Source organism: Burkholderia sp. AU16482, assembly GCF_002223285.1.
GTDB lineage: Bacteria > Pseudomonadota > Gammaproteobacteria > Burkholderiales > Burkholderiaceae > Burkholderia > Burkholderia semiarida.
The window spans coordinates 228195-689567 of sequence record NZ_NKEY01000009.1 but is presented as its reverse complement, the minus strand read 5'-3'; the positions used below and the strand labels follow the sequence as shown (position 1 = coordinate 689567).

Here is a 461373-nt window from a genome sequence, read left to right as displayed (position 1 = left end):
GTAGATCGAATCGAGCCCGTCGCCCTTGCGGAACGCACGCTTCGCGGCCGCCTCGTCGAGCAGATGCGTGCCCTTCAGCAGCGGAAGGTATTGCGCCGGCGCGAGCCCGACGCGCGCCGACATGATCTTGACCGCATCGGCTTGCGTCTTCGGATCGTTGATGTACGCGACGCAGCGATACCAGACCTTGACCACCTTTGCCCAGTCGGCCCGGCGCGCGGCGAGGCTCGCCGGCGCGACGGTGATCGCATCGTAGATCAGCCCCGGCGCGTCCGCCGACGTGAAGATCGCCCGCGCGCCCGGCGCGCGCTTCAACGCCTCGCCGGCATTCGGTTGCCATGCGGCCACCGCCGCGATGTCGGCCGACGACCCGAGCACCTGCGGCAGCTCGTTGGTTTTCGCATTCACGAGCGTGACGTCGCTGTCCTTGAGCCCGTGCTTCTGCAGCGCGGTTTCGAGCAGAAGATGGTCGACCAGGCCGAGCTCGACGCCGATCTTCTTCCCCTTCAGCGCCTCGACGGTGCGCAGCGGCGGCTTCGCGACGATCATGTCGTTGCCGGCCGAATAGTCGGTCAGCAGGATCATCACGTTCTTCGCGCCGGACGCGCCCGTCACGAGCGCATCGCCGTTGGTCGCCGCGACCGCGTCCAGCTTGCCCGCGGAAAACGCGTCGAGCGACGCCGAATAATCGAACCATTCGAAATCGACGTCGACGCCGGCCTCCTTGAACCAGCCCTTGTCGAGCGCGACCTGGAACGCGACCCAGCCGGGCCAGTCGCTGTAGCCGATCTTCAGCGGTGCGGCAGCCTGTGCGGCGGGCGCCGCCCATAGCGCGGCAGCCGCGGCGGCGGCGCCCAGTGCGTGACGGATGAAACGGAAGGACGACAGGCGGCGGAACGCCGAGGCGGGACGGGTCATCGTTGTTCTCCAGGAGACCGGGATCGGGATCGTCGATACGGACCGTGCGCGAGCACACGTTCCGGCTGCGTGACCGGTTCCTGCGGATGTGCAACGAACGGGGCGGCCACGGAGAGGCGCGACGGCCGTTGCCATCGCCAATCTCCCGGGCTTTTGTCCCGCCGTGTAGCACGCGTGCACCCGCTCTTGCGATCGGATGAACCCGCGCCGGGCTGCTCTCGGACCAGACGTTCGATGAACCGGAACCCTAGCATCCCTAAGATGCGACGCCGCCGCACCTCTCGGCGTCATGCCGAGCGAGAAGCGTGCCAACGGCGCGGGGCAACGCGATTCAACGGCGGCGCATGGTGCGCTGAAGTTCGATGAAGCGGGCGGCGAACAGCGCGTGCAGTACGCGCCGGAGCAGGTCGAGCTTGTTCATGAAGGATCGGGGATGAGGTGGCGGTGCATGGATTCAGCAATGCCCATGCCATTGCGGATCGGCCGGTGTGCGAGCGCGCGACGCGCACTGCGCCGGTGCGCGGTTGCGTGTGCATGGTGCGCCGCGCGCCCGCCGCGAGGGCAAGCGAACGCGTCCGCCATTCGCATGCCGTGCGGCATCGCGCCGCCGGGCCGTGTCGTGCGGCGATCGGGCGACGGCTGGCACGCAACTCGCTTGTTCGATGCCCGAGAGGTGCGAAGCAATTTGCATCATCTTCAGGATCGCTAGGGTTCCGGTCGCGCGGCGTGCGCCGCGCGATGCCTGGTCCGAGAGCAATCCGGTCTTGCCTTCGCCTCGATACGAGGAAACGGCGAGGCTCCACGGAGGGATAAAAGCCCGGGAGGTCGCGATGTCGTTCGGTCGCCCTCTCACGCCTTTTGTCCAACCGACCCACGGAGCCGCCATGTCGCCGAGCCCCCAAGCCGTCCTCGCCCCACCGTCGCACGTCGCGTGGGAAACGCTGATTCCCGCCGGAACACACTGGTCCGGCATTCTGCGGCGCGGTCTCGCGCTGCGCATCGTCGATGTCGACGGCGGCGCGAACCTGTCCGCCGTCTTTCATCGTCAGGAAGATTTGCTCGAGCGCTACAACATGGCCGACACGCTGAAGGCGCAGCACACCGCGCATCTCACGCGCGGCCATGCGCTGTACACGGACATGGGGCGCGTGATCGCGTCGATCACCGCCGATACGCTCGGCTGGCACGATCCGCTCGGCGGCGTCGGCGATGCGCGGCTGTTCGCGCACAAGTACGGCACGTCGTCGTATCAGGCCAATCGCAACGCGATGATCCGCAACGGCCGCGACAGCCTCGTGCTCGAGCTCGCGAAATACGGGCTATCGGCACGCGACCTCGCCGCGAACGTCAACTTCTTCAGCAAGCTGAGCACGTACGACGACGGCGCGCTCGAATTCGTCGCCGGACATTCGCCGCCCGGCAGCGCGTTCGACCTGCGCTTCGAGATGAATACGCTCGCGGCGTTCTCGACCGCGCCGCATCCGCTCGACCCGCGTCCGGACTACGCGCCGAAAGCGGTGAAGCTGATCGCGTACCGCGCGTATCCGGCCGACGGCGCGGCGCCCGACGACGACCCGTGCCGGCGCGCGTGCGCGGAGAACACGCGCGGCTTCGCCAACACCGACCGTCTGTTCGCGTAAGGAGCGAGAGCATGCCGATCATCGAAAGCCGTCTCGACCCGCGCGACGCGATCCACGACATCACGCTGAACGCGGGCGACCCGTGGCTGCACGACCTGAAGTGCGGGCAGACCTTGCGCATTCTCGACCTGGAAGGCAACCAGGCCGTCGACACGCTGTTCTACCGCACCGACGCTCCCGAGGAACGCTACAGCGCGCAGGACACGATCCGCGCGCAGCGAAACCTGTACCTGAGCGCGGGCAGCGTGCTCGTGTCGAGCCATGGCAATCCGATGGCGACGATCGTCGCCGACACGTGCGGCCGTCACGACACGCTCGGCGGCGCATGCGCGGCCGAGAGCAACACGGTGCGCTATGCGCTCGACAAGCGCTACATGCACAACTGCCGCGACAGCTTCCTCAACGCGATCGCGCACTGCACGTGCGGCGCCGGGGCGCGGCTCACGAAGCGCGATCTCGTGGGCAACGTCAACTTCTTCATGAACGTGCCCGTCACGCCGCTCGGCGGGCTCACGTTCGAGGACGGCATCTCCGCGCCGGGCAAATACGTCGAGATGCGCGCGGAGATGGACGTCACGGTGCTGATCTCGAACTGCCCGCAACTGAACAATCCGTGCAACGGCTACAACCCGACGCCCGTGCGCCTCATCGTGTGGGAGGCGCAATGACCTGCCCCCACGCTCACTATTGTTCGCTGCCCCCCAAGGGGGCGGTTGCCTTCCTTGGGGCGGCCCGGCGGGAGGCAACATGAGATTCGCCAAAGTCCTCGTCGCGAATCGCGGCGAAATTGCCTGCCGCGTGATCCGCACGCTGAAGCGTCTCGGCGTCGCATCGGTCGCGATCTATTCGGATGCCGATCGCGACGCGCGCCACGTGGCGCTCGCCGACGAAGCCGTGCGGGTCGGGCCCGCGCCGGCGGCCGACAGCTATCTGAACGTCGCGGCCATCCTCGCCGCCGCGCGCGAGACCGGCGCGCAGGCCGTGCACCCCGGTTACGGCTTCCTGTCCGAGCACGCGGGCTTTGCCGACGCGTGCGAAGCGGCGGGCCTGCGCTTCATCGGGCCGCGCGGCGATCACATGCGCGCGTTCGGCCTCAAGCACACCGCGCGCGAACTCGCGGCCGCGCACGGCGTCGCGCTGCTGCCCGGCACCGGCCTGCTCGACGACGTCACGACGGCGCTCGCCGAAGCCGACGCGATCGGCTATCCGGTGATGCTCAAGAGCACCGCGGGCGGCGGCGGCATCGGCATGTCGCTGTGTCGCGATGCTGCGCAGCTCGGCGCGGCTTTCGAATCCGTCGTGCGGCTCGGCGCCGCGAATTTCGCACATGCGGGCGTCTATCTCGAGAAGTTCGTCGAACACGCGCGGCACATCGAAGTGCAGATCTTCGGCGACGGCCGCGGCGGCGCGATCGCGCTCGGCGAACGCGATTGCTCGGTGCAGCGCCGCAACCAGAAGGTGATCGAGGAAACGCCCGCGCCCGACCTGACCGACGCCGAGCGCGACGCGCTGCACGCGAGCGCGGTGCGGCTCGCGCGCGCGGTGGGCTACGCGTCGGCCGGCACGGTCGAATTCGTGTTCGACGCGTCCGCGCGGCGGTTCTATTTCCTCGAGGTGAACACGCGGCTGCAAGTCGAACATTGCGTGACCGAGGAAGTGACGGGCGTCGATCTCGTGGAATGGATGATCCTGCAGGCCGAAGGCGACCTGCCGCCGCTCGACACGCTTGCCGTCGCGCCGCGCGGCGCGAGCATCCAGGTGCGGCTCTATGCGGAGGATCCGAACAAGCAGTTCCAGCCGAGCGCCGGGCTGCTTACGCACGTGTCGTTTCCGGAGAACGTGCGGGTCGACGGCTGGATCGAGGCAGGCACGGAGATCAGCGCGCATTACGATCCGTTGCTCGCGAAGCTGATCGTGCGCGGCGACACGCGGCGCGATGCGCTGGCGGCGCTGCGTGCCGCACTCGACCGTACCGAGCTGTACGGGATCGAGACCAATCTCGACTACCTGCGCGCCGTCGTCGGCTCCGACACGTTCGCGCGCGGTGCGCCGACCACTGCCTTCCTGTCGCGCTTCGCGTTTGCGCCGCACACGATCGACGTGCTCGACGGCGGCGTGCAGACCACTGTGCAGCAGGCGCCCGGGCGGGTCGGCTACTGGAGCGTCGGCGTGCCGCCGTCGGGGCCGATGGACGATCGCGCGTTCGATCTCGCGAACGCGCTACTCGGCAACGCGCGCGACGCGGCCGGGCTGGAATTCACGATGGTCGGCGCGACGCTGCGCTTCAATACCGCGACGCTGTTCGTGCTCGGCGGTGCGCCGCTCGCGGCCACGCTCGACGGCGAAGCGGTGTCGTTCTGGCAGGTCGTGCGCGCACGGGCGGGTGCCGTGCTCAAGCTGGGCGGCGTGACGGGCGCGGGCGTGCGCGCGTGTCTCGCCGTCAAGGGTGGGCTGCAGGTACCCGACTATCTCGGCAGCAAGGCGACCTTCACGCTCGGCCAGTTCGGCGGCCATGCCGGCCGCGCGCTGCGCAAGGGCGACGTGCTGCATCTGCACGCGGACGCCGGGCGCGGCGACGCCGGCGCGACGCTGGCCGCGGCCGACGTTCCCGAGCTGACCCATGCATGGACGCTCGGCGTGCTCGACGGTCCGCATGGCGCGCCGGATTTCTTCACGCCGGACGACGTCGCGATGCTCTACGGCACGCAGTGGACCGTCCATTACAACTCCAGCCGCACCGGCGTGCGGCTGATCGGCCCGAAGCCGCAATGGGCGCGTGCGGACGGCGGCGAGGCGGGGCTGCATCCGTCGAACATCCACGACAACGCGTATGCGATCGGTGCCGTCGATTTCACCGGCGACATGCCGGTGATTCTCGGCCCGGACGGCCCGAGCCTCGGCGGCTTCGTGTGTCCGGTGACGGTCGTGCGCGACGAGCTGTGGAAGCTCGGGCAGTTGCGGCCGGGCGACACCGTGCGGTTCGTGCGCGCGGGCGTGTCGGCCGGGATATCGGCCGGGAAGCCGGCTGCCGCGATCGTGGATGCGACGCGTGACGTGGCAACGGCTGCATCCGGCGCATCCGACGATTGCGTGCTGCACCGCGACCCGTCCGCGGGCGGCGGCATCGGCGTCGTCTACCGGCGCTCGGGCGATCGCAACGTGCTCGTCGAATACGGGCCGCTCATGCTCGACCTGAACCTGCGCTTTCGCGTGCACGCGCTGATGGGCTGGCTCGACGCGCACCGGTTGCCCGGCATGCTCGACCTGACGCCGGGCATCCGCTCGCTGCAGGTGCAGTTCGACGCGCGGACGCTGCCGCTCGATGCGCTGCTCGCGCATCTGCAGGCGGCCGAGCGCGAGTTGGCCGACGTGGCCGACATGCGCGTGCCGAACCGCATCGTCCATCTGCCGCTTTCATGGGACGACCCGTCGACACGCGTCGCGATCGAACGCTACATGCAGTCGGTGCGGCCCGATGCGCCGTGGTGCCCGAGCAATATCGAGTTCATCCGGCGCATCAACGGCCTCGCGAGCATCGACGACGTGAAGCGCATCGTGTTCGACGCGCGCTATCTGGTGATGGGGCTCGGCGACGTCTACCTCGGTGCGCCCGTCGCGACGCCGATCGATCCGCGGCACCGGCTCGTGACGACGAAATACAACCCCGCGCGCACCTGGACGCCGGAGAACGCGGTCGGCATCGGCGGCGCGTATCTGTGCGTGTACGGGATGGAAGGGCCGGGCGGCTATCAGTTCGTCGGCCGCACCGTGCAGATGTGGAACCGCCACCGCACCACGCGGGAATTCGAAGCCGGCAAGCCGTGGCTGCTGCGCTTCTTCGACGAGATCCGCTTCTACGAAGTCAGCGAAACCGAGCTGAGTGCGCTGCGTGCGGATTTCATCGCGGGCCGCGCGACGCTGAAGATCGAGGAATCGGTGTTCGATCTGCGCGCCTACAACCGCTTCCTGAACGACGAGGCGGATTCGATCGCCGCGTTCAAGGCGACGCAGCAGGCCGCGTTCGACGCGGAGCGCGAGCGGTGGCGCGCGGCCGGCCATGCGGAATACGTCGGCGACGCGGAGCACGGCGACCCGCAAGCGGACCGGGTGGCGGCCGCGCTCGACGACACGCAGCGGGCGATCGCCGCGGACGTGTCGGGCAGCGTGTGGAAAGTGCTGGTGGAAGCCGGCGAGCGCGTGACCGAAGGGCAGGTCGTCGCGATCGTCGAGTCGATGAAGATGGAGGTGGCGGTGACGGCAACGGAAGACGGCACGATCGAAACGATCGATTGCGCGCCTGGCGCGGCGGTGGTGGCCGGCCAGCGGCTGATGGTGATGAAGGCGGGCGCCGCCGAGGAGGTCGCATGAGTACGACGGAACGCTCGATCCTGCCCGGGCTGCACTCGATTGCCGCGCTGCGCGCACGCTACGCGGCGGGCGGCCTGACGCCGCATGCGCTCGTCGACGCGATCGCCGCGCACTTCGACGCGGGCGACCCGCACCATGCGTGGATCCGGCCGCTGACGCGCGACGAGATGATGCCGTATGCCGACGCACTGGCCGGGCGCGACATCGCGTCGTTGCCGCTCTACGGCGTGCCGTTCGCGGTCAAGGACAACATCGACGTCGCCGGCATCCCGACGACGGCGGGCTGCCCCGCCTACGCATATACGCCCGAACGCAGCGCGCCCGTGGTCGAGCGGCTGATCGCGGCCGGCGCGATTCCCGTCGGCAAGACGAATCTCGACCAGTTCGCGACCGGGCTCTCGGGGCAGCGCTCGCCATACGGCGCGTGCCGCAATGCGCTCGACCCGCGCTACGCGTCGGGTGGCTCGAGTTCCGGCTCGGCCGTGGCCGTCGCGCTCGGCGTCGCGACGTTCTCGCTCGGCACCGACACGGCGGGCTCCGGGCGCGTACCCGCCGCATTTCATGGGCTCGTCGGGCTCAAGCCGACCCGGGGCGTGCTCAGCACGCTCGGCGTGGTGCCGGCCTGCCGGTCGCTCGATTGCGTGTCGGTGTTCGCCCGCTCGGCGGACGACGCGCGCACCGTGTTCGCCGCCGCGCATGGCGTGACGGAAGGCGATCCTTACGGGCGCGCCTGGCAGCCGCTGCTGGGCGCGGACGGCTTGCGCGCGCAGCCGGCGCGGCCGCTCGCGCAATTGCGTTTCGGTACGCCACGTGCCGATCAGCTCGAATTCTTCGGCGACGCATCGTATCGCGCGGCATGGGGTGCGGCGCTGGAACGGCTGCGCGCGACCGGCGCGCGGATCGTCGAGATCGACTTCGGCCCATTCCTGGCCGCCGCGCGGCTGCTGTACGAAGGCCCGTGGGTCGCCGAGCGGCTCGCCGCGATCGGCCCGTTCGCCGCGCGCGAGCCCGATGCGCTGCATCCGGTGATTCGCGAGATCCTCGGCGGCGCGTCGCGCTTCAGCGCCGCCGATGCGTTCGCCGCATTCGACCGGCTTGCGGCGCTGCGCGTCGATGCGGCCCGCGCGTGGGACGGCCTCGACGCGATCGTGATGCCGACCTCGGCGACGACCGCGACCGTCGATGCGCTCGAAGCCGATCCGATCGCGATCAATTCACGCTTTGGCTATTACACGAACTTCGTGAACCTGCTCGACCTGTCGGCGATCGCGGTGCCGGCAGGCACGTGCGCGACCGGGCCGCATGCGGGCTTGCCGTTCGGCATCACGTTCGTCGGTCGCGCGCACGACGATGCGCGGCTGCTCGATCTCGCGCAGGCATGGGGCGACGGCGTGGCGGCGGGCGGCGACGTACGGCCGCCTGCGGCCGCGATGCCGCCGGGCGTCGCATCGGCGGGTGTCGTGCGGGTGGCCGTCGTCGGCGCGCATCTGCGCGGCGAACCGTTGAATGGGCAGCTCACGCAGCGCGGCGCGCGCTTCGTCGCCGCGACCACGACCGCGCCGGCCTATCGTCTCTATGCGCTGTCCGCCGACGCAAGCGGCGGCGTCGCCAAACCGGGGCTCGTGCGCGTGCCGGACGGCGGCGCGCCGATCGCGGTCGAAATCTGGGAGATGCCGGTCGACGCGTACGGCAGCTTCGTCGCCGGTATTGCGGCGCCGCTCGGCATCGGCACGTTGACGCTCGCCGACGGTTCGCCCGTGCAGGGCTTCCTGTGCGAGAACGTGGCGCTCGACGAAGCGCAGGACATCACGCGGTTCGGCGGCTGGCGGGCGTACCGCGCGCAGGCCGCGAGCGACGCACGGCAATGACCGCACGGTCGCGCGATGCCGCGGCATTCGCGCGACCGGCACCCGAAACGATACGGAGATTCCGATGACAACGACCCGCAACACGACCGGCTGGCTCGCCGTGCGGCGCGAGCTGACGACGCGCGGCAAATGGACGCTCGGGCTGGCGTCCTTCCTGCTGCCGTTCGCCGTCTGGTGCCTGATCAGCTATGTCCCGTTCGTCTGGCATCCGCAAATGCGCATCACGAATCCGGGCAGCGTCGACTATTTCCAGGCCGGCATGCAGATCGATCGCGACGTGTTCGACGACGAGCTCGCGCATGCGCGTGCGGCGCACGCAGCCGTGCCCGAGGGTGAGCGCGCGAATCCGGTCTACCTGCCGGCGCCGCACCAGGTATTGCGCGCGTTCTACACGGCGTTCACGACACCGCCCGCGTCGCGCGACGGCGTGTGGCTGCACGAAAGCCTGTGGCACAGCATCCGCATCATCTTCTGGGGCTTCGTGATTTCGTCGGCGATCGGCGTGCCGCTCGGCATCGTCTGCGGCACCTTCAGTGCGCTCGCGCGGCTGCAGGAGCCGTTCCTGGAGTTCTTCCGCTATCTGCCGGCGCCCGCGTTCGGCGCGCTGATGGTCGCGATCCTGGGCATCTACGACGCGCCGAAGATCGCGATCATCGTGATCGGCACGCTGTTCCAGCAGGTGCTGATCGTCGCGAACACCACGCGCAAGCTCGAATACGGGCTGTTCGAGGCCGCGATGACGCTCGGCACGAAGAAACTGAAGCTGCTGACGCACGTCGTGATTCCGGGCGTGCTGCCCGACCTGTATCGCGATCAGCGGATCCTGCTCGGCTGGGCGTGGACTTACCTGATCGTCGCCGAGCTCGTCGGCACGAGTTCGGGCATCACGTGGTACATCAGCCAGCAGGCGCGCTACCAGCATTTCGACAACGTGTATGCGGCGATCCTGATGATCGGGATCATCGGCCTCGGCACCGATATCGTGCTCGCGCTGCTCGGCCGCCGGCTCTTTCCGTGGGACCGCACGCTGAAAGCGTGAGCGCCGCCCGCACGTATCCATCGACCGATTTCAGCAGAGGGCATCATGCAGAACCCGCAAGCCGTCCCCGATTACCTGATTCAATCCGACGCGGTGCGCGAGCGCTTCGCGCGACTGAAGGCCCGCGACGTGATACTCGACGTGCGGCACGTCGGCAAGCGTTTCACGACACCGCAGGGCGAGTGTGTCGCGCTCGACGACATCAGTTTCCGCACGCACCGGCGCGAGTTCGTGTGCGTGATCGGCCCGTCCGGCTGCGGCAAATCGACGTTGATCCGGATCCTCGCCGGGCTCGACGCGCAGACGAGCGGCGACGTGCTGCTGGACGGCAAACCGGTGGACGGGCCGGGCGCCGATCGCGGGATGGTGTTCCAGGGCTATACGCTGTTTCCGTGGCTCACGGTGAAGAAGAACGTGATGTTCGGCCTGCGAATGAACGGCAGCAGCAGCGGCGTGGCCGAGCGCGAGGCGCTGCAGTGGCTCGATCTCGTCGGGCTGACGCGTTTTGCGGACGTGTATCCGCATCAGTTGTCGGGCGGGATGAAGCAGCGCGTGGCGATTGCCCGTGCGCTCGCGAACCGTCCGCGCATCCTGCTGATGGACGAACCGTTCGGCGCGCTGGACGCCCAGACGCGGGCGAGGATGCAGACGCACCTACTCGACATCTGGCGCAACATCGACGTGACGATCCTGTTCATCACGCACGATCTCGACGAGGCGATCTTTCTGGCCGACCGGATCCTGGTGCTGAAGGCGAACCCCGGCGGCGTGCAGGAACTGATCGAGGTGCCGGTGCCGCGGCCGCGCGATTACTCGCAGGTCAATACGCCCGAGTTCATCGCGACGAAGGCGCGACTCGAAGCGCTGATTCATCCGAAGGAGGCCGCGACGGCCGAAGACGACGGCATCAAGCCGCACATGATCCGGATGACGGACGTGGCGGACAACGTCGAATAGCGTGGAGCCAGTTCATTCTGGAACGCCTGACGGTCTCGCCAAAATAATGTCGTCAATTTGCTTACACCCGAATTAATTTTGTCCGCTCTTCGTGGATCTCGACTTCCCACGGTAAGCTGATGAACTCCTGATCGATTCTTCGGCCTGCAGGACAATGCGATGAAGGTAACCATTGCGTACATCGAGGAACCGCCGTTCGGCTGGACCGAAGCGGACGGCACCGCCATGGGTGCCGATCTGGAGCTCGCGGCGACGATCCTGCGACAGATCGGCGTTACCCGGATCGAGTATTGCCCGACGACGTTCAGCGAATTGCTACCCGGCGTCGCATCGGGTCACTGGGACATGAACGTGCCGCTGTTCGTGACGCCGCAGCGCGCCGATACCGTCGCGTTCAGCGTGCCGGTGTGGGGCATCGAGGACGGCTTTCTGGTGCGTCCCGGCAACCCGAAAGCGCTCACGAGCTATGCGTCGATCGCCGAACGTCCCGATGCGCGCCTCGGCATCATTGCCGGACAGGTCCAGCAGGATTCCGCGATGGCGTCAGGCGTGAGTCGGCGGCAAATCGTCGTGTTCGAACAGCAAGCCGACGCGATCGCGGCCGTTCTCTCCGGCGTGATCGACGCCTATGCGAGCACGGCGCTGGGGAATCGAATCGTTGCGAGCCGGATAGGCAGCGCGATGATCGAGGCCGTCGCGCACGAGCCGGGCGTCAACGGCGCACGGCGAGCGCCTCCGCTCGGCGCGTTTTCCTTCAACCGGGAAAACCGGCGTCTTCTCGACACGTTTGATCGGCAACTTCGTGCCTATCTCGGCTCGCCGGACCATCGCGCCCGCATGGCGAGATTCGGGCTGACCGCGCGCGAGATCGATCCTGCCCTCGCGCAGACAGTGTAGCTGGCGCTCGCCGGCGGGCCGCCGCGCGCTCGCGAGCCGGCGCCGGAGCACTAGCGCGTGCCGACGCCCCCGTGCATGCCCGACAGTTCGACCAGAAAATCCAGGAACGCGCGGGTCTTGGCCGGCACGTGATGCCGGGACGGGTAGTACGCGTATAACGGATACCGCTCGTCCGCCCATTCGGGAAAGAGATTGATCAACCGGCCGTCGGCGATCAGCGGCTCGGCACCGAGCAGCAGCATCTGCGCGATGCCGGAACCGGCGACGCATGCGTTTAGCAGGGCGCCTGGATCGTTGACCGTGAGGCGCCCGCGGGTGTCGACCACGATGCGTTTGCGCTTGCGATGGAATTCCCACGCGAACGGCTTGCCTGTTTCCGGGTTCCGAAATTCGAGGCAGCGGTGGTTGCGGTTTTCAAGGTCCTCGGGTTTTTCCGGCCGCCCCCGGCGCGCGATGTACGAGGGCGCCGCGACCGTCACGACGCCGGTGTCGAGCAGCTTTCTCGCGATCAGGCTGGAGGCCCGCGGTTCGCCGAATCGGACGGCGAGGTCGAAGCCGTCCGTCACGAGGTCGCCCAGGCTGTCTCGCGCGATGAGCTCGATTTCGAGCTCGGGATGGGCGTCCATGAACGCATCGAGCCGTTGCCCGAGAATGGCGCGATAGACGACGGGATCCAGATTGATGCGGAGCTTGCCGCGCACCGCGGACGCGCCACCCGCGGCCGCCGCGGCGGCTTCCTCCAGCCCGGCGAGATGGGGCATGACCTGCTCGTAAAAGCGGCGGCCCTCTTCGGTCAGCGACACCGACCGCGTCGTGCGGTTGAACAGCCGGATATTCAATTTTCTTTCCAGCCGCGCAATCGCTCGACTGACGCCCGGCGGCGTCATGCCTATCACGTCGGCGGCAGCCGCGAACGTCCCGGCATCGACCACGGCGGCGAACACGCTGATGCCGCCGGACAGTTTCTCGCTACTGGATCTCATGGTTGCTCGAACGAATATGGTTGGCGGATCGCGAGCGACCCGCGGAAGGCCGGCACGCCCACGCCGCATGATGCCCATTGCCGGGCGTGCGCATCGATCATGCCGAATTGATGACGCGTTGTCACTAATATGATGCCATCCATGTCGTTTTGTTTCGGCCGGCGTTTGTCCACAATGCGACCCACGCATTCACACATGGAGAACGAGCAATGTATGCAATCACTGGAATCACCGGCAAGGTCGGCGGCGCGCTGGCCCGTGAGCTGCTGGTCTCGGGTCGGCCCGTGCGCGCGGTCGTGCGCGATGCGACGCGGGCCGCGGCGTGGGCGGCGCGCGGGTGCGAGATGGCGACCGCTTTCATGGAAGACGCTTCGTCGCTCGCCGCCGCGTTCGCCGGCGCGACGGGCGTTTTCATCCTGCTGCCGCCGGTGTTCGATCCGGCGCCCGGGTTTCCCGAAGCGCGGAAGGTGATCGAAGCCGTGTCCGCCGCGCTGCTGAAGGCGCGCCCCGAAAGGGTCGTGTGCCTGTCGACGATCGGCGCGCAGGCTGATGAGCCGAATCTGCTCACGCAACTCACGCTGATGGAGCAGACGCTGCGCGAGCTGCCGATGCCGGTGACGTTCCTGCGGCCCGGCTGGTTCATGGAGAACGCCGCGTGGGATGTCGCGTCCGCGCGCGACGATGGCGTCGTCGCCAGCTACCTGCAGCCGCTCGACAAGCCCGTGCCGATGGTCGCCACCGCGGACGTCGGCCGCGTGGCGGCGGAACTGCTCCAGCAGACGTGGCGCGGTGTGCGTGTCGTCGAGCTCGAAGGGCCGCGCCGGGTGAGCCCCGACGATCTCGCGCTGGCCTTCGCTCGCGTTCTGGGTCGGGACGTGCGCGCGGAGGCCGTCGACAGGCGAACGTGGGAAGCGCTGTTTCGCGCGCAGGGTATGAAGCACCCGCTCCCGCGCATGCGCATGCTGGACGGTTTCAACGAAGGCTGGATCGATTTCGAAAGTGATCCTGACGAAATCCTGCGTGGCCGCGTCGCGCTGGACACGGTGCTGGGCGAACTGGTGTCGCGTACGGTCTGACGCATCGGATGGCCGGCGAGACGGGCGGGGTTGCGGTTCGCCGAACGCCTCGGCCCGGACGCCACGTCGTCGCGATCATGTGCGACACGGGCGTGAAGTATCTGAAGTCGTTCGCGCAGACGGTCGGCCGACGGCCTTCTCTGGGGGCCGTAGCGGTCGATCGGTCGAACCTGATCAAGTCCTTGAAGATCAGGTATCCCCAGCGTTTTCCGCGCGCGTCACGTTGGCCATCGCCAGACTGGATTGCCCAGATGTTCGGCGAAGTAGTCGGACAATGCCGTCACCTTCGCGGGGCGCGCCCGTGCCGACGGCGTAACGAAATAAAGCCCACCCTTCGTCAGCGACCAGTCGGTGAGAATGGCTTCGAGACGGCCATCGGCCAGATAGTCGTAGGCGATGAACTCCGGCAGCTCGGCGATCGCGAGACCATCGAGCAGCGTTGGCAACAGCGCATCGGCGTTGGTGACGCGTAGCGGGCCCGTCGGCATGACCGACTCCTCGTCGCCCGCGTCGTTCGTGAAACGCCAGACGGCACTACGCGCACGATAGGCGTACGAGAGGCAGGGGCGATCCGCGAGTTCGCGCGGATGCGTGGGTTTTCCTTCGCGACGCAAATATTCCGGCGACGCCACCACGAATTGCGTGACTGCGCACAACCGCCGCGCGACCAGCGACGAATCCGGCAGCGCGGCGATACGCAGTGCGGCGTCGAATCCATCGGCGATCAGATCGACCGACGCATCCGATAAATGCAGGTCGATCGACACTTCCGGATACGCGCGAAAGAAGCCCGGCAGCAATGGCGCGACCCAGCGCAGCCCGAACGACATCGGCACGGTCAGGCGCACCAGCCCGCGGGGCTGCACCGACATCTCGCGCGCCGAGCTTTCCGCCTCCTCGGCCTGGCGATAGATCTCGCCGGCTTTCTCGCTGATCGTCCGGCCGAACTCGGTCAGCGAGAGCTGGCGCGACGTCCGATTGAACAACCGCGCGCCGAGCCGTTCCTCCAGGCGGGCCACGCCGCGCGAGACGGTGGCGACCGACACCCCGGTCGCGCGCGCCGCAGCCGCAAACGACCCGTGCTCGGCCACCTTCGCGAACATCGCGAGCCCTTCGAAGTCGGGTAGGTACGCCATTGCGCCTCATCCTTGCATTTATGCAACGTTTGATTGCGATCAATTCTATTTCGAAAAGATCAGGCCGTCGATATTCTCCTCACATCGCACTACGCGACACCTGACGCAAACACCACTGATCAACGAAAGGAGCAATACCATGGCACGCAAGCTCGACAACAAGATCGCACTCGTCACCGGCGCCACCAGCGGCATCGGCCTCGCCACCGCCCAGCGCTTCGCGGCTGACGGCGCGCACGTCTATCTCACGGGCCGCCGCCAGGCCGAGCTCGATGCCGCCGTGGAAGGGATTCGCGCAGCCGGCGGCCACGCGACCGGCGTGCGTTCCGATTCCACGAAACTCGGCGAACTCGACGCGCTGTATGCGCAAATCAAGGAAGAGCACGGGCGCCTGGACGTGTTGTTCGTGAACGCCGGCGGCGGTTCGATGCTGCCGCTCGGCAGCATCACCGAGGCGCATTACGACGAAACGTTCGATCGCAACGTAAAGGGCGTGCTGTTCACCGTGCAGAAGGCGCTGCCGCTGCTTGCCGAGGGTGCATCGGTGATTCTGACCGGCTCGACGGCGGGCAGCGCGGGTACCGCTGCGTTCAGCGTGTATTCGGCTTCGAAGGCGGCGGTGCGCGCGTTTGCGCGCAGCTGGATTCTCGACCTCAAGGAGCGCCGCATTCGTGTGAACACGATCAGCCCCGGCGCGACCCGCACGCCCGGCCTGCTTGATCTTGCCGGTGACGATGCGGCTCAGCGGCAGGGGTTGGCCGATTATCTGGCGGCCCAGATTCCGATGGGACGCCTCGGCGAGCCGGGCGAGATCGCGAGCGCGGCGCTGTTCCTCGCTTCAGACGATGCGAGCTTCGTGAACGGCATCGAATTGTTCGTCGATGGCGGGCAGCAACAGATCTGAGCGTGGCTGATCGACGCGACGTCGGGCAGGCGTTCGCGTCGCTTCGCCCGCCGACTGCCCGAAGCAACTCATCGACCATCCACCGCGCGTGCCGGAGCCGTTGCCGCGCCCAACTTCGCGCCACCGATTTTCGGCAACCACGCAAACGCGATCGTGACCAGCGTGACGCCGACGACGAGCATCGGCACCACCATCGGCCACGCGCCCGACTGATAGCGCGGATCGGTGAAAACCGCCGCCGTCTGTCCCACGCTGAAAGCGAAGAACATCATGATGAAGCCGGACCAGGATACCGCGCGGCCGGCAAGATGAGGCAGGCCGCTCACCGCCCCTGCCTGCCCGCATGGCTGATGGATCCCGTGGCCGAGACAATACACGCCGTGCCCGACGAGCAGCGGCCAGATGCTGCCGGGAAGCAGCACACACCCCAACGCCTGGATCACCGCGCCGGAAAGACTCAGCGTCGCGCCCTGGCGCACCGTTCGGAGCATGCTTTGACGTCGGAGCAACTGGCGGCAGCCGTAGGTGCTCAGGACATAGACGAGCGTCCCGCTCGCCGGTATCCAGCCGTATCGCTGGGGCGAGATGCCGAGATACCGGATGTAGACCGTCGGAGACAGCAGCAGAAAACAGAACATGCCGGTGTACGTCGACGCGGCCAGCAGCGTCCATACCCTGAACGGGGCATCGCTGAATATCTCGCGCACGTCCCCGGTCGAATTCCGGCGCGGCGCGATACTGGCGGCGCTCTCCTCGAAGCCGTACCAGCACATGACGAGCAAGCCGAACGCATACAGGCTCATCCCCGCGAGTACCCATCGCCAGCCGGCGTGCTGCGTGACATACGCACCGACAATCGGGGCAAGGAACGCCATCATCCCCATTCCCATGAAACCGCGCGCCATCACGTACGGGCCGTCGCCCGCCGAGTACCGGTCGCGTACCGCCGCACGGGCGCATACCAGGATCGCGGCCATCGCAAAGCCCTGCATCGCACGTGCGGCCACCAGCATCGGGGCGGTTGATGCGAGCGCCGCCGCCAGTGCGGTCAGCGCATAGAGCGCCAGGCCGGTCAGCAAGACGGGGCGGCGGCCGAACCGGTCGGAAAGACTGCCCATCGGCAATTGTCCGATACCGAATATCAACGCGAAAACCGTGAGGCTGACGCTGGCCGAGCCCAGCGTTGCAGCGATTTCCGGTAGCGCCGGCAGGTAACTGTCGGTCGCCACCGGCTGGGCCGCCAGCAGCAGCGGCAACATGAGCGCGAAGTTCAGGCGAGCGGGGCGCGTGGTGTCCGGCATGACGGTGTTCGGCAGGGTATCGGGTGAGCGGTGAAGGCAGCGGCAAGGCAAGGGCGCCCGGCGTGTGAGCACTGCGGCGGCAAGCTGAAAAAATGCGGGGTGGAAGCGGTGCCGAACACGCCGGCGCATCGATCGCCGGCTGGCCGCGCAATGATGCTGGCATGGGCTTGCGTGCGACGCGCAACCGATCGTATTCGGCAATTGCCGACCGGTTGCGCGTTCGCTCGCCGCAGGTCGTTCACCGGGGAGGCGCCGGGCCTGCCGTCTCGCGCCTGCCGAGGCTGTCGCGATCGATGCCGTCGCGCATCGGGATCGCCTGCATGCCGATCCCATTGCCGGTTCAGTCGAACGGCACGGCCAGCCGATCGATCACCGCGCTGGTCTCGGGGCGCACGCCGCGCCACCATGCGAACGCTTCGGCCGCCTGTTCGACCAGCATGCCGACGCCGTCCGCGATCCCGTGCACGCCGGCGTTTTTCGCGAGCCGGAGGAACGGCGTGAGACGCTTGCCATAGGCGAGTTCGTAGGCGGTTCCCTTCGGACTGAACACGCTCGGCGGGACAGGCGGCAGGTCGCCGGTCAGGCTGGCCGACGTCGCATTGACGACCAGGTCGAAACGTCCCATCCGCGCGAGGTCCGCGTAGCTGCCGGCAACCAGCGGGCCTCGCCCGGCGACCTGCGCGGCCAGTGCGCGCGCCTTGTCGACGTCGCGATTCGCGATCACGAGTTCCGCCGGGCCGGCTTCGAGGAACGGCAACAGCGCGCCGCGCGCCGCGCCGCCGGCACCGAGCACCAGCACGCGCTTGCCGGCCATCGGCAGATTGAGGTTCGCTTCGATATCGCGAACCAGCCCGATTCCGTCGAAGTTGTCCGCCAGGATGCGGCCGCCGTCGAACTTCAGCGCATTGGCCGCGCCCGCGAGCCGCGCACGCTCGCTGCGTTCGTCCGACATCGCGAACGCGTCGAGCTTGAACGGCGCGGTGACGTTGATACCTTTGCCGCCGCCCTCGAAAAACGCACGTACCGCGGCAGCAAAGGCGCCTGCCGGCTCGAGCGGGCCCTCGATCGCCGTATAGCGGAGGTCCTGCCGCGTCGCTTGCGCGAAGAGGCCGTGAATCAGCGGAGATTTCGTGTGTCCGATCGGATTGCCGATCACCGCGTATTGGTCGGTCATGATTGGCTCGCTTTCGAATAGAGGACGCCGTCGGCCTGCATCGCGTCGATTTCGGCCGCATCGAACCCGAGGGAACGCGCGACTTCCGCGTTGTGCTGCCCGAGATCGGGCGCGACGTCGCGAATCGTCGTATCGCAATCGGAGAACCGGAACGGCAAGTTGGGCAGGCGCAGCGTCCCGTAGCGTGGATGCTGTTGCTCGACGACCATGCCTCGGGCCTGGATCTGCGGATCGTTCAACACCTCGTCGATGCGCTGCACCTTCGCGCAGGGCACGTCGATGCCGTCCAGCAGGTCCAGTACCGACGCGACGGAACGCGCGGCCACCCACGGCTCGACCACCGACAGGATTTCCGCGCGGTGCGCGTTGCGCCCGGTGCTGTCGTGAAACCGCGTGTCGGCGCCGAAATCCGCGGGGCCGCCGTGCGCCGCGATCAACTCGGCGAAGCGCTTCCACGCATCATCCACCTGCGCGGCGATCACGAGATCGCCGTCCGCGGCGCGGAACACGCCGTAGAGTGTCGACGTCGGCATGTCGTGCCCGGTCTGCTCGGGCAGCACGCCTTTCAGCGTGTAGCACTGCACCGCATACTCGTGCATCGACACCAGCGTGTCGTACAGCGCCATGTCGACGTGTTGCCCGCGGCCGCTCTTCACGCGCCCCAGCAGCGCGGCGTTGATCGCCGCGACCGCATGAATGCCGGTGTACATGTCCCCGAGCGAAATGCGCAGCAGCGGCGGGCGCTCGCCCGGCGTGCCGACCATCTGCATGATCCCGCTCTTCGCTTCGGCGATCAGCCCGAAGCCCGCGCGATGCGCATCGGGGCCGGTGTGACCGTACGCCGAAATCGAGCAGTAGACGAGGCCCGGATTGCGCGCCGACAGTTCGGCATAGCCGAGCCCGAGCTTGTCCAGCGCACCCGGACGATAGTTCTCGATGAAGACGTCGGCGGAGTCGCACAGCCGCTGCATGAACGCCTTGCCGCGCGCGTCCTTCATGTTCACGCTCACGCCGCGCTTGCCCATGTTGAGCTGCAGGAAGTAGCCGCTTTGCTGGTCGTCGAGCACGGTTGCGTGCTGTCGCCCGGCGTCGCCGGTGCCGGGACGCTCGACCTTGATGACTTCGGCGCCGAGCGCCGCGAGACAGCGCCCGACATACGGGCCGGCGAGGAAATGGCTGTAGTCGACGACGCGAATGCCTTCGAGGGGACGGGCCTGCATCACGGTGCCTCCGGACGGCGCGGCACCATCAGACGATGTTCGCCGCGTTGAACGACCTGCCCGTCCTGATTGATCAGCTCCGACGGCAGCACGACGATGCCCCAGTCCGGGCGGCTCTTGCTGGCCCGCATCGAGCCGACGCGGAACGTCACGTGCAGCACGTCGCCGACCTTGATCGGCAGCAGGAAATCCCAGGTCCAGCCGAGCGACATGCCCGGCAGGAAGCGATAGTCGCTCTGCGTTTTCAGGCCGTCGGCGATGGATAGCCCGAACAGCCCGTGCGCGACGAGGCAGCCGAAATGGCTCGCGTTCGCGTATGCCTCGTCCACGTGAACGGGCGTATGGTCGCCGGTGAGGTCGGCATACGCGAGAATGCGCTCCTTGGTCACCCGGTAGGTCGGGCTCGTGCACGTGTCGCCCTCGCGCGCGTCGTCCCAGTATTTTTCGACGATCGTCATGGTCATGCCTCCGCGCGCGGGTTGATCGCCAGCGCCTGCGCGACGCAGCAAGCCGGCCGGGCCTGAATCAGCTCGACGGCGAGCCCGTCGGGCAGGCGAATCCAGTTGCGCCCCTGCGGCATCTCGGTCACGTCGAACCGCCGCGCCGCGGCCAGCGCGGCCTCCAGGTCCTCGCACATCACGCCGAGATGGGCGAGCCGGCCTTCCGGGCCGTCATGTTCCGGCGCGTGGATGAACTGCAGGCCGCCGAGCGTCCAGTACTGCCGCGGTGCGTCGAGCGTGCCGTCCACTTCGCGCAGCGTCATGCCGAGGACTTCCTCGAAGAAACGGATGTGCCAGCGGATGTCCTTCACCCAGATCGCAACGTGTTCGAGATAGGCTTTCGTGGCGCTCATGCGGCTGCCTCCTCGCGTTGGCGATCGGCCATCGCGCGCTCCAGCCCCTTGATGCAGGCGACGAGCGTGGCATTGACCGGGGTCGGCACGCCGTGGCGCTGCCCGGCGCGCACGACCGAACCGTTGATGAAATCGATCTCGGTGATCGAGCCTTTCTCCAGACTTTGCAGCATCGAGGTCTTGAAGGCTGCCGGCAGCCCCTCGGCGGCGAGCGTCCACGCTTGTTCGGGATCGGTCATCGACAGCCTGACGCCGGCTGCCTGCGCCGCCGCGATCGCCTCCGCCACGGCCGCGAGCGACGTCGCCTTGAGCAGCGGCTCGTCGTAAAGCTGCCCGTAGGTGAGGCCGGTGAGGCCGGTCAGCGCGCCGGTCGCGACATTCACCAGCAGCTTGTCCCACATCGTGCCGACGATGTTGTCGCTGATCGTCGTCGCGAGGCCGGCGGTATCGAACGCGGCGGCGATCGCCTGCACGCGCGGCGTGATGCGTCCGTCGAGTTCACCGATGTAGGTGTGCTTGCCGATCACGCCGGATTCGATATGGCCCGGCCCGCGCAGCACGCCGCCGACGTAGGTCTTGCCCGCGAGCACGCGTTCGCGGCCGACGGCGTCGCTCAGGATGTCCTCGTGCCCGAGGCCGTTCTGCAGCGACAGCACGACGGTATCGGGCCCCACCAGCGACTGCGCGCCGCGGATGGCGGCATCGGTGTGAAACGACTTGACCAGGACCACCACCAGGTCGGCCACACCGACTTCGGCGGCCTGCGTCGTCGCATGGACGCGTACCAGGCGCGTGCCGCGGGCGTCGTCGACCCGCAGGCCGTCGCGACGCATCGCGTCGACGTGCGCGGGCGAACGGTCGATCAACCAGGTCTCGTGACCGCCTTCGGTGAGGGTGGCGCCGATCGCACAGCCCAGCGCGCCAGCACCCAGAATCGCAATTTTCAATGGTGTCTCCTTGACGTATGGCCTCACGATAGGAGCCGCCGCTCATGTCGACAATGCAATGGATACAATAGCGTCATTGCGATGGACAATAATGCGACGATGCCCGCCGATCTGCCGGACCTGAAGCTGCTTCAGCTATTCGATCTCCTGTACGACGTGCGCAGCGTCACGCGCGTCGCCGAGCAGCTCGGCCAGAGCCAGCCGACCGTCAGCATCTGGCTCGGGCACCTGCGGGAACACCTGCACGATCCGCTCTTCATCCGCACGCCCGGCGGCATGGCGCCGACACCGCAAGCCGACGCGCTGATCGGGCCATGCCGGGAAATCCTCGAATCGCTGCGACGCTTCACGGCGTGGGAGATCGCATTCGATCCGGCGACCGCGCAGCGACGCTTTCGCATCTGCATGACCGACGCGAGCCACGTGACGCTGCTGCCGCGGCTGCTGGCCCATGTCCGCGCGCAGGCGCCCGGTGTCCGGCTGGAAGCCGCACGGATCGACGGCAATACGGAGCGGGCGCTCGAATCCGGCGAAGCCGATCTCGCGATCGGCTACGTGCCGTGGCTTGGCGGCGGTATTTACCAGCAGAAGCTGTATGACCAGGACTGGATTTGTCTGGTGAACCGGCATCACCCGCGGATTCGCGGCCGGCTTGGGGTAAAGCAATATCGTTCGGAGGGGCATGTCGCCATTACGGCGGGAACGGGGGCACAACTTCTCGAACAGGCGCTGCGGCAGGCGCGCATCGAGCGGGACGTGGTGCTGGAATTGCCGGGCTTTCTGGGGTTGGGGGCGATCGTGCAGACGACCGACCTGATCACGACGCTACCGCGTCATATCGGCGAGACGCTGGCACAGGCCAACGATCTGGCGGTTCATGCGTGCCCGATTCCCGTCGAAGGCTTCGCGGTACGGCAGCACTGGCACGCGCGCTATCACCACGAGGCCGGCAACCGGTGGCTGCGCGGCGTCGTGATTCGACTGTTCGGTGCTTCGCATTGATCCGCGGCTTCGGCGTCGCGAGGGAGGCCGGTCGTTCAGACCACCGGCAAATGAAAACGCCGTGGCGATCGTCGATGTCGCCGTGACGGCGCCTGCGGCGGCGCCGGGCTTTCCGGCGGCTATCGGCGCGGCCATCCGAGCGCCTGCGCCTGGTCGAGCGAGGATCGCACGACGAGGCGATGGAAAGGCGCGATGACGCCGAGATAAACCCGGCCCAACGGACGATTGTAGAAAACGAGGGTGGTGAGCGTCAGTCGCCGGGGCAGGCCATCGGATGCGGGCTGCACGAGCACCGACACACGGAAATCGAGATGCGCGTCGTCCTCGCCCAGAATGATTTCGTCGTCGTGTCGTTCGAACACGCGAAAAATGCTGATTCGGTCGCCGTTCGCGGCTTTCAAATCGGCCGTTCCTTTCAGGCCGAACGGCCACACGATCAGGTCCCGGATGCGTAGCAGCGGCGCGATCCACTTGGGTTGCCCGGTAAAGATGTGTCGGGCGAGAGACGCCGCGTCGTTGCAGGCGGTGGCCGGCAAGGCCACCGAAAATGCGTCGGCGAAATCCGCCGAGCCGTATGAGCGGCTCAGCCTCGAGCGCGCCGGGAGGCCGACCTGTTCGGTTTTCTTCGAATGCGTCTGCATGCCAGTTTCCCCACCGTTCACGTTGCCCGGTTACCGCTGCGCCATTCGAGCGAACGCAGTCGACAGCATTCGCGGTATCTCGGCAACGGGCGATGCCCCGTGATCGGCGGAAGTCACGGACGACTCGTCACGGGAACATCGGGCCGGATCACGCGTCGGCAGCGCCCCACCTTTGGCCGCTGACCTCCGCCAGCGCGTCGAATACGGCCGGCGAGCGCTCCAGGCGGGCGATCGTACGGGCACCTTCGAGCGCGGCGACCAGCGCGGCCGCGGCTGACGATGCGCGTGCGGAAGCGAAACCGCACCCGCGGAAATGCGCCGCAATGACCTCGGTCGAATCGGCAAACCCACGCGCGACCCGCTGGGTGAGTTCGGCGTCGAGCGCGGGCAGTTCGTTCGCCAGGTTTTGCATCAGGCACCCGTACTGGAAATCGGTGGCGACCATTTCGGCGGCAAATGTGCTGAGGATCCGGCGAACAAAATTCAGCGCATGACCGGTCGTCTCAGCCGAGATGTTCCGCAAGACGGCAATTCGATTCGTGACGTAATGATCGATGGCTTCCTCCGCGAGTTGCGCCTTGCCGCGTGGGAAGTGGAAGTAGAACGATCCTTTGGGGGCGCCGCTTTCTTCGAGGATCTGGGTCAGTCCGGTCGCGGTGTAGCCCTGGATGCGAAACAGCCGTTCCGCCGTGGCAATCGCGCGAGCGCGAGCGTCAGTCTTGCGTGTCATGCGGCAAACGTACCACGTTTCGCTTGACCGGGCTATGGCGATCGCCATACTATGGTGATCACCATATTCCGGAGCGCCACGATGCCCGTCGACAACAGCAAGCCATCGGCGCCGCGACGAGCCGTCCTCGCGATGGGCGCGGCCGGCCTGGTTGCCGCGTGGCTTCGGCCTGCCCGCGCAAACCCGACAGGAGAAAGCGATTTGGCCATGCCGACCTACGCCGCAGGAACGCTTCCCAACGGGGTGCGCTCGCGCATGATTCACGGGGTGAACGGCCTCGATGTCCATATTCTCGAAGCCGGTCATGAAAGCGCCGGCCGGCCGCTCGCGTTGCTTCTGCACGGTTTTCCGGATCTGGCCTACGGCTGGCGGCATCTGATGCCCATCCTGGCCGACGCGGGATACCACGTCGTCGCACCCGACCAGCGGGGGTATGGACGCACCACCGGCTGGGCGAACGACTATGACGCCCCGCTCGGGCCCTTCGGCCTCCTCAACATGGCGCGCGACGCCCTCGGACTGGTTTCGGCGTTGGGGTATCGGCATACGTCGATGCTGGCAGGACACGACCTCGGCTCGCCCGTGGCCGCGTATTGTGCGCTGGCGCGGCCTGACGTCTTTCCGTCGGTGGTGCTGATGAGCGCACCGTTCCCCGGCCCGCCCGCGCTTCCGTTCGACACCGCGCGAAACGCGACATCGTCGGCTCGCCCGAACAGTGAAAGCGGGAAGCTGGCTGCGGCGCTTGCCGCGCTCGATCCGCCGAGAGCGTATTACCAGCAATACCTGAGCACACGGAACGCCAACCGGGACATGTGGCATCCACCCCAAGGTTTGTCCGCGTTTCTTCGTGCATTTTTCCATGTGAAGAGCGCCGACTGGCCGGGGAACAAGCCGCATCCGCTCAAGGCGCTCACCGCCGCGGAGCTTGCGCAAATGCCCACGTATTACGTGATGGATCTCGGCAAGACGATGCCCGAAACCGTCGCGCCATTCCAGCCGTCCGCCGCGGAAGCCCTTGCCTGCAAGTGGCTGACCGACGCGGAACTGGGCGTGTACACGGCGGAGTACGGCCGCACCGGGTTTCAGGGTGCGCTTCAGGCTTATCGTGTGCTGTCGGATCCCGACCTGAACGCGGAGTTGCGCCTGTTTTCGGGCAGAACGATCGACGTTCCGTCGCTCTTCATTGGCGGCAAGCGCGATTGGGGCACCTATTCGGCGCCGGGCGCGCTCGATCTGATGCGAACGAAGGCGGCGACGAGCATGCGCGGCATCGAACTGATCGACGGCGCAGGTCACTGGATCCAGCAGGAGCAACCGGAGAAACTCGGCGAACGCCTGCTCGCGTTCGCGAAGGAGTGAAGCAGGCGGGCGGTGCTGGTTCAGGGCTGACGGCAGCCTCCGGCTGCCTTCGATTGGGGCGTCGCGCTCCGATGAGTCGAGCCGCATGCGCGCGACGATCGAAGCACGCTCTGGACCGAGAACGTTCCTCGTCCAATCTTATGGACTGCTTCGGATCTCGTCATGGCGACTCGGGGTCGGAGCGCTTCTCTTTCGACGCTGGCCCATGCGCGAGGCGACGTAGTGCATCTCCCGGTCTCGTCCTCCAAGCGACTATCCGGTACACAGTTACAAGATAACGATTGACGTGGCGGTTGCTGGCCGTTAGTGTATGCACCGAAGTCCAAGAAGTCCGATTGCTGTTCATCAATTGCTCGCTCCTCCCGGCGGTATTCGTTGTCCTCTCCCTCCTTGACGCTTCAAGCGCTCTTCAACAGAGCAAATTTTCGTATTTTTTTCTCAAGGAATCTTCATGGATACCGGTATCGTCAAGTGGTTCAACGACAGCAAAGGCTTTGGCTTCATTACTCCGGACAACGGCGGTGACGACCTGTTCGCGCACTTCTCCGAAATCCGCGCCGACGGCTTCAAGACGCTGGCTGAAAACCAAAAAGTGAGCTTCGAAACGAAGCAAGGCCCGAAGGGTCTGCAAGCGGCCAACATCAAGCCGCTGTAAAGTTTGAAGGGCCCGGCCTTCCGCGACGGACGCCGGGTCGCAGCGACATCCCCACGGAGCTTCGTCTCCTCAAGTTGGCGCGATTGCCTGCAACTGCATCGATTGGGTTAGCAGCTTGCCAAGCGCCACACGTCTCGTTGCACTTCATTCCCCTCCGGCCGCAACGCCTTATTTCCGCTTTCCGACTGCGTCAGATTCGGTCCGCAATGGCTTTGGAATCGGCGTACCCGTGTGCCGGTCGCACGGCCCGCACGCACTCGAACATCATTAAAATTAAAATGCACGACAAACGAATTCAACAATACAACGGCTATGCCGTCCAACCCTCGACGCATCGCTTGCCCGACGGGAGCTTTTCATCCAACCTGCTGCTCGAACGCGTCGACAGCATGCACGACGAAGGCCGCTACCAGTTCTATTCGCTCGATTACTTCGCGAGCGAGGCACAGGCGCTCGCGCATTCGGCACGCTGGGCACGCCACTGGGTCGATACGCGCGGCTAAGGGCAACGCCCGGCAGACGCGAGCGGCGGCGCGATCCGATTCGAGCAGCATCGCCTCGGCGCTATTGCCTCGCGGGCCGGTGTGGATGAACGCTCGCGGTGGGCGAGAACGGAAACGCACATCGGATCGAAATCGCGAGGTGCCGATGCAATACGGCGCCTTTCGCGATCGGCCGCAGCCGGATCAGATCCCGTGGACCGTTTCGGCGCCGAACCGGTCCACCACGAATTCAGTAAAGCTACGAAGCTTCGGTGATTGCTGCCTCTCTTGCAGATACAGCAGATTCATCGACCTTTCGGGGGCGGCGAAGTCCGGCATGATCTCGATGAGGCGCTTGTCGCGAATGTCCTCGCGTATCAACATGGAAGGAAGCATCGCGATACCCAGCCCTCTCAATGCCGCCCGGCGCAACGCTTCCGCATTGTCGATTTTCAGTCTGCTGTCCACGGCGACGCTCATCGGTCCATCCGGACCTTCCAGCATCCATTGAGTTTGTGCCGCGTGCCACGCCGATCGAGGCGGATACGCGTACGTCAGGCAGTGATGTTCGCCAAGCGCGTTCGGCGTGGTGGGCGCGCCATGTGCGTGAACGTAAGCGGGCGACGCGCACAGCACCAGCCGATAGGACGCCAACGGACGCGCCACGACATCGGGGTTGGCGATCGCGCCGATGCGAATGGCTGCCTCGAAACCTTCGTCGAACAGATCGGCGAGCGAGTCGGTGGCGACGATATCGAGCTTGATCTCCGGGTAGCGCTGGTAATAGTCCGCGAGCGCGGGAATCAGGCACTCGTTCGTAAACACGACGGGCGCGGTCACGCGCAAACGCCCGCGTGGCTGCTGGAGATGATCGAGCGCGAGCCGTTCCGTGTCGTCGACCAGACCGAGGATTTCGACGCATCGCTCGTAGTAAGCGTGGCCGAACGCGCTGACTTTCTGCTTGCGGGTCGTGCGGTGAACGAGGACCGCGCCGAGCCGGGTTTCCAAGGCCTGTAGGTAATTGCCGACCATGGTCGGCGACAGACCGGACGCTTGCGCGGCCGCTGTCAGGCTACCCGTTTCCACGATGCGGACGAATACGGTCATCGCCTTGAGGAGATCCATTGCGCAATGGTACTGGATTCTGTTTCAAGGTGATGCGCGTTTATCGGCCATCGCTTTGGAAATACATTGCGACATGCAAGCGAAAGGAGGGCAGAAATGCTGTACGAACTCACGACGTTGTCGTGTCCGCTGCTGGACCAGGATACGGTGTCCCACCGTGCGCATCGGTGGGTATCGAATGCCGACGCGCAAGGAAGACTGCTTGGCGCGTGGCGCACGGAAATTGGCGAGCTATCGCGGATCGTCGTGCTGCGCGGCTTCGGGACGAGGGATGAATTGCAGCATGAACGCGATCGGGCATTGCATGCCGAGCGACCTTTCGGGATTGAAAGCGCATCCGTTCGATTGGACATGGAAAGCTATGCGCTGTTTCCTTTTCTGCCCGACATCGAACCGGGCGCATTGGGCGGCTTCTACGAGATTCGCCGCTACTGGCTGAAAGCCGGCGGAATTGCGCCGACCCTTTCCGCGTGGGAACGTGCGGTGGGCCCGGCCAAAGCCTATACGTCGCATCTCGTTTGCAACATGTATGCGCTCGATGGGCCGCCGCGCATCACGCACATCTGGGGATTCCCGAGTCTGGAAGCACGCATGGCGTTGCGAAAGCAACACTATGCAGCGGGCCTGTGGCCGCCGGCAGGGGGGCCGGAGCAGATCGAAAGGGCGACGTCGACGATCGGCCTGCCGGAGGCGTGGTCGCCGTTGCGTTGAAGGCGCCGTGGGTGCCAGATGCGGTAAGCAATGCAAAGCGATATCCACGGAGACGGCATCGAGAAGCCATGTTGCGACGCGCCGGACGAAACGCCGCAACGGAAACCGCTTCAACTCGTCCTTTCACATCTCTTCCTTGATCACGCCCGTCATCGCGATGACGTTCATGCGTTGCGCTCGCAAACATGCGTTGCACCGCCCGCGCTGGATGTCGCGTGTTTTCAGTGCGCCAAATCGGTCATCGGCCCGTTCAACATTTACGCATCGAGAAATCGCTCGACCATGACCACGACCATGCGTCCGGCGAAATTTTCGGCGGGATGCCAGAATGTCGTCCTGGTCTATCATTCACGATTTGCCACGCGCGGTCGGTCACAGTGCGCGATCAGCGAGTACCTCGATATCAGGTCGCTGTTCAAGCCGTTGACCAAGAGTGGCGGCGAACCGCAACCGACAGTCGGCACACCATCACCGAAATGAGCGATTTGAAACACGCAGTCTCTCTCGAGACCCCGAATGGCCCCGATTCCTCCCGTCGCCGCTCGCTGATCGCCGCTTGCGGCGCACACGCCGTGCACGACGGGTTGACCGACGTCATTTACGTGCTGCTGCCGATCTGGCAGGCGCAGTTCGCGATCAATTACGCGCAGATCGGCTTGTTGCGCGGGCTCTATTCCGGCGTGATGGCGGGTTTTCAGTTGCTCGCCAGCCGGGCAGCGCGGCGCTGGGGCCGGGAGCGCTTGCTGGTGGCCGGGACGGCCCTCGCGGGCATGGCCTACCTGATCGCGGGGCAGGCCGGCGGGCTGACGGTACTATTGATCGCGCTGGTACTGGGCGGACTGGGCGCCAGCACGCAGCATCCGCTCGCATCGTCGATGGTCACCGATTCCTACGAGGCGGGCGGAGGCGTGAAGGAGGCGCTGGCTCAATACAACTTCTCCGGCGACATCGGCAAGACGCTGATACCCGGCCTGATCGGCCTGCTGTTGACGGTCGTGACGTGGCGAACCGGCGCCACGCTGATCGGCGTGCTGGGCGTGGTTTCAGCGGGCCTGCTGTGGTGGCTGATTCCGTCGAGCGACTCGTCGCGGGCGGCGCGCGACAAGACGCCGAAAACGCCCGCGGGCAGCGGTTCGGCCGGCGGCTTGCACGCGCTGCTCGCGACCGGCACCCTCGACAGCGCCGTGCGGATGGGCTTTCTGACGTTCCTGCCGTTCCTCCTCAAAAGCAAAGGGGCCGGCACTGCCGGTATCGGTCTCGCGCTGACGTTGCTGTTCGTGGGCGGCGCGTTCGGCAAGCTGTTCTGCGGCTATCTGGGCGCGCGCATCGGGATGATGAAGACGGTGTGGCTCACGGAGTCCGCCACGTCGCTGTTGATCGTGCTCGCCGTGTTCTCGCCGCTCTTCGCGATGATGGCGATGCTCCCGCTGCTTGGATTGGCGCTGAACGGAACATCGTCCGTGCTCTACGGTGTCGTGCCGGAGCTGGCCGGCGTCGGCAAGCGCGAGCAGGCGTTCGCGTTGTTCTATACGGGCACGATCGGCGGCGGCGCGCTGTCGCCGGTTCTGTTCGGCCGTCTGGGCGACGTCGCGGGCGTCCCGACCGCGCTGCTGGCGCTGGCCTCGGTCCTGCTGCTGACACTGCCGTTATCGTGGTACGTGCAGAAGGGCCTGGAAGCATAGCGCCTGTCCTAGCCGGCTGCGACCGACCTCGCGAACTCGATGAACTGCTCGACGCAGGTTGACGAAAACGGTTCGGACCACGTGACGACCAATTCGAGAACATGCGGCGTCGCCAGCGGCACGTAAGCGACACCCGAGCGTTGCAACGTCGACGTGAAGCTGGGCACGATGGCGACGCCGCGTTCCGCTGCCACCAGCGACACCAGCGTCGTGATCTGCGACGCGGTAGGCCCGATCCGCGGCGCAACGCCCTCGCGGGCGCACAGATCGTCGAGCGCCGCGTTCAGCGCGGAACCGTAGCCCGCGGGGAACGTGACGAAGTTCTCGTTGACGAGTTCACGGAACTCGATCGTCGCCTTGCCCGCGTATCGACTCTGGGCCGGAACCGCGGCGACGAGCGGCTCGATCGACACGACGAGGGACCCGATGCGCGCTTCCGACGTCTTTGCCGCGGCCCAACCGAATCCGACGTCCAGCGTGCCGGCGGCGATCTGCTGGCGTTGACTCGCGGTCGATACTTCCCGAAACGCCAACTCGACTTCCGGCATGCTGCGGCTCGCATGGCGGATGATGTCCGAAAACGCGTCGGACATCGGAATGGAGCTCGCATAGCCGATCACGACACGGCCGACCATGCCTTGCGCCATCTTGCGCGCCGTTGCCTCCGCCTCGTCGACGGCATGAATGACGCTCCTCGCGTGTTCGAGAAACAGCGCGCCTGCCGGCGTGAGCTGGACCGCGCGCGTCGATCGTTCGAACAGCCGGATACCGAGGTCGGTTTCCAGCGCGGCGATATGGCGCGTCAAAGGCGGCTGGGCAATACGCAAACGCAACGCCGCGCGTCCGAAGTGCAATTCGTCGGCGACGGTCACGAAATAGCGGAGGCGGCGTAGGTCGAGCATTTTTGTCGTTTCGGTATCAATGGCCACGAAAACAGTATTGGCGCGCGTGTCGCCCACTCGTCAGACTGTCACACAAACCAGACAGGGCGTCACCAGTGGGCAACAGAACCATTCGATCCGCATTTTTCCTGTGCGGGTTTGCGGCTTTTCTCAATCTTTATTCGACTCAGGGCATTCTGCACGAACTTGCCGCGGCATTTGACGTGAGCCCGGAACAAGCCGGCCAGGGCGTCAGCGCCACCACCTTGGCGGTCGCCATTATCGCTCCGTTCGTCGGCGCGCTGGCCGCCCGCTTCGATCGCCGAACGGTCATTTCGTGCGCCGCCGTCGCGTGTGCGCTTCCCGTTCTCTGGTCTGCGCACGCGGCGAGCTTTTCATCGTTCCTCGCCGCCCGCTTTGCCGCGGGCGTGCTGATGCCGTTCATCTTCGCGATCTCGATCGCGTGCATCGGCGAGGTCTTCAGCCACGACGCGGCGACGGAGGTCAGTGCGCTCTTCGTCGCCGGCACGACACTCGGCGGATTCGCCGGGCGTTTCGTGACGAATAGCCTGACGTCCGCGTTCGGCTGGCGCCACGCGCTCGACGTCATCGCGTTCCTGTGTCTGGCAACGGGCCTCGCGATCCATGCCTGCCTGCCGGCGGCCGGCGCCGCGCGTCCGGACGACGAAGGTGCGTCGGCATCTCGCTGGACGCTCTTGACGCGCGGCCCGCTGCTCGCGTCGTTCCTGGTCGGCGCATGCGTGCTTGCATCGCAGGTCGCGACGTTCACCTTCGTCGGACTGCGGCTGGCCCGTGCGCCATTTGGCTTCGATACGGTCGAGATCGGCGCGATCTATGCGGTATTTCTCGTCGCGGTCGTCGTCACGCCGCTCGCGGGCCGCGTCGCGGCGCAACGCGGCCCGCGCGATCTCGCCCTTGCGGCGACCGGGCTCGCGATCGTCGGTGCATTGCTGACGGTGTCGAGCAGCGTCATCGCGATCCTGATCGGGCTCGCGCTCAGTTCCACCGCGGTGTTCGTCGAGCAGGCGTCGGCCAACGCGTTCATCTCGCGGGTGGCGCGGGGTGCAAGATCGACGGCGATCGGCATTTACCTTTCCTTCTATTACTTCGGCGGGAGTCTCGGCTCGGTCCTGCCCGTTCCCGCGTGGAATCGCTGGGGCTGGGTGGGCTGCGTCGCATTCGTCGTCGGTGCACAGGCGCTCGCAGGCGCGCTCGTGTTTTTCTTCTGGCGCGGGATGCCTCCCGCCAGCGCAGGCAGACCGCGCTCACCCGAAGTGCGGCTGACCCGGTAGTTCGCTTCAAATCACATCTAGAACCGGAGAGAAAAGGATGGAAACGTTTCAATCGCAAGCGGGGTTGCTCGATATCGTCACGCCTGTGCTTAACGGGATGAAAGGCGGCGTCCTGAAGGAGGCGCTCGTTGCGGCCTTCTCGGCCGAGGAGGAGGCGCTTCGGGACATCGAAGGTGCATTCCGCCGGTTGACGGAGCGCGGCTATTCGGCGCCGGCTCTTCGCACCTTTTTCGCCAGCTGGTCGAAGACCAACAATTCCGCGGCGAGCGTCTCCGGCCTTGCAAACCGGATCACGCTGCTGGCGCGCTCCGACGCCGGTTCGGCGGCGTCGAACCAGCTTCATGACGTATGCGCGAGCCTGCAGCGCATCACCGACGAGGATCTCGGCGCGCTGGGCGGCGTGCTCCATGCCGATCTCTTCTATACGATGGCGACGGCTGCGTGCGGTGACGACACGTGGCTGCTGAAGTCCGCTTGCCTTCCGTCCGCGCAGGCATTCAAGGACTGGACGGATCGTCAGCGGCTGAAGGAACGGGATATCCTCCTCGGCCTGCTTACCACGCTGGTTCACGAGGTTTACACGCACGGTGAAGTCGAGTTCATCCACGATCTCTACAAATCCTGGTTCCACACGCACGTCGGCATTCCGGCCGATCGCGTGCGCCACATCGTCGCGTGGGTCACCGTGCATACCGGCGGGACCGAGAGCAATCACTTCGGGCACGCCGTACAGGCGGTCAACGCGTTCGCCGACGCAATGCAGGTAACGATCGACGCATCGGCCGCGACGACGCTGTTCCAGGACTACCTGCGTCGCAAGGCGACCGTCATGCGCGAGTGCGCGCAAGCGCTCGTCTGACGCAGTGCGGGGTCGGCCCAGGTGCCGACCTGCCGGATTCAGTTCGCACAACTGATTACCGAGGCGAAGCCCACGACCGGCTCGCCTTGCCGTGGCTCCATTTCATTGGTTTTCGCCTACGACGACATGAATACACGCGACATCCCGCAAATCGAGTTGCCGTTGTCGGACCGTGCGCGCAGCGTTACCGCACCGGGCACGTCGAGCATGCGCAGCAAAGCAAACGCATTGAAGGACCGTGGCGTCAAGGTCATCAATTTCGCTGCCGGAGAACTTTCTTTCGATGCATGCCCGCCCATGAAGGCGGGCGCGATCGATGCGGTGGAAAGCAGGCGCAATCGTTATACGCCGCCGATCGGATTGCCACAACTCCGAGAAAAGCTCGCGGAAAGCGTGAGCCGGCGATGCGGGGCGATGTTCACGGCAGACGAGATCGCCGTCACGGCGGGCGCGAAGCAGGCGCTCTTCAATGCGTCGATGGTCCTGCTGAACCCCGGTGACGAAGTGATCGTTCCGACTCCCTATTGGGAGACCTTTCCGACCCAGATCCGGCTCGCCGGTGCGACGGCCGTCTGCGTCGACACGCAGGCCGATCAGTACCGACTGACCTGGCGTTCGGTCGAGGGCGCGCTGACGGACAGAACCCGAATGATCGTGATCAACACGCCCAACAACCCGACGGGAACGGTCTATCAGCGCGAGCAGTTGCTTGGAATCGCAAAGCTCGCGTTCGACCGCCAAATCTGGGTGGTGTTCGACGAGTGCTATCGGCATCTCGTCAGGCATCCGCACGAGCATCACAACATCCTGTCGCTTTTCGAGCCGCTCAGGCGACAGACGGTCCTCGTCGACTCGTTTTCGAAAAGCCAGGCCGTGACTGGCTGGCGCGTCGGCTACGCGTGTGCGCCGGCGCACGTGATAGCCGCGATGCACAATCTGCAGGGGCATACGACGTCGAATCCCAGTAGCCTGTCGCAGTACGCGGCGCTGAGCACGATCACGTCCGGTTCCGACGCATTCATCGCGGAGATCAACCGGTTCCTCGAGCAGCAACTGACCACGGCACGCACGTTTCTGGACCGGATCGCGGGCGTCGCCTATGCCCCGCCGGAAGGCGCGTTCTACCTGTTCGTCGATGTCTCGGAAAAGTTGGGCCGCCATTACCGCGGGCAGCGGATCCGCGACGTCGACCATCTCGCCGAACTGCTATTGACGGAAGCGCACGTCGCTGTCGTTCCGGGCGCCGGCTGCGGCGATTCAAACTGCATCCGGATCTCCTATGCAATCGAACATGAAGAATTGATCGAGGGCCTGCTTCGCCTCGGCCGGTTCGTGGCGGAGATCGACGTCGATTGAACCCGACGGTTGGCGCCGCCACACGGCCCGATCGGCTTGTCGAGTAGCGCCGACATTGGGGGCGCCGATCGTGCAAGCCTCATCACGATCGACACATTCATCAATCGAGGAGGAAGACATGGAGCATTCGACGCACGCTTTCATCGATTACGTCAACGACGCACTGATCGACGTGGAGGACAGGCGGCTCGTCGACGCGCTGCTGACCGGCTTCGAAAATAATCGCGACAGGTTGCGCGAATACCGGAAGACCTATGAAGGCATCACGTCGGGAAAATGGACCACCGACTCGCTTTGTACCTTTTTTTGCGGATGGCGCAGCCCGGATGGCGCCGCCCATGCCGTATCGAGCATCATCGTGCGTCTCCTGCAGGAATCAGAGTCGCTCGATGGCGAACGGAACAAGGTGAAGATGCTGACAGCCGCGCGACACTGCGGCGAGATCATCGTCGAGGATATCGGCCTCGGCGAGCTGCACGGACATCCACACCATTCGAAGCTGTATCACCGGATGGCAACCGCCATCTGCGGTTCGGACAACTGGCGCCTGCAGGACCGGTTTCTCGATCCCGTCACGAAGGAATTCTCTGCATGGGTCGGACAGAAGCGCCCGCTCGCACCGGACCTGATCGAGGCCATCGAGATGATGGCGATGACCGAGCTGTTCAATACGGGCGAATACAACCTGATGACGCCGATGTGGAAGAAATGGATCCGCGAGTCCTTCTCGGTCACGGCGACCGAGGTCAACCGGATCGCATCGTTTCTGAGCGTGCATTGCGGAAGCGTCGAAGCGCGGCATTTCAGGCACGCGGCCGACGCGCTGACGCTTTATGCGGAAGCGTCGAACCAGGAGATCAACTATCGCCGTATCGGCATGCTGTCCGACGAGTACGTGATCCGGGCATGCGAGCACCTTGGAAAGATGGCATCGGTGCTCCGCGCGTAACGGGCCAGGGAAACGAGCCGGCGGGCCGCATCCCGGCGCGATAGGCGAGGCCGGAGCGGGAAGCCGCCAGTGCCTGCCGGCGAATGCATTCGCATCCTGCTTCGCCAGATGAATGAGTCCAACGCTCGCCGCGGCGAGCGACTGAATCGAGGTCAACAAACATGCGTATCGAATCGGATTCGATGGGTTCCATCCAGGTCCCGTCGGAAAAATACTGGGGTGCACAAACCGAGCGTTCCATCATGAATTTCCCGATCGGCCAATCCCGCTTCAAGTGGGGAAGATCGATCATCCATGCAATGGGCATCCTGAAGAAGGCCGCGGCGCTGGCGAATCTCAAGCTCGGCGAATTGCCGGAGGCGATCGCCATCCCGATCTCGGAGGCGGCGGACGAAGTGATCTCCGGGGCGCTCGACGATCATTTTCCGCTGGTGGTGTTTCAGACGGGCTCGGGCACGCAGTCGAACATGAATGTCAACGAGGTCATCTCCAATCGCGCAATCGAAATGAAGGGCGGGGTGCTCGGCAGCAAGACGCCGATTCATCCGAACGATCACGTCAATCGCGGCCAGTCGTCGAACGACACGTTTCCGACTGCGATGTATATCGCGGTCGTCACGGAACTGTTCGACACGTTGTTTCCGAGCGTGATGGCATTGCGCGATACGTTGCTGGAGAAATCCGAGCGGTATTTCGACGTCGTGAAGGTCGGGCGCACGCACTTGCAGGACGCGACGCCGATCACGTTCGGGCAGGAGATCGGCGGCTGGGTGAAGCAGATCGACTATTCGCTCGCGTCGATTCGGACCAACCTGACTGGGCTGTACGATCTCGCGATCGGCGGCACGGCCGTGGGCACGGGGCTGAACGCGCATCCGCTGTTTGGTGACACGTGCGCGGCCATCATCGGTGAACTCACGGGGCATCCGTTCCGGTCGTCGGCCAACAAGTTCTTTGCGTTGTCCGCGCACGACGCGCTCGTCAGCACGTCCGCGGCGATCCGAACGCTCGCGATGGCACTGCTGAAGATCGCCAACGATGTTCGCTGGCTGGCAAGCGGGCCGCGCTGCGGGATCGGCGAGATTCATATTCCCGAGAACGAGCCAGGCTCGTCGATCATGCCGGGGAAGGTCAATCCGACGCAATGCGAAGCGCTCACGATGGTTTGCACGCAGGTATTCGGCAACGATGCGACCGTCGCATTCGCCGGGAGCCAGGGAAATTTCCAGCTCAACGTGTACAAACCGGTGATGGTCCACAACGTGCTGGAGAGCATCACGCTGCTCGCCGACGCGTGTCGCGCGTTCAACGTGCATTGCGCGGTCGGCATCGAGCCCAATCTGCAGCAGATGGACGAGAACCTCGAAAAGAATCTGATGCTGGTCACCGCGCTCAATCGTCACATTGGCTACGACAACGCAGCGATCGTCGCGAAGACGGCTCACCGCGAAGGGAAATCGCTGAGGGAAGTCGCGAATGCGCTGGGATTCGTCGCACCGGAGGATTTCGACCGATACGTCGTGCCGCTCGACATGACGCGATCCTGAAAGGGTATCGACGAGGGGACCGATCGCTGTTTGCTCTATGTCGAGGCCGGTTCGGACGGGGGCATGATTCACGGCCGCACGAGCCGCGATGCCTCGGCATCGATGGAATCGTCGATCTGGTGCCGGGCACGCGATGAACGCCCACAATCGTTCTGGAGAGGGCCTGGCGCATGCGTCAGGCCATTTCTCCAGTTGAAGGCTTCAAATCAGGAGAGGGAGCTGTCGCCAGCGTCGGCTCCACGACGGCGCCGTGCTCAGCCGTCGAGCCAGCGTCGTCCTCAGCACCGCGTACCGCCGGCAACGCAACCCGCACATAAAGAAATGCGCGCCGTTCGCGATCGGGCAGCACTTGCGGCCCGTAGCTGATCCTTACCGCCCCGTCGTCGATCTCGCCGGCCTGCGCAAAGCGCCACGCACCGGGATCGCTGTCGAGCAGGAATTCGGCGCGCGCATACGCGTGCGGCTCGAACAACTCGGGAATCGTCACCGTTTTTCCGTCGAGCCTGTCGAGCAATGCTTCGACCACGTTGAAGCCGTAGCCGTCGCGCACGATGTCGCAGATGAAGCTGCCCGCGATGCGCGGATTCAGTTCGATCACGTGCGGCACGCCGTCGTGCACGATGCAGTCGAGATGCACGGGCCCCCACGTGAGCCCGGCGGCGGCGGTCGCGCGCGTGCCGACGTCGATCAGCGCGCGCAGCGTGTTGGCGTCGAGATCGAGTTCGGACGTATACCCGCGTTCGAGAAAACCCGCGCCATGCCGCTTGAGCTTGCGCAGTGCGCCGACGTAGCGGCCGTCGAAATACTCGACGCAGTATTCGCTGCCCTCCAGGAATTCCTCGATGACGATCCGCTCGGTCGCAAGCGATCGTGCATCGGCCTGCACGGCGGCGAGCGCATCGAGCTGCGCGCGCACGGCGGCGATGTCCTCGCAGCGGCGCACGCCGTCGCTCGCGGAGCCTTCCGACGGTTTGACGACGACCGGAAAGCGCAACGGGGCGGCGGCCGCCGCGAGCGCCGCCGGCGCGGCCAGCGTACCCGACACGAACTGCGCGGCCGGGATGCCGTGCGCGGCGAGCAACGCCTTCTGGTTCGACTTCGACACCGCGTGCGCGACGTGCCGCGCATCGGGGCCGGGCAGCCCGAGCGCATCGGCAACCCATGCGGCGGTGCGCGCATAGGTGTCGTGCGCGGTCGTCACGCGCAGCGTGTCGAGTTCGTCCGGAAAGCGTGCGCGCAGCCAACCGGCGAGCTGGTCGGCGTCGGGCGCGAGGTTGACCGTCTCGACGCCCGCGGGAAACACGCCGTCGAGACGATGGCCGGGCGCGGTGACGACGGTCACGGCCACCTGGCGCGCGAGGGCGGCGCGCACCAGCGCGACGCTGCTGCCGGTGGCGCGTGCGCCGATCACGATGAGTCGCTTCATGGTGAATCCTTGATCGAGGACGGGAGAGCTAGCGTGCGCGCCGGCGCAGGTGCTGCGCTTCGAGGCGGGGCAGCAGATGCTGAACGACGCGCGGCAACGTATAGATCGGCAACTGCGCGCACGCGAACACGAGCGCCATGGTCGGCGTGGCGGCCAGTCCGAGCGCGGCCCACATCAGCCCGACGTTGCGATTGGCGACGATCAATGCGACGTTCAGGCGCGTGCGGACATCGCCGGGCGTGAGCCCGTACGCGACGATCTGGAAACCGGCGTTGACGGCGAACGCGAGGGCGATCGCCGTCAATGCGCGGTGCGGCGCGTCGATGATCGACTGCTGCATGCCGGCCATCGTGCCGAGCGCGAAGATCAGCAGCGCGACGACGACGATCGCGTCGATCGGCGTCGCATGGCGCGCGAGTCGCGCGCCGGCAAAGCGCCGCACGAGCAGCGCGACGCCCTCGGCGCTGCCGATCAGTAGCGCGAGCCGCAGCGCGAGGCTCGACGGCGAGATCGACACCACGGCGTCGTGACTGAACCAGGCCGTCAGCAGCGGCGCGGTCAGCGGCACGAACACCATCGACGCGAGGGTCGCGACGAGCGCGACACTGGCGTCGAGCGACAGCATCCGCGCGATCGTCGACGTGCCGCTCGATGGCGGCGCGCAGTACGCGATCACCAGCGCGACGACCCAGTCGTACGGCAAACCCGCGAGCCGCGCGGCGACGCCGAGCGCGATCGGGCACGCGATCATCGTCAGCGCGGGCAGCAGTAGCGACACGGCGGGGCGCCGCGCGACCGCGCGCACGGCGCTCGGCTCGACGCGCAGCAGCGTGCCGAGCACGAACAGGAACACGGTAACGGGCATCAGCGGCCGCGCGAGCGCCGCGAGCGGCGGCACCAGCAGCCCGAGGCCGACGCCGCACGCGAGCACGGTCGGGCCGCGCCGCACCAGCGCGGCAATCAGTGCGCGCACGGACGAACCTCGGGCCGGCGGCGAACGGGAGTGAAGCCGAAGCGGGCAGCGAATGGCATGCGGATTCCTCGGAAGGGGCCAGCACGGAATACGCGCTAGGCTAATCCGGATGGTGGGCGAAGTAAAATGATATAAACTGAATCGGTAACAAGAGAAACTGATATGAACATCCCATTGCTCGAAACTTTCCGGGCCGTCGTGCAGGAAGGCAGCGCGTTGCGCGCGGCCGAACGGCTCGGCTGCACGCAGTCGAACGTCACGGCGCGGCTGCGTCAGCTCGAGGAATCGCTCGACGCACCGCTGTTCGACCGCCATGGCAAGCGGCTGGTGCTGAACGATGCCGGGCGCCGGCTGATGCCGTATTGCGACCGCATCCTGCGTCTCGTCGACGAAGCGACGCAGGTGGTGCGCGAAACGCCGGTTGCCCGTAGCTTCCGGCTCGGATCGATGGAAAGCACGGCCGCCACGCGGCTGCCTGCGCTGGCCGCCGCGCTGAAGGAGCGCGACCCGGCGCTCGGCCTCGCGGTGCAGATCGGCAGCGAGCCCGATCTGGCGGATGCGCTGCTGCGCGGCCGGATCGACGCGGCGCTCACCGCACGCGCGGTCGTGCGGCCCGGGCTGCGTTACGAGCCCGCGTTCGCGGAGGACATGGTGCTGGTGAGCGCCGCGACCGTCACGCGCCGGCAACTGCTGGCCGACAACGCGGTGCGCCTGCTCGCGTTTCACGACGGCTGCCCGTACCGCGCGGTCGCGGAGCACTGGCTGAAGGCGCGCGGCGTCGCGATCGAATCGGTGTCGTCGTTCGGCACGTTCGGCGCGATCCTCGGCTGCGTGGCGGCCGGGATGGGCGTCGCGATCCTGCCGAAGCGGATCACGACCGAGCACGTGGCGCGCAAGGAACTGCGCGCGCATGCATTCGACGATCTCGACAGCGTGACGACCTACCTCGTCACGCCCGACGAAACGCCCGCGCTGCCGGAACTCGACGCGTTGCGCGCGGTGCTCGGCCGGCAGGCCGGTGCGCTGCTCGCGCGCTGACACGGGCACGCCGCGACCCTAGACCGGCGCGACCGCGCCTTCGTCCGCGAAGAAATCGGCCTCGATTTCGCGAATCCGCCGGCAATCCTCGAGCAGCCGTTCGAAGGTCGGGCTATACAGGCCGACCGTGCCGAGCGCCGTTTGCAGGTCGGTGGTCACGCGCAGCGTGTCGCCGACCTTGATCCACTGCTTGAGCCCGACGAACGACGGCAGCGCCTGAATCGCCTGCCACGTGAAATCCTGCCGCAGCACGCCGTTGCGCGACGACAGCAGCAGCACGTGACCGCAGTACCCGCGAAAATCCGTCGGCGCGGCGACGTCGCCGAACAGCCGCTCCGGATGCAGCACTGCTTCGACGGTGGCCGATACGTGATTCTCGCCGCTGACCGCGCTCGTCAGCCGCGGATCGAGACTGCCGTGCAGCCGCGCGTTCAGCTCGACGATGGTCGGGCCGTCGGCCGTATCGAACAGCTCGAGGTGGGTCGGCCCGAAGCGCACGTCCAGCGCATCGAGCACGTCGGCCGCGTAGTCGAGCAGCGGTGCGTAGCGCGGGTCGGCATGGTTCAGCACCAGCATCTTGTCGAGCCGCGGCGCGTGCGTGCGGTCGCGATGCACTTCCCACAGGCTGACCACGCGATGGCGGCCTTCGAACGACACCGAATCGACGATGTATTCCTGCCCCTCGGAATAGCTTTGGATCACGATGTCGTCGTTCGGCTGGTTGTACAGCGAACGGGTGTTCAGCACGTCGCGCGCGGCGGCCTCGACCTGCTCGAGCGTTCGGCAGATCTTCACGCCGGCCACGCCCGCGCTGCGCGCCGGCTTCACGACGAGCGGCAGTGTGCGCTGCGCGCGCGCCCAATCGAGCGCTTCATCGACCGACGTGCTGTGGAAGTGCGCCGGCGCGCGCAGCCCGGCCTGGCGAATGCGTTCGTTCATCGCGAACTTGTCGCGTCGCGCGGCGGAGGTGGCGAGCGGGTTGCGATACGGCACGTCGAGCCGCTCGGCCAGCGTGTCGGCCAGCTCGAGCGCCGCGTCGAGGCCATGCAGCACCGCGCCGATCCGCAGGTCGCCCAGTTGCGCGAGCGTCGCGTCGATGTCGCCGCGATGCTGGACCTGCCGGATGTAGTCGGACGGCACGAACTGGTCGCGGTAGATGGCCGGCAGATCGGGGTCGCTGATCACGTGCGCGCAACGGATGCCGTATGCGCGAAACGCAGGGGCCAGGTAGGCGGCGGTCGACGCGCCGTCGACGATCAGGACGGTATCGATGAAGCGATGCTGCATGGATTCCTCTCGCTCGGATGGAAAATCGGTTGAAGGAGTGCGTGCGGCAAGGTGCTCAGGCCCGCGTGCCGGTATCGCGGGCGTCGCGAGGCCAGCGCACGGCCAGCACGACGCAGAGTGCGACGAGCACGGCCGCGACGGCGAACGCGCGCGCCGCGCCGGCCACGATCGCCGCGCCCTGGCCGGCGACCAGCGCGCCGAGCGCCGCGACGCCGATCGCGGCGCCGACCTGACGTGCGGTATTGAGGATCGCGGACGCGGTGGCCGAGCGGCCGGCCTCGACGCTGCCGAGCATCGTCGACGTCAGCGCGGGAATCGCGATGCCGCCGCCGATCGCCATCGCCGCGAGCCCCGGCGCCAGCAGCGCGTACGGCGTGTGCGCGGCGAGCGTCCGCCACAGCCACACGTAGCCGGCGAGCGACACGGCGAGGCCGACGATGACGGTCGCGCGGAATCCGTGGCGGACCGCGAGCCGCGCGCTCGCGATGTTGGCGAGCATGATGATCGTGAGCGGCGCGAGCGCGAGCCCCGATTCGGTTGCCGTGAAGCCGCGCGCGTTCTGGAAATAGAGGCTGAGCGAGAAGATCAGCCCGTAGAACGCCGCATTCGTGATCGCGCCGATCGCGAGCACGCCCGGCACGCGCGCGATCCGGAAGAACGCGAGTTGCAGCATCGGCGCGGCCACGCGCCGTTCGATCGCGATGAACGACGCGCCGAGCGCGACCGACGCGATCAGCGCGCCGGCCGCGTAAGGGTCGCCGATCCCGTGCGCCCCGGCCCGGATGATGCCGCCCGTCAGCAGCCCGAGCACGAGCACCGCGACGAGCTGGCCGACCGGATCGAACAGCCGCGTGCGCGCGGCGGCCGAATCCTGCACGTGGCGCAGCGTGAGCCACAGCCCGAACGCGCAGATCGGCAGGTTGATGAAGAAGATCGCGCGCCAGCCGAGCGAATCGATCAGCAGGCCGCCGAGCGTCGGCCCCGCCGCGCTGATCGCGCCGCCCGTCGCGCTCCACCACGCGACGGCCTTCACGCGTGCGGCGGCATCGTTGGCGCACGCATGCGTGATGAGCGCGAGCGACGTGGGCAGGATCATCGCGGCGCCGACGCCTTGCGCGACCCGCGCGACAACCAGTGCCGCCAGCGACGGCGCGAGCGCGCAGCCGAGCGATGCGAGCAGGAACAGCGCAAGGCCGTACGCGAACAGCCGGCGGCTGCCGAAGCGGTCGGCCAGCGTGCCCGACGTCAGCAGCAGCGCGGCGAACGACAGCGTGTAAGCATCGACGATCCACTGCAGCCCGTGGACGCTCGATCCGAACGCGTGGCCGAGGCTCGGAATCGCGACGTTGACGACGGTCACGTCGAGCTGGACGATCGCGAAGCCGAGGCTCGCGGCCGCGACGGTCGGGAAGATGGCGCGCAGCGACGTGCGCGGCGAACCGGTGGTGGCGGTGGCGGTCAGCGCGCGGTCGACGCGGTCGAGCGCCGGGGCACGGTCGCTCATCGCGGCTCCCGGTGCGTGCGGGACGTGTGGATGGTGCGGGACGGCAGGCGGTATCGATTCATCTGGCAGGTTTCCGTATGGCGCATCAAGGGAGCCGGCTGCCCGTCGGGCGCCAGCCGCGGCGTCGAATCCGACAGAAAACTAGCATCGACCCATTGGCGAATACAAATAATAAGCAACGATTTTTTAACAAGTATTCGTGTTAAGGGTCGGCACAAAACGCGGTGAACCGGTTCCGTCCGCATTGCTGAACTTATATCGATAATTTTTGTTTGCAATCGAATTAATATCATTTCGAAATGCAATGACGGTCTCCTAGTCTTGTCGAGCGCTTCGCCCCGAGGACGGCGGCGCGCGGCGGCGATGCCATGCCGCTCTTCGAACCAGATCTTTATACGAGAGACCTATGACCTATCTCGCAGATGCACGCATCGCCTTGACGGCAGCGGAATCCGCTCACATCCGCACGACGCTCGGCGCGCTGGATTACGACCCGGCCGGCGGCGCAGGCTATATCAGCGCAGTTCGCAAGCTGGCCTACAACGCGTTTCCCGACCGGATCGTCGACGCATTCGACCGGGCGAAGGCGCCGACGGCGGACGCGCACGGCTCGATCGAGATCGACAACCTGCCGATCGACGACGGCGTGACGGGCAGCCCGCGATTCGAGGAAACCGGCCGTTCGTTCAAGGCCGGCGTGCTCAGCGAGAACGTGCTGGTCGCGTTGAGCACGCTCGCCGGCGAGCCGTACTCGATCGCGCACGAAGGGCGCGAGCTGGTGAACAACCTGACGCCGCACAAGGCGACCGCGCGCGACTACACGGGCCTCGGCTCCGAGGTCGAGCTCGACTTCCATATCGAGAACGCCGCGCAGGCGCACATGCCGGAAGGCGACACGTCGCCGTTCGCGCTGCTGCTGCTGGGCGTGCGCAGCGAGGCCGGCGGCGGCCCGTACACGCGGCTCGCCGATGCGCGCCGCGCGCTGCAACTGCTGTCGCCGGACGATATCGCGCAACTCTACGACGAGCACTACATCATCCGCGTGCCGTACCGGTGGCGCGGCGCGACGCCCACGCCGCGCGACAACACCGACCTGAGCGCGGTGCTGTCGGGGCCGCTCGACGCGCCGCGCGTGACGGTCGCGTTCTATCCGGACATGGTGCTGGCCGTCAACCCGCGCGCGCAGGAAGCGCTGGCCAACCTGTATCGCGCGGTGCGCGAGGTGTCGTTCGGCGTGCAGGTGTCACCGGGCAAGCTGGTGCTGATCAACAACCATTTCACGCTGCATTCGCGCGACCGCTTCGATCCGCAGTACGACGAGAACGACCGCGCGTTCCGCTGGGTACAGCGCGTGTTCGTCGCGCGCAGCCTGTGGAATTTCCGTGCGTTCACGCCGCTGCAGGCACGCGTGTTCGACCCGAAGGCGGTGTATGCGGGCGAGTCGGCGCACGCGAGGCCTCCGTCGCCCGTCGTGCAACCGGTGCCGCGGCGTGCGGCCGCGGTCGAACTGGACGCAACGCCTGCGTGACCGAGCCGGCGGGGCAGCGACTGGCTTCGGACGTTGCCGGCCCGCTGCCCGCGCCTGCTTCGCGCATCCCCGAATAAAAACAGGATTCCACAAGACATGAGAAGAAACGCTTTTCCCGTCGCACGCATCGCACGCCTCGCCCGCGTGCTGGCCGCCGCGCTGATCGCCGCGAACGCCGTCGCGGTACACGCCGCGTCGTTCGACTTGAGTCCCGAGCAGCCGGCACGGCAGCGCGGCGCGGTGAATCCGGCGGTCGAGCAGGCGCTGCCGGCCGGCTTCCGGTTCGCCGAGGCGAACACGCTGACGATCGGCATCGCGCCGAACCTGCCGCCGCTCAGCACCTATGCGACCGACGCGCGCACGGTGGTCGGCTTCGATCCCGATCTCGCGCAACTGATCGCGGACAGCATCGGCCGCAAGCTGAAGATCGTGCCGCTCGCGTGGGCCGACTGGCCGCTCGCGCTGCAGTCCGGCAAGGTCGATGCGGTGATCTCGAACGTGACGGTGACCGAGCAGCGCAAGGAGAAGTTCGACTTCTCGACCTACCGGAAGGATCAGCTCGGCTTCTACGTGAAGACCGGCAGCAAGCTTGCCGCGATCCGCGAACCGAAGGATGTCGCGGGGCTGCGCGTCGTGACCGATTCGGGCACGAACCAGGAAAAGATCCTGCTCGAATGGAATCGGCAGAACGTCGCGCGCGGCCTCGCGCCGGTCGAGATCCAGTATTACGCGGATGCGGCCGAGCGCTGGGTCGCGCTGCAGTCGGGCCGGGTCGACACGATCTTCAGCGTGAACTCGATGCTCGCGTACCAGGCGTCGCTGCGCGGCGATGCAAAGCTGATCGGCACCGTGAGCGGCGGCTGGCCGCGCACCGCGGATATCGCGATCACGACCCGCAAGGGCAGCGGCCTCGCCGAGCCGCTGACGCTCGCGATCAATGCGCTGATCGCGAACGGCAGCTACCGGAAGGCGCTCGACCACTGGCGGCTGGATGCCGAGGCGATCGACCGGTCGCAGACCAATCCGCCGGGGCTGCCGCGCACCTGAGTACGGCACGCGGCGGGGCGCACGTGAGCGTCGTCGTAGCCGTCCTCCGCCCCGATTGCGTTGAAGTCGGTATTCACCGGCAACGTGAAACGGCCGTCGCGATCCGGCTACGGTGTGGCGCCGGGCTGTTTCGTGTCCGGCCCGCTGCCGGCGATCTCGATCGTCGTTTCCCAGCGGAAATAGCCCGATACGGCGCCGTCGCGATCGAGCACCGCGAAATCGGCCGTGCACGTGGTGGCGCCCGGGGCCAGCACCTCGCCGCGCCAGAAATGGTCCTTCATCGGCTGGCACGACGGATGCAGCAGGTCGTCGCCGTTCGGCACCGCCGTGGCGGCGTCGCGGATCTCCGCTTCGATCGGCGTGACGATGCCGGCGTCCTTCAGCGCGAACCGGACGAACAGCACGGTCACCTCCGCGCGCAGCGCCAGCGCGGTTTCGCGCAGATGAAGCCGGTCGCCCGGCGACAGGCCGGCAAAGAGCCGGTTGTCGTGGTGGCTGACCTGCCCGGCGTCGCCGGGGCTCAACACGTAGATGTGCCGGTCGTCGATCACGGTGGGCGCGTCGGCGTCCCGGCTCGCATCGGGATAGGCCGCCAGCAGCGTGACGGCGTCGACGATCGCGAGCGCATCGCAACGTACACCAGACATGAGCACGTCCTCCGCAACAAGGGGGCGGGACGGGCGGCCGTCGTGCGGTCGCCCGCGTGCCGCGATCAGTTATGGATCGAGATGAACGGATCCCACGAGAAGCAGCCCTGGCTCTGGCAATTGCGATCGATGATCTGGAACAGGAAATGGTAGGTCACGCGGCCGACCTTCAGGCATTCGGACGACCAGTAGTAGTTCGCGACCTTCTGGCACGTCGGCACTTCGGGCTTGCTGGTGTTCGGCACCGGAATCGACGCCTCCGCGACGCGCGGCGTCGGCGTCGAGATCAGGTCGTTGCCGACGTTGCCGATGAACTTGTAGAACACCACCTGGTTCTCGAAGCCCAGCGACAGGCTCGTTTCGCGCCAGCGGATCAGGTCGCCGACCTGCGCCTTCAGGTCGAGCTCGCCGCCCGCCTGGCCGGAGATGACGTTGTCCTGGTTGGTCACCATATAGACATAGTGCCAGTCGATCAGCGTTGGCGCCGCCGGATTCTTGCTGGGATTCGGATATTTTTTGAGAATGGTTTCGGTATCGAACGAAACGAGCACATCGGTAACGCGTGACATAGAAGCTCCCGTTTGAAGTAATGGGACTTATCGTTGCGCGAATTGCTTCGTGCGGCCACCATCGCCTTGTGCAGCAAGGCTTTTCACCGATATCGACACGTGCGGAAGCGACGGCGAATGCAGATTATCCCGTTTGATTGCTTGTGGAAGCTGTAAAAGTAAACAGGTCGATAAAATGATTTATCGGGTTAATTTTAAAATCGGAATCAATCGATTCGATGCGTGACACAAATATCGCGACATTGAATCTGTTAATTGATTGGCCGATGGTTGGCGGGGCCGGGAAGGGGGCTTACCGATACGTCCAGAGCCGGTGCAGCACGAACGTCGTCGGCGGGATCAGCAGCGCGATCGCGACGACGCTCGTCGCGCGCGACGCATCCAGCGCCTCGGCGGCGCGCGCGAGCAGCAGTGTTTCGACGAACCCGGCGAGCGTGACCGCGAGAAAGCGCGCGGCGTTGCGGGTGCGTACCGTCGACGAGAAGCTCCACAGCGTATTCGCCAGATACGAGAACACGGTGGCGCAGAGGAACGCGACCGCATTCGCGGTCACCGGCGTCGCATCGCGCAGCGCGAACAGCGCTGTCGCGACCAGCGTGTGAATCGCGGTCGAGCAGAGCCCGGACACGCCAAAGCGCACGAGCCGCGTGCGCTCGGCCTGGAGCAGGCCGATCATGGCGCCGGTGCGTTCAGCGCGCGCCGATGCGCGGCCGGGCCGGCTGCACGCGCCGGCGTGCGGGCTGACGGCGTGCATCGCGCGCGACCGGCAGTTCGATCACCTTGCCGTGCGCCTGGTAGCGGCGGCGGATCAGGTAGACGGGCCGTTGCTTCGATTCGTCGTAGATGCGCCCGACGTATTCGCCGACGACGCCGATCCCGATCAGCTCGATGCCGCCGATGAACAGCGTGACCGAGATCAGCGACGCGTAGCCGAGCACCGGATTGCCGAGCAGCAGCGTGCGCAGGATGATGAACGCGCCGTACACGAACGCGAGCGCCGCGATGCCGATGCCGATGTAGGTCCAGCTGCGCAGCGGCACGGTGCTGAAGCTGGTGATGCCTTCGAGCGCGAAATTCCACAGCTTCCAGCCGGAGAATTTCGAGTGCCCGGCGCTGCGCGGATCGCGCTGATATTCGACGATCACGGTCTTGTAGCCGACCCACGCGAACAGCCCTTTCATGAAGCGGTGCCGCTCGGGCAGGTTGCGCAGCGCGTTCACGACCTTGCGGTCCATCAGCCGGAAATCGCCGACGTTCTCCGGCAGCTTCACGTCCGACAGCAGGTTGTGCACGCGATAGTAGATCGCGGCGGCGGTGCGCTTCGCGAACGAATCGCACGCGCGGTTGCTGCGCTTGGCCGCGACGACCTCCGCGCCGTCGCGCCAGTGTTCGATCATCACCGGAATCAGGCTCGGTGGGTCCTGCAGGTCGGCGTCGAGCGGGATCACCGCATCGCCGGCCGCTTCGTCGAGGCCGGCCGTCAGCGCGGCCTCCTTGCCGAAGTTGCGGGTCAGATCGATCACGCGCACGCGCCGCTCGGCCGCGCCGATCCGGACCAGGCGTTCCAGCGTGTCGTCGCGGCTGCCGTCGTTCACGCAGACGATCTCGAAGCGGATCGCGTCGATCGCGCTCAGCAACGGAATCACGACGTCGAAGAAGCGCTCGACGGCTTCGCCTTCGTTGTAGAACGGCACGACCAGCGAGACGAGCGGCGTGTAGATGGATTCCCGCATGATGATTCCCCTTGTGATGTCGCTTTACCTGCCGGCGCCGAGCGACGGGCGGCCGGTGCGGCGCATGCCGTGCGCCGGGCGGTGGTGTGGCCGGAGCGGGTGGGTGAACCCGGTCTCGGTCGAGGTGTCGCGCGCGTCGGGCATCGACGGCACGTCGCGTCTTTCCCGGGCGATCCGGCTGACGAGCAGCGCGAGCGACGCGAGCGTCGCGAGCGGCATGAACTGGAACGACAGGTGCGGCACGATCGCGAGGCCCGCGAGCGGCATCGGCCACAGCAGCATCAGCCATTCGCGGTCGAAGCGCCGCCAGCCGCGCGTCGACGCATAGCGTGCGTACCACGCGATCACGATGCCGTACCACGTCAGGTCGTAGTCGTACAGATAGGGGCTGACGAGCAGGCATGCGCACGCGAGGGTCGCGGCGCGCAGGGCATACGAGCACGCGCCGCGCCACGCGTAGACGACGGCGACCGCGGCAACCGCCGCCGACAGCAGTTGAAGGCCGCGCGCGACGAGCGCGGGCCAGCCGGCCATCGTCGCGAGCGCGAATGCGGTCGGCATGCGAGCGAGCTTCGCGTGACCGGTGCCCACGATCGTGTAGACGTGGGCGATCAGGTGCGCGAACGCGATCCACGGGGCGACGCCGAACGCGAGCGTCGCGAGCAGGGCGCTGACGGCGATCGTCGCGGCCCATGCGGCCAGCGCGCGCCATTGGCCCGCGCACAGCAGCGCGAGCGGGAACAGCACCGCGAGCTGCGGCTTCATCGTCAGCAACCCGAAGCAGATCCCGGCGCAGACGGGGCGGCGTTTCAGCGCGAGCAGGCCGACGGCGGCAAGCGTCGCGGTGAAAAGGCTCGTCTGCCCGACGATCACCGTGAGGAACGCGCCGGGGAACGCGAGCGCGCACAGCCACGCGACGTCGCGCTGCACGGTCGCGCGCATCGCCGCGGCGAACAGCGCGATGCCGATGCCGAGCCACAGCACGAGCGCCAGCGTGTACGGCAGCCAGCCGAGCGGCGCCACGAGCAGCAGCATCGTCGGCGGATAGAGCCACGGCAGCGTGCCGTCCGCGAGCGTCATCGTCGGGACCGCGAGCTTCTGGACCGCGAACAGCGCCGAGTAATGCCACGCGTCGGCGCCGTGCCCGTGCGCGGCGAGCCATGCGGCGCTCCACACCGGCGAGAAATCCTGCGACAGCGGCTCCAGCGCGCCGCCGTGCGACAGGTGCACGCGGATCAGGTAAATGGCGATGAACAGCAGCTCCGTCAGCAGCACGGCGGCCGCATAGAGACGCACGCGATCGCGATTGAGCCAGTGCGGATGGCGGCGCGGGCCGGCGATCGGGAGTTCCGGGTGCAGATCGGCATTCGGGTGCGCGTGACGGGCGAACGACGGCGTCTTCATCGTGCGCTCCGCGACGCGAGCGCCGTGCGGCGCACGACGACGAACAGCACCGCGAGCAGCACGACCGGCCCGATCTGCGGCAGCTTCATCAGCCGGTTCAGCATTTCGAAGATCGGCAGCAGCCACGCGAGCACGAGAATGCCCTGGTCGCCGGGCAGCCAGCCTTCGTCGAGGCCGTGCGCGATCAGGCAGAAGAGCGCGATGCCGAGCCACGTCAGCTCGTAGTTCCACAGGTACGGCGTCGTCAGCAGCGTGGCGACGGCCAGCACCGCGCCGCGCAACCGCATGTCGCGCGTGCGGCGCCATACGTTGACAGCCGCGGCGAGCGCGACGAACGCGACCGCCGCCTGGGCGGCCAGCGCGGCCGCCACCGGCGCGCCCGCGAGCCGCAGCGCGGCGAACGGCGTCGGCGACGCGAGCCAGTACGACGCGAGCATGAAATGCTGCGCGCGTACCGTCGCCATCGCATGACTCAGCCCGTGCAGCGCGGCGGGGCCGGCCAGCGCGACGCCGGCCGCCGCGAACAGCGTCGCGCTGAGCGCCGCCGCCGCGAAGGTGCGCCACGCACGCGTCGCGATCAGCACGAACGGGAACACGACGGCGAGTTGCGGCTTGATCGCGAGCAGCCCGATCAGCACGCCGGCCAGGACCGGCCGCCTGCCGAGCAGATGCAGCGCGAGCGCGGCGAGGCCGGCGGTCAGGATGCTGTTCTGGCCGAACAGCGCGGACATGCACACCGCCGAATACGCGACGACGACGAGCGCCGCGGCGCGCGGCACGGGAAGATGCGCGCGCAGCCCCGACAAGCGCGAGACGGCGAACGCGTAGCATAAAAGACTGCCCGCGAAAAAGAGGAAGTAAGCGGGCAGGAAAGGCACGAGGGCAACCGGCGCGATGAACAGCAGCATCGTCGGCGGATAGAGCCAGGGAAGCGGCCGGTTTTGCAGATACGCACCGAAGTGCGCGAACTCGGCCTGCAGGAATGACGACGTGTCGTAGGCCGCCGCGGCATGGCCTTGCAACACGAGATGCGATGCGGTCCAGAAGACCGAGAAGTCGGTGCCGGGTCGGGCGGTGGCGTTCGATGTGAAGCCGTCGGTCACGACACCCCAGACGATCAGGAGCGCGACGAAGAGCATCAGCATGATGCAGCTGTACGGAATGATCCGGTCGGCCGTCAGCCATTGAGCACAGCGTATTGCGCGATCGCGCGTTTCACGATTGGCTGTGTACATGATGCCCCGTCTGTGGTTTGGCCGCGTGGTTTGTCGCAGCCGTTCGATGTTGTCGTGCCTGCGGATCGAATCGCGCTGAATTGGCGTTGTCCGGTGAATTCATTGTTGAAGAAAAAATCGCGTGATGCAAACCGCGCACGGCCGGCCGACATTGAATGTGTTCAGCGATTCGGGTGAAAACCGCCGTTTCTGGTATGAGAAAACGCCGCCGCCGGCATTCGTGTTTCTGGCCTGAAACATTCCGCGATTTTTAGCGGCCGGGCATGCCGCGGAACCCGCGACGCCTGGGCGCGCCGCCGCGTCCGGGAAAATCCCGAGAAAATTTTTTTGGACCTTTGTGCAGCGCGATGACGGGGTTTCATGCCGGCTACATGCGCCGGCGCCGCATATATCAAAGTTGAAACATTTCGGCGGCCGGGCGGTTGGCGGGAGGCCGGGTCGATCGCCGAAACCCTTGGTGCGCCTCGATTTCGCCCGGGATGGTCCGCTCTTTGCGTAAGCGTTGGCACGGCAGTCGACGATGTGACGACCGGGCGGTTCGGGCAACAGGCAGCGGAACCGGCTCGCGAATCACCTGCGGAAAAAGTCGGGCCGGAGCGCGTCGGGGTACACGCAGCTCCCGTTCGATCCACCGCGGCAACCGTCGTCGAACGACCCGAGAGACCCGGTCGCTTCAGGGCAATAAGAAATCGGCATGGCAGTACATGGGGAATAAAAATGAAAGACCACAGCACATCGCGGATCGCAAGCCGCGTTAAAGACACATTGCGGCTTTGCCGGGAATTCATCTCCCGTTCAACCGGATTCCATGCGTCGGACGGCCGTCGTGCCGTTCAGTTCGATCGACCTGCCCGGTTCATCCGGCCGGTCGCACCGTACGCGCGTCTCTCATGCTCCGTCTCGCCGATACCCGTTCGCACGGACCGCGGTGGTCCGCCCCGTTTCCGCGACTGATCGTCGGCTTCCGATTTCCAGAGTAGTGCCGGTGGTGCCCACCCCCGACGTCATGACCGACGAAGGGTATTTCATAGCAGTCCGAAAGGAGAACGCTCATGTCAAGAATCATCGAAAAGATCGCGTGGTTCGTCCAGGATCAGGACGGTGTGACGGCCATTGAATACGGCCTGATCGCCGCGCTGATCGCGATCGGCATCGTCGCCGCGCTGGCGACGGTCGGTACGGATCTGAAGACCGTGTTCAGCACGATCGCCGCGGATCTGGACTCGGCGGTAGCAGGCATCTGATGGACGGTACGACGAACGGTTCGCCCGAATCGTCTGGATCGTTCGTCGGCGCCACACGGCATCAACGACATTCCTCGACGTATCGATGCACGGTCGTCCGACCAGCCGGTGCGCGAGGGTTTTGAAAGTCACCACGCAAGGAGAACATCATGTCCAAGTTCATTCAACAAGCCGGCCGTTTCATTCGCGACGAAGACGGCGTGACCGCCATCGAATACGGCCTGATCGCCGCACTGATCGCAGTCGGCATCATCCTCGCGCTGTCGACCATCGGGAAGGATCTGAAGACCGTGTTCAGCACGATCGCGGCCGACCTCGATTCGGCGGTTGCAGGCATCTGATGGAGCGTGCCGTGGACGGCTCGGCTGGTGCAGCGTTCGAGCCGTCCCCGGCGATTCCGTCAACCGGACACCGGAGACCATCATGAAAGCCATCGTGCGTGTCGCCCGTCGCTGGATCGCCGACGAACGAGGTGTGACGTCGATCGAGTATGCGTTGCTCGCGTCGATGTTCGCCATCGCGGTACTGGGCAGCGTCGTCACGCTGAAGGGTTCGCTCGGCGATGCGTACGAGATGATCGCCGCGGCCGTGAGCACCGCCGTGACCACCGCGCTGGCGATGGCTTCCTGATCCACCGATTCGACCCGCGAGGTTCGCCATGTTTCCCGTTGCGCCGCCTTATCCGGTTCCGTTGTGCGTCACGCTGCTCGCGATCGCCGCGGCCAGCACCGACATCGCGACCCGTCGCATTCCGAACCGTCTCGTGCTGCTCGGCCTGGCCGGCGCGCTGGTTGCGCAGTGCCTGTTGCACGGCGTGCCCGCGGGCGTGCTCGGTTGGCTCGCCGGCGCCGCGACCGGCTTCGGCCTGCTGCTGCCGTTCTACCTGCTGCGCGGCATGGCGGCGGGCGACGTGAAGCTGATGCTGGCGATCGGCGCATGGGTCGGCGCGGAAATGACGTTTTACATCGTGCTGGCCACGTTCCTGGCCGGCGGGATCGGCGCCGTCGCCTACGCGCTGCTGCGCGGGCGGATGCGCCGGATGTGGGCGAACGTGCGCACGCTGATCGTGCGGCGCTCGCAAGCGGCGCGCGCCGAGGCCGCCGACGGCCCGGTCGAGATCGCGTCGGTCGGCACGCTGCCGTATGGCGTCGCGATCGCGGCCGGCACGCTGGGCATGCTGTTCGCGTCGTGCGCATAGCGCGGCGGATCCGAAACGAGGACGCAACGATCATGAACACGAACCACACCGAACCGAGACGCGACGCGCAGGTGGCACGCCTGCCCGATCCGCTGCCGTCGCGGGAGGTCCACACGAAGCTGGGCGCGCAATTGCCGCCGGCGCCGCGCTCGCTCGCGGAAACCGGGTTGAGCATGGCGTTCGTCGCCGGCCTCGTGCTGAAGTCGACGCTGGTGCTCGGCCGCCCGTCGTACGGCGACCTGGTCGAGCGGCACTGCCTGCCGCTCGCGGTGCTCGACGACGTCTTTGCATTCCTGGTGCGCGAGCATCTCGTCGAGCTGACCCATCGCGGCGCGACCGATCTCGACGTGACGTTCCGCCTGACCGATGCGGGCCGCGTGCTCGCGCTCGAGGAGCGGGAACGCAGCGGCTACAGCGGTCCCGCGCCGGTCACGCTCGACGCGTATCTCGCGAGCGTGGCCGCGCATTCGGTGCGCAAACTGCACATCGGCCAGAGCGACGTGTGGGCCGCGTTCGAGGGCGTCGTGATCGACACGGCGGTGCTCGATGCGGCGGCCGCCGCGCTGAATGCGGGCCGGCCGCTGCTGATCTACGGCCCGGCCGGCAGCGGCAAGACCTTTCTCGCCGAGCGGCTCGGCTCGCTGATGCACGGCCGCGTGCCGGTGCCGCACGCGATCTGCGCGGCGGGCGAAGTGATCCAGGTCTACGACCCGCTCGTGCACGTCGATGCGCAAGCCGCGTGCGGCGGCCAGTCGGTCGATCGGCGCTGGCGTCTGTGCCGGCGGCCGGTCGTGATGTCGGGCGGCGAGCTGACGCTCGACGAACTCGACCTGCGTCGCGACGAAGCGGCCGGCTTCTACCAGGCGCCGCCGCACATGAAGGCGAACATGGGCATGTACGTCGTCGACGATCTCGGCCGCCAGCGCGTCGAGCCGCGCGACCTGCTCAACCGCTGGCTGCGTCCGCTCGATCGCGGCGTCGATTTCATGACGCTCGAATCCGGCAACCGCTTCGTGATGCCGTTCGACGTATGGCCGGTGTTCTCGAGCAACCTCGCGCCGGAGCAGTTCTGCGACGACGCGTTCATGCGCCGCCTGGGCTCGAAGCTGCACGTTGGCGCGATGTCGATCGACGACTACCGCGCGGTATACGACGCGGCCTGCGCGACGCTCGGGCTCGTCTCGGCGAGCGATGCGTTCGATTTCCTGCTGCATCGGCTGCATCTGCCGACCGGCAAGGCGTTTCTCGCGTGCTTTCCGGCGGACCTGCTGCGCCTCGTGGCCGCCGGCGCGCGTTACCGCGGCGATCCGCCCGAGGTGACGCACGACGCGCTGTACGACGCGTGGGCGAGTTATTTCGGCGCGGCGCCCGAACGGGACGGCGGCCATCCGCCGCCCATCGAGCGCGGAGGCCGTACGTTCGTTACCGGTTGAGCGGTTTCTTTCACGATTCGTCGAGGAGCATTGCCATGAAAAACAGTCGAGCGGTCATGATGCTGGTCGTCGCGATGATCGCGGGTCTTGCCGCGGTCGTATTCGCCTCCCACTGGCTGATGCAGACATCCACGAGCTCGGTCACGTCCGTCGCGGTGGCCACCACCGACCTCAACCTGGGCGAGCCGCTCGGGCCGAACCAGATCCACATGGTGAGCTGGCCGTCGGGCAGCGTGCCCACCGGCGCGTTCACCGATACGAAGGCGCTCGAAGGGCGCGTCGTACGCACCAGCCTTGCGCGCGGCGAGCCGGTGATCGAGTCGAAGCTCGCGCCGGTCGGCACGAAGGGCGGGCTGTCCGCGGTGATCGCCGACGGCAGCCGCGCGATCACGGTGCGCGTGAACGACGTGGTCGGCGTCGCGGGTTTCGCGCTGCCCGGCAACTACGTCGACGTGATCGTCAACACGCAGGAACAGCAAGGCAAGACCGACGGGCAGAGCATCTCGAAGATCGTGCTCGAGCACATCCTCGTGCTCGCCGTCGCGCAGCAGGTCAGCCGCGACGACACGGCGCCGAAGGTGGTCAACGCGGTGACGCTGGAAGTCACGCCCGACCAGGCCGAACGGCTCGACCTCGCACGCAGCGTCGGCACGCTGTCGCTGGTGCTGCGCAACCAGGTCGACCAGAAGACGCTGGCCACCGGCGGCGCGACGAAGATGACGCTGCTCGGCAAGGCGCCCGCACCGGAAGCGCCGCCGGCGCCCGTCCATGCGCGGCCGGTGCGCGTGCACGTCGCGTCGCATGCGGCACCGGAAGTCCGGCGCGACTGCGTCGGTGTGCTGTCGGGCGTGAAGGGTAGCGTCGAATGTTTCTGAAGCAGATCGAACCAGCCAGATAAACAAACCGGCCGCCGGCAACGCGCGACGGCCTTGGAAGTCGATAACCGGCACGGCGCCGGTCTCTCGGGGGATCAGACGAAATGAAGATCAAACCGCAACGCACAGGTACCGGCCCACTGCGCACACGCGTCGCACGGGGCACGATGATGGCCGCGATCCTCTGTTCGGGATGGCTGACCGTATATGGCGCACTCGCCCAGGAAGGCATCGAATCGGCGGTGCTGACCAAGGGCGGCGCCAGCGCGCCGGCCGCGGTCGGCAAGGGGCCGATGCAGATGACGATCAGCATGTCGCCGGCGCCGGCCGCCGCGCCCGCCGCATCGGCGGGGCCGCTGCGCGGGCCGAACTGCGTCGGCGCCGTGCGCGAATCGACCAGCGTCGCGGTGCCGCTCGGCAAGTCGCTGCTGGTGCCGATGCCGGAGCCGGTCCGCAACCGGACGATCGGCAATCCGGCCGTCGCGCAGGCGACGATGGTGTCGCCGCAGACGCTGTACATCCTCGGGCTCGCGGTCGGCACGACCAACATGATCGTGCAGGGCAGGAGCGGTGCGTGCCGCGTGATCGACGTCGCGGTCGGCGCGGACGCAGGCGGCCTGCAGGCGTCGCTGCTGCAACTGATGCCGAACGAGCGCGACATTCACGTGTCGACGGCGGCCGGCACGATCGTGCTCGCCGGCACCGTGTCGAGCTCGCAGGCCGCGCAGCAGGCGGTGCAGATCGCCCACGCATACGGCGACAGCGCGGGCGATGCAGCGGGCGGCGGCAAGCAGGGCGGCGGCGTGCTCAACATGCTGAACGTCACGTCGCCGCAGCAGGTGATGCTCGAGGTGAAGGTGGCCGAGGTGTCGAAGACGCTGATCAATCAGATGGGCAGCGCGTTCAACATCCAGGGCGGGTTCGGTTCGTGGAGCGGCGCGCTGGTCAGCAACCTGCTCGCCGGTGTCGCGAGCGGCGCCATCTTCAACAAGGCGAACAACAAGCCGTTCAGCATCGCGGCCGACGCGCAGAACACCGACAACCTCGTCAAGATCCTCGCGGAGCCGAACCTCGTGACGATCAGCGGCCAGGAAGCGACGTTCCTCGCGGGCGGCAAGATCTTCATCCCGATCCCGCAGAGCAGCGGCAACGGCACGTCGTCGATCACGCTGCAGGAAGAGGAATTCGGCGTCGCGCTGAAGTTCACGCCGACGGTGCTGGCCAACGGCCGGATCAGCCTGAAGGTCGCGCCGGAAGTGTCGGAGCTGTCGCAGACGGGCGTCACGCTGAGCGCGACCAACATCGGCGGCACGTCGATCCTGCCGCTGATCACGACGCGGCGCGCATCGACGACGGTGCAGATGAGCGACGGCGAATCGTTCGCGATCGGCGGGCTGATCAAGGACAACGCGACTGGCGCGCTGAAGGCGATCCCCGGCGTCGGCGAAGTGCCGGTGCTCGGCGCGCTGTTTCGCAGCACGTCGTTCCAGCAGGACCGCACCGAGCTGATCTTCCTGATCACGCCGCACCTGGTGAAGCCGCTGCAGACCGCCGACGTCGCGCTGCCGACCGACAGCTTCTCGAAGCCGAACGAAATCGACGTGTATGCGACCGGCAACATGGAAGGCCGCCGCGGCGTGCGCAAGGCAGGCGCCCAGCCGATGCAGCCCGCGAACGATGCCGCCGCCGCGCCGCAGACACCGGCCCAGGGGCCCGCACCCGCTCCGGCGCCGAAATCGGAAGCCCCGGTCGCGCCGGCCGCGCTGCCCGCGCCGCGCGCGCCGCAAGCCGCCGTGCAGCCGCCGGCGCCGGCCGAGCCGCCGAAAGCGGCGCCGGTCGCGGCCGCCGCGCCGCAGCCCGATGCGGCCACCGCGGCGCGTGTCGCGCGCATCGAAGCCGCCGCCGCGCGCCTCGCGGCAGCCGGCCCCGATACGCCAGCCCAGCCGGCGGGGCGCGCGAAGCACCGGATCGCCGCGGCGCCCAACGCGCAGATTGCGCGCGCCGGCGCGGAACCGCAGTCCACCGATCGTTGAAGCCATCCAAGGGGAAGCTCATGAAATCCGCCTACCTCGTATTCGTGCGCCGCGCGGCGCTCGCCGTCCCGCTCGCGTTCGCGCTTGCCGGCTGCATGTCGTCGACGCCGGTGTGGGACAGCCGCTTCGGCGACTCCGTCCGCACCGTGATGCACGCCCAGATCATCGATCCGCATGCCGGCGAACATCCTTCGTCGGCATCGGGAGTCGACGGCAACGCCGCCGCGGCCGCGCTCGACAACTACGACAAGTCGTTCAAGCAGGCCGTGCCGCCCGCCAACGCATTCGTGATCGGCATCGGCAAGGCCACGCAGTAACGACACCACGCTCAGGGAGAACGCCATGAACCGCGCAGCCCGCTATCCGAAACTCACGCGTCGCAGCCCGCATCGCCAGCGCGGTGCCGTCGCGATCATCGTCGGCCTTTCGCTGGCGGTGATGATCGGGTTCGTCGGGCTCGCGCTGGATCTCGGCAAGCTGTACGTCACGCGCAGCGAACTGCAGAACAGCGCCGATGCCTGCGCGCTGTCGGCTGCGCGCGACCTGACCTCGGCGATCAGCCTGTCGGTGGCCGAAGCCGACGGCATCGCCGCCGGCCATCTGAATTTCGTGTTTTTCCAGAAGAAGTCGGTGCAGATGTCGACGAACGCGAACGTCACGTTCAGCGATTCGCTGACCAACCCGTTCCTGACCAAGAACGCGGTCACGAACCCGGCGAGCATCAAGTACGTGCAGTGCACCGCGACGCTGAGCAACATCGCGCACTGGTTCATCGAGGTGCTGAACGTGCTGCCGGGCACGAAGCTCGCGAATGCGGCGGAAGTGTCGGCGAGCGCGATCGCGACCGTCGGCGGCGGGCAGACGACCTGCGCGATTCCGGTGTTCGTGTGCCGCGGCCCGTCCGACCCGGCCTACAAGGTCGGCGACTGGATTTCGTCGCCGTCGGGGTCGTCGTCGACGTACGGGCCCGGCAACTTCGGCTGGGCGGCGCTCGACGGCTCGGCGAACGAGACGACGCTCGCGAGCGAACTGTCGGGCAATACCTGCAACATCACAAGCCCGCCCGATCTGGCCACCACGGGCATGAAGGCGGCGTCGCAGCGTGCATGGAATACGCGCTTCGGCATCTACACGAACGGCGCGAACGGCTCGAGCGGCCAGCCCGACTTCACCGGCTACGCGTATGTCGGCCCGAATTACGGGCCGCCGGGAACGCCGGGCATCAAGGGTGATGCATACACGCAGTTCGTGGCCGACCGCGCGAGCTTCAAGCCTTACCAGGGCGACGGCGCGCCACCGTCGGGCAGCGGCATCGCCACCAACGGCACGGCGGCGGCGAGCAACTACGCGACCTACGGCAGCGACCGCCGCCTCGCGCTCGCGCCGGAAGGCGACTGTTCGGCGCTGAAGGGCACCAGCGGCAAGGTGCACGTCACGCAATGGGATTGCGTGTTGATGCTCGATCCGCTCCCGTTCAGCGCCGGCAGCGGCGCCGTCGTCGCGCACCTCGAATACCTCGGCTCGTCGGTGTCGGGCAACAACCCGTGCGCGACGCACGGCTTGCCCGGTAGCGGCAGTGCATCGGGCACGCAGGTGCCGATGCTCGTTCAATAGCGGAGAGACGATCATGAAGAAGCCACCGATTCGTCGTTCGCGCACCCGCGGCGTCGTCGCCGTCGAGTTCGCGCTCGTGCTGATGCCGATGATCATGCTCGCGACGGGCGTGGCCGAATTCGGCCGCGCGATCTACCAGTACGAGACGCTGACCAAGGCCACGCGCGATGCGGCACGCTACCTGTCGGTCTGGCTGCCGACCGACAGCGCGTATCCGGTGTCGCAGGCGCAGTGCCTCGTCGTCTACGGCAGCACGACGTGCGGCACGTCGGGCACCGAGCTCGTGCCCGGGCTCACGACGTCGATGGTCACGATCTGCGACGCACAGCGCACGACCGGCTGCAGCGATGCGTCGGACCCGTCGCAGTTCGCGAACCTGCCGACCTACGATTCGAACAACAACGCGCCGAGCGGCACGGCCACGGGCGCGATCAACGTCGTCGAAGTGAAGATCTCGGGCTACCGGTACCAGCCGATCCCTGCGTTCCCCGGGCTGCCGTCGATCACCTTCGGCAACATCGTCACCGTGATGAGGCAGGTGTCATGAATGCGCGCCATTTCCCGCTGTCACGCCGGCGCACGCAGCGCGGCGTCGCGATCGTCGAATTCGCGCTGATCGCGTCGGTGCTGATCATGCTGCTGATCGGCATCTTCGAGTTCGGCCGCGTGCTGTTCTACTGGAATACCGCGAGCGAGGCCGTGCGCCTCGGCGCGCGCACCGCGGTGGTGTGCGACGTGAACGCCGCGGGCGTCGTGAAGCGCGTGCGATCGCTGCTGCCGCTGCTGTCGAACGCGAACGTGTCGGTGAACTACACGCCGTCGAGTTGCGACATCAACACGTGCTCGTTCGTGACGGTGAGCGTCACGAACGTCACCGTCAAGACCATGATCCCGTTCATGAACGTCACGGTGAAAATGCCGCCGTTCACGACGACGCTGCCGCGCGAAAGCCTGAATTCCGCGACGGGCGGCTCCGCCTGCAACTAATCGAAAAGACGAGGCACACGACATGATCAACATCCTCGTAGCTTCCGACGATACCGCGCGGCTTTCGCAGATCGCGCGTCTCGTGGCCGACTGCGGACGCTATCGCACGACGCGCGCCACCGGCCGCCCGTCGCAGATCGAACATCGCACCGACGGGCTCGACGCGTTCGACATCCTGCTGATCGACGGCACGTCGCTCGAGCCGTCCGAGCTGTCGGCGATCGAGCGCATCTGCCGCGCGCATGCGGGCCTGACCTGCATCCTCGTGACGGCCGACGCATCGCCGCACGTGCTGCTCGATGCGATGCGGGCGGGCGCGCGCGACGTGCTGCAGTGGCCGCTCGATCCGCAGGCGCTCGGCAACGCACTCGGCCGGGCGGCCGCGCAAAGCACGCCGCGCGATACCGACGACACGCGCATCGTGTCGTTCATGTCGTGCAAGGGCGGGGCCGGCACGAGCTTCGCGGCCGGCAACGTCGCGTTCGAGATCGCCGAGGGCTTCAAGCGCCGCGTGCTGCTGATCGACCTGAACCAGCAGTTCGCCGACGCGGCGTTCCTCGTCAGCGACGAAGCCCCGCCGTCGACGCTGCCGCAGCTGTGCGCGCAGATCGAGCGGCTCGACAGCGCGTTTCTCGACGCGAGCGTCGCGCACGTGACGGACAACTTCCACGTGCTCGCGGGCGCGGGCGACCCGGTCAAGGCTGCCGAGATGCGCGAGGACGCGCTCGAATGGATACTCGGCGTCGCCGCGCCGCGCTACGACTTCGTGATCTTCGACGTCGGCGTCGCCATCAACCCGCTGTCGATGGTCGCGCTCGATCGCAGCGACCAGATCCAGATCGTGCTGCAGCCCGCGATGCCGCACGTGCGCGCCGGCCGCCGGCTGCTGGAGATTCTCGTGTCGCTCGGCTACTCGACCGACCAGATGCGGCTGATCGTGAACCGCACGACGCGAGCGAGCGAGCGCACCCGCACCGCGCTCGAGGAAGTGCTCGGCCTGCACGCGGCCTGCACGATTCCCGACGACGCCGACACCGTGCTCGAAGCGATCAACCAGGGCCATCCGGTGTCGCGGCTCGCGCGCGGCTCGGCGGTCGCGCGTGCGTTGCAGGGCTGCGCGAAGCAACTCGTCGACGGCGGAGTGCGCGCGGGACGCGGCGCGACGCACAGCGAACCGTTGATGTCCCGGCTGTTCGGTCGCAAGGCCACGCCGAAGCTCAAGTCGATGTAATTCTTTCGGGGAACCATCATGTCATTGCGCGAACAGATGTCGTTGCACCGGGCCCAGCCGCTGGCGGCGGGCAGCGAGCCGGCCGGCCCGGCGCATTCGTCGGTGCGCGACGCATACCAGAAGCTGCGCCGCGAAATTCACCTGGCCGTGCTCGAGCGCGTGGAGCTCGAGCGCCTGTCGCGGCTGCATCAGGATCAGGTCCGCATGGAGATCGGCTCGCTGATCGCGCGCATCCTCGACGAGGAGCGGATGCCGGCGAACGACATCGAGCGGCGCCAGCTCGCGATCGACGTGTACGACGAGATGTTCGGCTTCGGCCCGCTCGAGGCGCTGCTGCGCGACCCCGGCATCTCCGACATCCTCGTGAACACCTATCGGCAGGTCTACGTCGAGCGCTGCGGGCAGCTCGAACTGACCGACGTGACGTTCTACGACGACGCGCACCTGATGAAGGTGATCGAGAAGATCGTGTCGCGCGTGGGGCGCCGCATCGACGAATCGAGCCCGATGGTCGATGCGCGGCTGCCGGACGGCTCGCGCGTGAACGCGATCATCCCGCCGTCCGCGATCGACGGGCCGCTGATGTCGATCCGGCGTTTCGCGGTCAACCCGTTGAAGATGGACGACCTGGTGCGCTTCCACAGCCTGACGCCGCCGATGGCCGAGCTGCTCGACGCGCTGTCGCGCGCGAAGGTGAACGTGCTGGTGTCGGGCGGCACGGGCAGCGGCAAGACGACGCTGCTCAACATCCTGTCCGGCTTCATTCCGCGCAACGAGCGGATCGTGACGATCGAGGACGCGGCCGAGCTGCAACTGCAGCAGCCGCACGTGCTGCGGCTCGAAACGCGTCCGCCGAACATCGAGGGCAAGGGCGAGATCACGCAGCGCACGCTGGTGCGCAACGCGCTGCGGATGCGCCCGGACCGGATCATCCTCGGCGAAGTGCGCGGCGCCGAAGCGCTCGACATGCTCAACGCGATGAACACGGGCCACGAAGGCTCGCTCGCGACGATCCACGCGAACACGCCGCGCGACGCGCTGACGCGGCTCGAGAACATGGTCAGCGTGTCGGGCCTGACGCTGCCGCCGAAGACGATGCGTCAGCAGATCGCGTCGGCGATCTCGGTGGTCGTGCAGGCGGCGCGGCTGACCGACGGCAAGCGCAAGATCGTCAGCATCCAGGAGCTGACCGGGATGGAAGGCGACATCATCAACATGCAGGAGATCTTCACGTTCAAGCGCACGGGCGTGGACCGCGACGGCTCGGTGCGCGGCCACTTCTGCGCGACCGGCGTGCGGCCGAAGTTCGTCGAGCGACTGCAGGCGTTCGGCATCAACCTGCCGGATTCGCTGTACGACCCGTCCGTGCGTTACGAAACGGACTGACGACAGGCGCCGTGTGCTGCCGGGGAGGCCTCATGAATGCGATCTTTTACGGTTTTGTGATTCTTACCTTCGTCGCGGTCGTGCTGTCGATCGAAGGCATCTATCAATGGTGGAACGCGCGGCACGGCACCGCCGCGCGCCGGATCGAATCGCGCATTCGCGCGATGTCGGCCGGCGGCAACGTCCAGCAGGAGCGGCTGTCGATCCTGAAGAAGCGGATGCTCGACGAGTCGAAATCGTTCGACCGGCTGCTGCTGCGCATGCCGCGCGTGCACGCGCTCGATCTCGTGATCCAGCAGTCGGGCCTCGACTGGACGCTGCCGAAGCTGATCACGCTCAGCGCGACGTTCGCGGCGTTCGCGTGGTTCGCGGCGAGTTTCGCGCGCTTGCCGCAACTGGCCGCGGTGCCGATCGCGCTCGTCGCCGGCTGGATGCCGATGGCGTACGTGCTGCGCTGCCGCGCGCGACGGATGCGCAAGCTCGAGCGGCAGTTGCCGGACATCTGTGACATGATCGCGCGCGCGCTGCGCTCCGGTCATTCGTTCACGAGCACGCTCGGGATGGTCGGCGACGAGTTTTCCGAGCCGATGGGCGGCGAGTTCCGCGTCACGTTCGACGAGGTCAACTACGGCGTGTCGCTGCACGACGCGCTGATGAACCTCGCGACGCGCGTGCCGGTGCAGGACCTGCGCTACTTCGTGATCGCGGTGCTGATCCAGCGCGAGACGGGCGGCAACCTGGCCGAGCTGCTCGACAGCATCGCCGGGCTGATCCGCGAGCGCTTCAAGCTGTTCGACAAGGTGCGCGTGCTGTCGGCGGAAGGGCGGCTGTCGGCGTGGATTCTCGGGCTCTTGCCGTTCGGCACCGCGGCGGTGATGGCGCTGCTGAACCGCGAATTCCTGTCCGTGCTCTGGGAGGATCCCGCGGGCATCCGGATGGTCGGCACGATGCTGGTGTCGATGCTGTTCGGCCTGTTCTGGATCCGCCGAATCGTGCGCATTCGCGTCTGACGCGCGCCGAATAACGAACCGTTGCGAGGTTGTCATGCAAAACCTGAGCGTGGTCCAGGCCGTGATGCTGGGCGGCTTGTTCATCTTCGTGGCCGGCGGCGTGCTCGTCGCGATGCTGCTGTTCGCGCCGCGCAGCATCCAGCGCCGGATCGAGCAGGCCGGCGGAGCCGGGGCGGGCGCCGTCGCCGGCCCGGGCGACGGCGACGACATGGCGTCGCGCTGGGTCGCGAAGCTGGTCGAGCTGTCCACCCCGATCTCGAAGCTGTCGGTGCCGAAGGAAGGCTGGGAGAGTTCGCCGCTGCGCATCCGGCTGATGAATGCCGGCTGGCGCAACCAGAGCGCGGCCGCATTGTATTTCACCGCGAAGACGGTGCTCGCGCTCGGCCTGCCGTGCGCGGCGCTGCTGGCGCTGATCACGACGTCGCTCGGCGACGAGCGCGCGCTGCTGTCGCTGATCCTCGTCGCGCTCGCCGGCATCGGCTACTACATCCCGAACGTCGTGCTGTCGCAGCGGGTCAAGGTGCGCCAGCAGAAGATCTTCGAGGATTTCCCGGACGCGCTCGACCTGCTGACGGTGTGCGTCGAAGCGGGGCTCGGGCTCGACGCGGCGCTGATGAAGGTGAGCGAGGAACTGCGGTTTCGCAGCGAGGTGGTCGCGAGCGAACTCGATCTGCTGCTGCTCGAGATGCGCTCCGGCTTCACGAAGGAAACGGCGCTGCGCAATCTCGCGCTGCGCACCGGCGTGGAGGACATCGAATCGTTCTGCGCGATGCTGATCCAGGCCGACCGGTTCGGCACGAGCATCAGCGAATCGCTGCGCGTGCTGTCGGACATGCTCCGCACGCGGCGCCGGATGCGCGCGGAGGAACGCGCGGCGAAGATCGCGCTGAAGCTGCTGTTCCCGCTGATCTTCTGCATTTTCCCCGCGCTGATGGTGGTGCTGCTCGGCCCGGCGATGATTCACGTGTATCGCGTGCTGCTGCCCACGTTCGTCGGCATCGCGCAATGAGCGATGCACGGATGCGGCTGCGTTCGCATCGATACAGGCTACGTGTGCCGGCCTCCGGTCCAATCGGCGGCCGGCACCGCGACAGGCTTCATGGAGGCTCCCTCCCCAGGCGGCGCCGCGAGACAGATCGACCATAGCGGCGACAATGCATCCTGGACCCATGGTCGATCACGGAACAAGCCGTAGTCCACCGCCTTCACGGCTGCCCCCTACTGCTAACCGTTTGACACGGCGTGCGCCGGATCGGGGCGGCCGGCGCGCGGTGCGTCACTGAAAATGATGCACGTAGCGCAGTACCATCCGCGTCCCCTGGGGCCGGTTGCGCGCATACGTCTCGAAGTACGCGTTGAACAGCAGGTGATCGTGCGGCGAGAAGCTGACCATCGCCCCCGGCCCGATCGCGAATACCGCTTCCCGCGTGCCCGGCACCTCGTGCCCGTTGGCCTTCATGTCGGTGGTCTGGCGCAACCAGTAGCCGTTGAGGCCCAGCCGCAGGCCGGGCCGCACTTCGTACTCGGTCGCGAAGTTCACGTGGATCGCCTGGCCGGCCTGCGTCGACGTCACGTCGGGCCCGAGTGCCGTGGCCGGCCGATGGTTGGTCGCGTTCCACAGATAGTGCAGCCGCCACGATACGGTCCATTTCGGCGTGAGCCACAGCGTCGCCGCCCAGTACGGATCGAACGACCAGAAATGGCTGCCCGGATTGATCGCGCGCGACGGATCGTACGCGCCGGTCGGCACGATGAACTGGAATTCGACGCGCTGCGCGAAGCGCGGGCCCTGCGCGCCCATCACCGGGTCGAACTGGACGAACGGGCCGATCAGCAGATCGCCGAAGCCGGCGCGCGCATTCAGCGCGACGTTGCCGATGCCGTCGTCGGTCCGCGCGGACGCGATCCACGGCAGGATCACGTCGAGGCCCGGATGCATGCCGGCGAACGTCAGCGGCGACTGATAGACGAGCTGGCTCAAGCCCGCGAACAGGTCGATGTCCTGCTTCGGCAACCCGACCTTGTTGCCCGCATTGTCGTTGACGCGGCCGGCCGTGTAGTACTGCAGGTATTGCGTGCCGTACCAGCCGGCGCCGGCCGGCGGCATGCCGTCGAGGAAACTCGTCATGCCGAGGTTGACGGCCGGCAGGTCGGCCGCAAGGGCCGGCGCGTGGCCGGCGAGACCGACGAGCGCGAAGCCCGCGGCGACGAGCAGGCGAGAGCCGAATTTCATGTTCACCACCTCCTGGATATTATTTGTATGTACTAATCAAAACGCGCGCGAAAGATCGGGGTGATCGGCGATCGCGCGATACTGGCCGGCATGGAACACGAGCGGCGCCTTGCCGAACGCGTCGAATTGCTCGATCTCGCCGATGAAGAGCAAATGATCGCCGCCTTCGTAGTGGCCGACGTTGCGGCACACGAAGCGCGCGCTCGCGCCGTCGAGGCAGGGCACGCCGCCGCTTTCCGACTCCGCGTGCGGCACGCCGTCGAACTTGTCGGCGCTGGGCGTCGCGAAGCGGCGCGACAGGTCGATCTGGTCGTGCGCGAGGATGTTGATCGCGAAATGGGTCGCCGCGACGAAATCCGGGCGGCTCGGCGCGACCTTGCGCAGGCTCCACAGCACGAGCGGCGGATCGAGCGACAGCGACGAGAACGAATTCGCGGTGAGCCCCACCTTGCGCCCGTCGGCCGCGCACGTGGTGATCACGGTGACGCCGGTCGGGAACTGTCCGAACGCGGCGCGCAACTGCATCGGGTCGAGGGCCGGACGGTCGGTAACGGTCGTTTCCATGACGGTTACTCCGCTCGCACGCTGTGTTGCCGGATCAGCGCCGCGCACGCCGACGGCTCGAACCACCACGGCGAGAACCGGCGCGGATCGTCGAAGCCGTCGACGATCACCTTGGCAAGCGACGGCGACTGGCCGGCCGCGCCGAGCAGTTCGAGGATGTGCGGCGGCGGCGGGGTGAGCAGCGAGTTGGTCCAGCGCACGACATGCTGCGCATAGGCCCAGTAGCTTTCGAACGTCTGCTGCATCCAGTCTTCGCCGAACGGCGCGGCATCGCGCGCGACGATCGCCGCGAAATACGCGTTCGCGCATTTCGCGGCGTTGTTCGAGCCCTGGCCGGTGATCGGATCGTTGACCACCACCGCGTCGGCCATCCCGAACACGGTGCGGCCCGACGGCAGCCGGAAGAACGGCATGCGTACCGTCGGCGCGAAGCGCCCGGCCAGCGTGCCGTTCGGATCGGTAAGCTCGACGTCGCGGCAGCGCTCGAATTCCCACGGTACGTACTGCTGCAGGAACGACAGGCTCCGGTCCAGATGCTGCTCGGGCGTCTTCACGTCGGCCCAGCAGTCGAGCGGGCCGCCCGGGATGCCTTCGAACACCATGATTTCGCACGGGCCGGTGGTGGTCAGCGCGGGAAACACGAAGTACTCGCCGATGCCCGGCAGCAGGTTGAAGCGCACGCGCGAATACGGCTCGCTCGGCGTCATCCCTTTCACGTAGGTGAGCGCCAGCGCGCGCTGGGGGCGGTCGAACGGGCTGCGCGCATCGTCGCGGCCGAGCAGGTTGACGATGTCGCCCTTGCCCGCCGCGAGCAGCACGAGGTCGTGGCTGCGCGCGAGTTCCTCGAGTTCGGGCACGCCGATGTCGCCGATCCGCACGTCCGCGCCGCGGCGGCGGACGCCGTCGAGCCAGTCGGCCATCTTCACGCGCTGGTCGACCGACTGCGCGTAGCGGGTCAGCCGCGACGACCAGTCGATCACCTTGCGGCCGTTGCCGTCCGGGTGCGGCACCGCGATGCCGATGCCTTCGACGGACGGGCACGCTTCCTCCCACGTATTCAGGCCGAGATCGCGCTCGATCTGCAGCGACGTGTGGAACATGCACTGGCTCGACATGACCTTGCCCGAGCGGATCTGCTCCGCGTCGCGGTTGGTCGCGAGCGTGACGTGGTAACCCTGGTCGAGCAGGGCGAAGGCAAGTTGCAGGCCGGACTGGCCGGCGCCGACGATAGCGATGCGTCTCATGGGAGTGTCCTTGGTTGGCCGTGTGGCGGCCGGAATGATTGCGTGAAGGGGCGGCGCGAAGCGGTCATTCCGCGAGCCGCGGAATCGCCGGTACCGCCTGTTCGGGGCCCATCGCGGCATAGCCGCCGTCCACCGCGTAGTCGGCGCCCGTCACGAAGCTCGCGGCGTCGCTGCACAGGAACGTGACGACCTGCGCGACTTCCGACGGATCGCCGACGCGGCCGAGCAGGTGGAACGGCGCGGCGACGCGATCGGTCTTCGCGCGGTCGCCGTGCGTCAGCTCGTCCATCACGCGCGACCAGGTCCAGCCCGGCGACACCGAGTTGACGCGAATGCGATCGGGCGCGAGATCCATCGCCATGCTGCGCGTGAGCTGTCGGATCGCGGCCTTGGAGGTCGGATACAGCCAGCGGCCGGTCTGCGCGCACTGCGCGGAGATCGAGCTGAAGTTGACGATCGCGCCGCCGCCGCGCCGGGCCATGTGCGGATGCACGGCCTTCGCGAGCATCGCCGCCGACACGACGTTGACGTCCATCGCCGCGAGCCAGTCGTTGCGGGTCGCGTGGATGCCGTTGTCGACGTAGCTGCACGCGAGGTTGACGAGCACGTCGATCGCGCCGAACCGTTCGACGATCGTCGCGATCGCGCGCTCGATCGCGCGGTCGTCGGTGATGTCGAGCGCGAGGAACAGCGCCCGTTCGCCGAGCGATGCGGCAACGCGTGCGCCGTTGTCCGCATCGAGATCGAGGATCGCGACGCTCGCACCGGCGCGGCTCAGGTCCTGCGCGACCGCGGCGCCGATCAGCGTGGCGCCGCCGGTGACGAGCGCGACTTTGCCAGCAAGGGCATTCATGGGGTGTCTCCGGGAATCGTGGGGTGAGGGTGGGGCTGCGTCAGCGCGCCTCCGTCGACGGCGCGCTGTCGTGCCAGCGGCGCATCAGGCCGTTCGACGGCACGGTTTCGTCGAGCAGCTTGCGGGCCGTGTCGACGCCCGCGACCGGCAGGCCGGACGGGTCGAGCAGGCCGATCTGCACGAGCACGCTCGCCTGATCCCAGTAGATGTGCTCGTGATAGAGCTTGTCGCCGCGAAACTTGACGATCGCGACGAGCGGAATCTCGACGCGCTTGCCGGTCGGCGCGACGCCCGGCAGCATCCAGTCGATCTCGGTGGTGTGCGTGAAGCGGAACAGCAGCTCGTCGACGATCTGGCTCGCGCCGATCGTGCGCGAGATCGGCGTGATCGTCGTGTCGGGCGGGTTCGCATGCACGAAGTGATGCGTGTAGAAGCGCTTGAGCTCGTCGTGGCCGACGCCGCCCGTCAGCGTCGGAATATGGTTGACGTACGGCTGGGCGACCATCGTGGCCATCGTCGCGTCGACGTTGCGCGTGTCGAACTCGTGCTTCAGGTGCGTTTCCCACAGCGCGGACAGGTCGTAGTGCGGGCCGAGCGCGGCGCGGAACGCGGCGATCGCGCGCTGGTGAGCCATGACCGCGGCGGCCTTGTCGAAATGATCGCCGCCGGCGCGGGCGAACGCGTGATCGACGCCGGGGTAGACGTACACTTCGACGCCGTCGCGGTCCGACAGCGCATCCGCGATGCGCTGCTGCGCGTCGGGCGGGCAGAAGCGGTCCTGCGCGGCGATCTGCAGCACGAGCCGCCCGCGCAGGTGCGCCGCTTCGTCCAGCGCATGCTCGATGCCCACGCCGTAGTAACTGACCGCCGCGGCCACGCCCGGCAGCCGGCACGCGGCGAGATAGGCGAGCTTGCCGCCGAGGCAGTAGCCGAGCACGCCGGCCTCGCCCGTGCATTCCGGCCGCTGGCGGAGCGTGTCCAGCGCGGCGCCGATGTCGTCCACGCCCTTGTTTTCGTCGAATTCGCGATAAAGGGCCATCGCGCGCTCGAAATCGGCCGCCGCGTAACCGAGCTCGATCCCCGGCGACTGGCGCCAGAACAGGTCCGGCACGAGCACGGTATAGCCTTCCTCGGCGTAGTAGTCGGCCACGTCGCGCATCGTCGCGTTCGCGCCGAAAATTTCGTGACAGAGCACGATGCCCGGCCCGGTTCCGCCGGCCGGCGTGCTCAGGTACGCGCGGAACGCGCCGCCGCCCGGCGATGGAACCTCGATGTGACGTCCGTTCATGTGTCCCTCCATGCTGTGGGTTTCGGTGATGGGCCCAGTATTGGCGGACGAAATGCGCGCTTCTATCCGCTTTCTTCGGCCGTTATCCGCGAATTCCGGAAACCTGCGACAGCGGCCGCGGCGGGCCGGCGGGCCTCGGCGGACCGCGGGTATGTGCGGATGCGGACAGCCCGCACAGTTTTCTACGATGCGCGAACGGTCCGCTTCTTGCGTGGCTTGGGCTGAACTTGCGTGTTTCGCGGGACGGACTGTCCGGATACTGCGAGCGCTGTCCGGATCGTGCGACGGATTCCCCGAGATCGGGAATGCGTGCACGGCGCGAGTGCGATCGAGCACGACGGGAGAACTTCGATGGCGCAATTTTCCGAAACCGGCTGGCTGGCCGACGCCGCCTGTTTCAATCACGACACGCTGCTGCTGGAGTCGAACGACGTCGACGAGGTGCGCGCGCGCGTCGCCGACGTGTTCAAGCCGCACCGGCTCACGCCGACCGGCGAATCGCGCGCGCTGCACAGCTGCATGCATCATGCGCGCTGGGGCAACCTGTCGTTGAACCTGCTCGATTACGGCGGCGGCGTCAGCATCGAGCCGGGGCCGCTCGAACATTTCTTCCTGCTGCAGATTCCGCTGCGCGGCCACGCCGAGATCGAATGCGGCGCGACGCGCTTCGTGTCGTCGCCGGGCACCGCGTCGCTGCTTTCTCCGACGCTGCCGCTGAAGATGCGCTGGGGCGATGCGTGCCCGCAGGTCATCCTGCGCATCGAGCGCGAAGTGATGGAGCGCCACGCGCAGCGGCATTTCGGCGACGACCGGCGCGCGAGCGTCGAATTCGAACCGGAATTCGATCTGGCGTCGCCGCAGGGTACCTGTCTCGCGCAATTGCTGCCGGTGCTCGCCGGCGCGATCGCGACGGACGCGCATCCGCTGCGTCATCCGCTCGCGTTCGAGCAGCTCGAATCGACGCTGCTCAACCTGCTGCTGCACGGCCACCCGAACAGCGCGCGCAACGGCACGCGACACGTGCCGACGGCGCTTGCGCCGTTCTACGTGCGGCGCGTGGAAGAATACATTCGCGCGCATCTCGACGAGCCGCTGACGATCGAACGGCTCGCCGAACTCGCGGGCGTCAGCCCGAGCACGCTGTTCGCCGGCTTTCGCCATCGCCACGGGATCACGCCGATGGGCTTCGTGCGACAGTTGCGGCTGCAACATGTGCGCGAGGAACTGCTGGCCGGCGACACGTCGGGGCTCGCGTCGGTCACCGACGTCGCGCTGAAATGGGGCTTCGCGCACCTCGGGCGGTTCGCGATCGAGTACAAGCGGGCGTTCGGCGAATCGCCGTCGGCGACGCTCAGGATGCGGCGCGGGCGGAGTTGAACGCAACGGCGGGAACGATGCCCCGCCGCCGCGCGGGTCGGTGCGGCCGATGGTCCGGAGGCGCGTGCCGTGCCGCCTAGGTCACCGTTCCTTTCTTCAGTTCGTCGATGCACGGGATGCCCGCGCGCCGTTTCGGCCGCAGGAATTTCGGCACCGTGCTCGCCTGGCCGACGCCTGCGTGGCTTTGATCGATCCTCGGCTTCGACGCGACCGGCTTGGCCTTGCGCGGCATCCGGCAGCCGCCGGCCGGCAGGTCGCCGTATGGGTCCTCGTCGACGGCGGCCGCAGGGGCCGCCGGCATCGCGGGGGTGGCCGATGCGACCCGCATCGGCGCGAACGGTAACGCATGCAGCCGCTCGCCCGTCAGCACGAACGCACCGTTGGCCACCGCCGGCGCGATCGGCGGCACGCCGGCGTCGCTCAACCCGGTCGGCCGAGCGTCCGACGGCACGAAGAAGACATCGACCGGCGGCGCTTCCTGCATGCGCACAGGCGGATAGTCGGCGAAACCGGCGTTGCGGACGGCGCCATGGTCGACGTCGATCGCAAAGCCCGGCTTCGTCGTGGAGAGGCCGAACAGCGCGCCGCCCTGAATCTGCGCTTGCGCGCCGGTCGGGTTGACGATGCGGCCCGCATACACGCCGGCCGTCACGCGATGCACGCGCGGCTGCTGCGCTTCGATCGACACGTCCGTGACGTATGCGACGACCGAACCGGCCGTTTCGTGCATCGCGACGCCCCACGCGTGCCCGGCCGGCAGCGTGCGCGTGCCGTAGCCGGACTTGTCGACGGCCAGCGCGAGCGCCTGGCGATGGGGCGCGTGCTCGGGGCCGGCCAGCCGCGCCATCCGGTAGGCGACCGGGTCCTGCCGCGCCGCGTGCGCGAGTTCGTCGACCAGCGTTTCCATCACGAACGCCGTATGCGTATGGCCGCCCGAACGCCATGATTGGACCGGCACGTCGGCGTCGGTCTGATGGACCGATACCTGCATCGGGAAGCCGTACGGGTTGTTCGCGACGCCTTCGGTCAGGCCGGGATCGGTGCCATGCTCGAGCATCGTCGTGCGCTCGAGCGGCGAGCCCTTCAGCACCGACTGGCCGACGACGACGTGCTGCCAGTCGCGCACGGCGCCGCTGCCGTCCACGCCGATGTCGACGCGATGCAGCACCATCGGGCGGTAGTAGCCGCCGCGCAAATCGTCCTCGCGCGTCCAGATCGTCTTGACCGGGCCGAGATGGCCGGCCGCGAGATACGCGGCGGACACGCGGGCGGCTTCGACCACGTAGTCCGACGTGGGGGTCGAGCGCCGGCCGTAGTCGCCGCCCGACGTCATCGTGAAGATCTGGACTTTCTCCGGCGCGACGCCGAGCGCTTTCGCGACCGCGGCGCGATCGGCCGTTTGCAGCGACGAGCCGCCCCAGATCTTGATCCCGCACGCGCAGTTCGCCGGCCCGACGTCGACCGTGCAGCTGAGCGGCTCCATCGCCGCGTGGGCGAGATACGGAAATTCGTAATCCTTCACGATTCGCGTGGCCGCCGGCGGCGCGCCGCCGGCGTCGGCCGTGCGCACCAGGGTTCCCGGCGTGCCGGCGAGCTGTTTGTACGCCTGCATCTGTTCGGCGGACGTGACGGTCGAGCCGGCGTCCTTCCACGTGATCTTCAGCGCATCGCGGCCGAGCTTGGCTGGCCAGTAGCCGTTCGCGATGACGGCCACGCCGGTGCCGCCGCGATCGGTCGGGATCTCGACGACCTCGACCACGCCCTTGACGGCTCGGGCCGCCGCCGCGTCGTAGCTCGCGACCTGCCCGCCGAAGCGCGGCGGGCGCGCGACCAGGGCCACCTTCATGTCCGGCAGGCGCCAGTCCATCCCGTACTTGAGCGTGCCGTCGAGCATCGGGCGTGCGTCGATGCGCGGTGTCGGCTTGCCGATGAGGCGGAACTGGTCCGGCGACTTCAACGGCACCCGCCGCGGTACCGGCATCGCCATCGCGGCGGGCGCGAGCTCGCCATAGGTCGCGCGGTAGCTGCCGGACGTGACGACGCCATTCGCGGTCCGGCACGTGGCCGGATCGACGTTCCAGCGTTGCGCGGCTGCGGCGACGAGCATCGCGCGGGCGGATGCGCCGAGTTCGCGATATTGCGTGAACGAGTGATTGACCGACGTCGAGCCGGCCGTCATCTGGATGCCCGTTACAGGGTCCTTGTACGGCTCGCCAGCGGGCGCGAGCACGGTGCGCACGTTGCGCCAGTCGACATCGAGTTCGTCGGCCAGCGCCATCGGCAGCGCGGTGCTGACGCCCTGGCCGGACTCGGTGCGGTTGACGGCAACGGTCACGGTGTTTTCCGGCGCGATGATCAGGAATGCTTGAGGTGGTGAAAACTGCGGGGCTTTGCCCGCTTCGGCCGTGGCCCGGGTCGGCGCGATGCCCAGCGCCAGGCAGCCGCTTGCCGCCATCGTGAGCTTCAGGAAGCCGCGCCGGCCGAGTTTCGGAGAACCTGTTCCGGCGGCCGGCGAAGCGTCGGAGTGGGGGGTGTCGGTGCTCGCCGGGCGCCCGGCAGTGCGAGTACGCATGGTCAATGTCTCCCGGCAGGCTCAGGCAAGCGCGCCGGCCGCATCGTGAATCGCGGCGCGGATGCGCTGGTAGGTCGCGCAACGGCACAGGTTGCCGGCCATCGCGCGGTCGATGTCGGCATCGGTCGGCGCCTTGTTGCTCCGCAGCAGGCCGGCCGCACTCATCATCTGGCCGCTCTGGCAGTAGCCGCATTGCGCGACGTCGTGCCGGATCCACGCGTCGAGGACCGCCTTGCCGACCGCATCGTCGGCGAGATGTTCGGATGTCGTGATGCGCGCGCTGCCCACCGCCGACAGCGCCAGCGTGCAGCTTCGAGCGGGGCGGCCGTCGACGTGAACGGTGCAGGCGCCGCAGTCGCCGGTGCCGCATCCGAACTTGGTGCCGGTCAGCCCGAGATTGTCGCGCAGCACCCAGAGCACCGGTGTCGACGGATCGGCATCGATCTCGGCCGGCCGGTCGTTGATGTTCAACGTCACCATCGTGAAGTTCTCCCTTGGACACCTCGTTATCGTTCGAGAAACCAAACCGCTGCGCGGCGGATGTGAATTCATTAAAGCAGATTGGCGAATAAATCAGCGTCCCTGAAACTGGTTTTTTCCTTTCTTAATAATTTCCCTGCTTCGGTTAAAGCGTGAAATTAACATCCATCATACGAATCGACGAATATTCGAGAAAGATTGTTGAGTTTTGACAAAAATATGTTTATCGCGTGGAAAACGTTTGCGGGTCGTGTCTATATTTGTCTCGAGATCACACCGGGAGGCTTATGGACCGAATATTGGGCGCCAGAAAACCTGTACGCGAATCATTCGCAATAGGGTTGATTCGGCGTCCGGTTATTCAGTGTTCGTTTACGACGACAGAAGGGGTTGATGGAAATGGAGCACAGCGCGTTCGTCGTTTGATCTGTACAGGTACAGATGCCATGCGTGCGGATTCACGAGTCAGCGTGTGCTTTACCTCCGTGAAGCAGGAGTCTCCAATAACTGAAAAAATTACCGGGCAGGGGTCAAAAGTAAAAGATGCCGATTAAATAATACTGGTTGATTAATTCCTGATTGTTTTTAATTCGGCCATCCGCATCGGACTGATGGCGGGGCGGCGTTTTTCCAAAAAACATCGAATGGCGTATTCCGGTATTTGCCTCCGGCATTTCGAATGCGTGGACGGAATACCCGCTGTCGTCGATTCTCTTATGGGAAGGTGTGATTATGCGTATGCGCATGGGATCGAACAAAAAGCGCGCGGAAGCACGTCCGAAACTCCTCGTTCCGACCGGCGTGCTGGTCGCGCTGGTCGGCGCCGGGATCGTCCCCGTCGACGCGCTGGCGGCCTGCACCGGAACCACGACCGTCAGTTGCAGCGGAGCCAGCACGTCCTATTCGAACGGCGCGAACAATCTCAACCTGACCGTCGAGCCCGGCGCGACCGTCTCCGTGGTGCCGTTGATCGGCGGCACCGCGCTGTCGCTGACGGGCAGCGGCGTCACGCTGACCAACAACGGCAGAATCGACCCCGCATTGTCCGGCTTGAGCCTCGTGTCGAACGGCACGGTGGTCGGCAATATCGCGTCGGCGAGCACGGTCAACGTCACGAACGCCAGCTCGGGCGTGATGATGGGCTCGACGAGCTCGCTGCTCAATGGCCCGGCGTTGACGGTGTACAACGGCATCGGCGGTACGACGAACATCACGAATGCCGGCACGATCGGCACGACCGGCCTGCTGGGCTTCAGCGCGGGGCCCACCGCGCAGGTCGTCACCACGTCGGGCGGAGCGCAGGCCAACTTCACCAACGCGAGCGGCGGCACGATCAACGGTTCGGTGGTGCTCGCGCCCAGCGGGACGCCGGGCGCCGGCAACACGTTCACCAACGCCGGCACCGTGACGGGCAACGTGTCGCTCGGCGCGTCCGCCGGCACGTCGAACACGTTCAATGCGCTGACCGGATCGTCGGTCGGGCTGGGCGTCGATGCCGGGCTGGGCGGCAACAATACGCTGAACCTGCAACTGAACACCGCGACCGGGAGCCCCGCGAGCGGCGCCATCGCGGTCGATACGTACGGCAATTTCACGCATCTCGCGGTTCAGGGCGGCACGTGGAACATCACCGGCGCGTCGAGTGCGGCCGACGCGTCGCTGGCCGGCGGCACCGCGATCATCAACAACAGCGCGGGGCTGGGCGTGGGGACGATCGTCGCCGGCGGCGGCACGCTGGAGGCCGGCGCGGCCGGCCTCAACCTCCTCAACGACGTGACGCTCGGCGCGGGCTTGACGGTGGACGGCGCGACCGGGCTCGCGCTGTCGGGTACGATCGCCGGCGGCGGCGCGCTGAACGCGAGCGGCACCGGCACGCTCGCGCTGAACGGCGCCAATTCGTTCACGGGAGGAACGAATCTGACGGGCGGCGGCGGGCTCGTCGTCGGCACCGGCACGGCGCTCGGCACGGGCGCGCTGAACGTGAGCGGCGCGGGCGGCACGCTCGGCACCAGCGTCGGCGGCACGTTGCTCGGCAATGCGGTGAATATCGATACCGGCGTGACCCTGGGCCTGACCGGTTCGGCCAGCCTCGGCCTCGGCGGCACGATCGCCGGCAACGGCAGTCTCGCGCAAAGCGGCACGGGGACGACGACGCTGCTCGGCGTGAACACGTTTTCGGGCGGCACGGCGCTGAGCGGTGGCGGACTGATCGCCGGCAATGGCGCGGCGCTCGGCAGCGGCGCGCTTCATGTGACGGGGGCGGGCGGCGCGCTGGCGACGAATGTCGGCGGCACGCTGCTCGGCAATGCAGTCAATCTCGATGCAGGCGCCACGCTCGGCCTGAACGGCGCGGCCGATCTGAGCCTGGGCGGTGCGATCGGCGGGAACGGCGGCCTCGCGCAAAGCGGCACGGGCGTGACGACGCTGCTCGGCGTGAACACGTTTACGGGCGGCACGGCGCTGAGCGGCGGCGGGTTGATCGCTGGCAATGGCGCGGCGCTCGGCACGGGGGCATTGAACGTGTCCGGCGCGGGCGGCACGCTCGCGACGAGCGTCGGCGGCACGCTGCTCGGCAATGCAGTCAACCTCGGCGCGGGCGCGACGCTCGGCCTGAACGGCGCAGCCGATCTGAGCCTGGGCGGCGCGATCGGCGGGAACGGCAGCCTGGCGCAAACCGGCGCCGGTACCACGACGCTGCTCGGCGCGAACACGTTTTCCGGCGGCACAGCGCTGAGCGGCGGCGGATTGATCGCCGGCAACGGCGCGGCATTGGGCACGGGCGCACTGAACGTGGTCGGCACGGGCGGCACGCTCGCGACGAACGTCGGCGGCACCGTGCTGGGCAATGCAGTCAACCTCGGCGCGGGCGCGACGCTCGGCCTGAACGGCGCAGCCGATCTCGGCCTGAGCGGCGCGATCTCGGGCGCGGGTGGCCTGGCGCTCGGCGGTACCGGCGCGACGACGCTGTCCGGCGCGAACACGTTCACGGGCGGCGCGAGCCTGACGGGCGGCGGCAGCCTGATCGTCGACGGCGGCACGGCGCTCGGCGTAGGCGGCGCGTTGAACGTGAGCGGCCTCGGCGGTTCGCTGAGCGCGGATCTGGCGGCCGGCGCGGCGCTTGCGAACGGCATCAACCTGAACGGCGCATCGTTGACGCTGAACGGTGCGAACGACCTCGGCCTGAGCGGCGCGATCGGCGGCACCGGCGGCCTCGTGCTGAGCGGCACGGGCACGACGACGCTGTCGGGCGCGAACACCTTCGGCGGCGGCACGACCCTGAGCGCCGGCACGCTGCTCGCCGGCAGCAATACGGCGCTGGGCGCCGGCGCGCTGAACGTCACGGGCACGGGCGGCGCGTTGGGCGCGAGCGTGAGCGGCACCACATTGGGCAACGCGGTCAACCTCGGCACGGGCGCGACGCTCGCGTTGACCGGCGCGAACGATCTCGGCCTGAGCGGCACGATCGCCGGTAACGGCGGTCTCGCACACATCGGCTCGGGCATCACGACGCTGCTCGGCGCGAACACGTTCACGGGCGGCACGACGCTGAGCGGCGGCGGCATCCTTGCCGGCAACGGCAGCGCACTCGGCACGGGCGCGCTGAACGTGACGGGCGCGGGCGGCTCGCTCGGTACGACCGTCGGCGGCACGGTGCTCGGCAACGCGATCCAGCTCGGCGCGGGTGCGGCGCTGACGGTTGGCGGTGCGAACGATCTCGGGCTGAGCGGGATCATTTCCGGTACCGGCGGCCTGTCCGTGAACGGCCCGGGCACGACGACGCTCACCGCGGCCGAGACGTTCACTGGCGGCACCACGATCGGCGGCGGCACGCTGGCGATCGGCGCGGGCGGCAGTCTCGCCGCGTCGAGCCCCGTGAACCTGACGGGCGCGAGCGCGCAGTTCAGCATCGCCGGCGCGACCACGCCGCAGTCGATCGGCACGCTGTCGGGCGTCGCGGGTTCGGCGATCGATCTCGGCGCGAACAACCTGACGCTGGCCGGCAGCGGCAGCGGCGTCTTCGCCGGCAACATCGGCGGGGCGGGCGGGCTGACGCTTTCCGGCACCGGCTCGCAGGCGCTCACCGGCAACAACACGTATGCGGGCGGCACGGCGCTGACGGGCGGCAGCCTGCTCGTCGGCAGCGGCGCGGCGCTCGGCCTCGGCGCACTCGACGTCGACGGTTCGGCTTCGCTCGGCGCGAGCGTGCCGGGCGTGACGATCGGCAACGCGATCAATCTCGGTACCGGCGTCACACTGGGGCTGAACGGTGCGAACGATCTCGGCCTGAGCGGCACGATCGCCGGCAACGGCAGCCTTGCGCAAACCGGCTCCGGCACGACGACGCTCGGCGGCACGAACACGTACACGGGCGGCACGACGTTGAGCGCCGGCGGGCTGATCGCCGGCAACGGCAGCGCGCTCGGCACCGGTGCGCTGAACGTGAGCGGCGCGGGCGGGACGCTCGCGACGAACGTCGCCGGCACCGTGCTGGGCAATGCGGTGAACCTCGGCGCTGGCGCGGCGCTGGGGCTGAACGGCGCGGCCGACCTGAGCCTCGGCGGCGTGCTGTCGGGCGCCGGCAGTCTTGCGCAAACCGGCACCGGCACGACGACGCTGCTTGGTGCGAACACCTTCACGGGCGGCACGACCCTGAGCGGCGGCGGGCTCATCGCGGGCAACGGCAGCGCACTCGGCACCGGCGCGCTGAACGTGACGGGCGCGGGCGGCACGCTCGGCACGAGCGCGGGCGGCACCGTGCTCGGCAATGCGGTGAATCTGGGCGCGGGCGCGACGCTGACGGTTGGCGGTGCGAACAATCTGGGCCTCGGCGGCGCGATCTCGGGCGGCGGCAATCTGTCGGTGAACGGCCCGTCGATCACGACGCTGACCGGCGCCGGCACGTACACCGGCAACACGACGATCGGCAACGGCAGCACGCTGGCGGTCGGTGCGGGCGGCAGCCTGTCGGGCGCCAGCCTGTTCGATCTGGCCGGCGCGGGGGCGACGCTCGACCTGAGCGCGGCCACGTCGCCGCAGACGACGGGCGGGCTGGTCGGCACGGCCGGCGCGGCGGTGAATCTCGGCGGCAATACGCTGACGCTCGGCGGCGCCGGTAACGGCACGTTCGGCGGCACGATCGGCGGTGCGGGCGGGCTGACGCTGTCCGGCACCGGCACGGAGACGCTGACCGGCGCGAACACTTACACGGGCGGCACGACGATCAACGGCGGCACGCTGGCGATCGGCGCGGGCGGCAGCCTCGCGGCGGGCGGCGCAGTGAATCTGGGCGGAGCCGGTGCAACGTTCGACCTGAGCGGTGCAGCGCTGCCGCAGACGATCGGCGCGCTGTCGGGCGTGGCCGGTTCGACGGTGAATCTCGGCGGCAACGGCCTGACGCTCGGCGGCGCCGGCAGCGGCACGTTCGGCGGCACGCTCGCGGGCGCGGGCGGCAGCCTGACGCTGGCGGGCACGGGCACCGAAACGCTGACCGGGGCCAACACGTATACGGGCGGCACGAACCTGACCGGCGGCGGCACGCTGGTCGCCGGCAGCGGAGCGGCGCTCGGTACCGGCGCGTTGAACGTCGCCGGCGCGGGCGGCACGCTGGCCGCGAGCGTTGCCGGCATGACGCTGAACAACGCAGTGACTCTCGGCATGGGCTCGGCGCTGACGCTCGGCGGCACGAACGATCTGGGCCTCGGCGGCATCATCGCAGGCGGCGGCAGCCTCGCGCAAACCGGCAGCGGAACGACCGCGCTCACCGGCGCGAACACCTACACGGGCGGCACGACGCTGAGCGCCGGCGGCCTGTCGGTCGGCGACAACCTGGCGCTCGGCACGGGCGCACTCAGCGTCACCGGCAGCGGCGGCACACTCAACGCGAGCACGGCGAACCTGCTGCTGGCGAACGCCGTCGATCTGGGCGCCGGCTCTGCGCTGAATCTCGGCGGCGCGTTCGACTTCGGCTTGAGCGGCATGATTTCCGGCGCAGGCGGCGTGGTGCAGTCCGGCTCGGGCACGACCACGCTCGGCGGCGCGAACACCTATGGCGGCGGGACGACGTTGAGCAGCGGCGGGCTGAGCGTCGGCAGCAATACGGCGCTCGGTTCCGGCGCATTGAACGTGACCGGCAACGGCACGCTGAACGCGAGCGTGAGCGGCACGACGCTCGGCAACGCGGTCACGCTCGGCGCGGGCGCGACGCTCGGGCTGAACGGCGCGAACGATCTCGGGCTGAGCGGCACGATTTCCGGCAGCGGCGGCCTCGCGCAGACCGGCGCGGGCACCACGACGCTCACCGGCACGAACACCTATGACGGCGGCACCACGTTGAGCGGCGGCGGGCTCATCGCCGGCAACGGCAGCGCGCTCGGCACGGGGGCGCTGAACGTCACCGGCGCGGGCGGCTCGCTCGGCACGAACACGGCAGGCACGACGCTCGGCAATGCGGTGAATCTCGGCGCGGGATCGACGCTGACCGTTGGCGGTGCGAACGATCTCGGGCTGGGCGGCGGGATCTCGGGCAGCGGCGGCCTGTCGGTCAGCGGCCCGTCGACGACCACGCTCACGGGCGTGAACACCTATACCGGCAACACGACGATCGGCGGCGGCAGCACGCTGGCGGTCGGTGCGGGCGGCAGCCTGTCGTCGGGCAGCGCGCTCGATCTCGCCGGCACGGGCGCGACGCTCGACATCAGCGCGGCGACCACGCCGCAAACGAGCGGCATGCTGTCCGGCGTAACGGGCACGAACGTGAACCTCGGCGGCAACACGCTGACGCTGGCCGGCACCGGCAACGGCACCTATGCGGGCACGATCGGCGGCACCGGCGGGCTGACGATGTCGGGCGCCGGCACCGAAACGCTGACCGGCACCAACACGTACACCGGCGCGACGACGATCAACAGCGGCACGCTGGCGATCGGCGCGGGCGGCAGCCTGTCGGCGAGCAGCCCGGTGAACCTGGCCGGTGCGGGTGCGACCTTCGACGTCAGCGGTGCGACCACGCCGCAGACGACGGGCACGCTGTCGGGCGTGGCGGGTTCGACCGTGAACCTCGGCGGCAACAACCTGACGCTCGGCGGCACGGGCAACGGCACGTACGGCGGCACGATCGCCGGCGCGGGCGGCAGCCTCACGCTGTCGGGCAGCGGCACCGAAACGCTGACCGGCAACAACACGTACACGGGCGGCACGAACCTGACCGGCGGCGGCACGCTGATCGCGGGCGGCGGTTCGGCGCTCGGAACGGGCGCGCTGAACACGAGCGGCGCGGGCGGCACGCTCGGCACGAGCGTCGCAGGCACGACGCTGACCAATGCGATCAATCTCGGTTCGGGCTCGACGCTGACGGTCGGCGGGGCGAACAACCTCGGGCTCGGCGGTGCGATCGGCGGCAGCGGCAATCTCGCCGTGACTGGTCCGTCGACGACGACGCTCACCGGCGCCGGCACGTACACCGGCAACACGACGATCGGCGGCGGCAGCACGCTCGCGGTCGGCGCGGGCGGCAACCTGTCGTCGGGCAGCGCGATCGATCTCGCCGGCGCGGGCTCGACGCTGGACGTGAGCGCGGCCACGTCGCCGCAGACGACCGGTACGCTGTCCGGCGCAGCGGGTTCGGCGGTGAATCTCGGCGGCAATACGCTGACGCTCGGCGGTTCGGGCAACGGTACGTTCGGCGGAACGGTCGGCGGCACGGGCGGGTTGACGCTGTCGGGCACGGGCACCGAAACGCTGACCGGCAACAACACGTACACGGGCGCGACGACGATCAACAGCGGCACGCTCGCGATCGGCGCGGGCGGCAGCCTGTCGGGCAGCAGCCCGGTGAACCTGGCCGGTGCGGGCGCGACGTTCGACGTGAGCGGCGCGACCATGCCGCAGACGACGGGCTCGCTGTCGGGCGTGGCCGGCTCGACGGTGAACCTCGGCGGCAACAACCTGACGCTCGGCGGCACGGGCAACGGCACGTACGGCGGCACGATCGCTGGCGCGGGCGGCAGCCTCACGCTGTCGGGCAGCGGCACCGAAACGCTGACCGGCAACAACACGTACACGGGCGGCACGACTCTCGCCGGCGGCGGCACGCTGATCGCGGGCAGCGGTTCCGCGCTCGGCACGGGGGCGCTCAACACGAGCGGCGCAGGCGGTACGCTGGCCGCGAGCACGCCCGGGACGACGCTTGCCAACGCGGTGAATCTCGGCAGCGGCTCGACGCTGACGGTCGGCGGCGCGAACGATCTCGGCCTCGGCGGCGCGATCGGCGGCAGCGGCAACCTCGCGGTGAATGGTCCGTCGACGACAACGCTGTCGGGCGCGAACACCTACACCGGCAGCACGACGATCGGCGGCGGCAGCACACTCGCGGTCGGCGCGGGCGGCAGCCTGTCGGCTGGCAGTGCGATCGACCTCGCCGGCACCGGCGCCACGCTCGACCTGAGCGCCGCCACTTCGGCGCAGACGACCGGCGCGTTGTCGGGCGGCACGGGCACGAACGTCAACCTGGGCGGTAACACGCTGACGCTCGGCGGCGCAGGCAGCGGCACCTATGCGGGCGTGATCGGCGGCACGGGCGGGCTGACGTTGTCGGGCACCGGCACCGAAACGCTGACCGGCACCAACACGTACACCGGCGCGACGACGATCAACAGCGGCACGCTCGCGATCGGCGGCAACGGCAGCCTGTCGTCGAGCAGCCCGGTCAGCCTGACGACGGCCGGCGCGACGCTCGACCTGAGCGGCGCCGCGTCGCCGCAATCGACGGGCGCGATCTCGGGCGTGGCGGGTTCGACCGTGAACCTGGGCAACAACAACCTGACGCTCGGCGGGTCGGCCAGCGGCACGTACGCGGGCAACATCGCCGGCACGGGCGGCGTGACGATGTCGGGCACCGGCACGGAGACGTTGACGGGCAGCAATACGTACACGGGCGCCACCACGATCAACAGCGGCACGCTGGCGATCGGCGCGGGCGGCAGCCTGTCGGGAACGACACCCGTGAGCCTGACGGGTGCGGGCGCAACCTTCGACCTGAGCGGCGCGACGACGCCGCAGACGACGGGCACGCTGTCGGGCGTAGCCGGCTCGACGGTGAATCTCGGCGGCAACAGCCTGACGCTCGGCGGCACGGGCAGCGGCACGTATGACGGCACGATCGCCGGTGCAGGCGGCAGCCTGACGCTGGCCGGCACGGGCACCGAAACGTTGAATGGCGCCAACACGTACACGGGCGGCACGAGCCTGACCGGTGGCGGCACGTTGATCGTGGGCAACGGCTCGGCGCTCGGCACGGGTACGCTGAACACGAGCGGCGCGGGCGGCACGCTCGGCACCAGCGTGGCCGGCACGACGCTGACCAACGCGGTGAACCTTGGCGCGGGGTCGACGCTGACTATTGGCGGTGCGAACGACCTGAGCCTGGGCGGCGCGATTTCCGGCAGCGGCAACCTCGCGGTGAATGGTCCGTCGACGACGACGCTTACCGGCGCCAACGCGTACACCGGCAACACGACGATCGGCAACGGCAGCACGCTGGCGGTCGGCGCGGGCGGCAGCCTGTCGGGCGGCAGCGCGGTCGATCTGGCCGGTGCGGGCGCGACGCTCGATCTGAGCGCGGCCACGACGCCGCAGGCGACGGGTGCGTTGTCGGGCGTGTCGGGTTCGACCGTGAACCTCGGCGGCAATGCGCTGACGCTCGGCGGTTCCGGCAGCGGCACGTACGGCGGCACGATCGCGGGCGCGGGCAGCCTCACGCTGGCGGGCACGGGCACCGAAACGCTGACCGGCACGAACACGTACACGGGCGGCACGAGTCTGACGGGCGGCGGCACGCTGCTGGCCGGCAACGGCTCGGCGCTCGGCACCGGTGCGGTGACGACGAGTGGCGCGGGCGGCTCGCTGGGCACGAGCGTGGCCGGCACGACGCTGACCAACGCGATCGATCTCGGCGCGGGTTCGACGCTGACGGTCGGCGGTGCGAACAATCTGGGCCTTGGCGGCGCGATCTCGGGCAGCGGCAATCTCGCGGTGAACGGCCCGTCGACGACGACGCTCACCGGCGCCGGCACGTACACCGGCAACACGACGATCGGCAACGGCAGCACGCTGGCCGTCGGCGCGGGCGGCAGCCTGTCGGCGGGCAGCGCGCTCGATCTCGCGGGCACGGGGGCCACGCTGGACCTGAGTGCCGCGACGACGCCGCAGACGACGGGTGCGCTGTCGGGTGTGTCGGGTTCGACCGTGAATCTGGGCAGCAACACGCTGACGCTGGCCGGTTCCGGTAACGGCACGTATGGCGGCACCGTGGCCGGCACGGGCGGTTTGACGCTGTCGGGCAGCGGCACGCAAACGCTGACGGGCACCAACACGTACACCGGGGCGACGACAATCAACAGCGGCACGCTCGCGATCGGCGCGGGCGGCAGTCTGTCCGGCAGCAGCCCGCTGACGCTGACCGGTGCGGGCGCAACGTTCGACGTCAGCGGTGCGACCACGCCGCAAACGACGACCGCGCTGTCGGGCGTCGCGGGTTCGACCGTGAACCTCGGCGGCAACAACCTGACGCTCGGCGGGGCGGGCAGCGGCACGTACGGCGGCACGATCGCCGGCGCGGGCGGCAGCCTCACGTTGTCGGGTACGGGCAGCGAAACGCTCACGGGCGCCAACACCTACACGGGCGGCACGAACCTGACGGGTGGCGGCACGCTGATCGCGGGCAGCAACACGGCGCTCGGCACGGGCGCGCTGAACACCGGCGGCGCGGGCGGCACGCTGGCCGCCGGCACGCCGGGCACGACGCTGACCAATGCGGTGAACCTCGGGACGGGGTCGACGCTGACGGTGGGCGGCACCCATAGCCTCGGCCTGAGCGGCCCGATCTCCGGCAGCGGCACGCTCGCGCTCGGCGGCCCCGCGACGACGACGCTTTCCGGCGCCAACACCTACACCGGCGGCACCAGCGTCACGGGCGGCGGCACGCTGGTGGCCGGAACGTCGACCGCACTCGGCAGCGGCACGCTGACTGTGGGCGGCAACGGCGGCACGCTCGGGACCAGCGTGCCCGGCACGACGCTCGCCAATGCCGTGAATCTCGGCACGGGTTCGACGCTGACGGTGGGCGGCGCGAACAACCTCGGCCTGAGCGGGCCGATTTCGGGCGGCGGCAACCTGGCGGTGAGCGGCCCGTCGACGACGACCCTCAGCGGCGCGAACGCGTACACGGGCGGCACGACGATCGGCAACGGCAGCACGCTCGCGGTCGGCGGCAGCGGCAGCCTGTCGGCCGGCAGCGCGCTGACGCTGGCCGGCAACGGCGCGACGCTCGACGTCGGCGCGGCCACGACGCCGCAGACGACGAGCGCGCTGTCGGGCGCGGCAGGTTCGACCGTGAATCTCGGTGGCAATACGCTGACCGTGGCGGGTCCGACGGGTGGCACCTTCGGCGGCACGATCGCGGGCACCGGCGGCTTCGCGGTGCAGGGCGGCGGCACGCAGACGCTGACCGGCGCGAACACGTACACCGGCGGCACGACGATCGGCAGCGGCAGCGCGCTCGCGCTCGCCGGCGCAGGCAGTCTCGCGCCGACGAGCCCGGTGATTCTCGCGGGCAGCGGTGCGACGCTGAACCTGGCGGCTGCGGCCGCGCCGCAGGCGATCGGCACGTTGTCGGGTACGACCGGCTCGAACGTGAATCTCGGCAGCACACCGCTGACGGTCAACACCGCCGGCACCAGCACGTTCGCCGGCACGCTGTCGGGTACCGGCCCGCTGACGCTGGCCGGCACGGGCGCGCAGGTGCTGAGCGGCACGAACACGCTGTCGGGGCCGACCGCCGTGACGGGCGGCACGCTCGCCGTCACCGGTTCGCTGGCCAACTCGCCGGTGACGGTCGGTAACGGCGCGACCGTCACCGGGACGGGCACGATCGGCGGCCTGGTCGTATCGGGCGGCGGCACCGCATCGGTCCTCCAGCTCGGGCAGCCGCTGAAGGTCGCGGGGAACGCGACCTTCCAGCCCGGCTCGACGCTGCAGGTCGGCGCCACGCCGCAACAGAGCGGCGGCCTCGACGTGACCGGCTCCGCCACGCTCAACGGTGGGTCGGTACAGGTCGTCGCGGCAACCGGGCAATACCAGCCGGGCAAGCTCTACACCATCGTGAATGCCGGCGCGGGCGTGCAAGGGCAGTTCAGCGCGGTGAACTCGACGTATGCGTTCCTCACGCCGACGCTCACGTACAACCCGGCGCAAGTGTTGATGTCGCTGGCGCCGAACGGCACGCCGTTCTCGTCGGTCGCGACGACGCCCGACGGGCAAGCGGTGGCGGGCGCGGTCGGCACGCTCGGCGCCGGCAACCCGCTGTTCGATACGGTGCTGACGTCGGATGCGCCGACCGCGAACCGCGCGTTCACGCAACTGGCCGGCGATCTGTATCCGAGTACGCGAAGCGTGCTGCTGTCGGATAGCCGCTACGTGCGCGACGCGGTGCTCGATCGTGCACGGCTCGGTTCGCAGCCGGGCGGGGCGCTCTGCGGATGCGAGGCGCCGGTGTCGGCGGACGATCACGCGGCGGCGCTCGACCGGCGCATGGCCGCGGAGAACGGCTGCACGCCGGCCAAGTCGTACAAGCCCGCGGTGTGGGGCCGACTGTACGGCTCGCATAGCCGGTTCGACGGCGACGGCGTCGCTTCGATCGATCGCAACCTGTACGGCTTCATCGTCGGTACGGATGCGGAAGTCAGCAGCCACTGGCGCGTCGGTATCGCGGGCGGCGCGTCGCGCAGCCAGCTCAATACCGACCAGAACGAGTCGGCGAAGGTCAACGGCGGGACGATCGCGCTGTACGCCAGCGGCCGATACGACGCGTGGAACGTGCGCGGCGGCGTGTCGCAGTCGTGGTACCGCGTGCATAGCGCGCGCAATCCGTCGTTCGGCAGCTTCGCCGATCACGATACCGCGAGCTACGACGCGAGCGCGACGCAGGTGTTCACCGAGATCGGCTACTCGACGGCGATTCGCAACGTCGCGCTCGAACCGTTCGTCGGGCTCGCGTATGCGAGCCTGCACACCGGCGGCTTCAAGGAGAACGGCGGCGCGGCGGCGCTGCAGGGCGATTCCGACACGACGGGCCTCGGCTTCTCGACGCTCGGCGTGCGGGCGTCGACGGACGTCGCGGTCACAACGAAGGGCAAGATCACGACCTTCGGCACGATTGGCTGGCGGCATGCGTTCGGCAACACGCAGCCGGGTTCGACGCTGTCGTTCGCGAGCGGCGGCGCACCGTTCAGCGTGGTCGGCGTGCCGATCGCGCGCGATGCGGCCGTGCTCGAGGTCGGTGTCGATGCGGCCGTGACGAAGAACCTGTCGATCGGCCTGTCGTATAGCGGCCAGCTCGGCGGCAACATCAGCGATCACGCGCTGTACGGCAATCTGCTGTGGAAGTTCTAAAGGGAGGGCGGCGGCCGCTTGCGATGAAGTTGTCGTGAGCGGCCGATCGTTTGTCGATGGTTCGATGATGGTGGGTTTTCAGATTCGCATTACAGAAGTTTCGTGATGCGAATCACTTTTCAAGAAGTACGTCACGTGGTGTCTGGTATCCCGTTGTATCAGCCTGTTTTAACTTGTTTCAACGCCTTGCCGTATCGGGCAATCCGCGAACGATTCGCGCCGCCTTCGGGCGACGGGGTCCATGCGTCATCGCTCGAGCTGTTCCGCGGTTTTCCAACCGAAATGAGGTTATTCATGAAAACGAAAACGAATGTGAAACTGACAGGCATCGCCTTGTCGGTCGCGGCTTTGTTCAGCCTGGCCGCCACGGCGTCTCAGGCGGGGGTGCTGGCTTCTCCGCTGGGAAGTGTCAGCAAATCCGACGGCCTCATCGTCGGAGGCGGATTGCCCGCGCCCGGGGAACTCGTCGGTACCGTGACGGGATGGGGGAACGGAGTGGTGACGGTCGGCAACCCGAATGCAGGCGGTATCTCGATCGGGCTGGCGGGGACCGGGACGGGAAGCGCGACCATCGATATCGGTAGCGGATTGCTCGAGCCGGTCGCCGGGGTGGCCGGTACGGTGACGGGGCCGTTGGGCGGTGTCGGTAATCCGACCGGTGGGCTTGGTGGTGTGGTTGGCACGGTAACCGGCGCACTGGGCGGCATCGGTGGCGGCGGGACCGGTGGTCTCGGCGGCATTGTCGGCACGGTGGGCAACGCGGCAAGCGGCGCAGTCGGTACGGTGACGGGCGCCTTGGGCGGCGTTGGCAATCCGACTGGCGGGCTTGGTGGCGTAGTTGGTACGGTAACCGGTGCGCTCGGTGGTCTTGGCGGAAGTGGCGGTGCGACGGGTGGGCTTGGCGGTCTCGTCGGGACCGTGGCGAACACGGCAACAGGTGCAGTCGGAACGCTGACTGGCGCACTGGGTGGTATCGGTGGTGGCGGGACCGGCGGTCTCGGCGGCATTGTCGGGACGGTGGGCAACGCGGCAAGCGGCGCAGTCGGTACGGTGACGGGCGCCTTGGGCGGCGTTGGCAATCCGACTGGCGGGCTTGGTGGCGTCGTTGGTACGGTAACCGGCGCACTGGGTGGCATCGGTGGCGGCGGGACCGGCGGTCTCGGCGGCATTGTCGGGACGGTGGGCAACGCGGCAAGCGGCGCAATCGGTACGGTGACGGGCGCCTTGGGTGGTGTCGGTAATCCGACCGGTGGGCTTGGTGGTGTAGTTGGCACGGTAACCGGCGCACTGGGCGGCGTCGGTGGTGGCAACCCGACGGGTGGTCTTGGCGGCGTCGTCGGAACGGTAGCGAACACGGCAACAGGCGCAGTCGGAACGCTGACTGGCGCACTGGGTGGTGTCGGTGGCGGCGGGGCCGGCGGTCTCGGCGGCGTTGTCGGGACGGTGGGCAATGCGGCAAGCGGCGCAGTGGGTACGGTGACGGGCGCCTTGGGTGGTGTCGGTAATCCGACCGGTGGGCTTGGTGGCGTCGTTGGTACGGTAACCGGCGCACTGGGTGGCATCGGTGGTGGCAACCCGACGGGTGGTCTTGGCGGCGTCGTCGGAACGGTAGCGAACACGGCAACAGGCGCAGTCGGAACGCTGACTGGCGCACTGGGTGGTGTCGGTGGCGGCGGGACCGGCGGTTTCGGCGGCATTGTCGGCACGGTGGGCAACGCGGCAAGCGGCGCAATCGGTACGGTGACGGGCGCCTTGGGCGGCGTTGGCAATCCGACGGGCGGGCTTGGCGGCGTCATCGGAACGGTAGCGAACACGGCAACAGGTGCAGTCGGAACGCTGACTGGCGCGCTGGGTGGTGTCGGCGGTGGCGGGGCCAGCGGTCTCGGCGGCGTTGTCGGAACGGTGGGCAATGCGGCAAGCGGCGCAGTCGGTACGGTGACGGGCGCCTTGGGTGGTGTTGGCAATCCGACCGGTGGTCTCGGTGGCGTTGTTGGCACGGTAGCGAACACGGCAACGGGTGCAGTCGGAACGCTGACTGGTGCCCTGGGCCGTGCCGGCGGCGCGACCGGTGGCCTCGGTGGTGTCGGCGGCGTCGTTGGCACGGTCGGCAACACGGCAACCGGCGCAGTGGGAACGTTGGCTGGCGCAGTGGGCGGTGCCGGCGGCGCGACCAGCGGTCTCGGCAGCATCGTGGGCACGGTCGCCAATGCCGGCACTGGCGTCGTCAACGCCGTCACCGGTGTCGCAGGCAACGGCGGCGCGCTGATCACGCCGATCACGAGCATTGTCGGCAATCTCGGCGGCTCGCTGCCGATCGGCGCAGCCACCGGTGCAATCGGCGCAACGTCCGGCGCGATAACCGGCATCGCCGGCAGCGGCACGGCGGCCATCACACCGATCGCCTCGACCGTCACGTCGCTGATCGGATCCGCCACCGGCGGCGCCGGCAACGTCGTCGGCTCGGGAACCGGCGTCCTCTCCGGCGCAACCGGTGCGACGGGATCGCTCGCGACGGTCACCACCGGCCTGGCAGGCTCGCTCGCGCACACCGTGACCGGCACCGCCGGCGCGGTCGCCGGAACGCTTCCGGCACTCAGTGTCGCGCTCAACGGCGGCACGGCAGCCGGTGCGGTCGGCGGGGTGACGAACGCCGCCGGGGCGCTCATCTCCGGCGGTGCGACGATCGCCAACGCGGCGGTGCAATCGGTCGGTTCGGCCGTCGGTTCGGTGGCCGGCATCGTTCCCGCGCTGGCGGTTTCGCTGAACGGCAATTCCGCGCAAGGGGGTGGTAGCGCGTCGGGCGGTCTGCTGGCGCCCGTGACGTCGCTCGTCAGTTCGCTCACCGTCCCGGTGATCAAGAAGTAGTCGACGTCGATACCGCGGCCGCCGCATGCTCGGGCGGCCGCGAATCTTCACGCGTCACGCGCGTCGCCCACGACCCCGGCGGAACGACGAATCGTCTCGAATCGCGCGGCGTCGTTTCGGTGACGCGTCCTTTTGTGTTTCGGGGAACTGCGGCTTCGGATGCGGCCATCCCGCACTTCCCGATCTCTTCCCGTCCGCATCGGATTGCCGCGCGTCGAAGGTCGCGATGTGCCGCTTTCCGCCGTCGTCGTCGAATGAGAGAACGGAACCCGCGCGACCGACGCCACGTCGTTCATTCCCGACGCATACGCCGCACGCCGCATGCACAAGCGCGTGCGTATCGAACCGTCAGTCCGGCGCCGTCCCGGTCGATTCGCGCACGACGAGCTCGGGCGCGCCGATCGTATGCACGGCCACGGCCGGCTCGATCCCGTCGATCATGTCGAGCGTCAGCGCGATCGCCCGCGCGGCGATCTGCGCGGTCGGGAACCGCACCGTGGTCAGCGCGGGACGGAACTGGTGGGCGAGCTGGATATCGGTCATGCCGACGACCGACAGATCGGCCGGCACGCGCAGGCCGAGATCGGCGGCGGCCTGCATCGCGCCGATCGCCATCAGGTCGTTGGTCGCGAACAGCGCGGTGAGGCCAGGCTGCTCCCGCAGCAACGCGGCGGCCGCTTCGTAGCCGCCTTCGATCGAGTCGTGCGCCGATACGGTCGTCAGCGCATTCGCGGGGTGGCCGCGTGCCGCGAGTTCGTCGGCGAAACCGCGCAGCCGCACCGACTGCGGACCGCCCGACCCCTTGCCGACGAGCGCGCCGAACGCCCGATGTCGCAGCCCGGACAGATGCGCGGCCGCCAGCGCGCCCGCCGCCGCGAAATCGACGGTCACGCACGGCAGCGTACGCGACGCATGCACGTGTTCCCACATGCACAGCACGATCGATGCGCCGTGACGCGCGATGTCGGCGAGTTCGGCTTCGGCAAGATCGGTGTTCATCACGATCGCACCGGCCGCGAGCGTCCCCGCGATCCGCTCGAGGTAGTTGCGGGTGATCGCCGGATCGTCGTCGGTATTGGACACGAGCAGGTAATGGCCGCGCTTGCGCGCCTCGCGCTCGGCTGCCAGCACGAATTCCGGATAGAACGGATTCGTGATGTTCGACAGCATCAGCGCGAGCGTCGACGTGCGGCCCTCGGCGAGCGCGCGCGCGGTCAGGTTCGGCCGGTAGCCGAGTTCGCGGATCGCCGCCATCACGCGTTCGACGGTCGCCGGCTTCACCTTCTGCGGATTGCGCAGCACGTTCGAGACGGTCGCCGCCGTGACGTTCGCGCGCTGCGCGACTTGCGCGAGCGTCACCATACGCGGCCTCCGATCGGCCGGCTGGCGTGATGCAGCGGAAGTGAAGCGGGAGAGTGTCTGCTCATATTCTGGGAGTGCGTCCCACAAGTTGCACGGGGGCAGCCGATACGCTAATTTCTCGATACATCAGAGGAAGGAGACGACATGGTACGGCGAAGCGGGCGAATCGCGCCATCAAAATTTAAGCGTTTAAATTTTCCGATCCGATGCGTGTGATGGACGACAGGAGAGCGCGATGACCGCCATTTCAATGAAGGACGTCTCGAAGCGCTACGGCGACCATGCGCCGGTGCTGCGCGACGTGAACCTCGAGATCGCGTCGCACGAATTCTGCGTGTTTCTCGGTCCGTCGGGCTGCGGAAAATCCACGCTGTTGCGGATGATCGCCGGGCTCGAGGACGTGACCGAGGGCGAGCTGCGGATCGGCGGCGCACGGATGAACGACACACCGCCCGCGGCGCGCGGCGTCGCGATGGTGTTCCAGAGCTATGCGCTGTTTCCGCACATGACCGTGTTCGACAACATCGGTTTCGGGTTGCGGATCGCCGGCACGCCGAAGGACGAGATCCGCCGCCGCGTGACCGAGGCCGCGCGTGTGCTGCAGCTCGAAGCGCTGCTCGATCGCAAGCCGAAGGCGTTGTCCGGCGGGCAGCGGCAGCGCGTCGCGATCGGCCGTGCGATCGTGCGCGAACCGCGCGTGTTTCTGTTCGACGAGCCGCTGTCGAATCTCGACGCGACGCTGCGCGGCCAGACGCGGGTCGAAATCGCGCGGCTGCACGCGCGCTTCACGCAATCGAGTTCGGTCTACGTCACGCACGACCAGATCGAGGCGATGACGCTGGCCGACCGGATCGTGCTGCTGCATGCGGGCGACGACGTCGCGCGCTTCGGCAGCATCGCGCAGGCCGGTGCGCCGCTCGAGCTGTATCACCGGCCGGCCAACCGCTTCGTCGCGGGCTTCATCGGCTCGCCGCGGATGAACTTCCTGCCGGCAGTCGTCGACGCGGGCGAGGTGCACGGCTGCCGGCTGACGCTGGAAGGCACCGGCGAAACGCTGACGCTGCGCGATCGCGCGTTGCCGCGCCACGTCGGCCGCGGTGCGCGCGTGACGCTCGGGATTCGTCCCGAGCACCTGATGCTCGCCGGGTCCGGCGATGCCGGCTTGCCGTCGATCGTGCGCGACATCGCGCTCGTCGAGCAGCTCGGCGAAGCCGCATACGTGCATCTCGACCAGCCCGACGGTGTGCCGCTACTCGCTAAATTGCCGGGGCAGGCCGCGTTGCGGCGCGGCGAACGGCATGCGTTTCTCGTGCCGCCGTCGAGTTGCCATCTGTTCGACGAAGCCGGCATCGCGTTGCCGGCCCTTCACGCCGAAGCGGCGTTCGCGTAGCGGCGCCATGCCGACCGGCCGCGTGCGACGCGGCATTCAACACACCAATATCAGGAGACAACGATGAGATTTCGTGCGAGCCGACTGCTGCTTGCCCTGACGACTGCCGCGGCGTGCGCCGCGGGCGCGGCCGACGCGGGCACGTTGAAAGTGAACGTCGCCGCGCGCGGCAACCAGCGCGCGACGTGGCAGGCCGCGTTCGACCAGTTCCACAAGGCGAATCCGGATATCGACCTGAAGGTCAGCTACGTCGGCGAGGAGGCGTACAAGGTCCAGATGTCCGGCTGGCTCGCGACCGATCCGCCGGACGTGCTGAGCTGGAACAACGGCGAGCGGCTCGCGTATTTCGCAAAGCGTGGGCTGATCGAGGATCTGAGCGCGGACTGGCGGAAGAACGGCTGGAACGACACGTATGCGTCCGTCAAGCAGTCGTCGACCTACGGCGGCAAGCTCTACAGTTTGCCGCTCGGCTATGACGCGTACGGGCTGTTCTATCGCAAGGACCTGTTCGAGAAGGCCGGCATTCACGGCGAGCCGGCCGACTGGCCGCAGTTTCTCGACGCGTGCCGCAAGCTGAAGGCGGCCGGCATCGCGCCGATCGCGGTGGCCGCGCGCGATGCATGGACGCTCGCCGCGTGGTTCGACTACCTCGACCTGCGGATCAACGGCTATGCGTTCCACCAGAAGCTGATGGCCGGCGACGTCGCCTATACCGATCCGCGCGTGCGGGCCGTGTACGCAGCATGGAAGAAGCTGATCGACGACAAGTATTTCATCGACAACGCATTGTCCTACGACGTCGATTCGCTGAGCCCGTTGATCGTCAACGGTCAGGCCGCGATGACGCTGATGGGCACCTGGTATTCGGCAGGACTGCTGAGCGCGACGCGCAACCCGATCAGCTTCTTCCGCTTTCCGGTGATCGACGCGTCGGTGCCGCTTGCCGAGGACGGCCCGGTCAACGTGCTGATCGTGCCGGCGAAAGCGCACAACAAGGCCGATGCGCGACGCTTCCTCGCGTTCATGGGGCAGCCGGCGGTCAGCGGCGAGTTCGCGAAGGGGATGGGGCAACTGCCGTCGAACAACAAGGCGCCGGAGCCGCAGGACCCGATCTCGAAGATCGGATTCCATACGCTCGCGACGACGCCGGGCGGCATCGCGCAGTTCTACGATCGCGACATGACGAAGGAAATGGCGGACGAGGGGATGAAGGCGATGCAGCAGTTCCTGTCCGATCCGACGCAGCTCGATGCGATCCTGCAGCGCCTCGAGCAGACCCGCAAGCGCATCTACCGGAAGTAATGCGCCGCGCGGCCGGGCCGGCGAGGATGTCGGCCCGGTGCTGCGTCGTCACCGTCACGTTCGTTTCATCGAAGGTCATCTCATGTCAACCAGCCTGTCCGAAAGCGCCGCGCGCCGCGATGCCGGCCCACGGCGGCCTGCGCGCGCGTCGCTCGCGCGGCGGCGCAATCGCGCGGCCCTGTGGTTCGTGCTGCCGGGTTTCGCGCTCTTCACCGTGTTCGTGCTGTACCCGATCGTCAGCAGCATCTGGCTGAGCTTCCATCAGTGGGACGGGATGACGCCGATGACGTTCGCCGGGCTCGACAACTATCGCGAGCTGCTGCAGTCCGATACGTTCACCGTCGCGCTGAAGAACAACGTGTTGTGGCTCGCGCTGTTCCTCGCCGCGCCGCCGCTGGGCCTCGCGCTCGCGCTGTACCTGAACCAGAACGTGTTCGGCATCCGGCTCGTGAAGTCGCTGTTCTTCGCGCCGTTCGTGCTGCCGGGCGTCGTCGTCGGCCTCGTGTTCTCGTGGTTCTACGACCCGACGTTCGGGCTGCTGAAGCTGATCGTCGGGCACGGGATTCCGGTGCTCGGCGATCCGCGCTATGCGACCTACGGTGTGATCGTCGCCGCGCTGTGGCCGCAGATCCCGTTCTGCATGATCCTGTACCTGACCGGGCTCACCGGCATCAACGGCGAGATCGTCGAAGCGGCGCGGATGGAAGGCGCGCGCGGCTTCACGCTGCTGTGGCACGTGATCCTGCCGCAACTGCGGCCCGCGACGTTCATGGCGGTCGTGCTGACCGTGATCGGCGCGCTGCGCAGCTTCGACCTGATCTCGGTGATGACGGGCGGCGGCCCGTTCGACAGCTCGACCGTGCTCGCGTACTTCATGGTCGACCAGGCGATCAAGTACTACCGCGAAGGCTATTCGGCCGCGATCGCCGTCGTGCTGTTCGCGATCATGCTCGTCTATATCGTGTGGCAGCTGCGCAAGCTGGTGCGCGTCGAATCGTAAGGATCGCAAATGTATCCGATGCCCGTGTCCCGCTGGGGACGTCCCGCCCGCCTGCTGTACCGGCTGTCGCTGCCGTGTGCGCTCGCGCTGTGGCTCGTGCCGCTGCTCGCGGTGCTCGTCACGTCGATCCGCTCGACCGACGAGATCATGGCAGGTCATTACTGGAGCTGGCCGAAGCAGTTCGCGCTCGTCGACAACTACGGCGCCGCGCTCACGCAGACGCCGATGCTCCACTACTTCGCGAACAGCCTCCTGATCACGGTGCCGTCGGTCGCCGCGTCGATCCTGCTCGCGTCGCTCGCCGGGCACGCGCTCGCGAACTACCGGTTCCGCGGCAATCTCGTGCTGCTTGGGCTGTTCGTCGCCGGCAACTTCGTGCCGATCCAGATCCTGATGATCCCGGTGCGGCAGATCATGCTCGCCGTCGGCCTGTACAACACCGTATGGGCGCTCGTGCTGTTCCACACCGCGTTCCAGACCGGCTTCTGCACGCTGTTCCTGCGCAACTTCATCCGCGAGCTGCCGTTCGAGCTGATCGAGGCCGCGCGCGTCGAGGGCGCGTCCGAGTGGGCGATCTACTGGCGCGTCGTGCTGCCGCTCGTGCGGCCCGCGCTCGCGGCGCTCGCGATCCTCGTGTTCACGTTCGTGTGGAACGACTACTTCTGGGCACTGTGCCTCACGCAAGGCGACGACGCGGCGCCGATCACCGTCGGCGTCGCCGCGCTCAAAGGGCAGTGGACGACCGCCTGGAACATCGTGTCGGCAGGCTCCGTGCTCGCCGCGCTACCGTCGGTGCTGATGTTCTTCGCGATGCAGAAGCACTTCGTCGCAGGGCTCACGTTCGGCGCGACCAAGGGCTGACCCGTCCATCCTCTTTCTCCAAGGAATCCACGATGCACCTCGGCGTTTGCTACTACCCCGAACACTGGCCGCGCGAACAATGGGATCGCGATGCGCGGCGCATGGCCGAACTGGGCCTGACGCGCGTGCGGATCGCCGAATTCGCGTGGAGCCGGATGGAGCCGGAGCCCGGCCGCTACGACTGGGCATGGCTCGACGACGCGATCGACACGCTCGCACGCCAGCAGTTGAAGATCGTACTCGGCACGCCGACCGCCGCGCCGCCGAAGTGGCTCGTCGATCGTCATCCGGAGATTCTGCCGGTGGGTGTCGATGGCGCGGTGTGGCAGTTCGGCTCGCGTCGCCATTACGACATCGCGAGCCCCGTGTATCGCGAGCACTGCGTGCGCATTGCCGACGCGATGGCGCGGCGCTACGGCGTGCATCCGGCGGTGATCGCGTGGCAGACCGACAACGAACTCGGCTGTCACAACACGTTGCCGAGCTATACACAGGCGGCACTCCAGGGTTTCCGCACGTGGCTCGCCACGCGTTATGGCGATATCGACGCGCTGAACCGCGCGTGGGGCAACGTGTTCTGGAGCATGGAATATCGCGGCTTCGACGAGATCGAACTGCCGCGTCATACGCCGACCGACGCGAATCCCGCCCACCTGCTCGACTTCCGGCGCTATCAGTCCGACGAGGTCGCGCGGTTTCATGCCGCGCAGGTCGACGCGATCCGTCCGCATGCGCCGGGTCGCGACGTGCTGCATAACTTCATGGGTTTTTTCGCCGAGTTCGATCATTACGCGTTCGCACGCGGTGGCCTCGACGTCGCCGCGTGGGACAGCTATCCGGTGCCGCGCACCGAAGTGCTGCCGCTCGATGAAGCGGACAAGCAACGCTGGGCCCGCACCGGGCATCCGGACGTATCGGCGTTCTCGCACGACCTGTATCGCGGGGTCGGCAACGGCCGGATGTGGGTGATGGAGCAGCAGGCAGGGCCCGTCAACTGGGGGCCTTACAACCCGGTGCCGCACGCGGGCGCGGTGCGGCTGTGGACGTGGGAAGCGTTTGCGCACCGCGCGGAGCTCGTGTCGTATTTCCGGTGGCGGCAGTATCCGCATGCGCAGGAGCAACTGCATTCGGGACTCAACGCGCCGGACGACCGGCTGTCGCCGGGCGGTCACGAAGTGGCGCGCGTCGCACGCGAGATCGCCGCGCTGGATCCCGCGCTCGTCGCCGGCGAGCGTGACACGGCCCGCGTCGCGCTGCTGTTCGACTACGAGGCCGACTGGATGATCCGGATCCAGCCGCACGGCGCCGATTTCGACTATCAACAGCACGTGTTCGACTGGTATCGCGCGCTGCGCGAGCTGGGCCTCGACGTCGATATCGTCGCGGCTGGCGCCGACGTGTCGCGTTATGCGTTCGTCGTCGCGCCGACGCTGCCGGTCGTCACGGATCGCATCGTCGAGCAGGCCGCGAGCGGACACGCCCACTGGCTGTTCGGGCCGCGCACGGGTTCGCGCACCGCGGAATTCGCGATCGCGCCGGGTCTCGCACCCGGCAAGCTGCGCAACGTGCTACCGGTTCGGATTGGCCAGGTCGAGTCGCTGCGGCCGTCGCTCGCGCCGCGTGTGTCGTTCGACGGCGTCGATGGTCATGCGCTGAAATGGCGCGATCACGTCGATATGGACGCGGCGCCGGGCGTCGACGTACTGGCCGCATGCGACGACGGTGTGCCGGCGCTCGTGCGGCGCGCTCACGTGACGATGGCGACTGCCTGTTTCGATCGGACGCTGTTGCGCGCGATCGTTGCCCGCTGCGCACGCGATGCGGGGTTGCAAGCGTACGCGCTGCCGGACGGTGTGCGGTTGCGTCGACGCGGGCGCGTCACGTTCGCGTTCAACTACGGTGACACGCCATGCATGCTGCCCGCGCCGGGCGGTGCGCGCTTCGTGCTCGGCAGCCGCGACCTCGGCGCGGTCGACGTGGCCGCCTGGGTCGAGCCGGACTGACGCGATGCAGTCGTTGCGGTCGCCGCGGTTGCATTTCGCGCGCCTTGCGGGAATCGCGTACTTCGTGCCGCTTTCCGCGGCGGCGCTGATGCTCGGCGTCGCGATGTCGTTCACCGCGCCGTACCTGTCGCTGTTCGGCGTCGAGGCGGCGGGGATGTCGCCGTTTCTGGCCGGCGTCTTCCTGACGATGATCGCGGCGAGCGGCGTCGTCGCGAGCACGTGGGCCGGACGCTGGTCCGACCGTCGCGACCGGCACCGGCCGCTGCTCGTGGTGTCGCTCGCGGCTGCCGCGCTCGGCTTTGCGCTGCTGTGCGTGCTGCGCGCGCATGGGCCGGTGATCGCCGCCGGCACGATCCTGCTCGGCGCGGGCGCCGTGTCGCTGTCGCAGATCTTCTCGTTCGCACGCGCGGTGCTGCCCGTCGCCGACGATGCACAGCGCGAGCTTGCATCGGCCGCGCTGCGCACGATGCTGTCGATCGCGTGGGTGTTCGGTCCCGCGCTCGGTGCGCTGATGCTCGCGCAGACGGGTTTTACCGGACTCTTTCTTGCGGCTTCCGCGGGCTTCGTCGCATGCGCGGCGATCGTCGCACGGATTCCGGAGCCGGCGCGGCGGCCCGCGGCCGTGCACGTGCGGGCAATGGATCGCGCCGGGCCACCGCGTGACGATGCGCGTGCGGCGATGGCCGTCGCGCCGCGCGCCAGCGTGCTGCGCACCCTCGTCGCGCTCACGCTGATCGGGCTCGCGGCGAACGCGACGATGATCGTGCTGCCGCTCTATATCGTGCGCGCGCTCGGCGGCACGCCGGCGAACGTGTCGGCCGCGCTCGGGCTGGCCGCGCTGCTCGAGATTCCGATGATGCTGTGGCTCGGCATGCGCTCGACGCGCCTCGACAAGGCGCGCTGGCTGACCGCGTGCGCGCTCGTGCATGCCGCATATTTCATCGGGCTCGCGGCGGTGACGCGCGCGAACCTGATCCTGCCGCTGCAACTGCTGAGCGCATGCGTGGTCGCGATCACGTCGTGTCTCGGGATGACGCGCGTGTGCGACCTGATGCCCACGCGCCCCGGCACCGCGACCGCGATGTTCTTCAGCACGGCGCGGGTCGGCTCGATCGCATCGGGGGTGCTGTCGGGCGCGTGCGTCGATCTGTTTGGCTATCGCGCGACGTTCGCCGGATGCTGCGGGCTCGCGCTCGTGGCGTGCGCGCTGCTCGCCGTGGATGCGTACGGCGAGCGGGGCGGCGCCGACGGTGAGAGCGGTACGGGCAGTGCGCGCCGCGGCTTCGATTCACCGCACTGACGCGGCATGCGCCGGTGCGGTGAAGCAGCGATGCCGTGACGCGTCAGCGCTGCCGGAATGCGTCGAGCGACGGCAGTGCGTGACCGTGGAAATCGAACAGCGTGTTGTTGTCCCATTGGTCGCCCGCACCGAGCTTCCAGCCGACACCCGGCGTCGGAATCCATTCCGGCTCCCACCAGAATACGCCCTTACCGCGATTGCCCGGCACGCCCTTCACGATATCGACGACCGCCGCGAGGAATTGCGCCTGGCCGGCCGGCGACGGCGGGAAGGTCGTCGACCCGGTGTTCGTCATCGCATTCGGCTCCGAATCGCCGTCGCTCGTGGTCCACGGATAGGCGGTCTCCACGACGATCAGTTCCTTGTCGTAACGCACCGCGAGATCGTTCGCGTTGTTGCGCAGATCGTCGAGCGCGCCTTGCCATTGCGGGTAGTACGACAGGCCGATCACGTCGAACGCGACGCCGCGCTGCGTCGCGCTGTCGAACCACCAGCGGCTCTTGCCGTTGTCGCCGCCGCTGTCGATGTGCAGCATCACCTTGATGCGGGGATCGACGGCCTTCACCGCGTCGTGGCCGGTTTTCAGCAACTGCGCGAGGTTGTCCCACTGGTCGTAGCGGCCGAGCGGCCACAGCATGCCGCCCGTGATCTCGTTGCCGATCTGCACCCACTCCGGGCGCACGCCGGCGCGTTGCAGCCGGCGCAGCACGTCGGTCGTGTACGCCGAGAGCAGCGCGCAGGTTTCGGTCAGGCTCTTGCCGGCCCATGCATGCGGCGGATACTGCTTGCCGGGGTCGGCCCACCAGTCGCTGTAGTGGAAGTCGATCAGGATGCGCATGCCGAGCGCGGCTGCGCGCTGCGCGAGCGCAACGGCGTGCGCGGCATTGTTGTAGCCCGCTGCAGCGCTCTGGTTCGCGGGGAAGAAATCCGGATTGCCGGGATCGTTCCAGACCTTGATCCGGATCGAGTCGACGCCGTGCGCGCGGAGAATCTTCAGGCAGTCGCGCGGCGCGCCGCCGCGGTCGAAGAAGGCCGCGCCATGCGCTTCGAGTTCCGGCAACGTCGAGATGTCGGCCCCCATCGCGAATGGGCTCGCCGCCGCACGGCGCGGGGCGGGTTGTGCGAAGGCGGGCAGCGGGCCAGCCAGGTCGAGGCACGCAAGCGCCGCGCTCGACATGCTCCAGCGCAGCATCGATCGTCTGTTCATCGTCATCCTCCGTGTGATGGACCCCGCCGGACGCGGGGTCGGCTTCTGGGTGTTTAAGCGCTTAAATTTTGACCCGCGATACGAGGTCGAATGGAGCGTAGCGCACCTGTCGCCGCCGATGCAAAGAACGCACGCGTTGCCTACTATCTGGCGCGCGCCGTCGCGCACCGCGCCTCATCGCACCGCGGCCCGACGCATGGAACGCTTGGCGCGGACGCGGCCGTCGGCGTGCATCCGGCACCGCACCGCGGTCAGCGTGGTCACCGCGATCAGCGAGCGCGTGGCATGCGCGCCGCGCTACGACCGGTCGCGATTCCGGGCGCGCGTCGCGCCCGTGATGACCGCGATGCCGAACAGGATGACGGCCACGATCTCGATGACGTACTGCGCGACATGCAGCGTCATCAAACCCCAGGCGACGCCGCCGATGAAAATGATCCATCCCACCAGATAGATAAGCAGGGTCATCGCTTTTCTCCTTGCAGTGTTGGCCCATGGCGCCGGTTACCGGTCATGCAAGATTTACCGGGCGCACACGGCGGGCGCGATGAAGGGCGCGAGCCGGGAGAGCCGGAGCATATTGCGCGCCTGCCCGCGCGGTGCCCGGACGGCATGCCCGATGCCCGCGGCGCGCCGAGCATTTCATTCGGTTACCGCATCATGCGCATGCAGCCCGAGCCGCGCCATCAGCCGCCCGGCATCGAACGGCGCCTGCGTTTTCGTGTCGTTGTCGAAATAACAGTACACGTCGCGCGTCTGCGCACGCGGCGGTTGCAGCGCCGGTGCGGCGAGGCGCGCATCGTCGGGCTGCGTGCCCCGGCTCCACGCTTCGATTCTGCGCGCCCATCGTTCGAGCGCCGAATCGGCGTATTCGCCCGAATACTTCGTTTCGGTGCCGTGCAGCCGGATGTAGACGAACCGCGCGCTCAGATCCTCGAACTGCGGCCACGCCTCGGTCGAATCCGACACGACGAGCGCGACCTTGTGGCGACGCAGCAGCTTCACGAATGCCGGGTCCACGAAGCTGTCGTGGCGGACTTCCACCGCATGACGCAACGGCCGCTTGCGGTCGATCCGCAAATACGGCTCGCGCACCCGCCCGTCGTGCCGGCCGGCGAGTGCGAGCGCGGCCTCCGTGTCGGGCGGCAGCAGGCTCAGGAAGCGCTCCATGTGCGCCGGGTCGAACCGCAGCGACGGCGGGAACTGCCACAGCAGCGGCCCGAGTTTCTCCTTCAGCGCGAACAAGCCCTGAGCGAAAAAATTCGCGCACGCGATCGTGGCCGTTTCGTCGCGAAAGCGGAGCATGTGCGTCAGATAGCGCGATCCTTTCACGCTGAAAACGAATCCGGGCGGCGTATCGGCATACCAGCGCCGCCAACTGTCGGGCGCTTGCAGGCTGTAGTGCGTGCCGTTGATCTCGATCGTCTGCATCCGGCCCGACGCGTACCGCAGCTCGGCCGCCTGCTTCAGGTCGTCCGGATAGAACGTGCCCCGCCAGCCTGCGTAGCGCCAGCCCGAAATGCCGATGTGAATTTTGCCGGATGTGCGTGTCACGTCGATGCCCGGCTGCGCCGGGGTGCCTGATGCGATCGCGGCGATGCGCAAGATGCGTGCCGCGGCGCGCATCTTCCGCGCGACGGGCATGGGTTGTTCCGCCGGCGGCCGGTGCGGCGGGCCACCTGCGTGAACCGGCGACCGCGATGACGCCGCCGCCCGCATGATCGACAATGCGCCACTTTGAACCTGCGGGCAGTGCCGACCGGATTATTTTTTAAAGACCGCGTCACGTTCGGCCGGTATGATCGCTGCGCTCGCGAACGACGCAATCGGCCCGTGCTTGCCGGGCCACGCGGCAGCGTCATCGCGAGCACGACAATCACGACATCATCGGGCGGCCCTCCGGCGACATACGGTCCGCCGATCCGGCAGAACGGGCCAACCCAGCACGACGGAGTATCGACACGATGTGGACGGAGACAGGAGCGCGGCGGCGCGCGCGGGCGATCGCGGCCGGCGGGGCATTGTGCGTGGCCGCCGCGGGCGGCGCGCACGCGCAGGCATCGGCGCCGGGCGCGGCGGCCGTGCTGCCGGCCATCGACGTGCGAGGGCCGACGGACGCTTCGTCCGTCGGGCTCGTCGGGCGGCGCACCGCCACCGGCACGAAGACCGACACGCCGATCGACGAGATTCCGCAAACGATCAACCTCGTGACCGCGCAACAGATCGACATGACCGGCGCGGCCGACCTGAACCAGGCGTTGCGCTACGTGTCGGGTTTCGCGACGTTCGGCGCCGACAGCCGCACCGACTGGTATGCGGCATTGCGCGGCTTCACGCCGACGCTGTACGTCGACGGGCTGCCGGCGCCGGACACGGCCGTGATCGCGAACTGGCGGGTCGATCCGTACACGATCGATTCGATCGCGGTGCTGCGCGGGCCGACGTCGGTGCTGTACGGCGCGGGCGAGCCGGGCGCGATCGTCGACGCGCACACGAAGCTGGCCAACGGCGAGCGCGTGCGCGAAGCCGGCGTGCAGATCGGCAACGATGCGCGCAAGCAGGCCATGCTCGACGTCGGCGACAGGCTCGACCCGGACGGCAAGTATGCGTACCGGTTCGTCGGCGTCGCGCGCGACGGCAATGCGGTGACCGGCCCGAACGGCGACCGGCGCGTCGCGCTCGCGCCGTCGTTCCGGTGGCGGCCGAACGCCGACACGTCGCTGACGTTCTCCGCGACGTTCCTGCAGGATAGCGGCGACATCTCGTCGAACTTCCTGCCCGCGTCGGGCACGGTGCTGCCGAACCCGAACGGCCGCCTGTCGCAGGACCTCTACATGGGCGACCCGTCGTTCAACGACTATCGCAAGAAGCAATGGTCGCTCGGCTACGCGCTGGAACACCGCGTGAACGCGATCTGGACGCTGCATCAGGACGTGCGCTGGTCGCATCTGTCGCTCGACGACGCGACGGTGTTCGGCAACGGCCTCGCGCCGCGCAGCACGACGAACATGATGCGTTTCGCGGGGCTGTTCCAGCTCAACTACAGCCGGCTCGACGTCGACAATCACGCGCAGGCGCGCTTCGGCACGGGGCCGCTCGAACACACGCTGCTGTTCGGCGTGCAATTCGACCGGCAGACGACGACCAACAGCGTATGGCTCGCGCTCGCCCCGTCGCTCGACCTGTATCACCCCGTCTATCGGCCCGTGACGGCCGCGATCTTCGCCGGGCCGACGTCGCTCGGCCACGTCGATCAGTACACGGCGATGAACTCGGTTGGCGTGTACGCGCAGGACCAGATCCGCTGGCGGCGCTGGACGCTGACGCTCGGCGGCCGCGAGGATTTCGTGAATGCGCGCTTCGACGACCGCACCGCCGGCACGCATGCCCAGCAGGACGTCAGCGCGTTTTCCGGGCGCGTCGGGCTCACCTATCGCGGCGACGCCGGGTTGTCGCCGTACGTCAGCTATTCGACGTCGTTCGATCCGGTCATCGGCGTGCGGATGTTCGGCGGCGGCCTGCCGAAGCCGACGCGCGGCGCGCAGACCGAGGCCGGGCTGCGCTGGGAGCCGTCCGGCTGGAACCTGATGCTGAATGCGGCCGTGTATCAGATCGACCAGACCAACGTCGTGACGCCGACGCCGGCGACTCTCGACCCGACCGCCACGACGTCGGTGCAGACCGGCAAGGTGCGCTCGCGCGGCATCGAGCTGAGCGCGGTCGGCAAGGTGACGCGCGAGCTGTCGATCGTCGCGTCGTATGCGTATCAGGACGTCAAGAACGTGCAGGCGAACGACGCGTCGCTGAACCACTGGCCGGTGTCCGTGCCGCTGCCGCGGCAGATGGCGTCGATGTGGGCCGACTGGACCTGGCGCACGGGCGCGCTGGCGGGCCTCGGCGTCGGCGGCGGCGTGCGCTACCAGAGCGCGTCGGCCGGCGCACCCGACAATTCGCTGACGGTGCCGAGCGCGACGCTTTACGACCTCGCGATCCATTACGACCTGCCGCGCTGGCGTTTCGCGGTGAACGTCGCGAACCTGTTCGACCGGCGCTACGTGAGCGGCTGTCAGTCGTATGCCGTATGCGTGTTCGGCAACGAGCGGACCGTGCTGGCCAGCGCGAAATACAACTGGTAGGCGTGAGCGTGCCGCATCGGGCCTACGCGCGGCGTTGCGGCTGCCGGGTAGCGGCGCGCGCGCCCGTATCGCGCTGGCGCCGCCATTCCGTTGGCGTGATGCCGAACCGTTCGCGGAACGCGGTCGCGAAATTGGCCGGCGTGGAAAAGCCGATTTCCTTCGCGATGCTGGCGATGCTGAGCGTGGTCGAATCCAGCAGATCCTGCGCGATGCGCAGCCGTTCGTAGCGCAGATATTCGAACACCGTCTGGCCGAGATTGTCGCGAAACGCGCGCGACAGGCGCTTCTCGTGCGTGCCGACCGCGCGCGCCAGTTCCTCCACCGTCGGCGGATCGTTCAGCCGGCGCGACAGGTGGCGAATGGCCGCGCGCACGATGATGTCGTCGTCCTTGCCGCCGGCGAACGGGTTTTCCGCCGGTTCCGGGTCGGCCGGCCGTTCGCGTCGCGTCCGCGAGAGCTGCACGCGAATCCGCGCGATCACCTCCGCTGGCTCGAACGGCTTCACCACGTAGTCGACGCCACCGATCTCGAGCCCCTCGAGCCGCTCGTGCAATGCGCCGGCCACGGTCAGGAAGATGACGGGGATCGCGCACGTCAGCGGATCGGCGGCCAGCAGGCGGCACGCGGTGAAGCCGTCCATGCGCGGCATGCGCACGTCCATCAGGATCAGGTCGGGCCTCAGCGCCTGCGCGCGCTGGCACGCCTGCGCGCCATCGAATGCGATGCTGATTCGGCATCCCGTGCTGCGCAGGATGTCGGTCAGCAACCGGAGCTGGTCGGGTTGATCGTCGACGATCAGGATATGCGCGTCGCTCAATGCGGAGATCGATGAAGGCATCGTGCACCTGTGGTGAAAAGGCGGTTGGCTGCGTTTCCGCGGGTGGCCTGCCCGGTGCGGAGGAAACGTCGGAGCCCGCTCTGTGGCGATGCATCCGTCGCATCGCACGCTCGCATCGATTCCGGCACGGGCGGACCCGCGCGGCACGCAACCGTTCGACGTATCGCGCGGCGTTCGTCGTCTGGATCGCCGAGCCGGTCGGGACGCGAGGGATTGCCGTGCTCGCGTCGAGAATGGCCGCGGCTGCCGGAATCGGTGCGAGCGGAATTGTAGGAGCATATTTCGAATCCGGCCAGCCATGGCGGCGCCATTCTCGCAATTCCTCCTTTTCGATTATCGAAAATGGCGGTTTTCGACAGGAAACATGAAGCGTCGATGCGCGTCGCGCCTCGTGGTTTACGCGTATTTTTCGTCGCGAATGCGCAGCTGCGGCCGGCTTGTCGATTGTCTATTTCAGAAAAAACATCATTTGAATCCGCTTGGGCAAAGTATTTATCCGCTCGATAAAAGATCTGGATTAATTGCATCGTCGCGAAATCGTTTGCGGAATGAGCGTATTTAGTCTAACTCATTGAATATTTTGAATTTTACAATCTATAAAGAATGCCGCCTTTAATAATTCAGGCACGTGTCTCATAATTCGTCCGAACTTTGAATGACGGGTGGAGCAGGGCAGCGCAAGCGGTGACGGACGTTGCCCGACCCGGGGGGCTGCGCATCGATTGATGACGGTCCAGGCAAGTGCTCGCCGCACGGCAATGAAACTCCGGTTTCCGGAGATGAAATAAAAGAAGCGGGGTAGGTCGCGGTCGGCGCGGCAAAAAAATCGGAGATGTCACGACGGCGGATTGAATCTCGGGATTCAGTCGGGGAAAAAGCTCGTCCACAAGAATCAATATGTATTCCTGATGAAGTTGTCGAATTAACGGAACGGAGCATCGATCCGGCGTCATGCCCGGGGCCCTCGAACGCCCCGCCGAAACGGGTGCTCGATACGCGTCGTGTCGACATGGCCAGCCCGGCGGCGGAATCCGTTTCAGAACCGAAGTCGCAATCGAAGTCGAAGCTGTCAATAAAAGTAAGTAGTCCGTATTCAAACCAGACGCTACACAACGGAGCAGAAGACCATGAAGAGGAAGCAGATTTCGGCGCTCGCCGCCGCGATGTTCACCGGCGCGGGTGTGCTGATTGCCGGCGCCGCCCACGCGGACAATTTCGTCGACCGCGGCAACCCGGACAACGCGCTGAACGGCCAGTGCATCGACGGCACCAACCCGCTGTGCGTGGCGACGAAGAACGGCAGCTACGTGGCCGTCAGCACCACCAACGTGACGCAAGGCACCAACGCGAAGGCCGGCGCCAGCGGCATCGCGATCGGCGACCAGTCGAACGCGGGCAGCAAGGGCAGCAGCGGCAGCGGCGGCGCGATCGCGATCGGGGTCGGCTCGCAGGCGCTGGCGAACTCGGCCACCGCGATCGGCACGGTGGCGGTGGCACAAGGCAATACGTCGCTGGCGGTCGGCCGCCAGTCGGCGGCGGTCGGCGATTTCTCGATGGCGCTCGGCAACGTCGCCGATGCGCACGGCACGAGCTCGATCGCGCTCGGTCACTCGGCGCTCGCGAGCGGCGACCGCTCGGTCGCGATCGGCGGTGCGAATCCGACGTCGAGCGACGGCGTATCGGCCGGCGCATCGTACGACGCGGCCACGCAGACGCGCGCCGGCGGCACGCAGTCGGTGGCGATCGGCGCCGGCGCGCAGACGAACGACAACAACCAGGTGGCGATCGGCTCGGGCAGCATCGGCGCGAACAACGGCGGCACGCCGGTGTTCGGCGGCACGGCCGCGCCGGTCGGCGGCGCGGTCTCGTTCGGCGCGCTCGGCAGCGAACGCCAGCTCAAGAACGTCGCGGCGGGCGCGGCCGATACCGACGCCGTCAACGTCCAGCAACTGAAGAACGTGAACAGTACGCTGAGCACGGGCATCGGCAACGTCGACGCACGCGTGACGTCGGTCGGCAATGCGCTGTCGACCACGATCTCCAACGTCGACCAGCGCGTGACCAGCGTCGGCAACAGCTTGAGCACGAGCATCGTCACGGCGACGCAGAACGTCGTCAAATACACCGACGACTCGCATGCGGCGATCGCGCTCGACGGCGCCACCGGCACGACGATCGGCGGCGTGGCTGCCGGCGTCGCCGATACCGATGCGGTCAACGTCGGGCAGTTGAAGGGCGGCATCGAGCCGCTGCAGACGTCTCTTTCGACCGCGACGTCGAACATCACGAACCTGCAGAACAGCGTGACCGGCATCAACGGATCGCTGAGCACGGCGGCCTCGAACATCGCCGGCCTGCAGGCGGCCGATACTCGCAACGTGAAGTACGACGGCGCGAGCGGCTTCGACTCAGTGACGTTCGCCGGCCGCGACGGCACCACGCTGCGCAACGTCGCGGACGGCAAGGACGCGCACGATGCGGTGAACGTCGGCCAGTTGAACGGCGGCCTCGCGTCGCTGAGCACGAGCGTGACGAACAACCTGAGCACGACGCTCGGCAACCTGAGCACGTCGATCGCGAGCCAGATCGGCAACGCGACGAAGAACGCGGTGCAGTACGACGACGATGCGCACGGCGGCGTCACGCTCGGCGGCACGGGTGCAACGGCGCCGGTCGGCCTGCACAACGTGGCGGACGGCGTGGCCGCGAACGATGCGGTGAACGTGGGCCAGCTCGGCAAGGCGACCGACGCACTGAACCAGTCGATCACGGCGGTCGGCAACCAGGTGACGACGAATACCGGCAACATCGCGGCGCTCCAGCAGGACGCGCTGCAGTGGAACCCGGCGCTCGGCGCGTACGATGCGAGCCACGGCGGCCACGGCCCGCAACTGATCAGCAACGTCGCGGCCGGCAAGAGCGGCACCGATGCCGTCAACGTCGATCAGTTGACCGCGGCGATTCACGACGGGACGAGCCAGCTCGACGCGCTGGCGGTGAAGTACGACGATGCGAGCAAGCAGCAGGTGTCGCTCGGCGCGGGCAACGGCGGCAGCCCGGTGCGCGTGACCAACGTCGCACAAGGCAACGTGGCGGCCGGCAGCACCGATGCGGTGAACGGCGCGCAACTGCGTCGCACGACCGACGGCGTGGCGGCCGCGCTCGGCGGCGGCGCGACGGCGAACGCGGACGGCTCGATCGGCGCACCGGACTACAGGATCGGCGGCAACGCGTTCAACAACGTCGGCGACGCGCTGACGAACCTCGACGGCCGTGTCGGCAGCAACACGACGACGCTCGCGAATCACGAAACGCGCCTCGGCAATGCCGAAACGAACATCGCGGGCAACACGGCCGCGATCGCCGGGCTGCAACAGGATGCACTGCAATTCGACCCGACGCTCGGCGCGTTCAACGCCGCGCGCGGCGGTGCGCCGACGAAGCTGACGAACGTGGCCGACGGCAACCTCGCAGCAGGCAGCACGGACGCGGTCAACGGCGGCCAGTTGTCGGGCGTGAAGACCGCGCTCGAACAGCAGATCACGAACGTGTCGAACCAGACTGGCGAAGCGGTGAAGAACGTCGTCAAGTACGACGTCGACCCGAGCGGCAACCGGCTGAATTCGGTGTCGCTCGTCGGCGGCGACACCACGTCGGCGGTCGTGCTGAAGAACGTCGCGGCAGGCACGAGCGATACCGACGCGGTGAACGTGAAGCAGTTGAAGGACGTGCAGTCGAACCTGAACCAGCTCGGCGCGCTCGCGGTGCAGTACGACGACAGCTCGAAGAGCACGATCACGCTCGGCGGCGCGGGCGGCACGCGCATCACGAACGTGCAGGCCGGGACGCTCGGCGCGACCAGCACCGACGCGGTGAACGGCTCGCAGCTCTACGCGACCAACCAGCAGGTGGCGAAGAACACCACCGACATCTCGAACCTGCAAGGAAGCGTGACCAACATCGCGAACGGCAAGGCCGGCCTCGTGCAGCAGCAGGATCCGAACGGCGCGATCACGGTCGGCAAGGACGCGGGCGGCACGAGCGTGAACTTCTCGGGCACGGCGGGCGACCGCGTGCTGACCGGTGTCGCGGCGGGCGTGAACGACAACGACGCGGTCAACGTAGGCCAGTTCAACAACGCGCTGAAGAACGTGGCGGCCAACGACCGAATCCGCGCGGTCGCGACCGATGCGAATACCACGTGGATCGCACGTGCCGACGCGGGCGCGATCGGCTCGACGGCGACGGCAACCGGCAAGAACGCGGTGGCGGTCGGCCAGGGTTCGGTCGCCGATCGCGACAACTCGTTCTCGGTCGGCGCGAAGGGCAGCGAGCGCCAGATCACGAACGTCGCGGCCGGCACGGCGCCGACCGATGCGGTGAACGTGCAGCAACTGAACGACAATCTCGCGACGGCGTCGACGCAGGCGAAGGGGTATACCGACCAGCGCATCGGGCAGGTGTACAACGCGTTCAACGACCTGAAGAAGGACATGTACGGCGGCGTCGCATCGGCGATGGCGGTGGCCGGCTTGCCGCAGCCGACCGGCGCGGGGCGCTCGATGGTGTCGGCGGCGACGTCGAACTATCACGGCCAGCAGGGCTTCGCGGCCGGCTACTCGTACGTGACGGAGAGCAACCGCTGGGTCGTCAAGGCATCGGTGACGGGCAACACGCGGTCGGACTTCGGCGCGGTGGTCGGCGCGGGTTATCAGTTCTGATGCAGCTTGCATCGCGTTGAGCGATGCGCGGTGCCGGGCAACGCATGCGACGCCCGGCATCCGCTGTCGATCCGCGGCCCGGGATTCGTTCGCGAATCCCGGGCCGTCGTCGTTCGTCGTCGCCGGCCGATCGCGCATTTCGCACCGACGATGCCGTCGCGAATGCGAGCAGCGCCTTCCGCCGTGCTCGTCGCCATCCCGTAACGCCCGGCCCCGCAAGGGTTTGCACGCGCCCGCGGCGGAACGTCCAATGCGAGTTGTGGAATGCGAGCTTGCGCTCGTATTCTGAAGTCCTCGGGCGGCACGGCATGGGGCCTGCGCCCATCATCGCATCGGAGCACGCGACAATGACCGACACCACACAGACGATGAAGCTCAACCACCTGAGCTTTCCCTCCGCCGACACGCTGGCGACGGCCCGATTCTTCGAGCGATACCTCGGCTTCACGATCGCGGGAAGCTGGGACAAATCCTGGATCCTCAAGCGCCCGGGCTTCGACGTCGTGATCGATCACGTCGGCGACGGCGTGCCCGCGTGGCCGACCAATTTCCACGTCGGCTTCGAGCTGCCGAGCCTCGATGCCGTGCAAGCGCTGTTCGCGCGCTTCAAGGAAGAGGGCGTCGCGATGGAGACCGACGTCTTCAACAACGGGCGCGGCTCGCGCTTTTTTTGCCGCGCGCCGGGCGGCGTGATGTTCGAACTGAACACGCGCGCGGATGCGGCGCCGGAATATCAGGGCACCTTCGACGACTGACGCGACGCGGTTGCGGCCGCGCATGGGCGTGACCACGGGCAGAAGGTGAAGCCGCGCGGTATGCCCGATGCGCGACGGCCGCCACGCGGCCGTCGTCGCTCGTCGCGACGTGTCGCGCCGTCAGCGCGGCTGAAAGCGGATCCATGGCGTCGAGTTGTTGGTCGGATAGACCACCCACCAGTGCGCGTACACGTCGACCCGCAGCTCGTTGGCCAGCGCCTGCGCGAAACCGAAGCGGCCTGCCATCCCCGCGAAGCAGGTGACGAGCTTGATCGGCCTGCCCGACGCCGCGGGAAAGTTCGTATCGGCCGCGCCGTAGCCCTGCGCGCGCAGGAACCGCGCCAGCGTGGACGCGGAGATCGGCCGGTTGATCTGCACGCCGTTGTTGCCCGTCCACTCGACCATCGCGCTGCGCGAGATGCCATGCGTCGCCACGACGTCGACGTCGAGGTTGCCGATCCGGGTGAGATTCTGCGCGAACTGCTGTCGCTGCAGATCGGTGGTGAACGCATCCCACCTGCGTTTCACGCTGGTCGTGACCGGATCGTTCGGCATCAGGATCCGCACCTTCCCCACCAGGCCGCTCTGGCCGGGCTCGCTCGGCAGGCCGGGCGTGTTCGGCGGCGGATAGTTCGGGATTTCGCCGGCGTTCTCCAGCGGCGTCGGGTTGACGCCGAGCGATTCCTTGCCGGTGAAGAACGTGAGGTGCGCGCCCGCCGCCATCAGCCCGGCGCCGCCGCCCGCCACCGCGCCGATCGCGATGTTCAGCGCGGTCGCGCGGCTGAAGAACGGCTGCCCGGTCATGCCTGCCGTCACGCCGGCCCCGGCCGCCCCGCCGGCCACGCCGCCCGCGATGCCGGAGACGAGCGACACCGACAGCGTGGTGGCCACCTTGCCCGCGCTCAAGCCGAGCGCCGCGCGCGCGGTCAGGGCGCCGGCGCCGCCGCCGGCCAGCGCACCGGCCGCGCCCGCCGCCGCGCCGGCCAGCGCGTCGATGCCGAACTGCTTCCAGCTGATCTGGTCGCCGGTGGCCATGCTCATGAGGTCGCCGGCCATCGACCCGACCGCGCCGGCCACCACGCCCACCAGGATCGCCGCGCCGATGCCGGTGCCGAGCAGCACCACGCCGGCCACGCCCACCACCAGCGTGACCAGCGCGCCGACGATGATGCCCCACACGTTCATGCCGCTCGGATCGGTGAAGACGAGCGGGTTGTTGCCGACATAGACGTACGGCGACGGCGTTTCCAGCATCGGATCGACGCTGAGATAACGGCCGTATCCGGGGTGGTAGAAGCGCGCGTTGCAGTCGTAGAAACCGGAATCCGCGTCGTAGTTGTGGCCGGTAAACAGCCGCGGCCACGCAAGCGGCGCGGCCACGAGCACGGTGGGCTGGCCGTATACGTCGTACTGCCACGCGCCGACGGTCTCGCCGCTCGCGTCGAGCAGCACGCGCACGCTGCCGAGATGGTCGAGCAGCCCGAAGTAGAAGCGCCCGTCGTGCCACGCCACCTGGACGTCGAGCGCCGCGATGAAGCGGGTCGGCTCGCTCGCGCCGTTTGCCGTATCGATCACGACTTCGCCGTCGGGCATCGACATCTGGAAGCGCTGCGTGGTCGCGCCGCCGCTCGTGCGGGTCAGCGCCGCGCGATTGCCGTCCGCGTCGCGCAGGATCGACAGCGACACGCCCGGATTGGCGTAGCTGACGGGGCGCCCGGTGCCGGCGTCATAGCCGATCTGCCAGCGCGCCGCACCGGCGCCGTCGCTCGCGCCGACGATCCCGCCCGCATGGTCGTACGCGAACGTGGTGGTGTCTTGCGCGGCCGTGTAGCCGGTCAGTCGGTTGGTGCCGGCCGCATACGTGTAGCCGGCCGAATCGGCGCCGCGCGTGTGCCGCTCGAAGTTGCCGTTCAGGTCGATGTCCCAGCGTTGCGCGTCTGCGCCGGCGCCGAACGCGGTCAACTGGCCGAGCGAATCCATGGTGGTGCAGGCCGGCCCGAGCGACCCGCCGGGTACGTCCGCCGTGACGGTCTGACTCGCGACTTCGCCATTGTAGTAGCCGCCGCCCTGACAGGCGCCGGTGTCGTAGCCGAGCGTTTCCCTGAGCACCGCCCCCGCATCGCTGAGGGTGGGCCAGCCGGGCGGCGTGTACGCGAAGCGCCGGGACAACATCGCCGAACCGTTGCCGTCGGGCAGCAGCCGGGTGAGCGCCGGCTTGCCGTTCGGCTCGTACTCGTGCGCGATCAGCACGGTCGTCGTGCCGCCGGTGTCGGCCGCGACCTCGAGCACGCGGCCGAGCGCATCGTAACGGCGCAGGCTGACGAGCCCCGTGGCCGAATCCGTGCTCGACAGCAGGTTGCCGCCGGCCGACCACGTATTCGCGATGACGCAGTCGCCCGCGGGCATCCCGGCGAATTGCCGGCGCCGCGCGAGCACGCGCCCGGCCCGGTCGTACGCGACCGTCTCGGTCAAGGCGGCCAGCCCGGCGTTGCCCTGGTTGACTTCGACCTTCCAGAGCCGGCCGACGAGATGGTCGTCCTGCGTCGCATCCGAGCCGTCGCCGTCGTAGTGGCGGCGCACGCTCCAGGTGGGCGGCGACGGCGGCCAGTCGGGGTCGTCGGCATGCTGCTGAAGCTGCGTGCGATCCCACGCGACGGCGAAGGTGCCTTCCTCGATCACGCGGCTCAGCGTGTCGTATTTGCGATAGGCGACGTAGCCGCCGTTCAACGCATTGCCGTCGGCGAGGAAGCGCATCAGCCCGGCGCTGCTGTAGACGATCTGCGTGGTGCCGCTGTCGGGGTCGGTCGAGCTGAGCCGATGCCCGGCGAAGTCGTATTCGGCGGTGCTGCTGCCGGCCGGCACGGTTTTCGTGCCGGCGCCGCCCGCCGCGTACGACGCGGGCGGCACCGACGCGACGGTGCGGCCCTGCGCGTCGTGGATCTGGCTCATGCGCCAGTCGAGGCTGTCGTCGGTGGCCGAGTTCTGCACCACGCGGCCGATCAGGTGCTCGGCCGTGTCCGACCAGGTTTGCGTGAGCGCGCCGTTGGGATCGACGTCCACCGTCAGGTGGTATTCGCCGAGCGGCAACGGGTACGCGAAGCGCCCCGCATCGGTATTGACGCCATAGCCGCGCGTCGCGTAATGGGTGTTGCCGGGCCGGATCGCATAGTCGTAGCCGGGCTGGCCGAACGCCACCGGCCGGCCGAGCGGCGCGTTTTCGTACGCGGTGCGCGAGAACGGATAGCCGCCGGCATCGGGGTGCCAGGCGGCCAGCGCGCCCTCGAGCGGCGCGCCTTCCCAGAGGCTGCCGCCGGCGCCGCCGTTGGTCACCAGGCCGTCCTGGTAGACGAACAGCGCCTGGGCGCCGGACACCGTGACGCGGCTCGTGAGCGCCTGGATCGCGCTGTTGCCGCGCTCGTCGTACACGCCGGTGTCGAGCACGGCGCTATCGGCCGATTCGAGCTTGAGCGTCTGCAGGCTGCGCGCGAGGCCGTCCCGGTACTCGACGCTCAGGGCGACGTCCTCGGCCACGGCCAGCGCCGAGAAACTGCCGGGCGCCGTCATGCCGAGCTGCAGGCCGAACGGGGCGGCGACCGCGGCGTTCGCATATTCGAACACCTTGCGCCCGTCGGCGAAGAACAGCACGCGGCCCGTCACGGCCACCAGCAGCCATTCCCGTGCGGCCGGCGCGCCGCTGTCGGATTGCAGCAGCACCGCGTTCGCGCCGTCGAGCCGCCACAGACGCCAGCCCTGCGCCTGGCTGAAGCCGACGAACCACGTGCCGGTGCCGAGCACCGCGTCGCCGAGCGTGGCGCGATCGACCAGCACGCGCGCGGCGATGCTCGTCGCCGCGAAGCCGGTGCGTTCGAGCCGCGCGCCGAGCGGCCCGCCGGCCTCGCCGTGATAGCTGAGCAGGCCGCCGCCCGCGGTCCAGTCGGCCGCATTGCCCGACGCGGCCGTGTAGAACGCCAGCGCGCCGTTGCAGAAGCCGTCGTACACGCCGGTCCCCTGGCCGGTGACGTTGATCGCCGCGTTCGGCGTGGCGTGCGGAAACGGGGCGGCCGGGCCGATCGTCGTGTCCTGCGCGGCGAACCAGGTCATGCTGATCAGGCTCGGGTTGTCCCAGGGGCCGACCGTCACGGAAGGCTCGGCGAACGGGTTGTAAAGCGTGCGCGAGCGCACGCCGTTCGGCGCGGTGGTGCCGAGCGTGCGCAGCCGTGCGCCGTCGTAGGTGATCGACTGGAACTGGCAGTCGAGCGGCGTGAAGAACACGTCGTCGAGCCGCAGCCACGCCGCGCCGCCCGCCGGCAGTTCCGCCTGAATGCCGAGCGTGACGGCGGCGTTCGCGCCGAGGCCCAGCGACGACGGATCGACGGTCCATTGCTGCGGTTGCCACTGGCCGGCGGTGGGCGCGAGGCGCCGGCTCACCTGCGCGCCGCCCGGCGCGGTGAGCGTCAGCGTCACGGCGAAGTCGCGCGCGGTCGCGCCGGGCGGGCTCTTGAACCAGAGGCCGAACAACTGCCGCGCGCGGCCGTCGGTCAACGTCACGGCGCGGGTGAGCGTCGCCGACGCGGTGATCTGCAGGCACGCGGTGCCGCTGGCCGCGTCGTCGCGATAGACGGCCGCGCCGGCCGGCAGGCTCCAGGTCGGCCGCTGGTAGTCCTCGAAACTGTCGTACGCATTACCGCTGGCCGAATTGACGAAGCCCGCGATCCGAAAACGCCCCGCGTCGTCGAACAGCGAAGCCATCGGCCGGCCGGTGACGTCGTGCGACAGCAGCACGTTGCCTTCGCCGTCGCGGGTGTCGATACGCTCTTCCAGCAGCCAGCCCGCGCCGGGCTGACCGCCGTTCCACGCGGCGAACGGCGGCGCATCCGCGTCGACCGCGACCCAGCTGTCGGCTTCCGCCAGATAGGTGGTGCCGTCGTCGCGGGCCCAACTGCGGAAGGTCTGCGCCTTCGCGGCCTGCAACAGCCAGCCGCCGTCCGCCTGCACCCGCGTCGACGCACTGGCCACCGGCGCGAGAATGTGCGCGCTCCACATCGCCGGGTAGACCTCGAAACCGAACAGCGACGTGCGCTGCGTGACGTTGAGCTCGCCCCGGCTGTCGTAGTAGGCGGTCTGCACCGTGGCCGGATAGCCCGAGGCCGCGTTGTACGCATAGGTCATGGTGCGCTCGACGCCCTGCAGGCTCTCGATCGACGTCGCGATCTGCGGCACGGCGTCGTAGAGATTGCGCAGCGCGGTGCCGTTCGCGTCGCTCGCGACCTGGTCGGTGTAGGTCCAGTCGCTGGTGGTGGACGACAGCAGCGTGCCGTCGCGGTCGTACACCGAGGTCGACAACAGCAGGCCGGCGGCGAGCGAATACGCGTCGTCGACGGGCGCGGCCGTACCGCATGCGCCGGCGCGGACGCGGCAATCGTCCGGCAACTGCAGCGTGCGCGCGGGCAGGCCGTTGTAGAAATGGCTCGTGGTCCAGCCGTAGCGCTGCGCCTGCGGCGTCTCGCACGCCTGGTATTCGGACACCGTCGAGAATTGCACGATGCTGCCCGACGGATCGGTGTTGGCCGACACGTCCGCGTACGCATAGCAGCGCAGCATCGTGTCGTAGCCGCTGTCCATCGCCAGCGCGGTCACGACGAAGGCCGCGAGCGGCGCATGCAGCGAGTGATTCGCATAGCGGTGCAGCGTGACGTGGGTCGATGCGTCGATCTCGTTGCCCGACGGGAAGGTCACGAAGCCCGACGGAATCGCCGGCAGCTTGCCCGAGATGGCCGTCTCGTACTGCAGCGTGCTGTTGAGCAGGCGGAACATCTGCTGCCCGGGGAACCGCTCGACCACCGGCTCGCCCTGCGCGTCCCGCAGCAGCCCGCCGTTGCTGAAGAAGCGCACCTGCGTGTCGAGCGGCGCGCCGTCGGCGTCGAGCGTCATGAACGCGAGGAAATCCGGCGCCTGGTTGATGACGGTCGTGCTGTCGAAGCGATCGACGGTGATTTCGCCCAGCCGGAATCCGGCGATCGGGTTCCACGCGGGCCAGACCGAACGGCCGTAGAGGTCGCGGTTCTGCGACAGGAATTCGCCGGCCAGCGTCGGGAAGCCCTGCGTCTGGCGATCCGCGGGCGCCGGATCCTCGTCCTGCAGCAGCTGGGTGACCCAGGGCGTGTCGGCATCGGGATCGAAACTGTCGAGCGCGGAGTAGAGCGCCGACGTCGTGTTCTCCGTCTTCAGCACGCCGAGCGGGTCCCACGCGTACCAGTAGAACTGGCGGTTCGCGTCGCTGCCGGGCGGGTACTGGATGCCCGCGAAGTGGTAGGACCAGCTCACGCCGTCGAACACCAGCACGTTCGGGCCCGAGCCGATCAGACTGTTGCCGGTGATCACGGGGCCGAGCGTCTGCATGAACGCGGGCGACAGGTTCGTGAAGCCCGGGCCGTCGAATACGTCGGGCAGCGGGCGCAACGCGAGGTTGCCGTAGTCGTCGTCCCACGCGGGCACCGCCAGGCGGTAGTCGAAGGCTTTCACCACGCCGCCCGACGACGCATAGCGGTCGATCCACGCGGCTGCCGCGAAGCCCTGGCCCATCGACAGCTGGAAATACGACGTGGCGCCGACGGCCGGAATCGTGATCGCGTCGGTGTCCAGCGTGCTGCCGAGCCGCCACGCGAGCGTCGCCGCATCGCGGACCATCAGGCTGAACCGGCCGCGTGCCGTGTCCGCGTCATAGCAGAACACCAGATAGTGATTCGTGGCCGCCGCCACGTACGATTGCGTATTGATGCTGCCGGACGGGCAGCACGTGCCGCTCGCGAGCGCGGGGGCGACGTCCCAGCCGCGCGTCTGCCAGTTCAGCGCGTAGCGGTCGACGCGGCGATCGTCGTTGTCGATCACGACGAAGAAGTCGGCGCCGTTGGCGATTCGCAACTGGCTGCTGGCGTAGCGGTACGGCGTGGGCGCGCCGGGCTCGCCCGCGAAACGCCAGTCCGCGTTCGCGACCGGCCGGCGCGACGCGAGATAGAGCGTCGATTGCGTGTCGTCGAGGCTCGCCAGCACGAGCACGAAGCTGTCGGCGCTGGTCGTGGCCACCGTCCGGTCGAGATCGAGCGCGCCGTCGAAGCGCTGCCAGTCCGTCCAGGCCGGAATCCAGCGGCCCAGCCACGTGTAGACGTTCACCAGCAGCGCGTTCTCGCTGGCCTCGTACCACGCGACGACCACGTAGTCGGCGCCGTACCAGATGCGCGGCGCGCCCGGCCGGCTCGCGCCGAACGGATTGTCGACGGTGAGGTTGCGCGAGCCCGGATCGACGTTCTCGTCCGCGCCCACGTCGATCTCGGCGTACGTGTAGCGCAGCACGCCGCCGGTGGGCAGCGTCATCGACGTCATCGCGCCCGGGTTCGGCGCGCCGCCGGCATCGAAGTTGTAGTCGAACGCGATGCCGGGGCGGGCCGCGCCGCCGCTGAACGTGTCCGTCACGCTCTTCAGATAGCGTTTGTAGCAGGCGCCGGTGGCGAGCGGATTGGCGGCGTCGCGCGGCGCGAGAAGGGTCAGGTCGTACCAGTCGAAATCGAGGCGCGTCTGCTGCGCGCCCGAGCCGTCGATCACGTCGACGTGGTCGAGATAGCGCGTCTCGTAACGGTCCTGCCACGCGTTCGGCTTGTCGCCCGGCACCTGGGTCGGGTCGCCGTGCGCGGCCAGGTATTCCTTCGGCGCGTCGAGCGAGCGGGTGTCGTAGGTCATCGGCTGCCACGCGAACCGGCACGACCAGCCGAGATCGTTTTCCATGCTCGCGATCTGGCATTCGCGCGTGTAGGTCAACGTGCCGTCGCCGACCGCCTGCTCGATCGTGCTGTACGAAAATTCGATCCAGTGCCCGAGCGTGTTGCGCAACTGCGCGAGATTCCACGCCACCGCATAGCGCTGCTGGTTTTCCGCGCGGCGGCTCGGGCCGACCCAGTTGCCCCAGCGGATGCCCCACTGGATCAGGTTGCGCGCGGCGGCGGCCGCATCCGAGCCGCCGTAGGTGGCGACCGTGCCGTCCGGGCGGACGACTTCCCAACTGTCCCAGGCCGGGTAGTGCGTGATCTGCCAGAACTGGTAGGGCGCCGTTTCATAGGACTGGCCGTCGGTGGTCACGGCGATCGTGCCGTCCGCTTGCCGGCGCAGCAGATGCGAGCGGCGCAGCGGCGCATCGTCGAGGCGCCACTCGCCGGGGCGGCCGGTGGGCGACACACGCGCGTCGCCCGACGGGCGCCAGCCGTATCGCTCCAGCGCGGACGCGAGTGCCGCCGGCACGCGATCGCTCGCGAACGGCGCCGCGCTCGCGGCGTCGTCGAACGCGTCGGCGGCCAGCGTGCCGCGGCCCCACGCTGTCGGGATCGGCACGAGCTGCATCGCCTGGCCCTGGCTCATCAGGTAGTACTGCACGTCGAGCGGGCTGCCCGTGCCCTGCGTTTCCGCGACGATGCGCTCGAGCGGCATGCTCCAGCCCACGCCGAGCGCGCCGCTCGGGTTCGTGAGGTTCCATTGCGAGACCTGGTCGGCGACGTTGCTCTGGTACAGCAGGGTCAGGTCGAACGCCAGCCCGCCACGCGCCGGCAGCGTCAGCAGCTTGAGCGGGAAGGCGAGATTGCCGCGGAACAGGTTCACGGCGGAACCGAAGCTGCCGGCGTCGAACTGGAGCACGCCCAGGGCGGGAATGTCGGCCTGCTGGCTGGCGGTGGTGGACATGGCGACTCCTCGAGAAAATGGTCCCCGGCCCGAACGCCGGGCGGAGGACCACGAAAGGCACGACCGCAAACCAGGCAATGGAAAAGACGCCGCCGCCCATCGCGGCGACGCGGCGGCGAACGCCGCTTATTGCGCCCAGGCAATCACCGACGCGATCAGCGAGCAACTGCTCGGATTGAGCTCGTTGCTGCTGTTGTCGATCAACTGGAGCGAGCCCGTGATGGTCACCGTCGGCGAATTGTTCTGCGTCTGCACCTGCACGCTCGCGCCTACCGTGCGCAGGTGGTGGTCGGTGTTGCCGAACGAGACCGAGTAGCTGGCCACCGACGCGCCGGCCGCAATCACGTTGGTCGGGAAACTGTAGGTGGCCTGGGCCGTGATGACGCCCGAATCGGACGGCTTGGCGTCGCTCAGGGGAATCGAGATGTTCTGCACGTAGACGGACGGCATGAAAGACTCCTGTCGATCGGTAAGGTGGGGAAGACACGCTGCGCGCCGGATGACGCGCACGGGCCGTGCGACTGCCGATTGCCAACTGCCGCGGCGCGGCGGCCCGTCCCGCGCGCGGAACGCGGTTCAGGGCAGGGTGACGCCGTGAGAATCGTTCTCGCCGGTCACGCCCGACTGCGATTCGCTGTTGCGGGTCCAGAAGATGTACAGGTACTTGCGCTCGCCCGGGGCCGGATCGCCCCATTGGTTGCTGGCCGTGAATACGCGCTGGCCGTTCTGGTAGGCCGCCGCCACCTGGCTCGTGACATCGATGGTCGAGTTGTAGACCCCGTAACCGGCATTTTCGATCGTCGTGGTACTCATTTTTATTCCTTCATCAATATATGAAATATCGAAGCGACAGATTTAAGAAAATCCCGAATTGATAATGCATCGCCGGTGAAATTCGGGATCCACCGGATTTTTAAAATGGATATTCCGCGAACATGCCGTCTCGCATTGAAACCCGACGCATGCGCGATGCGATTCGGGTGGGCGACGCGCGTCACGGCACCGCCCCCGGTTCTATCGGAAAACCGGCGGCAGGCCTGCGGGGTCGGATGGCTGAATGGCGGGAATCAACCGTCAGGCGGCGGTTTGGTGGTAGCGGACATGGATGTGGCCCCCGGTCGGATCAAGCCTGTTTTACTTCTCGGTCTTGCATTTCGCCGACGCGTATTGCTGCGCGCCGCTGCAAATGCAACTCTCAGTCCTGTTTTTCGTCGTGCGTTTTTTCGTATTGCATCGATTGCAATGGCAGTAAATACCACGCGATTCGGCATGTCAAGGATGCGTTTATGAAAAGCGTTTGTAATCGGCGGTAATTGAATATGCCCGTTTTTTCGGTGGCTCGGCGGGCGTGGTGGGCGCGCCGTCGCCGGTCGCGCATTCTCCAACGATGCCGATGTGAAGCGGGTGCCCGAAGGGCGACGCGGGGGCTGATTCGTGCCGGTGAACGCCGGCGCCTCAATCGAGCGGCGGCACCGCGCCATCCTGCAAGGTCTTGATGAGCCGCGCACGCCGCTTTTCCAGATCGGCGATCTGACGGTCGATCGCTTCGAGGCGTTCGCGCTGAACCTCGGAGATCTGATCGCACGAACGCGCGCCCTCGATCAGCAGCATGCAGTCCGGAAAGCCGCGAATGTCGTCGAGGGTGAAACCGGTCGCGATCATGCGCTGGATCTGTCTGACCTGCGTCACCGCGTTGTCGGGGAACATGCGGTAGCCGTTGGCCGCGCGCACCGACGCGAGCAGGCCGTGCTCGTCGTAGTGCCGGATCGAGCGCACGCTCGCGCCGGTGAGCTGCGCGAGTTTGCCGATGGTCAGCAGCGGCTGCGGAGGCGGGTTTTTCATGCGGGGCAGGTTAGCACGATTCGCTTGACTCTCACATCAGTGTGAGGGTTGAGACTGTGCGTCCGTTCATGCCTGGAGGAAAAATCGTGACTACCCGAGTGCTGATCCGCTGGCTGCTGGCCGTGGTCTGGTGGGCGACGCCGTTCGCGTTGGCGTACGACGCGGCGGCCGCGCCGCTCAGCTATACCGTGACGTCGACGGACGGCGTGAAGCTGGCCGTCCAGGAAAGCGGCGACCCCGACGGCGTGCCGGTCATCCTGATTCACGGCCTGCTCGGCAGCCGCCTGAACTGGGACGCGCAGGTCGCGAGCCCCGAGCTGCGCGGATTCCGGATCATCACGTACGATCTGCGCGGCCACGGGCTGTCGGACAAGCCGTCCGGCGCGCGGCCGTATCGCGACGGAACCCGCTGGGGCGACGATCTCGCCGCGGTGATCGACGGCGCGCATGCGCGCAAGCCCGTCGTGGTCGGCTGGTCGCTCGGCGGCGTGGTGATCTCGAACTACCTCGCCAGATACGGCGACGGCGCGATCGCGGGGGCCGTGTACGTCGACGGCGTGGTCGAGCTCGCGCCGGGCCAGATCGTCGATCACCCGGACGTGTACCGCGACATGAATGCGCCGGACCTGAAAACGCATCTCGACGGCGAGCGCACGTTCGTCGGTCTGTGCTTCAACCGTCGGCCGGATGCCGCCACGTTCGAGCGGCTGCTCGCCAATGCCGCGATGGCGTCGTGGGACATGCAAAAGGCCATCCCGACGATGTCGGTATTCGCCGCGGCGGGGCTCGGCCACGCGCGCGTGCCGCTGCTCTTCATCTACGGCGGGCGCGATGCACTGGTCGATACGCCCACGACGCTGGCTCGCGCGGCCGAGCTGAATCCGCGCATCGCCAGCAAGGTGTATGCGGAGTCGGGGCACGCGCCGTTCATCGAGGAAGCCGAGCGGTTCAATCGCGATCTGGCCGCGTTCGTGCGGTCGGTGTCCGCGCGATGAAGTCGTGTGCGGTGCGGGCCGGCGATGTCAGTCCGGCGTGGCCGCCGTGTCGCCGGCCGCGCGATCGTGAAAGCGCTGGAACGCATCGAGCAGCCGCGCGCGCAGCGCGGCCAGCGACGGATCGCGCCGATCGCGCGGCCGCGCGATGTCGACGTGGAGTTCGTCGTCGACGCGGTCCGGGTTCGGCGCGAGCATCAGCACGCGATCGCCGAGATACAGCGCCTCGTCGAGATCGTGCGTGACGACGGTCGCGGCCATCCGGCGCCGCTGGACGACATCGAGTAGCAGCGTCTGCAGGCGCATCCGCGTGATCGCGTCGACCGCGCTGAACGGCTCGTCGAGCAGCAGCAGGTCCGGCTCGCCGAACAGCCCGCGCGCGATCACGGCGCGCTGCGCCATTCCGCCCGACAACGTGGCCGGCAGTTGCCGCGCGACGCCGGCCAGACCGACTTCGTCGAGCAAGCGCGCGACGCTCGGGTCGCGTCCGCCCCGCGCACCGGCCGCGAAGCCGACGTTGTCGGCGATCGACAGCCACGGCAGCAGCCGCGGCTCCTGAAAGATCACGCCGACGCGCGCGGACGGCCGGGCGAGCGCGCTGCCGTCGAGCGTCACGCTGCCGCGGAAGTTCGCGTCGAGGCCGGCGACGATCCGCAGCAGCGTGCTCTTGCCGCAACCGCTCGGGCCGACCACGCAGACGATCTCGCGTGGCGCGACCTGCAACGCGATGTCGGCGAGGACCGTGCGATCGCCATACAGCTTGCGGGCGATCCGCCGGTCGAGCAGCGGTGCGGCGAGGCCGGCCGCCGGGCGGCCGGAAGGAGATAGCACGGCCCGCGCAACTTTATGACGCACGCCGATTAATTTATCGGTTTATATCGCTTGGGATTGCCGGGCCTGGAGAACAGAATTTCCGGTGCCGGCAAGCGACGCATGCGACGACGGCCGGAACGCATTCGTTCGACGGCCCGGGCCGCGATGCCCCTGTCGCGGCGGCCGGCATCCTGCAAACTTCGCCGCTCATTCGCCGGCCATCCGGCGACACACTAAGGAATCCGATGAGTTCGATCGACCTGAGCCCCGTTACGCCGGTTTCTTCCCCCATCCGCTCGGCCAGCGACGTCGCGCGCCTGATCAACACGGTCGACAGTTCGGTCAGCCATGCACGGATGATCGTGCTGCTGGCGCTCGGCGGCGTGTTTCTCGACGCGTACGACCTGACGACGCTGTCCTACGGCATCGACGACGTGACGCGCGAATTCGGGCTGACGCCCGCGCTGACCGGGCTCGTCGGGTCGGCGATCATGATCGGCACGATCTTCGGCAGCCTGATCGGCGGCTGGCTGACCGACCGGATCGGCCGCTACCAGGTGTTCATGGCCGACATGCTGTTCTTCGTGGTCGCGGCGATCGCGGCCGGGCTCGCGCCGAACGTCTGGGTGCTGATCGCCGCCCGCTTCGTGATGGGGCTCGGCGTCGGCATCGACCTGCCGGTCGCGATGGCGTTTCTCGCGGAATTCTCGAAGTTCAACGGCCGCGGCAACAAGGCGTCGCGGCTCGCCGCGTGGTGCCCGATGTGGTACGTCGCGTCGTCGGTGTGCTTCCTGCTGATCTTCGGCCTGTACTTCCTGCTGCCGGCCGAGCATGCGGGATGGCTGTGGCGCGCGTCGCTGATCTTCGGTGCGGTGCCGGCGCTCGTCATCATCCTGTTCCGCAACCGCTTCATGAACGAATCCCCGCTGTGGGCCGCGAATCAGGGCGATCTGGCCAACGCCGCGCGCATCCTGCGCCAGTCGTACGGCATTCACGCGCACGAAGCGCAGGACGTGCGACGCGAGCCGAGCCCGCCGCCGGTGCGGATTCGCGTGCTGTTCCGGCGCCCGTATCTCGGGCGCACGATCGTCGCCAGCGTGATGAACCTGTGCATCCCGTTCGAATACACGGCGATCGCGTTCTTCCTGCCGTCGATCCTGTCGCAATTTCTCGGCGCGGGCGTGTTTGAGACGATCGCGGCATCGCTCGCATTGAACGTGCTGTTCGCGTTCACCGGCGGCTTGCTCGGCATGCGTCTCGCATATCGGTATGCGTCGCGTCATGTCGCGATCGCGGGGTTCGCGCTGCAAACGGTCGCGCTCGTCGCGCTTGCGCTCGCAGGCCATCCGCACGGGGCGATCGCGGTCGGTGTCGTGTTGCTGATGCTCGGTACGTGGTTGTTCGCCGAAGGCTTCGGCCCCGGCGCGCAGATGATGATCTATCCGACGCTGTCGTATCCGGCCGCGATCCGCGGCACCGGTGTCGGCTTCGGGCGGTCGCTGTGCGGCATCGGCCAGGCGCTCGCGCTGTTCGTGCTGCCGATCCTGCAAGCCCGCCTCGGCACCGACATGTTCTGGGTCGTCGCGATCAGCGCGGTCACGCCGATCGTGTTCCTGCTGATCGTGAGGTATGAACCGACGGCGCACGACGTCGACGACGAAAGCGCGGCGTAAGCGCTGAGGGGGCGCTCGCCGTTGCCCCGGAAAATACGCACGGCTTCGTCGGACTGCACGAAGCCGTTTGTGCTGAAGCTGAAGCCGGTCGCCGCGCGAATGCGGACAGCCCGGCTTCGACGTTGTTGGACGTGCAGTTAAGCGCTGACCGCTTCGCGCTCGGCCGCGCGCTTGACCTGTTCGATATCGCGAAACTGGGCGGCCGGATGCTCGTCAGGCAACCGCGCCGAACCGCCGAACAATTTTTCGCGCAGCGTGCCCGGCGCATACGCGGTCGGATACACGCCGCGGCGCTGCAACTCCGGCACGAGATAGCGCACGACGTCCTCGAAGGTTTCATGCGCGACCGCATACGCGAGATTGAAGCCGTCCACGTCGGTCGCGGCCACCCATTCCTGCAGGATGTCCGCGACGGTCGCCGCCGACCCGACGAACACCGGGCCCATCCCGCCGATGCCGCCCCAGGCCGCCAGCGCCTCGATCGTCCACGCGGTGTCGCCGCCCGACAGGTGCTCGACCGCCGACACGATCGCGTTCGTGTCGACGCGCCGGACGGGATCGGTCGGCGCGTACTGGCCAAAGTCGATGCCGGTCCAGCCGGACATGAACACCAGCGAGCCGTCGTACGACACATAGCGGCGATACTCGTCGAACTTGGCCTGCGCCTTCTCGTCGGTCTCGTCGACGATCACCGTCACGAGGTTGTAGATCAGCACCTTCGCCGGGTCGCGCCCGGCGGCCGCGGCCTGCGCGCGCACGTCGGCCACGTAGCGCGCGAGCTGGTCGCGGGTCGGCGCGGCGACGAACACGCATTCGGCGTGCCGCGCGGCGAACGCCTTGCCGGGGCCCGACGCGCCGGCCTGGAACAGCACCGGCGTGCGCTGCGGCGACGGCTCGCACAGGTGATAGCCGGGCACGTCGAAGAAGCGGCCCTTGTGGCCGATCTCGTGCACCTTCTCCGGATGCGTGAACACGCGGCCGTCGCGGTCGCGCACCACCGCGCCGTCTTCCCAACTGCCTTCGAACAGCTTGTACAGCACCTCGACGTACTCGGCCGCGACCGCATAGCGGTCGTCGTGCGTGCGCAGCCCGTGATCGCCGACGTTCTTCGCGCCGCTCTCCAGATACGACGTGACGATGTTCCACGCGAGCCGGCCCTTCGTGTGATGGTCCGCGGTCGACAGCCGGCGCGCGAACGTGTACGGGTGCTCGAACGTCGTCGACGCGGTGATGCCGATGCCGAGATGCTCGGTCGCCATCGCGATCGGCGCGGCCAGTTGCAGCGGATCGTTGACCGGGATCTGCGCGGCCTGGTGCAGCGCGTGATAGTTGCTGCCCTTGTACACGTCGTAGTAGCCGATCACGTCCGCGATGAAGATCGCATCGAAGATCCCGTGTTCGAGCACGCGCGCAAGGTCGGTCCAGTAGTCGAGATCCTTGTACTGCCACGAGCGGTCGCGCGGATGCGCCCACAGGCCGGGCGACTGGTGACCGACGCAGTTCATCTCGAACGCGTTGAAGCGGATGGTCTTGCTCATCGCGCGGCTCCGGTTTCCGCACCGGCGCCCGCGCCGTTACCCACGCGCCACACGAACGGCGGCGTGCGGCCGTTGATGATCCAGTCGCCGACGATGCGCGCCTTGTACACGAGCGGATTGTGCGACGACACCGTGCGTGCGTTGCGCCAGTGGCGATCGAGCGCGGTCGTGCTGCGGGTCGCGGATGCGCCGAGCGCGTCGAACAGGCGCGTCGCCGCGCGCAGCACGAGTTCGGACACGACGAGCTGGCTCTGCGCGGATTCGATTTCGGCCGCGACGTTCGCGGCCTGCTCGGCCGCTTCGTCGCCGCCGAAGCGCGCTTCATAGGCTTGCTGAAGCGGCTGCGCGGCGCGCAGCGCGAGCGCGTCGGCCGCATACGCCCATGATGCGATCTCGCCGATTACCTGCTGCAACTGCGCATCGTCGCCGGCACGCTGCGCATTGCCGTGGCTGTACACGCGCGTGCGGTTGCGCACGAGCTCGCCCGCATCGCGCACGATCGCGTGGCCGATCCCGGCCAGCGTCGCGACGTGGAACAACTGGTAGAACGCGGTCTGGTACTTGAAGCGGCGCGCGAAATCGATCACGTTGTCCGCATCGACCGCCGCATTCTCGAAACGCGTCGTGCCGCTGCCGGTGGTGGTCTGACCGAAGCCGTCCCAGTCGTCGTCGCGGATCACGCCGGGCTGCGCGGTCGCGACGGCGACGATCACGTCGCTGCCGTCGTGCGCGCGCTGCGCGAACACGTCGATCCAGTCGGCGAACAGGCTGCCGGTGCTGTAGAACTTCCGGCCGTTCAGCACGAGCCGGCCGTTCTGCTCCGACACCTTCGTGACGGTCTGGCCGAGCGGCACGTCGCCGGCTTCCGACCACGCATTGCCGACGAGCTGGCCGCTCGCGAAGCGGTCGAACCAGGTCGTGCGCCGCGGCCCGGCCGGCGCATTGAGCCAGTCCTCGACGAACGCGAAGTGCCCGCGCAATGCCTGCGGCAAATTGGAATCGGCGGCGGCGAGCTCGGTCAGCAGCCGGAACAACTGCGGCAGCGATGCGCCGGCGCCGCCGGCGCTCACAGGCAAACGTATCGCGCCGAAGCCGGCCGATTTGAGCCAGCCGATCGCCTCGTGCGGCAATTCGCGGCGGCGATCGCGCTCGGCGGTGCCGGCGGCAATGCGCTCGAAGATCGGCCGGAACCGGCTCGCGAGTGCATCGTAATCGGTACCGGTGGAAAGGTCGGGAACTGCGTGCGATGAAGTCATGCGGATTTCCTCGAAGAGCGTGGCCGTTTGCGCCGGGAGCCCAGTATAGGAAGCGCGACGCGGGCGTTCCAATAACGGATTCTCGGATCGTTATCGTCGCTGCGTATTACCGTCGCCGCGCGGCGCGTATCGGCGTTCCTGCATCGATTGCGACGTCAAAACGCGCAATCGCCTTCGCCATTCGCGCATCGTTTGTTATCCAAAGGAATATCGTTTCGAGAATCGCTCGGTTTTCCCGCCCGCGCGGCGCTGCTAGATTGAATGCTTTGACCATTCGACAGGAGAGCCCGATGTCAGACACGAGCGCGACGATTCAGGAACGGCCGGCCGATGCACGAGCGCAGGCGGCCCGTGTGATCGCCGACGACGCGGAGGCGATCGAGGTCGCGCAGGCGCTGGCGCAACGCCTGGCGCAAGGGGCCGCCGAACGCGACCGCGAACGCCGCCTGCCGCGCGAGGAAATCGAATGGTTCTCGCAGTCGGGGCTGTGGGCGATCACGGTGCCGAAGGCATACGGCGGCGCGGGCGTATCGCATGTGACGCTCACCGAGGTGATCAAGATCGTCGCCGCGGCGGATGCGTCGCTCGGGCAGCTTCCGCAGAATCACTTCGGGCTCGTCGACGTGATCGCGCTCGTCGGCACCGACGCGCAGAAGCGTCATTTCTTCGCCGAAGTGCTGAGCGGCAAGCGGTTCGGCAACGGCTTCTCGGAGAAGGGCACGAAGCACGTGCTCGACCTGAAGACGCGCGTGCGCCGCGACGGCGACGACTATGTCGTCGACGGCACCAAGTTCTACTCGACCGGGGCGCTGTTCGCGCACTACGTGCCGGTGCTCGGGCTCGACGACGCGCGGCAGGCATGGCTTGCGTACGTGCCGCAGCCGACGCCCGGGTTGACCGTGATCGACGACTGGTCGGGATTCGGGCAACGCACGACCGCGAGCGGCACGGTCGTGCTCGACGCGGTGCGCGTGCCGGCGTCGCACGTGCTGCCCGCGCAGCGCGTGTCGGACGTGCCGACGCTCAACGGCCCGCTGTCGCAGATCATCCAGGCGGCGATCGACGCGGGTATCGCGAAGGCGGCCATCGACGATACGCTCGCGTTCGTGCGGACCCGCGCGCGGCCGTGGGTCGACAGCGGCGTCGAGCGGGCCGCGGACGACCCGCTGACGATTCGCGAAATCGGCCGGCTGCACATCCAGCGGCATGCGGCCGACGCGTTGCTCGAACGCGCGGCGCGCACGCTCGACGAGATCACGGCAAAGGGCGACGTGACCGAGGACGACGTCGCGCGGGCGTCGGTGGCGGTGGGCGAAGCGAAGGTGCTGACGACCGAGGTCGCGCTGCTCGCGGGCGAGAAGCTGTTCGAGCTGGCCGGCACGCAATCGACGCTCGCCGAGCACAACCTCGACCGCCATTGGCGCAACGCGCGCACGCACACGCTGCACGATCCGGTGCGCTGGAAATATCACCTCGTCGGCAACTACTATCTGAACGGCGCGCGCCCGGCGCGCCATGCGTGGAATTGACACGCGGGCGGCAAGCGGCTCGTCCGGCCGCCGCGTATCGCGCTAGCGGTCGGACGCCAGCAGCGCGCGGGTCAACCCCCGCGCGATGCCGTCGAGCGTGAAGCCCAGTGCGCCGATCACGACGATCACCGCCGTCAGTTCAGAATACGCGAGCCGGTCGCGCGTATCGAGGATCAGGTAGCCGAGGCCCGCGTTGACGCCGAGCATTTCGGCCGGCACGAGCACGATCCACAGGATGCCGATCGCGAGCCGGATGCCGTTGAGCAGCGGCCCCGCGATGGCGGGCAGCACGATGTGCACCAGCAGCTCGCGGCGGGTGGCCGCGAGGCTTGCGCCGAGCTGCAGCCAGCGCCGGTCGATCTGCGCGACGCCGGCCGCCGTGCTCATCAGCACCGGCCACAACGCGGCGAACCCGAGCAGGAAGTAGATCGCGCGATCGCCGATGCCGAACGACATGACCGCGAGCGGCATCCACGACAGCGGCGACACCATGCGCAGAAACTGGAACGTCGGCGACAGCATCCGCTCGACCCATCGCACGCGGCCGAGCAACAGCCCGAGCGGGACGCCGGCCAGCAGCGCCGCGCCGAGCCCGACGCCGATGCGTCGGAGGCTGACGAGCGCGTGTTCGACGAGATGATCGTCCGCGCACAGCGACCGCAGGCTGGCGAGCGCGCTGTCCGGCGCGAACTGCCGGCCGAGCGAGCCGGGCTCGGTCAACGCGTGGATCGCGGCCCACCAGACGACGATCGTCGCCACGAGCCCGGCCACGCCGAGCCATCGCGCGGCCGCGCGTGCCGGGTAGCGGGAGCCGCCGGCCCGGCGCGTGTCGGGTGCGGACGAGCGGCGGGAGGCGAGCGCATCAGACAACGATGATCTCCTCGCGCTGGAACGCGCCCGACTGACCGAACGCGGTCAGCCCGCCGACCGCGTCGATGCTCTTGCGCACGAACCGGTCGTCGACGAGATCCCGGGCCGCGAACGCCGGGTCCAGCGACGCGAGGAAGGCGCCGTCGCCGTCGACCACCGTGCGCTTCAGCCGCTGAACCAGCGCCTCGGTATAGCTCGGGAACGGATACGGCTGGAAGTCGATCCGCTTTGCGTGCCAGTCGGCATGGCGGATCGCGCCGCTCGCGCGATACGTGTCGGCCAGCGACGCCGACGGCACGAGCACGCGGTCGAGCGACGCGAGCGTATGCGGCGAATAGCGGTGCGTGCCGTCCTTCGACAGCAACTGCGCGGTTTCCTGCGGATGCGCGCGCGCCCACAGCTGCGCCTTCACGATCGCGTTGACGACCTTTTGCGACCACGCGGGGCGCTGCGTCAGATCGTGCTCATGCATGAACACGACGCAGCATGCATGGTTCTTCCAGACATCGCCGGTAAAGCGCAGGATCTTGCCGATCTTCATCAGTTCCGCGGTCGCGTTGAACGGCTCCGCGACGATATACCCGGCGATCTGGCGCGCGGCGAGCGCGGGCAGCATGTCCGACGGCGCCATCACGACGAGGTTGACCTCGTTCGCCGCGGGCGTGCCGCGCCGCTTGAGCACGGGCACGAGCCCTTGCTGACGCAGCAGGTCCTGCAGCACGACGTTGTGAATCGAGTACCAGAACGGAATCGCGACGGTCTTGCCGCCGAGATCGCGCAGCGAATCGATGTCGGGCGCGACCGTGATCCCGGAGCCGTTCACGTGGTTCCAGGCGACCACCTTCGCCGGTGCGCGGCTGCCGTAGCGTGCCCAAAGCGTCATCGGCGACAGCAGGTGCACGACGTTGACCTGGCCCGACAGGAATGCCTCGACGAGCTGCGCCCAACTGCGCAGCAGCTTCGGTTGCTCGACGGTCAGGCCTTCGGACGCGAAATAGCCGTTGTTGTGGGCCACCAGCAACGGGGCCGCGTCGGTGATCGGCAGATAGCCGATCCGGACCGGCGCATCCGGTTCGGCCGCGGCGTGCGCGTTCGCCATCGAAAGCAACGGAGCGGCGCCCGTCGCGGTGAACAGGGCCGCGAGCTTCAGCCATTCGCGGCGCGACATCGGAATCTGGCACATGGATAGGCGGGTCAGGTCAGTCAGTTCAGGGAATGAAGTTCGGACGCGTGCGGGCGCTTCATGCCGGCCTGCAACGCCTTCAGGATGTCGATGCGCATCGTGCCGAGTTCGCTGACGAACGCGTCGCGCGGATGCGGGAAATCGACCCGCCACGCGTCGATGAAGCGCCCTTGCGTGCCGAGCAGCACGATGCGATCGGCCACGAGCAGCGCTTCGTCGATGTCGTGGGTCACGAGCACGGTCGCGCAGCGTGTCGTCGACACGATGTTCACCAGCAACTGCTGCATCGCGGCGCGCGTGACTTCGTCGAGCGCCGAGAACGGCTCGTCGAGCAGCAGCGCGTGCGGCTGACGCGCGAGTGCACGCGCCAGCGCCGCGCGCTGCGCCATCCCGCCCGAGAGCTGGGCCGGGCGCAGCGACGCGGCGGCTTCGAGCCCGACCGCGCGCAGCGCCGCGCGGACGCGCTCGCGTTGCTGATCGCGCGTGAGCCGAGCCTGATGCGCGAAGGCGAGGCCGAACGCGACGTTCTTTTCGGTCGACAGCCACGGCAGCAGGCACGGGTCCTGAAACGCGATCGCGATCCGCGGGTGCGGGCCCCGCAGCGTCGTGCCGTCGAGCGACACGGTGCCGGATTGCGGTTGCTCCAGCCCGGCCAGTGCGCGTAGCAGGCTCGACTTGCCGGTCCCGCTCGGGCCGATCAGCGCGACGATTTCACCGCGATCGACCGACAGCGACACATCGGCAAGCACGGGAGTGCGCCGTTCGCCGTCGTAGCCGAGCGTCAGATGGCGCGCGTCCAGCAGCGGCGGCGTCATGCGGCGATGCTCCGCGTCTGCGCGGCGAGTTGCGCCTTCAGTTGCACGACGCTCGGCGTGACGATCGGAACGAACGCCGCTTCGCGCCAGCGTCGCTCGAAGCCGAGCCCCGCGTCGCGCAGGTAGCCGCGGCCGCCGCTCGCCTCGAGTTCGAGGTTCACGGCCGTGGCCACGTGCGTCGCGAGCGCGATGCGCAGCTCGAACAGGCGGTTCGGGTGCAGGCGCAGGCTGCCGTCGGCGATGCCGGACGACAGTTGCGCGCATGCGGCGGCCAGTCCGGCCGCGCAGGATTCGACTTCGGGGCCGAGAATGCCGCGCGTCGTCTCGGCCGCGCGTCGCGCTTCGGCCAGCGCGCGCCGCGCGAGCCCGATCGACAGCCCGCACTGCAAGCCGAGGAAGGCCGGTCGCACCGCCGGCAGGAACGTTTGCGCATCCGGATGGATCAGCCACGCGGTGTCGCTCGGCACGTCGTCGAGATGCAGCGCGGCGGTGTTGCTGCCGCGCAGCGCGATCAGGTCGAGATCCGTGCTGCGTGTCAGGCCGGGCGCGTCATCGGGAATCGCGACGATCGCGGACGGCCTGCCATCGCCGAACGCAACCGCGGCCGCCACGACGAACCGTTCCGTGCGCAGGTTCGTCACCCACGCCATCCTGCCCGTCAGCCGCAAGTCGTCGGCGCTTTCCGCGTGCGGCGTCGCGTCGATCTGAAGCGACTCGATGCCGGACAGATACTTCATCGCGTTCGACAGGCCGCTCGCGCCCGCGCAACGGCCGTCGAGCAGCGCCGGCAGCCAGCGCTCGCGCAGCGCGGCGTTCGGGCTTTGCAGCAGGTATTCGATGAAGCTGCGCTGGCCCCACAGCACGAAGGCCGCGGTGAGCGAATGTTCGGCCACCGCCGCGATGCCCGCGATGGCGTCCGTGGTCGTCCCGCCCGCGCCGCCGAGGCTCGCCGGCACGCCGGTCCGGAACAGGCCGGCCGCCGCGAGACGCGGCACGACGTCCGCTTTCAGCGCGGCGCTCGTGTCGAGCTGCGTGGCGTTCGCGTCGAGCCAGTCGGCGAGCGACGCGTCGAGTGCGGGCGCCGTCAGGCGGCCTGTGTCCGGGGTTCCCATCGGTATGCGGCCAGTTCGGGGTTGAGTTCGTTGCGCGCCAGGTTGTTCGCGAAGTTGCACAGCGTCGCGAGGCTCACGCCCAGCACCACTTCGAGCGCGTTCGCTTCGGTGAAGCCGGCGGCCAGGAATGCGTCGAGCGCGTCGTCGGTCACGCCGCCGCGCGTCGCGATCACGGCGCGCGTGAAGGCCGCGACCGCGTCGAGCCGCGGATCGGCGACCGGCTCGCCGTCGCGCAGTGCGTCGACGTCGGCGCGATCGACATGGGCTTTCTTCAGCGCGGCGGCGGTGTGTCCGGCCACGCAGAACGCACAGCCGTGGACGGCGGCCGCGGTGATCTGCACGGCTTCGCGCTCGGCGAACGTGAGGCCCGCGCGGCTGTTGATCTCCGCGACGGTCAGATAGGTTTCGAGCGCGACCGGCGCATTCGCGAGCGAGCGCACGAGGTTCGGCAGGAAACCGTTCGCGCGCTGCGATTTTTCCAGGAAAGGCTGGCTGGGTGCGGGCGCGGTTTCGACGGTAGGCAAGGGCAGGCGGCTCACAGGATTCTCCGGAGGGGCAGTGAGAGCATTGTCGAGGCGGCACCCCCGCCGGACAATGCGCGAACATCCGCGATTCCTGTGCGTTCGTCCCGCGTCGTGCGTTTCGACGGCGCGCCGGCCCGTCGGCTAGTGCAGGCGCGCCGCCGATTGCGACGCGTCGTCACGCCCGCGCCGCCACGCGCCGGGCTGCATGCCCATCGTGCGCTTGAACGCATGCGCAAAGGCCGACTCCGACTGATAGCCGACGAGTTCGCCCGCACGCGAAATCGGCAGGCCCTGTTCCAGCAGGTCCGCCGCGAGCCGCATCCGCACCAGCGTGACGAACTGCATCGGCGGATGGCCGGACGCTTCGCTGAAGTGCTTGCAGAACGCGGTGCGGGACATGTTCGCGAACGCGGCCATCGAGTCGGTGGTCCACGCGTCGGCGGGTGCGTCGATGATCGCGGCGACGAGCGTGCCGAAGCCGGTCCGCTGCATCAGCGACGCGAGCCCGCTGGCCACGGTATCGTGCCCGGCGGCGTCCCGTACCGCGTAGAACAGCAGCAGTTCGACCAGCTTGTCGATCAGCGGGGACGGCGCGTCGACGCCGTGACGGCCTTCGGCGCGAATCAGCTCGAACAGCCCGCGGATGCCGCGATAGGCGTCGTCGCCGCGCCGCACGATCAGGTACTCGGGGAAGAGCGACACGATCGCGCGCGACACGGTGGAGTGGAATTCGATGAAACCGCAGGCAAGGCCGACGCTGCCGTCGACCGACGCGTCGAGCGGTTGCATCGACCCGCGTCGCTTGAGCGGGTGGCTGCCCGCGACCGCGCAGGCCTGCGGGTTGACCGGGCTCGGCGACAGCCCGTGCGGCACGTCGCGCAACAGAAAGACGGCTTCACCGGCGGCAACCGGAATGCTGTCCCGCCCGTCGGCGAAGTGAAGCCATGCCGATCCATGCAGGAGGATGTGGAAGCTCGCCTTCGCACGGCCGGCGGTGGACGCCTGCCAGTCGCCGCAATACTGGCCGACGTGGAAAAGCTGGCTTTTCGGCTCCAGGCTGGACAGCAGCCAATGGACGACCTTGTCTGTTTGCGCGGACATTCCGATGCTGGAGGATGGGTGACGCGCCCATGCTACGGGCTGCGCCGCGCCGCTCAAACCAACGAATCGTAGAAAGCATTTTCCTGCCGTCGCAATGTCACGCGAGGCGGCGCGGCATCGCGATCGGCCGGAATTCGCACGGCGTTACCCGGGCGCCGGCGATGCAGCCCACCCGCTATGCATGCACCCCCACCCGATACCGCGTGGTCTGTCGATACACGTCGCCCGGATGAACGATCACGTCGTCGCGCAGCCCGTCCATGTTGACCTGATTCGGGAACCCGCCCGCCTCGACGCACAGCGCCGCGTGCCGCACGCACGGCGTGCCGCCGCTCACGCGCAGGCCGTCGAGATAATTGCCCGTATAGAGCTGCAGGCCGCGCTGATCGGTCGATACGGTCAGCTCGCGGCCGCTTTCCGGATCGTAGATTCGCGCGACGGGCCGGACTTCGCGCGCGCCGTTGCCGACGACGTAGCAGTGATCGAAGCCGCGCGCCCGCGCCAGTTGCGCATGCGGCCAGTCGAGGCGCGCGCCGAGCGGCGCGCTTTGCCGGAAATCGAACGCCGTGCCCGTCACGTCGGCCGTGCCGGTCGGGATCAGCGCGTCGTCCACTTCGAGGAATGCGTCGGCGTCAATGTGCAGCAGATGGCCGCGCACGTCGCTGCCCGCGCGCCCGTTCAGGTTGAAGTAGCTGTGATTCGTCAGGTTCAGCGGCGTCGGCGCGTCGGTCCACCCCGTGTAGTCGATCGTCAGCGTGCCGTCGTCGTCGAGCGTGTAGCGCACCTGCACGCTGACGTTGCCGGGGAAGCCCGCGTCGCCTTCCGGCGAATCGAGCCGCAGCGTGAGCCCGCCGCCATCGTCGAGCACGTCCCACCGCGCGCGATGAAAGCCGTTCGCGCCGCCGTGCAGCAGGTTGCCGTTCTCGTTGCGGTCGAGCAGGTAGTCGACGCCGTCGAGCGTGAAGCGCGCGCCGGCGATCCGGTTCGCCCAGCGGCCGACCGTCGCGCCGAGATAGGCGCCGGATGCGAGGTATTCGGCCGGCGTGTCGTGCGCGAGCACGATATCGGCCAAGCGCCCCGTGCGGTCGGGCGCGAGCCACGACACGACGGTCGCGCCGAGGTCGCTGACGACGACGCGCATTCCGTGCGCATTGCGCAGCGTATAGCGCCGCACGGGCTCGCCGTCGGGCAACGTGCCCCACGGCTCGGCGTGCACGCGTGCGACGCCGGGCGTCAGGTATGAGGAATCGGTATCGATATGCATGAGTGGAGGTCGGGTGGGCGGCGGGCGTCAGTTCGTGGCGGCCGCGCGTTCCTGATATTCGCGCGGCGTGCAGCCGAGTTCGCGCCGGAACACCGCGTACATGTATTGCAGCGACGTGAAACCGCAACGGATCGCGACTTCGGCGCTCGACGCCTGCCGGCCGGCAAGCAGCGCCTGCGCGGCTTCGAGCTTGTGGCGCAGGATCTCCTGGTGCACGGTGCGCTGCAGTTCGCGCCGGAAGTGCTCCTCGAGCAGCGAGCGCGACACGCCGACATAGTCGGCGACCTGTTCGGTCTTGATCCCCTGGCACGCGTACTGGCGGATGAAATGCCGCGCGCGCATCACGTGCGGGCTCGCCAGCGGCTGGTGGCGCGTCGATTCGAGCACGTTGATGCCGACCGGCGGCACGAGAATGCGCTGCCCGGGAAAGCGTGCGCCGCGCAGCATCCGGTGCAGCAGATGCGCGGCGGTGCGGCCCATTTCCTCGGTGCCCTGGATGACCGACGACAGCGGAATGCGCGTCAGCGTGCGCGTGAGCGGATCGTTGTCGATGCCGATGATCGCGACCTGTTCCGGCACCGCGATGCCGGCGATCAGGCAGGCCTGCAACAGATGCCGCGCGCGTGCATCGGTCACCGCGATCACGCCGACGGGCTTCGGCAGCGCATGCAGCCAGCCGATCAGTTGCTCGATCGCGTGATTCCAGCCCGACGCGCTCGTCGACAGCCCGCGATAGATCGGCGCGTCGAGCCCGTCCGCGCGCGCGAGCCGGTCGAACGCGAGCTCGCGCTGCTGCGCCCAGCGGTTCTCCTGCGCGACCGGCAGGCTGTACATCGCGAAGTGCGCGAGCCCCGCGCCGATCAGGTGCGTATACGCGAGCGACACGAGCTTCGCGTTGTCCGTCGCAATATATGGGACATCGTCCGGGTATTGCGCCGGGTCCTCGTACGACGAGCCGATCGCGACGATCGGCAGCGGCGAGCCGGCGAGCGCGTCGGCGACGGCCGGATCGTCGAAGTCGGCGATGATGCCGTCGCCGTCGAAACGCTCGATGCCGGTGAGCCGGCAGCGGAAATCGTCTTCGAGGAACAGGTCCCACACGACGCGCGTCGTGTGCAGGTACTGGCCGATGCCGCTGATGATCTCGCGGTCGTAGACCTTGTTCGCGTTGAACAGCAGCGCGATGCGGTGCGGTGTCTGGGCGGAAGGGGCGCGTGTCATCTGGGTGTCGGGGCGCGCCTTGCGGGCGCGGTGCCATTGTCTCCGGGGCGCGCCCGGGACGGCGGCGCGCGGGTTGGTGTACGGCGATTGTAGGACGGAACGCGCGCCGCACGCAGCGGCTGGCAAGAAACATCAAGCGTGCTGCGCAATTTCGCAATTGCCGGGCGGCAGGCGCGGGGGCACGATCCAGCCAACCGAATTCGGCCGCGTGCGTCGTCGCGATGCACGTTGCGCCGCAACAAGAACCTGCACGGAGACGCCATGTCGTATTTCGAACACATTCCCGCGATTCGCTACGAAGGCCCGCGGTCGGACAACCCGCTCGCCTATCACCACTACGACCCCGAGCGGCGCGTGCTGGGCAAGACGCTCGCCGAGCATCTGCGGATCGCGGTGTGCTACTGGCACACGTTCGTGTGGCCGGGCCACGACATCTTCGGGCAGGCCGCGTTCCAGCGGCCGTGGCAGCAGCCGGGCGACGCGCTCGAGCGCGCGCGGCAGAAGGCCGATGCGGCGTTCGAGTTCTTCACGAAGCTCGGCACGCCGTTCTATACGTTCCACGACACCGACGTCGCGCCGGAAGGCGACAGCCTGCGCGAATACGCGGCCAATTTCGCGCGCATGGTCGACTATCTCGGCGAGCGCCAACAGGCGAGCGGCGTGCGGCTGCTGTGGGGCACCGCGAACCTGTTCTCGCACCCGCGCTTCGCGGCCGGCGCCGCGACGAACCCGAACCCCGACGTGTTCGCGTGGGCCGCGACCCAGGTGTGCCATGCGCTCGACGCGACCCACCGGCTCGGCGGCGAAAACTACGTGCTGTGGGGCGGCCGCGAAGGCTACGAAACGCTGCTCAATACCGACCTGAAGCGCGAACGCGAGCAGTTCGCGCGCTTTTTGTCGATGGTCGTCGAGCACAAGCACCGGATCGGCTTCAAGGGCGCGCTGCTGATCGAGCCGAAGCCGCAGGAGCCGACCAAGCACCAGTACGACTACGACGTCGCCACCGTGCACGGCTTCCTCGTGCAGTACGGATTGCAGAACGAGATCCGCGTGAACATCGAGGCGAATCACGCGACGCTCGCGGGCCATTCGTTCCATCACGAGATCGCGAACGCATTCGCGCTCGGCGTGTTCGGCAGCGTCGACGCGAACCGCGGCGATCCGCAGAACGGCTGGGACACCGACCAGTTCCCGAACAGCGTCGAGGAACTGACGCTCGCGTTCTACGAGATCCTGCGCCACGGCGGCTTCACGACCGGCGGGATGAACTTCGACTCGAAGGTGCGGCGCCAGAGCATCGACCCGGAAGACCTGTTCTACGGTCACGTCGGCGCGATCGACGTGCTCGCGCTCGCGCTCGAACGCGCGGCGGTGCTGGTCGAGAACGACCGGCTCGACGCGCTGCGCCGGCAGCGCTACGCGCAGTGGGACGACGCGTTCGGCCGCAAGATCCTGTCGGGCGGCTATACGCTGGAGTCGCTCGCGGCCGACGCGCTCGCGCGCGGCGTCGACCCGCGGCACGTGAGCGGCGCGCAGGAGCGGCTCGAGAACATCGTGAACCAGGCGATCTACGGGCTGCGCTGACGCCATGTACATCGGACTCGATCTCGGCACGTCCGGCGTGAAGGCGGTGCTGCTCGACCGCGACGGCGCGGTGCGCGCGAGCGCGAACCGCCCGCTGACGGTGAGCCGGCCGCAGCCGCGCTGGTCCGAACAGGCGCCGCGCGACTGGTGGGACGCCGCATGCGGCGCGCTCGCCGCGCTCGTGGCGGATGCACGCGCGGCCGGCATCGACCCGCGCGACATCCACGCACTCGGGTTGACCGGGCAGATGCACGGCGCGACGCTGCTGGATGCGCATGGCGACGTGCTGCGCCCCGCGATCTTGTGGAACGACGGCCGGGCGGACGCCGAGTGCGAGGAGCTCGAACGGCTCGCGCCCGCGCTGCGCACGGTGGCCGGCAACGTCGCGATGCCGGGCTTCACGGCGCCCAAGCTGCTGTGGGTGCGTCGGCACGAACCCGACGTGTTCGCGCGCATCGCGTACGTGCTGCTGCCGAAGGATTATCTGCGCTACCGGCTGACCGGCGCGTTCGCGACCGATCCGTCGGATGCCGCGGGCACGTTGTGGCTCGACGTCGCGAAGCGCGACTACGACGATACGCTGCTCGCCGCGTGCGGGCTGTCGCGCACGCAGATGCCGGCCGTGTTCGAGGGCAACGCGGTGACCGGCACGCTGCTGCCGGCCGTCGCGCGCGCGCTCGGATTGCGCGAGATTCCGGTGGTGGCCGGCGGCGGCGACAACGCGGCCGGCGCGGTGGGCGTCGGGATCGTGCGGCCCGGCGACGCGCTGCTGTCGCTCGGCACGTCGGGCGTGTATTTCGCGGTGTCGGACGGGTTCCGCGCGAATCCCGAATCGGCGGTGCACAGCTTCTGTCATGCGCTGCCCGATACGTGGCACCTGATGTCCGTGATGCTGAACGCGGCCGGCTGCATCGACTTCACCGCGCAACTGGCCGGTTACGACGGCGTCGCGGCGCTGCTCGACGATGCGCAGACGAACGCACGCGAGAGCCGCCCGTGGTTCCTGCCGTACCTGAGCGGCGAGCGCACGCCGCACAACGACGTGAACGCGAAGGGCGTGTTCTACGGGCTCACGCCCGACACGCGGCGCGCGGATCTCGCGAACGCGACGCTCGAAGGCGTGGGCTTCGCGCTGCTCGACGGCATCGACGCGCTGCATGCGGCCGGGCTCGCGCCCGACAGCATAACGGTGATCGGCGGCGGCTCGCGCAGCGCGTACTGGACGCAGATGCTTGCCGACCTGAGCGGCCGTGCGCTGACGCTGCGCGCGGGCGGCGAGATCGGGCCGGCGCTGGGCGCCGCGCGCCTCGCCCGTCTCGCGCTCGAACCGGATGCGGCGCTTGCCGACGTGTGCCCGCAGCCGAGCGTCGTCGCGGTGCGCGAGCCCGATGCCGGGCGGCACGCGTGGTATCGCGACGTGCGGCGGCCGACGTTTCGCGCGCTGTACCGTGCGCTCGAACCGGTATTCGCGACGGGCGCCTGACCGGCGGTGCGCCGGCGCGGACCCGCGCGCGGCAGTGACTCGATGCGGGCGGTGCAATCCGGCGGCCGCCCGCGGTTCGTGAGGTGGTTCCATAACAAGGAGTGGAGACATGAAATCCGTGACGCGTCGTACCGTACTGAATTCCCTTGCCGGCGCCGCCGCGCTGGCGGTGTTCGCGTTGGGCACGCCGCTCGCGCACGCGAGCAAGGACAAGCCCGAGATCGGCTTCTGCATCGACGACTTGCGCGTCGAGCGCTGGTCGCGCGACCGCGACTATTTCGTTGCAGCCGCAACCAAGCTCGGCGCGAAGGTGTCGGTGCAGTCGGCCGATGCGAGCGAGGCGCGGCAGATTTCCCAGATCGAGAACCTGATCTCGCGCGGCGTCGACGTGATCGTGATCGTGCCGTTCAACTCGAAGACGCTCGGCAACGTCGTCGCCGAAGCGCGCAAGGCCGGCATCAAGGTCGTGTCGTACGACCGCCTGATTCTCGACGCGGACGTCGACGCGTATATCTCGTTCGACAACGAGAAGGTCGGCGAGCTGCAGGCGCAGGGCGTGTTCGACGCGAAGCCGAAGGGCAACTACTTCCTGCTGGGCGGCGCGCCGACCGACAACAACGCGAAGATGCTGCGCGAAGGGCAACTGAAGGTGCTGAAGCCGGCGATCGACCGCGGCGACATCAAGGTCGTCGGTCAGCAGTGGGTGCCCGAGTGGAGCGCGTCGACCGCGCTGCGGATCGTCGAGGACGCGCTGACCGCGAACAACAACAAGATCGACGCGATCGTCGCGTCGAACGACGGCACGGCCGGCGGCGCGATCCAGGCGCTCGCCGCGCAGCATCTGGCCGGCAAGGTGCCGGTGTCCGGGCAGGATGCGGACCTGGCCGCGGTCAAGCGCGTGATCGCCGGCACGCAGACGATGACCGTCTACAAGCCGCTGAAGCTGATCGCGAGCGAAGCCGCGAAGCTTGCCGTCGATCTCGCGAAGGGGACGAAGCCCGCGTTCAACGCGCAATACGACAACGGGAAGAAGAAGGTCGATACGGTGCTGCTGCAGCCGACGCTGTTGACCAAGCGCAACGTCGACGTCGTCGTGAAGGACGGCTTCTATACCCAGGCCCAGCTGGCGAGCCAGTAAGCGGGCGACGGACGCGACGCGCGGCCGCCGCGACGGCGGCCGCGTTTACTGCGAGGCAATGAACGAATGACGGAACCCTTGCTGACGATGCGCGGCATCGTCAAGGCCTTCGACGGCGTGAAGGCGCTCGACGGCATCGACCTGAGCGTGCGCCCCGGCGAATGCGTCGGGCTGTGCGGCGAGAACGGCGCCGGCAAGTCGACGCTGATGAAGGTGCTGTCGGGCGTGTACCCGCACGGCACGTGGGACGGCGAGATCCGCTGGGAAGGCGCGCCGCTCGTCGCGTCCGGCGTGCGCGATACCGAGCGCGCGGGCATCGTGATCATCCACCAGGAGCTGATGCTCGTGCCCGAGCTGTCGGTCGCCGAGAACATCTTCCTCGGCAACGAGATCACGCTGCCGGGCGGGCGCATGCATTACGCGGAAATGGTGCGACGCTCTGAAGCGCTGCTGCGCGAGCTGCGGATCGACGCGATCAACGTCGCGCAGCCGGTGATGAACTACGGCGGCGGCCACCAGCAACTGATCGAAATCGCGAAGGCGCTGAACAAGCGCGCGAAGCTGCTGATCCTCGACGAGCCGTCGTCGTCGCTGAGCGCGTCGGAAACGCGCATCCTGCTCGACATCGTGCGGGACCTGAAGCGGCGCGGCGTCGCGTGCGTCTACATCTCGCACAAGCTCGACGAGATCGACGCGGTGTGCGACACCGTGACCGTGATCCGCGACGGCCGCCACGTCGCGACCGAACCGATGGCCGCGCTGACCACCGACCGGATCATCGCGATGATGGTCGGCCGCGAGATCCGCGACCTGTATCCGCGCGAGCCGCACGAGATCGGCGACGTCGTGCTCGACGTGCATCACGTCACCTGCCACGACGTGACGAATCCGCGCCGCAAGCGTGTCGACGACGTGTCGTTCAGCGTGCGGCGCGGCGAGATACTCGGCGTTGCCGGGCTGGTCGGCGCGGGCCGCACCGAGCTGATGCAGGCGATTTTCGGTGCGTATCCGGGCGACTGCACGGCGAGCGTGCGGATGAACGGCCGGCCGCTCGCGATCCGCTCGCCGGCCGATGCGATCCGTGCGGGTATCGCGATGGTGCCGGAGGACCGCAAGCGCCACGGGATCGTGCCGCAGCTCGGCGTCGGCCACAACATCACGCTGGCGGTGCTGCGCCGGTTCGCCGCGCGCGGCCGGATCGACGCGGCCGCCGAACTCGACGCGATCCGCACCGAGATGCAGCGGCTGTCGGTGCGTGCCGCGCATCCGTTCCTGCCGATCGCGAGCCTGTCCGGCGGCAATCAGCAGAAGGCGGTCCTGGCCAGGATGCTGCTGGCCGACCCGCAGGTATTGATTCTCGACGAGCCGACCCGCGGCGTCGACGTCGGCGCGAAGGCGGAGATCTACCGGCTGATCTTCGCGCTCGCGAAGCGCGGCGTCGCGCTGATCGTCGTGTCGTCGGAGCTGCCGGAAGTGCTCGGGCTCGCCGATCGCGTGCTCGTGATCGGCGAGGGCGAGCTGCGCGGCGACTTCGTCAACGACGGCCTCACGCAGGAACAGATTCTCGGCGCCGCGCTGACGCCCGCGCGGCGTCCGGCCGAACCCATTGCAGCGAGCACGACATGAACACCGAACTTTCGTCTTCCCGGCCCGTGTCGCCGGACACCGATACGCGCGTCGCGCGCGGCCATCCGCTGCGACGCATCTTCGTGCGCTACAAAATCCTTGCGCTGCTGTTCGCGGTGGCCGCGATCTGGGCGTTCTTCTCGGTGCTGACGGACGGTGCGTTCGTCACGCCGCGCAACCTGTCGAACCTGCTGCGGCAGATGTCGATCACCGGCATGCTCGCCTGCGGGATGGTGTTCGTCATCATCGCCGGCGAGATCGACCTGTCGGTCGGCTCGCTGCTCGGGCTGCTCGGCGGCGTCGCCGCGATCCTCGACGTCAACCGCCACTGGCCGGTGGCGGCGACGGTCCCGGCCGTGCTCGCGCTCGGCGTGCTGATCGGGCTCTTCAACGGCTGGTGGTCGACCTATCGGCGCGTGCCGTCGTTCATCGTCGGGCTCGGCGGGATGCTCGCGTTCCGCGGCATCCTGCTCGGCGTCACGGGCGGCTCGACGATCGCGCCGGTGTCGGACGGCTTCGTGTTCATCGGGCAGGGCTATCTGCCGCGCGTGGCGGGGGACGGCCTCGCGGTCCTGCTGTTCGCGCTCGCGGCGCTGCTGGTGGTGCGGCAGCGCGGCACGCGGCATCGCTACCGGCTCGCGGTCGCGCCGCTGTGGCAGGACGTCGCGAAGATCGTCGGCGCCGGCGCCGTGCTGTTCGCCTTCGTCGCGACGCTCGACCGCTACGGCGGCATTCCGGTGCCGGTGCTGCTGCTGCTCGCGTTGCTCGGCGTGTTCTCGTGGATCGCGACGCAGACGGTATTCGGCCGGCGCATCTATGCGGTGGGCTCGAACCTGGAGGCCACGCGGCTGTCGGGCGTGGACACCGATCGCGTGAAACTCGCGATCTTCGCGCTGATGGGGCTGATGTGCGCGTTTGCCGGCCTCGTGAACACGGCGCGGCTCGCGGCCGGGTCGCCGTCCGCCGGCACGATGGGCGAGCTCGACGCGATCGCCGCGTGCTTCATCGGCGGCACGTCGATGCGCGGCGGATCGGGCACGGTGTACGGCGCGCTGATCGGTGCACTCGTGATGGCGAGCCTCGACAACGGGATGTCGATGCTCGACGTCGACGCGTACTGGCAGATGATCGTCAAGGGCGCGGTGCTGGTGCTGGCGGTGTGGATCGACGTGGTGTCGCGGTCGAGCCGGCGGTGACGGGCCGGCCGGTCGCGTGCCGGAAAAGGGGAGGACCATGGAACGAAACACGATGCGCGTGCCGGGTGTTTCCGTGCGGCCGGCCGGGCCGTTCGCGATGCGCATCGCCGACCAGTGCGGCCGTTCCCCGCCCGACGCGGCCGACTTCGCGCCGACCGACATCATTCGGCTGGCGCGCATCGTCGAGCGGATCAAGCGGGACGGCGCGTAGAAGCGCGCGGCCGTATCCGCGGGTGCGCGCCGACGGCCGCGCGTGACGTCGATGGTGCGGCCGTTCGGCAGCACGATCGACGCGTTTCTCTCTCCCTGGCGGCTCGGTCCCACCGCGAACAACCGGATCGGGCGCTCCTCGTTCGAGGCCGATCCGGCGGCTCGCCCCGTACGATGCATGGCGGCCGTGGCGGCTTCACGTCGCATGCAATACGCTATGCTGTCGTCCTCGACCGCCAGCCTGATCCGATGAAGCGTCCGTCGTTTTCCACCCAACTCGTCATGCTCTGGGCACTCGTCGCGGCGCTGTGCGCGACGCTGGTCGCGGTCGTCTGGGTCACGGCGAGCTCCGCCGAGAGTCAGCAGGTGGCCGGCGCGAAGGCCGCCGGCGCGTCGGCGTGCGAAGCGGTCGCGTCGCGTTACGGCGCTTCCGCGTCGGCGGGCGCCGAGCCTGCCCCCGAACTGATGCACGCGATCCTCGACATCGTGCTCTCGCGTGCCGCGGACATGGAGGGCGGGTTCTGGATGCCCGGCGCCGCGCCTGCCGCGAGCGGCTTTCTCGCGTATTCGTTTCCCACTTATCAGGGCAGCGGCGTCAAACGCGACGTTCCGGAAGCGGAAACGCCGCTGATCCTCCGCACGCTGCGAGCCGCGGCCGCGACGCATGCCGCGACCGCGAACGTCGTCGAAGGCGCGCAGGACGCCGTGATCGCGGCGGCGTGTCCGGTGCGCGGTGGATCGGGGCTGTACGTGTGGATGCTGACACGCGCGCGCCCGCCGCTGGGCCGGCACGGGGAATTGCTGGCAACGGGGCTCGCCGCCGTGCTCGCGGTGATTCTCGCGATCGCGGCGGCGCTGGCCGTGGCGCTGCGCCGATGGAAGCGCAATCTCGCACGGATCGAGAGCGGGCTGGGGCCCGACGGTCGCGAGCATCACCTGCCGTACGTCGGCGAACCCGATCTCGACCGCGTCATCGATGCGTTCAACGAGCGGGCGCGGCGCGCCGACCTGCTGCAACAGCAGGCCGCCGAGCTCCGCACGCGCCTCGCGCAGGCCGAACGCTTCGGGATGCTGGGCAAACTGGCCGCGCAGGTCGCGCACGAGATTCGCAATCCGATGGGTGCGATGCGGCTGAAGGCGGAAAACGCGCTGGCCGGCGACAGCCGGCGGCAGCAGGATGCGCTGCGCGTGATCCTCGCGCAGATCGAGCGCATCGATGCGCAGTTGTCGAGCCTGCTCGCGCTGACGCAGCCGGTGCGTCCGCATGCGACGCGTGTCGACGTCGACGCGTGGCTCGCGCAGGTCGTCGACGCGCACCGCGAGCTGGCGCAGCGGCAGGCGATCGACTTGACGCTGTCGCTCGCGGGGCAGGGCGAACGGCTCGCGTGGCCGTCGGATTTTCCCGCCTTCGATCCCGACCAGATGCGGCGCGCGCTCGACAATCTGCTGCTCAACGCGCTGCACCACGCGGGCGCGGGCGGCGCGGTCACGCTCGCGGCCGAACGATATCCGTTCGCCGGGCGCGACTGGTTGCGCATCACCGTGTCGGACAGCGGCCCCGGCGTGCCGGCCGCGCAGCGCGAGCGGATTTTCGAGCCGTTCGTGACCGGGCGCGCGGACGGAACGGGCCTCGGTCTCGCCGTCGTCCGCGAAGTGGCGGCGGCGCACGGCGGGCAGGCGCGGCTCGACGAGGGCGCCGCATTCGTGATTGAAATTCCATGGCAAACATCCTCATAGTCGACGACGACGCGGCATTTCGCGACGGCCTCGCCGAAACGCTGGCCGATCTCGGCCATCGGGCCGTCGAGGCCGCATCCGGCCGGGCCGCGCTGAGCGCGCTGCGCGACGGCGGCAACATCGAATGCGTCTTTCTGGATTTCCGCCTGCCGGACCTGGACGGGCTGGCCGTGCTGGCGCAATTGCGCGACGATCCCGCCCTGGCCGCGATGCCGGTCGTCATGCTGACGGCCCACGCGACCAGCGACAACACGATCGAAGCGATGCGGCTCGGCGCATTCGATCATCTGACGAAGCCGATCGGGCGCCGGGACATCGCGCAACTGCTCGAACGCATCGTGTCGGCGAATCAGCCGCCCGCGCTCGCGCCGGTGGAAGGCGGTTTCGCGGGCGAACCTTCGGCGGACCGGCCGCGACTGCTCGGCGTGAGCGCCGCGATGCGCGACGTGCAAAAGCAGGTCGGCCGGGCCGCGATGAGCGACGCGACCGTGCTCGTGACCGGCGAGACGGGTACGGGCAAGGAAGTGGCGGCCCGCGTACTGCATGCCGCATCGGCACGGCACGCGGGGCCGTTCGTCGCCGTCAACTGCGCGGCCATCCCGGCCGACCTGCTCGAAAGCGAGTTGTTCGGGCATCGTCGCGGCGCGTTCACGGGCGCGCATGCCGATCGCGCGGGGCGCCTCGTCGAGGCCGACGGCGGGACGCTCTTTCTCGACGAGATCGGCGACATGCCCGCCGCGATGCAGGCCAAGCTGCTGCGCGCGCTGCAGGAGCGCCAGGTGACGCCGCTCGGCGCGGATCGAGCGACGGCGATCGACATTCGCGTCGTGGCCGCGACGCACCGCGACCTCGCCGCGGCCGTCGCGAACGGTACGTTCCGCGAAGATCTCTTCTATCGGCTGAACGTCATTCCGCTGCACCTGCCGCCGCTCGCCGATCGCGTGGCCGACATTCTTCCGCTCGCCGCGCATTTCCTGGGTAGCGCGGCTGGCATGCGGCCGTTGCACCTGACGAACGACGCGCAACGGGCGTTGCTCGATCACCGCTGGCCGGGCAATGTCCGCGAACTGCGCAACGTGATGGAGCGCGCGGCCGCGCTCGCTCCCGGGCCGGCCGTCAGTGCGGCCGATCTCGGCCTGCCCGCCGTGCCCGCGCGCCAGCCGGGCGCCGATGCGGTGCCGGCGCACCTGCTCGACATGCCGTTGCCCGATGCGCTGGCGACGGTCGAGCGCGCGGCGATCCTGCGTGCGCTCGAGCGCGCGAACGGCAATCGCGCGGAAGCCGCGAGGCAGCTCGGGATCGGCCGCCAGTCGCTCTATGCGCGCATGGCGAATCTCGGGATCGAGCGCGACGACTAGGGCGTGTTCACGCTAATAACGGGCTTGCGAACGTGCCTTTCCGCCCGTCCCCCAAGGGGACTTCCTTTGGGCGCGTGCAAGGAGTAAGGAGCGCCGTTTGGCCGTGCCAAACAAGCGACGCACGACGCCGCAATGTGGGCGGAAAGGCACGTTCCCCTGTCTGAAAAATGCATTCGTGGGGCTGGCCCCCAGAAGGGCCGATCGCTGCGTCATGCTCCTCGCGAATACGTCGAGTATTCGCTTCGTCGCAATCCTCGCGCTCGGCCCTTCTGGGGGCCAGCGCAAGCCCGTTATTAGCGTGAAAACGCCCTAGGCGTCGAGTCGCGCGGTTTCCACTGTCGGAATGGCCGACAGCCGGTGAAGCCACGTGTCGGAAAACCCGACACGTTGGGCGTACGTCGGCGCTCGGCGCACGGCCGCGCGGTGCGTCGCGGGTTGGCACGGGTATTGCGGATATCGATGCATCGCAACCCGTCGCCGGAACCCGTCATGAAGCCGTACCCGCCTGTCGTTCGATCGCGGCCGCGAGGCCGCGCCGCCGTTCGCCGTTCGTCTCGCATGCTCTGCGCCGCCGCGTTCGTTGCCGTCGCAACGGTCAGCGTGGCGCAGGTGCCGCCGGCACCGCGCGCGCAAGACCCGGCCGGCGCCATGCCGCCTCCGCCTCCGTCCGGGCCGCGTGCGCTTTTGCCCGTCGGGCCCGGCAACGACACCGGATCGGATGCGCTGGTTTCCGGCACGCTGTCGCGCCTGACGATCAATCCGGAAGGGACCGTCGACGGCTTCGTGCTGACCGACGGCACGCTCGTCCGTCTGCCGCCGCATCTCGGTTCGCAACTGGCTGCGCTCGTGCGGTCGGGCGAGCGTGTCACGGTGGCCGGCGAACGGCGCTTCGACGATGAAATCCATGCACGCGTCGTCCGCAACGACGGCACCGGCGCGTCGCTGTCCGATCAGCCGCCCGCGCCCGTCGCGCCCGTGCCTGCCATGCTGCGCGGCGTCAACCTCGCGCGCCTGAGCGTGTCCGGCGTCGTGCGCCGCGTGACGCACGCGCCGCGCGGCGAGCCGGACGGCGTGATGCTCGACGGCGGCGCGATCGTCAAGCTGACCGTGCCGGCCGCCCGGCAATTCGGCGCGCTGCTTGCGCCCGGGGAGCGCGTGGCCGCGATCGGCTACGGCACGCGCAACGCATACGGCGAAGCGCTGCAGGCCACGGCGTTCGGCGCGCCGGGCCATGTCGTGAATCTCTATGACGATGTCGCGCGCTGAAACGCGCGGCGCCGTTCCGCAATCCATCGAAAGGAGTCCTGTCATGCACTGGATCGATCCCGCCTGCCTCCCCGAAACGCGCGGCCGCGTCACGCAGTTCCTGCTCGATCCGCACGGAGAAATCGACGGCCTGATCCTGAACGGCGACCTGCAGGTTCACGTGCCGCCGCATCTGGGCCGCGAACTGGTGCGCCATGTCGCGGTCGGCGACCGCATCCGCGTGCGGGGCGTCAAACCGCGTCGCGCGGCGATGATCGCGGCCGTGCAACTGACCGGGCGTGGCGGCGTCGACATCGTCGACGCCGGGCCCGAGCACGCTGTCCCGAAGCCGCCGCGACCGGCTCGACGGCCGATGGAATTCAGTGGAGAAGTCGCGTTCGGGCTGTACGGCCCGAAAGGCGAGTTGAACGGCGCGTTGCTGACGAGCGGCGTCGCGTTGCGTCTGCCGCCGCATGCGGCGGCAGCATTGCACGACTACCTGCAGGCCGGCATCCATGTGCAGGCGTGGGGGCACGGCGTCGTCACGCCGCACGGCGCGACGCTCGACGTGAGCGACATTGCCGAGCTCGTCGATGCGGATGTCGCATGACCGTGCGGCGACCGTGAGACCGGCACGCGCGCTCGAAGCGCTCAATTTCTTCCTGGCCGACGTGCAGGCCGGCATCGGTCCGTTCATCGGCGTCATCCTGCTGTCGCGCGGCTGGGGCGCCGATGCGATCGGCACGGTCATGACGCTGGCCGGGCTCGCCGCGATGGCCGCGACACCGTTGGCCGGCGCGCTCGTCGATGCGGTGCGCGCGAAGCGGGCGCTGATCGTCGTGGCGACCGCGGTGACGGCGCTTGCGTCGCTGGCGCTGATGTTCGTGCGCGGCTATCCGGCGGTGGCGGTGTCGCAGATCCTGGCGGCGGTCGGCGGCGCGGTGCTCGCGCCCGCGGTCGCGGGCGTGACGCTCGGCATCGTGCGTCGGCAGGGTTTCGACCGGCAGTTCGGGCGCAACCAGATGGCGAACCATGCCGGCAACGTCGCCGGCGCGGCGCTCGCGGGGTGGCTCGGCTGGCATGTCGGATTCGACGCGGTGTTCGCGCTCGTCGCCGTGTTCACGGTCCTTGCGGTTGGGAGCACGTTGGCGATTCCCGGGCACGCAATCGATCATGCTTGCGCACGTGGTCTCGAGCCTGATGGCCGCGCGCCGGGAACGGATGCTGCGCATCCGCATGCGTTGGACGCGGCGTCGACGTCGCGCGTCGGCGGCCTGCGCACGCTCGCCGAAAACCGGCCGCTGGTACTGCTCGGCGCGTCGCTCGCGCTGTTTCATCTCGGCAACGCCGCGATGCTGCCGCTCTACGGGATGGGCGTCGTCGTCACGCATCGCAGCAACGCGAGCGCGTTCACCGCGCAGACCATCGTCATCGCGCAGTGCGTGATGATCGCGGCGGCCTGGCTCGCGCCCCGGCTGATTCGCGCGCACGGCTACTGGCGCGTGCTGCTGTTCTCGTACCTCGTGCTGCCGGTGCGCGGGGCGGTCGCCGCGGCGTGGATGAGCGAAGCGGGTGTATGGCCGGTGCAGATGCTCGACGGCATCGGCGCCGGCCTGCAAAGCGTGGTCGTGCCCGCGCTCGTCGTTCGCCTGCTGCATGGCTCCGGCCGCGTGAACGCCGGGCAGGGCGCCGTCGCGACCGCGCAGGGGATCGGCGCGGCGCTCAGCCCCGTGCTCGGCGGCGTGCTCGCGCAGCACTTCGGCTATCCGGTCGCGTTCGTCGTACTGGGCGCCGTGTCGACGGGCTCGCTCGCGCTGTGGCTCGGTCATGCGCGATCGCTGAGCGGCGCGTGCGGCAAGCCCGCCGATCTATCGGCGACATCATCGTGAAAGCGATTTCGATTTCCATGCCTGTGTCGACTTGCCCATGAATCCTGTTTCGCTTGCCTGGCTGATTTCCGCGCTCGCCACCGCGGGCGTCATCACGCGTCCGTTCGGTTGGCCCGAGGCCACGTGGGCCGTGAGCGGCGCGCTGCTGCTGGTCGCGTTGAACCTGTTGCCCGTCGCGCAGGCGCTGGACGCCGTCGCGAAAGGGGGCGACGTCTACCTGTTCCTGACGGGCATGATGCTGTTGTCCGAGGCGGCCCGCCGCGAGGGGCTGTTCGACTGGGTCGCGACGCGCGTCGTCAATCTCGCGCAGGGCTCGCCGCGGCGATTGTTCGCGCTGATCTACGGGGTCGGTGTCGTCACCACGGTGTTCCTGTCGAACGATGCGACCGCCGTCGTGCTGACGCCCGCGGTTCTTGCCGCCGCGCGCCGCGCGAAAGCCGACCCGATGCCGCTGCTGTACAGCTGCGCGCTCGTCGCCAATGCCGCGAGTTTCGTTTTGCCGATTTCGAATCCGGCGAACCTGGTGCTGTACGGCGCGCACATGCCGGCGCTCGGCGTATGGCTCGCGCATTTCGCGGCGCCGTCCGTCGCGTCGATCGCCGGTACGTTCGTGATGCTGAGGATCGTGCAGCGACGGGCGCTTGCCGGCCGCTGCGAATCCGGGCTGCCGGTGCAGCCGCTGACGGGCGGCGGGCGCATCGCGCTCGCGGGCATCGCGGCAACGGCCGTCGCGCTGATGGCGGTGTCGGTCCTCGATCGCCCGCTCGGGTTGCCGACCGCGCTGGCGGGTGTCGTCACGGTCGCATGCGTGGTGATGCGGGATCGCGCGGCGTGCGTGCCGATCGTTCGCGCGATTTCATGGAGCGTGCTGCCGCTCGTCGCGGGGTTGTTCGTCGTCGTCGAGACGCTCGACCGGACCGGCGCGGTGCGCGTACTGGCGGGGCTGCTGCACGCGTTGATGCAAAGCGGAGAGCACATTGCCGCCGCCGCGGCCGGCGTCGCGGTCGCGCTCGTGTCGAACGGGGTCAACAACCTGCCTGCCGGGCTGATCGCGAGCTCGACGATCCAGGCTGCGCACAGCCCGCAAACGGTGATCGATGCGATTCTGATCGGCGTGGATCTCGGCCCGAACCTGTCGATCACCGGATCGCTCGCGACGATCCTGTGGCTGGCGGCGATCCGGCGCGAAGGGTTGCAGGTCGGTTTCCGCGCATTTCTCGCGATCGGCGCGTGCGTGATGCCGCCTGCGTTGCTGCTCGCGCTGGGCGCGCGATTCGTGGTCGGCGGCTGACGCGCGATGCGCGTCGCGTCAGCCGTCCTGGTCGTGCTAGAACGAGTAGGCGAGCGACGCGAACAGGCTGCGCGGCGCGCCCGGCGTGACCCACAGGCTGTTGTACGAGCTGACGTACGTGGTGCGATTGAACAGGTTGTTCAGCACGACCGACGCACGCAGGTGCTTGTTGACCTGAAGATAGCCGTTGAGCTGCACGGTCGCGTAGGCCGGCAGTTCGAAGCCGTCCTGCGTGTTGGCCGTGTTGCCGGCCCGGCGCCCGACGTAGATCACGCCGGCGCCGGCGCCGGCCTTGTCCGCGAACGGCAGGGTCGTCTCGTACATCAGCAGTGCGCTGCCGCTCAGCCGCGGTACGTCGACGAGGCGCGAACCGGGCGCGAGCACGGTGTCGCGCGTGACCTCCGCATCGACGTACGCGAGATTGGCGATGCCGCGCAAGCCGTGTCCGAGGTCGCCGCTCCATTCGAATTCGATGCCGCGGCTGCGCACTTCGCCGGCCGCGCGCGAGAAGCCGGCATTCGCCGGATCGGCGGTGAGCACGTTGCGCTTGGTCACGTAGAACGCCGAGACGGTCGTGAGCGAGCGCGCGCCGGCCCATTTCGCGCCGGCTTCGTAGCCGTGGCCCTTTTCGGGATCGAACGCGTTGCCGCCGACGTCGGCGCCGTTGTTCGGCCGGAACGAATACGCGGTGTTCGCATACAGCGACAACGCGGGGCTCATTTCATACACGACGCCGAGACGCGGGCTCACCGCGGTCTGCAACTGGCTCGTCGTCACGCCCTTCAGGCGGTTGTCGATCGACTGGTGGAAGCGATCCCAGCGCAGCCCGGCCAGGATTTTCCAGTGCGGCCCGAACGCGAGCGTGTCCTGCGCGTAGACGCCTTGACCGTCGTCGCGTTCGAGCAGGTTGGTCGCGGTGCGCGGCGTCGGCGCGGGCTGGCCGTAGACCGGATCGAAGATGTCGATCGCATACGGCGCCGCGGCGCTCGGCGTGGAGCGCGTGACGAACTGATCGTAGTTGAAGCGGTACGCATCGACGCCCATCACGAGCGTATGGCCGATGCCGCCCGTGCGGAACGCGCCGGTCGTCTCGAGGCGGCCTTGCAGGTCGTTCGAATGAAACGCGACTTGCCGGTAGCGGCGCCACAGCGTGCGGCCGTCCGGCTGCAATGCGAACGCTTCGGACGAGCGTCCCGACAGGTCGGTGTTGCGTTGCGCGACGCCCGCGTTGATCGACCAGCCTGAATCGATGCGATGCTCGAGCGTGAACTGGTGGCCCGTGTTGCGCACGTCATAGTCGCCGTCGCGCGGCTCGCCGAGAAAACGCGACGCGGGGATCACGCCGAGCTGCCCGTTGACCGCCAGCACGCCGCGATCGAGCGGCGCGCGCTGACGCGCACTCTCGAATTCGTAGTGCAGTGTTGTGTCCGCGCCGATGTCCCAGGTGAACGACGGCGAGAACAGGTAGCGTTTGCTTGACACCGTGTCGCGAAAGCTGCCGTTGTTCTCGTTCATCGCGACGAAGCGGTACGCCAGCGATTTCGTGACGGGGCCGGTCGAATCGAGCGTCTGGCGCAATGCGCCGTAGCTGCCGGCCGACACGCCGATGGTGTTCGCGCGGGTGAACTGCGGCTGCTTCGTCGTATAGCTGATGATCCCGCCCGGATCGCCGCGGCCATACAGTGCGGACGCCGGCCCCTTGAGCACTTCCATGCGCTCGAGGTTCACGGTGTCGCGCGGCACGCTCATGCCGCGATTCCACGAAAAGCCGTTGACCAGGTAGTCGGTGCCGGACGTGTTGCCGTCGCCGGCGAAGCCGCGCACCGCGTAGTTGTCCCACAGGCCGCCGAAGTTGTTCTGGCGCGAGACGCCCGCGACCCAGTCGTAAAGATCGTCGCCGCGCGTCGCGGCCACGGTCTGGATCAGCTTCGTATCGACGCTGCTGACCGCGAACGGAATCTCCATCACGTCCGCCTCGCTGCGCGTCGCGCTCGTCGATTCGCGCGTGCGGAACGGCGCCGTCGCGCGTTGCGCGGACACCTCGATGGTCGGCAGCGCCGTTTCCTGCGCGTCGGCGGCGCCCATGCCGGCCGTGCCGACGACGATGGCCATCGGTGCGGCCGCCCAGTTCCTCCTGCTCATACTCCTCCCTTTTGATGTGCTTCGCGTTCGGGCACGGCGGGCGGCCTTGCGCCGACATCTGTGTTCCAAACAGTACATTCGCGCGGCAATTTAATGCAAATGAGAGGCATTTGCAATCGTAATTTTGAGATTGAGTGCGGGAAGCAAAACGGCGCGCCCGACGGATGCGATCGATCTGATGTGTCGATTTCGTTAAATTCCGAATTGTGGGAAATATGTCGTTGGTTGATGGAGGCTGAACAGTTCGCCTGTCTTGTTACTTGCAGAATTGAACGGTGAGATTACGGGTAAACGCGGGCCTCGATGGAGTGCGAAATTGAAACTGGATGGTTTGACAAATCCCGTAATTCGGGATTACAGTAAAAACACTTCAGCCAAACCCGTCGAGCAGCCGCATGAACATTCCAGCGTTGAACAGCGATATCGAAGCAACAAGCGGGGCGAGCGTCGTGCTCACCACGGCGCGTGATGCCGGCGTCGACGTCTGTTTCGCCAATCCCGGCACGACCGAGATGCCGTTCGTCGGTGCGCTCGACACCGTGGCGGGCATGCGCTCGATCCTCGGGCTGTTCGAGGGCGTGTGCACCGGCGCCGCGGACGGCTATGGCCGCATGGCCGGCAAGCCCGCGATGACGCTGCTGCACCTCGGGCCCGGCCACGCCAACGGCATTGCCAACCTGCACAATGCGCGCCGCGCCCGCACGCCGATCCTGAACATCGTCGGCGATCACACGCGCGAGCATCTGAAGTACGACGCGCCGCTGACGTCCGACATCGAATCGCTCGCCCGTCCGGTGTCCGTGTGGTATCGCAGCGTGGCGCGCGACGCGGACCTCGCGACGGATACGGCCGACGCGATTTCGGCCGCGATGGGCGCGCGGCGCGGCGTCGCGACGCTCGTGCTGCCCGTCGATCTCCAGTCGGCCAAGGTGCGCGGTGCTGCGTGGCCCGCCGTCGTGCGCCCGGCCGCGGTGTCGTTCGATGCCGCTCGCGTCGAACAGGTTGCCGATCTGCTGCTCGGCGGCCATCGCGCCGTCCTGCTGATGGGCGCCCGCGCGCTGTCGGCGCGCGGCCAGCGTGCGGCGGCGCGCATCGCGGCGGCAACCGGTGCGACCTGCTTCAGCGAGACGTTTCCCGCGCGGGCGGAGCGCGGCGGCGGCCTGCCGGACATCGACCGCCTGCCGTATTTCCCCGAGCCGGCGCTCGCGGCGCTGGCCGGCCGGCGCGTGGTGCTGGCCGGCGCGCTCGCGCCCGTCACTTACTTCGGCTACGAAGGCATTCCGGGCGAACTCGCGCGGCCGGAGGACATCGTGACGCTGGCGGCGCCGGGCGACGCGGCGGACGACGCGCTGGAGGCGCTGGCCGATCGCATCGGTGCGGCGGCAACGAATGACGATGGCGTGCGCGTCGAGCGCTGGCGCGTGGAGGACGGGCCGCTCACACCGCAGGCCGTCGGCCGCGTGCTCGCGAATGCACTGCCCGACGATGCGATCGTGTCGATCGAGGGCGGCACGTGCGGCTACCCGTTCGTGACCGCGTCGGCACGCGCGCGCCGCCACACCATTCTCACGAACACGGGCGGCGCGATCGGCCAGGGGCTGCCGGTGGCGCTCGGCGCCGCCGTCGCGTGCCCGGCGCGCCGCGTGTTCGCGCTGCAGTCCGACGGCAGTGCGCAGTACACGATCCAGTCGCTGTGGACGATGGCGCGCGAGCGTTTGCCGATCGTGATGCTGATCGCATCGAACCGGCGCTACGGCATCCTGCAGACCGAGCTCGCGCGCAGCGGCCTGCCGGCCGACACGCCGCACGCCAGCCGCCTGACGCTGCTGGACGATCCGCCGATCGACTGGCTCGCGCTGTCGCGCGGCTATGGCGTGCCGGCCCAACGCGTGAGCGACACGCATGCGCTGGTGCAGGCGCTCGACGGCGCGCTCGCGCGCACCGACGGGCCGACGCTCGTCGAAATGCGGTTGTCCTGATCGCGTCACGCGCTCGTTTCCTCAATCCCGACTCTCACCTTTCATCGACATGGATCTGCAACTGCACGGAAAAGCCGCGTTCATCACCGGCGGCAGCATGGGCATCGGCAAGGCCGTCGCGCTCGAACTGGCGCGCGAAGGCGTCAACGTCGCGATCGCCGCGCGACGCATCGAACACCTCGAAGTCGCGGCCGCCGAGATTCGCGCGGCGCTCGCGCCGCTGGGCAGCGCGGCCGGCGCCATCGTGCCCGTCACGGTGGACACGACCGACATGGCGTCGGTCGAAGCGGCGATGGCAGCGAGCGTCGAGCGCTTCGGCCGGCTCGACATCCTGCTGAACGGCGCGGCGCACCCGGGCGGGCTCGTGCGGGCGGAGCTGGAGCATGCCGATCCGCAAGGGTTGCTGCAGGACATCGATATCAAGGTGGTCGGCTACCTGCGTTGCGCGAAGGCGGCCGCGCCGTACATGCGGCGCAACGGCTTCGGCCGGATCGTCAATATCGGCGGCCTGACCGGCCGCGGCAGCAAGCAACTGTCGGGCATGCGCAACGTGGCGATCGTCCACCTGACCAAGACGCTGTCCGACCAGCTCGGCCCGTTCGGCATCACGGTCAACACGATTCACCCGGGCGTCGTCGAAACGCCGCACATCCACGAGCTCTACGAGACGGAGGCGCGCAAGCAGGGGCTCACGGCCGCGGAGGTCGAGGCCAACTACGTGAAGGTCACGCCGATCCGCCGCGTGCTGCAGCCGGAAGAAATGGGGTGGATCGTCGCGTTTCTCGCGTCGCCGAAGTCCGGCTCGATCACCGGCGAATCGATCGGCTGCGACGGCGGGCTCACGCGCGGCATTTTTCTCTGACACGAGGAGCATTTCATGACCGCAACCGTACTGGTCGCCACCGCGGGGCAAGGCATCCTGCGCTCGAACGACGACGGCAAGACCTGGCATCGCCTCGGGCTCGCCGAACCGATCGAGTTCGACGGCATCGTGCGCTCGCTCGCGGTGGATCCCGCGACGCCGTCGCGCGTCTATGCCGGCGCCGATTCGGGGCTGTGCATCAGCGAGGATGGCGGCGCGCACTGGTTTCGGCCGGACAACCTGCTGAACGGGCAGACGGTCTGGTCCATCGCGATCGATCCGGCGAACCCGGCGGTGCTCTATGCCGGCACCGGCGCGCCGTCGCGTGCCGCGCTTTACAAGTCGAGCGACGCGGGCTTGACCTGGGCGAGAACGGCCCCCGAGCTGCCGGAGTTCTGCTCGGGCGTCAACCGTCCGCGGCTGCTGACGATCTGCGTGGATTCGGACGACAGCAGCAACGTCTGGTACGGCGTGGAGGAGGGCGGCGCGTGGCGCAGCCGGGATGCCGGTGCGAGCTGGGCGCGCGTGGACGGCCCCGGCAGCGCGATCCGCAACAGCGACATTCACGCGATCGCCGTGCTGCCCGCCGCGCAAGACCGGCCGAAGACCACGGTGCTGCTGACGGTCAACGCCGTGTACGTGAGCGAGGACGACGGCCGGACCTGGGACGGCAAGCTGTCGCGCGACCGCTTCGACGGGCTGTACTACACGCGCACCGTCGTACAACTGCCGGAGCCGGAAGGCGACCTGCTGATGGCGATCGGCGACGGCACGCCGGGCACCCGCAGCCGAATCTACCGCTCGGCCGATCGCGGCCACGCGTGGCGCGAGATGGACCTGCACACGCCGCCGAACTCCACGTTCTGGGCGTTCGGCGTGCATGCGGCCCGGCCGGCGCTCGTCTATGCGGGCACCAAGTATGGGCACCTGTTCCGTTCGAGCGACGGCGGCCGGAACTGGATCAAGGAATGGCGCGATTTCAGCGAGATCACGGCGGTGGCGTGGACGCCGTTCGAGGCGCCGCTGGCCGCCCACGCGCAGTCGACCCACTGAGCGGAGCGAACGATGACACCGTCCGATATCCGGCAACACGCCGAGCGCGCGAACGCGAGCGGCCTGCCGCTGCCGACGCCGCGCGTGCAGCGCACGCACCTGTCGCTGTTCGTGCGCGACCCCGTCCGTTCGAGCACGTGGTACGCCGAGGTGCTCGGCATGACGGAAACCGCGCGCGGCGAGCAGTGGGTGTTCATGTCGTTCGGCCAGAAGCACCACGACATCGCGCTGATTCGCGCGGCGTCCGATGCGGAGCTCGGCACGATCGGCCTGCAGCACTACGGCCTCGAGATCGCCGGCGGGCTGACCGAATTGCGTCGCCTGTACGGGATGCTGCTTCGCCGCGGCGTGCCGATCGTCAAGATCACCGATCACAAGGTCGGGATCGGCGTGTATTTCACGGACCCCGACGGCAACCGGCTCGAATTCTTCTGCGAGACCGTCACGGACGACGAAGAGGGCAAGCGCGTGCTGCATCGATACAACGCGCCGAGCGATCCGTTCCAGCTCGAACCGTTGTTCGACTGAAGCGCCGCGTCTCAATCCGCATCATCGACGTTTTATAAAGGAATACTGATGAGCAAGACCGCCAATTTCGAAGGCTTTCATATCCGCAAGTGGTACACGCAGATCGAGGATTCGCTCGCGAACGAAACCGGCCAGCTCGCGGATGGCGAGCCGCTGCGCAAGATCGTGATCGCCGCGGCCGTTCACAACCCGTACGCGGGACGATTCAGCGAAAACCTCGACGATCTCGTGCGCCCGTCGCCCGCGCTCGGCAAGGAATTCGCGCGACGCATCGAATCGCTCGCCGCCGGCCGCGCGATCGAGAGCTACGGCAAGGCCTGCCTGGTCGGCTCGGCCGGCGAATACGAACACGGCAACGCGTTCCTCACGTCGATCTTCGCCGAGCCGATCCGGGCGGCGCTGGGCGGCGGGAAAGCGTGGGTGCCGTCGAGCGGCAAGCGCGGCCCGATCAATACGGTGATCGACGTGCCGCTCGCGCACAAGGATGCGCTCTACGTGCGCTCGCACTACGACACGGTGACGTGCCTGTTTCCCGATGCGCCCAACGACGACGAAGTGCTGGTGATCTTCGCGTTCGCGACGCGCGGCCGGCTGCATGCGCGGCTCGGCGGCCTGAAGGCGAGCGAGATCGTCGGTCGCGACGGTCTGGTCTGATCGCGCATGCCGGCCGGGGAGCACATGATGAACGCGGCATCCGCCAGGGATGGATGGATCGACAACGATGGATTGCGGCTGCACTACGTGAGCTGGGGGCGTGACGATGCGCCGGCCGTGGTGATGCTGCACGGCTTGCGCAGTTACGCGCATACCTGGGCGAGCGTCGCCGATGCGCTGGTCGACCGCTACCGGGTCGTCGCGCTCGATCAGCGCGGGCGCGGGCTGAGCGACTGGGATCCTCGGCGGGACTACTACGCGGCGGCCTACGTGCGCGATCTCGACGCGCTGGTGCGGGCGCTCGACCTGCGACGGTTCGTGCTGGCCGGGCACTCGATGGGCGGGGCCAACGCGTTCGTCTACGCGGCGGCACGACCGGAGCGGCTCGCCGGTCTCGTGATCGAGGACATGGGCCCCGGTGCGTCGGCCGGATCGCCGGGTTCCGAGCGCATCAAGCGCGAGCTGCGGGACACGCCGGACGCGTTCGCGTCGTGGGACGACGCGCGCGCGTTCTGGCGACGCCAGCGGCCGAACGTCGCGGAATCCGCGCTCGACTCGCGCCTCGCACACTCGCTGAAGGCGGACGCGCGCGGCCGGATCGTATGGCGGCACGACGCGCAAGGGATCGCGGCGGCCCGGCTGGCCGCGACACCGGCGCAACTCGTCCATCTTTGGCCGCTGATCCTCAATCTGCACGTGCCCACGTTGTTGTTGCGCGGCGGAGACTCGGATTTCCTGTCCGCGGACGTGGCGGCCGAAATGGCGGCCGCCAATGCGGAGATCGAACGGATCGACATACCCGGCGCGACGCATTACGTGCACGACGATCGGCCCGATGCATTCAATCACGCGCTGCGCACCTGGCTCGATCGTCTCGACGACGCCGCATGGCGCGCGGGAGGCGCCGGCGAATGAAAGCGAACAACCGGAACCGGACCAAGGTCGCCATCGTCGGCGCGGGGCCGAATGGTGCGGCCATGGCCAACCTGCTCGGCCTGTATGGCGTCGATACGATCATCGTCGAACGCGAGGCGCGGATCGTCGAGTTCCCGCGTGCGGTCGGCATCGACGACGAGGCGCTGCGGCTGTTTCAGACGGCCGGTCTGGCCGACGAGCTGAGCCGCGACATCATCCAGAACGTGCCGCTGCGCATGTTCAAGGCGAACGGCGAATGTTTCGCCGACATCCGTCCGTCGATACGCGAGTTCGGCTGGTGGCGACGCAACATCTTCATGCAGCACCTGGCCGAGCGTACGCTGCGCGACGCGCTGGCGCGCTATCCGCACGTGTCCCTGCGCACGGGCGAAGAGGTGGTCGGCCTGGAGCAGGACGACGAAGGCGTGACGCTTCAGGTGCGTGCCGCCGACGGGCGGCAATACGAACTCGATGCCGACTACGTGGTGGCGGCCGACGGCGGACGCAGCCCCGTGCGCGAGATGCTCGGCATCAGGCTGGCCGGTACGACGCATCCGATCAAATGGGTCGTGGTCGACGTGAAGAACGCGCAGCTCGACCAGCCGTGTACCGCGCTGAACTGCGACCCGCGACGCCCGAACGTCTGCATCTATCTGCCGTTCAACTACCGACGCTGGGAATTTCTCGTGTTTCCGCACGAGGACGAAGCGGCGATCGCGCAACCGGAGTCGATCCGCGCGCTGATCGAACCGTACGTCGACGACGTCGATCGCATCGAGATCGTGCGTGCGCGCACCTACACGCATCACTCTCGCGTGGCCGAACGTTTCGTCGCCGGACGCGTGGCGCTCATCGGCGACGCCGCCCACCTGAGCCCGCCGTGGATCGGCCAGGGGCTGAACGCGGGGCTGCGCGACGTGGGCAATCTCGCATGGAAGCTCGCGGGGGTCGTGAACGGCACGTTGCACCGGAGCGTGATCTCGACGTACGAATCGGAGCGCCGCGATCACGCGAAGGCGATGATCGATCTCGCGGACACCTTCGGCGCGATGCTGATGCCGACCAGCCGTCTGGTCGCGTTCCTGCGCGACCGGTTCCTCGGGCTCGCGCGCCATGCGCCCGGCCTGAAGGATTACGTGCTGCAGATGCGCTTCAAGCCGATGCCGAGCTATACGCACGGGATCGTGGTCACCGGCGCGTCGGGCGCCGTCGGGCGCATGATCGTCCAGCCCGACGTCGAAACGGCCGACGGCGCCCGTCGCAAGCTCGACGACGTGCTCGGCCCGTGGTTTTCGGTCATCGGCTGGCGATGCGACCCACAGGCGTGCCTGAGCGACGACGATCGCGCGTTCTGGGCCGCGCTGGGCGCGAAATTCGTGCAGATCGTCCGTTCGCGCAGCGGAACGTGCCGCGAGCAGCGCATCGCGAGCGCGCACGGCAGCGAGTGCGTCGAGGACGTCGACAACGCGATGGCCGAATGGTTCGACAGGCACGCGGGGCCGCTCGTCGTCGTCCGTCCGGACCGCTATGTGGCGGCGCAGACGGACGCGGCCGGCATGGCGGGCGTGACCGCGGCATTCCACGCGTTTGCGGCGCGACAACGGGAGAGCGCGCATGTTTGTTGAGCAACGCACGTACACGCTGGTGCCGGGCGGCGTCGCCGAGTATCTGCGGCTGTACGCGGAATGCGGTCGCGCACCGCAGGAGCACGCGCTCGGCACGATGGTCGGGTGTTTCGCGACGGAGATCGGACCGCTGAACCAGCTCGTCTATCTGTGGGCGTTCGATTCGCTGGACGATCGTGCCCGGCGTCGTGCGGTGCTGATGGCCGATCCCGAATTCAGGACGTTTCGCGGCAAGGTCCGGCATCTGCTCGTCCGGCAGGAAAACCAGATCCTCCGACAGGAAATCGGCGGCCTGCTGCGCGCACCGCCATCGGCCGCGTGATGCGATCGTCGCGTTGCCCGGCCCATCGTGCAGTTTCTACCGAGGTATCCGTCTTGATTCCGTTTACGCCCTTGACCTCCCACATAGCACCCGATGTGCGGCGCGATTACGCGTCGCTCCATCTGTATATCGACGGCCGGTTCTTTCAGGCCGACGGCCGGCGCACGCAGCCCGTTCTCGATCCGGGCACCGGCGACGTGCTCGGCGACCTGCCGCATGCGACGCCGGCCGATATCGACGCCGCGGTGCGCGCCGCGCATCGCGCGTTCGCGACGTGGCGCCGCGAGTCGCCGCTCGCGCGCTCGGACATCCTGCGCCGCGCGGCTGCGCTGGTGCGCGAGCGCGCCGACGCGATCGGACGTCACATCACGATGGACCAGGGCAAGCCGCTTCGCGAGGCGATCGCCGAGGTCGTGTCGTCCGCCGAGCAGCTCGAATGGCACGCGGAGGAAGGACGTCGCACGTACGGCCGCGTCGTGCCGTCGCGCTCCCCGGACGTCGCCCAGACGGTGCTGCGCGAACCGATCGGCGTGTGCGCGGCGTTCTCGCCGTGGAATTTCCCGTTCAGCCAGGCGATGCGCAAGATCGCGGCGGCGCTTGCGTCCGGGTGCACGCTGGTGCTGAAAGGGCCGGAGGAATCGCCGAGCGCGATCGTCGCGCTCGCGCGCATCTTCCACGACGCCGGATTACCCGCGGGCTGCCTGAACATCGTCTGGGGCGTGCCGGCCGACGTGTCCAGGCAACTGATCGAGTCGCCGCTCGTGCGCAAGATCTCGTTCACGGGTTCGGTGCCGGTCGGCAAGCAACTGGCGGCGCTTGCCGCGTCGCACATGAAACGCATGACCATGGAACTAGGCGGCCATGCGCCGGTGCTGGTCTGTGCGGACGCCGACGTCGAACGCGCGGCGACGATGCTGGCCGCATACAAGTTTCGCAACGCCGGGCAGGTCTGCGTATCGCCGACGCGTTTTTTCGTGCAGCGCCCGGTGTTCGACCGGTTCGTCGCCGCATATCTCGAGGCGGTCGGCAAGATCCGCGTCGGCTACGGGCTGGAAGAGGCGACCACGATGGGGCCGCTTGCGCATGCGCGACGCGTAGCCGAGATCGACGCGTTCGTCGCCGACGCGAAGGCAAAAGGGGCGGAGATTGCCGCAGGCGGGGCGCGCCTGCCGACGGCGGGGCCGGGGCACTATTTCGCACCGACGGTCGTGCTGGGGCCGGCGCGTGATACGCGGCTGATGAACGAAGAGCCGTTCGGGCCGATCGTCGGGATCGTGCCGTTCGACGCGCTCGACGATGCGCTCGACGAAGCCAACCGCTTGCCGTTCGGCCTCGCGTCGTACGCGTTCACGACGTCGGCGCGCCATGCGCACCGGATCGGCCGTGCGCTCGAAGCCGGCATGGTCAACATCAATCACTTCGGCATGGGGCCGGCGGAGATCCCGTTCGGCGGCGTGAAGGACAGCGGCTTCGGCAGCGAGGGCGGAACGGAGACGTTCGACGGCTACCTGGTCACCAAGTTCATCACGCAGATGAACTGACCGCGCACGTGGGCGTTTCGGATGCGGCATCGTTCGCGATGCGATGCCGCGCGAATGCTCAGGTGGCGTCGCCGATCCGTGCGGTGGCGTCGATCAGGAGCTTGCCGAGTACGTGTTCGTCGAACAGCGCGAAGTGTTCGGCGCGAAAGATCAGCGACAGGCTGCTGTTGACGTCGCCGCTGCTGGCCGTGCGAATCGGTGCGGCGATGCCGACGAACCCGGCGTCGAGCTCGCCGCGCGAGATCCAGTATCCGGCCTCGACGATCTGCTGGCAGGCGCGCCAGAACTGCGTCCAGTCGGCGGCGAACTCGCCCAGCTCGGCGTTGTGCCGTTCGTGCAGGCGCTTCAGCCGCGCGCGCGACATCGCGGCGACGATCACCTTCGACGACGCGCCCTGGAACAACGGCATGATGCGGCCGCGGCCGAAGCCCAACTGCAGATTCTCGGCGCCGGTCTCGTGCATCACGTTGATGATCTGCTCGTCGAACAGCGTCGAGACGAGCGCATCGCCGCCGGTGACCTGAACCAGTTTCTGGATGACGGGTTTCGCGGCGGTGAGCGTCGGGTCCGACTGCCGCATGTTGTAGTCGAGATGGATGATGCGCGGGCCCAGCGTATAGCGGCCGTTGGTGCCGACGAGCAGGCCGACGGACGCCAGTTCCTTCACGTAGCGATAGCACGTGGTGCGCGAAAAGCCCATGTGTTCGGCGATTTCCTCGGCGGTCATCGACGTCGCGGACGAAGAGAAGACGTCGAGGATGGACAGCATTTTGGTGAGGCTCGACATGACGTGATCCGGGATTCAGACGGCTTGCGGCAATGGAACGGGAAGGACGCACGCGCTGCGGGCTGCCGGGGTGCGGCACGGCATGCGCCGCCGCGGGCGACAGGCCGTAGTCTAACTTATGTCGTGCGGGCGGCGACCGGGACCACGGCGGCGAATGGGCGCGGTGCGGGCCGGCCGCGTCGGGGAGGATCGTTTCACCTTGAATGATATGGATTCCTATTTTAATGGAAGAAATCGCACCCGGTCGAGGTTGCCGCCGAGCCGGTCGGATCGCGCGCGCATCGGCCGGGAAGTTTCGATGAGGAGAAGACGATGAAAGGGTGGTTTCGGATGATGGCTTTATGCGGCTGCGGAACCGTCGCACCGACGTTCGCGCAATCGAGCGTGACGCTCTACGGTTCGCTGGACACGGGCGTGACCTATACGAGCGACGTGGCGTCCGCCCCGCATGGCGGGCGTCAGGTCGCGTTGCAGGCCGGCGTGTCGCGCAACGACGTGTGGGGCCTGACGGGCAGGGAGGATCTCGGCGGTGCCGGCTACGCGGTGTTTCGGCTCGAAAGCCAGTTCCAGACGTCAGACGGCGCGCTGACCGTGCCGGGCTCCGCGTTCAGTTCGCAAGCGTACGTCGGGCTCGGTGGCGACTGGGGGACCGTGACGCTCGGGCGGCAGTTCGATTTCGTCGGCGATCTCCTGCCGGCGTTCGCGATCGGTGCGAACACGCCGGCCGGCCTGCTCGCGTGGGGCTTGCCGGCGAACGCATCGGCGGGCGGCGCGCTCGACAACCGTGTATGGGGCGTCCAGGTGAACAACGCGGTGAAGTACGTGAGCCCGTCATTCGGCGGATTGTCGTTCGGCGGCATGTGGGGGTTCGGCAACGTGCCCGGGACGGTCGCGCGCGGCAGCGTGCAAAGCGCGATGCTGTCCTACGCACAGGGCGCGTTCAGTGCCGCCCTCGCTTATTTCGGCCAGCACGACGTGACCGCCGGCGGCAATCTGCGCAATTTCTCGGTCGGGGCCGGCTACAACGTCGGTCCGCTCCGCGTCTTCGGCATGGTGTCGGACGTGCGGATCAGTGCCGCCGCGCCGCTGCGGGCCACCACTTGCGACGCCGGGCTGACCTATGCCGTCACGCCGTCGTTGCAACTGGGCGGCGGGTTCCAGTACCAGCAGCGCGGCGGCGACGTCGGCTCGGCCAATCAGGTCACGTTGAGCGCCGACTATTCGCTGTCGAAACGTACGGGCCTGTACGCGGTATTCGCACGCGGGCACGACGGTGCTTACGGCGCCCAGGTCGAAGCGGCGCTTGGCGGGCCGGCGTCCGGTGCGGCGCAGACGGCGGTTCGGCTCGGCGTGCGGCATCAGTTCTGACGGTTCGGGAAAGCACGGGCTGCCGCGCACGCTGCGAGCCCGTGTGGTCCGCCGGGTTCAGAAGCGATGCATCATCCCGACGCGCAACGCCAGCTGATTGCGGCCCGACGACTGCCCGGCCGTGCCGAGCACGTGTGCGTAGTCGAAGTCGGTGCCGGTATTGCCGGTTGCATGCTGATACGCGCCCTGAATGTACGTCGAGGTCCGCTTGCTGAGATCGTAGTCGAGCATCATCGATAGCTGGTGCCAGCTCGGCGACGCATCGCCCGCCGCCGTCGCGACATGTGCATGCGTGTAGGTATAGGCCGCGCCGAGCCAGACGTCCGGCCGGAAGAAATACTGGCCGTTGACCTCGAAGTTGTCGAATTTCCACGCGTGCTGCGAGCCTGCCGCCGGCTGGTTCGCGAAGTAGAGATTCAATTCCGGGTTGGTCACGTCGACATGCGAATACGCGGCGGACAGCGTCAGCTTGTCGCTGAACTTGTACGATGCGCCGGCATCGATGTTCTGCTGCGAGCGGCCGCTGAAAACCGTATCGTCGCTCGACAACGCGCCGCCCGCGGTTGCGCCGCCATTGTCGGCCTTCAGGTACGCGACGGCAGCGGAAAATGCGCCCGCCTGGTACTGCACGGCGGCGCTGTACACGCGGTTCCGCGCGAAGCCGCCCGCCTGATTCGCGAGCCCGTACAGCACTTCGCCCTTGAAGCCGCCGTACATCGGCGACACGTACTTGATGCTGTTCTGGATGCGGTAGTCCCAGTCGGCGTTGTCGTTGTCGTACGGATGCGCGCCGAAGTCGCCGAGCCAGTTTCCGGTGGCCGTGAAAGGGCTCCATATGTCGAGCGTGGGATCGTACTGGCGGCCGAACGTCAGCGTGCCGAACCGATCGGAATCGAGCCCGACGTAGGCCTGCCTGCCGAACATCCGCGACGTGACCCCGAGCGCACCGGTGCTCGCGTTGAAACCGTTCTCGAGCTGGAACAGCGCTCTCAGCCCGCCGCCGAGGTTCTCGGTCCCTTTCAGGCCCCAGTTGCTGCCGACGGTATCGCCGCTGACCATCTGGTAAGCGTGGCTGCCGCCCGCGTTGCTCGTGAAATTGACGCCCTCGTCGATCAGGCCGTACAGCGTCACCGTGCCTTGCGCATGGGCCGTCAGGCCGAAACCCATGGCGCTCGCGGCCGATACGGCCGCCATTATCTTTTTCATCGTCGATCTCCAGGTGTGGGCGGCCCACGCGGCGCGGTTTCCGACGGCGTGCGACGGCGCCGGACGCGTGCGGCGGGTCCGCTTGTCGTTAGTAAAACGAAATATTTATGGTGAAGAAGATCGGCCCGCCGCGATCGGGCGGACCGGATGCGGAAGCTCACCGGGCGCGAGGTTTCCGCGTGGCGGCGTTACAGCATTCGCCGCAGCACGTCGTTTTCCGGGTTGCGGTCGAAGAATCGGTGCTTCAGCGCGCCGAGCACATGCAGCACGACGAGCGCGAGCAGCGTGTAGGCGAGCGTCCTGTGCAACCACTGAAACGCCTCGAACCAGTGGTCGTTCTTCGGCAGCAGCTCGGGTACGCGGAAAAAGAAGAACGGCACGCCGTCGCTCTGCGTAAACGTGCTCGACATCGAATAACCCATCAGCGGCACGACGATCGCCAGCGCATACAGCAGGTAGTGGCCGATCTTCGCGAGCTTGCGGTCGAGCGTCGGCAGGGTCGAAGGCAGCGGCGGCAACGGCTTCATCGAACGGATTGCCAGTTGCGTGACGACCACCAGCAGCGTGAGCACGCCGAATTCCTTGTGCGTCGGGTAGTACCAGTCGAACTTGGCCGGCAGGTTGTCGTCGAGCCGGACCATCGTCCAGCCGGTCCAGAGCTGCGCGCCGATCAGGATCGCCCTGACCCAGTGCAGCAGTCGAAGCGCGAGCGGGTATTTCTCCACCGTGAATGCAACGGCCCGGTTTTCCATTTGACTTGTCTTCCTTTAAAACGAAACGGGAACAGGCGGGATGCCGATCGTCGACTTCGGCGCCCCGCGGCGATCGTCGTCGAACCGAAGCCGGACGGCGACGCGCACGAACCTTCGACGAAAAGCCCGTGCGCCGGGCCGGTTCGCGCTCAGGCGATCGCCAGCGAATCCGCGCAGCATTCCTGCAGCGCTTCGCGCAGCGTCACCGCGATGAAGTCGGCTTCGTCCTGCCGCAGCGTCAGCGGCGGCGACATCACGACCTTGTTCGCGATCGCGCGGACCAGGACGCCGCGCCGGCGCGCGGCATCTGCCACGCGGGCGGCGAACCCCTTGCCCGGATCGAGCGGCGTGCGGCTGGCCTTGTCGGTCACCAGGTCGAGCGCCAGCATCAGCCCCTTGCCGCGGACGTCGCCGACGGTCTCGAAGTCTGCCTTCAGCGGCAGCAATTGCTCGAGCAGGCGCTGGCCGACCCGCGCCGCATTGCCCGGCAGATCCTCGGCCTCGACGATGTCGAGCACCGCGAGCGACGCGGCGCAGGCGAGCGGATGGCCGCTGTACGTATAGCCGTGCATGACCACGTGCGAGAAGCCCGCCCCATGTTCGATCGCGTCGGCGATCCGCCCGTTGTACAGCGTCGCGCCGAGCGGCACGTAGCCGGCGGAAATGCCCTTGGCGACGCACAGGATGTCGGCGGCGACGCCCCAGCCGCGGCTGCAGAGCAGGCTGCCGGTGCGGCCGAAGCCGGTGACCACCTCGTCCGCGATCAGCAGGATGCCGTTGCGGTCGCATACGGCGCGCACGCGAGCCCAGTAATCGGCCGGCGGGACGATCAGGCCGCCGGCGCCCTGCACGGGTTCGGCGACGAACGCGGCAATGGTCTGCGGGCCGTGGAACGCGATCGTTTCCTCGATCTGCCGGATGCAGTGCTCGACGAGCTGTTGCGGATCGTCGCAATTCCACGGATTGCGATAGAGCCACGGCGTGTCGAGCAGCACGCAGCCGGGCAGCAGCGGGCCGTGATTGTAATGGTAGACGCCGTTGCCGCCAATCGACGTGCCGCCCATGTGCACGCCGTGATAGCCGTTGCGCAGCGACAGGAATTTCGTGCGCGACGGCTCGCCCGCGGCGACCCAGTACTGGCGCGCCATCTTGAGCGCGGTCTCGATCGCGTCGGACCCGCCGCTGCCGAACATGACCCGCTGCATGTCCTCCTGCGCGAACATCGCGCACAGGCGGTCGGCCAGATCGTAGACGCGCGGATGGGCGACGCCGTCGAAGGTCTGGTAGTACGACAGTTCGTCCATCTGCCGGGCGATCGCGCTTTTCACTTCCGGCCGGTTATGCCCGACGTTGACGTTCCACAGGCCGCCCACGCCGTCGAGCATGCGGTGGCCCTCGACGTCGTACACGTAGTTGCCGTCGCCGCGCGCGATGATCACGGTGGGAGTCGTATGCCCGGCGGCCGCCGAGCTCATCGGGTGCCAGAATCGTTTTTGACGCTTTTGATAGTCCATGGTGTCTCTCGTCTCTCTTGCGAAGTGCTTGAACAGGGTTGTGGCGCGGTGCGCGCCGTCGGGTCACAGGGCTGCGGTGACGATCTTTTCCTCGAGGTACGCATCGAGCGCGGCCTTCGACAGGTCGCGCCCGATCCCGCTTTGCTTGGTGCCGCCCCACGGCAGGCGTGCGTCGATCGGGCTCCACGCGTTGATCGCGACCGCGCCGACGTCGAGCCGTTCGGCGACGCGGTGCGCGGTGCCGACGTCCTGCGTCCACACCGAGGCGGACAGACCGAACGGCGTGTCGTTGGCGATGCGAACGGCGTCGTCCTCGGTGTCGAACGGCATGACCATGCCGACCGGGCCGAATACCTCGTCGCGGGCGATCCGCATGCCCGGATGGACGCCGCCCAGAATCGTCGGGCGCATGAAGCACCCGCGCGGCGGCACCTGTTCGTCGCCGGCGAGCATCACCGCCCCTTCGGCGAGCGCGCCGTCGACGAGCGCTCGCACGCGTGCGAGGTGCCGCGGGTTGATGAGCGCGCCCATCTGCACGCCGGGCTCCGATGGCGGACCGACGCGCATCGCCCGGGCCGCGTCGGCAAGCCGTTCTTCGAGCGCCTGGGCGATCGAGCGGTGCGCGAGCACGCGCGAGCCGGCCGCGCACGTCTGCCCCTGGTTCGCGAACATGCCGGCCATCAGCGACGGAATCGCACGGTCGAGATCGGTGTCCGCGAAGACGATCTGCGCGGCCTTGCCGCCGAGTTCCAGCGTGACGCGCTTGAAGGTCCTTGCTGCCACGCCCGCGATCGCGCGGCCGACTTCGGTGCTGCCGGTGAAACTGATCTTGCTCACGAGCGGGTGCGCGACCAGCGCGGCGCCGACTTCCGCGCCCACGCCGTGGACGATGTTGACGACCCCGGCGGGAAGGCCGGCTTCGCAGACGAGTTCGCCGAGCCGGGCGACGGCCAGCGGCGTGTCCTCCGACGGCTTGACGACCACCGGGCAGCCGGCCGCCAGCGCCGGCGCGAGCTTCCACACGGCGATCATCAACGGCGCGTTCCACGGGATGATCAGACCGGCGACGCCCACCGGCGCACGCCGCGTGTAGCTGAGCGTCGGGCGGCCCATGAAGCCGTCGGTCGGAATCGTGCGGCCCTCGAGCTTGTCGGCCCAGCCGGCGAAGTAGCGCAGCGTGTCGATGCACATCGGGAGGTCCATCATGCGCATCTCGGCAAGCGGACGTCCCTGTTCGACGGCCAGCAATTCCGTCAGCGCATCGGCGTCGCGCTCGACCAGGTCCGCCAGCCGAAGCAGCCAGCGGGCGCGGGCCGCGCCGCCCGCGCGCGCCCAGGCGTCGTCTTGCAGCGCCGCGTGCGCGGCGCGCACCGCGCGATCGACGTCCTCGGCGGTCGATGCGGGCACGGCGGCCACGTAGTCGCCGGTCGCCGGCGCCAGTTTGTCGAAGGTGCGGCCGGCCGCTGCGTCGCAATGCCTGCCGTCGATCAGATTCTGAATTTTCATCATGGTGTCCGTGTTTCCAGGGGCGAATCGTCGGGCGGAACGGGGCGGCGGCGGGGGCGGCCGCCGCCGTGCTGCTTCGACGTCGCCTTTACTGTATGTCGATGGAATCGCGCGCCTTGTCCGCTATCGGCAACCGTTGCGGCGCGATCGGGATAGGGAATACCCGTGCCGGCGCGACACGTCGCATGGCGCGTGGGCGGCGGGAAAGCGTCGGGGCGGCGACGGGACGGCGGTGCGGCACCGTCCGGGCGGCGGTTATTGGACGGCGCGTCCGAGTGCGCGGTACAGGTCGGGGTCGCTGCGTTTCAACCGCAGCGCGGCGCGGATGCCGAGCGCGCCGACGGCGGCGAGGAAATACGGAAACATCGCGACGAAGGTCGAATCCGATCCGCTCAGCACCGACAGGTTGCGCACGACCAGCACGAGGCAGGCGCCGAGCGCGATCACGCTGACGAGCGGCGCGATCAGGCGGTGCACGAGGCTGGCGTCCCGATGGTCGCGCGCGAAGAACGCGATCACCGAGGCCGCCACCAGGATCTGCACCGCGATGATGCCGATCGTGGCCAGCGCGCTCATCCACGAGAACACGACCGCGAACGGGTCGAGGCGAAAGGCCGCCGATCCGGCGATGGCCGCGAGCGCGATCAGCGTCTGCACCTTGCCGGCGACGTCCGGGCAACGATGCACGGGGCACGTATGGCCGAGCTTGCGCCACAGCACGCGTTCGCGGCCCATCGCGTAGAAATAGCGCGTGATCGTGTTGTGGAACGACAGGATGGCCGCGAACAGGCTCGTGACGAGCAGGACGTTCATCGCGTCCGTCGCGATGCCGCCGAGCAGTCGACCGCTGACGGCGAACCAGAGGTTGGCCGGATCGCGTGCGGCCTGCGCGGCGATCGCGCGCTCGCCCCAGGCCTCGACGATCGCCCACGACGACAGCGCGTAGAACGCCATGATGAGGATCACGGCCACGTACGTGGCGCGCGGAATCGTGCGCTTCGGGTCGCGCGCCTCCTCGGAGAAGATCGCCGTGGCCTCGAAGCCCATGTACGAGCCGAGCACGAACACGAGCGCGGTGCCGAGCCCGGGCGCGAACACCATTGCCGGGCTGAACGGTTTCGCGCTGAAGCCGCCGGCGCTCGCGCCGTGCGCGATGATCGCGAGATCGAGCAGCATCACGATCGCGATCTCGCCGATCATCAGCATGCCGAGCAGCCGGCCGCTGAACTCGATGCGTCGCGCACCGCAGAAGTGCACGGCGACGACGCATGCGAGCGCGAATGCCCACCACGGCACGTCGACGCCGTAGTGCCGCTGGATGCTGTCGTTCAGGAAGAAGCCGAACATGCAGTAGATCGCGATCTGCACGGCGTTGTACGCGACGATCGCGACGAACGCGCCGCCCACGCCGGCGGGGCGCCCGAGCCCGTTCGCGATGTAGGCATAGAATGCGCCCGCGTTGGAGATGTGCCGGCTCATCGCCGCATAGCCGATGCTGAAGATCAGGTACATGACGCCCGCCAGCACGAAGACGCCGGGCACGCCGGGGCCGTTGCCGAGCGAGAACGCCGCGGGCGTCGCGCCGACCATCGCGGTGAGCGGCGCGGCCGCGGCGACGACGAAGAAAACGATGTGTGAAAGTCCGACGGCGTTCTTGCCGAGCCCCGCTTCGGACCGGGGTGACGATTCGTTCATGAGTAGTCCCGCTGGCCGGATCGTCCGTCAGGAATCGACACCGGCATGCCTGATCGATATCCCCGTGCCGCGCGCCGATGCTGACGAGCCGGCAATCGCTGCCGACGTTCATCGACGACACGGGTATGCGCTTGGACGGCCGCTCCATGCGGTGCAGCGGGCATGCGAGCGGAGCCGACGACAAAATTTACGGTGCCGAAAACACGGGCGTTGTCCGTTATCGGCAATCCGCATGCACCACGCGGCAGGGGATTACCCGGATGAGGCGGCGCGTGCGGTGCGCTCAGCTCAGCCGCGGCGTGTGCGACGGCAACTCGTGGAAATGCTGGTGGTAATACGCGGAGAAACGCCCGAAATGGCAAAAGCCGAATTGCGCTGCCGCGTCGCCGATCCGCATCGTCTCGGGCGTCGTCATCAGGAAGCGCCGCACCGCGTTCAGCCGGATCGAGCGGAGGTAGGCGGTCGGCGTGGTGCCGACCACGTTCTGGAAGCTGTATTGCAGCGTGCGGCGGCTGATTCGGAGGTGGTGACAGAGATCGATGACCGTCGGCACGTCGTCGCACTCCAGCGCGATTTCCTGGCTGCGGCGAACGATGTAGCTTTGCGTCGACGCCGACGGCAGCGCACCGGCATCCGGGTCGTCGGGCTGCACGAGGTCGAGCAGGATGCCGACCACACTGTGCGCGAGCACGCGTTCGTCGAACGCATCGCGCGCGGTGAGCGAGTCGCCGTCGAGCGCTTGGCGCAGCACGCGCTCGAGGCCGTCCAGCGCATTGCCGTAGCGTGCGGGCGAGATCGGCAGCACCGGCTGCTTCAGGATGCGGGCGGGCAGGTTCGCGAGTTCGTCCAGTTCGCGATCGGCGGTGAGCGTGCGGTCGATCGTGAAGGCGAGCACCTCGGTGTCGCACGGCAGGTGGGCGACGAATTCCTCGCCGCCGCGCAAGGTCAGCAGGCTCGGTCGCTCGACGGTGCGACCCTGGACCACGGGCGCGACCGCGCTGGCGATCGGCAGCGCGAAGCAGAGCCGGCCGCGCGGCGCGAGGCCGTGCTGCATCACGCGCTGGTTGATGCGTTCGCGAAAGACGTGGAAACGCTGGCCGGCGACCTGACGCAGCGTGGTCGTGGCGGTGCCCGGACTGATCTGGTCGTAGTGCTGCGACCAGTTCACGATCGCCTGGGAATGGAGGAACACATCGGAGAAGCACAGTGTTTCAGCGTGCAGGTTCATGGCGTGGCTAACGCATTCCGTCTGAAATTCGATGCCGGCCGAAGCCGGCCCATGTTGCCCGGGCGCGGGCAGCGCGCTCGCGCCATGCGCGCGGGTCGACTGGACTCGCCCGGATGGACGGCTTCCGAAGGCGCCGTGCCACGCGGCTAGTCCCGCCGACGATCATATCCAGAAAAAAACACCGGGTGACGCGATCGAAACCCGATCGGCGCTCGCTTGAAGGATGTTTTTGCAAATCTCATTATAGGGGATTGAATTTATCTTTATGGTGGGGTTTACATAGGGTGCGACGTGAGACCTTGCAGTAAGGGCAAAGCAGCGATTGGATGAGCATTGACCCGGTGCTTTCTTAAAAATCTGACGAATGTGGGTTGGAGGCATGACACGGTTAGCGTCCGAGGCGTTTTCTCGTGTTAACTACCAATGAATCCCGAATTGTGAGATTCGTATAATTCCCTCGCGACGCTTCGCGCAGCCTCTGTGCGCGCAACGCGTGGCGGCGCCACCGACGGCGGCCGCGAGCAACCCACGCGACGGCCGACGCATGTCCACATACCGGGAGCGGTCCATGTCCGAGTCACCCCCTGCCGTCTTGTATCGCCGGATCGCGCTGCGCGTGATTCCGTTTCTGTTCCTCTGCTACGTCGTCAACTTCGTCGATCGCGTCAACATCGGGTTCGCCAAGCTGCAGTTCCTGCAGGACCTCGGCTTGAGCGAAGCCGTATTCGGCTCCGCGACGGCGATCTTCTTCATCAGTTACGCCGCGTTCGAGGTGCCGAGCAATCTGGTGCTCGCGCGCATCGGCGCGAGCCGCACGCTCATGCGAATCATGGTGCTGTGGGGGCTTTGCACGGTGGCGCAGATGTTCGTGACCGGCAGCGTGTCGCTGTACGTGGTGCGCTTTCTGCTCGGCGCCGCCGAGGCCGGCTTCTTTCCGGGCCTGATCCTGTACCTGTCGTACTGGTTTCCGGATACGGTGCGCGCCCGTGTCAACAGCGTGCTGCTGCTCGCGGTGCCGGTCGCCGGCATGATCGGCGGGCCGCTGTCCGGCTGGATCATGGCGCACATGCAGGACGCGATGGGCATGCGCGGATGGCAGTGGCTGTTTCTGATCGAGGGATTGCCGGCCATCGCGCTCGGGCTGGTTGCGCTGCTGATGCTGAGCGACCGGCCGGAACAGGCGGCATGGCTGTCGCCTGCGGATCGGCGGGCGCTGTTGCGCGATCTCGACGCGGATCGGGCCGCGGCAGTGGTCGGCCATGATGGGGCCCGCGTGCTCGACATCGTTCGCAACGGTCGCGTGCTCGGGCTTGCCGCGATCTATTTCTGCGTCTACGTCGGGATGGGGACGGTGACGTTCTGGTCGCCCACGGTGCTGAAGGCGGCCGGGGTGTCGAGCGTCTCCGGAATCGGTTGGTTGTCCGGACTGATTTCCGTATTCACGATGATCGGCAACGTGGCGATCGCATGGAGTTCCGACCGATACGGCGAGCGCCGATGGCATACGGTGGCCTGCATGCTCGTCACCGCGTGCGGTTTGCTGCTTCTGCGCTTCTCGGTCGGCCACGTCTGGATCACCGTGACCTTGCTTGCGATCGCGCAGTTGTGCGCATTCACCGTGCCGATCGTTTTCTGGACGATTCCGGCGGCCCAACTGACCGGCCGCGCGGCGGCGGCGGGCATCGCGGTGATCAGCATGCTCGGTTCGCTCGGCGGCGCGTTCAGTTCGTGGCTGGTCGGTGCCCTGTTCGTGCGTACCGGCGCGCCGTATGCCGGGTTCGGCGTGGTCGCGGGGCTGCTGGTGGTCGGCTCGGTGCTGGTGACGAGCCTAGTGCCGCGCACGCTGCCGCCGCGCCGCACGGCGAGCGATCGGGCAGCGTTGCAGGGCGTTGAATAGCGCGTTGCCGGCGCCCGTGCGCCGGTCAATCCGGCTCCGAATCCGGCTCGGCTTTCAGCCCGCCCTCGATCCACCGCGCTTCGGACGCGCGAAGATGCGCGCGAATGGCCGTCTGGGCCGCGATCGGATCGCCGGCCTGCAGCGCGAGCAGCACGTCCTCGTGCTCGCGCACGGCGGCGGTCCACGTCTGCGGATTTTCCGCGTGGCCGCGCATGGCGGCCGCGATCGGGTCGTGGCGGCTGTCGAACAGCTCGCCGACGAAGCGCGTGAGCACCGAATTGCCGGCGGCTTCCGCGATCAGCATGTGGAATTGCCGGTCGGCCTCGACGGGCGATTTGCCGGCCTCCGCGAGCCGCTTCATGCGCTGAACCGTGCGGCGCAGGCGTTCGAGCATCGCGGCCGTCATCCGTGCGGCGGCCAGCGCTGCCACGCTGCCTTCGACGGCCGCGCGGGCCTGCATCAATTCCGACGGACTGTCGCCGAGCGTGGCCATCGGGCCGACGGCGTCGGCCGCCGTGTCGCGGACATAGACGCCGGAGCCCATCCGGATTTCGATCTGGCCGCCGATTTCCAGCGCGATCAGCGCCTCGCGAAGCGACGGACGCGATACGCCGAGCGTCAGCGCCAACTCGCGCTCCGGCGGCAGCCGCTCGCCGATCGCGAATTCGCCCTGGCGAATCAACGCGACGATCTGGGCCGCGACCGATTGGTAAAGCCGCTTGGGTTCTGTCGATTTCATCCGATCGATTGAGGTCAATGCGCTCTCGGCACAAGCGCGTGTCGCGGAGTCTATCACGCCTGCCTCATTGCCCCATGCAGCGGCTCATTCAGCCGGGTGTCCGGGTTTTTACCATTGGTAAGATCAGATTGAAATAGATAAATTGGCTTGACCAAAACGGGTTCGATTGCTGTAATTCATCCAAATTGGACTGACCAGGCGAAGCCGAGGTCGATCCGCCTCAAGGAGACGCAATGGCAATGCCTCGCAATCTGCCCGGTCAGGCCGCACAGGACGAAGCGGACCGGGAGATCCTGCGCCTGGAAGGGATTCGCAAGCGCTTCCCGGGCGTCGTCGCGCTCGACGGCATTCGCCTCGATCTGCGCCGCGGCGAGGTGCATGCGGTGTGCGGCGAAAACGGCGCGGGCAAATCCACGCTGATGAAGATCATCAGCGGCCAGTACCTGCCTGACGAGGGCGTCGTTTACTATCGCGGCGCGCCGGTGCGGTTTCGTTCGGCCTCCGAAGCGCAGGCGGCCGGCATCGCGATCATTCACCAGGAGCTCAATCTCGTCCCGCACCTGAGCGTCGCGGAGAACCTGTTCCTCGCACGCGAGCCGCGGCGCGGGCCGTTCGTCGACACGAAACGCATGAATGCGGATGCGGCGCGCTGCATCGCGCGAATCGGCCTGAACGTCGCGCCGACCACGAAGGTCGGCGTGCTGTCCATCGCGCAGCAGCAGATGGTCGAGATCGCGAAGGCGTTGTCGCTCGATGCGCGCGTGCTGATCATGGACGAACCCACGTCGTCGTTGACGGAAGCGGAAACGGTGCAGCTCTTTCGCATCATCGAGGAACTGCGCGCCGACGGCGTGGCGATTCTGTATATCTCGCACCGGCTCGACGAAATGGCGCAGATCGTCGATCGTGTGACCGTGCTGCGTGATGGACGCCACATCTCGACGGACGATTTCGCCGACGTGAGCATCGACGACATCGTCGCGCGCATGGTCGGACGCACGCTCGACGACGCGTATCCGTCGCGGCAGTCGGCGCCGACGGACGACGTGCTGCTCGACGTGCGCGACCTGCGCCGCGACGGCGTGTTCGGACCGGTGTCGTTCGCGCTGCGCCGCGGCGAGATCCTGGGTTTCGCGGGATTGATGGGGGCCGGACGCACCGAGATCGCCCGCGCGATCTTCGGCGCGGATCGCCCGGACGGCGGCACGATCGCGCTGCACGGCCGGCCCGTGACGATCCGCTCGCCGCGCGAGGCGATCCGGCACGGCATCGCGTATCTGTCGGAGGACCGCAAGAAGGAGGGGCTCGCGCTGCCGATGCCCGTCGCGGCCAACCTCACGCTCGCGAACGTGCGCGGCATCGCGTCACGCTTCGGATTCCTGCGCTTCGACGACGAGCTCGACGTGGCGCGCCGCTACGTGCAGGACCTCGCGATTCGCACGCCGTCCGTGCATCAGCGTGTGCGCAACCTGTCCGGCGGCAACCAGCAGAAGGTCGTCATCGGCAAATGGCTGTACCGCGGCTCGAAGATTCTGTTCTTCGACGAGCCGACGCGCGGCATCGACGTCGGTGCGAAATTCGCGATCTACGGGCTGATGGACCGGCTCGCCGCCGATGGCGTCGGCGTCGTGCTGATCAGCTCGGAATTGCCCGAACTGCTCGGCATGACCGACCGGATCGCCGTCTTTCACGAAGGTCGAATGACCGCATTGCTCGACACGAAACACACCAGTCAGGAGGAGATCATGCACTACGCGTCGGGGCGTTCCCATGCTTGAAATGACATCCGATCGAAGCCAGGCCGACGAGCGGGCGGCGCGACAGCGGCGGCGCGACCTGATCCAGAAGTTCGCGGCGCTCGGCAGCCTCGTCGTGCTCGTGTTCGCGTTCTCGATATCGAGCGCGGCGTTCTTCTCGGTCGACAACCTGATGACCGTCGGCCTGCAGGTCACGTCCATCGCCTATCTGGGCGTGGCCGCCACCTGCGTGATCATCACGGGCGGCATCGACCTGTCGGTCGGCTCGGTGCTCGCGCTGGCCGGCGTGTGCGCGGCGCTGCTCGTCAAGGCCGGCGTGCCGGTGCCTGCCGCGATGGCGGCCGGCATCCTGGTCGGTGCGCTATGCGGGCTCGTCAACGGCATCTGCGTGACGCGCATGGGCCTGCCGCCGTTCATCGCGACGCTCGGCATGATGCTCGTCGCGCGCGGCATCGCGCTCCAGATCACGGGCGCGAGGCCCGTCTCGGATCTCGGCGACGCGTTCGGCGCGCTCGGCAACGGCGCGCTGCTGCGGATCTCGCGCATCGGCGCGGACGGCTTCCCCGACACGACGTTTCCCGGCATCCCGTATCCGGTCGTGATCATGGTCGTGCTGTTCGTCGTGGTGTCCGTGCTGCTGTCGAGAACGTCGCTCGGCCGTCATATCTACGCGGTCGGATCGAACGCGGAAGCCGCGCGGCTGTCGGGCGTGAACGTGCAGGGCGTGAAGCTGTTCACCTACGTGCTGTCCGGCGCGCTCGCGGGCGTGACCGGCTGCGTGCTGATGTCGCGGCTCGTCACCGGGCAGCCGAACGAGGGCGTGATGTACGAACTCGACGCCATCGCCAGCTCGGTCATCGGCGGCACGTCGCTGATGGGTGGCGTCGGCACGATTTCCGGCACGGCGATCGGCGCGTTCGTGATCGGCGTGCTGCGCAACGGCCTGAACATGAACGGCGTGTCGAGCTTCATCCAGCAGATCATCATCGGCGTCGTGATCCTGGGCACGGTGTGGATCGACCAGTTGCGCAATCGCCGGCCCTGACCGGCGGCAAGCAGTCCCTACCAACGAGAAGCGGAGCGAGACATGAACAAATCCATCCTGCTGGCGGCATCGGCGTGCGTGTTCGCGGCGGCGTGCAACAGCGGCGCGTATGCGGCGGGCGGCGAGATCGCCGTGATCGTCAAGACGGTCAATTCGAACTACTGGCAGAACGTGCAGAAAGGCGCGAAGGCGGCGCTCGACGGCGCCAAGGGCTACACGATGACGTTCCAGGGGCCGGCGGCCGAGTCCGACATCAGCGGGCAGGTCAACATGGTCGACAACGCGGTCACGCGTCATGTGGCGGGCATCGTGCTCGCGCCGTCCGATCCCGATGCGCTCGTGCCCGCGATCAAGAAGGCGTGGGAAGCGCACATTCCCGTCGTGCTGATCGACTCGGCCATCTCGGATGCCGGCAAGCCGTACTACCAGGCGTTCCTGTCGACCGACAACGAGAAGGCCGGCGCGTTGTGCGCGAAGGCGCTAATCGATCGCGTCGGGCAGTCCGGCAAGATCGCGATCATGTCGTACGTGCCGGGCGCGGGGTCCGAGGTCAGCCGCGTCGGCGGGTTCCGCAAGTACATCGAGAGCCATTCGAAGCTGCAGATCGTCGGCCCGTACTACTCGCAATCGCAAATGGCGACCGCGCTGAACCAGACGACCGACGTGCTGTCGGCGAACCCCGACCTGAAGGGCATCTTCGGCGCGAACGAGCCGACCGCGGTCGGCATGGGCCGCGCGCTGAAGCAGTCGGGCAAGGCGGGCAAGGTCGTGGCGATCGGCTTCGACGGCAACGAGGATCTGCAGGGCTTCGTGCGCGACGGCACCGTGCAGGCGATCGCCGTGCAGGGTTCGTGGCAGATGGGGAACCAGGGCGTGCGCACGGCGCTCGACGTGATCGAGCGCAAGCCCGCGCCGAAGCTGATCGATACCGGCGTCGTGATGGTCGACAAGCAGAACCTCGATTCGCAGGCGGCGAAGAATGTCCTGTACTGATCGCCCGTGCCGCTTTTCCGCATCGAGTCGTCACGCATGAACGCGAACGATACGCGCACCTTGCCGCGCAGCGGGCTGACGGTGTCCGCGCTCGGTCTCGGCTGCTCGCAGCTCGGCGGCCTGTATCGGCCGATGTCGGCGGCCGACGCGGCCGCGCTCGTCGACGCCGCGTGGGCGGCCGGCCTGCGCTATTTCGACACCGCGCCGTATTACGGCTACACGCTGTCCGAGCGGCGCGTGGGCGCGGGGCTCGCCCCGCGCGAGCGCGGCGCCTTCACGCTCAGCACGAAGGTCGGGCGGCTGATGCGCGCCGACCCGAGCGTGCGGCCGGGCGACGACGGCTGGGCCGAGCCGCTGCCGTTCCGGCCCGTCTACGACTACAGCTACGACGGCATCCTGCGCTCGTACGAGGACAGCCGGCAACGGCTCGGGCTCGCGCGGATCGACATGCTGTACGTGCACGACATCGGTGCGATGACGCATGGCGATCGTCATGCGCACTACTGGGAACAGCTGACCCGCGGCGGCGGGTTTCGCGCGCTGGAGGCACTGCGCTCGGGCGGCGAGATCGGCGCGTTCGGTCTTGGCGTGAACGAGTGGGAAGTCGCGGCCGACGCGCTGAACGAAGCGGCGCTCGACGCCGTGCTGCTGGCCGGCCGCTACACGCTGCTCGAACAGACGGCGCTCGAACCGCTGCTCGACGCGTGCGCCCGTGACGGGACGGCGATCGTGATCGGCGGCGTGTTCAATTCCGGCGTGCTCGTCGGCAACGGCAAGTTCAACTATGCGGACGCGAGCGCCGACGTGATCGACAAGGCGACGCGCCTGGGCGCGCTGTGCAGGCGCTTCGACGTGCCGCTTCCCGCCGCCGCCTTGCAGTTTCCGTTCGGCCATCCGGCCGTCGTGTCGTGCGTGATCGGCGCGCGCAGCGTGGCCCAGTTGAAGCAGAACATCGAATGGCTCGAGCGCCCCGCGCCGGCCGAACTGTGGGCTGCGTTGCGCGACGAAGGCTTGATCGACGCGCGCGCGCCGCTTCCGGGATCCCACGCATGACCATGCGCATCGACGCCCATCAGCACTACTGGCGAATCGGCGCGCGGGCCGGCTGCTGGCCGCCGGCCGAGCTCGACGCGATTCACCGGGATTTCGGCCCCGCCGATCTGGCGCCGCTGCTCGACGCCGCGCGTATCGACACCACCGTGCTCGTGCAATCGCTGCCGAGCGAAGCCGACACGCGCTTTCTGCTCGATCTCGCGGCCGACACCCCGACGGTCGGCGCCGTGGTCGGCTGGGTCGACCTGAAGGCCGACGACGCAGCGGCGCGGATCGCGGCATTTGCGGCCGCGCCGAAGGCGCGCGGCTTGCGCCCGATGCTGCAGGATCTGCCCGACGACGCATGGATCGACGATCCGCGGCTGGATCGCGCGGTCGCCGCGATGCTCGAGCACGCGCTGCGTTTCGATGCGCTGGTGATGCCGCGCCATCTCGATGCGCTGCACGCGTTCGCGCGACGCCATCCCGATCTGCCGATCGTGATCGATCACGGTGCGAAGCCGTTCATCGAGCGCGGCGAATTGCAGCCGTGGCTGTCGGCGATGCGCCGGCTCGCGAGCCTGCCGAATCTTCATTGCAAGCTGTCCGGCCTCTGGACGGAGGCCGGGCCGTCCGCCGGCCCGGAGCTGGTGCGGGCGCGCACGCGGCCGTATGTCCACGCACTGGCCGACCTGTTCGGGCCGACGCGCCTGATGTGGGGCAGCGACTGGCCGGTGCTGCGGCTGGCGTCGGCGTGCGGCGGCTACGGCGACTGGCTGGCCGCGTGCGAGGACGATTGCGCGCGGTGGCTCGGCGCCGCGGCGCTGGACGGCGTCTTCGGCGGCAATGCATGCCGCTTCTACCGGATCGACACCGCACGCCACGACGAATGAACCCGAACGAAAGGAACCCGACATGCTCAGCGTGATTTGCGAATCCCCCGGCGTGCTGCGCGTGCAGCAGCGCGAACTGCCCGTGCGCGGCAGCGGCGAAGTGATGTTGCGCGTGCAACGGGTCGGCATCTGCGGCACCGACCTGCACATCTTCACCGGCAACCAGCCTTACCTCGAATATCCGCGCGTGATGGGTCACGAGCTTTCCGCAGTCGTCGTCGAGGCGGAACCGGCGTCGGGGCTCGGCGCCGGCGACGCGGTGTACGTGATGCCGTATCTGTCGTGCGGACACTGCATCGCATGCCGTCACGGCAACACGAACTGCTGCGTGAACATCAAGGTGCTCGGCGTGCATCGCGACGGTGCGCTGGCCGAATACCTGAGCGTACCCGCGCAGTTCGTGCACAAGGCCGACGGCATTTCGCTCGATCAGGCGGCGATGCTGGAATTCCTCGCGATCGGCGCGCATGCGGTGCGCCGCGCGGACGTTCGCGCCGGGCAGCGGGCGCTGGTCGTCGGCGCCGGGCCGATCGGCATGGCCGCGATGATCTTCGCGAAACTGCGCGGCGCCGACGTCACGTGCCTCGACACGCGGGCGGATCGACTGGCGTTCTGCCGGCAGCATCTGGCCGTCGACGCGACGGTGGAGGTGGGCGCGGACGATACGGCGCGTCTCGCGGAATTGACGAACGGCGAGTATTTCGAGGCGGTGTTCGACGCGACGGGCAACCTCGATGCGATGAATCGCGGCTTCGAGTTCGTCGCGCACGGCGGCAAATACACGTTGATCTCGATCGTGCGCGGGCACGTCGCGTTTTCGGATCCCGAATTCCACAAGCGGGAGACCACGCTGCTCGCGAGCCGCAATGCGACGGCCGAGGATTTCGCGACGGTGCTCGACGCGATGCGTGCCGGGCGCATTCCCGACCGCGCGCTGAACACGCACCGGATGCGGCTCGAGGACGTGCCGGACGCGCTTCCGCGGCTGCTGGAAGCGGGGCAGACCGTCGTGAAGGCGCTCGTCGAATGCTGAGCGATCGAATCCGGCACGCGGAGCGCACGCGATGACGCCGCCGATCCTGCAGTTCGGCACGAGCCGCTTCCTGCTGGCGCACGTCGACCTGTTCGTCTCCCAGGCGCTGGACGACGGCAACGCGATGGGCGGCATCGGCATCGTGCAGACGACCGGCAATCCGGCCAGCCGCGCGAGAATCGACGCGCTGCGCGCCACCGGTCGCTATCCGGTGCGGATTCGCGGGCGCGAGCACGGCGGTGTCGTCGACGAAATCGTCGAGTGCCACGCCGTGCATCGCGCGTGGGATGCCGAGCGCGACTGGGCGGAAATACGCGGCGCAGCGATCGAGACGGTGCGCGTGATCGTGTCGAATACCGGCGACGCAGGCTATCGCGCCGATCCGCGCGACGCCGCGGACCTGCTGGCCCGGCCGGAGCACGCGCCGCGCGGTTTTCCGGCGAAGCTGCTGGCGCTGCTGCATGCGCGCTGGCAGGCGCGGCCCGATGACGGCGTCTCCATCCTGCCGTGCGAACTCGTGACGAACAACGGCGACACGCTGCGCGACATCGTGCTGGGCCTCGCACGCGCGTGGCGGCTGCCCGACGCGTTCGCCGACTATCTGTGCAACCGCTGCGTGTGGGTCAACTCGCTCGTCGACCGCATCGTGTCCGAGCCGCTTCATCCGGTCGGCGCGGTCGCGGAGCCGTACGCGCTATGGGCGATCGAACGGCGTGCCGGCATGGCGCTGCCGTGCCGGCACGCGCAGATCGTCGTCACCGACGATTTGCGCAGCCACGAGCGCCTGAAGCTGTTCTTCCTCAATCTCGGGCACAGCTGGCTCGCGCAGCAGTGGCTCGAGGCGGGGCGCGACGCGTCGGAGACGGTACTGGACGCGATGAACGACGCGCGGCTACGCGACGGTCTCGAGGCCGTGTGGCGCGATGAAGTCGCACCGGTATTCGTGGCGCTGGGCTTGCGCGAAACGGCCGAACGCTACGTCGACAGCGTGCGCGAGCGTTTTCTCAATCCGTTTCTCGCGCATCGCATCGCCGATATCGCCGTCAATCATCGCGAGAAGGTGGCGCGGCGGATCGAGCCGTTGCTCGCGCTCGTGGATTCGCTGGCGCTGTCGGCCGAACAACCGCGCTTGCGGCAACTCGTCGCCCGCCATGAACCGGCGGCCGGCGCTCCGGCGGCCAGCATCGCAACGACAGGGAGAGATGCATCGTGAAGCCACCGGCAATCGTGATCCTTCACGGCGACGACAACGTCGCCGTCGCACTCGACGCGCTGGCGCCGGACGTGCCGATCGACGTGCGCGGCGCACCGCTGCGGCTGGCGGACGCGGTGCCGGCCGGCCACAAGGTCGCCACCGCGCCGATCGCGCGCGGCGACGCGATCGTCAAATGCGGGCAGCCGATCGGCGTCGCGCTGCGCGACATCGCCGCCGGCGAGCATGTGCACGTGCACAACGTCGGGATGCCCGAGCGGCATGCGCACGATGACGGGCCCGCCGGCGACGCGCACGACGTTCCCGCGGATCGCCGCGACACCTTCGACGGATTCGTGCGGCCCGACGGCAGCGTGGGTACCCGCAACTACGTCGGCGTGATCGCGAGCGTCAACTGTTCGGCGAGCGTCTGTCATGCGATCGCCGATGCATACCGGCACGGCGCGCTCGATGCATTCGGCCATGTCGACGGCGTCGTCGCGATCACCCATCAGAGCGGCTGCGGCATGTCGGCGACCGGGGACGGCATCGAGCTGCTGCGGCGCACGCTCGTCGGCTACGCGCGCAACCCGAATTTCGCCGGCGTGCTGCTCGTCGGCCTCGGCTGCGAGGTCAACCAGGTCGGGGCGCTCGCGCAACGGCTCGACGCGGCGGCGCCCGGCACGGTGCGCACGCTGGTGATCCAGGACGAGGGCGGCGTGCGCGACACCGTCGCTCGCGGCGTGTCGATCGTGCGGGAGTTGGTGGAGGCGGCCGACGGCGCGCGGCGCAGCACCGTGCCGGCATCGCGGCTGACCGTCGGCCTGCAATGCGGCGGCTCCGACGGTTACTCGGGCATCACCGCGAATCCGGCGCTCGGCGCGGCCGTCGACCTGCTGGTTCGCAACGGCGGCACCGCGATTCTGTCGGAGACGCCCGAGATCTACGGCGCCGAGCATTTGCTGATCGCGCGGGCGGCGTCGCGCGACGTGGCCGAGCGTCTGCTCGGCAGGTTGCAATGGTGGGAGCGCTACGTCGCCGACAACGGCGGCGAAATGAACAACAACCCGTCGCCCGGCAATCTCGCCGGCGGCATCACGACGATTCTCGAGAAGTCGCTCGGCGCGGTGTCGAAGGGCGGCCGCTCGCCGCTTCGCGCCGTCTACGATTATGCGGAGCCGGTGCGGCAAGCGGGGCTCGTGTTCATGGATACGCCCGGTTACGACCCGGTGTCGGCCACCGGGCAGATCGCCGGCGGCGCGAATCTCGTGTGCTTCACGACGGGCCGCGGTTCGGTGTTCGGCTCGAAGCCGGTGCCGACGATCAAGATCGCGACGACGAGCGGCCTGTTCGAGCGAATGCAATCGGACATGGATTTCGACAGCGGCGGGATCGTCGCCGGTTCGCTCACGGTCGACGAAGCGGGCGCGCGGCTGTTCCGGCTGATGCTCGACGTCGCGTCCGGACGACGATCGCGCAGCGAGGACAACGGCATCGGCGAACGCGAGTTCGTGCCGTGGCTGCGCGGCGCGGTCATGTGACGCAACGTGCGACGGTGCGCCCTCGCACGGCGAAGGAGAAGTCGCGATGGAAACCAGCATGAGCGAGCCGACGATCGGCGAAACCGGTCACGACGGCTCACTGTCCGAACTCGAGAAGGGGTTGCTGGGCGAGGCGCTGCGGTTGCTCGCCGAGACGCGCGCGCGTGCGCTGGAACTGTGTGCCGAGGTCAGCCGGCGGCAGGGCGGCGCCGCGCCGGACGTCCACGATTTCAACCTGCCGACGATCATCGAGCTGCAACGGCGGTTCGCTACACGACCTCGCCCGGACGGCGCGGGCATGGCAGCCTCCGGTCGGTTCGCGTAGCGCAAGCCGAAGCCGCCCGTGGGCGGCGCCGTTGCAGGATCGATCTTCCGTGCCGGTCAGGCGGCCGACAGCGTGATCGACACGCCCGCCGCGGTGTAGACCGGCGTGGCCTTGAACCCGTCGACCGTCACCGTCGCGAACTTCGCGGCGGCCGCCGCGCCGTCGATCAGCGCGATGGTGTCGCCCGCCTTCGGCGTGTAGCCGTTCACGAATTTCACATGCAGCGTGCCGCCCGCGATGGTGAGCGGGCCGCCCACGCGCAGACGTCCGCCGCCGTGGCCGTCGATGTCGAGTTCGAGCGTCGTGTTGTCGAGCTGCGTGTAGCGGGTGGCGATCGTCACCGGCGCGGCGGCCGCGATCCGCACGCTGCCGCCCGGGCCGACGTACACGTCGCCCTTGCCGAAAGCCGTCGCCGACGCGGCCGCCAGCGTGCCGCCGCTTACCTGCGTGCCGCCCGTGTAGCCGTTGTTGCCCGCCAGCGTCAGCGTGCCGCTGCCCTGCAGCGTCAGCTTGCCGGCGCCTGAAACGTCGTTGCGCCATACGTCGGCGGCATTGAGCCCGCCCTGCGACGCATCCATCGATACGATCACGTTGCCGTTGAACGCGCCGTAACCGTCGGCGGCCGCGAACAGGTTCAGGCGGCCCCAGCCTTCCGCGTCGTCCATCACCGGATAGCCGGACGGCAGCTCGGTGGTCTTCAGCACGACGCGCCGCTGGTCGGGGCTCAGGTACGGGAAGCGCGTCTGCAGCAGGATCTCCGCGCCCTTCGGCACGACCGGCGGCGCGTTCGTCGATTCGATCGCACCGAAGCCGAACGTCATGCGGCGCAGGAACGCGGTTTTGTTCGCCGCGTAGTCGGCGAAGCGGTCGGTGGCCGTCGTGCCCGAACGCGCGAATGCGGAGAACGTCGCGGCGCTCGTTCCCGTCAGTTGTTGCAGCGTCTGATGGGCTTGCGTGTAGGCAGCCTGCGCGTCGCCGGCGTACGCGGTCAGGTTCGCCGCGCTGACGGCCAGCGCGAGCATGCGCCCGCCGATCACGTCGAGCGGCGAATGCATGCCGGCGAGGATCCGGTTCTCGCCGAGCTCGAGGCCGCGGCTGATCATCTCCTGGAAGCGTTCCGGCACGAGCCACGCCATCGTCGTCGCATCGCGCATCGCTTCGGCCGTGTGGCCGCTGATGAAGCCGCCGTCGGTCGCGGGCGTCGCGCTTTCGGCCGGCACGAGCGTCGGCGCGACGACCACGCTCGTGCTCCAGCGGTACGGGCGCGCGTATTTGAAGAAGCGCTTCGACGGTTCGGTCGACGCGTTGTTGCCCATTTCGTTGAGCAGGTCGACGACCTTCCCGAAGCTGGCGTTGCCGCTGCTGCTGCCGACGCCGACGTTGTTGCCGGCGTCGTTGTACAGCACGGTCGTCGCATCGGCGGGCACGGTGGTGATGCTGGTCGTCTGCTGGGCGGCGGTGCGCCACGCGGCGGTGAGCGGGCCCATGCCGTCGGTCACGCTGTATCCCTTGCCGCGCCGGTCGTCGTAGTACGCGGCGTCGGCCTGTTGCGGCGTACGGGCGGTCGTCGCGTTGATCACGTACTGCACGTTGGCCGACAGCACCGCGTCGTTCAGGATCGTGCCGCACGGCACGCCGCTGTTCGGCAGCCCGGAGCAGGGCGATGGCGAGATGGCGGGGAACGCGCCGTTCGCCGGCGCGCTCACGCCCGCGTCGACCAGCATCGTCGCCGGTTGCCAGAGATCGAGGAAGCGGCTCAGCACGCGCACCGCGGCGTTGGTCGACAGCGTCGCATAGCGCGCGTCGCCGCGCTGGTTGGTCGCGACGTTGTCGACGAAAGCCGGCGCGCTCGGGATCGGCGCGCTGTCGACGAAGCCGGGGTCGGCGGGCGGCGCCGGAACGGCCGCGGCGATCGTGCCGGTCGACGCGACGTCGTCGCCGCCGCAGGCAGCCAGTACGATCGCACTCGACAATGCGGCGACGTGCAGCGGGAAACGGCTTCGTGACGCAAACATGCAAGACTCCATCCTGATGGTAAAGATGGAGGATTGTGGTGAGCGATCGTTACGCGGTCGTTACGGAATTGTTTCGCGTCGTACGCAGCGGGCGAAAATTCCCACTATTTGGTTAATTTCCGGTGCTGAACATGACGGACGCCGGAATCCACGCGTCGTCCGTCACCGATACGGGGCGGCGGGCGCGGGCCTACGCGCTCGCCGTGCGCGTCTCCAGCCGGAACAGCGAGACGGCCTCGGCAAGCCGCAGCCCCTGTTCCTCGAGCGACTTCGACGCGGCGGCCGCCTGCTCGACGAGCGCCGCATTCTGCTGCGTGACCTCGTCCATTTGCGTAATGGCCAGATTGACCTGCTCGATGCCGCGGCTCTGCTCGCTCGACGCCGCGGCGATCTCGCCCATGATGTCGGTCACGCGCGAGATCGCGTGCGTGACCTGGCTCATCGTCTCGCCCGCGTTGTTCGCGATCTGCGAGCCGTCCTGGATTTTCCGGACCGATTGCGAGATCAGTTCGCGAATTTCCTTCGCGGCGCTCGACGAACGCTGCGCAAGACTTCTGACTTCGCTGGCCACCACCGCGAAGCCGCGGCCCTGTTCGCCGGCGCGCGCGGCCTCCACGGCCGCGTTGAGCGCGAGAATGTTGGTCTGGAACGCGATCCCTTCGATGATCCCGGTGATCTCGGCGATCTTGGCGGAACTCGCGCTGATGTCCGTCATCGTGTCGACCATCAGGCCGACGGCCGAGCTGCCGCGCTGCGCGACCTCCGATGCGTTGTCGGCCAGGCCGCTCGCCTGCTGCGCGTTGTCGGCGTTCAGGCGCACGGTGGACGTCAGTTGCTCCATGCTCGACGCGGTTTCCTGCAGCGACGCGGCCTGCTGTTCCGTGCGGGACGAAAGGTCCTGGTTGCCGGACGCGATTTCGCCTGCCCCCGTCGCGACGTTGCCCGAGGCGGTACGGACTTCCGAGATCAGCCGGATCAGGTTCGCCTGCATGTCGCGCATGGAGGCCAGCACGCTGCCGGCCGGCGCGGCGCCGGTCGCGGATTCGGCGCCGAGATCGCCGGCGGCGATATGGCGGGCGATATCGCTGAGCGCGGCAGGCTCCGTGCCCAGCGCGCGCAGCAGGCCGCGGGTGATGAAGAGGCCCGAGATCGCGGCCGCGGCCGCGGCGGCGATGCAGATCGCGATCAGCATCAGTCGTCGCGACGTATAGCGGTCATCCGATTCCCTCACCCGTTGGGCGGCCATCGTGCGCGAGAACGTCGCATACGCGTCGGTGGCCGCGACGAGCCGGGCCAGCAGCGGTCGGCACTGTTCGTTGATCATCGTGATCGCCTGATCGCGCCGGTTGTTCGCCGCCGCTTCGACGATGGCGCGCGCGACGGGGCCGTACTGCGCCTCGACCGCCCCGATTTGCCGAACCAGTTCGCGGGCCTTGTCGGTCGCGCCGCTGCCGACGCGGACCGCATTCGTCAATTCACCCAGCAGCGCGCCGACTTCGCGGTCGGCCTGCAGTGCGGCTTCCTTCTCGATGTCCGCATCGCGTGGCCCGGACGCCAGGACCTGGTTGCGGGCGGCGATCGCGCGCCGGTCGACCGCGGCGAGAACCTTGTCCGCCAGGGTCGCGCGGGCGTTGATGCCGTTGACATAGTCGTCGAATGCCGCGTTCGCGTTGCCGAGCGACACGATGCCGACGAGCGAGACGAGCACGACCGTGCACGTAAGAAGTCCGAAAGCCATGATCAGCTTCATGCGAACCGTTAATCGTCGATCATTCATAGGAAGAATCCATGGGTGTTATTAAATAGATTTCCTGATTATCGGAACCCTGGATGAACAGTTTAGGAACGCTGCGCGCGGCAATCGTTTGCGAGTGACCCGTCGTCAAAAAAATTTCAGACGGCGCCCGGCGTGCGTCACGCCGAGCGGGTGAACGGCTCCGGTTCCGCACGACACACGCGGTTTCTGCCTTCGCGCTTCGCGCGATAGAGCGCCATGTCCGCCTGATGCGACAGCGCGTGCACGGTGGTAGGGCGTGCGCGATGGCCGGTCGCGCAGCCGATGCTGACGGTGAAGGGCGGCACGGTTTTGGTGAACCTGTCGAGCGCGTTGCCTTCGACTTCGCGGCGAATCGCCTCCGCGACCTGCGCCGCGCCGGTTTCGTCCGTATCGGGCAATACCGCGACGAATTCCTCGCCGCCGTACCGCGCGGCGAGGTCGCCGCGCCGCCGCGTATGCGCGCGGATGCATTCGGCGAGAAAGCGCAGCGCGGTGTCGCCCACCGCGTGGCCGTGCCGGTCGTTGTACTGCTTGAAGTGATCGGCGTCGATGAACAGAATCGACAGGCTGCCGTCGCCGCCCCGTTGCAGCCGCTCCCATTCGTCGGCCAGCGCGGTATCGAGCGCGCGGCGATTGTGCAGGCCCGTCAGCGGATCGGTCCGAGTGAGCTCGGTCAGCAGCGTCTGCTTGCGCAGGTTGTCGCGCAACGCGAACGCCAGCAGCCAGACCACGGCGCAGAACAGCGTGCTGATCACGATGGCCGACACGCCGACCGTCCACGACAGACGACGGATGCCGGCCAGCACGTCGTGTTCGGCCGGCGCGACGACCGCGATCAGCGGCGTGCCCGGTATCCGCTGGTACGTATACAAGCGCACGACGCCGTCGATGCTCGAACGGGCGGGATAGAAGCCCGATTCGCTGTTCACCATCCGCTTGAACGATTTCGAGCGACGCAGGAGGTTCATCTGGCTGTCGTTCAATGACGGGTTTCTCGCGAGGATCGTGCCGTCCGCGCGCACGATCGCGCTGACCCCGTTCGGGCCGACGTCGAGGCGGGACAGGAGCTGCTCGAAGTAAGCGAGATCGATGGCGACGACCACGATCCCGTCGAACGCATGATCCGGCCGCTCGATGCGCCGCGACAGCGCGATCGACTCCTTGCCGCCGCGCGAGCGCGCCCGATAAGGCTGGGACACGTAGAGCCCGACGTTGTCCGCGTCGCGATGAACCTTGAAGTAGTCGCGATCGCTGAAGTCCCAGCGATGGGTCGTGCCGCAGCATCCATCGATCAACTGGCCGCGCCGGTCGGTCACGCCCATGCCGGTGAGGTACTGGGCCGCGGTGCGCTCGAACAGCAGATCGTGCCGCAACCCGGTGTCCATGCGCTGTACGGCCTGCTTGCCCAGGTCGGCAGCCAGCGCGACCAGCGCGTTGTTCGACGTTTCGACCGTCCGCGCGATCTGGCTCGCGAGCACGGCCGCGACGTTGCGCGACGTCTCGTGCGCATGCTCGATGACTTCGATTCGCGCGGCCCACAGCGTCGCCGCGCTGATCCCGAGCGCCGCGAGCGACATCAGCGTGCCCAACGCGCCGACGACGAGCGGGTGGCGTCCGGCCCAGTCGGCGATTTTCTCGATCGAAGTGAAGGCGGGCATGCTCGCGCTCATAGGGGAAGCCGGCTGCCGGGGCGTCGGCTCGGGTCAAATCCGGGTTAACGGCATGGTTAACCGAAAATCGAGGCCGGCGGGCGGCCCCGTCGGCGCGCGCGATCCGCCCACTGCGACGCAAACGTGTGCGACCGAAGCGGCTGGCCGCGTCGCACGCATCGTATCGGCTGCCGGCCGCGAACTTGTCCTTATGGGCGGCCTCCGCGCCGGCCATTCGGCACGACTCAATTTCCTGCCGTCGGTGCCGTTAAATGAATAAGGGTCGGCTCGTTCATCGATCCAGTTCAATCACGCGGTAACGGAGACCGAAGTCATCATGCTGTCATCTATTCGCGCACGGATACTGGCGACGTGTGTCGCCATCGTCGTGACGGCGCTGGCCGTAACGGGAGGACTCGTTTATTACGTCGTCAAGACCCACAACGACGAGGCCATCGACCAGAATCACAAGTCCATCCTGGCCGGCCACGCGCTGGCGATCGACGAGTGGGTGGCGAGCCGGTCGCGCGAAACCCAGGCGCTCGCGGATACGATCGCGATCGGCGAAGGCGACCCGGTGCCGGCGTTGAAGCTGCTCGGCAAGTCGGGCGGCTTCGAGGTGCTGACGCTCGGCCTGCCCGACAAGACGGCATTCTCGAACGTGCCGCTCGCGCCCGGCTACGACCCGACCGCGCGGCCCTGGTACAAGCAGGCCGTCGGCGCGGGCCATCTGGTCGTGACGGCGCTCTACCGCGATGCGACGAGTGGCAAGCCGGCCGTCGCGTTCGCGGTGCCGGTGGTGCGCGACGGCGTGGTGAAGGGCGTGCTGGCAGCCAGCCTGTTCATGGAGAACGTGAGCTCGATCGTGACCTCCGTTCACCCGACGCCGGCGAGCTTCGCATTTCTGGTGGACAAGGGCGCTCGCGTGATCGCGTCGGCCAAGACCGACCTGATCATGAAGCCGGCCACCGGTCTGTCGCCGGAACTCGATGCCGATCGCCTCGGCGCGCTGCAGACGGCGTCCGCGCCCGTCGCGGTCGACATCGACGGCGCCGCCAAGCTGATGCGTGCCCGGCCGATCGCCGGCACCGACTGGTCGCTGGTGCTCGCGCTCGACAAGGGCGACGTGACGGCCGGCATGCGCGCGGTCGCGACGACCACGCTGCTGGCGATCGTGATCGTCGCCGTCATCGCGGCCGCGCTCGTCGGCGCGATGACGAACGCGGCCTTCAAGCGCATCCTGATGGTGCGCGACGCGCTCACGGACGTATCGAGCGGCAGCGGCGACCTGACGAAACGGCTGCCGGCCGACGGTGCGGACGAAGCCGCGCAGATCGCGCACGCGTTCAACGCGTTCGCCGAGAAGATCAGTGCGATCCTGCTGCAGATCCGTGCGTTCAGCGCGTCAGTCAACCTCGCGAGCGCCGAGATCGCCCAGGGCAACCAGGATCTGTCGGCCCGCACCGAACACGCGGCGTCGAGCCTGCAGGAAACGGCCGCCGCGCTCGAGGAGATCGCCGGCACGGCCCGCAACTCGGCCGATGCGGCGAGCCAGGTGAACCGTCTGGCGGAATCGGCGTCGGATGTCGCGCTGCGGGGCGGCACGGTCGTGCGCGAAGTCGTCTCGACGATGAACGACATCACGCAGGCGTCGGCAGAGATCGCCAACATCGTCGGCGTGATCGACGGCATCGCGTTCCAGACCAACATCCTCGCGTTGAACGCCGCCGTCGAGGCGGCGCGCGCGAACGAGCACGGCCGCGGCTTCGCGGTCGTCGCCGGGGAAGTGCGTGCGCTCGCGCAGCGCAGCGCGCAGGCCGCGCGGGAAATCAAGCAGCTGATCCACTCGTCGGTCGAGAAGATCGAAGGCGGCTCCGGGCTCGTCCAGACAGCCGGTGCGACGATGGACGAAATCGTCGACGGCGTGCGCAACATCACGAGCGTGATCGCCGAGATCAGCGTCGCCGCGAAGGAGCAGAGCACGGGGCTCGAGCAGGTGAATCAGGCGGTGTCGCAGCTCGACGACACGACGCAGCAGAACGCGGCGCTCGTCGAGCAATCGGCGGCCGCGGCGACGTCGCTGCGCGAGCAGGCGGCCCGGCTCGCGCAGACGGTCGGCGAGTTCAAGCTGGCGGAGCGGCCAGTGGCGGCTTGACGGTCAGCGTGACGGGGGTGGCGAGCACCGGCTTCACGGGCCGCGCCGCCGGAGCACGGCGACGCCGTCCGCCCCGAGTACACCGAGGCCGGCGTCGACCACGGACGTGTGCAACGCCATCCCATCGTGTCGGCGGGGCTATTCGCCCGCACCGGCAGCGAGCCACACGACCTGATCGCTCCAGGGCTGGTCGCGCGTAAAGCGGAACAGTGTGTCCTTGAGCAGGCGGATCCACGCATCGACCAGTCGTGACGGACGATTTTCGCGCAACGTGCTGATCGACACGGTCGAGCGAATCGCCGGCCGCTCGATCGCGATCGCCTTCAATTCGCCCCTCGCCAGTTCTTCCCGGATCGCGACGTAGGTGAGCAGCGAATAGCCGACGCCCGCGCGGACGAGCTGCTTGGTCAGCGCGACGCTGTCGATCTCGAATTCGACGCGCAGCCGGACGCCGTGCTGAACGGCGGCCTGCCACCGCCGCTGGCCGAACCACGCCGGCCGCTCTTGCGCCTGCCTGCCAACAGCTGCGACGCGCATTGCCATGTGTTCGGGCCGTTCGACCGTTACCCGTTGCCTGACGATCGCAGCTTCGATCCGTCCGCCGCGCCGGAAACGGCGTTGCGGCGCCTGCACGAGCGCCTCGGCTTCTCGCGCGCCGTGATCGTGCAGAGCCAGGGACATGGGTTCGATCACCGCGCGATGCTTGATGCGTTGCGCAATGGAGCCGGGCGTTACAAGGGCGTCGCGCTCGTTCGGCCGGGCGACCCGGACGCGCTTCTTGCGGAGTACGACGCGAACGGGGTGTGCGGCGCACGGTTCAACTTCCTCGCGCATCTCGGCGGCCGTCCGGACCTGGACGCGGTCAGGACGGTCGCCGCCCGCATCCGGCCGCTCGGCTGGCATATGGCGATTCACGTGTCCGGGCAGGACATCGCCGAATTTTCCCCGTTCATCCGTTCGCTCGACATGCCGGTGGTCATCGACCACATGGCGCGGGTCGATATCGACGAAGGAGCGGACAGCCCGTCGGTGCGTGCCCTGTGTGCGTTGCTCGATACCGGAAACGTGTGGGTCAAGCTGTCGGGCGCGGACCGGATGTCCAAAACCGGTGCGCCGTTCGAGGACACGTTGCCCGTCGCGCGCCGCTTCGCCGAGCACGCGCCCGAACGCGTGCTATGGGGCAGCGACTGGCCGCATGTGAACCTGGGCCATCCGATGCCGGACGACGGCGACCTCGTCGACCTGATCGAGCGGATCGTGCCGGACGAGACGCGCCGCATCCGGATGCTGGTCGACAATCCCGCCCATTTCTTCGGATTCAGGTGAACCCATGGCATCGACGCTCTCCATTGCGCACGAGCAGCCGGATGTGACGAACGACGCCGCACTCCAGCGCGCATTGCGCAAGAACCTCGTTCGCCTCGTCCCGCTGCTGGCAATCGGCTACTTCTTCAATTACATCGACCGGACCAACATCGGCTTCGCGGCGCTGACGATGAACAGCGATCTCGGTCTGACCGGCAGCCAGTTCGGCATGGCGGCCGGGCTGTTCTTCATCGGGTACTGCGTGCTCGAGGTGCCGAGCAATCTCGCGCTCTACCGGTTCGGCGCGCGGCGCTGGCTGGCCCGGATCATGATCGGCTGGGGGCTGCTGTCCGCCGCGTGCGCGGTCATCCAGGGGCCGACCAGCTTCTACGTGCTGCGTGTACTGACCGGGGCGGCCGAAGCGGGCTTCTTTCCCGGCGTGCTGTTCTACCTGTCGTGCTGGTTTCCGAAGGCATGGCGCGTACGGGTGCTCGCGTGGTTTCTGGTGGCGATCCCGCTGTCGTCGGTCGTGGGCGGCGTGCTGGCGGCGTTCATCATGCAACTGGACGGAACCGGCGGCCTCAAGGGCTGGCAATGGCTGTTCATCGTCGAAGGGTTGCCTGCGTGCGTGCTCGGCCTGGTGACCCTGCGGCTCTTGCGTGATCGGCCCGAGCAGGCGGAATGGCTGACGCAAGAGGAATCCGCGGCGCTGTCGGACGTGCTTGCCCGCGAATCGGCCGAGTTGCCGCAACGGAACTTCGGCGCGGTGCTTCGCGAGGTGCGGGTGTGGATCATGGTCGGCATTCTCTTCTGCTACTGGATCGGCATCAACGGCATCGCGATCTGGCTGCCGCTGATGCTGAAGGGGCACGGGCTTTCGACGTTCGCGGTCGGGCTGCTGTCGGGTGGTGTGCCGTACCTCGTCGCGGCGGTCGTCATGATCGCGTGGGCGCGGCTGATGGAGCGCCGAGGGCGGCACCTGCTGCATCTCGCGCTGGCGTGCGTCGTCTCCGCAGCGGGCCTGATGTTCGCCGTCGCGTTTTCGTCGCTGCTACCCGCGCTCGTCGGCATGGTGTTCGCGGTGATCGGGCTGAGCGCGGCCCGACCGGCGTTCTACAGCCTGCCGTCACGATATCTGACTGCGTCGGAGCAGGCGAACGGCACGTGACGCGCGTTCTATCGCACATGACATTGCGCGACTGCTTCAAGGGCGGATCATTGACCGCGATATCGTCACCGCGAGCAGCGCGCCGCTCGCGTGGCCTGTCTCGACGCCTCACGCAGCAAGCAGCCCGCGCGCGGCCAGATTCGCATACAGCGCGCGCACGCCGAAGGTCCACGGCGCGATCTCCGTGCAAAGCCGCACGGTGTTGACGAGCGCGCCGAGCGCGGGCGTCGAGATCGTCACGCGGTCGCCGAGGTGATGCGTGAATCCGCCGCCGGGCGCGTCGCGATCCTGGATCGGCGAGAACATCGTGCCGAGGAACAGCATGAAGCCGTCCGGATACTGGTGATGCGCGCCGCAGGTCTGCGCGACGAGGTCGGCCGGGTCGCGGCTGATCTCGCGCATGTGGCTGATGCCGTCGAGCACGAAGCCGTCGTCCGCGCCTTCGACGCGCAGCGACACGCTGCATTCCCGCACGCCATCGAGCGTGAAGCCATCGTCGAACAGCCGCACGAACGGGCCGATCGCGCATGAACCGTTGTTGTCCTTGCATTTGCCGAGCAGCAGCGCCGAGCGGCCTTCGATGTCGCGCAGGTTCACGTCGTTGCCGAGCGTCGCGCCCACCGGCCTGCCGTCGCTGGCCACGGCCAGCACGATCTCCGGTTCCGGGTTGTTCCACACCGACACGGGCAGCAGCCCGACGTCCGCGCCGAAGCCCACCGCGGACATCGGCTGCGCCTTGGAGAACACCTCGGCGTCCGGGCCGATACCGACTTCCATGTATTGCGACCACGCGCCGCGGCGCTCGAGTTCCGCCTTCAGGCGCATCGCCGCTTCCGAGCCGGGTACGATCTTCGACAGATCGGTGCCGATGGTCGACGCGATGGTGTCGCGTACCTCCCGCGCCTTGGCCGGATCGCCGCCGGCCTGTTCCTCGATCACGCGCTCGATCAGGCTGACGGCAAAGGTGACGCCGCACGCCTTGACGGCCTGCACGTCGCACGGCGCGAGCAGGTGCGTGGCGCCCGGCGTGCCGTCCAGCGCCGCCTGCAGCAGCGGCTCGACGCGGCCGAGCGATTCGCCGGGGGCGGTGCGCGCGACGGCAACGGCATCGGCGCGATCGAACAGGTCGGCGGTGGTCGGCGCGGTGCGCGTGATGTCGAACACTTCGCCGCCGCGTACGGCGACGACGCTCGGGCCCGCGTGGGCGCCGTCATCCCGCCAGACGCGGCCGATCAGCAGCGCGTGGGCGAGGTCGTGCGGCAGGCAATCGGAAACGGAAGGAGTACGCATGATCAGCTCGGCAAGATTGGGGGGCGGTGGGTCAGTGCGAATGGCGCGGGTTGCCGCGCTGCTCGATCACCTTCAGGTACAGCGTGGCCGGTTCAAGGCAGCCGCCGGTGGACAACTGGCCGACGAACCGGCGATAGAGTTCCTGCCACGGCGTTTGCGCCTGCGGCACGGTGAAGCTTGCAGTTTCGCGGCGGCGCGCGAGTTCGTCCTCGTCGACGAGCACGTCGACGCTGCGGCGATTCAGGTCCACGCGAATACGGTCGTTCGTGCGCAGCAGCGCGAGGCCGCCGCCCACCGCGGCTTCCGGCGACATGTTCAGGACCGACGGGCTGGCCGACGTGCCGCTCTGGCGCCCGTCGCCCATGCACGGCAGCGACGTCACGCCGCGCTTCACCAGCTCGGCGGGCGGCGCCATGTTCACGACTTCGGAACTGCCCGGGTAGCCGACCGTGCCGCAGCCGCGGATCACCAGGATGCAGCGCTCGTCGATGTTCAGCGCGGGATCGTTGATGCGGGCGTGGTAGTCCTCCGGGCCGTCGAACACGATCGCGCGCGCCTCGAACGTATTCTCGGCGCCCGGCTCGGCCAGGTAGGTGCGGCGGAACGCGTCGCCCACCACCGACATCTTCATGATCGCGCTGTCGAAGAAGTTGCCCGACAGCACCATGAAGCCGGCGCCGTGCTTGAGCGGCGCGTCGGGCGTACGGATCACGTCGCGGTCGGCGTCCTGCGCAGTGTCGGCGATTTCTCCGATCGCGCGGCCCGACACGGTCAGGCAGTCGCGCCGCAGCAGGCCGGCCGCATCGAGCTGGCGCAGCACGGCAGGCACGCCGCCGGCGCGATGGAAGCTCTCGCCGAGGTATTCGCCGGCCGGCATGCAGTTGACGAGCAGCGGCACGGCTTCACCGAAGCGCTGCCAGTCGTCCAGGCTCAGTTCGACGCCCATGTGGCGCGCAATGGCGATCAGGTGCGGCGGGCAATTGGTCGAGGCGCCGAGCGCGGACGCGACGACGATCGCATTCTCGAACGCCGCGCGCGTCATGATCTTCGACGGGCGCAGGTCTTCGCGAACGAGTTCGACCGCGCGCTTGCCGGTCGCGTAAGCCATCTGGCCGCGCTCGCGATAGGCCGCGGGAATGCTCGCGCACCCCGGCAGCGACATGCCCAGCGCCTCGGCGAGGCTGTTCATCGACAGCGCCGTGCCCATGGTGTTGCAATGGCCGATCGACGGCGACGATGCCGTGGTCAGCTGCATGAAGCCTTCGTAGTCGATCTCGCCGGCCGCGAGCAGGTTGCGCGCATGCCAGATCACCGTGCCGGAGCCGACGCGCTTGCCCTCGTGCCAGCCATCGAGCATCGGGCCGCCCGACAGCACGATGGCGGGCAGGTCGACGGTGGCGGCCGCCATCAGGCAGGCCGGCGTGGTCTTGTCGCAGCCGGTCGTCAGCACCACACCGTCCAGCGGAAAGCCGTGCAGGACTTCCACCAGCCCGAGGTAGGCGAGGTTGCGGTCGAGCGCGGCGGTGGGCCGGCGGCTTTGCTCGGCCAGCGGATGCACGGGGAACTCCATCGGAATGCCGCCCGCGTCGCGAATGCCGGCCTTGGTGCGCTCGGCGAGCTCGATGTGGTGACGATTGCATGGCGCCAGATCGCTGCCTGTTTGCGCGATACCGATGACAGGGCGGCCCGACTGCAGCTCCTCGCGCGTCAACCCGTAGTTCATGAAGCGCTCGACATAGAGCGCGGTCATGTCTGCATGCGCGGGGTCGTCGAACCATTCCTGGCTGCGCAGACGGCGGGGTGTGTGTGACATGGCAGGCTGTCTCCGAAGGGCCTTCTTGATTTTGCGTGCCGGATGGTACCGGTAACATCGTCTGGATGTTAGCACGGGTTTTTTGCGTCGCGGAAGGGATTTCGTGCGCGCGTCGCGAAGGTGTGGGGCAGGGGATCGGTGCGAAGCCGCGCATGTCGCGTGTCGGCACGCGCCCGGCCGTCGGCCGGTCAGGCGCTTTCCCGCGGGATGATCGTGTAGTCGATCTGGATGCTTTTCGACTCGGTCGGCCCGCCGCCGTCGCGCGCCTGCAATGCCGCCAGCAACGCTTCGCCCGTGCGTCGCCCGATGCCGTACGCGTCGACCGATACCGTTGTGATCGTCGGATGGCAGCATGTCGCCACTTCGAAATTCCCGAAGCCGGCCACCGCGATGTCGGCCGGCACGGCGAGCCCGCGCCGGTGACACTCCATGATCGCGCCGAACGCCGACATGTCGCTCACGCACATCACCGCATCGGTATCAGGCCATCGCTCAAGCAGCGCGGCCATCGCCGGTCCGCCGTGGCTCATCGTGATCGGCGATTCGCCCAGCCGCACGACGCGCGGCTCGCCCAGCCCCAACGCCTTGATCTCCGCCTGGTAACCCTTGAGCCGGTCCAGGCCGCGGCGATCCAGTTCGCTGGCGCCGACCAGAAAGCCGATGCGCCGGTAACCGCGTTCGGCCAGGTGGCGCACCATCGCACGGGCGGCGCGCACGTTCGAGAAGCCCACGGCGGTGTCGATCGGGTGCGTGGGCAGGTCCCACATCTCGACCACGGGAATCGCCGAGCGCTCCAATACCTTGCGCGTCGCATCGGTGTGCTGCGACCCCGTCAGCGCGATGCAGCGCGGCTGGTGCCTCAGCATCGAGCGCACCAGCCGCTCTTCGCGTTCCAGGTCGTAGTCGGTGTCGCCGAGCAGCAACTGAAGGCCATGCGGCTCGAGCGCATCGGTCAGGCCGCGCACGGTATCCGAGAAGTTGGAGCTCGACAGCGACGGCACCAGCACCGCGACGAATTCCGACCGCCCCGACGACAGCGCACCGGCGGCCGCGTCGGCCACGTAGCCGAGCTGGTCGATTGCCTCGCAGACCCGTGCGCGCGTCTCCGCGGCCACGCTGTGGCCGGCGAGCACGCGCGACACCGTCATCTTCGATACGCCGGCAAGGCGCGCTACGTCGGACATGCGGGGCGGCCCGGCGGGCCGGACGGCGGTAGGACTGGGCATCGGAATCGCGGTCGGGAGAAGGCTGGAAAGGCTACATCATACCGGTGCGGCATACCGTGCAGACCAGCCCACGCGTGCACGTTGCCGCCATGCCCGTACTAGGGAAACCACGCGTTCGGCGGCACTTGTACGTGCGTATCGCCGCGTGCTACCTTCGAATTTGTTACCGGTATCAGCTGCCGATCGCTCCCGTCGCCTCGTCGGCTTTTTTTTGCCACGGAATGTTATCGGTAACATCGATGCGTCAAACGCACTCGCCGGTACGAAGAAGACCTACACAAACTGGAGACAGACCGATGCCATCCCTAACGCAGGCCGCTGCCGCACCGGCCGCGGCCGACTCGTCCGAAGACGCCCTCTACCGCAAGGTCATGCGGCGCATCCTGCCGTTGCTGCTGCTGTGCTACGTCGTGGCCTACCTGGACCGCGTCAACGTGGGTTTCGCGAAGCTGCAGATGCTCGACGACCTGAGCCTGAGCGACGGCGTCTACGCGCTCGGCGCCAGTATCTTCTTCTGGGGCTATTTCCTGTTCGAGATGCCCAGCAATCTGCTGCTGCACCGCTACGGCGCACGCTTCTGGATCGCGCGGATCATGATCACGTGGGGCATCGTGTCGTCGTCGATGGCCTTCATCGTGCCGCTCGCGCAGTTCTTCCACGTGCAGACGACCACGATGTTCTACACGCTGCGCTTCCTGCTGGGGCTGTGCGAAGCGGGATTTTTCCCGGGCGTCATCCTGTACATGAACTACTGGTTCCCGGCGCGGCGCCAGAGCGTGGCGATGTCGGGCTTCCTGGTCGCGATCCCGCTGAGCCTGACGCTGGGCAGCGTGGTGTCCGGCTGGCTGATGGAGCAGACACACGGCCTGTCGGGCATGAGCGGCTGGCAATGGATGCTGCTGCTCGAAGGGCTGCCGTCGATCGTGGTGGCGTTCATCGTGCTGGCCTGCCTCGGCGACGGCCCGCAGTCGGCGAAGTGGCTGTCCGCTGACGAAAAGGCGGTGCTGTCGCGCAACCTCGAATCCGAGGCCGTGCACAAGTCGCACAGCATCGGCGCCGCACTGCGTAGCCCGCGCGTCTGGCTGCTCACCTTCATCCTGCTGACGTTCAATACCGGCTTCTACGGGCTGGCTTTCTGGCTGCCGTCGATCATCCGCGCGTCGGGCGTGCACAGTCCACTGCATATCGGAGTGCTGACGGCCATTCCGTATCTGACGGCCATCTTCGCGATGGTGTGGAACGCATCGCACTCGCGCAAGACCGGCGAACGCCGCCTGCATGCGGCGATTCCCGCGCTGATCGGCGGCGTCTTCCTGATCCTGAGCGCGGCGTTCGCGCAGAACGTGGCGCTATCGATCGTATTGCTGACCATCGCCACCTGCGGCATTCTCGCGCTGATGCCGATCTACTGGACCTTTCCGGGGCAGATTCTGTCCGGCACGGCCGCGGCCGCCGGCATTGCGCTGATCAACTCGGTGGGCAACCTGTCCGGCTTCACGGGGTCGATGATCACCGGCGTCGCCAAGCAAATGACCGGCAACATCAACAACGGTACCTATGCGCTGGGCGCCTGCCTGCTGGTCAGTTGCGTGCTGATCGCGTCGATTCCGCGCGATATTCTGCGGCCGCCGGTGGGGCGGTAGGGCGTTCGCCCGACGTTACGTCCGGCCCGGGTTGGGACATCGCACCGCCCCGGCGCCGGATGCATCACGCAACGTGGATTGTTACGCGCGGTACTTTCGCAAAAAAAACAGGATCTCGTGTGAGATCCCTCGACCGTCACACACGGAATTCCGGATACCTTCCGCCAGGGACGCTCGGTGCACTACGCAGCTTTCTCGTGGGCGCCGTCATGCGCCCTCCAGTGCGAAGCGCACCTTGTTCCCGAGCGTGCGCAAGCGCTCGACCGGTTCGTTCGCGAACACGAAACGGACATACGCGTCGCCGTGCGCAACGCCCCATCCGGTCATGGCCGTTGCACATACACCGTGGTTCAGCAACCGCTCCGACATTCGCGATCCAGTCAGGCCGAAGTCGGAGACGCGCAGCAGCATCGACCAGCCGCCCGCCGGCATGCCGAACGGGAGCCCCGACAGTTCGGCGGCGACCGTATCCCGCCGTCTCTCGAGTTCGCTCACGTAGCCAGGCAGATCGGATGCGGAATGTTCGAGCGCAACCGCCGCAGCCTCCTGGGCAATGCCGACCGGTACCACGACATTGGCGAGCGACACCGCCACGAGGTCGGGAATCAGCCATTCCGGCGCGACGATCCAGCCTACCCGCCAGCCAATCATGCGCAACTCTTTCGACGCCGCGCCGACCGTGACCGTGCGCTCTGCCATGCCGGGCAGGCCCGCGGGATGGATGACCGTGCGTCCATCGAAGAGCAGCCGTTCCATCGCACTGTCGAGGATCAACAGCAGATCGTTCTGCACACACAGGCTCGCGATCAGTTGCCAGTCGGACGCATCGAAGAAACCGCCCGACGGCATTGACGGAGACATCAGCAGCATGGCTCGCGTTTTCGGGCCGATCGCTGCGCGCAGCGCGGCCTGGTCCAGCTTCCATTCGCCGCCCGGCGTGAAGGCGAACGGTACTTGCCGAGGTACGCCGCCCGCAAGGCGGACGCGATTCAGCAGACCCGCGTACGTCGGATCGGTGACGATGACTTCGTCGCCGATCTCGACGGTGGCGAGCAGCGTGTTCAGAATGCCGGAGAGTCCGCCCGCCGACACCACCACCTGGTCGGCCGTGAAGTGCCGCCCCGAAAGCGCCGACACGTGGGCGGCAGCGCTCGCGCGCAGCCGATCCTGACCGACGAATGGCAAATAGGAGTTGGCCGAGTCTCGCTGGATTGCCGCGTGGGTAAAAGCGAGTGCCTCCGCAGTAGGCGGAATGTCGGTATCGAGATTTTCGAGTCGCAGAAGGTCGACGTCGGCATGATCGGCGATCGAACCCATGCGATCGACGCCGATTCCGGCGATGTGCCGCAGACGGGCAGGGCGGTGGTGGCGCATCGGGCCTCCGATTTTGTTACAATTTAATAGATAATATATGCATGGTGGTCGGGATGAATTTCGAAGTCAAGGAGGATCGCTCGCTGGCCGACCGGATCGCTGCCGCATTGGCGGACCGCATCATTTCGGGTGCCATCGCGCCGGGGGAGTGGCTGCGTCAGGATCACATCGCCGCTGAATTCGGCGCGAGCCATGTGCCGGTACGCGAGGCGTTCAGACGGCTGGAAGCGCAGGGGTTGGCCGTGGTGGAACCGCGACGAGGCGTGCGGGCGGCGCCGCTCGAGCCGGCGGACGTACTTGAAATGGCCAAGATGCGCGCTGCCTTCGAGGCGCTGGCGCTGCGCGAGGCGATTCCCGCTCTCGACGCAGGGGCGCTGGAGGAACTCGATGCGATCCTCGATCAGGAGGCGGCGGCGCGTGGCATAGCCGTGCTGGGGACGCTGAATCTGAGGTTTCATCGCGCATTGACCGCGCGGTGCGGGATGCCGCGGCTCATCGACGCGATTGGCGACATGCATCGGGCAAGCTCGCGGCATCTGTATGCGACGTGGCAGCAACTTGAGTGGCAGGATCGCTCGAACGACGAGCATCGGAACATCGTTCGGGCGATACGCGAGGGGGATGTGGACGCAGCGTGTGCAGTTTTGTCCGCGCACATTCTGGCTGCGGGGGATGCGCTGGCTCAGGCGTTGCGGAGCCGGTAGGGATGTGGGTCGAGCCGGGGGCGTCGACCGGTCCATGGTTTTTCTCGCGGTGATTTGGTTCACACTAGCGCGAAAGGTCTACACGCTTTGTGCTCTCCAACGCCGAGCGGCTGCTTCCCGCTGCCGAACTCTGACGGATCGTACACTCCACCACACTAACGACTGATGGAACTCACAGCCGAGCAAGCAAAGGAAGTCGCCCAACGTGCCATCACCAAGACAGTTGGGGAAGGCTGCGACGCGGTTGTTATCGACGAATACACTCAAGAGTTCGATGTTGGCTGGGTCTTCTACTATCAATCATCGCGCTTCCTTGAGTCAGGCGACATGAGAGATCGCCTGGCGGGGAATGCGCCATTATTTGTCAGTCGAGCTGATGGCCAAGCCACCTCCATCAGCTATCACAGGCCAATTGCCGAGTCGATCCGCGCCTACCGCGCATGCGGGGACACTAATGGTTATGAAGAGTCGCAGATTCGACTCATGCGATGGTCTGCCGGGGGGAACAAGGTTCAAGCGATACGGTTGATTCGTCAACATTCGCCCGTAAGTCTTGCGGAGGCAAAGCATGCGGTCGATCAATGTCTCGCCGGGCATGAGGTAGTGGTCGCAGTGAGGGACGTCGCATCGGCCAAGCAACTGGAGATCGACCTTGCCGAGGTCGGTCTCCATGGGGTTGTCATGTTTCGTAGTACCCGCCGATAGTAATCGGTCGACTGATGATCGATTACGCTCGTCCTGCAAGGACTGCGCGTCGCTGCGCCGTGGTCGGCCGCGTTCGGCCACGGGCGGCCAGTCGACAGTGAGATCAAGTATTGAGTCATTCGCTACTGGACGTCTAAAGAACCTCGTTGCAAGGACGATAATCGACATATCACCGCAATCAATTCCCTTTCTACGATGCCATCAATCTTAATGATCCATCCCACAATGCCGGAGCGGCGCGTGAAGCTCGGTTTCAACTGGTCTGCCCTGATATTCGGCATAATCTGGGCATACTCCGAAAGGTTGGTTGTTCAAGGAGGGCGGATGGCCGCTGTCGATGCCGCCTCCGGTCTCCTTTGTTCCTTTGGCCATCCGGCCCTTTTGATTGCGGCTTTGATACTCTTCGTGGCAAAGAACATCTACAGTGCCCGACATGGCAGCGCCTGGGTATGTCAGCGATTGCTGAATCAAGGCTACCGAGCGCTCCAGTAGTCATACATTCGACGCGCGGTGACGAGCCCTGAATTGAAGCTCCGTTCAGGGTGGTCGTAATTGTCCGCTCGGGTCGATCGGTGACGGTCGCGTGTTGCAGGACGGCGGCCGACCGTCGGCCTTTCGACCAGGTTAAGCCGTTCGACATTAGTGCCTGGATCGCCGACAATCGACCGCGCTGTCGCGTGATGGCGAATTAGTCGGGCGCCGAACTTAACCGCCGAGCGGCGATAGCGGTCGAAGCTTTCCGCCCAACAACCCTGGGAGGGCACATGGACGCGTTCAAGTTCGAGCAATATTGTTTCCTCCGCCTCTACGCTATCGACCTCGATACGGCCGTTCACACAATTAAGGTTCTTCGGCGCCACAAGCGAGCCGATGCTCAGTATCCCCTGCTCCGTGACATCGCAGTGACTTATGCACGGCCATTCTCAGGAAACGAAGGGAAAAAAATTAATAGACATCACCTTTCGACCCGACATGTTCCCGCAACAATGAGAGATCTTCACAGCGAACTTCTCCGTCTTCGGAAGGAGCAGTTTGCGCACACCGATCTGAAATTCTATCGCCCCAATATTTCAAAATTTCATGGTGAATTAAAATCGCGGTTTCCAATGTCACTAAAAAGCTACGACTATGAATCTCTTCTCAAGAAGCTCCCGGAGATCGAGTCACTAATTCACGCGGTCGACGACAGCATCCAGGCAGAGATGGCTGCATATGAAGCCAGCGTATAATATTCGTCCCTTGAGTATCTGCGTACTGTATTCACCGATTTTCTTCAGATTCACCTTCAGCCAAACTCTGAACTCAAACACTCATGATCTTATGAGTATTTTTAGGATATTCATCAACGAATCCAAACGACTCGATGACATCGCGAGCATCGCTGGCCAGTTCATACGATGTCGTGCTCAATGGCTGGCGACCTTATTGACTAAGGGAACAACGCAACGGGCCTACTTGAGTTTTCCTATGGTATCGACGCAATGTCGCATAAAGCTGGACCAGACGTTCGTCTGCTTTGTGGAGAATTGCGAGACTGCATCGGGTCGACTATAGCCCACCGCGTCGGGCTGAATCCGCAGCCAATACCGGACATTGGATCGGCGAGACTGAATCGGCGACAATCTATTGAAACCAAGTGAAACATCGACACAGGGGGCGCTGGTGTCCGTCAATGGAAGCGAAACGAAAGGCACATTTCCAACGCTGACAACTTCCCGGCTGTCATTGCGGGAGCTTTTGCCGAGCGACGCGCCGTCGCTGTTCGCGGTACATGGCGACGCTGAGGGTATGCGCTGGTTCGGTACCGATCCGATGACCGAAATAGGAGAGGCCGACAAGTTGATTCAGGTATTTGCCGACTGGCGGCGCAGTGGCTCCGGCGTCCGTTGGGCCATCGAGAGACTTTCGGACGGCCTTTTACTTGGTACGTGTGGCCTCTTCCGATGGAATCGAAATTGGCGAAGCTGCGCCGTTGGCTATGAGCTAGCTACGTTTGCGCGTGGCAAGGGGTACATGAACGAAGCGCTTTCTGCCGCGATCGATTACGGTTTCGACATGATGCAGATAAACCGTATCGAAGCCCAGGTTCACCCTGAGAACGCATCCTCTATACAAGTGCTGGAGACGCTCGGCTTTGTCCGGGAAGGGGATCAGCGTCAAGCCGGGTATTGGCATGGTGCCTATCACGATCTCCTGCGGTTTTCGTTGTTACGTTCCGATTGCGTACGTCGCGGCTAACGCGCGGGTCAAAGCCGTCGGCTTTGCCACATGAGCGACCGCTCCCCGAGCGAACCGGCTGACCGTTCCGGGGCGTTCAGACCCGTTCGCGTCGGCCACGACTGCCGTTCGCAGCTACGTGCAGGTCCTGCTGTGTCGGGGCCTGCACGCGGCTGCGAAATAAGCTCCGTTTTTCACCACTCCGATCATCCGCAGGAGCCCATGCTTTCCACAACGCGTGGCCTCGACCGCAGGCACAGCGATGCCGACCTGTGGAACGACATCTTCCTTTCGACCGCCGGCTCACGACACACTGCGCCGCATCCCCCGCACCTGCAACCAAATCGCGGATATCAGAAAATAAAGCGCACCGACTCCCGCGTATCCCGCGATCTTCACGATCGCGAGCGGCATCGGCGCGTGGCTTTGGATAATGAAGAACACCCCGGCCAGCGCCGATTGCGCACCGCTGAGGATCATCACCCACTGTGCGCCGGCATGCTTCCAGCGCCGCACGGCGGTGCCGAGTTGCAGCGCGCCGGAGAGAATCGCCCACACGCCGAACACCGCGAGTACCGTGGGCAGGCCCGCATTCAACGCGGGAAATACCGCCAGTGTCGTGACGGCGCTGATCGCGACGTTTACCGCCTGCGTGCGGTTTGCCGCCATCCCGCCGCTGCGAGAAAGGTCGACGAAATTGGCGAGCGCATCCCAGGCCGGATAAACGATCAGCAGGACCGCCGCGCCGGCCGCGCTTTGCCGGCCGACGGAAAACGCCAGCGCGACCCAGATCAGCGAGAACACCGCCCTGGAAAAGTAGTACCGTTTCAGCCATGGTTCGTCGGCAGGGGGATGAAATTCGGGGTAGCGGTCAGCCATTTGCACTCCTTCGTACATTGAATCGTCGTTCCGGCCGGCATGCAGGGTTTGCACCACGCAGATGCGGCGCCGACCGGATCTCCAGTGCGCCGAGTATCGCAATCGCCAGGGCCCGCCGCCATCGGTCAGATGTCCGATAGTGAAGTCCGCTGCCGGTTGTTTGCACCGATACGGGCGAACATCGTGCCGGGCTCGCCGCGGCGAGCCGCCGACGTGCGAGCGCATGCACGCCGCCACACCGTCGCGTATGATCGTTTTCCCGCCCTCGCGAATGTCTCCACCTGCCCAATGTCCGACGCCGAAGCCCGTCACGCCCCGCTGCGCATAGTCGACGCCGTACGCGCGCTGGCCTTCATCGGCGATCTCAGCATGGGCCAACCGACCGACCATTCGCCGCGCACCGGCTGGCTGGCCGCCCAGCTCGCGCACGCAGCACGATTCGACGCATCGGTGTGCGACACGGCTCGCGAGGTGGCGCTGTTGCGCTGGTCGGGCTGCACGGCGAACGCGGCGGGCTTCGCGCAGGTATTCGGCGACGACGTCGCGATCCGCGCCGCGATGCTCGAAAGCCGGCCCGGCATGGCCGAAGCGATCGGCGGCGCGGGTGTCGCGCTGATCCCGCTCGCGCAGATTCATTGCGAAGTCTCGGGCGAGGTCGCGCGAATACTCGGTCTGTCCAGCGCAACGGAAACCGCGCTGCGGCACATTTTCGAAACCTGGGACGGCAACGGGCTGCCCGCGCGGCTCGCGCGCGAACAGGTGCCGCCCGCCGTGTCAATCGTCGCGCTGGCGGGCGACCTCGACGTGTTCAGCCGCACGTACGGCATCGAACGGGCCCTCGAATTGATCGGCCAACGCGCGGGGTCATGCTATCCGGCCGTGCTCGTCGAGACGGCTGCGCGCGACGCATCGCGCTGGCTGGCGGCGCTCGAACACATGGCGCCCGCCGACCTGGACGCCGCATTGGCCACGCCGGACATGCAGGGCGCGACGTCCGCCGAATTGATTGCGGACGTCATCGATCTGAAACTGCCGTGGATGACGGGCTTTTCGCGGTCGGTCGCCGCGACGGCGGCCGCCTGTTACGGCCGGCTCTCGTCCGACGAGGCCGCGCGCGAACGCGTGTACCGCGCCGGGCTGATTCATGGCATCGGCAGGGCCGCGGTGCCGAACGACGTGTGGAATCTGCCGACGCGGCTGCCCGCGAGCGCGTGGGAAAAGGTGCGACTCGTGCCGTACTGGACCGAGCGCGCCGGCAGGCAGACCGGCGCGCTCGGCGAAGCCGCGGTGCTTGCGTCCTATGCCTACGAGCGGCAGGACGGTTCGGGCTATTTTCGCGGCGCGCGCGATGCGGCGCTGACGCTGGAAGCGCGTGTGCTGGCGGCGTCGCTCGCGTGGGTCGCGTTGCGCTCGGCGCGTCCGTGGCGCGCGGCGCTGAGCGATGCGGCCGCCGCCGGCCAGTTGCAGGAAGAAGCGGCGTGCGGCCGGCTATGCGGCGAAGTGGTGGCCGCGCTCGTGACGGGCGGCGCGCCCACGCTCCGGCGTGCCGCCACGCGCCCGTCGTCCGCCGGCCCGCGCCTGTCCGCGCGGGAAATCGACGTCCTGCGGGCGATCTCCCGCGGCGCGAGCAACAAGCAGGTCGCGCAGGCGCTCGCGATGAGTCCGAGCACGGTGCGCACCCATGTCGAGAAGGCGTTTCGCAAGCTCGAATGTTCGACACGCGCCGCGGCGACCCTCAAGGCATCGACGCTGGGGCTGCTCTGACGCGATCCGCGATGCGGACGCTTGCGTGTGTTTGCGCGGACAGACGGCCCGGCCGGTGCGGCCTTTGAAGCCCGCTCGTCCGATGGTTTATCCCGCGTGTCGAAAACGGCGGTTGCGCCGTTCAAGTCAGCCAGTCGTTCGCCCGTTTCCGCCGAGTCGTGGCCGTTGCGTCGGTGTCGGCCCAACCGTACCCCAACGCCGCGATCGCGAAGTAGACGGCACCGACGGCTTCGCACGAAAGCAGCGCGCCGGCCAGCGCCGTTCGCGCCCCACATGAGATCGTTCGCGACGGCGCGCCCGCGTGCTTTCCGCGACGCACCGCGATGCCGATCCGAAACAGGCCAGTCACGACGGCGAGCACGCCGAATGCACGGGGCAGGCCGCTCGCCAATTCGACGATGAAGATCTGACGTACCGACATTGCAGTCATCCTCCCGGTCAGTGTATTCGCGTGACGGTTGCCTATCCTGACACCCGGTCGTTCGCGGCGCTATCGGACAAGTGACCGATGGTGCCGGCAGAACCGATGCACGGAAGCGCGCGATCGCCGTTACGGCACCGGCGAGAACACGTCCGCGATGTGCCGATCGGGTTCGATGTCGGTGAACGCATCGATGTCGGCCATGACGTCTGCCGTCCGCGCGGATGCGAACGCGGCGTCCAGCGCGGCTCGATCCGTGAAGCGGCAGATCGCCACGACGATCAGTTCGCTATCCTCACGTGCCGGAAAGAAAGCGTCGACGTATTCGAGCCCGTACGGTTTCCAGGATTTTTCCACGAGTGGAATGTGTTGCTCGACGTAGTAACGTGAATCGAACCGCGTGCCCGCGGCTCGGCGATAGGAAACGACGAAATACATGCGGAACCTCCAGGTCGGACTGCCACAGCGATGAGTGCCGATACGTGCGACGACGGGCGACTACGGCCGTTCGCGTTCGGCGCTGAATGCCGGCCGGGGAGCAGCCCGCATCGACGTGTGCGCGGCGGGCGCGCGTGCGAGCGAGATGCCCAGCGCGGCGCCGACAGCGAGGAAAAACGAGATCGACAGGAGTGCGACGATGAACGCGTGCGCGATGGACGCCGGATCCTGGTGCGTGCCGAGCGTCGCATAAAAAATGCCGCCGATGATCGCCACGCTGAGCGACGTGCTGACCTGCAGCGTCGAACTGGCGATGCCGGCGATCATGCCGGACAGCGCCGGTGCGACGCGCCCGGTCACCATGCGCATCAGCGTCGGCAGTGCGAGGCCTTGTCCGAAACCGATGACGAAGAGAGCGGCGGCGAGCGGTGCGGCAGCGAGCGGCATTCCGACCGGCGTGGCGTCGATCAACCCTGCGAGGCCGACGAGCCCGACGATCTCCAGGCTGATGCCGAACGGATTGACGTAAGCGCCGATGACACGTGCACAGAAAGGCGTCGACAACGGGCCGAGCAGGAACCCCACGCCGAACGGCAAGAACACGAGGCCCGCGCTCAGCGCGTCGACGTGCAACGCATTCTGCAGATACACCGAGAACAGCAGGAAGAACGCGCCGATCGAATACAGCACCAGCGCGATCAGCAACGCGCGGCCCAACCCCGGTGCGCGCAGCGCGGCCGGGTCGAGCAGCGGTGCGCCGCCGCGGCTGCCCAGCCGGCGCTCGTAGCGCCAGAAGCACCACGCGAGGGCAGGCACCGCGAGCAGCGACGCCCATGCCCATACGGGCCAGCCTGCTTCGCGCCCCTCGATCAGCGGCACGATCAGCGCGCCCAGCGTCAGCATCGACAGCGCGGTGCCGCCGAGGTCGAGCTTGCGCGCATGCTGCGCACGCGTTTCCTTCAACAGCGGAATCCCGAACAGGACGACCAGAATCGCGAGCGGCAGGTTGACGAGGAAGATCGTGCGCCAACCCAGATTCAACAGATTCAGCGAGATCAGAATCCCGCCGAGCGCCTGCCCGACCACGGCGGCGAGGCCGAACACCGCGCCGTACAAGCTGAGCGCGAGCGGCTTTTCCGATTCGGGGAAGATCGCCTGGATCGAGGCGAGCGCCTGCGGCGCCATGATCGCGGCCGTCACGCCCTGCAACGCGCGACCGACGATGAGCGTCCACGGCGAATTCGCGAGACCGCACAGCGTCGAGGCGATCGCAAAGCCGATCAACCCGAGAAAAAACACGCGGCCGCGGCCGAACAGGTCGCCCAATCGCCCGCCGGTGATCAGCGTCACCGCGTACAGGCCCGCATACGACGAAATGACGAGTTGCTCGGCCGACGACGAGGCGCCCAGTTCCGCGCGAATCGACGGCAGTGCGACGTTGACGATGAAGAAATCCAGCGGCGGCAGGAACGCGCCGACGAGCAGAACCGAAAACATGGCCCAGCGACGCGGGTCGGGTGATACGGGGTCATTCCGTGACATGGACGGCTCTCCATACGGAACCATTCGGTTCCAAATTGGGTAAAAAAATATCAGTCGAGGATGCGCATCGTGCGGTCGACCAGCGCGAGCATGTCGCTTTCGGCCACGCCGGTTTTCCCCAGCACGCGCATGCCCTCGATCTGGCAGACGAGCAAACGTGCCAGCACCTGTTCGTCCTGCTCGGGGATCTCGCCGCTCGCCTGGCCGCGGACGATCGCGCCCGCATAGAGTTGCTGCAGGCGCCGGAACAGGCGCCCCGTGCGTTCCGCGACATCGGCGTCGCGCGCGGCCAGTTCGGTGGTCATCGCGACGGCGAGACATCCCCGCCGGCCCGCGTCGCCGACGGAGAGCCGCGCGTAGCGCAGCAGCGAGTCGCGAATCGCATTCTTCACGGGGCCCGGTTGCGACAGGATGTCCGCGGTCGCCTTGAGCCCGTCGGCCATATACAGATCGAGCGCCGCCAGCAGCAGCGCCTTCTTGTCGCCGAACGCCTTGTACAGGCTGCCGCGCGACAGGCCGGTGCCGGCGATCAGGTCGGGCAGGGACGCGCCTTCATAGCCGCGATCCCAGAAAACGTCCATCGCGTCGCGCGCGGCATCGCCAAGTTCGAATTCGCGGGGACGGCCCACGCCAGCGGGATTTGCCATTGATCGGTTTCGCAAACGATGCGGTGTCTGAAGTTTGATTCATTATATGGACCGATCGATTCCGATGTCAACGTGTGTATGTCGCCGGGCACGGCGATGGCCGCCCTCGCGGGCGGCCCGGATTCATCCGGATCAGTCGAGCCCGCCCTGGCACGGATTCCGGCACGGCCGCCGCCGCCGGTGGGGCGGTAGCGCGTTCGCGCGACGCTACGCTCGGCCGCGGCTGGCACACCGGCTGCTTCGACCACCGATGATCGTCGCACGCGAGGCTCAAACCCGGCTGCCGCGCACCTGTCGCTCGCCACCGAGCCGGTCACGCGCCCGACAGCCCGACGCACACCGGCGGGGCTCGATCGGCCCACGGCGCGGCGCGTTCGAGCTGAGCGGCGAGCGAGAACAGCAGCGACTCCGCGCCGAATGCCCCCGCGAACTGGCTGCCGATCGGCAAACCTTGTTCGTCCCAATAAAGCGGCACCGACATCGCGGGCTGGCCGGTCGCGTTGAACCACGCGGTGAACGGCGAAAACCGATGCGACCGATCGATGACGTCGCTCAGCGATTGCGCGTCGTCCACCGTCGCGAGGGCGGCTGGCGCGAGCGGCGGCATCGCGAGCGTCGGCGTCAGCAACACGTCGTAGCGTTCCATCAACCGGCCGAACGTCCTGCCCAACGCATGGATCCAGTCGACCGCGCTTGCGTATTCGGCGCCGCTCACGTTGCCCTTTTCGCGCAGGATGATGCGGGTGCGCGCCTCGATTTCGTCGCCGCGTACCGGCGCGTTTCGCTGAGCGCCGATCGTGTCGAGCAGCGCGCGCGTTTGCGCGCCGATGATCGTGAACACGTGGCCATAGAATGCGGCCGACTCGACGGGACTGTCGAGCGGTTCGACGTCATGTCCGAGCGAGCGCAGCAACGCGACGGTATGGTCCAGTGCGGCCCGGCATGCCGGATGAAGCGGCCACGGCGGCGCCTGCTCGATCACGGCGATTCTCAGCGGCCGCGGATCGCGCTGCGTGGCCGCGAGAAACGTGTCGGCCTGGTGCGGCGACGCATAGGGCGCGCCGATATCGGCGCCGGCGGTCAGGTCCAGTAGCGCGGCGCTGTCGCGGACCGAGCGCGTGATCGCGTGATTGATGCCCATGCCGGCCCATCCCTCGCCGATCATCGGGCCATTCGGCGTTCGGCCGCGCGTCGGCTTCAGCCCGAATACGCCGCAGCAGGACGCGGGCACCCGCAGCGAGCCGCCGCCGTCGTTGCCGTGCGCGAACGGCAGCACGCGGGCGGCGACGAGCGCCGCCGCGGCGCCGCTCGAACCGCCGGCGCTCACGTGCGGATGCCACGGATTGCGCGTGACGCCGAAACGCGCCGACGACGTGCAATACGACGTGCCCAGTTCCGGCGACAACGAGGTTCCCGCGATCGGTATGCCGGCCCGCCGCAGACGGGCCACGAGTTCGCCGTCGAAGTCCGGCCGGTAGTCGCCGAACAAAAACGATCCGTTCGACATCCGCGCGCCGCGCACGGGCATGAACAGGTCCTTGATCAGCGTCGGGACGCCGGCGAGCACGCTTTCGTGCCCGGTGACGGACGACGCGGCCTGTCTCGCCGGGTCGTCGAGTCGTTCCGCCACGGCATTCAGCGCGGGGTCGAGCGTATCGAGACTGGCAAGCACGGCGTCCAGCAATTCGGTCGGCCGTACTTCTTTTGCACGGACGAGCGCCGCGAGGGCGATGCCGTCGTGCGTGGCGATGAGCGTCTGAAAATCTTTCATGGGTCTAGGGTTCGGGAACGGGAAAACGTGAATGGGTCATGCGTCGTCGCGACGGCGAAGCGCCGGCAACAACCACGACAATGCGGCGACGGCCGTGCCCGACGCAATCGCGCACACCGCCGCGCGCAACCCGCCGAATGCCTGCGCACAGCCCAGCACGACGAGCGGGCTGACGAACTGGCCCAGATAGAGCGCGGCCGTGAAACCGCCGAGGCCGCGGCCGCGCATCGCGAGCGACAGCGTGCGCATCAGCGGCAGAATCGCATTGGGCACCAGCATGCCGCCGCCGAAGCCGTGAATCACGACCGCCACGACGATGGCCGGCACCGTATGCGCGCGGGCCAGCAAGAACAGGCCCGCCGCGAGCAGCGCCAGGAGCACGACGTTGACGAAGCGGCGGCCGAGCGCATCGCGCAACCAGGGCCACGCGATCGAACCGGCCAGCGTCGACAGCAGGCCGACGCCCGCGACCGCACCGATCATCGTCGACGAGCGCTGACCGATGTCGACCATCAACTGCGGCATCTGCACCGGCACCACGAACGAACTGACCATGCCGATGCAGATCAGTCCGTAGCCGACCGCGAGCGTCGGCGCGAGCCGGTTGCCGGCCGGCGGCGTGTCGCTGTCGGCCGGTTCGGCGGGCAGGCCGTCGCGCAGCGGTTCCCACAGCACGGTCGCAATCGCCGGCACGAGCAGGATCGGCAACAGGTACAGATAGAACGGATAGCGCCATGCGTGCTCGCCGGCCGCGCCGCCGAGCACGAAGAACACCGTTCCCACGATCCCGATCGTGACGACCTGCCGGTTCACGTAGCGCACCCGTTGTTCGCCATGCCAGTAATCGCCGATCAGCGTCGTGCAGCAGGTCATCACGCACGCTTCCGCCGCGCCGAGCGCGAGCCGGCACACAAGGATCGCGGCGAGGCTGTCGAGCCATGCCGGCGCCGCGCCGACGAGCCCATACACGAGCGTCGCGAGCAACAGCAACGTCTTGCGTCCGACGCGATCGGCCAGCCAGCCGGCGAGCGGCGCGCACAGCGCGATCGCGAGCGCGGGGCCGGTCGCGACGAGCGGGACGAGCGCGGCCAGCCGCGGGTCGGCCGGCACGAATTCCGCCGCGAGTTTCGGCAGGATCGGTGCGATCATGACCGCGCCCATCACGGTGAGACTGCTGCCGAGCAGCAGTACGGCGCCCTGGCGGGTACCGGCCTGTCGGGCGGTATGCGTATAGGCGGGCGCGGATTGCGTTGAGGAAAGCGGATTCATCGACGGCTCCCGAATCGGAACATCAGAACGACAGCGCGGCACGCAGCGCGACCTGGTAACCCTGCGCGCGGTTCTGCGCGCCGAATTCCTTGTACGCATGCAGCCAGACCGCGGGCTTGCCCGGCTCGACGTAGCTGATCGCCGGGCCCAGCGCATTCACGCGCGCACGGTTGCCGTCGACGTTCGGGCCGTGGTCGTTGCTCAACTGCCGCTCGATGTAGCCGCCCAACCCCGCCGTGAACGGGCCGATGTGCTGGCCGAGCGCGAATTCCTGGCGGAACCCGGTGCCGCTGCGATAGTTGGTTGCGCGGTTCGTCGTGTTCTGATCGATCTCGATGCTGGTCGAGATTTCGAATCCGCTATCGGTGATGTACGTCGCGCCGATGATGGGCGAGAAGGTCCAGTGGTTGACGCCGGGATTGAAGAGGCGGGTGGCGCGATACGCGCCCGTCGGCGCCTGCACTTGCAGGGCGACGTTGACGAACAGGTTCGGCGAGGTCCATGCGAGGATCAGCGGCTGGAAGTCCGCGTCGCCGATGTTGGTCGGATCGGCCGACATCGCGAGCGTGCCGGCCGGCGTCGGTACGTTCACGTGCCCGTTCAGGTTCAGGAACGGCACGACCGCACCGAAGCCGACGTTCGCGCCGAACAGTTTCGCGTTCGTCATCCGGATGTACGCCAGGCTCCAGGACGCGACCGTCAGCGAGAAGTCGGCGTTGCCGCCGTTGCGGATCGTGCGGGTCGAGTAGTACGCGAAGCGGGTGGCGAGCGTGCCGTTCGGCGTGGGCGGCGGCGTGATGCCCGCGCCGAAATCGAATACGCCGAACGGCGTGATCGGGCCGTCGTTTTCGAGCGCGTGGGCGTGCTGGCAGGCGAGCGTGGCCGCCAACGTGCCGATCGCGACGGCGGTGGTGCGTGTGCGGCAGCGCCGCACGCCGTGCGGACGTCTGAGGATTTCCATCGTGCCGTTCCCCGTACAGTTGAAATGTGTACGGAGTCTAGGAACGTCAAAATCCGGGGCGTTATCCGCTTTTGGTAATTATCGCGGTGGGCGTTTGAGCGTGTCGGACGGCAGTTCGCCGAACAGTTCCCGGTAGTGCGACGCGAACCGGCTCAGGTGCCAGAAGCCCCAGCGGCACGCGACATCGCTGACCGACGCGCTCGCCGGGGAATGTTCGCGCAGTTCGCGGCGCACCGCGTTCAGCCGCAGCACGCGCAGGTACCACGCGGGGTGCGTGCCGAGGATTTCCTCGAAGCAATACTGCAATTTGCGCCGGCTCGCGCCGACTTCGCGGCATACGTCCAGCACGGTCAACGGAACATCGGGCCGCGCCGCGACGAGCTCGCGTACGCGATCGACGACGCGGTGCCGCGCGGACGGCTCGAGCCGGACGGGGCGACCGGCCGCCTCCATCGCGTGCACGAGTTCGACCAGAATGGCGTCGCGCAGCGACTTGCCTGTGTGCGGCCGCGTGAGCGGGCGCTCCGGCGTATCGGCCGCGTCGAAGCCGGCCATCAGCAACGAGGTCAACACGTGATGGCGCGCGGCGGGCACCCGCAGGATGCGGGTGTCGCCCGACGATACGCGGTCGCCGTCTTCGTCCCGATCGCCGAGCCACGCCAGTCGGTGCAGCGTGTCGTTGGGCACCGTCAACAGCACGACGTCCTGATGGTCGGGCGTGCGCAGTTCCGGCAGCGCGGTGCCGCCGGAGACGAGCAGGGCCTTGTCGCGCAGCGGCGCGCCGCCGCAGAAGCCGGCGCCAGCGGTTTCCAGCGGGATGCTGAACGACGTCCTGCCGGCGCATTGGTTGCCGCGCTTGAGCAGCGCGCGGTTCACGCGTTCGCGCAGCAATTGCATGCCGTCGAAGCGGATTTCGTGCAGCGTGCCGCGGAACGGCCCGGGCGACAACTGATCGAGCCGGATCGACCAGCCGTGCGTGCATTCCGCGTGGGTATCGACATCCTCGCTGGCGAAGCGCCGGATCAACGGCAGCGCGTCAGGCGCGGTGTCGGCAAGGCTTGCGGCGGACGACAGCGGAGCGGAATGCATGGCGAGTGCGGCGGTGGACGAGGCGTCCGCCGACAATGCGCACACAAATTCCGGTTGGCAATGCGTTTTTACCCGGGGCGGCGGGTACGACTCCGCCGGGGACGACGGGGTGACGCGTCGCGCACGCATGATTCGGCATGGCGCTCGCACCGGCCGCCTCGTTGCACCCACACCCGCAAGGACACGCCAACGGGAGCGGAACGCGCGGCGACCCCGGTTCAGTCGAGCCCGCCCTGGCACAGATACTTGATCGACAGATAATCGTCGAGGCCATAGCGCGAGCCTTCGCGGCCATAGCCCGATTCCTTCACGCCGCCGAACGGCGCGGCCTCGCTCGCGAGCGCGCCTTCGTTGATGCCGACGATGCCCGTTTCGAGCCGTGCCGACACGCGCGCGATGCGCCGCACGTCCTGCGTGTAGAAATACGCGGCGAGCCCGAACGGCGTGTCGTTCGCGGCATCGACCGCTTCGTCCTCGGTATCGAAGCGGAACAGCGCGGCGATCGGGCCGAAGGTTTCCTCGCAGGTGAGCTGCATGTCGGCGGTGGCGTCGGCGAGCACCGTCGGCGCGTAGAAGTTCGCGCCGAGCGCGGTCAGGCGCTTGCCGCCCGTCAGCACGCGCGCGCCGCGTTCGACGGCATCGCCGACGTGGCGCGCGATCTTGTCGACCGCGCGCGCGTTGATCATCGGGCCGATCTGCGCGGCCGGATCGGTCGCCGGCGCGACCTTCAGCGCGGCCACGCGCGCGGCGAGCTTCCGCGCGAACGCATCGTAGACGCCGGCCTGCACGTACACGCGATTCGGCGACACGCAGGTCTGCCCGCCGTTGCGGAACTTGGCGGCCATCAGCCCGTCCACCGCGGCATCGAGCTCGGCGTCGTCGAACACGATGAACGGCGCATTGCCGCCAAGCTCCAGCGACAGCTTCTTCAACGTCGCCGCCGATTCGCGCGCGAGCAGCTTGCCGACGGGCGTCGAGCCGGTGAACGTGATCTTGCGCACGCGGCCGTCGGCGAGCCAGTCCGCCGCGGCGTCGATGCCGCGTTCGCGCGACGCGGTGATCAGGTTCAGCACGCCGGCCGGCACGCCGGCTTCCTGCGCGAGAAACGCGAGCGCGAGCGCGGTCAGCGGCGTGTCCTCCGCCGGCTTCGCGACCACCGTGCAGCCGGCCGCGAGCGCGGGTGCGATCTTGCGCGCGATCATCGCGAGCGGGAAATTCCACGGCGTGATCGCGGCGACGACGCCGATCGGCTCCTTCACCGCGCTCAACCGCTTGCCGCGCTGCTGCTGCGGGATCAGGTCGCCATACGTGCGGGTCGCTTCCTCGGCGAACCACAGCACGTACGACGCGCCGTACGCGACTTCGCCGCGCGCTTCGGCAAGCGGCTTGCCTTGTTCGCGCGACATCAGCTTCGCGAGATCGTCGGTGTGCGCGACGATCGCCGCATGCCAGGCGCGCAGGATCGCGGCGCGTTCGCGCGCGGGCGTCGCGCGCCATGCGGGCAGCGCGCGTGCCGCTGCATCGGTCGCCGCGCGTGCGTCGGCGGCGCCGCTGTCGGGTGCGTGGGCAACGGTCTCGAGCGTCGCCGGATCGGTGACGTCGAAGCGGCGGCCGTCGTGCGCGTCGCGCCACGTGCCGTCGATCAGGTTGGCGGAGCGCAGGAGTTCGGTGCGGGTCAGCGTAAGCGGCATGGCAGGTCCTTGGATGAGGCGGTTCGGTGACGAAGGCGGCACGGCGGGGCGCGATGACCCCTGCGCGAACAGCGGGCTGTCGCGTTCCGGGGTGACGCGGCCGTGCGTCAGTGACGTTCGCCGAACAGCGATTCGAGCGGGTAGTGCCGTTTGACGAACGGCGATTTGATGATCACGTAACTGAAATACTTCTCGATGCCGATGTTCTGCTCGAGCAGGCCTTCGACGATCGTCTGGTAATGGCTCACGCTGCGCGTGATGAACTTCAGCAGGTAGTCGTAGCCGCCGCTCGCGAGGTGGCATTCGACGATCTCGTCGACGTTGCGGATCGCCGCGACGAACCGGTCGAAATCCTCGCGGCGGTGGTCGGCCAGCGTGACCTCGGTAAACACGACCTGCACGTCGCCGAGTTTCTCGAGCTGGATGTGCGCGCCGTAGCCGCCGATGTAGCCGGCCTTCTCGAGCCGCTTCACGCGGATCAGGCATGGACTGGGCGACAGCCCGACCGCATCGGCCAGTTCGACGTTGGTCATGCGGCCGCGCTTCTGCAACTGGGAGAGGATGCGCAGGTCGATGCGATCCAGCTTGCTGTCCGTCATGTTCACGTGAGTCGGAAAAATGGAATGTCCGGTTACTTTAGAGTCGAACGATGGCCACCACAAGCCCGGCTTTCCCTTGGCCCGTCAGGCCGGCTGCGCATGCGCGGCGTCGAGCGCGCGCTGCACGCCGGCGTCGGCCAGCACGTCGTCGAGCGTCTTGCGCACGCGTTCGAACAGCAGGTCGAATTCGCCCGCGGTGAAGCTCAGCGCCGGCGCGAAGCCGAGCACGCCGTCGCCGAACGCGCGAAACACCACGCCGTTCGCGTACGCGGCGGCCGCGATCTTGTCCGGCACGTTCAGCGCCGGGTCGAAGCGCGTCTTGCGCGCCTTGTCGGTCACCAGTTCGAGCGCGCCGAGCAGGCCGATCGAGCGTGCGTCGCCGACGAGCGGATGCGCGCGCAGCGCATCGAGCCCGGCCGCGAAGCGCGGCGCCATCGCCTGGCCGTTCGCGAGCAGCCCGCTTTCGTGATAGAGCTTCAGCACCTCGAGGCCGATGGCCGCGCTCACCGGATGCGCGGAATACGTGTGGCCGTGCCCGACCACCGGCGAATCGGCGCGATTGCCCGCGATCCCTTCGTAGATTTCGTCGGTCATCAGCACCGCGCCCATCGGCGCATAGCCGGCGGTCAGTCCCTTCGCGACGGTCATCAGGTCCGGATCGACCTGTTCGGCCTCGCATGCGAACAGCGGGCCCGTGCGGCCGAAGCCGGTGATCACCTCGTCGGCGACGAACAGGATGCCGAGGCGCCGGCACGCGTCGCGCATCGCCTTCAGCCAGCCGACTGGCGGCACGATCACGCCGCCCGAGCCTTGCACCGGCTCGCAGAAGAACGCGGCGACGTTGTCCGCGCCGAGTTCGGCGACCTTCGCCTCGAGCGCGGCGACCGACGCGGCGATCAGCGCCTGCGGATCGTCGCCGAGCGGATGGCGGTACGGGTAGGGCGACGGAATATGGTGCTGGTCCGCGCGCGGCAGGTCGAAATGGCGGTGGAACGCCGGCAGCGCGGTGAGCCCGGCGCCGATCGACGACGAGCCGTGATAGCCGCGTTCCAGCGCGATCATCTGCTTCTTCGACGGGCGGCCGGTCGCGTTGAAATAGTGCGTGATGAAACGGATCGCGGAATCGACCGCGTCCGAGCCGCCGAGCGTGAAGTACACACGGTTCAGCGACGGCGGCGCCAGCGCGGCGAGCCGCTCGGCGAGTTCGATCGCCGGCTGCGAGCCGAAATGGAAATAGCCGGTCGCGTAGGGCAGCTTCGCCAACTGGTCGGCGGCGGCTTTCACGATGCTGTCGCGGCCGTAGCCGACGTTCACGCACCACAGGCCCGAGAACGCGTCGAGCAGCGTGTGGCCCGCGGCGTCGCGCAGGAACACGCCGTCCGCGGATTCCAGCACGGTGACGCCGCGCACCTCGTGCGCACGGTAATTGACGACGGGGTGGATCAGGTGTTGACGATCGGCTTCGATCAGCGCGGCTTGGTTCATGGAAGGGCAGGACTCTCGTCAGGTGTCAGCGGTGAGTTCATGCTAACGGGCGAGAAATCCGCATGCGTCTTCAATTTGCGGCCCGAAACGTACGCGCGAGGCGTTTGCACGGGGCGCTTCGGCATTTTCTGCTGCGCGCCCGGCGGGCCGGGCGCGCGTCGGGTCAATAGCCGCGCGTGCGATCGACGACGCCGATCATCGGCTGGCCCGCGCGATGGCGGGCGAGGTTCGCGAGCACCGCGTCGACCGCGGTGTCGGGCCGCGTCGCGCTGGCGATGTGCGGCGTGATGCGAATGCGCGGGTGCGTCCAGAACGGATGGCCGGCCGGCAGCGGTTCGGGATCCGTCACGTCGAGGATCGCGCTGTCGAGGCGGCCGCTCGCGAGCGCCGCGAGCAGCGCCGCCGAATCCAGTTGCGGGCCGCGCCCGACTTGCACGAGCGACGCGCCGGCCGGCAGCGCATCGAACACGCGCGCGCCGAGCAGGCCGCGCGTGCTGTCGGTCAGCGGCAGCAGGCAGATCAGGATGTCGGTGCGGGCGAGGAACGCGTCGAGCGCCGCGTCGCCCGCGTAGCAGTCGACGCCGTCGAGCGTGCGCGGGGTGCGGCTCCAGCCGGCGCACGGGAAACCGAAGCGCCGCAGCGTGTCGAGCACGGCCTGGCCGAGCGTGCCGAGCCCGAGCACGCCGACGCGCCGCGACGCGGCCGCGCGCACGGGATGCTCGCGCCACACCTGGTCGCGCTGCTGCGCCGCATAGTCGAACAGGTCGCGATGGATCGTCAGCACGGCCTGCGTCACGTATTCGACCATCCCTTCGACGATGCCCGGCTCGATCATCCGCACGACGGGGATGTGCGAAGGCACGCGCGACAGGTCGAACTGGTCGATGCCGGCGCCGACCGAGAACACGACTTCGAGGTTCGGCAGCAACGCGACGGGATCGTCCGGCGGCTGCCATGCGGCGAGATAGCGGACGGCTTCGGCGTCGCCGAGGTCCGGCCAGATCCGGAACGGCAGATCGGGCGCCTGTTGCGCGAAGCGCGCCGCCCACTGCGCGCCGCGCACCGGGTCGGCCTTGTAGAGAAAGCTCATCGTGCGTCCTGTCAACCGAGCGCCTGGTTCACGATCGCGTACGTGCGCAGCGCCGGGTCACGCGCGGGCGTTGCGCCGCGCGCCATCGCGACGACGGTGTCGACGCGCGGCAGCCCGAGCCCCTGCAGCCAGTCGGACAGCCCGCTGTCGCCCGGCACGTCGAGCCGCACGAACATGCCCTCGTTCAGCGCGAGCCAGTGGCTGATCAGCGCTTGCGCGCGCAGTGCATCGGGTGCGACCACCGGGCCGATCACGTGGCCGCGGCCGAACCGGCGGAACAGCGCGAAGCCGAGCAGCTCGCCGTCGCGGTCGAGCGCGATCCCGTTCGCGGCGTCGAGCAGCGCATCGATCACCGCGCCGCGTTCGTAGCCGGCGGCGCGCGACGCGAGCGCGGCGAGGCGCGGCCCGTCGTTGGTGCCGAGCGGGCGCAGGCGCTCGCCGGGCGGCAGCGAGATCAGCGGAGGCTGGAACGCGGCGCCCTGGTGCTGATCGATCGTATCGATCACGTCGAATCCGAATTTCGCGTACAGCGGCTCGCCCGCCGGCGTCGCATGCAGAAAGATGGTTCGCGTGCCGAGGCTGTCGACCACGCGGGTCATCAACTCGCGCCCGATGCCGCGGCCCTGGCGCTCGGGGGACACGATGACCATGCCGAGCGACGCGTGCGATTCGCCGAAGCGCCAGCCGAGCGCGGTGCCGACGACGCCGGTTTCGTCTTCGGCGACGAAGCCGCCGCCGAGCTGGAACACGAAGCGCCAGTCATCGAGCCGGTGCGGCCACTTGACGGCCTCCGACAGACGATGGGCGGCGGGCAGGTCCGTTTCGGCGAACGGGCGATAGGTAAGCGTGCGGGAAGGATTGAGGTCGGACACGCCGGACTCCGGATGGGTGGAAATGACTCGTTCACTCTGCCAGCGCGGTGGCGGCGCGGATAGGACGATTCGCCTGTTTTCCCGCGCCGACGGGCGCTGGCGCACGATCGACGCAAACCCGCGCGATCGGCGCGCACGAACGCGCGGATCGTGCCGGCGCGGCCGGTCGATCCGACCATTCGTGCTGTGGGAATGCCGCTACGATGAATACACGGCGGCAGTGCCGCCTGCCGAAGGGCCTCACCGGCAGGCGAGCCGGACGCGGTGGCGCGGCGCCCATCGGCCGGCTGCGCGGCGCCCGCCGGATCGCACCGCAGATCGTGCTGCATGTGCCGCGCAACACGCGGCGATTCTGCGTTTTGAGCGGCGCCGAACGACGCGCGAACGACTTTTTGCCCTGATTCAATTTCGTACAACCCAGCCCGCCCCCGGCCCTGCCGGGGCTTCACACCGACAGGACGTCACCATGATCCAGTTTGAACCGAAGTACATCACCTTCGACTGCTACGGCACGCTGACCCATTTCCGGATGGCCGAGACGGCGCGCGAAATCTATGCGGACCGGCTGACGCCGGCCGCGATGGAGGCATTCGTGCGCGCGTTCGCCGCCTATCGGCTCGACGAGGTGCTCGGCGCGTGGAAGCCGTACCGCGACGTCGTCGTCAACGCGGTCCGCCGCACCTGCGCGCGGATCGGCGTGAAGTTCGACGAAGCCGAGGCCGAGCGCTTCTATCTGGCGGTGCCGACGTGGGGCCCGCACCCGGACGTGCCGGCCGGGCTGTCGCGGCTGGCGTCGAAGTACAAGCTCGTGATCCTGTCGAACGCGATGGACGAGCAGATCATGAGCAACGTCGACAAGCTCGGCGCACCGTTCCATGCCGTGTTCACCGCGCAGCAGGCGCAATCGTACAAGCCGCGGATGCAGGGCTTCGAATACATGTTCGACAAGCTCGGCTGCAAGCCGGAGGACGTGCTGCACGTGTCGTCGAGCCTGCGCTACGACCTGATGACGGCCGAGGATCTCGGGATCAAGCACAAGGCGTTCGTGAACCGCGGCCACGAGCCGGGCACGCCGTTCTACAACTATTACGAAGTGTCGGACATCGGCCATCTCGCGACGCAGCTCGGGCTGTAAGCCGCCGGCGCCGGCAGATCCATCGAACGCGCGACGGGACGCGGCCGCGATGCCGCCGAGGCCCGTCGCGTCTCGTCGCGCGTTCGTTCAGCGCACGAAGCGAGGGTAATTACCGATATTGAATCGTTCAAGGCCGGCCCGCCCGGGCCGATATATGTACCGAACGGTTAATATTGCGAGGCCCCGCATGAAGTTGTCCACGAAACTGCTGATGCTCGTCGTCGCGGCGCTGCTCGGCGTCGTTCTGCTCGCCGCGTTGTCGCTGCATACGCTGCGCGACGCGCTGATCGACAGCCGCCGCGAAGAGGTCGTCATTCTGCTGACCAAGGCCGAGCATCTGGTCGATTCGTATCGCGCGATGCAGACGAACGGCACGCTCACGCAGGAGCAGGCGCAGCAGCAGGCCAAGGCCGCATTGTCGGCGCTCAACGCGAATTCGAAGAGCTACTTCTGGGTCACGACGTCCGACGGCGTCAACCTCGTGCACCCGAACGCGAAATTCATCGGCACGCGCGCGAAAGGCAACCGCACGACCAGCGGCCTGACCGACAGCGAGGCGTACCGCGCGGGCATGGCGCAGGCGCATTTCGCGCTCGTCGACGTGCTGGTCAAGCGCAGCCCCGATGCGGACCTGGAGCCGAAACTCCAGGGCGTGGTCGCGATTCCGGACTGGAACTGGTGGATCGGCACGGGATTTTTCTACGACGACATCAATGCGGCGTTTACCCGGCTCGCGATGGTGCTGGGCGCCGTCGCGCTCGTCATCGCCGCGGCGCTCGCGGCCATCGCATGGGGCGTGCTGCGCAGCGTCAGACGTACGCTCGGCGGCGAGCCCGCGCATGCGACGCAGATCGCCGCCCGCATCGCCGCCGGCGAGCTGGACGTGCAGTTCGATACGGCGCACGCCGCGCCCGGCAGCCTGCTCGTCGCGCTCGGCGACATGAAGGCGCGGCTGACCGAGACCATCGCCGAAATCCAGACCACGACCCACTCGATCGCCATCGGCACCGGCGAGATCGCGCAAGGCAACCTGGATCTGTCGCAGCGCACGGAGCAGCAGGCCGCGTCGCTGCAGGAAACGGCCGCGAGCATGGAGCAGATCACGTCCACGGTCAAACAGAATGCCGACAACGCACGCCAGGCGAATGCGCTCGTGGCCCAGGCGAAGGATGCGACCGAACTCGGCGGCGCCGCCGTGCAGGCGGTCGTCGAAACGATGCGGCAGATTTCGGACGGATCGGTACGGATCGCCGACATTACCGTCGTCATCGAAAGCATCGCATTCCAGACCAACATTCTCGCGCTCAACGCCGCGGTGGAAGCCGCGCGGGCCGGCGAGGAGGGGCGCGGGTTCGCCGTCGTCGCATCGGAAGTCCGCTCGCTCGCGCAACGCAGCGCCGCGGCCGCGAAGGACATCAAGGGATTGATCGACGCGTCGGTCGAGCGGGCCGGCAGCGGCAGCCGGCTCGTCGAGACGGCCGGTGAGCGCATGACGGAGATCGTCCGCTCGATCGACCGGGTGGCCGACATCATGGGCGAGATTTCGGCGGCATCGGCCGAGCAAAGCACCGGCATCGAACAGATCGGGCTGGCGGTCGCGCAAATGGACGAAGTCACGCAGCAGAACGCCGCGCTCGTCGAGCAGGCGGCGGCCGCCGCCTCGTCGCTGGACGAGCAGGCCGCGCGCCTGCGGGCCGCCGTATCGGTATTCCGGCTGGCGGCCTGACGATCGTGTGCCGGCCGCCTGAGGACGGTACATTGTTCGCCACGTCGGCGTGAGCCCGCGCGGCGCGTTAGCGCGCCGGTGACGGCCGCGACGCCGCAAAATGCGATCACTTCGCTGCAGCAGCCTCGATCGCGTCCGTGTCCCACTTCCCGCGTCGCGTTGCCTCGACCAGCATGCCCAGGGTCAACGGGTGACGCTTCGGCGGCCGGAGCCGCTTTACGAACAGCCCGATGAGGGACGACAGCAGTTCCTGACCTTCGGGGCCGAAATAGCGCCGGTACGGGAATCCATCGGCGTCGACGTTGAATGTTTTGGCCCAGTTGTCGATAAACTCGACGCCGTCAAGGCCAGTCACGCCGAGATCCTCCTCGAGCCGCGTTTCCGGCTGGAGATTCAGCTTGCCGAACAGCGGCCGGCCAAGCTCCTTGCGAGCAAAGGCTTCAAAACGTTCCCAGGTATCGTCGTTCATGGCTCAGAGTACCCTGTCTTCGGGCTTCACAAGTCGGTTGTAGGTCGTCACGGTGTTGCGCATGATCAGGTAGGCATCGCGTGCCAGGAACACCTCGCCTACGATGGGAATCGTTCTGCCGACCCAAGCACCGAGGCGGTGGGTGAACGAGATCCGTATACCCGACAACCCGACACCCGTGATCATCGGCAAGCGAAACGGCAGCGTCTGGGGAAACAGCTTGCGGGCGGCAAGCGAGGTGACGGAAGTGCCCGGCGTAGCTCCGGCCACCTTGCCAGGGACAGGGACATCACCCTGACCGAGCAGCATTGCCGACGCGGCGGCCAGATCGTCGAGGCCGAGCTGCTTGCGCGTCTCGTCGAACGCTACCAGGGCGAAGACGTCGACAGGACGCAGATTGTGCCAAGTACCGTACGTGTATCGATTTTCGCTCATTCTTTTTTCTCCTGAACCAGCAAGGGCGCTGCTCTCTCAGCGCGTACTCCTAGGGAGGCGCTACTGTACCGCAATGCCTGGAACAGCCTGGCCGGCGCTACCTCTCGGCCCGGCTGTACACGATCAGTTTCAGTTCGCTCCGCACGGCCTCGCGGCCATTCCGGCCGACCGTGTAGCTCAGAACCCAGCCAACGGCTCACGGAATCCCGTATTTCTTGCACCGATCCCCTTGGATTTATCTTGCGCTCCATCAGCCCGGTTTCCGGGCGCTCCGGCCGTCTCCCGGTCACTTTCCGGTCTTCATGCCACGCCGTTCCGATCGCGCGGCATTCTTCTGAACTTTCCTGCGCGACGCACCGTCGCGACCGCCACCGCCGACGCCCGTGCATGCGGCGATCTGCCGCAACGTGCCGCGCATTTCGACCGCGCTCGGCGCGCACACGCCCGTTCGACACAAACGCGTGGTTTGGGTGAGCCAAACGCGCGCCGGATGCCGAATGGGCAATTTTGTCGGCGCAATCTGCGGTGGCTACGGCCTTACGATTTCCTGCATCGACACGGGTTCGGCAACCGCCGCGACACGCCGCCGGGCCAACGGCGACACGTGCGCGCACGCAGCAATTCATGCTGCGCGGGTGGCCCAAAACGGTCGATTCGTATCGTGCGGGCGGCCCGAATCGCGACAAACCGCATTTTGGCGATGCTTAAATGAATTGCATGTGTACGACGTCGCGCCCGCCACCAGCAAGCGGACGTAGCGGGATTGAACAACCACGCTGGACCCTTGGACCCACTTCCCACAGTCAGGAGCAGTTCGGATGAGCGACGATATCGACAATGACGGCAAGGGCGGCTTCACGCGCCGCGACATGATGAAGGTCATGGCGGCGAGCGGCATGATGGCCGTCGGCGGCGGGCTGCTGGTGGATGCGCAGCCGGCGTTCGCCGCGCCCGCGCCGAAGCGCGGCGGCAAGATCCGGGTCGCGAACGAATCCGGCTCGACGGCCGATACGCTCGACCCGGCCAAGGGCTCGACGGGCGCGGACTACACCCGCTTCTTCATGTTCTACAGCGGCCTCACGCAGCTCGACCAGAGCCTGACGCCGCAAATGAATCTCGCCGAATCGCTGCAGACGACCGACGCGAAGACCTGGATCATCAAGCTGCGCAAGGGCGTCACGTTCCACGACGGCAAGCCGGTCGGCCCGGCCGACGTGGTGTTTTCGCTGATGCGCCACAAGAATCCGGCCACCGCGTCGAAGGTCAAGACGCTTGCCGAACAGTTCGCGGATGCGAAGGCGACCGGCCCCGACGAAGTCACGTTGACGCTCGCGAGCGCGAACGCCGATCTGCCGGTGATCCTCGCGACGCCGCAGCTCGTGATCGTCAAGGACGGCACGACCGATTTCTCGACCGGTATCGGCTGCGGCCCGTACAAGCTGAAGTCGTTCAAGCCGGGCGTGTCGACCGTCGGCGTGCGCAACGATAGCTACTTCAAGCCGGGCAAGCCGTATCTCGACGAGATCGAGATGATCGGCATCAGCGACAGCGCCGCGCGCCTGAACGCGCTGCTGTCGGGCGACGTGCATCTGATCAACGCGATCGATCCGCGCTCGACGCAGCGGGTCGCGTCGACGCCGGGCTACGCGCTGAAGGAAACCAAGTCGGGCCTCTACACCGACCTGATCATGCGCAGCGACAACCCGATCGTCGCGAACCCCGATTTCGTCGAAGGGATGAAGTACCTGTTCGATCGCGAGCAGATCCGCTCGGCGGTGTTTCGCGGCTACTCGGTGATCGGCAACGACCAGCCGATTCCGCCGGGGCACCGCTACTTCAACGCGTCGCTGCCACAGCGGCCGCACGATCCGGACAAGGCGAAATTCCTGCTCCGGAAGGCGGGCGCGCTCGGCGCGACGCTGCCGCCGATCTATGCGACGTCCGACGCGAACGGGTCGATCGAAATGGCCGTGCTGCTGCAGCAGGTCGGCCAGAAGATCGGGCTGAACCTGCAGGTCAACCGCGCGTCGCCCGACGGCTACTGGTCGAACCACTGGATGAAGCACCCGCTCACGTTCGGCAACATCAATCCGCGCTCGAGCGCCGACGTGCTGTTCACGCAATTCTTCAAGTCGGATGCGCCGTGGAACGAGTCGGGCTGGAAGAACGCGAAGTTCGACCAGCTGCTGCTCGCCGCGCGCTCGGAAACCGACGACGCGAAGCGCAAGCAGATGTACGGCGACATGCAGGTGATCGTGTCGCAGCAGGGCCGGGTCGGCATTCCGGCGTTCATCAGCTTCCTCGACGGCTACGACAAGCGGCTCGCGGGCCTCGGCTCGATCCCTACCGGGCCGATGATGGGCTTCACGTTCGCCGAGAACGTGTGGTGGAACGCATGACGTTGTGGCTGGCCGCCGTCGCGCGGCCGGTGCGGGCCACCGCGCCGGCCACGCGCGGTTTTTTCGGGAGTGCTGCACCATGAACCGAATCCTCATCGGGCTGATCGGCCGGCGCATCGCGGTCACCGCGCTGACGCTGCTGATCGTGTCCGCGATCATCTTCACGATCACGAACCTGCTGCCGGGCGACGCCGCGCAGGCCGCGCTCGGCCAGTCGGCGACGCCGGAGACGGTCGCCGCGCTGCGCCAGCAGTTCGGTCTCGACATGCCGGCGCACGTACGTTACGCGCACTGGCTCGCGGGGCTCGCGCACGGCGACTTCGGCCGGTCGCTGTCCGGCGACATGCCGGTGTCGGAGCTGATCGGCGGGCGCCTGCCGAAGTCGCTCACGCTGGCGGCGATCACGACCGCCGTGTCGGTGCCGATCGCGCTGCTGCTCGGCATCCTCGCGGCCGTCAAGCGCGAATCGGTGGTCGACCGCGTGATCAGCCTCGGCACGCTGTCGCTCGTCGCGACGCCGGAATTCCTGATCGCGACGGTCGCCGTGCTCGTGTTCGCGGTGAAGCTGCACTGGCTGTCCGCGCTGTCGTACAGCGGCCCGATCGAAAGCCTGCACGATTTCCTGCGTGCGTATGCGATGCCGGTGCTCACGCTGTGCGCGGTCGTGATCGCGCAGATGGCCCGGATGACGCGCGCCGCGGTGATCGAGCAACTGAGCGCGTCGTATGTCGAGATGGCCGTGTTGAAAGGCGCGAGCCCCGCGCGCGTCGTGCTGCGCCATGCGCTGCCGAACGCGATCGGCCCGATCGCCAATGCGATCGCGCTGAGCCTGTCGTATCTGCTCGGCGGCGTGATCGTCGTCGAGACGATCTTCAACTATCCGGGCCTCGCGAGCCTGATGGTCGACGCCGTCAGCAACCGCGATTTCCCGTTGGTCCAGGCGTGCACGCTGATCTTCTGCGTCGCTTACCTGACGCTCGTGCTGTTCGCCGACCTGTGCTCGATCGTGTCGAACCCGCGACTGCGCACCTGAGTGTTTCGTCTTCCTTCCGAGATGCCGCCCATGCAACCGATCGAACCCGTTCAACGCAGCAGCGCGCTGCCGCCATCCGGCGATCCGCCCCTGGGGCGGGGCGGCCTGCCGCCTGCCGCGCCTGCCCCCGACCAGCCGCGCAAGCGCCACGCCGCGCGCATCGCCCTGACGACCGGCGGCCGCGTCGGCCTGTCGATGGCCGGCCTGATGCTGTTCGTCGCGCTGTTCGCGCCGCTGATTGCGCCGCATGACGTCGGCGCGATCGTCACGCCCGACGTGTTCGCGCCGTTCAGCGCGAAGCTGCCGTTCGGCTCCGACTTCCTCGGCCGCGACATGCTGAGCCGGATCCTGTACGGCACGCGGCTGACCGTGCTGCTCGCGCTGGCCGCGGTGCTGCTCGCCGCGGTGACCGGCACGACGCTCGGGCTGCTCGCGACCGTGTCGGGCCGCGCGGTCGACGAGACGATGAGCCGGCTGCTCGACGCGCTCACGTCGATTCCGTCGAAGATGTTCGCGCTGATGTTCGTCGCCGCGTTCGGCTCGTCGCTGCCGCTGCTGATCCTTACCGCCGCGGTCAGCTACATGCCGGGCTCGTACCGGATCGCGCGCGCGCTCGCCGTCAACATCAGCACGCTCGAATTCGTGCAGGTGGCCGGGGCGCGCGGCGAAAGCGCGCTGTACATCGCGTGCGTGGAGATGCTGCCGAACATGATCCACCCGATGCTGGCGGACACCGGCCTGCGCTTCACGTTCGTCGTGCTGCTGCTGAGCGGCCTGAGCTTTCTCGGGCTCGGCGTGCAGCCGCCGTATGCGGACCTCGGCTCGCTCGTGCGCGAGAACATCGCGAGCCTCGGCGACGGCTCGGCCGTCGCGATCATGCCCGCGGTCGCGATCGCGATCCTGACGGTGGGCGTCAACCTGTTGATCGACGGCCTGCCGCATCGCGGCCGCCGCAAGGGCGCGGCCGGTGCCGCCGGAGGACACTGATGCGACACGAATCGAACCCGCTCGTCGAGGTGCGCGGGCTGCGCGTGGTCGGCGGCCGGCCGGGTGGCGAGGAAACGACGATCGTCCACGGCGTCGACTTCGACATCGGGCGCGGCGAGGTGCTCGCGCTGATCGGCGAATCGGGCTCCGGCAAGACGACGATCGCGCTGTCGCTGATGGGCCACGCGCGCGCCGGATGCCGGATCGCCGGCGGCTCGGTCAAGCTCGACGGCACCGACGTGTGCACGCTTTCCGGACCGGCGCTGACCGCGCTGCGCGGCCGCAAGGTCGCGTATATCGCGCAGAGCGCGGCCGCCGCGTTCAACCCGTCGCGCACGATTCTCGATCAGGTGATCGAGAGCGCGCTGATCCACGGGACGATGACGAAGCGCGACGCGCAGGCGAAGGCGATCGAGCTGTTTCGCGCGCTCGCGCTGCCGGAGCCGGAGACGATCGGCAAGCGCTATCCGCACCAGGTATCGGGCGGGCAGTTGCAGCGGCTGATGGCCGCGATGGCGCTGATCACGGATCCGGAGCTGGTGATCCTCGACGAGCCGACCACCGCGCTCGACGTGACCACGCAGATCGACGTGCTGCAGGCGTTCAAGAACGTGATCCGGCGCTACGGGATGAGTGCGGTGTACGTGTCGCACGACCTGGCCGTGGTCGCGCAAATGGCCGACCGGATCGTCGTGCTGAGCGATGGCGTGATCCGCGAGGCGGGCGCGACCGAACAGATCCTGCATGCGCCGGCGCACCCGTACACGCAGAGCCTGATCGCGGCGGTCACGCCGAACGATGCCGGACGCGACGCGCAGGCGCAAGCGCCGGCCGAGCCGGCGCCGCTGCTCGACGTGCGCGGCGCGATCGCCGGCTACGGCGGCCGCGCCGCGAACGGCTGGCCCGCGAAGGTGATCCTGCATGAAGTCGACCTGCGCATCGGGCGCGGGCAGACGGTCGGCGTGATCGGCGAATCGGGTTCCGGCAAGACGACGCTCGCGAAGGTGATCGCGGGCCTCGTGCCGGCGACCGGCGGCGAGATCCTGCTCGACGGCGAGCCGCTCGCCCGCGATATCGGCAAACGGACGAAGGAGCAGCACCGCCGCGTGCAGATCGTGTTCCAGAACGCCGATACCGCGCTCAACCCGGTGCATACCGTCGAGCGCACGCTCGCGCGGCCGCTCGCGTTCTATCACGGGATCAAGGGCGCGCGTGCACGCCAGCGCGTCGCGGAGCTGCTCGAGCTCGTGCGGCTGCCGCCGGCGGTCGCCTCGCGGCGTACCGGCGAACTGTCGGGCGGGCAGAAGCAGCGCGTGAACCTCGCGCGCGCGCTCGCGGCCGAGCCCGACCTGATCCTGTGCGACGAGGTCACGTCGGCACTCGACACCGTCGTCGGCGCCGCGATCATCGATTTGTTGCGCGACCTGCAGGCGAAGCTCGGCGTGTCGTACGTGTTCATCACGCACGACATCGCGAAGGTGCGCGCGATCAGCGACGACATCGTCGTGCTGTATGCGGGCCACCGCGTGGAGACGGGCAGCCGCGACGCGCTGTGCGCGCCGCCTTATCACCCGTATTCGCACTTGCTGGTGTCGTCCGCGCCGGAGCTGCGCGCGGGCTGGCTCGACGATGCGGCCGAGCGTTGCCACCGGCCGCTGGTGTCGATCGGCGAGCGCGAGAACGAGGCCGAGCTGTGTCCGTTCCTGTCGCGCTGCGCGATGCGCGTGGACGGCGTGTGCAACCGGACGGCGCCGTCGCTGCGCACGCTCGGCAACGGCGCGCAGGTGCTGTGCCATCGCAGCGAGGAAGATCTCGCGCGCTTCCAGGCAGAGCCGATTCCCGCAGGTGTCACGCCGGTGCAGTTGTAGTGCGTGGCGCGCGAACCGTTCATCGCGCGGTGCGGTGAACGGCCCGCCGCATAGTCTGCCGCGGCGGTCGTGCAAAACGGCAATTTATACGCGTGCCGTGCGCGAATACGCGGCAACTGCGGTTTTTGACGGTGATTAAATGATTCTCATTGAACGGTCGCCGATCGTCGTTGCCGGCATGCACAAGAAGGATCCGATGAAACTGGAATCGTACTGGCTGGATACCCGCCCCGCGTTTCGCGACGCAAGCGTTGGCCCCGTCGAGGGGCGGGCCGACGTCGTCGTGATCGGCGGCGGTTTCACCGGCCTGTCGGCAGCGCTCGCGCTCGCGCAGCGCGGCGTCTCGGTGGTTGTGCTCGAAGCCGCGCAGGTCGCCGGCGAAGCATCCGGCCGCAACGGCGGCCAGTGCAATACGGGCGTCGCGCAGGATTACGCGTCGCTGGCCGCGCGCATCGGCGCCGCGCAGGCGAAGCAGTTTTATCTCGCGTACGAAAGCGCGGTGAAGAGCGTCGAGACGATCGTGACCGACCATGCGATCGACTGCGATTTCCGGCGCGCGGGCAAGCTGAAGCTCGCCGCGAAACCGCAGCACTTTGCTGGGCTCGCGAAGACGTTCGATGCGTTGCGGCGCGACGTCGATCCGGACATCGAACTGATCGAGCCGTCGCGGATCCGCGATGAAATCGCGTCCGACGGTTTCTACGGCGGGCTCCTGCAGCGCAACGGCGCGCAGATGCACATGGGCAAGTTCGGCGTCGGCCTCGCGCAGGCGGCCGTGCGGGCGGGCGCACGCGTGTACGAGCACGCGGCCGTCACGCAGATCGAGCGGCTCGACGGCGAGCGCCACACGATCACGTGCACGCGCGGCACGATCGTCGCCGACCGCGTGCTGGTCGCGACCGGCGCGTCGCAACATGGGCCGTTCGCGTGGTTCCGGCGCCGCATCGCGCCGGTCGGCAGCTTCATCGTCGTGACCGAGCCGCTACCCGACGCGCAGTTGAACCGGCTGTTTCCCCACCGCCGCGCGTACGTGACGTCGCGCCAGATCGGCAACTACTTCCGCGTGACGCCCGACAACCGGCTGCTGTTCGGCGGCCGCGCGCGTTTCGCGATGTCGAGCCCGCGCTCCGATGCGAAGAGCGGCGACGTCCTGCGCGCCGGCATGGCGGGCTATTTCCCCGAACTGGCCGGCGTGCGGCTCGACTACTGCTGGGGCGGCCTCGTCGACATCACCGCCGACCGGCTGCCGCGCGCGGGCCAGCACGACGGGCTCTATTACTCGATGGGCTACAGCGGCCACGGCGTGCAGATGTCGGTGCACATGGGCCGTGTGATGGCCGACGTGCTGTATGGCGCGGCCGCCTCGAACCCGTGGCGCGAGCTCGAATGGCCGGCGATACCCGGCCATTTCGGGCACGCGTGGTTTCTGCCGCTCGTCGGCGCGTATTACCGGATGCAGGATTTCCTGCATTGAAGCGAGCGCCCCGGAGAATCCGATATGACAGTGCAATTCATTGGCTCGCCTCGTGTCGCCCGGCCGGTCTCGCCGGCGATCGACGACGTGCTGCGCACGATCGACGCGTCGTTCGCGCAGCCGCTGAACCTGGACACGCTCGCGGCCGTGGCCGGGTTGAGCGTATCGCGTTTCACCGCGCGCTTTCGCAGCGAAACCGGGCTGTCGCCGCACCGGTATCTGTGTCTCGTGCGGGTACGCCGGGCGCAGGACCTGTTGCGCGCCGGTCTCGCGCCGTCGGTCGTCGCGACCGACGTCGGCTTCTTCGACCAGAGCCATCTGTGCCGGCATTTCCGGCGCGTGCTCGGGATCACGCCGCGCGATTACGTGGTCGCCCGAATGGGCGGCGCGCCGATGCGAACGCCATCGGCGCGCCTGCGCAGCGAACGCCGCGATGCGTCGTGTCACGCGGCGTAAGCCCAGGCATGGACGACATGCCTGGCTGAGGATTTTCCGGCAGAAGAGCCGGCGAACGACGATTTCCGATATCGCGTGACGGCGTTGAACCAGACCGCCACGCATTGCACAGGAGCAGAAATGACCGCAGCTTTCGTGTTGCACCGTGCCGACGGCGCACCTTCTTCCACCGCGTTTCGCCGGCAGGCGTTCGGCGCGAACGATCCGTTCGCGTCGCATCGCGAGATCGCGTGGGAAGGCCCCGACGCGATGGCCGCGGGACGCATCGGCTTCGTTGGCGAGCTGGACGTGTCGAGCTTTCCGCACATCGAAACCCTCGTCGTCGTCCAGGGCGAGCTGACGCTCGAAGCGGCCGGGGCGGCTCCGCTGGTGCTCGGCCCGGGGCAAGGCGCCGTCATCGGCGGCGGCACGGCGCTGCGCATCGCCGCGCAATCGCCGGTGCTGCTGACGTTCTGCGCGGCAGCGTGCGAGACACCGACGAAACGCGGCCTCTTCGAGTTGCGCGCCGACGCGGACTTCAAGCCGTCCGCCACGCTGCCGGCCGAGGTGCTGCTGAGCCCCGCGCCGCAATGCCGCAGCGACAACGTGTTCACCGACGACGGCGCCGAATACTGCGCGGGCACGTGGGATTCGACACCGTATCACCGGATCGTGCGGCCGCATCGCGCCAACGAGTTCATGTTCCTGCTGGACGGCGGCGTACGGTTCGCGGCGCCCGACGGCAGCGTGCTGTCGCTCGGCGCCGGCGATGCGCTGTTCGTGCCGCGCGGCGCGTCGATCGGGTGGGAAAGCAGCGAACGCGTGGCGAAGTTCTACGTGATGCAGAACGTCAAACCCTCCACCGAACGAGACTGAGCATGTCCCCTCCGCTGCGCCATATCGAAACCTTGTCCACGCCGCCGGCCGCGGCCGACGTCGTCGTGATCGGCGGCGGCATCATCGGCGTCTTCACCGCCTACTATCTGGCCCGCCGCGGGCTGTCGGTCGCGCTCGTCGAGAAAGGGCGCATCGGCGCCGAACAATCGAGCCGCAACTGGGGCTGGTGCCGGCAGCAGAACCGCGATGCGCGCGAGTTGCCGATGGCGAGCAAGAGCATCGATCTGTGGGAACGGTTCGCCGCCGAATCCGGAGAAGACACGGGCTTTCATCGCTGCGGGCTGCTGTATCTCAGCAACGACGAGGCCGAGCTGTCCCGCTGGGCCAGTTGGGGCGAATTCGCGAAGACCGCGGGTGTGACCACGTACATGCTCGACAGCAAGCAGGCCGCCGAGCGCGGACGGGCGACCGGGCGGCAGTGGAAGGGCGGCGTGTTCTCGCCGACCGACGGCACGGCCGACCCGGGCAAGGCCGCGCCGGCCGTGGCCGCCGCGCTGATCAAGCTGGGCGGCAGCGTCCATCAGTACTGCGCGGCGCGCGGCATCGAGCTCGAGGGCGGCCGCGTGGCCGGCGTCGTCACCGAGGCCGGCGTCATCAGGACGAGGACGGCCGTGATGGCCGGCGGCGCATGGGCGTCGTCGTTCTGCCGCCAGCTCGGCATCCGGTTTCCGCAGGCGTCGATCCGTCAGTCGATCCTGAGCGTGTCGCCCGTCGAAACGCCGCTGCCGGATGCGATGTACACGTCCGGCGTGTCGGTGACGCGCCGCAGCGACGGACGCTACGCGCTGGCGATCAGCGGTCGCGCGCGCGTGGACCCGACGCCGCAGTTCCTGCGTTTCGCGCCGCAATTCGTGCCGATGTTCGCGAAGCGCTGGCGCAACCTGCTGCCGGGCGGTCTCGAAGGCGTGCGCGGCGGCCATGAAACGTTGAAGCGCTGGCGCCTCGATGCGCCGACGCCGATGGAAGCGGTGCGCATTCTCGACCCGAAGCCCGACATGCCGACGGTCGCCGAAACCTACCGCCGCGCGGCCGAACTGCTGCCGGAACTGCGCGAAGCGACGATCACGCATGCGTGGGCCGGCTTCGTCGACAGCACGCCGGACGGCGTGCCGGGCATCGGCGAAGTGCCGGGCGTGCCGGGGCTGATCCTCGCGGCGGGCTTTTCGGGGCACGGCTTCGGGATCGGGCCGGGCGCCGGGCATCTGATCGCCGATCTCGCATCCGGCGCGCAGCCGTTCGTGGACCCGACGCCGTACCGGCCCGGCCGGTTCAGCGAGTCCGCGTGGGGCAAGGTCGCGGATTTCTAGTACAAGGCCGTCGCGCCGGTCCGGATCGCACGCGCGACCGGGTCGGGGCGGCGAACGTTCGCCGGCTCGTCAGCGCGCGTGTGATGCGATGCGACAGCTTGGGAGTTCCAGATGCGTTTCAGTTCCTACTGGCTCGATACGTCGGAGCCATTCGTGAGCCACACGCCGGCGTTGCCCGGCGGAAGTTGCGACGTGGTGGTGGTGGGCGGCGGCATCACCGGTTCGGCCGCCGCACTGGCGCTGGCCAAAAAAGGCGCGCGCGTGATCGTCTGCGAGGCGGGCACCGTCGGGCAGGCGGCATCGGGACGCAACGGCGGCATGTGCAACAACGGCTTCGCGCAGGATTACGCGTCGCTGTCGCAGCGCATCGGCACGGAGCTCGCCAACCGGCTCTATCTCGCGTTCGACGCGGGCGTCGACACGGTCGAGCGGCTGGTCAGGGAGGAGTCGATCGATTGCGATTTCGCGCGCCGCGGCAAGCTGAAGCTCGCGGCGAAGCCCGAGCACTACGACAAGCTCGTGCGCAGTCAGGCGCTGCTCGCGGCGAGCGTGGACCCCGACACGCGCATGGTCACGAAGGCCGAACTCCGCGACGAGATCGGTTCGAACCGTTATCACGGCGGGCTGCTTTTCGGCAAGAGTGCCGGGATGCATGTCGGCCGTTACGTGCGGGGGCTGGCGAGCGCCGCGCAAACCCGCGGCGCGCATATTCTCGAGCACGCGCCGGTGCTCGGCCTGAAGCGGCAAGCAGGCGGCGCCTACGCGGTGCACACGCCGCTCGGCGAGATCCGCGCGCGCCAAGTGCTGCTCGCGAGCGGCATTTCGCAGGTCGGGCCGTTCGGGTGGATTCGCCGCAGGATCGTGCCGGTCGGTGCGTTCATCATCGTCACCGAGCCGTTGCCGAAGGATCTGCTCGACCGGTTGCTGCCGACGCGCCGGATGGTGACCGACACGAAGAACTTCGTCAATTTCTTTCGTGTCACGCCCGACAACCGGATCCTGTTCGGCGGGCGCGCGCGGTTTGCCGCGTCGAACCCGCATTCCGACGCAAAGAGCGGGGCGATCCTGCGGCAGCAGATGGCCGCCGTGTTTCCCGAATTGGCCGACGTGCGCATCGACTACTGCTGGGGCGGAATGGTCGACATGACGGCCAACCGGCTGCCGCGCGCGGGCGAGCGCGACGGCGTTTACTACTCGATGGGCTATAGCGGCCACGGCACGCACATGGCCACGCTGATGGGCACGCTGATGGCGGAGATCATGGACGGACGCGCGGAACTGAACCCGTGGAAAGGTTTCGACTGGCCCGCGATTCCGGGCCACTTCGGCAAACCGTGGTTCTTGCCGTTCGTCGGCGCGTGGTATCGACTCAAGGACACTCTGCAATGAATTCCCCAGTTGTTCACCTGATGCAAGCCGGCAGGCTCGATCGCTTTTTCATCGACGGCGATTGGGTGCAGCCCGACGGCAGCGACCGGTTCGCGGTCGTCAGCCCGTCGACTGAAGACACGCTGTGCGAGATTCCGCTCGGCAGCGCGCGCGACGCCGACCGCGCGGTGCAGGCCGCGCGCCGCGCGTTCGAACGCTGGTCCGCGACGTCACCGCAGGAACGCGCGGCGCTGCTCGATCGTATCCATGCGTTGATGCTGGCGCGCGCCGAGCTGTTCGCCACGGCGCTCGCGCTGGAGATGGGCGCGCCGATCGGCTACGCACGCGGCGCGCATGTGCCGCTCGCGGCTGAACATATCCGCGTCGCACGCGACAACCTCGCGCGCTACCCGTTCGTCGAGCGGCGTGGGACGACCGCGGTCGCGCGCGAGCCGATCGGCGTGTGCGCGTTGATCACGCCGTGGAACTGGCCGATCTACCAGATCACCGCGAAGGTCGGGCCGGCGCTCGCCGCAGGCTGCACGGTGGTGCTGAAACCGAGCGAGCTGTCGCCGCTCAGCGCGCTGCTGTTCGCGGAAGTGATTGCCGACGCGGGCGTGCCCGCCGGCGTATTCAACCTCGTGAGCGGCAGCGGCGAAACGGTGGGCGCCGCGCTTTCGTCGCATCCGGAAGTCGACATGGTGTCGATCACCGGTTCGACGCGGGCCGGCGTGCTCGTCGCGCAGGCGGCCGCGCCGACCGTCAAGCGCGTCGCGCAGGAGCTGGGCGGCAAGTCGCCGAACCTCGTGTTGCCGGATGCCGATTTGCAGCGTGCGGTGCCGCCGGGCGTCGCCGCCGCGTTCCGGAACATGGGCCAGTCGTGCAGTGCGCCGACCCGCATGATCGTGCCGCGCGACGCGCTCGGCGAGGTCGAGGCGCTGGCCGTCGCGACCGCGCAAACGCTCGTCGTCGGCGATCCGTTCGACGAGGCGACGACGCACGGGCCGCTCGCCAATCGCGCGCAATTCCGACGGGTCGCGCAGATGATCGACGTGGGCATCGACGAACGCGCGAAGCTGATCGCCGGCGGCCCCGGCCGGCCCGCGGGTTTCGACAAGGGCTTCTATGCGCGGCCGACGATTTTCTCCGACGTGCGCACCGACATGGCGATCGCGCAGCAGGAGATCTTCGGCCCGGTCCTCGCGATCCTGCCTTACGACACCGTCGACGAAGCGATCGCCATCGCGAACGACACCGTGTACGGGCTCGGCGCGCACGTGCAGGGCACCGACATGGAGCGGGTGCGCGCGGTGGCCGGACGGATCCGTGCGGGGCAGGTGCACCTGAACTATCCGGCATGGGATCCTCAAGCGCCGTTCGGCGGATACAAGCAGTCGGGCAACGGCCGCGAGTACGGGATCGAAGGGATGGAGGAGTATATGGAAGTCAAGTCGATCGTCGGCTTTTACGATTGACGCAGCCGCTGCGCGCGATTCGCGCCGGCAGTACAGTGGGAAGCCCGTTAGATTCCGAAGGTGCCGAAATTGGACAACCCCGTCATCTCCGACACATCGCTGCAAACGCATCACGCGCACTGGGCGAAGCTGCGCCGCGACCTGCATGCGCATCCCGAGTTGCGATTCGAAGAACACCGGACGGCCGACGTCGTCGCCCGCGAGCTCGAGGCGCTCGGCTATGCCGTATCGCGCGGGCTGGGCGGCACGGGCGTGGTCGCGAGCCTGCCCGGTGCGGACCCGCGCCGCGGCATCGTGCTGCGTGCCGATCTGGACGCATTGCCGATCCACGAAGCCAACGACTTCGCGCATGCGTCGTGCACGCACGGGATCATGCACGCGTGCGGCCATGACGGCCATACCGTGATGTTGCTCGGCGCCGCACGCGTGCTGAAGACGTTGCCGCGGTTGCCCGGCACCGTCCATTTCGTGTTTCAGCCGGGCGAAGAGGGCGGCGCGGGCGCGCGCAGGATGATCGACGACGGCCTGTTCGAGCAATACCCGACGGAAGCGGTATTCGGCATGCACAACTGGCCCGGGTTGCCGGCCGGGCATTTCGGGTTGCGCACGGGCCCGATCATGGCCGCGGGCTCGCGCTTCAGGATCACGGTGACGGGCAAGGGCGCGCACGCGGCGCAGCCGCATCTGGGCATCGATCCGGTGCCGCTCGCATGCTCGATGGTGCTGCAGTGTCAGACCATCGCCGCGCGGCACAAGGATCCCGTCGACCCGGCGGTCATTTCCGTGTGCATGTTCCATGCGGGCACGACGGACAACGTGATTCCCGACACCGCCGAGCTGCGCGGCACGATCCGCACGCTGTCGTCGGCATTGCAGCAGAAGCTGCAGCACGATGTCCGGCTCGCGTGCGAAGGGCTCGCGGGCGCCTACGGCGCGCAGGTCGACGTGGAGTTTTTTCAGTACTACCCGGCGACGGTCAACACGCCGGCCGAGACGGCGCTGTGCGAAGCGGTGATTCGCGACACGTTCGGCGACGAACGCCTGTCCGCCAACGTGCCGCCGAACATGACGTCCGAAGACTTCGGCTTCATGCTGGAGGAGCGGCCGGGCGCTTACGTGCTGATCGGCAATGCGCAGGACGGCACGAGCGCACCGGCGCTGCATCATCCGAAATACGACTTCAACGATGACATCATTCCGGCCGGCGTCCGGTACTGGGTCGCGCTGGCGCAGCATTATTTCTCGCGATCGCCGTGATGCGTCGGGGCGGCGTTGACACCGGCTGACTTTGGGTTGATCGGGCGTCAACTCCGGGAGCGGCGTGCTTCCTGATCGTCGTGCACTCATGCCAGCCGGGGAGCGCCGTGCAATTTGTCGCCGCTTCGATGTCATCGCCGTGCATTTATATGATGTGCCGTGTCGCACAACGACACTATTTGAAAGGATTGCTGAATGAGCCACGAACATGAAGTGAAGGAGCACGGCGCGACGTCGGCGCTTCGCTACCGCAGATTCACAGCGGCGGACGTCCCCGCCGCCCATGCTCTTTCCATGGCGCTTCGCTGGCCGTTCCGGGCGGAAGACTGGCAGTTTTCCGCGGAAACGTCGGTCGCGTTCGCGGCCGAGGAAAACGGCGAGGTCATCGGCACGGCGATGTGCTGGAAGTACGGTGCGGATCGCGCGGCGATCGGGCATGTGATCGTCTCCGACGCGCATCAGGGCCGAGGCATCGGCCGCAAACTAATGGAAACGCTGCTCGACGAACTGGGGCCGCGCATCACGTTTCTGCACGCGACGCCGGCCGGTCGGCCGCTCTACGAGAAACTGGGGTTCACCGTGTGCGGGTCGCTGGGCCAATATCAGGGGAACGTCGATCGGCCTGCCGCCGTTGTCGTGCCCGACGGCGAGCGGCTGCGTGCCGGATCGCCGGCCGACTGGCCGCGCCTGGTCGACCTCGCCACGCGTGCGTCCGGCCTTGAGCGCGAGGCGCTGTTGTCCGCATTGCAGAAGCGGGGAGAAAGCGTCGTGCTCGAACGTGACGGCGAGGTCGTCGGGTTTTCGGTGCTGCGGCGCTTCGGTCGCGGTTACGTGATCGGTCCGGTGGTCGCGCCGCGTTCGAGCGACGATGCGCGTGCGAAGGCGCTGATCGGCTATTGGCTGACGAAACGAGACGGTGAATTCGTTCGTATCGATGTGCCTGACGGGAGCAGTTTGCCGGACTGGTTGAGCGAACAGGGACTGAAACACGTGGATACCTGTTCGAAGATGGTTCGCAACGCGCCGGCCGCGGCGCACGAGGGCGCGGCCGACCCGATTTACGGACTGTACGGGCTCGTCAGTCAGGCGATGTTGTAGGCTATCGGCCGGATAGGCGATCGTGGCGGCAGGCGGGAACAACCGATTGTATCGACGCCGCCGCTTCGCTGCCCGACATCCGAATGCCGGGCCATCCGGTACGTGTTCCGCGCTGCCGCGGCGCGATCGCCGTCGCCGGCGGCGGCACGGCGATTGCGGCGAACCGGTCGCGCGCGATGCCGGTTCAACCGCCTGGCGACCGCCTGCACTCCCGCACGGAGCATGAAGGCGCGGCATCGCGTTCAACGCAGCAGCGCGGCCGCGAAGGCGCGATACGTCCGCAGCGGGCGGCCGAGGATCGCGGTCAACCGCTCGACGTCGCCGGCATCCGGCACCATGCCGTCGCTGACGTAGCGTTCGGCCATCAGCCGCATTTCGTACGCCATCCATTTCGGCATGAACTGCGCCAGATTGCGTTCGAACGGTGTCGGATCGTCGCCGCCATAGGCAACGGCGCGGCCCAGCGTGTCCGACCAGATCGATGCCAGTTGTTCGCCCGTCAGCGTGTCGGGCCCGACGAGGTTGATGGTCTCGAGCGGCAGCTTGCCCGGCGCGTCGTTGCGACGGATCAGCTCGATCGCCGCGACTTCCGCGATGTCGCGCACGTCGACCATCGCGACGCCCTTGCCGCCGATCGGCATCGGGTAGACGCCGTGGCCGGCGATCACGTCCTTGACCATCGATTCGTTGTCCATGAAATACGCAGGCCGCAGGATCGTCGCGCTGAAGCCCATTCGCTCGATCATCCGCTCCGCGCCGGACTTCACCGCGAAGTGCGGCACGTTCACGAAGCGGTCGGCGTGGAGCACCGACAGATAGACGACGCGCTCGATACCGGCTTCGCGGGCGAGGTTCAGCGCGATCAGCGCCTGCGTGAATTCGTCGCCCGCCACGCCGTTGAGCAGGAACAGCGTGCGGACGCCGGAGAACGCCGTACGAAGCGCGTCGACGTCGAGCATGTCGCCCTGCGCGACGGTCACGGCCGCCGGAAAATCGGCCTTGGCCGGATCGCGCACCAGCACGCGCACGTCGGCGCCGCGATCGACGAGTTGATGGACGACCTGGCGGCCCACGCGGCCGGTGGCACCGGTAACGAGAATGGTCATGATGTTCGCTCCTGAGATAACGATAGGGTTGACTGCCCACGTAAGTTAGGTGATCCACATGCGATCCGGAAGATGTGGTAAATAGACACATCGTCTCACTGGTGGAACACATGGACCTGCTCGCACTCGCCGATTTCAATCTCGTCGCCCGCCATGGCAGTTTCGGGGAGGCCGCGCGGGTGGCCGATCGCCCGAAGGCGACGCTGTCGCGCCGCGTCGCGGAACTGGAGAACAGTCTGTCGCTGCGTCTGTTCGAGCGCGGCTCGCGCGGCGTGAAGCTCACGCAGGAAGGGCGCGCGCTCTACGAGCGGACAGGCGCGCTGCTCGCGGAACTCGCCGACAGCGCGTCGGCCATTGCAGCGGGAAGCGAACGGCCGCGTGGCCGGCTGCGCATCAGCGCGCCGATGGTCTTTTCCCAGTTCGCGATGGGGCGGCTCGTGGCGACGTTCGCGCTGAAATACCCTGACGTCCGGCTGGAGGTGACGACCGAAGACCGGCCCGTCGACATGATCGAGGAGGGCTACGACCTCGTGATCCGCGTGAACCCGGCCGATGACGAAAGCCTGATCGGGCGCGTGTTCCTGCGCGATCGGCTGGTCGTCGTCGCGCGGCCCGAGCTGGCGCGGCCGAGCGGCGACGCGCCCGCACCGGCCGTGGTTCGCGGCACAAGCGACGGCCGTGCGGCATGGGAGGTCGCGGGCCCGGACGGTACGGCGCGCATACCGGTCGAACCCGTGGCGCGGCTGTCGTCGCTGAGCATGGTGCGCGATACGGTCCGCCTCGGCCTGGGCGCCGCGTGCCTGCCGGTGTCGCTCGTGAGCCGCGACCTGGCGGCCGGTACGCTCGTCAGTTGGGGCGACGTGCTGGGGCCGGATATCGCGCTGTGGGCGTTGTATCCGTCCAGGCGATTGTTGAGCGCGCGCGTTTCCGCGTTTCTCGATCACCTGAAGGAGGCGTTTCCTTCAGGCAAGCCGGAAGAACTGGCTGCGTATATCGAACCCGGGCAGTGAAACGGCCGCGGTCGCGGCAGCGCACGCGCGTCGCGATGTCGTGAGCCGGATGCCGTCGCCCCTTCCGATTCGAACCGGCGCTTTCACGCCGGTTGCGCGACCGGCTCCCCCTGCGCACGGCACACACGATTCCTGCCTTCGCGCTTCGCGCGATAGAGCGCCATGTCCGCTTGATGCGACAGCGCGTGCACGGAAGCGTGCCGCGCGCGCCGCCCGGTCGCACAGCCGATGCTGACGGTAAAGGGCGGCACCGCATCCGCAAACCCGTCGAGCCGGTTGCGTTCCACCTCGCGGCGAATCGCCTCCGCGACCTGCGCGGCGCCGGTTTCGTCCGTATCGGGCAACACCGCGACGAATTCCTCGCCGCCGTAGCGCGCGGCGAGGTCGCCGCGCCGCCGCGTATGCGCGCGGATGCATTCGGCGAGAAAGCGCAGCGCGGTGTCACCCACTGCGTGCCCATGCCGGTCGTTGTACTGCTTGAAGTGATCGGCGTCGATGAACAGCAGCGAGAGGCTGCCGTCGCTGCCCCGTTGCAGGCGTTCCCATTCGTCGGCCAGCGCGGTATCGAGCGCGCGGCGATTGTGCAGGCCCGTGAGCGGATCGGTCCGCGTGAGATCGGTCAGCAGCGTCTGCTTGCGCAGGTTGTCGCGCAGCGCGAACGCCAGCAGCCAGACCACGGCGCAGAACAGCGTGCTGATCACGATGGCCGACACGCCGACCGTCCACGATAGACGACGGATGCCGGCCAGCACGTCGTGTTCGGCCGGCGCGACGACCGCGATCAGCGGCGTGCCCGGTATCCGCTGGTATGTATACAGGCGCACGACGCCGTCGATGCTCGAACGGGCGGGATAGAAGCCCGATTCGCTGTTCACCATCCGCTTGAACGATTTCGAGCGACGCAGGAGATTCATCTGGCCGTCGTTCAACGACGGATTTCTCGCGAGGATCGTGCCGTCCGCGCGCACGATCGCGCTGACGCCGTTCGGGCCGACGTCGAGCCGGGACAGGAGCTGCTCGAAGTAAGCCAGATCGATGGCGACGACCGCGATCCCGTCGAACGCATGATCGGGCCGCTCGATGCGCCGCGACAGCGCGATGGATTCCTTGCCGTCGCGCGAGCGTGCGCGATAGGGCTGGGACACGTAGAGCCCGACGTTGTCCGCATCGCGATGAACCTTGAAGTAGTCGCGATCGCCGAAGTCCCACTGCCGGGTCGCGCCGCAGCACCCGTCGATCAGCCGGCCGCGCCTGTCGGTCACGCCCATGCCGGTCACGTATTGCGCCGCGGTGCGCTCGAACAGCAGGTCGTGCCGCAACCCCGCGTCCATGCGCTGCACGGCCGGTTGGCCGAGATTGGCAGCCAGCGCGATCAGCGCGTTGTTCGACGTTTCGACCGTCCGCGCGATCTGGCTCGCGAGCACGGCCGCGACGTTGCGCGACGTCTCGTGCGCGTGCACGACGACTTCGCTGCGCGCGGCCCGCAGCGTCACCGCGCTGATCCCGAGCGCCGCGAGCGACATCAGCGTGCCCAACGCGCCGACGACGCGCGGGTGGCGTCCGGCCCAGTCGGCGATTTTCTCGATCGAAGTGAAGGCGGGCATGCTCGCGTGCGGTTTCCGATGCCGGCTGCAATTGCGCCGGGCAAATCCGGGTTAACGGCACGGGTAACGGAAAATCGAGGCCGACATGGCCGCCGGTGGACGGCCGCGGCATCGCGAGACGCGGCGGCGCGTGCGGCCACTCCCGGAGCGGTGGAGATTCCGGTCGATTGATAACCATATCGCATCAATCATTCCGAAAATCGCACTTATCGTTTCATCAATACCGCGCCAACATGCCGGAAAACGACAATCGACCCGCCCCTCCCGCGTATTCCAGGATTTTCAGGAGACACCCCGATGCATCCCTCGTCCAGCCTTCCGGCCGAACGTTCGAAGGCCGCCGCGATCTTTCGCGTCACGGCCGGCAATTTTCTCGAGCAGTTCGACTTCTTCCTGTTCGGCTTCTACGCCACGCAGATCGCCAACGTCTTCTTCCCCGCGCAAAGCGAATTCGCGTCGTTGATGATGACCTTCGCCGTGTTCGGCGCAGGCTTCCTGATGCGGCCGCTGGGCGCCATCGTGCTGGGCGCGTACATCGACGAGGTCGGCCGCCGCAAGGGCCTGATCGTCACGCTGTCCATCATGGCGAGCGGCACCATCCTGATCGCGTTCGTGCCGGGCTACGCGACGATCGGCCTGCTCGCGCCCGTGCTCGTACTGATCGGCCGGCTGCTGCAGGGCTTCTCCGCGGGCGCCGAACTCGGCGGCGTATCGGTCTATCTCGCCGAGCTGGCGACGCCGGGCCGCAAGGGCTTCTTCACAAGCTGGCAATCGGCGAGCCAGCAGGTGGCGATCGTCGTTGCCGCGGGCCTCGGCTTCGCGCTCAATCAGTGGCTGAGCGCGGCGCAGATCGCCACCTGGGGATGGCGCGCGCCGTTCTTCGTCGGCTGCATGATCGTGCCGTTCATCTTCATGCTGCGCCGCAACCTGGAGGAAACCCGGGAATTCAAGGCGCGCAAGCATCGCCCGGGCATGAAGGAAGTGTTCGGCACGCTCGTCCAGAACTGGGGCGTCGTGATCGCCGGCATGATGCTGGTCGCGATGACCACCACGAGCTTCTACCTGATCACCGTCTATGCACCGACCTTCGGCAAGACGGTGCTGCATCTGAGCACCGCCGACAGCCTGCTCGTGACGCTCTGCGTCGGCGTGTCGAACTTCGTGTGGCTGCCGATCGGCGGGGCGCTGTCCGACCGGATCGGCCGCCGGCCGCTGCTGGTCGGCATGACGATGCTCGCCGTCGTGACCGCCTACCCGGCGCTGTCGTTCCTCGCTCACGCGCCGTCGTTCGCGAACATGCTGCTCGTCCTGCTCTGGCTGTCGTTCATGTACGGCATCTATAACGGTGCGATGGTCGTCGCGCTCACTGAAGTGATGCCGGTGCAGGTGCGCGTCGCGGGCTTCTCGCTCGCGTACAGCCTCGCGACGGCCGTGTTCGGCGGCTTCACGCCGGCCATTTCGACCGGGCTCATTCACATGACGGGCGACAAGGCCGCACCGGGCTACTGGATGAGCTTCGCCGCGGTGTGCGCGCTGCTCGCGACGTTCGCGCTCTATCGTCGCCGCGCGGCAACGTTGACGCCCGCGCATTGATGTCCCGCTCCTCTGGAACGTTCACTCATACCCACGAATCCGCACGACCACGACCATGAGAAATCCGCTTCTGAAATTCTGCGCGACCGCGCTCGTCGCCACCGCGGCGGTGGCGGCCAACGTCCACAACGTACAGGCCGCCGAACTGCACGTGATGAGCTCGGGCGGCTTCACCGCCGCCTACAAGGTGCTCGGCCCCCGGTTCGCGTCCACGTCGGGCAACACGCTCGCGACTGCGCTCGGCCCGTCGATGGGCAAGTCGCCCGAAGCGATTCCGAACCGGCTCGCGCGCGGCGAGCCCGCCGACGCCGTGATCATGGTCGGCTACGCGCTGGACGATCTGATCAAGCAAGGCAAGGTCATCCCCGAATCCCGCGTCGAGCTGGCCGATTCGCGCATCGGCATGGTCGTGCGCGACGGCGCGGCGAAACCCGACATCAGCACCGCCGAAGGCCTCAAGCAGGTGCTGCTGCATGCGAAGTCGATCGCCTATTCGGACAGCGCGAGCGGCGTGTACGTCGAGCGCGAGCTGTTCAGGAAGCTCGGCATCGAGGAGCAGGTGAAGTCGAAGGCGAAGATGATTCCGCGGATTCCGGTGGCGTCGGTCGTCGCGAACGGCGACTACGAAATCGGCTTCCAGCAGGTCAGCGAGTTGCTGCCCGTCAAGGGCGCGACCTTCGTCGGCAAGATTCCCGAATCGCTGCAGTCCGTCACGCGCTTCGCCGCAGGCATCCCGGTCGGCGCGCAGCACCCGCGGGAAGCGAAGGCGCTGCTCGACTATCTTGCGTCGCCCGACGTGCAGGCCGACGTGAAAGCGACCGGCCTGGATTCCGTTTCCGCACATTGAGCCCAGTCGACGGCAAGGCTTGGCGTCAGACCGCCTTCCCGTCACCGCCGCCGTTCGCGGCGGCAGCGTCTTCATCGGCCGCGTCCGCCGATGCCGGCGCGGCCACGGCGAGCCGCCGCACCAGCCGCGTACGATCACACGCGCCTTCCCACGACGACACGAAAATCACCGCGCACGCATTGCTGATCACGCTGGTCAGCGCGCGCGCCTCCGACATGAAGCGATCGATGCCGACCAGCAGCGCGACGCCGGCGACGGGCAGGTCGGGCATCACGGCAAGCGTCGCGACCAGCGCCACGAGCCCGCTGCCGGACACGCCGGCCGCTCCCTTGGACGTGAGCAGCATGATCGCGAGCATCGTCGCGATCTGCGGCGCGGAAAGCGGGATGTCGCACGCCTGCGCGATGAACAATGCCGCGAGCGTCAGATAGATCGCGGTACCGTCCAGATTGAACGAATAGCCGGCCGGCAGCACGAGCCCCACCACGCCCTTGTCGCAGCCGAGCGCTTCCAGCTTGACGATCAGGCGCGGCAGGACCGGCTCCGTGGACGAGGTCGCGAGGACGATCAGCAACTCCTCGCGCAGGTAGCGCAGGAGCCGCCACAGCGCGAAGCCGTGCAGCCGCGCGAGCGGCGCGAGCACCAGCGCGACGAACAGCACGCAAGCCACGTAGAAGCACACCATCAGCTTCGCGAGCGAGCCGACCGAGCCGATGCCGAAGCGGCCCACCGTGAACGCCATCGCGCCGAATGCGCCGAGCGGCGCGAGCCGCATGATCATCGCCAGCACGCGAAAGACGACCTGGGCGATGCCGTCGATCAGCGCAAGAACGGGCCGGCCGGCGCGCGGGTGCGCATTCAGCGAGAAACCGAACAACAGCGACAGCAGCAGCACCGGCAACACTTCGCCGGTCGCGAATGCGCCGAGCATCGTGTCCGGAATCACGCCGAGCGCGAACGCCACGAGGCTGCGTGGCTCCGCATGCCTCGCATACGGCGCCAGGATGCTCGCATCCAGATGATGAACGTCGATGTGCATGCCGGCGCCCGGTTGCAGCACGTACGCGGCGGCGAGCCCGAACGCGAGCGCGGCGGCCGTCAACAGATAGAAGAGGGCGAGCGCCCGCACGATCGTGCGGCCGATGGCCCGCCCGTCCGACAACGACGTGATGCCCGACACGATCGTGCAAAAGACGATCGGGGCGATGGTCATCTTCACGAGCGCGACGAACGCGTCGCTGAGCGGCTTGAACATCGCGCCTGCGGCCGGCCACGCGTGACCGATGCCGATGCCGAGCATCATCGCGAGCAGGACCTGCACGTAGAGCGATTTGAACAGCCGGGCCCACCTCACGATGCCGTCTTCCTTCGTTTGCGTGCCGTCGTCGTCATGCCGATGTGCCGTTGCCGGCGGCGCCGCCGCGCTTCGCGTCGACGATCATCCGGTGAAACGCCTCGGCGGCCGGCGTCAGCGAGCGCCCGCGCCGTTTGACGATGCCCACGCGCCGTTTCACCGCCGGCTCGACGAGCGGCACGCTCGTGAGGACAGGGTGGTCATGCCCCGGCATCGCCATCGACGGCACCGCGGCGACGCCGAGCCCCGCCTCGATCAGGCCGAGCAGGGTCGTGACGTGGCGCGCCTCGCACACGCTCGGCTTACGCGGCGCGACGGCCGCCAGCGCCTGGTCGAGCAGCAGGCGGTTACCGGAAGTCTTGTCCACCGACACGTAATCGTGCTCGTAGAGTTCGCTCCAGGTCACGCGCTTCCGGCGCGCGAGCGGGTGGTCGCGACGACAGGCGGCGACGAACCGTTCCTGGAGCAACACCTTGAACTCGATCTCGGCCTCCTGGCTGCCGAGAAAGCTCACGCCGAAATCCGCCTCGCCGCTGATGACGGCGCCCAGCACGTCGTTCGCGCCAGCGTCGAGCAGTTTCACCCGGATGCGCGGAAAGCGCTGATGATAGCGGGCGATGATGGGCGGCAGGAAGTAGTAGGCGACCGACGGCACGCAGGCGATCGTCACATGGCCCAGGCGGCTCGACGACACGTCGCGGATGCCGAGCAGCGCGGCGTCGAGATCGTCGAGCAGTTGTTCCGCGCTCTGCGCGAACACGCGGCCGACGGTGGTGAGCGCGACGCGGCGCGTGGTGCGCTCGAAGAGCCGCACGCCGAGCGCGTCTTCGAGCTTGTCGATCCGGCGGCTCAACGCAGGCTGGGAAAGGTTGACCGCATCGGCGGCCTTGCGGAAACTGCCCGTTTCCACCACCGCGCGAAACGCCTGCAAGTCCGTCAAATCGAAGTTGATGCTCACGGGTGAATCTCCGCCACTCAGGATGCGCAGCATTTTGCATGATTCCGCCGGCATCATGCGTGCGGCGTCGCCCGTGCGGCGGCGATCGCGCGGCGCGGGGTGCCGCCGGGCCGGCCACGATGCCGAGGGCCGCGCCGCGAATCGATCGTTCCGCGCCGCTTCCTGATGTACCGTATCGCTTTTGGCCGGGCAATGCTTCGGCGCGGCGCCGGCCACTCGGGCGAGCCGCTCTCTTCAACGGATTCCAGCATGCGCATTCCACCGCTCAAGGCCATCATCGCGTTCGAAAGCGTCGCCCGGACCAAAAGCGTCAACCGCGCGGCGGAAGAGCTCGGCCTGACCGCGTCCGCCGTGAGCCATCAGCTCAGCAACCTCGAATCGCAGATCGGTCAGCCGCTGTTTCAGCGCGCCGGGCGCGGCCTCGTCCTCACGCCGACCGGCGAGCGCTATCTGGCCGACGTCACCGGCTCGCTGGCCGACCTGAGCCGCGCGACCGAGCGCGCGTCGAGCCGCACGGAAGTCGATATCCTGCGCGTGCATTCGAGCCCGAGCTTCGGGCTGATGTGGCTGCTGCCGCGACTGTCGTCGTTCCAGGAGGCGAACGGCGATATCCAGCTGAACCTCGCGTGCTCATACGAAAACGTGTCGTTCTCGAACGGCTTCTACGACATCGACGTCCGGCACGGCTACGGCAACTGGGACAATCTCGAGGTCCGGACCGTGCGCGGCGAGTTCATCGCGCCGCTCGCGTCGCCGCGCTATCTCGAACGGCATCCGGTGAACGCGCCGGAAGACCTGCTCGCGCATCGTCTGATCTATTCCGAAACGCCGCTGGTCCAGTGGAAACAGTGGTTCGGGCGGACCGGCGTCCCGCTTGCGGCCCAGAAGACCTTCGATTTTTCGTTTGACCGTTCATACATGTCGCTCGAAACCGCCGCGCTCGGCCTCGGCATCGCGCTCGAAAGCCTGATGCTCGCGTCGGTGAAGATCCGCGAAGGGCTGCTGGTGCCGGTCTTCGGCGCGGCCCACGCGGTCGAAGTCGGCGCGCATCATCTCGTGTACCCGCGGCAGAACGCGGAACTGCCGCGCGTGAAGCGCTTCCTTGCCTGGATCGAGCGGGAGGTCGCCGCTCACGAGCGGGCGGATTGAACGACACGTCCGGCGGCGTGCCCCGATATTGCGGTGCAGCACCGGCAGCCGGCCGATATCTGAAATTTTCTCAACTATGGCTGAACGTTTCCGCGTTGATGCGGGTGCCCGGTGAGCCGACACTCCGGACAACACATCAACACAGGAGACAAGCGATGTTGCTCGACAACCAGGCCATCATCGTGACCGGCGCCGCGTCGCCCCGCGGTATCGGCAAGGCCACGGCCCGCGCGCTGGCCGCGCAGGGGGCACGTGTGGCGATCCTCGACCTTCGCCGCGAAGACGCGGAAGCGGCCGCCGCCGAACTCGGCCGCGACCATCTCGGCCTCGCATGCGACGTCACCGACCGCGACGCATGCGTGGCGGCCGCCCACGCGGCGCTGGAGCACTTCGGCCGCATCGACGGCCTCGTGAACAACGCCGGCATCACGCAGCCCGTGCGCACGCTGGATATCTCGGCGCGCGACTTCGATGCGATCGTCGACGTGAACCTGCGCGGCACGCTGTACATGTCGCAAGCGGTGCTGCCCGCGATGAAGGCGCAGCGCGGCGGCAGCATCGTCTGCATGTCGTCGGTCTCCGCGCAACGCGGCGGCGGCATTTTCGGCGGGCCGCACTACAGCGCCGCCAAGGCCGGCGTGCTCGGCCTCGCGAAGGCGATGGCGCGCGAATTCGGCGCCGACCGTATCCGCGTCAATTCGATCGCGCCCGGCCTGATCCAGACCGACATCACCGGCGACAAGCTGACGCCCGACATGCGCGAGGACATCATCAAGGGCATTCCGCTCGGCCGGCTCGGCGATGCCGCCGATGTCGCCAATACGTGCCTGTTCCTGCTGAGCGACCTGTCGAGCTACCTGACGGGCGTCACGCTCGACGTCAATGGCGGGATGCTGATTCACTGAGAACGGCGCCGCCCGACAAGCGGCGCCGACCATCATGCACCCGGGACAAACCGGGGCCATGGCAGGAGACAGACATGAGAGCAAAGTACCCCGCATCGCCGGTTCAGGGCGAGACGCTGCAACGGGACGACGCGCAGACCTTCGAGACCGCCACATACGCGAAGGTGGCGCGCAGGCTGATCCCGTTCCTGATGTTGTGCTACCTCGGCGCGTATCTCGACCGCGTCAACGTCGGGTTCGCGAAACTGCAGATGCTCAACGACCTGCGTTTCAGCGAGGCCGTCTACGGCATGGGCGCGGGCATCTTCTTCCTCGGCTATTTCATGTTCGAGGTGCCGAGCAACCTGATCCTGCATCGCGTCGGCGCGCGCCGCTGGCTCGCGCGCATCATGCTGACGTGGGCGGTGATCTCGGCGAGCTTCGTGTTCGTCAAGTCGCCCACCGCGTTCTACGCGCTGCGGTTTCTGCTCGGCGTCGCCGAAGCGGGCTTTGCGCCGGGCGTGATCCTGTACCTCACGTACTGGTTCCCGTCCGCGCGGCGCGCGAAGGCGCTGTCGCTGTTCTTCATGGCGATTCCGCTCGCCGGGATCGTCGGCGGGCCGCTGTCGGGCGCGATCATGCATGCGCTGCACGGCGCGATGTCGCTGGCCGGCTGGAAGTGGCTGTTCCTGCTCGAGGCGCTGCCGTCGTTCGTGCTGGGCTTCGCGATCCTGCTGTATCTCGACGACGGCATCGCCGGCGCGACATGGCTGACCGACGCCGAAAAGGCCTTGCTCGCACGCAACGTATCGGCCGACGCCGAGCACACCACTGCCCATGCATCGATCCGTACGTTCGTCGCGGACCGTCGCCTCTGGCTGATGGCGGCGATCTACTTCTGTGTCGTGCTCGGGCAATACGGCCTCACGTTCTGGCTGCCGACGATCATCCGCAAGGCGGGCGTGGCCGATCCGCTGTGGGTCGGCCTGTTGACCGCGATTCCGTATGCCTGCGCAATCGTCGCGCTGCCGCTGATCGGCATCAGCGCGGATCGCCGCCGCGAGCGCCGTTTCCATCTCGCGGTGCCGATGCTGGTCGCGGCGGCGGGCTTCGCGACGTTGCCGATGCTCGGTAGCGTCGGCGCGTCGATCGTATGCCTGAGTATCGCGTCCGCCGGCATCCTCGCGTCGTCGTCGCAGTTCTGGTCGCTGCCCACCGCATTGCTGGGCGGGATGTCGGCGGCAGCCGGCATCGCCGCGGTCAACTGCTTTGCCAACCTCGCGGGTTTCTTCTCGCCGGCGATCGTCGGCTGGCTGAACGACCTGACCGGCAAGTCGACCGCGGGACTCGTGTTCATCGCCATCGCGATCACGGCCGGCGCGCTGCTGGTGTTCCTCGTGCCCCGATCCGTCAACCGCTGATTCGATTCGTATTCCTTCCCACATGGAGATATCGATGGAGACCGAAACCATTCATGAACCGGTCACGCTCGCCGAGCGCGCGTACCGCATCCGAAGAAATGCCGTGCTGATGGGCGAAGTGCAGGGGCAGGGCTATGTCGGCCAGGCGCTCGACATCGCCGACGTGCTGGCCGTCGCGTATTTCGGCGCGATGCGCTATCGCGCCGACGATCCCGAATGGGAAGGGCGCGACCGCTTCCTGCTGTCGAACGGGCACTACGCGATCGCGCTGTACGCGGCGCTGTTCGAAGCCGGCATCCTGCCGGCCGCTGAACTCGAAACCTATGGCAGCGACGACAGTCGCCTGCCGATGTCCGGCATGGCGAGCTACACGCCCGGCATGGAAATGTCCGGCGGCTCGCTCGGGCAGGGGCTGACGATCGCGGTCGGCCGTTGTCTCGGCCTGAAGCGCAACGGCTCGGATGCGTTCGTCTATACGCTGTTCTCGGACGGCGAGCTCGACGAAGGCGCGATCTGGGAAGGGTTGATGTCGGCCGCGCACTGGAAGCTCGACAACCTGATCGCGATCGTCGACGTGAACAACCAGCAGGCCGACGGCCCGTCGACCCAGGTCATGGCGTTCGAGCCGCTGGTCGACAAGCTCGAGGCGTTCGGCTGGTACGTGCAACGCGTGGACGGCAACGACATCGATGCGGTCAAGCGCGCGTTCGACCACGCGCGCCGGCATCACGCGCCGCAGCCGCGCATCATCGTCTGCGACACGAGGATGGGGTGCGGCGTGCCGTTCCTCGAAGCACGCGAGAAAAGCCATTTCATCCGGGTCGATGCGCACGAGTGGCAACTCGCGCTCGATGCACTCGAAGCAGGGAGACACGCATGAGCACCGTCGACAACAAGCCGCGCCTGAAGACCTCGGCGATGATCGCCTCCATCGCGGCGGAAGGGCAGGCGACCCGCGCCGCGCCGTTCGGCCATGCGCTGACCGAACTCGCACGCACGAACGGCAACGTGATCGGCATGACGGCCGATCTCGGCAAGTACACCGACCTGCACGTCTTCGCGAAGGCATTTCCCGAGCGTTACTACCAGATGGGCATGGCGGAGCAATTGCTGATGGGCGCCGCGGCGGGATTTGCGCACGAAGGCGCGCAGCCGTTCGTCACGACCTATGCGGTGTTTGCAACGCGCCGCGCGTACGACTTCATTCATCAGGCGATTGCCGAGGACAATCTCGATGTGAAGCTCGTCTGCGCGCTGCCGGGGCTCACGACCGGCTACGGGCCGAGCCACCAGGCCGCCGAGGATCTCGCGCTGATGCGCGCGATGCCGAACATGACCGTGATCGATCCGTGCGACGCGCTGGACATCGAGCAGATGGTGCCGGCCATCGCCGCGCACAACGGGCCGGTGTATGCCCGTCTGCTGCGCGGCAACGTGCCGGCCGTGCTCGACGAATACGATTACCGTTTCGAACTCGGCAAGGCCAAGCTGCTGCGCGACGGCAACGACGTCCTGATGATCTCGTCCGGCATCATGACGATGCGTGCGCTCGAGGTCGCGAAGGCGCTCGAAGCCGACCGCGTCGACGTCGCCGTGCTGCACGTACCGACAATCAAGCCGCTCGACACGGCGACCATCGTCCGCGAGGCCGGGCGCAAAGGGCGCATGGTCATCGTCGCGGAGAACCATACGGCGATCGGCGGGCTTGGCGAAGCGGTGGCGACCACGCTGCTCGGGGCCGGCGTTACCGTGCCGTTTCGGCAGATCGCCCTGCCGGATGCGTATCTCGCGGCGGGCGCGTTGCCGACGTTGCACGAGCGGTACGGGATCTCGGTCGGCGCGATGCGAGCGACTATCAGGTCGTGGCTCGGATGATCGGCCGACCGTCCTGGCGTCGCGTGCGCCGTTCGCGATCCGAATCGCTGCTTGACCCGGCTTGATTACGTCTGACATACCGGTCCGACACGACGGACCGTCGCTGGATCCACGCGACCGCGAGTTCGAGCGCCTGGTCGCATGCTTCGCGGGTATCGGCGAAGTCGCCGTCGACGCCGAGCGTCCGGGTTTCCCCGTCGCGATCCGTGAGGATCGCCGCCGCCGAGTAGCGGCCCGTCTCCGTGTCGGTCACCACGGCCCGGACCTCATATCCGCCATGTTCGAGCGTCCTGTTGGTATGCATCGGGTGCCTCCTGCAGGAAAATTCGACAGGTGTGACGACGCGCTGGCGCCGCCGCGAAAGCGGGGCGCCAGCACTTCATGCCGCAAGCGCAAGCGCGGGATGCCGGCAAGCGTCGCGGGTCGCGCCGGTCGATGAAACGCGGCCGGCGCGTCCGCTTATGCCGCCGTCACCTGGATGCGCCGCGGCTTCGCTTCTTCGCGCCGCGGGATGCTCAGTTTCAGCACGCCGTCGCGCAGTTGCGCGTCGATGCGCGACACGTCGAAGTCCGGGCTGAGCGTAAAGGCGCGCGAGAAGTGCGGATGCTGCACTTCGCCGTGCTGCAGGCGCAGCCCCGGTGGCGTCGGAATGACGGCCTCCGCTTCGATCGCAAGGCTGCCGTCATGCACGCGGACGTCGAGCTTTTCGCGCGGCACGCCCGGCAAGTCCGCGTACAACGTGATGCCGTGCGTATCCTCGACGATGTCGACGGCTGGCGCAATCCGCGTGCGCGGCGTGTCGCGCCGAGCCGGTTCGCGGCTCGTCACGGCCGTTCCGGTATCGGCCGAACGGGTCGTCAATTCAGTCGTGTTGGTGTCACTCATGATGTCCTCCGTCATGCGTTCGTGACGTTGCGCCGTGTTTTACTGGACCGTAATCGCCCGCGGCTTCGATGCTTCCGACTTGCCGACGGTGATCGTCAGGCAGCCGTTCGTATAGCGGGCCTCGATCTTGTCGGGGTCCGCATGCGGCGGGAGTTCGACCACGCGGCGGAACGCGCCCATGAACCGCTCGTTCGCGTAGACGCGCCGCTCGTCGTCGGCCGTGGCGCCGTCCGGGGGCGTGCGCTCGCCGCTGATCGTCAGCAGCCGGCGATCGACCGAGATGTCGATCTTCGCGGGGTCGAGACCCGGCGCGAACGCGACGATCTCGACCGTATCGTCGGTGCTGCCGATATTGACCGGTGGAAACGCACCGGGCCGCGGGGCGCGCAGGCTGGCCGGAAAACCCGTGAACATGCCGGCCATCTGCCGTTGCAGGCGGTCGAATTCCGCCAGCAGATCGGAGGGGAAGAAGATATCGCTCATGACTCGCTCCTGTTGTACCCCTGCGGGGGATGAACCGGACCACGCGCTCCAGTTCGTCCATCCGCGATGAGGGTCGCTGACTAACAAATCGAAACACGCAGCGCGTAAACCGCGACTGCCTTGAGCGATACCTAAAATAGGATACGCCGACCGAATTTCAAGAGGGGAGTGCACGCGATCCGCACGTAGTCGGTCACGCGGCGCGTGGCCGGCTTGCTGCCGCGCATCGGCGGCTGGTGGAGAGAGCGGGCACGGAGAGGAAGAAGGCGGAATTTGCAACGCATGCGAATAGACGCGGCGGCGTGACTACGCCGTCGCGCCGGTTTCGTGCGCTCAACGCGCCGGGCCCGACGGCGGCTTCACTTCGGAGAGATCGTCCTCGCGAACCTCGGCCTGACGCACCGTGGTACCGTCTTCGCCGGTTTCTGAAATATCGGTTTCGAAGGTCGACTGCCCGTCATCGGGCTTCTGGGCAGGTTTCGCGTCGCCGTCCTGTTTGTCCGGCTGTTGCTGTTGACGTGTCATTTTGCGCTCCTTGTCGCAACGGGGAATGTTGCGCACCTTGCAATGAGCAAGGCGCGGGCCGCGCGCATGCGGATCCCGACTCGAGCGGTACGGCCCCATTCGTTGTCGCCGAAAAGTGACGCCGCTGAGCCAGGGACTGCTGCCGGCGATTACGTCCATCGTGGAGGTCGGGTCGCGCCTGCTCCTTTCCGGCCACGCGGCGCGAGCCGCGCGGCGATCACCGCGGCCCGCCGCCACCGCGCGGGCTATTGCGCCCCCGTCGTCCGCATCCGCTTCGTATTCGGCAACGGCGCGTGCTGCATCGGCCCCTTGACGAGTTCGCTCATCGCGTCGCGGATCCAGCGGTTGGCCGGCTCGTGATGAAAGCGCGGATGCCAGTGCAGATAAAGCTCGTACGTGGGGGCGGCAGTCAGATCGCGATGCTGGCGGGCCTGCGCGCGTGCCGATCCGGACAGTCTCGTCACGACGATCCGTGAACGAATCGCCGTGTACGACATCACGCCGGAGCCACGCTTTACGCGTCTTTCAGCCAGGGCATTTCCACGGGCGACACGACCAGCTGCCGGAATTCGCGTTTCAGATCGAAGATAAATCCGACCAGGATCATCGAGTCGGCGTAAGGAATCGGAAAGACCTGCGGATTTTCCGGCGTACGCAGCGGGCGCTCCGGCGTGTCCGCCGTCGCCGCGGCGTTTTCGCGAACGCTTTCCAGGTCGTCTGCCATGGCCGGGCCACCGGCTTTCAGCACGCGGCTACGCAGGTCGCTGAAGGGTTCGATGCGCGCGGCGTCTTCGTGGTACTCGGGCACTTCATAAACGAACCAGGACATTGTCGTCTCCCATGAGAAGGGGCGCTATTCTAACGCTACGCGAGGATCCACCGAAAATGGAGGCCGCCCACTTCTCCACGCATGTCTACGCGCACTGCGAAGTCATCGCATCTCAGGCGGATCGCGGCAATGTCACGCTTCGGATAAAGCCTGATGCGCCGCGCGAACAACCGCGTCGACCGTAATGTCGAACTTGTCGTACACATCCTTGATTTTCCCGGACTCGCCAAAGCTGTGCATTCCGACGAACCGGCCTTGCGGACCGATGTACCGCTCCCATCCCAGTTCGACGGCCGCCTCGACCGCGACTCTCGCAGGGGACGTGCCGAGCACGGCCCGTTGATAATCGCGTGGCTGTTCCTCGAAGAGCAGGCGGCACGGCATCGATACAACGGCTGTCGGTACTCCTTCCTGTTGCAGGATGTCGCGTGCCTGGACGGCGAGGTCGACCTCCGAGCCTGTCGCGAGCAGCGTGAGTCGGCGCGGCCCGCCATCGGCCTCCCGCAAGATATAGGCGCCCCGCGCCGACTTGTTTTCGTTTCCAGGCTCGTTGCGCAGGAGCGGCACCGGCTGGCGCGACAATGCGAGCAGTGCGGCCCGGCGGGGCTGTTCGAGAATCAGTTCCCAACACTCTGCCGTTTCGACCGGATCGGCTGGCCGGTAGACGGCGAGTTGGGGAATGGCCCGAAGGGCGGCAAGGTGTTCGACGGGTTGATGAGTCGGGCCATCTTCTCCGAGACCGATGGAATCGTGCGTCATCACGAAGATGGATCGCACCCGCATCATCGCGCTCAACCGGATCGCCGGACGGCAGTAGTCCGAAAAACACAGGAAGGTGCCACCGTACGGAATGAGGCCTCCATGAAGCGCGATGCCGTTCATGGCCGCGGCCATGCCGTGTTCGCGCACGCCGTAGTGGAGGTATGAACCTTTGAACCGGCCGGGCTCGATCGCGATCTGGTTCTTCGTCCTCGTATTGTTGGACTGCGTCAGATCCGCGGAGCCGCCCAGCAATTCCGGAATCGCGTCGACGAGATGATCGAGCACCGCACCGCTGGCCTTGCGGGTGGCCATTGCACTGCCACTGGCAATAAATGCCTGCCGTGCCGCCGCGATCGCCGCCTGCCAGTTATCCGGGAGCTTTCCGGCATTGCGCCGGTCGAATTCGGTGCGTAGCGCCTGCGGCGCCCGGCGGACACGCTCGTCCCACGCGAGTCTCGTCTTGCGGCCGCGCGCGCCGATCTCCCGCCATGCTTTCAGCAAGTCATCCGGGATTTCAAACGGCGGCGAATGCCAATCGAGGGCTTGGCGTGCGCCCGCGATTTCATCCTCGCCCGGCGCATCGCTATGGGCTTTCTCGGTTCCAGCCTTCGTCGGAAAGCCGAACCCGATGATCGTCTTGCATGCGATCAGGGTCGGCCGGTCAGGCGTTGCGCGGGCGGTCGCGATAGCGTTCCGGATCGCATCCGTGTCGTGACCGTCGATTTCCAGGACGTGCCATCCCGCCGAGTGAAAGCGCTCGATCTCGTTGTCCGAGACCGCGAGCCGGGTGGCGCCGTCGATGGAAATCGAATTGTTGTCCCAAAACGCGATCAGTCTGCCCAACCGTAGGTGGCCGGCCAACGAAATGGCCTCGTGGCTGATGCCTTCCATCAGGCAACCGTCACCGAGAAATACGTATGTGTAGTGATCGACGAGATCGTCGCCGAAGTGCGCATTCATCACGCGCTCGGCCAGCGCCATGCCGACGGATTCCGCGATGCCTTGTCCGAGGGGACCGGTAGTCAGTTCGATTCCGTCGGCGTGCGAGTACTCCGGGTGACCCGGCGTCTTGCTGCCGACTTGCCGGAACCGCTTCAGCTCGTCAATGGTCATGTCGGCATAGCCGGTGAGATAGAGAAGGCTGTAGAGCAGCATCGACGCGTGTCCGTTGGAAAGGATCAACCGGTCGCGATCGATCCAGTGGGGCGCCGATGCATCGAATTGCATGAACTCCTTGAACAGGACCGTCGCGACGTCAGCCAGCCCCATTGGCGCACCAGGATGGCCGCTGTTGGCTTTCTGTACTGCGTCCATGGTGAGGAAGCGGATACAGTTCGCCAGCGCGCGAAGATGGGGGTCTCGTGGGGACGGTATTGCTTTTGCAGCCGTCCCGGAGTTTGCGGTGGGATCGCTCATCGGTTCTCCTGTTTTGGTCGGGAAAGACGAGGCTGCGGTGCAATATGCATACCTTCTCGACGGTGATGGGGGCTCTGGCTGGTTTGGGATCAGACCCTTTTAAATTGATAAACAGCATTATGTCAAGTATTCTGGCTATGCTTGGGCGCGCGATCCGTGCAGCCAAGGCAGCCTTTCGCGCGGCATTTCCTCGACCTGCAACAAGCTAGCAGGTCCAACACCTCACGCCTCGAAACGCCTGCCTCAAGCAGGCGTTTTTTTTGAACCGCGATTTGACGATACACGCGCCGACGACGTGCATCATGCAGCCCTCGACGCGTGTTGCGAATATGCCAGTACAGATTCCGTATCTCGCCGACCACCGCCGCCAACTGAGATCCCGACAACGGCTCACGTTCCCACAATTCCAATTGAACCATAGCTAGGCGACACGCCTCGCGCTACCCGTCGCCAACGCACCCAGCGACTCGAAATCACGTCGCAAAACGGCCGCGTCCGTGCCAACACTCCGATATCGCACCACACGCAAACCAGCAGCGGCCGCAATATCGTCTTTAACAGAGTCACGACGACGTGCGCTCCCCGACGCATGCGACTTGTCATCCAACTCGATTACGTACAGTACGTCCCCGTCCGCGCGACATACCACGAAATCGAAAATCTTTCGGTCGAACGAATTCCGCGCCGAGCGGTTCGCCCCCTCAACATCAATAAGCGCAGCCATAGCCACCTGCGAATGAATCACCGCATCAGGAAGCGCCGCCCGTAACGCGCCGAAAAATTGAAACTCCCGAGCCGTCATGAGCCGACGACGAATGTAACGCACAGAACCGTCGCGTCTAGGACCGCTGGCACCTTTCTTAGCGCCACCAGCCATAAAAAGAAGCGCAACCAGACCGACCACTAAAATCGGAAGCAATCCGTGCATACCCACCCCGACAAAAAACACGAATGTCCGCCATTTAAGCAAACGCTACCAACAATCTGTTGCAATCTGTTACGTTGACTTCGAATGCATTACCGACGCATTCAAAATCATTACGTCCCGTTGCCCGTCGCCATCCAGAAAACACCTATCCCCTGATTCCAGTAAAACTGCGCCCCATCGCACGAGGAGCCCGCCGATAGCACAGCACGATGCGCCTCGACAATGGCATCCTTCGCGCCAAACTCCGGCCCCAGGTGCGCATACGGCTCGACCTCGGGCACCACAATGCCCCGGCTCGTCCAATACCGTTTCTTGTTGAACGTCGATGCGTCCGCGTCCTTACCAATGTATTTCGCGATATACGTCGCAATCCGATGGCGCATCGCACGCCCCTTGCCGCCCATCCGACGCACCAGCGCACGCCATTTCTTGTTGCCGGTGCTGTCATTGACCGCGCCATCAGTGCCCGCCTTGCTGATGACCGACAGCCAGATCGAGCGCAGCAGTTTCCAGTTTTGCCGGCCGCTCACGGCCACATGGATATGCCACGCGCCACGCTGCTGTCGCTCGAGCACCGCGACGTAATGGAAATCCTGGATGCGGTTCAATCGGCGCCGAAACTCATCCCACCACTTCGCCCAAACCTCGACGCGCGTCTCGTTCTCACGCGTGGAGAGCGTCAGCATGCGGTCGGCGCCGATCGCCTTGCACCTCAACCGCACCATGCGCTTTGACCGCTCAATCGACGTTTGCAACGACTTCGACGCCCGCACCGTGACCTGCTCGTCAGTCTCACCGTCGGCTTTCTCGCGCTTGCCCCGCGCTGCCCTCGGGCGTAACCGGATCTCTTGGAAGTGCCGTCGGATGCGTGCAGCAAACGACACGACCTCTTGCTGACCGTCCGCAAAGCGCCGCGTGCGAACAATGTACTCATCGTTGAACGGCGAAAACTGCATCAAGCCATCGCCGTACTCACGCCCACCATCGACTACAATATCGTTGCTCACGTTGGATAGCCCTTTATCCGATGTTTGCCACCGCCCGGGATCGTTGCCGCGATCGCCGGGTTTTTCTTTTACTGCCGCCTGTCTCCGCCTTGCTGCCAGCGCCCTGCCGTAGGCCGTTTCCGTTAAGTGTTAGAGGTACAAGTTTAGGCGCGCTGCGCGCGCCGGCCTTCGCGGCCTGCGGCTCGCGGGAGGCCCGCGCGCGCCCCGCCAGCATGTTCCCCTACACAACCATCGGCCGGCTCGCGAGAGCGCCCTACGCCGGCCCCTATAGCTCGATAGAGGCCCCGGAAAATCGGCTTGGCAATGAGGGGTGCCCCGGCATTGCCGCACTGCCTACGTTCACGGCCTGCGCCGATACCCGCTACTCGGTCCCGCGAGGGGCCTTGAGAGGCCGCAACCGCCCCGACTTCGCACAACCGCCGAGGCGGTACGTCGCTTCGAACACGGCGGGACACTCCTAACGCTAGACGCCCCGCCCGCACGCCGGCACTTACACCTTTTGCACTTGCAGCACGAGCACAACTTCGGTTCGTCCCTTCGAACGCGTATGCCCGTGCAGGAACGACGGCAACCAACGCTGCCCGCTATGGGTTTCGCTGTCTTGATCCTGAATCAGCCCGCCGAGCACGATCACCTCGCCATCCTTGAGCGCCGCGACGGTTTGCAGTGATCTGGTGCTTTTCGTCGGCGAGCCGTTCACGCCCGTCGTCGTCGCCGCAAAGCTGGAAATTTCTTCATCGATGCTCAACTGGATCGTGTCTTGAAGCACGGTCGGCGTCACGTTGAAGATAACGCCGGCATCCTGGTATTCAATGGACTGCACAGGCGTGCCGCTCGTCCCTTGGTAACTGATGCTTGACACTGTGGGCACACGTTGTCCGACATTGAGCTTGACCTGTTGCCCCGACACGCACCGCACGTTCGGCGACGACACCTCATGAAAGCGGGAATCGGTACTCAGCGCCGATATCGCGAAACTCAGTCGGCCCGCGCCGAATTGCAGAGCCGTTGTATCGATAGCCGTCGAACCCCCGCCGACTTGCACCCCCACGCCGAGCAGCCGGGAGACGATGCTAAAACCCGTATTCCCCCCGTCCGTATCGTCAACCTCATACGCCCATCCCCGTACGACGACCTCGCCCACCACCGTATCCAGTTCGGGCAACAGCGCCTTGACTTGCTTCACGTCGCTTGGCGCACCGACGAAAACAAGCTGATCACCGGCCGCTGCCATCGGCCCGTCATTACTCGGCATGGCCGCGCTCGGCACAGCCGCGGGAACGCCGGACGCCGAAACGGGTACAGCCGCGGCGACCGACTGCACCGGCGGTACTTGCGCGACACTCGCAAGCCGACTCCCGAAAAGCGGCTGCACGAGTTTCAGCAGGTAGCCCGCGCTGCGATGGCGCGGCGTATAGACGAAGGTCTCGCGTTCGGCCGGACTCGCGTCACGCTTCTTCCCGACGAAATCCACGCCGTTACGCGTCACCACTTCGAACCCTTGCGAATCGAGGAACGCCTTAAAGAACTCGTGCAAATCGCCCTTGCTGCTATCGAACTGAAACGACACGAGCCGGGTATCTTCGAGCACGTCCGACGAAATCACGTGCGGCACCTTGAGCGCGTCGCCATATACGAGATCGACCACTTGACCGACGTTCACGAATCGCAGGTCGAACGCTCCATTGCGAACGGGCGGCAGCGGCTTCAACGCGACCGCAGACATAGGCGCAGACGCGAGCGACGGCGGCAACGGAGGCAAACCCGGCACGTCCGCCCAAACAGGACCGCAAACCATCAACAGCGCAACGCCTAACGCACGCATCATTTTTCTGCTCCCCGTAGCTTGCCCGACCACATCCCGACGCGTTGCCCGTCAACGGTCCCCACCGTCGCCAACCCTTCGCCCACGAAATGCGCGGAATCCTCGACCCGCAGCGCACCGCGTTCATTCGCGAGGACTACGAACGCGCGGCTACCCAACGCATAGCGGCCGACCACTCGCCAACTTTCCGAGGCACTATCCGATGCTGACGAAACGCTCGGTATCCCTGCGGCGGGCAATGGTGCCGGGGCGGTGGCCGATGCTTGACCGCCCGATTTATTGGTCGCACCGAAGCCGCTATGAATCGACTTCAAACCGGCGTATCCCGCGACGACCGCGACGACAGCAGCAATCGGAATCAGAAACAGCGACTTTGGAATGACCGCCTTTGGTTTGGTATGGACCTCGGCGCTTGTGTATAGCCTGAACACCTCGCGCGGATATGCCCACACCGTCTTTACCGCGTCCTTAAGGCTCGCGACGTTATGGCAATGGTCCCACTCGTAAAGCATCGCCCGATTGAGCCCGAACAGCTTGCGCACGTGCACATGCCGGCCGACCAGATCGCGCACGGTCTTATTGATTCGCTGTGGGTGTTGCGTGATCAGGATGAAATCGACGCCCATATGGCGATGCACATGCAGCTTTTCGATATCCTCGCCCGGCTTCACGCTCACGGACGTAGGCGGCCAAATCCGCTGAGCCTCATCGACGACGATTAGGTCCTGAGCCTGCGCGTGCTCGAACCACTTGCGCAACCACGGCTCATCGACCATGACATGATCGAGCGCCAAGTCTTTGATGCCATCGACCATGAGCCGCCGACCGGCCTTAACCTCGCGCGACATTTCGAACACGGCCCGCAACGACTTGCCGCTACCGGGCACCCCCGTTATGAGCGTAATCATTTCAGGAAGAACCGTTTAGCAGCCGACAGGCCGAACATCGTCACGCGCGCAGTAAAGGCCCCGACGATGTACGAGACGCCTTGAAAAACGCCGCCGAGCGCCAGCACATTCGCCATGTCGCTCGGCAGCCCACCGACGCCGCTCGTGATCCATCCGATCGCCTGATTCAACGCCACGTCTGTTCCAGCGACGGTCAAGACACCGACGCCGACCGCAATCAGCGCCTGAATCAGCATCGGTCCGACCAGAGACATTAACCACGCGGCAATCGTCATGATCGAAGCCCCGCAACAAAAATCCCCGCCGCGACGATCCCGCACATCGCCACGATAAATGGCTTAACGCGGACCATGAAATCGCACTCCGGTTGATACTGAATCAGCAATTGGCTCCCGAACACATCTACGCTGACCGGTGCGGGACAGACCGGATTCGACGGACCACCCACCGAGACGGGCGACAACGAAACCGATGCGCTGCTCGACGGCAACGTCGGAGCCGACGCAGAGCCCAACTGCTGACACGCGACAATTGACGGGTTCAATCGACACAGGTCCGACGTGTCGGACGATCCGGACGAACCTCCGGACCCCGGGTCAGTGCCGGTGCCGGTCCCTGTTCCTGTTCCCGGACTCGTCCCAGTACCGGTGCCCGTACCCGTTCCGGTGCCGGTTCCTGTGCCCGTACCCGTCCCGGTGCCGGTGCCCGTACCTGTCCCGGTACCGGTACCCGTCGACGGACTCGAAATCCCGTATGGATTACCACCGCCCGAAGGTGCGGCAACCGGTGCCGCACTGCTGCCGACTGTCGGCCATGCCGAAGGATTCGACTGCTGAACCGCGCCCGCATCCGATGAAGTAACGGGGTTATCAACCGGATACGGAATGCCCTGATATCCCGACTGTTGCGACGCATCCTGCCAAAGCGCATCAACAATGTCCGCGAGAACCTCAGGGTTGAGCGGTTGACTCAATTCGTCGCTCGACAAACCGCTAATAGCCTGAGGCAAGGACTCCGTCACCGGGGCCGGCGTCGTTGTCTTCGGCGGCACGTAAGCTGTACAAGTGCCGGTCTTATCGAGCATCCCGCTCGCACATGCCCCGCCGCCATACGTGCCATTTCTGTTTGCGATAAAGCCATCCTGCGTATAGTGAGAACCATCGCGCACTCGATCGATTTCGACAGTGCACGTTACTGACGTACTGCTCGTACCGGAACAACTCACCACGTGCTCAGACAGCCCATCTGAAGCCAGATTGCCCGTGTTGTACTGCGAATACGACTGCACAGCGGCCTCGCCAGACGAACCGCACCACCCGTAATAGCACCACACGGCAACGCCCGGATTCAACGGCGGATAAGGACTTGAAACCGTTGCCCCCGATCCGTGCGCAAGCGTCACCGTCCCGTCCTTATTGATTTGCCACGTCGTCAACGTATCGTTACCCAACGATGTAGGGATCGCCATTAGCCCCGCCCCTACAACGGCATGTAGCCCAACCAACAGCCACGATGCACCTGTCGCCACGGCTGCCTCAGCCTGCGCAGCAGCCGACATCGCCTGTTCCGTCGCCACGACAATCTCATCCAACGCCGTGCCGGTGTACCCAAGTTGCCCCGCCTTGTTTGCAATCAACTGCGCAATCGCACGCGGCACCGACGTCGAATCCGGCGAAACCTGCGCATAAGCCACGTCGTGCGGCATCGTCGCAAAGATGCCGTACAGCAGAACAGCGCACGACGAAACGAAGTGAGAAAACCGCATGACGCCCCCACGTATCGCTTCAAAGAAAGAGAATCAAACCGACCGACCAGCACGTTCCAACGATGAGCGCCACTTCGAACCAGAAGCCGATATGCATCGCTTACCCCTCGGACGATGAATTGATCCAATTACGCACCACGCGAAACCCGTACGCCACCGCCAGCACGCCAAGGACCGCAGCGCCTATCGCCGAACCGACCACAACGCCACCGTCATCGGTCGTATCGTTCGCGTTCAAGGCGATCAATTGCGTACTCATCTGCAGAACCAGTGCATTACCGTTCGCATCCGTACCGCACGACACCGACTGACCTGCCGCACTCACATACGTGACACCCGCCAAGCCTTGCGGACCGCAGACAACAATGTTTGCCGCCAGCGCCGAGGATTGAGCGCGTGCGCCCGAAGCGACGAGAGCAACGACGAGCACGGCCAGCACGCGCCACGCACCCGCATACCACCGCCGCACACCGAAACCCGCCCTCATCGATCCGCCCATGCTCACGCCCTCGCCAACAAAAAGGGCGACGCCCCGGACACCAGAACGCCGCCCCAACACCACCCGCCCCCGATCAGCGACCGACGAACGAGCGCACCATCTTGATACCCCATGCCACCGCGACGACGCCCAACACCGCGCCACCAACGGAAACCACGGCAGGCACGACCGAGTTGATCGAGTTGACGATCGGCGTAACGTCGAACGACGAACCCGTCGTGCCACCGCTCGACTGCGCAAACGCGCCCACCGAAGCGACCGCAGCCACCACGCCGACAGCCGCACGCTTCGAACCAGCCATCACTTTCTTGATTTGAAACATTGCTTTCTCCCTGATTCAGCCCACCGATTAGGAACCGTTCGATTGGGCCAGCTTCGAACGATTCAACTTCTTCGGCGGATCGCGCCGGCCGATGACCGCCGACGCGTACCCGACACCCTTGCAGACGAGATACACACACAGAAGTACGTTCAGCAACGCCAACTGCAATGCGATCCGGTCCAACGCATCTATCGGAAGACTCTCCATTCACCACACTCCACACAGCCCGCCGAGCATCGCAAGACTCGACGCCGCCAGCCCGTGATCGCCCGCCGACAGCGCGTCAAGCAACCGAGCGCGCCATAGGTGTACCCACCTGCACGCCGAGCAGCAGCATCGAGCCACCACGGCCTTACGCCGCCGCTCCCACACCCACGCCCGCGCCCGGCTTGGCCTTCGGAACAGGCATGCCGAACGGCACCAGCGACGTGATACGCGGCTCAAGCCGGCCCTCCATCGACTGGAAGAACCCAAAGTCAGCCAAGTACTCACCCGGCTCCACGGCCTTGAGGTGATCCGGCAAGTTGATCGTGCCAACGAGCAATTGCTTTTGACCATCGACGTCCTGCTCCAGAACGCATTGCGCCGAATGAATCGCCCACGGCCGCCCCGTTTTCTGGGACACGCCGTCGCGCTTGATGACTTGCAGAATGGACAGCTTTTGCTTGTTCATATCTTTCTCCATTAGGATCACTAATCACACGAAATAAGCCCATGTCGGGCGACAAAATACGCTCTCAGCGCTCAACGACTCTCAGATCACTACAGGCACCACAACCACCAACACGGTCAACACCGCACCAGCCGCAAATCTCATCCGCGACCTCCACCGGGACCGTCCGCACATTGCGACGCCGCACGTCCATCGGCATCCGACGCGGCGGCATCGACGTACGACCGTCGAACAGATCAGGCGTGACGTAATCGGTCGGGCTCTTCGCCACGGCTCACACTCGGAAGGGATTGAACGTCGCACCGACTTCAACGGGCACGAGCGTTAGGAAATTCGGTTGACGGCCGTGCCGACACAACTCGGCACGGGCTTTCTGACGCGCGCTCTCGCCATCACGAGCGCGGACTTCGATCGTCGCAACGCGGGCATGCGCGTGCGGCGTATAGGCATGGACTTCGAAGCGCGGCATCATTCGCCCCCTTGCTGAACCCGGGCTCGAGTCAACGAACGCAACTGACGCTCCAACACCATTCGAACGACGGCGGCAACCTTGTCCGCATCGTCCGCGCCGATTTCAATGTCGCCGTAGCTCGTGCTGATCCTGAAACCCCGGCCCATCGCCGGCACTTGGTTTGCTAGGGCGTAACTCAGACGGTCATGCTCGCTTGTCATTCTTCTACCCCGTATAAAAAGGACGGACGGCTGACCAAGCCCGTCCAAAAACAGCCGTGCTCCGAGGCGATGGCCGCACGGCTCGACCAACGAAACCCGGCGGTTTACCTTTCCGCCGAAACTGCTAGACTGCGCGCTTATGGGCTATCACCAAAACTTTTTGGTAAAAGCCAAACACATGAGTGGATTATTTTGGTGATAACCAAAAAAGTCAAGGGGATTTGATATGACGATTGCCGAACTTCTGGACGCAGCGAAGCGCAAACAGGGATCGCTGGGTGTGATCGCGCAGCGTTTCGGGTTCCACCAATCCAACCTATCCAACTGGCGATCCGGACGAGAAAAGCCCAACGCCAGCCAAATCATGATGCTTGCCGAGATGGCGGAACTCCCGCCCTTCGAAACGCTCGCGCAGGTCGAGCAGCAACTCGACGAGAAGAACGCTTCGGTATGGGCACGAGCCCTGGGAAACCTGCGCGCGGCCGGGGTAGCCGCGACCGTGACCCTTGGACTGGCGATCTATTCGACGACGCCTAACGAGGCAGACGCCGCTGTCACAAAATTAGTGACGCCTACCCCTGCGCAACCCGCACCTGCACAAGAAAATGGGGTCACGGCGGACAGCATTATGTAAAATTGCAAGAACCATTGATGAATTGTGGAGCTAACTAGCATTCTTGCGACCGGACGCGAGTCCATTCAAAGAAAGCGAGCCCTGACAGAGCTTTCTGCACCTCCGTCGCCCCTAGATTTCAATGTTTTATCTAAGGGGTAGCGTCGAGTAGGAACAACATAGGTTGTCAAGGATCGGCGTGCCGTCTGGGTTTCCAGCCTGTCATCGGCGGGGCCGTCACCAAGAAAACGTCATGAGGAGGACTCTCCGACCGAATGAACTCGGCTGCCCTTTTGTTATTTCGTTGGGCAGTGTCCAAGTCAATGGGAGGATCAGCGCCATCCCAAATACAATCGACTCTCGCTTCGAATCCGGGGTTACGCCAGATTCCACCTTCGATTCGAGCGACAACCACACCATGTTTGGCTGCTTGCTCGCAAACAGCGATTGCCGCTTCTGCCGTGAGTTTCATCACGATACTGCCAGCAAGGGAGAAAAAATCATTCGATGAATCGTATACGCGGTGATGATCGATATTCATTGTGTTCATTTCCATTTGATCCGACCATCGGGAATCCATGTTGGATCATTCTTCCCGCTCACCTGGAGAACTTCTCCGGTTATGTCATTTACTATGACATAACCATCCGGTGACCCATACACAGTCGCCGGGTCATTTCTGGGAATACCATCCGGAGTCTTCGATGCCCCCCGATTGTCCATCGTCGTCCCTGCAGGGCCATCGTCAACGGTCGCCTGAACCTCTTTATCCGTCCACCCGCGCTCGTCGATCTGCCGCGCGATTTTGTCGTCGATAATGAGATTGCGTGACGCTGGTTTCGGCCATCAGATCGCGCGAGAGCCATCGACCCGATACGTCATATTTCCAACAACCTCTATCAGGCGTGTGCAGCACGTTCGAGCACTTCGCGCGCGGCGCGCCCTAATACCTCTTCCGACCATTGATTCACGCTCTCCCCTGCAACGGCCGCCGCGACGCCTACGGCCGCGTGTGTCTCAGGATTGAGTCGCGGCATCAGCTTTCCAGACGCAGGCTTTTGCGGCGATCGCCCCATGCGTGCGCATTCTTCGAGATAGTGGTCGACGGCCGCATGAAAATCCTGCGTCAGCTCGGCGACCGTCTCACCGTGAAAACTGATCTTGTCGTCGACGCCGAGCACGTGCCCGACAAAAATATTGTCGCGGCCGTCGAAATCGACGCGAGCGTAATAGCCCTTGTACGTCATTGCGTTTGTCATGGCTTTATCTGCTATTCGTTGAACCAGTCGCGCGCATCCTCCACCTGATAGCGCTTTGCCTCGTGGATGCGGGCGATGCAGGTATCGGCGCCCCCCGTTCAGCTTGAAGGCGATGCGCGACCCGGCGCTTGCGTGAATGCTGCCGCCCAGCGCGACAGCCAAAGCTTCGATATCCGCGCACACGATGCCGCCGAAGGTTGGCTTCGTATAGATCGCGGTCAGCGTGCGGGCGCGTTTCGTTTTCATGGGTGGGTGATATCAGAAATTGATATCACCAAACGGGCGAATGATAGCAAAATGGGCTATCTCGCCCTGCTTCCCGGCGACGCGATAGCAGGCCGCTGGCGCCGCCGGCCGTTGGGGCGGTCTCGGGTATTCCTGCGAGGCCGCAAGCCCGGCAGGAGGCGGACGTCGGCCGGTCGGGCCGGGTTAGGGGCCGGGGCAGGTGCACAAGCTCCGACCCCGCGCCCGGAAATCGCAGTCCCCTCCCCGCCGGCCTCTCTCTAAATAGGTCGTTTTTGATGCACCGACGGCCAACCGCGCAAACGCCACCAGCGCGGGGTTCCGGGTACTTCATCTGATCACACCTGCCTCGCCCGAATATCACAAAGTTTCGACGTTATCCACCGCAGTGAGCCGCCTCCGATATTCCCGCCGCACCCGACATAATCATTTAAAATTCCTCACCAAATACCGACTTGATTAACGGCAGCGAAATGAAAAATCAATAATAAAGAAAATATCTTGTAATTATAAAAACGACCTCCTAGCATCCCCCTGCTGTTCGCGACATGTCTTGTTTAAAAGTCATCACTTGATGCATTCCTCGAACAAACCCATTCATAACCTGGGGAATTACATGAAGAAACTGTCCCGACTGCTGCCCATCACCGCGATTACCATCGCGAGTCTCAGCGCTTTTGCCCAGGCCGGCGACCCGCCGGCCGCGGTCGACAAGGCGCTGCAACTGATCCAGCAGAACCCGGCCGCCTTCAGTGTGGCTACCGGCGGCACGGCACGCACGTTGAAGTTCGCGGGGCCGCAAGCAACCGCACCGACCGATGGCGATCAGTTCCAGGTACGTGACGTGATCGTCGATCCCGACGGCACCGAGCACGTGCGCTTCGACCGGTTCCATGCGGGCCTGCCCGTGATAGGCGGCGACGTGGTCGTCCACTCGAGCAACGGGCAACTGAAGCAGGCCAGCGTGACCCAGCTCGCACCGATCAATCTCGCCGGCACGATCGGCAAGGTCGGGAACCGCGCCGTGGTGCGCAACGCACCCGACGTAGGCGCGACGCGGGCCAGGCACATCGCGGCCGCGCGCTTCAACTCGGACGTGCGCCGCGTCGACGACCCGGAACTCGTCGTGTTCGCACGCGACGTCACGCCGACGCTGGCCTATGCGGTACGCGTCTACGGCAAGGCGACCGACACGCACGGCGACGCCGTGCTGTACTACGTCGATGCGCGCACCGGCACCGTGCTCGACGCACAGGACCTGATCAAGACCGCCGCCGCGACCGGCACCGGGCGCTCGCTGTACTACGGCAACCTGACGCTCACGACGGACCAGACCGGCACGAACGCGTACCGGATGCTCGACCCGGGCCGCGGCGGCGGTTCCGTCTACGATGGCCGCGGGCTGAGCTCTGACGAAGTCGAACAGGCGACCGACCTGCCGATCTTCACGAGCAGCACGAACGTGTGGGGCAACAATACGACCACCGACCGGCAGACCGTCGCGGCAGACATCGACTACGGGCTCGCGTTGACTTGGGACTACTACAAGACCACGCACAACCGCAACGGCATCTTCAACGACGGCCGCGGCGTGAAAAGCTACGCCCACGCGGTGTTCAATACCGGCAGCGGCACGACCGGCGCGAACGCGGCATGGCTGTCGTCGCGCGTGATGGCATACGGCGACGGCGAGCCGGGCACGCGCCTGCCGAAACCCGTGGTGTCGGTCGACGTTGCCGGGCACGAAATGAGCCACGGCGTGACCGAGGCCACCGCCAACCTGAACTATTCGGGCGACGCGGGCGGCCTGAACGAGGCGACGTCCGACATCTTCGGCACGCTCGTGAAGTTCTACGCGAACAATCCGAACGATCCCGGCAACTACGTGATCGGGGCGCGCGTGGTGAGCGGCGGCCTGCGGAAGATGTACAAGCAGGATCTCGACGGCCGGTCGTACAGTTGCTATCCGTCCGGCGGCTTCTCGTGGTCGAATCCGCGCCACGATCCGCATTTCACGTCGGGTGTCGGCAACCGCTTCTTCTACCTGCTGTCGGAAGGGCCGACGGTGCCGTCCACCGACACCGGCCTGTCGAGGACACAACTGGTCTGCAACGGCGACACGACCTTCAGCGGGTTGGGCCGCGACAAGGCCGGCAAGATCTGGTACCGGACGCTGACCGTGTACCTGAACGCCAACTCGAGCTACCCGAACGCGCGGCGTGCGTCGATCCAGGCGGCGAATGACCTGTACGGCGTGAACTCGGCCGAAAGCGCGACGGTCGCGCGCGCGTGGAGCGCGGTCGGGGTGAACTGACGGCGTGCGGGTGAACGCGTCGATCGCCGGACGGCGCGTGGCGGGCCTTGCTTCGGAGCAAAGCCATTCGGTCATCGTCACGCGGCGCTCGAGTGAATGACGGGAACATGCCAACCGGCCGCCTGTACGCACAGGCGGCCGGTGGCGCCGCGGGTTTCGCATCACCCCGCCGCGACCAGCGGATTGAACGACGTGTCCCACAACGGCGCGACATGGGCCGGCCCGTCCAGCACGCCGATGCGGGCAAACACGTCCGCGACCTGCTGGTGCTGGGCGACCACGTCGGGCGTCACCGGCAGCAGCGCGTAGTCCTCGCTGCGCTGGTCGAACATCGTGACGAGGTCGGCAACCGGCACGCGCGTCTCGCGATTCTGCGCGATGGCGTAGTCGCGGAAATGCCCGTTCGCCCACGCATACGCACGCCGGAACCGCAGCAGCAGATCGCCCGTTGCCGCGCGGCGGCGCGCGTCGTCGAGCGTGCGCGGATTCGCGTACACCGGAAAATTGCCCGACAGATAGCCCTTCCCCGTTTTCAGCACGCGGGCGCCGTAGCGATTGCGCGCGAGCTGGCCGTTGTAGCCATAGATCGCCCACGCGTCGATGTCGCCGCGATCGTACGCGGACAACCCGTCGGTCGGAGACAGGTTGATCGGCTGGATATCGTCGAAGCTCAGGCCGGCTTCGGCCAGTTGTCGATACAGGAAATAGTGCGAGGTCGTCGCGCGCACGTAGCCGACGCGCTTGCCCTTCAGATCGGCGATGCCACGAATCGGCGTGTCCTTGCGCGCGAGCGTGACCTGGTTGTTCAGGTCTTCGCGCACACGCGAGATGAATCTCACATTGGCTTTCTGGCGCGCGGCGAACACGGCGGGAATTTCGCTACCCGAACCGATATCGAGCGCGTCCGCGTTGAGCGCCTCGATATGCAGCACGCCGTTGTTCAGCTCGCGCCAGTCGATCCGGTACGGCGTGTCGCCGAGCCCGGCTGCCTGCAGCAGCGCGCGCCAGCCGCCCTTGTAGGTCGCGACGCGCAACGTCGTGCCGGCCAGATCGGCGTCGGCGGCCGGCGCGGCGAACGCGGCCAATGGATGCGCCGCCACTGCGGCGCCGGCAAGCAGCAGGCGGCGACGTACTGCCGACATTGACGACATCGGATGCTCCTGTCGATCGGATGGAATAGGATGGAAAGCGAAACCGCCGCGTCAATGCAGCGCCGGAAAGCCGTGGCGCTCGGCCAGCAGTTCGAGGATGCGGCGCGCGTCGGTGACGAAGCGCACGTCGCCGAGCGTCTGCGCATCGTCCGGCGCGGGCCGGTCGCGGCCCAGCACGAGCACCGGCAGACCCTGGTGCGCGTCGTCGAGCGCGTCGATCACCGCAGGCCGCGGCCGCTCGAAGCCGACGCGCTTCACGTCGAGGCGCGCCGCGAGATCGGGCGCGCTCGCCAGCAGCCCCTCGATCGGCAGTCCATGCGGACAGACGAAGCGCTGGCCCGGATGCTTCGGATCGGCAAAGCCCGGTTCCAGCAGAAACAGTACATCGCGACTCATGTCAAACGGCTCCTTTGTCGTTGATCGGCCCAATCGGCAAGCGCGCATGCCGAGCGCCTTGCCGCTCACGAGGCATGCTGGCCCGCGGCCGGATGCCAGACTCTACCGTTGCGCCCCGCACGGTCCTACCAACGTTTTGCGAAATCGATATGCGAACGCGCATAGCGCATCGTCCGGTCGCCGCCTAGCGGTCGTTGCGTAAACGCATCGCCGTGCAAACGACGGGTATTGCGCATATCGAATGATTTCATCGATCGATATGACCGCATACGTGCATTTCCGGCGAGCGACGTTCGCGGTCGGCGCGATGCGTTCGCCGCAGCAGGCGCGCCGGACGCGATCGCGGCGCACCTGCCGGGCCGACGGCAGCGCACATTACAAATCGGCCGCGCAGCGAATTACAAACCACGGATCGGCCGTTCATCGGCGCGTCCATCATCAATAGCATCGTGATCCTCACAAACGTACTGATAAAAACAGAGGATGGTCATGATCAAAAAAACGGTGGTACTGGGTTTGGTTTCGATCGGTTCGGTCGGCGCGCATGCGCAGAGTTCGGTGACGTTGTACGGCGTGGTCGATGCCGGCATCGCGTATACGAACAACCAGGGCGGCGCGAGCAACATCCAGCAGACGAGCGGCAAGCTGAGCGGCAGCCGCTGGGGCCTGAAAGGCGCGGAAGATCTCGGCGGCGGCGTGCAGGCGGTCTTCACGCTCGAAAGCGGGTTCCGCCCGAGCGACGGCGGACTCGGCCAGGGCGGGCGCCTGTTCGGCCGCTCCGCGTACGTGGGCCTCGGCAAGAAAGGCCTCGGCACGCTGACGTTCGGCCGTCAGTACGAGCCGATCACCGATCTCGTCGCGCCGTACTCGGGGCCGGGTTTCTGGTCGCCGGCCACGCACGTGGGTGACAACGACAACCTGAACCAGAGCTTCCGGCTGAACAACGCGGTGAAGTTCCGCAGCGACACGATCGCCGGCTTCACGGCCGACCTGCTCTATGCGTTCAGCAACCAGGCCAATGGCGGTGCAGGCACCGGGTTCTCGAACAACAACGCGTGGGGCGCATCGGCGAACTACGTGAACGGGCCGCTGTCGTTCGGCGGCGGCTATGTGCGGTTCAATCATCCGAATGCGGCGTCGAATACGAGCGGCGCGGTGGGCGGTGCGACCTCGACCACCGGCAACGACTACAGCGGCGCGTTCTTCTACGGGCTGAACGGCGGCGTACTGAAGCAGCAGATCGGCGCGGTGGGCGCGAACTACGCGCTTGGCCGCGCGACGCTCGGCTTCGCGTGGAGCCACACGCAGCTCGACTATCTCGACGGCTCGTCGCGCAAGTTCAACAACTACGACGTGAACGCGCGCTACCAGCTCACGCCGGCGGCCACGCTGATCGGTGTCTATACGTTTACCGACGGGCGCGCGAGCGGCCTGCCGGGCACGAGCGGCCAGACGCTGAAACCGCGCTGGCACCAGTTCACACTCGGGTTCGACTATGCGCTGTCGAAGCGCACCGATATCTACGTGTCGGGCATTTACCAGCTCGCGGCCGGCGATGCGAGCACCTCGACCTCGGGCGGCTATCGCAAGATCGCGGCGATCTCGAACATCGGCAGCGCATCGTCGACGAATCGTCAGCTTGCATTCGTCAGCGGGCTGCGCGTGAAGTTCTGACGGCATGCGCATCGGGCGCGACGCAATCGTCACGATAAGCAAAGCGGGAATCGTTGTTTGCCGCGCCGCGCCCGGTTGCCGAAAATGATCGTTTCCCTGCGCGCGGCTCCCGCGTGCGACACGCGTTCGACCATGACCGATTCCCGTTTCCCTCCCCGTGCGCCGCGCGCCGGCCGACGCGCGGCGCTGCGTCAGCTCGCCGGCGGCTGGGCGGCCGCGATGCTGCCCGCCGGCGGCGCGCTCGCGAGCCCGCCGCTCGATGTGCCGCCGTGGACGCGCGCGCCCGGCGCGCCGCTGCTGTCGCCACCGTACGGCGTGCCGGGTCAGCACGAGCGCGACGTGATCCGTCGCAGCGCCCGCCCCCCTGCGCTACCCGGTTCCGGCTCGTCGATGACGCCGCTCGCCGACCTGTTCGGCGACATCACGCCGAACGGGCTCGTCTACGAGCGTCATCACGCGGGCGTGCCGGACATCGATGCGCAACGCCATCGCGTCGTCGTGCACGGCCTCGTGCGCGAGCCGCGCGTCTTCACGCTCGACGACCTGCTGCGCTTCCCGTCCGAATCGCGGATCCACTTCCTCGAATGCTCGGGCAACACCGGCAGCGAATGGAACGGCCCGAGCGGGTTGCCCGTTCAGTTCACGCACGGGTTGCTGTCGTGCTGCGAATGGACCGGCGTCCGGCTGTCGACGCTGCTCGACGAAACGGGCATCGATCCCGACGCACGCTGGCTGCTCGCCGAAGGCGCGGACGGCGCGGCGATGACGCGCAGCCTGCCGCTCGACCGGATCCTCGAGCGCGCGCTGGTCGTCTATGCGCAGAACGGCGAACGGCTGCGCCCGGAGAACGGCTACCCGGTGCGGCTGATCGTGCCGGGATTCGAAGGCAACACGAACATCAAGTGGCTGCGACGGCTCAAGCTGGTGCGTGCGCCGGAGATGACGCGCGAGGAAACGTCGAAATACACGAACCTGCTGCCCGACGGCTGCGCGCGGCAGTTCGTGTTCGAGATGGACGCGAAGTCGGTGATCACGCGGCCGTCGGCCGGCCATCGGCTCGCCGCGCACGGCTATTACACGATCGGCGGCTACGCGTGGTCGGGCCGCGGCCGGATTCGCGCCGTCGACGTGTCGACCGATGGCGGCCGCACGTGGCGCCCCGCGCGGCTCGCCGGCGACGTACGCGACCGTGCGCTGACGCGCTTCGAGGCCGACTGGGTGTGGCGCGGCGAGCCGGCCGACCTGCAAAGCCGCGCGACCGACGAGACCGGCTACGTACAGCCGACCCGCGACGCGCTCGTCGCCGCGCGCGGCCTGAACTCGCAGTACCACTACAACGGCATCCAGAACTGGCGTGTCGACACGGACGGCGAGGTGCGCAATGCGTAAGCCGCTCGCTTGCCTGCTGGCGGCCTGCACGATGACATCGGGCGCGTTCGGCGCCGGCTTCGGCCTCGGGCAGCCGGTCGATCGCGCGGCGTTCGCCGCGTGGGACATCGACGTCGCGCCGGACGGCAGCGGCCTGCCGCCCGGCGCGGGCACGGTCGTACGCGGCGGCCATGTGTTCGCCGACAAATGCGCGATGTGTCACGGCGCCGGCGGCGAAGGCAGCGTCGGCGATCCGCTCGTCGGCGGCATCGGCTCGCTCGCGAGCGCGAAGCCCAGAAAGACGGTCGGCAGCTACTGGCCCTACGCGACGACGCTGTTCGACTACATTCGCCGGGCGATGCCGTACAACGCGCCGCAATCGCTGAGCGCGGACGACGTCTATGCGGTCACCGCGTACGTTCTCCACCTGAACGGCATCGTGCCCGGCGACGCCCGGCTCGACGCGCGCACGCTGCCGCGCGTGCGGATGCCGAACCGCGACGGCTTCGTGCCCGATCCGAGGCCGGGCAAGCTATGACGCGTCCCGCACCGCTTGCCGCCGCATCGAGCCGCGCACCCGCGTGCGTCGCGCCGCACCTTTCAGCAAGGACCCCGTGATGAGCGATCCCTCCGTCACCGCCCCGCTCGCGCCGTCGCCGTTCGTCGACGTGCGTTCGCCGGCGGATTTCCCCGACAGCCCCGTGTCGCGCACGCTCGCGCAGCCGTTGATGCTCGGGCTGTTCCTGCCGATCCAGACCGGCGGATGGAGCGCATCGACGCTGCCGCGCTCGACCGACTGGACGTTCGACTACAACGCCGATCTCGTGGCGCGCGCCGAAGCGCTCGGCTTCGATCTCGTGTTCGCGCTGTCGCAGTGGCTGCCGAAAGGCGGCTACGGCGGCGTGTTCGACGGTCAGGCGCTCGACTCGTTCATGACGCTCGCCGCGCTGACCGCGCGCACCGAGCGGATCATCCTCGTCGCGACGAGCCACGTGCTGTACGGGCCGTGGCATCCGCTCCATTTCGCGAAGTTCACCGCGACGCTCGACCACATCTCGCGCGGACGCTGGGGCATCAACGTGGTGACCGGCCACCGCGCGATCGAGCACGAGATGTTCGGCTGGAACCGGATCGAACACGACCGGCGCTACGAGATGGCCGCGGAATTCCTCGACGCGGTCCAGCAGTTGTGGGCGCAACCGGACAATTTCAGCTACACGCCCGAACTGTCGAGCTGGCGGCTGGGCGGCGCATTCGTGACGCCGAAGCCGCGCTACGGCCGCCCGCTGCTGATCAACGCAACGGGCTCCGACGCGGGCATCGCGTTCGCCGCGCGCTATTCGGACATCGTGTTCGTCACGAGCCCGGCCGGCCCCGACGCCGAACGCGCGATCGACGCGCTGCCCGCGCACACCGCACGCGTGAAGGCCGCCGCCGCCGCGCGCGGCCGCACGATCCGCACGCTGCTCAATCCGCTCGTGATCTGCCGCGAGACGGCGGCCGAAGCGCGCGCGTACCGCGACGCGATCGTCGCGCATGCGGACGAAGGCAGCTTCCACCGCTTCGACAGCGACGCACACGCGTGGCGCGGCGGTTTCGAGCAGCGTGCGCAGGCCGCCGCACGCGCGATCGGCGGCAACATCTCGATCACCGGCGCGCCCGACGAAGTCGCCGATACCATCGTGCGGCTGCACCGCGCGGGCATCGACGGTATCCAGTTGAGTTTCTACGATTTCAAGCCCGATCTCGACTTCTTCGGCGAGCGTGTGCTGCCGCTGCTGCGCGAGGCCGGCTTGCGGCGTTGAAGCCCGATTTGAAACGCGGCGCGCCGGCACAGCCATAGCCGGCGGTGGCCGTCGTCAGAACACGCGCCCTTCGGTCAGGTGCGTCGTCACGCCGTTCAATTCGTAATCGCCGACCACACGCGCCTTGTGTAGCAGCGGGTTGTGGCTGAAGATCGTGCGCAGGTTGCGCCAGTGGCGATCGAAGTTGTGCGTGCGCGCCGTCGCCGACGCGCCGCCCACTTCGAACAGCCGCTCGGCCGCATGCAGCGCGAGCTTGCTGACGATCAGTTGCGTGCGGGCAGTGGCGAGCGCGCTGTCGAGCACGAGCGCATCCGCATCGGCGGCGCCCGCTTCGATTGCGTCGGCGGAGCGGTCGAGCGCGCGCGCGTTTTCTCGCACGAGCGCATCGATCGCGTGGCTGTGCGCGGACAGCTCGCCGACGATCTGCTGGACGAAATGATCGTCGCGCGCGGTCGGCGCGGGGCTGTGCAGCGCGGGACGGCCGTGCGCGAGCACATAGCGGCGCGCGTCGGCCACCACGTTGCGCACGATGCCCGCGCCCGTCGCGACGAGATGAAGCTGCCGCAGCGCGCCGCAATGACGGCCGACGAGCGTCGATCCGTCGCGCGGGGCCACTTCGTCCGCGAACACCTGCACGTCGTTCAGCAGCAGGCTGCCGCTCGCGGTCATGCGCTGGCCCATGCCGTCCCAATCGTCGAGCACCTGCAGGCCGTCGCGCGCCACGGGAATGATCACGGCGAGCGCGTCCCCCTGCTCGTTCTCCACGTTGATGCGCGCGAAATCGGCGAACGCGGTGCCCGTCGAATAGTATTTGCGGCCCGTCACGCGATGGTGATCGCCGTCGCGGCGCAGCACGGTCGTGTTCTCGCCCGGGCGCGACGTGCCGCGCTCGGTCGACGCGCCGCCGAAGATCGCACCGGCCAGCACGCGCTCGAGCTGCACGTCGTTGAATGCGGTGCGCGGCGACAGCCGCAGCGTCTCGGTCTGGTCGTAGTGGATGCGCAGCGCGTGCGCGAGATTCGAATCGGCGGCCGCCAGCGTCGCGATCGTATCGAACAGGTCGACCAGCGTGCCGCCCAGGCCGCCGCGCGCGACCGGAATCCGCAGCGCGCCCAGCGCCGAGCGCCGGAAGATCGCGAAGCCTTCGAACGGCAACTCGCGACGCGCCTCGCGCTGTGCGGCATCGTGCCCGATCGCGGTCGCGAGATCGGGCAGCGCGGCAAGCGCGTCGCGCAATGCTTCACGCGGATCGACGGCGTCACGGGCAGTCATTCGGCAGGTCCTTGTTTGGGGAGATGGGGAGCGTCGCGGCAACGCGCGACACGGCGTCCGTTACACGGCGTCTGTTACACGCGTCCGTTACACGCGTCCGTTACACGCGTCCGTTACACGCGTCCGTTACACGCGTCCGCAAAGTATAGAGACGCGCTCACTGCGCGTGAAAAACCGATTTCAGCTTACGTTATGCCCGCGCCGGGATTGATCGCGAACGGACGCGTCAGTGCTGAATGCCCCACCGCCGCACGGTCGCGCGTTCGAGCGTATCGAATACGAGGTTCTCGACCAGCAGCCCGATCACGATGACGGCCGCAAGCCCCGCGAACACGCGGTCCGTATACAGCTCGTTGCGGTTCTGGAAGATGTACCAGCCGAGCCCGCCCTGCCCCGCGCTGGCGCCGAACACGAGCTCGGCCGCGATCAGCGTGCGCCACGCGAATGCCCAGCCGACGCGCAGCCCCGACAGGATCGACGGCAGCGCGGCCGGCACGAGGATCAGCGCGATCTGGCGCAGGCCCGTGAGCCCGTAATTGCGCCCGGCCATTTTCAGCGTGGCGGGCACGCCGGCGAAGCCGGTATACATGCTGAGCGCGAGCGGCCACAGCACCGCGTGCACGAGCACGAACAGCAGACTGCCGGTGCCGAGCCCGAACCACAGCAGCGCGATCGGCAGCAACGCGATGGACGGCAGCGGATTGAACATCGACGTGAGCATCGTCAGCAAATCGCGGCCGATGCGCGTGGATACCGCGAGCGACGTCAGCGCGAACGCGAGCAGGACGCCCAGCGCATAGCCGCGCAGCAGCACGGACATCGAGATGCCGGTCTTGACCAGCAGTTCGCCCGACTCGATGCCTTGCACGAACGCGGCCAGCGTCGCGCCGAAGGTGGGGACGAGCAGATCGTTCGCGACGATGCGCGCGACGATCTCCCATGCGGCGATCAACACGAGCGCGATGACGCCGCGGCGAAACCACGCGGCGCCGGCGACGCGGCGCAGCAACGGCGCCGGCGCCGCGCGCTCGGCATCGGGCGGCGTGTCGAGCGTGCGCGTGTATTCGGCGCGCACGGGCGGCAGCGGCGGCAGGACCGGATCGATCGTATTCATGATGCGGCGTCCTCCGTCGTCGGTGCTTGCGATGTGTCGGTGTCGAACAGCAGGCGGTGGATCCGCGCGACGTTGTCGCGGAAGTCGCCGGTGTCGACGTTCGCGAGCGAATGTTCGTGACTGTTGAGCTCCGCGCGCACGCGGCCCGGATGCGGCGACAGCAGCAGAATCCGGTTGCCCACCACGAGCGCCTCCTCGATCGAGTGCGTGACGAACAGCAGCGTGAAGCGGAATTCGTCCCACAGCCGCAGCAGTTCCTCCTGCATCTTGCGGCGCGTGAGCGCGTCGAGCGCGGCGAACGGTTCGTCCATCAGCAGCACGCGCGGCTGCATCGCCAGCGCCCGCGCGATCGCGACGCGCTGTTTCATGCCGCCCGACAGCGTATGCGGATACGCATCGGAAAACGTGCTCAGCCCGACCTTGTCGAGATAGTGCAGCGCGCGCTCGCGTGCCTCGGCGCGCGACAGCTTCGCGGCGGCGCGCAACGGAAACGCGACGTTCTCGACGACCGTCTTCCACGGCGGCAACTGGTCGAATTCCTGGAACACGACGATGCGGTCGGGGCCCGGCCCGCGCACGGGCCGGCCGTCGAGCGCGATCGAACCCGACACGGGCTCGATGAAGCCGGCGATCGCCTTCAGCAGCGTCGACTTCCCGCATCCCGACGGGCCGAGCAGCACGAAGCGGTCGCTGCCGTATACGTCGAAGCTCACCTGATGCGTCGCGCGAACGATCCGCGTGCCGCTGCGGTATTCGAGGCTGACCTGGTCGATCGCCAGCAGGCGTTCGCTGTGCGTGCCGGCCGGTGCGGCGCTCGCGGCCGGGCGATCGCCGGCACGTGTATCGGGCACGGCGGACGCGGCCGGCGACACGCCGCCACGTGCCGCATACGGCGGCAACCAGGTTCGGGGAGAAGTGGCGTTCACGATCGAATCTCTTGCGGGGAAAGCATCAACATACGGCCGGGCACCGTGCGGACCAACCATCGATTGCGCATATCGAAACCGCGCCGACGCATAAGCGTCGATCGCGGCGCCGCGGCATCGGCGCCGCTCAACTGCCGCCTGCCGTCGCGGGATCGTCGAAGAAATAGTCGCGCCACGACTTCGGCTCGTTGCGGATCGCCCCGGTGCGATGCATGAACTGCGCGAGCGGCAGCGTGTTCTGCGGCGCGGTCTTGAACTGCACCTGCGGATTGCGCAGGATCTTCAACAGCAGCGCGCGGTCGATCTTCGACCCGTTCACGCGAATGTAGGTATCGGCCGCACGCTCGGGGTCGGCCGCGATCTGCCGTGCGGCATCGGCCAGCGCGGCGACGAACGCGCGATACGTCTTCGGGTTGTCGTCGCGGAATTTCTCGGTCGCGTACAGCACCGTCGCGGAGCTCGGGCCGCCGAGCACGTCATACGAATTCAGCACGATGTGCGCGTTCGGGTTGCCGGCGAGCTCCTGCTCCTGGAACGGCGGATTGCCGAAGTGGCCGGTGATCACGTTGCTGTTCGCGAGAATCGCGGCCGTCGCGTCGGGATGCGGAATCGCCTGCGTGAGCGCGTCGAGCTTGTCGAACTGCTTGTCGCCCCACTGCTTCGCCGCTGCGTACTGCAGCACGCGCGACTGCACCGACACGCCAACCGCCGGCACCGCGATGCGGTCCTTCGCGCTCAGATCGGCGATCGTCTTCACGTTCGGGTTGCTGCTCACGAGGTAGTACGGGAAATTGCCGAGCGACGCGACACCCTTCACGTTCTGCCGGCCGCGCGTGCGATCCCACACGGTCAGGAGCGGGCCGACGCCCGCGCCCGCGACATCCACCGCGCCGGACAGCAGCGCGTCGTTCACGGCCGCGCCGCCCGACAGCCGCACCCAGTCGACCTTGATGTCGAGGCCGGCCTTGCGCCCTTCCTTCTCGATCAGTTGCTGGTCGCGCGCGACGTTCAACATCAGGTAGACGACGCCGAACTGCTCGGCGATACGGATGCGGCCCTCCGCGTGCGCGGCTTGCGGGATCACCGCACCCGCGAAGGCGAGCGCGGCGGTGAGCGTGGCCGCCAGCGCGCGGCGCGCCGGCAAGAACGAAAACGACATCGGAACTCCGGTCAGGAACGGGCGGAAATGAAGGACGCGGCGCGCGGCTCAGAAAGGCGCGTCGCCTTCGATCGTCGTGCGGTACAGCTTGCGGCGCAGGTGGTCGGGCGTGCCGGCGGCCAGATGCATCAGCGAACGGTTGTCCCAGAACACCAGATCGTGGTCGCGCCACGCGTGCCGATACAGGTGCTCGGCGCGCACGCTGTGCGCGAACAATTCGTCGAGCAGCGCGCGGCTTTCGTCGTCGGGCAGGCCGACGATGCGCGTCGTGAAATGCTCGCTGACGAACAGCGCCTTGCGGCCGGTTTCCGGATGCGTGCGCACGACCGGATGAACGACTGCCGCGACCTGCGCGATCTGTTCGGGCGACAGGTTGGGACGCCACGGGCTGCGCGCCTGCAGCTCCGCATAGCGCGCGAGATACGTATGCTCGGCGCGCCGCCCTTCGACCGCGCGGCGCAAGTGGGCCGGCAGCGTGTCCCACGCGAGGTGCATGTTCGCGAACAGCGTGTCGCCGCCTTCCGCCGGCAATTCCTGCGCGTGCAGCAGCGAGCCGAGGCTCGGCTTTTCCTTGTACGACAGGTCGGAGTGCCAGAAATGACCGGCGTCGCCGAGCCCGACCGGTTTGCCGTTCTCGACGATGTTCGACACGATCAGCACTTCCGGGTGGCCGGCCAGCGCGAACTGGTGCAGTACGTGAATCTGCAGCGGCCCGAAGCGGCGGCTGAATGCGATGTGCTCGTCCGGCGTGATGCGCTGGTCGCGAAACACCAGCACGTGGTGATCGAGATGCGCGCGATGGATGCGCGCGAAATCGTCGTCGTGGAGCGGTTGCGACAGGTCGACGCCGATCACCTCGGCGCCGAGCGGCGCGTCGAACGGCACGATGTCGAAATGCTGCGCCGCGCCGTCCGGCCGCAAGGCGGGATGCCCGGCGGAAAGCGTTGCGGCGTCGCGGATGGCGGTAGTCGTCACGGCACGGCCCCTGATTCGGTCAAAACGCGAATCTACGAGGCCGTGCCGGCGTGCGTCAACGAAGCGATTCCGATACGTTTATCTGCTGCGGTGATAAAGATCGCTGCTCGCGCATACGGCGCCGCTCGGGGGATCGTGCAGCCGGTGCCGATGGCCGGAGACTCCACCCGGGTTCATCCCGCGTCAGCCTGCGCCGCGAGCCGCGCTACAGCGGCCGCGGCCGATTGCCCGAATCGTCCGGCACGTCGTGCTCGTCGGGCCGCGGCTTGCCGGCCGGATCGCGCACCTCGGTCTGGCGCGGATCGTCGGGCACGACCTTGCGCGCCTGGTCCTCCGGAATCGTGTCGAGTTCGCCGCCACCGGGCGCATGGCCGGGGCGCGCGGTCGATTCGCCACCGGGCGCCGGCTTGCGCCGGTCCGGCGCGTCGGTCGTCTCGCGTGCCGCATCGGGCGACGCGGTGTGCTGTCGTTGAGTGTCCTGCGTCATGACGTTCTCCCTGTCCGGATGCTGACTGCGCCGCGCCACGCGGCGACGGGCGGTGCGGCAGCCTGCAACGCTTCCAGCAAGCGACATGCCGTTATCGGGCTGCCTCGTCGCACGGCCAGCGGATGAATCCGCTGAAGAAATTACAAGCGACGCATCACCCGATGCAGGAACGGCAATACCCGTGGCACGCGCGATGCTCGATAGCGACATGCCGGCTGCGCGCCGGTGCCCTTTCGACACCGAGGAGGACAATCATGATCACGACGCCCGCGACAAACGCGACACCGAACGACGACGATATGACCGACACGCCGGACATTCCAGCGCCGGAGCGCGACGACCGTCACGACGACCTGCCCGACTTGCCGGACCCGACCGAAGTGGGCGAGGACGGTTAGCACGCGTGTCGCCGCGGCGCGCGTTGCCGGTCTGCGCGTCGCGCGAAGCGAAGTGCGCCGCCCGCATCACCTTACTGCTTGTTGCCCGGTTCGCGCGTTCGCTCGCCGTACGTGTCGTTGCCGCCATGCGGGCACGTCGGGATCGGGTGCCCCGCCTGCACGTGCGTCGACCGATTGCATTTCTCGCATCGAAAGTTACCGGTCTTTTCCGCCTTTTCGCCTGCATGCGCCGTCATCGTCGTCCTCCTTCCGGCTCGGCCTTACCCGCGCTTCACCGCGTACGCCGCCTTTCATGCGCGACCTCGCCGGTCGGCACCGCATCGACGTCCTGCAGCGGGTCGCCCGGAATGCGGCGCTTCGCGGACTGATCGACCGGCGAATCGGCCGTCTGCCCGACGCGCCCGTCCGCGCTTCTGCCCTCGGCATCGAGCTGCTGCTCGGCCCGCTGCCAGTATTCGTCGGCCCGGCCGTCCGGCGCGCCATCCGCCTGCCACAGCCGATACGCACGCTCGCGAACCTGCGTTTCCCTGTCTTCGTTCATGTCGTTCTCCGTGTCTGTCATGGCACTTCACCGATCCGGGCGCGCCGGCGCCGACACCGCGCCGAGCGTCGACGACATCGCGCCGTCCGCGGCCGTCGCCAGATCGCCCAGCGCGACGATGCCGACCAGCCGCTTCTGCCGGTCGACCACCGGCACGCGGCGAATCTGCGCATCTTCCATCTTCTTTTGCACCACTGAAATGTCGTCGTCCTCATAACACCAGTTCGCGGGTCCGCTGACGACGCCCTCGATCGACTCGTTCGGCGGCACGCCCATCGACACCGCGCGCACGACGATGTCGCGATCCGTCAGCATCCCGATCAGCCGCGTGCCATCGCAAACGGGCAGCGCGCCGACGTTCAGCTCGCTCATCAGCCGGGCCGCCTCGCGCAGGCTCTGCGTCGGGCCGATGGTCGCGGCGTCGCGTGTCATCACCTCCGATACACATGTCATGTTTCGCTCCTGGGTAAGCCGCCCACGGCGGCCTGCTGCACGAGCATCGCGCGTTCCAGCGGCCGCGCGCGTCAGTTCTCCGTCGAGCAACGGACCGACGTCAGGCCCGCGGATTCGACGATCCGCATCAACTGCTTCAGCATCACGTCGGCGCTGGCCGCTTCGCGCCACTGCACGAACAGTTCTTCCTCGCGCACCGCGCGTGCAGCCGTTTCGCAAAAGCTTTTCGTCCGGCACGTGAATCCCGCCCGGCTCAGCTTCGCGATCAGTTGTTCGCGCGCAACCGAGCCCGGCGGATATTCGATCGTGACCAGCGCGGTCCGGACGCGCCGCAAGCGCTGCTCGACCAGCCGCAGCGGCCAGACGACGAGCAAGGCGAGCACCAGCCCGAGCGCGCCGAGTGACAACTGGCCGCCGCCGACGCACAGCCCGATGACGGTGACGAACCACAGCGTCGCGGCCGTGGTGACGCCGGATACGAGGCCATCGCGATGAAGGATCGCGCCGCCGCCGATGAAGCCCATTCCGGTCAGGATGCCGAGCGGCAGCCGCATCAGGTCCAGCACCGAAAACGCGCCCTCCGGTTTGCCCGCCTGCAGCAGCAGCGCATTGACCTGCAGCATCGACAGACATGCGGCGAGACAGACGAGGATCGTCGTCCGCAGCCCGGCCGTCTTGCCGGATTCGCTGCGATCGAGGCCGATCAGCCCGCCCGCGACGAGCGCCAGCGCGATCCTGACGAGAACGTCGTGCCACTGCAGTACGACCGGCATCGGTTCCATGCGCGCCTCCCGTGCAAATCGTCATGTGTCGGGGCGCGAACGCCGCCGGCGACGCCTGCCCGGCGCAAGGACCGGGCCTGCTTTTCGGGTGCGGCGGCGCCTGTAGTACGTCGGACGGAATTGTAGAAAGGGGGTTCGGCGCGCACCGTGCCACCGTGGCGGAGGTGGTCGGCGCCCGTTCGCGGAATGATCGTGCGTCGCCACGCCGGGCGCAGACGGCGACGAACCGACCCGCCGCCCGCGAACATCCGCCGGGTGCCTTTCCCGGCGTAGCGGGTCGGACGCGCATGCAAAGGCGCCCGGCGCCCCTCGCTCCGTATCCGATCAGATACGCGAACGGCTCTCAACGGCCGTTTCCAGACAATCTGTTCCCGAGCGGGTACGAAATGCCGTCCCCCGGCGTCGGAAGCATCTGTTCGTTCCCGTACGAATACGAATTACCGCCCGACTTGGCGAGTTATGCGATACTGTTCCCGCTCAGATACGAAGCACGGAGAACGTCATGTCGGAGTCCCAGTCCGTCGACACGATCGGCGCGCTCGCCCACCTCATTCGTTCCGCGCGGATCCAGCAGGGGTTCACGCGGGACGAGCTCGCGAACGCGACCGGCCTGTCGCCGAAATTCATCAGTCAGGTGGAAGCCGGCAAGCCGACCGCGCAAATCGGCAAGGTCATGCTGCTGCTGGCCGAGCTCGGCGTGCGCCTGTACGCCGAGTCGTCGGTCGAGATATCCGAAGCCACCGCGCTGAAAGCCGCGCAACGCCGCAGGAGCAGCCATGGCGGCTAGAACGCTGATCGCGTCCGCCAACGGCGTGCGCATGGGCACGCTGACCGACGATAAAGGCATCTGGTCGTTCGCGTACGACCCGCAATGGCTCGCGTCACCCGCCGCGTATCCACTGTCGCCGGCGTTCCCGCTGCGCGCGGGCGTGTTCACCGACACGTCGACCGATCGTCCAGTGCAGTGGTTCTTCGACAACCTGCTGCCCGAGGAAGGCATGCGCACGTCGCTCGCGCGCGAGGCGAAGGTCGATGCGGCCGACGCGTGGGGCCTGCTCGCGTACTTCGGCCGCGAATCGGCCGGCGCGCTGACGCTGCTGGCCGATGGCGAACGCGAAGCGCCCGGCGGCCTGCAGCCGCTGCCGCTCGACGAGCTCGAACGGCGAATCCAGGCGATGCCCGAACGCGCGCTGACGGCTACCGCACCCAAGCGCATGTCGGCGGCCGGAGCGCAGCAGAAGCTGCTGCTGGTGCTGCGCGGCGACGCGCCCGACTACGCGCTGTTCGAGCCGGTCGGCAGCGAACCGTCGATGCACCTCCTCAAACCCGACATGCGTGCTGCCGGCTATCCGCATTCGGCGATCAACGAGTTCTTCTGCATGCGGCTCGCGAAGAAGATGGGGCTCGACGTACCGGACGTGCATTTCCTGCGCGCGCCGTCCGCGTGCTACGTGATCGACCGGTTCGACCGCGATGTCGCGTCCGAACCGGCCGCGCGCGTGCATACGATCGACGCGATGCAGTTGCTCAACTACGACCGCGGTTTCAAATATCAGCGGGCGAACGCACAGGAACTGGCCCGCGCGATCGAGCGCACCAGCACGAGAGCGCTCACGCGCCTGTCGGTGTTCCGCTGGACCGTGTTCAACGTGGTGGTCGGCAATGCCGACGCGCACCTGAAGAACCTGTCGTTCTTCGTCGACGCGCGCGGCTATCGGCTCGCGCCGTTCTACGACATCGTCAGCACGGTCGTGTATCACACGCCGACGCACCGGCCCGACCATCGCGGCGATCACTGGCCGCACTGCGAGCTGACGATGCCGCTCGGACATGCGACGCGGTTCGCCGATATCGACATGGACGCACTGGTCGTGTTCGGCCAGGCGCTCGGGCTCAGGGAGAAAGCGGCCGCCAGCGAACTGCGGCGCTTTCTCGAACCGCTCGATCGTCTCGTCGTGCAGGCGCTCGATGAAGTGCGGCACATCGCGCATCCGGACGCCGGGGAAATGCGATTGCTGAATTCGATCGTCGCGATGCCGATCGCGGAGATGGGGCGCGCGCTGCGGTAGACGTGCGGATAGGCTGCCGCGCGCGGATGTCGTGCCGCCGCCGGATACCCCCGCGGCGCCCGGCCCGGCGAATACCTAGGCGTCAGCGCCGCACGGCAAAGGCATCGACGCCCGTCGCGGCCGCGGACCACGCCCACAGCCGCGCCGCTTCCTCCGGATCGATCGCATGCGGCCGCACGCCTGATTCCTCGTTGCCGCGCGTCACTGTCGCGACGTCGCAATCCTCGCAATAAACACCGCCGAGATCGGCAACGCGCGGCGACGTCGCCGCCCATACCTGGGTTGCCGCACCCTGCTCAGGTGTCTTGAAAGTCGGATCGATCGGCACACCGTGCTCGTCCACCCAACCTTGCGCCATCATTTCCTCGCGCGTCAGATGGCGCTGCAGCGGCGTCGCGATCTTGCCGGGATGCAGCGAATATGCGCGAACGCCGAATGGCGCACCGAGCACGTCGAGCTGCACCGCGAACAAGGCGTTAGCGGTTTTCGACTGTCCGTACGCCAGCCATTTGTCGTAACCGCGCGTGAACGCGATATCGTCCCAACGGATCGGCGACAGCCGGTGCCCGAGCGACGACACCGCGACCACACGTGCGCCGTCGCCGTGCGCGAGCGCAGGCCATAGGCGGTTGACGAGCACGTAGTGACCGAGGTGATTGACGGCCATCTGCGCTTCCCGACCGTCGCCGACGCGGGTCTCGGGGCAGGCCATGATGCCCGCGCTGTTGATGACGATATGTACGTTGCGCCGCGCGTCGACAAACCGGGCCGCGAATGCATCCACGCTCGCGGGGTCCGCGAGATCGAGCGTCGCGATCTCCACGCCGGCGATGTCGCGCGTCGCCTCGCGCGCGGCCGCGACGCTCCGCGCGCCGACGACGACGCGCGCGCCGGCTTGCGCCAGTGCACGCGTGGTTGCGAGCCCGAGACCCGAATGGCCGCCCGTGACGATCGCGGTCTTGCCGCGCAGGTCGAGACCGGCCAGGACGTCGCTCGCCGTCGATGCAGCGTCGAATCCGGAATAAAGGGGGTGCTGCCTGCTCGTCATTGAAAGCTCCAGGAACGGCGTGCGAAGCACGCGGCCGCCCATCGGCCGCGTCACTGCATGAGCCCATTCTCCGGCCGCGCATCCGGACTGTGAATGCAATAGAATCCGGTTTTTCGTCGAGATCGTCCGGGATTGCGCGTGGACCCGCTATCGGAAGTGCTGTCGCTGCTGGAAACGCGCGACTCGTTTTTCACCGGCCTGCGGGCCGGCGGCCCGTGGGCGGTCGACCTTCCCCCGCCCGACGGGATCAAGTTCAACGCGGTGGTCGAAGGCAGTTGCTGGCTGACCGTCGACGGTGCGGGGCCACCCGTCCGGCTGCGCACGGGCGACTGCTTCCTGCTCGCCGCGCCGCGGGCATTTTCGCTGGCGAGCGATCCGTCGGTCGCGCCGGTGCCCGCCGCCGACGTGTACCGACATGTCGACCGCGGTATCGCGCACTATGGCGAACCGGCCGATTGCTTTCTGATCGGCGGCCGCTTCGCCTACGAAGAACGGATGCCGCTGCTGCTCGGCAGCCTGCCGCCCGTGGTGATCGTGAGCGGCGATTCCGAACCGGCGGCGGTACTGCGCTGGTCGCTGCAGCAACTCGCACGGGAGTTCGTCGCGGCGTCGCCGGGCGGCTCGCTGATGGTTCGGCATCTCGGACACATGATGCTCGTGCAGATCCTGCGGCGCTATGTGGACGCCGGCGCGAACGGCGACGTCGGGTGGCTGGCCGGATTCGCGGATCCGCGGGTGAGCGCGGCGCTGGCCGCGATTCACGCGGCGCCCGAGCGACGCTGGACCGTCGACGCGCTGGCGGCCTGCTGCCATGTGTCGCGTTCGACGTTCGCGCTGCATTTCAAGCGGCGGCTCGGGTTCGGCCCGCTCGAATACGTGCTGCGGTGGCGGATACAGCTGGCGATGCACGAACTGCGCCACTCCACGGCGTCGATCTCGGCGATCGCGCAGCGGCTCGGCTACGACTCGGATAGCGCGTTCGGCCATGCGTTCAAACGCATCGTGGGCTGCTCGCCGCGTGCCTATCGTCATGACGTGACGAAGGAATCGGGCAACTAGCGTCGTTACGGCCCTCGTCGGGCACGCGGTGGTCCGAATACGCCAACGCTCTGCACTTGAATTACCACCATCGGGATAAGTATTCTTATCACAATACACCGATTCCATTTACAAACTCGGCCGAGCAGCAATGCGTCGGCGCATCACCCGCTCGTATGCCGCAATTCCCCTTCGATGTGCTGCGGCAGCCTCAGCAAATTGAAGATCGGGCACACCGCTTCGACCGCCTGATGCAACGCCCGAATGACCTCCGGCGGCTCCGGCGACACGATGTCCAGCGTATAGCGGATGTTGTGCGGGAATACCGGAACGTGCTCGAACCCCGGCTGCTGCGCGAGCGGATGCTGGTCGCCGGTGACTTCGACTTCGATCGCGTCGATCTTCAGGCCCCGCTCCGCGGCCTGGATCAACGTGATGTGCGTGAGGCAACTGCCGAGCACGCCCAGTTGCAGTTCCGGCGACGCAGGCCCGAGGTTGTAGCCCGCGAAATCGGGCGGGCTGTCGCTGATCACCTGGAAGTCGCGAATCCGGATCTCGCGCACGCCGCTGCGACCGAGCGCGCGCACGGTCGCCTTCAGCGGCGTCGCCTTGAGATCGGGATCGTTGCGGGCGGCCTGCTGCTTCGCTCGCCAGGCGTCGCGCTTTTGTACGAGATAGTCGTTCAGGGTCGTCATGGTCGAGTCATGGGTAGGCGGCACGCAGGCGACGGATCGGTTCGTTGCGCGCCAGGGCGATTACTCGGCCGCCGGAATCCACGCGGCCGTCGCCGCGTCGCTCGCGCGGAACGCCGGAAACCTCGCGCCGAGTTCGGCGACGGTATGAATGTCGTTCTTCACGAGATCGTCGCGCGTAATCAGCGTCGGCTTGACCGCGATGCGCGCGCCCGGGTTTTGCCCGGCCACCAGCAGCGCCGCGGCTCGGACCGACACCGCGCCGACGACCGCCGGATTGGTCGCGGCCGTCGCGACCCACGCGCTGTTCGGCGCGCGAATCGCCTCGATGTCGGCCGTCGACACGTCCGCGCTGTAGATGCGCAGCTTCGACGACAGCCTGGCCTCGTCCGCCGCGAGCTTTGCGCCGCGCGCGAACTCGTCGTACGGCGCGAACACCACACGAATGTCGGGATTGGCGCGATACGCCGCGGCCGCCTGGTTCGCGACCGATTGCGCGATCGGATTGTCGACGGTGCCCCAGCGCGCCTTTTCCTTCACCTTCGGGTGCGCACGCTTGAAGTCGCGCCACGCGGCATCGCGCCGGTCGAGCGGCGCGAATCCGGCCACGTACACGTACCCTGCCGCGAACGCGTCGCCGTTGTCCTTCACGGCCTGATCGAGCAGCAGGTTTGCGAGGTCGCGATCGTTCTGCTCGATCTGCGGCACCTTCGGATTGGCGAGATCGACGTCGAACGCAACGACCTTGATGCCTTTGTCCAGCGCACGCTGAACGACGTCCTTCAGCGATTCCGGCAAGCCGTGATTGACGATGATCGCGGACACGCCGATGCTGATCGCCTGCTGAATCTGCTCGCGCTGCTCGGCCGCGTCCTGCCGGCCTTCGTAGATGCGCAGATCGACGCCGAGCGCACGTGCCTGCTTCTGCGCGCCAGCTTCGTAGGCCTGGAAGAAATCGCCGGTCGACAGGTAGTTGACGAGCGCGATCTTCACGCCGCCCTTGTCGAACGGCGCCGGCGCGCCCTTGAGCGGGCCGGCGTACGCCGCGGGCACACCCAGCACGAGCGCGACGCCCAGCGCGAGCGCGCCGAGTTTCGGTTCGATGCGTGACTTTCGGCGAAGCAATGAGCGCATGGCGCGTCTGTCTCCATATAGAACGATATCGGTTCAATCTATCAGCGCGACACGCAAACTCAAACCGACCGATTCGGCAATCGATATTACTTTGGATAACAAACAGCCCAGCCTGAAGATTCTTCGAATCCGTCCATGCCTGATCCGAGTCTCGGCGACCTCACCCATCACGCCCGGGCATCCGCACGCCGCCCGATGCCGAACGTAAACGCCAAGGCCAGCACGAGCAGCACGCCCTTGATGAAATCCTGCATGTAGTACGGTGCGTTCAGCATCGTCAGCCCGTTGAGCAGCACGCCGACGAACACCGCGCCGACGACCGTGCCGAACACGTTGGGCCGCTTCGCGCCCCACACCGCGTGACCGATCAGCGCGGCGGCCACCGCGTCGAGCAGCAGCGAGTGCCCCGCGCTCACGTCGCCGCGGCCGACCCGCGCGGCGATCAGCACGCCGCCCAGCGATGCGATCGCGCCCGACACGACATATGCGGCGACGCGGTAGCGCGCGGCCGGTGCGCCGGCCAGCCGCGCGGCCGTTTCGTTGCCGCCGATCGCATAGATCACGCGCCCCCAGCGCGTCGCTTCCATCGTGATGCAGGCCAGCACCGTCACGGCCGCAAGCACCAGCACCGGCAACGGTACGACGTCGAACACGCGCAGCCGGCCGAGCGCGAGAAACGCGTCGGGGAACACGCCCGTCGCATCCGTGCCGTCGGGCAGCACGGAGCCGGTCGCCAGCGAACGGCCGCCGGTGGGGATCAACTGCAGGCCGGCCAGCAGGAACAGCGTGCCGAGCGTCGCGAGCTGGTCGGGCACGCGCAGCCGCGTAATCAGCAGGCCGTTGAACAATCCGGCGGCCACGCCGAGCGCGACGCAGGCGATCACGGCCGCCCACGCGCTGCCGTGCCAGACGACCAGCACGTAGCTCGCGGCCATCTGCGCGGTCGCGGCCACGCTGCCGACCGACAGGTCGAAACCACCGGCCGCGAGCGTGACCGTCACGCCGACGCCGAGCAACGCGACGATCGACACCGCCTGCAGGATGCTGAACAGGTTGTCGAGGTTCAGGAACGCGGGCTCCCTGATCGCGAACACGACCACGAGAGCGGCGAGCACGAGCAGGATGCCGGTTCGTTCGAGCACATCGCGGATGCGCGCCGGCCCGGCGCGCGACGACCGTTCGACGGATGCGGCATGACGTACATCGGAAGAAGTCACGGGTTTCATGAGCAAGCACCCACGATGGAAGCAGTCGGAGGCAGACCATCGAGCGTCGCGCGATCGAACCGCACGATACGGTCGGCGATCTCGGCGGCTTCCTCGAGATCGCCGACGAACACGATCGTCGCGCGCTCATGCGCATGACGGCGCAGCGTATCGACGATATCGGCGCGCGCGCCCGCATCGATGCCCTGGAACGGTTCGTCGAGCAGCAGCAGCCGCGCCGGTTCGGCGTGCCAGCGCGCGAGCACGACCTTCTGCTGGTTGCCGCCGGACAGGTGCGCGACGCGATCGTCGGGCCCCTCGCAGCGAATGCCGAACCGCGCGATCGCCGCCGCGGCCGCCGTGCGTTCGCGGGCTCGGCGCACCGCGCCGCTCGCGAACCAGCGCGACAGGAACGGAAAGCCGATCGTGCCCGCGATCGACGCGAACGGCACGCTGTCGGGAAACAGCGACGTGCGCCAGCGATCCTCGCCGGCCAGGAATACGCCGGCGCGAATCGCGTCCGCCGGCGAACGCGGCCGCCACGGCCGGCCGTCGAGCGTCATCTCGCCGGCCGCCGCCCGCACCGCGCCGAAGATCGTCCGTGCGAAGCGCGACTTGCCCCCGCCGACCGGGCCCGCGATCGCGACGATCTCGCCGCGCCGGACGTCGAGATCGAACGGCGTACTGGTCGGCGTCAGCCGGATCTGCCGCACGCTGAAGCCTGAACCGACCTCGGCCCCGGATCCGGCCAGCCCGGCACGCTCCGGCGCCGCCGCACGCGTACGCGGCAGCGGCCGGCCGATCATCGTTTCCACCGCGGCGTCGAAATCGATCGGCGCGGCCAGATCGGCAACGATCCGGCCGTCGCGGACGATCGCCGCACGATCGGCGATGCGACGCAAATCGCCGAGCCGATGCGATACCAGCAGGATGGCGACGCCGTCGCGGCGCAATGCGTCCATCAGGACGAACAGCCGTTCGGCCTCCGCGGCGGACAAGCTGGCAGTCGGCTCGTCGAGAATCAACAACGACGGCTGCCCGGCCAGCGCGCGCGCCAAGGTCACGCGCTGCTGGTCGGCCAGCGACAGCGAGGCCAGCGGCGCCGCCAGATCGACGTCGAGCCCGACCCGCGCGGCGAGCGATCGCGCCGCGCCACGCCGCGCGGCCGGCGGCACGCGCCACGGCGAGGCCGGATCGCACAGTCGGTCCAGCAGCAGGTTGTCGGCGATCGATAGCGTCGGCACGACGGCGTCGGCCACCGACTGGTGCACGGTCGCGACGCCGAGCCGCTTGGCCGCGTGCGGCGAACCCGGCCGATACGGTTCGCCGTGCAGCGTCAGCGTGCCGGCGTCCGCTTGCAGCGCGCCGCTCAGGATCTTGACAAAGGTCGACTTGCCCGCGCCATTCGCGCCCATCAGCGCGACGACTTCTCCGGCGCCGATCGACAGATCGAGCGCCGCCAGCGCGACGGTCGCGTCGAAGCGTTTCGCGATGCCGGCGGCGCTCAGGACGGGCGGCGACGCCGATCGATGCGATCGATCTTCGCGCCGCGTCGTGTCCATGGTTTCGTTCATCGCGCCATTCATGCCCGAAGATTCCGGTCGGCACGATGCGGTTGCAGCAGGAACAGTACGTCGTCGGTCATGTCATGCAACTCCGCTGAGGGTCGTCCGGCATCGATCGCCTCGTCAGCCCGCTTCCGGCACGGGAAACCGGAACGAAGCGCCGTAGGCCGTATCCGGCAGGCGGTCGCGGCCGCCCAGCCGTGAACGGAAGGTGCCGCTCGCCGGCGTCGTGCGGTACAGGCCGCGCTTCTTCAGTTCCGGCACGATCAGTTCGGCGAAATCGTCGAGCGTGCCCGGGCTGATCAGCGGATTGAGCATGTAGCCGCTCGTCGTCGACTGCCGCGCATGCTCGGCGAGCTGGTCCGCGATTTCGTCGGGCGAGCCGACGAGGATCAGGTCGGTGCCGCGCGTGACGCTCGCGAACTTGCGCCGCACGTCGCCGGCCGTGAGCGGCTTGCCGCTGCCGTCCGGCCGCACCACGTAGGACGTCAGCCCTTCCGTGTGCGTCGTCAGCGGCTCGTCGTCCGCATAGCGGTCGATGTCGATGCCGGTGTCGCCCGCATAGCTGACGAGTTGCGCGTGCCGGTGATAGTGTTGCTGCAGCGTGTGATATTTCTCCTTCGCGTCGCTCGACGAGCGCGCCGTCACGATCCGCAGCACCGTCAGCGACTTCACGTCGTCCGCCGCCCGGCCGCGTTCGGCCGCGAGTCGTCGGATCTCGTCGAGGCCCGCACGAATCTCGTGCGGGTTCGACTTCGCGACGAACACCACCTCCGCATGCTTCGCCGCGAACGCGCGTCCGCGCCCCGACCAGCCGGCCTGGATCAGCACGGGCGAGCGCTGCGGCGACGGCGCGCAGACGTGCGGCCCCTGCACGCGATAGTGCGTGCCTTCGTGCGCGATCGGCCGCACGCGGTCGCCACGCGCATAGCGCGGCGCGTGCTTGTCGGCGACGACCGCATCGTCCGCCCAGCTCCCTTCCCACAGTTTGTACACGACGTCGAGAAATTCCTCCGCGCGCGCGTAGCGTTCGTCGTGGCCGATCATCCGGTCGAGCCCGAAGTTGCGTGCGGCGCTCGTCAGATAGGACGTCACGATGTTCCAGCCGATCCGGCCGTTGCTCAGATGATCGAGCGTGCTGAAGCGGCGCGCGAGCGCGAACGGGTGCTCGTAGGTCGTGCTCGCGGTCACTCCGAACGCGAGCCGCTCCGTCTGCGCGACCAGCGCCGCGATCAGCATCATCGGATCGTTCGCGGGCGCCTCGACCGCCCACTGCAGCGCCGCGTCGGCCGACCCGCCATAGACGTCGTACAGGCCGAGCACGTCCGCGAAGAACAGCATGTCGAGATCGGCCTGTTCGGCCGTGCGCGCGAGGTTCGACCAGAACCCGAGCGTATTCGCACGCAGCCGTTCATCAGCCGGATGGGTCCACAGGCTCGGCGCGCCGCCGCAGCCGACGCTGGCTTGTTCATACAGGGAAAACAGCAAGGGGCGAGGATCGGACATCGTGGAATTCGTTACCAGGGCAGGAATCAGTTGGGCGCCGCCCACGCGCCCGACGACGCGCGGCGGCGTCGGGCGGGCATGCGTTCGTCGGGTGCGCGCGTCAGGTAGCGATTGACGCGCTGCTCGAGACGGGCGGCAGGAATGGTCAGCAGCGCGACCAGCACGACATAGACGATCGCCGCACCGGCCAGCGGTTCGTACACGCGCAACGTCTCGAAGCGCAGCGTATTGGCCGTGCCCATCACGTCGAACACGGTCACGGTGGACGCGAGGACGGTCGATTTCAGCAGCAGGATCGCCTCTCCGGTGAGCGCGGGCAGCGCAAGCCGCCACGCACGCGGGCCGACGATGCGGCGCAGCACCTGCACGCGCGTCATCCCGTATGCGTGGCCGGCCTCGATCTCGCCAGCCGGCACGCCGGCGATCGCGCCGCGCAGGATCGTCGCGACATACGCGCTCTCGTTCACGCTCAACGCGACGATCGCGTACCAGAACGCGTCACGCAGCAGCGGCGACGCCCAGCTGTCGCGCATCCACTCGCGCGGGACGATCTGCCCGAATCCGTAGTACAACAGATAGAGCTGGACGAGCAGCGGCGTGCCGCGGATCAGCATGAGCCAGCCGCGCGCGGACCAGCGCAACGGCGTATGGCGTGCGCCGGCGGCGAGCGCGAGCGGCACGCCCAGCAGCACGCTGGCCGCACCCGACACAAGCGTCAGCGCCAGCGTCGTCGGCACCGCGGCGAGCAGCTTCGGCATTACCGTGTCGAGCAGGAAAGGCAGCGAGAAGATCATGTCGTCGCACGCCTCGTGCCGCGATTCGCATGCCGCTCGAGCGCCGCGAAGATGCCCGCCGACGTGACGCTCAGCAACAGGAACAGCGCGGCCGTGACCAGATAGAAGAATACGTAGTGCCGCGTCGCGCCGGCCGCGAGCTGGCTCGCCTTCAGCAGATCCGTGAACGAACCGAGCACGCTGATGAACGACGCGTCCTTGGTCGCGTTCAGCCACACGTTGCCGACGCCCGGCAGCGCGAGCCGCGCGGCGGCCGGCAGCCGGATGCGCGCGAACGTCTGCCAGGACGTCATCCCATACGCGTGCGCGGCTTCGATCTGGCCGACCGGCACGTTGACGAGCGCCGCGCGGAAGATGTCGGTGAGATACGCGCCCTGGATGAAGCCGAGCGACAGTGCGGCGACGACGAACGGGTCGAACGCGAAGTCGCCGGGTACGATGCCGCTGCCGCGCAGCGCGTTCTCGATGGCCGGTGCGACCGCGTAGAACGCGAGCAGCAGGCACAGCAGCTCGGGCAGCGCGCGCACGAGCATCGTATAGAGCCGCGCCAGCCACACGAGCGCCGCGTAACGCGACAGCTTGCCGAGCGCGCCGGCGATGCCGAGCAGCACGCCGGTGCAGAACGACGCGGCCGCGACGCCGAACGTCAGCGCGAACGCGCTCGCGAACACGCGGCCATAACCGCCGTCGCCGAAGGCGAGCAAAGCGAGTAGCGAATCGTCCGCGGCCATCGGTTCAGCGGCCCTTCTCGATCGTGCCTTTCAGGTTCGGATAGCGGGCGGTGATCGCATCCCACGTGCCGTCCTGCTGCAGTTGCGTGATCGCGGTCGACAGCTTGCCGCGCAGCTCATCGCCGTGGCGCACGCCCGCGCCGATGCCGAGGCCCAGCACCGGATCGTCCGCGCACGTGGCCTTGACCTCGAAGTCCTTGCCGTCGCGCGACGCGAGGAACGCCGTGAACAGCCCCTTGCCTTCCTGCACGTAGTCGACGCGACCGGACACCAGATCGGCGAGCGCGTTGTCGAACTTGTCGAACGCCTTGATCTGCGCGTCCTGCTTGAAGCGGGCATCCAGGAATGCCGAGAAGTTGGTGCCGGCCTCGACGCCGATCACGCGGCCCTTGAAGGTCGCGGGGACCGCGCAGTCGACGCGGCGCCGGTCGCTTTTCGCGCCGACGAACACCGTCGGCGATTCGTAATACGCGCGGCTGAAATCGATGGCTTTCTGCCGTTCGCCGGTGATCGTCATCGACGACCAGATCACGTCGATCTTGCGGTTCTGCAACGCCGGAATCAGGCCGTCCCACGCAATGTCGGTGAGCTCGCATCGCACGTTCAGCTTGCCGCACGCGGCATCGAGCACGTCGACTTCCCACCCCTTCCACTTGCCGGTCGCGTCCTTCGAAAAGAAAGGCGGATACGACTCGGCGTCGATGCCGACGCGCAACGTCGGCTGAGCCGCATGGGAAACCGGCACGAGGCCGAGCACGAACAGCGCGGCCGCTGCGGTGCAGGCCCGGGAGTAGAGCAGTCGATTCATCAGGCAGGCTTCTGAAATAGTCTCGAAATCGCCGGCATCGCAACCGGCAGCAGGATGCGAGACTGTAGAGCCTGCCTATGTGTGTACCAAATGGTTATTTTTTCGATGAATATCTGATCCGGCGATATACGACGAGTCAACCGATCCGCATACCACACGCGGAACGCAGCGCCGCTCGCCGAGTGCCCCGCCTGAAACGGTACGAGCCGCCGTTGAGGCGAAGGCGGCACGACGCGGCATCGCCGGCCCGAACCGCCCGCCCCCGCCCGAAACCTGCGCCTCACCGCCCGATCGGCAACCCGGTCGGTTCGATCCAGCCGAGCTTGTACGCGATCAGCAGCGACAGAAACAGCGTGACCGACAATCCGACGCGCGCGGCGAGCGACCACGCCATCCGCTTGGACTTGCCGCGATCGTGATTCATGAAGTACAGCGCGAAGATCAGGCTCGCGATGATCATCGCGAATGCCACAGAAACCAGCAGGGTTTTCATTGCCGTTGCCTTTGAAGATCCGAATCGGCCTGAATCAGTTCGGCCAGTTTTTGCCGCTCGTCGGCGACGCCGCCGACGCCCGACGCCGGCCAGTCCAGCGCGACGCCGTTGCCCAGCGAATCGCGCACGAGCGCCTGGTAGCGCCGGTCGTTGATCGTGCCGTCCGCCATCGTGTCCGAGATCTCGCGCCGGAACGGCAGCGGGAAACTTGCGTACGCACGCGACAGCGCCGCATATTGTCTCGCATCGATCTCTTTCGACGATGGAATGACGGTCCAGACCACCACGGCGACGATGGCCGTGAACGGGATCGCCGTGTAGCGAAGGATGAACTTGATCGGGGTCATGAAGCGGTGGGCAGAAGTGATCGGCGCCGCGCGGCGGCGAAACAGCCGGCCGGCGGCGCCTTCCGTCATTGTACTGAATGCACCATCCGGCCAACAGAGTATGATAATGACATTATCATGTCCATCACATGATTCGACAGCCGCGGCATCCGGTGCAAGCGGCGGGCCCGCCACGCCCTCCGGCACCGGTTTTCCGCCTGTACCCGCGAATCCGCGACGATCGAGCGAAGCCCCTATGCCAGCGCAGTACTTTCGAAACCTGACCGGAAAACACCGCAGCGCGGACGCCAACCGCCAGCTCGGGTTTTCGCTCGCGTTCGTCGCCGGCGCGGCCAATGCCGGCGGCTTTCTCGCGGTCAAGCAATACACGTCGCACATGAGCGGCATCGTGTCGGCGATCGCCGACCAGACGGCGCTCGGCGACGTGCGGCTCGCGCTCGCCGGCATCAGCTCGCTGGGGTCGTTCCTGATCGGCGCCGCCTGTTCGGCGATCCTCGTCAACTGGGGCCGCCGCCGCGGGCTGCACAGCCAGTTCATGCTGCCGCTGCTGGTCGAAGCCGCGCTGCTGTTGCTGTTCGGGCTGCTCGGCAGCCATCTCGCGCTGTGGGAAACGTTCTTCGTGCCGGTGACCGTGACGCTGCTGTGCTTCATCATGGGGCTGCAGAACGCGACGATCACGAAGTTGTCCGGCGCGGAAATCCGCACGACGCACATCACCGGCATCGTGACCGACCTCGGCATCGAGCTCGGCAAGCTGTTCTACTGGAACCGCTCGGCCATCGACGTCGACGCGCACGCGGTAATCGCCAACCGGTCGAAACTGCGGATACACGCGACGATGCTCGCGTCGTTCTTCGTCGGCGGCCTGGCCGGCGCGATCGGGTTCAAGCACGTGGGTTACGTGTCGACCGTGCCGCTCGCCGCGGTGCTCGTCACGCTCGCCGTCGTGCCGGTGATCGACGATCTGCTCGCGCTGGTGCGCAGCAAACGCTGATCGTGCGGCGCTTGCCGCGGTAACGCCGAAAACGGATCGATTATAATTTGATTAACATATCGACCACCCTCGCCCCGTCATGGAAACGAAAACCGCCCGCCTGACCGTCCTGATCGATCCCGCGAAGAAGGAAGCCTTCGAGATGCTCTGCGCGGAGCAGGATCTTACGCCGTCGCAAGTCGTGCGGCAGTTGATCCGCGACTATCTCGACCGGCACGGCGTCACGTACAAGACCCGCAGCGCGATCGGCAAGCGCGTGAAGTAAGCACGGCCGCACAGGCCGAGCGCGGCCCGCCCCTCTCGGTACGGCTACGCGCCGATCTCCCAACGTTCGTGCGACTGCGCGCGCCAGACCAGCCGCCGCGAATCGATGCCCTCGCCGTGCTTCATGCGTCTCGCGGTGGCGGCCAGCTTCAGTTCACCGGCCTGCGGGCACGCGAGCGCCCGCTCCAGCAGGATACGCAACGACGGCAACCGGCTGCCGTCCTTCCATGCGAATGCAACGAAGTTGTTGTCGTCGCCGCACGGCACCAGCGCATACGACGAACCGAATACCGATCGCAACTGCTCGAGGTGCTGCGGCAACGCCGGATCGTCGTCCATGAAGTTGATCGCGAGCACGCCGGATTCGCTCAGGCGTGCGCGGCACGCATCGAGAAAAGTGGCACCCGTACAGCGGCCGCGCATGCCGTCGGCGACGAACGCATCGTGCAGGATCACGTCCGTGCGGACGTCCGCCCGCTCCAGATGATCCGCGCCGTCGGCGCACACCACGGTGAAGCGCGCATCGTCGGCAGGAATCCTGAACGTGTCGCGCAGCGCGATCACGTCGGGATTGATCTCGACCGCATCGATCGCCGTGCCGGGCAGGTGGCGGTAGCAGTACTTCGCGAGCGACCCGCCGCCGAGCCCGAGCATGCAGATGTGTGCGGGCTCGGCCTGCAGCAGCAGGAAGCCCATCATCACGCGCGTATAACCGAGTGCGAGCCGCACCGGATCATGCAGCGACATGAAGCTCTGGGTGCCGAAATGATCGAAGTGCAGCGAGACCGCGTGCTGCGTCTCCAGCACGAACGGCCGGCCGTCGTTCAGCGGCGTCGCCAGGAACCTGACGAACGCGTCGTAGGCAGTGCGATCCTCGGCCATGTGCGGGTAGTCGAATGAAAAAGACAGCGGCTGAAAACGCGGATGCAACGGTCGCCTGACCGTGCGCTCAGACCTTCTTCAAGTAGCACGCCTTCAGCATGAAGCCGCCCATGTCGGTCTTGCAGTCGACTTCGTGATCGCCGCCGACGAGCCGGATGCTCTTGACCTTGGTGCCCATCTTCAGCGTGATCGACGAACCCTTCACGCGCAGGTCCTTGATCAGCACGACCGAATCGCCGTCCGACAGCACGTTGCCGTTCGCGTCCTTGACGACGTCGCCCGCCGGTTCGTCACCGGCCTCGGCGCCGGCGTCGGCCGACCATTCGTGGCCGCAGTCCGCGCACACGGTCAGCGCGCCGTCGGGGTAAGTGTTTTCCATCGCGCATTGCGGGCAGGCGGGGGCATTCATTGCAGCTTCCATTCGGGAGGAGTTCGGGTCGGTCGACGATGCCGGGCGAGCAGGTTGCGCGCCCGGCTACGCCGAGACTCGCCCGCCGGCAACGCCGCGGGCCGGCATCGGCGCACACGGCATTATAATGTAATTCACATGATCTGGCCGATGCATTATAATCCCCCACTTTCCGACAATCCGCGAATTTGAATACGCCTTTGCAGCGGATGTCGGCATGTTCGCGCCGAATGGCGCGTACAATGCACCCGGCCGGCACCCGCGCCCCTGCGGGAATTCGTGACATGCCAGCCGCCCGATGTCCGCTACACGTGCGTAACCCTGCATGTCGCGCGCCGCCCCGCCCACTTGTCCGGAGGCTTTCCAGCATCGTGGCAACCGTTGTGTACGTTGAAATCGGCCCCGCATGGAACCGCAATCGCGGCCGCGCCGCGCGCGATGCGACCGTCGACGCGGCACGCCGCTTCGACAGCGACATCCAGCTGATCGCGAACGGGCACGGCAGCAACGCAAAAGACAGCGGCGCGATCGCGTCGCTGCAGGTTCACGGCGGCACGTCGGCCCAGGTGCTCGCCACCGGCCCCGACGAGGAAGCGGCGCTGCACGCGCTGCTGCCGTTGTTGCAGGCAAGCTGATGCTTGCACCTCCTCCCGTCCGGCCGTGTGCCGCCCACCCCGAAACGCCATTTCCCGAGGAAGCCATGAACGATACGCTCACGTCCAACACCCCCAACCTGTCGGCCTCCGCGATCTGGGCGCTCGAACGCCTCGCCGATGTTCGCTACGGCCGCGATGCGCCGGCGCTCGGCTGGTCGATCGCGCGGGAGCTCGTCAACGCCGGGTTCGTCAGCCATCCTCCGCACGGCCGCTCCGGCGCATCGATCACGGCCGAAGGGCGCTCGTTCCTGAAAAGCCGCAAGTAACGCCATCCGGCACGGGCGCGATCCCGCATTGCGCGCAGCACGCGGGCGTGCCGATGACCACCGTCAGGAAGCAGGCCGACCGCTCGCCGCGGTCGGGGTTCGCTACAGGCGTTTGCCACACGGCCACGAACGGACGCATTCGTCGAACGCCCCGCGCGATGCACCCGACCGCGACGTCGTCACGCGAGCCGGTCCATGCGGGCACCGCCGGCCGTCCGCGCGATGCGGTCGCATGCCTCGATGCGGGTGGGGAATTGCGTCCACGTCGCCGTTTACGCGGTATCGTACGAGACCCGAGCGCGGCGCCCTGCGTCGCCGCCCCTTCCTCATGGAACGCCCGATGACATTCAGCGCCGTGCCCCCCGTCTCGTCTCCGCCCGTTCTCGACACGCCCCGTCTGATCCTTGAAGGCCACCCGCTCGGGGACTTCGACGCACTCGCCGCGATGTGGGCGGAACCGGGCGTCGTCGCGCACATCTTCAACGGCACGCCTTCCACGCCGCGCGACTCGTGGATGCGCATGCTCGCGTATCGCGGGCTGTGGCCGCTGCTCGGCTATGGTTACTGGGCGATTCGCGAAAAGGCGTCGGGGCGTTACGTCGGCGATCTCGGCTTCGCGGATTTCCACCGCAACATCGACCCGCCGATCCGCGGCGTGCCGGAAGCCGGCTGGGCGCTGGCGACGTGGGCGCAAGGCAACGGCTATGCGACCGAGGCGCTCGCGGCCGCGCTCGCATGGCTCGACGCGCAACAGCGGTTCGAGCGCAGCGTGTGTCTGATCGCGCCGACGAATGTCGCGTCGATCCGGGTCGCGGAGAAAGCCGGGTACGGCGAGCCGCGGCGCATCCGCTTCAACGACGCCGATTCATTGATGTTTTCACGCAAGCGCCGGTAGGCGCGTCGAACCGGCGGCCGAGTCAGTCGGCGACCGGTTCGTAGCGATGCATGAAGAGGCCGTCGTCCATCGGCCAGCAGTTGCCGGATTCGTCGCGCACGATCCAGTCGCCCGGCTTCACGGATCGCCAGCCTTCCGGCGTCGCGATCGCCCACAGGCCGTGACGGCGCTCTACCCGTTCATGGTCGCCCTCGGCGAACCACCGTGTTGCATCGACCTGACTGGCGCGTTCTCTGAATTTCATGCCATCACCAAATGAAACGGATTTCAGTGTCGCGTGGCCGCGGCGCCGGCATCGAGCGACCGCTGCCGCGCCCTCAGCGCGTTCGTTGCCGTGCGGGCTGCGTGCAGCGCCATCCAGCCCTCCGCGACGAGCGCCTCGAGCGTGTCGCGCGCGACGGTGGAAATCCGGACATCGATCTCCTGCACTTTCATCAGCGCCGACACGACCTCGTCCGGTTGATCGGGTGCAAGCGCAACGATGAACGCCGAACGCGTCTCGGCGGCCCGAACGGCCTCGCTCCAGTCGGCGCGCGCCACCGCCGCTTCGATCGCATGCGTGAGTGCGTCGAGACTCTGGACGACTTGCAACGGCGTCATTTCGCTTCCCCCGTCAGTAATCGATAGCATCCGCCCGACTGCCCATCGGAGCCGGCGCGGCGGCGACCCGACTCGCGCGCATCCGGTTCGTCACGTGAGCGACATGACTCGACGCTTCGCCGAGACCGGTAGCCGATACGATCGCGAAACAGGCGCAATGCGCGACGCGCGGATCAGGTGTGTGGATTGTAGGGAGCGGAACGCGGCGACGTCGGTAATATTTTGTAATGATATGTCGACTAACCTTGCCTGGCGTGGTGTCGGGCGGTGCGGGAACGGTGCGCGGCGTCGAAGTGGCGCAAACGTTTTCGTCTGACGGATGCGCGGGCGCGCATCGTCCCGAGCGCCGCGCCGACTCTCGCATCGAACCGTTTCAGCCTCACGCGCGGCCCCGCGTCGCTCGCCCCGCGCGTTTCCTTCGATGGCGGCGATTGGCGCGCAGATAAGCTCACCGAACGATCCAGATTTCCCCACATTCCATCGGAATGTTGCGCAGTATCATCCACGTCGCTTCGGCCACGACACGCTCGGACTGGGCCTGACCGCTCGCCACCTTCCCGTTTTGCCCCTTCGTTTAGCGATGCCCATCCGAATCCTGATCGTCGAAGACGACGCCCCGCTGTCCGCGCTGATCGCCGAGTACCTGCGCACGCATCATTACCAGGTGGACACGCTGTGCGACGGCGCCGGCGCGGCAGCGGCGATCGTCGCGAGCCGCCCCGACGTGGTGCTGCTCGACGTCAACCTGCCGGGCAAGGACGGCTTCGAGATCTGCCGCGCGGCGCGCATGCAGTACGACGGCATCGTGATCATGGTGACGGGTCGCGACGAGCCGTTCGACGAATTGCTCGGCCTGGAACTGGGCGCGGACGATTTTCTCCGCAAGCCGCTCGAACCGCGTCTGCTGCTCGCGCGAATCAAGGCGCAGTTGCGGCGCACGCGCGTGCCGGCGGGCGACGCCGTGCAGGCTTCGCCGCAGCGATACGTGTTCGGCAAGTTCTCGATCGACCGGGCCGATCGCCGCGTGCATCTGCCCGACGGCAGCATGCCGCGCCTGACGTCGACGGAATTCGATCTGCTGTGGGCCCTCGTGTGCCGCGCGGGCGAGGTGGTGAGCCGGGAAGACCTGACGCTGCTGCTGCGCGGCATCGCGTTCGACGGCCTCGATCGTTCGATCGACGGCCGCATCTCGAAGCTGCGCCGCAAGCTGCGCGACGACGCGAACGAACCGAAACGGATCAAGACCATCCGCTCCAGGGGCTATCAGTTCAGCAAGCACGCATGGGATTGAGGCCGCGCGCGGGCCGACGGACGGCGTTGCGCGAGCGCGGCACCCGATGCCCGCCGCGCGCGCGAGGCTACTGCGCGCGCGCCGTGCCGGTATCCTCATTCGCGGCCGGCCCCGCCTGCCAGCCGCCGCCGAGCGCCTTGTACAGCGCGACGAGATCGGTGGTCGTCTGCAACGCGCCCTGCTCGGCCTGCTGCCGGCCCTCCGACCATTGCCGCTCGGCATCCAGCACGTCGAGGAACGGCGACAGGCCCTTCCGGTAGCGATCGCGCGCGAGGTCCAGCGCGCCCTGTTCGGCCTTCACCGCGTCGTCGAGCGCGGCCGCGCGCGCCTGGTCGGTGCGGTACACGGCCAGCGCATTGTCGACGTCGCGCAGCGCGACGAGCACGGCTTGCCGGTAAGCGAGCGCCGCTTCGGCCTGGCGCGCCTGCGACAGCCGCAGGTTCGACACGAGCGCGCCGCCGGAAAAGATCGGCAGCGACACGGCCGGCCCGAACGCGTAGAACAGATGCGACCAGTGCGCGAGCTCGCGCACGTGCGACGCGCGCAGGCCGACCTGCCCCGTCAGCGAAATGTCCGGATAGAACTGCGCGACCGCGACGCCGACGTCGGCGGTGGCCGCATGCAGCTCGGCCTCCGCACGGCGGATGTCGGGGCGCCGGCGCGCGAGCGTCGACGGCAGGCCGACCGGCACGGTCGGCGGCACCGCCGGCAACGCGCGCGGGGCGGCCAGCCAGTCGTCGAGCGCGCCCGGCGCGCCGCCGACCAGATAGGCGAGACCGTTGCGCAGCAGCACGATCTGCTGGTCGAACTGCGGCAGTTGCGCGCGGATCTGCGCGAGCCGCGCGTCGGCGCTGCGCACGTCGAGATCGCTCGCGAGACCGTGCGCGGCCTGCTCGCGCGTCAGGTCGAGCAATTCGCGCTGCGCGCGTTGCAGGTCGTCGGCCAGCGCGCGCTGCGCTTGCGCGCCGCGCAGTTGCAGATAGGTCTGCGCGACTTCGGCCTCGAGCGACAGCAACGCGTCGTCGCGGCTCGCGACCGCGGCGCTCGTCTGCGCGCCGGCCGCTTCGACCGAGCGGCGCACGCGGCCGAACAGGTCCAGTTCCCACGATGCGTCGAACCCGGCCTGCCACAGGTTGACCGGCGATTCGAGGGCATCGAACGCGCCGCGCGCACCTTGCTGCACGCTTGCCCCGGTGCCTGGCCCGAACCGGTCGAGCGGTGAGCCCGGCGCGCCGAGACGATCGACGCGCTGGTCGATGCCCTGCTCCTCGACGATGCCCTTCAGGCCGAGCTGCTCGCGCTGGTAGCTCGCGTTCGCGCGCACGTTCGGCAAGCCCTGCGCGGCGGCCGCGCGCACCTGCGCGCGTGCCTGCGCGATGCGCAGCACGGCCGCCTGCACGTCGAGGTTGTCGTGCGCGGCGCGCTCGACGAGCCGGTCGAGCAGCGGATCGCCGAACGCGCGCCACCAGCGCGGATCGGGATCGGCGTCGATCGTGGGCGACGACCGCGCGGCCACGCCGGATGCGGGAGACGCCGCCTGCCCGTCCGCCTGCATCGCATGCCAGGTGGCCGGGACGTCCGCTTGCGGCGGCTGGTAATCGGGGCCGACGGTGCAGCCGGCGATGATCGTCGTCATCGCGCCGCACACGATGCGGCGAATCAGGCGGTGGCTGCGATTGTCGCGGCGCATGCGCATGTCAATGCCCTCCCGCGCCGCGCGCGGCCTTCGCCGGCGAGAACAGGAACGTCAGCGGAATGCTGAACGCGCAGAACACCGCGAGGATCGCGAACACGTCGATATACGCGAGGATCGTCGCCTGCGAGACGAACGTTTCGTAGAGCCGGCCGGTCGCGGTCTGCAACGCGGCCGGCGGCGGCGCGCCCGTCAGCGCGCCGATCGCGCGCGCGTTCTCCCGCAGCGCATCCTGGAAGTTCTGCGACAGCGTCGACATGTGCGTGGACAGGTGCGCCATGCGCGCCTGCGTGCGCTCGCGGATCAGCGCGGTCGACACCGAGATGCCGATCGAGCCCGCGACGTTGCGGAACATCGTGAACAGCGCGGACGCGTCGTCGTTGAGCCGCCGCGGCACGGTCAGGTACGCGAGCGTCGTGATCGGCACGAACATGAAGCCGATCGCGAGCGACTGCGCGCACCGGATCATCACGAGGTGCTTGTAGTCGATGTCCGGCACCAGCATGCGCGAATAGATCAGCGCGCCGCACAGCAGCACGAAGCCGAACCCGACGAGATAGCGCGTCTGCACGTGCGGCATCAGCCGGCTCACGAGCGGAATCTCGAGCGTGATCAGCAGCGCGCCGGGCGACAGCACGAGCCCCGCGAGCGTCGCCGTGTAGCCGAGATGCTGCTGGGCGAGCTGCGGCACGATCACTGCGCTGCCGTACAGCACCGCCGCGAACGTCGCGATCGTCACGCAGCCGAGCGCGAAATTGCGGTCGCGCAGGCACGACAGGTCGACCACCGGTTTCTTCGTGCGCAGCAGCCACAGCGTCGCACCGATCAGCCCGAGCGCGGACAGCACCGCGAAGACGCGGATGAAGGTCGAGCCGAACCAGTCCTCGTCCTCGCCGCGATCGAGCATCACCTGCAGGCAGCCGAGGCCGATCGCGATCAACCCGATGCCGATGTAGTCGATCGAGATCCCGCGTTCGGCGTCGCGCCGCCACGGCGGATCCTCGACGAGCTGCATCACCGCGAGCACGGTCAGCGCGCCGATCGGCACGTTGAGCAGGAACACCCAGCGCCACGAGAAATGGTCGGTGATCCAGCCGCCGAGCGTCGGCCCGAGCACCGGCGCGACGACGATCGCGATCGCCGAGATCGAGAACGCGCGGTTGCGCTGCTCGGGCGGGAACGTATCGAGGATGATCGACTGCTGGTTTGGCTGCAGCCCGCCGCCGAACAGCCCCTGCAGCACGCGGAACACAATCAGTTCGCCGAGGTTGGTCGCGACGCCGCACAGGAACGAGCACACGGTGAACGCGGCGATGCACAGCAGGAAGTAGCGCTTGCGGCCGAGCAGGCGCCCGAGGAAGCCCGAGATCGGCAGCACGATGCCGTTCGCGACGAGGTACGACGTGAGCGTCCAGGTCGCCTCGTCGTAGCTCGCCGACATCGTGCCGGCGATGTGCGGCAGCGCGACGTTGACGATCGTCGTGTCGAGCACCTCCATGAACGCGGCGAGCGTGACGACGATCGCGATGAGCCACGGGTTCGCGGCGGGGCGCCATGCGCCGCCGGACGCGCCGCCGCGGTCGGGCGGCCGGTTCATCGGCGGGCCTCGCGAGGCGGGAACGGCATGCGGGTATCGGGCATCGGATCGCTCCGGTCGACGCCGGCCGCGGCACGGCGGCCGGTCATTTCAGATGGACGGTCGGCTCGACCGACAGGCCGAGACCGAGCGGCGGACGGGTCGGCAGCGGGCCGTCGAGCACGATCTTCACCGGCACGCGCTGCACGATCTTCACGAAGTTGCCGGTCGCGTTCTCGGCCGGGAACGCGGAGAAGCGCGAGCCGCTGCCGAGCTGGATGCTGTCGACGTGGCCATGCAGGTCGAGATCGGGATACGCGTCGACCGACACGTCGACGCGATCGCCGACGCGCATCCGTTCGAGCTGCGACTCCTTGAAATTCGCGGTGATCCACACGCGCGGCGTGACGATCGAGAAGATCGACGTGCCGGCTTGCAGGAACGAGCCCAATTGCACGTTGCGCCGCGTGACCCAGCCGTCGGACGGCGCGCGCATCTCGCAGTACGACAGGTTGAGGTTGGCCGTCTCGAGCTGCGCGCGCGCCTGCAGCACCTGCTGGCGGCGTTCCTCGACGGCCGTCTCGGCCTGCCGGATCTGCTGCGGCACGAGGCTCGCGGTGCGCGCCTGCGCCTGGGCCATCGCGACGTTCGCGTCGGCGGTCGCACGTTGCGCGTCGGCCGCATCGATCGCCTGCTGGGAAGTTGCGCGCGCATCGACCGCCCGCTGCCGCGCCTGCGCGGCGAGCGCCTGCCGGTACGCGGCTTCCGCCGACTCGATCTGCGCGCGCGCCTGCCGATACTGGGCCGGATACTGCACACGCGCGATATCGAGCTGCACGCGCGCCGCGTCGAGCTGCGCCTGTGCGAGACCGAGCTGCGCCTGCGCCGCGTCGACCTGCGCGCGGTAGTCGCGCGGATCGATCTCGACGAGCACGTCGCCGCGCCGCACGAAGCTGTTGTCGTCGACCGCGAGCCGCGTCACGTAGCCGGACACGTGCGGCGCGACCGCGATCGCGTTGCCGTCGGTGTACGCATCGTCGGTGCTTTCCTGGTTGCGCGTCGCGAGCCACCAGACGAGCCCGCCGACGAGCAGCACGACCAGCACCGCGCCGAGAATGATCAGCGTTTTCTTACTGGGCCGCTTGCGTTCGCCTTCGCCGTTGTTGCCGTCCCCGTCTCCGTCGCCGCCGGTGCGGCCGCCGCGATCGTCGTGCGGATGGCCGTCGCCGCCACCGCCGCCCGGCGCGTCGGTCGGGTGCTCGCCGTTGCGGCCCGGCGCCGCTCCCGAGCCGCTGCCGCCGCCGGACGGGTCGTCGCCCGCGCGGGCGACGACGGCAGGCCAGCGGGTAGGCAGCGGCGTCGACAGTACGACGCCGGCCACCGCCGGCGCGAACGCGTCCGGCGCGCCGGTGCCGCGCCGTCCGGGTGTCGACGCGCGCCGCAGCGCGACGCAAGATCGCTCACGAACGGACCACGGGCACAGGATCGCATCGGACATGAAACGGGGCTCCAGGCGGCGGCCGCGGGCGCCATTGCCCGCGCCGACCTCAAGCGCGCGATCGAGCAAACAGCGGGCCCGGCAACGCGCGTCGTCCACCGCGGCATGCGCGATGCGCGACGTGTACGCCTCGACCGCCCCGACAGGACTCGCGAACCATGACACGCTCGACCCCGCTCGACACCGACACACGCGACGAAGATCGCGGCGACAGCACGCCCGGCCCCGAAGGCAAGCGCCGCGGCACCGCCACACCACCGCCGCGCAGCGCGCACGACCCGGCCGAAGGCAAGCCGGCCGCACCGCCAAGCGGGGCGCCGCCGCGTCGCACGCCCTCTGCCGAACGCGGCGACGCGTGATCGACGCGCGTCGCGCCATACCGCCGTCCCGCTCGCGCGAAACGGCCGCAGCGGGCGGCGGCAGAAATGACAAGCCGTTGAAAAATCGCGGACGAAGGCCGGCCAGCGGGCCCGAAACACTCGCACGAGGGCACATGCGACAGCGAAGCGGGAACGCACGTTGCGGCAGGGGGCGCATGGATCTTTCGCCCATCTGCCGCGTGCCCTGCATGACGCTACCCGACCCGTCCGATTTCCCCGTTCGCGCGGTACCGCTCGCGCCGCTGGCGAAGGAACGCGCCACGATCGTCTGCCATCGCAACCGGCGCGTGCTGCTGGTCGCCCGCGGGCGATCGTCGCGCTGGACGCTGCCCGGCGGCGTGATCCGGCGCGGCGAATCGGCGCTCGACGCCGCGCATCGCGAACTTCGCGAGGAAACCGGGCTCACCGGTCTCGAACTCGCGTATTTCTTCTACGTGGACGGCAGCGTGAAGCGTCATCACGTGTTCGTCGCGAGCCTGCCGCGCGGCGCGCACGCTTGCCCGGGCCGGGAAATCGCGCTGTGCCGCTGGGTCGGCATCGACGCGGTGCCGCACTGGCCGGCGAGCGCGCCGACGCAGCGCATCATCCGTCAGTTCGCGGGCCTGTGCGTGGCGAGCGATCCGCGGCCGGGCGCGGTCACGCGTCTTTCGCCGTCTCGCTGAGCCCGGCGACGGGCGGCTGCGGATCGCGCGCAAGCCCTTGCGCGAAGACCTTCAGCCCTTCGAGCAGCGGCGTCAATGCATCCCACAGCGCCTCGTCGTGCAGCAAGCGGTAGACGCCGCGAACGCCGGGCGCGACGTGCGGGTGCTGCGCCGGTTGCCATGCGCCGACGTGATGCAGCGCGTCGGCCGCCGCGAACGCGGCGCGGCCGAACTGTTCCGGCGGAATGCGCGAGAGCGCCGTCACGAGCATCGCGAGATTCTGCATGCCGCTCTGCATGCCGGGCTTGTCGAGCGCGTCGACGAACGTGTCGGCCAGCCGCGCGTTCGCGCTGACGACCTCGTTCGCGAAGCGCAGGAAGCCGTGCCGATGCAGGCTGCCGAGCAGATGTTCGAGCGCGTCGTGCGCGCCCGGCTCCGGATGCGCGGACGTCGTGTCGGGAGGCTGGCGTTCGGTCATGGGTGGCTCCGGTTGAGGCGCCAGGCTGCCGTCGTTCCGGCAGCCGTGCGTGCGCCGAATGCAGGTCGTACTCGTTCACCGGCCCCCGCCGGGGCGGTCAGCCGCGGCCGCGTCACTGCGAATGACCGTCGGTCGGCGCCTTGTATTCGCTGCGCGCGCCCATCGCGTCCTCGACGCGATGCACGCCATGCAGCGCGGCGACACCGTCGATCAGCGCCTGCCGTTCGGCCTCGTCGACCTGTCCGGTCAGGCACACGTTGCCGCGCTCGACGCTCACGTCGATGTCGCGCGGGCGAGCGACGAGCCGGCCGAGCGCCGCACGCACGCGCTCGGCGACCTGTACGTCGTTCGCGTCGCCCGCGAGCCAGTCGGCCCGCAGCCCGGCGATCGCGCCGCGCGCATGGTCGGCCGCCCGCTTCACCTGCGTATTCGCATAATCGGCCACGTCGTGCCGGCCCGCGGCCGCCTTGTCGCGCAGATACGCGCGGCGGCGCCGGCCGGACGCAGGATCGAGGAAGTACATCGCGGCCGCCCCGCAGGCGACGGCCACCGCAAGATTCAACAACGGATTCGACGGGACTCTGGAGTTCATGGCGGCACCCTGGGCTATACCCGGAACGACCGGGCTTCGTGTCGGCATGCAGCACGTGCCGTTCCCCGCCGCGAGCGGCGCGAACGAGCCGTCGCGCCGCGATGCGGCGCCGGAAACGACAAGCGTTTGAAAAATCATCGGGCCGCGCATCGCTCGATCGCGAGATCAGGATTCGGGCGGCGTGTCGGCCGTTTTCGTGTCGGCCGCTTCCGCCCGTTTTCCGCCCGGCTCGTCGTCGCCGCGCTCGGCCGCGCGCTGCGCCATTTCGACGTAGGTCTGCGCCAACGCGCGCAATTCTTCCTCGGACGCATCCTCGATCCCGATCAGCCGGTCGCTCGCCGCGCGCGTGACGGCGAGCAGTTCGTCGAGCTTCAGGTGCAACGCCACGCTGTCGCGATTCTGGTTGCGCTGCAGCAGGAACACCATCAGAAACGTGATGATCGTGGTGCCGGTATTGATGACGAGCTGCCACGCGTCCGAGTAGTGAAACACCGGCCCGCTCACGAGCCATATCGCAGTGATCGCGACCGCGCTGCCGAATGCGACCGGCGAGCCGGCCCAGGTGGTCACGCGCGACGCAAAACGTTCGAACGCACGGGTAACGGCGTGCCCGGCCGGCCCGGAACCGGCGCCGCGCTTGCACGCCGTGCCGCGACGGTCGCTCGGTGGTTCGTTGAGTTCGCGCATGAATGCCTCCCGGATCGATAGTCTGTTTGAATGTGCGCATGAGCCGCGTCGCCGCCCGCCGCGAACCGCACGCCAGCGGCCGCTCGGGGTTCGGTCCCGCGTGCGCGCCGTCGGGAGAAGCATCGCGCGTGCCCGCCCCGTACGCCCGTGCAGCGCCGGCTTTAGCGCGGTGCGTGCGTGTCCTCGTCGTCCGGGAAATAGCGCGTGTCGGTCAGTTGAGCGATGCCGTCGAGATCCGGAAAGATCGTCGCGATGCTCACGCCGACGCCGGCAAGCTCCTGCCGGATCGACGCGAACCGGGCGCCCGGCACGGCGATGCGCACGAGGCGGCCGGCGAGATCCGCGTCCTCGTCGAGCGGCACGAAGCGCCCGCCGCGCGCGTCATAACGGTGAATCGTGAACCAGCCGTCCTGCGCGGTGATCCTGGGCATGACGTGACGCGGCCGGAACACCTTGGTGCGCGTGACCTCCAGCGGCGCGCGCCGGTCCGCGGCGGTCGCGATGTCTTCGGCGTCGTGCGACAGGCACCACACCACGCCGTCGCCGCCCGATTCGCCCGCGCGCCTGACCGCGAACCACAGCGCGGCCAGCGCGTTGCCGGACCAGTCGAGCAGGCGCGTGCGCATCCCGTGCTGCTGCGCGAGCGCGAGCCAGTCGCATGCCTCGAGGTTCTGCCCGGGTTCGAGATGCGGCAGCGCGCGCCGCGTGAATTCATCGAGCATCCGCGCTTCGACGTCGGGCGACGCGTGCTGCCGCGCGATGCCCGGCGCGAGCGGCCAGCCGGCATTGCACTGGCCGCGAAAAAGCCGCAACGCCATCGTCTGCCGCTGCCCGCCGATCACGGTCATGTAGTCGGCGACGCTGTCGATCGAGCGGCCTGTGCTCTCGCGCTTACCGTCCATGCATCGCGCCTCCCGCCGTGCCTGCCCGTACACGCGGCCATCGGCTCGGCGCGCGTCCGACGTCGCCGCTTGCCGGATGCGGAACCACCGGTACGGTCGCCCGCGTATCGCCGTCTCGCATCGCGGTTCACGGCGTGCTGCCGTGCTCCTTCTGCCAGCGCTCCATCAACGCGATCTCGTCGCGCTGCGCGGCGACGATCCGGCTCGCGAGTTGCCGCAGCGTCGGATCCTTGCCGTATTTGAGTTCGACCTGCGCCATGTCGATCGCGCCCTGGTGATGCGGCGCCATGTGCGCGACGAAATCGCGGTCGGCGTCGCCCGTGTACGGCGCGCTTTCCATCGCTTCCATCATTTTTCGGTCGGCGCGCTTGAACGCCTGCGTGGACGTGTCGGGCACGCTGACCGGATTGGCCGGGCGCAACTGTGCGGCCGCGGGCAGCGCCGACGCGCACGCCGCGAGCAGCGCGCTGGCGGCACAACGGCGTATGGATGAACGGTTGAATGCACGCATGAGACGAATCCTCGACAAGAAAGTGAACGGTCCGCGTGCGTCATCCCCCTTTCGTTCGCACGCATTGAAACGGCTGAGGCCGCGCGACCCGCGTTACCGCCACCACGCACGCGCGTCGCCGGGCGCGACCAGCGTGCGAATGCGGCCATCGTTGCGCTCCGGTCAGCTTGCTCGTTGCTCGCGGATGCCGCGTGCAACCGCCGTGCCCGACGCACGCGGCGCGGCACGTGCCTTGCGCGGCAGCCCCGCATCGGCTCATCCCGAACCAAGGAGAAACGGCATGGCGACAGTGGCGGATTTCATCGTCCAGCGGCTGTACGACTGGGGCGTGCGCCGCATCTACGGCTACCCGGGCGACGGCATCAACGGCTTTTTCGGCGCGCTGAACCGCGCGGACGGCAAGATCGAATTCATCCAGGCGCGCCACGAGGAGATGGCGGCCTTCATGGCGTCCGCGCATGCAAAATTTACAGGCGAGCTCGGCGTATGCGTCGCGACCTCGGGCCCCGGCGCCACGCACCTCGTGACGGGCCTGTACGACGCGCGGCTCGACCACATGCCCGTGCTCGCGATCGTCGGCCAGCAGGCACGCGCGGCGCTCGGCGGCCACTATCAGCAGGAAGTGGATCTGCCGGCCCTTTACAAGGACGTTGCGGGCGCATTCGTTCAGCTTGCGACGGTACCGGGCCAGGTGCGGCACCTAGTCGACCGCGCGGTGCGCACCGCGCTCGGCGCGCGCACGGTCACCGCGCTCGTGCTGCCGAACGACCTGCAGGAGCTCGACTACGCGCCGCCGAAGCGCGCGCACGGCACCGTGCATTCAGGGGTCGGCTATACGGCGCCGAAAGTCGTCCCGTACGCGGACGACCTGCGGCGCGCGGCCGACGTGCTCAATGCGGGATCGAAAGTCGCGCTGCTGGTCGGCGCCGGCGCGCTGAAGGCGACCGACGAAGTCATCGCGGTGGCCGACCGGCTCGGCGCCGGCGCCGCGAAGGCGCTGCTCGGCAAGGCCGCGCTGCCGGACGACCTGCCGTGGGTCACCGGCTCGATCGGGCTACTCGGCACGAAGCCCAGCTACGAGCTGATGACCGAATGCGACACGCTGCTGGTCGTCGGCTCCGGCTTTCCGTATTCGGAGTTCCTGCCGAAGGAAGGCCAGGCGCGCGGCGTGCAGATCGACCTGAAGGCCGACATGCTGAGCCTGCGCTATCCGATGGAAGTCAATCTGGTCGGCGACAGCGCCGAGACGCTGCGCGCGCTGCTGCCGCTCCTGAACGAGCGGCGCGACACCGCATGGCGCGACCGGATCGCGAAATGGAACCGCGACTGGCGCGAGACGCTCGCCGCCCGCGCGGCCGCGAAGGCCAGCGCGGGCCGCGGTGTGAATCCGCAACGCGCGTTCACCGAGCTGTCGCCGCGCCTGCCCGACGACGCGATCCTGACGAGCGATTCGGGCTCCTGCGCGAACTGGTATGCGCGCGACCTGATGATGCGGCGCGGGATGATGGGATCGCTGTCCGGCGGCCTCGCGTCGATGGGCGCCGCGGTGCCTTACGCGATCGCCGCGAAGTTCGCGCACCCGGTGCGCCCGGTGATCGCGATGGTCGGCGACGGCGCGATGCAGATGAACAACATGGCCGAGCTGATCACGGTCGCGAAATACTGGCGCCAGTGGCCCGACCCGCGCTGGATCTGCATGGTGCTGAACAACGAGGACCTGAACCAGGTCACGTGGGAGCAGCGCGTGATGGAGGGCGACCCGAAGTTCGACGCGTCGCAGCAGATCCCGAACGTGCCGTACTACCGCTTCGCGACCCTCCTCGGCCTCAAGGGCATCTACGTCGACGATCCGGAACAGCTCGGCGCCGCGTGGGACGAAGCGCTCGCGTCCGACCGACCGGTCGTGCTCGAAGTGAAGAGCGACCCCGAGGTGCCGCCGCTGCCGCCGCACGTGACGCTGCAGCAGGCGAAGCATTTTGCCGAAACGCTGGCGAAAGGCGACCCGCGTGAAGCGAACGTGATCGTCGAGACCGCGCGGCAGGTGCTGTCGGCCGTGCTGCCCGGCAACGGCGAACACGGCGACAAGCGCGGCAAGGAAGGGAAAGGCGAATCGTAAGGCAAGCGCGCGGGACGGTGCTGGCCGATGTCGGCGTCGTCTCGCCCGTCGCCCGGCCGTGCGAGCACCGCCGAGCACCGCCGAGCACCGCCGAGCACCGCGGTTACGACGCCTGACTTGCGCGAGTGTGAGCGGGAAATCCCGCACATGCGCCGCGCCCTCACGTCGTATTCCTCGGATCGCAGCCCGACATCGTCACGCACGCCGAGTGGCCGTTCGAACAGCGCGTGCGCGTCGTCGTCGCGCCACTGTATCCGGTACACCTGCACGAGCCGGAAGCCGGCCGCGGAAAAGCGCGTTCGGCGACGTGAATGACCGCCCAATTTACAAGCCGGCTGTAACGCGCCGGCCGTCGTGCACGTCATCCCGCCCTTCCACAGCCGCATGCGTGCGAGCCGCGTGCGCATGAAATTTGCTCCGCCGCGAACGGCCGTCGTCATGCCGCCCAACCCGGCAAGGAGTCGCGTTGCCCGTTCCGCCGTTCCTGAAAACCCGTCATGCCGCATGGATCGCACCGGTCGCGTGGACGATCGTGCCGATCGTCGCGCGCGCGGCCGCCGCGCCTGCCGAGCCCGGCAATCCGTCCGCGCCGCTGCCGCTCGCGTACGTCGTGCACGCGGCCGGCCCTGCGGCGCAGCCGGTCTTCGTGCTCGGCTGGGCGCTGCTCGCGCTGTGCACGTTCGTCTGCGTCGCGATCGCGGTGCTGCTGCTGATCGCGCTGTTTCGCCGTCGCGCGCACGCGGGCGCCGGCCACGGCAGCGGGCTGACGATCGTGACCGTGGGCACCGCGATCTCGATCGTGCTGCTGTTCGGCGCGCTCGTCTACATGCTGCGGGTGCTGGGTGCCGTCGCGGCGCCGCCGCGTCCGCCCGCGCTGACGATCACCGTGACCGCGCAAGACTGGTGGTGGGCCGTGCGTTATCCGGACGATATTGACGGGGCCGGCTTCGTCACGGCGAACGAGATCCATATTCCGGTAGGCGAACCCATCGCAATCGAACTGAAGAGCGCCGACGTGATCCACGCGTTCTGGGTGCCGCAACTCGCCGGCAAGACGCAGACGATACCCGGCCAGACCAATCGCCAATGGCTGCAGGCCGACCGGCCGGGCGTCTATCGCGGGCAGTGCTCGCAATACTGCGGCGCGCAGCACGCGCACATGGCGTTCGAAGTCGTGGCCGAGCCGCCGGCCGCGTTCCGTGCGTGGCTCGCCGCGCAGCGCCAACCGGCTCCGGCCCCCGCGGCGAGCGCCGAACGCCGCGGCCAGCGCGTGTTCGCCGCGCGCTGCGCGGGCTGTCACGCGGTGCGCGGCACCGACGCGGCCGGCGACGCGGGCCCCGATCTCACGCACGTCGGCATGCGTCGGCTGCTCGCGGCCGGCACGCTCGACAACACGCCCGACAACCTGCACCGCTGGGTCGCGCATGCGCAGCAGATCAAGCCGCAGTCGCTGATGCCGTCGATCGCGCTCGCGCCGCGCGACGCCGACGATCTCGCCGCGTATCTCGCGACGCTGCACTGAATCGAGGATGCCGATGGCCATTGCCCGCGACACGCCGGCCCCGCTCAACCGCGTACCCGATCTCGGCGAAGCGCCGCCCGGTTCCGCGCACGAGCGCGCGCTGGCCGAGTTGTGGGAATCGGAACCCGGCTGGCGCGGCTGGCTCGGCACCGTCGATCACAAGCGCATCGGGCTGCGCTACATCGTCACCGCGTTCGCGTTCCTGCTGCTCGGCGGCGTGGAGGCGCTCGTGATGCGCATCCAGCTCGCACGACCGAACGCGACGCTGCTCACGCCCGCGCAATACGATTCGCTGTTCACGATGCACGGCGTCACGATGATCTTCCTGTACGCGCTGCCGGTGCTGTCGGGCTTCGCGAACTACCTGTGGCCGCTGATGCTCGGCTCGCGCGACATGGCGTTCCCGCGGCTGAACGCGTTCTCGTACTGGTCGTTCCTGTTCGCCGGGTTGTTCCTGTACGCGAGCTTTCCGCTCGGCGCGGTGCCGGACGGCGGCTGGTTCAACTACGTGCCGCTCACGTCGCTCGACTACAGCGCCGGCGCGAACATCGACATCTATGCGCTCGGGATGATCCTGCTCGGCATCTCGACGACCGGCGGCGCCGCGAACTTCGTCGTCACGCTGCTGCGGATGCGCGCGCACGGCATGTCGATCGACCGCGTGCCGATCATCGTGTGGGGCACGCTGACCGCGTCGGTCGCGAACCTGGTGGCGGTGCCGTCGGTGAGCCTCGCGTTCCTGCTGCTGTGGCTCGACCGCAATGCGGGCACGCACTTCTTCGACGTCGCGCATGGCGGCCGGCCGCTGTTGTGGCAGCACCTGTTCTGGATGTTCGCGCATCCGTGGGTGTACGTGGTCGTGCTGCCGGCGATGGGGATCGTGTCGGACGCGCTACCGACCTTCTGCCGGCGGCCGCTCGTCGCGTACGAGGCCGTCGCGGTATCGACGGTGGCGACGATGCTGATCGGCTTCGAGGTGTGGGTCCACCACATGTTCGCGACCGGTATCGCGCCGCTCGCGCTCGCGTTCTTCGGCGCCGCGAGCATGCTGATCTCGATCCCGAGCGCTGTCGCGGTGTTCGCGTGGATCGCGACGATCTGGACCGGCCGCCCCGTGTTTCGCACGCCGTTCCTGTATTTCGCGGGCTTCGTGCTGATGTTCGTGATCGGCGGCGTGTCGGGCGTGATGACGGCGGCCGTGCCGCTCGACTGGCAGCTCACCGATACGTACTTCGTCGTCGCGCACCTGCATTACGTACTGCTCGGCATCAACGTGTTCCCGGTGCTCGGCGGCGTCGCGTACTGGTTCCCGAAGTTCACCGGGCGGATGATGAACGAGCGGTTCGGCCGCTGGACCTTCTGGGTCGTGCTGATCGGCTTCAACCTCGGCTTCTTCCCGATGCACGTTTCCGGGTTGCTCGGAATGCCGCGCCGCATCTATACGTATCCATCTGGAATGGGCTGGGACACGTCGAACCTGCTGACGACGATCGGCTCGTTCGTGTTCGGGATCGGCATCGTGATGTTCGTCGTCAACGCGCTGGTGAGCGCACGGCGCGGCGTGCGCGCCGGCGACAATCCGTGGGGCGCGGCGGGCCTCGAGTGGTCGGTCGCGTCGCCGACGCCCGTGTACAACTTCGCGGTGCTGCCGCTCGTCGCGTCGCGGCATCCGCTGTGGGAAACGCGCGACGATCCGACGCGCACCAGCCTGCGGGTCGGCTACCGGCTCGCACACGGGCGCGAGGCGCTCGCGGTCACGCCGCTCGCCGCGGCGCCGAGCGCGATCCTGAAGATGCCCGACGACAGTTGCGTGCCGTTCGTGCTCGCGCTGCTGGCGACCGCCGTGTTCGCGGCGATGCTCGTGCGCTCGCCAACGCTCGTGTGCGTGGCCGCGGCCGGTTGCGCGGTCGCCACCGCCGTGTGGCTGTGGCCGCGCCGCGCGCTCGGGCAACGTGCTCACCTGCCCGCCCGCGCGAACACGCAGACGCCTGCCGCAGCCGCCGAACCGCCGTCGGCCGCGGTGCCGGCCGGCGCGCCGGCCGCCTGCATCGACCCGCTGCCTGTCGGCAGTTGCGGCGAACGCGCGGGCGGCTGGTGGGGCGTGCTCACGCTGATCGTGACCGAGGCCGGGCTGTTCGGCTATCTGCTGTTCTGCTATTTCTACCTGCAGTCGCAATGGTCCGCGCCGTGGCCGCCCGAAGGGATGCCGAAGATCGGGCTCGCGGCCGTCAACACGGTCGTGCTGCTGTCGAGCAGCGTGTTCGTGTGGCTCGCCGAGCGCGCGGTGCGGGCCGAGCGGCAGGCCCGCGCGGTCGCGATGCTCGTCGTCGCGCTGGTGCTCGGCACCGCGTTCGCGCTGGTCCAGCTTCACGAATGGCGCGACCATCCGTATGGCCCGACCGCGCACCTGTACGGCAGCCTCTATTTCACGATCACCGGGTTCCATCTCGCGCACGTCGTGGCCGGCCTCGCGATCCTCGCGCTGCTCGCGGGGTGGACGGCCGCCGGTTTCTTCAGCCGCGAGCGACGCGTCGCGCTGACGGTCGGCGGGCTCTACTGGCACTTCGTCGACATCGTGTGGCTGTTCATCTTCACCGCGCTGTACGTATCGCCGTTCTGGCTGAGGAGCACCGGATGAGCGACGCCCGACGCGCGTGGACCCCGCTGCTCGCGATCGCGGCCGGCATCGTCGGCGCGCCCGCGCTGTGGTTTGCGCAGATGCTCGTGTCCGAGACGCTCGCGTCCACCGCATGCTACCCGCTCGGCGTCGCGCAGGCCGCGCCGCGCTGGACGCACGTCGGCGTGTGGCTCGCACTGATCGCCGCGGGCGCGTTCGCACTGGCCGCGGCCTGCGCGACGTGGCTCGCGCGGGCGTGGCGGCACCGATATCGACGCGATGCCGATGCGCCCGCCGTGACGCGCGACGACAGTACGCGCTTTCTCGCGCGCTGCGGAATGCTCGCCGCGCTCGGCTTCGTGATCGGTCTCGTGTTCACGGGAATCGTCACGGCTTTCGTGGGGCCTTGCAGTCCATGGCGCTGATCTCGTTCGCTTCGTGCTGCGTGCCCGGCCGCCGTGCGGGTGTCGCGCTCGCGCTGTGTGTCATGCTCGGCGCGTGCGACATGCAGCCCGACGACAACGCAGCGGCAGCCGGCGATACGGGCGGCGGCGCGTCGGCGGCCGAAGCGCCCGAGCCCGCGTCGGGCTGGCGGTTCGTGCGGATTCACGCGTCGGCGGCCGATGCCGGTGCGTCGATGTCCGCTCGTGCGAGAGAGGATCCGCGGCTTTCACGCAAGCGGGAGGCGAGTGTCGCCAATTCGGCAGCGTCCGGCGCTTCCGCCCCGCCGCCGGACTCCGCTTCCGCGTCGACCGCCCGCCGCCCGGTCATTGCCGCGGCCGCCGCAAGCGCCGACGCCGCGACGATCGCGCGCGGCCGCTATCTCGCGCTGGCCGGCGATTGCGCCGCGTGCCACGACGCGGCCGACCATACGCCGTACGCGGGCGGCCAGCCGGTGAATTCGCCGTTCGGGCCGATCTATGCGCCGAACATCACGCCGGACCCGACGCACGGGATCGGCCACTACACGCTGCGCCAGTTCGACGACGCGTTGCGGCGCGGCGTGCGCGCGGACGGCAGCCGGCTGTATCCGGCGATGCCGTACCCGTCGCTCGCGCACCTGACCGACGACGACGTGCGCGCGCTGTACGCGTATTTCATGCGCGGCGTCGCGCCTTCCCCGAACGCGGCGAAGCTCACGCAACTGCCGTTTCCGTTCAACCAGCGCTGGGCCCTCGGGCTGTGGAGCCTCGCGTTCGCGAACCGCGACCGGTTCACGCCTCAGCCGTCGCAATCAGCGCAATGGAATCGCGGCGCCTATCTCGTGCAGGGGCTCGGCCATTGCGGCGCATGCCATACGCCGCGCGGGCCGGCCTACAACGAACGCGGCTACGACGAACGCAGCCCCGCGTTCCTGACCGGCGGTATCAACGATCACTGGTTCGCGCCGAACCTGACCGGCGCGGACCCGGACGGCCTCGGCCGCTGGTCGACCGACGACATCGCCGCGTTCCTGCGCAGCGGCCATGCGGCGCGCGGCTCGGTGTTCGGCGCGATGGCCCCGGTCGTCGGAGAAAGCACTGCATTGCTGACGGAGGACGATCGTCGGGCGATCGCCGTGTACCTCAAATCGTTGCCCGCGCAACCGACCGCCGCGACGAATCCGCTGGGCGTCGGCGTGCCGCGGTTGACGCCCGCCGGCCCGCGCCCGGAAGGCGGCCAGCAAGCGCCCGGGGCCGGTGTGTATGCGGGGTTCTGTGCACGTTGCCACGGTGCGGACGGCACGGGCGTGCGCGATCACGGGCCGGCGCTCGCGAGCAGTTCGGTCGTGCTGGCCGCCGATCCGACGAGCACGATCCGGATCGTCGTCGAAGGCGCTCGGCCGGCGCCGGGTGAAAACGGCCCCGTGCAGCGGATGCCGGCGATGCGCGGCACGTTGACGAGCGGAGAAATCGCGGCGGTGGTCAGTTACGTGCGCGGCGCGTGGGGGAATCGGGCGGCGCCGGTGTCGGAGCAGGATGTGAGGCGGTTGCGGCGAGCGATCCATCGGTAGTCGCGTGCCGCATGCAGGGCTTCCCGAACGATGCCGATCAGAGGCTCCGGCGCTACCGCTACCGGCTCGCAACGGCCTCGGCCTCCGGCGCCTGCCATCCTCCACCGAGCGCCTTGAACGCCGCGACCGCCGCACGCGCCGATTCGGTTCGGGCCTGCACGCGTTCGTCGGACGCGCGCAGCAAGCTTTCGTCGGCCTGCAACACTTCGATCAGGCTGACGACGCCTTTCTGGTAAGCCGCGAACGACGCGGCCCGCGCGCGGCCGAGCGAATCGACGCCGCTGGCCAGCACGGCCGCCTGTTCGTCGCGCTTGACGAGCGCAGAGAACGCATTTTCGACATCCTCGGTGGCGTGCAGCGCCGCGAGCCGATACGCGGCCAGCATTTCGGCTTCCTTTCCTTTGGCGTCGGCGATCTGCGCATTGATCCGGCCGAAGTCGAACAGGCGCCAGCGCAGGCCGAGCACGCCGGCCGCCTGGTTCGCGCCGCCGGCAAACAGGTTGCCCGCGCCCATCGTCGTCGCGCTGCCGAGCAATCCGCTCAGCGAAAACTTCGGGTAATACTCGGCAATCGCCACGCCGATGCGCGCGTTCGACGCCGCAAGCCGTCGCTCGGCGACCATCAGGTCGGGCCGCCGTCTGAGCAATTCGCCCGGCGTGCCCGTCGCCGCGATCCGCGGCGCCACCGGCACGTCGCCGCCATCGAGCAGTTCCGCGCGATGCGTGCCGGGCTGCGCGCCGAGCATCACGTCGAGCGCATTCATCGCCGTGTCCAGCGCCGCTTCGAGCACCGGCACCGTCGCACGAACCTGCGCGAGCGCACCTTCGGCCTGCCTGACCTGAAGCTCCGCCGCGAGCCCCTTCCCGTACAGCAGATTGATCGTCGACAACAGATCCTGCTCGGTCCGCACCTGATGCTGCGCGACCTTCAACCGGCCCTGCAACCCGCGAATCGTGATGTAGATGTCGGCCGTCTGCGCGGCGACGGCCAGGCGCGTGGCGACCGCCGCCGCTTCGGACGCCTGATAGTCGGCAAGGGCGGCTTGCCGCCCGCGGCGCAGCCCGCCGAACACATCCAGTTCCCAGCTCGCGTTGAAATCGGCTTCGTAGGCGCTCCCGTGACGGTCGAAACCGGGCGTCGAATTCAGGACACTCCCCAACGGCGTTTCGACCGACTGGTAGGCGCGCGCAGCCTGGCCCGTCACATTGCCAGACGGCAACAGCGCCGCATCGGCCGCCCCGAGCCCGGCACGCGCTTGCGTGACGCGGGCCGCGGCCTGCGCGAGATCGAGGTTCTGTGCAAGCGCGAGCGTGACGAACCGGGTCAACTGCGGATCGCCGAAGCCCGTCCACCACGTCGCGAGTTCGGCGTCGGCCGCCGCGCGCCGCTGCTCCACGGCGCTCTGGCCCTGGAAGCGCTGCGGCATGGCGACGTCCGGCCGCACGTAGTCGGGACCGACGGCGCATCCGGCAGACAGGAGCGCGGCGAGCAGCGCGGCAACGATGGGTTTCGGTAGCATGACGGTTTCAGTCAAGATCAGGTAGTGACTATAATACCAAATAGTCACTCGTTGTCCATCCCTGCCAGCCGCAACCCATGAAAGAAAACACCGCTTCCCCCGCGCCCGCACGCGGCCCGGCCGATCACGACGTGCGCGACCAGATCGTGGCCGCCGCCACCGAGCACTTCAGCCGGTACGGCTACGAGAAGACGACCGTGTCCGACCTCGCGAAGTCCATCGGCTTCTCGAAGGCCTATATCTACAAGTTCTTCGAGTCGAAACAGGCGATCGGCGAGATGATCTGCGCGAACTGCCTGCATGAAATCGAGACCGACGTGCGCGCCGCCGTCGCCGAAGCGGAACTGCCCACCGAAAAGCTGCGGCGCATGTTCAAGGTTTCTACCGAAGCGAGCCTGCGGCTGTTCTTCCGCGACCGCAAGCTGTACGACATCGCCGCGTCGGCCGCCACCGGCAACTGGCAGTCGGTGCAGGCCTATGAGGCCCGTGTGCAGAAGCTGCTGCAGGAGGTGCTGCAGGCGGGCAGGCAAAGCGGCGAGTTCGAGCGCAAGACGCCGCTGGACGAAACCGCGACGGCGATCTACCTCGTGATGCGGCCGTACCTGAATCCGCTGCTGCTGCAGTACAACCTCGACACGACCGACGCCGCGCCCGCGCAGTTGTCGAGCCTGGTGCTCCGCAGCCTCGCCCCATGAACCGACACTGTTTGTGACTATTGACTATTTTGGTCACTAGATACACAATGAAAGCCCCGATCACCTCGTCAGTGGGTCTTTCATGGTCCGGCGTCGCCTCGCTCTCCTTGCAGTCGCTTCCGCGCTGCCCCTCGCGCTAGCCGCCTGCAGCGGAAAAGCGCCTTCCGATCCGCGCACGGAAGCGCCGCTCGTGCGTACCGCCATCGTGCACGCAGCCGCGCCCGCATCGCGGTCGTTTACCGGCACCGTCGCCGCCCGCGTGCAGAGCGACCTCGGGTTCCGGGTGTCCGGCAAGGTGCTGGAGCGGCTCGTCGATACCGGGCAAACCGTCCGCCGCGGCCAGCCGCTGATGCGCATCGACCCCGTCGACCTGAAGCTCGCGGCGCGCGCACGCGATGAAGCGGTGGCCGCGGCACGGGCACGCGCGCGGCAGACCGCCGAAGACGAAGCGCGCTACCGCGACCTGCGCGGCACCGGCGCGATATCGGCATCGGCCTATGACCAGGTCAAGGCCGCGGCCGACGCCGCGAAAGCCCAGTTGAGCGCCGCCGAGGCCGACGCCGACGTCGCGCGCAATGCGACCGGCTACGCGGAACTGGTCGCGGACGGCGACGGCGTCGTGATGGAAACGCTCGCGGAGCCCGGCCAGGTCGTCAGCGCCGGCCAGCCGGTCGTGCGGCTCGCGCACGCCGGCAGCCGGGAAGCGGTGATCCAGCTGCCGGAAACGCTGCGCCCCGCGGTCGGATCCATCGCGCAGGCAGAGCTGTTCGGCAAGCCGGGCGCGAGTGTCCCCGCGACGCTGCGCCAGTTGTCCAACGCCGCGGATGCGCGAACGCGCACGTTCGAAGCGCGCTACGTGTTGCAGGGCGCGCTGGCCGCCGCACCGCTGGGCGCGACCGTCACGATCCGCATGCCGGACGACGCGCGCGCGGCGCCGCAAGCCGGCCTGCAGGTACCGATCGGCGCGCTGCTGGATGCAGGCAAAGGGCCCGGCGTGTGGGTCGTCTCGGGCGATCCGGCCAAGGTGGGATGGCGGCCCGTCACGGTCGAGCATCTGGACGACGACAGCGCACGCGTGTCCGGCGCACTGAAGCAAGGCGAGCGGGTCGTCGCGCTCGGCGCGCAGTTGCTGCGCGACGGCGAAGCGGTTCGCGTGGCCGCCACGACCGCACACGAAGGAGCACGGCCGTGAGCGAACGCCGCTTCAACCTGTCGGCGCTCGCGGTGCGCGAGCGCGCGATCACGCTGTTCCTGATCTGCCTGATTTCGCTCGCGGGGCTCGTATCGTTCTTCAAGCTGGGGCGCGCGGAAGACCCTGCCTTCACCGTCAAGGTGATGACCATCGTCACCGCATGGCCGGGCGCGACCGCGCAGGAAATGCACGACCAGGTGGCCGAAAAGATCGAAAAGCGATTGCAGGCGTTGCGCTGGTACGACCGCACCGAAACCTACACGCGCCCCGGCCTCGCGTTCACGACGCTGACGTTGCTCGACAGCACGCCGCCGTCCGAGGTGCAGGAGCAGTTCTATCAGGCGCGCAAGAAAATCGGCGACGTCGCGAACGATCTGCCGGCCGGCGTGATCGGCCCGCTGGTCAACGACGAATACGCGGACGTCACGTTCGCGCTGTTCGCGCTGAAGGCCAAGGGCGAACCGCAGCGCCTGCTGGTTCGCGATGCGGAGACGCAGCGCCAGCGGCTGCTGCATGTGCCGGGCGTGAAGAAGGTCGACATCATCGGCGAACAGGCGGAGCGCATCTACGTGCAGCTGTCGCACGACCGGCTCGCGACGCTCGGCGTGAGCCCGCAGGACGTATTCGCCGCGCTCAATGGCCAGAACGCACTGACGCCGGCCGGCTCCGTCGAGACGCGCGGGCCGGAGATCTTCATTCGCATGGACGGCGCGTTCGACAAGCTGCAGAAGATTCGCGACACGCCGATCGTCGCGCAGGGCCGCACGTTGAAACTGTCGGACATCGCCACCGTCGAGCGCGGCTACGAAGACCCGTCCACCTTCATGATCCGCAACAACGGCGAACCCGCGCTGCTGCTCGGCGTCGTGATGCGCGACGGCTGGAACGGGCTCGACCTCGGCCGCGCGCTGGACCGGGAAGTCGGCGCGATCAACGCGGAGTTGCCGCTCGGCATGAGCCTGACCAAGGTCACCGACCAGTCCGTGAACATCAGCTCGGCCGTCGACGAGTTCATGGTCAAGTTCTTCGCCGCGCTGCTCGTCGTGATGCTGGTGAGCTTCGTCAGCATGGGCTGGCGCGTCGGCCTCGTCGTCGCCGCGGCCGTGCCGCTGACGCTCGCCGTGGTGTTCGTCGTGATGGCCGCCACCGGCAAGAACTTCGATCGCATCACGCTCGGTTCGCTGATCCTCGCGCTCGGTCTGCTCGTCGACGACGCGATCATCGCGATCGAAATGATGGTCGTGAAGATGGAGGAAGGCTACGACCGTGTGGCCGCGTCGGCTTACGCGTGGAGCCATACGGCCGCGCCGATGCTGGCCGGCACGCTGGTCACCGCGGTCGGCTTCATGCCGAACGGCTTCGCGCGCTCGACCGCCGGCGAATACACGAGCAACATGTTCTGGATCGTCGGGATCGCGCTGATCGCATCGTGGGTCGTCGCCGTCGCGTTCACGCCGTACCTCGGCGTGAAGATGCTGCCGAACCTCAAGAAGTTCGAAGGCGGTCACGATGCGATCTACGACACGCCGCGCTACAACCGTTTCCGACAGGTGCTGACGCGCGTGATTGCGCGCAAATGGCTGGTTGCGGCGTCCGTCGTCGGCCTGTTCGTACTCGCCATTCTCGGCATGGCCGTCGTCAAGAAGCAGTTCTTCCCGATCTCCGATCGCCCCGAGGTCCTCGTCGAGGTGCAGATGCCGTACGGCACGTCGATTTCGCAAACGAGCGCGGCCACGTCGAAGGTCGAAGCGTGGCTCGCGAAGCAGAAGGAAGCGAGGATCGTCACCGCGTACGTCGGCCAGGGCGCGCCGCGCTTTTATCTGGCGATGGGGCCGGAGCTGCCCGATCCGTCGTTCGCGAAGATCGTCGTGCGCACCGACAGCCAGGACGAGCGCGACGCATTGAAGGCACGCCTGCGGCGGGCGATCGCCGACGGCCTCGCGCCCGACGCGCGCGTGCGTGTGACGCAGCTCGTGTTCGGCCCGTATTCGCCGTTCCCGGTCGCGTATCGGGTCACGGGATCCGATCCGGACACGCTGCGCGGCATCGCGGCCGACGTCGAGCGCGTGATGGCCGGCAGCCCGATGATGCGCACGGTCAATGCCGATTGGGGCACGCGCGCGCCGGCGCTGCATTTCACGTTGGAGCAGGACCGCCTGCAGGCCGTCGGGTTGACGTCCAGCGCGGTCGCGCAGCAGCTGCAGTTTCTGTTGACCGGGGTACCCGTCACCGAAGTGCGCGAGGATATCCGGACCGTGCAGGTGGTCGCGCGCTCGGGCGGCGATGCACGGCTCGACCCGGCGCGGCTCGACGACTTCACGCTCGCCGGCGCGAACGGGCAGCGCATTCCGCTGTCGCAGGTCGGCAAGGTCGACGTGCGCATGGAAGAGCCGATCATGCGCTGGCGCGATCGCGTGCCGACGCTCACGGTGCGCGGCGACATCGCCGACGGCCTGCAGCCGCCGGACGTGTCGGCCGCGATCACGAAGCAGCTTCAGCCGATCATCGCCGCGCTGCCGAGCGGCTATCGAATCGAGGAAGCCGGCTCGATCGAGGAATCGGGCAAGGCCACGAAGGCGATGCTGCCGCTGTTCCCGATCATGCTGGCGGTGACGCTGATCATCATCATCTTCCAGGTGCGCTCGATCTCCGCGATGGTGATGGTGTTCCTGACGAGCCCGCTCGGCCTGATCGGCGTGGTGCCGACGCTGATCCTGTTCCGGCAGCCGTTCGGCATCAATGCGCTGGTGGGCCTCATCGCGCTGTCGGGGATCCTGATGCGCAACACGCTGATCCTGATCGGCCAGATTCACCAGAACGAACAGGCTGGGCTGGATCCGTTCCACGCGGTCGTCGAGGCGACCGTGCAGCGGGCGCGCCCGGTGATCCTCACCGCGATGGCGGCCGTGCTCGCGTTCATACCGCTCACGCATTCGGTGTTCTGGGGCACGCTCGCGTACACGCTGATTGGCGGCACGTTCGCCGGGACGATCCTCACGTTGATGTTCCTGCCGGCGATGTACGCAATCTGGTTCAGGATCCGGCCCGGTCATTCCGCCACCGCCCGCCACGGCGGCCATGAACCGGCGGCGCCCGCCACGACCGCACTTCAGCCCGCGCTGGATGCGCGCGATTGATATTCTCCATTCCCCGTATCGAAGGAAGCAGCCATGTCGAATTCCACCGTTGTCGTCGTGACCGGCGTGTCGTCGGGCATCGGGCGCGTCGCCGCAGAACGATTCGCCGGACGCGGCTGCCGCGTGTTCGGCACCGTGCGCAGCATCGCGCGAACGGCGCCCGTTGCCGGTGTCGAGCTGATCGAGATGGACGTGCGTGACGACGCGTCCGTTCGATCCGGCATCCGGACGATCATCGACCGCGCCGCGCGTATCGACGTACTCGTAAACAATGCGGGCATGAGCCTGATCGGCGCGGTCGAGGAGACGTCGGTGGACGAAGCCGAGGCGTTGTTCGACACCAATGTATTCGGCATCCTGCGTACGACCCGTGCGGTACTTCCGCACATGCGGGCGCAACGGCGCGGCCGGATCGTCAATGTCAGCTCGGTGCTCGGCTTTCTGCCGGCGCCGTACATGGGGCTTTATTCGGCGTCCAAACATGCGGTGGAAGGTTTGACCGAATCGCTCGATCACGAGCTGCGCCAGTTCGGCATTCGCGCGACGCTGGTCGAGCCGTCGTTTACGCGGACCAACCTGGACGTCAACGCGCCGCAGGCGAGCGCGCCGATCGCCGATTACGACCGCGAGCGCACGCTCGCCGCGCGCGCCGTCGGCGACAGCGTGAAAGCCGCGCCGCACCCCGAGGGCGTGGCCGCCACCGTCGTCGACGCGGCGCTCGGCGCATGGCGGATGCGGCGTACGCCCAACGGCGAGGCGTCGCTGCTGCGCAGGTTGCGGCGCTTCATGCCGGCCGGCCCGGTCGATGCGAGCCTGCGGAAAAAATTCCGTCTCGCGTGACGCGGCCGGCCGCCGAAACGTCCGTGGACGAGGCACCCGCCAGGGAAATCGGCATCATCGGAACCGGCTTGCGTACCGGCTGAGGGCGGTAGCCGGAACGCCGGGGCGCCTCGCGATGACGGCCGCCGGGGACGAAAGCGATGCGAAGCAAGCCGCGACGCCGACACTCACCGCTGCAACACCGCCACCGCCTTGATCTCGACGATAGAGCCGGGTGCGCCGCCCAGCATGTGCGCGCCGACCGCCGTCCACGCCGGCTTCGGATGCGCGCGGAGGTAGCGGTCGCGCACCTGCATGAACAGCGGCAGGTCGCGCATGTCGGTGTGGAAGGTCGTGAGATCCACGACGTCGTCGAGCGACGCACCGCCCGCTTCGAGCACGCGCTTCAGGTTCTCGAACGCCTGCACGATCTGTGCTTCACGGCCTTCGACCAGTTGCATCGCCGCGTCGCGGCCGATCTGGCCGGACACGTACAACGTATCGCCCACCTTGACCGCCGGCGCATAGCCGATTTTTTCGTACACGGCTTCCATGCCGGCCGGAACGATCGCTTCGCGTTTTTGCATGAGTGTCTCCGTGGCCGGACTCGCAGCGCCGGCCGATTGTTCGTGTGAGGATCGGTGCGCGCGCCGCTCAACCCGTATCGCCGCCCGCCACCGGCAGCACCGTCCCGGTGATATAGCTCGCTTCATCGGACGCGAGAAACAGAATCGGCGCGATCTGTTCGTCGAGCGTGCCGTAGCGCTTGAAGTACGTCGAGTCGGTCACCTGCCGCACCGCTTCCCCCATCCACGCCTGTTCCTGCTCGGTGTCGCCGGCCGCATTGCGCGGCACGCGGCGCGGCGGTGCGCTGGTGCCACCCGGCGCGGTGGCGACGACGCGGATGTTGTGTTCCGCGTACTCCATCGCGAGCGCCGACGTCAGCGCGTTTACACCGCCCTTCGCGGCCGAATACGGCACGCGGCGAATCCCGCGCGTCGCGTTCGACGAGATGTTGACGATCGTGCCGCCGCCACGCGCGATCAGGTGCGGCAGCACGGCATGGCAGGTATAGAGCGTCGGCATCAGCGAACGGCGGATTTCCGCGTCGATCTGCGCGGGCTCGAACTCGGCGAACGGCCGCATGCGAATCGCGCCGCCGACGCCGTTGATCAGGATGTCGACGCCGCCGAACGTCCGCACCGCGTGCGCAATCGCCGCATGCGCGCCTTCGTACGTTTCGAGATCGGTGACGAAGCCTGCCGTGTCGCTCCCCCTCGCTTCGGCCGCCACCTCGGCGACGAAATCCGCGCGATCGACGAACAGCACCCTGCCGCCCTCGGCCGCCGCGCGCAGCGCGACGCCGCGGCCGATGCCCTGCGCCGCGCCGGTGACGACGACGACCTTGCCGGAGAATCGTTGCATGGTCATGCCGCCTTTGCCGTGACGTTGGGGGTGAACTTCTCGTAGTGGAAGCTGTTCGGCTTCACGCCCGCGTCGTCGAAGTACTGGCGCACCGCATCGACCATCGGCGGCGGGCCGCACAGATACACGTCGACGTCGCCGTCGTTCAGCGCGTCGGCCGGGATGTGCTGCGTGACCCAGCCCTTGCGCGGATGGTTCGACGCGGCGTCCGCGACGACGGTGGCAAAGCTGAAGTTCGGCAGCTTCGCCGCAACCGCCTCGATCGCGTCGACCAGCACGAGATCGAGATCGCGCGTCACGCCGTAGACGAGGTGCACCTTCTGCTGCGACCCGCTGCGCGCGAGCACGTCGAGCATCGACAGGAACGGCGCGAGGCCCGTGCCGCCGGCGAGGAACAGCAGCGGCCGCTGCACGTCGCGCAGGTAGAAGCTGCCGAGCGGCCCGTTCAGTTCGAGCGTGTCGCCGGGTTTCGCCGATTCGAGCCACGTGCTCATCACGCCGCCCGGAATCTTCTTGATCAGGAATCCGACCTTCGTATCGCCCGGCGCGGACGAGAATGAATACGAACGATGCTGGCCGGTGCCCGGCACGCCGATGTTCACGTACTGGCCCGGCAGGAACGCCGGTGCGCTCGCGCCGACATCGAGCTCGAGCACGACGGCCGCATCGTTGTGCTGCTCGACCTTCGTGACCGTCGCGGCGAAGCTGCTCTGCCCGGTCTTGCACGCGACCGACGACGTCGGCACCGCGATCACGCAGTCGCTTTGCGGCACCATCTGGCACGTCAGCACGAGGCCACCGTCCTTTTCGTCATCGGTGAGCGCATCGTCGATGTAGTCGTCGCCGAGGTCGTAGCGGCCGCTTTCGGCGCGGCACTTGCAGGTGCCGCACACGCCGTCGGAACAATCCATCGGCAGGTTGATCTTCGCGCGGAAAGCCGCATCGAGCACCTTCTCGCCGGCCTTGCAGTCGATGAAGCGGGTTACCCCGTCCTCGAAATTCAATGCAATCTTGTAGCTGGACATCGCGTCACCTCCACTTCCTTTCATGGCAAACAACGGGCGTCAGACGTGATAGACGTCGAGCACCTGCCGGATGTAGTCGTTCTTCAGCACGATCTTCTTGTGCGAGATCAGCAGCGCGTCGCCCGCCTGCCGCAGCGTGACGAACACCGTGCCGAAGAAGTGGTCGGTGACGCGGTAGCGGTGATTCAGCGTATGAAAGTTGTAGCGCACGTCGACCTCGCCGTCGCGTTCGGCCAGCACCTCGACGTTCGTCACGTTGTGGCTGGTGCGCGGTTCAGGCGTCGATGCGCCGCTGCGCTCGGTCTTGATCCGGAACACGCGATCCTCGAGCCCGCCGCGATCCGGGTAGTACATCAGCGAAATCTGGCGCTGCGGATCGTCGGTCGGCCGATCGTCGTCGTCCCACGCGGGCATCCAGTACGTGACGTCCTCCGTGTAGCAGGTCAGCCATGCGTCCCACTCGCGATCGTCGAGCAGACGCGCCTCGCGATACAGCGTCGCGCAAATCGTCCGGTAATCGAAGCTCATGCCGCCACCTCCCCGCGTTCCTTCTTCAGCGCATCGCGCATCACGTGCACCCAGTGTTCGTGCTGGCACACGAACAGCCCTTCGTCCTCGCTGCGCTCGCCCGAAATGCGCGGGTTCAGCCCCATCTTCCTCGCGTTCTCGTCGGGCCCGTCGATCCACAGCGGCGCACCGCGCGACAGGTCGTTCCACATCGCCGTGATGCCCGCATAGCCGGCCTGGCACGCGCGGAATTCCTCGAGATCGTCGGCCGTGCCCATGCCGGTCACGTTGAAGAAATCCTCGTACTGGCGGATGCGCGTCGTGCGGTCGGCTTCGCTCTCGCCCTTCGGCGCGAAGCAGAAGATGCTGACTTCGGTCTTGTCGACCGCGAGCGGACGCACCACGCGGATCTGCGTGCTGAACTGGTCCATCAGGAACACGTTCGGATACACGCACAGGTTGCGCGTCTGGTTCACGATGAAATCGGCCTGCACGTCGCCGACGCGCGCACGGATCTCGTCGCGGTGCCGGTACACGGGCCGCACTTCCGGGTTCATCGTCTTGGTCCACAGCAGGATGTGGCCGTGGTCGAAGCCGTACACGCCCGCGACCGACTTGCTCCAGCTGTTCGCGTCGACCGCCTTGGTGCCCTCTTCCTTGCGGCGGCCCATCGTCGCCGCATAGTTCCAGTGCACGGTGCTGACGTGATAGCCGTCGCAGCCGTTCTCCATCTGCATCTTCCAGTTGCCTTCGTAGATGTAGGACGAGTTGCCGCGCAGCACTTCGAGACCGTTCGGCGCCTGATCGACGATCTGGTCGATGATCACGCGCGCTTCGCCGAGGTAGTCCTCGAGCGGCAGCACGTCGGCGTTGAGGCTGCCGAACAGGAAGCCGCGATAGTTCGCGAAGCGCGCGACCTTCTTCAGGTCGTGCGAGCCGTGCGTGTTGAACTGCACCGGATACTCGGTCGTTTTCTCGTCCTTCACCTTCAGTAGCTTGCCGGTGTTCGAGAAGGTCCAGCCGTGGAACGGGCACGTGAAGCTGCCCTTGTTGCCGTGCTTGCGGCGGCACAGCATCGCGCCCTTGTGCGCACACGCATTGATCACCGCATGCAGCTCGCCGGTCTTGTCGCGCGTGATGACGATCGGCTGGCGGCCGATCCACGTCGTGTAGTAATCGTTGTTGTCGGGAATCTGGCTTTCGTGCGCCAGATACACCCAGTTGCCCTCGAAGATATGCTTCATCTCGAGCTCGTACAGCGCCGCGTTCGTGAAGATGTCGCGGCGGCAGCGGAAAATGCCGGCCTCCTTGTCATCCTGCACGGCGGTTTCGAGCAGGTGATCCAGTTCGTTCGCAGGGTTGATCGTGACGGACATGATGGCTCCTTCCATGCGCGTGCCGCGTCCTGCAAGCACGCTCGCATCGGTATCGGTTGAGTCTCGGGGAACCGGCCGGCAGCGTCGGCGCACGCGCGCCGCCGTGCCGTCGGGCGGGTTATGCCGTGGCGGACGCGCGCAGGCGTTCGACGATCTGGTTGTCCTTGCCCTGTACGAGCGGCGTCAGCACGAAGTCGAATTCGATGTCCTGGTACGCGTCGGCCTTGAGCCCGAGCGCCGTGCCGCCGGTCTTCTGCGTGACGGGCGGAATCAATTCCTCGCGCGTCGCATACGCGAAGTCGTCCCAGATCAGCGGATCGCCGTCGATGTTGAACTGCGTCGTGAGCTTGCGGTGGTCGTCGCTCGTCACGAAGAAGTGCACGTGCGCGGGACGGTTGCCGTGACGGCCGAGACGGTTCAACAGTTGCTGCGTCGCGCCCTGCGGCGGGCAGCCGTAGCCGACCGGCATCAGCGTGCGGAATTCGTATTTGCCGTCCGCGCCCGTCCTCACCGCGCCGCGCAGGTTGAAGTCGGTCTGCGCGCCGGTCGGATCGAAGTGCGAATAGAAGCCGTGCGAATTCGCATGCCAGCATTCGACCAGCGCGCCAGCCACCGGCTTGCCGTCGAGATCCTTCACCGTGCCGTGGATCACGAGCGGGCCCGCGCCGTCGTCCGCGTCGAGGTCGATCTTCGCGACGCCGTCGCGCACCGGAGCGCCCGCCACGTACAGCGGCCCCTCGATCGTGCGCGGCGTGCCGCCGTCGAGGCCGATCGCCTCGTCCTCGGCATCCATCCGGATGTCGAGATACTTCTCGAGACCGAGGCCGGCCGCGAGCAGCGCCGCTTCGCCATCCTGACCAAGCTTGTTCAGGTAGTTCACGCCGGCCCACACTTCGTCCGGCGTGATGTCGAGATCGTCGATCGCCTTGAACAGGTCGCCGAGCAGGCGCAGCACGATCTGCTGCGTACGTGCGTCGCCCTTCGAGCCGTTTCCGCCGCTCCCGCTCGCGTTCGATGCGGCCTTCAGCAGATCCTGCACTTCGTTCGTGTCGAAAACCTTGACGCTCATGATGCTGTCTCCATGTGTATTGGGGGATGACGGTCTTTGCCTGACTCGATTACCGCACGACTTTCGTCAGCCCGTCGCGGGTGAAGCGCCTGACCTTGTCCTCGTCGAGCGCGATGCCGAGACCGGGGCCGTCCGGCACGGTCAGTTCGAAGTCGCTGTAATCCAGCGGCTGCGTCAGGATTTCCTCGGTGATCAACAGCGGACCGAACAGTTCGGTGCCCCACTGCAGGTTCGCGACGCTCGCGAACAGGTGCGCGGACGCCACCGTGCCGAACGCGCCTTCGAGCATCGTGCCGCCGTACAGCTCGATGCCGGCCGCGTCCGCGATCGCCGCGACGCGTTGCGCGGCGAACAGGCCGCCACTCTGTTCGATCTTGATCGCGAACACGTCGGCGCCGTGATGCTTCGCGATCTCGAATGCGCTGTCCGGGCCTTGCAGGATTTCGTCGGCCATCAGCGCGACCGGGAAGCGGCGCATCAGGCGCGCGAGCGCCGCGGCCGACGCGACGGGCTGCTCGACCAGTTCGCAGCCCGCATCGGCGAGCGCCGGGATCGCGCGCGTGGCCTGCGTTTCGCTCCACGCCATGTTCACGTCGACGCGCACCGACGCGCGCTCGCCGAGCGCCTGCTTGATCTCGGCCACGTGGCGGATATCCGTTTCCGGCGCTCTCGCGCCGATCTTCAGCTTGAATACGTTGTGGCGGCGCAGGTCGAGCATCCGCTCGGCTTCGGCGATGTCAATGGCCGTATCGCCCGACGCGAGCGTCCATGCAACCGGCAGGCGGTCGCGACGGCGGCCGCCGAGCAGTTCGCTGACCGGCACGCCGAGACGCTTGCCGTGCGCGTCGAGCAGCGCGGTTTCGAGCGCGCTCTTCGCGAAGTGATTGACCTTCGCGAGCTTGCCGACATGCGCCATCAGCGCCTGGACGCGCGTCGCGTCACGGCCGACGATCGCCGGCGCGAGGTACGCGTCGATCGCGAGCTTCATCGCTTCCGGGCTTTCCGGGCCGTAGGCCATTCCGGCGATCGTCGTGCCTTCGCCGATACCGGTCACGCCGTCGCTGCAGAACACTTTCACGAGCATCAGCGTCTGGCCGTGCATCGTGGCCACCGACAGCTTGTGCGGGCGGATCGTCGGCAGATCGACGAGGCGGGTTTCGATGCGTTCGATGGTCGCGGAGGACATGGGGTGCGCTGCGTGGGGGTGGTTCATGGGACGGATTTATACGCGGCGGGGAAACGGGGCGTCCAATACTTTTAGGCGGGATTTTCGATACCTGGCAGGTATTGAAACCGCACTGGCGGCGCGAAATATGGCGGTGCGCCATACCTGTTTTGGATAGGTATGCTGGCTGGGAGGCTTGCTGGCGCGCGGTCGCGCGGGCTCGGGGTGGTGTTTGAGCGGAAGCTTATTGCTACTGCTTTTGGCAGCCGGAAAGCCCGCTGAAACCGGTGGCCTGTCGAGGCGATCAGGGTTTTCCTGATGGGAAAAAGGGTGGGGCTGGTCGCCCGGTCTTCAGCTTCGGTGTCGGTTGCTGCGAATGATCGGAAGGAAGTGGGTAGGCGGATATCGACGTTCTTGAACGCCCTCGTCGTCTGTCAGAAGCCGACGGGCGCTATCGCCCAGAAAGCGACCTTCGTTCGCGGCCTAGATGCCACCGTGCGCGGCAATGAACATGGCGACGGCCGACCGGCAATAGGACTCGATTTCGTCGTCGTCCTCTGCGCGCGCCTCATCGAAGCGCGCGACAAGCAGAAGATCGGATCCTTTGAAAAGCGCGGCAAACAAGCGGGCGGACCGGTGAGCATCGGGCACGTTCAGAATCGCTTTCGCGTGCAACTGACGCAACACCGCCTCGATTTGAGCGATGACACGGGCCGGCCCGGCTTCGTAATGAAGCTTGCTCAACGACCTTTGATTCGTCTTGTCGGCCAAAACCATGGCTTCGACACTGCGGACGTCCGGGCTCAACAGCGTGCGAAGCAGCGATGATCCCACCGCCATGAGCTGATCTTCGACCGAACCGTCGACGCCTTCGGAAAGGGTCTGCGGTGCGAATTGATCGCAACGAGCCACCATGGCCGCGCTGAACAGCGCCTCCTTGTTCTCGAAGTGCCGATAGATGCTGAGCTTGGATATCTTCGCCCGCTGGGCGACCTTGTCCATGGTCGTCGCTTGAAAACCCAATTCCACAAAGAGTTCGGACGCGGCGTCGACTATCGTTTGGCGAAGCGCTTCGTTCGCCGGCCGGCCGCGGCGGCCCGGGTTGTTTTCGGTCACGACAATTCCAGTACTTGACAGTATTCAAATTCCAGCATTACGATACCACGCAGTATCACAAATGTGCAAGCCAATGGGGTCGGCTTCGCGTATCGCTGGACGATATTGCGCATCAGCCCGCCCCCTCCATCCACGACACGGAGCCCATCACCATGAACGACGTCATCATCATCGGCGGCAGCTTTGCCGGCCTCGCCGCCGCCCTGCAGCTCGGTCGGGCCCGCCGCTCGGTCACCGTGCTCGATACCGGCCGGCCGCGCAACCGCTTTGCCGGCCATTCGCATGGCCTGCTCGGCCACGATCACAAGCCGCCGCTGGACATCCTGGTCGAGGCGCGACGGCAACTGGCGCGCTATCCGACGATCAGGCTGGTCAATGCCCGGGCGGAGAGCGTGTCCGGCGCGATCGACGATTTCCGTGTCGTCACGGACGATAACGAAATCCTGACGGCGCGCCGCCTGATCCTGAGCTATGGCGTCGCCGATCAGATGCCCGATGTTCCGGGCTTCGCGGAAAGCTGGGGCACGTCCATCGTACCCTGCCCCTATTGCGACGGCTTTGAAGCCGCCGGCCAGCATTGGGGGCTCGTTTGGTCCGGCCCGCAGTCGCACCAGTCTGTCAGGCTGTTCCGCGACTGGACCGACAAATTGACCGTCTTCGCCGATGGTCACGACATCGCGCCGGATATCCAGGCCGATCTGGCCCGCCGCAACATCCCTGTCGTCGATGGCCGGATCGTGGAGATCGCCCATCGCAATGGCCATATCACCACCGTCAATCTCGATACCCGCCGCCATGTCGCGGTCGACATCCTGTTCGCCCAGCCGCGCAACAAGCCGTCCGCAAGCCTGCATGAATCGCTGGGCCTCGCCACGGTCGATACGCCCACCGGCATCGTCCTCGAGGTCGACGCGCGCCGCCAAACCAGCATGCCCGGTATCTACGCCGCCGGCGACCTCGCCACGCCATTCTTGCCCTCGGTCACCCAGGCATCGTCGCAGGGCGCGATGGCGGGTATCTTCGCCCAACAATCGATGCTGGTTTGAGCACGCGGATTCCGTTCTCCGGCTGCATCGACCCTTTCGAAGCGACTGGCGTGGATCGGCGAGGTGAAGGACGGATTCGTCCAGTTTGACGGAATGGCAGGAGCGGTTGGTGTGCGTCGCGTTCCGGCGGCAGGCGGCGCCGGTCTCGACGCCTGAGACGATCACGCGCAAGTCTGGCGCCTTGTTGCTGGTGGAGGTGGCCTGGCTCGAGAAAAGCCGAGCATGGGCCTTGGCGCCGCTTTGCGCGCCGAGCCTTCGGATACGGCGCACGTCGCGCCGCACCCGCTCTACCTGCCGCGTCATCGGCCGGCACGCCGCAACAATCCACCCACCGACTGTCCAGTTTCCGTACACCGAATCGCGAACGCTCTCCAAACCATGCGCGCGCCGCGCGTGGGAAGAAACCCGGATAGCCCCGCTTCCCCACACCGGCCTACCCTCGCGCGCACGCCGGTCGACGCCAGGCAACACCCGATCCGGCGATCCGAATTTCCCCAGGAGCGCACATGGATAGCAGCAGGAACCCCGCCCTCTTCGACGCCGACATCTGGCGCGGCAGGATCTTCACCGGACGCTGGCACGCGAGCCCGCACGCGGCCGACGTGATCGAACCGGCGACCGGCAACACGCTCGGCCGCATCGGTCTCGCGGACAGCGCGGCCATCGCCGACGCATCGGCCGCCGCACATCGCGCACAGCCCGCGTGGTTCGCCCTACCCTACGACGACCGCGCGGCGGTCCTGCGCCGCGCGGCGGCCGTCGCCGAAACGCACTTCGACGCGATCGTCGACTGGCTCGTGCGCGAAAGCGGCTCGACCCGCGCGAAGGCGTCGTTCGAAACGTCGGTCACGATCAAGGCGCTGCACGAAGCGGCCGGACTGCCGTCGCGCGCGGCCGGCGAAGTGCTGCCGTCGACGGCCGGCCGGCTGTCGCTCGCGCGCCGCCGCCCGCGCGGGGTGGTCGGCGTGATCTCGCCGTTCAATTTCCCACTGTACCTCGCGATACGCGCGGTCGCGCCGGCGCTCGCGCTCGGCAACGCGGTCGTGCTGAAGCCCGATCCGCGCACCGCCGTGTGCGGCGGCATCGCGATCGCCCGCGTGTTCGAGCTCGCCGGCTTGCCCGAAGGCGTGCTGCACGTGCTGCCCGGCGACGGCGCGGCCGGCGCGGCGCTGGTCGCCGATCCGCACGTCGCGATGATCCAGTTCACGGGTTCCACCGCGGCCGGGCGCAAGGTCGGCGAAGCGGCGGGCCGCCATCTGAAGAAGGTATCGCTCGAACTCGGCGGCAAGAACTCGCTGATCGTGCTCGACGATGCCGACCTCGATCGCGCGGTCGCGAACACCGCGTGGGGCGCGTATCTGCATCAAGGCCAGATCTGCATGGCGACCGGCCGCGTGCTCGTGCAGCGCGCGATTCACGACCGCTTCGTCGCGAAGCTCGTCGAAAAGGCGCAAAGCCTGCGCGTGGGCGACCCGGCCACCGGCGACGTCGGCCTGGGCCCGCTGATCAACGCCGCGCAGCGCGACCATGCGGCGAGCGTGGTCGACGCGGCCCGCCGCGCGGGCGCGCGTGTCGAGACGGGCGGCGGCCATCGCGGCCTGTTCTTCGAGCCGACCGTGCTGAGCGGCGTCGCGCCGGGCAATCCGGCATTCGACGAGGAAATCTTCGGGCCGGTCGCGATCGTCGTGCCGTTCGATACCGACGAGGACGCGATCGCACTCGCCAATCAAACCGAATACGGGCTGTCGATGGCGATCCTGTCGGCCGACGTCGGCCGCGCGCTGCGGATCGGCGAGCGGTTGAACACCGGGCTGCTGCACATCAACGACCAGACGGTCAACGACGAAGCGATCAACCCGTTCGGCGGCGTCGGCGCATCGGGCAATGGCTCGAGCATCGGCGGTGCGGCAAACTGGGAGGAATTCACGCAGTGGCAGTGGCTGACGATCAAGGGCGAAGCGCCGCTGTATCCGATTTGACGAGGAGACCGATCATGTACACCGAACACGATACACGCGCCGTCACCGCGGCCGTCGCGCGCGCGGCCGGCGCACCCTTCTCCATTGAATCCGCCCGCATTCGCGCGCCGCGCGGCGACGAGGTGCTCGTGCGCGTCGTCGCGACCGGCTTGTGCCATACCGACCTGATCGTGCGCGACCAGTACTATCCGGTGCCGCTGCCGGCCGTGCTCGGCCACGAAGGCGCCGGCGTGGTCGAGGCGGTCGGCCCGAACGTGAAGACGCTCGCGGCCGGCGATCACGTCGTGCTGACCTACGGCGCGTGCGGCCACTGCGCGTCGTGCGTCGGCGGTCACGGCGCGTATTGCCGGCAGTTCTTCGCGCTGAATTTCGGTGGCGCCGACTCGGACGGCCAGACGGCCATGCGGGACGAGGCCGGGCAACCGCTGCACGATCACTTCTTCGCGCAGTCGTCGTTCGCGAGCTACGCGCTCGCACGCGAGAACAACGCGATCAAGGTGCCGAAGGAAGCGCCGCTCGAACTGCTCGGCCCGCTCGGCTGCGGAATCCAGACCGGCGCGGGCGCGGTAATCAACTCGCTCGCGGTGCGCCCGGGCAGCAGCTTCGCGAGCTTCGGCGCCGGCGCGGTCGGCATGAGCGCGGTGATGGCCGCGCGCATCGCCGGCGCGACGACGATCATCGCCGTCGACATCGTGCCGTCACGGCTCGCGCTGGCGCTGGAGCTCGGCGCGACGCATGCGATCAACAGCCGAGAAGTCGACGTCGTCGGCACGATCCGCGAGATCACCGACGGCGGCGTCGACTACGCGCTCGAATCGACCGGGCTGCCGGCCGTGCTGTCGCAAGGGATCGACGCACTCGGCTCGCGCGGCACGATGGGCGTGGTCGGCGCGCCGAAGCTGGGCACGAAGGCGGAATTCGACGTGAACAGCCTGCTGCTCGGCGGCCACGCGATCCGCGGCATCGTCGAAGGCGACAGCGTGCCGCAAACGTTCATTCCGCAGCTCGTGCAGCTGTATCTGCAAGGACGGTTTCCGTTCGACCGGCTGGTGAAGTTCTATCCGCTCGACCAGATCAACCAGGCGGCGGAAGACAGCAGCAACGGAAGCACGCTCAAGCCGATCCTGCGGTTGCCGCATTGAGCCGCGATGCGCCGCCGTCCGCGCAATAGATCGCGACCGCCGGGGGCCGCGCGTAGCCGCCGCGAAAATACCGCGCCGGGGGCGCCGGGCTATATTACGCATTCGCGCGACACGGGGCCCGCACGTCCAGCCCCGACCTTCGACCCCAACTGGAGCGCAGCGTGAATACAGCCCCCGAATCCCCTGCACGGCCGGTCGACCTCGACCGGCTTCGCGCCCGCTTCGCCGCGGGCGAGCCGCTGCCGGAAACGGCGTTGCCGGCCAGCGTCGCGCGCTCGTGGCTGCGTTCGCGCGCGGCCGGGCTGCGGCCGTGGGAAGCCGCCCGCTATGAAATGCAGCGCGAGCGCGACGAATCCCGCGACGACCGGCGGCTCTATCGCTGCGTCGCGCAGGAGATCGAGCCGCTGTGGGCCGCGTTCGGCGGCCGCGAATGGGCGATCATGTGCGTCAACCCACGCGGCACGATCGTGCATGCGCGGCGCAGCCCGCAATGCGACGACGCGCTGCTGACGCCGATCGTCGCCGGCCGCCGGATCGTCGAACCGAACATCGGCACGACCGCGCCGAGCTGCGTGATTCACGACGGCGCCGAGGCCGTCGTCGCGGGCGCGCAACACTATCTCGACGAGTTCTCGCGGGTGTTCTGTCTCGCGGTGCCGCTCGTCGGTTTCGACGGCGAAGTGATCGGCGCGCTCGATATCACCGGGATCGGCCGGCGCAACGTCGCGCAATTGCACGAGCCGTTCCGGCATGCGTCGCTGTCGGCCGAGCAGCGGCTCTATGCGATGCTGCGCGACTGCCATCTGCTGCAGGTGCAATTCGATCCGCGCTGGCTCGGCACGCCGCTCGCCGGCGTCATCGCGCTCGACGAAGCGGGCCGCGTGCGTGCGGTGAGCCGCCTGGCGCGCCGGATGCTCGATCTCGCGCCCGAAGGGCCGGTCGCGCCGGTCGGTCACCGCCAACTGTTTCCCGGCGCGACACCCGCGCAGCAGCGTCGCTTGCTGACACCGTCGCGCACGCCGCAGCGGATCGCGCGCGACGATGGCAGCCACGTATGGGTGCGCACCGTGCGCGCCCCGCTCGATCGCACGACCGCGGCGCGGCACGCCGACGTACTCGCCGACGCGGATGACGTGTGCCACGCGGCGCCGGCCGGCCACCCTCACGCCAACGCCAGCCTGCGCGAACAGTCGCTCGATGCGATCCGGCGCGCGCTCGACGAGCATGACGGCAACGTGTCGGCGGCCGCGCGGCAACTCGGCATTTCACGCACGACGCTGTATGCGAAGCTGCGACAGCGCGATGCGGCGGGGATCAGGCACGGCGGGGCGCATTGACCATGCGGGATGAAGTGCGGTGTGGCGATGGCGCTAAGCCACTGCCCGCCGCTCATGCAGCCGCAACGCTGCCCACGCGACACCGGCCGCGAAGATCGCGACCACGCCGCCGAAGGTACCGATCCACGGCAGCCCGAAGTCGCCCGCGATATGGTTGCCGAGCAGCGCGCCGGCGCCGATCCCGACGTTGTATAGCCCGGAGTAGATCGACACGGCCAGGTCGGTCGCCTCCGGCGCCAGCTTCAGCACCCATGCCTGCATCGCCAGCCCGAAACAGACGATCGCGCCGCCCCACACCAGCGTGTGCACGGACAGCGTGACGATGTTCAGCGCGCACGGGAACAGGATCAGCAGGCAGCCCGACAGCGCGACGATCGACGCCAGCAGGAAATCGTCGGGCCGGTGCGGATAGACGCGATTGAAGCAGACCGCGGCCGGCAGGCCGGCGACGCCGAACAGGATCAGCACGTACGTGATCCGGCTGTTGCTCGCATGGTTGATGCTCTGCACGAACGGTTCGATGTACGTGTACGACGTGAAGTGCGCGGACACGACCAGCACCGTGATCGCGTACAGCGCGACCAGCGCCGGCTTGCGCAGGAACACGCCGATGCTGCTCAGCGACCCGGCGCCCTGGCTCGGCAGCAACGGCAACGTGGCGCGCAGCAACAGCAGCGTGACGCCCGCCGCGCCCGCGATGATCAGGAACGTGATGCGCCAGCCGAACGCCTCGCCGATCACGCGTCCGAGCGGAATGCCGGCCACCATCGCGATCGCCGAGCCCATCGCGATCAGGCTGAGCGCGCGGCTCTTGCGGTCGCTCGGCGCGAGCCGCACCGCGAGCGGGATCGAAATCGACCAGAACACCGCATGCGCGCACGCGATGCCGAGCCGGCCGATCATCAGCACCGTGAAATTCCACGCGAAGCCGGTCACGACGTGGCTGCCGACGAACACCAGCAGCGCGACGCTCAACAGCTTGCGGCGCTCGACGTGCCGCGTGACGAAGGTCAGCGGCAGCGACACGACCGCGACGGCCCACGCGTAGATCGTCAGCATCAGGCCGACGGCGGTCGGCTGCATCTGCAGGCTGTCGCCGATCGCGCTCAACAGCGCGACGGGCACGAATTCGGTGGTATTGAAGATGAAGGCGGAGAGTGCCAGGGCCAGAACGCCCCACCACGATTGTTCGGAACTGACGGCGTCGGGGGTTGCCATACGGGGATTCGACGAAGGTTGGGCGCGCGCGGGCGGCCCGCCCGGCGCATCGGCGCGATTGTACCAGCGCTGTTCGACACGCCGCCGCCGGGCGCGGCGCGTGCGGCGCGTGCGGCGCGTGCGGCGCGGGACATGGCGGTGACACGGCCGCGCGCCGATAATGTGACGAACCGGGTTTTACCGACGATTTGCCCGACAACCATCAGGCCAGGAGAGTTACATGCGCATTGAAACGTCATTTCTGTTCGATCTCGACGGCACGCTCGTCGACAGCGTCTATCAGCACGTGCTCGCGTGGAAGGAAGCGCTCGATGCCGAAGGCATCGAACTGTCGGTATGGCGCATCCATCGCAAGATCGGGATGAGCGGCGGCCTGTTCCTGAACCAGCTGCTGCGCGAGACGGCCGGCGATATCGACGCGGAGCGCGTCGAGCGGCTCGCGCGGCTGCATGCGGCCGCGTACCAGCGGCTGCGCGCGCAGGTCCGGCCGCTGCCGGGTGCGCGCGAGTTGCTCGCCGCGCTGTCGAATGCCGGCATTCGCTGGGCGATCGCGACCAGCGGGCGAATGGAAACCGCGGCGATCAATCTCGAGGCGCTCGGCGTCGATCCGGCGAAGAACGTCGTCGTCACGCGCGATCAGGTGAAGTATGCGAAGCCGGACCCCGACCTGTTCCTGACCGCCGCCGCGAAACTGAACGTGCCGATCGAGCATACGGTGGTGGTCGGCGACAGCATCTGGGACATGCTCGCCGCCGCCCGCTGCCGCGCGCTGGGCGTCGGGCTGCTCTCGGGCGGCTACGGCAGCGACGAACTGGAGCGGGCGGGCGCGCTGCGCGTGTACGACGATCCTGCGGATCTGCTCTGGCATCTGGACGAGGTCGCCGCGCGGCCGTAGGCGCAGTTGGGTCGCGCCCGGTCCGTCCGTGCGTGAGCGGCGTTTCAGTCGGGCCGGACGCCGTGTGTCCGCGCGACCTCGTCCGGCCGAGGCAGCCGCGTGCGCGATTCGTTCGCGGCGCGGCTGCTTTTTCGATTCATCGAATCGAAACGATCCCCACCGCCATTGACGATCGCGATTTCAATATCTTTATCGGCGCCCGTTTTCCCGTGTTTTTAAAACAGACGGGAAGATTCTTGAAAAATCGAATCGACTCTCATATAACAAAGACACTTCGTTTCCGGCTCACGATCGCAGTATCCGAATCGTGAAAATGCGAGTCACATACGGAGCCGAACCGGCCAGCCGGTGCAACCCGCGTCGCTAGGCGTCCCGCACATGATCGGGCCTGCCTCGCGATGCCGCGTCACGGCGCCCTTTCCGCCATTTATCCGGGGATTCTATAAATGCGCACGGATCTTTCACCTTCATAACGTTTCAACGAAAGCATTACATCGTTTTATTCAATCGCACGATCGTACGTATCGGCACGCGCTTTTTTTTCGTTCCGGCGTTTCGTGAATACGTGTGCTGCCGCTCGATCGGCGGGTGTTGTTTTTGTCCAGTTTGACGAAAATAAACGACGCGAGGATTCCGATGAATCAGGTCAGCGAACAGGCGATCGTCGACATGCGGGCAGCGCATCCGGCGCCCGCCCTGCCGATCCGGGTGCTGCACGGCGACACGGTGAGCGATTACGAGCGGAAAGTGCAGACGACCTACGCCGGCAGCCCGGACGACTGGCGCAAGGCGATCGGCGAATATCTGTTGTTCCAGTTCGGCGTCTACGACGATCCGCGCTCCACGCCGCCGATCTCGCTCGACGAGTCGGGCATTCGCTACTTCGAACGCCAGCTTGGCCTCGCCGGCTTCGACGATCCCGTTCCCGCGCGCGTCGAGCGCATTCTCGACATCGGCTGCGGCTGGGGCTACATCCTCAAGTATCTCGCCGGCCGTTTCCCGGGCTGCATCCGCCTCGACGGCGTCAACGTCAGTCGCGAACAGCTCGAGTACTGCGCACGTTTTCATGCGCAGCACGGGCTCGCCGGGCGCATCAACCTGTATCAGTGCAACGCGCAGGACGTCGATCGGCTGCCCGATCCCGGGACGCCGTACGATCTCGTCATCATTCGCGGCGTGATCTCGCATTTCCCGAACGCGCTGTACGAAAAGGCGATGCGCGCGCTGCATGCGCGTGTGCGCGGCGGCGGCTCGGTCGTCATCTCGGACAATCTGTACAACGTCGATCTGAACGAATACCGGTCCGACACGCCGGACGAGGTCGACCGGATCGCGTGCAAGCATCGCAAGACTCCCGACTATTTCAGGCAGGTGCTGATCGACGCCGGGTTCGCGATCCGCGACATGCGCGTGCTGCCGTCGAACATCGACGTCGCGCGCTGGCTGATGGATGCCAAGGCCAACATCGATCGCCATTTTCCGCACCGCGCGCCGGACACGCTGGAAGAATTGCGCGTGCTCGCCGAAAACTGGTCCGTCGCGCTGATCAAGAACAAGGTGTCGACCTACAGCATCGTCGCGGTCAAACCCGACGCGTAACCGGGAGATCCGCATGCAAGCATCCGGAACGCCACGCGCCGCGGCCGCCCCGTCGGGCGCGACGGACACGCTGGTGCTCCCGCTGCCGCGTCTGTCGCTGCCGCTTGCCCGGCACCCTCAGCATCAAGCGATCGAGCAGCAGCTTGCGATCGACGACTACCCGTACATCCTGCGGCACTATCGCAGCGAGGCGGCGGCTCGCCGTTTTCTCGCGCAGCGGATTCCCGCATACGGCAGCCTGTGCTACCCGAACGCGCGGCCCGATCGCGTGTACGCGATCCATCGCATGATGAACGTCACGACGCTGATGGACGATGCCTTCACGCATCTCGCGCGCACCGGCGATCAGGCGGGGCTCGACGCGTTGCACGCTCATTTCCTCGCCGCGGTCGACGGCACGCCGCCGCCGGCCGATGCGCCTGCCGCGCAACTGCTGTACGACACGCTGCGCGCGATGCGCACCGTACTCGACGCGCGTCCGGCGTTCCGGCAGCGGCTCGTCGAATGCATCCGCGAACAGATCCGCACGCAGGCCGACCCGACGGCGACCGACGCGGCGCGCCTGTCGCTCGCCGATTATCTGGCGTTTCGCCGGGTCGAGGGCTTCGGACACTGGATCACGCTGCTCACCGAATATGCGCTCGACGTCGACATGGGGCAGCGCCTCGCGCAATACGCGGCACTGGCCGACGCGCGTAACGCCGCGATCGATTCGGTGATCCTCGTCAACGACCTGTTTTCGTTTCGCAAGGAACGGTCCGCGCGCGAGCGCTTCAACGCCGTGTGGATCCTGATGCGCGTGGAGGAATTGGGCGTTCAGGCAGCGCTCGACCGGTTGGCCGCGCTCTGCACGGCGAACGAACGCCGCCTGATCGACGCGCAGCAGGCGGTAGCGACAGGCGTGCTGGCAGGCGACGCCGACGCGCACGCGTACGTGACGGAGCTCGGCTACATGAGTGCGGGCAATGCGGAGTTTCACGCGTTCAGCACCCGCTACCACGGCGACGATTTCGGTGGCGGGCGCTTCACAGGGGGCGAAATCGCGATGACGGCGCTCCCGACACTCGACGAAATCGCTGTGCGCGACCGTCGCGATTCGCGCTGGTGAACGGAGACATGCGCATGCATTCATCGATTCATTTCCCGCCCGACCCCGCCGCGGCGGCGCGACCTCGCTACCCGGACGGCTGGTTCGCGCTGGCATACAGCCGCGACGTCAGACCCGGCGCGCTCGTCGTCACGCGCTTCATGGGCGAGGACGTCGTGCTCTATCGAACGGCATCCGGCCTGATTCGTGCGGTCGCGCCGCATTGCCCGCACCTCGGCGCCCATCTCGGGCATGGCGGCGTCGTGCGCGGCGAGGAGATCGTGTGCCCGTTCCATCATCTCGCGTTCGCGCCGGACGGCACTTGCGTGCGGGCCGGGCGCGACGGCAAGCCGCCCGCCGTCGTGCTGCGGCAGCGCCACGTGTGCGAATGGAACGGCGTCGTGCTCGCGTGGCAGGACCGTGCGGGCGCCGCGCCGCGGTGGTCGCTGCCCGAGCTGGACCTCACGGGCTATTCGCGGCCGCGCGGCCAGTGCCACACGCTGAACGGCAGCCTGCAGAATCCGGCCGAGAACGGCGTCGACGTCAACCATTTCAGCCCGGTGCACGGGTGGTCGAATCCCGCGCTGGAGCCGCCGGAAGCCGACGGCCACCAAATGACGATGCGTTCGACGCTCGTGCTGCTCGGGCAGCGGCTGCTGCTGGATATCACGATGCACGGCCTCGGCTGCATGGCCGCGCGCATGGAACTGCCGGACCTCGGGCTGCACGCGCGGGTCGTACTGTTCCCGACGCAGATCGAACCTGATCGCTGGACGTGCCGTGAATTCGTTGCGCTGCGCGTCGAACGCGCGTCGGCGTGGCCGTCGCCGCTGCGCCGGGTCGTGCACGAGATGCTCGTGAGCGCCGCGTACCGGTTGTGGTTCGTGCCGCAATTCAAGCGCGACCTGCGCATCTGGGATCACCGCGACTACGACGCGCGCCCGACGCTGATGGCCGGCGAGATGCCGATCATGACGTTCCGGCGCTGGGCCGCGCAGTTCTATCCGGAAGCCCGCGGCGACGCGCCCGACGGGCAACACGGGCAACACGGCGCCGTGCCGGCGGCCGTCGCCCACGCCGACCGGGCATTCGCGCGATGAACGCCATGCCGACGCAGGAGCGCGCGATGCATGCAGCCAGCCCTGTCGACGAAGCCGCCCCGCTGCCCTATCCGGACGGATGGTTCGCGCTGTGCTTCAGCCGCGAGCTGAAGCGCGGGGCCGTGCTCACGACGCCTTTCATGGGGCGCGATGTCGTGCTGTACCGGACGGCCTCGGGCGTCGCGTGTGCGGTCGACGCATATTGCCCGCATCAGGGCGCGCATCTCGGCCACGGGGGCACCGTCGACGGCGAACAGATCGTCTGTCCGTTCCATCACTACGCGTACGGCCCCGACGGCCGGCGCACCACGGCCCGCTGCATGAAGGGTAGCCAGGAACTGGTGCTTCGCACATGGCACGTGCGCGAATGGAACGGCTTCGTGTTCGTATGGCAGAACGCCGACGGGCTGGCGCCGACGTGGGAGCTGCCCGAAGTGGACATGACCGGCTTCTCGGCGCCGGTCGGCCGGGCATTCACGCTGCGCGGCGTGATGCAGAACCTGCCGGAAAACGGCTACGACCTCGAACATTTCGGCGCGCTGCATCGCTGGAAGGACATGAAACCGCATGCGCCCGTGATCGACGGGCCGCGCATTTCGATGCAGGTGGACATGGCGTGGAAGAACATCAGATGGAGCACGCTGATTGGCGTTCATGGCCTGGGCTGCGTGTCGTCCGACCATGAAATGAAGGCGATCGGCCTCGAAGCGAAGATCTTCGCGTGCGGCGTGCAGATCGCGCCGCTGCGCTGGACCTTCCGGGACGGCATCGCATTCCGCTTCTCGTGGCTGGCGAGGTGGCCGGGGCCGTTGCAGCGGCTCGTCTACGCCGTGCTCGGCCGCGTGCTGCACCGGCTGTGGCTGGTGCCCGTGTTCAAGGAAGACATCATGGTGTGGAACAATCGCGACTACACGGGCTACGGTACGCCGGGTGCCGGTGACGGACCGTACCCGGTGTTTCAGCGCTGGGCGCGGCAGTTCTATCCGGGCGTCGAGCGGCCCGCGGCGCGGCGCCCGGTCGCGCATGCGGACACGGTCGCCGAAAAATAGCCAAGGGAGGAATGTACGCGGCGCGCCCGCCGAACGCACGACCCTACACCGTCCGCCTGACCAGCATCGTCCGGCAGCGAAACAGCCGGATATATTCCCGTTGCCACAATTAAGTCTGGGCGAAATATGCAGGTCACCAGAAAAAATCTAATCGCGATCTCGGCCGTTTTGGTCTTGGCGATTCCGTCTCTTATGTTGCGCGAATCATATGGGGGTTGCGAAAACTATACTCAAGCTTTTAACGGGGGAACGAAAGAGTTCAGTGGCGAGCAATACAAAATCGAGCTGTGTGGGGCACCTCGCTCTCTTGGCGACGGCGACGAAATTCGTCTCCGGGTGATAGGGTCGGCAGGGAATGTGCTGGCGGAGAGGTATTTCGCGGTGCGCACGATCAACGATGCAGTTCCTCGGGAACTGGAGTACGGCGACGACACGATTTTCTACTACGACCAATCGAAGTCGTCGCCCTTGCGCTTCATCGCCATGCCGCCTTCCAGGATGGACCGGTTGACGGCCCAAATGCCTTTGCTCCAACGACTGATCTCGGTATTTTCATAAGCCCGGGAGCAAGCATTCAGACGTGGCACATCACACCGTCCGCCTGACCAGCATCGTCCGGATCTCCGAAATCGCCTTGGTCGGATTCAGCCCCTTCGGGCACACGTCCGTGCAATTCATGATCGTCCGGCAGCGGAACAGCCGGTACGGATCCTCCAGATCGTCGAGCCGCTCGGCCGTCGCGAGATCGCGCGAATCGGCGATGAACCGGTACGCCTGCAGCAGCCCGGCCGGGCCGACGAACTTGTCCGGGTTCCACCAGTAGCTCGGGCACGACGTCGAACAGCACGCGCACAGGATGCATTCATACAGCCCGTCGAGCTGGTCGCGCTCTTCCGGCGACTGCAGCCGCTCGCGCGCGGGCGGCGTCGTGTCGTTGATCAGGTAGGGGCGAATCGAGTGGTACTGATTGAAGAAATCCGTCATGTCGACGATCAGGTCGCGCACCACCGGCAGCCCCGGCAACGGCCGCAGCACGATCTCGCGCGGCAGCGTCTGCATGTTGGTCAGGCACGCGAGACCGTTCTTGCCGTTGATGTTCATCGCGTCCGAGCCGCAGATGCCTTCCCGGCAAGAGCGGCGATACGCGAGCGTCTCGTCGTCGCGCTTCACGCGGCCGAGCACGTCGAGCAGCATGCGGTCGGCCGGGTCCACGTCGATCTCGTAGCGCTGCAGGTACGGCTGCGCGTCCCGATCGGGGTCGTAACGATAGATATGCAGGGTGCGCGGATCGCTCATCGGTTCCTCCCGGCGCCAGCCGGCATGGGTTCTCGGAGTGCTGCGGGATACTGTCGCGGCACGCGGCGCCGCAAGCGCCATGCCGATCAGTCGTCGTCGACGCGCTTATCGATCAAATAGCGGCCGCGTTCGACGCCTGCCCGCAGCGCCTCGACCTCGGTCAACCATTCCGGGCCGGCTGCCTCCGGCACCACGAGCTCGATGCGCGCGCCGTTGACGTATACCTGTACCTCGTCGCGCCATGCGCCGCGCTCGTTGGGTCGCGCCCACACGAGAATCTCGTGGCCGCGATACGGGTCCCGAACTTGTGCGTCCTGTTGATGTGCCAAGGTGGCCTCCTGTCTTATCTGCGATGGCGATGCAAAAAATGCGCGCCGCATGCACGCAGCGCACACCCCGGGCCTTGCGCGCACGGACCGTGCCCGGCCGGCACGCTGCTTGCGTCCCTTTTCCGCATCGAAGCGCTACCGGGCCCGCCTCGCGCAGGGCCCGAACGGATGCACATCATGATCGGTCATCTCGAATTGCTTGGACGCCTGCTGCTGGCCGCGCTGCTCGGCAGCGTGATCGGGCTCGAACGCGAGCGTCTGAACTGGGCCGCCGGGCTGCGCACGCACATGCTCGTGTGCGTGGGCTCCGCGCTCGTGATGCTGGTGTCGACGTTCGGCTTCGAGGACGTGCGCGGGCAGAACGGCGTCGTGGTCGATCCGTCGCGGGTCGCCGCGCAGGTCGTGTCCGGCATCGGCTTCCTCGGCGCGGGCTCGATCCTGCTGCGCGGCGAAGTGGTGCGCGGGTTGACGACGGCCGCGAGCCTGTGGGCCGTGGCCGGCGTCGGGCTTGCCGCGGGCGGCGGCATGGTCGTTGCGTCGGTCGGCGCGACGGCGATCGTGCTCGTTATCCTCGCAGGCGTGAAGCCGCTCGAGCGCCGTTTCATCGCGCAGCGCCAGCAACGCACGCTGCTGCTGGTGGCCGAGCGCGGCGGCCTGACGCTCAACACGCTGCACGAAGCGCTCGGCCCCGGCCGCGTGCGCGTGAAACGGTTCATCGTCCAGCAGTCGGACGACGATCCGGACACCGACGACATCTCCGTCTCGTTCTCGCGCACGAGCGGGCCGGAATTCGCGGCGATCTGCGAGACGCTGCAAAACATCGCGTGCGTGCGGACCTGTCAACCCGACACCTCGTCAAGGAGTTTCGTGTGACCCAGACCGACCTGCTCTCCTATCTCGTGACGAGCCAGCTCGCCGCGCGCATGCGCACCGGCGCCTGGCTCACGACCAGCCAGCTGGTCGGCGCGTTGCGCGCGTGGCTCGCGTGCCGGCGCGCCGAATGCGACTGGCTCGACCGGATCAGGATCGCATACGCGTCGGCGACGATCGCGCAGGAGATCTACGACATCGCGGTCGTGCACGGCGAACGCGTGCGGCTCGACGCGCATTCGCCGGAACTGCAGGCGCTGCGTGCGCGCTGCGACGCACTGTTGCAGCGGATCGACGGCGACCGGGACGTCGGCGCACGATGATCGTGCCGGACCGCGTGACCCGCGCCGAGGATCGGCGCATCGACGCCGCGCCGGCGGACGGCCCGCCGCGGCACGGCCTGCTCGAGCGCGGGCGCAACTGCGACGCGATCCGCGGCGCGGACCGCTTCGCGATGCTCGTCGACGGCGACGCGTACTTCTCGACGCTGCGCGCGGCGCTGCTGCGCGCGCGCCATACCGTGTTCATCGTCGGCTGGGACGTGGACAGCCGGATGCGGCTCGCGCCCGCGGGCGCCGGCGACACGCTGCCCGACACGCTCGCCGCCTTCCTGCACGCGCTCGCGTCCGCCCGCCACAACCTGCGCATCTACGTGCTCGCGTGGGACTTCGCGATGATCTACGCGCTGGAGCGCGACTGGCCGCCCGTGTACCGGGCCGGCTGGCGCGCGCATCGCGGCATCCGGTTCCGGCTCGACGACGCACATCCGCGCGGCGCGTCGCATCACCAGAAGCTCGTCGTGATCGACGACCGGCTCGCGTTCGTCGGCGGCCTCGACCTGACGCGCGCCCGCTGGGACACGCCGGCCCATGCGGCCGACGACCCGCGCCGCCGCGACGAGCATGGCATGCCGTACGCGCCGTTCCACGACGTGCACGCGATGTTCGACGGCGACGCGGCCGCCGCGATCGGCGAACAGGCGCGCTCGCGCTGGCTGCAGGCGTGCGGGCGCCCGATCGCGATCCGCGCGCAGCGGCATCTCGAGCGGGCGGCCGACGACGATCCGTGGCCGCCCGATGCGCGCGTCGACGTGCGCGACGTGCGGCTCGGCATCGCGTATACGGCGCCGCGCCACGGCGGCCGCGAGCCGGTGCTGCAGGTGCGCGCGCTCGTCGAGGACACGATCCGCGCCGCGCACCGGCACCTGTATATCGAAAACCAGTACTTCACCGCGGCGGTGGTGCGCGAAGCGTTGTCCGCGCGCCTCGCCGACGCGCACGGGCCGGACGTGACGGTCGTCGCGCCGCGCGTGCAGAGCGGCTGGCTGCAGGAAGCGACGATGGGCGTGCTGCGCGCGCGGCTGCACGCGACGCTCGCGTCGGCCGACCGCTTCGACCGCTACCGGCTGCTGTATCCGCACGTCGACGGGCTCGGCGACGCGTGCGTGAACGTGCACAGCAAGGTCGCGATCGTCGACGACGAATGCATCGTGATCGGCAGCGCGAACCTGAACAACCGCTCGATGCTGCTCGACACCGAATGCTGCATCGCGCTCGTCGCGGCAGGCGATCCACGCATTCGCGCGGCGATCGCCGGCATGCGCGAGCGGCTGCTGGCCGAACATCTCGGCACGACGCCCGCCGCGGTGGCCGACGCGTTCGCGGGCGGGGAGCGGCCGAACGTCGTGCTCGACCGGCTGCGCGCGAAGCCGGGCCGCACGCTGCGCACGCTCGATCCGGCCGTGTCGCCGCAATTCGAGGCGCTCGTGCCGGTCAGCGCGCGGCTCGATCCCGAGCAGCCGATCGAGCCGGACCGGTTCGTGCGCGAATTCGTGCCGCACGAGCAGCACCGCTCGCTCACCGCGCGCTTTTTCGTGCTCGGAGCGATCGTGCTCGCGATCGCCGCGCTCGCGCTCGCGTGGCGCTTCACGCCGCTGGGCGCGCACCTGAACGTCGCGTCGCTGTCGCACGCGGTGGCCGCCATCGCCCGGCTGCCGGCCGCGCCGGCGCTGCTGCTCGCGGCCTACGTGGTCGCGGCGACCTTCGCGGTGCCGATCACGCTGCTGATCGCCGCGACGGGGCTCGTGTTCGGCGCGTGGCCAGGCTTCGCGTATGCGGGCGTCGGCTCGATGGCGGCGGCCGCCGCGACCTACGCGCTCGGCCGCTGGCTCGGGCGCGACGCGGTGCGCCGGCTCGCCGGCCCGCGCGCGAACCGGCTGAGCGAGCACATCGGCCGCCGCGGCGTGGTCGCGATGGCCGTGCTGCGGCTGCTGCCGATCGCGCCGTTTACCGTCGTGAACCTCGTCGCCGGCGCGTCGCACATCGGGCTGCGCGACTTCCTGATCGGCACGGCGCTCGGGATGCTGCCCGGCATCGTGCTGACCGTCACGTTCGCGCATCAGTTGACCGCGGCGCTCAGCCATCCCGGCCCTGGCGCGTTCGCGTGGCTCGCGGCGATCGGCCTCGCGCTGGTCGGCGTGTCGATCCTGCTCGTGAGGATATTGCGACGATGGCGCTGAGCAAACACGCGGCCCCGCCGCCGCACGTCGTCACCGCCGACGCGGCACCTGCCGCCGCGCCGGGCGGGCGCGACCTCCGGATCGCGACCTACAACATCCGCGGCGGCTACGGCGCGTGGCCGGCGCGCGCGGCCGACCGGATCGCGGCCGTGATCGACGAACTCGACGCGGACGTGATCGCGCTGCAGGAGGTGCCGCTCGGCGGCACGCGCGCGCCGGACGTGCTCGCGCATCTGCGCGACGCAACCGGCATGCACGCGGTGGCCGGCCCGACGATCGACACGCCGGAGCGCCGCTACGGCAATGCGGTGCTGTCGCGCTGCCCGATCCGCGCGGCGCGCACGCTCGACCTGTCGTTCCACCCGCGCGAGCCGCGCGGCGCGCTCGACGCCGACATCGAGTGCAGCGCCGGCCCGATCCGCGTGGTGGCGACCCATCTCGGGCTGTCGGCGAGCGAACGCAGCGCGCAGGTGCAGCGGCTGCTCGCGGCGTTCGACACGGGCGCGATGCCGGTGATCCTGCTTGGCGACATCAACGAGTGGTTCGTGCGCGGCCGCGCGCTGCAGGCGCTGGTCACGCGGTTCCGGCGCGCGCCGGCGCCGCGCACGTTCCCGACCGTGTGCCCGGTGTTCTCGCTGGACCGCATCTGGATTCATCCGGGCGAGCTGCTGGTCGACGTGGTCGTGCATCGCAGCGCGCGGGCGCGGCACGCATCGGACCACTATCCGCTGGTCGCGCGGATGCGCGCGACGCCCGCGACGGGCACGGCGTTTGCGCGGTGAGCCATTTCTCGCTCCGACGGAGGCAGCCCATGCGAACCGACGCACTCGACGGAAAGGATCTCGACTACTGGTGCGCACGCGCGTTGTGCGCCGACGATGAAGACACGCTGCGCTTCACGGCCGTCGCGCCGACCGTCGTCGTGACGGCCGCCTGCGACGCGTTCCGGCATCTCGATGCGCCGTTCGCGCCGTCGGCGTCGTGGGCCGACGCCGGTGCGGTGCTCGATCGCGTGGAGGACCTGCGGATCGCGCGTCACGGCGACGACGTCGAATGCGACGCCACCTTCGTCGACGGCCCGTCGACCTGCGGCGCCCACGGCCGCGAGACGCGCGTGGCGCTGCTGCGCGCGTTCGTGCGTGCGCGTTTCGGCGATGACGTGGACGCGCCGCCGTCGTTCCCGCACCGGATCGAGCACGGCAAGGTGGTGCGCTATGACCCCGGTGTGCCGATTCCGGATACGGACGATGATCCGGCGACGGGCGACAGCTCGGATATTCGGTCCATCCCGCGCATGTAATACAGGTGCGGCCTCGGCGGTCATGTAAAAACGACAGGCCCTTTCAAACCGCCTTCCCGTGCACGCCCTGTTCCGCCGGTGATCGCGCAGCAGGCACACCGATTGCGATGCCGCTGCGTTACCGCTCGCCGCCATCCGCCCGCGCCACGCCATGGACTCCACACCGCCGTTCGCTCCACACCTCTACTTCTGCGACGCCCGCCTCGTCGGGCCGCTCGACGCGTGGCCGCAGACCTTCGCGCATATCGCCGGGATGGGCTTCGACCACGTGCTGGTCGGCGCGTTCTGGGCCGCGAGCGTCGCCGGCTTTCCGCGCCACGTGGCCGATTTCCGGCGGCCGGCCCGGTCGTTCGAGACGCGCGCGAGCGCGCTCGAAACCTTCTCGCGGCTCGCGCAACTGGCGAAAGGCCACGGGCTGCGCCTGCTGCTCGAAGTCGTGCCCGATCGCATCGCACGCGAGAACCCGCTGCGCGCCGAGCATCCGGACTGGTACGTCGAGCACACGCACGACGACGCGCTGATCGATCCGCGCGGCACCGCGCACGCGCTGGATATCGCGCATGCGAACGCCGGCGACGAAGCGGTGCGCGACGCGCTGTCGGCATGGTGGTGCGCGCATCTCGCGGCGTTCGCCGACGCGGGCGCGGCCGGCTTCCTGATCGACGCGCCGCATCATCTGCCGGCCGACTGGTGGCCGGGGTGGCGCGCGGCGCTGCGCCGCGCACGCCCGGACGTCGCGGTGCTCGCCGGTGTGCCCGGCCATGCGCGCGATGCGCTCGCGCAGCTCGAAGGCGCCGGGTTCGACGCGGTGTTTTCATCGGTGCGCTGGTGGGACTTGCGCGCGCCGTGGTTCGCGGACGAACACCGGCTGCTGCGTCGGATCGGCGCGCCGATCGCGTTCCCCGATGCGCCGGACGGCCCGCGTCTCGCCGACGACTGGCCCGACGCGTCGGACGACACCGTCGCCCGCGCGTATCGCCGCGCGCTGTGGACGGCCGCGGCCGTCGGCACCGGCTGGCTCGTGCCGATGGGATTCGAGCGCGGCGTGACGGTGCCGCTGATGGCGCGCGACGCGGATGCCGAACGTTACCGCGCCGCATTCGAGCACGCGCGTTTCGACCTGTCGGGCGCGCTCGCCGATGCGAACGCGTGGCGCCGCGCCACCCCGGTCGCGGCGACGCGCGGCGAAATCGTGCAACTGAGCGCGCCGGCCGCGCACGCGACCGCGCTGCTGCGCGGTACGGGCCCGTCGCTCGACCATGACGACGCGGCGTTGCTGATCGCGTTGAATCCCGATCTCGACGCGCCCGCCACGCTCGACCCCGCGACGATCCTGCCCGGCGTGCCGGGCGGCTTCACGCGCGTCGTCACGCAGGCCGGCGCGCACGCGCATCCGCCTGCCGCGCTCGAACCGTTCGCGCTCGCGCCCGGCGCGTATGCGCTGCTGCACGCGTGGCGGGCGCCGCCCGTCACGACACGCCCGGACGCCGCGCGTGAACGCACCGTGCTGTCGGCGGCGCTCGCGGCCGACCGGATCGCGATCGAGCGCGTCGAGCCGTCGGTCGACGGCGGCCGCTTCGCGATCAAGCGCGTGATCGGCGAGCCGCTCGTCGTCGGTGCGTCGATCTTCACCGACGGCCACGCGCATCTGGCGGCCGTGCTTCAGTGGCGCGCCGCCGACGACGATACCTGGCGCGAAGTGCCGTTCAACGCCGAGCCGAACGACCGCTGGCATGCGCGCGTCACGCTCGACCGGCTCGGCCGTCATGAATTCCGCGTGGTCGCGTGGCGCGACGACTGGGCGTCACTCGTCACCGATATCGCAAAGAAGCGCGCGGCCGGCCAGGACGTGACGCTGGAGGTGCGCGAAGCGCAACTGCTGCTCGCGACCGCGCTGAAGCACGCCGAGCCGGTCGATCCGCGCGCGCGCAAGCAGATGGAGCGGCTCGCCGCCGAGCTCAAGGACGCGTCGCCCGACGACCGCCTCGCACTGATCGGCGCGCCCGAACTCGCCGATGCGTACGCGGCGCTGCGCTACCGCCCGTTCGTCACGCACGACGCGACGACCTACCCCGTCGACGTCGAACGCCGCAAGGCGCGCTTCTCGAGCTGGTACGAGATGTTTCCGCGCTCGGCGAGCGACGATCCGCACCGGCACGGCACGTTCGACGACGTGATCGCGCATTTGCCGCGCATCCGCGACATGGGCTTCGACGTGCTGTATTTCCCGCCGATCCACCCGATCGGCATGTCGGCCCGCAAGGGCCGCAACAACAGCCTGACCGCGGGCCCCGACGACGTCGGCAGCCCGTATGCGATCGGCTCGCCCGACGGCGGGCACACGGCCGTGCATCCGCAACTCGGCACGCTCGATTCGTTCCGCGCGCTGGTCGACGCCGCGCGCGGGCACGGGCTCGAGATCGCGCTCGATTTCGCGATCCAGTGCTCGCCCGACCATCCGTGGCTCGCCGCGCATCCGGGCTGGTTCGCGTGGCGGCCCGACGGCTCGCTGCGCTTCGCCGAAAACCCGCCGAAGCGTTACCAGGACATCGTGAACCCCGATTTCTACGCGCCGGACGCGCTGCCCGACCTGTGGCTCGCGCTGCGCGACGCGGTGCTGTTCTGGGTCGACGCGGGCGTGCGGATCTTCCGCGTCGACAACCCGCACACGAAGCCGCTGCCGTTCTGGGCGTGGATGATCGACGACGTGCGCGGCCGGCATCCGGGCGTCGTGTTCCTGTCCGAGGCGTTCACGCGCCCGGGGATGATGTATCGCCTCGCGAAAGTCGGCTTCTCGCAGTCCTACACGTATTTCACGTGGCGCGAATCGAAGCGCGACTTCATCGATTACCTGACCGAGCTGACGGCCGGCCCCGCGCGCGAATTCTTCCGGCCGAACTTCTTCGTCAACACGCCCGACATCAACCCGCGCCACCTGCAGAACGCGCCGCGCTCGCAGTTCGTGATCCGCGCGGCGCTCGCAGCGACGCTGGCCGGCTCGTGGGGCCTGTACTCGGGCTTCGAGCTCGGCGAATCGGCGCCGCTGCCGGACAGCGAGGAATACGCGGATGCGGAGAAATACGAGCTGCGCGCGCGCGACTGGAGCAAGGCCGCGCACATCGGCGCGGAAATCGCGCGGCTGAACCGCGCGCGGCGCGATCACCCGGCGCTGCAGACGCATCTCGGGCTCACGTTCGTCGACGCGGACAACGATTCGGTGCTCGTGTTCATGAAGGCGACCCCCGCGTTCGACAGCGTGGTGGTCGTCGCGATCAGCCTCGACCCGTGGCATCCGCAGGCCGCCAACTTCACGCTCGATGCGGCGCTGTGGCGCGGCCTCGGGCTGGCCGACGGCGAGCCGCTCGATGCGCTCGAACAGGACGCCGCGCACGCGCAGACCTGGCGCGGCCAGCGCCAGTACGTGTCGCTCGATCCGCACGTGCGGCCGTACGCCATCTGGCGGCTCACGCCGCCTCCGGGCGCCGCGCGGGCGGCGACGCCCGCGCCGGACGACGCCCGACCTTCCTCGGGAGCCCACGGATGATGAAACGCGAAGATTCCCTCGACGACGTGCGCCGCGCGCAATTCCCGTCGCTCGCGCCGGCCGGCACGCCGCGCCGGCGCCGCGCGCGCCGCCGCGAACCCGCGCTCTGCGCGGACGATCCGCTGTGGTACAAGGACGCGATCATCTACCAGGTGCACGTGAAGTCGTTCTACGATTCGAACAACGACGGCATCGGCGATTTCCCCGGCCTGATCGCGAAGCTCGACTACATCGCCGAGCTCGGCGTCGACACGATCTGGCTGCTGCCGTTCTATCCGTCGCCGCGACGCGACGACGGCTACGACATCGCCGACTACCGCGACGTGCATCCCGACTACGGCACGCTGGCCGACGTGCGGCGCTTCATCCGCGAAGCGCATGCGCGCGGCATCCGCGTGATCGCCGAGCTGGTGATCAACCACACGTCGGACCAGCATCCGTGGTTCCAGCGCGCACGCCGCGCGAAGCCGGGCTCCACGTATCGCGATTACTACGTGTGGTCCGACACCGATACGAAATACGCGGGCACGCGGATCATCTTTCTGGATACCGAAACGTCGAACTGGACGCACGACCCGGTGGCCGGCCAGTATTACTGGCACCGCTTCTACTCGCACCAGCCCGACCTGAACTTCGACAACCCGGCCGTCGTGCGCGAAGTGATCCAGGTGATGCGCTTCTGGCTCGACCTCGGCATCGACGGGCTGCGGCTCGACGCGGTGCCGTACCTCGTCGAGCGCGAAGGCACCAACAACGAGAACCTGCCGGAGACGCATGCGATCCTGAAGCGGATCCGCGCGACGATTGACGCCGAATACCCGAACCGGATGCTGCTCGCGGAAGCGAACCAGTGGCCGGAAGACGTGCAGGAATATTTCGGCAACGAGGACGAATGCCACATGGCGTTCCACTTCCCGCTGATGCCGCGCATCTACATGTCGATCGCGAGCGAGGACCGCTTCCCGATCCTCGACATCATGCGCCAGACGCCGGCGCTCGCGCCGAGCAACCAGTGGGCCGTGTTCCTGCGCAACCACGACGAGCTGACGCTCGAGATGGTCACCGATTCGGAGCGCGACCTGCTATGGCAGACCTATGCGAGCGACCGGCGCGCGCGGCTGAACCTCGGGATCCGGCGCCGGCTCGCGCCGCTGATGGAGCGCGACCGGCGCCGCATCGAGCTGATCAATTCGCTGCTGCTGTCGATGCCCGGCACGCCGGTGATCTACTACGGCGACGAGCTCGGGATGGGCGACAACATCCACCTCGGCGACCGCGACGGCGTACGCACGCCGATGCAGTGGTCGTCGGACCGCAACGGCGGCTTCTCGCGCGCCGACCCCGAACTGCTGGTGCTGCCGCCGGTGATGGGCTCGCTGTACGGCTATGACGCGATCAACGTCGAGGCGCAGACGCGCGACCCGCATTCGCTGCTGAACTGGACGCGGCGCATCCTCGCGACGCGCCGGGCGTCGCAGGCGTTCGGGCGCGGCACGATCCGCTTCCTGCGCCCGGACAACCGCAAGGTGCTCGCGTATCTGCGCGAGCTGGACGGCCACGAGCCGCTGCTGTGCGTCGCGAACCTGTCGCGCGCATCGCAGGCGGTCGAGCTCGACCTGTCCGAATTCGCGGGCCGCGTGCCGATCGAGATGACGTCCGATTCGCCGTTTCCGCCGATCGGACAGCTCCCGTATCTCCTCACCTTTCCGCCGTACGGATTCCTCTGGTTCGTGCTCGCCGAGCACGGCCGCGAGCCGTCGTGGCGGCAGCCGCACGCGGAACCGTTGCCCGAATACGTGACGCTCGTGATGCGGCGCGGCGACACGCGGCCGGACGTCTCGCAGCTGCACACGCTCGCGCACGACGCGCTTGCGTCATGGCTCGCGCGGCGGCGCTGGTTCGCGTCGAAGGACCGCAAGATCGGCGACGCGTGGCTGAACGTCGTCACGCCGATTCCGGACGAGCCGTTCCAGTATGCGGAGGCATGGGTGTCGGCGAGCGACGGCGGCGTCGAACGCTACGTGGTGCCGCTCGCGGCCGCGTGGGGCGGCGAGACGTCCCATCCGCTGTTCGCGCAACTCGCGCTGGCGCGCGTGCGGCGTGGCCATACGGTCGGCTACCTGACCGACGCGTTCGCGCTGCCGGCGTTCGCGCGCGGGATGCTGCGCAAGCTGCGCGACGGCGCGACGGTGCCCACGTCCGACGGCGGCCGGCTCACCTTTCTGCCGGAAGACGCGCTCGCCGGGCTCGATCCGGGCGACGACGCGGAAGTGCGCTGGCTCGCGGCCGAGCAGAGCAACAGCTCGCTCGTGATCGGCGACGCGATCGTGCTGAAGCTGGTGCGCAAGGTCGCGCACGGCGTTCATCCGGAAGCGGAAATGAGCCGGCACCTGACGCGCATCGGCTATGCGAACACCGCGACGCTGGCCGGCGAAGTCGTGCACGTCGATCCGGACGGCACGCCCCATACGGTCGCGATCCTGCAGCGCTACGTCGACAACCAGGGCGATGCGTGGACGCGCTCGTTCGACTTCCTGCGGCGCGCGATCGACGAACTCGCGCTGCCGGCCGCGGACGAAGGCGAGGCGGCCGAAACGGACGAGGAACCCGATGCGCTGCTCGGCTACGCGGCGTTCGCGGGCATCATCGGCACGCGGCTCGGCCAGTTGCACGTCGCGCTCGCGCAGCCGTCCGACGATCCCGCGTTCTCGCCGGAGCGCGCGACGCCCGATCACATCGACGGCTGGTGCATGGACGCGATCGCATCGTTCGAGCGCGCGCTCGACGTGCTGCGCACGCGGCTCGATGCGCTCGATGTGCCCACCCGCGCGTCGGCCGATGCGCTGCTCGCGTCGCGCGACGCGGCCGTGCTGGCGCTCGGCGAGCTCGTGCCGCGCACGCTCGACGCGCAATGCACGCGGATTCACGGCGATTTCCATCTGGGCCAGGTGCTCGACGTGCAGGGCGACGCGCTGCTGATCGACTTCGAAGGCGAACCGGCGCGCCCGCTCGAGCGGCGTCGCGCGAAATCGCATCCGCTGCGCGACGTGGCCGGCCTGCTGCGCTCGCTGTCATACGTCAGCGCGACCGCGCAGTTCGCGATCGAAAAAGCGCCGCCCCAGGCCGCCGGCCGCAAGCGCGCGCTGTTCGACCGCTTCGGGCAGGCCGCCGCCGACCGCTTCGTCGAATGCTATCGCGCGGCCGCGGACCACGCGCCCGCGCGCTTCGTCGATCCGCACTACGCGGACCGCCTGCTCGCGCTGTTTCTGATCGACAAGGCGTCGTACGAGCTGTGCTACGAAGCCGCGAACCGGCCCGACTGGCTGAGCGTGCCGGTCGGCGGGCTCGCGGCGCTGGTCGACCGGCTGCTCGGCGACGGCGTGCTGCCCGACGACGGAGGACACCCATGACCGACACGCTGTTCGAACGCGCCGATATCGACGCGCTGCTCGCCGGCCGCCATCCCGACCCGTTTGCGTGCCTCGGCCCGCACGAACAGGCCGACCGGATCGTCGTACGCGCGCTGCTGCCCGGTGCGGAGCGCGTGCGCGCGCTGTCGCCGGACGGCGCCGAGCTCGGCGCGCTCGCCTGCATCGATCGCGCCGGCTGCTTCGCGGGGACGATCGCGCACGACGGCGGCTGGCCGCATTACCTGCTCTCGATCGACTGGCCGGACGCGCACCAGGTCACCGACGACGCGTATGCATTCGGCACGCTGCTCGACGAAGCGGCGCTCGCGCGCTTCTCGGCCGGCGATCCCGATGCCGTGCTCGACTGCCTCGGCGCGGCACCGGTGCGCATCGACGATACCGACGGCGTGCGCTTCGCGGTCTGGGCGCCGAACGCGCAGCGCGTATCGGTGGTCGGCGATTTCAATGCATGGGACGGGCGCCGCCATCCGATGCGGCTGCGGCGGCCGTCGGGCGTATGGGAGCTGTTCGTGCCGGGCATCGGCGCGGGCGAGCGCTACAAGTACGAGCTGCGCGCGGCCGACGGGCGCGTGCTGCCGCACAAGGCCGACCCGTGCGCGCGTGCGACCGAGGCGCCGCCGAGCACGGCATCGGTGGTCGCCGACGTCGCGGCGCTCCACGCGTTCGCATGGCACGACGACGGCTGGATGCACGCGCGGCCGCGCAACGACGACCGCTATCGCGTGCCGTGGTCGATCTACGAGGTCCATCCGGAATCGTGGCAGCGCATCCCCGAACAGATGGACCGCAGCGCGACGTGGGACGAACTCGCCGAGCGGCTGATTCCATACGTGAAGGGGATGGGCTTCACGCACGTCGAGTTCATGCCGATCGCCGAATACCCGTTCGGCGGCTCGTGGGGCTACCAGCCGCTCGCGCAGTTCGCGCCGTCCGCGCGCTTCGGGCCGGTCGAGGGTTTCGCGCGGTTCGTCGATCGCGCGCATGCGGCCGGCATCGGCGTGATCGTCGACTGGGTGCCCGCGCATTTTCCGAACGACGCGCACGGGCTCGCGCAATTCGACGGCAGCGCGCTGTACGAGCATGCCGATCCGCGCGAAGGCATGCATCCCGACTGGAACACGTGCGTGTTCAACGTCGGGCGCACCGAAGTCAGTGCATTCCTCGTCGCGTCGGCGCTCGCATGGGCGCGCCGCTATCACGTCGACGGCATCCGCGTCGACGCGGTCGCGTCGATGCTGTACCGCGACTATTCGCGCAAGGAAGGCGAGTGGGTGCCGAACGTGTACGGCGGCCGCGAGAACCTCGAATCGGTCGCGTTCCTGCGCCGGCTGAACGACACGCTGCACGGTGCGTCCGCGCCGGCCGGCGTCGTCACGGTCGCGGAAGAATCTACCGCGTGGCCGGGCGTCACCGCGTCGACCGCCGACGGCGGGCTCGGCTTCGACTTCAAATGGAACATGGGCTGGATGCACGACACGCTCGCATACCTGCACGAAGACCCGATCCACCGCCGCTATCACCACGACCGGATGACGTTCGGGCTCGTGTACGCGTTCTCCGAGCGCTTCGTGCTGCCGCTGTCGCACGACGAGGTCGTGCACGGCAAGGGCTCGCTCGTCGCGAAGATGCCCGGCGACGCGTGGCAGCGGCTCGCGACGCTGCGCGCGTATTTCGGCTTCATGTGGGCGCATCCCGGCAAGAAGCTGCTGTTCATGGGCAGCGAATTCGCGCAATGGTCGGAGTTCGCGCACGATGCGACACCGCATTGGGACTTGCTCGACGCGCCCGCGCATCGCGGCGTGCAGCGGCTGGTGCGGGATCTGAACCGCACGTATGCGGCCGAACCGGCGCTGCATGCGCTCGACTGCCACGCGGCCGGGTTCTCCTGGCTGATCGGCGACGACCGCGACAACAGCGTGTTCGCGTTCGCCCGCCGCGACGATGCGGGGCACCTCGTCGTCGCCGTGTGCAACTTCACGCCCGTGCCGCGCAGCGGCTACCGCCTCGGGCTGCCCGCGCCCGGGCACTGGCGCGAACTGATGAACACCGATGCCGCGACGTACGGCGGCACCAACGCCGGCAACGACGGCGCCGTGTGGGCCGAAGCCGTGCCGGCCCACGGCGAGGCGTGGTCGGCGACCTTGCGCCTGCCGCCGCTCGCGACGCTGTGGCTTACCCCTGCCTGATCACTCGCTCGCGCCCTCGACACGGAGAACCGCCCCATGCCGACCGCCCTCCCCACCCGTCTCGAATCCGGCCGCAGCTATCCGCTCGGCGCGACCTGGGACGGCCTCGGGACCAATTTCGCGGTGTTTTCCGCGCACGCGCATCGCATTCAGCTGTGCGTGTTCGATCCGACCGGCCGCAAGGAACTCGCGCGCCTCGACCTGCCCGAATGCACCGACGAGGTGTGGCACGGCTACCTGCCCAACGCGCATCCGGGCACCGTGTACGGGTTTCGCGCGGACGGCCCGTACCAGCCGCAGAACGGCCATCGCTTCAATCCGACCAAGCTGCTGCTCGATCCGTACGCACGCAAGCTGGTCGGCCAGTTCCGCTGGTCGGACGCGCTGTTCGGCTATCGCGTGCATTCGAATCGGGCCGATCTGTCGATGGACCGCCGCGATTCGGCGCCCGCGATGCCGAAAGCCGTGGTCGTCGACGAAGCGTTCGACTGGAGCAACGACCGGCGCCCGAACGTGCCGTGGCGCAGTACCGTGATCTACGAGACGCACGTCCGCGGCGCGTCGATGCGCCGCGCCGGGCTGCGCCCGCCGGAGCGCGGCACGTTCGCGTCGCTCGCGCATCCGGCGTTCATCGATCATCTGCTGTCGATCGGCGTGACGACGGTCGAGCTGTTGCCGATTCACGCGTTCCTGCAGCAGCGCGAGCTCGTGAAACGCGGGCTGCGCAACTACTGGGGCTACGACACGGCGGCGTTCTTCGCGCCGGAGCCGTCGTATCTGACGACGCGGCGACTCGACGAAATGCGCATCGCGGTGCGCCAGTTGCACGCGGCCGGCATCGAGGTCGTGCTCGACGTCGTCTACAACCACACGTGCGAAGGCAACCAGCTCGGGCCCACGCTGTCGTGGCGCGGCCTCGACAACGCGAGCTATTACCGGCTGCGGCCCGACGATCCGCGCTACCACGTCGACGAAACCGGGTGCGGCAACACGCTGAACATGTCGCATCCGCGCGTCGTGCAGATGGTGATGGATTCGCTGCGCTACTGGGCCACCGCGTTCAACATCGACGGCTTCCGCTTCGATCTCGGCGTGACGCTCGGCCGCGAGGATCACGGCTTCGAACCCGGCGCGGGGTTCTTCGACGCGCTGCGGCAGGACCCCGTGCTCGCGCAGCGCAAGCTCATCACCGAGCCGTGGGATCTCGGCCCCGGCGGCTATCAGCTCGGCCGCCATCCGCCCGGCTTCGCCGAGTGGAACGACCGGTTTCGCGACACCGTGCGACGCTTCTGGCGCGGCGACGCTGGCCAGCGCCCGGAACTGGCGGCACGCTTGTCGGGCTCGGCCGACCTGTTCAATCACGGGCGGCGCCGCACCTGGGCATCGATCAATTTCGTCACCGCGCACGACGGCTTCACGCTCGCCGATCTGGTGTCGTACGCGGGCAAGCACAACGACGCGAACGGCGAGGACAACCGCGACGGCCGCGACGACAACTGCAGCGCGAACTGGGGCGCCGAAGGGCCGACCGACGACGCGGCGATCCGCGACGTGCGCCGGCGCGTCGCGCGCTCGATGCTCGCGACGCTGTTTACCGCGCTCGGCACGCCGATGCTCGTGGCGGGCGACGAATTCGGCCGCACGCAGCAGGGCAACAACAACGCGTATTGCCAGGATAACGAACTGTCCTGGCTCGACTGGGACCTGGCGCACGGCGACGAAGGCATCGAGATGACCCGCTTCGTGTCGCGGCTCGCCGCGCTGCGGCGCATGTACCCGGTGATGTCGGCGCCGGGCTACCCATCGGGCGACCGCGACGGCGCGCCGGGCATGCGCGAGATCGAATGGTTCGACGAACGCGGCGACGCGCTGACCGTCCCCGCGTGGGAAGACGGCGAACGCCGCGCGCTGACGATGCGGCGCGTCGGCACCGGCCGCACCGGACGCACCGAGGCGTTGCTCGTGATGCTGAACGCATCGGCCGACACCATCACGTTCATGCCGCCCGCGCCCGTACTCGATTACCGGATCCTGCTCGACACCGCGACGCCCGACTCGGGCCCGCGCTCGTGGCCGGAAGCGGGCCTCGACGTCGCCGCGCATGCGGCCGCGATCGCGGTCGCGGCCGTGCCGCCGCCCGATCAGTCTCCTTCCCGAGGATCGCCATGACATCCCGTTCCGCCCGCCCAACCGGCACGCATGCATTCGAATCGTCGTTCGGCGCGACCTGCGTCGATGCCGACCACACGCGTTTCCGGCTGTGGGCGCCCGCGAGCCGCACGGCCGCCGTCGAGCTGCAGGACGAAGGCGGCCGCGCGATTCCGATGACGCCGGCCGGCGACGGCTGGTTCGAGACGGTCGCGCCGTGCGGCCCCGGCACGCTGTACCGCTACCTGCTCGACGACGCGCTCGCGGTGCCCGATCCCGCGTCGCGCTTCCAGCCGTACGACGTGCACGGACCGAGCCAGATCGTCGATCCAACCGCGTACCGCTGGCGTCACGACGCATGGCGCGGCCGCCCGTGGCACGAGACGGTGCTGTACGAGCTGCATGTCGGCGCGTGCGGCGGCTACGCGGCCGTCGAGCGGCGGCTGCCGACGATCGCCGAACTCGGCGTGACCGCCGTCGAGCTGATGCCCGTCAACGCGTTCCCGGGCGCGCGCAACTGGGGCTACGACGGCGTGCTACCGTTCGCGCCCGACGCGTCGTACGGGCGGCCCGAGGAGCTGAAGTCGCTGGTCGACACCGCGCACGGGCTCGGGCTGCAGGTGTTCCTCGACGTCGTCTACAACCACTTTGGCCCCGACGGCAATCTGCTGCCGCGCTACGCGCCCGAATTCTTCCGCGCGGACCGGCAGACCGCGTGGGGACCGGCGATCGATTTCTCCCGTCCGCAGACGAGCGCGTTCTTCATCGACAACGCGCTGTACTGGCTCGACGAGTACCGTTTCGACGGGCTGCGCATCGACGCCGCGCACGCGATCGGCGACGACGCATGGCTGCGCGAACTCGCGCGCCGCGTACGCGCGCACGCGGGCGACGCGCGCCACGTGCATCTCGTGCTGGAGAACGAGCGCAATACCGCGAGCCTGCTCGGCCCCGGCGGCTTCGACGCGCAATGGAACGACGACTTTCACAACAGCGCGCACGTGCTGCTGACCGGCGAGCGCGACGGCTACTATCGCGCGTACGCCGACGCGCCGCTGCGCCATTTCGCGCGCACGCTCGGCGAAGGCTTCGCGTATCAGGGCGAACCGTCGCCGCTGCACGACGGTGCCGCGCGCGGCGAGCCGAGCGCGCACCTGCCGCCGACGGCGTTCGTCGTGTTTCTGCAGAACCACGACCAGATCGGCAACCGCGCGTTCGGCGAACGGCTGCGCGCGCTCGCGAACGACGACGCGGTGCGCGCGGCCACCGCGCTGATGCTGCTTGCACCGTCGATTCCGCTGCTGTTCATGGGCGAGGAAGACGGCAGCACGCAGCCGTTCCAGTTCTTCACCGACTATCGCGGCGCGCTCGCCGACGCGGTGCGCGAAGGCCGGCGTCGCGAATTCGCCGCGTTTCCCGCGTTCGCCGATGCCGCGCATCGCGACGCGATTCCCGATCCGAACGACATCGCGACGTTCGTGCGCTCGTCGTTGCACCATCCGCCCGACGAATCGTGGCCCGACGCGGCCGCGTGGCGGCGCTTCTACCGCAGCGCGCTGGCCGTGCGCGCGGCGCTCGTGACGCCGCACCTGGCCGGCGCGCGGTCGCTCGGCGTCGATCTGCTCGCGGGCGACGGCGACCCGCCCGCCCTCGCCGCGCGCTGGCGCCTCGGCGACGGCAGCACGCTGACGATCGCGCTGAATCTCGGCTCGCACGACGCGACGCTGCCCGCGCTGCCGGTCGGCAAGATCGTGTTCGAGACGCCGCCGCGCGCGCGCGACCGGCTGCCGGGCGGGCACGTGCCGCCCCGCGCGTGCATCGCGTGGCGCGACGGCGCGGTCAACCAGGATGCGCGGCATCACCGCGCGAACGGACGGAGTTCATCATGACGACCGACGTTCCGATCGCGGCGCTCGCCCGTGCGGCCGGGCTGGAGCCCGACTGGACCGACGCGGGCGGCGTCGCGCGGCGCGTGGACGACGACGCGCTCGTCGCGCTCGTCGATGCGCTCGGCTGGCCGTGCGGCACCGCGATCCAGCGGGTCGACAGCGCGGCGGCGCTCGCCGACGCGAACGCGGCGCCGCCGCGTACCGTGACCGGCGACGCCGGCCTGCCGCTGACGCTGCCCGCGACCGTCGCGGCGCCGGGCGCGCGCTTCAGGATCTCGCTCGAAAGCGGCGGGCACGTGGACGGGCGCGTGGGCGGCACGGGCGAACACGGCACGCTGCCGCCGCTCGCGATGGCCGGCTATCACGCGCTCGACGTCGGCGAGCAGCGTATCGGGCTCGCGATCGCACCGCCGCGCGCGCGGCCGTTCGACGCGTTCGCGCGCACACGCGACGCGAACAGCCGCTGGGGCATCGCCGCGCAGCTCTACGGCCTGCGCCGCACCGGCGACGACGGCGCGGGCGACTACACGACGCTCGCGCGGCTCGCCGCGCACGCGGCGCGCCACGGCGCGCAGGCCGTGGCGATCAGCCCGACGCACGCCGGCTTTCCGGCCCTCCCCGCGCACGACAGCCCGTATTCGCCGTCGTCGAGGCGCTGGCACAACGTCGCGTATCTCGACTGCGACGCGGTGCCGGGCGCCGATGCCGCGCCGCGCGCATCGGCCGCCGTCGCCGACGCCGACGCCGCACTGATCGACTGGCCCCGCGTGCTGCCGGCGAAGCTGCGCCGTCTGCGTGCATGCTTCGACGCATGGCGAGCGAGCGACGACCCGTCGCGCGACACGTACCAGCGGTTTCGCGCGGCGGGCGGCGCGGCGCTCGACGCGCACGCGCGCTTCGATGCGCTGCAGGCGTTCTGCATCGAGCACGGGATCGGCGCGGATTGGCGGCAATGGCCGGCGCAATGGCGCATGCCGGGATCGGCGGAAGTCGACGCGTTCGCGCACGCGCATGCCGACACGATCGCGTTCCACACCTTCCTGCAATGGTGCGCGTCGCGCGCGCTGGGCGACGCGCAGCACGCGGCGCGCGGCGCGGGCATGGCGACCGGGCTGATCGCCGATCTCGCGGTCGGCTCCGATCGCGCCGGCAGCGACGCGTGGGCGCACGGCACGACGCTGCTGCGCGGCGTGTCGCTCGGCGCGCCGCCCGACCTGTTCAATGCGGCTGGCCAGGCGTGGGGCGTGACGACGTGGACGCCCGCCGCGCTGCGCGCGGACGGCTTCGTGCCGTTCATCGAGCTGCTGCGCGCCGCGTTCGCGCACGCGGGCGGCATCCGCATCGATCACGTGCTCGGCTTCGCGCGGATGTGGATCGTGCCGGACGGCGGCTCGCCGCGCAGCGGCGCGTACCTGCGCTATCCGCTCGACGATCTGGTGCGGCTCGTCGCGCTCGAGGCGGCCCGCCATCGCGCGATCGCGATCGGCGAGGATCTCGGCACCGTGCCGGCCGGATTGCGCGAACGGCTCAGCGCGCAGGGCGTCGCGGGCATGCGCGTGCTGTGGTTCGAGCGCGACGCGAACGGCGCGTTCCGGCCGCCGTCCGCATGGGATCGCGATGCGATCGCGACCACCTCGACGCATGACTTGCCGACCGTGGCCGGCTGGTGGCGCGGCGTCGATCTCGGATGGCGGCGCGTCGCCGCCGACGCCGAAGCCGGTAAACGGCGCGACGACACACCGCCGCGCGACGTGGCCGCCCCGGCGCCGAACGATGCGAGCGCGCACGATTCCGACGAGATCGTGCAGCGCATGGCGTTCGGACACGATACCGTGCAGCGCCCCGAGCCGGGCAAGCCGACGCCGCCGCCGGCTTCGCCGCCCGAGCTGCTCGCCGCCCACGCGGAACGCGCCACCGAGCGCGCGGCGCTGTGGCACGCGCTGCAACAGGCCGGGTGCGCGCCGGCCGGCGCCGCGGCGCCGCCGGCCGACATGCCGCCGGTGAACGCGATCCTCGGCTACGTCGCGATCAGCCCGTCGCCGCTCGCGCTGCTGCCGCTCGAGGATTTGCTCGCGCTCGACGCGCAGCCGAACCTGCCGCGGCCGCCGTGCGGCCATCCGAACTGGCGGCAGCGTCTGCCGCGCACGGTCGACACGCTGTTCGACACCGACGTGCGCACGCGCATCGCCGCCGTCGTGCATGCGCGCCGTTCGCGGGGGCGCCGCTCATGACGCCGCGCGCGACGCTGCGCCTGCAGTTGCACGCGGGCTTCACGTTCGACGACGCGGCCGCGCACGCCGACTACTTCGCGCGGCTCGGCGTGAGCCACCTGTACCTGTCGCCGGTGTCGACGGCCGAGCGCGGCTCGCTGCACGGCTACGACACCGTCGACTACGGCGCGCTCAGCGCCGAACTCGGCGGCGAAGCCGGCTTCCTGCGGCTGGTCGATGCGCTGCGCGCGCGCGGCCTCGGCATCATCATCGACATCGTGCCGAACCACATGGGCGTCGGCGGGTCGTCGAACGGCTGGTGGAACGACGTGCTCGAATGGGGGCCGGCGAGCCCGTATGCACGCACCTTCGACATCGACTGGCATCCGCCCGACCCGGCGCTCGACGGCAAGGTGCTGCTGCCGTGCCTCGGCGCGCCGTACGGCGATGCGCTCGCGGCCGGCGACATCACGCTGCGCGCCGATCCGGCCGCGGGCCGCTTCTATATCGCGTGCCCCGGGCGGCGGCTGCCCGTGGCCGCCGCCACCTACGCGGAAATCCTGCGCATCGCGAACCGCGCGGACCTGAACGCGCTCGCCGAGCGCTTCGATGCCGCGCCGGCACGCGGCAGCGCGCGGCTGGCCGCCGCCCATGCGGCGCTGCGCGATCATGCGGCCGCGCACGGCCCGCACGCGCTCGACGCGGTATTGCGCGGCGCCGACCCGCGCCGCGCCCGCTCGCGCGCCTGCCTGCACCGATTGCTCGAACGCCAGCACTACCGGCTCGCGTGGTGGCGCACGGCCGCCGACGAGCTGAACTGGCGGCGCTTCTTCGACATCGCGACGCTCGCGGCCGTACGCGTCGAAGACGACGCGGTGTTCGACGCCGTTCATGCGCTGCCGCTGCGCCTCCACGCGGCCGGGCTGGTCGACGGCGTGCGCGTCGATCACGTCGACGGCCTCGCCGATCCGCGCGCGTACTGCCGGCGGCTGCACGCGCGGCTCGCCGCGCAGCGCGACGCGCGGCCCTACATCGTGGTCGAGAAGATCCTCGCGCCCGGCGAGGCGCTGCGCAGCGACTGGGCCGTCGACGGCACGACCGGCTACGACTTCATGAACGACGTCGGCGCGCTGCTGCACGACCCGGCCGGCGCCGCGCCGCTCGCCGCGCACTGGGCGGCCGTGTCGGGTTCGGCGCGCACGTTCGCGCAGGAAGCGCTCGACGGCAAGCGGCGCGTGCTGATGCGCCAGCTCGCCGTCGAGCATGCGCGGGTCGCGCGGTTGCTGCACGGGATCGCGCGGGCGTCGCCGGCGACGCGCGACGTGAGCCGGCTCGCGATCCACCGCGTGCTCGGCGAACTCGCGGTGCGGCTGCCCGTGTACCGGATGTATCCGGCGCCGGGCGAGGAACTCGCCGACGCCGACCGGCGCGTGCTCGCCCACGCGTATGACGGTGCGTATGCGGCCGTCGATCCGACCGACCGGTTCGCGCTCGAGCGCGTCGCCGCGTGGCTCGGCCTGCCGGTCGTGCGCGTACCGCGCGCGAACGCGGACGCGCTGGTCGCGGCGCGCGTCGCGTTCGCGCAGCTCACCGCGCCGCTGGCCGCGAAGGGTGTCGAGGATACGGCCAACTATCGCTATGGCCGGCTGCTGTCGCGCAACGAGGTCGGCGCCGACGCCGGCGACTTCAGCCTGTCGCGCGGCGCGTTCCATGCACGCAACCGGCGTCGCGTGCGCACCGTGCCGCACGGGCTCGTCGCGACGGCCACGCACGACCACAAGCGCGGCGAGGACGCGCGTGCGCGGCTCGCGGTGCTCAGCGAGGCGCCCGATGCGTGGCGCGCGGCATCGCTCGACTGGTCGGCGCTGAACCTGCCGCATCGCGGCGGCGCGCACCGCGACCTCGCGTGGACGCCCGGGCCGGCCGCCGAGGCGATGCTGTACCAGACGCTCGTCGGCTGCTGGCCGCCCGCGCTCGCACCCGACGATGCGGCCGGCCTCGACGCGCTCGCGACGCGCGTCGTGCAATGGCAGACGAAGGCGCTGCGCGAAGCGAAGCAGCACACCGACTGGCTCGCGCCCGAGCCCGACTACGAGCGCGGCTGCGAGGCATTCGTTCGCGCGATCCTGACGCCGCGCGGCGCCGGGGATTTTCCGCATCGGCTGCATGCGTTCGTCGCGCGGATCGCGCCGGCCGGCGTCGTCAACAGCCTCGCGCAGACGGCGCTGCGGATCGCGTCGCCCGGCGTGCCCGATCTGTATCAAGGTACCGAGTCATGGGATCACTCGCTCGTCGATCCGGACAACCGGCGCGACGTACCGTTCGCGACGCTGGCGGCCGAAGCGGTCGACGCGCCCGTTGCGTCGTATCTGCCGACGTGGCCCGACGCGCGCGTGAAGCGCGCGCTGATCGAGCGGATGCTGGCGCTGCGCGCGCGATGGCCGGCGACGTTCGCGGATGGCGCGTACGTTCCGCTGCGCGTGCGCGGCAAGTTGGCACGGCATGCGGTGGCGTTCGCGCGGTGCGACGATGCGGCGACCGTGGTGGTGGTCGCGACGCGGCTCGCGTGCCGGTTGCTGGGCGAAGCGCCCGGATTGCCGCGCGTGGAACCGGCGCGATGGGGCGATACGGCCGTCGTGCTGCCGCGCGGCGTCGAATGGCCCTGGACAGACGCGTTGAATGCCGGGGACGCGATCGATGCGCCGGATGGTGTGCTGGCGCTCGATCGCTGCCTGGCCGAGTTGCCTGTGGCGGTGCTCGTCGCGGCGCGGAGTGAAAACTGAAGGCGATGTCCGATTGACGGTAGTCAGGGAGCGAGCCCGCGATCGATTTTGTGCAAAACGTGCCGTGAATAATCGATCTTTCAAACGCGTGATCGGCTTTCACCCGAAGCCTCCGATCGCTAGCCAGTTTGTTCAGCCGACGATCTGCGTCAACGACCTTACGACCACTCCTCCGGCGGCATCTCGCCGCGGTCGTCCTCCCACAGCGGTTTCGCCGCCTCTTCTCCGCGGCTCGGCGTCACCGGCCCGTTTCCGCTTGTGCCGCGGTCACCGCGCTCGGCCCGCCGCGCGCCGTCGCGCGGTACCGCCTGCGCTCGCACACGAGTCCGCGTACGCGTCGGCGTCACGGTCCGTTGCCCGTCGCGGCGACGCTCGTCCGTCGAGCCTGCATCGTGGGTCTGTCGTGCATTCGAAGCTGTAGCCATTTCGTTCTCCTGAGTCATCGAAAGAAACCGGTCACCCGAACGCAGCAATTTCGGTGCCGCCGGCCGGGCAAGCATCTTGCTCCGCTGATTCGACCGAAACCGTTCCGGAGGTGACGATGCCGACGAATCGCAACACGCCGCCCGCCACGCGCCGCCGCCTCGGCGGATGGATGGCCACCGAGGAATCCCGCATGGCCGCGTTCCGCGAAAAAATCGCGAACGAAGCCCGCGCGCATGCCGGCGAACGGCTGCGCACGCCGGCCGTGCAGGACCTCGCGCGGCTGTTCGACGACAACGCGGTGCTGCGCATGAGCCTGACCCGCGCGATCGACGAAGCGTGCGAATCGGGATACCGGCTCGGCTACACGTCGATCGGCGAGCTGATGACCGTGCTCGACCATCTGATGACCTACACGCCGCCGTTCAGCGAGGAAAGCCTGATCGTGTGCCCGCTGAACGCGTTCTTCGACTGGCCGATGTGCATGCCGTCGGGCCACGCGGTGTTTCGCGACGCGGCCGTGAACGCGCAGTTGAAGCGCGTGCTGAACGTCTGGTGCGACTTCCTTGGCGGCCCGCACTCGCGCACGCATCTCGACACGTCCGCGCCCGACGGCTGGTTCTGCGACGCAGCACGCAAGCGTCTGGGGCTGTCGCAGTTCCAGTATCGCGAAGACCAGCCGCACTGGGGCTTCGATTCGTGGAACGACTTCTTCACGCGGCGCTTTCGCGATGGCGCGCGGCCCGTCGCGGCCCCGGACGATCCACACGTGATCGTCAGCGCGTGCGAAGCCGCGCCCTATCACGCCGAAACCAACGTGAAGCTGCGCGACACGTTCTGGATCAAGTCGCAGCCGTATTCGCTGCGCGACCTCTTCACGCCCGCGTGGCTGCCGCTCGCCGAGCGCTTCGTCGGCGGCGACGTCTATCAGGCCTACCTCAGCGCGTACAACTATCACCGCTGGCATGCGCCGGTGCGCGGCGTCGTCACGCACGCGTATCGGGTAGACGGCGCCTATTATTCGGTCGCCGAAGCGGAAGGCCCGGACCCGGCCGGGCTCAACGACTCGCAGGGCTACATGACGGCGGTGGCCGCACGCGCGGTGATCGCGATCGCGAGCGACGATCCGGGCATCGGCACCGTGGCGGCCGTGTTCGTCGGGATGGGCGACGTATCGTCGTGCGTGGTCGAGGTCGTGCCGGGGCAGCGCGTCGACAAGGGCGACGAGATCGGTTACTTCCAGTTCGGCGGCTCGACCTACTGCCTGCTGTTCGAGCCCGGCGTGATCGACCGCTTCCTGTACGCGCCGCCGTTCGAAGGCGAGCCGCCCGTCGTGCAGGTCAATGCGCCGGTTGCGGTCGCGCGGTGAGCGCGGCGCGCGGCCCTGCGCATCACCCGTCGGTCACATCGTGCAGGCCGATCGCGTGGGCACCGGCGGCGTCATGACGCTGCACGCATTGCAGCACCGACAGGCCATCGGCGGTCAGCGCGGGTCGGTGCGCGCCCGACGCGTCGTCGTGCTCCATCACGATCAGGCGTCGTTCGACGAGCGCGACGACGTCGTCGCGATCGATCTGGATCTGTTCCGGCGCGTGATGCGCGAGGAACAGTGCGGCGAATTCGTGGGCAGTCAGCATGCTCGTTTCCCCGGTTGACGGCTGCGCTCGATGCGACGACGGCGTCGCCTCGGCATGCGGCGCGTATCGTGCGCCGGCGACGTCAGGGGCATGCACGGACCGTGCCAAGTGGCATACTTCGGCCGGTATCCGTGCCGCGCCGATGCCACGTGATAGGGCACTTGGGGGCGATCGTGAACCGCTGCAAAGTTTTCAACGGCGTGTAACGTCGCCGCCGTTGGGTTCCGCGCTGCTGATATGACTACCGGTCGAATCACTGCCGGCGATCGCGCTCCTCAGTTCGTTTAGCTTACCGATCGCCTATTAATCTAGTCAGTAGGTATAACGCCTAAAAAACCATTTCCTTATCAGCAGTGCACCAATAAATACACCGGCAGCGGTTACAGCAACCCAGTAAGCAATTTTTTTGCCTATGCATCATCTTGGCCCACTTTTCTCGATTCGGGCCTCCGCCGACTGCAGCCATTTAAGCCTTCCATTTCCATCTTCAGTCACTTTGATCGAATGGTCCCATAGCACTACACCAAAGTGAACAGAATTCGTCTGACCAACGCCAAAGTCAACCGCGCCAGTTTCGCCATAGGCATATGTTACTGCACCAATCACACCATTCATCAACATCTAATCATTAGCTTTCGCAGTATCGCAATCTGCCGATTGATTTTATCAAATCAACCCGCCTTACATCTGCGAATCGTCAAAGCGTTATAAGTCATATTAATTCCATACACTGCCTTCCCGTCACCACGCTCCATCCCCCGCTGCACTTCGGCACTAATCCCTTTTTTACAAAGAATCACCACTTCATCTGAATTAACTTCCCTCCAACCAATATCCACTAGTCCTCGACTGTACTTATCCGCCAATTCTGGCGACCATGACTTCGCGTCGACCCCCACATATAAATATGCGGCCCCATATTTATAGCTTTGAGACCTCACTGCCACGACGCCCCCATTCATCAAAATCACATCCATATCGCGCCGCATAACATCAAGCTTCTCTTGCCCGTCAACAGGATTATTTCTCAATCCATAAATCACTACAATAAACACAATAACAGCGACAACCATCCAAACTCGTTTATCGAATTTCATCTTCGTCATGCGAGCAATCATCTCCGTTTAGGTTGCATGCCAGGAATTGTAAAAACTGGAAAACTAACACTGGTGGAACCACCTCCACCCAGATTTGGCGCACGTGTAATCCCGCCAAAACCTACACCCACTTCTACGGATGTATCTCCGCCGAAAGCGTGATTGCCACCGACACACGCCCCGTACGCACACATATTTACACCAAGTGATGCGCCCGCAAGAAAATTATCAGTTTTATCTGCCTGAATAGTGGGAGCTTGATTAGCCGCAGTCGGAATAACGCCGACGGTAACGGACGCTCCCGGTACCACCGGGACAGCACCGCCCCCTCCAAGATAAACATTTCCATTATGCAAATTAATAGAAATACCCGCCGAACTACCAAAAGCCGCTCCCCCGATAGATACGTAATCCAGCTTTCCGGGGCGTGTGGAGAGTACATTCGAGACGAATGCGTTACTGTCAGCTCGCAAATCATCAGTGCTGTACTGAAACAAACCGCTCGCCGGCGTTAGCTTTACCATGCCACCGTAGCCCGAAGCCGCGAAGTACGTCCCATTGTAATTCTTCAGTTGAGTCTGTTCGGCCGTATAACCGGCACCTTCTTGCTCCAGCGCCGAGTACTTTGCGTAGTCTGCCGTACCCGGTGCGTACTCGGCTGCACAGTGGACGAGTGCACATCCGGCCGCTTCCAGTCGATGCTCCTTGTTAGGATCGCCGTTGGCCAATTCATGTATGACTTTCTTTTCTTCGGAGTGAAGTTGGCGATTGAATCGGTCGACGTTGTACCCCGAGAACGCTCCCGCGTCGCCGCCCACGGCGGCGCCGGCCCCCGTCGCGATCACGTTCGCCACGATGTTGCCCAGCGCCTGATTCATATTGGCATTGCCGGTCGGATCACTGCCTGCGATCGCGCTGCTCAGTTCGTTCAGTTTGCCTGCGGCAATCGACGCGACCGCCGCGCCGGCAGCACCGCCAACCGCGTTGCCGCCGGCCAGGCCCGTCACGAGCGCCGCACCAGCACCTTGCATCAGCGCGCGATTCGCTCCGCCTTCCTTCCACGCGTCGACACCTGCCTGGTCACCGTTGGCAGCCGCATCCTTCATCATCTTGTCCGCGTAGTCTCCGATCCGGCGCGACACCGCTTCGCCGGCCGCGCTGGCTGCAGCCATCATGTCCGACTGATTGGCCAGCAGGTTCTGCACGTCGGGCAGTTTGGCGACCGTCCCGTTCGTGTTCGTCGTATCGCGGCTCAAGCTCGCCGCATCCTGCTTCTGGTTCGCCGAATCCGTGATCGTGACCGTTCCGGCGCTGACACCGCTCTTCGTCGTCGCGCTATCACTTCCGCTGTCGTTCTGGCCAAGCATGGGCGCGGCACCACCCGCGTTCTTGCCCGACGCGCTTCCATGCGTGCTGTAGTTCATCCCGCCATCGCCTGTCGTCGCGCCCGCGCTGAAGCCACTCGAGCTCGCATCGTAGTGCGACTGGTTCTGGATGTCCGAGAAGGTGAGGGAACCTGTCGTCAACGAATTCTTCGACGCATCCGCGCTACTCGCGATCAACCCACCCTTCAGGTCCGTATTGCCGGTGACGTTGATATTGAAGCCCTCATCGCCCGCCTGAATGCCGGCCTGCTCATCGACACCCGCATAGCTGCCCGTCGCATTCCCTTTGCTCTGGCTGAAGCTCGCGCTGGCGCCACCCTGACTGATGCTGAAACCGCCACCCGAACTCGACTGATGCGCCGCGCTCGCCAGCGTATCCTGCACGCTGGCGATGTTCAGGTTTCCGCCTACGTCGGCATTCACCTGATTGCCTTTCACGTTCGAGCCGATGATGTTCGTATCACCGCCCGAAATGATCGTCACACCGTTTGCAGCATTCACGTGGCTGTTGTTCTGCGTGGCCAGATCGCTGTTACCGTCGCCGTTGGCTTTCGACATCGCCGCCGAGATACCGAACCCGCCCGTGCCGACCGACACACCCACGCTCGCGCTCTTCGACTCGTTCGTGCTGCGCGTCGAATCGGTATCCGTCGTATTGACGATGTTGACGTCGTTCTTCGCGGCCAGAATCACGTCGCTCGCGTTCACGTTCGATCCGGCAATCGTCACATTGCCGCTGCCCGCCTGACCGTTGCCGGTTGCCGCAAACGCCACCGTTCCGCCGGCGTTCACATTCGAGCCGCGATTCGTCACGCTGTCCTCGCTGAACGCGCTCTTGCTGTGGCTGCTGCCGACGCTGAGTTCGACCTTGAACTCGGGTGTCGCGCCTCCGGCCAATGCCGCCGCGCCTGCGCCCACCGCATCGATTGCCCCGCTCGCGGCTGCCATCCCGTGCAGTGCGGCCGCACGACCATCCTGACTCTTGCCGGCTGCGCGCGACTGGCCCACCACGTTCGACACGGCGTCGATCACCGGCGCCTTCAGCGCGAGCGTCAACCCGCTCTTCGATACTTCCTGCGTCTGCGCGCGATGACCAGTGGCCTGTGCCGCATCGATCGTCACGTTCGCGCCCGTGCCGCTGATGTTCCGCGCGGCAATCAGGTCGCTGCCCGTCACACGCAGGTCGTTCCCGGCGACGATGCTCAGATTGCCGTTGAGCGAGCCGATCGTGCTGCCATTATTCGACACCTCGCTCGTCTGGCTCGTCGTCTTCAGCGAACTGCTGCCCACCGACACCGACAGGCCGCCGCCCGACATCAGCCCCGTTTCCTTCTTCTGGTAGTAGCTCGACGACGCGAGCGTATCCTGCGTCGTCGCGACGGTCACGTTGCGCGCCGCGCTCAGCGCGACGTCGTTCGTACCGACGACCGTGCTGCCCTGGATAATCAGATCGCGGCCAGCAGCGATCGTCACGCCATCGGCCGATACCAGGCTGCCCTGGTTCAGCGTCATCGTCTGGTCGATCCCGCTCGCGACCTTCGTGCCGCTCACCACGCCGCTGCGGCTGTGCGTTTCGTGCGCATTCAGTTCGTGCGTCCCGGTCGCCGCACCGATGTTCACGTCGCCCGCGGCAGCCAGCGTCACATTGCCCTTGTCCAGACCGATCGCGCTGCCGATCACGTTCAGGTCTTTACCCGCCACGATCGCCACGCTTTCGCCACCGGTCAGCGTCGTGCCGCTCAGGGCCTGATCCGACGTGTGCAGCGACTCGGCATAGCCGCGGCTGCCCTCGTTACCCGAGCTGGTACTGTTCACGGTCGACGTCGCGCTCGCCACGCCCAGTGTCACGGTGCCGCCGGCCACGACCGCACCGCCACCGCCCAGTTCGATCTGCGCCCCCTTCGCGGTGAGATCCCTTCCTACGACGATCGCCGACTTCCCGCCGACCTTGACCGCACTGCCGATGGATCGATTGACTTCCGTGTCCGACACGCCGTTCGCGCGCTCGACTACCTTGTGCTCGCCGACCTGCTGCGCGCCGAGCGTCCAGTCGCCGCCGACCTGCATCCCGAGATCGCCGCCGACACTCAGATTGCCCGCGTTCTGCCGGAAGCTGCCGCCCGTCGCGATCGCCGCGTCGCCGGCCACGTCGATGCCCGCTTGCGGTCCGAGCGTCGTCGACACGCGCGTCGCGCCGTCTGCGCTCGCCTGGCTGCGCGTGTGCGTCGCGGTATCGAGGATCAGGTCGCCGCCTGCTGCCAGCGCCAGACCGCCGGCCTTTACGCTTGCCGAGGTCAGATCGACTGTCCCGGTCGTCACCAGCGTCATCCGGCCGCCGCTTTGCAGCGCACCGAAGCGGTTGTCGAGGCTCCGGCCGCCGATCGAAAGGCTGTCCGCGGCGCGGAGCGTGCCGCTGTTCGAGAACGACCGCACGTCCTTCAGATCGACGTTTCCGCCTGCGATCAGCGGGCCGTTCATGTCCTGCCGGCTCGCCTGTGCGAGATACACGACTGGCACCAGCACCGATTGCCCGTCGACGACACGCGTCTCCAGCAGCACCACGTTGCTCGTGAGCTGCGCGACCTGTTCGGCCGACAGGCTCGCGCCGAGCGGCAGATCGAGGGATTTCGACAGCGCGGCACCCGACGACAACAGCGCCTGATACATCGATTCGATGTCCGTGTACGGCCCGAGCACCGCCTTGCCGGTCAGGGAGGTGAGTTGATTGCGCACCAGCCATTGCTCGTAGAACCCGTCGCCAACGCGCTTCGCCGTCTGCTCCGGGTTCAGCCCGAGCTGCTGCAGATAGTAGTCGCTCGACATGAACGCGCGTCGGCTCGTGAACGCCGGGTTCGTCTCGATCAGGTAGTTCGCGTTCGGCGCCGGGTTCGGATGGAACAGGCCGCCCTGCGGAATCGTCAGGTTCTTCAGCACGTCGACCGCCGTCGCGCTCGCGATCACGCGGTCGATGCCGCCGCCGACGGCGCCAACGTCGACACCCGGCGGCAGGCCGATCGGTGGGCGCCCCGCATTGCCGGCCGGGTTGTCGATACTCACGCCCGTGCCGGAGAGCGTGCCGTTCGCGACGAAGCTCGATTCGTAGCTCGGCAGCGCGTACTCGCGAATGTCCGATGGCGCATTGCAGCCCGGCGTGTCGCAGAACGAATAGCTCCAGAACTTGGTGCCGTCGTAGTTTCGGTACCAATATTTGCCCGTGTAGGTCACCTTGACCTGCGGCGCGAGCTGTCCCCTCCAGCTATCCTGATCGAGCGTGCGCGGTATCTCGATATCGCCTGCCGCCGTCACCTGGCTCCAGTAGTTCTGGAACGTGTCGACGGACGACGCGTTCAGACTCCCGCCCACCACGATCTGCGCGGCCGGACTGATCTTCGAGACAAGGTTCGCCAGCGGCGTGCCGGTATAGGTCGTGTATTGGTACGTGCTGTTGTACTCGCCACCATGCGGCGGCTCGACGTAGACGCCGCCGATGCTGTCCGGATCCTTGACGCCGACCTGGCCGGTGCGGCCGGACAGACTGATCCCGAGCCGCTCGAGCAGCGTGGCATCGACTTGCGAGGTCCATGCCGTTTGCATCTCGCGACGCGTGTTCGTCACGAGATCGGCATGCAGCGCCATGTCGCCGTCCGACTGGATCAGGCCTGACTGATTCAGGATATGCGCAGCCTTCGTGTATTGGCCGGCTGCATCCTTGCCACCCGCCAGCACCACACGGCCAAGACCGTAGATCGCGGTCAGCGCCGGGGTATCGGTTGTCGTCGTGTCGTCGCGGTTCTCGATGTTTTGCGCGAGCAGTTCGAGCAGCCCATCGCTGGCAGACGCCCCGATCAGCGCGGTCGGCCCGACGTTCGCCAGCGCAGACGCAGCCGAGAGCGACACGCTTGCGCCCACCAGCGTGCCGGTGTTGATCAGCGTGTTCGACTGCGTGCGCAGCCGGCCGCCCGCTGCCATTGCGCCACTGTTGACGACGTCGCCCGCATCGACGCTCAGGTCGTTCACGCTCATCAGACCGGCGTCGTTGTTGAACGTCCCCGGCAGTGTGAACGCCAGATTGCGGCCTGCATTGAACTGGTAGTCCGACGTGTTCGTAAAATCGCCGCGCAAGTACAACGCCAGATCGTTCGCCGCGCTATACGCTCCACCGCCGTAGAGCGTGCTCGCGCGGATCGACAGATCGCGCATCGCGCCGATCTGGCCACCCGCGTTGGAGACTGCGCCGGCAGTCGTGATGCCGACGTCGCCGCCGGCGCCGGTGATTCCGCCGCCGTCGTTGTTCAGGCTATTTGCGCGAAGCAGTACATTCGCGCCGTTCAATTGGCCGCCCCGTCCGTTGGTCATGGAACCGGCATCGAGCGTCACGTCACCGTTCGCGGCAAGCGCGCCGCCCGTGTTGTTCAGTTCGCCGCCGATGCGGGCCGAGATCGAACCGAGCGCGGCCAACGTGCCGCCGATGTTGTCGAAGGCGCCTGCCGACAACCCGATGGTGCCACGGCTCAGGATCGTGCCACCGGCGTTCGTCAGCAGCCCCGAACCGAGGCCCGGCATCAGCGCCAGCGTGCCGGTACCGGCGTGCACGATCATCCCGCTCGCGTTGTCGAGCGCCGCCGGTGCCAGTGTGAGGTTCGTGCCGTTGGTCTGGATCGTACCGCTCGCGTTGTCGAGCGTGCCGCTGACGTCGACCGTCGTTTCCTGACTGCCGTACTGCGTGAGCGTGCCGCGCGCGTTGTGCAGATCCGTGGTCTTCACGTTCAGCCGATCCGCCGCCATCGCGCCGTCGCGGTTGTCGACCAGGGCCGCCGTGACTTGCAGTGCGTGCTGTGCCGTCAGGCTGCCGTGATTCATGACACGACCCGCCTGCACGGTCACGTCTCCGTTGCCGCCGATCACGCCACCTTGCACACCGGTCGCCGTCGTGCCGCCGGCGTTCGTCAGCCGGCCGGTCGCCGACAGTGTCAGGCCGTCGCCATTGAGCGACACGATCCGGCCCGCCGAGTTGTCGAGCGACGCGCCCTTCACCGACAGCGCGCCGCCGCTTTGCATCGTGCCGGCACGGTTTGCGATATCGCCGGCACTGAGCGTCAACGCCCCGTCCGTGACGAGCGTGCCGCCCTGGTTCTCGAGCCGTCCCGATGTATCGATTGCAAGCGGGCCGACTGCCGAAAGCTGTCCGCCACGATTCGACAGCGCGCGGGCCGCGAGCGTCGTGCCAGCCTGGCTCGATAGCGTACCGTGGTCGTTGACGAGTACGCCTGCGGCACGTGCATCGATCGCACGTTGCGCGCTGGTCGTCGCGTTCGTCAGGTTCAGGCCGCCAGCGTGAGCAAGCAGCGAAACGTTTGCGTTCGCAGCCGTCTTCGAGCCCGACAGGTCGATGCCGCTGCCCGTGAACGCGACGTTGCCGCCCGCGACGTTCCGGCCGTTCGCCGTCAGCTGACCGGTCGCGGTGACGATCAGGTCGCCGTCATGGGTTACCGCGCCGTCCGCATTGACGCCCGCGCCCAACGAGCCCGTCGACGCGACGCTGTCGGCCGAGACGTTGAGTGCGTGCCGTGCGGCCAGGGCACCGTTATTCGACAGCGTGCCGGTCGTCGATACCGACACGTTGCGCTGCCCGTACGTCGTGCCGTCGTTCCGGATACCGCCTTGCGCGGTGATTGCGAGATTGCCGGTCGCGTTCGTCTTGCCACCGAGCACGAGCTGGCCGTTCGACTGCAGCGTCAGGTCACCCGACTGCGCGGCGATCGTCCCGGCGTTCGCCACCCCTACGCCGCGTTCGTTCGAGACGAGCAGGATCCGCTCGGCGTACATGCCGCCCAATTGACTGACGTCGATGGCGACGCCCGGCGCGGCGCCATCGCCCTCGATTGGCGTCGCGGCGAGCGTATCGCGATCGACCTGACTGGCGCCTGCGATCACGTTCAGTTTTTTCGCGTGGATCGCTGCATTGGCCTGCACGGCGCGCGCGATCAGATCGACCTGATCGACGCTCGATGCGTCCAGACCCGCGCCTTGGACCGTGATCAACCCGCGATTCACGTGGTAGCCGGCGAGCGAGCCGTCGGCACCATAGTACGGCCGCCCGGTCGTCAAGGTGGCGCGGCTGGTATTGATGAAACCACCGCCGTCCACCACGATGCCGGCCGGATTCGCGAGCACCACTTCCGCGCGGTTGCCCGCGACCTCCACATAGCCTCGAATCTGGCTGGCGGCCGTGCTGTTGACCTGATTGACGATGATGCGTGCCGATTGCCCGGGGCCGAAGTTCGGGTTGCCGTTGATCATCCCCGCCTGCTGCGTGTGCACCATCGCGGGCGAGTTGTTCAGCAGCGCGCCGTTGCGGTGCACATCGAACCGATCGTAGTTGTTGACCGATACGCCGGCACCGCTCGGCGCGGCGATGTTGACCTGCGGCAAGCCGTTCGGCGTCTGGATGACGTGGGTCGGGGTGCCTGGCGTCGGTGCGATTTGCGCCCAGGGGATCGCGGGCATGGAACCGAGCGCGGCGGCCAGCGTCGCGATCGACGCGCTGCGGGATGTGCGGCGCGCACGCGCGTCGCCGCTCGCTGATTTCCCCGTGGTGGTCGCGGTTTCCCCGACTGCGACCGCCATCCCTCGGCGCCCGGAATGCACCAGACGGTAGGTCTCTTTGTTCATCGCTCTGACGCTGGTACTTGTTAGATCGATGAACCGTATTCGGAATAATTTTTGAGAAACGGAGAACGTTTCTCAAATGCTACGGAACAGGCAAAATCGGACCGGTCTGATTGACGTGCTTTGCACCATGATCGTAGCGAGAGGCGAGCAGCCCAACTTCGCTCATGCCGCGCTGAAACAGCGTCAGCCGGCTGTCGAGTTTCAAGCTGAAGGCGCCGAGCGGACGCCCGCCCGATTCAGGGCCGCCGCGAACGAAACAGCCCTGCCCTCGCTGCGCCTGCCGGCGCACGGAAATACCCGCTGTGCAGCACCACGTCGTGGTTGCCGCTCGCCAGCACGTCCGCGCATGCGGCTTCGATCCGCGCACGGCCGCGCTCGAACGCGTCGCGCAAGTCGGCTTCCAGCGCGGAGCGCGCGCCGAAATGGTCTTCGAGCGCCTCGACGGTGATCGCGCAGTCATGCGGCACGCCACCGACCTCGACGACGAAGCGCATTTGCAGCGCCGCGCCGTCGAACGCGGGCGGTTCGTCGGTCAGCGTGACGGCGCGCGGGGAACCTGTCGGCATCGGCTCACGCCCCCCGCGCCGCGAGGCGCTCGACCAGCGCGCCGTTGAACGCGGGCAGGTCGGCCGGCTTGCGGCTCGTGATCAGGTTGCCGTCGCGCACGACTTCCTCGTCCACCCACTTGCCGCCCGCATGACGAATGTCGTCCTGCAGGCTCGGCCAGCTCGTCATCGTCTTGCCGTCGACCAGCCCGGCCGATACCAGCAGCCAGCCGCCGTGACAGATCGCCGCGACCGGCTTGCCGGCGCCCACCGCCGCCGTCACGAATTCGCGCGCGGCGGGCACCATCCGGATCGCGTCGCCGTTGATGACGCCGCCCGGCAACACGACCGCGTCGTAGTCGCCTTCGCGTGCCTCGTCGAACGTGCGATCGACCTTCACGCGCTCGCCCTTGTCGACATGCCTGAAGCCCTGGATCTCGCCGCCCTTCTGCGAAATCACGTCCACCTGCGCGCCTTCTGCCGCGAGCGCGCGCTGCGGTTCGACGAGCTCGGCTTCCTCGAAGCCGTCGACCGCGAGAATCGCTACCTTGCAATGATCCAGCCTGCCGCTCATGAATGCCTCCGTGGAAGGTGTGGCACACGTCGTGCCGTGTTCGTCGCGCAGCAATCGGCGTGCCGCGTGCTCGAGGCGCCGCAGGCTGCCGCACGCCGCAGCAACCATGCGCGCTTGTATTGCCCTGCAATCGGGGAACGACCCGCGCGCCGGCGTGCGTATGCCTCTCGTCGTCTCGCCTGCCCCGTTCGTCACGGTCGGGGGTGCAAACTTTTCAACGGGATGTAAGCCGACGCCGTGCGCCCGTTCGATGCGCCGCGATCACTGCAAATGACGCGCGGCGTCGAGCATCGCGTCGGTCAGCTCGACCGTCAGCGTCAGATTCTCGTCGGTATCGGGCAACTGTTCGAGCGTCTGCTGCACGGCGTCGTGCAACATCGCATGCACGCGCATCCGCGCGCCGTCGTCGAGGTCCGTATAGCGTTCCATCGTCGAGCATTCGAGCGCGAGCACGACCGAATGCCGCGCCGCCTCGGGTGGCGCCTCGACCGCGTTCGCCCACGCCGCATGAAACATGACCCTGCCCGTTTCGACGTCCACGTGCACCGTCGTGTCGAGATCGTCCATGTCGCCTGCATCGTCGTCGATCTCGTCGTGCTCCAGAAAAATCCGGGAATTCGATTGCATGATGTCCTCCTGCGTGGTGACGGCGCGCCCGTCCCGGGTAACCGCGCCGCCATCGCGCCGTGCCGGCCGCGCCGGCACGACACCGTCAATAACCGCTGGAACCGCCGCCCGTCCCGCCGGCCCCGCCGCCGCCCGTGCCCGTCGAGCCCGCCGACCCGCCGTTGCCGGCGCCCGTCCCGCTCGTGCCGCCCGAGCCGCCCGAGCCGCCGGCCCCACCGGACCCGCCGCCGACGCCGCCGCCGGGGGAGCCGCTGCCGCCCTGGCCGGCACCGTTCGGGCCGCCGCCCGGCTTCACATGCCCGGCCGACCCGCTGTGCGACCGCATCCCGTGCTTCGCGCCATGCCGCTGCGTGCCCGCCGGCGGCGGCGGCGCGGCCGTATTGCCGTTGGTGCCCGGCGTCGACATGTCCATCGACGGGTTTGGCGCGCCGGTGCCCTCGTCAGAGCGCTGCGAGTTCTGCGCCCACGCGGCCGGCGCGGCGGCGGCGATCGCGACGGCCGCGCAGCCCAGCACGTGCCGCGCGACGAACTTCGATTCGAATACTGACTTCATGGCGTTTTCTCCCTATGGACGATCGCGTGATGGAAATTCCTGCTCCGGTCTTTCAGCAAGGCCCATGCCGCGCCGGCGACGTTCGAGATGCGGCACGCGGTTTGCTCCCCTCCCGCGCACGACTTGTCCGTGACCCATACGGAGCCTCCGCCTTATGCCTTCCGCTTCTGCTTCCGCTTCCCACCCACACGGCAAGCGCCATACGCGCCGCCCCGGCCGCGCACGCGGCGCCGATCCGAACCACCGCAAGCGCTGGTCCGGCGAAGTCACGCAAAAAAGCGATGCGCTCGACATCGAGCCCGACATCTTCAAGTCCGACGATCCGGCGGCGATCGCCGCGTCGCTGAAGCACTCGGCCGAACACAGCCGCCGCCGCAAGGCGTCGCCGTTCCAGTCGGCGATGTCGATGCTGAACTTCTACGTGAACCGCGCGGGCCGCAACCTGCCGAAAACGCGCCGTGCAACGCTCGAACGCGCGAAGCGCAAGCTGCGCGAAGCGTTCGGTCGCAAGCCCTGACGGCCGGCGCGTCGCCCGTCTCCCTCCGCTGCGATCACACATGCACGAAACCCTCTGGTACCTGATCATCGGCGCGGTGCTGCTGGGCATGGGCGTCGTGACATCCGCGTTGCGCCACCTGCCCTGCAGCTCGGCCATGATCTACCTGGTGCTCGGCGTCGCGCTCGGCCCGAGCGGCGCCGGCCTGCTGCATCTCGACCTCGAACGCGACGGCCCCCTGCTGCGCGCGATCGTCGAAGTCGCGCTGCTCGTATCGCTGTTCGCGATCGGGCTGCGGCTGCGCGTGCCGCTGTCCGACAAGCTGTGGCTCGTGCCGTGCCGCCTCGGGCTGCTCGCGATGGTCGTCACCGTGCCGCTGCTCGCCGCGTGCACGGTGCTCGCGCTTGGCGTCGGCTGGGGCCCCGCGCTGCTGCTCGCGGCGATCCTCGCACCGACCGATCCGGTGCTCGCGCACGACGTGCAGGTGCACGACCCGGGCGATCGCGATATGGTGCGCTTCGCGTTGTCCGGCGAAGGCGGGATGAACGACGGCATCGCGCTGCCGTTCGCGCTCGCGGGGCTCGCGCTGTGCGGCGCACCGGGCGCAACGCACGGCATCCCGCCGCTGTCCGGCACGTTCGCGCTGGTCGCGCTGTGGGGCATCGCCGGTGCGACGGCGATCGGCGGCGGGCTCGGCTGGGCCATGACGAAGACGATCGGCTGGCTGCGCACGCGCCACGCGCAGGCGCTCGGCCTCGAAGGCTTCTTCGCGCTCGCGCTGATCGTGCTGTCGTTCGGTGCCGCGCAGCTCGCGCACACGTTCGGCTTCATCGCGACGTTCGCGGCCGGCGTCGCGATGCGGCGCGTCGAGCATCGTGCGAGCGGCGACCGTCCGCCGCGCGAAGTGATCGGCCAGATCGATTCGGAAGACGTCGTCGCGACCGAAAAGCATCCGGACAAGGCGCATGCGTTCATGGCCGAATCGGTGCTCGGCTTCACGATCGAGCTCGAACGGATCGCGGAGGCGATCGTGATGACGATGATCGGCAGCGTGCTGTCGACGCTGCCCGGCCCGCTGTTCACGTGGGGCGCCGCCGCACTGGCCACCGTGCTGTTCGTCGCCGTGCGCCCGCTCGCGGTGCTGGTCACGCTCGTCGGGTCGCGGGCGACGCATGCGCAGCGGCGGCTGATGGCGTGGTTCGGCATCCGCGGGATCGGCTCGTTCTACTATCTGCTGTTCGCGCTCGAGCACGGGCCGTCCGAGGCCGTGCGCCCGCTGGCGGCGCCCGTGCTGGCCGTCGTGTCCGCGTCGGTGGTGGCGCACGGGGTCTCCGCGACGCCGCTGATGAACTGGTATTACCGGTTGCAGCAGCGCCGTCGCTGACGGTTCACGTGTCCGCGCCGAGCCGCGCCCGCATCGCCGCGGTGATGCGCTGGCGCGCCTTCGCATAGCCTTCCCACGGGTCACGCTTCAGCGCGTCCAGCCGCACGTGCAACGTGTCGATCGTCCATTGTGCGCCGCCCGTCGTCTGCGGCACCTCGTCCCACTCGAGCGGCACCGACACGCCCATGCCGGGCCGCGCGCGCACCGAATACGCGGCGATCGTGCTCGCGCCGCGCCCGTTGCGCAGGTAGTCGACGAAGATCTTGCCGCGCCGGTGGCGCGGCCCCATCGTCGCGGTGAAACGCTCGGGCAGCGTGCCGGCGACGTGCTGCGCGACCGCGCGCGAAAAATCCTTCACGTCGTCCCAGCCCGCGTGCCGCGTGAGCGGCACGACGACGTGCAGCCCCTTGCCGCCGCTCGTTTTGCAGAACGACACGAGCCCCAGCTCGTCGAGCAGGCCGCGCACCAGTTGCGCGGCGTCGATCATCGTGCGCCACGGCAGCGCCGGATCGGGATCGAGGTCGAACACGATGCGGTCGGGCCGCTCGATGTTCGACGCATGCGCGTTCCACGTGTGCAGTTCGACCGTGCCCATTTGCGCGGCGCCGAGCAGCGCGTCGACGCTGTCGATCGACAGCAACGGCCCGTGGCCGGGGTCGAGCCCTTCGTGCTGCGTGACGAACGGAATCTCGCGGCGCTCCGCGTGTTTCTGGAAAAACAGCTCGCCGGCGATGTCGCCCGGGGCGCGCACGAGCGAGACGGGCCGGCCTTTCAGGTCGGGCAGCAGCCACGGCGCGACCCATTGCCAATACTGCGCGAGATCGATCTTGCGCGTGCCGCTTTGCGGGTCGAGCACGCGCTCGGGATGCGTGATGCGCACGCCGCCGAGCGAGTCTGGCGCAGCCGCGCCGTCTTCGGCGCGCGCGGCCGCGCCGTCTTCGGCGCGCGCGGCCGCGCCGGAACGTGCGGTGCGCTTGCGAGCGGCCGTTTCATGAGCGGCAGGCGATGCGCGCTTGCGTTTGTCGTCGTGCGTGGTTTCGCGTCGATCCATCGTCACCTCCGTTTCCGTGTGTTTCGGCATTTCGCGGACGATCTGCTGCGCCGGCTTGTCGTCGCGCAGCGCGATGAACGCGGCCTGCCGCACGATGCCGTCGCCGGTCCATTCCGCGAATTCGCATTCGGCGACGAGCGTCGGCTCGACCCAGTGCACGCGCGTGCGCGTGCGTTCGCGCGGCGGTGCGTCGAACGGCATTGTGTCGCGCTCGTGCTTGCGCAGGATCGCGGCGAGACGGTCGAGCATGCGCGCGTCGAATCCCGTGCCGACGCGGCCGACGTAGCGCAGCGGCCCCGGCCCGCGCCGCCGCTTGCCGGCCGGCGGCGGTTCGTGCACGCCGAGCAGCAGCGCGCCGAAGCCGTGCCGGCTGCCCGATGGCTCCGTAAAGCCGCCGATCACGAATTCCTGCCGGCGCCGGCATTTGAGCTTGATCCACGCCGGCGAACGGCCGGCGCGATAGCGCGACTCCGCGCGCTTGCCGATCAGCCCTTCGAGGCCCGTGTCGCAGGCGCTCGCGATCAGCGACGCGACGTCCTCGCCGAGATCGGGCGAAAAACGCACGCGCGTCGGGTCGCTGTTCGCGAGCAGCGGTTCGAGCAGCGCGCGACGGGCCGTGAGCGGCGCGTCGCGCAGGTCGTATCCGTCGAGATAGGGCAGATCGAACGCGAAGAAGGTGATTGCATCCGAGCGGCCCGTGCCGAACGCGTTCTGCAACGCCTGGAAATCGGGCAGGCCGTTTTCGCCGAGCACGACGGCCTCGCCGTCCAGCCACGCGTCGTCGACATCGAGCGCCGCGAGCGCGTCGCGCTGCGCGCGCAGCTTCGCAGTCCAGTCGCGGCCTTCCCGCGTCATCAGCGTGACGCGCCGGCGCGCGCCCTTGCCGGCAATGCGCGCGAGGATCCGGTAACCGTCGAACTTCAGTTCGTAGCACCAGCCGCCGTGCGTCGGCGGTGCGTCGACCAGCGTCGCGAGTTGCGGCGCGACGCGCTCGGGCAGCGGCGCGCGCACCGCGCCCTCGACTTGCGACGGATCGGTGGGGCGCTGGCTTTCGTTGCCTTCGCGGCTTGCAGGTCGCGTTGCCCGTGAATCGCCGTTCGCGCCGCTCGAGCCGCCGCGTCGCGCCGCTCGCTTGCGCGCCGCGCCGTCGGACGCGCCGTCATGCACGCTGCCCGGCCGCTCGCCGACCACGTCGAATTCATCGGCGTTGCGCGCGTCGTCGTCGCGCTCCTTGATCAGCAGCCACTGCTCCTGGCGCCCTTCCTGGCGCCCGCTACGTACGAGCGCCCAGCCGCCGTGCAGCTTCTCGCCGTCGAGCCGGAACGTCAGCTTGCCGGCCCGGTAGCCTTCGCGTGCCTGCGCGACGCCGCCGTCGGGCGTCCACGTGCCCTCGTCCCAGACGACGACCGACCCCGCGCCGTAATGCCCGGCCGGAATCTCGCCTTCGAACGACGCGTATTCGAGCGGATGGTCCTCGACATGCACCGCGAGCCGCTTCACCTGCGGATCGAAGCTCGGCCCCTTCGGCACGGCCCACGACTTCAGCGTGCCGTCGAGCTCGAGCCGGAAATCGTAGTGCAGCCGGCGCGCGTGGTGCTCCTGGATCACGAAGCGCAGCGGGTGGCGGGCGCGCGCGGCGGGTTTCGCCTTCGTGCCCGCTTTCACCTCCGCCTTCGCGCGACGCTTCCCGTGCGCGCCTTCGGGCTCTGGCGTCGCGCCGAAATGGCGCTTGCGGCGATACGGATCGAGCTTGCCGGCCATCGCGTCACCTCGTCGAAATCGGAGTCGGCGTCATCGGCTTCACGCCGCGTGCTTGCGTCGCGCGGCGGTCTTCTTCGCCGCAGGCTCGCTCGCCGCGCGTTTCGCGGTGCCGCGCTTCGCCGCGGTTTTCGTCGCCGCGCCTTTCGACGCGGATTTCGAGGGCGACTTGCGGCGCGACGATGACGACGATGACGCCTCCTCTTCCGCTTCGTCGCGCTCGTCACGCAGATCTGCCGCGCGCGCGCCGGCGCCGCCCTTGAGGCTGCGCTTCAGCAGCTCGGTGAGATCGACCACGTTGGTCGCCGCGCGGCCCGTCTGCGCGGGCCGGTCCTCGATCTCCTCGACCTTGCCCGCGCGCACCTTGCGCTCGACCAGTTCGAGGATGTCGTCGCGAAACGTGTCGTGATATTCGTCGGGCGTCCATTTGCCGGACATGTCGTCGATCAGCTTCTTCGCCATCGCGAGTTCGCGCGCGGTGACGCCCGCGCCCTTCGCGTCGTCGGCCGGCACCGACAGCTCGTCGAGCGGCCGCAGTTCCTCCTGCCAGCGCAGCGTATCGAGCGCGAGCATCGGCCCGACCGGGATCAGCGCGCCCAGGTGCTGGCGGTCGCGCATCACGACGAGCGCGATGCCGATCTTGCCGCTGTCCTTCAGCGCGTCGCGCAGCAGTGCATAGACCTTCTCGCCCTTGCGGTCCGGCACCAGGTAGTACGGCGTGTCGAGATAGAGGAACGACACGGCGTCCTCGTCGACGAAGGTCAGGATGTCGACGGTCTGCGTCGATTCCGGGTTCGCCGCGCGGATTTCGTCGTCGGTCAGCACGACGTAGCGCTCCTTCTCGTACTCGTAGCCGCGCACGATGTCCTCGCGCGTGACCTCCTTGCCGGTGCGCTTGTTGATCTGCCGATAGCCGATCGGGTCCATCGAGCGCTTGTCGAGCATCCGGAACGACGGCTTCACGGTGCGCGTCGCCGGAAACAGTTGCACGGGCACGTGCACGAGCCCGAAGCTGATCGCGCCTTTCCATATCATCCGCGGTGCCATGCTGTTCCTCCTTGCCCGATGCGCGCCCGCCCGAGGGCAGGCGCGCCGTCCGGCGCGAACCGCCGCCGGCCCTATGCCGGTAGTTCCGCCGCCTGCTGTTCGCGCGCCCACACGCGATGCTGGCCGAGGTGATCCGACAGCGTGTTCAGCACCTTGTCGAGATCGACGGCCTGCCCGACGCACACGCCTTCAGCCGGATCCGGCAAGTGCGCGGCGCTGAGCAATTGCCGCCCCGAGCCGACGGCCGCGATCGGCTTCAGGTGCTTGAACGCCTCGCGCACGAAATGGCGGGCGTCGGCGCTGTGCGCGAGATCGCGGCCATCGCCGTCGCCGCCGCACACGAACACCGCGTCGAACATCACCGACGGCATGCCGGCGAGCGTCGCCTCCGGCACGATGCCGCCGATCGGCGCGAGCGTCGGCGCGACGATCGTCGGCACCGCGTGCGCGGCCTGCAACGCGTCGCGCACCTGCTCGACGAGCACCGGGTTCACGCCCGGCGTCGCGATCAGCGCGATCTTGCGCGAGCGGATGCCGGGCTTCGCGCGGCCGACCAGGCTCAGCGCCGGCGAGGGCCGCGGAACGGCCGGCGTCGCGGCCGCCTGCGGCGCGGGCAGCCCGAGCCGTTCGGCGACCTGCGCGGCGAGCCCCGCGTCGAAGCGCGCGATGATTTCGTTGACCACCCGCTCGCGAATGTGCGGCTGCGTCACCTTGCCGAGCTCGAAGCAGTACGCGTCGCGAATATGCCGCTGCTCGATCTCGGTCATGCTCTGGTAGAACAGCGCGGCTTGCGAGAAATGATCGGCGAACGATTCGCTGCGCACGCGCACCTTGTGGCCTTCGAGCGGCTCGGGCACGGTCTCGAAGCCGCCGCCGGACGGCGCGGGCGGCGTCTCGCGCGGCCAGCCGCCGCTCGTCGAGTTCGGCTCGTACGACGCCTGCCCGACGTTGATCGTCTGCCGGTGCATCGCGTCGCGCTGGTTGTTCGCGAACGGGCACACCGGCCGGTTGATCGGAATCTCGTGGAAGTTCGGGCCGCCGAGCCGGCTTAGTTGCGTATCGGTGTACGAGAACAGCCGCCCCTGCAACAGCGGATCGTTCGTGAAATCGATGCCCGGCACCACGTGGCCCGGGTGAAACGCGACCTGCTCGGTCTCCGCGAAGAAGTTGTCGGGGTTGCGGTTCAGCGTCATCCGGCCGATCGGCCGCACCGGCACGTGTTCTTCCGGCACGAGCTTGGTCGGGTCCAGCAGGTCGAAGTCGAATTTGTCGGCATCGTCCGGATCGATCATCTGCACGCCGAGCTCGAACTCCGGATAGTCGCCGCGCTCGATCGCCATCCACAGGTCGCGCCGGTTGAAATCCGGGTCGTGGCCGGCGATGCGCTGCGCCTCGTCCCACAGCAGCGAATACGCGCCGCTCACGGGCCGCCAGTGGAATTTCACGAAACGCTCGACGCCGGCCGCGTTCACGAAGCGGAACGTGTGCACGCCGAAGCCGTCCATCGCGCGATAGCTCGCCGGCAGCGCGCGATCCGACATCAGCCACAGCACCATGTGCGTGGTTTCCGGCACCAGCGACACGAAATCCCAGAACGTGTCGTGCGCGGACGCGCCGGTCGGCATCTCGTTCGGCGCCTCGGGCTTCACCGCATGCACGAAGTCGGGAAACTTGATCGCATCCTGGATGAAGAACACCGGCATGTTGTTGCCGACGAGGTCGTAGTTGCCTTCCTCGGTATAGAACTTCACCGCGAAGCCGCGCACGTCGCGCACGGTGTCGGCCGACCCGCGCGGCCCCTGCACGGTCGAGAAGCGCACGTACACCGGCGTTTCGACGGCCGGGTCCTGCAGGAACGCGGCCTTCGTGTAGTCGGCCATCGGCTCGTAGACGCGGAACACGCCGTGCGCGCCCGAGCCGCGCGCGTGCACCACGCGCTCCGGAATGCGCTCATGATCGAAATGCGTGATCTTCTCGCGCATGATGAAGTCTTCGAGCAGCGACGGGCCGCGCGCGCCGCCTCGCAGCGTATTCTGGTTGTCGGCGATCCGCACGCCCTGGTTGGTGCGCAACGCCTCGCCGTCGGGCCGCGCACGGTTCGCTTCGAGCTGGCGCGACTTCGCGCTGTCGTGCGGCTGCGTCGGGGGCGTCTTGCCGGCGGATGGGGGATTCGTCATCGTCAGGTGTCCTCTTGGTATTCGAATGGGGAGCCGCCATGCACGCCGGCGCGCCGCGGCGCGCGCGTGCGAACGGCGGGGAAAGCCGGCCCGGCGCCCGATGGGCGCCCGCGGGCCGGCGGCGTCAGGGCGCGCGCAGCGCCGCGTCGAATTCGACGGCCGTCACGTCGAGCGCCACGTTGCATTCGATCACGGCATCCTCGACGCGCGGCTTGTGCTCGTCCACCGCGCGCCGCGCGCGGTCGCACAGTTGCGTGCGCACGCGCAGCCGGTCGGCCGTGTCGAGCAGCGCGTACCGCTCGATCACGTCCGCATCGAACCGCATGTCGACCGTGCAGCGCCATTCGCGCGCATCCTCGTCGGAGGGCACGCGCACCCACGATACGTGGATCGTCAGCCGGCCCGACGCGTCGTCCTCGTGAACGACGACGGTCGACTGCGACGGAAAGCCGATCGCGAACGCGTGCTCGAGTTCCGCGACGCGCCGCGACCGGTCGGGCGCGACCGTCATCGGCGCACGACCCCCAGCAACAGCGTGACCAGGAAGATCACGACGAAGATGTAGAACAGGATCTTCGCGATCTCGGCCGCGCCGGCGGCAATGCCGCCGAACCCGAACACCGCCGCGATGATCGCGATGACGAAGAAGATGATGGCGTATCGAAGCATGGAACCCTCCTGGATGACAGCGGTCGTCACTAAACGTCGGCGGCGCTCACGCATCGTGCTTGTGTTTCGGTTTGCCGTGCGTGGGCGTGGAAGCCATTTTCTCGAGCTCTTTCTCGCTCATCGACTTGGCCATCGATTTCGACGGCGGCTTCAGGTCTTTCATTTTCGTGTCACCGCGCTTGGCCGACAGCGCGGCCCCTGCGGCGCGCTGCTGCGCCTGGGATTTGGCTGGCATGATTGCGCTCCTCTCGTTGGCGCGAGCCGACGCGACGGACGGCGCGCGCGTGGTTGGAACAATGAGGCCGTCACGCGGCGTCGCGGCGCCGCAGGTCGGCCGGCGGAATCTTCATCGCCTGGCGATACTTGGTCACCGTCCGACGCGCAAGAAGAATGCCGCGGCCCGCGAGATTTTCGGCGAGCGCGACGTCGGACAGCGGATCGGTATGCCGCTCGGCCGCGATCATGTCGCGGATCAGCACCTTCGCGGCGGAGGCCGAGCACACGCCCTTGCCGGCCGCCTCGAGCTTGCGCGGGAAGAAATGCTTGAACTCGAACGTGCCGTGCGGCGTGGCCATGTACTTGTTGCCGGTCGCGCGCGACACGGTCGATTCGTGCAGGTCCAGTTCCTCCGCGATATCGCGCAGCACCAGCGGCTTCATCGCGATCTCGCCGTAGCGGAAGAAATCGCGCTGCCGCGCGACGATGCATTCGCCCACGCGCTGGATCGTGTCGAAGCGCTTCTGCACGTTGCGGATCAGCCAGCGCGCTTCCTGCAATTGCTGGCCGAGCGGCGAATCGCGCTCGCCGCTCGATTGCGCGAACAGCGTCGCATAGCGCTCGTGCAACCGCGCACGCGGGAGCACGGCCGGATTGATCGTGACGATCCATTCGTCGCGCACCTGACGCACGATCACGTCGGGCACCACGTAGTCGCCGCGCGTGCTGCCGTAGTGATTGCCGGGGCGCGGGTCGAGCCCACGCACCAGCGCGCAGGCGGCCTGCAGCGTCTGCTGATTGCAGCCGAGGCGCCGCTGGATTTCGGCCGTCTCGCGGCGCGCGAGCCGCTCCAGATGCTCGCGCGCGATCGCTTTCGCTTCCGCGAGCGCCGGCGTGCCGGCCGGAATCGCGTCCAGTTGCAGCACCAGGCATTCGGATAACGAACGAGCGGCGATACCCGGCCGGTCGAGCATCTGCACGAGCCGCAGCGCGACCGCCAGATCCTGCTCCGACAGCAGCCACGCGGGATCGGCGGCGACCAGCAGTTCAGGGAGTTCCTGCCGCAGGTAGCCGTCGTCGTCGAGCGCATCGATCACGAGGCGCGCGGCCTCGCGATCACGTTTGTTGAGCGGATAGAGCCGCAGCGCATCGTGCAGTTGCTGATGCAGCGACGGCTCGGCGGCCATCCATTCGCCGGGCGACAGCCCGTCGGTGTCGTCGCCCTGGCGGCTCGTGCCGCGCGGCGCGGGCGCGGCGGTAAACGGCACCTCGCCGTTCGGCGGGCGCATTTCGTCGCGCTCGGGCGCCGTTTCAGGCGCGGCCGCTTCGGTCGGTTGCTCGGGGGTGGCGGCAGCGGTTTCGTCGTCGCCCGGGCCGTCTTCGAGAAACGGGTTCATGTCGAGCGCCTGACGCAATTCCTGTTGAAATTCGAGCGAGGACAACTGCAGCAGCCGCAGCGACTGCTGAAGCCTCGGCGTGAGTGCGAGATGCTGTCGCATCTGCAGCGCAAGCGAGACGGGCATCAAAAGCCTCCTGACGGTTCGGTTCGGGTGTGTCTTCTACCGAACGTCATGCAGCATCCGTGCCAGCCGCGCGAAGCGCGGCAGGGCGCGGCTCTCGGGGGTTCGCACCCCGTGTCGCCCCGCGCCGGAGCCTGCCTTTTTACAAGGCCGGGGCAAGTTTGGGGGCACGTATTTCGCTCGGGCAAACGCGGCCCCGCCCTGGGCTGACTGCCCGTCCTCATTCGCATCGATGCGGTCGCCCTACGACCGGTCGAGTAAAGCGATCGACGATTCGGGCAGATGGCGCCGGATGCTCGTGCGGATTCGCCATCGCGTTGCCCCGGCCGCATCGCGGTGCCGCATGCCGTGGCGCGGCGCCACACCGCAACGTCCTGTCAGTACTGCATCGGCGGCGGCGTGCCCGGCAGCGGCCGATCGCCCTGCGTGCCGTTCGGGCCGGGCGGCGGTGCGTCGACCGGTTCGCCGACGGTTGCGCCCGGCGGCATCGTGTTGCCCGGTGACGGACGCGTGTCGTAGCGCGTGTTCGCGTCCGGCATCGTCGTGGTCGATTGCGCGCCGCGGCCGTCGGGCGGCGCGGGCGGCGCCGCGCGCGTGCCGTACGGGCCGCCGGCCGGTTGCGTGCATGCGCCCAGCGCGCACGCGGCGGCCAACGCACACGCGCCCACGCGGATCGTCTGGATCGTGTTCATCGAACGCTCCTCCCATGGCTGCGGGCCGCGCCGTGGCGGCGCGGCTCAGAGCCGGTTGAAATGGAAATCGCCCGCGTACGCGGTCGGTGCGCGGCGCGCCATCATCGTGTCGAATTCGGCCGCGACGCGCGCGAGCGTGCCGCGTTGCCGGCCGACGTCGGCCCGTTCGAGCGCGGCGAATGCATCGCCGTCGAACGTCACGGTCAGCGACGCCGGATGGCCGTCGACGCGAAAGCCGATATGCAATGCGCCGGCCGGTTGCTCCTCGACATGGAACGGGATCGCGCGCGCCTCGAAATGGCGGCCCAGCGTTTCGGCGATGTCGCGCAGCAGGCCGGGTTTCACGCGGATGCTCATCGCAGGCCCTCCCTTGCCGGTGTCGTTCGCGACGCCGCGCTCACCGGCGGCGCCCGCACCGGCGGCTCGCGCGACGGCGGATCGCGTTCCGGCGGCGCATGCCCGGGCGGATCGCCCTCCGGCTGCCGGTACGGCTCGGGCATGTCCGGCGGCACGTCGTCGGGGTCGGGCGGCTCGGGGTCCGGCTCGATGTCGGGAAGCGGCGGTTCGGGCCGTTGCAGCCACTGCGCGGGTTCGTTTTTCATCGGCAATTCCATCGTTGCGGGATTCGGTCGGGATCGGCGCGACAGCCGCATGGCGAGGATTCGCAAACCGCATGCCGTGCGGCCGGGCCGCCCGCACACGGAGATCGCACGGGGACCGCGCGGGAATCGATACGCGGGCGGATACACAGCCGCGCGGTGCGGCGCGAAGCGCCATGCCTTCGCTACACCGTTCGCTGAAAATCTTGCAAGCGCGCCGCTACGCGTCATAGGCGGCCATCACCAGCCACAGCTCGCGGCCGTCGTCGCGCACGCGCGCGGCGAGCGCGTACGGATCCGACGGCTCGCACGCCCGCTGCAGCGCGAAGCGCGCGGGCTCGGTCGCGCCGAACGTCTCGTCGCCGAGCGGCCGCACGTCGGCCTTGCCTTCGAACATCCGGCGCTCGGGCCGGTAGATCAGCGGCTCGCGCTTCCACGTATCGAAATGGCTTTTCACCGAATCGAATCCGCCCCCGCATACGTTGATCTCATAGCGCACGCCTGGTCGTCGTTTCGGAATCATCGTCGTGCCTCCGCTTGATGTGTGCGCAGCAGACACGCCGTCGCGCCTGCGTCGTCATGGTCGTCTGCCTCGCTGCGGCAAGTCGCGTGCCGGGGGGCGAACCGGGAACGCCGGTTGCGACACTGGCGCATCATCGTCACCGATACGGAGCACCGTCATGAAGGAGTCGACCCGGCCCGGCCAGAACGCACCGGCGCACGAGCGGCAGCCCGACCCGCAACCCCCGCTGAAGGATCAGGACCGCACGCGCACGCGCCATTCCGAACGTCACATCGACAAGCAGCTCGAGGACACGTTTCCGGCGAGCGATGCGCCCGCGACGGGCGGCGTGACGCGCATCGAACCCGACACGCCGCCCGGCACGCACGACGACGGGCCGTGGCAAGACAAACGCGATCGCGATGACGCGTGACGCGGCGGCCGCGCGCACGGCATGTGCTTTGCTGAATCCGGCGGCCGCATCGGCCCATTGCTACACACTGCTACACCTACCCGCAAGGAGAATTGCATGCATCGCGTCAACGAAATCATGTCGCAGGACGTCGTGCGGATCTCGCCGACCGACTCGATCCGTCACGCCGCCCAACTGATGGAGCGCTACGACATCGGCGCGCTGCCCGTGTGCGACAACAACCGGCTGGTCGGGATGGTGACGGACCGCGATCTCGCGGTGCGCGCGATCTCGGCTGGCAAGCCGCCGGAGACGCGAATCCACGAGGTGGCGTCCGGCCCGATCGAATGGTGCTTCGACGACGATTCGCTGGACGAGATCCAGCACTACATGGCCGACGCGCAACTGCGCCGGCTGCCCGTCGTCGATCACGACAAGCGACTGGTCGGCATGCTGTCGCTCGCCGACATCGCGACGCGCACGGCGAGCCCCGAGCGCGACGACGTGGCGAACACGCTCGAAGGCGTGTCGCAACCGAAGCAGACGTGACGAAGCGATTCCCGCTTCGCCCTGCCCACCCCGCGCGACCCGCAGGGCCCGCCCCGGGCACGGTCGCGCCCCACGCAGCCTGGAGGAAACCATGCAGACTTCCAATCAAGGTCAGACCCGCATCATCGGCAAGGGCGCCGCGACGGCGGCCGGCCCCGGCCCCGACGTGATGGCGGCCGATACGCTGGAAGGCGACAAGGTCTATACGACCGACGGCGACGACGTCGGCAAGATCAAGGACATCATGCTCGACGTGCGCTCCGGCCGCATCGCGTATGCGGTGCTGTCGAGCGGCGGCATCCTCGGCATCGGCGACAAGCTGCACGCCATTCCGTGGAGCGCGCTGACGCTCGACACCGAGCGCAAGTGCTTCCTGCTGTCGGTGTCGTCCGAGCGGATCCGCAACGCGCCGGGGTTCGACAAGGACCATTGGCCGGCGATGGCCGATCCGCAATGGGCCGAGCCGCTGCACGAGTTCTACGGCAGCACACCGTACTGGAGTGCCGGCGACGAGCTCGGGCTCACCGACCCGACCGAGGACCTGAACGATCCGCGCGGCCGCCACTGAGCGCGCCACGACGTGGCGCCGGAGCGCCGGCGCCTTTGATGCGACACGCCCCGCTCCGCGCGGGGCGTTTTTTGTCCGCCGCGCCGTGCCGGCAGGTGCCGCACCCCGCGCGCCGCCAGCCTTTTTACAAGGGGCGTGTAACGTCCCCGTCCGGCTTCGCGGCACCGCCGCTTGCCGATTCGAGGTAGCCCAGCAGCCGGTGCGGCGTCAGCGGCTTCGCGCAATGCGCGTCGAAGCCGGCTTCCTTCGCCTGTTCCTGATCCCGCCGCGACGCGAGCCCGCTGCACGCCACCAGCAGCATGTCGGCCGTTTGCGGATCGCCGCGCAGTCGCGCCGCGAGTTGCAGCCCGTCGAGGCCCGGCATCGCGATGTCGAGCACGACCGCGAATGGCTGCCAGTCGCGCGCGACGTCGCACACCGCGAACGGATCGTCGGCAACCCGGCACTCGAAGCCGCGCGCCTCCAGCAGCAGGCGCAGCGCATCGGCCGCTTCGCGATAGTCGTCGACGACCAGCACGCGGCGCGGGCGGCGCGGCACGCTGTCGGGCGCGCGCCACAGCAGCACGTCGTCGGCGGCCGGATCGTCGCCGGGGTCGGGTTGCATCGTGCTTCTCCTGTCGTTGGACCGGTTTGCCAAGCAAGGCGCGCGCCCATATCGACCGAGTGCGGCATGCCGGTTGCTGTCTCTTTCGCATCGCCGACACAGGAGTCTTTCATGCGCACGATGCGGCTTCCCGCGCCCGCTCTGCTTCCCTCCGCCCGTGCGACAGCACGCGCGCCGGCATGTTCCGCGCAACCGCGGCGCGCCGCTTGCCCGGCCCGGGCCCGGGGCGCCGCATGACGCGCAAACCGCCCGCGCGCCCGGCATCCACGCCGCCGCCGACCGACGACGATACGCCGGCCACGCTCGACGCGTGCCGCCGCTGCACGCTGTGGGAACACGCGACGCAGCCGGTGCCGGGCGCCGGGCCCGTCGACGCGCCGATCATGCTGGTCGGCGAGCAGCCGGGCGACCAGGAGGACCGCGCGGGCCTGCCGTTCGTCGGCGCGGCCGGCCGCATGCTCGATCGCGCACTCGACGAAGCCGGGATCGAACGCTCGCACGTCTACCTGACGAATGCGGTCAAGCACTTCAAATGGGAGCCGCGCGGCAAGCGGCGGCTGCACAAGACGCCCGCGCAGCGCGAAGTGGCCGCGTGCCACTACTGGCTCGAGCGCGAGCTCGAAGCCGTACAGCCGCGCGTGGTGGTCGCGCTCGGCGCGACGGCGCTGCGCGCGGTGCTGCAGGACAACGACGCGACGCTCGAGCGCACGCGCGCGCCGGTGCGCACCGAGGACGGCCGGCTCGTCGTCGCCACCTATCATCCGTCGTACGTGCTGCGCACGCGCGGCGCCGATTCCCGCGAACACGCCTACCGCACGCTGGTGGACGCATTGCGCACGGCGTCGCGCCTCGCGCGCGAGCGGCGCCACGGGGGCGGCCGCCCGTCGCACGGGGACGCCGGATGAGCGGACTCGACGAAGACGCGCGGCCGGCGACCGAAGCGCCGCCGCCCGCCGCGAAGCCGTGGTACCGGCGGCTCGGCCCCGGCCTGCTCGCGGGCGCGTCGGACGCCGATCCGAGCAACGTCGCCGTCTACGCGCAGGCCGGCAGCCAGTTCGGTTTCAACATGCTGTGGATGATCATTGTCACGCTGCCGATGATGGTCGCGGTGCAGCTCGCGTCGGCATTCATCGGCCGGCGCAATCGCGAAGGGCTCGTGGCCGGCATCCGCGAGCATTTTTCCGATCGCGTCGCGAAGACGTTGATCGTGATGGTCGTGATCGTCAACGTCGTGAACGTCGGCGCGGATCTCGCGGCGATGGGCGATGCGACGGCGCTCGTCGTCGGCGGCCGCAGCTACTGGTATGCGCCGCTCTACGGGATCGCGTCGCTCGCGTTGCAGGTGCTGCTGTCGTACGAACGCTACGCGCGCTGGCTGAAATGGATGACGCTCGGCCTGATCGCGTACGTACTCGAACTCGGCTTCGTGCACATCGACTGGGCCGGCCTGCTGCATGCGATCGTGCTGCCGCAGATCGCGTTCACGCATGCGTATGCGACCACCGCGGTCGCCGTGCTCGGCACGACGCTTAGCCCATACCTGTTCGTGTGGCAAGCCGCGCTCGAAGTCGAGGAAACCACGGCCGAGCAACAGGACGGCGAGCGCAGCACGCGCCGCGAGACCGAGCGGCGCATCACGTTCGACACGTGGACCGGCATGATCGTCACCAACGCGGTGTCGTTCTGCATCATGGTGATCGGCTCGGCCGTCTTCTTCGCGCGCGGCCGGCACGACATCGGCAGCACCGCGCAGGCCGCGGAGGCATTGCGGCCGATCGCCGGCGAAGCCGCGTTTCTCGTATTCGCGTTCGGCATCGTCGGCTGCGGGCTGCTCGCGATTCCCGCGTTCGCGGGCAGCGCTGCCTACGGGTGCGCGGAAGCGTGGCGGTTCCGCGAAGGGCTGAACGAGCCCGTGAAGCGCGCGCCCGCGTTCTACACGGTGCTGGCGCTGTGCGTGATCGTCGGCATCGCGATCTGCTTCGGCCCGATCGACCCGATCCGCGCGTTGTACTGGAGCGCGGTGCTCAACGGCATCGCGGCGGTGCCGATGCTCGTGCTGGTGATGCTGCTGTCGCGCAAGCGCGATGCGGCCGGCCAGCCCGGCAGCGGGCCGGTGTCGAAACTGTTCGGCTGGCTGGCGGTCGTGCTGATGGCGGCGGCGGTGGCCACGATGATCGTCGATCTGCTGACGTGATCGACGGAACGGAGATGAACGAGGTTGCGTGCGCAACCTTCTCGACCAGCAAGCGGGCGGCCGCGCCGCCCGCTTGGCCCGCGATATTACATCATCTTGCCGCGCGAGCGCTCGGCACGCGCCGCATCGGCGGCGGACTCCACTTTCTTCACTTCCTCCGGCGGCGGGAGCACCGCCTTGAAGCCCATCGACTCGATCCACATCTCGCGCGCCCAGCCACGCGTGTGATACAGGTGATGATCCTCGTCGGCCTCGACTTCATCGTGCGCGGCCTTCAACACCTTCGCAGCGTTACTGTCGGGCAGTTGATCTGCCGCGTAGCCGATCAGCTCCCAGTTCAGGTGGTCCTTGGTTTCGGCCAGCACCACGCATTCGGCCGCGACGACCTGCGCGACCGCCGGGTCGGCCTGCTTCTTCGCCTGCTCGATCACCTGCACCAGCGACTTGCCGGTCGCCGCCACCGCGGCGCGCCCCGGCGACTGCGTATCCGGGTCGAGGCCGAGCGTTTCGAATACCTTGCGCAGCACCTCCTGGTGATGCAGCGTCTCCCGATGGTACTTCTCCCATTCCTTGTGCAGGTCCTCGTCGGTCGCGCACTGGAGCGCGGCCTCGTAGATCTGCGCGCCGCCAAGCTCGGTCTCGTATGCCTGGCAGAGCAGTTCGAGGATACCTTCGTGCTTCGATTGCCGTTGGGCCATGACTGCTTCTCCGAAAAAGCGGGCCGCACGTGCGGCCCAGGGGTGGAACCGGGCGCGCGTTATTGCGCGCCCACCTTGCGTGCGACCGTTTCCGCCATGCTCAGGTGATGCTTGAGCGTCGGCAGCGTGGATTTCGCGAACGCGCGCAGTTGCGCGTCCTTGCCGTCGCGCGCTTCGTCTTCGAACAACGCGACCGCCTTCCTGTGCGCATCGGGGCCGGCCGCCGCGAGATAGGCGGTGTCGAAGTCGTGCCCGCGCTTGCCGCGCAGCGCCTCCACGTCGGGGTCCGAGATCGTGTCGACCTGCGGCTTCATGCCCTTGCGCGCAGCGATCTCACTGAGCTTCGCGTTCGCCTTGCCGTGGTCCGCGACCATCCGTTTCGCGAATGCCCGCACGTCGGCCGACTGCGCCTGCTTCAGCGCGAGCTGGCTGGCCTGCACTTCCGCCTTGCCGGCCATCGCGGCCTTGTCGACGAATTCCGCGTCGGCGCCCTTCGGCGCTTTCGCGATGCCGGGGTCGCCCGCGGCGCCCGCGCCCGACGACGGATTGATCACGCCGCCCGGCACATGCGAATTCGACGCGGGCGGCTCGCTCGGCATCTGCGCGCGGGCGAGCGCCGACACCGCGAGCACGCCGGCGGCGAGCGCCGCGATCGTCCAGTTGGGTTGTCTCATCTGCTTTCTCCTGGTACTTGCGTGGAAACGGCCATCAGCCGCCGACGATGGAGCCGCCGTTCGGGTGCAGCGTCTGCCCGGTCATGTAGCTCGCGCCTTCCGACGCGAGCAGCACGTAGCAGCCGATCAGTTCGTCCGGCTGGCCAGGCCGCTTGAGCGGCACGTTCGAGCCGAATTTCTCGACCTGCTCCGGCGTGAACGTCGACGGAATCAGCGGCGTCCAGATCGGCCCGGGCGCGACCGCGTTCACGCGGATGTCGCGCTCGGCCAGCTCGATCGACAGCGAGCGCGTGAACGCGACGATCGCGCCCTTGGTCGCCGAGTAGTCGGGCAGCTTCGGGCTGCCGTGATACGCGGTGACCGACGCCGTGTTGACGATGCGGCCGCCCTGCTTCATGTGCGGCAGCGCGGCCTGCGTGCAGAAGAACATGCCGTACACGTTCGTGCGGAACGTGCGTTCGAGCTGTTCCTCCGACACGTCCTCGATGCCCGGCTGCGGATGCTGCTCCCCTGCGTTGTTGACGAGCACGTCGAGCCGGCCGAGCCGCTCGACCGTGCGCGCCACCGCGTCGCGCGCCTGCCGGCGATCGCCGACGTCGCATGCGATCGCCTCGCAACGCCGGCCGGCCTGCTCGATCAGCTTCTTCGTGTGCGCGGCATCGTCGGATTCCTTCAGGTAGACGATCGCGACGTCCGCGCCCTCCTTCGCGAAACCGATCGCCACGGCGCGGCCGATCCCGCTGTCGCCGCCCGTCACCAGCGCGACCTTGCCCGCGAGCTTGCCGCTGCCAACGTAGTCGGCCGCCTCGTCGCGCGGCTTCGGGTGCATGTCGCGCTCGGTGCCCGGCTGATGCGACTGTTTCTGCGGCGGTGGAGTCTGTGCGGTGGTCATGTGTTCCTCCTTGAACGAATGCCGTCGATGCTGCGCAAACGGCGTGCCGCGCGCGGCGCACGTCGGCCCGCGCGCGCCGGCCGGGTTTCGACGGTGTGCTTTGCAAGCGCTTGGAAAAAAGGGCGTATTCAGCGCGGCACGTCGGATGGCGCTTCGTCGGGCCGGCGCACCGGATCGAAATCGCGCCATTCGCCGTTCTGCCAGTCGCCCTCGACGCGCTCGATCGACTTCGCGCCGGTCGCGCGCAGCACGTCTTCGGCGGCCGTCGCAGTGTCGGGCGTCACGCGCGCGGCGAGGATCACGCCGGTTTCGCTCTGCGCGAGCGTGCCCTTGCCTTCGGCCTGCTCGCCGCGCATCCGGCCGAGCGCGCCGCCGAATGCGCCGAGATAGGCGCCGGCCAGCGCGCCGGCGGCCGGCACGAACCAGTAGCGCAGGCCGACCGCATACACGATCAATCCGGCCACGACGCCGATCAGCAGCCCGCGAATCGCGCCGATCATCGCGCCGCGCCCGCCCGGTTTCGCCGCCGTGTCGGCATACACGTCGCCGCCGATCGGGAAGCGCGCGTGCTGGCCGCCGGGGTTCAGGAAGAAGATCGACACGTCGTCGGGCCCGAACGCGCGCTCGTAGAGGTGACGCGCCCCACCTTCCGCTTCATCGAACGTCGTGAAACGGCCTGCGACGATCATCGCCATGGTCGTGCTCCTCGTGATGGGTGCGCCGCGCGCTCGCGCACGCGGCGCGACGGGACGGCACTTACATCAGCCGCCCGAGTTCCTTCGATACCGATGCGGGCGTGTCGTACTCGCGCTCCGGGATCTTGCGCAGCATGTCGAGCACCTCGCGGTCCGCATGCGCGCGTTCCGCGCACTGCACGACGTCCGACTTGCTCGCCGGGTAGTCCATGCCCTTGAGCGCCTTCTGCACGTCGACCGGGCTCGGCGGCTTGCCGTGGCCCGTCTGATGGCCGCCCTTGTCGTGGTCCTGCTGCGTGCGCTCGCCTTCGTGCGCACGCGAGTGGCTGTATTCGTGGCCCGTATGTTGTCGGGATGTCATGAAAGCCTCCTTGGAAAATGAACGAAAATCACGCGGACGGACGGCGTGCGCGCGCGAACGCGGCAAACATCAGCGCCGCCGCGCCGAGCGCGACCGCGCCGGCAACCTTCGGCCGCTGCACCACCGTGTTGTACGCACAGCTGCGCAGCACGGGGCCTTCCATGCCTTCGCGCTCGTGCAGTGCATGGCGCGAGTCGTACAGCGCGTTGTCGTCGCGCGGCCGCGCGGGCCGCACCGTGCGCTGGCCGCGCGAGAACAGCGTGGCCGCCACGCGATCGAACAGGCGCGGCGCGTGGTACGCGCTCGCAGACGTGAACTTCGCGGCGCCGCCGACGAACAGCGTGCGGCGCGGATGCGCGGCCGCGAACAGGATCGCGTCGGCCACCAGGTCGGGGTCGTAGATCGGCGGCGGCAGCTTCGCCTCGACGTTCATGTAGTTCTTCGCGTGCATCACGAACATCGTGTCGATCGCGGCCGGCTTGATCAGCGTGACGGAAACCGGCAGGTGGTCGGCCTCCATCTCGAGTCGCAGCGAATCGGTGAAGCCCTTCACCGCGTGCTTCGATGCGACGTACGCGCTTTGCAGCGGCACCGGCGCGTCGGATGCCTCGCTGCCCATGTTGATGATCGCGCCGCCATGGAAATCGCTCTTGCGCCGGAAATGGTCGGCCGCGACGAGCGAGCCGTGCACGACGCCCCAGTAGTTGGTGTCGAACAGCCGGCGCTGATCCTCGAGCGGCACCTGGGCCGCCGTCCCGAAGATCGACACACCGGCATTGTTGACCCAGGTGTCGAAGCCGCCGTACGTATCGGCCGCCGTCGCGGCCGCGCGCTGCAGATCCTCGATGTTGCCGACGTCGCCGGCGACCGGCACCGCGAGGCCGCCGTGCTGGCGAATTTCCTCGCACAGCGTGTTCAGCGCGTCCTCGTTGCGTGCGAACAGCACGAGCTTCGCGCCCCGCCGCGCCGCCTTGCGCGCGGTGACGAGACCGATGCCGCTCGTCGCGCCGGTAATCACGATCGTCTGTTCGCCGACCGGTTTGAGCATGCAGTTCATCGCTGGACTCCTGTGACGGTCGACGCGCGGTTATTTGGGCCGGATGGTCAACTGGTCGCGCACGTCCTGCACGCCGTCGACCTGCTTGACGACGCCGACGGCCTGCGTGCGCTGCTGCTCGTCGGGCACGCTGCCGGTGAGCGTCACGGTGCCGTGCCGGGTCTTCACGTGGATGTCGCCGGCCGACAGGCCGCTCGTGCCGACGAGCTCGGCCTTCGCCTTGGTCGTGATCGTCGCGTCGCGGATTTTCGTGCCGGTGCTCGAACGCGACGACGACGTCGACGACGATGCGGCGCCGTCGTCGCCGGCGGCGACCGCGTTCGGCGCGACGACCATGCACGCGGTGGCCGCGGCGATCGCGACCGCCATGCCGGTGCGCAGCGCGCGTTGACGGCGGATTCGCGGGGAGCGGGCTGGTAGCGGGGATACCTTCATCGTGACCTCCTTTTCGTCAAGCCGGACGCGCCGGCAGGTGAACGGGAGCCGCGCAAGTCGCGTGCCGCGCCGCGTGCGCCGCATGCATGCACGCCAGCGCGATCAGACGCCCTTTCATCCAACGCGTTGTAATTTTTTCGGCACACGGGGAAGCGGTTTTCCCCGCAATGCAGCGGGCATGCCGATTGCCGAGCGACGGGTAACGGCGGCCCGTGTGCGCGGCCCCGATATCGGGAGCAAGACCATGCAAAGAATCGCGTTGATCAGTGAACATGCATCGCCGCTGGGGGTGATCGGCGGCGTCGATGCCGGCGGCCAGAACATCTATGTCGCGAACGTCGCGAAGCAGCTCGAGGAGCGCGGCCTCGACGTCGACGTCTACACGCGCTGCGACAATCCGCACTTGCCGGAAGTCGTGCCGATCGGCCCGCGCATGCGCGTGATCCACGTGCCGGCCGGGCCGCCGACCGACGTGCCCAAGGAGCGGCTGCTGCCGTACATGGGCGCGTTCGCGCAGTACATGATCGCGCGCATGCGGCGCGAGCCCGACCCCGTCGACGTGATGCACGCGAACTTCTTCATGTCCGGCGACGCCGCGCTGCGCGTGAAAAAGGCGCTCGGCATCCCGCTCGTCATGACGTTCCATGCGCTCGGCCGCGTGCGGCGGCTGCACCAGGGCACGGCCGACGGCTTCCCCGACGCGCGCTTCGCGATCGAGGACACGCTCGCGCGCCGCTCGGACCGCCTGATCGCCGAATGCCCGCAGGACGCGCTCGACCTGACGACGCACTATCGCGCCGACACCGCACGTATCGAGATCGTGCCGTGCGGCTTCGACGCGCGGGAATTCCGGCCGGTGCCGCGCGTCGATGCGCGCGCACGCCTGGGTTGGCCGCAGGACGCATTCGTCATACTGCAACTGGGCCGCCTCGTGCCGCGCAAGGGCATCGATACCGTGATCGACGCGCTCGCGCGCATGCCGCGCGATCCGCAACGGCCGACGCACCTGTACGTGGTCGGCGGCAGCCAGCCCACGCCCGACCCCGCGCGCGACCCGGAACTCGCGCGGCTCGCCGCCTTCGCGCACGCACTCGGCATCGCGAACCGCGTGACCTTCGTGGGCCGCCGCGATCGCGACGCGCTGCACCTGTACTACAGCGCGGCCGACGTGTTCGTGACGACGCCGTGGTACGAGCCGTTCGGCATCACGCCGGTCGAGGCGATGGCATGCGCGACGCCGGTGATCGGCAGCGACGTCGGCGGCATCCGCACGACCGTCGACGACGGCGCCACCGGCTATCTCGTGCCGCCTCGCGACCCGGCCGCGCTGGCCGCGCGCCTCGTGCAACTGCGCGCGCAACCGGACCTGTGCGCGGCGCTCGGCCGCGCCGGCTACCTGCGCGCGCACCGCTTCTACACCTGGCAAGGCGTCGCCGACCGGCTCGTCGACATCTACCGCGACGTCGCCCGCGCGCAGCGCGCCGGCACGTCGGCGGCCACCGGCCGGCGCACGCCGGTCGGCACCACGCAAGGCGTGCTCGCACACCGCAAGGAGAATACGTAATGAAGGGCTACGATCGAAAACGCGTCCTCGTCACCGGCGGCGCCGGCTTTCTCGGTTCGCATCTGTGCGAGCGCCTCGTGACGGAGGGCCACGACGTGCTGTGCGTCGACAATTTCTACACGGGCACGAAGGACAACATCGCGCACCTGCTCGATGCGCCGAACTTCGAGCTGATGCGGCACGACGTGACGTTTCCGCTCTACGTCGAAGTGGACGAGATCTACAACCTCGCATGCCCTGCGTCGCCCGTTCACTACCAGCGCGACCCCGTGCAGACGACGAAGACCAGCGTGCACGGCGCGATCAACCTGCTCGGCCTCGCCAAACGCGTGAAGGCGCGCATCCTGCAGGCATCGACGAGCGAGGTGTACGGCGACCCCGACGTGCATCCGCAGGACGAGCACTATTGCGGCCGCGTCAATCCGACCGGCATCCGCGCGTGCTACGACGAAGGCAAGCGCTGCGCGGAGACGCTGTTCGCGGACTATCACCGCCAGTACGGCGTCGACGTGCGGATCGCGCGGATCTTCAATACGTATGGCCCGCGCATGCATCCGGCCGACGGGCGCGTCGTGTCGAACTTCGTCACGCAGGCGCTCGCGGAACAGCCGTTGACCGTCTACGGCGACGGCAAGCAGACGCGCTCGTTCTGCTACGTGGACGACATGATCGACGCGTTGATCCGGCTGATGGACGAAGCGGGCGACGCGAGCGAGCCGGTCAACCTCGGCAGCGACGTCGAGATCGCGATGATCGACGTCGCGCGGGAAGTCGTACGAATCGTCGGTGCGACGGTGCCGATCGAGTTCCGGCCGCTGCCGGCCGACGATCCGCGCCAGCGGCGGCCGAATCTCGCCGCCGCGCAGAAGCGGCTTGGCTGGCGCGCGACGACGACGCTCGCGAACGGGCTCGCGCATACCGCGCGGTACTTCATTCAACGCCAGGTCACGCACCACACGCCCGGCGATCTCGTGCGCAGCACGCGAATCGCGTCGCATCTGCTCGCGCAGGTCCATACGCAGAACCGGCCGGCACCGACCACCTGACGGGCGGCCGGCCGCCGCTGGACGAAACGCGTCAACCGTCGCGCTTCGTCACGTGCGCGATCTTGCGCGCCAGTTCGCGCACGTCGACCGGCTTGCACAGGTAGCCGTCGAAGCCGGCCTCCAGCGCGCGGCGTTCGTCGGCGAGGCCCGCGTGCGCGGTGACGGCCAGCACGCGCACGTCGGGCGGCCCGCCGTCGCCGTTCAGCGCGCCGCGCCGCAACGCTTCCAGCAGCCAGAAGCCGTCGCCGTCGGGCATCGCGAGATCGGACAGCACGACGGTCGGGCGCATGTCGGCCGCCATCGCGAGCGCCTCGCGTCCCGACGACGCGATCGCGACGGCCGCGCCGAGCGTGGTCAGCGCGGCCGTGAGGCTCGCGCGCGTGGTCGCGTCGTCGTCGACGATCAGGATGCGCTGCGTATCGAGCGTGAGCGCGTCGCGGCGGCCGCTCGCCTGCACGATGCCCCACGCCATCGCGCCGGCCGGCTGCCACCCGGCCGGCAGCGTCACCGTAAACGTCGTGCCGCGATCGCGGCCCGCGCTCGCGACGGTCACGCGGCCGCCGTGCAGCTCCGCGATGTGCCGCACGATCGACAGGCCGAGACCGAGCCCCCGCCGCGGCGACGCGGGCGAATCGTCCGCGCGGCGGAACATGTCGAACACGTATGGCACGAACTCCGTCGCGATGCCCTGCCCGGTATCGGTGACGGTCAGCACCGCATGCGCATCGTCGCGCGCGAGCCGGACAGTCACGCTGCCGCCGGCCGGCGTGAATTTCATCGCATTCGAGATGAGATTCGACAGCATCTGCCGCAACCGCTCGGCGTCGCCCGACACGATGCACGCGGAGGCGTCGCAGTCGAATTCGAGCATGATGCCGGCCGACGACGCCGCGGTCTGGAACGTGCCGACCTGATCGGAGAACAGCCGCACGACGTCGACCGGCGTCGCATCGAGCCGCAGTTTGCCGGTCGCGAGCGACGACGCGTCGAGGATGTCGCCGACCATCCGCGTGAGCGAACGCGCGCTGCGGTCGATCGCGTCGATCGCCTGATGCTGCAACGCGTGGTCGTCGGTGTTGCGCAGCACCTCGATCCACCCGTAGATCACGTTCAGCGGCGTACGCAATTCGTGCGACACCGTGGCCAGCAGTTCGTCCTTCAGACGATTCGACGTGTCGGCCTGGTCGAGCGCATCGCGGGCGCCTTGCAGCGAGCGCTGCGCCCGCAGGTCGCGGCGGCGCTGCGCACCGGTTTCGCGCAGTGTCAGCGACAGCGCGACGCAGGCCCGCGCGTCGCCCTGCACCGGGCACGCCGATACCGTCGCCCGAAACCGCCGCCCGTCGCGCCGCACGCACAGCAGTTCGACCGGCCCGACCGGCTCGCGCATCGCGTCGAACGTATCGGCGAGCGGATTGAGCCGCAACCAGCGCCGTGCGATCAGCGTGTCGAGCCGGCGGCCGCGCGCGTCGGCCTCGTCGTAACCGAAGATCCGCTGCGCGGCCGGGTTCCAGCTCGCGATGCGGCCGTCGGCGTCGATCCCGACGATCGCATCCGGCGACGCCTCGACGACCGCCTGCTGGAGCCGCGATGCGTCCACGCGCGCGCGCTCCGCGCCAGCATCGCGCAACAGCAGCACCGCGCCGTCGAGGTTGCCGTCCGCGTCGCCGATCGGCGACGCGACCGCGACGATCGGCACCGGATCGTGGTCGCCGGCCCGCAGCCAATGCCGGTCGGACGTCGCCTCGGCCCCGCCGAGCGCGCGATCGAGCGGCGTGGTTTGCACGCGGCGCCCTTCGTGATCGACGATCCGCAATACATCGCGCACCGGCCGCCCGATCGCCTCGTCCGGCTCGCAGCCGACGAGTTCGGCCGCGGCCGCGTTCAGATAGGTGAGCCGCCCCGTCGGATCGGTCGCGATCACGCCGTGCGGCAGCGCGCGCAGCACGGCTTCGAGCCGCCGGCGCGCGGCGGCCTCGCGGCGGCGCGCGCGATCGCTCGTGACGCGCGTGCGATGCAGCATCGACGCGACCGCGCATACCAGCGCCCCGATCAGCATGAACGTGCCGAGCTGCACGAGCCGGTCGGGCAGCGGCGCCGTATAGGCAGCCGGATCGGACAGGAACAGCGTCCACACGAGCAGCCCGCTGACCACCGTCGACACGATGCCGAACAGGAACGACGTCACCCACGCGGCGCCGGCGAGCAGCGGGTAATACAACACGAACGGCAGATTCACGCCGCCGAAGCGGATCGCGAGCGTCTGCAGCACGGTCGCGATCGCGACCAGCATCACGGCCGTCGCGTAATTTCCGGCCTGCGGCCGTGCAATTTCGGTCATCGGACACGCTCCTGCTGGGACAGTCGGCGGCGGCCGGCGCGGATGCCGCCGGCAGGCACGGCGCGTGCTGGCCCGCATGCTGGCCGATTCGCACCGGCGGCCCGGCCGCTCACGATGGAGATCTTCACGCCATGCCCGACCCGACACGCTGGCTCGTCGTCTCGCCGCATCTCGACGATGCCGTCTTCAGTTGCGGGCAACTGCTCGCGCACGCGCCCGGCTCGATCGTCGTGACCGTCTTCGCGGGGATGCCGCCACCCGGCACGCCCGCGCCGCCGTGGGACCGCCGCGCGGGGTTTCGCCACGCCGACGAAGCGATGCGCGCGCGCCGCGACGAAGACCGCCGCGCGCTCGCGCTGCTCGACGCCCGCCCCGTGTGGCTCGACTTCCTCGACGATCAGTATGGCATACCGACTACGTCGACCGCGATCGCGACACGCGTGGCCGCGGTGATCGACGCCCACCCGGGCTTCGGCGTGCTCGCGCCGGCCGGCCTGTTCCACCGCGATCATCTGCAGGTGCACGAAGCCATGCTGCGCCTGCTGCGCGACGACGATGCGTCGCGCGTCTGGCGCTTCTACGAGGACGCGCCCTACCGCCGCATCGACGGGCTGATGGCCGAGCGCGTGGCCGGCTGGCGCGAGCACGGCTGGCTCGCGCATCCGGTCGCCCCGCCGGCCAGCGGGACGGACGGCGCCGCCGCGAAAGCCGCCGCCGTCGACGCCTATGCCAGCCAGGTCACGCTGCTCGAGCCTCATATGCGTGCCGCTCTCCGCGAACCCGAAACGATCTGGCGGCTCGAATGCGACGTCACGTCCGCGTAACGCCCGCGCGCGTCGCGCTGCCGCCGGGGGAGCCGCGCGTGACCGCGATCGTGCTGACCTGCCGGCGCGCGGCCGAACTCGCGCGCACGCTCGACCACCTTTCCGCGCTGCCCGACCGGCCGGCGATCGTGGTCGTCGACAACGCGGCGGACGCCGAGACGGCCACGCTGATCCGCGAGCGCTACCCGCATGTCGCGCTCGTGCACGCGCCCGGCAATCTCGGCGCCGCCGGCCGCAATCTCGGCGTCGCCGCGGCCCGCACGCGCCACGTCGCGTTCTGCGACGACGACACGTGGTGGGCGCCCGGCTCGATCGCCGAAGCCGCGAATCTGCTCGACGCGTATCCGCACGTCGCGGCCGTCACCGCACGCGTGCTGGTCGGCCCCGACGAGCGCGAGGACCCGACCTGCCGGCTGATGGCCGACAGCCCGCTCGACGCGCCGGTCGCGCTGCCCGGCCGCCCGATCCTCGGGCTGCTGGCCGGTGCGACCGCATTCCGGCGCGACGCGTTCGTGCGCGCCGGCGGCTACCATCCGCGCTACTTCCTCGGCGGCGAGGAAGCGCTGCTCGCGCTCGACCTGTATCGCTCCGGCCACTGGCTCGTGTATGCGCCGGGCCTGACCGTCCATCACCATCCGTCGACGCGGCGCGACCGGACGATGCGCGCGCACACCGCCGCCCGCAACGCGGTGTGGACCGCGTGGCTCAGATGGCCCGCCGCCGCCGCGTGGCTGCATACGGTGCGCATGCTGCCGCTCCTGCGCCGCGAACGTGCGATCGTGCGCACGTTCGCCGGGCTGCCGTGGATCCTGCGCGAACGACGCACGATCCCGCCACGGATCGAACACATGCGCCGTCTGCTCGAGCGCGATACGCGCCGCGAGACCGGAAGGGGCACATGAGCGGGAACGTGAACGCGATCGTAGCGGCATCAGGAATCGGGTTTTTCCGCTTCGTCTTCCAGTTGCGCGAGCCGGTTGTAGATCGTCTTCAGGCTGACGTCGAGCACCTCGGCCGCCTGCGCCTTCACGCCGCCGCATTGGGCGATCGTGCCGAGGATCAGCTTGCGGTCGACTTCCTCGAGCGGCGTGCCGAACGGCACCGTCACGCGATCCTCGTGCGAATCGACCATGCTCGACAGCTCGTCCATGATCGGCGGCGGCAGCGTGTCGATCACGTCGGCATCGGTGAAGATGCTCGCGCGCTGCACGAAGTTGCGCAGCTCACGCACGTTGCCCGGCCATTCGTAGGTCTTCAGCGCTTCGCGCGCGGCCGGCGAGAAGCGCAGGTTGCGGCCGCTCTCCTCGTTGTAGCGCTGCAGGAACGCATCGGCGAGCATCGGGATGTCGTCGCCGCGTTCGCGCAGCGACGGCAGCGGGATCGGGAACACGTTGATCCGGTGAAACAGGTCGGGCCGCAGCTTGCCGTCCGCCATCGCGGCTTCCGGGTCGCGGTTCGTCGCGGCGACGATGCGCACGTCGACGTCGATCTCGCGCGTCGAGCCGAGCCGCGTGACGCGCCCGGTTTCCAGCACGCGCAGCAGCTTGACCTGCGATTCGAGCGGCATCTCGGTGATTTCGTCGAGAAACAGCGTGCCGCCGTCGGCGCGTTCGAAGAAGCCCTTGTGCTGGCGTTCGGCGCCGGTGAAGCTGCCGCGGTCGTGGCCGAACATCTCGCTCTCGACGAGGTTCGCGGCGATCGCGCCGCAATTCACCGCGAGGAACGGCCCGCGGCGGCGCAGGCTCAGGTCGTGCACCGTCTGCGCGGCGAGTTCCTTGCCGGTGCCCGATTCGCCGGTGAGCAGCACCGACGCTTCGGTGCGCGCGACGCGGCCGATCGCATCGTAGACGGCCTGCATCGCGGGCGAGCTGCCGAGCATGCGGCCGAAGCGGCCGAGGCGCTGCAGCTCCGAGCGCAGCTCCGCGATTTCCTCGTGCAGCGCGGTCGTGCGCGGCACGCGCGCGAAGATGCTGTTCAGCCGCTGCATGTTGAGCGGCTTCACCAGATAGTCGCTCGCGCCGCGCCGCAATGCGTCGATCGCGGTTTCGAGGCTCGCGTGGCCGGTGGTCAGCACCATTTCGCAATGCCCGCGCTTGGGCAATGCGTCGAACAGATCCATCCCGTTGCCATCGGGCAGCACGAGGTCGCACAGCACGAGATCGGGGGTATGCGTCGAGACGAGCGTGCGCGCTTCTTCAAGCGTCGCGGCCGTATCGCACGAGAGCTGCTGCGTGCGTGCGAGCGTGGCGAGCATCGTTCGCGTATCGGCGTCGTCTTCGACGATCAGGACGTAAGGCATCGAGGCTCCTTGTAATGCGGGCCGGCGCGTACATCGGCCGGCGCCGCGACACGTGCAGCGCAATGCGCGTCACAGAGCCCACGACGGCATCCTCCACGCTGCACACGAATCGCAGACAAGCTGTCCTGCAATGAAAACGCGTGCTTAGCAGTATAGAAGAACGGTGTCTCGCATTCGTCGCCCATCGAATAAATCTATCCGCCGACGCAAGCCGCATTGCCAGATTCAATGTCGGCGAATCGGCATAAAAGGTATTCTGAGTACCTGAAAGACGACGTGTGTCACGTCGTTTCTACCTGGCCACGACACATTCGGTCAAAACTTCCCAATCCGGTTATTACCCCATGTCGAAATCCCACGATGACGGCACGCGACTGTTCGGTCGTTCGCGAACAATTCAGGATCTGCTGCTGAAAGTGTCGCGCGTCGCCGCCACCCGCGTGAGTGTGCTGGTGGTCGGCGAAAGCGGCGCGGGCAAGGATATCGTCGCCCGGCTCATTCACGACATGAGCCCGCGCCGTCGCGGCCCGTTCGTGCCCGTCAATTGCGGCGCGATTCCGAAGGACATCGCGGAGTCGCAGTTGTTCGGTCACGAGAAAGGCAGCTTCACGGGCGCCGTCGCGCAGCACGTGGGCATGTTCGAAGCCGCGCGCGGCGGCACGCTGTTTCTCGACGAGATCGCCGAGATGCCGCTCGAATTGCAGGTCAAGCTGCTGCGCACGCTCGAAACCAACACGATCGTGCGCGTGGGCGGTCACGAGCCGATTCCGCTCGACGTGCGGATCGTCGCGGCCACGCATCACGATCCGGTCGAGGCGATGCGCAGCGGCAGGCTGCGCGAGGACCTGTTCTACCGGATCGCGCCGATCGCGTTGCACGTGCCCGCGCTGCGGCAGCGCGAGGACGACGTCGGCGACATCGCGGTGCAGATCGTCGAACGGCTGAACGCGCGGCACCGCACGCGAAAGCGGCTGTCCACCCAGGCGATGAAGGCGCTGCGCACCTACACGTGGCCCGGCAACGTGCGCGAACTGCGCAACGCACTCGAGCGCGCGTTCATCCTCGCCGACGAGCAGATCGAACTGCAGTTGCCGCGCCGTCCGCCGCCGCGCGAGGAAGTGCGTCACAACGCGATGACGCTGCATATCGGCACGACGCTCGCGCACACACAGCAGCGCTTCATCGTCGCGTCGCTGCGGCATTTCAACGGCGACAAGCCGCGCACCGCGAAGGCGCTCGGCATCAGCCTGAAAACGCTGTACAACCGGCTCGCGCTGCTGTCCGAAAGCGAGCGCAACGCGGCAAGCGGCAACGCGCCACCGGCCGGGAATGCATCGAACGGCGGCGGCGCCCCCGCTGCGCCGCCTGCGTCGCCGTCCGCGACGACGCCGTGAGCGCGGCGGGTCACGCCGCCGCCGTCGCGTCGGCGCGTCACGCCGTCATGTCGCGCAGCGCGGCGTCCCAGTCGCGTGCGAAGCGTTCGATGCCGAATCGCTCGCACGCGTCGCGCCTGGCCGCCGCGCCCCACTCGCGCGCCAGGTCCGGATCGCGGATCAGCATGCGCATCGCGTCGATCAGCACGCCCGGCCGCGTATCGGCCACGCCGTTGCTGCCGGTCCTCACGAGTTGTGCCATCTCCGTCGTCGCGAGTGCGACGATCGGCAGCCCGATCATCATCGCCTCGATCACCGCGAGCCCGAGGCTCGTGTAGCGGATCGGATTGAAGAAGAACCGGTAGTGCGACAGGAACTGCGGGAGCGCGGGGTTCGGCACCTCGCCGATCCCGCCGAGTTCGGCCGACCCCATCCCGACGAGATCGATCGGCACGCTGTGCCGCACGACCTCGAACAGATCCGCGCCGAGGCGCCGGCCGCGCCGCGCGAGATTGTTCACGACGGCCACGCCCTTCGGCAGCGTGCCGCGATACTCGATGCCTTCGGGCACCAGCACGCCATGCTCGATCACGCGCGTCGGCGTCACGCCGTTGTCCCACATCAGCGCGTTGAACGGCGTCACGTGCACCAGCAACACGTTCGGGTCCTGCACCGGATGCAGCGTGTCGGTCGGATGCTCGCGCGGCGGATCGTGCTCGACGAACAGCGTCGGCAGCGCACGCTGCGCTTCGCTCAGCAACCGCAGGCGGTCGTGCTGGTAATGCTTCACGTGCTGGTACAGCACGCAGTCGAATTCGGTGTCGCGCACGCACTCGGCCGGCACCTCGTGCACGTTGTCGCCCCACGGCAGGTGCCCGACCCGGCCCGCATAGCCGGGCGGATGCTGCGGCTTCGTCACGATGTAGAAATCGTGCGGCGCCTGCGACAGGTAATACAGATAGTTGCCATGCACGTGCCAGGTCAGCACGCGCAACCGCTTAACAGACATGGCGCTTCTCCTCCGCGAGCAGTTCGCCCGCCCGCTCGATCACGTCGCCGACGCCGATCGCCGTCGCGCACTCGTGCCCGTACGGACAGGTATCGAACATGCACGGCCGGCATGCCGGGTAGTTCGCGAGTACGCGATGGCGTTCGGCGTCGAGCGGCGCCCAGCGGGCCGTATCGCTACCGCACGCGACGACGATGCTCGGCGTGCCGAGCGCCGCCGCCACGTGCGACACGCCCGTGTCGTTGCACAACAGCAGCCGCGCGCGGGCGATCAGCGCGGCGAGCGCGCCGAGCGGCGTACGGCCGCACAGATTCACGCACGGCCGCCCGAGATGCTCGGCGAATGCGGCGGCCAGCGCCAGTTCCGCGCGCGTGCCGGTCAGCACGATCTGCCAGCCGTCGTCGGCGAGCTGCCGCGCCGCCAGCGCGAAGCGCTCGACCGGCCAGCGGCGCGACGCCATCCGCGCGCCGGGATGGACGATCACGTAGCGGCCGGGATCCAGCCCATGTTCGTCGCAGAGCACGTGCCACAGCGCGTAGTCGAGCCCGCCGAGCGGGAATTCGAGGAAGTCGCCCCAGTCCGCGTAGCCGAGCTTGCGCGTGAGCGCCAGGTAGCGCGTCACTTCCGGCTCGTCGTCGCGCCACACGAGCGCGCAGTCGAGCGCGGCCGTGCCGCCGTCGGCCGGCACGAAGCCGGCCGTGCGCGCCGCGCCGAGCGACGCGACGATCGCGTTCGTGTGCGCGCCGCTGCCGTGCAACTGGATCGCGAGATCGAAGTCGCGCGCGCGGCATTCGGCGATGAATGCCTCGCGCGTGGCCGCGTCGGGTTCGGGCTGCTCGCCGAGCCCCGGTGCGCCGGGGAACGCGATGAAGCTGTCGACGTAGTCCGAAAAGCGCGACGCGAATTCACGCGCCCACGGCAGGCCGATCAGCGTGATGCGCGCATCGGGTTCGCCGCGCCGCAACGCCCGCAGCGCGGGCACCGCGCACAGCATGTCGCCGAGCTGCAGCGCGCGGAACACCGCGATCCGTTTCGGGCCGCGCGGGCCGTCGGAATCGAGGTCTGGATCGAGCTTCATCACGATCTGCTCCGGGAAACCCCGCCATGGATGGCGGGAAGGAAAGGTAGGGGGACGTCAAAGGAAAAGCACACGGAAGTGAAGCGCGCCGCGCATGCGCCAGTACAGCGACACGGGCGGAATCGCGATGGAGGTGACGATCATCTCGGCCACATGCGACGGCGTGAGCTGCGTGCCGCGCAATCGCTTCGCGCAGAACCCGGCGGTAATCGCGGCCCACACCGCCGCGCACACGATGGCCGGCGCCGGCCAGCCGGCCGCGAAACAGCCGAGCGCGCCGAGCGCGGCGAGCACGGCCGCGTAGTAATGCCACGGCGGCACGGGCCGGATATGGCGCCGGTAGGTCGCGCGATGCTTCTTGTACAGCAGCGCATCGAAATACACCTTCGACTGCGCGCCGATGCTCGATCCCCAGCGGGCGGGACGCACCGGATGCACGATGCGCGCGGCATCGGCCTCGACGATCGGCCCCGCGTGCTCGCGCAACGCGAACATCAGGTCGGCGTCCTCGCGCCACGCGCGCGTGAAGCGTTCGTCGAAGCCGCCGACGCGTTCGAGCGCCGCGCGCCGCACGAAGCAGTTCGCGGTCGCGAATTCCGCATGGGCGAGCCCCGCCGCGTCACGTTCGTAGTCGGTCGGGCACGGCCGCAACGGCACGTCGATCCGGCCGGCCGCGGCCGCCGCCGACGGCGCGGCCAGCAGCGCGGCCGCGCCGTTGCGCAGCCAGGCCGGATCGGGAATCGTGTCGTCGTCGGTGAACGCGATCAGCGCGCCGTCCGCGCTGCGCCACCCGACGTTGCGCGCGCCGGCCGGCCCCTGCGTGTCGGGCGCCGTCATGTAGCGGATCGCCGGCACGTCGGTCACGCGCGCGCGGCACGCATCGACCACGGCGCGCGCGCTGCCGGCCGGATCGTCGTCCACCACGACGATCTCGTAGGTGGCCGGATCGAACGCCTGCACGCACAGCGCATCGAGGCAGCGTTCGAGCAGATCGGGCCGCCGGTAGGTCGGCACGACGACCGACACGACCGGCGCCACGTGCGTGTCGCGCATGTTCATCTCGGCTTCTCCAGCAGGAACGGGCCGATCACGAGCGCGTCGAGCGGCGAGGTCCAGAAGCATTCGATCGCATCGCGCGGCGAGCACACGATCGGTTCGCCGCGCGTGTTGAACGACGTGTTGACGAGCACCGGCACGCCGGTGAGCGCGTCGAACTCGGTCAGCAGTGCATGCAGCAGCGGATGCTGGGTTTCATCGACGGTCTGCACGCGCGCGGTGCCGTCGATGTGGCGCACCGCCGGAATCTTGTCGGCGCGCTCGGGCAGGACGTCGTACACGAACAGCATGAACGGCGCGCGCAGCGGCGTGCGCCGGCCGCCGCTGAACCAGTGATGCGCGCGATCCTCGAGCACGACCGGCGCAACCGGCCGGAAATCCTCGCGATCCTTGATCCGGTTCAGCTTGCGCTGCATGTCGGGGTCGATCGGCGACGCGAGGATCGACCGTGCGCCGAGCGCGCGCGGGCCGAACTCCATGCGCCCCTGGAACCAGCCGATCACGCGGTTCGCCGCGAGCAGCGCGGCCGTCTGCGCGGCGACGTCGGCGAGCCGGCGGTACGGCAACTGTGCCTCCTTCAGGAACGCCTCGATCGCGTCGTCGTCGTAGGCCGGGCCGAGATACGCGTGATCCATGCGCCAGTCGCCGCGCGCGCCGCGCATCCGGAAGTCGGTCCACAGCGCGGCGCCGAGCGCCGTGCCCGCGTCGCCGGCGGCCGGCTGCACCCACACGTCGTCGAACGGGCCGCGATCGCGGATCCGCGCGTTCATCACGCAGTTCAGCGCGACGCCGCCCGCCATCGCGAGCTGCCGCTCGCCGGTCTCGGCGGCCAGCCAGTCGACCGCCCGCAGCGTCGTCTCCTCGAGCACCAGTTGCAGCGCATGCGCGATGTCGCAGTGATGCGGCTCGATCGGGCCGCCGCGCTCGCGCGGCGCACCGAACAGCGCGGCCAGGTCCGCGTCGACCACTTCATAGCGCCCTTCGCCGCGATACTGCACGAGCTTGCGCATCTCGTCGGCGAACACCGGCTTGCCGTACGACGCGAGCGCCATCACCTTGTATTCGTCGGACGAGTGCAGGAAGCCGAGATAGCGCGTCACGCGCTCGTACAGCAGCCCGAGCGAATGCGGCAGGTTCACCTGCCCGAGCCGCCGGTACGAGCGGCCGTCGAACACGCCGTAGCTCGTCGTCGCGCGCTCGCCGCGCCCGTCCATCGTCATCACCGCGCAGCGCTCGAACGGCGCCGCGAGAAACGCGCTCGCCTCGTGCGCGAGATGGTGCTCGATGAAATGCCAGCGGAACGGCCCGTCGTGCGTGACGCCGCGAAAACGCCGCTGCAGATGATGCGGCGCGCCGCCCGCGAGCTGGCGCGGCGCGTTGACGATCGACGACAGGAACAGCGGATGCCACGGCGACGCGCCGTCCTCGCGCGGCGCATGCGCGGACGGCGACAGCGGCAGGGTCAGCGCCGGCGCGGTGCCTTCGCGATCGAGTTCGAACCACGGGTCGTACGAATACGCGACGTGGTCGACATCCGCGAGCGTGATGCCGGCTTCCGCGAGGCAATAGTCGATCGCGTGGAAAGGCAGCTCCCAGGTCGAGAACGGCACCGGGCGCTTCGCGTGCTTCACGTGCGTGAAGCGTTCGTCCTCGGCCGCCGCGATCACGACGCCGTCGCGCACGATGCACGCGGCGCTGTCGTGGAAGGCGGCGTTGATGCCGAGCGTATGGATCGGGTCTGGCATGCGTCAGTTCCTCGTGATGACGTGCGCGAACGGAATCACGTTCGATGCGTGCGCCGCGGCCGGCTCTTCGCCGTGCACGGCAGCCCGCGCGGCCGCGCGTTGCGCATGGCGCGCGCTGCCGCGCAGCAGCGCATGCACGGCCGCGACCACGTCGTCGACGCTCACGCCGCGCAGGCACGGATGGCCGGGCTGGTCGCACACGCTGCGGTAGCAGTTGCGGCACGGCACATCGACGTTCAGCACACGGTGCGGCACACGCCACGGCGTGTGCTGCGGGTTGGTCAGCGCGTACAGGTCGACCACCGGCGTGCCGAGCGCGGCCGCGAGATGCACGGGGCCGCTGTTGTTCGACAGCAGCAGGTCGGCCGTCTCGATCAGCGCGCCCAGTTCGCCGAGCGGCAACGCGCCGGCGAGCGGCACGGCGCGCGGCCCCGCCCGTTCGCACACCGTGTCGACCAGCGCGCGTTCGTCCGCACTGCCCGTCACCGCGATGCCGTCGAACAGCGGCGCGACGGCGGCCGCCGCTTCACCGAACCGCTCGGCCGGCCAGCGCCGCGACGCCGCGCTCGCGCCCGGATGGACGACCAGCCAGCGCGCGCGCCCGGCATCCGGCTCGCGCGCGCCGCCGACGCGCTGCAACGCGGCCTGCAAGCGCGCGTGCACCGCATGCCGCGCCGCGTCGCCGGGCGCGAACGCCATCCGCCAGTCCGACGTCTTCGCGCCGACGGCGCGCACCAGCGCGAGCTGGCGCGCGACCTCGTGGCGCACGTGCGATTCCGGCTCGGTTTCCGGCACGCGATCGGTCAGCAATTCGTAGGGGTTTTCGCGGCAATGCGCGAGCCGCAGCGGAATACCGGCGAGCCAGCACATCATCGCGGCGGGCAACGGGTTCTGGCTGTACACGGTGAAGATCACGGCGGCGTCGAAGCGGCCGGCCAGCAGCCGGTCGATCATGTCGAGATCGGCCACCGGATCGCCGCGCACGTCGGGATGCTTGACCCACGGTGCGTCGTAGCTCCACACGTCGTCGACCATCGGCAGATGCCTGGCGAGCGCGGCGCCCGTGCGCGACGTCAGCAGCGTCAGCCGGCGGTCGCTGCCGCTTTCCTTCAGCGCACGCAACGCGGGCGTGGTCATCAGTACGTCGCCGATGCTGTCGAGCCGCACGCACAGGATGCGGCGGGCGCGGCTCCAGGCCGTGTTCATTGCCGCACCCACGCGCCGTGCCGGCGCACGGCTTCGCGCACGACGATGTCGGCGGCCAGGTCGACGCGATCGACGACGTGGTGCGGTGTGCGCGCCGCGTCGACACGCCATTCCGTCTCGTGGCCGCGGTCGACGAGGATCGTACCGCAGCGCGCGGTGCGGCCGGCTTCGACATCGTCGAGAATGTCGCCGATCATCCAGCTCCATTCCGGCACGGCGTCGAGCGCGGCCAGCGCGCGGCGCAGCATGCCCGGGCGCGGCTTGCGGCAGATGCACTCGACGCTATAGCGCGGCACGCTGCCCTGCGGGTGATGCGGGCAGTAAAAAAAATCCGCCAGCGTCGCGCCGTTCGCTTCGAACAGTTCGGCGAGACGCTGGCGGACCGCGCCAAGCTCGTTTTCGGTAAAGCGGCCGAGCGCGACGCCCGACTGGTTCGACACGACCGCCAGCGGCATGCCGGTCGCGCCGAGCGTGCGCAGCGCGCGCGCCGCGCCCGGCGCGAGACGCATGCGCGCGGGATCGACGTTGTACGGCACGTCGTCGAGCAGCGTGCCGTCCTTGTCGAGCAGCACCGCGCCGGGCAGCCGCCGTTCGCGCTTCAGGGCCATGACGTCTCCTTCATCGGCAGCACCATCAGCTCCGGCACCACGGTGCCCGGCGGCTGCGTCAGCACGAAGCGCACGGCGGCCGCGACGTGCTCGGGCGGCTGCAGCGTGTCCTCGTCGATGTCCGGAAAGCGGTCGAGCAGGAACGGCGTGCGCATCCCGCCCGCGACGATCGCCGACACGCACACGCCGCTCGGCCGCAGTTCCGCATGCAGCGCGTGCGAGAGCCCGAGCAGCCCCCACTTCGTCGCGTGATACGCGGACGCGTTCGGCCACGCCCGCTTCGACGCGGTCGACGCGATGTTGACGATGTGCCCGTTGCCGCGCGCCTTCATCATCGGCACGGCAGCATGGCACATCAGGTACGGGCCGAACAGGTTCGTCATCAGCACCTGCTGCCATGCGTCGACGCTCACGTCGTCGATCGGCGCGGTCACGTCGATCGCCGCGTTGTTCACGATCACGTCGAGATCGCCGAGCGACTCGCGCGCATCGTGCATGACCTGCAGCACCGATGCCTCGTCGCGCACGTCGAGCGGCCGGCCTACCGCGTGCCCGCCGTGCCGTTCGAGCCGCTGCGCGACGGCCGCCGCGCGGTCGCCGTCGAGATCGGCGACGACCACATGCGCGCCGTGCCGCGCCAACTCCTCGCAAATGGCTTCGCCGAGGCCGCGGCCGCCCCCGGTCACGAGTGCGGTCCGGCCGGCGAGCGGCGGTCTGGCTGGATCGTGAGTCGCGTTCACCTGCACCTCCTGTCGATGTCGGAAAACAATCCGGCTGACGGCGACACTTGTCGCGACAACCGTCCGTGCATGAGGTACAGCGAAAACCGTGCCGGCCTGCGCACGCATGCGCCACATCGGGCTACTGCATGCGCGCGCTGGCTTTTTTATAACCGGCTGTAAAAACGGGTCCGGGCGCCCGCGCGTGGGCGGCCCGATCCGGGCGGCCCCACCTGGGCGGCCCCACCTGGGCGGCCCCACCTAGGCGGCCCCCTCAGATCGCGAGCGCGTCGGGCGTCGCCTGCGCGCGGTGCTTCGCGAGCGCGCGCAGGCAGTGCGCGATGCAGCCCGCGAACGCCTCGTCGAACCACGGCTGCGCGCCCGACACACCCACCACGATGCCGCCGAGCGCGACGCCGCCCCACAGGTTCGTGTCGCCCGCGCGCAGCCGGTACGGCTCCAGCGCCTGCACGACATGCCCGTCGCGGCCCGTTTCCCAGGACAGCCGCGCCTTGGCGCGCGCGTAGGCGCGGTAATCGGCGTCCCAGTCCTTCGGGTCGGGCAGCGAAAACTCATACAGGATCGCGTCCTCGAACGCCGCGTCGCGCGGCCCGAGCGCCGGGTCCATGATCACGATGTGCAGGCAGCCGCTGTCGCCGACGAAATCGCTTTGCAGCGCGGCGGACAAGGTCGGCAACAGCAGCTCGACGGCCGCCACCGCGGCCTGGCGGTCGGCGAACGCACTACCGCCGCGACGCGCCGCGTTCGGGGCTTCGGGTGTCGTCGGATTCAGAAGGTTCGGCATGGATTTCTCCGGAGGAAAACGCGAGCGCACGCAACGCCGCGATCAGGTCGGCCGCTACCGCGGGCTTGGTCAGGTACGCGTGGAAACCGGCTTCGACCGCGCGCGCGCGGTCGTGATCGCGCGCATGGCCGGACAAGGCAAGCGCCTCGAGCGGCGCGCGGCCGTCGCGATCGCGTACGGCGTCGAGCTGGCGCACGCGCGCCATCACCGTGTAGCCGTCCTCTTCGTCGTCGCCGAGGTCGATGTCGCAGACGAGCAGCGCCGGCCAGTCGGCGCGGCGCGCGCGCCACAGGTCGTCCAGCAACGCCTGGCCCGACGCATACGCGCGCACGTCGGCGCCGGCCACCTTCAGCAGCGCGCCGAGCGCGTCGCGCGCCTCGTCGTGGTCGTCCACGCACGCGATGCGCAGGCCGTCGAGCGGCTTCGCCGCGCCCGGCGCACCGGCGCCCGCACGCGGCACGGCGTCGCCGGGTTGCATCGACGCCGGCGCCACCGCGCAGACCGGCAGCGACAGATGCAGCTTCACGCCGATGTCGTCGCGTTCGCGCACGACGTAGCCGCCGGCCTCCTCGATCGCGTCCTGCAATCGTTCGAGATCGATCAGCGACAGCTCGGTTGCGTCGACGCCCGCGCATGCGATCGTGATCCGCGCTTCCGGATCGTGGCGCCCCGTGCGCACCTCGAGTTGCCCGCCGCGGCTCGCGTCGACCGCACCGCGGCACAGTTCCCACACGAAGCGCCGCAGCGCGGCCGGATCTGCCTCGACGACGAGATCCTCGTCCGACAGATGGCGGAACACCGGCACGCCGCGCTGCGCGGCCGCCTCCGCCAGCGAATCGAGCACCTGCGACACGAGCGGATTGATGCGCACCGGCTGCCGCGCGAACTTCGCCTCCGTGCGTTCGAGCTCACGCTGCTTCGCCTGCAGCGACCACATCTGCGCATACACGCCGCCGCTTTCGAGCAGTTCGTCGTGGGTGCCGTGCTCGACGAGCCGGCCGTGCTCCATCACGAGGATGCGATCGGCATCGACGATCGTCGACAGCCGGTGCGCGATGATGAGGCTCGTGCGATGCCGCGCGACGCGCATCAGCTCCTGCTGGATCGCGCGCTCCGAGCGCGTGTCGAGCGCCGACGTCGCCTCGTCGAACACGACGATCGGCGGCGCCTTCAGCAACGCGCGCGCGATCGCGACCCGCTGCCGCTCGCCGCCCGACAGCCGCACGCCGCGCTCGCCGACGCGCGTGTCGTACGCATCGGGCAGCCGCTCGATGAACGCGTCGAGCTGCGCGCCGCGCGCGGCCGCGATCACTTCGCCGCGGGTCGCGTCGCGCTTGCCGTACGCGATGTTGTACGCGAGCGTGTCGTTGAACAGGATGGTGTCCTGCGGGACGATGCCGAGCGCATCGCGCAGGCTGCGCTCGGTGACGAGCCGCAAGTCCTGGCCGTCGATGCGGATCGTGCCCGCATCGGGCTGATACAGCCGGAACAGCAGCCGCGCGAGCGTCGATTTGCCCGAGCCGCTGCCGCCGACCACGGCGACCGTCTGCCCGGGCTCGATGCGGAACGACACGTCGGACAGGATCTGCCGGCTCGGCTCATAGCCGAAATCGACGTGCTCGAACTCGATCGCGCCGCCGCGCACCACGAGCGGCTGCGCGCCGGGCGCATCGCCGTCCTCGCCCGGCTTGCCGCGCGCGTCGAGCAGCCCGAACAGCCGCTCGATGTTCGTCATCGCGTCGTTCGCCTCCCGGAACACGAAGCCGAGCGCATTCAGCGGCAGGCTGATCTGGATGATGTACGCGTTGATCAGCACGAGATCGCCGACCGTCAGCGCACCGCGCGCGACCTGCTGGCCCGCGAGCAGCATCACCGCCGCGATCCCCGCGCCGATGCACGCGCTCTGCCCGATATGCAGCGTCGACAGCGCGTACTGGTTGTCCACGCCGGCTTCGCGCCATGCGTCGAGCACGCGGTCGAGCCGGTCGCGCTCGACGTCCTCGCGCGCGAAGTACTTGACCGTGTCGACGTTCAGCAGGCTGTCGACCACGCGCGAATTCGACTCGGCTTCCAGCGCATTCACGCGCCGCTGGTAACGCATGCGGCGGCGCGTGAATACGACCGTATACGCGGCATAGACGGCGAACGTGACGAAAATGATCGCGGTAAAGCCGCCGCCGTACTTGCTGATCACGATCACGAGCACCGAGCCGATCTCGATGGCCGTCGGCACGACCGTAAACACCGCGACGCCGAGCAGATAACCGATGCCGGCCGTGCCTTTCTCGAGATCGCGCACGACGGCGCCCGTCTCGCGCCGCGCATGAAAGCGCGCGCCGAGCCGGTGCAGGTGGCCGAACGTGCGCACGGTAAACGACGCGACCGTATGCTGCGTGACCTGCACGAACGTCATGTCGCGCACTTCGTTCAGCGCGTTCGACGCGAAGCGCACCACCGCGTAGGCGAACAGCAGCAGCACCGGCCACGCGACGGGCTGGGCGGCCGCGCGGCCGAAACCGTCCACGATGTCCTTGAGCAGCAGCGGCACCGAGACGGCCGCCGCTTTCGCGAGCACCAGCAGGACGACCGCCGCCACCACGCGCGCACGGTAACGCCAGATCGCGCGCCAGAGTTCGACGGCGATCCTGAGCCTCAAGCCCCGCTCGTCCCGGCGCTGCCGGCGCTCGCGGCCCGCGGCCGCATCACGGTCCTTGATTGGCGTCTCGTCGATTCCGGTCGTCATGCAGGCAGTGCTCGCGGTCGGGGCGCGCCGTTTCACGCACGGGCAGTCAGTGGCGCGGTTCGCGCTCCCGGCCGCCGACGACGGTGCCGGGCTCGGGATCACGCGCGGCGGGCTGCGTGGGCGTGACGGTCCGCTGGTGCGGATGCAGCACCATGCCCGTATCGTGTTCGCCGTCGCGGCGCACGCGCACGCGATTCTCGACGTCGCGCACGCCGAGGCAGCCGTCGGCCAGATCCTCGATGCCGTGCTTCATCCAGCGTACCGGCACCGTGCCGTCCAGCTCGACGCGACCGTCGGTCACCTGCACGGTGACGTCGCTCACGTCGATCTCCAGCGCATGCGCGAGCCGCTCGCATACGTCCTCGCGAATCCGCTCGTCCGAGCGCGTGTAGCCTTTCGGACCGCGGCGACGGCGCAGCGCATCGCGTTCGGCATCCCCGCCGAAACGCGACAGATCGGGGGCGCCGCCGTAGCGCGGGTCGCCGCCATCGCGCTCGCCGCCGTACCCGCTCATCCGGTGCTGGTCGCGCCATTCCGGGCGCTCGCCGCCATAGCGGCCTTCACGGCCCTCCACGCGGCGGCCCGGTTCGCCGTAGCCGCGCTCGGCGTCCCGCGCCGGCGGGCGCGCGCCGCCCTGCCGGTCCGCGTCGGCCGCGCCGCGCCGCTGCTCGGCCGGCCGCGCCGCGCGCTCGGTCCATTCGCTGCCCCAGTCTTCCGGGCCCACGTCCTCGCTCGCGAAGCGGCGGTAAGCCGATTCGTCGTCCTCTTCCGGCCATCGTGCCGGATCGTCCGGGATGCCGCGCTCGCCAGCGCCCCGGTACGCGCGCTCGTCGCGCGCGTGCCAGTCGGGCGGGCCGCCACGCTCGCCGTACCGTCCGGGATATCGTCGTTGCATCGTGTCTCTCCTTGATCGCCTGCGCCGCGCACGGCGCCAAGCCGCGTCGCCGCGCGCGTCGGTCGGGGCGACGCAAATCGCGTGCCGGCGTGGTTGCCGGACCGCGATGGTTGCGCGTCGCAGCGCGGGGACACCGTCAGGCGCCCCAATCTGCAACGCGATTGCAGTTTTTGCGCGCCGGGCGTCACGGCACGTCGTCCGGGTCGTCCGATTCGTCGATGCGGCCGGGCTCGCTCAACCGCTCGGTGCGGTCCGGCTCGATGTCGGCGCCCTCCTCGAGCGTCGAGTCGCCGTCCGCCGACGCACGCTCGCCGGTGCCCGCGCGGTCCGTGTCGGTGTCGAGCGACGCGTCGCCGCGTTCGAGCGCGTGGTCGTCCAGCGGCGAATCGACGTCGAACGGATGGCGCCGCGCGCCCGCCGTGTCGCTGCCGCTGTCGGACGAGTCGCTCGGGCCGAGCGCGCGGCCGTCGCGGCCGCGGCTGGCGTTGTCGTCATCCGGGCCGGCCGGTTCGTTGTCGGGATTCAGCGTGCTGTTCATGTCGGCCTCCTTGCCTGGCTTGCCGCCGGGCGATCGGCCGGATGGCCGCCGCCCGGCAGGCGTACTGCCCCGGTCGTGCAATCGGCATGCCGCGCCGGCCGCTGCCGCCCCGTCGTCGCCGGCACGCTGCACGGCACGGCCGATGCGCACCCATTGATCAGCTGAATCGAGTTCCTTTATTCTTTCGGACGTGCCAATCGACCGTATGGCCGCCACGGGCTTGCCCGGCGGCGGTCAGGCGGCGTGCGGCCCACCGCGTTTCCGACCTGCTGCCCCGATGAAGAAAGACGACGCCGATCTTCACCCGCATCCACCGCCCGCCAGCTCGCCCGGCGCGCGGGACCTGCTGCATCGCTTCGCCGAATTCCGGTTCCAGACCGTGGTGGAGTCGATCACCGACTACGCGGTGTTCATGCTCGACCCGCACGGCAACGTCGCGACCTGGAACGCCGGTGCTGAGCGCATCAAGGGCTACCGTGCCGCCGAGATCGTCGGCCACCATTTCTCGCGTTTCTACCCGGCCGACGCGGTCGCGGCGGGCCGGCCGGCGCACGGGCTCGCGCGGGCCGCCGCGCAGGGCCACTTCGAGGACGAAGGCTGGCGCGTGCGCAAGGACGGCACGCAGTTCTGGGCGAGCGTGACGATCACGCCGGTGTACGACGCGACGCATGCGCTGTGCGGCTTCATCAAGATCACGCGCGACATGACCGAGCGCAAGCGGCTCGAGGAGCTCGAAGCGTCGACGCGCCGGCTCAGCGTGTTCATCGCGATGCTCGCGCACGAGCTGCGCAATCATCTCGCGCCGCTGCGCAATTCGGTCGGCGTGCTGCAGAGCCTGCCCGATCCGCCGCCCATGCTCGCGCAGTGCCGCGACGCCGTACACCGCCAGGTCGGGCAACTGACGCGGCTCGTCGACGATCTGCTCGACGTCGGGCGCATCACGGCCGGCAAGGTCGAACTCGACGATCGCCCCACCACCGTGCGGGACATCGTGTGCCGCGGCGTCGAGAGCGTCCAGCCGAAACTGGCCGCGCGCGGACAGTGGATTCGCGTCGACCTGCCGGACGATTCCGTGGTGCTGCACGGCGACGACGCACGGCTCGTCCAGGTGTTGCACAACCTGCTCGACAACGCGTCGAAATTCTCGCCGCACGGCGGCCGGATCGACGTCGTCGCGCGTATCGAAGGGCCGTCGGTCGCGATCCGCGTCGTCGATCACGGCATGGGCATCGCCGCCGGCGCGCTCGAAACGATTTTCGATCTATTCGAACAGGAAGGCGCGACGGGCCGCTCCCCGTCCGGCGGTTTCGGGCTCGGTCTCGCGATCTGCCGGTCGTTCGTCGAACTGCACGGCGGGCGGATCGTCGCGGAGAGCGACGGCCCCGGCCACGGCGCGACGTTCACGGTATGGCTGCCGATCGCGCAGGTGGCCCGCGGCGGGCACGCCGCCGCGCCCGGGCCTGCCGCGCCCGCGCAGCCGGCCGTCGAGCCGCTGCGCATCGTCGTCGTCGACGACAACCGCGACTCGGCCGACACGCTCGCGGTGCTGCTGCAACTGAAAGGGCACGCGCCGCGCGTCGCATACAACGGGAACGAAGCGCTCGCGCTCGCCCGCGACTATGCACCGCACCTGATGATTCTCGACCTGACGATGCCGGACGTCGACGGCTTCACGCTGCTGCGCGAACTACGCGCGATCGACGCGCTGCGCGACACGACCTGCGTCGCGCTGTCCGGCCATGCGCGCGCATCCGATCTCGAGCGTACCGAAAGCGCGGGCTTCGACGACCATCTCGTGAAGCCCGTCGAGATGGCCGTCCTCGACGCGCTGCTGCAGCGCGTCGCGCGCGAGGTTCAGGGCACGCCGTAGCGCCTGTTCACGCTCAGGCCATCGCGCGGCACATCGCCGCGCACGCCTCGCATGCGAGCGCACAGCGGCGGCAATGCTCGTGCGCATGCCGCGAACACTCGGCCGCACACAGATCGCACGCGTGCGCGCACAGCGCGCAAATGCGCGGGGCGAGCCCGCTGCGGCGCGCCATCGCGCCCGACGCAAAGCGGCACAGCTGCGCGCATTCGATGTCGAGCGCGATGCACGTGGCCAACGCGTGCACGTCGCGCTCCGCGAGGCAGGCGGCGGAACAGGTGTCGCATGCGTGCGCGCAGGCGTCGCACGCGGCCATGCAGTTGTCGTACTGATCGTTCATAGCAGTGCTCCCGGTTTCGGTTTGCATCGTTTCGGTTCCTGTCGTCACGGCGTCAGCTTCACCTTCATCCAGCCCGGCTCGCGCACGTCGAACGCGCGATACGCATCGATCGCGTTCGTCAGCGGCTCGCTGCGCGTGAGCACCGACAGCGGGTCGAACGCACCGCTGCGCACGAGTTCGACGAGCGGCGGCGTGACCGTCCGGTGATTGCAGTTGCCCATCTTGATCGTGAGGTTGCGGTTCATCGCCTCGCCGATCGGAAACACGCGTGCGGCCGGCGGATACACGCCGATCACCGAGACCGTGCCGGCCTTCGCGACCGCGCGCACCGCCCATTGCAGCACCTGCGACGGCCCGTCGCCCGGCACCCAGTTGCGGCCGTCCGGCTTGCGGTGCGGCGCGACCGCGTCGACTTCCGCATCGAACGCGCGCGCGGCGTCGCGATCGGCCGCGGCCGGCCCGTGCGTCGCGCGCATCGCGTCGACGCCCACCGCGTCGATCACGCGATCGACGCCGATCCCGCCCGTCAGCCGCAATATCGTGTCCACCGGATCGTCCTCGGAAAAATCGACGGTCTCGGCGCCCTGCGCGCATGCCATCTCGAGCCGCGACGCGATGCGGTCGACCGCGATCACGCGCCCCGCGCCCATCAGCTTCGCGCTCGCGATCGCGAACTGGCCGACCGGCCCCGCGCCGAACACGGCGACCGTATCGCCCGGCTTCACTTCCGCGAGCTGCGCGCCGAAATAGCCGGTCGGGAAAATGTCCGACATCAGGATCGCGCGATCGTCGTCGATCGCATCGGGCAGCCGGATCAGGCTCGCGTGCGCAAGCGGCGTGCGCGCATATTCGGCCTGCAGCCCGTCGAACGGGCCCGTATCGGCCGGCCCGCCGAAGAACGCGGTGCCCGCGCGCGGCCCGCCCGGGTTCGCGACGTCGCACTGCGCGGTGTAGCCCGCGCGGCAGTACGCGCAACTGCCGCACGCGATCGTCGACGGAATCAGCACGCGATCGCCGCGCCGCAGGTTGCGCACGTCGCGCCCGACCGCCTCGACGATGCCGACACCTTCATGGCCGAGAATCGTGCCCGGCTTCATTCCGCCGAGCGTGCCGCGCACCATGTGCAGATCGGTGCCGCAGATCGCGCTGGCCGTCAGGCGCACGACCGCGTCGGTCGCCTCGGAGACTTCCGGATCGGGCACCGTGTCGATGCGAATGTCGCCGATGCCGTGGAATACGACTGCTTTCATGTCAGGCCCTCCTTGTCGAAAGCGGAAACGGTGAATGTGACCGTCGAGCCGATCGAGCAAGGGGTGCGCCTGTGCAGCGCGTGCGGCGCCGTGATGCGCGGAGCGGAAGTGCTTCGGTTTCGGGGAGGGATCGCGCCTGCGCGTCAGTCCGTCGGTGGGCTGTTGCCGCTGTTGTCGCTGTTGACGTCACGCGCGTTCGAGATCGCTTCGACGAGCTTCAGTTCGTCGTCGATCGACAGCGTCGTGTCGGTCACGTCGCCGCCCAGCGGCGCGAGCGCCGCGCTCAGCGCGTAGATGTCAAGCTGCGTCGCGGCCAGCCCGAGCGACACGGTGCCGGGGCGCGCCTTGCGCGCGACGCGGTCGGTCAGCGCATCGTCCACCGGCCGCTCGCGCCACGCGTCGAGCGACGATTCGATGCGCGCGACCACGCTGTCGAGCAGCGATCCGGACGACACGCGGCCCGTGTCGATTGCATGCGTGCGCAACTGTCCGTCGGTCGAGCACTCGACGATCACGACACCCGACAGCGCGACGACGTGCCGGTCGCGCAACGTGCCGAGTTCGGCCAGCGCGCGACGGGCCGCGTCGAGATCGGGATAGGACAACACGATCAGCGTGTTCATCGGCGACTCCATGCAATCGGATGGGCGTGCTCAGTGCGGCAGCCCGAACGCGGCCTTCAGGCTCGCGACGACCATCTGCATCGCGATGGCCGCGAGAATCATCCCCATCAGGCGCTGCGTGACGGCCGTCACGCGCGGCGACAGGTAATGGCCGATCACCGGCGCCGACAGCAGCGACGCGGCCAGCAGCACGAGAAACGCGCCGAGCCCGAGCGCGAACGCGAGTTCCTGCCCGGTCGCGACGGCACCGTGCCCGAGCACGATCATCGTCGCGATCGTGCCGGGGCCCACCAGCAACGGGATCGTCAACGGGTAGATCGCGACGCTTTCGGCGGCCGTCGGATCGGCGCCTTCGTCGCTGCCCGGCGCATGCTGGCGGCTCGGCGCACCATGCAGCATCGACAGCGCGATCAGCAGCACCAGCAGCCCGCCCGCGAGGCGGAAATCGTCGATCGTCAAACCGAACACGCGCAGGATCGCGCCGCCCGCGACGGCCGACACGATGCAGCCGACCGTCACGCCGATCGCGGCCGTGAGCGCGACCTTGCGGCGCACGCCGTCCGCCGCGCCTTCGGTCAGCGACAGGAACACCGGGATGTTCGCGATCGGGTTCATGATCGCGAACAGCGCCGCGAACACCTTGACGGAAAAGGTCAGGTCGAAGGCCACAGGGTCGCTCCCGTCTCGCGCGGCAAGTGAAACGCCCACGCCGGTTCGTTTTCGATGCGCGGCGCACGCCATGCTGATACGATCCACGCACGACGTTCAATCACGACGGAGGGCCCCGATCGATGCAAGCCACCGACACTTTCATGGGTCACGAGATTCGCGTCGACGCGACGCGCAACGCGAACGGCGCGTGGGTTGCGCAGGTGCGGATCTTCCGCGACGGCGCGCCCGTCGATCTGCCCGCGCCCGAACTCGTCACGCCCGAATGGCTGACATGCGACGAAGCGCTGCGCGGCGGTATCGACCAGGGGCGCGTGATGATCCGGACGCGCGACCGGTAACCGCACCCGGCTCATCCGCGCAGCGTCGGCCGGCATCGCACGATGCAGGTCACGCATCGAAATCGAGGTCGCCGATCAGGATCTCGCGATCGCGCTGCGTCCGGGTGCTGAAATCGACCGGCAACTCCATCTGCCAGCGCTCGATCGTGACCGGCAGCGCCGCGAGATAGCGATCGAAGCGGCTGTGATCGGGCTCGGCCAGCAGACCGGCGATCGCGTCGTCGCGCCACGCGAGCCGCGCGTTCAGCCGGTTCGGCAGGCCGACCGTCGACGTGAGGCCGATCACGTCGACACAGGTCGGGCTGCCCTGCCCGTCGTGCGGCACGACGTCGACCTTCACTTCCCCGCGTTGATACAGGCCACGCAGGCGCGTCGCGATGCGCGGCGCAAACTCGGTTTCGAAACGGGCACGAACGTCGGGGTTCATCTCGCCTCCATTCATGATTCGGTGTGTATCGTCATGCTGCTTTCATGCGGAAGCCATCTGCCGCTCGAGCGCTGCTTCGGCCTTCAGGTTGTCGAGATCGCGGGCCATCGTCGCGACCGCGAGCCGCGTGTTGCCGCGCCAGTACGCGATCGAGCAGTCGTGCGCGCCGAGGTCGCCGTCGATCTCGACGCGATCCCATTGCGCCGCATGCCCGACATAGCGGATCGTCACGTCGTAATGCTGGCTCCAGAAAAACGGCACCGCGTCGAACGGCCGCTGCTGGCCGAGCATGTTGCGCGCGGCGACGATGCCCTGCCGCTCGGCGACGACCCAGTGCTCGACGCGAATCCGCTCGCCCGTCAGCGGATCGGGCCAGCGCGCGATATCGCCGGCCGCATGGATACCAGGCGCGCTCGTCTGCAGGAAGCGGTCGACCGTGACACCGCGTTCGACGGCGAGCCCCGCGTCCTGCGCGAGCGCGACGTTCGGATGCACGCCGATGCCGACCAGCACGACGTCGGCCGGCAGCACGTCGCCGCTCGACAGCGTCACGCTGTCCGGCCCGATCCGCGCGGGCGTCGCGCCGAGATGGAATACGACGCCGTGCGCTTCGTGCAGCGCCTTGATCGTGTCGCCGAGCGCATCGCCGAGCACGCGGCCCATCGGATGCGGGTCGGGCGCGACCACATGCACGTCGAGCCCGCGCGTGCGCAACGCGGCGGCCGCTTCGAGCCCGATGAAGCTCGCGCCAACCACCACGCAGCGGCGCGCCGTTTTCAGCCTGGCGATCAGCGCGTCGCAATCGGCGCGCGAGCGCAACGTACACACGTGCGGCAGATCGGCGCCCGGCACGTTCAGCCGGTTCGGTTCGGCGCCCGTGGCAAGCAGCAGCGCGCCGTACTCGATACGGCTGCCGTCGGCGAGCTCGACCGCGCGTTGCGCCGGATCGATGCGCGCGACCCGCGTGTTGCAGCGCACGTCGATGCGCTGGTCGGTATAGAACGACGGCGCGCGCAACGGCAGCCAGTCGGCCTGCGCCGTGCCCGCGAGGTAATCCTTCGACAGATTCGGCCGGTCGTACGGCGGATCGGCATCGGCGCTCAGCAGCGTGATCGCATGCGGATAGCCTTCCTGCCGCAGCGTCACGGCCGCCGCGATCGCAGCGGCGCCGCCGCCGACGATCACGACCGACGCGGGCAGCCCGCTCGTCTCCAACGCAGGCGGCACGGCGGCCGGCCGCGCATCGAGTACGACCGCGCGGCCATCGCGCCGCTCGACGCGCCAGCACGGCAGCCCGTCGAGCGCCGGCGCGCGCTCCATCTCGCCGGTGCGCAGGCAGAACGCCGCGTGATGCCACGGACAGCGAATCGTGTCGCCGACCAGCAGGCCCTTGGCCAGCGGGCCGCCATAGTGCGGGCATTGCGCGCCCACCGCGAACAGTTCGTCGCCGCGGCGCACGAGCAGCACCGCCGCGTCGCCGACATGGCCCTCGATCATCGCGCCGTCGGCGAGATCGTCGAGCGCGATCCCTTGGGTGAGATCGGGCGAGGACGCAGCATCGCTTCCAGTCATGACGTGGCTCCCGAAAAGTCAGGTGACGATCCCATTATCGGCATTCGTCCTGAAAAGAAACAGGTACAGACGCCCCGCAGCGCACGCAAACGCGGACTGTAGCTTGCACGCGCTCCATGACCGGCGTGGAACGTGGTCGACGTTGCGTCGCAACACGCCGGCCGCGCTGCGACGGGGCGCGCAAGCCGCGCCGCACGCCGCGGCGCGCTCAGTCGATGCACGATGCGACTAGCTTGCCGATGACGACAACCGCCTGCTCGATCTCCTGCGACCACGGGCTGCTGTAGTTCAGGCGGATGAAGTTCTGGTAGTTGTCCGTGATCGAGAACATGTAGCCGGGGCCGATCGTGATCCCCTGCTCCAGCGCGAGCTGGTACAGCCGCATCGCATCGACCTGCGCGGGCAGCTCGACCCACAGCACGTACCCGCCCGCCGGGCTCGAAATGCGCGTGCCCTCCGGAAAGAACCGCGACACCATCGCGCGCATCAGGTTCGCCTGCTGCGCATACGCCTTGCGAATCCGCCGCAGGTGATGCTCGTAGCCGTCGCGTTCGAGAAACTCCGCGATCGCGAGTTGCGGCAACGACGGCGTCGCCAGCGTATTCAGGAACTTCAGCTTCTCGACCTGTTCGCGATAGCGACCCGGCAGTGCCCAGCCGATCCGGTACGCGGCCGTCAGGCTCTTCGAGAACGACGAACAGTGCAGCACGATGCCATGGCGGTCGAACGACTTCAGCATGCTCGGATGCGTGTTGCCGAAATACAGTTCGTTGTACACGCCGTTCTCGATGATCGGCAGGTCGGCCTTCGTTGCGAATTCGACCAGTTCGCGTTTTCGCTCGTCCGGCATCTGAAAGCCCAGCGGGTTCTGGAAATTCGGCATCACCATGCACGCGGCGATCGGCTGCGACTTCGCGATCGCGGCCAACGCCGCGATGTCGATCCCGTATTCCGGATGCGTCGCCACCTCGATCGCCTTCATCCCCATCCGCTCGATCGCGTGCAGCATCGCGTAGAACGTCGGCGACTCCACCGCGATCGTGTCGCCCGGCTTCGCCACCGCCTGCAGGCACAGGTTGATCGCCTCCGTCGCGCCGACCGTCACGATGATCTCGTTCGGGTCCACCGACATCCCGTTTTCCAGGTAGCGGCGTGCGATCTGCCGGATCAGCCGCGGGTGGCCCGGCGGCAGCCCGTCGGTCACGCCCCACAGCGACTTGTCGCGGCCGGCCGCATACGCGTAGCGGTTCAGCTTCTCGAACGGAAACAGGCTCGGGTCCGGATACGGCGAACCCAGCGGCACCGCGTCGTCCGTGCCGATCGAGCGCAGCGTCGACAGCACGAGCCGGCTCACGTCGACCGACGACGAGATCGCGATCGGCTTCGACGGCCGCAGCTCGCGCACCGGCGCATGGCCGTCGTCGCGCCGCAGGTTCACGAAATAGCCGGACTGCGGACGGCTTTCGAGCAGCCCGCGGCTTTCCAGCAGCAGATACGCATGCAGCACCGTCGTGATGCTGATCCGGTGCTGCTGGCTCGCCTGCCGCACCGACGGCACGCGATCGCCGTGCCGATATACCCCTTGCCGAATGAGTCGCTCTACGTCGTTCGCAAATTTCTCGTAGAGCTTCATCCGCCTCGCCCCGCGAGCGATGAACCGGCTTGCGCGGCATGGACGGCACGGCCGCGCCGACGCACGAAGCCGGATAGCCGTCGCCGGGTGCGGGTGTCCCGGCTGGAACCTCGTCCGTTACCGAAGTTGAAGGCGAATAGCAATGCGAATCTCATGAAGACAAGGTTCGGCATCCTACTGCGTCATTTCGGCGAATGTAAGTGACAGTTTGGCGGGGAAACGGCAATTCCGGCCGGCGTGGTGAACAGATGCGAATGCGACGGCGCGGCCCGCCCATGAATGCGCGGGCCCGCTCGCCCTTACGCGTCGTCGACGTTGTCCGCGTAGTGGTCGATCGCGACCTTGCACTCGTCGAACACCACCGTCAGCAGCGCGACGTCGTTCGACTCGAGCCACTTGCGGATCTGCAGGAACTGGCCGGTGCCGAGATCGGCGAGGCGGCCCGGATCGTCGGTCGTCACGTCGACGCTCGCGATCGCGCGGTTGCCGGGTAACGGCGACAGCGTCGCCGCGATGTCGAAGCGCCGGTACGATTGATCGATGCGCATGCGGTTCTCCCGAATCGGTTCGAAAGGTGCGCGCTCAGCCGAGCGCCTGGCGAAAGACCTTGCCGCCGAATCCCGTCACGACGTTGTTGACCGAGAACGGCGTGTCCTCCTTCGCTTCGAGAATGACCGCGACGCTGCCGGGCACGAGCCGCGCCGCGACCGTCTCGACGAACGTGCCGTCGAGCAGCGCGTTGCCGGCCGCCTGCGCGAGAATGCCGGCACCCGCGCCGGCCGCCATGCCGGTCACCACGCCGAGCGGCCCGGCGAGCAGGCCGAGCAACCCACCCGCGAGCGCGCCGATCACGCCGCCCTTGAACGGCCGCGATTCGGCGTCGAGCACCGCGAGCTTGCCGTTCGCGTCCTTCTCGACGACGATGCCATTCTCGATGTGGAATCCTTCGCTCTTCTCCGACAGCGCGTCGAAATCGTGCGCGGCCTGGCGGGCCGTCTCGACGCTGCCGAACACGGCGACGATCAATTGTCTGGTCATGCAACACCTCGCGTGATTGAATGAGGGTGGAGCCGCCGCGCCGTGCACGGCGTGTCGGGCTTCGCTTCGGACGCCGCCCGCGCGTTATCGGCTGGCATGCACGTCGTCCTCGACATCGTCGACGTCCGCCGGAAAGCGATGCTGGCCGAAGCTCAGGATCAGCACGCCGACCGCGAGCAGCACGATCCCGAAGGTCGTCATCAGCATCCGCTCGGGGCTGTCGGTCGCGCCGCGCAGGATCAGGTCGCGCGCGAGCGACGTCATCGCGATGAATAGCGGGAACCGCACCGGCAACCGGCCGAGCCGCAGGTAGCGCAAGTCCATCGCGAGCACTTCCAGATACAGGAACATCAGCAGCAGGTCGGTCAGCGACACCTCGCCCGCGAGCACGACCTTCCACGCCTCCTGCGCCATCGCGAACGCGGTCGCGAGCCCGATCACGACCAGCCCGGCCAACTCGGCCGCATGAAGGAAATGGCCGAAGCGGCGGCGGATGCGTTCGGCGGCCGTATCGGCGGATGCAGTGGATGTATTCAACGCGCTCATAGTGTCGTAGGTGCCGCGATCGACGCGCCGTCGCCGCGGCAAGGGATCTCGGGGAACGGAAAGCCCGCGCCGGACGGCCCGCCGTGCCCGACGATTGCACCGAAAATACGCATCGCTTCCAAAAGGTTCATCATGATGACCGTCGCCGGGCGGAGCGAACCCAATCTACTGCATGCGCCACGCCCGCTCAAGAGCACAGCGTCGCCGGCTTCAGGAGTACAGCTGCACGCGCGCCGCGCCCAATCGGACCTCGATCAACCCATTCGAATGACAGATCGTCGATACGTGTTCCAAAGACCCGCCGAAGCTGCTAGATTGCATGCTCGACGACGTTACGCGGTGCAGGCGGTCACGCGCCGGGCGAACGCGCGGCCCCCACGTCTGCCTCCCCTTCGCGCCGGGGGGCCGGCCGCCGCAGCGGCCCGTTGCGCGATGCCCGCGCAACGTCCTTCATCCGCACGTCACAAAGAGATCAGTCGCATGACACAGTCCAACCGTTCGCCTTCGCGCGCCGCGGCTGCCGCGGCCCGTCCGTCCCGACATGACTGACCGGCAGGCCGCGATGCAAACCAACCGCCCCCCGCTTTCCCAGGCCGTCCACAGCCCGATCACGCGCAGCGCGATCTTTCTCGTGGCGACGATCAATCCCGGCGCCGATCACGCCGACACGATCCGTTCATGGTGCGGCGACATCGCCGCGCTCGTGCGCTCGGTCGGCAAGCGCGTGCCGGGCGGCAACCTCACGTGCGTATGCGGCTTCGGCTCCGATGCATGGGATGCGCTGTTCGGCGAGCCGCGCCCCGCGTCGCTGCATCCGTTCCGCGAATTCGGCGCCGGCCAGCGCGTCGCCATCGCGACGCCCGGCGACATCCTGCTGCACATCCGCGCCGAAGCGATGGACCTGTGCTTCGAGCTCGCGACGCAACTGCTCGGCGCGCTCGGCGATGCGGTCACGGTCGTCGACGAGGTGCACGGCTTCCGCAATTTCGACCAGCGCGCGATGATCGGCTTCGTCGACGGCACCGAGAACCCGGAAGGCCGCGAGGCCGTCGACTTCACGGTGATCGGCGACGAGGACGCCGAATTCGCGGGCGGCAGCTACGTGCTCGTGCAGAAGTACCTGCACGACATGGCCGGCTGGAACGCGCTCGCGGTCGAGACGCAGGAGCGCATCATCGGCCGCACCAAACTGTCCGACATCGAGCTCGCGCCGGATGTGAAGCCGTCGTGCTCGCACAGCTCGCTGACCACGCTCGACGAGGGCGGCCAGGAAGTGAAGATCCTGCGCGACAACATGCCGTTCGGGCGCCCGGGCGCCGGCGAATTCGGCACCTATTTCATCGGCTATGCGCGCTCGCCGGCGCCGATCGAGCAGATGCTCGAGAACATGTTCGTCGGCCGCCCGCCCGGCAACTACGACCGCCTGCTCGACTACAGCCGCGCGGTCACCGGCTCGCTGTTCTTCGTGCCGTCGGCCGACCTGCTCGAAGCGCTCGCCGACCGCGCGGCGCCGGCCGCCGACGCCGCCCAACCGGAATCCACGCCGCCCGCGCCTTGCGCACCGCAGCGCGACGGCTCGCTGAACATCGGCTCGCTGAAAGGAACCCCGACCTATGAATAACCTGCACCGCGAACTCGCCCCGATCTCGTCGTCCGCCTGGGAACAAATCGAGGAGGAAGTGGCGCGCACCTTCAAACGCTCGGTGGCCGGGCGCCGCGTCGTCGACGTCGAGGGCCCCGCAGGCCCCGAACTGTCGGCCGTCGGCACCGGGCACCTGCTCGACGTCGCCGCGCCGCGCGAGCTCGTGAACGCGCGGCTGCGCGAAGCGCGCACGATCGTCGAGCTGACGGTGCCGTTCGAGCTGAGCCGCGACGCAATCGACAGCGTCGAGCGCGGCGCGCGCGACGCCGACTGGCAGCCGGCGAAGGAAGCCGCACAGCGGCTCGCGTTCGCCGAGGACGGCGCGATCTTCGACGGCTACCACGCGGCTGGCATCGTCGGCATCCGCGAAGGCACGTCGAACCGCAGGCTCACGCTACCGGCTGACGTCGGCGCGTACCCGGACGCGATCAGCGACGCGCTGGAAGCGCTGCGCCTCGCCGGCGTCGACGGCCCGTACTCGGTCGTGCTCGGGTCGGACGCGTACACCGCGCTCAGCGAAGCGCGCGACCAGGGCTATCCGGTCCTCGGCCATATCAAGCGCATCGTCAGCGGCGAGATCATCTGGGCGCCGGCGATCAGCGGCGGCTGCGTGCTGTCCACGCGCGGCGGCGATTACGAGCTGCACCTCGGGGAAGACGTGTCGATCGGCTACACGAGCCACACCGACAAGAGCGTCCGCCTGTACCTGCGCGAAACGTTCACGTTCCTGATGCTGACGAGCGAGGCATCGGTGGCCGTGGCGCCGCAGGGCAACGCGGCCGCCTGAGCGCGGTTGCCGGCGCGCGGTGCCCGCCCGGGCGCCGCACGCGACGGCCGCCCCGCCGGCCGCAGGTTCGTCGCCGATCCAGCCCATCTTGCATGGAGAATGTCGTGAGCGAATCAAATGACGCATTACAGACGCTGCAGGCGTCCGTCGCGACCCTGAAGCAGACGGTCGACGCCAACGCGAGCCGCCAGGCCGGCGACACCGCCGTGCTGTTTACCGTCGTGTCGCTGATGCTGGCCGAGCTGCCGCCCGACACGCGCAACCTGATCGAGGATTCGTTCTCCGTCTGGGCCAATGGTCTGCCGAATGCGGCACTGTCCGCCGACGTGAAACAGATCGCACGGCAACGGCTCGCGATGAACCTGTCGGACTGATCGCGGCTCACCATGGTTGCGCGATGCCCGGCGTCTACCGTGCAACCCGCCCTCGCCTTCGCCGGCCCCATGGCGCGCATCGGCTGCGGTGCGGGCGCGGTCGGACGTCACCGGTTCGCACCCGCGCCGCGTGTTGCATCGCGTGTTGCATCGCGTGTTGCGCCCCGTTTCGCGCCCCGTTTGCCGGCGGCCGGCACCATGCGCGCCGATGTCGCACCGCGTGCCGTTCGCACGCCGTCGGTTCCCGCCCCCTTCCACCGCCAGCCGCACACGCCGCGCACGCCCGCGCCGCCGCGCGCTTGCCCGTCTGTACTCCTTGCCGCCGAATCGCGCGCCCATGTGAGGGTGCAATTCACGGTCGGCCCGGCCAGGAACTGTGTCTTGGATGGCCCACGCCGATTCGTTATTTTGAACGCAGTCGAAGCGATGCCGCGGGCTCCTCGCGGCACTCGCGCTTCCCGCCCCGACCGCGACCGTGCGCCACGCCGGCGCGCGCCATGCGACCGCACGGGTGCGGCGCGCGCGCCGCCGCGGTGCACGCCGTGCACGTGCGGTCGGGACGCGCGAGCGCCGCACCGCATCGGGCCGCACCTTCGACCCACCTTCACCGACAGGAGCCAGACCACCATGCCCGCACTTTGCGATATCTGCCACGCGCGGCCGGCCGTTGCGCGCGCAACCGTGATGCAGGACGGCGAGCGCAAGACGATCTCGATCTGCGATTACCATTTCCGTCAACTGATGCGGCATCAGAGCATGCTGAATCCGTTCGATTCGCTGCTGGGCGGAGGCGGACCGTCGTCGCTGTTCGGCGGGCTCGGCGACGAATCGCCGCTCGCCGCCGAGATTCCGCGCGAATCGGTCGACCCGACCGACGCGTTCAGCGAACAGACGCTCGAACTGCTGCAGCGCGCGGCCGAGAAGGCGCATGAATTGCGCCGCGGCGAACTCGATTCCGAGCATCTGCTGTACGCGCTCGCGGACACCGACGTCTGCGCCGCGCTGCTGAAGGAACTGAAGCTGTCACCGGACGACATCAAGTCGTACATCGACGCGCATGCACACACCGGCACGGCCGCCCCCGATGCGCCGCTCGACAAGCTGTCGATCTCGCCGCGCGTGAAGAAGGCCGTGCAGTATGCGTTCCAGGCGTCGCGCGATCTCGGCCACTCGTATATCGGCCCCGAGCACCTGCTGATCGGGCTCGCGGCGGTGCCGGACAGTGTCGCCGGCACGTTGCTGAAGAAATACGGCGTGACGCCCGAGGCGCTGCGCCAGAAGGTCGTGAAGGTGGTCGGCAAGGGCGCCGAGGACGGCCGCGTCGATGCGCCGACCGGCACGCCGAACCTCGACAAGTTCGGCCGCGACCTCACCGCGATCGCGCGCCAGGGCAAGCTCGATCCGGTGCTCGGCCGCGCGCAGGAAATCGAGAGCACGATCGAGGTGCTCGCCCGCCGCAAGAAGAACAACCCGGTGCTGATCGGCGAGCCGGGCGTCGGCAAGACCGCGATCGTCGAAGGCCTCGCGCAGCGCATCGTCAACGGCGACGTGCCCGAAGTGCTGCGCGACAAGCGGCTCGTCGAAGTCAACATCAACTCGATGGTGGCCGGCGCGAAGTATCGCGGCGAATTCGAGGAACGCGCGAAGCAGCTGATCGACGAGGTGACCGCGAAGCAGGACGAACTGATCCTGTTCATCGACGAGCTGCACACGATCGTCGGCGCGGGCCAGGGCGGCGGCGAAGGCGGCCTCGACATCGCGAACGTGCTGAAGCCCGCGCTCGCGCGCGGCGAGCTGAGCCTGATCGGCGCGACGACGCTCAACGAATACCAGAAGTACATCGAGAAGGACGCCGCGCTCGAACGCCGCTTCCAGCCGGTGTTCGTGCCGGAGCCGAGCGTCGAGCAGACGATCGTGATCCTGCGCGGGCTGCGCGACAGCCTCGAGGCGCACCACCAGGTGACGTTCGCCGACGACGCGTTCGTCGCGGCCGCCGAGTTCGCCGACCGCTACATCACGTCGCGCTTCCTGCCCGACAAGGCGATCGACCTGATCGACCAGGCCGCCGCGCGCGTGCGGATCGGCGCGACGTCGCGCCCGGTCGACATTCAGGAAGGCGAAGCGCAGATCGCGCAACTGAAGCGCGAGCAGGATTATGCGACGTCGCGCAAGCGCTTCGACGAAGCGAAACAGTTCGAAGAGCAGATCAACGCGAAGCAAAAGGCCGTCGACGAGATGATGGAGGCGTGGCAGCGCAAGACCGGCTCGGAAACGCTCGAAGTGACCGTCGAATCGGTGGCCGAGGTCGTGTCGCGGCTGACCGGCATCCCCGTATCCGAGCTCACGCAGGAAGAACGCCAGAAGCTGCTGAAGATGGAAGAGCAGCTGCGCGAGCGCGTGGTCGGCCAGAGCGATGCGGTGGTCGCCGTCAGCGATGCCGTGCGGCTGTCGCGCGCGGGGCTCGGCCAGACGCACCGGCCGATCGCGACGTTCCTGTTCCTCGGGCCGACGGGCGTCGGCAAGACCGAACTCGCGAAGGCGCTGGCCGAGACCGTGTTCGGCGACGAGCAGGCGATCATCCGCATCGACATGTCCGAATACATGGAGCGGCATGCGGTCGCGCGGCTGATCGGCGCGCCGCCCGGCTACGTCGGCTACGACGAAGGCGGCCAGCTCACCGAGCGCGTGCGGCGCCGCCCGTACAGCGTGATCCTGCTCGACGAGATCGAGAAGGCGCATCCGGACGTCTACAACGTGCTGCTGCAGGTGTTCGACGACGGGCGTCTCACCGACGGCAAGGGCCGCGTGGTCGATTTCAGCAACACGATCATCATCGCGACCAGCAACCTCGGCGCGGCGATCATCATGGACAACCTCACGCAGCCGGAAGCCGCGCGCAAGACCGACAAGGCGATCCGCGACGAACTGATGCAGGTGCTCAAAGGGCATTTCCGCCCCGAGTTCCTGAACCGGATCGACGAGGTGATCGTGTTCCACGCGCTGTCGAAGGAGAACATCCGCGCGATCGTGCAGATCCAGCTCGACCGCGTGGTGCGCACGGCCGCCGCGCAGGACATCACGCTCGTGATGGGCGACTCGCTCGTCGAGCACCTGACCGAAGCCGGCTACCAGCCGGAGTTCGGCGCGCGCGAACTGAAGCGCCAGATCCGCCAGACGATCGAGACGCGGCTCGCGAAGGAGATCCTCGCCGACCGGCTGAAGTCGGGCGACAAGTGCGAGGTCGACTACGACAAGGACAGCGACGAAGTGACGTTCAACAAGCTCGCCGCGCCTGAAGCGAGGGAAGCGAAGGAAGCGAAAGAGGCGAAGGACGCCGACGGCAAGGCCAAGCCAAACGGCAAGGCCGCCAAGGCGGCAACAGATGCGAAGCCGGAAGATACACCCGCGGACGCCCCACCGCCTGCCGCGAAGCGGTCGGGCAAGAAATCGTCCGGCGCGAAGAAGGACGCGCACTAAAAAAACGCATGCCCCGCCACCCGAGGCACGCATGATCGGCTCCGTCCGCCGGACGGAGTCGCCCCACGCCGCGACACGGCGCAACCGAGCCACCCGCATCGGGCCCGGCTATTGGAGATTCACCATGACAAATCGACGCGAAGTGCCAGGCATCAGGAAATACGACGGGCCCGCCGGCGGTTGGGGCGCGCTTCGCGCGACAGCCGATGCGGTGCGCACGCAGATGGAAACCATCGAGGCGCCGATCGTGCTGATGCGGACCAACCAGCCCGACGGCTTCGACTGTCCCGGCTGTGCGTGGCCGGACAAGGAACACAAGTCGACGTTCCAGTTCTGCGAGAACGGCGCGAAGGCCGTCACGTGGGAAGCGACGACCAAGCGCGTGACGCCCGAGTTCTTCGCGGCGAACACCGTGTCGTCGCTGCTGCGCATGTCGGACTACGAACTGGAGAACATGGGCCGGCTCACGCATCCGCTCGCCTACGACCGCGCGACCGACACGTTCCGCGCGATCGAATGGGACGACGCCTTCGCGCGCATCGGCGAAGTGCTGCGCGCGCTGCCGCCCGAGCAGGTCGAGTTCTACACGTCCGGCCGCGCGTCGAACGAAGCCGCGTACCTGTACCAGTTGTTCGCGCGCGAGCTCGGCACCAACAACTTCCCCGATTGCTCGAACATGTGTCACGAGCCGACCAGCGTCGGCCTGCCGCAGTCGATCGGCATCGGCAAGGGCACCGTGTCGCTGGAGGATTTCGACCACTGCGAGCTGATCATCTCGATCGGCCACAATCCCGGCACGAACCATCCGCGGATGATGGGCACGCTGCACGAGTGCGCGCGCCGCAACGTACCGATCATCGTGTTCAACCCGCTGCGCGAGCGCGCGCTCGAGCGCTTCGCCGATCCGCAGGACATGATCGAGATGGCGTCGTTCGGCTCGACGCGGATCGCGTCGACGTACTACCAGGTCGACGCGGGCGGCGACGCGGCCGCGCTGAAGGGCATCATGAAGGCGCTGCTGAAGCTCGAAGCCGAGCAAGGCGGCGTGCTCGACCGCGACTTCATCGCGCAGCACACCAACGGCTTCGATGCGTTCTCGGCCGACCTCGAAGCGACGTCGTGGGACGACATCGAGCGCGCGAGCGGCCTGAGCCAGGCGCAGCTCGAACAGGTCGCGCTCGCGTACGCGAAGTCGAACGCGACGATCATCACGTACGGGATGGGCGTCACGCAGCACAACAAGGGCACGGCCACCGTGCGCCTGATCGCCGACCTGCTGCTGATGCGCGGCAACATCGGCAAGCCGGGCGCCGGCGTGTGCCCGCTGCGCGGCCATTCGAACGTGCAGGGCAACCGCACCGTCGGCATCACCGAGAAGCCGTCGGCCGAATTCCTGAAGAAGATCGAGGACGTGTGCGGCTTCACGCCGCCCGCGCAGCACGGGCACGACGCGGTACAGGCGATGCAGGCGATGATCGACGGCACCGCGAAGGCGCTGCTGTGCCTCGGCGGCAACTTCGCGGTCGCGCTGCCCGATCCCGAGCTGTCGTTCCCCGCGATGGCGAAGCTCGACCTGAGCGTGCATCTCGGCACGAAGCTGAACCGTTCGCATCTGCTGGTCGGCAAGGAAACCTTCATCCTGCCGGTGCTCGGCCGCACCGAGCTCGACATGCAGGCCACCGGCCCGCAGTCGATCACGGTCGAGGATTCGATGTCGATGGTCCACGCGTCGGCCGGCAAGCTCAAGCCTGCGTCGGACCAGTTGCGCTCGGAGCCCGCGATCGTCGCCGGCATCGCGCACGCGACGCTGCCGAACAGCAAGGTCGCGTGGCTCGACCTGATCGCCGACTACGACCGCATCCGCGACCTGATCGACAAGACGGTATCCGGCTTCGAGGCGTTCAACGAGCGGATCCGCACGCCGGGCGGCTTCCGCCTGCCGCTGCCGCCCACCGAGCGCGTATGGCCGACGCCGACCGGCAAGGCGATGTTCTCGGTCTACAAGGGCGTGAAGGAGGACGCGGACGTGCTCGGCGCCGAGCAGGTGCTGCGTCTCATCACGCTGCGCAGCCACGATCAGTACAACACGACGATCTACGGTCTCGACGATCGCTATCGCGGCGTGTTCGGCCGGCGTGACGTGCTGTTCATGAACGCGGCCGATCTCGACAAGTACGGGCTCGAGCACGGCGACCTCGTCGACATCGAGACGGTCACCGCGTCGGGCCGCACACTGCGCCTCGAGAAGATCACCGCGATCGAGTACGACATCGCGCCGGGCTCGGTCGGTGCGTACTATCCGGAAGCGAACGTGCTCGTGCCGCTCGACTACATCGACAAGGAAAGCGGCACGCCGTCGTACAAGTCGGTGCCGGTGCGCGTCGCGCGCTCGGCGGTGGTCTGATCCGCGGGCGGGCGGGGTCGCGGCACACGCCGCGCCCTTCGGCCCGCCTGCCGCCCTGCTCCTCGGCCTCGCGGCCGCCGCGTCGCTACCGATGCAGCGGCCGTTTCATTCGATCGCGTCGAACGACGCCGCGTTTACCGCGCCGCCGTCGGCGGCAGATGCGCCGCGCCCTGCCGGCGCCGGTACGCGCTGTCGCGCGTCGCGAGCCAGTAGTACAGCGGCGAGGTGAGCAGCAGGCCCACGAGCCACGACAGGTCCGCGCCGCCCAGATGCGCGGGAATCGGGCCCGCATACATCGGCGTGTTCATGAACGGAATCTGCACGACGATGCCGATCGCATACGCGAGCAGCGCCTGCGGGTTGAAGCGGCCGTACACGCCGCCATCGGCCATGAAGATCGACTGAATATCGTACTTGCCCTTGTGGATCACGTAGAAGTCGATCAGGTTGATCGCCGTCCACGGCACCAGCACCACCAGCAGCGCAAGCACCAGATCGACGAGGTTGCCGACGAAGTTCGTCGACGCGCCGATCGCCGCATAGCAGCACGCGACGAAGATCACGACCGATACCACCGCGCGCGCCTTCGCGGTCGGAATCCACTTGTACGCGAACGTCTGCACCGACGTGATCACCGCGAGCACCGCGCCGTACAGGTTCAGCGCGTTGTGGCTGATCACGCTCAGCAGGAACAGCACGAGCATCAGCGGGCCGAGCGGGCCCGTCGCCTGCTTGACCGCATCCATCGTGTCCGCGCCGGCGGGCACCGCGAGCACCGCGACCGCGCCGAAGATGAACGCGAGCGTCGAGCCGATCGTGCAGCCGAGATAGGTCGCCCAGAACGTCGACGCGACACCGACGTCCTCCGGCAGATAGCGCGAATAGTCCGACACGTACGGCGCGAACGCGATCTGCCACAGCGCCGACAGCGACACCGTCGCGAGCCAGCCCGCGAAGTCGAAACCGCCGCGCGTGAGGAAATCGGCCGTGCTCACGTGCGAGAGGATCATCCAGAAGCCGACGGCGATGCCGATGCCGAGCACCCACGTGCCGATGCGGTTCAGGATGTGGATGAACCGGTAACCGACGATCCCGATCAGCCCGGAGCCGACCGCACCGATCACGATGCCGACGGGCACCGGCACCGACGGTGCGATGCCGTGCACCGACTTGCCGGCGAGCACGATGTTCGACGCGAAGAAACCGACATACATCACCGCCGCGATCACCGTGACGAGCAGCGCGCCCCACGAGCCGAACTGCGCGCGGCTCTGGATCATCTGCGGGATGCCCATCTGCGGCCCCTGCGCCGAATGCAGGGCCATCAGCACGCCGCCGACCGCCTGGCCCACGACGATCGCGACGATGCCCCACATCAGGTTCAGGTGGAACAGCTGCACGCCGAGCGCGCCGGTCACGATCGGCAGCGGCGCGATGTTGCCGCCGAACCAGAGCGTGAACAGGTCGCGCACCTTGCCGTGGCGCTCCGTGGGCGGCACGTAGCCGATCGTGTGTTTCTCTATCATCGGGGACGCATTGCGTTCCGCGTTCGTCATGGTGACGCCTCCTGTCGTGCGCGGCGATGCGCGCGGGCCGTTTTCGCCGGTGCGCGCCGGGATGCGCGCCTGCAATCGGGTCCGGATGCGCGATGCGCGGCAGACGGGGGCGGATGACGCCCGCCGGCGTACGCGGCCTCGTCGCGATCCAGGTTGGAGACGATGGTGCGCCACGGGGGTGGGGACCGGAAAATACTAAAAATATTTTCGGGATATACGAAAAAGCTCTGCAGCGGAATGTTCGGCGCCGGACGACTTCGGGTAAGGTGCCAGGGTCTGTTTCCCTATGGAACGCACGTGCGCCCGCGGCGGCACGCCGGGGCCGGGCATCAGAGGTGCTTGTGGCTCACTACACTTTGCGGCAACTGAAATACTTCGTCACGACGGTCGAATCCGGCAGCGTCGCCGAGGCGTCGCGCCAGCTCTTCATCGCGCAGCCGTCGATTTCCAGCGCGATCAAGGGGCTCGAGGAAAGCTTCGGCGTGAAGCTGTTCATTCGCCATCACGCGCAGGGCGTGTCGCTGACGCCGAGCGGCACGCGCTTCTACCGGAAAGCGCAGGAACTGCTGCGCATCGCGCACGAGTTCGAACAGAACGCGCTCGCCGACAACGACGTGGTCACCGGGCAGATCGACATCGGCTGCTTCGAGACCGTCGCGCCGCTCTATCTGCCGCAACTGATCGCCGGCTTTCGCGAGCGCTACCCGGGCGTGAACATCCGGCTGCGCGACGGCGACCAGCAGGAACTCGTGCAGGGGCTGACGTCGGGCACGTTCGACCTCGCTCTGATGTACGACCACGATCTGGACGGCACGATCGAAACCGAGCCGCTGATGCCGCCACAGCAGCCGTACGTGCTGCTGCCGGAGCACCATCGGTTCGCGGGCCAGACGCACGTGTCGCTACGCGACCTGTGCGTCGAGCCGATGATCCTGCTCGACGTGCAGCCGAGCCGCACGTACTTCGTCAGTCTGTTTCATGAACTCGGGCTCACGCCGAACATCGTGTTCGGCTCGCCGTCGATCGAGATGGTGCGCGGGATGGTCGGCCAGGGATTCGGCTTCTCGCTGCTCGTCACGCGTCCGCACTCCGAATACACGTACGACGGCCAGCGCGTCGTGACGATCGCGCTCAGCGAAACGGTGAGCCCGTCGGGGCTCGTGAGTGCGCGGCTGAAGCGCGGCCAGCTCACGAAGCAGGCGCAGTCATTCGTCGACTTCTGCCGCGAGCGGCTCGCGCAGATCGTCGCTCGAGCGGCGCGGTAAGCGCCGCGATCGCAAACAGGAACGGGAACAAGCAAACGCACGCGCCGCACGATGCGATGCGTGCGTGTCGGCCGCCGGTTCAGCCGGCGCAAGCGAGATATGCGGCGAGGCGCGCCATCATCGCGTCGCATCCGTGCAGTTGTTCGAGCGTGACGAACTCGTCGGGCTTGTGCCCCTGATCCATGCTGCCGGGCCCGCACACGACGGTCGGAATGCCGGCCTGCCCGAACAGGCCGCCCTCGGTGCCGAACGCCACCGTGCCGAACGCGTCGGACCCACTCAACGTCGCGAGCAGGCGCGCGGCATCGCTGTCCGGCGCGGTCGCCAGCCCCGGATACGCACCGAGCGGCTGCAGCCGGATGTCGGTATCGGGCTGCACCGCGCGCATCTTCGGCAACAGTTCGGATTCCGCATAGTCCTGCAGCGTTCTCGGCACGTCGTGCGCATCGAAATCGGGCAGCGCCCGCACCTCGAAATCGAATTCGCATTCGGCCGGCACGATGTTCAGCGCGCGGCCGCCCTTGATCAGCCCCGTCTGCACGGTCGAGAACGGCGGATCGAAACGGCTGTCGTGCCGGTCGGGCCGCGCGAGCGCCGCGCCGATCTCGCCGAGCCGGCCGATCAGCTTCGCCGCGTAGTCGATTGCGTTGACACCGAGCGGCGCATACGCCGAGTGGCACGCCGCGCCCTTCACGTGGCACCGCATCGCGAGCTTGCCTTTGTGGCCGAGCACCGGCTTGAGCTCGGTCGGCTCGCCGATCACGCATACGCGCGGGCGGTGCGCACGCTTGGCCAACTCGGCGAGCATCGGCCGCACGCCGACGCAACCGATTTCCTCGTCGTACGAGAACGCGAGATGCACCGGTTCACGCGACTGCCGCGCGACGAACGCCGGCACGGCCGCGAGCACCGACGCGATGAAACCCTTCATGTCGGCCGTGCCGCGGCCGTACAGGCGGCCGTCGCGCTCGGTCAGCCGGAACGGCTCGACCGTCCACGCCTGCCCGTCGACCGGCACGACGTCGGTATGGCCTGACAGCGCCACGCCGCCGCGCACGTACGGGCCGATCGTCGCGTACAGGCTCGCCTTTGTGCGGTCCGCGTTGTGGAACAGCTCGCTCGCCACGCCAAAGCCCGCGAGATAGTCGCGGATGAAGCCGATCATCTCGAGGTTCGAATCGCGGCTGACCGTCGCGAACGCGATCAGCCGTTCGAGCAACGCGCGGCTCGACGTGTCATTCATCGCCCGGCACTCCGTAGCTCGGCGCGGCGGTCGGGTCCAGCGCGCGCGTCTGGTAGTCCTGCATCTGCGGCCGATACGCACGCCATAGCGCATCGAGCTGCCCGATCGGGTCGGTATCGGCCCAGTCGACGCGCAGGTCGACGATCGGCCAGACCACGTCGCCGGCCACCTTCAACGCGGCCGAATGCACGGGCCCCGCCTCGCCGCCGGCTACCATCGCCGCGTGCATCGCGGCCAGCAGACGATCGGCGAGCAAGCCGGACGCCTGCTCGAACGCGCGCACCATCGCGCCGATCACGTCGGGCGAAGCCAGCAGGTTGCCGGCCGCCACGCATTGCTCGCCGCGCACCGCGTGGTGCGTGCCGAGCGCTTCCTTACCGGTGAAACACGCCGTTTGCCCCTGCCCGTCGATCACCGTGACCTGCCGGTACTGGCTCCAGCCGTTCGCGCTCAGCGCGCGGTCGAGCGCGGCGGCGGGCGCGAGCTGCTCGTGCTCGATCAGGTCCAGCGTCTGCGGCCCAAGGGCCGGCAGCGTGACGTTCTGCGTCGCGACCGCGCCGACGCCCGCGCGCACCCACGGGCAGCGTGCGCCCACCGCGATGCTCGACGAGCTGATCGCGATACCGAGCTGGCCCGTCTCCGGGCAACGCCCGACGATGGAGAAAGTCATGTCGCCTCCTGTGCGCGGTTCGGCTGCCCGTTGTCGGGAATCACCGCAATCACGTCGATCTCCATCAGCCATTGCGGCTGGCCGAGCGCCGAGACGACGAGCCCCGTCGAGATCGGATAGACGCCCTTCAGCCACTTGCCGACTTCCTGGTACACGGGTTCGCGATAACGCGGGTCGATCAGGTAGGTCGTCGTCTTCACGATGTGCGTGAGGTCGCTGCCGGCTTCCTCGAGCAACTGCTTGACGTTCTTCATCGCCTGCTCCGCCTGCGCGCGTGCATCGCCGAGGCCGATCAGGTTGCCGCCGAAATCGGTGCCGACCTGGCCGCGCACGTAGACGGTGTTGCCGGCGCGCACCGCCTGGCACAGGTCGTTGTCGAGCGTCTGGTTCGGGTAGGTATCCTTCGTGTTGAACATGCGGATACGCGTATGGGTAGGCTGGCTCATCGAAGTCCTTCGAGTGTCGGTATGATCGCCCGCCGCGCCGGAAGCGGTCGCGGCGCGGCGGAATGGGTCGGGAGGTCAGTTCGCCGCTTCGGCGAGCGCGTTGGCTTCGGGCCGTGCCGCGTGCGCGGCCGCGCAGTGCTGCGCCGCGTCGTGGTACGCGAGGTACTTGCGCTGCGTGACGATGTGATCGGCGATGTGCTTCGCGTCGTGCCACACGCCCCAGATGAAGCTGGAGCCGCGCCGCGACAGCCACGGCAGGCCAAGGAAATAGATGCCCGGCTCCTTCGACACGCCGCGCTGGTGCTGCGGCTTGCCGTTCGGCGCGAATGCGTCGACGTTCAGCCAGCCGTAGTCGACCGCATAGCCGGTCGCCCACACGATCGACGTGACGCCGGCGGCGGCGAGATCGAGCGAGAGGAGCGGATGCGCGACGCATGCCGGGTCAGGCAGGATGCGGCGGGCTTCCGGTTCTTCCGGCAGGTCGAGGCCGTTGCGGGCCACGTAGGCGTCGGCCGCGTCGAGCAGTGACAGGTAGTTCTCGTCGCCACGCGCGAGATTGATCGCGAGATCGCGTTCGAAAGTGGCCACGCCACCGTCGAACGCCTTGGTCAGCCCGACCAGCGTCACGCCCTGATTCGCGAGCGCGCGGAAATCGACCGTGTGGCCGCCGCGCGCGCCGCTCACCGCGATCGTCACGTGTTCGCGGCCCGGGGTCGCGACTTCCTTGTCCCATTCGCCGAGCACGCCGAGCCACCAGCAGAAGTCGCGGCCGCGATATGCGCGCGGCGGGCGATCGTGCGGCCCGACCGACAGATAGACCTGCCGGCCGGCGCGCTGCAGTTCGTCGGCGATCTGCACGCCCGACGAGCCGGCACCGACCACCAGCACCGCGCCTTCCGGAAGCTGGCCCGGGTTGCGATAGTCAGCGGAATGGATCTGCACGACGCGCGCGTCGTCCGGTGCGATCGGCGGAATCACCGGGCGCTGGAACGGGCCGGTGGCGACCACCACGCGATTCGCGTCGATCGTGCCGTCGGATGTCTCGACGACGAAGCCGGGCTTGCCGGTGTTGCGCACGACGCTCTTCACTTCGACGCCGGTCCGGATCGGCGCGTTGAATTTGCGCGCATACGCTTCGAAGTAGTCGGCGACCTGGTCTTTCGATGCGAACGCATCGGGCGCGAGGCCGTCGAATTCGAGCCCCGGGAAACGGTCGTGCCACGCGGGGCCGTTCGCGACCAGCGAATCCCAGCGCCCCGTGCGCCAGCGCTCGGCGATGCGGCTGCGCTCCAGCACGAGATGGGGCACCCCCAGCTTGCCCAGATGCTCGCTCATCGCGATGCCGGCCTGCCCGGCGCCGACGACGAGCGTATCGATTGAAGTTGTTTCGACTGCCACGGCTGTCTCCTTCTGAAGTGCGGCTCGGTGCGACGCGCGT

General features: G+C 68.1%; 398 protein-coding genes, 1 pseudogene and 2 riboswitches (1 of these 401 cut by a window edge). Of the genes and pseudogenes, 188 read left to right on the top strand and 211 right to left on the bottom strand.

The window, feature by feature from the left end:
* Positions 1–918, bottom strand: the 5' portion of a protein-coding gene (locus CFB35_RS33530; RefSeq protein ID WP_060967145.1) for an ABC transporter substrate-binding protein. It extends 105 nt beyond the left edge of the window; only the first 918 of its 1023 coding nucleotides appear in the window; it begins with the start codon at positions 916–918; its stop codon lies off the left edge, out of view.
* A 140-nt stretch (positions 919–1058) separates the two neighbouring features.
* A riboswitch (guanidine-I (ykkC/yxkD leader) is annotated at positions 1059–1180 on the bottom strand.
* A gap of 432 nt (positions 1181–1612) precedes the next feature.
* Positions 1613–1744, top strand: a riboswitch (guanidine-I (ykkC/yxkD leader).
* 58 nt (positions 1745–1802) lie between these two features.
* Between CFB35_RS33530 and CFB35_RS33520 the strand changes: the two genes are divergently transcribed.
* The 7 genes from CFB35_RS33520 to CFB35_RS33490 all read left to right on the top strand — a co-directional run bounded on the left by CFB35_RS33520 (position 1803) and on the right by CFB35_RS33490 (position 11687).
* Complete coding sequence (locus tag CFB35_RS33520) at positions 1803–2558, top strand: urea amidolyase associated protein UAAP1 (RefSeq protein WP_089466215.1); 756 nt, start codon at positions 1803–1805, stop codon at positions 2556–2558.
* Between the two features lie 11 nt (positions 2559–2569).
* Positions 2570–3226 carry an urea amidolyase associated protein UAAP2 gene (locus CFB35_RS33515; protein ID WP_089466214.1) on the top strand — a complete coding sequence of 219 codons (657 nt, stop codon included), beginning with the start codon at positions 2570–2572 and terminating at the stop codon, positions 3224–3226.
* Between the two features lie 79 nt (positions 3227–3305).
* Complete coding sequence (uca, locus tag CFB35_RS33510; RefSeq protein ID WP_089466213.1) at positions 3306–6926, top strand: urea carboxylase; 3621 nt, start codon at positions 3306–3308, stop codon at positions 6924–6926.
* Positions 6923–8794, top strand: coding sequence for an allophanate hydrolase (gene atzF / locus CFB35_RS33505; protein ID WP_089466212.1), 1872 nt, complete (start codon positions 6923–6925; stop codon positions 8792–8794). Before uca ends, atzF begins: the two co-directional genes overlap by 4 nt.
* A 64-nt stretch (positions 8795–8858) precedes the next feature.
* Positions 8859–9833, top strand: a complete 975-nt coding sequence (locus CFB35_RS33500; protein ID WP_059577509.1) for an ABC transporter permease — start codon at positions 8859–8861, stop codon at positions 9831–9833.
* A 45-nt stretch (positions 9834–9878) separates the two neighbouring features.
* Complete coding sequence (locus CFB35_RS33495) at positions 9879–10790, top strand: ABC transporter ATP-binding protein (protein WP_059577514.1); 912 nt, start codon at positions 9879–9881, stop codon at positions 10788–10790.
* A 159-nt stretch (positions 10791–10949) separates the two neighbouring features.
* Positions 10950–11687, top strand: a complete 738-nt coding sequence (locus tag CFB35_RS33490; RefSeq protein WP_060010626.1) for a transporter substrate-binding domain-containing protein — start codon at positions 10950–10952, stop codon at positions 11685–11687.
* A 50-nt stretch (positions 11688–11737) separates the two neighbouring features.
* Here CFB35_RS33490 and CFB35_RS33485 read toward each other — a convergent pair whose 3' ends face one another.
* On the bottom strand, positions 11738–12670 hold the full coding sequence (locus CFB35_RS33485; protein ID WP_059577519.1) for a LysR family transcriptional regulator: 933 nt from the start codon (positions 12668–12670) through the stop codon (positions 11738–11740).
* Positions 12671–12879: 209 nt separating this feature from the next.
* Here CFB35_RS33485 and CFB35_RS33480 point away from each other — a divergent pair, with 209 nt between their 5' ends.
* Positions 12880–13746, top strand: a complete 867-nt coding sequence (locus CFB35_RS33480; RefSeq protein ID WP_089466211.1) for an NmrA family NAD(P)-binding protein — start codon at positions 12880–12882, stop codon at positions 13744–13746.
* Between the two features lie 218 nt (positions 13747–13964).
* Here CFB35_RS33480 and CFB35_RS33475 read toward each other — a convergent pair whose 3' ends face one another.
* On the bottom strand, positions 13965–14882 hold the full coding sequence (locus CFB35_RS33475; RefSeq protein WP_089466210.1) for a LysR family transcriptional regulator: 918 nt from the start codon (positions 14880–14882) through the stop codon (positions 13965–13967).
* A 139-nt stretch (positions 14883–15021) separates the two neighbouring features.
* Between CFB35_RS33475 and CFB35_RS33470 the strand changes: the two genes are divergently transcribed.
* The gene (locus CFB35_RS33470) at positions 15022–15786 is read left to right on the top strand and encodes an SDR family NAD(P)-dependent oxidoreductase (RefSeq protein ID WP_060010618.1); all 765 of its coding nucleotides are present in this window, start codon (positions 15022–15024) and stop codon (positions 15784–15786) included.
* Positions 15787–15854: 68 nt separating this feature from the next.
* Here the strand turns inward: CFB35_RS33470 and CFB35_RS33465 are convergent, their stop codons facing one another.
* From CFB35_RS33465 to CFB35_RS33440, 6 genes are all read right to left on the bottom strand, one after another.
* Positions 15855–17087: an MFS transporter gene (locus CFB35_RS33465; protein WP_060010614.1), complete on the bottom strand. Its 1233-nt coding sequence runs from the start codon at positions 17085–17087 to the stop codon at positions 15855–15857.
* A 340-nt stretch (positions 17088–17427) separates the two neighbouring features.
* Positions 17428–18261, bottom strand: coding sequence for a shikimate dehydrogenase (gene aroE, locus CFB35_RS33460; RefSeq protein ID WP_089466209.1), 834 nt, complete (start codon positions 18259–18261; stop codon positions 17428–17430).
* A complete protein-coding gene (locus CFB35_RS33455) occupies positions 18258–19481 on the bottom strand; it encodes a CaiB/BaiF CoA-transferase family protein (RefSeq protein WP_060010608.1) in 1224 nt (407 codons plus the stop codon). Before CFB35_RS33455 ends, aroE begins: the two co-directional genes overlap by 4 nt.
* The gene (locus tag CFB35_RS33450; RefSeq protein WP_059577540.1) at positions 19481–19939 is read right to left on the bottom strand and encodes a MaoC family dehydratase; all 459 of its coding nucleotides are present in this window, start codon (positions 19937–19939) and stop codon (positions 19481–19483) included. The genes CFB35_RS33455 and CFB35_RS33450 overlap by 1 nt, the downstream gene beginning before the upstream one ends.
* Before the next feature lie 2 nt (positions 19940–19941).
* A complete protein-coding gene (locus CFB35_RS33445; protein ID WP_059577543.1) occupies positions 19942–20334 on the bottom strand; it encodes a VOC family protein in 393 nt (130 codons plus the stop codon).
* Positions 20331–21281: a ketopantoate reductase family protein gene (locus tag CFB35_RS33440; protein ID WP_089466208.1), complete on the bottom strand. Its 951-nt coding sequence runs from the start codon at positions 21279–21281 to the stop codon at positions 20331–20333. The genes CFB35_RS33445 and CFB35_RS33440 overlap by 4 nt, the downstream gene beginning before the upstream one ends.
* Before the next feature lie 81 nt (positions 21282–21362).
* Between CFB35_RS33440 and CFB35_RS33435 the strand changes: the two genes are divergently transcribed.
* Positions 21363–22283 carry a LysR family transcriptional regulator gene (locus tag CFB35_RS33435; RefSeq protein ID WP_059577547.1) on the top strand — a complete coding sequence of 307 codons (921 nt, stop codon included), beginning with the start codon at positions 21363–21365 and terminating at the stop codon, positions 22281–22283.
* A gap of 119 nt (positions 22284–22402) precedes the next feature.
* On the opposite strand, the gene CFB35_RS33430 is transcribed toward CFB35_RS33435, so the two are convergent.
* Positions 22403–22924, bottom strand: coding sequence for a DUF2867 domain-containing protein (locus CFB35_RS33430; protein WP_089466207.1), 522 nt, complete (start codon positions 22922–22924; stop codon positions 22403–22405).
* Positions 22925–23072: 148 nt separating this feature from the next.
* A complete protein-coding gene (locus CFB35_RS33425; RefSeq protein ID WP_060313847.1) occupies positions 23073–23702 on the bottom strand; it encodes a TetR/AcrR family transcriptional regulator in 630 nt (209 codons plus the stop codon).
* A gap of 207 nt (positions 23703–23909) precedes the next feature.
* On the opposite strand from CFB35_RS33425, the gene CFB35_RS33420 reads away from it, so the two are divergent.
* From CFB35_RS33420 to CFB35_RS33410, 3 genes are all read left to right on the top strand, one after another.
* A complete protein-coding gene (locus CFB35_RS33420; RefSeq protein WP_089466206.1) occupies positions 23910–25013 on the top strand; it encodes an alpha/beta fold hydrolase in 1104 nt (367 codons plus the stop codon).
* 451 nt (positions 25014–25464) lie between these two features.
* Entirely contained in the window at positions 25465–25668 is a 204-nt protein-coding gene (locus CFB35_RS33415; RefSeq protein WP_006485974.1) for a cold-shock protein, read from the top strand.
* Between the two features lie 278 nt (positions 25669–25946).
* The gene (locus CFB35_RS33410; RefSeq protein ID WP_059577552.1) at positions 25947–26171 is read left to right on the top strand and encodes a hypothetical protein; all 225 of its coding nucleotides are present in this window, start codon (positions 25947–25949) and stop codon (positions 26169–26171) included.
* A gap of 183 nt (positions 26172–26354) precedes the next feature.
* On the opposite strand, the gene CFB35_RS33405 is transcribed toward CFB35_RS33410, so the two are convergent.
* Positions 26355–27275, bottom strand: coding sequence for a LysR family transcriptional regulator (locus tag CFB35_RS33405; protein WP_089466205.1), 921 nt, complete (start codon positions 27273–27275; stop codon positions 26355–26357).
* Between the two features lie 96 nt (positions 27276–27371).
* Between CFB35_RS33405 and CFB35_RS33400 the strand changes: the two genes are divergently transcribed.
* Genes CFB35_RS33400 through CFB35_RS33395 form a run of 3 tightly spaced genes read left to right on the top strand, consistent with a single transcriptional unit; the run spans position 27372 to position 29668 of the window.
* Positions 27372–27986 carry an NIPSNAP family protein gene (locus tag CFB35_RS33400; RefSeq protein ID WP_059577558.1) on the top strand — a complete coding sequence of 205 codons (615 nt, stop codon included), beginning with the start codon at positions 27372–27374 and terminating at the stop codon, positions 27984–27986.
* A 30-nt stretch (positions 27987–28016) separates the two neighbouring features.
* Positions 28017–28466 (top strand): hypothetical protein, encoded by a 450-nt coding sequence (locus CFB35_RS34845; RefSeq protein ID WP_143328784.1) that lies wholly within the window; start codon positions 28017–28019, stop codon positions 28464–28466.
* On the top strand, positions 28463–29668 hold the full coding sequence (locus CFB35_RS33395) for an MFS transporter (protein ID WP_089466204.1): 1206 nt from the start codon (positions 28463–28465) through the stop codon (positions 29666–29668). The genes CFB35_RS34845 and CFB35_RS33395 overlap by 4 nt, the downstream gene beginning before the upstream one ends.
* Before the next feature lie 8 nt (positions 29669–29676).
* On the opposite strand, the gene CFB35_RS33390 is transcribed toward CFB35_RS33395, so the two are convergent.
* Complete coding sequence (locus CFB35_RS33390; protein ID WP_059577565.1) at positions 29677–30570, bottom strand: LysR substrate-binding domain-containing protein; 894 nt, start codon at positions 30568–30570, stop codon at positions 29677–29679.
* 95 nt (positions 30571–30665) lie between these two features.
* On the opposite strand from CFB35_RS33390, the gene CFB35_RS33385 reads away from it, so the two are divergent.
* The 5 genes from CFB35_RS33385 to fumC all read left to right on the top strand — a co-directional run bounded on the left by CFB35_RS33385 (position 30666) and on the right by fumC (position 36573).
* On the top strand, positions 30666–31862 hold the full coding sequence (locus tag CFB35_RS33385) for an MFS transporter (protein WP_089466203.1): 1197 nt from the start codon (positions 30666–30668) through the stop codon (positions 31860–31862).
* A 37-nt stretch (positions 31863–31899) separates the two neighbouring features.
* Positions 31900–32721 carry a hypothetical protein gene (locus CFB35_RS33380; RefSeq protein ID WP_059577571.1) on the top strand — a complete coding sequence of 274 codons (822 nt, stop codon included), beginning with the start codon at positions 31900–31902 and terminating at the stop codon, positions 32719–32721.
* Between the two features lie 21 nt (positions 32722–32742).
* Positions 32743–34077, top strand: a complete 1335-nt coding sequence (locus tag CFB35_RS33375) for a pyridoxal phosphate-dependent aminotransferase (protein WP_226094175.1) — start codon at positions 32743–32745, stop codon at positions 34075–34077.
* 118 nt (positions 34078–34195) lie between these two features.
* Positions 34196–35026: a hypothetical protein gene (locus tag CFB35_RS33370; RefSeq protein WP_059577576.1), complete on the top strand. Its 831-nt coding sequence runs from the start codon at positions 34196–34198 to the stop codon at positions 35024–35026.
* A gap of 161 nt (positions 35027–35187) precedes the next feature.
* Positions 35188–36573, top strand: a complete 1386-nt coding sequence (fumC, locus tag CFB35_RS33365; protein ID WP_059577580.1) for a class II fumarate hydratase — start codon at positions 35188–35190, stop codon at positions 36571–36573.
* Between the two features lie 175 nt (positions 36574–36748).
* On the opposite strand, the gene CFB35_RS33360 is transcribed toward fumC, so the two are convergent.
* Both CFB35_RS33360 and CFB35_RS33355 read right to left on the bottom strand, forming a co-directional pair.
* Positions 36749–37999: an acetyl-CoA carboxylase biotin carboxylase subunit family protein gene (locus CFB35_RS33360; RefSeq protein ID WP_059577583.1), complete on the bottom strand. Its 1251-nt coding sequence runs from the start codon at positions 37997–37999 to the stop codon at positions 36749–36751.
* 28 nt (positions 38000–38027) lie between these two features.
* Positions 38028–38972, bottom strand: coding sequence for a hypothetical protein (locus CFB35_RS33355; protein WP_059577586.1), 945 nt, complete (start codon positions 38970–38972; stop codon positions 38028–38030).
* Positions 38973–39134: 162 nt separating this feature from the next.
* Here CFB35_RS33355 and CFB35_RS33350 point away from each other — a divergent pair, with 162 nt between their 5' ends.
* Entirely contained in the window at positions 39135–40010 is an 876-nt protein-coding gene (locus CFB35_RS33350) for a LysR family transcriptional regulator (protein ID WP_059577589.1), read from the top strand.
* 18 nt (positions 40011–40028) lie between these two features.
* Here CFB35_RS33350 and CFB35_RS33345 read toward each other — a convergent pair whose 3' ends face one another.
* Complete coding sequence (locus tag CFB35_RS33345; RefSeq protein WP_059577592.1) at positions 40029–41297, bottom strand: ATP-grasp domain-containing protein; 1269 nt, start codon at positions 41295–41297, stop codon at positions 40029–40031.
* A gap of 55 nt (positions 41298–41352) precedes the next feature.
* Entirely contained in the window at positions 41353–42801 is a 1449-nt protein-coding gene (locus CFB35_RS33340; RefSeq protein ID WP_059577595.1) for an MFS transporter, read from the bottom strand.
* Positions 42802–43207: 406 nt separating this feature from the next.
* Here CFB35_RS33340 and CFB35_RS33330 point away from each other — a divergent pair, with 406 nt between their 5' ends.
* Together CFB35_RS33330 and CFB35_RS33325 are read left to right on the top strand one after the other, a co-directional pair.
* Complete coding sequence (locus CFB35_RS33330) at positions 43208–44329, top strand: TauD/TfdA family dioxygenase (RefSeq protein ID WP_059577598.1); 1122 nt, start codon at positions 43208–43210, stop codon at positions 44327–44329.
* Between the two features lie 96 nt (positions 44330–44425).
* Entirely contained in the window at positions 44426–45376 is a 951-nt protein-coding gene (locus CFB35_RS33325; protein WP_059577601.1) for an ABC transporter substrate-binding protein, read from the top strand.
* 107 nt (positions 45377–45483) lie between these two features.
* On the opposite strand, the gene CFB35_RS33320 is transcribed toward CFB35_RS33325, so the two are convergent.
* The 6 genes from CFB35_RS33320 to CFB35_RS33295 form a co-directional block, all read right to left on the bottom strand.
* Positions 45484–46023: an AidA/PixA family protein gene (locus tag CFB35_RS33320; RefSeq protein WP_059577604.1), complete on the bottom strand. Its 540-nt coding sequence runs from the start codon at positions 46021–46023 to the stop codon at positions 45484–45486.
* Between the two features lie 65 nt (positions 46024–46088).
* Positions 46089–46592 carry an inclusion body family protein gene (locus tag CFB35_RS33315; protein WP_059577607.1) on the bottom strand — a complete coding sequence of 168 codons (504 nt, stop codon included), beginning with the start codon at positions 46590–46592 and terminating at the stop codon, positions 46089–46091.
* A gap of 292 nt (positions 46593–46884) precedes the next feature.
* A complete protein-coding gene (locus tag CFB35_RS33310; RefSeq protein ID WP_089466248.1) occupies positions 46885–47268 on the bottom strand; it encodes a GtrA family protein in 384 nt (127 codons plus the stop codon).
* 13 nt (positions 47269–47281) lie between these two features.
* Positions 47282–48325 carry a glycosyltransferase family 2 protein gene (locus tag CFB35_RS33305; protein ID WP_089466202.1) on the bottom strand — a complete coding sequence of 348 codons (1044 nt, stop codon included), beginning with the start codon at positions 48323–48325 and terminating at the stop codon, positions 47282–47284.
* A gap of 24 nt (positions 48326–48349) precedes the next feature.
* The gene (locus CFB35_RS33300; RefSeq protein WP_089466201.1) at positions 48350–49729 is read right to left on the bottom strand and encodes a glycosyltransferase family 87 protein; all 1380 of its coding nucleotides are present in this window, start codon (positions 49727–49729) and stop codon (positions 48350–48352) included.
* Positions 49726–50964, bottom strand: a complete 1239-nt coding sequence (locus tag CFB35_RS33295; RefSeq protein ID WP_089466200.1) for a glycosyltransferase family 87 protein — start codon at positions 50962–50964, stop codon at positions 49726–49728. The genes CFB35_RS33300 and CFB35_RS33295 overlap by 4 nt, the downstream gene beginning before the upstream one ends.
* Before the next feature lie 1052 nt (positions 50965–52016).
* On the opposite strand from CFB35_RS33295, the gene CFB35_RS33290 reads away from it, so the two are divergent.
* From CFB35_RS33290 to CFB35_RS33220, 15 genes are all read left to right on the top strand, one after another.
* Positions 52017–52208 (top strand): Flp family type IVb pilin, encoded by a 192-nt coding sequence (locus CFB35_RS33290; protein ID WP_006483618.1) that lies wholly within the window; start codon positions 52017–52019, stop codon positions 52206–52208.
* A 149-nt stretch (positions 52209–52357) separates the two neighbouring features.
* Positions 52358–52549 carry a Flp family type IVb pilin gene (locus CFB35_RS33285; protein ID WP_059577621.1) on the top strand — a complete coding sequence of 64 codons (192 nt, stop codon included), beginning with the start codon at positions 52358–52360 and terminating at the stop codon, positions 52547–52549.
* Positions 52550–52631: 82 nt separating this feature from the next.
* On the top strand, positions 52632–52838 hold the full coding sequence (locus CFB35_RS33280) for a Flp family type IVb pilin (RefSeq protein ID WP_060313811.1): 207 nt from the start codon (positions 52632–52634) through the stop codon (positions 52836–52838).
* 28 nt (positions 52839–52866) lie between these two features.
* A complete protein-coding gene (locus tag CFB35_RS33275) occupies positions 52867–53406 on the top strand; it encodes a prepilin peptidase (RefSeq protein WP_089466199.1) in 540 nt (179 codons plus the stop codon).
* Positions 53407–53438: 32 nt separating this feature from the next.
* Positions 53439–54839: an ATPase gene (locus CFB35_RS33270; RefSeq protein ID WP_089466198.1), complete on the top strand. Its 1401-nt coding sequence runs from the start codon at positions 53439–53441 to the stop codon at positions 54837–54839.
* A 35-nt stretch (positions 54840–54874) separates the two neighbouring features.
* Positions 54875–55714, top strand: coding sequence for a Flp pilus assembly protein CpaB (gene cpaB, locus CFB35_RS33265; RefSeq protein WP_059577632.1), 840 nt, complete (start codon positions 54875–54877; stop codon positions 55712–55714).
* 104 nt (positions 55715–55818) lie between these two features.
* Entirely contained in the window at positions 55819–57747 is a 1929-nt protein-coding gene (locus CFB35_RS33260; protein ID WP_059577633.1) for a type II and III secretion system protein family protein, read from the top strand.
* A 20-nt stretch (positions 57748–57767) separates the two neighbouring features.
* Entirely contained in the window at positions 57768–58064 is a 297-nt protein-coding gene (locus CFB35_RS33255) for a hypothetical protein (protein ID WP_059577636.1), read from the top strand.
* A 25-nt stretch (positions 58065–58089) separates the two neighbouring features.
* On the top strand, positions 58090–59361 hold the full coding sequence (locus tag CFB35_RS33250; protein WP_059577638.1) for a pilus assembly protein TadG-related protein: 1272 nt from the start codon (positions 58090–58092) through the stop codon (positions 59359–59361).
* A gap of 13 nt (positions 59362–59374) precedes the next feature.
* On the top strand, positions 59375–59908 hold the full coding sequence (locus CFB35_RS33245; RefSeq protein WP_059577642.1) for a TadE/TadG family type IV pilus assembly protein: 534 nt from the start codon (positions 59375–59377) through the stop codon (positions 59906–59908).
* The gene (locus tag CFB35_RS33240; RefSeq protein ID WP_059577645.1) at positions 59905–60348 is read left to right on the top strand and encodes a TadE/TadG family type IV pilus assembly protein; all 444 of its coding nucleotides are present in this window, start codon (positions 59905–59907) and stop codon (positions 60346–60348) included. Before CFB35_RS33245 ends, CFB35_RS33240 begins: the two co-directional genes overlap by 4 nt.
* A gap of 22 nt (positions 60349–60370) precedes the next feature.
* The gene (locus CFB35_RS33235; protein ID WP_059577648.1) at positions 60371–61579 is read left to right on the top strand and encodes an AAA family ATPase; all 1209 of its coding nucleotides are present in this window, start codon (positions 60371–60373) and stop codon (positions 61577–61579) included.
* A gap of 18 nt (positions 61580–61597) precedes the next feature.
* Entirely contained in the window at positions 61598–62965 is a 1368-nt protein-coding gene (locus tag CFB35_RS33230) for a CpaF family protein (RefSeq protein ID WP_059577652.1), read from the top strand.
* Positions 62966–62997: 32 nt separating this feature from the next.
* Positions 62998–63975 (top strand): type II secretion system F family protein, encoded by a 978-nt coding sequence (locus CFB35_RS33225; RefSeq protein ID WP_059577655.1) that lies wholly within the window; start codon positions 62998–63000, stop codon positions 63973–63975.
* A 34-nt stretch (positions 63976–64009) separates the two neighbouring features.
* On the top strand, positions 64010–64984 hold the full coding sequence (locus CFB35_RS33220; RefSeq protein WP_059577657.1) for a type II secretion system F family protein: 975 nt from the start codon (positions 64010–64012) through the stop codon (positions 64982–64984).
* Between the two features lie 267 nt (positions 64985–65251).
* Here CFB35_RS33220 and CFB35_RS33215 read toward each other — a convergent pair whose 3' ends face one another.
* From CFB35_RS33215 to CFB35_RS33195, 5 genes are all read right to left on the bottom strand, one after another.
* A complete protein-coding gene (locus CFB35_RS33215) occupies positions 65252–66208 on the bottom strand; it encodes a transporter (RefSeq protein ID WP_059578017.1) in 957 nt (318 codons plus the stop codon).
* Between the two features lie 36 nt (positions 66209–66244).
* Positions 66245–66772: a flavin reductase family protein gene (locus CFB35_RS33210; RefSeq protein ID WP_059577660.1), complete on the bottom strand. Its 528-nt coding sequence runs from the start codon at positions 66770–66772 to the stop codon at positions 66245–66247.
* Positions 66773–66777: 5 nt separating this feature from the next.
* Positions 66778–68016, bottom strand: coding sequence for a styrene monooxygenase/indole monooxygenase family protein (locus CFB35_RS33205; RefSeq protein ID WP_059577663.1), 1239 nt, complete (start codon positions 68014–68016; stop codon positions 66778–66780).
* A gap of 64 nt (positions 68017–68080) precedes the next feature.
* Positions 68081–68869: an SDR family oxidoreductase gene (locus tag CFB35_RS33200; RefSeq protein ID WP_059577664.1), complete on the bottom strand. Its 789-nt coding sequence runs from the start codon at positions 68867–68869 to the stop codon at positions 68081–68083.
* 40 nt (positions 68870–68909) lie between these two features.
* Positions 68910–70157, bottom strand: coding sequence for a dienelactone hydrolase family protein (locus tag CFB35_RS33195; RefSeq protein WP_059577667.1), 1248 nt, complete (start codon positions 70155–70157; stop codon positions 68910–68912).
* A gap of 351 nt (positions 70158–70508) precedes the next feature.
* On the opposite strand from CFB35_RS33195, the gene CFB35_RS33190 reads away from it, so the two are divergent.
* Complete coding sequence (locus CFB35_RS33190; protein ID WP_059577669.1) at positions 70509–71534, top strand: AraC family transcriptional regulator; 1026 nt, start codon at positions 70509–70511, stop codon at positions 71532–71534.
* Positions 71535–71610: 76 nt separating this feature from the next.
* On the opposite strand, the gene CFB35_RS33185 is transcribed toward CFB35_RS33190, so the two are convergent.
* Together CFB35_RS33185 and CFB35_RS33180 are read right to left on the bottom strand one after the other, a co-directional pair.
* A complete protein-coding gene (locus CFB35_RS33185; protein ID WP_059577672.1) occupies positions 71611–74106 on the bottom strand; it encodes a xanthine dehydrogenase family protein molybdopterin-binding subunit in 2496 nt (831 codons plus the stop codon).
* A gap of 21 nt (positions 74107–74127) precedes the next feature.
* Positions 74128–74586, bottom strand: coding sequence for a (2Fe-2S)-binding protein (locus tag CFB35_RS33180; RefSeq protein ID WP_059577675.1), 459 nt, complete (start codon positions 74584–74586; stop codon positions 74128–74130).
* Between the two features lie 732 nt (positions 74587–75318).
* Between CFB35_RS33180 and CFB35_RS33175 the strand changes: the two genes are divergently transcribed.
* The gene (locus CFB35_RS33175; protein WP_089466197.1) at positions 75319–88032 is read left to right on the top strand and encodes an autotransporter-associated beta strand repeat-containing protein; all 12714 of its coding nucleotides are present in this window, start codon (positions 75319–75321) and stop codon (positions 88030–88032) included.
* A 105-nt stretch (positions 88033–88137) separates the two neighbouring features.
* Entirely contained in the window at positions 88138–90897 is a 2760-nt protein-coding gene (locus tag CFB35_RS35650; RefSeq protein ID WP_264160202.1) for a hypothetical protein, read from the top strand.
* A 348-nt stretch (positions 90898–91245) separates the two neighbouring features.
* Here the strand turns inward: CFB35_RS35650 and CFB35_RS33165 are convergent, their stop codons facing one another.
* Positions 91246–92259, bottom strand: coding sequence for a LacI family DNA-binding transcriptional regulator (locus CFB35_RS33165; protein WP_059577678.1), 1014 nt, complete (start codon positions 92257–92259; stop codon positions 91246–91248).
* A 235-nt stretch (positions 92260–92494) separates the two neighbouring features.
* Here CFB35_RS33165 and CFB35_RS33160 point away from each other — a divergent pair, with 235 nt between their 5' ends.
* The 6 genes from CFB35_RS33160 (at position 92495) to CFB35_RS33135 (ending at position 100115) form a co-directional block, all read left to right on the top strand.
* Positions 92495–93649, top strand: coding sequence for an ABC transporter ATP-binding protein (locus CFB35_RS33160; RefSeq protein ID WP_059577680.1), 1155 nt, complete (start codon positions 92495–92497; stop codon positions 93647–93649).
* Positions 93650–93712: 63 nt separating this feature from the next.
* Positions 93713–94951 (top strand): ABC transporter substrate-binding protein, encoded by a 1239-nt coding sequence (locus tag CFB35_RS33155; RefSeq protein WP_059577682.1) that lies wholly within the window; start codon positions 93713–93715, stop codon positions 94949–94951.
* Positions 94952–95033: 82 nt separating this feature from the next.
* Positions 95034–95951: a carbohydrate ABC transporter permease gene (locus CFB35_RS33150; RefSeq protein WP_059577685.1), complete on the top strand. Its 918-nt coding sequence runs from the start codon at positions 95034–95036 to the stop codon at positions 95949–95951.
* Between the two features lie 9 nt (positions 95952–95960).
* Positions 95961–96812 carry a carbohydrate ABC transporter permease gene (locus CFB35_RS33145; RefSeq protein ID WP_059577686.1) on the top strand — a complete coding sequence of 284 codons (852 nt, stop codon included), beginning with the start codon at positions 95961–95963 and terminating at the stop codon, positions 96810–96812.
* Between the two features lie 32 nt (positions 96813–96844).
* Positions 96845–98815 carry a beta-galactosidase gene (locus CFB35_RS33140; protein WP_059577690.1) on the top strand — a complete coding sequence of 657 codons (1971 nt, stop codon included), beginning with the start codon at positions 96845–96847 and terminating at the stop codon, positions 98813–98815.
* A 4-nt stretch (positions 98816–98819) separates the two neighbouring features.
* The gene (locus tag CFB35_RS33135; protein WP_059577692.1) at positions 98820–100115 is read left to right on the top strand and encodes a sugar efflux transporter; all 1296 of its coding nucleotides are present in this window, start codon (positions 98820–98822) and stop codon (positions 100113–100115) included.
* Positions 100116–100158: 43 nt separating this feature from the next.
* Here CFB35_RS33135 and CFB35_RS33130 read toward each other — a convergent pair whose 3' ends face one another.
* The 3 genes from CFB35_RS33130 to CFB35_RS33120 form a co-directional block, all read right to left on the bottom strand.
* Positions 100159–101322 (bottom strand): arabinogalactan endo-1,4-beta-galactosidase, encoded by a 1164-nt coding sequence (locus CFB35_RS33130; protein WP_059578019.1) that lies wholly within the window; start codon positions 101320–101322, stop codon positions 100159–100161.
* Between the two features lie 297 nt (positions 101323–101619).
* The gene (locus CFB35_RS35200) at positions 101620–101790 is read right to left on the bottom strand and encodes a hypothetical protein (protein ID WP_167351632.1); all 171 of its coding nucleotides are present in this window, start codon (positions 101788–101790) and stop codon (positions 101620–101622) included.
* Positions 101791–101964: 174 nt separating this feature from the next.
* Entirely contained in the window at positions 101965–102876 is a 912-nt protein-coding gene (locus tag CFB35_RS33120) for a DUF72 domain-containing protein (protein WP_059578022.1), read from the bottom strand.
* A 410-nt stretch (positions 102877–103286) separates the two neighbouring features.
* Here CFB35_RS33120 and CFB35_RS33115 point away from each other — a divergent pair, with 410 nt between their 5' ends.
* Positions 103287–105458, top strand: a complete 2172-nt coding sequence (locus CFB35_RS33115; protein ID WP_059577695.1) for a TonB-dependent siderophore receptor — start codon at positions 103287–103289, stop codon at positions 105456–105458.
* 22 nt (positions 105459–105480) lie between these two features.
* Here CFB35_RS33115 and CFB35_RS33110 read toward each other — a convergent pair whose 3' ends face one another.
* Complete coding sequence (locus CFB35_RS33110) at positions 105481–106296, bottom strand: response regulator (protein ID WP_059577696.1); 816 nt, start codon at positions 106294–106296, stop codon at positions 105481–105483.
* A 1127-nt stretch (positions 106297–107423) separates the two neighbouring features.
* Between CFB35_RS33110 and CFB35_RS33100 the strand changes: the two genes are divergently transcribed.
* Both CFB35_RS33100 and CFB35_RS33095 read left to right on the top strand, forming a co-directional pair.
* Positions 107424–111017: a YadA family autotransporter adhesin gene (locus CFB35_RS33100; protein ID WP_059577699.1), complete on the top strand. Its 3594-nt coding sequence runs from the start codon at positions 107424–107426 to the stop codon at positions 111015–111017.
* A 347-nt stretch (positions 111018–111364) separates the two neighbouring features.
* Positions 111365–111772: a VOC family protein gene (locus CFB35_RS33095; RefSeq protein ID WP_179231829.1), complete on the top strand. Its 408-nt coding sequence runs from the start codon at positions 111365–111367 to the stop codon at positions 111770–111772.
* Positions 111773–111892: 120 nt separating this feature from the next.
* Here CFB35_RS33095 and CFB35_RS33090 read toward each other — a convergent pair whose 3' ends face one another.
* From CFB35_RS33090 to CFB35_RS33075, 4 genes are all read right to left on the bottom strand, one after another.
* Complete coding sequence (locus CFB35_RS33090; RefSeq protein ID WP_089466196.1) at positions 111893–120496, bottom strand: RHS repeat domain-containing protein; 8604 nt, start codon at positions 120494–120496, stop codon at positions 111893–111895.
* 126 nt (positions 120497–120622) lie between these two features.
* On the bottom strand, positions 120623–120946 hold the full coding sequence (locus CFB35_RS33085; protein ID WP_059577704.1) for a hypothetical protein: 324 nt from the start codon (positions 120944–120946) through the stop codon (positions 120623–120625).
* Positions 120947–121072: 126 nt separating this feature from the next.
* Positions 121073–121309: a hypothetical protein gene (locus CFB35_RS33080; RefSeq protein WP_059577706.1), complete on the bottom strand. Its 237-nt coding sequence runs from the start codon at positions 121307–121309 to the stop codon at positions 121073–121075.
* A gap of 642 nt (positions 121310–121951) precedes the next feature.
* Positions 121952–122338, bottom strand: a complete 387-nt coding sequence (locus CFB35_RS33075; RefSeq protein WP_059577708.1) for a MerR family transcriptional regulator — start codon at positions 122336–122338, stop codon at positions 121952–121954.
* Positions 122339–122424: 86 nt separating this feature from the next.
* On the opposite strand from CFB35_RS33075, the gene CFB35_RS33070 reads away from it, so the two are divergent.
* Positions 122425–123333, top strand: a complete 909-nt coding sequence (locus CFB35_RS33070) for an alpha/beta fold hydrolase (RefSeq protein ID WP_059577711.1) — start codon at positions 122425–122427, stop codon at positions 123331–123333.
* A gap of 27 nt (positions 123334–123360) precedes the next feature.
* On the opposite strand, the gene CFB35_RS33065 is transcribed toward CFB35_RS33070, so the two are convergent.
* The gene (locus tag CFB35_RS33065; protein ID WP_089466195.1) at positions 123361–124161 is read right to left on the bottom strand and encodes an ABC transporter ATP-binding protein; all 801 of its coding nucleotides are present in this window, start codon (positions 124159–124161) and stop codon (positions 123361–123363) included.
* Positions 124162–124388: 227 nt separating this feature from the next.
* Here CFB35_RS33065 and CFB35_RS33060 point away from each other — a divergent pair, with 227 nt between their 5' ends.
* Positions 124389–125816 carry an MFS transporter gene (locus tag CFB35_RS33060; protein ID WP_060010494.1) on the top strand — a complete coding sequence of 476 codons (1428 nt, stop codon included), beginning with the start codon at positions 124389–124391 and terminating at the stop codon, positions 125814–125816.
* 137 nt (positions 125817–125953) lie between these two features.
* Here CFB35_RS33060 and CFB35_RS33055 read toward each other — a convergent pair whose 3' ends face one another.
* The gene (locus CFB35_RS33055) at positions 125954–127354 is read right to left on the bottom strand and encodes an LLM class flavin-dependent oxidoreductase (protein ID WP_060010491.1); all 1401 of its coding nucleotides are present in this window, start codon (positions 127352–127354) and stop codon (positions 125954–125956) included.
* Entirely contained in the window at positions 127351–128610 is a 1260-nt protein-coding gene (locus CFB35_RS33050; RefSeq protein WP_060010488.1) for an acyl-CoA dehydrogenase family protein, read from the bottom strand. The genes CFB35_RS33055 and CFB35_RS33050 overlap by 4 nt, the downstream gene beginning before the upstream one ends.
* A 290-nt stretch (positions 128611–128900) precedes the next feature.
* On the opposite strand from CFB35_RS33050, the gene CFB35_RS33045 reads away from it, so the two are divergent.
* On the top strand, positions 128901–130139 hold the full coding sequence (locus CFB35_RS33045) for an SfnB family sulfur acquisition oxidoreductase (protein WP_089466194.1): 1239 nt from the start codon (positions 128901–128903) through the stop codon (positions 130137–130139).
* Between the two features lie 42 nt (positions 130140–130181).
* Here CFB35_RS33045 and CFB35_RS33040 read toward each other — a convergent pair whose 3' ends face one another.
* The 8 genes from CFB35_RS33040 to CFB35_RS33005 all read right to left on the bottom strand — a co-directional run bounded on the left by CFB35_RS33040 (position 130182) and on the right by CFB35_RS33005 (position 138229).
* Positions 130182–131009, bottom strand: a complete 828-nt coding sequence (locus CFB35_RS33040) for an ABC transporter permease (RefSeq protein WP_089466193.1) — start codon at positions 131007–131009, stop codon at positions 130182–130184.
* A complete protein-coding gene (locus CFB35_RS33035) occupies positions 131002–132192 on the bottom strand; it encodes an ABC transporter substrate-binding protein (RefSeq protein ID WP_089466192.1) in 1191 nt (396 codons plus the stop codon). The genes CFB35_RS33040 and CFB35_RS33035 overlap by 8 nt, the downstream gene beginning before the upstream one ends.
* Positions 132193–132212: 20 nt before the next feature.
* Positions 132213–133007 carry an ABC transporter ATP-binding protein gene (locus CFB35_RS33030; protein ID WP_089466191.1) on the bottom strand — a complete coding sequence of 265 codons (795 nt, stop codon included), beginning with the start codon at positions 133005–133007 and terminating at the stop codon, positions 132213–132215.
* Positions 133004–134119, bottom strand: coding sequence for an acyl-CoA dehydrogenase family protein (locus tag CFB35_RS33025; RefSeq protein WP_089466190.1), 1116 nt, complete (start codon positions 134117–134119; stop codon positions 133004–133006). The genes CFB35_RS33030 and CFB35_RS33025 overlap by 4 nt, the downstream gene beginning before the upstream one ends.
* Positions 134092–134658: a carboxymuconolactone decarboxylase family protein gene (locus CFB35_RS33020; RefSeq protein ID WP_059577736.1), complete on the bottom strand. Its 567-nt coding sequence runs from the start codon at positions 134656–134658 to the stop codon at positions 134092–134094. The genes CFB35_RS33025 and CFB35_RS33020 overlap by 28 nt, the downstream gene beginning before the upstream one ends.
* Before the next feature lie 126 nt (positions 134659–134784).
* Entirely contained in the window at positions 134785–135744 is a 960-nt protein-coding gene (locus tag CFB35_RS33015; RefSeq protein ID WP_059577738.1) for an AraC family transcriptional regulator, read from the bottom strand.
* A 175-nt stretch (positions 135745–135919) separates the two neighbouring features.
* Entirely contained in the window at positions 135920–137008 is a 1089-nt protein-coding gene (locus tag CFB35_RS33010; protein ID WP_059608811.1) for an aldose epimerase family protein, read from the bottom strand.
* Between the two features lie 27 nt (positions 137009–137035).
* Positions 137036–138229, bottom strand: a complete 1194-nt coding sequence (locus CFB35_RS33005; RefSeq protein WP_059577745.1) for a DNA-binding transcriptional regulator — start codon at positions 138227–138229, stop codon at positions 137036–137038.
* A 261-nt stretch (positions 138230–138490) separates the two neighbouring features.
* On the opposite strand from CFB35_RS33005, the gene xylA reads away from it, so the two are divergent.
* From xylA to CFB35_RS32945, 12 genes are all read left to right on the top strand, one after another.
* Positions 138491–139813 (top strand): xylose isomerase, encoded by a 1323-nt coding sequence (xylA, locus tag CFB35_RS32995; protein ID WP_059578027.1) that lies wholly within the window; start codon positions 138491–138493, stop codon positions 139811–139813.
* 4 nt (positions 139814–139817) lie between these two features.
* Positions 139818–141296: a xylulokinase gene (xylB, locus tag CFB35_RS32990; RefSeq protein ID WP_059577748.1), complete on the top strand. Its 1479-nt coding sequence runs from the start codon at positions 139818–139820 to the stop codon at positions 141294–141296.
* Positions 141297–141405: 109 nt separating this feature from the next.
* Positions 141406–142434 carry a D-xylose ABC transporter substrate-binding protein gene (gene xylF, locus CFB35_RS32985; protein ID WP_059577750.1) on the top strand — a complete coding sequence of 343 codons (1029 nt, stop codon included), beginning with the start codon at positions 141406–141408 and terminating at the stop codon, positions 142432–142434.
* A gap of 66 nt (positions 142435–142500) precedes the next feature.
* Positions 142501–144060, top strand: coding sequence for a D-xylose ABC transporter ATP-binding protein (gene xylG / locus CFB35_RS32980; RefSeq protein WP_059577752.1), 1560 nt, complete (start codon positions 142501–142503; stop codon positions 144058–144060).
* Positions 144057–145256, top strand: coding sequence for a sugar ABC transporter permease (locus CFB35_RS32975; RefSeq protein WP_059577755.1), 1200 nt, complete (start codon positions 144057–144059; stop codon positions 145254–145256). Before xylG ends, CFB35_RS32975 begins: the two co-directional genes overlap by 4 nt.
* A gap of 37 nt (positions 145257–145293) precedes the next feature.
* Positions 145294–145467 carry a hypothetical protein gene (locus tag CFB35_RS35195; protein ID WP_179231828.1) on the top strand — a complete coding sequence of 58 codons (174 nt, stop codon included), beginning with the start codon at positions 145294–145296 and terminating at the stop codon, positions 145465–145467.
* A 248-nt stretch (positions 145468–145715) separates the two neighbouring features.
* A complete protein-coding gene (locus CFB35_RS32970) occupies positions 145716–147203 on the top strand; it encodes a HAMP domain-containing sensor histidine kinase (protein ID WP_059578030.1) in 1488 nt (495 codons plus the stop codon).
* Positions 147185–148561 (top strand): sigma-54 dependent transcriptional regulator, encoded by a 1377-nt coding sequence (locus CFB35_RS32965; protein ID WP_059577757.1) that lies wholly within the window; start codon positions 147185–147187, stop codon positions 148559–148561. The genes CFB35_RS32970 and CFB35_RS32965 overlap by 19 nt, the downstream gene beginning before the upstream one ends.
* A 648-nt stretch (positions 148562–149209) precedes the next feature.
* Positions 149210–149827, top strand: a complete 618-nt coding sequence (locus CFB35_RS32960; RefSeq protein ID WP_226094203.1) for a hypothetical protein — start codon at positions 149210–149212, stop codon at positions 149825–149827.
* Between the two features lie 43 nt (positions 149828–149870).
* Positions 149871–150416, top strand: coding sequence for a hypothetical protein (locus CFB35_RS32955; RefSeq protein ID WP_059577760.1), 546 nt, complete (start codon positions 149871–149873; stop codon positions 150414–150416).
* A 13-nt stretch (positions 150417–150429) separates the two neighbouring features.
* Positions 150430–151695, top strand: a complete 1266-nt coding sequence (locus tag CFB35_RS32950) for an MFS transporter (RefSeq protein WP_081066640.1) — start codon at positions 150430–150432, stop codon at positions 151693–151695.
* 37 nt (positions 151696–151732) lie between these two features.
* Positions 151733–152986, top strand: a complete 1254-nt coding sequence (locus tag CFB35_RS32945) for an arsenic transporter (RefSeq protein ID WP_059577761.1) — start codon at positions 151733–151735, stop codon at positions 152984–152986.
* A 36-nt stretch (positions 152987–153022) separates the two neighbouring features.
* Here the strand turns inward: CFB35_RS32945 and CFB35_RS32940 are convergent, their stop codons facing one another.
* Complete coding sequence (locus CFB35_RS32940) at positions 153023–155128, bottom strand: TonB-dependent siderophore receptor (RefSeq protein WP_059577764.1); 2106 nt, start codon at positions 155126–155128, stop codon at positions 153023–153025.
* A gap of 395 nt (positions 155129–155523) precedes the next feature.
* Between CFB35_RS32940 and CFB35_RS32935 the strand changes: the two genes are divergently transcribed.
* From CFB35_RS32935 to CFB35_RS32895, 9 genes are read left to right on the top strand one after another with little or no spacing between them, the layout of a single operon-like run.
* Positions 155524–157107 carry an acetolactate synthase large subunit gene (locus CFB35_RS32935; RefSeq protein ID WP_059577767.1) on the top strand — a complete coding sequence of 528 codons (1584 nt, stop codon included), beginning with the start codon at positions 155524–155526 and terminating at the stop codon, positions 157105–157107.
* Between the two features lie 49 nt (positions 157108–157156).
* Positions 157157–157969: an SDR family NAD(P)-dependent oxidoreductase gene (locus CFB35_RS32930; RefSeq protein WP_059577770.1), complete on the top strand. Its 813-nt coding sequence runs from the start codon at positions 157157–157159 to the stop codon at positions 157967–157969.
* Positions 157970–157984: 15 nt separating this feature from the next.
* Positions 157985–159022 (top strand): sialidase family protein, encoded by a 1038-nt coding sequence (locus CFB35_RS32925; protein WP_059577773.1) that lies wholly within the window; start codon positions 157985–157987, stop codon positions 159020–159022.
* A 12-nt stretch (positions 159023–159034) separates the two neighbouring features.
* Entirely contained in the window at positions 159035–159550 is a 516-nt protein-coding gene (locus tag CFB35_RS32920; RefSeq protein WP_059577776.1) for a VOC family protein, read from the top strand.
* Between the two features lie 48 nt (positions 159551–159598).
* Positions 159599–160204 carry an amino acid synthesis family protein gene (locus CFB35_RS32915; RefSeq protein ID WP_059577779.1) on the top strand — a complete coding sequence of 202 codons (606 nt, stop codon included), beginning with the start codon at positions 159599–159601 and terminating at the stop codon, positions 160202–160204.
* Between the two features lie 27 nt (positions 160205–160231).
* On the top strand, positions 160232–161119 hold the full coding sequence (locus CFB35_RS32910) for an alpha/beta fold hydrolase (protein WP_179231827.1): 888 nt from the start codon (positions 160232–160234) through the stop codon (positions 161117–161119).
* Complete coding sequence (locus CFB35_RS32905) at positions 161116–162744, top strand: bifunctional 3-(3-hydroxy-phenyl)propionate/3-hydroxycinnamic acid hydroxylase (RefSeq protein ID WP_059578038.1); 1629 nt, start codon at positions 161116–161118, stop codon at positions 162742–162744. The genes CFB35_RS32910 and CFB35_RS32905 overlap by 4 nt, the downstream gene beginning before the upstream one ends.
* On the top strand, positions 162734–163066 hold the full coding sequence (locus CFB35_RS32900; protein WP_059577785.1) for an NIPSNAP family protein: 333 nt from the start codon (positions 162734–162736) through the stop codon (positions 163064–163066). The genes CFB35_RS32905 and CFB35_RS32900 overlap by 11 nt, the downstream gene beginning before the upstream one ends.
* 53 nt (positions 163067–163119) lie before the next feature.
* Positions 163120–164607, top strand: coding sequence for an NAD-dependent succinate-semialdehyde dehydrogenase (locus CFB35_RS32895; protein WP_059577788.1), 1488 nt, complete (start codon positions 163120–163122; stop codon positions 164605–164607).
* A gap of 58 nt (positions 164608–164665) precedes the next feature.
* On the opposite strand, the gene CFB35_RS32890 is transcribed toward CFB35_RS32895, so the two are convergent.
* On the bottom strand, positions 164666–165394 hold the full coding sequence (locus CFB35_RS32890) for an IclR family transcriptional regulator (RefSeq protein WP_059577791.1): 729 nt from the start codon (positions 165392–165394) through the stop codon (positions 164666–164668).
* A 312-nt stretch (positions 165395–165706) separates the two neighbouring features.
* Here CFB35_RS32890 and CFB35_RS32885 point away from each other — a divergent pair, with 312 nt between their 5' ends.
* Complete coding sequence (locus CFB35_RS32885; RefSeq protein WP_059577793.1) at positions 165707–166762, top strand: porin; 1056 nt, start codon at positions 165707–165709, stop codon at positions 166760–166762.
* Between the two features lie 57 nt (positions 166763–166819).
* Here the strand turns inward: CFB35_RS32885 and CFB35_RS32880 are convergent, their stop codons facing one another.
* The 6 genes from CFB35_RS32880 to CFB35_RS32855 form a co-directional block, all read right to left on the bottom strand.
* On the bottom strand, positions 166820–167968 hold the full coding sequence (locus tag CFB35_RS32880) for a porin (RefSeq protein WP_059577796.1): 1149 nt from the start codon (positions 167966–167968) through the stop codon (positions 166820–166822).
* A 188-nt stretch (positions 167969–168156) separates the two neighbouring features.
* On the bottom strand, positions 168157–168720 hold the full coding sequence (locus CFB35_RS32875; protein ID WP_059577799.1) for a cytochrome b: 564 nt from the start codon (positions 168718–168720) through the stop codon (positions 168157–168159).
* A gap of 149 nt (positions 168721–168869) precedes the next feature.
* Complete coding sequence (locus CFB35_RS32870) at positions 168870–170234, bottom strand: aspartate aminotransferase family protein (protein ID WP_059577801.1); 1365 nt, start codon at positions 170232–170234, stop codon at positions 168870–168872.
* Between the two features lie 63 nt (positions 170235–170297).
* Positions 170298–171743 (bottom strand): aldehyde dehydrogenase, encoded by a 1446-nt coding sequence (locus CFB35_RS32865; RefSeq protein ID WP_059577804.1) that lies wholly within the window; start codon positions 171741–171743, stop codon positions 170298–170300.
* 252 nt (positions 171744–171995) lie between these two features.
* The gene (locus CFB35_RS32860; protein WP_059577807.1) at positions 171996–173435 is read right to left on the bottom strand and encodes an APC family permease; all 1440 of its coding nucleotides are present in this window, start codon (positions 173433–173435) and stop codon (positions 171996–171998) included.
* Positions 173436–173718: 283 nt separating this feature from the next.
* Positions 173719–174663 carry a helix-turn-helix domain-containing protein gene (locus CFB35_RS32855; protein WP_059577810.1) on the bottom strand — a complete coding sequence of 315 codons (945 nt, stop codon included), beginning with the start codon at positions 174661–174663 and terminating at the stop codon, positions 173719–173721.
* 568 nt (positions 174664–175231) lie between these two features.
* Here CFB35_RS32855 and CFB35_RS32850 point away from each other — a divergent pair.
* A complete protein-coding gene (locus CFB35_RS32850; RefSeq protein WP_059577812.1) occupies positions 175232–176560 on the top strand; it encodes an MFS transporter in 1329 nt (442 codons plus the stop codon).
* Positions 176561–176585: 25 nt separating this feature from the next.
* Here the strand turns inward: CFB35_RS32850 and CFB35_RS32845 are convergent, their stop codons facing one another.
* Positions 176586–177299, bottom strand: a complete 714-nt coding sequence (locus tag CFB35_RS32845) for a FadR/GntR family transcriptional regulator (protein WP_059577814.1) — start codon at positions 177297–177299, stop codon at positions 176586–176588.
* A 233-nt stretch (positions 177300–177532) separates the two neighbouring features.
* On the opposite strand from CFB35_RS32845, the gene CFB35_RS32840 reads away from it, so the two are divergent.
* Genes CFB35_RS32840 through CFB35_RS32800 form a run of 9 tightly spaced genes read left to right on the top strand, consistent with a single transcriptional unit; the run spans position 177533 to position 187110 of the window.
* Positions 177533–179077: a sugar ABC transporter ATP-binding protein gene (locus CFB35_RS32840; protein ID WP_059577817.1), complete on the top strand. Its 1545-nt coding sequence runs from the start codon at positions 177533–177535 to the stop codon at positions 179075–179077.
* Positions 179070–180101: an ABC transporter permease gene (locus CFB35_RS32835; protein ID WP_059577820.1), complete on the top strand. Its 1032-nt coding sequence runs from the start codon at positions 179070–179072 to the stop codon at positions 180099–180101. Before CFB35_RS32840 ends, CFB35_RS32835 begins: the two co-directional genes overlap by 8 nt.
* A gap of 42 nt (positions 180102–180143) precedes the next feature.
* On the top strand, positions 180144–181094 hold the full coding sequence (locus CFB35_RS32830) for an ABC transporter substrate-binding protein (RefSeq protein WP_059577823.1): 951 nt from the start codon (positions 180144–180146) through the stop codon (positions 181092–181094).
* A gap of 36 nt (positions 181095–181130) precedes the next feature.
* A complete protein-coding gene (locus CFB35_RS32825; protein WP_059577826.1) occupies positions 181131–182147 on the top strand; it encodes an aldo/keto reductase in 1017 nt (338 codons plus the stop codon).
* Positions 182144–183019: an amidohydrolase gene (locus CFB35_RS32820; RefSeq protein WP_081066639.1), complete on the top strand. Its 876-nt coding sequence runs from the start codon at positions 182144–182146 to the stop codon at positions 183017–183019. The genes CFB35_RS32825 and CFB35_RS32820 overlap by 4 nt, the downstream gene beginning before the upstream one ends.
* 22 nt (positions 183020–183041) lie before the next feature.
* A complete protein-coding gene (locus CFB35_RS32815) occupies positions 183042–184052 on the top strand; it encodes a zinc-binding alcohol dehydrogenase family protein (RefSeq protein ID WP_059577828.1) in 1011 nt (336 codons plus the stop codon).
* A gap of 31 nt (positions 184053–184083) precedes the next feature.
* Positions 184084–185265, top strand: coding sequence for a D-mannonate oxidoreductase (locus tag CFB35_RS32810; protein ID WP_059577833.1), 1182 nt, complete (start codon positions 184084–184086; stop codon positions 185263–185265).
* On the top strand, positions 185262–186785 hold the full coding sequence (locus tag CFB35_RS32805) for a UxaA family hydrolase (protein WP_059577835.1): 1524 nt from the start codon (positions 185262–185264) through the stop codon (positions 186783–186785). Before CFB35_RS32810 ends, CFB35_RS32805 begins: the two co-directional genes overlap by 4 nt.
* A gap of 58 nt (positions 186786–186843) precedes the next feature.
* Positions 186844–187110 (top strand): hypothetical protein, encoded by a 267-nt coding sequence (locus CFB35_RS32800; RefSeq protein ID WP_230955195.1) that lies wholly within the window; start codon positions 186844–186846, stop codon positions 187108–187110.
* A gap of 56 nt (positions 187111–187166) precedes the next feature.
* Here the strand turns inward: CFB35_RS32800 and CFB35_RS32795 are convergent, their stop codons facing one another.
* The 3 genes from CFB35_RS32795 to CFB35_RS32785 form a co-directional block, all read right to left on the bottom strand.
* Positions 187167–189125 (bottom strand): phosphatase PAP2 family protein, encoded by a 1959-nt coding sequence (locus CFB35_RS32795; protein ID WP_060010476.1) that lies wholly within the window; start codon positions 189123–189125, stop codon positions 187167–187169.
* Positions 189126–189315: 190 nt separating this feature from the next.
* Positions 189316–190902 carry a methyl-accepting chemotaxis protein gene (locus CFB35_RS32790; RefSeq protein WP_059577843.1) on the bottom strand — a complete coding sequence of 529 codons (1587 nt, stop codon included), beginning with the start codon at positions 190900–190902 and terminating at the stop codon, positions 189316–189318.
* A 137-nt stretch (positions 190903–191039) separates the two neighbouring features.
* Positions 191040–192560, bottom strand: a complete 1521-nt coding sequence (locus CFB35_RS32785) for a sensor domain-containing diguanylate cyclase (RefSeq protein WP_059578044.1) — start codon at positions 192558–192560, stop codon at positions 191040–191042.
* 328 nt (positions 192561–192888) lie between these two features.
* Here CFB35_RS32785 and CFB35_RS32780 point away from each other — a divergent pair, with 328 nt between their 5' ends.
* Complete coding sequence (locus CFB35_RS32780) at positions 192889–194706, top strand: methyl-accepting chemotaxis protein (RefSeq protein WP_059577846.1); 1818 nt, start codon at positions 192889–192891, stop codon at positions 194704–194706.
* Positions 194707–194844: 138 nt separating this feature from the next.
* Here CFB35_RS32780 and CFB35_RS32775 read toward each other — a convergent pair whose 3' ends face one another.
* Entirely contained in the window at positions 194845–195243 is a 399-nt protein-coding gene (locus CFB35_RS32775) for a LysR substrate-binding domain-containing protein (protein WP_059898475.1), read from the bottom strand.
* On the opposite strand from CFB35_RS32775, the gene CFB35_RS32770 reads away from it, so the two are divergent.
* Both CFB35_RS32770 and CFB35_RS32765 read left to right on the top strand, forming a co-directional pair.
* Entirely contained in the window at positions 195160–196032 is an 873-nt protein-coding gene (locus CFB35_RS32770; protein ID WP_226094206.1) for an amidohydrolase, read from the top strand. The genes CFB35_RS32775 and CFB35_RS32770 overlap by 84 nt on opposite strands.
* A gap of 4 nt (positions 196033–196036) precedes the next feature.
* Complete coding sequence (locus tag CFB35_RS32765; protein WP_059577851.1) at positions 196037–197179, top strand: MFS transporter; 1143 nt, start codon at positions 196037–196039, stop codon at positions 197177–197179.
* Between the two features lie 108 nt (positions 197180–197287).
* Here CFB35_RS32765 and CFB35_RS32760 read toward each other — a convergent pair whose 3' ends face one another.
* The 3 genes from CFB35_RS32760 to CFB35_RS32750 all read right to left on the bottom strand — a co-directional run bounded on the left by CFB35_RS32760 (position 197288) and on the right by CFB35_RS32750 (position 201508).
* A complete protein-coding gene (locus tag CFB35_RS32760) occupies positions 197288–198469 on the bottom strand; it encodes a fumarylacetoacetate hydrolase family protein (protein ID WP_059577854.1) in 1182 nt (393 codons plus the stop codon).
* 31 nt (positions 198470–198500) lie between these two features.
* Entirely contained in the window at positions 198501–200282 is a 1782-nt protein-coding gene (locus CFB35_RS32755) for an IlvD/Edd family dehydratase (protein WP_059577857.1), read from the bottom strand.
* Between the two features lie 188 nt (positions 200283–200470).
* The gene (locus tag CFB35_RS32750; protein ID WP_081066637.1) at positions 200471–201508 is read right to left on the bottom strand and encodes a LacI family DNA-binding transcriptional regulator; all 1038 of its coding nucleotides are present in this window, start codon (positions 201506–201508) and stop codon (positions 200471–200473) included.
* 296 nt (positions 201509–201804) lie between these two features.
* Between CFB35_RS32750 and CFB35_RS32745 the strand changes: the two genes are divergently transcribed.
* Positions 201805–203151, top strand: coding sequence for an MFS transporter (locus CFB35_RS32745; RefSeq protein ID WP_059577862.1), 1347 nt, complete (start codon positions 201805–201807; stop codon positions 203149–203151).
* 207 nt (positions 203152–203358) lie between these two features.
* On the opposite strand, the gene CFB35_RS32740 is transcribed toward CFB35_RS32745, so the two are convergent.
* Positions 203359–204525 (bottom strand): pyridoxal phosphate-dependent aminotransferase, encoded by a 1167-nt coding sequence (locus CFB35_RS32740; protein ID WP_059577865.1) that lies wholly within the window; start codon positions 204523–204525, stop codon positions 203359–203361.
* Between the two features lie 53 nt (positions 204526–204578).
* Here CFB35_RS32740 and CFB35_RS32735 point away from each other — a divergent pair, with 53 nt between their 5' ends.
* The 4 genes from CFB35_RS32735 to CFB35_RS32720 all read left to right on the top strand — a co-directional run bounded on the left by CFB35_RS32735 (position 204579) and on the right by CFB35_RS32720 (position 208172).
* Positions 204579–205229, top strand: a complete 651-nt coding sequence (locus tag CFB35_RS32735; protein WP_226094207.1) for a GntR family transcriptional regulator — start codon at positions 204579–204581, stop codon at positions 205227–205229.
* A 165-nt stretch (positions 205230–205394) separates the two neighbouring features.
* Positions 205395–205934 (top strand): YrhB domain-containing protein, encoded by a 540-nt coding sequence (locus CFB35_RS32730; protein WP_059577870.1) that lies wholly within the window; start codon positions 205395–205397, stop codon positions 205932–205934.
* Positions 205935–206698: 764 nt separating this feature from the next.
* A complete protein-coding gene (locus tag CFB35_RS34835; RefSeq protein WP_143328782.1) occupies positions 206699–207163 on the top strand; it encodes a hypothetical protein in 465 nt (154 codons plus the stop codon).
* A 433-nt stretch (positions 207164–207596) separates the two neighbouring features.
* Positions 207597–208172 (top strand): GNAT family N-acetyltransferase, encoded by a 576-nt coding sequence (locus tag CFB35_RS32720; RefSeq protein WP_059577874.1) that lies wholly within the window; start codon positions 207597–207599, stop codon positions 208170–208172.
* Between the two features lie 282 nt (positions 208173–208454).
* On the opposite strand, the gene CFB35_RS32715 is transcribed toward CFB35_RS32720, so the two are convergent.
* The gene (locus CFB35_RS32715; protein ID WP_059577877.1) at positions 208455–209030 is read right to left on the bottom strand and encodes a DUF308 domain-containing protein; all 576 of its coding nucleotides are present in this window, start codon (positions 209028–209030) and stop codon (positions 208455–208457) included.
* A gap of 288 nt (positions 209031–209318) precedes the next feature.
* Between CFB35_RS32715 and CFB35_RS32710 the strand changes: the two genes are divergently transcribed.
* A complete protein-coding gene (locus tag CFB35_RS32710; RefSeq protein WP_059577879.1) occupies positions 209319–210794 on the top strand; it encodes an HD domain-containing phosphohydrolase in 1476 nt (491 codons plus the stop codon).
* A gap of 121 nt (positions 210795–210915) precedes the next feature.
* Here CFB35_RS32710 and CFB35_RS32705 read toward each other — a convergent pair whose 3' ends face one another.
* The 13 genes from CFB35_RS32705 to CFB35_RS32645 form a co-directional block, all read right to left on the bottom strand.
* A complete protein-coding gene (locus CFB35_RS32705; RefSeq protein WP_059577882.1) occupies positions 210916–211215 on the bottom strand; it encodes a hypothetical protein in 300 nt (99 codons plus the stop codon).
* Positions 211216–211344: 129 nt separating this feature from the next.
* Positions 211345–211653, bottom strand: a complete 309-nt coding sequence (locus CFB35_RS32700; protein WP_059577884.1) for an EthD family reductase — start codon at positions 211651–211653, stop codon at positions 211345–211347.
* Positions 211654–211713: 60 nt separating this feature from the next.
* A complete protein-coding gene (locus CFB35_RS32695) occupies positions 211714–213195 on the bottom strand; it encodes an MFS transporter (protein WP_059577887.1) in 1482 nt (493 codons plus the stop codon).
* 50 nt (positions 213196–213245) lie between these two features.
* Complete coding sequence (locus tag CFB35_RS32690; RefSeq protein WP_059577890.1) at positions 213246–213842, bottom strand: TetR/AcrR family transcriptional regulator; 597 nt, start codon at positions 213840–213842, stop codon at positions 213246–213248.
* A 313-nt stretch (positions 213843–214155) separates the two neighbouring features.
* On the bottom strand, positions 214156–215613 hold the full coding sequence (locus CFB35_RS32685; protein WP_059577893.1) for an amidase: 1458 nt from the start codon (positions 215611–215613) through the stop codon (positions 214156–214158).
* Positions 215614–215649: 36 nt separating this feature from the next.
* On the bottom strand, positions 215650–216882 hold the full coding sequence (locus tag CFB35_RS32680; RefSeq protein ID WP_059577896.1) for an MFS transporter: 1233 nt from the start codon (positions 216880–216882) through the stop codon (positions 215650–215652).
* Positions 216883–216904: 22 nt separating this feature from the next.
* Positions 216905–217843: a transporter gene (locus CFB35_RS32675; RefSeq protein ID WP_059577898.1), complete on the bottom strand. Its 939-nt coding sequence runs from the start codon at positions 217841–217843 to the stop codon at positions 216905–216907.
* 78 nt (positions 217844–217921) lie between these two features.
* Positions 217922–218932, bottom strand: a complete 1011-nt coding sequence (locus tag CFB35_RS32670) for a helix-turn-helix domain-containing protein (protein WP_059577901.1) — start codon at positions 218930–218932, stop codon at positions 217922–217924.
* A gap of 218 nt (positions 218933–219150) precedes the next feature.
* The gene (locus CFB35_RS32665; protein WP_059577904.1) at positions 219151–220623 is read right to left on the bottom strand and encodes an NAD-dependent succinate-semialdehyde dehydrogenase; all 1473 of its coding nucleotides are present in this window, start codon (positions 220621–220623) and stop codon (positions 219151–219153) included.
* Between the two features lie 107 nt (positions 220624–220730).
* Entirely contained in the window at positions 220731–221222 is a 492-nt protein-coding gene (locus tag CFB35_RS32660) for an Lrp/AsnC family transcriptional regulator (RefSeq protein WP_006749694.1), read from the bottom strand.
* Between the two features lie 84 nt (positions 221223–221306).
* The gene (locus CFB35_RS32655) at positions 221307–222707 is read right to left on the bottom strand and encodes an aspartate aminotransferase family protein (RefSeq protein ID WP_059577906.1); all 1401 of its coding nucleotides are present in this window, start codon (positions 222705–222707) and stop codon (positions 221307–221309) included.
* A 163-nt stretch (positions 222708–222870) separates the two neighbouring features.
* Complete coding sequence (locus tag CFB35_RS32650) at positions 222871–223797, bottom strand: glyoxylate/hydroxypyruvate reductase A (protein ID WP_059577909.1); 927 nt, start codon at positions 223795–223797, stop codon at positions 222871–222873.
* Between the two features lie 11 nt (positions 223798–223808).
* Positions 223809–224669: a GNAT family N-acetyltransferase gene (locus CFB35_RS32645; protein WP_059577911.1), complete on the bottom strand. Its 861-nt coding sequence runs from the start codon at positions 224667–224669 to the stop codon at positions 223809–223811.
* 203 nt (positions 224670–224872) lie between these two features.
* On the opposite strand from CFB35_RS32645, the gene CFB35_RS35190 reads away from it, so the two are divergent.
* The 3 genes from CFB35_RS35190 to CFB35_RS32630 all read left to right on the top strand — a co-directional run bounded on the left by CFB35_RS35190 (position 224873) and on the right by CFB35_RS32630 (position 227530).
* Positions 224873–225070: a hypothetical protein gene (locus tag CFB35_RS35190; RefSeq protein ID WP_059577913.1), complete on the top strand. Its 198-nt coding sequence runs from the start codon at positions 224873–224875 to the stop codon at positions 225068–225070.
* Between the two features lie 65 nt (positions 225071–225135).
* On the top strand, positions 225136–225804 hold the full coding sequence (locus tag CFB35_RS32635) for a haloacid dehalogenase type II (RefSeq protein ID WP_059577915.1): 669 nt from the start codon (positions 225136–225138) through the stop codon (positions 225802–225804).
* A gap of 187 nt (positions 225805–225991) precedes the next feature.
* A complete protein-coding gene (locus tag CFB35_RS32630; RefSeq protein ID WP_089466189.1) occupies positions 225992–227530 on the top strand; it encodes a methyl-accepting chemotaxis protein in 1539 nt (512 codons plus the stop codon).
* A gap of 106 nt (positions 227531–227636) precedes the next feature.
* Here CFB35_RS32630 and CFB35_RS32625 read toward each other — a convergent pair whose 3' ends face one another.
* Both CFB35_RS32625 and CFB35_RS32620 read right to left on the bottom strand, forming a co-directional pair.
* Positions 227637–227999: a DUF1493 family protein gene (locus CFB35_RS32625; RefSeq protein WP_059577921.1), complete on the bottom strand. Its 363-nt coding sequence runs from the start codon at positions 227997–227999 to the stop codon at positions 227637–227639.
* A 3-nt stretch (positions 228000–228002) separates the two neighbouring features.
* Positions 228003–228434, bottom strand: a complete 432-nt coding sequence (locus CFB35_RS32620) for an STM2901 family protein (protein ID WP_059577923.1) — start codon at positions 228432–228434, stop codon at positions 228003–228005.
* A gap of 818 nt (positions 228435–229252) precedes the next feature.
* On the opposite strand from CFB35_RS32620, the gene CFB35_RS32610 reads away from it, so the two are divergent.
* The 12 genes from CFB35_RS32610 to CFB35_RS32555 all read left to right on the top strand — a co-directional run bounded on the left by CFB35_RS32610 (position 229253) and on the right by CFB35_RS32555 (position 244032).
* Complete coding sequence (locus tag CFB35_RS32610; protein WP_059577926.1) at positions 229253–230833, top strand: ABC transporter substrate-binding protein; 1581 nt, start codon at positions 229253–229255, stop codon at positions 230831–230833.
* A gap of 79 nt (positions 230834–230912) precedes the next feature.
* Positions 230913–231866 carry an ABC transporter permease gene (locus tag CFB35_RS32605; RefSeq protein WP_059577929.1) on the top strand — a complete coding sequence of 318 codons (954 nt, stop codon included), beginning with the start codon at positions 230913–230915 and terminating at the stop codon, positions 231864–231866.
* Positions 231867–231896: 30 nt separating this feature from the next.
* Entirely contained in the window at positions 231897–232853 is a 957-nt protein-coding gene (locus tag CFB35_RS32600) for an ABC transporter permease (protein WP_059577932.1), read from the top strand.
* The gene (locus CFB35_RS32595; RefSeq protein WP_089466188.1) at positions 232853–234721 is read left to right on the top strand and encodes an ABC transporter ATP-binding protein; all 1869 of its coding nucleotides are present in this window, start codon (positions 232853–232855) and stop codon (positions 234719–234721) included. The genes CFB35_RS32600 and CFB35_RS32595 overlap by 1 nt, the downstream gene beginning before the upstream one ends.
* 139 nt (positions 234722–234860) lie before the next feature.
* Positions 234861–236195, top strand: coding sequence for an FAD-binding oxidoreductase (locus tag CFB35_RS32590; protein WP_089466187.1), 1335 nt, complete (start codon positions 234861–234863; stop codon positions 236193–236195).
* A gap of 24 nt (positions 236196–236219) precedes the next feature.
* Positions 236220–236651 (top strand): helix-turn-helix domain-containing protein, encoded by a 432-nt coding sequence (locus CFB35_RS32585; protein WP_060310348.1) that lies wholly within the window; start codon positions 236220–236222, stop codon positions 236649–236651.
* Positions 236652–236771: 120 nt separating this feature from the next.
* On the top strand, positions 236772–237506 hold the full coding sequence (locus CFB35_RS32580; protein WP_060310349.1) for a cupin domain-containing protein: 735 nt from the start codon (positions 236772–236774) through the stop codon (positions 237504–237506).
* A 2-nt stretch (positions 237507–237508) separates the two neighbouring features.
* Positions 237509–238834, top strand: a complete 1326-nt coding sequence (locus tag CFB35_RS32575) for an FAD-binding oxidoreductase (RefSeq protein ID WP_089466186.1) — start codon at positions 237509–237511, stop codon at positions 238832–238834.
* A 111-nt stretch (positions 238835–238945) separates the two neighbouring features.
* Positions 238946–240223: an FAD-binding oxidoreductase gene (locus tag CFB35_RS32570; protein WP_089466185.1), complete on the top strand. Its 1278-nt coding sequence runs from the start codon at positions 238946–238948 to the stop codon at positions 240221–240223.
* Positions 240220–241677: an aldehyde dehydrogenase family protein gene (locus tag CFB35_RS32565; RefSeq protein WP_059577947.1), complete on the top strand. Its 1458-nt coding sequence runs from the start codon at positions 240220–240222 to the stop codon at positions 241675–241677. Before CFB35_RS32570 ends, CFB35_RS32565 begins: the two co-directional genes overlap by 4 nt.
* 69 nt (positions 241678–241746) lie before the next feature.
* Entirely contained in the window at positions 241747–242934 is a 1188-nt protein-coding gene (locus tag CFB35_RS32560) for a M20 aminoacylase family protein (protein ID WP_059577951.1), read from the top strand.
* 195 nt (positions 242935–243129) lie between these two features.
* Positions 243130–244032: a GNAT family N-acetyltransferase gene (locus CFB35_RS32555; RefSeq protein ID WP_059577954.1), complete on the top strand. Its 903-nt coding sequence runs from the start codon at positions 243130–243132 to the stop codon at positions 244030–244032.
* A gap of 242 nt (positions 244033–244274) precedes the next feature.
* On the opposite strand, the gene CFB35_RS32550 is transcribed toward CFB35_RS32555, so the two are convergent.
* Positions 244275–245138: an SDR family oxidoreductase gene (locus CFB35_RS32550; protein WP_059577955.1), complete on the bottom strand. Its 864-nt coding sequence runs from the start codon at positions 245136–245138 to the stop codon at positions 244275–244277.
* A 110-nt stretch (positions 245139–245248) separates the two neighbouring features.
* On the opposite strand from CFB35_RS32550, the gene CFB35_RS32545 reads away from it, so the two are divergent.
* Complete coding sequence (locus CFB35_RS32545; RefSeq protein ID WP_089466184.1) at positions 245249–246148, top strand: LysR family transcriptional regulator; 900 nt, start codon at positions 245249–245251, stop codon at positions 246146–246148.
* An 83-nt stretch (positions 246149–246231) separates the two neighbouring features.
* Here the strand turns inward: CFB35_RS32545 and CFB35_RS32540 are convergent, their stop codons facing one another.
* Positions 246232–247752 carry a diguanylate cyclase gene (locus CFB35_RS32540; RefSeq protein WP_089466183.1) on the bottom strand — a complete coding sequence of 507 codons (1521 nt, stop codon included), beginning with the start codon at positions 247750–247752 and terminating at the stop codon, positions 246232–246234.
* Between the two features lie 297 nt (positions 247753–248049).
* Here CFB35_RS32540 and CFB35_RS32535 point away from each other — a divergent pair, with 297 nt between their 5' ends.
* A complete protein-coding gene (locus CFB35_RS32535) occupies positions 248050–249345 on the top strand; it encodes an MFS transporter (RefSeq protein WP_060310357.1) in 1296 nt (431 codons plus the stop codon).
* Positions 249346–249400: 55 nt separating this feature from the next.
* Positions 249401–250192 carry a substrate-binding domain-containing protein gene (locus CFB35_RS32530; RefSeq protein WP_059577966.1) on the top strand — a complete coding sequence of 264 codons (792 nt, stop codon included), beginning with the start codon at positions 249401–249403 and terminating at the stop codon, positions 250190–250192.
* A gap of 25 nt (positions 250193–250217) precedes the next feature.
* Here CFB35_RS32530 and dctA read toward each other — a convergent pair whose 3' ends face one another.
* Positions 250218–251546: a C4-dicarboxylate transporter DctA gene (gene dctA / locus CFB35_RS32525; RefSeq protein ID WP_059577968.1), complete on the bottom strand. Its 1329-nt coding sequence runs from the start codon at positions 251544–251546 to the stop codon at positions 250218–250220.
* Between the two features lie 34 nt (positions 251547–251580).
* Positions 251581–252504: a LysR family transcriptional regulator gene (locus CFB35_RS32520; RefSeq protein ID WP_059578053.1), complete on the bottom strand. Its 924-nt coding sequence runs from the start codon at positions 252502–252504 to the stop codon at positions 251581–251583.
* Between the two features lie 249 nt (positions 252505–252753).
* Between CFB35_RS32520 and CFB35_RS32515 the strand changes: the two genes are divergently transcribed.
* The 5 genes from CFB35_RS32515 (at position 252754) to CFB35_RS32495 (ending at position 257833) form a co-directional block, all read left to right on the top strand.
* Positions 252754–253653 (top strand): LysR substrate-binding domain-containing protein, encoded by a 900-nt coding sequence (locus CFB35_RS32515; protein ID WP_059577971.1) that lies wholly within the window; start codon positions 252754–252756, stop codon positions 253651–253653.
* Positions 253654–253808: 155 nt separating this feature from the next.
* Complete coding sequence (locus CFB35_RS32510; RefSeq protein ID WP_089466182.1) at positions 253809–254558, top strand: SDR family NAD(P)-dependent oxidoreductase; 750 nt, start codon at positions 253809–253811, stop codon at positions 254556–254558.
* A gap of 74 nt (positions 254559–254632) precedes the next feature.
* Positions 254633–255958, top strand: coding sequence for an MFS transporter (locus CFB35_RS32505; protein WP_059577976.1), 1326 nt, complete (start codon positions 254633–254635; stop codon positions 255956–255958).
* Positions 255959–255992: 34 nt separating this feature from the next.
* Positions 255993–256838: a transketolase gene (locus CFB35_RS32500; protein WP_059578056.1), complete on the top strand. Its 846-nt coding sequence runs from the start codon at positions 255993–255995 to the stop codon at positions 256836–256838.
* Positions 256835–257833 carry a transketolase family protein gene (locus CFB35_RS32495; protein WP_059577979.1) on the top strand — a complete coding sequence of 333 codons (999 nt, stop codon included), beginning with the start codon at positions 256835–256837 and terminating at the stop codon, positions 257831–257833. The genes CFB35_RS32500 and CFB35_RS32495 overlap by 4 nt, the downstream gene beginning before the upstream one ends.
* Before the next feature lie 67 nt (positions 257834–257900).
* Here CFB35_RS32495 and CFB35_RS32490 read toward each other — a convergent pair.
* The 17 genes and pseudogenes from CFB35_RS32490 to CFB35_RS32405 all read right to left on the bottom strand — a co-directional run.
* A pseudogene (locus CFB35_RS32490) lies at positions 257901–258137 on the bottom strand (hypothetical protein); the annotation flags it as partial.
* Between the two features lie 155 nt (positions 258138–258292).
* Positions 258293–258718 carry an Hsp20/alpha crystallin family protein gene (locus CFB35_RS32485; RefSeq protein ID WP_059578060.1) on the bottom strand — a complete coding sequence of 142 codons (426 nt, stop codon included), beginning with the start codon at positions 258716–258718 and terminating at the stop codon, positions 258293–258295.
* Positions 258719–258757: 39 nt separating this feature from the next.
* Entirely contained in the window at positions 258758–259201 is a 444-nt protein-coding gene (locus CFB35_RS32480) for an Hsp20/alpha crystallin family protein (protein ID WP_059577984.1), read from the bottom strand.
* A 333-nt stretch (positions 259202–259534) separates the two neighbouring features.
* A complete protein-coding gene (locus tag CFB35_RS32475) occupies positions 259535–259726 on the bottom strand; it encodes a hypothetical protein (protein WP_059577987.1) in 192 nt (63 codons plus the stop codon).
* Positions 259727–259971: 245 nt separating this feature from the next.
* Complete coding sequence (locus CFB35_RS34825) at positions 259972–260190, bottom strand: hypothetical protein (protein ID WP_226094208.1); 219 nt, start codon at positions 260188–260190, stop codon at positions 259972–259974.
* A gap of 50 nt (positions 260191–260240) precedes the next feature.
* Positions 260241–260555: a hypothetical protein gene (locus CFB35_RS32465; protein ID WP_060011064.1), complete on the bottom strand. Its 315-nt coding sequence runs from the start codon at positions 260553–260555 to the stop codon at positions 260241–260243.
* Positions 260556–260687: 132 nt separating this feature from the next.
* Positions 260688–262733, bottom strand: a complete 2046-nt coding sequence (gene tkt, locus CFB35_RS32460) for a transketolase (RefSeq protein ID WP_089466180.1) — start codon at positions 262731–262733, stop codon at positions 260688–260690.
* Positions 262734–263154: 421 nt separating this feature from the next.
* Positions 263155–263661 carry a DUF2726 domain-containing protein gene (locus tag CFB35_RS32450; protein ID WP_081066465.1) on the bottom strand — a complete coding sequence of 169 codons (507 nt, stop codon included), beginning with the start codon at positions 263659–263661 and terminating at the stop codon, positions 263155–263157.
* Positions 263662–263771: 110 nt separating this feature from the next.
* Positions 263772–264617: a hypothetical protein gene (locus CFB35_RS32445; protein ID WP_059608893.1), complete on the bottom strand. Its 846-nt coding sequence runs from the start codon at positions 264615–264617 to the stop codon at positions 263772–263774.
* Between the two features lie 541 nt (positions 264618–265158).
* Complete coding sequence (locus tag CFB35_RS32440) at positions 265159–266496, bottom strand: type II secretion system protein GspD (RefSeq protein ID WP_089466179.1); 1338 nt, start codon at positions 266494–266496, stop codon at positions 265159–265161.
* Entirely contained in the window at positions 266493–267401 is a 909-nt protein-coding gene (locus CFB35_RS32435; protein ID WP_059608836.1) for a zonular occludens toxin domain-containing protein, read from the bottom strand. The genes CFB35_RS32440 and CFB35_RS32435 overlap by 4 nt, the downstream gene beginning before the upstream one ends.
* Positions 267398–267676, bottom strand: a complete 279-nt coding sequence (locus tag CFB35_RS32430) for a DUF2523 family protein (RefSeq protein ID WP_089466178.1) — start codon at positions 267674–267676, stop codon at positions 267398–267400. The genes CFB35_RS32435 and CFB35_RS32430 overlap by 4 nt, the downstream gene beginning before the upstream one ends.
* Positions 267673–269166 (bottom strand): virulence factor TspB C-terminal domain-related protein, encoded by a 1494-nt coding sequence (locus CFB35_RS32425; protein ID WP_089466177.1) that lies wholly within the window; start codon positions 269164–269166, stop codon positions 267673–267675. The genes CFB35_RS32430 and CFB35_RS32425 overlap by 4 nt, the downstream gene beginning before the upstream one ends.
* 100 nt (positions 269167–269266) lie before the next feature.
* Positions 269267–269605, bottom strand: coding sequence for a major capsid protein (locus tag CFB35_RS32420; RefSeq protein ID WP_143328780.1), 339 nt, complete (start codon positions 269603–269605; stop codon positions 269267–269269).
* Positions 269606–269738: 133 nt separating this feature from the next.
* Positions 269739–269987, bottom strand: coding sequence for a major capsid protein (locus CFB35_RS32415; protein WP_230955184.1), 249 nt, complete (start codon positions 269985–269987; stop codon positions 269739–269741).
* Positions 269988–270014: 27 nt separating this feature from the next.
* Entirely contained in the window at positions 270015–270194 is a 180-nt protein-coding gene (locus CFB35_RS32410) for a hypothetical protein (RefSeq protein ID WP_059608833.1), read from the bottom strand.
* Between the two features lie 145 nt (positions 270195–270339).
* Positions 270340–270660 (bottom strand): cellulose synthase, encoded by a 321-nt coding sequence (locus CFB35_RS32405; protein WP_089466246.1) that lies wholly within the window; start codon positions 270658–270660, stop codon positions 270340–270342.
* A gap of 898 nt (positions 270661–271558) precedes the next feature.
* Between CFB35_RS32405 and CFB35_RS32395 the strand changes: the two genes are divergently transcribed.
* On the top strand, positions 271559–271966 hold the full coding sequence (locus CFB35_RS32395; protein WP_059608831.1) for a hypothetical protein: 408 nt from the start codon (positions 271559–271561) through the stop codon (positions 271964–271966).
* A 166-nt stretch (positions 271967–272132) separates the two neighbouring features.
* Here CFB35_RS32395 and CFB35_RS32390 read toward each other — a convergent pair whose 3' ends face one another.
* The 3 genes from CFB35_RS32390 to CFB35_RS35570 form a co-directional block, all read right to left on the bottom strand.
* Positions 272133–272486, bottom strand: a complete 354-nt coding sequence (locus tag CFB35_RS32390) for a colicin immunity protein (protein WP_081066470.1) — start codon at positions 272484–272486, stop codon at positions 272133–272135.
* Between the two features lie 5 nt (positions 272487–272491).
* Positions 272492–272761: a colicin E5-related ribonuclease gene (locus CFB35_RS32385; RefSeq protein WP_226094343.1), complete on the bottom strand. Its 270-nt coding sequence runs from the start codon at positions 272759–272761 to the stop codon at positions 272492–272494.
* A gap of 83 nt (positions 272762–272844) precedes the next feature.
* Positions 272845–273450 carry a toxin-antitoxin system HicB family antitoxin gene (locus CFB35_RS35570; RefSeq protein WP_226094339.1) on the bottom strand — a complete coding sequence of 202 codons (606 nt, stop codon included), beginning with the start codon at positions 273448–273450 and terminating at the stop codon, positions 272845–272847.
* 613 nt (positions 273451–274063) lie between these two features.
* Between CFB35_RS35570 and CFB35_RS32375 the strand changes: the two genes are divergently transcribed.
* The gene (locus CFB35_RS32375; protein ID WP_089466176.1) at positions 274064–275761 is read left to right on the top strand and encodes a M4 family metallopeptidase; all 1698 of its coding nucleotides are present in this window, start codon (positions 274064–274066) and stop codon (positions 275759–275761) included.
* A gap of 161 nt (positions 275762–275922) precedes the next feature.
* Here CFB35_RS32375 and CFB35_RS32370 read toward each other — a convergent pair whose 3' ends face one another.
* Both CFB35_RS32370 and CFB35_RS32365 read right to left on the bottom strand, forming a co-directional pair.
* On the bottom strand, positions 275923–276912 hold the full coding sequence (locus CFB35_RS32370) for an ABC transporter substrate-binding protein (RefSeq protein ID WP_059575174.1): 990 nt from the start codon (positions 276910–276912) through the stop codon (positions 275923–275925).
* Positions 276913–276963: 51 nt separating this feature from the next.
* Positions 276964–277308, bottom strand: a complete 345-nt coding sequence (locus CFB35_RS32365; RefSeq protein WP_006481897.1) for a DUF3088 domain-containing protein — start codon at positions 277306–277308, stop codon at positions 276964–276966.
* A 489-nt stretch (positions 277309–277797) separates the two neighbouring features.
* Here CFB35_RS32365 and CFB35_RS32355 point away from each other — a divergent pair, with 489 nt between their 5' ends.
* The 4 genes from CFB35_RS32355 to CFB35_RS32340 all read left to right on the top strand — a co-directional run bounded on the left by CFB35_RS32355 (position 277798) and on the right by CFB35_RS32340 (position 282155).
* Entirely contained in the window at positions 277798–278982 is a 1185-nt protein-coding gene (locus tag CFB35_RS32355) for a porin (protein ID WP_059575242.1), read from the top strand.
* A gap of 132 nt (positions 278983–279114) precedes the next feature.
* A complete protein-coding gene (soxC, locus tag CFB35_RS32350) occupies positions 279115–280371 on the top strand; it encodes a sulfite dehydrogenase (protein WP_059575239.1) in 1257 nt (418 codons plus the stop codon).
* The gene (locus CFB35_RS32345) at positions 280364–280888 is read left to right on the top strand and encodes a c-type cytochrome (protein WP_059575170.1); all 525 of its coding nucleotides are present in this window, start codon (positions 280364–280366) and stop codon (positions 280886–280888) included. The genes soxC and CFB35_RS32345 overlap by 8 nt, the downstream gene beginning before the upstream one ends.
* 79 nt (positions 280889–280967) lie before the next feature.
* Entirely contained in the window at positions 280968–282155 is a 1188-nt protein-coding gene (locus CFB35_RS32340; RefSeq protein WP_059575168.1) for an LLM class flavin-dependent oxidoreductase, read from the top strand.
* A gap of 54 nt (positions 282156–282209) precedes the next feature.
* Here CFB35_RS32340 and CFB35_RS32335 read toward each other — a convergent pair whose 3' ends face one another.
* The 6 genes from CFB35_RS32335 to CFB35_RS32310 form a co-directional block, all read right to left on the bottom strand.
* Complete coding sequence (locus CFB35_RS32335; protein WP_059575166.1) at positions 282210–283427, bottom strand: acyl-CoA dehydrogenase family protein; 1218 nt, start codon at positions 283425–283427, stop codon at positions 282210–282212.
* A 226-nt stretch (positions 283428–283653) separates the two neighbouring features.
* Positions 283654–284541, bottom strand: a complete 888-nt coding sequence (locus CFB35_RS32330; RefSeq protein WP_059575165.1) for an ABC transporter permease — start codon at positions 284539–284541, stop codon at positions 283654–283656.
* Complete coding sequence (locus CFB35_RS32325) at positions 284538–285527, bottom strand: ABC transporter ATP-binding protein (protein ID WP_059575163.1); 990 nt, start codon at positions 285525–285527, stop codon at positions 284538–284540. Before CFB35_RS32325 ends, CFB35_RS32330 begins: the two co-directional genes overlap by 4 nt.
* Positions 285528–285594: 67 nt before the next feature.
* Complete coding sequence (locus CFB35_RS32320; protein ID WP_059575161.1) at positions 285595–286626, bottom strand: ABC transporter substrate-binding protein; 1032 nt, start codon at positions 286624–286626, stop codon at positions 285595–285597.
* A 48-nt stretch (positions 286627–286674) separates the two neighbouring features.
* Positions 286675–287601: a TauD/TfdA family dioxygenase gene (locus CFB35_RS32315; protein ID WP_059575159.1), complete on the bottom strand. Its 927-nt coding sequence runs from the start codon at positions 287599–287601 to the stop codon at positions 286675–286677.
* A gap of 205 nt (positions 287602–287806) precedes the next feature.
* Positions 287807–288088 carry a hypothetical protein gene (locus CFB35_RS32310; RefSeq protein ID WP_059575157.1) on the bottom strand — a complete coding sequence of 94 codons (282 nt, stop codon included), beginning with the start codon at positions 288086–288088 and terminating at the stop codon, positions 287807–287809.
* 254 nt (positions 288089–288342) lie between these two features.
* Here CFB35_RS32310 and CFB35_RS35185 point away from each other — a divergent pair, with 254 nt between their 5' ends.
* Positions 288343–288486 (top strand): hypothetical protein, encoded by a 144-nt coding sequence (locus tag CFB35_RS35185; RefSeq protein WP_179231826.1) that lies wholly within the window; start codon positions 288343–288345, stop codon positions 288484–288486.
* A gap of 71 nt (positions 288487–288557) precedes the next feature.
* On the opposite strand, the gene CFB35_RS32305 is transcribed toward CFB35_RS35185, so the two are convergent.
* From CFB35_RS32305 to CFB35_RS32290, 4 genes are all read right to left on the bottom strand, one after another.
* Entirely contained in the window at positions 288558–288722 is a 165-nt protein-coding gene (locus CFB35_RS32305) for an alpha helical protein (protein ID WP_059575154.1), read from the bottom strand.
* Between the two features lie 35 nt (positions 288723–288757).
* On the bottom strand, positions 288758–289027 hold the full coding sequence (locus tag CFB35_RS32300; RefSeq protein ID WP_179231825.1) for a DUF2934 domain-containing protein: 270 nt from the start codon (positions 289025–289027) through the stop codon (positions 288758–288760).
* Between the two features lie 27 nt (positions 289028–289054).
* Complete coding sequence (locus CFB35_RS32295; protein WP_059575150.1) at positions 289055–289480, bottom strand: CBS domain-containing protein; 426 nt, start codon at positions 289478–289480, stop codon at positions 289055–289057.
* 71 nt (positions 289481–289551) lie between these two features.
* Positions 289552–290262: an MgtC/SapB family protein gene (locus CFB35_RS32290; protein ID WP_059575148.1), complete on the bottom strand. Its 711-nt coding sequence runs from the start codon at positions 290260–290262 to the stop codon at positions 289552–289554.
* Positions 290263–290764: 502 nt separating this feature from the next.
* Here CFB35_RS32290 and CFB35_RS32285 point away from each other — a divergent pair.
* Positions 290765–291049: a helix-turn-helix transcriptional regulator gene (locus CFB35_RS32285; RefSeq protein ID WP_059575146.1), complete on the top strand. Its 285-nt coding sequence runs from the start codon at positions 290765–290767 to the stop codon at positions 291047–291049.
* Positions 291039–292331, top strand: coding sequence for a HipA domain-containing protein (locus CFB35_RS32280; RefSeq protein WP_059575144.1), 1293 nt, complete (start codon positions 291039–291041; stop codon positions 292329–292331). Before CFB35_RS32285 ends, CFB35_RS32280 begins: the two co-directional genes overlap by 11 nt.
* An 82-nt stretch (positions 292332–292413) precedes the next feature.
* On the opposite strand, the gene CFB35_RS32275 is transcribed toward CFB35_RS32280, so the two are convergent.
* On the bottom strand, positions 292414–293379 hold the full coding sequence (locus CFB35_RS32275) for an SDR family NAD(P)-dependent oxidoreductase (RefSeq protein WP_059575141.1): 966 nt from the start codon (positions 293377–293379) through the stop codon (positions 292414–292416).
* Between the two features lie 138 nt (positions 293380–293517).
* Here CFB35_RS32275 and CFB35_RS32270 point away from each other — a divergent pair, with 138 nt between their 5' ends.
* On the top strand, positions 293518–294438 hold the full coding sequence (locus CFB35_RS32270; RefSeq protein ID WP_059575238.1) for an AraC family transcriptional regulator: 921 nt from the start codon (positions 293518–293520) through the stop codon (positions 294436–294438).
* Positions 294439–294581: 143 nt separating this feature from the next.
* On the opposite strand, the gene CFB35_RS32265 is transcribed toward CFB35_RS32270, so the two are convergent.
* The 10 genes from CFB35_RS32265 to CFB35_RS32220 all read right to left on the bottom strand — a co-directional run bounded on the left by CFB35_RS32265 (position 294582) and on the right by CFB35_RS32220 (position 303692).
* The gene (locus CFB35_RS32265; protein ID WP_059575139.1) at positions 294582–295112 is read right to left on the bottom strand and encodes an OsmC family protein; all 531 of its coding nucleotides are present in this window, start codon (positions 295110–295112) and stop codon (positions 294582–294584) included.
* Between the two features lie 60 nt (positions 295113–295172).
* A complete protein-coding gene (locus tag CFB35_RS32260; protein WP_089466175.1) occupies positions 295173–296243 on the bottom strand; it encodes a substrate-binding domain-containing protein in 1071 nt (356 codons plus the stop codon).
* A 167-nt stretch (positions 296244–296410) separates the two neighbouring features.
* On the bottom strand, positions 296411–297469 hold the full coding sequence (locus CFB35_RS32255) for an ABC transporter permease (protein ID WP_089466174.1): 1059 nt from the start codon (positions 297467–297469) through the stop codon (positions 296411–296413).
* Positions 297466–299034: a sugar ABC transporter ATP-binding protein gene (locus tag CFB35_RS32250; protein WP_089466173.1), complete on the bottom strand. Its 1569-nt coding sequence runs from the start codon at positions 299032–299034 to the stop codon at positions 297466–297468. The genes CFB35_RS32255 and CFB35_RS32250 overlap by 4 nt, the downstream gene beginning before the upstream one ends.
* Before the next feature lie 102 nt (positions 299035–299136).
* The gene (locus CFB35_RS32245; protein WP_089466172.1) at positions 299137–300519 is read right to left on the bottom strand and encodes an LLM class flavin-dependent oxidoreductase; all 1383 of its coding nucleotides are present in this window, start codon (positions 300517–300519) and stop codon (positions 299137–299139) included.
* A 26-nt stretch (positions 300520–300545) separates the two neighbouring features.
* Positions 300546–301313: an ABC transporter permease gene (locus CFB35_RS32240; protein ID WP_089466171.1), complete on the bottom strand. Its 768-nt coding sequence runs from the start codon at positions 301311–301313 to the stop codon at positions 300546–300548.
* The gene (locus CFB35_RS32235; protein ID WP_089466170.1) at positions 301310–302044 is read right to left on the bottom strand and encodes an ABC transporter permease; all 735 of its coding nucleotides are present in this window, start codon (positions 302042–302044) and stop codon (positions 301310–301312) included. Before CFB35_RS32235 ends, CFB35_RS32240 begins: the two co-directional genes overlap by 4 nt.
* Before the next feature lie 4 nt (positions 302045–302048).
* The gene (locus CFB35_RS32230) at positions 302049–302852 is read right to left on the bottom strand and encodes a transporter substrate-binding domain-containing protein (RefSeq protein WP_089466169.1); all 804 of its coding nucleotides are present in this window, start codon (positions 302850–302852) and stop codon (positions 302049–302051) included.
* A gap of 280 nt (positions 302853–303132) precedes the next feature.
* A complete protein-coding gene (locus CFB35_RS32225; RefSeq protein ID WP_006489184.1) occupies positions 303133–303345 on the bottom strand; it encodes a twin transmembrane helix small protein in 213 nt (70 codons plus the stop codon).
* Positions 303342–303692 (bottom strand): hypothetical protein, encoded by a 351-nt coding sequence (locus tag CFB35_RS32220; RefSeq protein WP_089466245.1) that lies wholly within the window; start codon positions 303690–303692, stop codon positions 303342–303344. Before CFB35_RS32220 ends, CFB35_RS32225 begins: the two co-directional genes overlap by 4 nt.
* Positions 303693–303927: 235 nt before the next feature.
* On the opposite strand from CFB35_RS32220, the gene CFB35_RS32215 reads away from it, so the two are divergent.
* Positions 303928–304686, top strand: coding sequence for a YoaK family protein (locus tag CFB35_RS32215; protein WP_059575128.1), 759 nt, complete (start codon positions 303928–303930; stop codon positions 304684–304686).
* Between the two features lie 79 nt (positions 304687–304765).
* Positions 304766–304951: a ribbon-helix-helix protein, CopG family gene (locus CFB35_RS32210; RefSeq protein ID WP_059575126.1), complete on the top strand. Its 186-nt coding sequence runs from the start codon at positions 304766–304768 to the stop codon at positions 304949–304951.
* 44 nt (positions 304952–304995) lie between these two features.
* Here the strand turns inward: CFB35_RS32210 and CFB35_RS32205 are convergent, their stop codons facing one another.
* Together CFB35_RS32205 and CFB35_RS32200 are read right to left on the bottom strand one after the other, a co-directional pair.
* The gene (locus tag CFB35_RS32205; protein WP_089466168.1) at positions 304996–305832 is read right to left on the bottom strand and encodes a spermidine synthase; all 837 of its coding nucleotides are present in this window, start codon (positions 305830–305832) and stop codon (positions 304996–304998) included.
* Positions 305833–305899: 67 nt separating this feature from the next.
* The gene (locus tag CFB35_RS32200; RefSeq protein ID WP_006498247.1) at positions 305900–306253 is read right to left on the bottom strand and encodes a zinc ribbon domain-containing protein YjdM; all 354 of its coding nucleotides are present in this window, start codon (positions 306251–306253) and stop codon (positions 305900–305902) included.
* Between the two features lie 359 nt (positions 306254–306612).
* Here CFB35_RS32200 and CFB35_RS32195 point away from each other — a divergent pair, with 359 nt between their 5' ends.
* From CFB35_RS32195 to CFB35_RS32185, 3 genes are all read left to right on the top strand, one after another.
* Positions 306613–306876: an HPr family phosphocarrier protein gene (locus CFB35_RS32195; RefSeq protein WP_059575122.1), complete on the top strand. Its 264-nt coding sequence runs from the start codon at positions 306613–306615 to the stop codon at positions 306874–306876.
* Between the two features lie 65 nt (positions 306877–306941).
* Positions 306942–307163 (top strand): hypothetical protein, encoded by a 222-nt coding sequence (locus tag CFB35_RS32190; RefSeq protein ID WP_059575120.1) that lies wholly within the window; start codon positions 306942–306944, stop codon positions 307161–307163.
* 328 nt (positions 307164–307491) lie between these two features.
* Positions 307492–308058 (top strand): GNAT family N-acetyltransferase, encoded by a 567-nt coding sequence (locus CFB35_RS32185; RefSeq protein WP_089466167.1) that lies wholly within the window; start codon positions 307492–307494, stop codon positions 308056–308058.
* A gap of 22 nt (positions 308059–308080) precedes the next feature.
* On the opposite strand, the gene CFB35_RS32180 is transcribed toward CFB35_RS32185, so the two are convergent.
* Positions 308081–308302, bottom strand: coding sequence for a hypothetical protein (locus CFB35_RS32180; RefSeq protein WP_059575116.1), 222 nt, complete (start codon positions 308300–308302; stop codon positions 308081–308083).
* A gap of 23 nt (positions 308303–308325) precedes the next feature.
* Entirely contained in the window at positions 308326–308658 is a 333-nt protein-coding gene (locus tag CFB35_RS32175; RefSeq protein WP_089466166.1) for a hypothetical protein, read from the bottom strand.
* 580 nt (positions 308659–309238) lie between these two features.
* Between CFB35_RS32175 and CFB35_RS32170 the strand changes: the two genes are divergently transcribed.
* A complete protein-coding gene (locus tag CFB35_RS32170) occupies positions 309239–309949 on the top strand; it encodes a response regulator (protein ID WP_089466165.1) in 711 nt (236 codons plus the stop codon).
* 67 nt (positions 309950–310016) lie between these two features.
* Here CFB35_RS32170 and CFB35_RS32165 read toward each other — a convergent pair whose 3' ends face one another.
* From CFB35_RS32165 to CFB35_RS32155, 3 genes are all read right to left on the bottom strand, one after another.
* A complete protein-coding gene (locus CFB35_RS32165) occupies positions 310017–311645 on the bottom strand; it encodes an efflux transporter outer membrane subunit (protein ID WP_089466164.1) in 1629 nt (542 codons plus the stop codon).
* Between the two features lies 1 nt (position 311646).
* Entirely contained in the window at positions 311647–313239 is a 1593-nt protein-coding gene (locus CFB35_RS32160; protein WP_089466163.1) for a DHA2 family efflux MFS transporter permease subunit, read from the bottom strand.
* A gap of 85 nt (positions 313240–313324) precedes the next feature.
* Positions 313325–314716: an HlyD family secretion protein gene (locus tag CFB35_RS32155; RefSeq protein ID WP_059898202.1), complete on the bottom strand. Its 1392-nt coding sequence runs from the start codon at positions 314714–314716 to the stop codon at positions 313325–313327.
* A 158-nt stretch (positions 314717–314874) separates the two neighbouring features.
* On the opposite strand from CFB35_RS32155, the gene CFB35_RS32150 reads away from it, so the two are divergent.
* Positions 314875–315075, top strand: coding sequence for a hypothetical protein (locus tag CFB35_RS32150; RefSeq protein WP_059575106.1), 201 nt, complete (start codon positions 314875–314877; stop codon positions 315073–315075).
* A gap of 176 nt (positions 315076–315251) precedes the next feature.
* Positions 315252–315758 carry an NUDIX hydrolase gene (locus tag CFB35_RS32145; RefSeq protein WP_373453033.1) on the top strand — a complete coding sequence of 169 codons (507 nt, stop codon included), beginning with the start codon at positions 315252–315254 and terminating at the stop codon, positions 315756–315758.
* Here CFB35_RS32145 and CFB35_RS32140 read toward each other — a convergent pair.
* The 5 genes from CFB35_RS32140 to CFB35_RS32120 form a co-directional block, all read right to left on the bottom strand.
* Positions 315733–316215 carry a hypothetical protein gene (locus tag CFB35_RS32140; RefSeq protein ID WP_059637317.1) on the bottom strand — a complete coding sequence of 161 codons (483 nt, stop codon included), beginning with the start codon at positions 316213–316215 and terminating at the stop codon, positions 315733–315735. The genes CFB35_RS32145 and CFB35_RS32140 overlap by 26 nt on opposite strands.
* 112 nt (positions 316216–316327) lie before the next feature.
* Positions 316328–316807 (bottom strand): BON domain-containing protein, encoded by a 480-nt coding sequence (locus CFB35_RS32135; protein WP_059575229.1) that lies wholly within the window; start codon positions 316805–316807, stop codon positions 316328–316330.
* Positions 316808–316972: 165 nt separating this feature from the next.
* A complete protein-coding gene (locus CFB35_RS32130) occupies positions 316973–317494 on the bottom strand; it encodes a low affinity iron permease family protein (protein ID WP_059575098.1) in 522 nt (173 codons plus the stop codon).
* 161 nt (positions 317495–317655) lie between these two features.
* Positions 317656–318396 (bottom strand): FRG domain-containing protein, encoded by a 741-nt coding sequence (locus tag CFB35_RS32125; RefSeq protein ID WP_089466162.1) that lies wholly within the window; start codon positions 318394–318396, stop codon positions 317656–317658.
* A 127-nt stretch (positions 318397–318523) separates the two neighbouring features.
* Complete coding sequence (locus CFB35_RS32120; RefSeq protein WP_059575094.1) at positions 318524–318907, bottom strand: DUF305 domain-containing protein; 384 nt, start codon at positions 318905–318907, stop codon at positions 318524–318526.
* A 280-nt stretch (positions 318908–319187) separates the two neighbouring features.
* Between CFB35_RS32120 and CFB35_RS32115 the strand changes: the two genes are divergently transcribed.
* The 5 genes from CFB35_RS32115 to CFB35_RS32095 all read left to right on the top strand — a co-directional run bounded on the left by CFB35_RS32115 (position 319188) and on the right by CFB35_RS32095 (position 327155).
* Complete coding sequence (locus tag CFB35_RS32115) at positions 319188–321023, top strand: thiamine pyrophosphate-requiring protein (RefSeq protein ID WP_089466161.1); 1836 nt, start codon at positions 319188–319190, stop codon at positions 321021–321023.
* A 466-nt stretch (positions 321024–321489) separates the two neighbouring features.
* On the top strand, positions 321490–322545 hold the full coding sequence (coxB, locus tag CFB35_RS32110; RefSeq protein WP_089466160.1) for a cytochrome c oxidase subunit II: 1056 nt from the start codon (positions 321490–321492) through the stop codon (positions 322543–322545).
* 13 nt (positions 322546–322558) lie between these two features.
* Positions 322559–325183: a cytochrome c oxidase subunit I gene (ctaD, locus tag CFB35_RS32105; RefSeq protein ID WP_089466244.1), complete on the top strand. Its 2625-nt coding sequence runs from the start codon at positions 322559–322561 to the stop codon at positions 325181–325183.
* Positions 325180–325587 (top strand): cytochrome C oxidase subunit I, encoded by a 408-nt coding sequence (locus tag CFB35_RS32100; protein ID WP_089466159.1) that lies wholly within the window; start codon positions 325180–325182, stop codon positions 325585–325587. The genes ctaD and CFB35_RS32100 overlap by 4 nt, the downstream gene beginning before the upstream one ends.
* Complete coding sequence (locus CFB35_RS32095) at positions 325578–327155, top strand: cytochrome c (RefSeq protein ID WP_089466158.1); 1578 nt, start codon at positions 325578–325580, stop codon at positions 327153–327155. Before CFB35_RS32100 ends, CFB35_RS32095 begins: the two co-directional genes overlap by 10 nt.
* A gap of 58 nt (positions 327156–327213) precedes the next feature.
* On the opposite strand, the gene CFB35_RS32090 is transcribed toward CFB35_RS32095, so the two are convergent.
* Positions 327214–328674 (bottom strand): efflux transporter outer membrane subunit, encoded by a 1461-nt coding sequence (locus CFB35_RS32090; protein ID WP_059575083.1) that lies wholly within the window; start codon positions 328672–328674, stop codon positions 327214–327216.
* Between the two features lie 77 nt (positions 328675–328751).
* Between CFB35_RS32090 and CFB35_RS32085 the strand changes: the two genes are divergently transcribed.
* The 4 genes from CFB35_RS32085 to CFB35_RS32070 all read left to right on the top strand — a co-directional run bounded on the left by CFB35_RS32085 (position 328752) and on the right by CFB35_RS32070 (position 334538).
* Positions 328752–329369, top strand: coding sequence for a TetR/AcrR family transcriptional regulator (locus CFB35_RS32085; RefSeq protein WP_059575081.1), 618 nt, complete (start codon positions 328752–328754; stop codon positions 329367–329369).
* A gap of 82 nt (positions 329370–329451) precedes the next feature.
* Entirely contained in the window at positions 329452–330561 is a 1110-nt protein-coding gene (locus tag CFB35_RS32080; RefSeq protein WP_089466157.1) for an efflux RND transporter periplasmic adaptor subunit, read from the top strand.
* Positions 330558–333698 (top strand): efflux RND transporter permease subunit, encoded by a 3141-nt coding sequence (locus CFB35_RS32075; RefSeq protein ID WP_089466156.1) that lies wholly within the window; start codon positions 330558–330560, stop codon positions 333696–333698. Before CFB35_RS32080 ends, CFB35_RS32075 begins: the two co-directional genes overlap by 4 nt.
* Before the next feature lie 33 nt (positions 333699–333731).
* A complete protein-coding gene (locus CFB35_RS32070) occupies positions 333732–334538 on the top strand; it encodes an oxidoreductase (protein WP_089466155.1) in 807 nt (268 codons plus the stop codon).
* Positions 334539–334705: 167 nt separating this feature from the next.
* On the opposite strand, the gene CFB35_RS32065 is transcribed toward CFB35_RS32070, so the two are convergent.
* The 8 genes from CFB35_RS32065 to CFB35_RS32030 all read right to left on the bottom strand — a co-directional run bounded on the left by CFB35_RS32065 (position 334706) and on the right by CFB35_RS32030 (position 342200).
* Positions 334706–335104 (bottom strand): RidA family protein, encoded by a 399-nt coding sequence (locus CFB35_RS32065; protein WP_089466154.1) that lies wholly within the window; start codon positions 335102–335104, stop codon positions 334706–334708.
* A gap of 67 nt (positions 335105–335171) precedes the next feature.
* On the bottom strand, positions 335172–335948 hold the full coding sequence (gene benD / locus CFB35_RS32060) for a benzoate diol dehydrogenase BenD (protein WP_089466153.1): 777 nt from the start codon (positions 335946–335948) through the stop codon (positions 335172–335174).
* On the bottom strand, positions 335945–336967 hold the full coding sequence (gene benC, locus CFB35_RS32055; RefSeq protein ID WP_089466152.1) for a benzoate 1,2-dioxygenase electron transfer component BenC: 1023 nt from the start codon (positions 336965–336967) through the stop codon (positions 335945–335947). The genes benD and benC overlap by 4 nt, the downstream gene beginning before the upstream one ends.
* Before the next feature lie 39 nt (positions 336968–337006).
* Positions 337007–337495, bottom strand: coding sequence for a benzoate 1,2-dioxygenase small subunit (gene benB / locus CFB35_RS32050; RefSeq protein WP_059637266.1), 489 nt, complete (start codon positions 337493–337495; stop codon positions 337007–337009).
* Entirely contained in the window at positions 337492–338850 is a 1359-nt protein-coding gene (locus tag CFB35_RS32045) for a Rieske 2Fe-2S domain-containing protein (RefSeq protein WP_089466243.1), read from the bottom strand. Before CFB35_RS32045 ends, benB begins: the two co-directional genes overlap by 4 nt.
* 118 nt (positions 338851–338968) lie before the next feature.
* A complete protein-coding gene (gene catA / locus CFB35_RS32040; RefSeq protein ID WP_089466151.1) occupies positions 338969–339919 on the bottom strand; it encodes a catechol 1,2-dioxygenase in 951 nt (316 codons plus the stop codon).
* Positions 339920–339968: 49 nt separating this feature from the next.
* Entirely contained in the window at positions 339969–341105 is a 1137-nt protein-coding gene (locus CFB35_RS32035; RefSeq protein ID WP_089466150.1) for a muconate/chloromuconate family cycloisomerase, read from the bottom strand.
* A 462-nt stretch (positions 341106–341567) separates the two neighbouring features.
* Positions 341568–342200, bottom strand: a complete 633-nt coding sequence (locus tag CFB35_RS32030; protein ID WP_059575062.1) for a TetR/AcrR family transcriptional regulator — start codon at positions 342198–342200, stop codon at positions 341568–341570.
* Between the two features lie 152 nt (positions 342201–342352).
* Between CFB35_RS32030 and CFB35_RS32025 the strand changes: the two genes are divergently transcribed.
* From CFB35_RS32025 to CFB35_RS32010, 4 genes are all read left to right on the top strand, one after another.
* Complete coding sequence (locus CFB35_RS32025) at positions 342353–343246, top strand: NAD(P)/FAD-dependent oxidoreductase (protein ID WP_089466149.1); 894 nt, start codon at positions 342353–342355, stop codon at positions 343244–343246.
* 506 nt (positions 343247–343752) lie between these two features.
* Complete coding sequence (locus CFB35_RS32020; RefSeq protein WP_089466148.1) at positions 343753–345225, top strand: benzaldehyde dehydrogenase; 1473 nt, start codon at positions 343753–343755, stop codon at positions 345223–345225.
* Positions 345226–345239: 14 nt separating this feature from the next.
* Entirely contained in the window at positions 345240–346367 is a 1128-nt protein-coding gene (locus tag CFB35_RS32015) for an NAD(P)-dependent alcohol dehydrogenase (protein ID WP_089466147.1), read from the top strand.
* Between the two features lie 161 nt (positions 346368–346528).
* Entirely contained in the window at positions 346529–347704 is a 1176-nt protein-coding gene (locus tag CFB35_RS32010) for a helix-turn-helix domain-containing protein (RefSeq protein WP_226093996.1), read from the top strand.
* A 33-nt stretch (positions 347705–347737) separates the two neighbouring features.
* Here CFB35_RS32010 and CFB35_RS32005 read toward each other — a convergent pair whose 3' ends face one another.
* The gene (locus CFB35_RS32005; protein WP_059575058.1) at positions 347738–348922 is read right to left on the bottom strand and encodes a sugar transporter; all 1185 of its coding nucleotides are present in this window, start codon (positions 348920–348922) and stop codon (positions 347738–347740) included.
* A gap of 220 nt (positions 348923–349142) precedes the next feature.
* Here CFB35_RS32005 and CFB35_RS32000 point away from each other — a divergent pair, with 220 nt between their 5' ends.
* The 6 genes from CFB35_RS32000 (at position 349143) to CFB35_RS31975 (ending at position 355210) form a co-directional block, all read left to right on the top strand.
* Positions 349143–349817, top strand: a complete 675-nt coding sequence (locus CFB35_RS32000) for an HAD family hydrolase (protein WP_027785977.1) — start codon at positions 349143–349145, stop codon at positions 349815–349817.
* A gap of 636 nt (positions 349818–350453) precedes the next feature.
* Complete coding sequence (locus CFB35_RS31995) at positions 350454–351416, top strand: cyclopropane-fatty-acyl-phospholipid synthase family protein (RefSeq protein WP_089466145.1); 963 nt, start codon at positions 350454–350456, stop codon at positions 351414–351416.
* A gap of 13 nt (positions 351417–351429) precedes the next feature.
* Positions 351430–352524, top strand: coding sequence for a methyltransferase type 12 (locus CFB35_RS31990; RefSeq protein ID WP_089466144.1), 1095 nt, complete (start codon positions 351430–351432; stop codon positions 352522–352524).
* A 14-nt stretch (positions 352525–352538) separates the two neighbouring features.
* Complete coding sequence (locus CFB35_RS31985) at positions 352539–353603, top strand: Rieske 2Fe-2S domain-containing protein (protein ID WP_089466242.1); 1065 nt, start codon at positions 352539–352541, stop codon at positions 353601–353603.
* 26 nt (positions 353604–353629) lie between these two features.
* Positions 353630–354652, top strand: coding sequence for a Rieske (2Fe-2S) protein (locus tag CFB35_RS31980; RefSeq protein ID WP_226093995.1), 1023 nt, complete (start codon positions 353630–353632; stop codon positions 354650–354652).
* A 126-nt stretch (positions 354653–354778) separates the two neighbouring features.
* Positions 354779–355210 carry a hypothetical protein gene (locus CFB35_RS31975; RefSeq protein WP_089466142.1) on the top strand — a complete coding sequence of 144 codons (432 nt, stop codon included), beginning with the start codon at positions 354779–354781 and terminating at the stop codon, positions 355208–355210.
* Between the two features lie 30 nt (positions 355211–355240).
* Here CFB35_RS31975 and CFB35_RS31970 read toward each other — a convergent pair whose 3' ends face one another.
* Complete coding sequence (locus tag CFB35_RS31970; protein ID WP_059500499.1) at positions 355241–355948, bottom strand: succinate dehydrogenase/fumarate reductase iron-sulfur subunit; 708 nt, start codon at positions 355946–355948, stop codon at positions 355241–355243.
* A gap of 86 nt (positions 355949–356034) precedes the next feature.
* Positions 356035–356277, bottom strand: a complete 243-nt coding sequence (locus CFB35_RS31965; protein ID WP_059637224.1) for a DUF6566 family protein — start codon at positions 356275–356277, stop codon at positions 356035–356037.
* A gap of 177 nt (positions 356278–356454) precedes the next feature.
* On the opposite strand from CFB35_RS31965, the gene CFB35_RS31960 reads away from it, so the two are divergent.
* The 13 genes from CFB35_RS31960 (at position 356455) to CFB35_RS31895 (ending at position 380948) form a co-directional block, all read left to right on the top strand.
* Positions 356455–357150, top strand: a complete 696-nt coding sequence (locus CFB35_RS31960; RefSeq protein ID WP_059575219.1) for an MgtC/SapB family protein — start codon at positions 356455–356457, stop codon at positions 357148–357150.
* Entirely contained in the window at positions 357147–357470 is a 324-nt protein-coding gene (locus tag CFB35_RS31955; RefSeq protein ID WP_059575052.1) for a hypothetical protein, read from the top strand. The genes CFB35_RS31960 and CFB35_RS31955 overlap by 4 nt, the downstream gene beginning before the upstream one ends.
* Complete coding sequence (locus CFB35_RS31950) at positions 357467–359665, top strand: VTT domain-containing protein (protein ID WP_060967440.1); 2199 nt, start codon at positions 357467–357469, stop codon at positions 359663–359665. The genes CFB35_RS31955 and CFB35_RS31950 overlap by 4 nt, the downstream gene beginning before the upstream one ends.
* The gene (locus tag CFB35_RS31945; RefSeq protein WP_089466141.1) at positions 359656–360447 is read left to right on the top strand and encodes an endonuclease/exonuclease/phosphatase family protein; all 792 of its coding nucleotides are present in this window, start codon (positions 359656–359658) and stop codon (positions 360445–360447) included. The genes CFB35_RS31950 and CFB35_RS31945 overlap by 10 nt, the downstream gene beginning before the upstream one ends.
* A gap of 29 nt (positions 360448–360476) precedes the next feature.
* Positions 360477–360965, top strand: a complete 489-nt coding sequence (locus CFB35_RS31940) for a phage protein NinX family protein (protein ID WP_059575049.1) — start codon at positions 360477–360479, stop codon at positions 360963–360965.
* A gap of 151 nt (positions 360966–361116) precedes the next feature.
* Complete coding sequence (locus CFB35_RS31935; protein WP_089466140.1) at positions 361117–364509, top strand: maltotransferase domain-containing protein; 3393 nt, start codon at positions 361117–361119, stop codon at positions 364507–364509.
* On the top strand, positions 364509–367919 hold the full coding sequence (gene treS, locus CFB35_RS31930) for a maltose alpha-D-glucosyltransferase (RefSeq protein ID WP_059575217.1): 3411 nt from the start codon (positions 364509–364511) through the stop codon (positions 367917–367919). Before CFB35_RS31935 ends, treS begins: the two co-directional genes overlap by 1 nt.
* On the top strand, positions 367916–370126 hold the full coding sequence (gene glgB / locus CFB35_RS31925; protein ID WP_089466139.1) for a 1,4-alpha-glucan branching protein GlgB: 2211 nt from the start codon (positions 367916–367918) through the stop codon (positions 370124–370126). The genes treS and glgB overlap by 4 nt, the downstream gene beginning before the upstream one ends.
* A 36-nt stretch (positions 370127–370162) precedes the next feature.
* Positions 370163–372295 carry a glycogen debranching protein GlgX gene (gene glgX, locus CFB35_RS31920; RefSeq protein ID WP_089466138.1) on the top strand — a complete coding sequence of 711 codons (2133 nt, stop codon included), beginning with the start codon at positions 370163–370165 and terminating at the stop codon, positions 372293–372295.
* Complete coding sequence (gene treZ, locus CFB35_RS31915; RefSeq protein ID WP_089466137.1) at positions 372292–374163, top strand: malto-oligosyltrehalose trehalohydrolase; 1872 nt, start codon at positions 372292–372294, stop codon at positions 374161–374163. The genes glgX and treZ overlap by 4 nt, the downstream gene beginning before the upstream one ends.
* On the top strand, positions 374160–376394 hold the full coding sequence (gene malQ / locus CFB35_RS31910; protein WP_089466136.1) for a 4-alpha-glucanotransferase: 2235 nt from the start codon (positions 374160–374162) through the stop codon (positions 376392–376394). The genes treZ and malQ overlap by 4 nt, the downstream gene beginning before the upstream one ends.
* On the top strand, positions 376391–379156 hold the full coding sequence (treY, locus tag CFB35_RS31905) for a malto-oligosyltrehalose synthase (protein WP_089466135.1): 2766 nt from the start codon (positions 376391–376393) through the stop codon (positions 379154–379156). Before malQ ends, treY begins: the two co-directional genes overlap by 4 nt.
* 541 nt (positions 379157–379697) lie before the next feature.
* A complete protein-coding gene (locus tag CFB35_RS31895; RefSeq protein WP_060310540.1) occupies positions 379698–380948 on the top strand; it encodes a phosphatidylserine decarboxylase family protein in 1251 nt (416 codons plus the stop codon).
* Positions 380949–380970: 22 nt separating this feature from the next.
* Here the strand turns inward: CFB35_RS31895 and CFB35_RS31890 are convergent, their stop codons facing one another.
* From CFB35_RS31890 to CFB35_RS31865, 9 genes are all read right to left on the bottom strand, one after another.
* The gene (locus CFB35_RS31890; protein ID WP_060310424.1) at positions 380971–381216 is read right to left on the bottom strand and encodes a hypothetical protein; all 246 of its coding nucleotides are present in this window, start codon (positions 381214–381216) and stop codon (positions 380971–380973) included.
* Positions 381217–381633: 417 nt separating this feature from the next.
* Positions 381634–381831 carry a polymorphic toxin type 22 domain-containing protein gene (locus tag CFB35_RS35750; RefSeq protein WP_179231824.1) on the bottom strand — a complete coding sequence of 66 codons (198 nt, stop codon included), beginning with the start codon at positions 381829–381831 and terminating at the stop codon, positions 381634–381636.
* 56 nt (positions 381832–381887) lie between these two features.
* Positions 381888–382322: a hypothetical protein gene (locus CFB35_RS34805; protein ID WP_143328778.1), complete on the bottom strand. Its 435-nt coding sequence runs from the start codon at positions 382320–382322 to the stop codon at positions 381888–381890.
* An 8-nt stretch (positions 382323–382330) separates the two neighbouring features.
* Complete coding sequence (locus CFB35_RS31885; RefSeq protein WP_373453031.1) at positions 382331–390325, bottom strand: hemagglutinin repeat-containing protein; 7995 nt, start codon at positions 390323–390325, stop codon at positions 382331–382333.
* Between the two features lie 124 nt (positions 390326–390449).
* Positions 390450–390575: a hypothetical protein gene (locus tag CFB35_RS35560; RefSeq protein ID WP_256940252.1), complete on the bottom strand. Its 126-nt coding sequence runs from the start codon at positions 390573–390575 to the stop codon at positions 390450–390452.
* A gap of 31 nt (positions 390576–390606) precedes the next feature.
* Entirely contained in the window at positions 390607–390936 is a 330-nt protein-coding gene (locus CFB35_RS31880; RefSeq protein ID WP_089466133.1) for a DUF1488 domain-containing protein, read from the bottom strand.
* 4 nt (positions 390937–390940) lie between these two features.
* A complete protein-coding gene (locus CFB35_RS31875) occupies positions 390941–391489 on the bottom strand; it encodes a type 1 glutamine amidotransferase domain-containing protein (protein ID WP_059575215.1) in 549 nt (182 codons plus the stop codon).
* Positions 391490–391750: 261 nt separating this feature from the next.
* Positions 391751–392116, bottom strand: coding sequence for a DUF3022 domain-containing protein (locus CFB35_RS31870; RefSeq protein WP_089466240.1), 366 nt, complete (start codon positions 392114–392116; stop codon positions 391751–391753).
* Positions 392117–392201: 85 nt separating this feature from the next.
* The gene (locus CFB35_RS31865) at positions 392202–392669 is read right to left on the bottom strand and encodes a hypothetical protein (RefSeq protein WP_059575039.1); all 468 of its coding nucleotides are present in this window, start codon (positions 392667–392669) and stop codon (positions 392202–392204) included.
* A 154-nt stretch (positions 392670–392823) separates the two neighbouring features.
* Between CFB35_RS31865 and CFB35_RS31860 the strand changes: the two genes are divergently transcribed.
* Positions 392824–393186, top strand: a complete 363-nt coding sequence (locus tag CFB35_RS31860; RefSeq protein ID WP_089466132.1) for a DUF3175 domain-containing protein — start codon at positions 392824–392826, stop codon at positions 393184–393186.
* A 40-nt stretch (positions 393187–393226) separates the two neighbouring features.
* Positions 393227–394549, top strand: a complete 1323-nt coding sequence (locus tag CFB35_RS31855) for a sodium:proton antiporter (RefSeq protein WP_089466131.1) — start codon at positions 393227–393229, stop codon at positions 394547–394549.
* 4 nt (positions 394550–394553) lie between these two features.
* Here the strand turns inward: CFB35_RS31855 and ligD are convergent, their stop codons facing one another.
* From ligD to CFB35_RS31800, 11 genes are all read right to left on the bottom strand, one after another.
* Positions 394554–397361: a DNA ligase D gene (ligD, locus tag CFB35_RS31850; protein ID WP_089466130.1), complete on the bottom strand. Its 2808-nt coding sequence runs from the start codon at positions 397359–397361 to the stop codon at positions 394554–394556.
* Positions 397362–397400: 39 nt separating this feature from the next.
* Positions 397401–398405, bottom strand: coding sequence for a Ku protein (locus tag CFB35_RS31845; protein WP_059575035.1), 1005 nt, complete (start codon positions 398403–398405; stop codon positions 397401–397403).
* Between the two features lie 71 nt (positions 398406–398476).
* Positions 398477–400582 (bottom strand): catalase HPII, encoded by a 2106-nt coding sequence (katE, locus tag CFB35_RS31840; protein ID WP_089466129.1) that lies wholly within the window; start codon positions 400580–400582, stop codon positions 398477–398479.
* A 124-nt stretch (positions 400583–400706) separates the two neighbouring features.
* Positions 400707–401093 (bottom strand): DUF3022 domain-containing protein, encoded by a 387-nt coding sequence (locus CFB35_RS31835; protein ID WP_060310432.1) that lies wholly within the window; start codon positions 401091–401093, stop codon positions 400707–400709.
* Entirely contained in the window at positions 401090–401251 is a 162-nt protein-coding gene (locus tag CFB35_RS31830; RefSeq protein WP_006498332.1) for a DUF1328 family protein, read from the bottom strand. The genes CFB35_RS31835 and CFB35_RS31830 overlap by 4 nt, the downstream gene beginning before the upstream one ends.
* 46 nt (positions 401252–401297) lie before the next feature.
* Positions 401298–401486 carry a DUF3008 family protein gene (locus CFB35_RS31825; RefSeq protein WP_006498333.1) on the bottom strand — a complete coding sequence of 63 codons (189 nt, stop codon included), beginning with the start codon at positions 401484–401486 and terminating at the stop codon, positions 401298–401300.
* Between the two features lie 70 nt (positions 401487–401556).
* Entirely contained in the window at positions 401557–402990 is a 1434-nt protein-coding gene (locus CFB35_RS31820; RefSeq protein WP_059575032.1) for an RNA polymerase factor sigma-54, read from the bottom strand.
* Positions 402991–403364: 374 nt separating this feature from the next.
* Positions 403365–403679 (bottom strand): hypothetical protein, encoded by a 315-nt coding sequence (locus CFB35_RS31815; RefSeq protein WP_059575031.1) that lies wholly within the window; start codon positions 403677–403679, stop codon positions 403365–403367.
* 45 nt (positions 403680–403724) lie between these two features.
* The gene (locus CFB35_RS31810) at positions 403725–404036 is read right to left on the bottom strand and encodes a hypothetical protein (protein WP_059575030.1); all 312 of its coding nucleotides are present in this window, start codon (positions 404034–404036) and stop codon (positions 403725–403727) included.
* Positions 404033–404281 (bottom strand): hypothetical protein, encoded by a 249-nt coding sequence (locus tag CFB35_RS31805; RefSeq protein ID WP_059575210.1) that lies wholly within the window; start codon positions 404279–404281, stop codon positions 404033–404035. Before CFB35_RS31805 ends, CFB35_RS31810 begins: the two co-directional genes overlap by 4 nt.
* Positions 404282–404498: 217 nt before the next feature.
* Entirely contained in the window at positions 404499–404801 is a 303-nt protein-coding gene (locus tag CFB35_RS31800; protein ID WP_059575029.1) for a hypothetical protein, read from the bottom strand.
* Between the two features lie 157 nt (positions 404802–404958).
* Between CFB35_RS31800 and CFB35_RS31795 the strand changes: the two genes are divergently transcribed.
* The 3 genes from CFB35_RS31795 (at position 404959) to CFB35_RS31785 (ending at position 406309) form a co-directional block, all read left to right on the top strand.
* Positions 404959–405213, top strand: a complete 255-nt coding sequence (locus CFB35_RS31795; RefSeq protein ID WP_059575028.1) for a hypothetical protein — start codon at positions 404959–404961, stop codon at positions 405211–405213.
* A 96-nt stretch (positions 405214–405309) separates the two neighbouring features.
* On the top strand, positions 405310–405741 hold the full coding sequence (locus tag CFB35_RS31790; protein WP_059575027.1) for a CBS domain-containing protein: 432 nt from the start codon (positions 405310–405312) through the stop codon (positions 405739–405741).
* Positions 405742–405832: 91 nt separating this feature from the next.
* Entirely contained in the window at positions 405833–406309 is a 477-nt protein-coding gene (locus CFB35_RS31785; protein ID WP_059575026.1) for a PRC-barrel domain-containing protein, read from the top strand.
* A gap of 124 nt (positions 406310–406433) precedes the next feature.
* On the opposite strand, the gene CFB35_RS31780 is transcribed toward CFB35_RS31785, so the two are convergent.
* Positions 406434–406913: a response regulator gene (locus CFB35_RS31780; RefSeq protein WP_059575025.1), complete on the bottom strand. Its 480-nt coding sequence runs from the start codon at positions 406911–406913 to the stop codon at positions 406434–406436.
* A gap of 233 nt (positions 406914–407146) precedes the next feature.
* Here CFB35_RS31780 and CFB35_RS31775 point away from each other — a divergent pair, with 233 nt between their 5' ends.
* Together CFB35_RS31775 and CFB35_RS31770 are read left to right on the top strand one after the other, a co-directional pair.
* Positions 407147–407818: a UdgX family uracil-DNA binding protein gene (locus CFB35_RS31775; protein ID WP_059575208.1), complete on the top strand. Its 672-nt coding sequence runs from the start codon at positions 407147–407149 to the stop codon at positions 407816–407818.
* A complete protein-coding gene (locus CFB35_RS31770; RefSeq protein ID WP_059575024.1) occupies positions 407815–409107 on the top strand; it encodes an Nramp family divalent metal transporter in 1293 nt (430 codons plus the stop codon). The genes CFB35_RS31775 and CFB35_RS31770 overlap by 4 nt, the downstream gene beginning before the upstream one ends.
* An 86-nt stretch (positions 409108–409193) precedes the next feature.
* Here the strand turns inward: CFB35_RS31770 and CFB35_RS31765 are convergent, their stop codons facing one another.
* From CFB35_RS31765 to CFB35_RS31735, 7 genes are all read right to left on the bottom strand, one after another.
* Positions 409194–409805 (bottom strand): DUF892 family protein, encoded by a 612-nt coding sequence (locus tag CFB35_RS31765; protein WP_059575023.1) that lies wholly within the window; start codon positions 409803–409805, stop codon positions 409194–409196.
* 59 nt (positions 409806–409864) lie between these two features.
* The gene (locus CFB35_RS31760; RefSeq protein ID WP_060967421.1) at positions 409865–410479 is read right to left on the bottom strand and encodes a DUF4142 domain-containing protein; all 615 of its coding nucleotides are present in this window, start codon (positions 410477–410479) and stop codon (positions 409865–409867) included.
* Between the two features lie 34 nt (positions 410480–410513).
* Complete coding sequence (locus CFB35_RS31755) at positions 410514–411371, bottom strand: SDR family oxidoreductase (protein WP_059575021.1); 858 nt, start codon at positions 411369–411371, stop codon at positions 410514–410516.
* Between the two features lie 128 nt (positions 411372–411499).
* Positions 411500–412066: a hypothetical protein gene (locus CFB35_RS31750; protein ID WP_059575020.1), complete on the bottom strand. Its 567-nt coding sequence runs from the start codon at positions 412064–412066 to the stop codon at positions 411500–411502.
* Between the two features lie 61 nt (positions 412067–412127).
* Positions 412128–412427: a DUF2795 domain-containing protein gene (locus tag CFB35_RS31745; protein ID WP_034209262.1), complete on the bottom strand. Its 300-nt coding sequence runs from the start codon at positions 412425–412427 to the stop codon at positions 412128–412130.
* A 28-nt stretch (positions 412428–412455) separates the two neighbouring features.
* On the bottom strand, positions 412456–413484 hold the full coding sequence (locus tag CFB35_RS31740; protein WP_059575019.1) for an SDR family oxidoreductase: 1029 nt from the start codon (positions 413482–413484) through the stop codon (positions 412456–412458).
* Between the two features lie 30 nt (positions 413485–413514).
* A complete protein-coding gene (locus CFB35_RS31735; protein ID WP_059575206.1) occupies positions 413515–413919 on the bottom strand; it encodes a BON domain-containing protein in 405 nt (134 codons plus the stop codon).
* Positions 413920–414163: 244 nt separating this feature from the next.
* Between CFB35_RS31735 and CFB35_RS31725 the strand changes: the two genes are divergently transcribed.
* Positions 414164–415483 (top strand): glycosyltransferase family 1 protein, encoded by a 1320-nt coding sequence (locus CFB35_RS31725; RefSeq protein ID WP_089466128.1) that lies wholly within the window; start codon positions 414164–414166, stop codon positions 415481–415483.
* Positions 415483–416529, top strand: coding sequence for a UDP-glucuronic acid decarboxylase family protein (locus tag CFB35_RS31720; RefSeq protein WP_059575017.1), 1047 nt, complete (start codon positions 415483–415485; stop codon positions 416527–416529). Before CFB35_RS31725 ends, CFB35_RS31720 begins: the two co-directional genes overlap by 1 nt.
* Positions 416530–416560: 31 nt before the next feature.
* On the opposite strand, the gene CFB35_RS31715 is transcribed toward CFB35_RS31720, so the two are convergent.
* Positions 416561–418867 carry an ATP-binding protein gene (locus CFB35_RS31715; RefSeq protein WP_089466127.1) on the bottom strand — a complete coding sequence of 769 codons (2307 nt, stop codon included), beginning with the start codon at positions 418865–418867 and terminating at the stop codon, positions 416561–416563.
* A 131-nt stretch (positions 418868–418998) separates the two neighbouring features.
* Here CFB35_RS31715 and CFB35_RS31710 point away from each other — a divergent pair, with 131 nt between their 5' ends.
* A complete protein-coding gene (locus CFB35_RS31710) occupies positions 418999–419691 on the top strand; it encodes a PIG-L deacetylase family protein (RefSeq protein ID WP_089466126.1) in 693 nt (230 codons plus the stop codon).
* Positions 419670–420593: a glycosyltransferase family 2 protein gene (locus CFB35_RS31705; protein ID WP_089466125.1), complete on the top strand. Its 924-nt coding sequence runs from the start codon at positions 419670–419672 to the stop codon at positions 420591–420593. Before CFB35_RS31710 ends, CFB35_RS31705 begins: the two co-directional genes overlap by 22 nt.
* A gap of 29 nt (positions 420594–420622) precedes the next feature.
* On the opposite strand, the gene CFB35_RS31700 is transcribed toward CFB35_RS31705, so the two are convergent.
* The gene (locus tag CFB35_RS31700) at positions 420623–421990 is read right to left on the bottom strand and encodes a sigma-54 dependent transcriptional regulator (protein WP_059575013.1); all 1368 of its coding nucleotides are present in this window, start codon (positions 421988–421990) and stop codon (positions 420623–420625) included.
* A 344-nt stretch (positions 421991–422334) separates the two neighbouring features.
* Between CFB35_RS31700 and CFB35_RS31695 the strand changes: the two genes are divergently transcribed.
* Complete coding sequence (locus CFB35_RS31695; protein ID WP_089466124.1) at positions 422335–423384, top strand: sigma-54-dependent Fis family transcriptional regulator; 1050 nt, start codon at positions 422335–422337, stop codon at positions 423382–423384.
* 37 nt (positions 423385–423421) lie between these two features.
* On the opposite strand, the gene CFB35_RS31690 is transcribed toward CFB35_RS31695, so the two are convergent.
* The 11 genes from CFB35_RS31690 to CFB35_RS31640 form a co-directional block, all read right to left on the bottom strand.
* On the bottom strand, positions 423422–424372 hold the full coding sequence (locus tag CFB35_RS31690; protein ID WP_059575008.1) for a glycosyltransferase family 4 protein: 951 nt from the start codon (positions 424370–424372) through the stop codon (positions 423422–423424).
* A complete protein-coding gene (locus CFB35_RS31685) occupies positions 424362–425450 on the bottom strand; it encodes a glycosyltransferase family 9 protein (protein WP_059575006.1) in 1089 nt (362 codons plus the stop codon). Before CFB35_RS31685 ends, CFB35_RS31690 begins: the two co-directional genes overlap by 11 nt.
* 57 nt (positions 425451–425507) lie before the next feature.
* A complete protein-coding gene (locus tag CFB35_RS31680) occupies positions 425508–426509 on the bottom strand; it encodes a glycosyltransferase family 2 protein (RefSeq protein WP_059575004.1) in 1002 nt (333 codons plus the stop codon).
* Positions 426506–428251, bottom strand: a complete 1746-nt coding sequence (locus CFB35_RS31675; RefSeq protein WP_089466123.1) for a carbamoyltransferase C-terminal domain-containing protein — start codon at positions 428249–428251, stop codon at positions 426506–426508. Before CFB35_RS31675 ends, CFB35_RS31680 begins: the two co-directional genes overlap by 4 nt.
* A gap of 3 nt (positions 428252–428254) precedes the next feature.
* Positions 428255–429457, bottom strand: a complete 1203-nt coding sequence (locus tag CFB35_RS31670; RefSeq protein WP_060011143.1) for a glycosyltransferase family 9 protein — start codon at positions 429455–429457, stop codon at positions 428255–428257.
* Positions 429454–430065 carry an HAD-IIIA family hydrolase gene (locus tag CFB35_RS31665; RefSeq protein ID WP_059575000.1) on the bottom strand — a complete coding sequence of 204 codons (612 nt, stop codon included), beginning with the start codon at positions 430063–430065 and terminating at the stop codon, positions 429454–429456. The genes CFB35_RS31670 and CFB35_RS31665 overlap by 4 nt, the downstream gene beginning before the upstream one ends.
* Positions 430056–430805: an SDR family oxidoreductase gene (locus CFB35_RS31660; protein WP_059575202.1), complete on the bottom strand. Its 750-nt coding sequence runs from the start codon at positions 430803–430805 to the stop codon at positions 430056–430058. The genes CFB35_RS31665 and CFB35_RS31660 overlap by 10 nt, the downstream gene beginning before the upstream one ends.
* Positions 430806–431058: 253 nt before the next feature.
* Positions 431059–431589 carry a hypothetical protein gene (locus CFB35_RS31655; protein WP_060967411.1) on the bottom strand — a complete coding sequence of 177 codons (531 nt, stop codon included), beginning with the start codon at positions 431587–431589 and terminating at the stop codon, positions 431059–431061.
* Complete coding sequence (locus CFB35_RS31650; RefSeq protein ID WP_226093985.1) at positions 431528–434332, bottom strand: ABC transporter transmembrane domain-containing protein; 2805 nt, start codon at positions 434330–434332, stop codon at positions 431528–431530. Before CFB35_RS31650 ends, CFB35_RS31655 begins: the two co-directional genes overlap by 62 nt.
* Before the next feature lie 46 nt (positions 434333–434378).
* Positions 434379–435227 (bottom strand): BON domain-containing protein, encoded by an 849-nt coding sequence (locus CFB35_RS31645; protein ID WP_089466122.1) that lies wholly within the window; start codon positions 435225–435227, stop codon positions 434379–434381.
* 184 nt (positions 435228–435411) lie between these two features.
* Complete coding sequence (locus tag CFB35_RS31640; RefSeq protein ID WP_059637110.1) at positions 435412–435765, bottom strand: hypothetical protein; 354 nt, start codon at positions 435763–435765, stop codon at positions 435412–435414.
* Positions 435766–436042: 277 nt separating this feature from the next.
* On the opposite strand from CFB35_RS31640, the gene CFB35_RS31635 reads away from it, so the two are divergent.
* Entirely contained in the window at positions 436043–437635 is a 1593-nt protein-coding gene (locus CFB35_RS31635) for an ATP-binding protein (protein WP_089466121.1), read from the top strand.
* A gap of 13 nt (positions 437636–437648) precedes the next feature.
* On the opposite strand, the gene CFB35_RS31630 is transcribed toward CFB35_RS31635, so the two are convergent.
* The 4 genes from CFB35_RS31630 to CFB35_RS31615 form a co-directional block, all read right to left on the bottom strand.
* Positions 437649–437972: a four-helix bundle copper-binding protein gene (locus CFB35_RS31630; RefSeq protein ID WP_179231823.1), complete on the bottom strand. Its 324-nt coding sequence runs from the start codon at positions 437970–437972 to the stop codon at positions 437649–437651.
* A 44-nt stretch (positions 437973–438016) separates the two neighbouring features.
* Positions 438017–439222 (bottom strand): zinc-dependent alcohol dehydrogenase, encoded by a 1206-nt coding sequence (locus CFB35_RS31625; RefSeq protein WP_089466119.1) that lies wholly within the window; start codon positions 439220–439222, stop codon positions 438017–438019.
* Positions 439223–439365: 143 nt separating this feature from the next.
* Positions 439366–439845, bottom strand: coding sequence for a hypothetical protein (locus CFB35_RS31620; protein ID WP_089466239.1), 480 nt, complete (start codon positions 439843–439845; stop codon positions 439366–439368).
* 30 nt (positions 439846–439875) lie between these two features.
* Positions 439876–440514 (bottom strand): MarC family protein, encoded by a 639-nt coding sequence (locus tag CFB35_RS31615; protein WP_089466118.1) that lies wholly within the window; start codon positions 440512–440514, stop codon positions 439876–439878.
* A gap of 122 nt (positions 440515–440636) precedes the next feature.
* On the opposite strand from CFB35_RS31615, the gene CFB35_RS31610 reads away from it, so the two are divergent.
* On the top strand, positions 440637–440855 hold the full coding sequence (locus tag CFB35_RS31610; protein ID WP_059574987.1) for a DUF6566 family protein: 219 nt from the start codon (positions 440637–440639) through the stop codon (positions 440853–440855).
* 49 nt (positions 440856–440904) lie between these two features.
* Here the strand turns inward: CFB35_RS31610 and CFB35_RS31605 are convergent, their stop codons facing one another.
* The 7 genes from CFB35_RS31605 to CFB35_RS35180 form a co-directional block, all read right to left on the bottom strand.
* Positions 440905–441282, bottom strand: coding sequence for a DUF5594 family protein (locus tag CFB35_RS31605; RefSeq protein WP_089466117.1), 378 nt, complete (start codon positions 441280–441282; stop codon positions 440905–440907).
* A gap of 42 nt (positions 441283–441324) precedes the next feature.
* Complete coding sequence (locus tag CFB35_RS31600; RefSeq protein ID WP_089466116.1) at positions 441325–442854, bottom strand: FAD-dependent oxidoreductase; 1530 nt, start codon at positions 442852–442854, stop codon at positions 441325–441327.
* Between the two features lie 208 nt (positions 442855–443062).
* Positions 443063–444487, bottom strand: a complete 1425-nt coding sequence (locus tag CFB35_RS31595) for a PLP-dependent aminotransferase family protein (RefSeq protein ID WP_089466115.1) — start codon at positions 444485–444487, stop codon at positions 443063–443065.
* A 299-nt stretch (positions 444488–444786) separates the two neighbouring features.
* Positions 444787–445035: a hypothetical protein gene (locus tag CFB35_RS31590; protein WP_006481293.1), complete on the bottom strand. Its 249-nt coding sequence runs from the start codon at positions 445033–445035 to the stop codon at positions 444787–444789.
* Positions 445036–445069: 34 nt separating this feature from the next.
* Positions 445070–445525 (bottom strand): DUF1269 domain-containing protein, encoded by a 456-nt coding sequence (locus CFB35_RS31585; RefSeq protein WP_089466114.1) that lies wholly within the window; start codon positions 445523–445525, stop codon positions 445070–445072.
* Between the two features lie 84 nt (positions 445526–445609).
* On the bottom strand, positions 445610–446062 hold the full coding sequence (locus CFB35_RS31580) for a phosphate-starvation-inducible protein PsiE (protein ID WP_059642901.1): 453 nt from the start codon (positions 446060–446062) through the stop codon (positions 445610–445612).
* A 5-nt stretch (positions 446063–446067) separates the two neighbouring features.
* Complete coding sequence (locus CFB35_RS35180; RefSeq protein WP_179231822.1) at positions 446068–446205, bottom strand: hypothetical protein; 138 nt, start codon at positions 446203–446205, stop codon at positions 446068–446070.
* A gap of 407 nt (positions 446206–446612) precedes the next feature.
* Between CFB35_RS35180 and CFB35_RS31575 the strand changes: the two genes are divergently transcribed.
* The 5 genes from CFB35_RS31575 (at position 446613) to CFB35_RS31555 (ending at position 454755) form a co-directional block, all read left to right on the top strand.
* On the top strand, positions 446613–447692 hold the full coding sequence (locus CFB35_RS31575; RefSeq protein WP_089466112.1) for a Dyp-type peroxidase: 1080 nt from the start codon (positions 446613–446615) through the stop codon (positions 447690–447692).
* Positions 447685–448500 (top strand): family 1 encapsulin nanocompartment shell protein, encoded by an 816-nt coding sequence (locus CFB35_RS31570; RefSeq protein ID WP_089466111.1) that lies wholly within the window; start codon positions 447685–447687, stop codon positions 448498–448500. Before CFB35_RS31575 ends, CFB35_RS31570 begins: the two co-directional genes overlap by 8 nt.
* Positions 448501–448604: 104 nt before the next feature.
* Positions 448605–448874 carry a hypothetical protein gene (locus CFB35_RS31565; protein ID WP_089466238.1) on the top strand — a complete coding sequence of 90 codons (270 nt, stop codon included), beginning with the start codon at positions 448605–448607 and terminating at the stop codon, positions 448872–448874.
* A gap of 627 nt (positions 448875–449501) precedes the next feature.
* Positions 449502–452351 carry an ATP-dependent Clp protease ATP-binding subunit gene (locus CFB35_RS31560; protein WP_089466110.1) on the top strand — a complete coding sequence of 950 codons (2850 nt, stop codon included), beginning with the start codon at positions 449502–449504 and terminating at the stop codon, positions 452349–452351.
* A 124-nt stretch (positions 452352–452475) separates the two neighbouring features.
* Positions 452476–454755 (top strand): FdhF/YdeP family oxidoreductase, encoded by a 2280-nt coding sequence (locus tag CFB35_RS31555; RefSeq protein ID WP_059642818.1) that lies wholly within the window; start codon positions 452476–452478, stop codon positions 454753–454755.
* Between the two features lie 134 nt (positions 454756–454889).
* Here the strand turns inward: CFB35_RS31555 and CFB35_RS31550 are convergent, their stop codons facing one another.
* Positions 454890–456311, bottom strand: coding sequence for a cytosine permease (locus tag CFB35_RS31550; protein WP_059642907.1), 1422 nt, complete (start codon positions 456309–456311; stop codon positions 454890–454892).
* A gap of 341 nt (positions 456312–456652) precedes the next feature.
* On the opposite strand from CFB35_RS31550, the gene CFB35_RS31540 reads away from it, so the two are divergent.
* On the top strand, positions 456653–457576 hold the full coding sequence (locus tag CFB35_RS31540; RefSeq protein ID WP_089466108.1) for a LysR substrate-binding domain-containing protein: 924 nt from the start codon (positions 456653–456655) through the stop codon (positions 457574–457576).
* Between the two features lie 79 nt (positions 457577–457655).
* On the opposite strand, the gene argE is transcribed toward CFB35_RS31540, so the two are convergent.
* The 4 genes from argE to CFB35_RS31520 all read right to left on the bottom strand — a co-directional run bounded on the left by argE (position 457656) and on the right by CFB35_RS31520 (position 461333).
* Positions 457656–458819 carry an acetylornithine deacetylase gene (argE, locus tag CFB35_RS31535; RefSeq protein WP_089466107.1) on the bottom strand — a complete coding sequence of 388 codons (1164 nt, stop codon included), beginning with the start codon at positions 458817–458819 and terminating at the stop codon, positions 457656–457658.
* On the bottom strand, positions 458812–459489 hold the full coding sequence (locus tag CFB35_RS31530) for a DUF1028 domain-containing protein (protein ID WP_059642824.1): 678 nt from the start codon (positions 459487–459489) through the stop codon (positions 458812–458814). The genes argE and CFB35_RS31530 overlap by 8 nt, the downstream gene beginning before the upstream one ends.
* Positions 459486–459935 (bottom strand): RidA family protein, encoded by a 450-nt coding sequence (locus CFB35_RS31525; protein WP_059574963.1) that lies wholly within the window; start codon positions 459933–459935, stop codon positions 459486–459488. Before CFB35_RS31525 ends, CFB35_RS31530 begins: the two co-directional genes overlap by 4 nt.
* Before the next feature lie 75 nt (positions 459936–460010).
* Positions 460011–461333 carry an NAD(P)/FAD-dependent oxidoreductase gene (locus CFB35_RS31520; protein WP_089466106.1) on the bottom strand — a complete coding sequence of 441 codons (1323 nt, stop codon included), beginning with the start codon at positions 461331–461333 and terminating at the stop codon, positions 460011–460013.
* Positions 461334–461373: the final 40 nt, after the last annotated feature.

Bases quoted from the DNA above. Each gene is read 5' to 3' on its own strand.
- CFB35_RS33520 (WP_089466215.1), top strand. From the start codon at position 1,803: ATGTCGCCGAGCCCCCAAGCCGTCCTCGCCCCACCGTCGCACGTCGCG.
- CFB35_RS33515 (WP_089466214.1), top strand. From the start codon at position 2,570: ATGCCGATCATCGAAAGCCGTCTCGACCCGCGCGACGCGATCCACGAC.
- uca (WP_089466213.1), top strand. From the start codon at position 3,306: ATGAGATTCGCCAAAGTCCTCGTCGCGAATCGCGGCGAAATTGCCTGC.
- atzF (WP_089466212.1), top strand. From the start codon at position 6,923: ATGAGTACGACGGAACGCTCGATCCTGCCCGGGCTGCACTCGATTGCC.
- CFB35_RS33500 (WP_059577509.1), top strand. From the start codon at position 8,859: ATGACAACGACCCGCAACACGACCGGCTGGCTCGCCGTGCGGCGCGAG.
- CFB35_RS33495 (WP_059577514.1), top strand. From the start codon at position 9,879: ATGCAGAACCCGCAAGCCGTCCCCGATTACCTGATTCAATCCGACGCG.
- CFB35_RS33490 (WP_060010626.1), top strand. From the start codon at position 10,950: ATGAAGGTAACCATTGCGTACATCGAGGAACCGCCGTTCGGCTGGACC.
- CFB35_RS33485 (WP_059577519.1), bottom strand. From the start codon at position 12,670: ATGAGATCCAGTAGCGAGAAACTGTCCGGCGGCATCAGCGTGTTCGCC.
- CFB35_RS33480 (WP_089466211.1), top strand. From the start codon at position 12,880: ATGTATGCAATCACTGGAATCACCGGCAAGGTCGGCGGCGCGCTGGCC.
- CFB35_RS33475 (WP_089466210.1), bottom strand. From the start codon at position 14,882: ATGGCGTACCTACCCGACTTCGAAGGGCTCGCGATGTTCGCGAAGGTG.
- CFB35_RS33470 (WP_060010618.1), top strand. From the start codon at position 15,022: ATGGCACGCAAGCTCGACAACAAGATCGCACTCGTCACCGGCGCCACC.
- CFB35_RS33465 (WP_060010614.1), bottom strand. From the start codon at position 17,087: ATGCCGGACACCACGCGCCCCGCTCGCCTGAACTTCGCGCTCATGTTG.
- aroE (WP_089466209.1), bottom strand. From the start codon at position 18,261: ATGACCGACCAATACGCGGTGATCGGCAATCCGATCGGACACACGAAA.
- CFB35_RS33455 (WP_060010608.1), bottom strand. From the start codon at position 19,481: ATGCAGGCCCGTCCCCTCGAAGGCATTCGCGTCGTCGACTACAGCCAT.
- CFB35_RS33450 (WP_059577540.1), bottom strand. From the start codon at position 19,939: ATGACGATCGTCGAAAAATACTGGGACGACGCGCGCGAGGGCGACACG.
- CFB35_RS33445 (WP_059577543.1), bottom strand. From the start codon at position 20,334: ATGAGCGCCACGAAAGCCTATCTCGAACACGTTGCGATCTGGGTGAAG.
- CFB35_RS33435 (WP_059577547.1), top strand. From the start codon at position 21,363: ATGGACAATAATGCGACGATGCCCGCCGATCTGCCGGACCTGAAGCTG.
- CFB35_RS33430 (WP_089466207.1), bottom strand. From the start codon at position 22,924: ATGCAGACGCATTCGAAGAAAACCGAACAGGTCGGCCTCCCGGCGCGC.
- CFB35_RS33425 (WP_060313847.1), bottom strand. From the start codon at position 23,702: ATGGCGATCGCCATAGCCCGGTCAAGCGAAACGTGGTACGTTTGCCGC.
- CFB35_RS33420 (WP_089466206.1), top strand. From the start codon at position 23,910: ATGATTCACGGGGTGAACGGCCTCGATGTCCATATTCTCGAAGCCGGT.
- CFB35_RS33415 (WP_006485974.1), top strand. From the start codon at position 25,465: ATGGATACCGGTATCGTCAAGTGGTTCAACGACAGCAAAGGCTTTGGC.
- CFB35_RS33410 (WP_059577552.1), top strand. From the start codon at position 25,947: ATGCACGACAAACGAATTCAACAATACAACGGCTATGCCGTCCAACCC.
- CFB35_RS33405 (WP_089466205.1), bottom strand. From the start codon at position 27,275: ATGGATCTCCTCAAGGCGATGACCGTATTCGTCCGCATCGTGGAAACG.
- CFB35_RS33400 (WP_059577558.1), top strand. From the start codon at position 27,372: ATGCTGTACGAACTCACGACGTTGTCGTGTCCGCTGCTGGACCAGGAT.
- CFB35_RS34845 (WP_143328784.1), top strand. From the start codon at position 28,017: ATGCAAAGCGATATCCACGGAGACGGCATCGAGAAGCCATGTTGCGAC.
- CFB35_RS33395 (WP_089466204.1), top strand. From the start codon at position 28,463: ATGAGCGATTTGAAACACGCAGTCTCTCTCGAGACCCCGAATGGCCCC.
- CFB35_RS33390 (WP_059577565.1), bottom strand. From the start codon at position 30,570: ATGCTCGACCTACGCCGCCTCCGCTATTTCGTGACCGTCGCCGACGAA.
- CFB35_RS33380 (WP_059577571.1), top strand. From the start codon at position 31,900: ATGGAAACGTTTCAATCGCAAGCGGGGTTGCTCGATATCGTCACGCCT.
- CFB35_RS33370 (WP_059577576.1), top strand. From the start codon at position 34,196: ATGGAGCATTCGACGCACGCTTTCATCGATTACGTCAACGACGCACTG.
- fumC (WP_059577580.1), top strand. From the start codon at position 35,188: ATGCGTATCGAATCGGATTCGATGGGTTCCATCCAGGTCCCGTCGGAA.
- CFB35_RS33360 (WP_059577583.1), bottom strand. From the start codon at position 37,999: ATGAAGCGACTCATCGTGATCGGCGCACGCGCCACCGGCAGCAGCGTC.
- CFB35_RS33350 (WP_059577589.1), top strand. From the start codon at position 39,135: ATGAACATCCCATTGCTCGAAACTTTCCGGGCCGTCGTGCAGGAAGGC.
- CFB35_RS33345 (WP_059577592.1), bottom strand. From the start codon at position 41,297: ATGCAGCATCGCTTCATCGATACCGTCCTGATCGTCGACGGCGCGTCG.
- CFB35_RS33340 (WP_059577595.1), bottom strand. From the start codon at position 42,801: ATGAGCGACCGTGCCCCGGCGCTCGACCGCGTCGACCGCGCGCTGACC.
- CFB35_RS33330 (WP_059577598.1), top strand. From the start codon at position 43,208: ATGACCTATCTCGCAGATGCACGCATCGCCTTGACGGCAGCGGAATCC.
- CFB35_RS33325 (WP_059577601.1), top strand. From the start codon at position 44,426: ATGAGAAGAAACGCTTTTCCCGTCGCACGCATCGCACGCCTCGCCCGC.
- CFB35_RS33320 (WP_059577604.1), bottom strand. From the start codon at position 46,023: ATGTCTGGTGTACGTTGCGATGCGCTCGCGATCGTCGACGCCGTCACG.
- CFB35_RS33315 (WP_059577607.1), bottom strand. From the start codon at position 46,592: ATGTCACGCGTTACCGATGTGCTCGTTTCGTTCGATACCGAAACCATT.
- CFB35_RS33310 (WP_089466248.1), bottom strand. From the start codon at position 47,268: ATGATCGGCCTGCTCCAGGCCGAGCGCACGCGGCTCGTGCGCTTTGGC.
- CFB35_RS33305 (WP_089466202.1), bottom strand. From the start codon at position 48,325: ATGCGGGAATCCATCTACACGCCGCTCGTCTCGCTGGTCGTGCCGTTC.
- CFB35_RS33300 (WP_089466201.1), bottom strand. From the start codon at position 49,729: ATGAAGACGCCGTCGTTCGCCCGTCACGCGCACCCGAATGCCGATCTG.
- CFB35_RS33295 (WP_089466200.1), bottom strand. From the start codon at position 50,964: ATGTACACAGCCAATCGTGAAACGCGCGATCGCGCAATACGCTGTGCT.
- CFB35_RS33290 (WP_006483618.1), top strand. From the start codon at position 52,017: ATGTCAAGAATCATCGAAAAGATCGCGTGGTTCGTCCAGGATCAGGAC.
- CFB35_RS33285 (WP_059577621.1), top strand. From the start codon at position 52,358: ATGTCCAAGTTCATTCAACAAGCCGGCCGTTTCATTCGCGACGAAGAC.
- CFB35_RS33280 (WP_060313811.1), top strand. From the start codon at position 52,632: ATGAAAGCCATCGTGCGTGTCGCCCGTCGCTGGATCGCCGACGAACGA.
- CFB35_RS33275 (WP_089466199.1), top strand. From the start codon at position 52,867: ATGTTTCCCGTTGCGCCGCCTTATCCGGTTCCGTTGTGCGTCACGCTG.
- CFB35_RS33270 (WP_089466198.1), top strand. From the start codon at position 53,439: ATGAACACGAACCACACCGAACCGAGACGCGACGCGCAGGTGGCACGC.
- cpaB (WP_059577632.1), top strand. From the start codon at position 54,875: ATGAAAAACAGTCGAGCGGTCATGATGCTGGTCGTCGCGATGATCGCG.
- CFB35_RS33260 (WP_059577633.1), top strand. From the start codon at position 55,819: ATGAAGATCAAACCGCAACGCACAGGTACCGGCCCACTGCGCACACGC.
- CFB35_RS33255 (WP_059577636.1), top strand. From the start codon at position 57,768: ATGAAATCCGCCTACCTCGTATTCGTGCGCCGCGCGGCGCTCGCCGTC.
- CFB35_RS33250 (WP_059577638.1), top strand. From the start codon at position 58,090: ATGAACCGCGCAGCCCGCTATCCGAAACTCACGCGTCGCAGCCCGCAT.
- CFB35_RS33245 (WP_059577642.1), top strand. From the start codon at position 59,375: ATGAAGAAGCCACCGATTCGTCGTTCGCGCACCCGCGGCGTCGTCGCC.
- CFB35_RS33240 (WP_059577645.1), top strand. From the start codon at position 59,905: ATGAATGCGCGCCATTTCCCGCTGTCACGCCGGCGCACGCAGCGCGGC.
- CFB35_RS33235 (WP_059577648.1), top strand. From the start codon at position 60,371: ATGATCAACATCCTCGTAGCTTCCGACGATACCGCGCGGCTTTCGCAG.
- CFB35_RS33230 (WP_059577652.1), top strand. From the start codon at position 61,598: ATGTCATTGCGCGAACAGATGTCGTTGCACCGGGCCCAGCCGCTGGCG.
- CFB35_RS33225 (WP_059577655.1), top strand. From the start codon at position 62,998: ATGAATGCGATCTTTTACGGTTTTGTGATTCTTACCTTCGTCGCGGTC.
- CFB35_RS33220 (WP_059577657.1), top strand. From the start codon at position 64,010: ATGCAAAACCTGAGCGTGGTCCAGGCCGTGATGCTGGGCGGCTTGTTC.
- CFB35_RS33215 (WP_059578017.1), bottom strand. From the start codon at position 66,208: ATGAAATTCGGCTCTCGCCTGCTCGTCGCCGCGGGCTTCGCGCTCGTC.
- CFB35_RS33210 (WP_059577660.1), bottom strand. From the start codon at position 66,772: ATGGAAACGACCGTTACCGACCGTCCGGCCCTCGACCCGATGCAGTTG.
- CFB35_RS33205 (WP_059577663.1), bottom strand. From the start codon at position 68,016: ATGAGACGCATCGCTATCGTCGGCGCCGGCCAGTCCGGCCTGCAACTT.
- CFB35_RS33200 (WP_059577664.1), bottom strand. From the start codon at position 68,869: ATGAATGCCCTTGCTGGCAAAGTCGCGCTCGTCACCGGCGGCGCCACG.
- CFB35_RS33195 (WP_059577667.1), bottom strand. From the start codon at position 70,157: ATGAACGGACGTCACATCGAGGTTCCATCGCCGGGCGGCGGCGCGTTC.
- CFB35_RS33190 (WP_059577669.1), top strand. From the start codon at position 70,509: ATGGCGCAATTTTCCGAAACCGGCTGGCTGGCCGACGCCGCCTGTTTC.
- CFB35_RS33185 (WP_059577672.1), bottom strand. From the start codon at position 74,106: ATGCGTACTCGCACTGCCGGGCGCCCGGCGAGCACCGACACCCCCCAC.
- CFB35_RS33180 (WP_059577675.1), bottom strand. From the start codon at position 74,586: ATGGTGACGTTGAACATCAACGACCGGCCGGCCGAGATCGATGCCGAT.
- CFB35_RS33175 (WP_089466197.1), top strand. From the start codon at position 75,319: ATGCGTATGCGCATGGGATCGAACAAAAAGCGCGCGGAAGCACGTCCG.
- CFB35_RS35650 (WP_264160202.1), top strand. From the start codon at position 88,138: ATGCGAATCACTTTTCAAGAAGTACGTCACGTGGTGTCTGGTATCCCG.
- CFB35_RS33165 (WP_059577678.1), bottom strand. From the start codon at position 92,259: ATGGTGACGCTCGCGCAAGTCGCGCAGCGCGCGAACGTCACGGCGGCG.
- CFB35_RS33160 (WP_059577680.1), top strand. From the start codon at position 92,495: ATGACCGCCATTTCAATGAAGGACGTCTCGAAGCGCTACGGCGACCAT.
- CFB35_RS33155 (WP_059577682.1), top strand. From the start codon at position 93,713: ATGAGATTTCGTGCGAGCCGACTGCTGCTTGCCCTGACGACTGCCGCG.
- CFB35_RS33150 (WP_059577685.1), top strand. From the start codon at position 95,034: ATGTCAACCAGCCTGTCCGAAAGCGCCGCGCGCCGCGATGCCGGCCCA.
- CFB35_RS33145 (WP_059577686.1), top strand. From the start codon at position 95,961: ATGTATCCGATGCCCGTGTCCCGCTGGGGACGTCCCGCCCGCCTGCTG.
- CFB35_RS33140 (WP_059577690.1), top strand. From the start codon at position 96,845: ATGCACCTCGGCGTTTGCTACTACCCCGAACACTGGCCGCGCGAACAA.
- CFB35_RS33135 (WP_059577692.1), top strand. From the start codon at position 98,820: ATGCAGTCGTTGCGGTCGCCGCGGTTGCATTTCGCGCGCCTTGCGGGA.
- CFB35_RS33130 (WP_059578019.1), bottom strand. From the start codon at position 101,322: ATGAACAGACGATCGATGCTGCGCTGGAGCATGTCGAGCGCGGCGCTT.
- CFB35_RS35200 (WP_167351632.1), bottom strand. From the start codon at position 101,790: ATGACCCTGCTTATCTATCTGGTGGGATGGATCATTTTCATCGGCGGC.
- CFB35_RS33115 (WP_059577695.1), top strand. From the start codon at position 103,287: ATGTGGACGGAGACAGGAGCGCGGCGGCGCGCGCGGGCGATCGCGGCC.
- CFB35_RS33110 (WP_059577696.1), bottom strand. From the start codon at position 106,296: ATGCCTTCATCGATCTCCGCATTGAGCGACGCGCATATCCTGATCGTC.
- CFB35_RS33100 (WP_059577699.1), top strand. From the start codon at position 107,424: ATGAAGAGGAAGCAGATTTCGGCGCTCGCCGCCGCGATGTTCACCGGC.
- CFB35_RS33095 (WP_179231829.1), top strand. From the start codon at position 111,365: ATGACCGACACCACACAGACGATGAAGCTCAACCACCTGAGCTTTCCC.
- CFB35_RS33090 (WP_089466196.1), bottom strand. From the start codon at position 120,496: ATGTCCACCACCGCCAGCCAGCAGGCCGACATTCCCGCCCTGGGCGTG.
- CFB35_RS33085 (WP_059577704.1), bottom strand. From the start codon at position 120,946: ATGCCGTCCGTCTACGTGCAGAACATCTCGATTCCCCTGAGCGACGCC.
- CFB35_RS33080 (WP_059577706.1), bottom strand. From the start codon at position 121,309: ATGAGTACCACGACGATCGAAAATGCCGGTTACGGGGTCTACAACTCG.
- CFB35_RS33075 (WP_059577708.1), bottom strand. From the start codon at position 122,338: ATGAAAAACCCGCCTCCGCAGCCGCTGCTGACCATCGGCAAACTCGCG.
- CFB35_RS33060 (WP_060010494.1), top strand. From the start codon at position 124,389: ATGAGTTCGATCGACCTGAGCCCCGTTACGCCGGTTTCTTCCCCCATC.
- CFB35_RS33055 (WP_060010491.1), bottom strand. From the start codon at position 127,354: ATGAGCAAGACCATCCGCTTCAACGCGTTCGAGATGAACTGCGTCGGT.
- CFB35_RS33050 (WP_060010488.1), bottom strand. From the start codon at position 128,610: ATGACTTCATCGCACGCAGTTCCCGACCTTTCCACCGGTACCGATTAC.
- CFB35_RS33045 (WP_089466194.1), top strand. From the start codon at position 128,901: ATGTCAGACACGAGCGCGACGATTCAGGAACGGCCGGCCGATGCACGA.
- CFB35_RS33035 (WP_089466192.1), bottom strand. From the start codon at position 132,192: ATGTGCCAGATTCCGATGTCGCGCCGCGAATGGCTGAAGCTCGCGGCC.
- CFB35_RS33030 (WP_089466191.1), bottom strand. From the start codon at position 133,007: ATGACGCCGCCGCTGCTGGACGCGCGCCATCTGACGCTCGGCTACGAC.
- CFB35_RS33025 (WP_089466190.1), bottom strand. From the start codon at position 134,119: ATGGGAACCCCGGACACAGGCCGCCTGACGGCGCCCGCACTCGACGCG.
- CFB35_RS33015 (WP_059577738.1), bottom strand. From the start codon at position 135,744: ATGTCCGCGCAAACAGACAAGGTCGTCCATTGGCTGCTGTCCAGCCTG.
- CFB35_RS33010 (WP_059608811.1), bottom strand. From the start codon at position 137,008: ATGCATATCGATACCGATTCCTCATACCTGACGCCCGGCGTCGCACGC.
- CFB35_RS33005 (WP_059577745.1), bottom strand. From the start codon at position 138,229: ATGACACGCGCCCCTTCCGCCCAGACACCGCACCGCATCGCGCTGCTG.
- xylA (WP_059578027.1), top strand. From the start codon at position 138,491: ATGTCGTATTTCGAACACATTCCCGCGATTCGCTACGAAGGCCCGCGG.
- xylB (WP_059577748.1), top strand. From the start codon at position 139,818: ATGTACATCGGACTCGATCTCGGCACGTCCGGCGTGAAGGCGGTGCTG.
- xylF (WP_059577750.1), top strand. From the start codon at position 141,406: ATGAAATCCGTGACGCGTCGTACCGTACTGAATTCCCTTGCCGGCGCC.
- xylG (WP_059577752.1), top strand. From the start codon at position 142,501: ATGACGGAACCCTTGCTGACGATGCGCGGCATCGTCAAGGCCTTCGAC.
- CFB35_RS32975 (WP_059577755.1), top strand. From the start codon at position 144,057: ATGAACACCGAACTTTCGTCTTCCCGGCCCGTGTCGCCGGACACCGAT.
- CFB35_RS35195 (WP_179231828.1), top strand. From the start codon at position 145,294: ATGGAACGAAACACGATGCGCGTGCCGGGTGTTTCCGTGCGGCCGGCC.
- CFB35_RS32970 (WP_059578030.1), top strand. From the start codon at position 145,716: ATGAAGCGTCCGTCGTTTTCCACCCAACTCGTCATGCTCTGGGCACTC.
- CFB35_RS32965 (WP_059577757.1), top strand. From the start codon at position 147,185: ATGGCAAACATCCTCATAGTCGACGACGACGCGGCATTTCGCGACGGC.
- CFB35_RS32960 (WP_226094203.1), top strand. From the start codon at position 149,210: ATGCCGCCTCCGCCTCCGTCCGGGCCGCGTGCGCTTTTGCCCGTCGGG.
- CFB35_RS32955 (WP_059577760.1), top strand. From the start codon at position 149,871: ATGCACTGGATCGATCCCGCCTGCCTCCCCGAAACGCGCGGCCGCGTC.
- CFB35_RS32945 (WP_059577761.1), top strand. From the start codon at position 151,733: ATGAATCCTGTTTCGCTTGCCTGGCTGATTTCCGCGCTCGCCACCGCG.
- CFB35_RS32940 (WP_059577764.1), bottom strand. From the start codon at position 155,128: ATGAGCAGGAGGAACTGGGCGGCCGCACCGATGGCCATCGTCGTCGGC.
- CFB35_RS32935 (WP_059577767.1), top strand. From the start codon at position 155,524: ATGAACATTCCAGCGTTGAACAGCGATATCGAAGCAACAAGCGGGGCG.
- CFB35_RS32930 (WP_059577770.1), top strand. From the start codon at position 157,157: ATGGATCTGCAACTGCACGGAAAAGCCGCGTTCATCACCGGCGGCAGC.
- CFB35_RS32925 (WP_059577773.1), top strand. From the start codon at position 157,985: ATGACCGCAACCGTACTGGTCGCCACCGCGGGGCAAGGCATCCTGCGC.
- CFB35_RS32920 (WP_059577776.1), top strand. From the start codon at position 159,035: ATGACACCGTCCGATATCCGGCAACACGCCGAGCGCGCGAACGCGAGC.
- CFB35_RS32915 (WP_059577779.1), top strand. From the start codon at position 159,599: ATGAGCAAGACCGCCAATTTCGAAGGCTTTCATATCCGCAAGTGGTAC.
- CFB35_RS32910 (WP_179231827.1), top strand. From the start codon at position 160,232: ATGAACGCGGCATCCGCCAGGGATGGATGGATCGACAACGATGGATTG.
- CFB35_RS32905 (WP_059578038.1), top strand. From the start codon at position 161,116: ATGAAAGCGAACAACCGGAACCGGACCAAGGTCGCCATCGTCGGCGCG.
- CFB35_RS32900 (WP_059577785.1), top strand. From the start codon at position 162,734: ATGTTTGTTGAGCAACGCACGTACACGCTGGTGCCGGGCGGCGTCGCC.
- CFB35_RS32890 (WP_059577791.1), bottom strand. From the start codon at position 165,394: ATGTCGAGCCTCACCAAAATGCTGTCCATCCTCGACGTCTTCTCTTCG.
- CFB35_RS32885 (WP_059577793.1), top strand. From the start codon at position 165,707: ATGAAAGGGTGGTTTCGGATGATGGCTTTATGCGGCTGCGGAACCGTC.
- CFB35_RS32880 (WP_059577796.1), bottom strand. From the start codon at position 167,968: ATGAAAAAGATAATGGCGGCCGTATCGGCCGCGAGCGCCATGGGTTTC.
- CFB35_RS32875 (WP_059577799.1), bottom strand. From the start codon at position 168,720: ATGGAAAACCGGGCCGTTGCATTCACGGTGGAGAAATACCCGCTCGCG.
- CFB35_RS32870 (WP_059577801.1), bottom strand. From the start codon at position 170,234: ATGGACTATCAAAAGCGTCAAAAACGATTCTGGCACCCGATGAGCTCG.
- CFB35_RS32865 (WP_059577804.1), bottom strand. From the start codon at position 171,743: ATGATGAAAATTCAGAATCTGATCGACGGCAGGCATTGCGACGCAGCG.
- CFB35_RS32860 (WP_059577807.1), bottom strand. From the start codon at position 173,435: ATGAACGAATCGTCACCCCGGTCCGAAGCGGGGCTCGGCAAGAACGCC.
- CFB35_RS32855 (WP_059577810.1), bottom strand. From the start codon at position 174,663: ATGAACCTGCACGCTGAAACACTGTGCTTCTCCGATGTGTTCCTCCAT.
- CFB35_RS32850 (WP_059577812.1), top strand. From the start codon at position 175,232: ATGTCCGAGTCACCCCCTGCCGTCTTGTATCGCCGGATCGCGCTGCGC.
- CFB35_RS32845 (WP_059577814.1), bottom strand. From the start codon at position 177,299: ATGAAATCGACAGAACCCAAGCGGCTTTACCAATCGGTCGCGGCCCAG.
- CFB35_RS32840 (WP_059577817.1), top strand. From the start codon at position 177,533: ATGGCAATGCCTCGCAATCTGCCCGGTCAGGCCGCACAGGACGAAGCG.
- CFB35_RS32835 (WP_059577820.1), top strand. From the start codon at position 179,070: ATGCTTGAAATGACATCCGATCGAAGCCAGGCCGACGAGCGGGCGGCG.
- CFB35_RS32830 (WP_059577823.1), top strand. From the start codon at position 180,144: ATGAACAAATCCATCCTGCTGGCGGCATCGGCGTGCGTGTTCGCGGCG.
- CFB35_RS32825 (WP_059577826.1), top strand. From the start codon at position 181,131: ATGAACGCGAACGATACGCGCACCTTGCCGCGCAGCGGGCTGACGGTG.
- CFB35_RS32820 (WP_081066639.1), top strand. From the start codon at position 182,144: ATGACCATGCGCATCGACGCCCATCAGCACTACTGGCGAATCGGCGCG.
- CFB35_RS32815 (WP_059577828.1), top strand. From the start codon at position 183,042: ATGCTCAGCGTGATTTGCGAATCCCCCGGCGTGCTGCGCGTGCAGCAG.
- CFB35_RS32810 (WP_059577833.1), top strand. From the start codon at position 184,084: ATGACGCCGCCGATCCTGCAGTTCGGCACGAGCCGCTTCCTGCTGGCG.
- CFB35_RS32800 (WP_230955195.1), top strand. From the start codon at position 186,844: ATGAGCGAGCCGACGATCGGCGAAACCGGTCACGACGGCTCACTGTCC.
- CFB35_RS32795 (WP_060010476.1), bottom strand. From the start codon at position 189,125: ATGTTTGCGTCACGAAGCCGTTTCCCGCTGCACGTCGCCGCATTGTCG.
- CFB35_RS32790 (WP_059577843.1), bottom strand. From the start codon at position 190,902: ATGAATGATCGACGATTAACGGTTCGCATGAAGCTGATCATGGCTTTC.
- CFB35_RS32785 (WP_059578044.1), bottom strand. From the start codon at position 192,560: ATGCCCGCCTTCACTTCGATCGAGAAAATCGCCGACTGGGCCGGACGC.
- CFB35_RS32780 (WP_059577846.1), top strand. From the start codon at position 192,889: ATGCTGTCATCTATTCGCGCACGGATACTGGCGACGTGTGTCGCCATC.
- CFB35_RS32775 (WP_059898475.1), bottom strand. From the start codon at position 195,243: ATGCGCGTCGCAGCTGTTGGCAGGCAGGCGCAAGAGCGGCCGGCGTGG.
- CFB35_RS32765 (WP_059577851.1), top strand. From the start codon at position 196,037: ATGGCATCGACGCTCTCCATTGCGCACGAGCAGCCGGATGTGACGAAC.
- CFB35_RS32760 (WP_059577854.1), bottom strand. From the start codon at position 198,469: ATGCGTACTCCTTCCGTTTCCGATTGCCTGCCGCACGACCTCGCCCAC.
- CFB35_RS32755 (WP_059577857.1), bottom strand. From the start codon at position 200,282: ATGTCACACACACCCCGCCGTCTGCGCAGCCAGGAATGGTTCGACGAC.
- CFB35_RS32750 (WP_081066637.1), bottom strand. From the start codon at position 201,508: ATGCCCAGTCCTACCGCCGTCCGGCCCGCCGGGCCGCCCCGCATGTCC.
- CFB35_RS32745 (WP_059577862.1), top strand. From the start codon at position 201,805: ATGCCATCCCTAACGCAGGCCGCTGCCGCACCGGCCGCGGCCGACTCG.
- CFB35_RS32740 (WP_059577865.1), bottom strand. From the start codon at position 204,525: ATGCGCCACCACCGCCCTGCCCGTCTGCGGCACATCGCCGGAATCGGC.
- CFB35_RS32735 (WP_226094207.1), top strand. From the start codon at position 204,579: ATGAATTTCGAAGTCAAGGAGGATCGCTCGCTGGCCGACCGGATCGCT.
- CFB35_RS32730 (WP_059577870.1), top strand. From the start codon at position 205,395: ATGGAACTCACAGCCGAGCAAGCAAAGGAAGTCGCCCAACGTGCCATC.
- CFB35_RS34835 (WP_143328782.1), top strand. From the start codon at position 206,699: ATGGACGCGTTCAAGTTCGAGCAATATTGTTTCCTCCGCCTCTACGCT.
- CFB35_RS32715 (WP_059577877.1), bottom strand. From the start codon at position 209,030: ATGGCTGACCGCTACCCCGAATTTCATCCCCCTGCCGACGAACCATGG.
- CFB35_RS32710 (WP_059577879.1), top strand. From the start codon at position 209,319: ATGTCCGACGCCGAAGCCCGTCACGCCCCGCTGCGCATAGTCGACGCC.
- CFB35_RS32705 (WP_059577882.1), bottom strand. From the start codon at position 211,215: ATGTCGGTACGTCAGATCTTCATCGTCGAATTGGCGAGCGGCCTGCCC.
- CFB35_RS32700 (WP_059577884.1), bottom strand. From the start codon at position 211,653: ATGTATTTCGTCGTTTCCTATCGCCGAGCCGCGGGCACGCGGTTCGAT.
- CFB35_RS32695 (WP_059577887.1), bottom strand. From the start codon at position 213,195: ATGTCACGGAATGACCCCGTATCACCCGACCCGCGTCGCTGGGCCATG.
- CFB35_RS32690 (WP_059577890.1), bottom strand. From the start codon at position 213,842: ATGGCAAATCCCGCTGGCGTGGGCCGTCCCCGCGAATTCGAACTTGGC.
- CFB35_RS32685 (WP_059577893.1), bottom strand. From the start codon at position 215,613: ATGAAAGATTTTCAGACGCTCATCGCCACGCACGACGGCATCGCCCTC.
- CFB35_RS32680 (WP_059577896.1), bottom strand. From the start codon at position 216,882: ATGAATCCGCTTTCCTCAACGCAATCCGCGCCCGCCTATACGCATACC.
- CFB35_RS32675 (WP_059577898.1), bottom strand. From the start codon at position 217,843: ATGGAAATCCTCAGACGTCCGCACGGCGTGCGGCGCTGCCGCACACGC.
- CFB35_RS32670 (WP_059577901.1), bottom strand. From the start codon at position 218,932: ATGCATTCCGCTCCGCTGTCGTCCGCCGCAAGCCTTGCCGACACCGCG.
- CFB35_RS32665 (WP_059577904.1), bottom strand. From the start codon at position 220,623: ATGCCGCTTACGCTGACCCGCACCGAACTCCTGCGCTCCGCCAACCTG.
- CFB35_RS32660 (WP_006749694.1), bottom strand. From the start codon at position 221,222: ATGACGGACAGCAAGCTGGATCGCATCGACCTGCGCATCCTCTCCCAG.
- CFB35_RS32655 (WP_059577906.1), bottom strand. From the start codon at position 222,707: ATGAACCAAGCCGCGCTGATCGAAGCCGATCGTCAACACCTGATCCAC.
- CFB35_RS32650 (WP_059577909.1), bottom strand. From the start codon at position 223,797: ATGAGCTTTCTCTACAAGGCCGACCCGGTGCGCGGCGCGCAGTGGGCG.
- CFB35_RS35190 (WP_059577913.1), top strand. From the start codon at position 224,873: ATGAATACACGGCGGCAGTGCCGCCTGCCGAAGGGCCTCACCGGCAGG.
- CFB35_RS32635 (WP_059577915.1), top strand. From the start codon at position 225,136: ATGATCCAGTTTGAACCGAAGTACATCACCTTCGACTGCTACGGCACG.
- CFB35_RS32630 (WP_089466189.1), top strand. From the start codon at position 225,992: ATGAAGTTGTCCACGAAACTGCTGATGCTCGTCGTCGCGGCGCTGCTC.
- CFB35_RS32625 (WP_059577921.1), bottom strand. From the start codon at position 227,999: ATGAACGACGATACCTGGGAACGTTTTGAAGCCTTTGCTCGCAAGGAG.
- CFB35_RS32620 (WP_059577923.1), bottom strand. From the start codon at position 228,434: ATGAGCGAAAATCGATACACGTACGGTACTTGGCACAATCTGCGTCCT.
- CFB35_RS32610 (WP_059577926.1), top strand. From the start codon at position 229,253: ATGAGCGACGATATCGACAATGACGGCAAGGGCGGCTTCACGCGCCGC.
- CFB35_RS32605 (WP_059577929.1), top strand. From the start codon at position 230,913: ATGAACCGAATCCTCATCGGGCTGATCGGCCGGCGCATCGCGGTCACC.
- CFB35_RS32600 (WP_059577932.1), top strand. From the start codon at position 231,897: ATGCAACCGATCGAACCCGTTCAACGCAGCAGCGCGCTGCCGCCATCC.
- CFB35_RS32595 (WP_089466188.1), top strand. From the start codon at position 232,853: ATGCGACACGAATCGAACCCGCTCGTCGAGGTGCGCGGGCTGCGCGTG.
- CFB35_RS32590 (WP_089466187.1), top strand. From the start codon at position 234,861: ATGATTCTCATTGAACGGTCGCCGATCGTCGTTGCCGGCATGCACAAG.
- CFB35_RS32585 (WP_060310348.1), top strand. From the start codon at position 236,220: ATGACAGTGCAATTCATTGGCTCGCCTCGTGTCGCCCGGCCGGTCTCG.
- CFB35_RS32580 (WP_060310349.1), top strand. From the start codon at position 236,772: ATGACCGCAGCTTTCGTGTTGCACCGTGCCGACGGCGCACCTTCTTCC.
- CFB35_RS32575 (WP_089466186.1), top strand. From the start codon at position 237,509: ATGTCCCCTCCGCTGCGCCATATCGAAACCTTGTCCACGCCGCCGGCC.
- CFB35_RS32570 (WP_089466185.1), top strand. From the start codon at position 238,946: ATGCGTTTCAGTTCCTACTGGCTCGATACGTCGGAGCCATTCGTGAGC.
- CFB35_RS32565 (WP_059577947.1), top strand. From the start codon at position 240,220: ATGAATTCCCCAGTTGTTCACCTGATGCAAGCCGGCAGGCTCGATCGC.
- CFB35_RS32555 (WP_059577954.1), top strand. From the start codon at position 243,130: ATGAGCCACGAACATGAAGTGAAGGAGCACGGCGCGACGTCGGCGCTT.
- CFB35_RS32550 (WP_059577955.1), bottom strand. From the start codon at position 245,138: ATGACCATTCTCGTTACCGGTGCCACCGGCCGCGTGGGCCGCCAGGTC.
- CFB35_RS32545 (WP_089466184.1), top strand. From the start codon at position 245,249: ATGGACCTGCTCGCACTCGCCGATTTCAATCTCGTCGCCCGCCATGGC.
- CFB35_RS32540 (WP_089466183.1), bottom strand. From the start codon at position 247,752: ATGCCCGCCTTCACTTCGATCGAGAAAATCGCCGACTGGGCCGGACGC.
- CFB35_RS32535 (WP_060310357.1), top strand. From the start codon at position 248,050: ATGCATCCCTCGTCCAGCCTTCCGGCCGAACGTTCGAAGGCCGCCGCG.
- CFB35_RS32530 (WP_059577966.1), top strand. From the start codon at position 249,401: ATGAGAAATCCGCTTCTGAAATTCTGCGCGACCGCGCTCGTCGCCACC.
- CFB35_RS32515 (WP_059577971.1), top strand. From the start codon at position 252,754: ATGCGCATTCCACCGCTCAAGGCCATCATCGCGTTCGAAAGCGTCGCC.
- CFB35_RS32510 (WP_089466182.1), top strand. From the start codon at position 253,809: ATGTTGCTCGACAACCAGGCCATCATCGTGACCGGCGCCGCGTCGCCC.
- CFB35_RS32505 (WP_059577976.1), top strand. From the start codon at position 254,633: ATGAGAGCAAAGTACCCCGCATCGCCGGTTCAGGGCGAGACGCTGCAA.
- CFB35_RS32500 (WP_059578056.1), top strand. From the start codon at position 255,993: ATGGAGACCGAAACCATTCATGAACCGGTCACGCTCGCCGAGCGCGCG.
- CFB35_RS32495 (WP_059577979.1), top strand. From the start codon at position 256,835: ATGAGCACCGTCGACAACAAGCCGCGCCTGAAGACCTCGGCGATGATC.
- CFB35_RS32485 (WP_059578060.1), bottom strand. From the start codon at position 258,718: ATGAGTGACACCAACACGACTGAATTGACGACCCGTTCGGCCGATACC.
- CFB35_RS32480 (WP_059577984.1), bottom strand. From the start codon at position 259,201: ATGAGCGATATCTTCTTCCCCTCCGATCTGCTGGCGGAATTCGACCGC.
- CFB35_RS32475 (WP_059577987.1), bottom strand. From the start codon at position 259,726: ATGACACGTCAACAGCAACAGCCGGACAAACAGGACGGCGACGCGAAA.
- CFB35_RS32465 (WP_060011064.1), bottom strand. From the start codon at position 260,555: ATGTCCTGGTTCGTTTATGAAGTGCCCGAGTACCACGAAGACGCCGCG.
- tkt (WP_089466180.1), bottom strand. From the start codon at position 262,733: ATGAGCGATCCCACCGCAAACTCCGGGACGGCTGCAAAAGCAATACCG.
- CFB35_RS32450 (WP_081066465.1), bottom strand. From the start codon at position 263,661: ATGCACGGATTGCTTCCGATTTTAGTGGTCGGTCTGGTTGCGCTTCTT.
- CFB35_RS32445 (WP_059608893.1), bottom strand. From the start codon at position 264,617: ATGCAGTTTTCGCCGTTCAACGATGAGTACATTGTTCGCACGCGGCGC.
- CFB35_RS32440 (WP_089466179.1), bottom strand. From the start codon at position 266,496: ATGATGCGTGCGTTAGGCGTTGCGCTGTTGATGGTTTGCGGTCCTGTT.
- CFB35_RS32435 (WP_059608836.1), bottom strand. From the start codon at position 267,401: ATGATTACGCTCATAACGGGGGTGCCCGGTAGCGGCAAGTCGTTGCGG.
- CFB35_RS32430 (WP_089466178.1), bottom strand. From the start codon at position 267,676: ATGACGATTGCCGCGTGGTTAATGTCTCTGGTCGGACCGATGCTGATT.
- CFB35_RS32425 (WP_089466177.1), bottom strand. From the start codon at position 269,166: ATGCGGTTTTCTCACTTCGTTTCGTCGTGCGCTGTTCTGCTGTACGGC.
- CFB35_RS32415 (WP_230955184.1), bottom strand. From the start codon at position 269,987: ATGTTTCAAATCAAGAAAGTGATGGCTGGTTCGAAGCGTGCGGCTGTC.
- CFB35_RS32410 (WP_059608833.1), bottom strand. From the start codon at position 270,194: ATGGAGAGTCTTCCGATAGATGCGTTGGACCGGATCGCATTGCAGTTG.
- CFB35_RS32405 (WP_089466246.1), bottom strand. From the start codon at position 270,660: ATGAACAAGCAAAAGCTGTCCATTCTGCAAGTCATCAAGCGCGACGGC.
- CFB35_RS32395 (WP_059608831.1), top strand. From the start codon at position 271,559: ATGACGATTGCCGAACTTCTGGACGCAGCGAAGCGCAAACAGGGATCG.
- CFB35_RS32390 (WP_081066470.1), bottom strand. From the start codon at position 272,486: ATGAATATCGATCATCACCGCGTATACGATTCATCGAATGATTTTTTC.
- CFB35_RS35570 (WP_226094339.1), bottom strand. From the start codon at position 273,450: ATGAAAACGAAACGCGCCCGCACGCTGACCGCGATCTATACGAAGCCA.
- CFB35_RS32375 (WP_089466176.1), top strand. From the start codon at position 274,064: ATGAAGAAACTGTCCCGACTGCTGCCCATCACCGCGATTACCATCGCG.
- CFB35_RS32370 (WP_059575174.1), bottom strand. From the start codon at position 276,912: ATGTCGTCAATGTCGGCAGTACGTCGCCGCCTGCTGCTTGCCGGCGCC.
- CFB35_RS32365 (WP_006481897.1), bottom strand. From the start codon at position 277,308: ATGAGTCGCGATGTACTGTTTCTGCTGGAACCGGGCTTTGCCGATCCG.
- CFB35_RS32355 (WP_059575242.1), top strand. From the start codon at position 277,798: ATGATCAAAAAAACGGTGGTACTGGGTTTGGTTTCGATCGGTTCGGTC.
- soxC (WP_059575239.1), top strand. From the start codon at position 279,115: ATGACCGATTCCCGTTTCCCTCCCCGTGCGCCGCGCGCCGGCCGACGC.
- CFB35_RS32345 (WP_059575170.1), top strand. From the start codon at position 280,364: ATGCGTAAGCCGCTCGCTTGCCTGCTGGCGGCCTGCACGATGACATCG.
- CFB35_RS32340 (WP_059575168.1), top strand. From the start codon at position 280,968: ATGAGCGATCCCTCCGTCACCGCCCCGCTCGCGCCGTCGCCGTTCGTC.
- CFB35_RS32335 (WP_059575166.1), bottom strand. From the start codon at position 283,427: ATGACTGCCCGTGACGCCGTCGATCCGCGTGAAGCATTGCGCGACGCG.
- CFB35_RS32330 (WP_059575165.1), bottom strand. From the start codon at position 284,541: ATGAATACGATCGATCCGGTCCTGCCGCCGCTGCCGCCCGTGCGCGCC.
- CFB35_RS32325 (WP_059575163.1), bottom strand. From the start codon at position 285,527: ATGGTTGGTCCGCACGGTGCCCGGCCGTATGTTGATGCTTTCCCCGCA.
- CFB35_RS32320 (WP_059575161.1), bottom strand. From the start codon at position 286,626: ATGTCGTTTTCGTTCTTGCCGGCGCGCCGCGCGCTGGCGGCCACGCTC.
- CFB35_RS32310 (WP_059575157.1), bottom strand. From the start codon at position 288,088: ATGACGCAGGACACTCAACGACAGCACACCGCGTCGCCCGATGCGGCA.
- CFB35_RS35185 (WP_179231826.1), top strand. From the start codon at position 288,343: ATGATCACGACGCCCGCGACAAACGCGACACCGAACGACGACGATATG.
- CFB35_RS32305 (WP_059575154.1), bottom strand. From the start codon at position 288,722: ATGACGGCGCATGCAGGCGAAAAGGCGGAAAAGACCGGTAACTTTCGA.
- CFB35_RS32300 (WP_179231825.1), bottom strand. From the start codon at position 289,027: ATGAACGAAGACAGGGAAACGCAGGTTCGCGAGCGTGCGTATCGGCTG.
- CFB35_RS32295 (WP_059575150.1), bottom strand. From the start codon at position 289,480: ATGACATGTGTATCGGAGGTGATGACACGCGACGCCGCGACCATCGGC.
- CFB35_RS32290 (WP_059575148.1), bottom strand. From the start codon at position 290,262: ATGGAACCGATGCCGGTCGTACTGCAGTGGCACGACGTTCTCGTCAGG.
- CFB35_RS32285 (WP_059575146.1), top strand. From the start codon at position 290,765: ATGTCGGAGTCCCAGTCCGTCGACACGATCGGCGCGCTCGCCCACCTC.
- CFB35_RS32280 (WP_059575144.1), top strand. From the start codon at position 291,039: ATGGCGGCTAGAACGCTGATCGCGTCCGCCAACGGCGTGCGCATGGGC.
- CFB35_RS32275 (WP_059575141.1), bottom strand. From the start codon at position 293,379: ATGACGAGCAGGCAGCACCCCCTTTATTCCGGATTCGACGCTGCATCG.
- CFB35_RS32265 (WP_059575139.1), bottom strand. From the start codon at position 295,112: ATGACGACCCTGAACGACTATCTCGTACAAAAGCGCGACGCCTGGCGA.
- CFB35_RS32260 (WP_089466175.1), bottom strand. From the start codon at position 296,243: ATGCGCTCATTGCTTCGCCGAAAGTCACGCATCGAACCGAAACTCGGC.
- CFB35_RS32255 (WP_089466174.1), bottom strand. From the start codon at position 297,469: ATGAAACCCGTGACTTCTTCCGATGTACGTCATGCCGCATCCGTCGAA.
- CFB35_RS32250 (WP_089466173.1), bottom strand. From the start codon at position 299,034: ATGAATGGCGCGATGAACGAAACCATGGACACGACGCGGCGCGAAGAT.
- CFB35_RS32245 (WP_089466172.1), bottom strand. From the start codon at position 300,519: ATGTCCGATCCTCGCCCCTTGCTGTTTTCCCTGTATGAACAAGCCAGC.
- CFB35_RS32240 (WP_089466171.1), bottom strand. From the start codon at position 301,313: ATGATCTTCTCGCTGCCTTTCCTGCTCGACACGGTAATGCCGAAGCTG.
- CFB35_RS32235 (WP_089466170.1), bottom strand. From the start codon at position 302,044: ATGGCCGCGGACGATTCGCTACTCGCTTTGCTCGCCTTCGGCGACGGC.
- CFB35_RS32230 (WP_089466169.1), bottom strand. From the start codon at position 302,852: ATGAATCGACTGCTCTACTCCCGGGCCTGCACCGCAGCGGCCGCGCTG.
- CFB35_RS32225 (WP_006489184.1), bottom strand. From the start codon at position 303,345: ATGAAAACCCTGCTGGTTTCTGTGGCATTCGCGATGATCATCGCGAGC.
- CFB35_RS32220 (WP_089466245.1), bottom strand. From the start codon at position 303,692: ATGACCCCGATCAAGTTCATCCTTCGCTACACGGCGATCCCGTTCACG.
- CFB35_RS32215 (WP_059575128.1), top strand. From the start codon at position 303,928: ATGCCAGCGCAGTACTTTCGAAACCTGACCGGAAAACACCGCAGCGCG.
- CFB35_RS32210 (WP_059575126.1), top strand. From the start codon at position 304,766: ATGGAAACGAAAACCGCCCGCCTGACCGTCCTGATCGATCCCGCGAAG.
- CFB35_RS32205 (WP_089466168.1), bottom strand. From the start codon at position 305,832: ATGGCCGAGGATCGCACTGCCTACGACGCGTTCGTCAGGTTCCTGGCG.
- CFB35_RS32200 (WP_006498247.1), bottom strand. From the start codon at position 306,253: ATGGAAGCTGCAATGAATGCCCCCGCCTGCCCGCAATGCGCGATGGAA.
- CFB35_RS32190 (WP_059575120.1), top strand. From the start codon at position 306,942: ATGAACGATACGCTCACGTCCAACACCCCCAACCTGTCGGCCTCCGCG.
- CFB35_RS32185 (WP_089466167.1), top strand. From the start codon at position 307,492: ATGGAACGCCCGATGACATTCAGCGCCGTGCCCCCCGTCTCGTCTCCG.
- CFB35_RS32180 (WP_059575116.1), bottom strand. From the start codon at position 308,302: ATGAAATTCAGAGAACGCGCCAGTCAGGTCGATGCAACACGGTGGTTC.
- CFB35_RS32175 (WP_089466166.1), bottom strand. From the start codon at position 308,658: ATGACGCCGTTGCAAGTCGTCCAGAGTCTCGACGCACTCACGCATGCG.
- CFB35_RS32170 (WP_089466165.1), top strand. From the start codon at position 309,239: ATGCCCATCCGAATCCTGATCGTCGAAGACGACGCCCCGCTGTCCGCG.
- CFB35_RS32165 (WP_089466164.1), bottom strand. From the start codon at position 311,645: ATGCGCATGCGCCGCGACAATCGCAGCCACCGCCTGATTCGCCGCATC.
- CFB35_RS32160 (WP_089466163.1), bottom strand. From the start codon at position 313,239: ATGAACCGGCCGCCCGACCGCGGCGGCGCGTCCGGCGGCGCATGGCGC.
- CFB35_RS32155 (WP_059898202.1), bottom strand. From the start codon at position 314,716: ATGTCCGATGCGATCCTGTGCCCGTGGTCCGTTCGTGAGCGATCTTGC.
- CFB35_RS32150 (WP_059575106.1), top strand. From the start codon at position 314,875: ATGACACGCTCGACCCCGCTCGACACCGACACACGCGACGAAGATCGC.
- CFB35_RS32145 (WP_373453033.1), top strand. From the start codon at position 315,252: ATGGATCTTTCGCCCATCTGCCGCGTGCCCTGCATGACGCTACCCGAC.
- CFB35_RS32140 (WP_059637317.1), bottom strand. From the start codon at position 316,215: ATGACCGAACGCCAGCCTCCCGACACGACGTCCGCGCATCCGGAGCCG.
- CFB35_RS32135 (WP_059575229.1), bottom strand. From the start codon at position 316,807: ATGAACTCCAGAGTCCCGTCGAATCCGTTGTTGAATCTTGCGGTGGCC.
- CFB35_RS32130 (WP_059575098.1), bottom strand. From the start codon at position 317,494: ATGCGCGAACTCAACGAACCACCGAGCGACCGTCGCGGCACGGCGTGC.
- CFB35_RS32125 (WP_089466162.1), bottom strand. From the start codon at position 318,396: ATGGACGGTAAGCGCGAGAGCACAGGCCGCTCGATCGACAGCGTCGCC.
- CFB35_RS32120 (WP_059575094.1), bottom strand. From the start codon at position 318,907: ATGCGTGCATTCAACCGTTCATCCATACGCCGTTGTGCCGCCAGCGCG.
- CFB35_RS32115 (WP_089466161.1), top strand. From the start codon at position 319,188: ATGGCGACAGTGGCGGATTTCATCGTCCAGCGGCTGTACGACTGGGGC.
- ctaD (WP_089466244.1), top strand. From the start codon at position 322,559: ATGGCCATTGCCCGCGACACGCCGGCCCCGCTCAACCGCGTACCCGAT.
- CFB35_RS32100 (WP_089466159.1), top strand. From the start codon at position 325,180: ATGAGCGACGCCCGACGCGCGTGGACCCCGCTGCTCGCGATCGCGGCC.
- CFB35_RS32095 (WP_089466158.1), top strand. From the start codon at position 325,578: ATGGCGCTGATCTCGTTCGCTTCGTGCTGCGTGCCCGGCCGCCGTGCG.
- CFB35_RS32090 (WP_059575083.1), bottom strand. From the start codon at position 328,674: ATGCTACCGAAACCCATCGTTGCCGCGCTGCTCGCCGCGCTCCTGTCT.
- CFB35_RS32085 (WP_059575081.1), top strand. From the start codon at position 328,752: ATGAAAGAAAACACCGCTTCCCCCGCGCCCGCACGCGGCCCGGCCGAT.
- CFB35_RS32080 (WP_089466157.1), top strand. From the start codon at position 329,452: ATGGTCCGGCGTCGCCTCGCTCTCCTTGCAGTCGCTTCCGCGCTGCCC.
- CFB35_RS32070 (WP_089466155.1), top strand. From the start codon at position 333,732: ATGTCGAATTCCACCGTTGTCGTCGTGACCGGCGTGTCGTCGGGCATC.
- CFB35_RS32065 (WP_089466154.1), bottom strand. From the start codon at position 335,104: ATGCAAAAACGCGAAGCGATCGTTCCGGCCGGCATGGAAGCCGTGTAC.
- benD (WP_089466153.1), bottom strand. From the start codon at position 335,948: ATGACCATGCAACGATTCTCCGGCAAGGTCGTCGTCGTCACCGGCGCG.
- benC (WP_089466152.1), bottom strand. From the start codon at position 336,967: ATGTCCAGCTACAAGATTGCATTGAATTTCGAGGACGGGGTAACCCGC.
- benB (WP_059637266.1), bottom strand. From the start codon at position 337,495: ATGAGCTTCGATTACCGGACGATTTGCGCGACGCTGTATCGCGAGGCG.
- CFB35_RS32045 (WP_089466243.1), bottom strand. From the start codon at position 338,850: ATGTCCGTCACGATCAACCCTGCGAACGAACTGGATCACCTGCTCGAA.
- catA (WP_089466151.1), bottom strand. From the start codon at position 339,919: ATGAGCGTCAAGGTTTTCGACACGAACGAAGTGCAGGATCTGCTGAAG.
- CFB35_RS32035 (WP_089466150.1), bottom strand. From the start codon at position 341,105: ATGTCCTCCGCGACCATCGAACGCATCGAAACCCGCCTCGTCGATCTG.
- CFB35_RS32025 (WP_089466149.1), top strand. From the start codon at position 342,353: ATGAACGACGTCATCATCATCGGCGGCAGCTTTGCCGGCCTCGCCGCC.
- CFB35_RS32020 (WP_089466148.1), top strand. From the start codon at position 343,753: ATGGATAGCAGCAGGAACCCCGCCCTCTTCGACGCCGACATCTGGCGC.
- CFB35_RS32015 (WP_089466147.1), top strand. From the start codon at position 345,240: ATGTACACCGAACACGATACACGCGCCGTCACCGCGGCCGTCGCGCGC.
- CFB35_RS32005 (WP_059575058.1), bottom strand. From the start codon at position 348,922: ATGGCAACCCCCGACGCCGTCAGTTCCGAACAATCGTGGTGGGGCGTT.
- CFB35_RS32000 (WP_027785977.1), top strand. From the start codon at position 349,143: ATGCGCATTGAAACGTCATTTCTGTTCGATCTCGACGGCACGCTCGTC.
- CFB35_RS31995 (WP_089466145.1), top strand. From the start codon at position 350,454: ATGAATCAGGTCAGCGAACAGGCGATCGTCGACATGCGGGCAGCGCAT.
- CFB35_RS31990 (WP_089466144.1), top strand. From the start codon at position 351,430: ATGCAAGCATCCGGAACGCCACGCGCCGCGGCCGCCCCGTCGGGCGCG.
- CFB35_RS31985 (WP_089466242.1), top strand. From the start codon at position 352,539: ATGCATTCATCGATTCATTTCCCGCCCGACCCCGCCGCGGCGGCGCGA.
- CFB35_RS31980 (WP_226093995.1), top strand. From the start codon at position 353,630: ATGCATGCAGCCAGCCCTGTCGACGAAGCCGCCCCGCTGCCCTATCCG.
- CFB35_RS31975 (WP_089466142.1), top strand. From the start codon at position 354,779: ATGCAGGTCACCAGAAAAAATCTAATCGCGATCTCGGCCGTTTTGGTC.
- CFB35_RS31970 (WP_059500499.1), bottom strand. From the start codon at position 355,948: ATGAGCGATCCGCGCACCCTGCATATCTATCGTTACGACCCCGATCGG.
- CFB35_RS31960 (WP_059575219.1), top strand. From the start codon at position 356,455: ATGATCGGTCATCTCGAATTGCTTGGACGCCTGCTGCTGGCCGCGCTG.
- CFB35_RS31950 (WP_060967440.1), top strand. From the start codon at position 357,467: ATGATCGTGCCGGACCGCGTGACCCGCGCCGAGGATCGGCGCATCGAC.
- CFB35_RS31945 (WP_089466141.1), top strand. From the start codon at position 359,656: ATGGCGCTGAGCAAACACGCGGCCCCGCCGCCGCACGTCGTCACCGCC.
- CFB35_RS31940 (WP_059575049.1), top strand. From the start codon at position 360,477: ATGCGAACCGACGCACTCGACGGAAAGGATCTCGACTACTGGTGCGCA.
- CFB35_RS31935 (WP_089466140.1), top strand. From the start codon at position 361,117: ATGGACTCCACACCGCCGTTCGCTCCACACCTCTACTTCTGCGACGCC.
- treS (WP_059575217.1), top strand. From the start codon at position 364,509: ATGAAACGCGAAGATTCCCTCGACGACGTGCGCCGCGCGCAATTCCCG.
- glgB (WP_089466139.1), top strand. From the start codon at position 367,916: ATGACCGACACGCTGTTCGAACGCGCCGATATCGACGCGCTGCTCGCC.
- glgX (WP_089466138.1), top strand. From the start codon at position 370,163: ATGCCGACCGCCCTCCCCACCCGTCTCGAATCCGGCCGCAGCTATCCG.
- treZ (WP_089466137.1), top strand. From the start codon at position 372,292: ATGACATCCCGTTCCGCCCGCCCAACCGGCACGCATGCATTCGAATCG.
- malQ (WP_089466136.1), top strand. From the start codon at position 374,160: ATGACGACCGACGTTCCGATCGCGGCGCTCGCCCGTGCGGCCGGGCTG.
- treY (WP_089466135.1), top strand. From the start codon at position 376,391: ATGACGCCGCGCGCGACGCTGCGCCTGCAGTTGCACGCGGGCTTCACG.
- CFB35_RS31895 (WP_060310540.1), top strand. From the start codon at position 379,698: ATGCCGACGAATCGCAACACGCCGCCCGCCACGCGCCGCCGCCTCGGC.
- CFB35_RS31890 (WP_060310424.1), bottom strand. From the start codon at position 381,216: ATGCTGACTGCCCACGAATTCGCCGCACTGTTCCTCGCGCATCACGCG.
- CFB35_RS35750 (WP_179231824.1), bottom strand. From the start codon at position 381,831: ATGAATGGTGTGATTGGTGCAGTAACATATGCCTATGGCGAAACTGGC.
- CFB35_RS34805 (WP_143328778.1), bottom strand. From the start codon at position 382,322: ATGACGAAGATGAAATTCGATAAACGAGTTTGGATGGTTGTCGCTGTT.
- CFB35_RS31885 (WP_373453031.1), bottom strand. From the start codon at position 390,325: ATGGCGGTCGCAGTCGGGGAAACCGCGACCACCACGGGGAAATCAGCG.
- CFB35_RS31880 (WP_089466133.1), bottom strand. From the start codon at position 390,936: ATGCCGACAGGTTCCCCGCGCGCCGTCACGCTGACCGACGAACCGCCC.
- CFB35_RS31875 (WP_059575215.1), bottom strand. From the start codon at position 391,489: ATGAGCGGCAGGCTGGATCATTGCAAGGTAGCGATTCTCGCGGTCGAC.
- CFB35_RS31870 (WP_089466240.1), bottom strand. From the start codon at position 392,116: ATGCAATCGAATTCCCGGATTTTTCTGGAGCACGACGAGATCGACGAC.
- CFB35_RS31865 (WP_059575039.1), bottom strand. From the start codon at position 392,669: ATGAAGTCAGTATTCGAATCGAAGTTCGTCGCGCGGCACGTGCTGGGC.
- CFB35_RS31860 (WP_089466132.1), top strand. From the start codon at position 392,824: ATGCCTTCCGCTTCTGCTTCCGCTTCCCACCCACACGGCAAGCGCCAT.
- CFB35_RS31855 (WP_089466131.1), top strand. From the start codon at position 393,227: ATGCACGAAACCCTCTGGTACCTGATCATCGGCGCGGTGCTGCTGGGC.
- ligD (WP_089466130.1), bottom strand. From the start codon at position 397,361: ATGGCCGGCAAGCTCGATCCGTATCGCCGCAAGCGCCATTTCGGCGCG.
- CFB35_RS31845 (WP_059575035.1), bottom strand. From the start codon at position 398,405: ATGGCACCGCGGATGATATGGAAAGGCGCGATCAGCTTCGGGCTCGTG.
- katE (WP_089466129.1), bottom strand. From the start codon at position 400,582: ATGACGAATCCCCCATCCGCCGGCAAGACGCCCCCGACGCAGCCGCAC.
- CFB35_RS31835 (WP_060310432.1), bottom strand. From the start codon at position 401,093: ATGACGGTCGCGCCCGACCGGTCGCGGCGCGTCGCGGAACTCGAGCAC.
- CFB35_RS31830 (WP_006498332.1), bottom strand. From the start codon at position 401,251: ATGCTTCGATACGCCATCATCTTCTTCGTCATCGCGATCATCGCGGCG.
- CFB35_RS31825 (WP_006498333.1), bottom strand. From the start codon at position 401,486: ATGCCAGCCAAATCCCAGGCGCAGCAGCGCGCCGCAGGGGCCGCGCTG.
- CFB35_RS31820 (WP_059575032.1), bottom strand. From the start codon at position 402,990: ATGCCCGTCTCGCTTGCGCTGCAGATGCGACAGCATCTCGCACTCACG.
- CFB35_RS31815 (WP_059575031.1), bottom strand. From the start codon at position 403,679: ATGAACACGATCCAGACGATCCGCGTGGGCGCGTGTGCGTTGGCCGCC.
- CFB35_RS31810 (WP_059575030.1), bottom strand. From the start codon at position 404,036: ATGAGCATCCGCGTGAAACCCGGCCTGCTGCGCGACATCGCCGAAACG.
- CFB35_RS31805 (WP_059575210.1), bottom strand. From the start codon at position 404,281: ATGAAAAACGAACCCGCGCAGTGGCTGCAACGGCCCGAACCGCCGCTT.
- CFB35_RS31800 (WP_059575029.1), bottom strand. From the start codon at position 404,801: ATGATTCCGAAACGACGACCAGGCGTGCGCTATGAGATCAACGTATGC.
- CFB35_RS31795 (WP_059575028.1), top strand. From the start codon at position 404,959: ATGAAGGAGTCGACCCGGCCCGGCCAGAACGCACCGGCGCACGAGCGG.
- CFB35_RS31790 (WP_059575027.1), top strand. From the start codon at position 405,310: ATGCATCGCGTCAACGAAATCATGTCGCAGGACGTCGTGCGGATCTCG.
- CFB35_RS31785 (WP_059575026.1), top strand. From the start codon at position 405,833: ATGCAGACTTCCAATCAAGGTCAGACCCGCATCATCGGCAAGGGCGCC.
- CFB35_RS31780 (WP_059575025.1), bottom strand. From the start codon at position 406,913: ATGCAACCCGACCCCGGCGACGATCCGGCCGCCGACGACGTGCTGCTG.
- CFB35_RS31775 (WP_059575208.1), top strand. From the start codon at position 407,147: ATGACGCGCAAACCGCCCGCGCGCCCGGCATCCACGCCGCCGCCGACC.
- CFB35_RS31770 (WP_059575024.1), top strand. From the start codon at position 407,815: ATGAGCGGACTCGACGAAGACGCGCGGCCGGCGACCGAAGCGCCGCCG.
- CFB35_RS31765 (WP_059575023.1), bottom strand. From the start codon at position 409,805: ATGGCCCAACGGCAATCGAAGCACGAAGGTATCCTCGAACTGCTCTGC.
- CFB35_RS31760 (WP_060967421.1), bottom strand. From the start codon at position 410,479: ATGAGACAACCCAACTGGACGATCGCGGCGCTCGCCGCCGGCGTGCTC.
- CFB35_RS31755 (WP_059575021.1), bottom strand. From the start codon at position 411,371: ATGACCACCGCACAGACTCCACCGCCGCAGAAACAGTCGCATCAGCCG.
- CFB35_RS31750 (WP_059575020.1), bottom strand. From the start codon at position 412,066: ATGGCGATGATCGTCGCAGGCCGTTTCACGACGTTCGATGAAGCGGAA.
- CFB35_RS31745 (WP_034209262.1), bottom strand. From the start codon at position 412,427: ATGACATCCCGACAACATACGGGCCACGAATACAGCCACTCGCGTGCG.
- CFB35_RS31740 (WP_059575019.1), bottom strand. From the start codon at position 413,484: ATGAACTGCATGCTCAAACCGGTCGGCGAACAGACGATCGTGATTACC.
- CFB35_RS31735 (WP_059575206.1), bottom strand. From the start codon at position 413,919: ATGAAGGTATCCCCGCTACCAGCCCGCTCCCCGCGAATCCGCCGTCAA.
- CFB35_RS31725 (WP_089466128.1), top strand. From the start codon at position 414,164: ATGCAAAGAATCGCGTTGATCAGTGAACATGCATCGCCGCTGGGGGTG.
- CFB35_RS31720 (WP_059575017.1), top strand. From the start codon at position 415,483: ATGAAGGGCTACGATCGAAAACGCGTCCTCGTCACCGGCGGCGCCGGC.
- CFB35_RS31715 (WP_089466127.1), bottom strand. From the start codon at position 418,867: ATGACCGAAATTGCACGGCCGCAGGCCGGAAATTACGCGACGGCCGTG.
- CFB35_RS31710 (WP_089466126.1), top strand. From the start codon at position 418,999: ATGCCCGACCCGACACGCTGGCTCGTCGTCTCGCCGCATCTCGACGAT.
- CFB35_RS31705 (WP_089466125.1), top strand. From the start codon at position 419,670: ATGCGACGTCACGTCCGCGTAACGCCCGCGCGCGTCGCGCTGCCGCCG.
- CFB35_RS31700 (WP_059575013.1), bottom strand. From the start codon at position 421,990: ATGCCTTACGTCCTGATCGTCGAAGACGACGCCGATACGCGAACGATG.
- CFB35_RS31695 (WP_089466124.1), top strand. From the start codon at position 422,335: ATGTCGAAATCCCACGATGACGGCACGCGACTGTTCGGTCGTTCGCGA.
- CFB35_RS31690 (WP_059575008.1), bottom strand. From the start codon at position 424,372: ATGTCTGTTAAGCGGTTGCGCGTGCTGACCTGGCACGTGCATGGCAAC.
- CFB35_RS31685 (WP_059575006.1), bottom strand. From the start codon at position 425,450: ATGAAGCTCGATCCAGACCTCGATTCCGACGGCCCGCGCGGCCCGAAA.
- CFB35_RS31680 (WP_059575004.1), bottom strand. From the start codon at position 426,509: ATGAACATGCGCGACACGCACGTGGCGCCGGTCGTGTCGGTCGTCGTG.
- CFB35_RS31675 (WP_089466123.1), bottom strand. From the start codon at position 428,251: ATGCCAGACCCGATCCATACGCTCGGCATCAACGCCGCCTTCCACGAC.
- CFB35_RS31670 (WP_060011143.1), bottom strand. From the start codon at position 429,457: ATGAACACGGCCTGGAGCCGCGCCCGCCGCATCCTGTGCGTGCGGCTC.
- CFB35_RS31665 (WP_059575000.1), bottom strand. From the start codon at position 430,065: ATGGCCCTGAAGCGCGAACGGCGGCTGCCCGGCGCGGTGCTGCTCGAC.
- CFB35_RS31655 (WP_060967411.1), bottom strand. From the start codon at position 431,589: ATGCCGAACCTTCTGAATCCGACGACACCCGAAGCCCCGAACGCGGCG.
- CFB35_RS31650 (WP_226093985.1), bottom strand. From the start codon at position 434,332: ATGACGACCGGAATCGACGAGACGCCAATCAAGGACCGTGATGCGGCC.
- CFB35_RS31645 (WP_089466122.1), bottom strand. From the start codon at position 435,227: ATGCAACGACGATATCCCGGACGGTACGGCGAGCGTGGCGGCCCGCCC.
- CFB35_RS31640 (WP_059637110.1), bottom strand. From the start codon at position 435,765: ATGAACAGCACGCTGAATCCCGACAACGAACCGGCCGGCCCGGATGAC.
- CFB35_RS31635 (WP_089466121.1), top strand. From the start codon at position 436,043: ATGAAGAAAGACGACGCCGATCTTCACCCGCATCCACCGCCCGCCAGC.
- CFB35_RS31630 (WP_179231823.1), bottom strand. From the start codon at position 437,972: ATGAACGATCAGTACGACAACTGCATGGCCGCGTGCGACGCCTGCGCG.
- CFB35_RS31625 (WP_089466119.1), bottom strand. From the start codon at position 439,222: ATGAAAGCAGTCGTATTCCACGGCATCGGCGACATTCGCATCGACACG.
- CFB35_RS31620 (WP_089466239.1), bottom strand. From the start codon at position 439,845: ATGAACACGCTGATCGTGTTGTCCTATCCCGATCTCGACGCGGCCCGT.
- CFB35_RS31610 (WP_059574987.1), top strand. From the start codon at position 440,637: ATGCAAGCCACCGACACTTTCATGGGTCACGAGATTCGCGTCGACGCG.
- CFB35_RS31605 (WP_089466117.1), bottom strand. From the start codon at position 441,282: ATGAACCCCGACGTTCGTGCCCGTTTCGAAACCGAGTTTGCGCCGCGC.
- CFB35_RS31600 (WP_089466116.1), bottom strand. From the start codon at position 442,854: ATGACTGGAAGCGATGCTGCGTCCTCGCCCGATCTCACCCAAGGGATC.
- CFB35_RS31595 (WP_089466115.1), bottom strand. From the start codon at position 444,487: ATGAAGCTCTACGAGAAATTTGCGAACGACGTAGAGCGACTCATTCGG.
- CFB35_RS31590 (WP_006481293.1), bottom strand. From the start codon at position 445,035: ATGCGCATCGATCAATCGTACCGGCGCTTCGACATCGCGGCGACGCTG.
- CFB35_RS31585 (WP_089466114.1), bottom strand. From the start codon at position 445,525: ATGACCAGACAATTGATCGTCGCCGTGTTCGGCAGCGTCGAGACGGCC.
- CFB35_RS35180 (WP_179231822.1), bottom strand. From the start codon at position 446,205: ATGATGAACCTTTTGGAAGCGATGCGTATTTTCGGTGCAATCGTCGGG.
- CFB35_RS31575 (WP_089466112.1), top strand. From the start codon at position 446,613: ATGACTGACCGGCAGGCCGCGATGCAAACCAACCGCCCCCCGCTTTCC.
- CFB35_RS31570 (WP_089466111.1), top strand. From the start codon at position 447,685: ATGAATAACCTGCACCGCGAACTCGCCCCGATCTCGTCGTCCGCCTGG.
- CFB35_RS31560 (WP_089466110.1), top strand. From the start codon at position 449,502: ATGCCCGCACTTTGCGATATCTGCCACGCGCGGCCGGCCGTTGCGCGC.
- CFB35_RS31555 (WP_059642818.1), top strand. From the start codon at position 452,476: ATGACAAATCGACGCGAAGTGCCAGGCATCAGGAAATACGACGGGCCC.
- CFB35_RS31550 (WP_059642907.1), bottom strand. From the start codon at position 456,311: ATGACGAACGCGGAACGCAATGCGTCCCCGATGATAGAGAAACACACG.
- argE (WP_089466107.1), bottom strand. From the start codon at position 458,819: ATGAATGACACGTCGAGCCGCGCGTTGCTCGAACGGCTGATCGCGTTC.
- CFB35_RS31530 (WP_059642824.1), bottom strand. From the start codon at position 459,489: ATGACTTTCTCCATCGTCGGGCGTTGCCCGGAGACGGGCCAGCTCGGT.
- CFB35_RS31525 (WP_059574963.1), bottom strand. From the start codon at position 459,935: ATGAGCCAGCCTACCCATACGCGTATCCGCATGTTCAACACGAAGGAT.